General features: G+C 39.3%; 373 protein-coding genes, 6 tRNA genes and 1 riboswitch (2 of these 380 running past the window's edge). Of the genes, 182 read left to right on the top strand and 197 right to left on the bottom strand.

What is annotated here, in order from left to right; translation table 11 throughout:
* From HRT55_RS05535 to HRT55_RS05525, 3 genes are all read left to right on the top strand, one after another.
* Positions 1–75, top strand: partial view of a hypothetical protein gene (locus tag HRT55_RS05535; RefSeq protein WP_291619500.1) — the 3' portion only. The gene continues 159 nt to the left of window position 1, outside the view; 75 of the gene's 234 nt are visible here — the last part of the coding sequence; its start codon lies beyond the left edge, outside the window; it ends in the stop codon at positions 73–75.
* Between the two features lie 69 nt (positions 76–144).
* Positions 145–864, top strand: coding sequence for a potassium channel family protein (locus HRT55_RS05530; RefSeq protein ID WP_291620419.1), 720 nt, complete (start codon positions 145–147; stop codon positions 862–864).
* Complete coding sequence (locus tag HRT55_RS05525) at positions 861–1,970, top strand: AI-2E family transporter (protein WP_291619498.1); 1,110 nt, start codon at positions 861–863, stop codon at positions 1,968–1,970. The genes HRT55_RS05530 and HRT55_RS05525 overlap by 4 nt, the downstream gene beginning before the upstream one ends.
* Positions 1,971–2,254: 284 nt before the next feature.
* Here HRT55_RS05525 and HRT55_RS05520 read toward each other — a convergent pair whose 3' ends face one another.
* From HRT55_RS05520 to HRT55_RS05505, 4 genes are all read right to left on the bottom strand, one after another.
* Positions 2,255–4,261 (bottom strand): glycoside hydrolase family 3 N-terminal domain-containing protein, encoded by a 2,007-nt coding sequence (locus HRT55_RS05520; RefSeq protein ID WP_291619496.1) that lies wholly within the window; start codon positions 4,259–4,261, stop codon positions 2,255–2,257.
* Positions 4,262–4,273: 12 nt separating this feature from the next.
* Positions 4,274–4,930, bottom strand: a complete 657-nt coding sequence (gene elbB / locus HRT55_RS05515; RefSeq protein ID WP_291619494.1) for an isoprenoid biosynthesis glyoxalase ElbB — start codon at positions 4,928–4,930, stop codon at positions 4,274–4,276.
* A gap of 177 nt (positions 4,931–5,107) precedes the next feature.
* Complete coding sequence (locus HRT55_RS05510; protein WP_291619493.1) at positions 5,108–6,349, bottom strand: multidrug effflux MFS transporter; 1,242 nt, start codon at positions 6,347–6,349, stop codon at positions 5,108–5,110.
* Entirely contained in the window at positions 6,346–7,860 is a 1,515-nt protein-coding gene (locus HRT55_RS05505; protein ID WP_291619492.1) for a PLP-dependent aminotransferase family protein, read from the bottom strand. Before HRT55_RS05505 ends, HRT55_RS05510 begins: the two co-directional genes overlap by 4 nt.
* Positions 7,861–8,001: 141 nt before the next feature.
* Between HRT55_RS05505 and HRT55_RS05500 the strand changes: the two genes are divergently transcribed.
* Positions 8,002–8,925 carry a DMT family transporter gene (locus HRT55_RS05500; protein WP_291619490.1) on the top strand — a complete coding sequence of 308 codons (924 nt, stop codon included), beginning with the start codon at positions 8,002–8,004 and terminating at the stop codon, positions 8,923–8,925.
* Between the two features lie 323 nt (positions 8,926–9,248).
* Here HRT55_RS05500 and HRT55_RS05495 read toward each other — a convergent pair whose 3' ends face one another.
* Positions 9,249–11,906, bottom strand: coding sequence for a TonB-dependent siderophore receptor (locus HRT55_RS05495; protein ID WP_291619488.1), 2,658 nt, complete (start codon positions 11,904–11,906; stop codon positions 9,249–9,251).
* A 1,234-nt stretch (positions 11,907–13,140) separates the two neighbouring features.
* On the opposite strand from HRT55_RS05495, the gene HRT55_RS05490 reads away from it, so the two are divergent.
* Entirely contained in the window at positions 13,141–14,109 is a 969-nt protein-coding gene (locus HRT55_RS05490) for a class 1 fructose-bisphosphatase (RefSeq protein ID WP_291619486.1), read from the top strand.
* 150 nt (positions 14,110–14,259) lie between these two features.
* Here the strand turns inward: HRT55_RS05490 and HRT55_RS05485 are convergent, their stop codons facing one another.
* From HRT55_RS05485 to HRT55_RS05470, 4 genes are all read right to left on the bottom strand, one after another.
* Positions 14,260–15,555, bottom strand: a complete 1,296-nt coding sequence (locus tag HRT55_RS05485) for a YdgA family protein (protein ID WP_291619485.1) — start codon at positions 15,553–15,555, stop codon at positions 14,260–14,262.
* 61 nt (positions 15,556–15,616) lie between these two features.
* Positions 15,617–16,372, bottom strand: a complete 756-nt coding sequence (gene rlmB / locus HRT55_RS05480) for a 23S rRNA (guanosine(2251)-2'-O)-methyltransferase RlmB (protein ID WP_291619483.1) — start codon at positions 16,370–16,372, stop codon at positions 15,617–15,619.
* A 66-nt stretch (positions 16,373–16,438) separates the two neighbouring features.
* Entirely contained in the window at positions 16,439–18,937 is a 2,499-nt protein-coding gene (rnr, locus tag HRT55_RS05475; protein ID WP_291619482.1) for a ribonuclease R, read from the bottom strand.
* 237 nt (positions 18,938–19,174) lie between these two features.
* Positions 19,175–19,813: a tetratricopeptide repeat protein gene (locus HRT55_RS05470; RefSeq protein ID WP_291619481.1), complete on the bottom strand. Its 639-nt coding sequence runs from the start codon at positions 19,811–19,813 to the stop codon at positions 19,175–19,177.
* A 255-nt stretch (positions 19,814–20,068) separates the two neighbouring features.
* Between HRT55_RS05470 and HRT55_RS05465 the strand changes: the two genes are divergently transcribed.
* A complete protein-coding gene (locus HRT55_RS05465) occupies positions 20,069–21,238 on the top strand; it encodes an HD-GYP domain-containing protein (RefSeq protein WP_291619480.1) in 1,170 nt (389 codons plus the stop codon).
* A gap of 96 nt (positions 21,239–21,334) precedes the next feature.
* Here the strand turns inward: HRT55_RS05465 and HRT55_RS05460 are convergent, their stop codons facing one another.
* From HRT55_RS05460 to HRT55_RS05445, 4 genes are all read right to left on the bottom strand, one after another.
* Positions 21,335–24,493, bottom strand: coding sequence for an efflux RND transporter permease subunit (locus tag HRT55_RS05460; RefSeq protein ID WP_291619479.1), 3,159 nt, complete (start codon positions 24,491–24,493; stop codon positions 21,335–21,337).
* An 8-nt stretch (positions 24,494–24,501) separates the two neighbouring features.
* Positions 24,502–25,674: an efflux RND transporter periplasmic adaptor subunit gene (locus HRT55_RS05455; RefSeq protein ID WP_291619478.1), complete on the bottom strand. Its 1,173-nt coding sequence runs from the start codon at positions 25,672–25,674 to the stop codon at positions 24,502–24,504.
* Between the two features lie 307 nt (positions 25,675–25,981).
* A complete protein-coding gene (erpA, locus tag HRT55_RS05450) occupies positions 25,982–26,323 on the bottom strand; it encodes an iron-sulfur cluster insertion protein ErpA (RefSeq protein ID WP_291619476.1) in 342 nt (113 codons plus the stop codon).
* 126 nt (positions 26,324–26,449) lie between these two features.
* A complete protein-coding gene (locus tag HRT55_RS05445; protein ID WP_291619474.1) occupies positions 26,450–27,055 on the bottom strand; it encodes a DUF6776 family protein in 606 nt (201 codons plus the stop codon).
* 137 nt (positions 27,056–27,192) lie between these two features.
* Between HRT55_RS05445 and HRT55_RS05440 the strand changes: the two genes are divergently transcribed.
* From HRT55_RS05440 to hemL, 6 genes are all read left to right on the top strand, one after another.
* Positions 27,193–28,914 (top strand): chloride channel protein, encoded by a 1,722-nt coding sequence (locus HRT55_RS05440; protein WP_291619472.1) that lies wholly within the window; start codon positions 27,193–27,195, stop codon positions 28,912–28,914.
* On the top strand, positions 28,914–29,360 hold the full coding sequence (hemJ, locus tag HRT55_RS05435) for a protoporphyrinogen oxidase HemJ (RefSeq protein ID WP_291619470.1): 447 nt from the start codon (positions 28,914–28,916) through the stop codon (positions 29,358–29,360). Before HRT55_RS05440 ends, hemJ begins: the two co-directional genes overlap by 1 nt.
* A gap of 406 nt (positions 29,361–29,766) precedes the next feature.
* Complete coding sequence (locus tag HRT55_RS05430; protein ID WP_291619468.1) at positions 29,767–30,036, top strand: hypothetical protein; 270 nt, start codon at positions 29,767–29,769, stop codon at positions 30,034–30,036.
* Positions 30,037–30,167: 131 nt separating this feature from the next.
* Positions 30,168–32,225 (top strand): trypsin-like serine protease, encoded by a 2,058-nt coding sequence (locus HRT55_RS05425; protein WP_291619466.1) that lies wholly within the window; start codon positions 30,168–30,170, stop codon positions 32,223–32,225.
* Positions 32,226–32,381: 156 nt separating this feature from the next.
* The gene (locus tag HRT55_RS05420; RefSeq protein WP_291619464.1) at positions 32,382–33,395 is read left to right on the top strand and encodes an aspartate carbamoyltransferase; all 1,014 of its coding nucleotides are present in this window, start codon (positions 32,382–32,384) and stop codon (positions 33,393–33,395) included.
* 162 nt (positions 33,396–33,557) lie between these two features.
* Complete coding sequence (gene hemL / locus HRT55_RS05415) at positions 33,558–34,841, top strand: glutamate-1-semialdehyde 2,1-aminomutase (RefSeq protein WP_291619462.1); 1,284 nt, start codon at positions 33,558–33,560, stop codon at positions 34,839–34,841.
* 151 nt (positions 34,842–34,992) lie between these two features.
* On the opposite strand, the gene HRT55_RS05410 is transcribed toward hemL, so the two are convergent.
* The gene (locus tag HRT55_RS05410) at positions 34,993–35,385 is read right to left on the bottom strand and encodes a hypothetical protein (RefSeq protein WP_291619460.1); all 393 of its coding nucleotides are present in this window, start codon (positions 35,383–35,385) and stop codon (positions 34,993–34,995) included.
* A 103-nt stretch (positions 35,386–35,488) separates the two neighbouring features.
* Positions 35,489–36,721, bottom strand: a complete 1,233-nt coding sequence (gene moeA / locus HRT55_RS05405) for a molybdopterin molybdotransferase MoeA (RefSeq protein WP_291619458.1) — start codon at positions 36,719–36,721, stop codon at positions 35,489–35,491.
* 272 nt (positions 36,722–36,993) lie between these two features.
* Positions 36,994–37,188, top strand: a riboswitch (molybdenum cofactor riboswitch).
* Between moeA and moaA the strand changes: the two genes are divergently transcribed.
* From moaA to HRT55_RS05355, 10 genes are all read left to right on the top strand, one after another.
* On the top strand, positions 37,175–38,146 hold the full coding sequence (gene moaA, locus HRT55_RS05400; protein WP_291619456.1) for a GTP 3',8-cyclase MoaA: 972 nt from the start codon (positions 37,175–37,177) through the stop codon (positions 38,144–38,146). Its footprint overlaps the riboswitch before it by 14 nt.
* Before the next feature lie 2 nt (positions 38,147–38,148).
* A complete protein-coding gene (locus tag HRT55_RS05395; protein ID WP_291619453.1) occupies positions 38,149–38,826 on the top strand; it encodes a molybdenum cofactor guanylyltransferase in 678 nt (225 codons plus the stop codon).
* Positions 38,827–38,982: 156 nt separating this feature from the next.
* Positions 38,983–39,525 carry a molybdenum cofactor biosynthesis protein B gene (gene moaB, locus HRT55_RS05390; protein WP_291619452.1) on the top strand — a complete coding sequence of 181 codons (543 nt, stop codon included), beginning with the start codon at positions 38,983–38,985 and terminating at the stop codon, positions 39,523–39,525.
* On the top strand, positions 39,525–40,049 hold the full coding sequence (gene moaC, locus HRT55_RS05385) for a cyclic pyranopterin monophosphate synthase MoaC (protein ID WP_291619451.1): 525 nt from the start codon (positions 39,525–39,527) through the stop codon (positions 40,047–40,049). The genes moaB and moaC overlap by 1 nt, the downstream gene beginning before the upstream one ends.
* Positions 40,050–40,077: 28 nt before the next feature.
* Entirely contained in the window at positions 40,078–40,326 is a 249-nt protein-coding gene (gene moaD, locus HRT55_RS05380; protein ID WP_291619450.1) for a molybdopterin converting factor subunit 1, read from the top strand.
* 3 nt (positions 40,327–40,329) lie between these two features.
* Positions 40,330–40,812, top strand: a complete 483-nt coding sequence (gene moaE, locus HRT55_RS05375) for a molybdopterin synthase catalytic subunit MoaE (RefSeq protein ID WP_291619449.1) — start codon at positions 40,330–40,332, stop codon at positions 40,810–40,812.
* A gap of 1 nt (position 40,813) precedes the next feature.
* Complete coding sequence (modA, locus tag HRT55_RS05370; protein WP_291619448.1) at positions 40,814–41,653, top strand: molybdate ABC transporter substrate-binding protein; 840 nt, start codon at positions 40,814–40,816, stop codon at positions 41,651–41,653.
* Complete coding sequence (modB, locus tag HRT55_RS05365; protein ID WP_291619447.1) at positions 41,650–42,330, top strand: molybdate ABC transporter permease subunit; 681 nt, start codon at positions 41,650–41,652, stop codon at positions 42,328–42,330. Before modA ends, modB begins: the two co-directional genes overlap by 4 nt.
* 33 nt (positions 42,331–42,363) lie before the next feature.
* Positions 42,364–43,563, top strand: coding sequence for a molybdenum ABC transporter ATP-binding protein (gene modC, locus HRT55_RS05360; RefSeq protein WP_291619446.1), 1,200 nt, complete (start codon positions 42,364–42,366; stop codon positions 43,561–43,563).
* A gap of 22 nt (positions 43,564–43,585) precedes the next feature.
* Complete coding sequence (locus tag HRT55_RS05355) at positions 43,586–44,353, top strand: HesA/MoeB/ThiF family protein (RefSeq protein ID WP_291619445.1); 768 nt, start codon at positions 43,586–43,588, stop codon at positions 44,351–44,353.
* A 145-nt stretch (positions 44,354–44,498) separates the two neighbouring features.
* Here HRT55_RS05355 and HRT55_RS05350 read toward each other — a convergent pair whose 3' ends face one another.
* Positions 44,499–45,065, bottom strand: coding sequence for a DUF1285 domain-containing protein (locus HRT55_RS05350; protein ID WP_291619444.1), 567 nt, complete (start codon positions 45,063–45,065; stop codon positions 44,499–44,501).
* 230 nt (positions 45,066–45,295) lie between these two features.
* On the opposite strand from HRT55_RS05350, the gene HRT55_RS05345 reads away from it, so the two are divergent.
* The 8 genes from HRT55_RS05345 to HRT55_RS05310 all read left to right on the top strand — a co-directional run bounded on the left by HRT55_RS05345 (position 45,296) and on the right by HRT55_RS05310 (position 57,569).
* A complete protein-coding gene (locus HRT55_RS05345; RefSeq protein ID WP_291619443.1) occupies positions 45,296–47,455 on the top strand; it encodes a S9 family peptidase in 2,160 nt (719 codons plus the stop codon).
* Between the two features lie 186 nt (positions 47,456–47,641).
* On the top strand, positions 47,642–48,370 hold the full coding sequence (locus HRT55_RS05340) for an ABC transporter substrate-binding protein (RefSeq protein WP_291619442.1): 729 nt from the start codon (positions 47,642–47,644) through the stop codon (positions 48,368–48,370).
* A 166-nt stretch (positions 48,371–48,536) separates the two neighbouring features.
* Entirely contained in the window at positions 48,537–49,931 is a 1,395-nt protein-coding gene (locus HRT55_RS05335) for a TolC family protein (protein ID WP_291619441.1), read from the top strand.
* A 2-nt stretch (positions 49,932–49,933) separates the two neighbouring features.
* Positions 49,934–51,316, top strand: coding sequence for an efflux RND transporter periplasmic adaptor subunit (locus HRT55_RS05330; protein WP_291619440.1), 1,383 nt, complete (start codon positions 49,934–49,936; stop codon positions 51,314–51,316).
* Complete coding sequence (locus tag HRT55_RS05325) at positions 51,316–54,441, top strand: efflux RND transporter permease subunit (protein ID WP_291619439.1); 3,126 nt, start codon at positions 51,316–51,318, stop codon at positions 54,439–54,441. The genes HRT55_RS05330 and HRT55_RS05325 overlap by 1 nt, the downstream gene beginning before the upstream one ends.
* A 688-nt stretch (positions 54,442–55,129) precedes the next feature.
* A tRNA-His gene (locus HRT55_RS05320) sits at positions 55,130–55,205 on the top strand.
* Between the two features lie 538 nt (positions 55,206–55,743).
* Positions 55,744–55,872 carry a hypothetical protein gene (locus HRT55_RS05315; protein WP_291619438.1) on the top strand — a complete coding sequence of 43 codons (129 nt, stop codon included), beginning with the start codon at positions 55,744–55,746 and terminating at the stop codon, positions 55,870–55,872.
* Positions 55,873–55,904: 32 nt separating this feature from the next.
* Positions 55,905–57,569, top strand: a complete 1,665-nt coding sequence (locus tag HRT55_RS05310) for an ATP-binding protein (protein ID WP_291619436.1) — start codon at positions 55,905–55,907, stop codon at positions 57,567–57,569.
* Positions 57,570–57,780: 211 nt separating this feature from the next.
* Here the strand turns inward: HRT55_RS05310 and HRT55_RS05305 are convergent, their stop codons facing one another.
* A complete protein-coding gene (locus HRT55_RS05305; protein ID WP_291619435.1) occupies positions 57,781–58,701 on the bottom strand; it encodes a LysR family transcriptional regulator in 921 nt (306 codons plus the stop codon).
* A gap of 174 nt (positions 58,702–58,875) precedes the next feature.
* On the opposite strand from HRT55_RS05305, the gene HRT55_RS05300 reads away from it, so the two are divergent.
* From HRT55_RS05300 to HRT55_RS05290, 3 genes are all read left to right on the top strand, one after another.
* Positions 58,876–59,595 carry an SDR family oxidoreductase gene (locus HRT55_RS05300; RefSeq protein WP_291619434.1) on the top strand — a complete coding sequence of 240 codons (720 nt, stop codon included), beginning with the start codon at positions 58,876–58,878 and terminating at the stop codon, positions 59,593–59,595.
* Between the two features lie 347 nt (positions 59,596–59,942).
* Complete coding sequence (locus HRT55_RS05295; protein ID WP_291619433.1) at positions 59,943–60,470, top strand: porin family protein; 528 nt, start codon at positions 59,943–59,945, stop codon at positions 60,468–60,470.
* Between the two features lie 334 nt (positions 60,471–60,804).
* Positions 60,805–62,412, top strand: coding sequence for a GMC family oxidoreductase (locus HRT55_RS05290; RefSeq protein WP_291619432.1), 1,608 nt, complete (start codon positions 60,805–60,807; stop codon positions 62,410–62,412).
* Positions 62,413–62,446: 34 nt separating this feature from the next.
* Here HRT55_RS05290 and HRT55_RS05285 read toward each other — a convergent pair whose 3' ends face one another.
* The gene (locus HRT55_RS05285; protein WP_291619431.1) at positions 62,447–63,367 is read right to left on the bottom strand and encodes a LysR family transcriptional regulator; all 921 of its coding nucleotides are present in this window, start codon (positions 63,365–63,367) and stop codon (positions 62,447–62,449) included.
* Between the two features lie 195 nt (positions 63,368–63,562).
* Between HRT55_RS05285 and HRT55_RS05280 the strand changes: the two genes are divergently transcribed.
* The 3 genes from HRT55_RS05280 to HRT55_RS05270 all read left to right on the top strand — a co-directional run bounded on the left by HRT55_RS05280 (position 63,563) and on the right by HRT55_RS05270 (position 65,969).
* A complete protein-coding gene (locus HRT55_RS05280; RefSeq protein WP_291619430.1) occupies positions 63,563–63,964 on the top strand; it encodes a DoxX family protein in 402 nt (133 codons plus the stop codon).
* Between the two features lie 40 nt (positions 63,965–64,004).
* Positions 64,005–64,868 carry a pirin family protein gene (locus tag HRT55_RS05275; RefSeq protein WP_291619429.1) on the top strand — a complete coding sequence of 288 codons (864 nt, stop codon included), beginning with the start codon at positions 64,005–64,007 and terminating at the stop codon, positions 64,866–64,868.
* Positions 64,869–64,952: 84 nt separating this feature from the next.
* On the top strand, positions 64,953–65,969 hold the full coding sequence (locus tag HRT55_RS05270; RefSeq protein ID WP_291619428.1) for a glutathione S-transferase family protein: 1,017 nt from the start codon (positions 64,953–64,955) through the stop codon (positions 65,967–65,969).
* A 118-nt stretch (positions 65,970–66,087) separates the two neighbouring features.
* On the opposite strand, the gene HRT55_RS05265 is transcribed toward HRT55_RS05270, so the two are convergent.
* Complete coding sequence (locus tag HRT55_RS05265; protein WP_291619427.1) at positions 66,088–66,606, bottom strand: GNAT family protein; 519 nt, start codon at positions 66,604–66,606, stop codon at positions 66,088–66,090.
* Positions 66,607–66,908: 302 nt separating this feature from the next.
* Here HRT55_RS05265 and HRT55_RS05260 point away from each other — a divergent pair, with 302 nt between their 5' ends.
* From HRT55_RS05260 to HRT55_RS05240, 5 genes are all read left to right on the top strand, one after another.
* Positions 66,909–68,171, top strand: a complete 1,263-nt coding sequence (locus HRT55_RS05260; protein ID WP_291619426.1) for an HlyD family efflux transporter periplasmic adaptor subunit — start codon at positions 66,909–66,911, stop codon at positions 68,169–68,171.
* Positions 68,172–68,198: 27 nt separating this feature from the next.
* The gene (locus tag HRT55_RS05255) at positions 68,199–68,954 is read left to right on the top strand and encodes an ABC transporter ATP-binding protein (RefSeq protein WP_291619425.1); all 756 of its coding nucleotides are present in this window, start codon (positions 68,199–68,201) and stop codon (positions 68,952–68,954) included.
* Complete coding sequence (locus HRT55_RS05250; protein WP_291619424.1) at positions 68,951–71,386, top strand: ABC transporter permease; 2,436 nt, start codon at positions 68,951–68,953, stop codon at positions 71,384–71,386. Before HRT55_RS05255 ends, HRT55_RS05250 begins: the two co-directional genes overlap by 4 nt.
* 124 nt (positions 71,387–71,510) lie before the next feature.
* A complete protein-coding gene (locus HRT55_RS05245; RefSeq protein ID WP_291619423.1) occupies positions 71,511–72,884 on the top strand; it encodes a sigma-54 dependent transcriptional regulator in 1,374 nt (457 codons plus the stop codon).
* A 57-nt stretch (positions 72,885–72,941) separates the two neighbouring features.
* Complete coding sequence (locus HRT55_RS05240) at positions 72,942–74,357, top strand: ATP-binding protein (RefSeq protein WP_291619422.1); 1,416 nt, start codon at positions 72,942–72,944, stop codon at positions 74,355–74,357.
* A gap of 187 nt (positions 74,358–74,544) precedes the next feature.
* On the opposite strand, the gene HRT55_RS05235 is transcribed toward HRT55_RS05240, so the two are convergent.
* Entirely contained in the window at positions 74,545–75,165 is a 621-nt protein-coding gene (locus HRT55_RS05235) for a PEP-CTERM sorting domain-containing protein (RefSeq protein ID WP_291619420.1), read from the bottom strand.
* A gap of 465 nt (positions 75,166–75,630) precedes the next feature.
* Between HRT55_RS05235 and HRT55_RS05230 the strand changes: the two genes are divergently transcribed.
* From HRT55_RS05230 to HRT55_RS05210, 5 genes are all read left to right on the top strand, one after another.
* The gene (locus tag HRT55_RS05230; protein ID WP_291619419.1) at positions 75,631–76,794 is read left to right on the top strand and encodes a murein transglycosylase domain-containing protein; all 1,164 of its coding nucleotides are present in this window, start codon (positions 75,631–75,633) and stop codon (positions 76,792–76,794) included.
* Positions 76,795–77,050: 256 nt separating this feature from the next.
* Entirely contained in the window at positions 77,051–77,431 is a 381-nt protein-coding gene (locus HRT55_RS05225; protein WP_291619418.1) for a BlaI/MecI/CopY family transcriptional regulator, read from the top strand.
* Between the two features lie 74 nt (positions 77,432–77,505).
* Positions 77,506–79,065, top strand: a complete 1,560-nt coding sequence (locus HRT55_RS05220; protein WP_291619417.1) for a M56 family metallopeptidase — start codon at positions 77,506–77,508, stop codon at positions 79,063–79,065.
* A gap of 236 nt (positions 79,066–79,301) precedes the next feature.
* Positions 79,302–80,714, top strand: coding sequence for an MBOAT family protein (locus HRT55_RS05215; protein WP_291619416.1), 1,413 nt, complete (start codon positions 79,302–79,304; stop codon positions 80,712–80,714).
* Positions 80,689–81,993 carry a hypothetical protein gene (locus tag HRT55_RS05210; protein WP_291619415.1) on the top strand — a complete coding sequence of 435 codons (1,305 nt, stop codon included), beginning with the start codon at positions 80,689–80,691 and terminating at the stop codon, positions 81,991–81,993. Before HRT55_RS05215 ends, HRT55_RS05210 begins: the two co-directional genes overlap by 26 nt.
* A 13-nt stretch (positions 81,994–82,006) precedes the next feature.
* Here the strand turns inward: HRT55_RS05210 and HRT55_RS05205 are convergent, their stop codons facing one another.
* The 8 genes from HRT55_RS05205 to HRT55_RS05170 all read right to left on the bottom strand — a co-directional run bounded on the left by HRT55_RS05205 (position 82,007) and on the right by HRT55_RS05170 (position 91,846).
* The gene (locus tag HRT55_RS05205; protein WP_291619414.1) at positions 82,007–83,113 is read right to left on the bottom strand and encodes a rhodanese-like domain-containing protein; all 1,107 of its coding nucleotides are present in this window, start codon (positions 83,111–83,113) and stop codon (positions 82,007–82,009) included.
* A gap of 113 nt (positions 83,114–83,226) precedes the next feature.
* Entirely contained in the window at positions 83,227–83,607 is a 381-nt protein-coding gene (locus HRT55_RS05200) for a hypothetical protein (RefSeq protein WP_291619413.1), read from the bottom strand.
* A 237-nt stretch (positions 83,608–83,844) separates the two neighbouring features.
* A complete protein-coding gene (locus HRT55_RS05195; RefSeq protein WP_291619412.1) occupies positions 83,845–85,137 on the bottom strand; it encodes an HlyD family type I secretion periplasmic adaptor subunit in 1,293 nt (430 codons plus the stop codon).
* Positions 85,138–85,147: 10 nt separating this feature from the next.
* On the bottom strand, positions 85,148–86,839 hold the full coding sequence (locus HRT55_RS05190; RefSeq protein WP_291619411.1) for an ATP-binding cassette domain-containing protein: 1,692 nt from the start codon (positions 86,837–86,839) through the stop codon (positions 85,148–85,150).
* Between the two features lie 4 nt (positions 86,840–86,843).
* Positions 86,844–89,009, bottom strand: a complete 2,166-nt coding sequence (locus HRT55_RS05185) for a DUF4114 domain-containing protein (RefSeq protein WP_291619410.1) — start codon at positions 89,007–89,009, stop codon at positions 86,844–86,846.
* 326 nt (positions 89,010–89,335) lie between these two features.
* Positions 89,336–89,716: a hypothetical protein gene (locus HRT55_RS05180; protein ID WP_291619409.1), complete on the bottom strand. Its 381-nt coding sequence runs from the start codon at positions 89,714–89,716 to the stop codon at positions 89,336–89,338.
* 180 nt (positions 89,717–89,896) lie between these two features.
* Entirely contained in the window at positions 89,897–90,679 is a 783-nt protein-coding gene (locus HRT55_RS05175) for a hypothetical protein (protein WP_291619408.1), read from the bottom strand.
* 174 nt (positions 90,680–90,853) lie between these two features.
* On the bottom strand, positions 90,854–91,846 hold the full coding sequence (locus HRT55_RS05170; protein WP_291619407.1) for a YeiH family protein: 993 nt from the start codon (positions 91,844–91,846) through the stop codon (positions 90,854–90,856).
* 161 nt (positions 91,847–92,007) lie between these two features.
* Between HRT55_RS05170 and HRT55_RS05165 the strand changes: the two genes are divergently transcribed.
* A complete protein-coding gene (locus tag HRT55_RS05165; protein WP_291619406.1) occupies positions 92,008–92,892 on the top strand; it encodes a LysR family transcriptional regulator in 885 nt (294 codons plus the stop codon).
* Positions 92,893–93,006: 114 nt separating this feature from the next.
* Here HRT55_RS05165 and HRT55_RS05160 read toward each other — a convergent pair whose 3' ends face one another.
* The 3 genes from HRT55_RS05160 to HRT55_RS05150 all read right to left on the bottom strand — a co-directional run bounded on the left by HRT55_RS05160 (position 93,007) and on the right by HRT55_RS05150 (position 97,669).
* Complete coding sequence (locus tag HRT55_RS05160; RefSeq protein WP_291619405.1) at positions 93,007–95,517, bottom strand: ABC transporter permease; 2,511 nt, start codon at positions 95,515–95,517, stop codon at positions 93,007–93,009.
* Positions 95,518–95,539: 22 nt separating this feature from the next.
* A complete protein-coding gene (locus HRT55_RS05155; protein WP_291619404.1) occupies positions 95,540–96,232 on the bottom strand; it encodes an ABC transporter ATP-binding protein in 693 nt (230 codons plus the stop codon).
* 111 nt (positions 96,233–96,343) lie between these two features.
* Positions 96,344–97,669 carry an HlyD family efflux transporter periplasmic adaptor subunit gene (locus tag HRT55_RS05150; RefSeq protein ID WP_291619403.1) on the bottom strand — a complete coding sequence of 442 codons (1,326 nt, stop codon included), beginning with the start codon at positions 97,667–97,669 and terminating at the stop codon, positions 96,344–96,346.
* A gap of 167 nt (positions 97,670–97,836) precedes the next feature.
* Here HRT55_RS05150 and HRT55_RS05145 point away from each other — a divergent pair, with 167 nt between their 5' ends.
* Both HRT55_RS05145 and HRT55_RS05140 read left to right on the top strand, forming a co-directional pair.
* Positions 97,837–99,375, top strand: coding sequence for a sigma-54-dependent transcriptional regulator (locus HRT55_RS05145; RefSeq protein ID WP_367241040.1), 1,539 nt, complete (start codon positions 97,837–97,839; stop codon positions 99,373–99,375).
* Complete coding sequence (locus HRT55_RS05140; protein ID WP_291619402.1) at positions 99,365–100,777, top strand: ATP-binding protein; 1,413 nt, start codon at positions 99,365–99,367, stop codon at positions 100,775–100,777. Before HRT55_RS05145 ends, HRT55_RS05140 begins: the two co-directional genes overlap by 11 nt.
* A gap of 11 nt (positions 100,778–100,788) precedes the next feature.
* On the opposite strand, the gene HRT55_RS05135 is transcribed toward HRT55_RS05140, so the two are convergent.
* A complete protein-coding gene (locus HRT55_RS05135; protein ID WP_291619401.1) occupies positions 100,789–101,811 on the bottom strand; it encodes an ABC transporter substrate-binding protein in 1,023 nt (340 codons plus the stop codon).
* 170 nt (positions 101,812–101,981) lie between these two features.
* On the bottom strand, positions 101,982–102,965 hold the full coding sequence (locus tag HRT55_RS05130; RefSeq protein ID WP_291619400.1) for a hypothetical protein: 984 nt from the start codon (positions 102,963–102,965) through the stop codon (positions 101,982–101,984).
* A 173-nt stretch (positions 102,966–103,138) separates the two neighbouring features.
* Between HRT55_RS05130 and HRT55_RS05125 the strand changes: the two genes are divergently transcribed.
* Both HRT55_RS05125 and HRT55_RS05120 read left to right on the top strand, forming a co-directional pair.
* Complete coding sequence (locus HRT55_RS05125; protein WP_291619399.1) at positions 103,139–103,612, top strand: hypothetical protein; 474 nt, start codon at positions 103,139–103,141, stop codon at positions 103,610–103,612.
* Between the two features lie 208 nt (positions 103,613–103,820).
* Complete coding sequence (locus HRT55_RS05120) at positions 103,821–104,369, top strand: nucleotidyltransferase family protein (protein ID WP_291619398.1); 549 nt, start codon at positions 103,821–103,823, stop codon at positions 104,367–104,369.
* 49 nt (positions 104,370–104,418) lie between these two features.
* On the opposite strand, the gene HRT55_RS05115 is transcribed toward HRT55_RS05120, so the two are convergent.
* Positions 104,419–104,808 (bottom strand): Cd(II)/Pb(II)-responsive transcriptional regulator, encoded by a 390-nt coding sequence (locus tag HRT55_RS05115; protein ID WP_291619397.1) that lies wholly within the window; start codon positions 104,806–104,808, stop codon positions 104,419–104,421.
* Positions 104,809–105,021: 213 nt separating this feature from the next.
* Here HRT55_RS05115 and HRT55_RS05110 point away from each other — a divergent pair, with 213 nt between their 5' ends.
* The 3 genes from HRT55_RS05110 to HRT55_RS05100 are packed head-to-tail and all read left to right on the top strand — an operon-like array spanning position 105,022 to position 110,674.
* A complete protein-coding gene (locus HRT55_RS05110) occupies positions 105,022–106,464 on the top strand; it encodes a TolC family protein (protein ID WP_291619396.1) in 1,443 nt (480 codons plus the stop codon).
* A gap of 4 nt (positions 106,465–106,468) precedes the next feature.
* The gene (locus HRT55_RS05105) at positions 106,469–107,527 is read left to right on the top strand and encodes an efflux RND transporter periplasmic adaptor subunit (protein WP_291619395.1); all 1,059 of its coding nucleotides are present in this window, start codon (positions 106,469–106,471) and stop codon (positions 107,525–107,527) included.
* 12 nt (positions 107,528–107,539) lie between these two features.
* Positions 107,540–110,674, top strand: coding sequence for a CusA/CzcA family heavy metal efflux RND transporter (locus tag HRT55_RS05100; RefSeq protein WP_291619394.1), 3,135 nt, complete (start codon positions 107,540–107,542; stop codon positions 110,672–110,674).
* A 130-nt stretch (positions 110,675–110,804) separates the two neighbouring features.
* Here HRT55_RS05100 and HRT55_RS05095 read toward each other — a convergent pair whose 3' ends face one another.
* The 5 genes from HRT55_RS05095 to HRT55_RS05075 form a co-directional block, all read right to left on the bottom strand.
* Complete coding sequence (locus HRT55_RS05095; protein ID WP_291619392.1) at positions 110,805–111,686, bottom strand: TIGR01777 family oxidoreductase; 882 nt, start codon at positions 111,684–111,686, stop codon at positions 110,805–110,807.
* Between the two features lie 191 nt (positions 111,687–111,877).
* Positions 111,878–112,231, bottom strand: a complete 354-nt coding sequence (locus tag HRT55_RS05090; RefSeq protein ID WP_291619391.1) for a YdbL family protein — start codon at positions 112,229–112,231, stop codon at positions 111,878–111,880.
* Between the two features lie 8 nt (positions 112,232–112,239).
* On the bottom strand, positions 112,240–112,422 hold the full coding sequence (locus tag HRT55_RS05085) for a YnbE family lipoprotein (RefSeq protein WP_291610680.1): 183 nt from the start codon (positions 112,420–112,422) through the stop codon (positions 112,240–112,242).
* A gap of 9 nt (positions 112,423–112,431) precedes the next feature.
* Entirely contained in the window at positions 112,432–115,083 is a 2,652-nt protein-coding gene (locus HRT55_RS05080) for a YdbH domain-containing protein (RefSeq protein WP_291619389.1), read from the bottom strand.
* A gap of 135 nt (positions 115,084–115,218) precedes the next feature.
* A complete protein-coding gene (locus HRT55_RS05075; protein ID WP_291619387.1) occupies positions 115,219–115,962 on the bottom strand; it encodes a hypothetical protein in 744 nt (247 codons plus the stop codon).
* 312 nt (positions 115,963–116,274) lie between these two features.
* On the opposite strand from HRT55_RS05075, the gene HRT55_RS05070 reads away from it, so the two are divergent.
* A complete protein-coding gene (locus HRT55_RS05070; protein ID WP_291619385.1) occupies positions 116,275–119,133 on the top strand; it encodes a CHASE domain-containing protein in 2,859 nt (952 codons plus the stop codon).
* Between the two features lie 179 nt (positions 119,134–119,312).
* Here HRT55_RS05070 and ahpF read toward each other — a convergent pair whose 3' ends face one another.
* The 8 genes from ahpF to HRT55_RS05030 form a co-directional block, all read right to left on the bottom strand.
* The gene (gene ahpF / locus HRT55_RS05065; protein ID WP_291619383.1) at positions 119,313–120,896 is read right to left on the bottom strand and encodes an alkyl hydroperoxide reductase subunit F; all 1,584 of its coding nucleotides are present in this window, start codon (positions 120,894–120,896) and stop codon (positions 119,313–119,315) included.
* 241 nt (positions 120,897–121,137) lie between these two features.
* A complete protein-coding gene (gene ahpC / locus HRT55_RS05060) occupies positions 121,138–121,707 on the bottom strand; it encodes an alkyl hydroperoxide reductase subunit C (protein ID WP_291619381.1) in 570 nt (189 codons plus the stop codon).
* 222 nt (positions 121,708–121,929) lie between these two features.
* On the bottom strand, positions 121,930–122,829 hold the full coding sequence (gene oxyR / locus HRT55_RS05055; RefSeq protein ID WP_291619379.1) for a DNA-binding transcriptional regulator OxyR: 900 nt from the start codon (positions 122,827–122,829) through the stop codon (positions 121,930–121,932).
* Positions 122,830–122,897: 68 nt separating this feature from the next.
* Positions 122,898–123,515 (bottom strand): LysE family translocator, encoded by a 618-nt coding sequence (locus HRT55_RS05050; protein ID WP_291619377.1) that lies wholly within the window; start codon positions 123,513–123,515, stop codon positions 122,898–122,900.
* Positions 123,516–123,825: 310 nt separating this feature from the next.
* Positions 123,826–123,951, bottom strand: a complete 126-nt coding sequence (locus tag HRT55_RS05045; RefSeq protein WP_291619376.1) for a hypothetical protein — start codon at positions 123,949–123,951, stop codon at positions 123,826–123,828.
* A 345-nt stretch (positions 123,952–124,296) separates the two neighbouring features.
* A complete protein-coding gene (locus tag HRT55_RS05040; RefSeq protein ID WP_291619374.1) occupies positions 124,297–125,772 on the bottom strand; it encodes a Na+/H+ antiporter NhaC family protein in 1,476 nt (491 codons plus the stop codon).
* A gap of 235 nt (positions 125,773–126,007) precedes the next feature.
* The gene (locus HRT55_RS05035) at positions 126,008–126,199 is read right to left on the bottom strand and encodes a hypothetical protein (protein WP_291613163.1); all 192 of its coding nucleotides are present in this window, start codon (positions 126,197–126,199) and stop codon (positions 126,008–126,010) included.
* A 343-nt stretch (positions 126,200–126,542) separates the two neighbouring features.
* A complete protein-coding gene (locus HRT55_RS05030) occupies positions 126,543–128,087 on the bottom strand; it encodes a peptidoglycan DD-metalloendopeptidase family protein (protein WP_291619372.1) in 1,545 nt (514 codons plus the stop codon).
* 329 nt (positions 128,088–128,416) lie between these two features.
* Between HRT55_RS05030 and tyrS the strand changes: the two genes are divergently transcribed.
* Positions 128,417–129,616 (top strand): tyrosine--tRNA ligase, encoded by a 1,200-nt coding sequence (tyrS, locus tag HRT55_RS05025; protein WP_291619369.1) that lies wholly within the window; start codon positions 128,417–128,419, stop codon positions 129,614–129,616.
* A gap of 125 nt (positions 129,617–129,741) precedes the next feature.
* Here tyrS and HRT55_RS05020 read toward each other — a convergent pair whose 3' ends face one another.
* A complete protein-coding gene (locus HRT55_RS05020) occupies positions 129,742–130,170 on the bottom strand; it encodes a hypothetical protein (protein WP_291619367.1) in 429 nt (142 codons plus the stop codon).
* Positions 130,171–130,505: 335 nt separating this feature from the next.
* Between HRT55_RS05020 and nosR the strand changes: the two genes are divergently transcribed.
* From nosR to HRT55_RS05005, 3 genes are all read left to right on the top strand, one after another.
* Entirely contained in the window at positions 130,506–132,647 is a 2,142-nt protein-coding gene (gene nosR, locus HRT55_RS05015) for a transcriptional regulator NosR (RefSeq protein WP_291620415.1), read from the top strand.
* Positions 132,648–132,721: 74 nt separating this feature from the next.
* Positions 132,722–134,617: a TAT-dependent nitrous-oxide reductase gene (gene nosZ / locus HRT55_RS05010; RefSeq protein WP_291619365.1), complete on the top strand. Its 1,896-nt coding sequence runs from the start codon at positions 132,722–132,724 to the stop codon at positions 134,615–134,617.
* 600 nt (positions 134,618–135,217) lie between these two features.
* Complete coding sequence (locus tag HRT55_RS05005; RefSeq protein WP_287203859.1) at positions 135,218–136,246, top strand: hypothetical protein; 1,029 nt, start codon at positions 135,218–135,220, stop codon at positions 136,244–136,246.
* A gap of 17 nt (positions 136,247–136,263) precedes the next feature.
* Here the strand turns inward: HRT55_RS05005 and HRT55_RS05000 are convergent, their stop codons facing one another.
* The 11 genes from HRT55_RS05000 to HRT55_RS04950 form a co-directional block, all read right to left on the bottom strand.
* Entirely contained in the window at positions 136,264–137,736 is a 1,473-nt protein-coding gene (locus tag HRT55_RS05000) for a glycosyltransferase (RefSeq protein WP_287203860.1), read from the bottom strand.
* A 167-nt stretch (positions 137,737–137,903) separates the two neighbouring features.
* Positions 137,904–140,270, bottom strand: a complete 2,367-nt coding sequence (locus HRT55_RS04995; protein WP_287203861.1) for a glycosyltransferase family 4 protein — start codon at positions 140,268–140,270, stop codon at positions 137,904–137,906.
* A gap of 11 nt (positions 140,271–140,281) precedes the next feature.
* On the bottom strand, positions 140,282–142,408 hold the full coding sequence (locus HRT55_RS04990; protein ID WP_287203863.1) for an alginate lyase family protein: 2,127 nt from the start codon (positions 142,406–142,408) through the stop codon (positions 140,282–140,284).
* Positions 142,409–142,594: 186 nt separating this feature from the next.
* Positions 142,595–143,851: a UDP-N-acetyl-D-mannosamine dehydrogenase gene (gene wecC / locus HRT55_RS04985; RefSeq protein WP_287203864.1), complete on the bottom strand. Its 1,257-nt coding sequence runs from the start codon at positions 143,849–143,851 to the stop codon at positions 142,595–142,597.
* Between the two features lie 87 nt (positions 143,852–143,938).
* Positions 143,939–145,051, bottom strand: coding sequence for a non-hydrolyzing UDP-N-acetylglucosamine 2-epimerase (gene wecB / locus HRT55_RS04980; protein ID WP_287203865.1), 1,113 nt, complete (start codon positions 145,049–145,051; stop codon positions 143,939–143,941).
* 19 nt (positions 145,052–145,070) lie between these two features.
* Positions 145,071–146,018: a hypothetical protein gene (locus tag HRT55_RS04975; protein ID WP_287203867.1), complete on the bottom strand. Its 948-nt coding sequence runs from the start codon at positions 146,016–146,018 to the stop codon at positions 145,071–145,073.
* Between the two features lie 466 nt (positions 146,019–146,484).
* On the bottom strand, positions 146,485–148,173 hold the full coding sequence (locus HRT55_RS04970; protein WP_287203869.1) for a polysaccharide biosynthesis/export family protein: 1,689 nt from the start codon (positions 148,171–148,173) through the stop codon (positions 146,485–146,487).
* Positions 148,173–149,423, bottom strand: a complete 1,251-nt coding sequence (locus tag HRT55_RS04965; RefSeq protein WP_287203871.1) for a lipopolysaccharide biosynthesis protein — start codon at positions 149,421–149,423, stop codon at positions 148,173–148,175. The genes HRT55_RS04970 and HRT55_RS04965 overlap by 1 nt, the downstream gene beginning before the upstream one ends.
* Positions 149,413–150,078 (bottom strand): ABC transporter ATP-binding protein, encoded by a 666-nt coding sequence (locus HRT55_RS04960; RefSeq protein ID WP_287203872.1) that lies wholly within the window; start codon positions 150,076–150,078, stop codon positions 149,413–149,415. Before HRT55_RS04960 ends, HRT55_RS04965 begins: the two co-directional genes overlap by 11 nt.
* Positions 150,079–150,601: 523 nt before the next feature.
* Positions 150,602–151,381, bottom strand: a complete 780-nt coding sequence (locus HRT55_RS04955) for an ABC transporter permease (protein ID WP_291619359.1) — start codon at positions 151,379–151,381, stop codon at positions 150,602–150,604.
* 347 nt (positions 151,382–151,728) lie between these two features.
* A complete protein-coding gene (locus tag HRT55_RS04950) occupies positions 151,729–153,018 on the bottom strand; it encodes a capsular biosynthesis protein (RefSeq protein ID WP_287203874.1) in 1,290 nt (429 codons plus the stop codon).
* 269 nt (positions 153,019–153,287) lie between these two features.
* Between HRT55_RS04950 and HRT55_RS04945 the strand changes: the two genes are divergently transcribed.
* The gene (locus tag HRT55_RS04945) at positions 153,288–155,303 is read left to right on the top strand and encodes a capsular polysaccharide biosynthesis protein (protein ID WP_291619355.1); all 2,016 of its coding nucleotides are present in this window, start codon (positions 153,288–153,290) and stop codon (positions 155,301–155,303) included.
* A gap of 59 nt (positions 155,304–155,362) precedes the next feature.
* Here the strand turns inward: HRT55_RS04945 and HRT55_RS04940 are convergent, their stop codons facing one another.
* Positions 155,363–155,887 carry an acyloxyacyl hydrolase gene (locus HRT55_RS04940; RefSeq protein ID WP_291619353.1) on the bottom strand — a complete coding sequence of 175 codons (525 nt, stop codon included), beginning with the start codon at positions 155,885–155,887 and terminating at the stop codon, positions 155,363–155,365.
* Between the two features lie 293 nt (positions 155,888–156,180).
* Here HRT55_RS04940 and HRT55_RS04935 point away from each other — a divergent pair, with 293 nt between their 5' ends.
* The 4 genes from HRT55_RS04935 to HRT55_RS04920 are packed head-to-tail and all read left to right on the top strand — an operon-like array spanning position 156,181 to position 159,818.
* Positions 156,181–157,554 (top strand): nitrous oxide reductase family maturation protein NosD, encoded by a 1,374-nt coding sequence (locus tag HRT55_RS04935; protein ID WP_291620413.1) that lies wholly within the window; start codon positions 156,181–156,183, stop codon positions 157,552–157,554.
* Positions 157,555–157,558: 4 nt separating this feature from the next.
* Entirely contained in the window at positions 157,559–158,497 is a 939-nt protein-coding gene (locus HRT55_RS04930) for an ABC transporter ATP-binding protein (protein WP_287206066.1), read from the top strand.
* Positions 158,497–159,315 carry an ABC transporter permease subunit gene (locus HRT55_RS04925; protein ID WP_291619350.1) on the top strand — a complete coding sequence of 273 codons (819 nt, stop codon included), beginning with the start codon at positions 158,497–158,499 and terminating at the stop codon, positions 159,313–159,315. Before HRT55_RS04930 ends, HRT55_RS04925 begins: the two co-directional genes overlap by 1 nt.
* On the top strand, positions 159,315–159,818 hold the full coding sequence (locus tag HRT55_RS04920; protein ID WP_291619348.1) for a nitrous oxide reductase accessory protein NosL: 504 nt from the start codon (positions 159,315–159,317) through the stop codon (positions 159,816–159,818). Before HRT55_RS04925 ends, HRT55_RS04920 begins: the two co-directional genes overlap by 1 nt.
* A 281-nt stretch (positions 159,819–160,099) precedes the next feature.
* On the opposite strand, the gene HRT55_RS04915 is transcribed toward HRT55_RS04920, so the two are convergent.
* A complete protein-coding gene (locus HRT55_RS04915) occupies positions 160,100–160,984 on the bottom strand; it encodes a TraB/GumN family protein (protein ID WP_291619346.1) in 885 nt (294 codons plus the stop codon).
* A gap of 235 nt (positions 160,985–161,219) precedes the next feature.
* Here HRT55_RS04915 and HRT55_RS04910 point away from each other — a divergent pair, with 235 nt between their 5' ends.
* From HRT55_RS04910 to HRT55_RS04895, 4 genes are all read left to right on the top strand, one after another.
* A complete protein-coding gene (locus tag HRT55_RS04910; protein WP_291619345.1) occupies positions 161,220–161,795 on the top strand; it encodes a DUF4136 domain-containing protein in 576 nt (191 codons plus the stop codon).
* Between the two features lie 101 nt (positions 161,796–161,896).
* Positions 161,897–162,220, top strand: coding sequence for a ribonuclease E inhibitor RraB (locus HRT55_RS04905; protein WP_291619343.1), 324 nt, complete (start codon positions 161,897–161,899; stop codon positions 162,218–162,220).
* A 53-nt stretch (positions 162,221–162,273) separates the two neighbouring features.
* A complete protein-coding gene (locus HRT55_RS04900; RefSeq protein WP_291619341.1) occupies positions 162,274–162,900 on the top strand; it encodes a lysophospholipid acyltransferase family protein in 627 nt (208 codons plus the stop codon).
* A 299-nt stretch (positions 162,901–163,199) separates the two neighbouring features.
* Entirely contained in the window at positions 163,200–163,796 is a 597-nt protein-coding gene (locus HRT55_RS04895) for an outer membrane beta-barrel protein (protein ID WP_291619339.1), read from the top strand.
* A gap of 51 nt (positions 163,797–163,847) precedes the next feature.
* On the opposite strand, the gene HRT55_RS04890 is transcribed toward HRT55_RS04895, so the two are convergent.
* The 9 genes from HRT55_RS04890 to HRT55_RS04850 form a co-directional block, all read right to left on the bottom strand.
* On the bottom strand, positions 163,848–164,507 hold the full coding sequence (locus HRT55_RS04890) for a trimeric intracellular cation channel family protein (protein ID WP_291619337.1): 660 nt from the start codon (positions 164,505–164,507) through the stop codon (positions 163,848–163,850).
* A gap of 89 nt (positions 164,508–164,596) precedes the next feature.
* Positions 164,597–165,562, bottom strand: a complete 966-nt coding sequence (locus tag HRT55_RS04885; protein ID WP_291619335.1) for a cobalamin biosynthesis protein — start codon at positions 165,560–165,562, stop codon at positions 164,597–164,599.
* A 47-nt stretch (positions 165,563–165,609) separates the two neighbouring features.
* Positions 165,610–166,335, bottom strand: a complete 726-nt coding sequence (gene mtnN / locus HRT55_RS04880) for a 5'-methylthioadenosine/S-adenosylhomocysteine nucleosidase (RefSeq protein WP_291619332.1) — start codon at positions 166,333–166,335, stop codon at positions 165,610–165,612.
* Between the two features lie 94 nt (positions 166,336–166,429).
* Positions 166,430–167,182, bottom strand: a complete 753-nt coding sequence (locus tag HRT55_RS04875; protein ID WP_291619331.1) for a pantothenate kinase — start codon at positions 167,180–167,182, stop codon at positions 166,430–166,432.
* Positions 167,179–168,180, bottom strand: coding sequence for a bifunctional biotin--[acetyl-CoA-carboxylase] ligase/biotin operon repressor BirA (gene birA / locus HRT55_RS04870; RefSeq protein ID WP_291619330.1), 1,002 nt, complete (start codon positions 168,178–168,180; stop codon positions 167,179–167,181). The genes HRT55_RS04875 and birA overlap by 4 nt, the downstream gene beginning before the upstream one ends.
* Positions 168,173–169,288, bottom strand: coding sequence for a UDP-N-acetylmuramate dehydrogenase (gene murB, locus HRT55_RS04865; RefSeq protein ID WP_291619329.1), 1,116 nt, complete (start codon positions 169,286–169,288; stop codon positions 168,173–168,175). Before murB ends, birA begins: the two co-directional genes overlap by 8 nt.
* Before the next feature lie 272 nt (positions 169,289–169,560).
* On the bottom strand, positions 169,561–170,217 hold the full coding sequence (locus HRT55_RS04860; RefSeq protein WP_291619328.1) for a nitroreductase family protein: 657 nt from the start codon (positions 170,215–170,217) through the stop codon (positions 169,561–169,563).
* A 128-nt stretch (positions 170,218–170,345) separates the two neighbouring features.
* Positions 170,346–171,329 (bottom strand): MDR family oxidoreductase, encoded by a 984-nt coding sequence (locus HRT55_RS04855; protein ID WP_291619327.1) that lies wholly within the window; start codon positions 171,327–171,329, stop codon positions 170,346–170,348.
* Positions 171,330–171,373: 44 nt separating this feature from the next.
* Positions 171,374–171,997: a TetR family transcriptional regulator C-terminal domain-containing protein gene (locus HRT55_RS04850; protein ID WP_291619326.1), complete on the bottom strand. Its 624-nt coding sequence runs from the start codon at positions 171,995–171,997 to the stop codon at positions 171,374–171,376.
* Positions 171,998–172,322: 325 nt separating this feature from the next.
* Between HRT55_RS04850 and HRT55_RS04845 the strand changes: the two genes are divergently transcribed.
* From HRT55_RS04845 to HRT55_RS04830, 4 genes are all read left to right on the top strand, one after another.
* On the top strand, positions 172,323–172,691 hold the full coding sequence (locus tag HRT55_RS04845) for a hypothetical protein (protein ID WP_291619325.1): 369 nt from the start codon (positions 172,323–172,325) through the stop codon (positions 172,689–172,691).
* Between the two features lie 83 nt (positions 172,692–172,774).
* Positions 172,775–173,437, top strand: coding sequence for a phage shock protein PspA (gene pspA / locus HRT55_RS04840; RefSeq protein ID WP_291619324.1), 663 nt, complete (start codon positions 172,775–172,777; stop codon positions 173,435–173,437).
* A gap of 141 nt (positions 173,438–173,578) precedes the next feature.
* Positions 173,579–173,809, top strand: coding sequence for a PspC domain-containing protein (locus HRT55_RS04835; RefSeq protein ID WP_291619323.1), 231 nt, complete (start codon positions 173,579–173,581; stop codon positions 173,807–173,809).
* A gap of 39 nt (positions 173,810–173,848) precedes the next feature.
* The gene (locus HRT55_RS04830; RefSeq protein WP_291619322.1) at positions 173,849–174,190 is read left to right on the top strand and encodes a hypothetical protein; all 342 of its coding nucleotides are present in this window, start codon (positions 173,849–173,851) and stop codon (positions 174,188–174,190) included.
* Positions 174,191–174,222: 32 nt separating this feature from the next.
* Here HRT55_RS04830 and HRT55_RS04825 read toward each other — a convergent pair whose 3' ends face one another.
* Positions 174,223–174,960 (bottom strand): enoyl-CoA hydratase-related protein, encoded by a 738-nt coding sequence (locus HRT55_RS04825; RefSeq protein WP_291619320.1) that lies wholly within the window; start codon positions 174,958–174,960, stop codon positions 174,223–174,225.
* Positions 174,961–175,314: 354 nt separating this feature from the next.
* Here HRT55_RS04825 and HRT55_RS04820 point away from each other — a divergent pair, with 354 nt between their 5' ends.
* The 3 genes from HRT55_RS04820 to HRT55_RS04810 are packed head-to-tail and all read left to right on the top strand — an operon-like array spanning position 175,315 to position 177,550.
* Entirely contained in the window at positions 175,315–175,758 is a 444-nt protein-coding gene (locus HRT55_RS04820; RefSeq protein ID WP_291619318.1) for a copper chaperone PCu(A)C, read from the top strand.
* A gap of 33 nt (positions 175,759–175,791) precedes the next feature.
* Positions 175,792–176,787, top strand: a complete 996-nt coding sequence (locus tag HRT55_RS04815) for a DUF2333 family protein (protein ID WP_291619316.1) — start codon at positions 175,792–175,794, stop codon at positions 176,785–176,787.
* A gap of 4 nt (positions 176,788–176,791) precedes the next feature.
* Positions 176,792–177,550, top strand: a complete 759-nt coding sequence (locus tag HRT55_RS04810) for a TIGR04219 family outer membrane beta-barrel protein (RefSeq protein WP_291619314.1) — start codon at positions 176,792–176,794, stop codon at positions 177,548–177,550.
* A gap of 116 nt (positions 177,551–177,666) precedes the next feature.
* Here the strand turns inward: HRT55_RS04810 and HRT55_RS04805 are convergent, their stop codons facing one another.
* Positions 177,667–178,329 (bottom strand): lytic transglycosylase domain-containing protein, encoded by a 663-nt coding sequence (locus HRT55_RS04805; protein ID WP_291619312.1) that lies wholly within the window; start codon positions 178,327–178,329, stop codon positions 177,667–177,669.
* Positions 178,330–178,491: 162 nt separating this feature from the next.
* On the opposite strand from HRT55_RS04805, the gene HRT55_RS04800 reads away from it, so the two are divergent.
* The 3 genes from HRT55_RS04800 to HRT55_RS04790 all read left to right on the top strand — a co-directional run bounded on the left by HRT55_RS04800 (position 178,492) and on the right by HRT55_RS04790 (position 182,850).
* On the top strand, positions 178,492–180,342 hold the full coding sequence (locus HRT55_RS04800) for an assimilatory sulfite reductase (NADPH) flavoprotein subunit (RefSeq protein ID WP_291619311.1): 1,851 nt from the start codon (positions 178,492–178,494) through the stop codon (positions 180,340–180,342).
* Positions 180,342–182,096 carry an assimilatory sulfite reductase (NADPH) hemoprotein subunit gene (gene cysI, locus HRT55_RS04795; RefSeq protein ID WP_291619309.1) on the top strand — a complete coding sequence of 585 codons (1,755 nt, stop codon included), beginning with the start codon at positions 180,342–180,344 and terminating at the stop codon, positions 182,094–182,096. The genes HRT55_RS04800 and cysI overlap by 1 nt, the downstream gene beginning before the upstream one ends.
* Before the next feature lie 67 nt (positions 182,097–182,163).
* The gene (locus tag HRT55_RS04790; RefSeq protein WP_291620411.1) at positions 182,164–182,850 is read left to right on the top strand and encodes a phosphoadenylyl-sulfate reductase; all 687 of its coding nucleotides are present in this window, start codon (positions 182,164–182,166) and stop codon (positions 182,848–182,850) included.
* A 783-nt stretch (positions 182,851–183,633) separates the two neighbouring features.
* Here the strand turns inward: HRT55_RS04790 and HRT55_RS04785 are convergent.
* The 13 genes from HRT55_RS04785 to HRT55_RS04725 form a co-directional block, all read right to left on the bottom strand.
* On the bottom strand, positions 183,634–184,344 hold the full coding sequence (locus HRT55_RS04785; protein ID WP_291619307.1) for a PEP-CTERM sorting domain-containing protein: 711 nt from the start codon (positions 184,342–184,344) through the stop codon (positions 183,634–183,636).
* A 318-nt stretch (positions 184,345–184,662) separates the two neighbouring features.
* Positions 184,663–185,640: an elongation factor P--(R)-beta-lysine ligase gene (gene epmA / locus HRT55_RS04780; protein ID WP_291619305.1), complete on the bottom strand. Its 978-nt coding sequence runs from the start codon at positions 185,638–185,640 to the stop codon at positions 184,663–184,665.
* Positions 185,641–186,052: 412 nt separating this feature from the next.
* Positions 186,053–187,240, bottom strand: coding sequence for an elongation factor Tu (gene tuf, locus HRT55_RS04775; RefSeq protein WP_291619284.1), 1,188 nt, complete (start codon positions 187,238–187,240; stop codon positions 186,053–186,055).
* A 94-nt stretch (positions 187,241–187,334) separates the two neighbouring features.
* Positions 187,335–189,434 (bottom strand): elongation factor G, encoded by a 2,100-nt coding sequence (fusA, locus tag HRT55_RS04770; RefSeq protein WP_291619303.1) that lies wholly within the window; start codon positions 189,432–189,434, stop codon positions 187,335–187,337.
* Between the two features lie 266 nt (positions 189,435–189,700).
* Positions 189,701–190,174 (bottom strand): 30S ribosomal protein S7, encoded by a 474-nt coding sequence (gene rpsG / locus HRT55_RS04765; protein ID WP_057182974.1) that lies wholly within the window; start codon positions 190,172–190,174, stop codon positions 189,701–189,703.
* A 118-nt stretch (positions 190,175–190,292) separates the two neighbouring features.
* A complete protein-coding gene (gene rpsL / locus HRT55_RS04760) occupies positions 190,293–190,667 on the bottom strand; it encodes a 30S ribosomal protein S12 (RefSeq protein ID WP_011045492.1) in 375 nt (124 codons plus the stop codon).
* Between the two features lie 381 nt (positions 190,668–191,048).
* A complete protein-coding gene (gene rpoC / locus HRT55_RS04755; protein WP_291619301.1) occupies positions 191,049–195,272 on the bottom strand; it encodes a DNA-directed RNA polymerase subunit beta' in 4,224 nt (1,407 codons plus the stop codon).
* A gap of 126 nt (positions 195,273–195,398) precedes the next feature.
* Positions 195,399–199,427: a DNA-directed RNA polymerase subunit beta gene (rpoB, locus tag HRT55_RS04750; protein WP_291619299.1), complete on the bottom strand. Its 4,029-nt coding sequence runs from the start codon at positions 199,425–199,427 to the stop codon at positions 195,399–195,401.
* Between the two features lie 256 nt (positions 199,428–199,683).
* The gene (gene rplL / locus HRT55_RS04745; RefSeq protein ID WP_291619297.1) at positions 199,684–200,046 is read right to left on the bottom strand and encodes a 50S ribosomal protein L7/L12; all 363 of its coding nucleotides are present in this window, start codon (positions 200,044–200,046) and stop codon (positions 199,684–199,686) included.
* Positions 200,047–200,163: 117 nt separating this feature from the next.
* The gene (rplJ, locus tag HRT55_RS04740; RefSeq protein WP_291619295.1) at positions 200,164–200,658 is read right to left on the bottom strand and encodes a 50S ribosomal protein L10; all 495 of its coding nucleotides are present in this window, start codon (positions 200,656–200,658) and stop codon (positions 200,164–200,166) included.
* Positions 200,659–201,012: 354 nt separating this feature from the next.
* The gene (gene rplA, locus HRT55_RS04735; protein ID WP_291619293.1) at positions 201,013–201,711 is read right to left on the bottom strand and encodes a 50S ribosomal protein L1; all 699 of its coding nucleotides are present in this window, start codon (positions 201,709–201,711) and stop codon (positions 201,013–201,015) included.
* Between the two features lie 3 nt (positions 201,712–201,714).
* Entirely contained in the window at positions 201,715–202,143 is a 429-nt protein-coding gene (rplK, locus tag HRT55_RS04730) for a 50S ribosomal protein L11 (protein WP_291614764.1), read from the bottom strand.
* 273 nt (positions 202,144–202,416) lie between these two features.
* A complete protein-coding gene (locus HRT55_RS04725; RefSeq protein WP_291619290.1) occupies positions 202,417–203,508 on the bottom strand; it encodes an OmpA family protein in 1,092 nt (363 codons plus the stop codon).
* Positions 203,509–203,762: 254 nt separating this feature from the next.
* Here HRT55_RS04725 and HRT55_RS04720 point away from each other — a divergent pair, with 254 nt between their 5' ends.
* Together HRT55_RS04720 and HRT55_RS04715 are read left to right on the top strand one after the other, a co-directional pair.
* A complete protein-coding gene (locus tag HRT55_RS04720) occupies positions 203,763–204,578 on the top strand; it encodes an ion transporter (RefSeq protein WP_291619288.1) in 816 nt (271 codons plus the stop codon).
* Positions 204,579–204,723: 145 nt separating this feature from the next.
* A complete protein-coding gene (locus HRT55_RS04715; protein ID WP_291619286.1) occupies positions 204,724–206,544 on the top strand; it encodes a glycoside hydrolase family 9 protein in 1,821 nt (606 codons plus the stop codon).
* Positions 206,545–206,937: 393 nt separating this feature from the next.
* On the opposite strand, the gene nusG is transcribed toward HRT55_RS04715, so the two are convergent.
* The 10 genes from nusG to HRT55_RS04665 all read right to left on the bottom strand — a co-directional run bounded on the left by nusG (position 206,938) and on the right by HRT55_RS04665 (position 212,275).
* On the bottom strand, positions 206,938–207,555 hold the full coding sequence (gene nusG, locus HRT55_RS04710) for a transcription termination/antitermination protein NusG (RefSeq protein WP_291614772.1): 618 nt from the start codon (positions 207,553–207,555) through the stop codon (positions 206,938–206,940).
* Positions 207,556–207,557: 2 nt separating this feature from the next.
* Entirely contained in the window at positions 207,558–207,938 is a 381-nt protein-coding gene (gene secE, locus HRT55_RS04705) for a preprotein translocase subunit SecE (RefSeq protein WP_291614774.1), read from the bottom strand.
* A gap of 92 nt (positions 207,939–208,030) precedes the next feature.
* Positions 208,031–208,107, bottom strand: a tRNA-Trp gene (locus HRT55_RS04700).
* A gap of 315 nt (positions 208,108–208,422) precedes the next feature.
* The gene (tuf, locus tag HRT55_RS04695; protein WP_291619284.1) at positions 208,423–209,610 is read right to left on the bottom strand and encodes an elongation factor Tu; all 1,188 of its coding nucleotides are present in this window, start codon (positions 209,608–209,610) and stop codon (positions 208,423–208,425) included.
* Positions 209,611–209,686: 76 nt separating this feature from the next.
* Positions 209,687–209,762: transfer RNA gene (locus HRT55_RS04690), tRNA-Thr, on the bottom strand.
* Positions 209,763–209,778: 16 nt separating this feature from the next.
* Positions 209,779–209,853, bottom strand: a tRNA-Gly gene (locus HRT55_RS04685).
* 75 nt (positions 209,854–209,928) lie between these two features.
* Positions 209,929–210,013: transfer RNA gene (locus HRT55_RS04680), tRNA-Tyr, on the bottom strand.
* A 61-nt stretch (positions 210,014–210,074) separates the two neighbouring features.
* Positions 210,075–210,150: transfer RNA gene (locus HRT55_RS04675), tRNA-Thr, on the bottom strand.
* 324 nt (positions 210,151–210,474) lie between these two features.
* Positions 210,475–211,158 carry a DUF2726 domain-containing protein gene (locus HRT55_RS04670; RefSeq protein ID WP_291619282.1) on the bottom strand — a complete coding sequence of 228 codons (684 nt, stop codon included), beginning with the start codon at positions 211,156–211,158 and terminating at the stop codon, positions 210,475–210,477.
* 472 nt (positions 211,159–211,630) lie between these two features.
* Positions 211,631–212,275, bottom strand: coding sequence for a dUTP diphosphatase (locus HRT55_RS04665; protein WP_291610358.1), 645 nt, complete (start codon positions 212,273–212,275; stop codon positions 211,631–211,633).
* Positions 212,276–212,449: 174 nt separating this feature from the next.
* Between HRT55_RS04665 and HRT55_RS04660 the strand changes: the two genes are divergently transcribed.
* Entirely contained in the window at positions 212,450–213,331 is an 882-nt protein-coding gene (locus tag HRT55_RS04660; protein WP_291619280.1) for a GGDEF domain-containing protein, read from the top strand.
* A gap of 75 nt (positions 213,332–213,406) precedes the next feature.
* On the opposite strand, the gene HRT55_RS04655 is transcribed toward HRT55_RS04660, so the two are convergent.
* Positions 213,407–214,429 carry a GlxA family transcriptional regulator gene (locus tag HRT55_RS04655; protein WP_291619278.1) on the bottom strand — a complete coding sequence of 341 codons (1,023 nt, stop codon included), beginning with the start codon at positions 214,427–214,429 and terminating at the stop codon, positions 213,407–213,409.
* 149 nt (positions 214,430–214,578) lie between these two features.
* Here HRT55_RS04655 and HRT55_RS04650 point away from each other — a divergent pair, with 149 nt between their 5' ends.
* The 4 genes from HRT55_RS04650 (at position 214,579) to HRT55_RS04635 (ending at position 223,127) form a co-directional block, all read left to right on the top strand.
* Positions 214,579–216,474, top strand: a complete 1,896-nt coding sequence (locus HRT55_RS04650; protein WP_291619277.1) for a beta-ketoacyl synthase — start codon at positions 214,579–214,581, stop codon at positions 216,472–216,474.
* A gap of 165 nt (positions 216,475–216,639) precedes the next feature.
* Positions 216,640–217,512 carry a DMT family transporter gene (locus HRT55_RS04645; RefSeq protein ID WP_291619276.1) on the top strand — a complete coding sequence of 291 codons (873 nt, stop codon included), beginning with the start codon at positions 216,640–216,642 and terminating at the stop codon, positions 217,510–217,512.
* Between the two features lie 558 nt (positions 217,513–218,070).
* Positions 218,071–221,022, top strand: coding sequence for a TonB-dependent receptor (locus HRT55_RS04640; protein ID WP_291619275.1), 2,952 nt, complete (start codon positions 218,071–218,073; stop codon positions 221,020–221,022).
* A 161-nt stretch (positions 221,023–221,183) separates the two neighbouring features.
* On the top strand, positions 221,184–223,127 hold the full coding sequence (locus tag HRT55_RS04635; RefSeq protein ID WP_291619273.1) for a DNA topoisomerase III: 1,944 nt from the start codon (positions 221,184–221,186) through the stop codon (positions 223,125–223,127).
* A 44-nt stretch (positions 223,128–223,171) separates the two neighbouring features.
* Here the strand turns inward: HRT55_RS04635 and HRT55_RS04630 are convergent, their stop codons facing one another.
* A complete protein-coding gene (locus HRT55_RS04630) occupies positions 223,172–223,594 on the bottom strand; it encodes an SRPBCC family protein (protein ID WP_291619271.1) in 423 nt (140 codons plus the stop codon).
* A gap of 200 nt (positions 223,595–223,794) precedes the next feature.
* Between HRT55_RS04630 and HRT55_RS04625 the strand changes: the two genes are divergently transcribed.
* From HRT55_RS04625 to HRT55_RS04590, 8 genes are all read left to right on the top strand, one after another.
* The gene (locus HRT55_RS04625; protein WP_291619270.1) at positions 223,795–224,280 is read left to right on the top strand and encodes a potassium channel family protein; all 486 of its coding nucleotides are present in this window, start codon (positions 223,795–223,797) and stop codon (positions 224,278–224,280) included.
* A 3-nt stretch (positions 224,281–224,283) separates the two neighbouring features.
* Positions 224,284–225,474, top strand: coding sequence for a sodium/glutamate symporter (gene gltS, locus HRT55_RS04620; protein WP_291619268.1), 1,191 nt, complete (start codon positions 224,284–224,286; stop codon positions 225,472–225,474).
* A gap of 67 nt (positions 225,475–225,541) precedes the next feature.
* Entirely contained in the window at positions 225,542–225,904 is a 363-nt protein-coding gene (locus HRT55_RS04615; RefSeq protein WP_291619266.1) for a hypothetical protein, read from the top strand.
* Between the two features lie 5 nt (positions 225,905–225,909).
* The gene (locus HRT55_RS04610; protein WP_291619265.1) at positions 225,910–226,464 is read left to right on the top strand and encodes a hypothetical protein; all 555 of its coding nucleotides are present in this window, start codon (positions 225,910–225,912) and stop codon (positions 226,462–226,464) included.
* Positions 226,465–226,519: 55 nt separating this feature from the next.
* Entirely contained in the window at positions 226,520–226,909 is a 390-nt protein-coding gene (locus HRT55_RS04605) for a hypothetical protein (RefSeq protein ID WP_291619263.1), read from the top strand.
* A gap of 48 nt (positions 226,910–226,957) precedes the next feature.
* A complete protein-coding gene (locus HRT55_RS04600) occupies positions 226,958–227,662 on the top strand; it encodes a hypothetical protein (RefSeq protein ID WP_291619261.1) in 705 nt (234 codons plus the stop codon).
* A gap of 108 nt (positions 227,663–227,770) precedes the next feature.
* On the top strand, positions 227,771–228,628 hold the full coding sequence (locus tag HRT55_RS04595) for a PA4780 family RIO1-like protein kinase (protein WP_291619260.1): 858 nt from the start codon (positions 227,771–227,773) through the stop codon (positions 228,626–228,628).
* Between the two features lie 278 nt (positions 228,629–228,906).
* Complete coding sequence (locus tag HRT55_RS04590) at positions 228,907–229,677, top strand: ABC transporter substrate-binding protein (protein ID WP_291619258.1); 771 nt, start codon at positions 228,907–228,909, stop codon at positions 229,675–229,677.
* Positions 229,678–229,835: 158 nt separating this feature from the next.
* Here HRT55_RS04590 and HRT55_RS04585 read toward each other — a convergent pair whose 3' ends face one another.
* Both HRT55_RS04585 and HRT55_RS04580 read right to left on the bottom strand, forming a co-directional pair.
* Positions 229,836–231,929, bottom strand: a complete 2,094-nt coding sequence (locus HRT55_RS04585) for a S9 family peptidase (RefSeq protein WP_291620408.1) — start codon at positions 231,927–231,929, stop codon at positions 229,836–229,838.
* A 403-nt stretch (positions 231,930–232,332) separates the two neighbouring features.
* Positions 232,333–233,379 carry a rhodanese-related sulfurtransferase gene (locus HRT55_RS04580; protein WP_291619256.1) on the bottom strand — a complete coding sequence of 349 codons (1,047 nt, stop codon included), beginning with the start codon at positions 233,377–233,379 and terminating at the stop codon, positions 232,333–232,335.
* Between the two features lie 422 nt (positions 233,380–233,801).
* Between HRT55_RS04580 and HRT55_RS04575 the strand changes: the two genes are divergently transcribed.
* Entirely contained in the window at positions 233,802–234,686 is an 885-nt protein-coding gene (locus HRT55_RS04575) for a dienelactone hydrolase family protein (protein WP_291619254.1), read from the top strand.
* 199 nt (positions 234,687–234,885) lie between these two features.
* Here the strand turns inward: HRT55_RS04575 and HRT55_RS04570 are convergent, their stop codons facing one another.
* The 6 genes from HRT55_RS04570 to HRT55_RS04545 all read right to left on the bottom strand — a co-directional run bounded on the left by HRT55_RS04570 (position 234,886) and on the right by HRT55_RS04545 (position 243,079).
* Positions 234,886–236,259 carry an ATP-binding protein gene (locus tag HRT55_RS04570; RefSeq protein ID WP_291619252.1) on the bottom strand — a complete coding sequence of 458 codons (1,374 nt, stop codon included), beginning with the start codon at positions 236,257–236,259 and terminating at the stop codon, positions 234,886–234,888.
* Positions 236,260–236,293: 34 nt separating this feature from the next.
* A complete protein-coding gene (locus HRT55_RS04565; RefSeq protein ID WP_291620407.1) occupies positions 236,294–237,745 on the bottom strand; it encodes a sigma-54 dependent transcriptional regulator in 1,452 nt (483 codons plus the stop codon).
* Positions 237,746–237,919: 174 nt separating this feature from the next.
* Complete coding sequence (locus HRT55_RS04560) at positions 237,920–240,421, bottom strand: FtsX-like permease family protein (RefSeq protein WP_291619250.1); 2,502 nt, start codon at positions 240,419–240,421, stop codon at positions 237,920–237,922.
* A 28-nt stretch (positions 240,422–240,449) separates the two neighbouring features.
* Positions 240,450–241,211 carry an ABC transporter ATP-binding protein gene (locus tag HRT55_RS04555; protein WP_291619249.1) on the bottom strand — a complete coding sequence of 254 codons (762 nt, stop codon included), beginning with the start codon at positions 241,209–241,211 and terminating at the stop codon, positions 240,450–240,452.
* A 9-nt stretch (positions 241,212–241,220) separates the two neighbouring features.
* A complete protein-coding gene (locus HRT55_RS04550; protein WP_291619248.1) occupies positions 241,221–242,477 on the bottom strand; it encodes an HlyD family efflux transporter periplasmic adaptor subunit in 1,257 nt (418 codons plus the stop codon).
* Between the two features lie 257 nt (positions 242,478–242,734).
* On the bottom strand, positions 242,735–243,079 hold the full coding sequence (locus HRT55_RS04545) for a hypothetical protein (RefSeq protein WP_291619247.1): 345 nt from the start codon (positions 243,077–243,079) through the stop codon (positions 242,735–242,737).
* 102 nt (positions 243,080–243,181) lie between these two features.
* On the opposite strand from HRT55_RS04545, the gene HRT55_RS04540 reads away from it, so the two are divergent.
* On the top strand, positions 243,182–244,096 hold the full coding sequence (locus tag HRT55_RS04540; protein ID WP_291619246.1) for a LysR substrate-binding domain-containing protein: 915 nt from the start codon (positions 243,182–243,184) through the stop codon (positions 244,094–244,096).
* A gap of 186 nt (positions 244,097–244,282) precedes the next feature.
* Here the strand turns inward: HRT55_RS04540 and acnB are convergent, their stop codons facing one another.
* Complete coding sequence (gene acnB / locus HRT55_RS04535; protein ID WP_291619244.1) at positions 244,283–246,886, bottom strand: bifunctional aconitate hydratase 2/2-methylisocitrate dehydratase; 2,604 nt, start codon at positions 246,884–246,886, stop codon at positions 244,283–244,285.
* 432 nt (positions 246,887–247,318) lie between these two features.
* Between acnB and HRT55_RS04530 the strand changes: the two genes are divergently transcribed.
* Positions 247,319–250,141 (top strand): bifunctional aconitate hydratase 2/2-methylisocitrate dehydratase, encoded by a 2,823-nt coding sequence (locus HRT55_RS04530; protein WP_291619242.1) that lies wholly within the window; start codon positions 247,319–247,321, stop codon positions 250,139–250,141.
* Between the two features lie 106 nt (positions 250,142–250,247).
* Here HRT55_RS04530 and HRT55_RS04525 read toward each other — a convergent pair whose 3' ends face one another.
* Both HRT55_RS04525 and HRT55_RS04520 read right to left on the bottom strand, forming a co-directional pair.
* Positions 250,248–250,625 carry a hypothetical protein gene (locus tag HRT55_RS04525; RefSeq protein WP_291619240.1) on the bottom strand — a complete coding sequence of 126 codons (378 nt, stop codon included), beginning with the start codon at positions 250,623–250,625 and terminating at the stop codon, positions 250,248–250,250.
* Positions 250,626–250,722: 97 nt separating this feature from the next.
* Positions 250,723–251,532, bottom strand: coding sequence for a hypothetical protein (locus HRT55_RS04520; RefSeq protein WP_291619238.1), 810 nt, complete (start codon positions 251,530–251,532; stop codon positions 250,723–250,725).
* Between the two features lie 219 nt (positions 251,533–251,751).
* On the opposite strand from HRT55_RS04520, the gene HRT55_RS04515 reads away from it, so the two are divergent.
* Together HRT55_RS04515 and HRT55_RS04510 are read left to right on the top strand one after the other, a co-directional pair.
* The gene (locus HRT55_RS04515; protein WP_291619236.1) at positions 251,752–252,390 is read left to right on the top strand and encodes a DUF1326 domain-containing protein; all 639 of its coding nucleotides are present in this window, start codon (positions 251,752–251,754) and stop codon (positions 252,388–252,390) included.
* 13 nt (positions 252,391–252,403) lie between these two features.
* Positions 252,404–253,150: a DUF2182 domain-containing protein gene (locus HRT55_RS04510; RefSeq protein ID WP_291619234.1), complete on the top strand. Its 747-nt coding sequence runs from the start codon at positions 252,404–252,406 to the stop codon at positions 253,148–253,150.
* Positions 253,151–253,248: 98 nt separating this feature from the next.
* On the opposite strand, the gene HRT55_RS04505 is transcribed toward HRT55_RS04510, so the two are convergent.
* From HRT55_RS04505 to HRT55_RS04485, 5 genes are all read right to left on the bottom strand, one after another.
* Positions 253,249–254,061: an ABC transporter substrate-binding protein gene (locus HRT55_RS04505; RefSeq protein ID WP_291619233.1), complete on the bottom strand. Its 813-nt coding sequence runs from the start codon at positions 254,059–254,061 to the stop codon at positions 253,249–253,251.
* 67 nt (positions 254,062–254,128) lie between these two features.
* Positions 254,129–254,827 carry a YafY family protein gene (locus HRT55_RS04500; RefSeq protein ID WP_291619232.1) on the bottom strand — a complete coding sequence of 233 codons (699 nt, stop codon included), beginning with the start codon at positions 254,825–254,827 and terminating at the stop codon, positions 254,129–254,131.
* The gene (locus tag HRT55_RS04495) at positions 254,820–255,146 is read right to left on the bottom strand and encodes a hypothetical protein (RefSeq protein ID WP_291619231.1); all 327 of its coding nucleotides are present in this window, start codon (positions 255,144–255,146) and stop codon (positions 254,820–254,822) included. Before HRT55_RS04495 ends, HRT55_RS04500 begins: the two co-directional genes overlap by 8 nt.
* A gap of 149 nt (positions 255,147–255,295) precedes the next feature.
* Positions 255,296–258,514 carry a glycoside hydrolase family 2 TIM barrel-domain containing protein gene (locus tag HRT55_RS04490; RefSeq protein WP_287206574.1) on the bottom strand — a complete coding sequence of 1,073 codons (3,219 nt, stop codon included), beginning with the start codon at positions 258,512–258,514 and terminating at the stop codon, positions 255,296–255,298.
* Positions 258,515–258,714: 200 nt separating this feature from the next.
* The gene (locus HRT55_RS04485; protein WP_291619227.1) at positions 258,715–259,788 is read right to left on the bottom strand and encodes an energy transducer TonB; all 1,074 of its coding nucleotides are present in this window, start codon (positions 259,786–259,788) and stop codon (positions 258,715–258,717) included.
* A gap of 356 nt (positions 259,789–260,144) precedes the next feature.
* On the opposite strand from HRT55_RS04485, the gene HRT55_RS04480 reads away from it, so the two are divergent.
* The 5 genes from HRT55_RS04480 (at position 260,145) to HRT55_RS04460 (ending at position 265,782) form a co-directional block, all read left to right on the top strand.
* Positions 260,145–260,756: a hypothetical protein gene (locus HRT55_RS04480; RefSeq protein WP_291619226.1), complete on the top strand. Its 612-nt coding sequence runs from the start codon at positions 260,145–260,147 to the stop codon at positions 260,754–260,756.
* A 355-nt stretch (positions 260,757–261,111) separates the two neighbouring features.
* On the top strand, positions 261,112–263,418 hold the full coding sequence (locus HRT55_RS04475; protein WP_291619223.1) for a reprolysin-like metallopeptidase: 2,307 nt from the start codon (positions 261,112–261,114) through the stop codon (positions 263,416–263,418).
* Between the two features lie 2 nt (positions 263,419–263,420).
* Positions 263,421–263,774: a hypothetical protein gene (locus HRT55_RS04470; protein WP_291619221.1), complete on the top strand. Its 354-nt coding sequence runs from the start codon at positions 263,421–263,423 to the stop codon at positions 263,772–263,774.
* Positions 263,775–263,786: 12 nt separating this feature from the next.
* Positions 263,787–264,497, top strand: coding sequence for a response regulator (locus HRT55_RS04465; protein WP_291619219.1), 711 nt, complete (start codon positions 263,787–263,789; stop codon positions 264,495–264,497).
* Positions 264,487–265,782 carry an ATP-binding protein gene (locus HRT55_RS04460; RefSeq protein WP_291619217.1) on the top strand — a complete coding sequence of 432 codons (1,296 nt, stop codon included), beginning with the start codon at positions 264,487–264,489 and terminating at the stop codon, positions 265,780–265,782. Before HRT55_RS04465 ends, HRT55_RS04460 begins: the two co-directional genes overlap by 11 nt.
* A gap of 106 nt (positions 265,783–265,888) precedes the next feature.
* Here HRT55_RS04460 and lpdA read toward each other — a convergent pair whose 3' ends face one another.
* The 6 genes from lpdA to ampD all read right to left on the bottom strand — a co-directional run bounded on the left by lpdA (position 265,889) and on the right by ampD (position 274,758).
* Positions 265,889–267,322 (bottom strand): dihydrolipoyl dehydrogenase, encoded by a 1,434-nt coding sequence (gene lpdA, locus HRT55_RS04455; RefSeq protein WP_291619215.1) that lies wholly within the window; start codon positions 267,320–267,322, stop codon positions 265,889–265,891.
* 231 nt (positions 267,323–267,553) lie between these two features.
* On the bottom strand, positions 267,554–269,212 hold the full coding sequence (gene aceF, locus HRT55_RS04450; protein ID WP_291619213.1) for a dihydrolipoyllysine-residue acetyltransferase: 1,659 nt from the start codon (positions 269,210–269,212) through the stop codon (positions 267,554–267,556).
* Between the two features lie 26 nt (positions 269,213–269,238).
* On the bottom strand, positions 269,239–271,920 hold the full coding sequence (gene aceE / locus HRT55_RS04445; RefSeq protein WP_291619211.1) for a pyruvate dehydrogenase (acetyl-transferring), homodimeric type: 2,682 nt from the start codon (positions 271,918–271,920) through the stop codon (positions 269,239–269,241).
* A gap of 256 nt (positions 271,921–272,176) precedes the next feature.
* Entirely contained in the window at positions 272,177–272,968 is a 792-nt protein-coding gene (gene pdhR, locus HRT55_RS04440) for a pyruvate dehydrogenase complex transcriptional repressor PdhR (RefSeq protein WP_291619210.1), read from the bottom strand.
* 304 nt (positions 272,969–273,272) lie between these two features.
* Positions 273,273–274,187 (bottom strand): beta-lactamase regulator AmpE, encoded by a 915-nt coding sequence (gene ampE / locus HRT55_RS04435; protein WP_291619209.1) that lies wholly within the window; start codon positions 274,185–274,187, stop codon positions 273,273–273,275.
* A 1-nt stretch (position 274,188) separates the two neighbouring features.
* A complete protein-coding gene (gene ampD / locus HRT55_RS04430; RefSeq protein WP_291619208.1) occupies positions 274,189–274,758 on the bottom strand; it encodes a 1,6-anhydro-N-acetylmuramyl-L-alanine amidase AmpD in 570 nt (189 codons plus the stop codon).
* Positions 274,759–274,869: 111 nt separating this feature from the next.
* Here ampD and HRT55_RS04425 point away from each other — a divergent pair, with 111 nt between their 5' ends.
* Both HRT55_RS04425 and nadC read left to right on the top strand, forming a co-directional pair.
* Positions 274,870–275,391: a TIGR02281 family clan AA aspartic protease gene (locus HRT55_RS04425; protein ID WP_291619207.1), complete on the top strand. Its 522-nt coding sequence runs from the start codon at positions 274,870–274,872 to the stop codon at positions 275,389–275,391.
* A gap of 13 nt (positions 275,392–275,404) precedes the next feature.
* Entirely contained in the window at positions 275,405–276,316 is a 912-nt protein-coding gene (nadC, locus tag HRT55_RS04420; protein ID WP_291619206.1) for a carboxylating nicotinate-nucleotide diphosphorylase, read from the top strand.
* A 123-nt stretch (positions 276,317–276,439) separates the two neighbouring features.
* Here the strand turns inward: nadC and HRT55_RS04415 are convergent, their stop codons facing one another.
* Positions 276,440–277,711, bottom strand: coding sequence for a DUF3667 domain-containing protein (locus HRT55_RS04415; protein ID WP_291619205.1), 1,272 nt, complete (start codon positions 277,709–277,711; stop codon positions 276,440–276,442).
* 242 nt (positions 277,712–277,953) lie between these two features.
* Between HRT55_RS04415 and HRT55_RS04410 the strand changes: the two genes are divergently transcribed.
* Positions 277,954–278,502, top strand: a complete 549-nt coding sequence (locus HRT55_RS04410) for a YkvA family protein (protein WP_291619204.1) — start codon at positions 277,954–277,956, stop codon at positions 278,500–278,502.
* 418 nt (positions 278,503–278,920) lie between these two features.
* On the opposite strand, the gene HRT55_RS04405 is transcribed toward HRT55_RS04410, so the two are convergent.
* On the bottom strand, positions 278,921–281,107 hold the full coding sequence (locus HRT55_RS04405; RefSeq protein ID WP_291619203.1) for a DUF6351 family protein: 2,187 nt from the start codon (positions 281,105–281,107) through the stop codon (positions 278,921–278,923).
* Between the two features lie 292 nt (positions 281,108–281,399).
* Between HRT55_RS04405 and HRT55_RS04400 the strand changes: the two genes are divergently transcribed.
* Positions 281,400–282,080: a DUF3313 family protein gene (locus HRT55_RS04400; RefSeq protein ID WP_291619202.1), complete on the top strand. Its 681-nt coding sequence runs from the start codon at positions 281,400–281,402 to the stop codon at positions 282,078–282,080.
* Positions 282,081–282,138: 58 nt separating this feature from the next.
* Here HRT55_RS04400 and msrA read toward each other — a convergent pair whose 3' ends face one another.
* Positions 282,139–282,693 carry a peptide-methionine (S)-S-oxide reductase MsrA gene (gene msrA, locus HRT55_RS04395; protein WP_291619201.1) on the bottom strand — a complete coding sequence of 185 codons (555 nt, stop codon included), beginning with the start codon at positions 282,691–282,693 and terminating at the stop codon, positions 282,139–282,141.
* A gap of 129 nt (positions 282,694–282,822) precedes the next feature.
* On the opposite strand from msrA, the gene HRT55_RS04390 reads away from it, so the two are divergent.
* Positions 282,823–284,118: a HAMP domain-containing sensor histidine kinase gene (locus tag HRT55_RS04390; protein WP_291619200.1), complete on the top strand. Its 1,296-nt coding sequence runs from the start codon at positions 282,823–282,825 to the stop codon at positions 284,116–284,118.
* A complete protein-coding gene (locus HRT55_RS04385) occupies positions 284,106–284,678 on the top strand; it encodes a response regulator (protein ID WP_291619199.1) in 573 nt (190 codons plus the stop codon). The genes HRT55_RS04390 and HRT55_RS04385 overlap by 13 nt, the downstream gene beginning before the upstream one ends.
* Positions 284,679–284,687: 9 nt before the next feature.
* Here the strand turns inward: HRT55_RS04385 and HRT55_RS04380 are convergent, their stop codons facing one another.
* The gene (locus HRT55_RS04380; protein WP_291619198.1) at positions 284,688–285,800 is read right to left on the bottom strand and encodes a DUF3083 family protein; all 1,113 of its coding nucleotides are present in this window, start codon (positions 285,798–285,800) and stop codon (positions 284,688–284,690) included.
* A 182-nt stretch (positions 285,801–285,982) separates the two neighbouring features.
* Here HRT55_RS04380 and HRT55_RS04375 point away from each other — a divergent pair, with 182 nt between their 5' ends.
* Together HRT55_RS04375 and rmf are read left to right on the top strand one after the other, a co-directional pair.
* Positions 285,983–286,156, top strand: a complete 174-nt coding sequence (locus HRT55_RS04375; RefSeq protein WP_231562049.1) for a DUF3820 family protein — start codon at positions 285,983–285,985, stop codon at positions 286,154–286,156.
* 751 nt (positions 286,157–286,907) lie between these two features.
* A complete protein-coding gene (gene rmf, locus HRT55_RS04370; protein ID WP_291619197.1) occupies positions 286,908–287,081 on the top strand; it encodes a ribosome modulation factor in 174 nt (57 codons plus the stop codon).
* A gap of 178 nt (positions 287,082–287,259) precedes the next feature.
* Here the strand turns inward: rmf and hemN are convergent, their stop codons facing one another.
* From hemN to HRT55_RS04350, 4 genes are all read right to left on the bottom strand, one after another.
* A complete protein-coding gene (gene hemN, locus HRT55_RS04365) occupies positions 287,260–288,630 on the bottom strand; it encodes an oxygen-independent coproporphyrinogen III oxidase (RefSeq protein WP_291619196.1) in 1,371 nt (456 codons plus the stop codon).
* Between the two features lie 152 nt (positions 288,631–288,782).
* Positions 288,783–289,271: a DUF2489 domain-containing protein gene (locus HRT55_RS04360; protein ID WP_291619195.1), complete on the bottom strand. Its 489-nt coding sequence runs from the start codon at positions 289,269–289,271 to the stop codon at positions 288,783–288,785.
* An 8-nt stretch (positions 289,272–289,279) separates the two neighbouring features.
* Positions 289,280–289,897, bottom strand: a complete 618-nt coding sequence (gene yihI, locus HRT55_RS04355) for a Der GTPase-activating protein YihI (RefSeq protein WP_291619194.1) — start codon at positions 289,895–289,897, stop codon at positions 289,280–289,282.
* 125 nt (positions 289,898–290,022) lie between these two features.
* A complete protein-coding gene (locus HRT55_RS04350; RefSeq protein WP_291619193.1) occupies positions 290,023–290,280 on the bottom strand; it encodes a hypothetical protein in 258 nt (85 codons plus the stop codon).
* Between the two features lie 245 nt (positions 290,281–290,525).
* Between HRT55_RS04350 and tesB the strand changes: the two genes are divergently transcribed.
* Positions 290,526–291,383: an acyl-CoA thioesterase II gene (gene tesB, locus HRT55_RS04345; RefSeq protein WP_291619192.1), complete on the top strand. Its 858-nt coding sequence runs from the start codon at positions 290,526–290,528 to the stop codon at positions 291,381–291,383.
* A gap of 154 nt (positions 291,384–291,537) precedes the next feature.
* Here the strand turns inward: tesB and HRT55_RS04340 are convergent, their stop codons facing one another.
* From HRT55_RS04340 to HRT55_RS04330, 3 genes are read right to left on the bottom strand one after another with little or no spacing between them, the layout of a single operon-like run.
* Entirely contained in the window at positions 291,538–292,089 is a 552-nt protein-coding gene (locus tag HRT55_RS04340; RefSeq protein ID WP_291619191.1) for a DUF962 domain-containing protein, read from the bottom strand.
* Between the two features lie 36 nt (positions 292,090–292,125).
* On the bottom strand, positions 292,126–293,391 hold the full coding sequence (locus HRT55_RS04335) for a mechanosensitive ion channel family protein (RefSeq protein WP_291619190.1): 1,266 nt from the start codon (positions 293,389–293,391) through the stop codon (positions 292,126–292,128).
* A 59-nt stretch (positions 293,392–293,450) separates the two neighbouring features.
* Positions 293,451–294,362 carry an acyltransferase gene (locus HRT55_RS04330; protein ID WP_291619189.1) on the bottom strand — a complete coding sequence of 304 codons (912 nt, stop codon included), beginning with the start codon at positions 294,360–294,362 and terminating at the stop codon, positions 293,451–293,453.
* Between the two features lie 349 nt (positions 294,363–294,711).
* Between HRT55_RS04330 and proB the strand changes: the two genes are divergently transcribed.
* Positions 294,712–295,809, top strand: a complete 1,098-nt coding sequence (proB, locus tag HRT55_RS04325) for a glutamate 5-kinase (protein WP_291619188.1) — start codon at positions 294,712–294,714, stop codon at positions 295,807–295,809.
* 124 nt (positions 295,810–295,933) lie between these two features.
* Complete coding sequence (locus tag HRT55_RS04320) at positions 295,934–297,190, top strand: glutamate-5-semialdehyde dehydrogenase (protein WP_291619187.1); 1,257 nt, start codon at positions 295,934–295,936, stop codon at positions 297,188–297,190.
* Between the two features lie 365 nt (positions 297,191–297,555).
* Here the strand turns inward: HRT55_RS04320 and HRT55_RS04315 are convergent, their stop codons facing one another.
* Entirely contained in the window at positions 297,556–297,945 is a 390-nt protein-coding gene (locus HRT55_RS04315) for a Fis family transcriptional regulator (protein ID WP_291619186.1), read from the bottom strand.
* Between the two features lie 195 nt (positions 297,946–298,140).
* Between HRT55_RS04315 and yegD the strand changes: the two genes are divergently transcribed.
* A complete protein-coding gene (yegD, locus tag HRT55_RS04310; RefSeq protein WP_291619185.1) occupies positions 298,141–299,502 on the top strand; it encodes a molecular chaperone in 1,362 nt (453 codons plus the stop codon).
* A gap of 115 nt (positions 299,503–299,617) precedes the next feature.
* Here the strand turns inward: yegD and HRT55_RS04305 are convergent, their stop codons facing one another.
* Complete coding sequence (locus HRT55_RS04305; RefSeq protein WP_291619184.1) at positions 299,618–300,079, bottom strand: NfeD family protein; 462 nt, start codon at positions 300,077–300,079, stop codon at positions 299,618–299,620.
* A 49-nt stretch (positions 300,080–300,128) separates the two neighbouring features.
* A complete protein-coding gene (locus tag HRT55_RS04300; RefSeq protein WP_291619183.1) occupies positions 300,129–301,100 on the bottom strand; it encodes an SPFH domain-containing protein in 972 nt (323 codons plus the stop codon).
* 158 nt (positions 301,101–301,258) lie between these two features.
* On the opposite strand from HRT55_RS04300, the gene HRT55_RS04295 reads away from it, so the two are divergent.
* Positions 301,259–302,893, top strand: coding sequence for a winged helix-turn-helix domain-containing protein (locus HRT55_RS04295; RefSeq protein ID WP_291619182.1), 1,635 nt, complete (start codon positions 301,259–301,261; stop codon positions 302,891–302,893).
* A gap of 82 nt (positions 302,894–302,975) precedes the next feature.
* Here the strand turns inward: HRT55_RS04295 and HRT55_RS04290 are convergent, their stop codons facing one another.
* The 3 genes from HRT55_RS04290 to ilvC form a co-directional block, all read right to left on the bottom strand.
* Entirely contained in the window at positions 302,976–303,926 is a 951-nt protein-coding gene (locus HRT55_RS04290) for a glycoside hydrolase family 16 protein (RefSeq protein ID WP_291619181.1), read from the bottom strand.
* 187 nt (positions 303,927–304,113) lie between these two features.
* Positions 304,114–304,428 (bottom strand): pyrimidine/purine nucleoside phosphorylase, encoded by a 315-nt coding sequence (locus HRT55_RS04285; RefSeq protein ID WP_291619180.1) that lies wholly within the window; start codon positions 304,426–304,428, stop codon positions 304,114–304,116.
* Between the two features lie 126 nt (positions 304,429–304,554).
* On the bottom strand, positions 304,555–306,036 hold the full coding sequence (ilvC, locus tag HRT55_RS04280) for a ketol-acid reductoisomerase (RefSeq protein ID WP_291619179.1): 1,482 nt from the start codon (positions 306,034–306,036) through the stop codon (positions 304,555–304,557).
* Between the two features lie 179 nt (positions 306,037–306,215).
* On the opposite strand from ilvC, the gene ilvY reads away from it, so the two are divergent.
* On the top strand, positions 306,216–307,094 hold the full coding sequence (gene ilvY / locus HRT55_RS04275; protein ID WP_291619178.1) for an HTH-type transcriptional activator IlvY: 879 nt from the start codon (positions 306,216–306,218) through the stop codon (positions 307,092–307,094).
* A gap of 15 nt (positions 307,095–307,109) precedes the next feature.
* Here the strand turns inward: ilvY and HRT55_RS04270 are convergent, their stop codons facing one another.
* Positions 307,110–308,633 (bottom strand): YifB family Mg chelatase-like AAA ATPase, encoded by a 1,524-nt coding sequence (locus tag HRT55_RS04270; RefSeq protein ID WP_291619177.1) that lies wholly within the window; start codon positions 308,631–308,633, stop codon positions 307,110–307,112.
* Positions 308,634–309,336: 703 nt separating this feature from the next.
* On the opposite strand from HRT55_RS04270, the gene ilvG reads away from it, so the two are divergent.
* The 6 genes from ilvG (at position 309,337) to HRT55_RS04240 (ending at position 317,183) form a co-directional block, all read left to right on the top strand.
* Positions 309,337–311,001, top strand: a complete 1,665-nt coding sequence (gene ilvG / locus HRT55_RS04265; RefSeq protein ID WP_291619176.1) for an acetolactate synthase 2 catalytic subunit — start codon at positions 309,337–309,339, stop codon at positions 310,999–311,001.
* A gap of 1 nt (position 311,002) precedes the next feature.
* Positions 311,003–311,281, top strand: coding sequence for an acetolactate synthase 2 small subunit (ilvM, locus tag HRT55_RS04260; protein WP_291619175.1), 279 nt, complete (start codon positions 311,003–311,005; stop codon positions 311,279–311,281).
* A gap of 148 nt (positions 311,282–311,429) precedes the next feature.
* Positions 311,430–312,356, top strand: a complete 927-nt coding sequence (locus tag HRT55_RS04255) for a branched-chain amino acid transaminase (RefSeq protein WP_291619174.1) — start codon at positions 311,430–311,432, stop codon at positions 312,354–312,356.
* Between the two features lie 237 nt (positions 312,357–312,593).
* Positions 312,594–314,453, top strand: coding sequence for a dihydroxy-acid dehydratase (gene ilvD / locus HRT55_RS04250; RefSeq protein ID WP_291619173.1), 1,860 nt, complete (start codon positions 312,594–312,596; stop codon positions 314,451–314,453).
* 74 nt (positions 314,454–314,527) lie between these two features.
* Complete coding sequence (gene ilvA, locus HRT55_RS04245) at positions 314,528–316,108, top strand: threonine ammonia-lyase, biosynthetic (protein WP_291619171.1); 1,581 nt, start codon at positions 314,528–314,530, stop codon at positions 316,106–316,108.
* 142 nt (positions 316,109–316,250) lie between these two features.
* The gene (locus tag HRT55_RS04240) at positions 316,251–317,183 is read left to right on the top strand and encodes an SPFH domain-containing protein (protein ID WP_291619170.1); all 933 of its coding nucleotides are present in this window, start codon (positions 316,251–316,253) and stop codon (positions 317,181–317,183) included.
* Between the two features lie 71 nt (positions 317,184–317,254).
* Here HRT55_RS04240 and HRT55_RS04235 read toward each other — a convergent pair whose 3' ends face one another.
* The 7 genes from HRT55_RS04235 to HRT55_RS04205 form a co-directional block, all read right to left on the bottom strand.
* The gene (locus tag HRT55_RS04235; RefSeq protein ID WP_291619168.1) at positions 317,255–317,734 is read right to left on the bottom strand and encodes a nuclear transport factor 2 family protein; all 480 of its coding nucleotides are present in this window, start codon (positions 317,732–317,734) and stop codon (positions 317,255–317,257) included.
* A gap of 70 nt (positions 317,735–317,804) precedes the next feature.
* A complete protein-coding gene (locus HRT55_RS04230; RefSeq protein ID WP_291619166.1) occupies positions 317,805–318,683 on the bottom strand; it encodes a CopD family protein in 879 nt (292 codons plus the stop codon).
* A gap of 11 nt (positions 318,684–318,694) precedes the next feature.
* Positions 318,695–319,108, bottom strand: coding sequence for a copper resistance CopC family protein (locus HRT55_RS04225; RefSeq protein ID WP_291619164.1), 414 nt, complete (start codon positions 319,106–319,108; stop codon positions 318,695–318,697).
* A gap of 223 nt (positions 319,109–319,331) precedes the next feature.
* Complete coding sequence (locus HRT55_RS04220) at positions 319,332–319,706, bottom strand: hypothetical protein (protein ID WP_291619162.1); 375 nt, start codon at positions 319,704–319,706, stop codon at positions 319,332–319,334.
* Positions 319,707–319,940: 234 nt separating this feature from the next.
* Entirely contained in the window at positions 319,941–320,363 is a 423-nt protein-coding gene (locus HRT55_RS04215) for a hypothetical protein (protein ID WP_291610318.1), read from the bottom strand.
* Positions 320,364–320,400: 37 nt separating this feature from the next.
* Positions 320,401–322,155: a flotillin family protein gene (locus HRT55_RS04210; protein WP_291619160.1), complete on the bottom strand. Its 1,755-nt coding sequence runs from the start codon at positions 322,153–322,155 to the stop codon at positions 320,401–320,403.
* A 41-nt stretch (positions 322,156–322,196) separates the two neighbouring features.
* The gene (locus HRT55_RS04205; protein WP_291619158.1) at positions 322,197–322,838 is read right to left on the bottom strand and encodes a YqiJ family protein; all 642 of its coding nucleotides are present in this window, start codon (positions 322,836–322,838) and stop codon (positions 322,197–322,199) included.
* Between the two features lie 382 nt (positions 322,839–323,220).
* Between HRT55_RS04205 and HRT55_RS04200 the strand changes: the two genes are divergently transcribed.
* The 8 genes from HRT55_RS04200 to HRT55_RS04165 all read left to right on the top strand — a co-directional run bounded on the left by HRT55_RS04200 (position 323,221) and on the right by HRT55_RS04165 (position 332,843).
* Positions 323,221–323,634 (top strand): hypothetical protein, encoded by a 414-nt coding sequence (locus HRT55_RS04200; RefSeq protein WP_291619156.1) that lies wholly within the window; start codon positions 323,221–323,223, stop codon positions 323,632–323,634.
* 186 nt (positions 323,635–323,820) lie between these two features.
* A complete protein-coding gene (locus tag HRT55_RS04195; protein ID WP_291619154.1) occupies positions 323,821–324,378 on the top strand; it encodes a DUF411 domain-containing protein in 558 nt (185 codons plus the stop codon).
* A complete protein-coding gene (locus tag HRT55_RS04190) occupies positions 324,378–325,775 on the top strand; it encodes a TolC family protein (RefSeq protein WP_291619152.1) in 1,398 nt (465 codons plus the stop codon). The genes HRT55_RS04195 and HRT55_RS04190 overlap by 1 nt, the downstream gene beginning before the upstream one ends.
* Positions 325,775–327,493, top strand: coding sequence for an efflux RND transporter periplasmic adaptor subunit (locus tag HRT55_RS04185; protein ID WP_291619150.1), 1,719 nt, complete (start codon positions 325,775–325,777; stop codon positions 327,491–327,493). Before HRT55_RS04190 ends, HRT55_RS04185 begins: the two co-directional genes overlap by 1 nt.
* Positions 327,493–330,627, top strand: a complete 3,135-nt coding sequence (locus HRT55_RS04180) for an efflux RND transporter permease subunit (protein ID WP_291619148.1) — start codon at positions 327,493–327,495, stop codon at positions 330,625–330,627. The genes HRT55_RS04185 and HRT55_RS04180 overlap by 1 nt, the downstream gene beginning before the upstream one ends.
* 160 nt (positions 330,628–330,787) lie before the next feature.
* Positions 330,788–331,633, top strand: coding sequence for an ABC transporter substrate-binding protein (locus HRT55_RS04175; RefSeq protein ID WP_291619146.1), 846 nt, complete (start codon positions 330,788–330,790; stop codon positions 331,631–331,633).
* A 28-nt stretch (positions 331,634–331,661) separates the two neighbouring features.
* The gene (locus HRT55_RS04170) at positions 331,662–332,243 is read left to right on the top strand and encodes a hypothetical protein (RefSeq protein ID WP_291619145.1); all 582 of its coding nucleotides are present in this window, start codon (positions 331,662–331,664) and stop codon (positions 332,241–332,243) included.
* A 204-nt stretch (positions 332,244–332,447) separates the two neighbouring features.
* A complete protein-coding gene (locus HRT55_RS04165) occupies positions 332,448–332,843 on the top strand; it encodes a response regulator (protein ID WP_291619143.1) in 396 nt (131 codons plus the stop codon).
* Positions 332,844–332,922: 79 nt separating this feature from the next.
* On the opposite strand, the gene HRT55_RS04160 is transcribed toward HRT55_RS04165, so the two are convergent.
* Positions 332,923–334,233 carry a dipeptidase gene (locus HRT55_RS04160; RefSeq protein WP_291619141.1) on the bottom strand — a complete coding sequence of 437 codons (1,311 nt, stop codon included), beginning with the start codon at positions 334,231–334,233 and terminating at the stop codon, positions 332,923–332,925.
* Positions 334,234–334,503: 270 nt separating this feature from the next.
* On the opposite strand from HRT55_RS04160, the gene HRT55_RS04155 reads away from it, so the two are divergent.
* Together HRT55_RS04155 and HRT55_RS04150 are read left to right on the top strand one after the other, a co-directional pair.
* Positions 334,504–335,211 (top strand): hypothetical protein, encoded by a 708-nt coding sequence (locus HRT55_RS04155; protein WP_291619139.1) that lies wholly within the window; start codon positions 334,504–334,506, stop codon positions 335,209–335,211.
* 415 nt (positions 335,212–335,626) lie between these two features.
* The gene (locus tag HRT55_RS04150) at positions 335,627–336,178 is read left to right on the top strand and encodes a hypothetical protein (protein WP_291619136.1); all 552 of its coding nucleotides are present in this window, start codon (positions 335,627–335,629) and stop codon (positions 336,176–336,178) included.
* A gap of 75 nt (positions 336,179–336,253) precedes the next feature.
* Here HRT55_RS04150 and HRT55_RS04145 read toward each other — a convergent pair whose 3' ends face one another.
* Both HRT55_RS04145 and HRT55_RS04140 read right to left on the bottom strand, forming a co-directional pair.
* Positions 336,254–336,808: a hypothetical protein gene (locus HRT55_RS04145; protein ID WP_291619134.1), complete on the bottom strand. Its 555-nt coding sequence runs from the start codon at positions 336,806–336,808 to the stop codon at positions 336,254–336,256.
* A 69-nt stretch (positions 336,809–336,877) separates the two neighbouring features.
* A complete protein-coding gene (locus tag HRT55_RS04140) occupies positions 336,878–337,576 on the bottom strand; it encodes a HupE/UreJ family protein (RefSeq protein ID WP_291619132.1) in 699 nt (232 codons plus the stop codon).
* A 196-nt stretch (positions 337,577–337,772) separates the two neighbouring features.
* Here HRT55_RS04140 and HRT55_RS04135 point away from each other — a divergent pair, with 196 nt between their 5' ends.
* Positions 337,773–339,656, top strand: coding sequence for a winged helix-turn-helix domain-containing protein (locus HRT55_RS04135; protein ID WP_291619130.1), 1,884 nt, complete (start codon positions 337,773–337,775; stop codon positions 339,654–339,656).
* Here HRT55_RS04135 and HRT55_RS04130 read toward each other — a convergent pair.
* A complete protein-coding gene (locus HRT55_RS04130) occupies positions 339,646–342,072 on the bottom strand; it encodes a DUF4034 domain-containing protein (RefSeq protein WP_291619128.1) in 2,427 nt (808 codons plus the stop codon). The two genes, HRT55_RS04135 and HRT55_RS04130, sit on opposite strands and share 11 nt — an antisense overlap.
* Positions 342,073–342,289: 217 nt before the next feature.
* A complete protein-coding gene (locus tag HRT55_RS04125) occupies positions 342,290–343,942 on the bottom strand; it encodes an SUMF1/EgtB/PvdO family nonheme iron enzyme (RefSeq protein ID WP_291619127.1) in 1,653 nt (550 codons plus the stop codon).
* 454 nt (positions 343,943–344,396) lie between these two features.
* Here HRT55_RS04125 and xdhA point away from each other — a divergent pair, with 454 nt between their 5' ends.
* The 12 genes from xdhA (at position 344,397) to HRT55_RS04065 (ending at position 359,501) form a co-directional block, all read left to right on the top strand.
* Positions 344,397–345,866, top strand: coding sequence for a xanthine dehydrogenase small subunit (gene xdhA, locus HRT55_RS04120; protein WP_291619126.1), 1,470 nt, complete (start codon positions 344,397–344,399; stop codon positions 345,864–345,866).
* On the top strand, positions 345,866–348,268 hold the full coding sequence (gene xdhB, locus HRT55_RS04115; protein WP_291619125.1) for a xanthine dehydrogenase molybdopterin binding subunit: 2,403 nt from the start codon (positions 345,866–345,868) through the stop codon (positions 348,266–348,268). Before xdhA ends, xdhB begins: the two co-directional genes overlap by 1 nt.
* Positions 348,269–348,296: 28 nt before the next feature.
* Positions 348,297–349,193 (top strand): xanthine dehydrogenase accessory protein XdhC, encoded by an 897-nt coding sequence (gene xdhC / locus HRT55_RS04110; protein WP_291619124.1) that lies wholly within the window; start codon positions 348,297–348,299, stop codon positions 349,191–349,193.
* 178 nt (positions 349,194–349,371) lie between these two features.
* Entirely contained in the window at positions 349,372–350,727 is a 1,356-nt protein-coding gene (gene allB / locus HRT55_RS04105; RefSeq protein ID WP_291619123.1) for an allantoinase AllB, read from the top strand.
* 153 nt (positions 350,728–350,880) lie between these two features.
* Positions 350,881–351,939 carry an allantoicase gene (gene alc / locus HRT55_RS04100; protein WP_291619122.1) on the top strand — a complete coding sequence of 353 codons (1,059 nt, stop codon included), beginning with the start codon at positions 350,881–350,883 and terminating at the stop codon, positions 351,937–351,939.
* A 66-nt stretch (positions 351,940–352,005) separates the two neighbouring features.
* Positions 352,006–352,518: a 2-oxo-4-hydroxy-4-carboxy-5-ureidoimidazoline decarboxylase gene (uraD, locus tag HRT55_RS04095; protein ID WP_291619121.1), complete on the top strand. Its 513-nt coding sequence runs from the start codon at positions 352,006–352,008 to the stop codon at positions 352,516–352,518.
* 38 nt (positions 352,519–352,556) lie between these two features.
* The gene (gene uraH / locus HRT55_RS04090) at positions 352,557–352,898 is read left to right on the top strand and encodes a hydroxyisourate hydrolase (RefSeq protein WP_291619120.1); all 342 of its coding nucleotides are present in this window, start codon (positions 352,557–352,559) and stop codon (positions 352,896–352,898) included.
* Between the two features lie 112 nt (positions 352,899–353,010).
* Positions 353,011–353,520 (top strand): ureidoglycolate lyase, encoded by a 510-nt coding sequence (locus HRT55_RS04085; RefSeq protein WP_291619119.1) that lies wholly within the window; start codon positions 353,011–353,013, stop codon positions 353,518–353,520.
* Between the two features lie 116 nt (positions 353,521–353,636).
* A complete protein-coding gene (gene guaD / locus HRT55_RS04080) occupies positions 353,637–354,962 on the top strand; it encodes a guanine deaminase (protein ID WP_291615453.1) in 1,326 nt (441 codons plus the stop codon).
* A 224-nt stretch (positions 354,963–355,186) separates the two neighbouring features.
* Positions 355,187–356,374: a urate hydroxylase PuuD gene (locus HRT55_RS04075; RefSeq protein WP_291619118.1), complete on the top strand. Its 1,188-nt coding sequence runs from the start codon at positions 355,187–355,189 to the stop codon at positions 356,372–356,374.
* Positions 356,375–356,437: 63 nt separating this feature from the next.
* Positions 356,438–358,627: a malate synthase G gene (locus tag HRT55_RS04070; RefSeq protein WP_291615450.1), complete on the top strand. Its 2,190-nt coding sequence runs from the start codon at positions 356,438–356,440 to the stop codon at positions 358,625–358,627.
* A 244-nt stretch (positions 358,628–358,871) separates the two neighbouring features.
* A complete protein-coding gene (locus tag HRT55_RS04065; RefSeq protein WP_291615449.1) occupies positions 358,872–359,501 on the top strand; it encodes a TetR/AcrR family transcriptional regulator in 630 nt (209 codons plus the stop codon).
* A 76-nt stretch (positions 359,502–359,577) separates the two neighbouring features.
* Here the strand turns inward: HRT55_RS04065 and HRT55_RS04060 are convergent, their stop codons facing one another.
* On the bottom strand, positions 359,578–360,048 hold the full coding sequence (locus tag HRT55_RS04060) for a hotdog fold domain-containing protein (protein ID WP_291615447.1): 471 nt from the start codon (positions 360,046–360,048) through the stop codon (positions 359,578–359,580).
* 359 nt (positions 360,049–360,407) lie between these two features.
* Positions 360,408–361,529 (bottom strand): alanine--glyoxylate aminotransferase family protein, encoded by a 1,122-nt coding sequence (locus HRT55_RS04055; protein WP_291615445.1) that lies wholly within the window; start codon positions 361,527–361,529, stop codon positions 360,408–360,410.
* Positions 361,530–361,716: 187 nt separating this feature from the next.
* Here HRT55_RS04055 and HRT55_RS04050 point away from each other — a divergent pair, with 187 nt between their 5' ends.
* The 4 genes from HRT55_RS04050 (at position 361,717) to HRT55_RS04035 (ending at position 367,082) form a co-directional block, all read left to right on the top strand.
* On the top strand, positions 361,717–362,544 hold the full coding sequence (locus tag HRT55_RS04050) for an outer membrane protein OmpK (RefSeq protein WP_291619116.1): 828 nt from the start codon (positions 361,717–361,719) through the stop codon (positions 362,542–362,544).
* A 107-nt stretch (positions 362,545–362,651) separates the two neighbouring features.
* Positions 362,652–364,193: a hypothetical protein gene (locus HRT55_RS04045; RefSeq protein WP_291615441.1), complete on the top strand. Its 1,542-nt coding sequence runs from the start codon at positions 362,652–362,654 to the stop codon at positions 364,191–364,193.
* 157 nt (positions 364,194–364,350) lie between these two features.
* The gene (locus HRT55_RS04040) at positions 364,351–365,598 is read left to right on the top strand and encodes a malic enzyme-like NAD(P)-binding protein (RefSeq protein ID WP_291615439.1); all 1,248 of its coding nucleotides are present in this window, start codon (positions 364,351–364,353) and stop codon (positions 365,596–365,598) included.
* A gap of 344 nt (positions 365,599–365,942) precedes the next feature.
* Positions 365,943–367,082: a PepSY domain-containing protein gene (locus tag HRT55_RS04035; protein ID WP_291619115.1), complete on the top strand. Its 1,140-nt coding sequence runs from the start codon at positions 365,943–365,945 to the stop codon at positions 367,080–367,082.
* Between the two features lie 72 nt (positions 367,083–367,154).
* On the opposite strand, the gene HRT55_RS04030 is transcribed toward HRT55_RS04035, so the two are convergent.
* From HRT55_RS04030 to bhcB, 10 genes are all read right to left on the bottom strand, one after another.
* The gene (locus HRT55_RS04030) at positions 367,155–367,712 is read right to left on the bottom strand and encodes a YbhB/YbcL family Raf kinase inhibitor-like protein (RefSeq protein WP_291619113.1); all 558 of its coding nucleotides are present in this window, start codon (positions 367,710–367,712) and stop codon (positions 367,155–367,157) included.
* Between the two features lie 110 nt (positions 367,713–367,822).
* Positions 367,823–368,659 (bottom strand): helix-turn-helix transcriptional regulator, encoded by an 837-nt coding sequence (locus HRT55_RS04025; RefSeq protein WP_291619111.1) that lies wholly within the window; start codon positions 368,657–368,659, stop codon positions 367,823–367,825.
* A 12-nt stretch (positions 368,660–368,671) separates the two neighbouring features.
* Positions 368,672–369,205, bottom strand: coding sequence for a type II secretion system protein (locus tag HRT55_RS04020; protein WP_291619109.1), 534 nt, complete (start codon positions 369,203–369,205; stop codon positions 368,672–368,674).
* A 55-nt stretch (positions 369,206–369,260) separates the two neighbouring features.
* Entirely contained in the window at positions 369,261–369,680 is a 420-nt protein-coding gene (locus tag HRT55_RS04015) for a GNAT family N-acetyltransferase (protein ID WP_291619107.1), read from the bottom strand.
* Positions 369,670–369,864: a hypothetical protein gene (locus tag HRT55_RS04010; protein WP_291619105.1), complete on the bottom strand. Its 195-nt coding sequence runs from the start codon at positions 369,862–369,864 to the stop codon at positions 369,670–369,672. Before HRT55_RS04010 ends, HRT55_RS04015 begins: the two co-directional genes overlap by 11 nt.
* A gap of 71 nt (positions 369,865–369,935) precedes the next feature.
* Entirely contained in the window at positions 369,936–370,136 is a 201-nt protein-coding gene (locus HRT55_RS04005; RefSeq protein ID WP_291619102.1) for a hypothetical protein, read from the bottom strand.
* The gene (locus HRT55_RS04000; RefSeq protein ID WP_291619100.1) at positions 370,133–370,726 is read right to left on the bottom strand and encodes a GNAT family N-acetyltransferase; all 594 of its coding nucleotides are present in this window, start codon (positions 370,724–370,726) and stop codon (positions 370,133–370,135) included. The genes HRT55_RS04005 and HRT55_RS04000 overlap by 4 nt, the downstream gene beginning before the upstream one ends.
* 273 nt (positions 370,727–370,999) lie before the next feature.
* Positions 371,000–372,004, bottom strand: a complete 1,005-nt coding sequence (bhcD, locus tag HRT55_RS03995; RefSeq protein WP_291619098.1) for an iminosuccinate reductase BhcD — start codon at positions 372,002–372,004, stop codon at positions 371,000–371,002.
* Between the two features lie 397 nt (positions 372,005–372,401).
* Complete coding sequence (gene bhcC / locus HRT55_RS03990; protein ID WP_291619096.1) at positions 372,402–373,550, bottom strand: 3-hydroxy-D-aspartate aldolase BhcC; 1,149 nt, start codon at positions 373,548–373,550, stop codon at positions 372,402–372,404.
* Between the two features lie 96 nt (positions 373,551–373,646).
* Positions 373,647–374,624 (bottom strand): beta-hydroxyaspartate dehydratase BhcB, encoded by a 978-nt coding sequence (gene bhcB / locus HRT55_RS03985; RefSeq protein WP_291619094.1) that lies wholly within the window; start codon positions 374,622–374,624, stop codon positions 373,647–373,649.
* A 503-nt stretch (positions 374,625–375,127) separates the two neighbouring features.
* Here bhcB and HRT55_RS03980 point away from each other — a divergent pair.
* From HRT55_RS03980 to HRT55_RS03970, 3 genes are all read left to right on the top strand, one after another.
* Complete coding sequence (locus tag HRT55_RS03980; RefSeq protein WP_291619092.1) at positions 375,128–375,916, top strand: IclR family transcriptional regulator; 789 nt, start codon at positions 375,128–375,130, stop codon at positions 375,914–375,916.
* 101 nt (positions 375,917–376,017) lie between these two features.
* Positions 376,018–376,449 carry a heme-binding protein gene (locus HRT55_RS03975; RefSeq protein WP_291619090.1) on the top strand — a complete coding sequence of 144 codons (432 nt, stop codon included), beginning with the start codon at positions 376,018–376,020 and terminating at the stop codon, positions 376,447–376,449.
* A gap of 200 nt (positions 376,450–376,649) precedes the next feature.
* A complete protein-coding gene (locus tag HRT55_RS03970; RefSeq protein ID WP_291619087.1) occupies positions 376,650–377,069 on the top strand; it encodes a hypothetical protein in 420 nt (139 codons plus the stop codon).
* 110 nt (positions 377,070–377,179) lie between these two features.
* On the opposite strand, the gene HRT55_RS03965 is transcribed toward HRT55_RS03970, so the two are convergent.
* From HRT55_RS03965 to HRT55_RS03915, 11 genes are all read right to left on the bottom strand, one after another.
* Positions 377,180–377,803, bottom strand: coding sequence for a PEP-CTERM sorting domain-containing protein (locus HRT55_RS03965; RefSeq protein ID WP_291619086.1), 624 nt, complete (start codon positions 377,801–377,803; stop codon positions 377,180–377,182).
* 556 nt (positions 377,804–378,359) lie between these two features.
* On the bottom strand, positions 378,360–379,694 hold the full coding sequence (locus HRT55_RS03960) for a LysM peptidoglycan-binding domain-containing protein (RefSeq protein ID WP_291619084.1): 1,335 nt from the start codon (positions 379,692–379,694) through the stop codon (positions 378,360–378,362).
* A 98-nt stretch (positions 379,695–379,792) separates the two neighbouring features.
* Positions 379,793–380,581, bottom strand: a complete 789-nt coding sequence (gene blaOXA / locus HRT55_RS03955) for a class D beta-lactamase (RefSeq protein WP_291620405.1) — start codon at positions 380,579–380,581, stop codon at positions 379,793–379,795.
* A 164-nt stretch (positions 380,582–380,745) separates the two neighbouring features.
* The gene (locus tag HRT55_RS03950) at positions 380,746–381,414 is read right to left on the bottom strand and encodes an alpha/beta hydrolase (RefSeq protein ID WP_291619082.1); all 669 of its coding nucleotides are present in this window, start codon (positions 381,412–381,414) and stop codon (positions 380,746–380,748) included.
* Positions 381,415–381,499: 85 nt separating this feature from the next.
* A complete protein-coding gene (locus HRT55_RS03945; RefSeq protein WP_291619080.1) occupies positions 381,500–382,195 on the bottom strand; it encodes an alpha/beta hydrolase in 696 nt (231 codons plus the stop codon).
* A complete protein-coding gene (locus tag HRT55_RS03940) occupies positions 382,192–383,652 on the bottom strand; it encodes a M23/M56 family metallopeptidase (protein ID WP_291619078.1) in 1,461 nt (486 codons plus the stop codon). Before HRT55_RS03940 ends, HRT55_RS03945 begins: the two co-directional genes overlap by 4 nt.
* A 2-nt stretch (positions 383,653–383,654) precedes the next feature.
* On the bottom strand, positions 383,655–384,044 hold the full coding sequence (locus HRT55_RS03935) for a BlaI/MecI/CopY family transcriptional regulator (protein ID WP_291619076.1): 390 nt from the start codon (positions 384,042–384,044) through the stop codon (positions 383,655–383,657).
* Positions 384,045–384,237: 193 nt separating this feature from the next.
* Entirely contained in the window at positions 384,238–384,651 is a 414-nt protein-coding gene (locus tag HRT55_RS03930) for a GNAT family N-acetyltransferase (protein ID WP_291614418.1), read from the bottom strand.
* Between the two features lie 45 nt (positions 384,652–384,696).
* Positions 384,697–385,092: a VOC family protein gene (locus HRT55_RS03925; RefSeq protein WP_291619074.1), complete on the bottom strand. Its 396-nt coding sequence runs from the start codon at positions 385,090–385,092 to the stop codon at positions 384,697–384,699.
* On the bottom strand, positions 385,089–386,951 hold the full coding sequence (locus HRT55_RS03920) for a monovalent cation:proton antiporter-2 (CPA2) family protein (protein WP_291619072.1): 1,863 nt from the start codon (positions 386,949–386,951) through the stop codon (positions 385,089–385,091). Before HRT55_RS03920 ends, HRT55_RS03925 begins: the two co-directional genes overlap by 4 nt.
* Positions 386,952–387,109: 158 nt before the next feature.
* Positions 387,110–388,327 carry a Bcr/CflA family efflux MFS transporter gene (locus tag HRT55_RS03915; protein WP_291619071.1) on the bottom strand — a complete coding sequence of 406 codons (1,218 nt, stop codon included), beginning with the start codon at positions 388,325–388,327 and terminating at the stop codon, positions 387,110–387,112.
* A 393-nt stretch (positions 388,328–388,720) separates the two neighbouring features.
* Here HRT55_RS03915 and HRT55_RS03910 point away from each other — a divergent pair, with 393 nt between their 5' ends.
* The 5 genes from HRT55_RS03910 to HRT55_RS03890 all read left to right on the top strand — a co-directional run bounded on the left by HRT55_RS03910 (position 388,721) and on the right by HRT55_RS03890 (position 392,742).
* Positions 388,721–389,773 (top strand): hypothetical protein, encoded by a 1,053-nt coding sequence (locus HRT55_RS03910; protein WP_291619070.1) that lies wholly within the window; start codon positions 388,721–388,723, stop codon positions 389,771–389,773.
* A gap of 9 nt (positions 389,774–389,782) precedes the next feature.
* Positions 389,783–390,979, top strand: coding sequence for a BamA/TamA family outer membrane protein (locus HRT55_RS03905; protein WP_291619069.1), 1,197 nt, complete (start codon positions 389,783–389,785; stop codon positions 390,977–390,979).
* A 63-nt stretch (positions 390,980–391,042) separates the two neighbouring features.
* Positions 391,043–391,708 (top strand): efflux RND transporter permease subunit, encoded by a 666-nt coding sequence (locus HRT55_RS03900; RefSeq protein WP_291619068.1) that lies wholly within the window; start codon positions 391,043–391,045, stop codon positions 391,706–391,708.
* Positions 391,709–392,200 carry a protein disulfide oxidoreductase gene (locus HRT55_RS03895; RefSeq protein WP_291619067.1) on the top strand — a complete coding sequence of 164 codons (492 nt, stop codon included), beginning with the start codon at positions 391,709–391,711 and terminating at the stop codon, positions 392,198–392,200.
* A 74-nt stretch (positions 392,201–392,274) separates the two neighbouring features.
* Positions 392,275–392,742, top strand: coding sequence for a GNAT family N-acetyltransferase (locus tag HRT55_RS03890; RefSeq protein ID WP_291619066.1), 468 nt, complete (start codon positions 392,275–392,277; stop codon positions 392,740–392,742).
* Between the two features lie 93 nt (positions 392,743–392,835).
* Here HRT55_RS03890 and HRT55_RS03885 read toward each other — a convergent pair whose 3' ends face one another.
* Both HRT55_RS03885 and HRT55_RS03880 read right to left on the bottom strand, forming a co-directional pair.
* On the bottom strand, positions 392,836–393,975 hold the full coding sequence (locus HRT55_RS03885) for a serine hydrolase (protein WP_291619065.1): 1,140 nt from the start codon (positions 393,973–393,975) through the stop codon (positions 392,836–392,838).
* A gap of 226 nt (positions 393,976–394,201) precedes the next feature.
* The gene (locus HRT55_RS03880) at positions 394,202–394,957 is read right to left on the bottom strand and encodes a sulfite exporter TauE/SafE family protein (RefSeq protein ID WP_291619064.1); all 756 of its coding nucleotides are present in this window, start codon (positions 394,955–394,957) and stop codon (positions 394,202–394,204) included.
* 223 nt (positions 394,958–395,180) lie between these two features.
* Between HRT55_RS03880 and HRT55_RS03875 the strand changes: the two genes are divergently transcribed.
* The 3 genes from HRT55_RS03875 to HRT55_RS03865 all read left to right on the top strand — a co-directional run bounded on the left by HRT55_RS03875 (position 395,181) and on the right by HRT55_RS03865 (position 398,047).
* On the top strand, positions 395,181–396,647 hold the full coding sequence (locus HRT55_RS03875; RefSeq protein WP_291619063.1) for a methyl-accepting chemotaxis protein: 1,467 nt from the start codon (positions 395,181–395,183) through the stop codon (positions 396,645–396,647).
* Complete coding sequence (locus tag HRT55_RS03870; RefSeq protein WP_291619062.1) at positions 396,631–397,173, top strand: DUF6436 domain-containing protein; 543 nt, start codon at positions 396,631–396,633, stop codon at positions 397,171–397,173. Before HRT55_RS03875 ends, HRT55_RS03870 begins: the two co-directional genes overlap by 17 nt.
* 121 nt (positions 397,174–397,294) lie before the next feature.
* Positions 397,295–398,047, top strand: coding sequence for an ABC transporter substrate-binding protein (locus tag HRT55_RS03865; RefSeq protein WP_291619061.1), 753 nt, complete (start codon positions 397,295–397,297; stop codon positions 398,045–398,047).
* A gap of 48 nt (positions 398,048–398,095) precedes the next feature.
* On the opposite strand, the gene HRT55_RS03860 is transcribed toward HRT55_RS03865, so the two are convergent.
* The 4 genes from HRT55_RS03860 to HRT55_RS03845 all read right to left on the bottom strand — a co-directional run bounded on the left by HRT55_RS03860 (position 398,096) and on the right by HRT55_RS03845 (position 404,198).
* Complete coding sequence (locus HRT55_RS03860) at positions 398,096–398,791, bottom strand: MOSC domain-containing protein (RefSeq protein ID WP_291619060.1); 696 nt, start codon at positions 398,789–398,791, stop codon at positions 398,096–398,098.
* Positions 398,781–399,641 carry a DUF417 family protein gene (locus HRT55_RS03855; RefSeq protein WP_291619059.1) on the bottom strand — a complete coding sequence of 287 codons (861 nt, stop codon included), beginning with the start codon at positions 399,639–399,641 and terminating at the stop codon, positions 398,781–398,783. The genes HRT55_RS03860 and HRT55_RS03855 overlap by 11 nt, the downstream gene beginning before the upstream one ends.
* 172 nt (positions 399,642–399,813) lie before the next feature.
* Positions 399,814–401,499: a DUF342 domain-containing protein gene (locus tag HRT55_RS03850; protein WP_291619058.1), complete on the bottom strand. Its 1,686-nt coding sequence runs from the start codon at positions 401,497–401,499 to the stop codon at positions 399,814–399,816.
* Between the two features lie 449 nt (positions 401,500–401,948).
* Positions 401,949–404,198 carry a multiheme c-type cytochrome gene (locus HRT55_RS03845; protein ID WP_291619057.1) on the bottom strand — a complete coding sequence of 750 codons (2,250 nt, stop codon included), beginning with the start codon at positions 404,196–404,198 and terminating at the stop codon, positions 401,949–401,951.
* Positions 404,199–404,645: 447 nt separating this feature from the next.
* Between HRT55_RS03845 and HRT55_RS03840 the strand changes: the two genes are divergently transcribed.
* Positions 404,646–405,329 (top strand): PEP-CTERM sorting domain-containing protein, encoded by a 684-nt coding sequence (locus HRT55_RS03840; protein WP_291619056.1) that lies wholly within the window; start codon positions 404,646–404,648, stop codon positions 405,327–405,329.
* A 101-nt stretch (positions 405,330–405,430) separates the two neighbouring features.
* Here HRT55_RS03840 and HRT55_RS03835 read toward each other — a convergent pair whose 3' ends face one another.
* The 3 genes from HRT55_RS03835 to HRT55_RS03825 form a co-directional block, all read right to left on the bottom strand.
* Positions 405,431–405,904 carry a hypothetical protein gene (locus HRT55_RS03835; RefSeq protein WP_291619055.1) on the bottom strand — a complete coding sequence of 158 codons (474 nt, stop codon included), beginning with the start codon at positions 405,902–405,904 and terminating at the stop codon, positions 405,431–405,433.
* Positions 405,905–405,931: 27 nt separating this feature from the next.
* Positions 405,932–407,809 carry a gamma-glutamyltransferase gene (gene ggt / locus HRT55_RS03830; RefSeq protein WP_291619054.1) on the bottom strand — a complete coding sequence of 626 codons (1,878 nt, stop codon included), beginning with the start codon at positions 407,807–407,809 and terminating at the stop codon, positions 405,932–405,934.
* Between the two features lie 543 nt (positions 407,810–408,352).
* Positions 408,353–409,306: a LysR substrate-binding domain-containing protein gene (locus HRT55_RS03825; RefSeq protein ID WP_291619053.1), complete on the bottom strand. Its 954-nt coding sequence runs from the start codon at positions 409,304–409,306 to the stop codon at positions 408,353–408,355.
* A 97-nt stretch (positions 409,307–409,403) separates the two neighbouring features.
* Here HRT55_RS03825 and HRT55_RS03820 point away from each other — a divergent pair, with 97 nt between their 5' ends.
* Positions 409,404–410,606, top strand: a complete 1,203-nt coding sequence (locus HRT55_RS03820) for a multidrug effflux MFS transporter (RefSeq protein ID WP_291619052.1) — start codon at positions 409,404–409,406, stop codon at positions 410,604–410,606.
* Between the two features lie 172 nt (positions 410,607–410,778).
* On the opposite strand, the gene HRT55_RS03815 is transcribed toward HRT55_RS03820, so the two are convergent.
* The 12 genes from HRT55_RS03815 to HRT55_RS03760 form a co-directional block, all read right to left on the bottom strand.
* Positions 410,779–411,756: a helix-turn-helix transcriptional regulator gene (locus HRT55_RS03815; protein ID WP_291619051.1), complete on the bottom strand. Its 978-nt coding sequence runs from the start codon at positions 411,754–411,756 to the stop codon at positions 410,779–410,781.
* A gap of 336 nt (positions 411,757–412,092) precedes the next feature.
* A complete protein-coding gene (gene glmS, locus HRT55_RS03810; protein WP_291619050.1) occupies positions 412,093–413,922 on the bottom strand; it encodes a glutamine--fructose-6-phosphate transaminase (isomerizing) in 1,830 nt (609 codons plus the stop codon).
* Positions 413,923–413,992: 70 nt separating this feature from the next.
* Positions 413,993–414,757: a DeoR/GlpR family DNA-binding transcription regulator gene (locus HRT55_RS03805; protein ID WP_291619048.1), complete on the bottom strand. Its 765-nt coding sequence runs from the start codon at positions 414,755–414,757 to the stop codon at positions 413,993–413,995.
* A 206-nt stretch (positions 414,758–414,963) separates the two neighbouring features.
* Positions 414,964–416,337 carry a bifunctional UDP-N-acetylglucosamine diphosphorylase/glucosamine-1-phosphate N-acetyltransferase GlmU gene (glmU, locus tag HRT55_RS03800; protein ID WP_291619046.1) on the bottom strand — a complete coding sequence of 458 codons (1,374 nt, stop codon included), beginning with the start codon at positions 416,335–416,337 and terminating at the stop codon, positions 414,964–414,966.
* A 218-nt stretch (positions 416,338–416,555) separates the two neighbouring features.
* Positions 416,556–419,270 carry a nitrate reductase gene (locus HRT55_RS03795; RefSeq protein ID WP_291619044.1) on the bottom strand — a complete coding sequence of 905 codons (2,715 nt, stop codon included), beginning with the start codon at positions 419,268–419,270 and terminating at the stop codon, positions 416,556–416,558.
* A 56-nt stretch (positions 419,271–419,326) separates the two neighbouring features.
* Positions 419,327–419,686, bottom strand: coding sequence for a nitrite reductase small subunit NirD (gene nirD, locus HRT55_RS03790; RefSeq protein ID WP_291619042.1), 360 nt, complete (start codon positions 419,684–419,686; stop codon positions 419,327–419,329).
* Between the two features lie 14 nt (positions 419,687–419,700).
* Positions 419,701–422,286 carry a nitrite reductase large subunit NirB gene (gene nirB, locus HRT55_RS03785; RefSeq protein WP_291619040.1) on the bottom strand — a complete coding sequence of 862 codons (2,586 nt, stop codon included), beginning with the start codon at positions 422,284–422,286 and terminating at the stop codon, positions 419,701–419,703.
* A 468-nt stretch (positions 422,287–422,754) separates the two neighbouring features.
* Positions 422,755–425,454 (bottom strand): EAL domain-containing protein, encoded by a 2,700-nt coding sequence (locus tag HRT55_RS03780; RefSeq protein WP_291619038.1) that lies wholly within the window; start codon positions 425,452–425,454, stop codon positions 422,755–422,757.
* Between the two features lie 419 nt (positions 425,455–425,873).
* Positions 425,874–426,212, bottom strand: a complete 339-nt coding sequence (locus HRT55_RS03775) for a hypothetical protein (protein WP_291619036.1) — start codon at positions 426,210–426,212, stop codon at positions 425,874–425,876.
* A gap of 131 nt (positions 426,213–426,343) precedes the next feature.
* A complete protein-coding gene (locus HRT55_RS03770) occupies positions 426,344–426,784 on the bottom strand; it encodes a hypothetical protein (RefSeq protein ID WP_291619034.1) in 441 nt (146 codons plus the stop codon).
* A 165-nt stretch (positions 426,785–426,949) separates the two neighbouring features.
* A complete protein-coding gene (locus HRT55_RS03765) occupies positions 426,950–428,686 on the bottom strand; it encodes a sodium:solute symporter family protein (RefSeq protein WP_291619032.1) in 1,737 nt (578 codons plus the stop codon).
* A gap of 3 nt (positions 428,687–428,689) precedes the next feature.
* Complete coding sequence (locus HRT55_RS03760; protein ID WP_367241197.1) at positions 428,690–428,944, bottom strand: DUF4212 domain-containing protein; 255 nt, start codon at positions 428,942–428,944, stop codon at positions 428,690–428,692.
* Positions 428,945–429,710: 766 nt separating this feature from the next.
* On the opposite strand from HRT55_RS03760, the gene HRT55_RS03755 reads away from it, so the two are divergent.
* From HRT55_RS03755 to HRT55_RS03710, 10 genes are all read left to right on the top strand, one after another.
* Entirely contained in the window at positions 429,711–431,585 is a 1,875-nt protein-coding gene (locus HRT55_RS03755) for a putative nucleotidyltransferase substrate binding domain-containing protein (protein ID WP_291619028.1), read from the top strand.
* Positions 431,585–432,301 carry an exonuclease domain-containing protein gene (locus HRT55_RS03750; protein ID WP_291619026.1) on the top strand — a complete coding sequence of 239 codons (717 nt, stop codon included), beginning with the start codon at positions 431,585–431,587 and terminating at the stop codon, positions 432,299–432,301. Before HRT55_RS03755 ends, HRT55_RS03750 begins: the two co-directional genes overlap by 1 nt.
* A gap of 165 nt (positions 432,302–432,466) precedes the next feature.
* Positions 432,467–432,862, top strand: coding sequence for a biopolymer transporter ExbD (locus HRT55_RS03745; RefSeq protein WP_291619025.1), 396 nt, complete (start codon positions 432,467–432,469; stop codon positions 432,860–432,862).
* Between the two features lie 441 nt (positions 432,863–433,303).
* The gene (locus HRT55_RS03740) at positions 433,304–434,677 is read left to right on the top strand and encodes a M17 family metallopeptidase (RefSeq protein ID WP_291619023.1); all 1,374 of its coding nucleotides are present in this window, start codon (positions 433,304–433,306) and stop codon (positions 434,675–434,677) included.
* A 364-nt stretch (positions 434,678–435,041) separates the two neighbouring features.
* A complete protein-coding gene (locus HRT55_RS03735) occupies positions 435,042–437,123 on the top strand; it encodes a S9 family peptidase (protein WP_291619021.1) in 2,082 nt (693 codons plus the stop codon).
* Positions 437,124–437,356: 233 nt separating this feature from the next.
* Positions 437,357–439,531, top strand: coding sequence for a TonB-dependent siderophore receptor (locus HRT55_RS03730; RefSeq protein ID WP_291619019.1), 2,175 nt, complete (start codon positions 437,357–437,359; stop codon positions 439,529–439,531).
* Between the two features lie 558 nt (positions 439,532–440,089).
* Complete coding sequence (locus HRT55_RS03725) at positions 440,090–441,163, top strand: DcaP family trimeric outer membrane transporter (RefSeq protein ID WP_291619017.1); 1,074 nt, start codon at positions 440,090–440,092, stop codon at positions 441,161–441,163.
* 171 nt (positions 441,164–441,334) lie between these two features.
* Positions 441,335–441,553: a hypothetical protein gene (locus HRT55_RS03720; protein WP_291619015.1), complete on the top strand. Its 219-nt coding sequence runs from the start codon at positions 441,335–441,337 to the stop codon at positions 441,551–441,553.
* Positions 441,554–444,490 carry an ATP-binding protein gene (locus tag HRT55_RS03715; protein WP_291619013.1) on the top strand — a complete coding sequence of 979 codons (2,937 nt, stop codon included), beginning with the start codon at positions 441,554–441,556 and terminating at the stop codon, positions 444,488–444,490.
* A 134-nt stretch (positions 444,491–444,624) separates the two neighbouring features.
* Positions 444,625–446,259, top strand: a complete 1,635-nt coding sequence (locus HRT55_RS03710) for a methyl-accepting chemotaxis protein (RefSeq protein WP_291619011.1) — start codon at positions 444,625–444,627, stop codon at positions 446,257–446,259.
* A gap of 615 nt (positions 446,260–446,874) precedes the next feature.
* Here HRT55_RS03710 and HRT55_RS03705 read toward each other — a convergent pair.
* Entirely contained in the window at positions 446,875–449,253 is a 2,379-nt protein-coding gene (locus HRT55_RS03705) for a Tex family protein (protein WP_291619009.1), read from the bottom strand.
* 89 nt (positions 449,254–449,342) lie between these two features.
* Positions 449,343–450,626, bottom strand: coding sequence for a diguanylate cyclase (locus HRT55_RS03700; RefSeq protein ID WP_291619007.1), 1,284 nt, complete (start codon positions 450,624–450,626; stop codon positions 449,343–449,345).
* Between the two features lie 125 nt (positions 450,627–450,751).
* Here HRT55_RS03700 and greB point away from each other — a divergent pair, with 125 nt between their 5' ends.
* The gene (greB, locus tag HRT55_RS03695) at positions 450,752–451,234 is read left to right on the top strand and encodes a transcription elongation factor GreB (protein ID WP_291619005.1); all 483 of its coding nucleotides are present in this window, start codon (positions 450,752–450,754) and stop codon (positions 451,232–451,234) included.
* 19 nt (positions 451,235–451,253) lie between these two features.
* Here greB and traF read toward each other — a convergent pair whose 3' ends face one another.
* Complete coding sequence (gene traF, locus HRT55_RS03690; protein WP_291619003.1) at positions 451,254–452,675, bottom strand: conjugal transfer protein TraF; 1,422 nt, start codon at positions 452,673–452,675, stop codon at positions 451,254–451,256.
* 287 nt (positions 452,676–452,962) lie between these two features.
* On the bottom strand, positions 452,963–453,961 hold the full coding sequence (locus HRT55_RS03685) for a peptidylprolyl isomerase (protein WP_291619001.1): 999 nt from the start codon (positions 453,959–453,961) through the stop codon (positions 452,963–452,965).
* A gap of 41 nt (positions 453,962–454,002) precedes the next feature.
* Between HRT55_RS03685 and HRT55_RS03680 the strand changes: the two genes are divergently transcribed.
* The 8 genes from HRT55_RS03680 to recG form a co-directional block, all read left to right on the top strand.
* A complete protein-coding gene (locus HRT55_RS03680) occupies positions 454,003–454,713 on the top strand; it encodes a DUF445 domain-containing protein (protein WP_291619000.1) in 711 nt (236 codons plus the stop codon).
* 244 nt (positions 454,714–454,957) lie between these two features.
* Positions 454,958–456,148, top strand: coding sequence for an amino acid aminotransferase (locus HRT55_RS03675; protein ID WP_291618998.1), 1,191 nt, complete (start codon positions 454,958–454,960; stop codon positions 456,146–456,148).
* Positions 456,149–456,329: 181 nt separating this feature from the next.
* Positions 456,330–456,986, top strand: a complete 657-nt coding sequence (gmk, locus tag HRT55_RS03670) for a guanylate kinase (RefSeq protein WP_291618996.1) — start codon at positions 456,330–456,332, stop codon at positions 456,984–456,986.
* A gap of 124 nt (positions 456,987–457,110) precedes the next feature.
* The gene (gene rpoZ / locus HRT55_RS03665; protein ID WP_291611172.1) at positions 457,111–457,398 is read left to right on the top strand and encodes a DNA-directed RNA polymerase subunit omega; all 288 of its coding nucleotides are present in this window, start codon (positions 457,111–457,113) and stop codon (positions 457,396–457,398) included.
* A 380-nt stretch (positions 457,399–457,778) separates the two neighbouring features.
* Entirely contained in the window at positions 457,779–459,887 is a 2,109-nt protein-coding gene (gene spoT / locus HRT55_RS03660; RefSeq protein WP_291618994.1) for a bifunctional GTP diphosphokinase/guanosine-3',5'-bis pyrophosphate 3'-pyrophosphohydrolase, read from the top strand.
* Positions 459,888–459,972: 85 nt separating this feature from the next.
* Positions 459,973–460,365, top strand: coding sequence for a RidA family protein (locus HRT55_RS03655; protein ID WP_291611200.1), 393 nt, complete (start codon positions 459,973–459,975; stop codon positions 460,363–460,365).
* 210 nt (positions 460,366–460,575) lie between these two features.
* On the top strand, positions 460,576–461,283 hold the full coding sequence (gene trmH, locus HRT55_RS03650; RefSeq protein WP_291618992.1) for a tRNA (guanosine(18)-2'-O)-methyltransferase TrmH: 708 nt from the start codon (positions 460,576–460,578) through the stop codon (positions 461,281–461,283).
* Positions 461,284–461,292: 9 nt separating this feature from the next.
* Positions 461,293–461,373: the start of an ATP-dependent DNA helicase RecG gene (gene recG / locus HRT55_RS03645; RefSeq protein ID WP_291618990.1), read on the top strand. Its footprint extends 2,013 nt past the window's final position; 81 of the gene's 2,094 nt are visible here — the first part of the coding sequence; the start codon lies at positions 461,293–461,295; the stop codon falls past the right edge of the window.

Genomic DNA, 461,373 nt, shown 5'->3' with positions numbered 1-461,373 from the left:
AGCCATAGTAATATTGTCGTGGTTAGACCCACTAAAAATAGTCGCACTCGTCCATCACGAGCGAAGATACGTTAATAATAACAAGTATGCACTAACGACTTTACCTAGCGCCAAATAAAATTAAAGAGAACGCTCTTGAAAACAATGACTCGCCAAGATAATTTTATTTATCTCACTTTCGCTTTAATATTATTATTATTAGGCACCTCATTAGCGCAACAGTTTTTTGATGACTCAGTACCGCGTTTGGTACAATCAGCCATCATAGTTACCTTGTTAGTGGCTGTCTGGGGCGTAGATTCTAAAGATTTTGTCCTGCGCAAAACCTTTATTTTCCCGCTAGCTATTTTATTCTTCTCTTTTTTTGGCGCCTGGCTCGATGATGCCGGTTTTGATCAATTGTATTTGCTGCTTTTACTGAGCTTTCTTATTTCCAGCGCCTTGCGCACCGCCAAGCAAGTATTATTTACCGGTGATATTGATGGTAATAAAATATTAGGGGCCATTTGTTTATATTTATTAATGGGGCTAATTTGGGCGGTACTATACACCCTAGTTCAGCTAAGTTTTCCTGGTTCTTTTACTAATATCAGTAGTGATAGTGCCTGGTTTACTTTGTTTCCTGATTTTATCTACTTCTCCTTTGTTACCATCACTACCTTAGGCTTTGGTGATATTTCACCGCAGTTACCTATTTCAAGATTTTTAGTCTATTTCGAAGCCATAGTCGGTCAGTTTTATATGGCCATTTTAGTGGCGAGTCTAGTCGGCTCCCATATGAGTAACTTCGGCGCTAACAATATTACGCCAATAATAATGCATACCAACACACACAAAAATAATAACGCAAAGGATAGAAGATGAAAAACCTGCAAGAGTTAACCACGGATCAGGCATTTAACCGCCGGGTTATTGACCTAGCCATTAAGATTGGCGCCATGGCGATGATTTTTTTATGGTGCTTTGCTATTGTTAGCCCCTTTATTTTAATTACCATTTGGGCAGCTATATTAGCGGTCGCTTTATTCCCATTACACGCAAAGCTAAGCAGTCTGCTTAAAGGCAATAAAAAAATGGCGTCCACCATTATCGCCCTAGTCGGTATATCGCTTATTGCCGGACCATCAATAAACCTTTCTTCATCAGCCATTGATTCTGCCCAGCATGTTTATACTGGTATTGAAGAGGGCACACTGAAAATTCCCGCCGCCAATGAAAGTGTAAAAGAGTGGCCATTAGTAGGCGAATGGCTGTATAAACTTTGGCAAGATGCTTCTCAAGATATTCAAAAAGTTGCTGGGCAATATCCTGAACAAATTAAATCACTTTCCAGTACCTTATTATCAGCGGTAGCTGGTATTGGTGGCGGTATTTTACAGTTTATCGTTTCATTGATGATTGCCGTGGTCTTTATGGCTAAATCGGCGCCACTACATCAAGGTGTAAGTAAACTAATGCGCCGTTTGATGAATGAAAATGGCGATAGAACTATCAACACCACCATTGCCACTATTCGTAGTGTTGCCACCGGCGTGCTTGGTGTTGCGGTAATTCAATCAATATTATCTGGCGTAGGTTTGATGATTGCTGATATCCCAGGCGCTGGCATTTGGGCAATAGTGGTACTTATTTTAGCCATAGCCCAGCTACCACCTATTTTAGTACTAGGCCCGATTGCTGCTTATTACTTCTCGGTCGCAGACACCACGCCAGCCATAGCATTCTTAATTTTCAGCATTATAGTCAGCGCAAGTGATGCTTTCTTAAAGCCAATATTTTTAGGTCGCGGTATGAGCATACCTATGCTGGTTATCTTACTCGGTGCCATTGGTGGTATGTTACTGTCTGGTATCATTGGCTTATTTGTTGGCGCAGTCGTTTTAGCCATAGGTTACGAATTAATGATGGACTGGCTAGGCCAAACGCCAGATAAGCAAGTACAAGAGCAGAGTGACACTGAAGTCAGCTAATAATAGCTCTAGCCAAAAGTAACACCATAAAAAGCCGTATTCTCTTATAGGGAATGCGGCTTTTTGATCTAATACCTTTTCATTACGTTTGTGAATCTTGTTGTGCTTGGGGAAAATATTTCAGGACAAGGCGCTCGATTGACCAATAGCTGGCTATTGGGATTGAGAGCAACGTAGTCTTGGGCTATTTTAACCTGCACAAATGGGCGATAACTTAGTGAAATTGGTATATTACTTCCTGCTAACGTTAGCTGATTGCTCTAACTAAGCAGCTATCTAGCTGACTAATTTTTCAAAGTGACGGGCAGTTCACCTTGCCCTAGACCCTCATTAACAATAACCGCCATGCTGGCATTGAAACCAGGGCTGATCGCTTGTTGGTTATTATCTTGATAAATCCTATCATCAAAATTTAGCAAAACAGTATCGACAAATTCACTGTACTCATTTATCAAAAAAGGTGAACCTTTAGCAATAAGTATTGTTGGTGTACTTGCCTTTGCAGCGAGCGCGAGCTGCTGTTTCAATAATGTTGAATAAGTTAGCTTTTGTCGCTGTGCAGCGGCACTACCATAACTCGGTGTTAAGTCATCCATACCACCTAAGTCTACTAAACTTGCGGTTTTAATATCAACCGTGGCAATAACAACATCGGCTTTAGCAAGTACTCTCTCTGCTTGTGCATCATATCGGTCAGTATCAGCAATAAAATGGCTTATTTTAATCGCCGTGAGCTGCTTTTCTGTATGTTTTTTTGCTAAGGCTGTAGTTGCGGCGTAAGTGAGTGCCGCTAATTCCTGTTGATTTGCCACAATAAAGTGCAAGTTTTTAACTTTTGACATATCAAGCGGTAACAACTGATCATCTTTCAATAAGGTTACTGCTGCATCAGCAAGCGCTTGCTCGGTAGTTATGTGATGAGCATTAGCATTAGCAATAATAGCTTTGGCTGTTATCACTTGCTGTGTTAGTGAGTCATTACTCATTGCTGCATATTGCTTTTTATACTTGTTGAGCCTGGCGACTGACTGCTCAAATTCAGCTAATTTATAATCACCTTGTTCAATACGCTGTGTTAATGCCTTGGCGACATCTTTTATAAAGACATTGAATGCGGCAATATCCTTTGGTGTTCTAACTTTAAACGGCATAACCGCAAGATCAGCGCCAGCAATAAAGGTTTCCACCACAGCTTCAACATCGGTAAAAAAATGAGTCACGCCGGCCATATCAAGGGCATCGGTGGCAATAATGCCGTCAAATGCCATTTCTTCCCTGAGCAGGTTAGTTAAAATTTTGCGGGACATAGTTGCCGGACGAATAAGTTGTGCACCACTTTGACTGAAAAAAATGCTGTCATCCAGTGCTGGGTATTGAATATGAGCCGTCATGATCATCGCTGGCTTAGCGTGTTTAATTGCCCAAGCAAAAGGGGCAAGATCAACTTTATCTATAATAGCTCTATCATGATCAACGCGCGGTAAACCTAGGTGGCTATCCACATGGGTATCACCGTGCCCAGGAAAGTGCTTTAGGGTCGCCATCACACCTTGTGCTTGCATAGCATTAACGGCACTAACGCCCAGCTCAGCGACTTGCTGAGGGGACTCACCAAAAGAGCGAGTATTAATCACTGGATTATCAACATTGGTATTCACATCAACCACTGGCGCATAGTTATTATTGATACCTAAGGCTTTTAGTTCCTTAGCAATCACCGCATTAACTTGCGTAGCAAAGTGCGTACCGTGTTGGGGGTAACTAGCACCAATGGCCATATTGCCAGCAAAGCCGGTCATTTTAGCAAAACGAGCCACTCGACCACCTTCTTGATCCATTGAGATAATTAGCTGCTTACCTTGAACTGACTTAACAGCTGCTTGTTGAATGTCAGACGTTAGCTTAACTACTTGCGCTATTTCTTGGACATTTTCGGCAAATAGCACAATACCGCCAACACTAGTGCTGCTGATTAGTTGTGCTAGTGCTTGAGGAAGTTCAGTAACGGCTTGTCGACAATGCTTTGACGTCGGCACACTTGCCTTGCCATTAATATCAGCACAATAGTAACGGATATCAAGGGACATTCTTTGCGTTATTTGTTGCTCGAACTCAGTAAAGGCAACTTTTGCAGAGAGCGATGTTTTGCTGGGCTTATTATGTTTAGTGGTCATGTTTTTTTCAATCGCCTGACTTTGACAAGCGCTTAGCGCCATTGAAACTATTATTAACGAGCTTGCTGCTAAATACACAGCTATTTTATCGGAGAAATTATTAGATGGTTTAGCCATCAAAAACAACACCTACTTGCTAAAAGCGAGTACATATTTTACCAATTTATTAATGCCAACTGCTGCTTCACTAATCGATTCAGCTAGCATATACGCAGGTGTAGTTACAATTTTATGGGCTTCATCGATCACAACATCACCGACACTACACTCAATATGAGTTAATCCCTTAGCACTAATCAATGCTGCCGTAGCATTGTCTTTGCCAATAGTGCCTTTGACCCCAGCAGGGTAAACAAGGGGCAATATAGCAGGAGCAATACACATATACCCAGCTGGTTTCTCTACCTTAGCAAAGGCTTTAGCCGCGAGAAGTACTTGTTCATTAACACTATAATTATCATTGTCTAAAGCGAAACTACTGAGGTTTTTTGCTGCGCCAAAACCACCAACAAAAATGATGGCATCAAAGTCTTGCTCACGTAATTCAATTAAATCTTCGACATCGCCACGATTAATGCGCGCGGCTTCAACCAAGACATTACGGCTCTCATCTTTACTGACTTCACCGTTAAGGTGATTTATAACATGATGCTGCGTTATATTGGGGGCAAAGCAACTATATTGTCCGCCCTGCTGCTCTATCGCCAGTAATGTTAATACTGCTTCATGAATTTCACTACCATCATAAACACCACAACCACTTAAGATAACCGCTATGTTTTTCATTTTTAATTCCTTTAGTAAATACCTTTGTATTCAAACTACTTTTATTGCTAAACCATACAGTTAGTTGACGGCATAATATTAGCGAGTGCTAACAGAGTTGGAAATCCTGACGAATCTCACTGTCATCCTATAAATCATAAACACCACAACCACTTAAGATAACTGCAATATTTTTCATTATTGAACCTTTTTATTAAGCATCTTGGTACTAGTTTTATTGTTAAACCAAACGATTAGCTGACAGCATAACACTACCAACACAGCGAAAAACATTAACAAGGCAAACGGTTTAGCGCTACCATCATAGAAGAAAGCCAGAATAGGCCCAGCTAAAGCCCCTATGCCCCATCGAAGTGTACCGATGACCGCGGTAACCGTACCCGAGTGTTCGGGAAATTTAGTAAGAATTAAGGCATCACTATTTACCGCGATCAAGGAGATACTGCCCATTAACGGAAAAATCGCTACCACTGTATACACTAAGGGTAATTGTAATATATTTACCAAAGCTAAAGCTGTTGCAGCTAACGTTGCTAGGGCTAAACCACAGCGCAACATGACTCTTGAACCTTTACGTACCACTAAACGGGTATTGGTAAAATGTGCGATCATTAAGGCGAAAATATTCAACGCAAATAACAAACTAAATGTGTATTCAGAGACAGCAAAGACCTTTAAATAGACATAAGGAATAGCGGTAATGTAAGCAAAGAAAGCCAGTGATATCATCATTGAAGTAATAATATCTAACCTTGCCTCAACATTACCCAAGACTATTTTATAACGCTGAATAAAGCTCAATTGCACGATTATCTTAACAGGCTTATTCACCTCTCCTACATTAGCGATATTAGCGGCATCAGGTAAATACTTCATCACTAACAATAAGACGATAAAGCTATAGCCCGCTAGTACATAAAAAATTAGCTGCCAGCTATGGCTAAGTAACAAGATACTGCCAATACCGGGCGCTACCATAGGTGCTAACATCATGATCATACTGACATAAGAAAGCCCTTTTGCCGTATCTTTGCCGTAATATTCACGCACAGCACCCGGTACGACCACAGTCGCGGCGCTACTTATAAAAGCCTGCATAAACCTGACAGTTAAAAATTGTTCAATATTATTGACCATCGGCAGTAATAAACTGCAAATAACAAAACCGCCAATGCCGAGTATGACTAATTTTCGACGCGAATATTTATCCGCCATAGGGCCAAATAAAATTAAACCCAACGCATAACCAAGTAGATAAACACTCAAGCTATTCTGTACCATGCTCATTGGCGTATTGAGGTGCTCAGCCAAGGTTGGCATTGCAGGTAGGTACATATCAACAGCTAGCGGAGAAATCGCTAAAACAGCCGCTAATAGCGGTAATAATAACCTTAAAGATACTTTAAGTTCTGTTGTCATGATCCTTGCACCAACTTGCCTATTTTGCTGTTCGTTTGTTTTTGCTTAGTTGCTAGTAATATTTTTTGCTGACCGGTGAATTCAAAAACCAACGCGCCTAAGGTTTTAATCGCCTGTTCAACGTCCTGCCCCCATTTCACACCAAAACTAACTCGCATATAGTTTTGATATTTTCCTGAGGGAGAAAATATTGCTCCAGGGGCAAAACTAACGCCCTGAGTTAACGCTTGTTGAAAAAACTCACCGGTATTGACATGTGATTGACAACGCAGCCAAAGCACACTGCCCCCTTGTGGTTTTGAGATACATACTTCCTTAGGAAAGTGTTCAGCAATTAACGCCCGCATTCGCTCACAGTTATACGCTAGGTTTTTGCGCAATACACAAAGATGGCGATCATAATCGCCGCTAAGCAAGTATTCATTTAAGGTCCACTGCTGCAACATAGAGGTAGAACAGGATTGTGCCCGCTTAATTCGCTTGGCTTGTTCCTCAAACTTGCCTGGCAATAACCAGCCAATACGATAACCTGGTGCCGCTGTTTTTGAAAACGACGAACAGGTCATCACTAACCCTTTTTCAGAGTATAACTGTGCTGGTTTTGGTTTTTTGTCGGTGAAGTATATTTCGCTATAAACATCATCTTCAATTAAAGGGATATCATGTTGCTCTAACAACATCACCATAGCTTGGCGTTGCTCATCAGATTTCATTGAACCGAGCGGATTATTGATGGCGGTAGAAAATAAACAAGCGGTAATATTATGCTGTTCAATTGCCTGTGATAGCTCGTCAAAACCAACGCCGTCTTCAGTGCAAGTATAGACTTCTAAGGCTTTCATGCCTAAGGTTTCAATCAATTCGATAATACCAAAAAAACACGGCGATTCGATAGCAATAATATCACCGCGTTTGGCTACACATTGTAGTGCAATGGATAGTGCTTCTTGTGCACCATTAGTGATAACAATATCATCAGGATGTATCTCTACACCTTGATCTTGATACCTAAAGGCCAACTGCATACGTAATTTGGCATCACCGGTAACTGGGCCATAACTCACTGCTTTTTCCGACACTTTGCTTAACACCGAGCGCATTAATCTGGCGAGAGTTTTATCTGGTGGGTGTGCCTGAATAGGATTAGATATGCCCAAAGCAACCGTATCGGGTAAATGTACGGCGGCATGCACTTGCTCAATCATACTGCGACCTTGAACTTCTGCAGGTTTACATTGTGCCCATTTAGCCGGTCGTGGTTTTAACGTCCTTGCTTGCGCTGCTTGTAAGTAATAACCCGATTGTGGCCTGGCACTTACCCGACCTTGTCGCTCTAATTCAATATAAGCTTGTTTGACTGTTGGCACACTGATTTCGAACTGGCGGCTTAATTTTCGTAAGCTAGGTAATTTATCACCGGGCTGCAAGGCGCCAATCTCTTGTTGGTTTTCTATAAAATCAATCACTTGCTGATACAAGTATGCAGAAGAACTTTTATCTAATAATTTCATTTATTTTTCTCATCATAGGTGTTTGACCACCTAAAACTGTATAGGTTACATTTTCAGTTTTCTGTATATGTTATTAAATCAAACTATCATTACAATGTCACCCTTATCCGGTCAGTTCTCAGTTATGGGGTGTTAAATTTAATGAGCAATAATCTTTTATATGTGATCACAGTACTTATTTGGGGTTCAACTTGGATTGCCATTAATTATCAATTAGGTGATGTCGCCCCTGTAGTGTCGATTGTTTATCGCTTTGGCTTAGCTGCGTTAATTATGTTTGCTTACTGTCGCTTTAAGAAATTACCGCTGTCCTTTTCCGCCAAGCAACATGTGCAATTGTTCGCCTTTGGTTTAACCTTATTTGGCTGTAACTATTATTTACTCTATAACGCGCAAGCACATATCAACTCGGCCTTAACCAGTATTGCTTTTTCCACCCTAATGATAGCCAATATAATTAACGCTCGTATTTGGTTTAAAACCCGCATTCCCAGCCAAGTTTATTTTGGTGGCGCACTAGGTTTAGTTGGTATTGTCACTTTATTTTGGCCACAAGTAAGCAATACTGAATTTGCTGACAGTACTTTATTGGGTCTAGGTTTGTGCATGGTTGGCGTAATGTTTGCTTCAACAGGCAACATGATTTCAATTAAAAATCAGCATAATAATATGCCTGTATTACCTGCTACCGCTTGGGGTATGTTGTACGGCTCTTTATTTATGTTTGTACTTGCACTAGTACAAGGGCAAACCTTTAACTTCTCCTTTACCCTGCCTTATATCAGTTCATTATTATATTTATCAATATTTGGCTCAGTTATCGCCTTTGGTTGTTATTTAACTTTACTCGCTCGTATCGGTGCACATAAAGCTTCTTATGCAACGATTATGTTTCCGGCAGTAGCTGTGGTTATTTCAAGCTTTGTTGAAGGCTTTGTCTGGGATGTTTACACTTTTTCCGGTTTAGGTTTGATGTTAGCGGGTAATTTAGTGGTATTGGCTAAACCGAAAACAAGTAAAAAGACTGAGCAAGCAGGCCCTTTGACAGAAATACTGAAAAGTTAAGTATTATACCAATTCCATTAAGTTCGTGATCTTGTTGTGCGCAGAAAAAACAAATCAAAGCAAGGCGTTCGATTGACTAATAGCTGGCTATTGGAATTGAGAACAACGCTGCCTTGGAGTGTTTTAACCAGCACAAGTGGGCAATAATTGAATAGAATTGGTATTCGAAACTAGGGGAATAAAATAAAAAATGAGCATCAAAATGATGCTCATTAAAGAAAACGACAGCCTATGGTTATAATTGTCCTAAATGCTAAAAAGTAGATAGTAAGAAATAACTACTTAACAGTTTAAGCCACGGCTGCCTTCAAATACATTAAAGACTAAAAGTTATAAGTTGCTTTTACGTAGTAGAAACCACCGCTGTAATCAAATGGCCCACTTTCGTAATAGACACCGCTTACAACACCGTAAGCACCACCATCTTTTTGTAACTCTTGTGCTTTTGTATCAAGAATGTTGTTAGCACCTACAGAAAGTACCCAGTTATCATTAAAGTAATAGCTGACTTCTGCATCTAAAGTAAACGATGATCCAGCCGTTTCTGACCAGCCATATGAGCTATCAACATCAGGCTCATCTGCATGGGTTGCAAACCATTCACCAAAGTAGTTAGCACGAACAAACATGCTGACACTTTCCCAGCTTTGCGCCATTGTTAACGTACCACGATGTTCAGGAATACCTTCCTCTAAACGACGAACTTTAAAATCAGAAGTAAATAAACCAGCATCCTCAACCTCAGTTGAATTGTAGTTATAAGCAAGACTAAACTTAGTATCACCCTCCATTAATTCCATACCGTAGTTCATCACTACATCAACACCTGTTGTTTGGGTATCGAAATCGTTAGCAAAGAAAGTAACTGAGCCGCCTAATAATAATTCTGGGCTTGGGTACTTACCTTGTAGCGCATCAACATCTGCTTGAGTGATAAATATTTTATCGGTTTGAGCTACACGGTCGGTTACTTCAATACTATAAGCATCAACCGTCATAAAGAAGTCTCCGCTTTGGTATACTGCACCAAATGCAAAACTTTGTGATTCTTCTGGGTCAAGCTCAACACCACCCAACTGTGCAGAAACAACGTGTGTTGGCGGATAGGTTGCCGATTGAATTAATTCACCATTAACAAGTGATGTTTGAGTATTAACTACATTTGCTTGACCAACCGTTGGCGCACGGAAGCCCGTTGAATGAGATCCACGTAGTGAAAATTCATCAGTTAGTTGATATTGTGCAGTTAATTTATAGTTAGTGGTATCACCAAAAGAAGAGAAATCTTCGTAGCGAATGGCTGCACCCAATAAGAAATCTTCAGTAACGTATGCTTCCACATCAACGTAGACGGCAATACTTTGACGAGAATTTATACCTTGAGCTTCAGGCGAGAAACCAGCAAAACCATGGGAGCCAACACTAAAACCTTGATCCGCTAAAGGACCTTGTTGCCATGATGCTTGTTCTCCCGAGACTATTTCAAAGCTCTCTTGGCGCCATTCAAAACCCGTTGCAAAGTTCATCATGTCGTCTAAGCCAATATCAATACCTTTGACTAGATCAAAATTAAAAGATTTTTCTAACTGAATATAAGATCCCGCTTCAAAGGCGTTATTAGGTTGGCTAGTGTTTAATGCCCCCATGGATGGGTTTACTGTGTTGACTAGGGTATAAGTTGACTTGTTTCTTCCTACTGAGCCACTTATGTCATAATAAGCATCATCCAAGAATCCACCACTAATTTCACCTCTAGTGCCCATAGTCAAAGAAACATCATTAATGACACCGGTAAATTGTGGCGTGTAACCACCAGGCATCATTTCATTAAACGCCCAACAATTTTCACTTGCTGCCACTTGTGCATATTCAGGCGTTAGAAGAATATTATCGATACTATCACCGGTAACATTATTGACCAAAGTAACATCTGTTGGACAGCCACTCATTCCTGCTCCAGCCATATCTCCCACTAACCAAACTTTACGAGTTGGATCATTTGTACCATCACCATCTGGATCCCAATCATAATCGAAAACATCTTTACTAAAGACACCGCCACGGTTTTGCGGGTTACGATAGTAGTAACCACCGGTCGCTGTACGATCAGAATAATTACCAAACATATAAAATTCGTTATCATTACCTAAATCAAGACCGACATTAGCAAAAAGTGTAATATCATCTTCAATTTCAGGATTACCCCAAACCATTGCTGGGCTAGCTACAGCCGTATTACCTGCATCTATTAATCCCTGAGCATCTGGACGTTGCACGCTTCGACTAGTGGCTTCGGCAGTTTTATACTGAAAACTTAAGTTAGCAAAGCCATCATCGGTAAACGGCATACCAATATTACCATCAACGACCAATAAGCCACCGTCACCTTCATAATATTCGCCTGCTTTTACCGAAATTGAGCCACCCTCTGCACTGTCTTTTAACACAAAGTTCAGTACACCAGCAATGGCATCTGAGCCATATTGCGCAGCAGCACCATCTCGAAGCACTTCGACTTGTTTTATCGCAACACTAGGGATCACCGAAATATCAGGACCTTGGGCACCATCATTTACACCACCACCTTGAAAGGCAATAACAGAAGCCCTGTGACGTCGTTTTCCGTTAAGTAAAACTAACGTACTGTCTGATGACAAACCACGTAAGTTAACCGGGCGAATAAAAGATGCGGCATCAGATATTGGTTGTTGGCGAACATTTAATGAAGGGATTGCTCCTTGCAGCATATCAAGCATATCACTTGACGCATTTTTACCGAGTTCATCACCACCAACAATATCAATGGGTACTGGTGAATCAGCAACAGATCTAGGAGCAGATCTTGTACCAACAACAGCGATTCGTTCAACACTTTTTTCTTTTACTGCTTTGGCATCATCTTCTGCAGCATATGCAGATACAGTACCTAACGCCATGCTAACTGCTAACGCTAAAGTTCCCGTACGGAATTTATTAGACATATTATTTCTTCCCTATTTTGGACTCTTGTTATAATTATTCATTTATTTATTATTTTTATTATGTTTTTTGATTGTTTATTACAATGTTCACAAAACAACCCAGTCAATTATTTATAAAACAGCGCTAAATTCATTACAATAGGTAAAATAAGGAATCGGTTATGTAAATTTTTAGTTAAACAAAAACAATGGGTAACATTTGATAACGTTTTGATTACACTTTTAAACACAAAGCCCAACAAAATGCTGTTAATTCACTCACTTAGCGCTCAAATTTAAAACAATACAAGTACCAAAGTTCTGCAGTAAATAATTAGATTTCTAACAATAAAAAAGTAAAAAAATAAAGCTGAATTTTTTATAAAAAATTGATCTAGAGTAACTAAACTACCTAAACACCTCGGCTATTGACATAAAATTAACAATGCATACAATATAATGTATACCTTAATGTCACTATTTGGCTATATTAAAGGCTTTAATTAGGTGTTTAACATTACAAATACGAATATATATACATATAAACTGAATTATTATACAGTCAAAAGTGTTACTGTGCATGTTAGCAAGTACTCGAGTTTCAGTACTAAACATCTTAAAAATTCTTAATCAATTAGTACTATCAAGCAATAAATAAAAATATTTTGGCTACCACTTAACTTTAAAATACAAGGCATTTTTCATTAAGAGATTGAGCTACTATGCTATAGCCGCTCTTTATATCTGCTATCGTCTTTTGTAGGACTTGTATGAGAGGTTTATGTTGGAGAAGTTATAACCTGATTGAACTTAGGTTGCTGTATTATGGGAGAATTTTTTCACTATCATGCAGATGATTTCAATTAAAAAACAATATGATAATATGCCCGTATTACCCGTTACTGCTTGGGGTTTGATTTACGCTACCTTATCTATGCTGATATTTTCATTGACTTAAGCTTGTTGCTGGCAGGTAATTTAGCCCTGCTAACTAAGCCTGATATTGTAAATACGCTTTAGCTTTACTCGTCTAAAAGCCAGTAAAGTGAAGCAATAGCAAGTATTATCGGTAAATTAATCGCGTTAAGCATGTTAAAGCGAAGTACAACCTTGCTATAATATGTCAGTCGTTTTAAATGATTACATCAAAAATAAGACGACTTATTACGCAAATAATAATACGCAACAATTGCCCAGCGCGATGACAAGCAAACTAATTCAAACCAAACAACTTTAAAGTAATTTAGGTAACCTAATGCAACGACTAGCCCCAGCTTTACGTCAAGACAATGTACCTCTTGATTTAATTTCATTAATAAAAACTATTTTAGCTGCCACGAAAGAAATTTCGTTTCGAGTTAGCCAAGGCCACTTAGGTGACGTAATGGGCTCAACCCTTGATGAAAACATCCAAGGTGAAGTTCAGAAGCAATTAGATGTGGTTGCCAACGAGTTATTTAAAGATATTTTACTTGAGTCTGGTTTTGTTAAAGCTATTTCATCGGAAGAAGAAGACCACTCAGTGGCTGGTGATGAAAATGGCAAATATATTGTTTCGTTCGATCCCCTTGATGGTAGCTCGAATATCGATATCAATTCATTAATTGGTACTATTTTTTCAATTCATGAAGCGCCAACAGATATTAAAGCTGGCGATGATGATATGTTCAAACAAGCAGGTAATACTCAAGTTTGTGCAGGTTATGTCTTATACGGCCCATCAACAATGTTAGTGATGACCACAGGTAGTGGCACACACTTTTATGTACTAGATAGAACCCATGGTGGTTATTTGCTAGTAGAACGTAATGTACAAGTGCCTACAGATACCCAGGAATTTGCTATAAACATGTCAAATCAACGCTTTTGGCAAGCACCAATGCAAAACTACATTGATGATTTACTTGCTGGTGATACCGGACCACGCGGTAAAAACTTCAATATGCGCTGGATAGCTGCCATGGTGGGTGATATTCATCGTGTATTATGTCGCGGTGGTATCTTCACTTACCCTGCCGATAGCAGAAAGCCTGAGCAACCATACAAATTACGTTTAATGTATGAAGCCAATCCGATGGCATTTTTGCTTGAACAAGCCGGTGGTTTAGCAATGACTAGCCAAGGCCGTATTATGGATATTGAACCTGATAGCATCCATCAACGTGTTGAAGTTATTATGGGCTCTAAAAATGAAGTAGAGAAATGTTTAAGCTACTACAAATAAAGTAGATAAGCAGGAAATACTCTTCTCAGTAAAATTCTATTATTAGATAAACATCAAATAAAAAGGCTTATTGTTTCAAACAATAAGCCTTTTTTGTATTTGTTTACTTAGTTACCTGAATTTACTCAGCTTAGTTAGCCATTAAAAGTGTTATAACTGAAAGGCTTTACCGTTAATTGTTAACTGGCTTTCAACATATTTAGCAACAAAGCTCACGTCATTATCTTGTTTGGTTAAATAACCTTGCGCAACAAAATTATCTACCATAGGCGCCATACCGAACTGAGTTAGAAATTCCATAGGTACGCTACCTTTAGCATCCGCTTCTAAAGCCATAATTAAGGCCATTGAATTCGAGTTAATACTATTAAAATCAAACAGATCTTTATTGATATTCAAAGAAAACTCACTAGCAATCTTGCCTTGTTCAGTGACCACACTTAAATCGGTCACAGTCAATTTAGGCTCTTTCGCTAAGATTTGATCAGCAACCGCTGACAATGCCGCTAATAACTCGGCTGAGTAATCCTGCCCTGCCACATCTATCGATAGTTCAGCGCTCAGCTTATTCAATTCTTGTAAGGCATTAATATCAATATTCGCTAGTACTACCTCTAAATTAGGCTGTTCAAAACTCTGTCCTGAGGCACTAATTTCTTTAGCATGATATTTTAACTTAAGTGCTAATAGCTCATCATCTACTGAAACAACACTGGTTAAGCCCGCTTCACTTAATGAGAAAACATGACTGTTCTGGCTATACATATCAATATTAGCAACATTGAAAGTAGCATCACCCGTTAAAATAGCCGTTCCTTGCAAGTAATCGCCACTGACAACCTTTTGCTCGGTTGACATAGCTACTGTGCCAATAACAAAACGTTCGCCTTCTCCCTTGATCTCAATACCACCCCAAGAAAAGTCACCATTGATTTCCTCATTGTTAATAAGAGTAAATTGCGCTTCCGCAGGTGCAGAGACAATTAAAGTTTCACCATCCTGATAGCTCATTTCTTCAGTTTTAATAAAGGTGGTGACATCTTTATTAAAACTAAGTAGCGCGCCAAGGTGAAGCTTTTCATTAATAAGGTCGATAATTTCGTCATCAACTTCAGCCGCTGAGAATTCAAACTTCATCGATGAATAGCCAAGTCCTAAATGCCAATCTTGCTCAGTGATAATCACCGGGCCAAATGACAACTGTTCCTCTAAAAGAATGGTAACATCGGCTAAACCAGCGTCATCAAGGGAAAAAGTCAGTTCAGATGTCACTTCAGCACCAAACCAACTGCTAGTATATTGGCTGGTAGTTAAGGTAATACCGTCAGTGTTATTCAGTTCAACCAGTACTTTTTCGCGCTCTTCTTCTACGACAGAGCCAATAAATTTTGGCGCCATAAGTAAGCTTGCTAGTATTAAAGCTATAGCAATAGATAATTTTTTCATTTGTAAACTTCCCTTTATTATTAATTCGACTTACCTAATGACAAGCCGAATGAGTCCATTATTAAATAGAACGTTGGCGTACCATTTCAAACAGGCAAATACCTGTTGCCACTGATACATTTAAACTAGAAACGGTGCCTGCCATAGGCAACTTAACTAATTGGTCACAATTTTCGCGAGTCAATCGACGCATGCCCTTTCCTTCAGCGCCCATCACAAGAGCCATCGGACCTGCGAGTTTGGTGTCATATAAACAGGTATCAGTTTCACCGGCCGTGCCGACTATCCAAACACCTTGTTTTTGCAGCTGCTTCATTGTTCTTGATAAGTTAGTTACTTGTACTAAAGGCACACTTTCCACAGCGCCAACAGCAACTTTACGCACGGTAGGGGTGATTTGAGCGGCATTATCTTTTGGAACTATGATGGCTTGTACACCAGCAGCATCGGCATTACGTAAACAAGCACCTAGATTATGTGGATCGGTAACACCATCTAAGATGAGCAAGAATGGTGGTATACCTTTTTTCTCAGCGGCTTGTAAAATGTCATCTATGTCATTTTCTGTATAGGCTTTACCCGGTCTAACACGGGCAACAACACCTTGGTGCTGCTCACCTTCACTTTTTTCATCCAATACTTTACGACTGGCCAATTGAGTACCGATTCCGTATTTACGAGATAAATTAATGATTGGCATTATACGGTCATCTTCACGACCTTTTAATAGCCATATTTCGATAAAACGCTCCGGTGCTACGTTAATTAAGGCATTAACTGCATGAATACCAAAAACTAACTCTTCATTTTTTGCCATGTTCTTTCTCTATATTTAAATTATTAACCGAAGTTTAATACCCGAAGTAATTAAGGGTTTATTTCACTATTTTGTCACGTCGCTCTTGGTATTCTTGCGGGCATTTTTACCCGGACGTTTTTTACGCGCACTGCGTTTTTTCACTTTACTTTTTTCTTTCGGCTTATCTTTAGCATGGCCTTTAGACTTGCTTTTAGCGCCACTTTTAGACTTGCCTTTTTTAGCGGTCGCATTATTCACACTGTTGTCAGTCGGTTGACTTGCCTCAGAGCTTTTCCCTGAACGCCGACCACCTATGCTTTTAGACTTACCTTTAGACCTATCTTTAGATTTTCCTTTAGACCTGCCTTGAGGTGAATCGTCAACATCAACACCTTCAAGTCGTAAATCTATTTTCTTTTCATCAAGGTTAACCGCGGCAACTTGCACACGAATTTCATCGCCGACACGGAATTTATTGCCACTGTTTTCACCGGTAAGACACATACGAACATCATCAAAGTGGTAGAAGTCACGACCAAGAGAAGTGATATGCACCAAACCTTCAATATGTAAATCTTGTAAGCGAACAAACATGCCAAAGTTAGTCACCGTTGAGATAACGCCGGTAAAATTATCACCAACATGGTCTTGCATAAACTCACACTTAAGCCAGTCAGCAACATCACGCGTCGCTTCATCAGCCCTGCGCTCAGTCATAGAACAATGTTCACCTAATTCAATGACTTCTGCTAATGTGTACTCGTAAAAACCTTCATTAGCATCATTCTTAGCTTCTTTTTCAAGAATTGCTTTAATCACACGATGCACAACTAAATCAGGGTAACGACGAATAGGTGAAGTGAAGTGACTGTATGAAGGTAACGCTAAACCAAAATGACCTTCATTGTCACTTTGGTAAACCGCTTGGCGCATTGAGCGTAACAGCATGGTTTGAATAAGCTCTTGATCTGGACGACCGGCCACTTTCGCTAAGATATCACCGTAATCTCTTGGCTCCGGCTCTTCTTTTACTGGCATTGATAAACCAAGCTCATTTAAGTAAGTAATAAAGTTACGGTACTTATCTTCATTAGGCTTTTCATGCACACGGAATAAACCCGGTTTTTCATGTTTTTCAATAAATTTCGCTGTCGCTACGTTGGCTAAAATCATACATTCTTCAATGATTTTATGAGCGTCATTGCGAATTAACGGCACAACACTATCAATCTTTTTATCTTCATTGAAAAGGAAAATAGACTCTTGCGTTTCAAAAGCGATAGCACCACGTTTAAGACGGGCATCCGTTAAGGCATGGTACATATTTTCAAGATTTTTTAAATCTGGTACCAAGGCTTGATATTCATTAACCAGCGTTTCATCACCGTCAAGAATAGCGGCGACTTTGGTGTAAGTAAAACGGACATGAGAGCGCATTACTGCCGGATAAAATTGACTGCCTGAGAGATTACCCGTCGCGCTAACCGTCATTTCACAAACCATACATAAACGGTCGACATCCGGTTTTAGTGAACATAAACCATTAGAAAGTTTCTCGGGCAACATAGGGATAACTTGGCTAGGAAAATAGACTGAATTACCGCGAGATATTGCCTCTTCGTCAAGGTCTGTGCCATCTTTCACATAATAACTAACATCGGCAATCGCTACCCATAAGCGCCAGCCACCTGATTTTTTCGGCTGACAATAGACCGCATCATCAAAGTCGCGAGCATCTTCACCATCAATGGTTACTAACGGTAAGTCACGTAAGTCTTTGCGTGGTAACTTAGCTGACTCTTCTACTTCATCAGCAATACTGGCCACTTCCGCTTGTACGGAATGAGAAAATTGATGAGGTAAATCATGGGCGCGTAAGGCGATTTCTATTTCCATGCCTGGGGCAAGGTGGTCACCTAACACTTCAATCACTTTACCAATGGCACTAGTGCGCCTAGTCGGTCTTTGTACTAGTTCAACAACCACCATTTGACCATGACGAGCACTAAGCCTAGCTTCAGGGTCGATTAGCACTTCTTGTTTAATTTTACTGTCTTCGGGCACTACCGAGCAAATATGATGATCAACGTATAAACGACCAACTATGGGTGCTTTCCTTGGTTCAATAACCTCAAGAATTTTAACTTCTTTACGGCCTTTTCGGTCGGTCCGATCAACCAGAATAGCTTGCACGATATCACCATGAAATACACGTTGCATTTCATAAGAAGAGATATAAAAATCTTTGCCTTTTTTATCGGTAATCGATGAATCATCCGGCGAAAAGAAACCAAAACCGTCCCTATGACCGATAACTTTGCCGGTCAGTAGGCTATTTTTTTCCGGCACTGCGTATTGTTTGAATTTATTAAAGATTAACTGACCACTATTTTCCATGGCGCGTAAACGACGTTTCAAACCAATAAGTTGATATTCTTCATCATACTTTAGCGTTTTAACCATGGTATTGAAGCTTGGTGGTGGTGAGCACTTTTCGATGATTGAAAGCAATAATTCGCGTGAGGCGACTGGCTTTTCATATTTTTTGGCTTCGCGTTTAGCATGTGGATCGTTATAGGTCACTATAAGAGGTCAGTATTTAAGGATAACTGTTTGTCAGTATACCATAAAGATTAAATTAACAGCCTTAAGCCAACGCTTAATTGGTAGGATACCAACTACAATAACTAAGTAGCCATTTTCAAATGGCCTAAATAGCCAATAACTTCGTTACTTTCAATCCCAATAGCCAGCTATTACTCAATCAAGCGCCTTACTATTGAAAATTTATTCTCATTGAAAGTTGTAAACTTAATTAATTTAATTGGTATAACTAGTACTTTTCGCTTGTGTGACGACTTTACTCGGCATTTTACTGGCAAGGTCGGTCAATAATTCACTGATTTTTTTATGGGTTGCTTTATCATCGGTTAAAGAATGATGCAATTGAGAATATAAGGCTGGGAAGTCTAATGGACTACCATAGCCCTGTTGGTATAAACCCGCTAAACGCATTTGCGCGGCTAAGTTATTTAAACTTGCCGCTGTTTTTAAATAAACAATGGCGCGTTCAGTATCAACCTGCATAAATTTACCGATATGGTAATAGCGGCCTAATTGTTCTAAGCCTTCCGCTAAGCCCTGATCAGCGGCGAGATGCATATAATGTAACCCTAAGGAAATGTCTTTTTTGACACAGACACCATAGGCCAACATATCACCCCATAAAAATTGATAAGAGGGCATTTTGGATATATTAGCTCGCGCTTCTATATCTTGTACTAATTGACATTCATCTAGCACCACTTGACTTAAGTGTTTATTATCTCTAATCAAATCAAGTAATTGATTATCAGTGTAGATCTGCACCGCTTGCATATTTTTTGCCATCGCCATAGCTGATGGCGTAATAGATAGAAAAGTGGCTAAAAAGATAAAAAACAATAATAAAATACGCATAATAATCCTAACTAGGCTAAACCTGCTTCCCCCCTATATCGGCAAACAAGCGGTGAATATGAAATTTATTTAACTAAACTCCTATTGTAAAGCAAATTTAACGCCAAGTTGGTATTTTAAAAGTTGTGATAGAATGGAATAACTAACTAAGTATGACTAGTATTATTCAGCACATAATAAAAAACATCAGCTAGTATAAGCAAGCTTCCAAATGACTTCTGTTGAAATACTAGCCCTAAAAAACGGCGCGAGCGCATGCTAATTGAAAAAAAAATTTCCGAGTTGACTGTTGGCCATTATGTAGTAAAGATTATTAGCCAAGCAGATAATTTTTCTTTAACTGCCGCAGGTCACATAAAAAGTAAGGCGGTCATTAAGCACCTTAAAAGAAAAAATGTTTATTGTGTGCTAATTGACGATAGCAAAACAATTATAACTAGTAGCAAAAAACCTGAACCTATCCTTGCAAAATCCTCCCCTATTAATTTAAAAGAACTTAAACAAGCACAAGAAATTTTTAACCAATCTAAATTAATTCAACAAAAATTGTTCAATGATGCTCTTAGTGGTAGCAGCTTAGATTTATCATCTGTTGTTGAAGTTACCAATAAGTCTATCGATGCAATATTTAATAGCCCTGACTCCCTTGCCTGTATGTTAAATATTCGAGAAAAAGATGAATACCTATTAGAGCACTCTGTCGCAGTTTCAGTTTATATCACTTTGTTTGCTCGTTATTTGGGTTTAGCAAGAGACATTATTGAACAGCTATCCGTTGGTGCATTTCTCCATGATATTGGCAAAATTAAAATACCCAATGAGATCTTAAATAAACCGGGTAAATTAACCGATGATGAATTCACTATCATGAAAACTCATGCCAATCATTCCATCGACATCATTAAGGAGACACCTGGCGTCAGTGCCCTGAGTCTTGAAGTGGCCGCCCTGCACCATGAAAAACTTGATGGTAAAGGTTATCCGTTTCAAGTTTCAGGTGCAGATATTAGCCAATATGGCCGTATGATTGCTATTTGTGATATTTTTGATGCGCTAACCGCTACCAGAGTTTATAAGGAAGGTTTTGCCCATGGTAAAGCTTTTGCTATTTTACGTGAGTTAGCCAAAAAAGATCAGCTAGATTGCGACTTGGTTGATCATTTCATCAAGTGTGTAGGGGTTTTTCCTGTTGGCTCTTTAGTGCAGCTGAGCTCAAATAAACTTGCCCTGGTGAAGTGTCGCAACGATAAAGATCCGACCAATCCACAGGTTCACTCCTTTTATAGCGTTAAACTTAATCACTTCCTCAATAAGCAAGAAATTGATCTGTCAGCATGTGACGACTTCATTGTTAAAGGAGTAAGAGCAGAAGAGTTCGATCTTGATATGCAGCAAATCATCGAAATGTTGTTGATGGAAGGCTAGGCCTTTCATTAAGGAATGACACACTAAAAAACGTATGACTGAACGACAGAAAACTACCATTGAGTCATACGTTATACCATCAAATAAAGTGAGAACCTAAGCCGCGTTACTTACCTCATTAACGAGATTATTTTCTTTAGCTTCTATTTGCAGCTTTACTGCTGCAATGGCCTGTTTATCTTCTTTTCGCTTATCTCTTAACACCAATAAACATGGCGTTAATACTAAGGTCAGTACAGTTGCAAAGGCTAAGCCACCTGCGATGGCTGTTGCCAACTGTGTCCACCATTGCGTAGAAGGTGCACCAAAGACAATAGTACGTTCAAAAAAGTCTAAGTTAACTTGTAATACCATAGGCAATAAACCCAAGATGGTGGTTATTGTCGTTAACATAACAGGGCGTAAACGTTGGGCACCGGTACGTAAAATAGCATCAACCACGGCATAGCCTTCTTTGCGTAACACGTTATAAGTATCAATCAGTACTATATTATTATTCACCACAATTCCCGCTAATGAAATAACACCAATACCGCCCATAACAATACCAAAAGGTTTTTGCACCAATAACAAAGCCAGGAATACGCCAACCGTTGAAAATATTACCGCACTTAAAATCAATAGCGCCTGATAAAAACTATTAAATTGAGTCACTAAAATCATCGCCATAACAAATAACGCGATAGCAAAAGCTTTCACTAAAAACGCTTGCGACTCTTGTTGATCTTCATTTTGCCCTTTGACATTAATCTCCACCGATGGATGCAGCCCTAAAGTAGCTAGCTGTTCTTGTAAAATAGGTAACTCTTGCAATAACTGCGCACCGGCAATTAAGTTCGCTTGCACAGTGACCACGCGTTTAGAGTCCACTCGGCGAATGGTATCTACTTTCGGCGCGGCTTTACGTTCAACAAAACTGCCAACCGGTACTAGCCCTGAAGGGGTTTTTAGTCGCAATGAATCTAAGCGACTAATATTACGTTTCTCTTCAGGAAAACGTACCCGAATATCGAGTTCATCATCGACATCGTCTGGGCGATATTCACCCAGTTTTAAGCCATTGGTAACCATTTGCACACTCGAACCTACCAAAGCAGCATCGGCGCCATAGGTAGCGGCTTTATTTCGATCAATGATCAATTGCCATTCTATGCCGGGTTTAGAGCCAGTATCTTCAATATCAGTAAATTTTCCAGAAGCAGCTAAAGCATCACGAATAATTGCCACCGATTTATCTAAATGTTCAGGAAAGCGCGAGCTCAACTCAAGTTTTAAATCTTTACCACTTTGCGGACCATTCTTATTTTTTCTAACTTCAATTTCAACACCGGCTAAGTCCTCAGTTAACTCATGGATAGTAGCGACTATGTCATCGGCAGAGCGCCTTAATTGCCAATCAACAAAGTTTACTTTAAAGGTCCCTATTTGGTTATTACCACCCGTTAAGGTGTACAGGGTTTCAATTTCTTCTAACGGTAGAATGCGTTGTTCAATAGCACGCATAATGACATCTTTTTCTTTTACCGATAAATCACCGTGAGAGCGCACCACCATAGTGGCACTTTGCGGCTCAACATCAGGGAAAAAACTAACACCAAGGCCAGATGCACCATAAAGCCACATCACCACAAAAGACACAGTTAAGGTGCCGGCAACTATTTTCCAAGGATGTTTAATCGCTGTCATTAATACACGAATATAACCGCCGGTAAACCCCGATAGTTTACTGAAATCCCCTGCGTCAACTTGCTCAATTTGCTTTTGCTCTTTACAACTGACAACACGCGCTTTGCCCAACACTGTACCTAAAGTAGGAACAAAAATTAGTGCCATTGCTAAAGAAGCAGTTAATACCGCAATCAAGGTGAAAGGTAGGTATTTCATGAATTCACCCATGATGCCCGGCCAAAACATTAACGGAGCAAAAGCGGCTAAGGTTGTTGCGGTTGAGGCAATAATAGGCCAAGCCATGCGACGCGCCGCCAAGCCATAAGCAACACTTTTGCTATGACCTTCATTCATTTGCCTATCGGCAAACTCGGTGACCACAATAGCGCCATCAACTAACATACCAACAGCCATTATCAGACCAAAAAGCACCACGATATTAACCGTCATGCCGGCCAAGGCAATAACTAATATACCGGTTAAAAAGGCTCCAGGAATGGCTAAGCCAACCAATAAGGCGGTACGAGTGCCCAAAGCGGCAATAATGACAATAACCACTAACAGTACTGCTGAGAAAACATTATTTTGTAAATCGGTAAGCGTTCTTTTAATCTCTATTGATTGATCGCCGACATAATCAACTTGTACTTGCTGCGGCCACTTAGCTCTACTTTTTTCAACAATGGCTTTTACTTTATCGACTGTATCAATGAGGTTCTCGCCTGAGCGTTTTTTAACTTCTAGTGAGACAGAGCGATGACCATTAAGTCGAGCAAAGGTAGTTGGATCTTTATAAGCACGGCGCACAGTGGATACATCTTGGAAGGTGATAACTCTGTCGCCATCCACTTTAATTGGTAATTCTAATAAATCTTGAATATCTTCAAAAACAGAAGGCACCTTAATAGCAAAACGACCTTTACCGGTATCCATAGTACCTGCTGGCACTAGGCGATTATTGCGTTCTACTAGGTTATAGATATCAGCTTGGTCAAGACCATAGCTTTCCATCAATAGTGGGTCGACAAGAATTTCAACCATGTCTTCACGGTCGCCGCCGATATCAACTTCGAGCACTTCTTGCATGCCTTCAATTTTATCTTTGATATTACGCGCTAAGGTGATCAAGCCTCGCTCGGTAACCGCGCCAGATAATATAACCGTTAATGCTGCTTCTTGGTTAGCCATAGTAACTTCATTGACTACTGGCTCTTCCGTATCATTAGGCAGTTTAGCTTTCGCTAAAGTAACCTTATCACGGACATCGGCAAGCGCTTCTTTCGGGTCAAGTCCAGCGATAAACTCTAAGGTAACTGAAGCGTGGCCTTCACCGGCATTGGAGCGCATTTCTTTAATGCCAGCAATGGATTTAAGTTCGTTCTCCATGGGTCTAACCAGCATGCGCTCGGCATCTTCTGGTGAAATGCCATCATGGATCATAGAGACATAAATAATTGGAATGGTAATATCTGGGTTGGCTTCTTTAGCGATATTGTTATAAGTGATTGCGCCAGAAACAAGTAGTAGCACAAATAACATTAGGACCGAGCGAGTACGCGTTAAGGCGGCTTCAATAAGCGTTAACATAAAGGCTCCTAATCCTGTGCAGCTGCAGTGGCAGCTGTTTGTTCATCGGTACTATCACCTACTTTGCCGCTCGCTTGCATGTCTGCTTGGTCGAAGATGGCTTCGACTTTATCACCGGCACGAACGAAGCCTTGCCCTAAAACAATAATATCTGCTTGTTCGCCTAGGCCGGTTAACCAAATACCATCACTATCACTTTTAATGATTTCAATGGGGGTAAATTGCACAATAGACTCTTTAACTGATTTAACGCCAATATTGCCTTGTTCATCCAAAGCTAGCAGTGCTGGTGAGATTTTTATTGCTGACATTAAGGCTAAATCTATACTTAATTCACTACTTAAACCTGCTAATAACTGTGAGTTTTTATTCTCGATGGCCACTTCTATTTTAAAGGTATTGGTTGCATCATCACCGACACTGGCAATATAACGTAATGTACCTTGTGATCGCTGGCCATTAAGTAAGCTCACTTGGGCAACTTGGCCAACAGATAACTGACTTATTTGTTGTTCAGTAACATGGGCTCTAACAATAAGTGGGTCTAAATCAGCAATCATGGCAATATCATCGCCAGACGCAACATAATCACCTACTTCAACATAACGAGTATTTAAAACCCCGGCAAATGGCGCCTTAATAACCGTGTTGGCAATATCTAATTCTAAACTGATAATTTCAGATTTTACTGACGCTAACGCGGCATAGGATTGTGCCAAATGCACCTTACCTTGATAGCCTTGTTTATTTAATTTTAATGCACCTTGGTACTCGACTTCACGCTGGGTTAATAATGCTTGGCTACGTGCTAATTGCGCGGGTAAACTATTTAAAGCAATTTTTGCAATAACCTGCCCTTTAGCTACTTTTGAGCCTCTTTTGGCCAGTACCTCAACAATTTTACCGCGAACTTCTGCTTTTAATGTGGTGATACGATTAGGCTCGGTACGGCCGTAAAGTTCAATTGTTTTATGTATATCTTGGCCGAATCGGGTTTCAACTTTAACTTTAGCTATCAGCTGCTGTTCATTATGACTTGGGATTTTTGCTTTTAATGTCGATTTTTGCTCGGCGACACTGGGACCAGAAGCCATCCATAACACCAAAACAAGGGTAATTAAAGTGGCGATAAGGTAAGGACGTTGCGCTAACCAGCGAGAATTCAAGGTAAATTTCATCATTATAACTCCATATTGATGGCGGCTATAGTAACGTGTTTTCTAAAGAGGATATAAACTAACTTGCAACAAATTGTTCGCCTCTTTGTGCCTTTATGTAACCTTTGGTAAAATTAAAACAGCAGCCATGTAAGAAATACTCTTCGCAAGCTGGGACTCATCAAGCATTTTTCGTCTTAATTTATCTCAGAAGTCGTGGTCAGGAAATTTGGCTATGACACAAATAGCTGAAATTTTTAGCGGAGCAGAAATGACAATGCCGACATAACGTCGGCATTTAGTAGCTTTCTTTAACTAAAAAATTAGCAAGCTAGATAGAAAATGATGAACCGCAACCACAAGTAGTCGTTGCATTAGGGTTGTTTACCACAAAACGGCTACCTTCTAAACTTTCAAGATAGTCTACTTCACCATCAACAAGGTATTGTAAACTCATAGGATCTATCACCATAGCAACACCTTGCTTTTCAATAGTCATATCGCCATCATTTACTTTTTCATCAAAAGTGAAACCATATTGAAAGCCTGAACAACCACCACCAGTAACATATACACGTAGCTTAAGAGCAGGATTTTCTTCTTCGGTGATTAGCGAAAGGACTTTAGTCGCCGCTGCATCGGTAAATTTAATGGGTAATTCAGGGTTTGACATGGTGCTCTACTTAGTACTATAAAGTACGAAAAAAAATACGCTTTAAAAACGATGGATGGTAACAAAGCTAATTATCTTAAACCTGACTAATTTAATCAAGTATTATTCGTTGATAAGTATCAAAGGTTACTGACTTACCAGCCATGGCACATGTTTATCTTTTTTAGCATATTTTTGCCAACGAGATTTACTTAGTATTGCCGAGACCAAGATATTTTCAGGAGTGAAATGAGCCGGCAAGGTAAATTTACCACTAATAATCTGGAAATATTGAAAACTGAACTTTACATCTTTCTTATTTAATTTAGAGACTTGGGCAAGTTTAAGCTTTATTGATTTTTCACCTTCATAACCTTCAAAGACCAATTCTATATAGCCTTTAGTATAGCGCCGCTTCAATTGCTGTTGCACTAAGGTCACTTGAAAATGGTATTGATTAGGCGTTTTACTGGCGGTTATTTTCACACTTTCAACCAATAAGCCTGCCGCTTGTTTTTCTGGTGCCATTATCTTTTCGTAAAAAGCTAATTGCTTTTTCACTTCAAACTGTTGCACGGCTTCGGCTTTAAGTAAACTTTGTGCCTTTTTATTAGCAAGTTGTTCAACAGCTAACTCAACCTCTAAGGAGTGAATTCGTGCTGTACTCTGCTCTTGTTGGTGATAGAGTTGTTCCAATCTAAGCTTTTGTTGTTCAAGGCTGGTCACTTGAAAATAATGATAATAATTTCCCATTCGGTAGCCAATAAAAAGACAAAGACCTATCACTGTGCATAAAAACAAAGCCGATTTAAAGGTGCCTAAGCGCTCAATGACTACCCTTAGATTTATTTTTGCTAACCATTTCATTTGTAAAGTATTATAATCCTGTAATGATAATTTCAATCGCTGCAATAAGAAAACATTTAGCTTTACCAACAACCTCTTGGCAAATTTGTTTGCTGGCCATTATTGGTGGCTGCGCTTCCGCTTTATTAGTGGTGTTATTTACGCTTACTATCGAAGAAATCCAGCAGCTCTACCTAATAAAACGCGATAACTATAGCAGTTTAGATGAATTAAGTCGTTTTGATTTACCCATAATCGGCGCTCTTATCATCTTACTTATTGGTTGGCTTACCGGTTATAAATATTTACGCACCGGTATCCCCTTTGTTCTACATCGCTTAAAAGTTGCTCATGGTGTCATTCCCTTTAAAAACACTCTTAACCAATTTTGGGGTAGCGCGGTAGCACTCGCCTCTGGATTTTCTGTTGGGCGTGAAGGACCTGCGGTACACCTTGGCGCAGCCTGTAGTAGCTATATAGGTAGTGTTTTGAAACTACCTTATAACAGTATCCGTACCTTGTGTGCTTGTGGTATAGCCGCAGGCATAGCAGCAACATTTAACACCCCGATTGCTGCGGTTATTTTTGTTATGGAGGTAATCATGCGTGAATACAAGGTCCATATTTTTGTGCCTGTTATGCTGGCTGCTATTGTTGGCTCCTTGATTACCCGAAGTGTCTTTGGCACCAGTCATAACTTTGAATACTTTCATACCATAGCACTTGGCCAACACCACTACTTTTCCTTAATACTGCTCGCCATAGTTTTAGGAGTTTTGGCGGCCGCATTTAATAAGTACCTAGTTTTAATCATTAAACATAGTGTTAAATATCATATAGTGCCGCGCTTATTACTTGCCGCTTTTATTACCGGTACTTTAGGCTATTTAGTGCCTGGCGCTATGGGCACAGGCACAAGTGCCATAGATATTTCCTTAACCAGTAACTTGCAGCTAGGTTTGTTATTTAGCTTACTTATCGCTAAATTATTAATGACTATGTTTGCTCTTGGCTTAGGTATACCGGGCGGTATTATTGGTCCGACACTTGGTATAGGAGCTATAGCAGGCGCTTGCGCTGGTGCGTTAGTGATACAAGTATTACCCGGTGAGCACCTTGGCAGTGATTTCATTCTCATGGGCATGGCCGGTTTTATGGCTGCCAGCTTGAATGCGCCCCTTGCAGCTCTACTCACTGTAGTAGAGCTATCTGGTCAACTTGAGTTGGTTGTTCCCGCCATGATTGTCATTACCATTGCCAGTATAGTGTCTCGACAACTTTGTAAAAACGAGTCTATTTTTATCATGCAATTAGATGCGCAAAACTTATCCTATCGCAAACCGCCCATTGAAGAATCATTGCAAAATATTGGTGTCTTAGCGGTAATGAAAGATAATTTTTTGATGTTAGAGCAAGCCAGTAATCGTTCTATTATCGGTGAACTACTAAAAAATGATGAATCACAATTCATTATTAATAAAGCGCCTGCACAGTCGGCAAAGATACATGATTACTATTGGGCGCAATTCGATGCTGAGATAGCTGACGATGAAGATAAGGACATTGAACATAATCTTGCTAAAAAATTGATATTACACAAGCTTATGCCACTGAATCATCAAGCAACCTTGGCAGAAGCATATTTAGCATTAGTAGAGCAACGTTCAGGGGCGGTATACATTTATCATAAAGATATCAACGACTGTATTGGCCTAGTCACTTTTGAACAACTTAGAATTTATTTAGTAGCAGGAAAACTCCTTTAATGGACACATTTTTAATCAACAATATCCTCTGGCTCAAAGCCTTCCATGTTTTTTTTATGGTCGCTTGGTTTGCTGGTATCTTTTATTTACCACGTTTATTTGTCAATCACGCAGAAACCAAATCAACTGAAGTCGCTCAGCACCTTAAGGGGATGGAAAAACGCTTATTGTATTTTATCACTCCTTTTGCCATTTTTACCTTAATAATGGGTTTAGCAATAATCCACGCTTACGGACATGACTGGTTTGTTGCTGCTAAGTGGCTACATATTAAATTGAGCTTAGTGATAGTGCTATTTGTTTACCACGGCTATTGTTTTAAGTTAGTGAAAACCTTTGCCCAAGATAAAAATACCCGTTCAGGTCGCTTCTATCGTATTTTCAATGAACTTCCGGTACTTATTTTATTAGCAGTTATTATTTTAGCTTACGTTAAGCCGATGTAACTTCCACTCATCTATTAAACTCGATTAAGGCTAATCAAGGCCAACTAAGGTAAGTTATGCTGTATTTATATTTGGGTTATGTAGTCACGCAACTTTATGCCATTGCCGAAGTATTTTAAAAAAACACCTTGGCGCTCAGTGCACTCTTGTTCTCATTAGTTGTCTTATACCAATTGAAATAATGAATCGGCCAACTTAGAGCTTCAATAGCGAGCTTAGAAAAAACAAATTTAGTTAAACATAGTTATTCTATATTTCATTTATTTTGTGATGTTATCAGTTTGCTACTGAGCTCCCGAAGGGCGAGTTTAAAAGGCATATATGCGGCGTTATTTATTTTGACAATGGAATAACCATTCTCTTCAATCAATGCCTTGCCTCTAAGCCTTTTAATTCTCGCTAAGTGGTGCATTCATTAATTCAATTGGTATTAGTCATATGGTCATTTATTCCTGTATTAGCTTATCTGCTGGCAAAATCTATTGGTGCTCAAGGCCAAGCAAACAAAGTCACTTTATTTATTTCGGGTGTCGTTATTGCATTAGTCGAGCATGGTTTTAGCTATTTTAATTTATTGACTGATAAGCAGCATGACATCAGTACGGCAATCGTTTTTTTATTGTTTTTCCTAGTAGCTTATTTACCGTTACACAAACAACAAACCGCCGATTTGTAAACAAAATACATAACAGTGAACCCCACTTCATTTTTCATACATTGCAGTTATAATCTAAATAGGGTAATTTGCCCACAATGTTAAAAAAATGTTAATCCGCTTGTGGATTACCTAAATTAGGGAACATTTTAATGAAGTACATTTTATTCGCTTGCTTAGCGTTCACTACTCTCTTATCAACAGTCAATGCCAATAGCCAATCAACGTTACCCATAATCAAGCCTAAGATTGTTGGTGGTCAACTTGCAGGTCAAGGTGATTGGCCTTGGATAGCAGCCTTAGTTTCTACCTATAATGAGGTCAATACCTCTTTAGAGGTCGCTGGTACTGCCTATGATAGCGGCTCTTTTTCAAACAGCCCATCGGGTCAAGCTAGTGCCACTATGGCTGACTGTGGTATTGGCGATAGTCAATGTGACTCGGCAGCAGGTAAAATATGTTTAATTGCTCGTGGGGAAATCGATTTCTCCGTCAAAGTCGATAATTGCCAAAACGGTGGTGGTATTGGTGCAATTATTTTTAATAATGTTGTAGGTGATCTCAATGGCACCTTAGGTGAGGATTTCTCTGGCACTATTCCTGTGGTAGCCATTAGCCAAAACGATGGTGCCACGCTGCTAAATATGCTTGGTAGTATCGCCACTATTAATGTTACAGCCCAACAGCAAATTGCTCAGAGCGCTAATTGTGGCGCTAGCTTTATCGGTGAGCAATGGGTACTTACCGCGGCTCATTGTGTTGTCGATGCCAATATTAGCTTGCTAAAAGTCAATGTCGGTGAATATGACTTAAACGATGGTGCTGAAAATGCCACAGCGATTAAACGAATTTATATACATCCAGAATATAATGAAGGTGCCTCTTTTAATAACGATATTGCCCTGATAGAACTAGTTGCAACTATTGATAATCCAGCGGTAAAGCTAATTGATTTAGCTTCGAGTAGCCAGCTAGCCCTAGACAACGCAGCTGCAACAGTCATAGGTTGGGGCAATGTTACTGCTTATGGTGCTAATGAAGAATCCCCGCCCAATAGTCAGCCCGATAAATTGCGTCAAGTTGAGCTTGCATTGCTCAGTAATGAGCAATGCAAAGATAAACTAGCGCAAGCTTATACTGACTTAGAGGGTATTAACTATTTACCTAGTCAGGTTGGTATTACTGACAGCATGATCTGTGCTGAATTTTTAGGTGGTGGTAAAGGCTCATGCCAAGGAGATAGTGGCGGGCCATTGTTAGTTAACACCAATCAAGGTTGGCAACAAATTGGCATAGTCAGTTACGGTGTCGGCTGTGCCGATGCAGCCTTTCCAGATGTGTACGCTCGTGTTGGCAAGTTTACGGCTTGGATTAACAGTCTCACAAAAGGCATAGCCATTGAGCCAAATTATGACTTTGCCATTACTCCACAACAGACCGCACAAACAACCCAGCTAACGGTCACTAATAATAGTGATTTGACTGCTAATTTAACTTTCACCCTAGAAGCTGAAAAAATTGGCAGTACTGGCTTTAGTTTAACTACCGATAATTGCACTACGTTAGCTGCAAAACAAAATTGCCAAATTCAACTTGCCTTTGATGCTAAAACTGTCGGTCAGCATAAAATGCGGATTATTATTAATAGTAATGATGAAGCCATTCCAACTAGTCAAAGCTATATAAGCGCACAAGCTATTGCCGCTAATAATGCTATTAATACTCAATTATCTAATGGGTCATCTGAATTACTTTGGTTTAGTGGTGGTGATCTACCTTGGTTACTTGATAATAGCGAGGCAGCAATTTTAAGTGGAGACATAACTGATGATCAGCAAAGCACTGTTATGCTGACATTCTCTGGCGCGGGTAGCTTATCATTTGATTGGAAAGTTTCTTCGGAAGAAAATACCGATAATCCTGATGCTCCCTATGATGCCTTGTATCTATTTGTTGATGGTGAGCAAATAGATTTTATCTCTGGCGAAGTCCCTTATACTAAGGTAACTGTCCCTGACTTTCCTGTCGGTGAACATCAAATAACATGGCTTTACCTCAAAGATGGAGCTACTAGCGAAGGAAGTGACCAAGGGTATTTAAAGAACATCGTTTTTACTCCAGCTCAAGACACGGGTAAATCAAGCGGTGGTAGCGTCTATTATATTCTGATGCTACTAACCTTACTAACCTTTAACCGTCGACGAAGTTAAGGGCAAGCTATCGATAATAAAAAGGCAGTTTCATCTGCCTTTTTTTATTTTCATCGTGTACTGACAACAGGTTAAAATATTGTTTACCATTCGCAAATTGGTCATTTTATGCTATATTCTTGGCAAATTTTTCCCCTTTCAATGTAACTAATCACGATGATGAAATTTCAAGGTAACCATATTCTATCGGTATCACAATTTGACCGAGAGGCTATCGTAAAGATTTTACAAATTTCCGCACAAATGGCACCTTATGCGTCACGACAAAAACGTTGTCATGTGCTCGAAGGTGCAATATTAAGTAACTTATTTTTTGAACCAAGCACACGTACTCGTGTTAGTTTTGGTACCGCCTTTAACTTACTCGGCGGTTCTGTCCGTGAAACCGTTGGTCAAGAAAACTCATCGCTAAGTAAAGGTGAATCTTTATTTGATACCGCGCAAGTGATCAGCGGCTATTCCGATGTCATTGCCATGCGTCACCCACAAATGCACTCGGTAGATCAGTTTGCTCTAGGCAGTACAGTGCCAGTTATCAATGGTGGTGATGGTGCCAATGAACACCCTACTCAGGCTTTACTAGATTTATTTACTATTCAGTCTGAAATGATGCACTTTAATAAAGGCTTAGATGATTTAAATATTGTTTTGATGGGTGACTTAAAACATGGTCGTACCGTACATTCATTATCCAAATTACTCAGTCTTTATGACAATGTTAAAGTGACTATGGTGGCACCCAAGGCCTTACAAATGCCTGACAGTGTTATTTCAACATTAACTGATGCCGGTCATGAAGTTACTTTGACAGAAACTATGGCGGGAAATTTATCTGCTGATGTTATCTATCAAACCAGAATTCAGCAAGAGCGCTTTGCCAGCAAAGATGAAGCAGAATTATATCGCGGACATTTCAGTTTGAATAAGAGTGTTTACCAAAAATATTGTCAAGAAAATACCGTTATCATGCATCCATTGCCGCGCGACTCTCGCCCTGAAGCCAATGAATTAGATACAGATCTAAATGACTTAGATAACCTAGCTATTTTTAGGCAAGCACAAAATGGTGTTTTAGTGCGTATGGCCTTATTTGCCTTAACGTTAGGTGTTGAAGATCAAATCACAAATTACGAAAAGCCGGTAAACTGGTTCACAAATAAAAATACTTAATTGCCATTATGGAGCTAGCCTGCGCATAGGCTATTTCCTGGTATTAACGTTAGGTGTTGAAGATCAAATCAGCAATTATGAAAAGCCAGTAAACTGGTTGACAAATAAAAATGCTTAGCGGCAATACTCCCTATAAGTAACGACTTTTAGAAGAAATATATTATGAATAAATCAGAACAGTTATTTGAACAAGCGCAAAAAATAATTCCCGGTGGTGTTAACTCGCCAGTGCGTGCTTTCAATGGCGTTGGCGGTACACCTTGCTTTATAAAACGTGCCCAAGGTGCTTATATTTATGATGCAGATGATAAAGCTTACATTGACTATGTTGGCTCTTGGGGACCAATGATTTTAGGTCATAACCACCCAGCCATTCTTGATGCCGTTATTACTACGGCAAAAAATGGCTTGAGTTTTGGCGCACCAACAGAGCTTGAAATTACCATGGCTGAAAAGGTTCGTGAGTTAGTGCCATCAATGGAATGTTTACGTATGGTTAGCTCTGGTACTGAAGCTACCATGAGCGCTATCCGTTTAGCGCGTGGTTATACTGGCCGCGATAAAATATTAAAATTTGAAGGTTGTTACCATGGTCATGCTGACTCATTGTTAGTAAAAGCGGGCTCTGGTGCTTTGACTATGGGTATACCTAATTCACCGGGTATTCCTGCCGATTTTGCTAAACATACCCTGACAGTTAGCTATAACAACATCGAAGAAGTAAAAGAGATTTTTGCTAAATACGCCGATGAGATAGCTTGTATAATTGTTGAACCTGTTGCCGGTAACATGAACTGTATTCCTCCTGTTGCTGGTTTTCTTGAAGGTTTACGTGCGGTATGTGATCAGTACAGTAGCGTATTAATCTTTGATGAAGTGATGACTGGCTTTCGTGTCGCACTAGGTGGTGCACAAGCTCTTTATAACATTAAACCGGACCTTACCACTTTAGGTAAAGTTATTGGCGGCGGCATGCCTGTTGGCGCTTTTGGTGGCAAACAAGAGATTATGGATTATATCGCCCCAATTGGCCCAGTTTATCAAGCGGGTACTTTATCAGGTAACCCAATTGCTATGGCGGCAGGTTTAGCGTCATTAACTGAGTTAGCTAAAGGTGATAAACATCAACAATTAAGTGCTGCTACTGAAAAACTAGCTATGGGCTTTAAAGCCGCAGCTGAACGTAATGGTGTTAGCTTAAGTGTAAATTATGTTGGCGCCATGTTTGGCTTCTTCTTTACCGACGACAAAAACCCTATCACTAGCTACGAGCAAGCAACTCAATGTGATGCCGAGAAGTTCAAACGTTTCTTTCACTTGATGTTAGCTGAAGGGGTTTACTTAGCGCCATCGGCTTATGAAACTGGATTTTTATCAACTGCACATAGTGATGATATTATAGAAAAAACATTAGTTGCTGTTGATAAGTGTTTCGCTCAGCTATAACTACCAAAATATTTTTGTAGTGTGTTATTAGTAAACTATAATTTTTGATATAAAAAAGCGACTTAAATTCATTTAAGTCGCTTTTTCTTTAATAAATCGCTTTTATCTATCAAGCCCTCTCTTTTCAGTTCGGTTCCTGACAGCGTTACCTTCAAGTAACCAATAAATCAAGCTCAGCTTGTAGCCAATCATAACCCTGCTGCCAACCAAGATCTAATGCTGGAAATACTTTTAAATTCCAATCATCGATGGCTCGTAGCGACATGACATCGTCTATTATTTTCTGGTCTTCATCTTTATAAACAATCACAGCAATAGCGACTAACTTTTCATTTGAGGCCATGGTCATCTTTGCCTCAAAAGTATAGCTATAGCTATTTACTTTATTGATCAGCAAAACAAAGTTATCACTCAGCTGCAGGCTAATAAAATCATCGAATTCATCAAGCATCTCCATTGATACTTCAATGCCATCAGCTATAATTATTTCAACAATACAATCACTTAATACATTAACTGTTGCAAAGCTTAATTGATGTTTCATGGTTACACCCACCTACTACTGTTTATTTTTTGTACTATACAATAAACCTTAACCCAAGACAAATGATAGACAATATACAGAACGACTTGCCATTAAATGTAATTTATAAGAATTCATCGAATAATTGCACATTAACCATTTCTCCTGCCGCGACCTTACCCTGCTCACTTGGCAGAATAATATAGCAGTTAGCCTTAGCTAAGCTAGATAAGATACCTGAGCCTTGCGCACCCGTTGAACTAACGATATTTTCACCTTGTGAGTTAATCGCTAAAATACCTCGTTGAAAATCCATACGTCCTGGAGATTTACGCAAGTCAGTACTGCATTTCACTGTTAAATGTGTGCGCTTTAAAGGTTGAGCATTTTGCATTTTAGTTAAGGCAACCAAAGCTAATTGATGAAAAGTCACCAAGGCTGAAACTGGGTTACCCGGTAAACCAAAAAATAGGCTGTTGGCTAGCTTACCAAAAGCAAAGGGCTTACCTGGTTTCATTGCTATTTTCCAAAAAGCTATTTCACCCAATTCATCTAGCACAGTTTTAGTGTAATCAGCATCACCTACCGAAACACCGCCAGAAGAAATCACTGCATCGGCCTGCTCATCGGCACTAATAAAGGCTGCTTTTATTGCTGAAAAATCATCTTCAATAATACCAAAATCAATAACATCAACATGTAGCTTTTGTAACATGGCAGCTAAAACAAAACTGTTAGACTCATAAATATCGCCAACTTGTAATGTTTGTCCCGGTAATTTTAATTCATCACCGGTAGCAATCAAAGCGACCTTTAATTTACGATAGACTTTAACTTCAGCCACACCCAATGAAGCAAGCACACCAATATCAACCGCCGTTAGCTTATGACCAGACTGCAGAACTTGTTGACCGAGTTGAATATCTTCCCCGGCATTACGGACATGGCAGCCAAAGCGTTTCTCTTGTAAAAAAGTAATTTGTTCGCCATCCGCGCTAACATTTTCTTGCATCTCTACTGAATCACAACAGTCAGGCATTTTAGCACCGGTCATAATACGAATGCATTCTCCAACCTGACATACACCTTGAAAAGGCGCCCCAGCCATAGATCGACCAACAAGGGTAAGGATTTTATTAGCCGTAAAACTCTCAAGAGCAAAAGCATAACCATCCATTGCAGAGTTATCATGAGGTGGTACATTTAATGGGCTAGCAATATCTTGCGCTAAAACATAGTGCAAGGTTTGGTCAATGGCTAAGGTTAATGTTTCGGTGACAGGTGAAACTTGCGCTAGCATGTTAGCTAAGGCATTTTCAAAAGGTAAAAGCCCTGGAGCTGAGCAACAATCAGACATAAAAAACTCACTTAAATACGTTAATACATGAATATCACTCTAAACTAGGTAAATTTACCAGCCTAATTAGAAAAATATTGGTTAAATCCGTTATAGCTAGTATCGCTTAAGTACCCACAAAAATAATAGTGCTATAACCACATCTTTATTGATTTTGATCAATATTAAGGGCGGCTAAAAAAATTATTATCACGCCATCAAAATAATATATGCCCATTGCTCTGAACTTGCATCTTCAAGTAGGCCGGGTATATACTAAATATTGAACAGAATTTTATTTATAACACCGAGCTGTCATAGCTACCATGACTTTCTTTTTAGGCACTATAAAGCCTACTTATTATAAACCATCATGTTGTGACAAGCCGTAACTAAGGCCATGTAATTATTGGTTTTTTAGTTACCAGGGTTAACAAGGAAACGCGTTAGCCTCCCTACATTTGGAAAGGTGACATGTTAACAGACAACTATGGTCGTAGGTTCTCTTACCTGCGCTTATCGATTACTGACGTGTGCAATTTTAGCTGCACTTACTGCTTACCTGACGGTTATCAGTGCGATCAGCCACGTGATTTCTTATCACTATGTGAAATCAAACGTTTAACCAAAGCTTTCGCCGAGCTAGGCACAGAGAAGATCCGCATTACTGGTGGTGAACCTGCCTTGCGTAAAGACTTACCTGAAATCATTCAAATTTGTAAAGAAACACCAGGTATCAAGAAAGTTGCCATAACCAGTAATGGTTTTAAATTGCCCGAGCACTTACCTCAATGGTTGGATGCCGGCATTGATGCCATTAATATCAGTATCGATAGTTTAGATCCACGCCAATTTCACGCGATAACAGGCCACGATAAACTCAAGACCATTCTCAAGGGTATTGATATGGGCTTAGCCGATGGCAGAGCATCAATTAAGGTTAATACGGTATTAATGCGTGAGTACAGCGGCAAAGATATTCAGAGCTACCTTGACTGGATAAAAGATACCCCTATAACTTTACGTTTTATTGAGTTAATGCAAACTGGCGATAATAAAGAATTTTTTGATGCGCAACATGTACAAGGTTCACGTATTAAACAAAACTTGATACTTGATGGTTGGTTACCTGTTATCCAAAGTAAATCTGCCGGTCCCGCACAAGAATTTTATCACCCAGATTATCAAGGTAAAATCGGTTTGATCATGCCCTACTCCAAAGATTTCTGTAATAGCTGTAATCGTTTAAGAATTAGTTCAAGCGGTAAATTGCATTTATGTCTATTTGGTGACGAAGGTTTGTCACTACGTGAACAATTGCAAAGTGATGATATCGCACCATTACAAAAGCAGATCGTATCATTACTCGGTGACAAAAAAGCCACCCATTTTTTACATGAAAAGCTAACAGGCGCTACTAAACACCTCGCTATGCTTGGGGGTTAGTTATGAATTATCAAGCTATAGATTGCTTAGGTGTAGTACTTGCTGGCGGTTTATCTTCTCGTATGGGGCAAGATAAAGCACAGTTAACACGTCTTAAAAATGTAACTACTACCACAAATAATTCCGCTATTAAATCAACAAGTAGCATGTTAGATTTTTCCAAGCAGCTGCTTAGTGATGCAGGCATAAAAAATATCGTTGTTAGTGGTGATAACTATCAAATTCCAGACCTAGTACCATGCTCTGGTCCTGTTGGTGGAATTTATAGTGTTTTAGCTCATTACCCTGAACACTTACAACCAAAAGCATTATTAATATTACCCGTTGATTTACCCTTAATGACAGCCGCAGATTTAGCTAAACTGCGTCTAAAAGGTGAACTGAGTCACAAAGCGACTTTTTTCAGTGATGGCCAAAAACAAGCGCATCATATTCCGTTATACTTGCCCAACAATGCTTTTTTGCAACTGTTTTTAGCACAAGCATTCCAGCGAGAAAGCTTGCTCGCCCTCGGCAATGAAAAGAGTAAAAGAAGCGGCCAGAAAAATAATAAAAATGGTCCTTCAGTTAGAGCCTTGCTGGCGAAAATGCCTCACCAAGCCATTACTAGTCCAAACAATCAGGCGCTATTTAATACCAACACGCCAGAGCAGTGGCAACAAGCAAAAAAACAATTTTAGAGCGAACGTATTGGTTAGCAATACACTCACTGTCAAGAGAATCAATGGCAGCAAGCACAACAACAGTTTTAGGCTAAACATATTGAGTAGCAATACGTTTCAATATTAGTAGCGAAAATTTAATTTAATCTAAAATATTTAGTCAAGGAAAAACCTATGTCAGCACATGGCGGCAACACTTTCGTTCCCTTAAATATCGCCGTTTTAACGGTATCCGATACACGCACCGAAGCGAACGATACTTCGGGGCAAGCGCTAGTTGAGCGTTTAACACAAGCAGGTCATAACTTAGCTGATAAAGCCATTGTTATTGATGACGTTTATCAATTGCGTGCACAAGTTTCCAAGTGGATTGCCGATGATACTATTCATGCCATTATTTCTACCGGTGGCACTGGCTTTACCGATCGTGATAATACTCCTGAAGCATTAACGCCATTATTTGATAAGGCTGTAGAAGGTTTTGGCGAAGTTTTTCGTCATGTGTCATTAATTGAAATAGGTACCTCAACTATTCAATCTCGTGCTTTTGGTGGCATCGCCAACAAAACGGTAGTTTTGTGTGTACCAGGCTCAACCAATGCTTGTAAAACGGCTTGGGATAAAGTGATTAAAGAGCAGTTAGATGCTAGTCACCGTCCTTGTAATTTTGTCCCACATTTAAATATCACAGTAGAAGCATGTGAGACTCGCGGCTAATGACAACTAATACTGATATGCAAGAACAGAAACCTGAGTCAGCGCCTGAGCTAAGCCACCTTAACCAACAAGGTGAAGCGAATATGGTCGATGTCACGGAAAAAGCCATGACATCACGTACGGCAACTGCGCAAGGTTTTATTAAAATGAACCGTGCGACTTTTGAATTAATTACCACAGGTAAACATAAAAAGGGAGATGTGTTTGCTGTTGCTCGTATTGCTGGCATTCAAGCCGCGAAAAAATGCAGCGACTTGATTCCTTTATGTCACCCGTTAATGTTGACTAAGGTACAAGTAGATTTCACTCTTGATAGTGAAAATAGCCAAGTACAAGTTAATAGCCTATGTCGCTTAACGGGGCAAACAGGCGTAGAGATGGAAGCATTAACTGCCGTTGCTATTGCATGTTTAACCTTATTTGATATGTGTAAAGCGGCTGATCCTGCCATGAAGATTTCTGGCATTGAAGTATTAACAAAAGAAGGTGGCAAGTCGGGTCATTGGCAAAAACCTTCTGCTTAATTAATTAGAGAACAAATAGAGAATTAGTATGATTAAAATTGTTTTTTTTGCCGCCTTAAGAGAGCAGCTAGATTGTGCTGAACTGTCTTTAAGCGCTGATGATGTTAAAACAGTCAATGAGGTAAAACAGCGCTTAAGTGATAGAAATTCCCAGTGGCGACAAACATTTAGCAATGCCTCACTGTTATCGGCAGTAAACCATGACATGGTTGCTGGTGATCATTTAGTGAAATCAGGTGATGAAGTTGCCTTTTTCCCTCCTGTAACTGGTGGATAACTGATGACAAGCCAAGACCTTTTTGCAGAAATATCCATCCAAGCTGAGGATTTTAGTTTAGCCGATGAAGTTGCCTTACTCGAAAAAGACAACTTAACCGATGGTGCTGTGGTGACCTTCACAGGCAGAGTTAGAAATAACAATAATGGTAATAGCGTAACTAGCTTAACGCTAGAGCATTACCCAGGTATGACTGAAAAATCCTTAGCTAAAATTATCAACCAAGCTAAAGAGCAATGGCAGATAGGTCGAGTTAAAGTAATTCATCGCATTGGCGAACTGCATATAGGTGAGCAAATTGTTTTTGTTGGTGTCACCAGCAAACATAGACAAGATGCTTTTGCTGCCAATGAATTCATCATGGATTATTTGAAAGTTAAAGCGCCTTTTTGGAAGAAAGAGCAAATTACCGAGGCAGGGAAAACTTCAGAAAACTGGTTGGACGCTAAAACCGGTGATACTGACAAAGCAGAGCTGTGGAGCTAGCGTGCTACGTTTTCTTTTATACACCTTGTTACCTTGCTGTTTTGTCATCAGCTTACTCACCAGTGTTAACAGCAATGCACAACAAAGCATGGATAAAGGAAAACAAGGTTCCAGCACACTGTTACGCATTGCCGTTGCCGCTAACTTCACCCCAGTATTAAAAGTATTACTCGAAGACTTCCACAAGCAAACAAGTATAAAAACCCAGATAATTAGTGGTGCTAGTGGCGCGATGTTTTTGCAAATTAAACATGGCGCGCCTTATGACATTTTCCTCAGTGCCGACAGCCGCCGTCCAAAGCAACTTGAGCAAGCCGGTTTTGCGCTGCAAAATAGTCGAAAAACCTATGCCATTGGTCAGCTCGCCTTATATTCCGCCACTAAAAATTCACTTGAACCATTATCTCTTGAACAATTATCTATTAACCTGTTAAAAAGTCCGCCGGTACGCTTGGCCATTGCTAATCCCGACATTGCTCCTTATGGTAAAGCAGCCAAAGAAGCGCTAAACCATATGGGTTTGTGGCAGGCTTATCAACATAGGTTAATAAAAGGCATTAATATCGGGCAAACCTTTGCCCAGGTACGTAGTAAAGCGGTTAGCGGTGGTATAGTTGCCAATAGCCAATTAGTGCTAAATAATTTATCTGGGGTTCTTATCCCAACAAGTTATCATCAAGCGATTGAGCAACAGTTAATTATTATTCGCGCCAGTAAGCAGCAAGTAGCCGCGAAAAAGTTAAGTGACTATTTACTCTCAGCCAAGAGCCAAGCGACGATCGTTAGTTATGGCTACGCCGAAATGACTCTAACGAATAACAGCGAGCTAATGACTAGATGATGAATTCAGACTTACAAGCACTGATCACCACCTTAGAAATGGCGGCATTAACCACGATAATTTTACTGATTATTGGTACTCCGCTGGCTTGGTACCTTGCCAAAATGACCAGTCGTTTTAAAGTTATCATAGAAGCTGTGGTCGCTTTACCGCTAGTGTTACCACCAACGGTATTAGGCTTTTATTTACTAATAGCTTTTTCCCCTGAATACTTACCCGGACAACTTTGGCAGCAAGCAACGGGTCAACAGCTGGCCTTTAGTTTTTCCGCCATCGTTATTGGCTCAGTTTTATATTCACTGCCTTTTGTCGTTCAGCCACTGCAAAAAGCCTTTGAACAATTAGGTGACTCCTTATTAGAAGCGGGCGCTTTACTTGGTGCGGGGCCAATCGATAGATTTTTTTCTATTGTGCTGCCATTAACAAAAGCCAGCTTTATTACCGCCGCCAGTTTAGGTTTTGCTCATACGGTCGGCGAATTTGGAGTCATCTTAATGATTGGTGGCAATATACCCGGTGAAACACGGGTACTTTCCATTGCGCTATTTGACCATGTTGAGGCTTTTGATTATGCCAGAGCACATCTGCTTTCCATCAGTTTATTAATAACTTCTATGGTGCTATTAGCCGCTATCTATTGGTTAAATTTACCGAAAAAAACAGCAGTAAGAATTTAATGGTTAACACTGTGCGAGAAGAGAGAAGTTCCCATGACTAATTTTCCTATAAATAATCCTCCTATAAGTCATTCTCCTGTAAATAATGCAGCTTTGAATAGTCGGCCTAACAATAAAGCGCCGCAACTAGACCTTAATATTCGTGTTAATTATCAGCAATTTGATTTAGCCATTGAGCTAGCAATCCCCTTAATAGGCATCACTGGAATTTTTGGCCATTCTGCATCAGGTAAATCAACTTTATTGCGAGCCATTGCTGGTTTAGAAACATCATTGCGTGGTGAGATAACCTTAACCGATACAAGCTTGCCCAGTAAAACGTTAGTCAGTAGAACTTTAGTCAACAGTGAACAAGGTTTGTACCTCAAACCTGAGCAGCGCCAAGTAGGCTTAGTCTTTCAAAACAGTCGTTTGTTTGCACATTTAACTGTGCTCGGTAACTTAGAATATGCGGTCAAACGTTGTAAAAACAACCGCCTGTCATTAGATGAAGTAATCAAACTCACCGAGTTAGGCGCCTTGCTTGATCATCGAGTCAATCAACTCTCGGGTGGTCAACAGCAAAGAGTCGCCTTAGCCAGAGCAATACTAGCCGAGCCGAAATTATTACTACTCGATGAGCCATTAAGCGCCCTTGATCGACACAGTAAAACCCAATTGTTAAAGATGATGCTTAACATTCAAAAACAGCTGAGTTTACCTATGTTATACGTCAGCCATTCTTTAGATGAATTACAGCAAGTTTGTGACAACTTATTAGTGCTAGCTGAAGGTAAGGTGGTCAACTTCGGTAATATCCACCAAGTAATTCATCAGCTCAACAATGACACTAATAGTGATATTATTCATCAACAAACCAGTTTATCACTGCCCATTAAAACCTTTAATAATGGTCATGGCTTAACGGCTTTAGCGTTAAATGCCCACGAAGACATTTTTATGGTCTGCGATCAGACATTTGCGCAGCAAACTCAATTACGTTGCTTTATTTTGGCCAGTGACATTAGTATTATCCTAACGGAGCCAACTAATAGCTCTATCGTTAATCACCTCTTTGGCACGATAAAACAAATAAACCATCAGCAGAATAATGTCTTGTTGACGGTTCATTGTGGCTCACAAGACTTTTTCGTCACTATCAGTGCTTTTTCTCAACAAAAATTATCACTAACCATCAGACAACAGGTATATTTGCAGTTCAAAGCAAGTGCTGTGCGTACTTTTATCCATTAAAGCCAATAAACTAGGAACACACGTGTTAAGTAATCAAGAGCAAGTTAAATACTCCCGCCAAATAATGTTGGATAAAATTGGCGAGCAAGGACAATTAGCACTGCGTAACGCTAAGGTGCTTATTTTAGGCGTTGGTGGCTTGGGTAATCCAGCCAGTTTATATTTAGCTGCCGCCGGTGTTGGCACACTTTATCTTGCCGATGGCGATTGCATCGAGCTGAGTAACTTACCCAGACAGATTCTCTTTAGTGAAAGTAATATTAATGAAAATAAAGCTGACGTCGCCGCAGAGAAACTACAGCAACAATTCCCTGATGTAACTATTGAAGCTATTGATGAAATGATCGATGCAGAGTTATGTGAATATTATCTGCCACAAGTCGATTTAGTGCTCGATTGCTCTGACAATATTCAAACGCGTTACTTGATAAACCAAGCCTGTGTGCAACATAAAGTGCCACTGATAGTAGGTGCAGCTACGGGCTTTGATGGTCAACAACTCACCATAGACCCTCGTGATGACAGCAGTGCTTGTTACCATTGCCTGTTTCCTGCCAGTGAAAAAGCGCCAGCCAATAATTGCCAAACCATAGGCATTATTGGCCCAGTATTGGCCATGATTGCTGGCATGCAAAGCTTACAGGCAATTAAACTATTAACGGGAAATAAAGTGCAGCTTAACCAACTAAACTTACTCGATGGTTTAGCCAATCAATGGCAGCAATTTAACATGAAAAAACAAAAAAGTTGCGTGGTATGTGGTACAAGCGATAAAACTATTAACGGCTAATGCCAGCTAAGAAAGTGCAGCTTAACCAACTTAACTTACTCGATGGCCTAGCTAATCAATGGCAGCAATTTAACATGAAAAAGCAAGAAAACTGTAGCGTTTGTGGTTCGAAAGGCTAGCTTAGATAAACATCAAAGAGCAGCGGTTAATAGCTGCCTAAGATAAATTGACTTTCGGCACTGGTAATAATGAGCTCAGTGCCGTTTTTTGTCTGCTGTTCTTTGGCAATATCCACCCATTGATAATAAACATTGCGATGAACTTTCGCGGTTAAGTTTCGTCGTACTGTCACATACAAGTCGCCATTTTCGTTAACCGTCAGCGGATGCTGTTTATCAAGGATAAACTCATCCCCTAAGTTAGTACTAACTTGCATAACAGTCTCTTTTTCATCTAGCCAGCGCCATTGGGTAAGTACAAAAGGAGCGTCATCCACCTGAATTTTCACTTTCTCCACTGGCGTCACTAAGAAATACTCGGCGATAGCTTTAGATAAGTCGCCACTTACATCTTTGCTTACATCTTTAATAAGTACAGAAGCAAACATTTTTACCAGTGCTAAACGCTTAAAAATAGTGCCGTTATAATACCAGTCGCCATTCGCTTTAATCTGTATATCAATTTCACCACAATAGGGCGGGTTCCATGACTCGACTGGCGGTAATGATTTTTTACTACCAGCTAGTTGAGCTGAAATTTTATCTAATGACATAATGGCGGAATTTCCTTACAAAAATACATTAATTGGTAAAACGGGTTAGCCTAACGGTATTACGCGACCAGTGCATTTGATTATAATTAATATCATGCTAACTTATTCCCGATACATTTTTTTAACATTTGAGCCAGTTCAATAAGTACTTGCTTAAGATAATACCAAATCTATTACGTTATTTACCACTTAGGAAGAATTTAATAGCATTGGTATCACAAGGAATAGACATGAAAATAGCGATATCTAAGACTAAGCTAAGCTTAATAGTCTCCTCTGCTCTGCTTATCGCGGCTTGCAGTAATCAAAATAATGAAACTACTAACACAATGGCAAATATAAACGCCCCTGTCGCTAAAAAAGTTCCCCATGAAATGGTTATTCATAACCATACTCGTGTCGATGATTATTACTGGATGCGTGATGACAGTCGTACAAACCCAGAGATTTTAGCGCATTTAGCCGCAGAGAATGATTATACCACGGCACAATTAAAACATACCGAAGCCATGCAAGAGCAGATCTTTGAAGAGATCAAAAATCGTATTGAAAAAGATGATAATTCAGTACCAACCAGAGAAGGTGATTTCTACTATTCACGCCAAATGCAAGGTGAGAATGAGTACCCTATCTACGTTAGAGCCACTGACTTTAGCGGCAGCAACCTTGAAGTCTTACTGGACGTTAATGAATTAGCCAAAGAGCATGATTACTATGACGCTCGAGGTTTAAGCGCGAGTCCAGACGGTAAGTTACTCGCTTACGGTGAAGATACCGTAAGTCGTCGTATTTATACCATGTTATTTAAAGATATCGCAGGTAATACTTTACTTGATGACAAGCTTGAAGGAACTAGTGGCAGTGTTGTTTGGGGTAATGATAATAAAACAATTTATTACATCAAAAAAGACCCACAAACCTTATTAGGTTACCAAGTATTTCGTCACACCTTAGGCACATCACAAGCTGATGACGAGATGGTCTACGAAGAAAGTAATAAATCTTACTACACAGGTATTAGTAAATCTAAAGATGGCAGCAGCGTCTTTATTTGGCATTCAAGTACTGAAGCCAGTGGTGTCTCGGTTATTGATGCAAATAACGCTAAAGCCATGCCTAAAAAGTTCATTGAACGTGAAGAAGGCCATGAGTATTCAGTTTCTAAATTAAATGACTGGTATTACATCAGTACTAACTGGCAAGCAACCAACTTTCGTTTAATGAAAGTAAATACAAAAAACCTTGGCGATAAAACAAAATGGCAAGATGTCATCCCTGCTAATGATGCGGTTAAACTTGAAAATTATGAATTATTTACCGACCACCTTGTTTATCAGCAGCGTGAAAATGGTATTAGTCGCGTTACAATTCAGCAAATTTCCACAGGTAAAGAGCAGCAACTAAGCTTTAATGACACTGCCTATAGCTTAAGTTTATACGGTAATAACGAAATAGATAATGAAGCGTTACGCCTTTATTATGCTAGTTTTACTACTCCTGGCACCCATTACGACGTTGATTTAACTTCGTTTAATAAAACGCAATTAAAACAAACTAAAGTACTAGGTGATTTTGACAGCAACAACTACGCCTCTGAACGAATTTTTGTTAAAGCGCGTGATGGTAAACAAGTACCAGTATCATTAGTTTATCGTAAAGATAAATTCAAAAAAGATGGTACTAACCCATTATATCAATATGCCTACGGCTCATACGGTAATACTATTGACCCTTACTTTTCGGTGAGTCGTTTAAGCTTACTTGACCGAGGTTTTGTTTATGCCATTGCTCATATTCGTGGTTCAGAAATGCTTGGCCGACCTTGGTATGAAGACGGTAAAAAGCTAACGAAAATGAACACCTTTACTGACTTTATTGATGTCACTAAAGACTTAACTGCACAAGGCTATGGCGATAAAGATAAAGTATTTGCTGCTGGTGGTAGTGCTGGTGGTTTACTGATGGGCGCGATAATTAATATGGCTCCGGAGCTTTATAAAGGCATTGCAGCAGCAGTACCTTTTGTTGATGTTGTCACCACTATGCTAGATGAAAGTATTCCATTAACCACTAATGAATTTAAAGAATGGGGTAACCCAAAAGACAAAATTTATTACGAATATATGATGACATACTCGCCTTATGATCAAATTAAGGCACAAAACTACCCTAACATCCTAGTTACCACTGGCTTACATGACTCACAAGTACAATATTTTGAGCCAATGAAATGGGTTGCTAAGTTGCGTGAATATAAAACTGATGACAACTTGTTAGTATTTAAAACTGATATGGAAGCTGGACACGGCGGTGCATCTGGACGCTTTAAACGCATTCATGATACGGCTTTACAATACAGTTTCTTTATTGATTTACTTAATAAAGGTTAATCAACTTAAGAAACATAAAACATCCTCGCCTTAGCCTAGGTGAGGATGTTTTCAATTCTTCTAAGCCATTGCTTACATTAATTTAATTAAGCATGACTAAAACATCATCATTTGCCATTTCTAATGACTTCCGGTCGATTGTTATCTATATTAAGACTAACTAAGTACCATTTAAACAGCACCTTAATGAGTAATGTCACCTCACTTGCTTTCATGCTTCTACTGTGCGCCAACCACTACAGCGTCTCCGCGCAGCCAGTAAATATATTACAAGTGAGAACTATCGCGGTATCTCCTTATGGTATTGAGACTAATGAAAAATTAAGTGGCATATATTACGACTTAGCCAATCGCCTACTAGCAAAAGCAGGCATAGAGAGTGAACACCATATATTTCCTTATGGCCGAATAATGCACGAGCTTAAATTGGGAAAAACAGATTTAACAATAATGTTTAAATATAAAGAGTTAGCTGATTATGTAGATTACATTTATCCGCTGCCGACCTTAAAAAATGTGGTTATTGGCCGAAAAGGCGCTGATTATCACTCAGTAAAGCAGCTAGAAAAACTCAGTATCGCTTATTTGCGCGGAGCACAATTTAGTGATGACATTGATAATAACCCCAAAATAGTCAAACAAACGGTCAGTGATTTTCACCAAGGGCTATTAATGTTACAAAAAGGTCGCGTAGACGCTATTATCGGACCCATGGTGCCAATTATCAGTGCTGCTAAACAGTTAGGTTTAAGCAAGGCGTTTTTTGGCAAGCCCTTGGTAGTCTCAGAGCGTACTCCTTGGCTACAGCTTTCGAAAAAAAGTCATCACAAGGTTTCTGCTAAGCAATTAAAAACCCTCTTCAGCCAGATGATGGCTCAAGGTGAACTAAAGACAATTCAACAAAAATATCAGTAAGCCGATAAAATATGACTCCACCTAGGCGAGTCACACATTAACACCAATAAGTTACAAAGCCATACATGTAAGGCTCTCTGTAAACTTATGTAAAAGCTGTATCCCCTGAAAGTAACTTTGATTACACTTGTATTAGATAATTTATTTAAACTGAGTTACTCGCGTTATGACAAGTCGATTCCGACAACTACTGCCACTGCTTACAAGCTTGTTTTTACTGGCTTGTAGCAATACTTCCGAAGTAGATAAAAAGCTAACAAACCCAAGCCTTCCCGATAACTGGCAAGAAAGTAAACAAGCCCTGAGCGTTGAGAATAACTGGCTATCGCAACTTGATAACCCTCAAGTTCAGCAATTAGTGATTAAAGCCTTGGCCGCTAACCACCAGTTTGCTATACAAGCTTACGATCTAGAAATTGCCGAGCAACAACTGATCGTTTCTGGCAGTCAACTTTGGCCTGAGCTTGATTTGTCTTTTCGTAGTGGTCGCAGTAAAGACAACCAAAGTGATAGCTATGCTAATAGCAACTCAGTTAATTTGAATTTAAGTTACGAGCTTGATATTTGGGGCAAGTTATCTGCAGCTGATCAGATCAGTAACTATAACTACCTGGCACAAAAAGCCACTTTTGAGCAGTACAAACAACAGTTAGTGGTCAATGTAGTTACTACTTGGTTTCAGGTCATTGAAGCAGATAAGCTGCTAAAGCTTTATCAAAATAGAGTTGAAAATTCTCGACAAAATCTCACCATTATTGAAGCAGGATATAATTCTGGTTTAACCGCAGCCCTAGATGTTTATTTAACCCGTAACGACTTGAACAATGAATTAACACGAGTATCTGAGCAAGCCACGATAAAAACCAAATTAATTAGACAGCTTGAGCGTCTCATTGGCGAATACCCTAAAGGAGAGTTATTAGTAAACGCTAACTTACCCTTACTAACTAATGATATTCCACTTGGCTTACCGTCAGAATTAATTAGCCGAAAACCCGAATTAAAAGCCAGTTGGTATCAACTGCTGTCACAAGATGCTGGTTTGGCCTATGCCCATAAACAACGCTTTCCAAGCATAGTTTTATCTGGCTCTATTGGTGACTCTACCGCTGACATTGGCGATTTACTCTCTGGCTCTTCCCTTGTCTGGTCATTACTAGGTAGTATCAGCGCGCCAATTTTTAATGCCGGCCGCCTGCAAGCCAATGAAGAAAAAGCCCGTATTGAACTTAAGCAAGGTGAGCAGCTATACCTAGATACTTTATATCAAGCTTTTAGTGATGTTGAAAACGCCATCACCACAGAAAAGAGTTTAAAGCACAGTTATTACACCATGTTGGCCGCACAGGATAATGCAAAAATAGCGTCAACATTATCTTTTGAGCAATATCAAAGTGGCTTGGTCAGCTATACCACAGTACTTGATGCGCAAAAGCGCTCGTTCGAAGCACAAACTACCTTGATAAAAATCAAAAACCAACTCATTGTCAATCGAATCAATTTACATCTTTCTTTGGGTGGCGACTTCAGCACACCGTCACTTGAAAACAAGGCCGAATAACCATGTCTAACACTCAGAATTTCAAAAAAATATTATTGCCTGTCGTTATCATAATCGCCACCATAACGTTAATAATGGTTATATTTAAAAACCCACCGACCAGTAATAGAGCTCAACCTTCAAAAGCCGCACAAATGACGGTAGCTACCACCACACTGACTCCGCAAAGCTATCAAGTGATGGTGCAAAGTTTTGGTACCGTGAGACCTAGAACGCAAAGTGTGCTTTTCGCGCAAGTTTCAGGACAAATTAATTACGTCAGCAAACAATTTAGAGCCGGTGGCTTTTTTGAGCAAGGCGATATTCTCATGCAACTCGATGACAGAGATTACCGCGCCGAAGTTAAAATAGCGCAAGCTAGCTTAATGTCAGCCAAACAGAGTTTGCAAGAAGAAGGCGCACGGGTAAAACAAGCACAAGCGGATTGGCAGAGATTAGGTAAGGGTAAAGCACCAAACGCACTCGTTTTACGTCAACCACAGTTTGCCGCCGCCAAAGCGCAAGTACTCTCTGCAGAAGCACAGCTTGATAAAGTGGAGCTTTCCCTAGAACGTACCAAGATAATCGCACCTTATGCCGGCCGCATATTAAAGAAAAATGTTGATATTGGTCAGGTTATTTCCAGCAATACCCAGTTAGCCGATATCTTTGCCGTTGATTATGTCGAAATTCGTCTACCAATAAAAAATAAAGATTTACCACTAATGAAGTTGCCGGAAGAATATCGCAATGCGCATGAGCAATCTGAGGCACATAGTGGCGAGGCTAAGCACTCAATGATCAGTAATGTGGTTATTTCATCCGATTTAATGGGTGAGCAAGTGTGGCAAGGCAAGATTGTGCGCACCGAAAGTGCTATCGATGAAATGTCGCAACAACTTTATGTCGTTGCGCAAATTATTCGTCCTTACGATGGTGAATATAACCAAGGCGCACAAATTAAAATGGGCCAATATGTCACCGCACAAATTACCGGCCGTGAAGTTGAAAACGCTTTAGTGATTCCCAGCAGCACAATATACCAAGGCAGCTATGTTTATATCGTTAAAGGCGACCTACTAATGCGTAAAGAGATTGAATTAGGCTGGCAAAATGGCACTGAAGCTATTGTCATTCAAGGCTTAACCGCCGGTGATGAATTAGTATTAACTTCCTTAGGACAAGTAAGCTCTGGCACGCCAGTCGAAATTTCAGGAAAATCGCCGGAAAAGACTGTCCCTAAGCGAAAGATGTCAAAAGAACGTCTTGCCAAGTTAGAAAAAATTGCCGCTGAAAAAGGTACCACAGTTGCAGCATTAATTGCCGAGCGCAAAGCAAAATGCATCCAAAAAGCTAAAGCATCTCAAGCAACACAGCCAAGCCAATCCGCTAAGGTGAATCACTAATGATTGCTTGGTTTGCACGAAATCATGTGGCAGCAAACTTACTATTAATTACCATATTAATAGCAGGTTTATTTAGTTTAACTAACCGTATTCCACTAGAAGTATTCCCATCTTTCGCCACCGATCGCATTAACGTGAATGTGTCATTGCGTGGCGCAACACCCGAAGATGTTGAAAAAAGTATTTCTATTCGCATTGAGGAAGCAGTGCAAGACTTAGAAGGGGTCAAGCAAATTGCTAGCAAGTCATCTGAAGGATCTTCTTCGGTCAACATTGAAGTAGAGTCAGGCTATGATCCGCGCGAAATGCTCGCTGATATAAAAAGTCGAATTGACGAAATAAATACCTTTCCTGCCGAGGCAGAAAAACCGGTAGTGTCTTTAGCTACACGTAAACGTGAAGTGATTGCCGTTACTATTGCCAGCATTTATAGCGAAAAAGAGACCCGTGAATTCGCCGAGAAAGTCAGAGATGATTTATTAAAAATCCCGGCAATCACCCAAGTTGAGCTCAGCGGTGTTCGTGACTACGAAATATCCATTGAAGTGCCACAAGACAAATTTCGCCAATATGGTTTGACCATAGCGCAAATATCCTCAGCAATAGCCGACTCAAGCACAGATATTTCTGCCGGTAATTTAAAAACCAAAGGTGGTGATATTTTATTACGCTCAAAAGGCCAAGCCTATCGCAAAGACGAGTTTGAAAGAATAGCCATTAAAACCAACATTGATGGTTCTATCATTCGCCTAAGTGACATCGCCATCATTAAAGATGACTTTGAAGAAACGCCAGTGCGTACACGTTTTAACGGTAAACAAGCGGCCTTTATCGATGTTTATCGTATTGGCCAACAAAGTGCCATTGAAGTTGCCGATGCGGTGCGAACTTATATTAACGACCAGCAAAGTTCATTGCCGGTCGGCGTTGAATTAAGTTTTTGGGATGATGACTCTCAGATAGTTAAAAACCGTATTTCTACCCTGACCACCAGTGCCTTGCAAGGGGGTATTTTAGTACTTGCCTTATTAAGTCTATTTCTTAGACCTTCCATTGCCTTTTGGGTATTCCTTGGTATTCCCATCTCTTTTATGGGCGCTTTTATCATGATGCCTTTTTTTGGTGTTACCTTAAATATCATGAGCTTATTTGCCTTTATCTTGGTTTTGGGCATTGTTGTTGATGATGCCATAGTCACCGGGGAGAATATTTACACCCACTTAAAAACGTCTGAATCCGGTGAAATGGCCGCCATTCGTGGCACCCAAGAAGTCGCCACGCCAGTGACTTTTGGTATTTTAACCACAGTAGCCGCCTTTCTGCCGCTGGCGTTTATTGAAGGTAACCGCGGCGCGTTATTTGCGCAAATTCCCGTTATCGTTATTCCGGTACTTATTTTCTCCTTAATTGAGTCAAAATTCGTTTTACCCTCTCATTTGAAAAACTTAAAACTGCGCTCGGAAAAAGATAAGCAATCTAAATTCAGTCGCATGCAACAAGGCTTTGCCGACGGTTTCGAACGCTCGATTATCCGTTTTTATCAGCCTTTACTAAAACGAGCCATTGATAACAAAGCTACCACCTTAGTTGGCTTTACTGCGGTATTCTTGGTTATTCTTGCGCTAATCATCAGTGGTTGGACAAAGTTTGTTTTCTTCCCGCGTATACCGAGTGAAACCGTACGAGCAACACTAACCTTGCCTGCAGGCACACCTTTTGAAGTAACCAATAAATATATTATTAAAATGGCCGAAAAAGCCGAGCTGCTAAAAGCGAAGTACATTGAGCCATCAACCAACGAAAGTGTCATTATTAATATCTTAGCCACTACGGGTGGCCGCGGCGGTGTATCAAATAAAGGCAGTGTTCGTTTTGAAATTACTCCGCCAGAATCGCGAGAACTGTCGGTTACTTCACGTGAATTAGTCCGTGAATGGCGTAATTTAATTGGCCCTATTCCCGGCGCTGAAAGTATTACTTTTAGAGCGGAGATTGGTCGTTCATCAGACCCTATTCATGTGCAGTTTAAAGCAAGCTCATTAGAGACCTTAAAAGAAGTCACCGATAAAGTGAAAATTCGCTTAGCCACCTACCCGACCGTATTCGACATTGCTGATAGTTTATCGAACGGTAAGGAAGAGCTGCAAATTGAATTAACCGAGCAAGGTAGAGCGCTAGGATTAACGCGTACCAGTATTTCCAATCAAGTACGTCGTTCTTTCTTCGGCTCACAAGTGCAACGTATTCAACGTGGTAGAGATGATGTCCGCGTGATGGTGCGACTGCCATTAGATGAGCGCCGTACTATGGCTGATTTAGAAAATATTCTTGTTATCACGCCTTCAGGTGGCTCAGTACCATTATCCCATGTTGCTAAGCTTATCCCCGGAAAAAGCCCATCGACCATTTCAAGAATCGACCGCTACCGCACCGCCAATGTCAGTGCCGATGTGGAAAAATCGAATACTAATATGACAGTGTTGCAAGCCGACTTAAAAGACTATTTAGATGAGTTGATGGTGCAATATCCAGGGGTTAGTCACTCACTAGAAGGTGAAGCCAAAGAACAAAGAGAATCGTTTGGCTCGCTCGGTTGGTCATTGTTATTTGTCTTTTTTATTATTTATGCGCTATTGGCCATTCCTTTTAAATCTTATTTACAGCCCATCATTGTCATGAGCATTATTCCTTTTGGCATGATAGGCGCGGTAATTGGTCACTGGATCATGGGCATGGAATTAACCATCATGAGCTTATTAGGCATGTTGGCGTTAATTGGCGTGGTGGTAAATGACTCACTGGTACTGGTTGATTTTATCAATAAAAAACGCAGTGAAGGTGGTGAATTAATGGAAGCAGTGTTAACGGCTGGGGCAGCTCGCTTTAGACCGGTAATGTTAACCAGTTTAACCACCTTTATTGGCTTAATGCCCTTGCTGTTTGAACAATCGACTCAAGCCCAGTTTTTGATTCCAATGGCGGTATCATTAGGTTTTGGTATTTTATTTGCCACCTTTATTACCTTAATATTAGTGCCGGTAAATTACCTAATTGTTGAGCGGATAATAGCCGCGTTTGCCCATAAGGAAGTCGACAAACAAGCCAGTGATAAGCAATTCGCCTAGTAGCCGAAAATGACTCTATAATTAGCAGTGGTAAGTTCTAATATTATTATCTCTCAACAAAGCAACTACTCTAATTATTAGCCAGTTGAACAAGTTGACCAACTGGTCTATTATTTAGGGTAATTGGTCAATATCTTTAGTCACCCCGGTTGATTAAAGGCAAGTTTAGCCCCATATTGAACTTATAGATAAAATATTAGGAGGTTTGTAGATGAAGTTAAAAAAGAAGAAAATGATGGTCCGAAAAAACAAAAACAATTTAAAAGTTAAGGCATTACGCTCTCTTAAACGACGTAATATCGCTCACTTCTATAAATTAGACGATTAAGTCACTCGTTAATTCGCAGATTCAGTACAAGTAAATTAAGCACCCTTACCAGTTTTGCTGTCAAGGACCTTATAAAATCGGTTTATTGTCGCATCACTGAGCTTTCCCCCCCAAAATAAAATCGCTCACTATTAGATGCTTTTGGGTTACTCATGCCTACCTTTGTTAAATTCTATGATGTTAGCTGTAGATTAATCACACAAAGACAGTAAAACAAAAAGAATTATCTATAAATACCATCAAAAGCAAAGATTTTACTTGTCATGCTAGTCATAAATGCACTACAATCGCCGCGCTGTTAAAGAGCAGCACTCATATTTAAAGTTATTAGCATTAACTATGTATCAGTACACCTCAGTGGTGGCTATAGCTCAGTTGGTAGAGCCCCGGATTGTGATTCCGGTTGTCGAGGGTTCAAGTCCCTTTAGCCACCCCATTTTTTTCTTCCTTTTTAAAACTTATACCCCAAACAATCACGGGTGATTCCATTTTCGCTTTACCGTGGATTGAAGCTCCTTTAGACAGCCCATTTTTTATTAGTCTCGTAAAAATTTAGAACTAGAAAGAACCCCCAGTGATTCCATAATTCATTTCCATAGATTCAACTTCCTTTAGCCAGCCAACCTTTTTTTATACTCCTTGAAAAATCCTCAGTAATCCATCCAGTCAAAAAACGTACTACTTTTAGCTACTGTTAATTTAACTCAATTGTTCATACTCCAGCTCTCAGTACTGCTAATAACGAGCAATCTAACTCGCATTTTGCAAAATGAAAAGCACTCTTCCACACTGTTCGCTATATGCAAATCCATAGATTAAAAATATCGAGTAAATAACTATGCACATCATAAAATTAAGCCCCGTTAGTTAAACTGGTACGTCACTTGCAATATTCTGTTGGCTGTTACTACCAATTCTCGTAGAGACTAAAATCGGCGGAGAAAATGAAGCCATAAAAAAGGTTTTAGCTCTGTATGCAAGTGCATAAAACAGCAGTTGAGCTAATCGGCATGGGCAGTATTATCAGTCTTCTTCGAGGCATTACTATGGTTAACAAAGGTGATAAAATAGCCTTATCAGATAAAGCGACATCGATATTTTAGGGACTCAGACACTAACTTTAGCCATGCTATTTATGGTTGCGAGTATTGTGATGACTTACGTCTATGTCTTAGAAATATCGGATAATTCTGCTGATGAGGATTCAATATCAGGAGCTCAGCGATACCTAGAAGCCTTAACATCCTTTCGAACTCTATATACCTCAGAAGTAATCAATACCATCACCGACGCCGAAGGTGATGCTTTAACCATAACCCACAATTATAAAAACATTAAAAACGCTATTCCTCTGCTGGCTACATTAAGTATGGCGCTAGGCGATGAAATTGGAAAATTCCAATCAGGCGCTAAAACAGCTTTATATAGTCCATTTCCTTTTCCATGGCGCAAACAAGAAAGTAAAAAAATATTTTCGGGCCCTTTCGCTGAAGAGGCATGGGCGAGTTTGTTGCAAGAACCACATACCCCCTATTATCGCTTTGAAGTAATCAATGATAACAAATATATTCGCTATGCTGTTGCTGATTTAATGCGTCCTAGCTGCATTGACTGTCACAATAACCATCCAGATACACCTAAGAGTGATTGGCAGGTAGGTGATGTGCGCGGTATTATCGAAGTTTTATTACCTGTCAGTATCGCCAAGGATAAACAACAGTCATCGTTACAAAAAACCTTTATTGTATTATCTAGCTTCCTCTTAGTTATATTCTGTATTTTATGCTTATTTATCGCTCGTATAAAACAAAGTGAGCAACGCCTTACACGATCTAATACCCAACTAGTTAAACAAGGAAACATTTTAACAATAGCTAACATTGAGGTTGAAGCTGCGCGAATAAAGCTAAGTAATTACGCAACTGAATTAGAGGAAAAAGTAGATTTACGCACCAAACAACTACAAGAACATCAGCAGCAATTAATACAGTCAGAAAAATTTTCCTCATTAGGGGTGTTGGCCGCAGGAGTTGCCCATGAAATTAATAACCCGACCGCTTTTGTAAAAAGCAATATGCAAGTATTGACTGAATATATGACTAGCATACAACTTATTATGCAAAAATATAACGCATTAGAAGAGCATATAGTTAAATCAAATAATATAGGGTTAATTAAAACCTTAGAAAGGGTACAACAACTAAAATCGACTCATAACCTCGATTATATATTGTCTGATGTGAATTCACTTTTACTCGATTCAAGTAGCGGTTTGGATAGGATAATAACAATAGTACAAGATTTAAAAAGAGTTTCTTATGTCGGTAGTAACGAATTGACTAAAGTGGATTTAAACTCAGATGTCATTGAATCTGCTTTGCACTTAGTAAGGAACGAGTTGAAATTTAAGTGTAGCTTGACAACTTCTTTTTCAAAACTACCTTTGTATGCATGTCGCCCCAATGAATTAGGTCAAGTTATTATAAATTTATTAATGAATGCTGGCGATGCAATTACCGACAAGGGTATGGATATGGGTATGGTTAATATTACCAGTGAAGTTAACAAGGCAAACATAATAATTTCTATAACCGACAACGGTACTGGTATCGCAGACGAAAACATAACAAAAATATTCGACCCATTCTTTACTACCAAAGGCCTAGGTATAGGCACTGGATTAGGATTATCTATTTCTAATGGCATAATTAAAAAACACGGAGGAACTTTATCGGTTAGCTCTCATTCAGGGCAAGGCAGCACTTTCACTATAACATTACCATTAACGCTCTCCATATAAGTCTACTTTGCGAGTCATACAGGCATAGACTGATAAAATAACTATTATTACTTGAGTTGATTTGCATCGATATCACTGAAAGTATTCTGTGGCCTCAACTAGTGTTTGATTGATTCCTTTGCTTCGTTTCCTTGGGTTTAAGCCCCTTTAGTCACGCCAACTGTTTAAGTTTATTCCCCTAAAAATTCAAACCACTAACTTATATACAAACTCAGCTTGTTTGACTATATCGAGCAATGTTATTTCGAACAAAGTCAATGAAGGCTTTTAATCGTGCCGGCTGATATTTATCTTGTACATAAACCAGATAAAAAGGTGACTTAGGAATAGTCCAGTCACTGAAAACTGGCAGGAGTGTGCCATTGGCGATTTCTTTATGACAATAAAAATAGGGTAAACGTACTATGCCATTACCCGCTAAGGCGCTGCTTATCATGGCACGACCATTCTTACACTTGAACGAGCCTCCGACGCTAACATCAATCTTTTTACTAGCTGTTTTAACATGGATAAAAGACCAGTTATTTAATGAACCTGTAATGCACTGATGCTGCTTTAGCTCTTTTGGATGTGATAATTGACCATTGTTTTGTAAATAACCTGGACTAGCTAAGGTACATATTGAGATATCCATTAACTTTTGTGCAATCAAGTTTGAGTCTTCAAGCTGCCCCATACGAAAGACAATATCAAACTCACCAGCAATCAAGTCAACTCGTCGACTACTAAAATCAAGATTAACCTTAACGTCAGGGTATTGCTGAATAAAATCACTCACTAAAGGCGCAATTATATCTTCGCCGATATAACCGCCCACACAGTTAATGTTAATGAAGCCTTTCACAGTATCAGCGTCATTTATCGCTTGCTCAATAGCATAATCAATACCATCAAACGAGCGGCTACATTGTTCAAAGAAAAGTTTTCCCTGTTCTGTTAAACGCTGTGTACGCGTGGTTCGTATGATCAGTTTCACCGCAAGCGCAGATTCTAACTGCGATAATTGCTTAGACAAATGTGAGCGTGAACATAAAAGCTGCTCAGCCGCAGCAGTAAAGCTACCTGCTTTAACAATTAAGACAAAAGCACGGATATCAGCAATATTCATATCGACATTCATAACGACATTCATAACGACTCAAATTCAGTTTATTGGTAATAGCACTATATTATCAAAACTATCATTAGATCGCAGATGTAAACAATGATGTAACCGATACACCATATATCAACAATTACTTATTGCATAGAATAGCTACATCACAAATAAGCAGTATTAAACATTAGCCAAATAAGTAGAGACATTATGAAAAAATTAGTTGTTATCACTGGTGCGAGTTCAGGTATCGGCCAAGCAGTTGCCAAACATTTTAGCGATCAGGGCCACCCATTATTATTGATTGCCCGTAGGGTAGAGAACTTAGTAGCGCTAGAGTTACCAAATACATTATGTGAGCAAGTTGATGTAACCAATAAAGCCACATTTGATGCTGCGGTTGCTAAAGCCGAAGCATTTTATGGTCCAACAGATTGTCTGATAAATAATGCTGGCGTTATGTTATTAGGACAAGTTGATAGTCAAGATGCCAATGAGTGGAAAAACATGTTTGATGTCAATGTCATTGGTTTATTAAATGGTATGCAGTCTGTTTTGTCGCCGATGAAAGCGCGTAACACTGGCACAATTATTAATATAAGCTCTATTGCTGGCAGAAAAACCTTCGCTAACCATGCCGCATACACAGGCACTAAATTTGCTGTACATGCAATTTCAGAAAATGTTCGCGAAGAAGTCGCTGATAGCAATGTCCGTGTTATTACCATCGCCCCTGGCGCGGTAGAAACCGAGTTGTTGTCTCATACAACCAGCGATGAAATCAAAGAAGGTTATCAATCATGGAAAGAAAGCATGGGCGGCGCTATACAGGCAGAAGATATCGCTAATACAATCATGTTCGCTTACAGCCAACCACAAAATGTTTGTATTAGAGAAATTGTCATCGCAGCAACCAGACAGCAAGCTTAATAATACCTGATTGCCATCAACAAATAATTATTGGACTTGCACTAATAGTGGTTAAATTCTATTTAGCCACTCTTATATTTATAGTCCACCTGCCACAACCCTTTCCTAATGCAACTAAGAACTCGGTAACATCCTAAATCAGTTCAAGCTACTCAAGGCTTTATTTGATTCCTTTTAGATAAGCTATTATCATCGGGAGTTATTGGACCAGAGCTTTTCATATCCTTATGACTAATGAAAAATAATAAAAACAAAAATAAGACTCACCAATAACGTTACTGGCCTTGCCAGGCTTAGCGATAACAACACTAACAAAAATAATTTTAGTTATTTAAAAGGAATACAACATGAAATCTCTTAAGAACATAGCTTTAAAAGCAGTACTAGCCGCTACTCTGGCACTTTCAGCGACACAAGCAAGCGCTGACGGTTTCTATATTGGCGCAGGTATTTATAGTCCAGAAGTTGAATATGCAGCAGTAAGTGACAGTGACACTACGCCGGCATTCTTTCTAGGTTACCAGTTTATTGATACCAGCATTTTTATGTTTTCAGCGGAAGTTGGTTATTATGACTTAGGTAGTGTTAGCAGTAACGGCGCTAAAATCGAGTCTGACGCATTAACGTTAGCTGCAGTAGCCTATTTACCTATCGGCCCAATCTTTGAAGTGTATGCCAAAGCGGGTGTTGCACAAACCAATGTTGATTACTCTTTTGAAAGTATCAAAGAAGATTTTGGTGGTACAGACGGTTTTTTTGGCATAGGTGCATCACTTGATATTCTTGATACTGTTGATATCTATGTTGAGTACTTGAACTTTGATACCGAAGTTAAATCAGAGTCTGTTGGTGTTGGTATTCGTTTCGACTTCTAGACTTATTTTTAGCTAGGTGTTTAGTTAGATCTTTAAGCAGAACTCATACCTGTAAAATACGAAATTCAAGTGGCCAATATATCTCGGCCACTTTTCCCTCTCTATCCCTTATTCTTCACACCTGTAACACAAACCTCATTAAGAGATACTCACCCATAGTTGCCTTGCCCTAACATCAGCAAACAAGCCATAAAATCATTAACTAATCGTTATCTTTTCCAGCACTGATAATATTTATGCTGTTTTAATAAGCGTTTCTCTATAGCTATCTCACTGATAAAGCGTTAATTTAGTTATCTGGTACGATCAGTAACACTTTTAACAGGGTCAACTTATGACAAGCATAAAGAATACATTTGATTATATTATTGTTGGCGCTGGCTCTGCTGGTTGTGTGCTGGCTGCGCGCTTGTCTGAGGATGAAAGTATATCAGTCTGTCTTTTAGAAGCGGGCGGCCCTGATAACAGTATCTTTATTAAAGCCCCTATAGGCTTAGCAGCCATGTTACCCACCAAACTTCATAATTGGGCCTTTAAAACCATTGCTCAAACCGGATTAAATGGCAGAAAAGGTTATCAGCCAAGAGGAAAAACCTTAGGCGGCAGCTCGTCCACTAATGCCATGTTATATGTACGTGGCAATAAATGGGATTACGATAATTGGGCTGCGCTTGGCAATGACGGCTGGAGCTATAAAGACATACTGCCTTACTTTAAAAAGTCAGAAGGTAATGAAGCATTTAAAGACGAATACCATAACGAAAAAGGTCCATTAGGTGTTTCTAATGCCACTGATGCCAGTGACCTTAATCAGATGTTTATCGATTCATGTATACAGCAAGGCATTAAATATACCGATGATTGTAATGGCGCAGAGCAAGCAGGTGCTTTTTACTTTCAACGTACCATTAAAAATGGTGAGCGCTGTAGCGCTGCCAAGGCTTATTTAACCCCTAATGCCAAACGAAAAAACTTAACCATTATTACCCATGCATTAACTGAAAAAGTACTATTTGAAGGTAAAAAAGCGGTAGGTGTACGCTACAAAAAGAATAATAACTCCATTGATATTCTCTGTAATAAAGAAGTTATCCTCAGTAGTGGCGCCTTTGGCTCTCCACAAATCTTAATGTTGTCTGGTGTTGGTGCTAGTGAACATTTAACAGATAAAGCCATTACACCTGTGCATGAACTACCGGGGGTTGGCCAAAACTTACAAGACCATATTGATTATATACAAACCTTTAAAATCGATGGTAAACACGATACTTTTGGCTATTCGGTTAAAGGTAGCTTTCGAATACTTAAGTCTATGTTTGAATGGCACAAACATCGCACCGGAAAAGTTACCAGTACCTTCGCCGAATCTGGCGCTTTTTTTAGTACTCAAGCAAACTTAGTTGCCCCCGATGCGCAGTTGATATTTGTGCCTGCTATCGCTGACAACCATGCTAGAACGATGAATTTTGGTCATGGTTATAGTTGCCATATAACCTTATTACGTCCTGAAAGTATTGGTGAAGTAAAACTTAACAGTAATAACCCCGCCGATTCATTGGCAATCGACCCTAAGTTTTTTAACCATGAACATGACATGAAAGTAATCAAGCGAGCAGCTAAAAAAATGCAAAATATTCTTGAGGGAGCACCTTTTTCGCCCATTCGCAAAGACATGCTTTATCTGGTTGAAAATGGTAATGACGAGCAACTAGAACAAGATATCCGTAATAGAGCCGATACCCAATATCACCCCTGTGGTACCTGTAAAATGGGACCAGCATCCGATGAAATGGCTGTGGTCGATCCACAATTAAGAGTTCATGGCATAGAAAACTTAAGAGTGGTTGATGCCTCAATCATGCCTAAAATCATCAGTGGCAATACCAATGCGCCAACGATTATGATTGGCGAAAAAGCCGCGGATATGATCCTAAATAATTAGCAGCAATTGTTAACCCTATTGAGAGGCTTTGCTACTAAAAGTCATCCCAATAGGGTTTATCACCAAAACGCTGAGCAATAAAATCAATAAGTGCTCGGCAACGCGCCGATAAAAAACGTGTTTGTGGGTATACCGCATAAGCATGCAATGCTGGTAACTTATAATCATTCATCAAGGTGACTAATTGACCAGTTTGTATCGCTTGGTATGAAATAAAGTTAGGCAAGTAACAAAGTCCTTTGCCTTTAATGGCCATCTCCTTTAAAAAATCACCGTTATTGGCTTTCATAATCGAGTTAAGGTGTACCGTATGAGTCACGCCTTTGTTATCAATTAGCTCAACCTTACCTTGAGCGGTATGACTCGCACCGATATTTCCATATTGTAAGTAGTTGTGGTTACTAAGAGCTGCTAAGGTTTCGATGCTGCCGTGTTTTTCAAGATACGCTGGGCTGGCACATAGTTCATGATGAATTGGGGTTAACCGCTTAGCTTGCAAACTCGAATCTTTGAGCTCGGCAATACGTATCGCCAACTCATAACCTTCTGCCAATAAATCAATATGACGGTCAACGAAGTCTATTTGTAAATTTAGCTCAGGGTGCAATTGCGAGAACTCATCTATTACCGGCGTTAAATGCAATAAACCAAACGATAACGGCATGGTGATTTTTAACGTACCTGATAATGACGTTTTCACCCCATGAGTTTGCGCATTTAGCTCAGCGACTTCATCAATAATAGTTATCGCTCGTCGATAATATAACGAGCCTGCTTCAGTCAGTGCTGACCTACGTGTTGTTCTCGACAGCAATTGTGTACCCAGCCTATTTTCTAATTCTTTTAAGCGTTTACTCACCGCAGATTTTGCTATATTTAACTGTTCAGCCGCTTTACCAATACCGCCAGCATCAACAATACGCACCAGTAACGCCATATCTTCTAACTGTCCCATATTATACCTATGTCACACTCACGCCAGCCATTGTTCTCTTTTAGAGAACTATCTTTTACAAATACTACTGTTTATTGAAATTTGTTCAACAACTAAACTTAACTTAATGAAAAGAAAGCAACGATACTAAGCAGACTAGTGGACATATATTCATTAGTCGTTATTTTGCCAAACAACCAACCTTGGAGCAGACACATGAACAACAATATAACCACACTACAACAAATCAGCGCCCCCGTAGGACGCGTACTTTTAGCCTCTATTTTCTTTATGTCTGGCTTAACTAAAATAACTTCCTACGCTGGCACGCAAGGTTACATGGATGCCATGGGCGTACCCGGCATGTTACTACCAATAGTAATCGCTCTAGAAGTTATTGGTAGCCTTGCCATTATGCTTGGTTGGAAAACTAGGCTAACTGCCTTTGCTTTAGCAGGCTTCAGTATACTTTCTGCCATGTTGTTTCACGCCGACTTTGGCGATCAAATGCAAATGATTATGTTCATGAAAAATATAGCCATCGCTGGTGGGTTTTTAATGTTAGTCGCCCAAGGTCCAGGCGCTTATGCATTGGATAATCGAACAGCGACTAAATAACCCCACCCTTTATAACTTACGGTAAGAAATGGAGTTACAGATGAAAGCCAGAACACTGATCAAAATATTTTCCGGCATAGATACCGCTGACGGTGATGGTGTTAAGTTAACCCGTATTATTGGTTCGCCGCAGCTAAACATGCTTGACCCGTTTTTATTACTCGATTGCTTCGCCAGCGACCAAGTACAAGATTATATTGGCGGTTTTCCTGAGCATCCACATCGCGGCTTTGAAACGGTGACTTATTTACTCAACGGAAAAATGCGTCATAAAGATAATGCCGGTAATGAAGGTATTATTGAAGCAGGCGGTGTGCAATGGATGACCGCAGGTCGCGGCATCTTGCACTCAGAAATGCCTGAGCAAGAAGACGGTTTACTGCAAGGTTTTCAATTGTGGGTCAACCTACCGCGCTCAGCCAAAATGACAGCGCCGCGTTATCAAGAATATGCGCCTGACACTATCGCCGTTGAACAGTTAGCGGCAGGCGGAAGTATTAAAGTCATTGCCGGTAAAACCGACCAAGACACTCTAGGGCCAGTAAAGAACGATTACGTTTTTCCAACCTATATGGATATTAGTTTGCCTGCTGGCAGCAGCTTTAGCCAAGCTATAACTAAAGGCCATAACGCTTTTATTTATTTACTTGAGGGGGAAGTCCTTATCGGAAGTAAAAGCGAAGGAACTAGTGATAGCGAGCAACAAACATTGTCCGCCAAAAACTTAGGCATCCTCAGTGATGGCGAGCAAGTTAGTGTAACGGCAGGTGAGCAAGACAGTCGATTTTTATTAATCGCCGGTAAACCTTTAAACGAGCCTGTCGCCCGTGGCGGTCCTTTTGTGATGAATACTGAGGCTGAAATACAACAAGCCTTTATAGATTATCAGCGCGGGTTATTTTAATTAAATCATTTCACGCTAAACAAGCAGTTCAATTTTTAAGACATTTTTAAGAAAATATTTCACAATAATATTTGGAGCAAGAACATGGGATTATTAGTAGATGGTAAATGGCGAAATCAATGGTACGACACTAAATCATCGGGCGGCCGTTTTGAGCGTAAAGCCCCAAGTTTTCGTAATTGGATAACCGCGGATGGTAGCGCAGGCCCTTCTGGCATTGGCGGTTTCAAAGCCGAAGCCAATCGCTATCACCTTTATGTATCACTGGCATGTCCTTGGGCACATCGCACCATCATTTATCGTAAACTCAAGGGATTAGAAGAGATGATCTCAATATCCGTAGTCAATGCATTTATGGGTGATGAAGGCTGGACTTTTGCACCGGGCGAAGGCGTTATTGCCGACCCTATTTTTAATGCCACTAATGTCCATGAAATTTATACCGCGGCACAAGCAGATTATACTGGCCGAGTGACTGTACCTATTCTGTGGGATAAAAAAACCAACACTATAGTGAGTAACGAATCTCCTGAAATCATTCGCATGTTTAACTCTGCCTTTGATCAAGTAGGTGCACTGCCAGGTGACTTTTCACCGCCAAAATTATTGGCTGAAATTGATGAGCTGAATGACTTTATTTACCCAACCATCAATAACGGCGTTTACCGGGCTGGTTTTGCCACTACGCAAGAAGCTTATGACGAAGCAGTGGTCGAAGTATTTACTGCCCTAGATACCATAGAGACTCGCTTAGCTAAACGTCGTTACCTAACCGGTGACACCATTACCGAAGCAGATTGGCGCTTATTCACCACCTTAGTAAGGTTTGATGCCGTTTATGTTGGTCACTTTAAATGTAACTTACGCCGCATTGTTGATTACCCAAATATTTGGGGCTATTTACGCGACTTATACCAAGTAGAAGGTATCGCTGACACAGTAGCTATGGAATACATCAAAGCGCATTACTACGGTAGCCACGAAACTATTAACCCAACACGAGTAATTCCTGCAGGACCAGTAATCGATTTTACTAGTGCCCATCATAGAGAGAAGTTAACCAATATTGTAGAGAATAGCGCTGTTACATCAAGTAGTTAAACTTTAGTAGCAAACCTTTAGCAGCAGCCTTTACGGTAAAGGCTTGCTGCAATATTGTTGGCTCGTATGCTAATCAAGGGACTGCCAACTTTATTATTTAGCTATGTTAAAAACATGTCTACAAACATAGTCCGTAAAGGTAATCATCAACCAATTTATTATTGATCAGCGTGTTTTGACGTAAACAGCCTTCACGGGCAAAACCTAACTTTTCTAACAGCATATATGAACCAATATTGTTAACCGAGCAAATTGCCGTTAGCTTATTTAACTTTAATTCGGTGAAGGCATAAGCTTTCAGCAGACTTAACGCTTCTGAAGCAAAACCTTTTCCTTGGGCGCTTGGTTTCATCATAAAGCCCACTTCACCTATTTTAGCCTCATGATTAACTATTTTAATACTTATGCTACCCAGCTTTTCACCTGTTGCTAGTTCGGTTATGCCCAAGGTAAACCAACTATCACTTGCTTCACTCCAAGGCTGTGATTTAGCCTCAAAAGCACCCTTTGCTTCATCATAAGTACAAGGGGTGTAAACATGCTCCATCATTTGTGCAGACATAGATAATTCAATGAAAAGATCTTTGTCTGAATGATCGAGGGGAGATAGTTGTATTCTTTTTCCAGTAAGTTGCACGATACTTCCTTGATTTTATTTCACCTTGTTATGGATATAAAATGAACCTATTCGCTATTAATATCCAACTATTTTAATACTGGAGAAAGTAGACAAGAGTAATTATATGCTCAACAACCTTTTCACGTTTTTCAGAAAAGCTTCCCTTTTTCGGTAAGTGCTAAATCCCTACAACATCACACAAAACAACAATTACCACTTATATCAGTAAGTTAACTATTTGGCACACTATTCGCTCTATAGGGTTTAAGTTAAATAAAATTATCGCTCTTTACCTAAGAGCAATCGTAGAGAGAGGCAACATGGATATACAAAACATGGATATTAAAAAGACCGCGCCAGTGAAAAAAAACTTATGGCAAAAGCCTGCCGTATTCATTGTTGCAGCCTTAGCTTTTACTGCTTGGCAATTCAATAAACCCAGCTCTGATGACAGCGTAGCTCGCAGCGAGTTAAGTATTGCGACTGTCCAGCAAAGTGATTTAGCTTTTACTATTTCAGGTTTTGGTAAACTAATTTCTAAACATAAACGTTTATTAACGGCGCCGACTAAAGCCACGGTAGAAGAAATTTTACTCTTACCTGGCACACAAGTAACACCAGACACTGTCATTATGAAATTAAGTAATCCTGACTTATTACTGCAAGTAAACAATGCACAAATGGAACTTGCTCGCCATCACGCCAGCTTACGTGAATTAATAATTAATCAAAAAAGTGACTACTTAGCGCATCAAGCTATTTTGATACAAATAAAAGCGAACCTAGCCGCAGCAGAGCTAAAAGTTGAAGCGCAAGCTAGCTTAGCGGAGAAAGGCATAGTGTCATCACTTGACTTCAAACGCTCAAAACTAGCAGCCACACAATTTGCCGAACGACTTAACATTGAGCAACAAAGGTTGGCACACTTAAAAAGTGCTCATCAAGAAAAAATTGCCGTACAAGGGGAATTAGCAAAGCAGCTTAATGCTAACTTAGTGTTAAAGCGCTCATTACAAGCTGACTTAGTAATTCATGCGGATATTGAAGGTGTATTGCAATCTATGCCGGTTACCTTAGGGCAAAGCGTTACAGCAGGAGAACAACTAGCACTGGTCGCCAGTAATAAAACCATGATTGCGCAACTAAAAATTCCGGAGCGAGATGCGCAACATATTGCCATTGGCCATCCAGCCGAAATAAATACCCGCAGCGCATTGGTTCGAGGTGTGGTCAATCGTATTGACCCAGTTATCACCAACGGCAGCGTGATTATCGATATTGATATCACCGGTGCCCTACCTGTAAATGCTCGACCTGAACTAAAAGTAGAAGGCATAATTGAAATCGGCATATTAAATAATGCACTCTATGTAAAACACCCTGTTGGCGTAAAAGCTAACTCAAGTACTCAGCTTTTTACTTTACTTGCCGGCCAACAAACCGCAACATTACGCACCATGAAGTTTGGTCGCGTTATTGGTAATAACATCGAATTACTCTCTGGCGCTAGCGAAGGCGAACAATTTATTGTTTCAGATACTTCTAGCTGGCTGTCAAACCACACCCTAACAATAACTGATTAGTAATAACTAATTTAAAAGGACTAAATTATGACCAAGCACATAACTAAAAAAGCACTTATCGAACTAAAAAACATCCAAAAAGTTTACTCTAAAATAGATATGGAAACCCATGCACTACGCGACATAAACATGGCGATATACGAGGGTGATTACATTTCGATTTCGGGCCCGTCAGGCTGTGGTAAATCAACACTATTATCAATTTTAGGCTTATTAGATACCCCGAGCGATGGCAGTTACTTAATCAATGGCCAGCAAGTGGCTAATTTAACCGCGGACGACAGAGCTGAAATTAGGAATTTACATATTGGCTTTATTTTCCAAGCGTTTAACTTAATTGATGAAATCAGTGTTTATGACAATGTCGCCTTGCCACTTAAATATCGTGAGCCAAAGTTATCAGCTAAAGTCGTACATGAACAAGTGATGGACAGTTTAGAGAAAGTAGAAATGCAGCACAGATGTACACATAAACCCAATCAACTTTCTGGTGGTCAGCAACAGCGTATTGCTATCGCCCGCGCATTAGTTGGTAAGCCAAGTATTTTATTAGTAGATGAGCCAACCGGTAACCTAGACTCTAAAAATGGTGATTTAGTGATGGCTTTATTAGATGACTTGAATAAAGAAGGCACTACCATTTGCATGGTTACCCATGATCCAAGATATGCTGATCACGCTAAAATTAAATTAAACTTATTAGACGGCATCATATTAGAAAACCTTTCCTTAAACAATGCCTTAGATTCTTCATTAGAGAATAATTTACAGGAGGCAGTATGAGATTTTTAATCAATGAAATAAAAACTACCGCCGCTAGCCTTTCTCGCGTACCGGGTTTTGTCTTAACAACGGTATTTACCTTGTCACTTACCTTAGGGGTTTTATTGGCTGCCTTTAGCCTTAACCACTTATTAATATTTAAAGCACTACCCTACCCTGATGCGCAGAACTTAATTTTAATGGAGCAAGAATTACAAGAAGGAGAAAGAAAGTACTCTGGTTCTCAATACTTTGTTGCACAAAAATTAATGTATCTACAGCAAAAAACCCTAGCAAGCATGACCATGGTATTTCGCAGTAGTGCCATTTTAGCAAGCTTGCGCGATAAACCCTTAACCGAACTCAGCTATGTTACCCCTGAGTATTTCGACATGCTTGGTGTACCTGTCGTTCTTGGTCGTGGTTTTACCGAGCAAGAGAGCATTGATAGCAATACGGCAAGTGCTTTAATTAGCGAACAGTTATGGCGTGAACAATACGCCGCAGATGCCGACATTGTCGGTCAAAGTATCACCTTAGGTGAACAGCAATATAAAATAGTGGGTGTTGTTGCATCAAGCTTTGCTGAGCCAGGTAACTTTGCTGATGATGCTAATTCACAAATTTGGTTACCGTGGGATTTTCATGGTCAGGATGAAGAAACATGGAACTATGTTTACAGCCAAACAGCTGCTATAGGCAAATTATTGCCAGCAACAACTATTAACCAAGTAAGCGATGAGTTTAATGCCTTAGTCGACCCTATCTTTCAGCAAAATGGTCGTGTGGGTCATGCTAAAAATCAAGCTATCATCGCCCAATTTCAAGACTTACAAGTTGCCATCGTAGGTGACAATAAATACATCGCTTTATTAATTTTACTGGGAGCTGGGGCATTATTACTTATCGCTTGTGCCAATATTGTTAACTTATTCTTTTCAAGAGCAGCACAAAGACAACGTGCTTTAGTTATACAAGCAACATTAGGGGCAAAACTTAAACATCTATTTTTTGATATTTGGTTAGAAAGCCTATTGTTATGTGTCGCGTCAATGGTTATCGGTTTGGTTATTGCTGGCTGGAGCATTGAATTATTACGCAGTGTCGCCAGTCACGCTCTACCACGCCTAAATGAATTGTCATTGGATTTAACCGCGATAGCTTTCGCTGGTACATTAACACTGACTTTATCACTGATATTTGCTGTTATTACCTTAAAACTGATTAACCACAAACAACTTATTTCACAGCTACAATCAAGTGGTAAAGGCACTGGCGCACAAGTGAACTCTAAAGTACGTAATACCCTCGTTGCCAGTCAAATTTGTTTAGCAACCTTGCTATTAATAGTGACCAGTTTAGTGATGAGTAATGCCCTAAAAGTATTGAATCATCCATTAGGTTTTGAAGATGAAAATTTATATAACTTAAGACTAGATGTTGGTGAGGGTTACCCAGAAAAAGAAGGGAAAATGCAACTTTCTCGTGATTTGCTCGCGCAACTAAAAAATATTGACGGTGTTACAGAGGTATCACGTGCTAGTAATGCTCCTATTCGACGTGGCAGTAATAATACCGGACTTTTTAATAATGACAGTGTGAAGTTAGGTCACTTCTCTTTTGTCACGATTGATGACAATTATTTTAATACCGTTGGTTTAAAGGTGCTTGCTGGTCGTGGCTATAACCAACAAGACATCATAGAAGATGGCGACAATATAGTATTAAGTAAAGCTGCTGCGACAAAAGTAGTTGCTGCTACGGGTGATGGTAAGGGTAAAATTGAAGACATTATCGGCAAAGCTGTATACTCCGCCGGTGGTGATATCTGGACAGTTATCGGCGTAGTTGGCGATGTTTATAATCATTATAACCATGAAAGAACGCAAGGTGCGATGATGTACTTTTCCAGCTCTCGCACAAATTTCATTATCAGAATGCAAGAGGGTAATATTTTAGCGAAAACTGACATTTTAAATTTACTTGATGAGCATTTTTCCGATATCAAAGTATGGCGTTTCAGCTCAATTGCGGACATCCATGAGCAATTGGTATATCAGAAAAAACTCACCTTATGGCTAAGTTTAGTCTTAGGTATTTTTGCTTTGCTCTTGGCTGCGGTTGGTATTTATGGTGTTATTAGTTACAACAGCCAAATGCGCCGCTATGAATTAGGCATACGCATGTCATTGGGTGCTAAGAGTAAACGTATTCTAGTTGAGTTTATTAGCGAATCATTTGCGCCAATTGCTGCAGGTTTTGGCTTAAGTCTGCTGTTAGCTGTGATGCTTTATACTTGGGCACAGCAGCATATTAACCAATGGTTGAGTTTTGACTGGTTGATGATATCAAGCTGCCTACTGGCATTAATTGTTATCGCACTAGGGGCTTGTTATTTCCCGGCTAAAAAGATCATTGCTAGCGACCCAATTAAGGCGCTGAGAAATGAATAGTCCGGCTATGGGGTGCAGTAGCGGCTTGAAACACTAGACTCCCGATGAAACACTTCGGGAGTGACGATAATAGAATAGTTAACAATAATAAAAATTAAATAAGCCTCATATAAGAAAAGACAAAATGAAAAAAACAATAATTGTTGTAGATGATCAAAGTGACTTACGACTATCTGCTAAATTTATTTTAGAAAACTACGGCTTTAATGTCATTGAAGCCGAGTCTCCTCTGCACGCACTTGACGTTATCGCTGAGCAGCCGGTAGATTTAATGCTGCTCGATATGAATTTTCAGTACGATACTACCTCCGGTAAGGAAGGCTTGGATATGCTGAAAACTTTAAAAGATAAAAATTATCACTTTCCCGTTATAGTTATGACCGCATGGTCTACGGTAGAGATTGCTGTTGAAGCAATTAAACTCGGCGCAAAAGATTTCATTGAAAAACCATGGAAAAACCAACGCTTAGTACGAATCATTGAACAGCAATTTCAATTAGGCTCAGTGCAGTTAGAAAACAAGCGCCTAAAAGCACAGCGTCCAAGCAACGATGTATTTATGCTTGGTGAGTCTGCTGCCATGCAGTTAGTACTTACTCAAGCTAAAAAGCTAGCGGTAACAGATACACCGATTTTAATTACCGGTGAAAATGGTACTGGTAAAAGTATGTTGGCAAATTTTATTCATCAGCATTCGGCGCGCAATAATGAAAGTTATGTCACAGTGAATATGGGCGCCATTCCTGAAACGCTATTTGAAAGTGAGCTATTTGGTCATACCAAAGGCGCTTTTACCGATGCAAAAAAAGATCGTATGGGACGTTTTGAAGCGGCACAATCGGGCACTTTATTTCTCGATGAAATTGGCACTATTCCGCTGAATTTACAGCCTAAGTTATTACGTGTACTTGAATCAGGAGAATTTGAACCCGTTGGCTCAAGCAAAACATTACAGGCTGAAGTAAGATTAATCGCCGCCAGTAATATCGACTTTCAACAAGCCATTGCCCAAGGCGATTTTCGCCAAGACTTATATTATCGCATCAATACCATAGTGCTTGATATTCCGCCACTGCGAAAAAGAAAAGAAGATATTTTACCCTTAGCTGCGCACTTTTTAGCGCAGAAAAATCAGAAATATAATAAGTCTGGTTTGTTCTTATCAGAGCAAGCCAAACAAGCTTTAAACGATTATGACTGGCCGGGTAATATTCGAGAGCTTAGCCATGTCATTGAACGTGCTGTTTTATTAAGTGATTCATTAGCAATAGAAATCACCGGTTTAACGGATCAACTAGCGCTAGGCAATAATGGCGCTAATACAAGTAATGGCGCATTGCCGTTTATGACTATTGACGAGGCTGAACAAAAATTGATTGAGCAAGCCTTACAAAAAACTCAAGGTCGTGTTGTTGAAGCCGGTGAGCTATTAGGCTTAGGAAAAAACGCGATTTACCGACGATTAGAGAAGTATAAAATTGACTCAAAAGGTAGTTAAGCACCTGGTAATAAAAATACTGTTTTATTTAGATTCGATGACTAGAGAAATACCAAATTGATTCAAAATCTTAGTACTAACACTAATACAAGCGTTAGCCTCGAGCATCACTTTAGCTGGCTTATTATCGCCAGCTTGATTCCGACAATACTGCTCTATATTGCCGTGGGTATTGGCTTTGGCTTCAACATCCTTGGCTGGTCAACGGTAGGTCTGGTACTTACCATTGTTTACACCTGTATAGTCATAGCGCTCTATAGATTAGTTATCACGCCCTATTACAGCTTAACCAGCTTAACTGAAGCACTAAAAATGGAAGATTACAGTCTTAGGGCTAAATCACCTTTTAGTCAGGGCATAGTGGCTAAATTATTTAATGAACTATCTAGTTTAAGTCAAAGTTTGCAAGTAAGTAAAAGCCGCTATGACCAACAAATGTTTTTACTGTATGGTTTGATTGAGCAATTAGAATCACCTGTGCTTATTTTAGATAAAAACGATCAGCTACAACATGCCAACCCCGCCGTAAGCCAATTATTCTCAGTGCCTTGGCAAACATTAAAACAAAAATCAGCACAAAAACTAGGACTAAAAAAAGTTGATGGTTTTTGGACTTTCAATGAAAACAATGAATCGAATACCCAGAACACACAAAAGAAGTGGCAAATCAGACAAAGTGAATTCAAAGAAAATAACAATAATTATCAGCTACTCATGCTCAATAATATTAGCCAAGAATTACAAAAAAATGAGCAGCAAGCTTGGCAAAATATTATCCGTATTCTCAACCATGAAGTGCGTAATTCGTTAACGCCTATTTCGGCACTGAGCCAAAACTTATTAGAAATGCCAGATCTCACACCAGAGCAGTGTCAGCAAGCGATTAAAATTATTGATAACCGCAGTAATAACCTCTTGGCATTTATTGATAGTTATTCCGATTTAGCCAAACTGCCCTCACCTACTTATCAGCAGTTCGATTTAGCTGAGCTACTGCAGGGTATTGCCAGCTTAGTACAGCAGGTGAAGGTTAACCTCTCTAGCCCGCTAATGATCAAAGCCGATAAAGGCCAATTGGAGCAAGTATTACTCAATTTGATAAAAAATGGCAAAGAAGCGCAGCTTGCAAAAGCTAAGCCAAATAAAGACCTAGACCTAGGCCAAAACCAGGAGCCTGAGCCAAACCAAGCAATTGAAGTACAGGTTTTCCAAACTAAGCAGCAAGTAATTATTAAGGTGCTAGATCAAGGCTGTGGCATCGCTAATAGCGCCAATTTATTTGTGCCATTTTATACCACTAAAGAGACAGGTTCGGGCATTGGTTTAGCGCTAAGCAGACAAATAATATCGAATCATCAAGGCGAACTAACTCTGACTAATCGCACGGATTTAGCTGGCATAGCTGATGTGAACGAAAAAGCTAATTCAACGGGTGCAATTGCGACCATTACATTGCCATTGGTCTATAAATAATTAAACCTTAACAAATGACGATAAAAGTTGATTCGGAGTAGATTTTCTATCAATGAGGCTAAATAATTGAAAGTTGAAATTTCGTGACAATAGGAAATCAGTCTTAATTTGTCCCAGTGTATATTGTGTTAGACATAAAAAAGTCCCGATACAATCGAGACTTTTTCTACCAAGCTGTTACTTTTAACTACTTAGCTTTATTTTTTCTTGCAAAGCTAAGTCCTACTAAACTAAGACCAAGTAATACTAATGATGTTGGCTCTGGAACTTCAACTGGAGTGCCAATTAAAACATACCGTTGAAATATATTGTTAGAATTCAGTCCCGTATTTGAGCCACTACGCCATCCGCCGTATCTGGTAGTATTGTTGTCACTAGAGATCGTATGCCATGATAATGCTGCGCGGTTACTAGAATTGAATGTATCTGCCTGACCTTGAGTAATAGTACTTACATTACTGAAGCCTACAGATAAATCATTATGGTACCAAAAAGCTCCATTATCAAAAATAGTAGCATTCTTACCTGTAATTGAATTTAATATGCCTGCAGTTGTAGCTGCAAAAACATCAAAGTTAATTGCGCCATCAGAAGTAGCTCCAGCTAAAGCAACTGATACGTTAGAATCCAATCCGCTGATTAAAGTATTCAAATCAAAAGTTGTTCCGTAACCACCTTGGTAAACAATACTCCAACCATCACTAAGCGTTTGAGTTTTGCTATAATCATTTTCCACGCCAAATGGAATAACTGTAGCATGTGCCATTCCAGTAAATACAAATAACAAAGCAACTAAACACGATTTCATTTTTATCTCCATATTTTTCAAATTAAAAATCAATTAGCACAATCTAGGCAATATTTGAGCCATATATATATCCACTTGTTATTTAAGTGTTTATTCCTTTTAATCTCGTTACATAGCTCAAAGTGTAAAAAAAAATGACACTCCCTTTATACTAAAATAAATGGCCTAACTGTATCTTATGAGTACGTCTCAGTAATATGACAAGAATAATTCATTAGAAAATATATGAACATTAATTTGGGATAAGTCCCGCAATTTTTACGGTTGACTTGCTAAAAATAACCTCACCTAATGGTCACTTACTGTTCACTTAATAAAAAAGCGAACCTTATTAATTGAATATCAAATAGTCATAGCTCTGACACGTAAAAAAATTAGCCTTATTCTGTTACCGCGCTTGTATTTTTTACCGATGAATCTATACAATGTTGTATGAGCAGTAAATAAATTAAAGGTCGCCGTTTAATGTTTAAAAAAATGCTGTTGTTACTTATAATTATGATTTTAACCAGTTGTAAAAGTACCCCAAAATTCGCCTCAATCCGTAGTGTTGAAACCTTGATTAAGCAAATAAATTCTGACGATACTGATCTCATTACTATTGCTGATCAAGCAGTTAAAACTAATAAGCTGATTCAACAAGATCTCAATGACATCAAATATTTGCTCGATGAATTGAGTAAACATATCGGCGATGTGTGGGGCGAAGATAATCCGCAAATTCCTAACAATAAAAAACTGGTTAAATACACTAATAACTACAAAGCACGAGCAATTGTTGATTTTGAAAAAGGCATCATTTTAATCGAAACGTTAGCTGATAAGTCGCAAGTTAAAACGTTGGAAAACTTACAAAGTGCCATAGTCACTACCTTATTATCGACATCCGATCCTCGAAAAACGGACATATTTTCAAGCGACGCACCACAACTATCAGGCAAACCTTATTTGTACCAGCAGGTAGTTGACCGCGACAATAAACCCATTGAATATCAATGGCGCGCCAATCGATTCGCCAACCACTTAACCGAATTCAACCTACAGAAATACAGTAAAAATGAAAAACAAATTTATGCTGTTAAAATTAAGATGGTTGAAAAGCATCAACATTTACGTGAACAAAAATACAGTAAATATGTACTTGCAGCGGCTAAACGTTATCAAATATCACCACAACTGATATACGGCATAATTGAAACCGAAAGCAGCTTTAACCCATTTGCTGTAAGTACAGCGAATGCCTACGGCTTAATGCAGGTAGTACCTACAACAGCCGGAGCCGATGTTTTTCAACGTATAAAAAAGAAAAAAGGCATGCCAACCAAACAGCAACTATTTGATCCGGCGTTTAATATTGATATTGGCTCAGCCTATTTACACATTCTCAATAATAATTATTTGAAAGATGTGACAAATACAACCAGTCGCCATTATTCAATTATTTCGGCTTACAATGGCGGTGCCGGAAATGTATTAAAAACCTTTCATGGTAATCGTAAAACTGCGATGAAAATACTCAATACGAAGTCATCTAGAGATGTATATTATTTACTGACCAAGAAACACCCCAAAGCCGAGTCTCGTCATTATTTGGAGAAGGTAACTAAGGCTGAAAAAACGTATTTATAAAATGCTCAACTTAGCGTTCAGAAGATCTAAAGATCAACCGAACGCTAACTTTTCCAATGCCCACGCCAGACTTTATCTATAGCCAAGCCACTTCAATAAGCTTGTGTCAGGTAGCGTTACAGCTCACTAATAACTATTTCCTCACCCCCTTATTATTACAACTCCCCTCAAAAAAACCTAAAAACTAATTAATTAGTTGATAAAAAATTAACCAGCCGCTATAGTATTTAAAACTAATTAATTAGTAGGAAGAAAAATGGCTCGTAAAAAATCAACCCAACTCACTGACAGTGAACAAAGCATTATGGAAATTCTTTGGCAGAAGGAGCAAGCCTCGGTTAGAGAAATCGCCGATATACTCAGTGAACAAAAAACCACTGCTTACACCACGGTGCAAACCATGTGTAAAATTTTAGCGGACAAAGGTTACGCCGATTTTCATAAAGAAGGTAAGGCTTTTATTTATACCCCTAAAATCACGCAGAAAGATGCCCGAAAAGGCGCACTGACTTCTCTGCTCAATAAGTTCTTTGGTGGTTCACCCGAAGTACTGGCGCAACATTTAATGGAAGAAACAGATATTGAATTGGATGACTTAGCGGCATTGCAAAAACAAATTGATCGCGCCGACGATTAGCTGCATTGAGACTTTTCGCTGTAGATAAAAAATAGAAAATAAAGATAGAAAATAAAAGATAAAGGTACGTCACTATGATTGCTCAATACACATTGTTAACCACATTAGCATTACACCATATTGTTATTGGTGGCTTGCTGATACTGATTCTTTTAGTGCTAGGTAAGGTACTAAAAACCAGTGCAGAAATGCGTAGTTGGGTATTAATGACTGCCTTTATCACCTCAACTTTAGTGCCTATAACATTACTTTCAACCACGTCAGCATTACCTATTGCGGCCAAGCCTGCATCGACAAAATCAAATACAGTAGTTGATGCAAGTGCAGCTCAACCGAACTTAGAAAATGTTGTTATGCCATTACAGGAGCAAGCTTTATGGCACATGCCCAGTGAAATTGTTTTTCAATTTAGTGGAATATTAACGGCACTGGTTGTGGTTTGGTTTATCGGCAGCTTATGGCGTAGCTTAATGGTTTTCGGTTCATTTTTACGGACTCGAAAGTTAATCAAAATGAGCAAGCCCGTTGAGAAAAAAAGTATCCAAGCACTCGTGTCTAAGACTGATATTAAAATTTTCAGCGCTAGCCAAATTAACTCGCCTATGGTGGTGGGTTTAACTAGCCCTAGAATCATTTTACCTGAAAACATGATGCAGCAATTAAGCAGCGAACAATTAGCCCCGATAGTATTGCACGAACTTGCTCATATTCAGCGTAATGACATTTGGTTTAGCCATTTTCAAGAGTTTATTGCCGTGGTGTTTTGGTGGAGCCCGGTGATTCGCTTACTCAATAACAAAATTCATATCGATAGAGAATTAGCTTGTGATTTACGAGCGGTAAAACAACTGAACAATAACAAACAATATGCCCAATCACTGATTGATTGTGCAAAATTAATGATTACCCAACAACGGAGCGTATTAGCCATGGGATTATTTAGCCAGAAGAAAGAATTGAACAATCGTATTAGCACTGTACTTAAAAGTAAAAAACTGAAAACGCCAAGCATGTTAACAATTATTGCTGTATGCCTAGGTTTATCAGTACTGACGATTAAAGTTTCACAGGCATTTGTACCAAAAATTAGCATCAGTGATACACGACAAAATGCTCAACATTATTCATTACTGCCATCGGTACAAGGTGAGCAATTGATTGCTGCGGTAATGAAAAATGATATTGCCACCATTGAGCAAATGCAAAACCAAGGTGTTGATATTAATACGCCAGCGATTGGTGATGGCACAGCGTTAATTATTGCCGTCAAACAAGATAACCGTGAAATGGTGCAAGCACTCATTGATTTAGGCGCCAATGTTAACCAATCATCACGGGGTGATGGTAACCCATTAATTACCGCAGCCATGACTAACAATATAGCCCTAGCGCAATTACTTATTGATAATGGCGCAGATATAAATGGCATCGTAAGAGGTGATGAAACACCGTTAATCAATGCAACCAGAAGAGGGTATTTTGAGATGACTCAGTTACTTGTTAATCAAGGTGCTGATGTTAACTTATCGGTAAAAACAGGTTTATCTGACGGTCTTAAAATTCGTTCACCACTAAACATGTCACGTATCAGCGAAATAACTAGCTACCTTATTGAAAACGGTGCCATTGAATAAGTTTTCCATATCAATGCTAACCACATTGCCCGAAGTCACTTCATATAAATTGAGACGATAGAACTCAAAGCCACATAAGCATTTAACGTAAAGACGAGCTACGTACTTTTCCTAATCCACGCCAATCATTTTAAAAATGTTAGGCCTTAGGCTCGATAGACTCGTCTTTAAAAAAGAGCACAACATGAATTTATTACTTAACAAACGCGCTGTAGAGCAGAGAATAGGAGGTCACAATGATATTTAATACTCCGATATTCTTTTGGTTCTTTTGCATTTTTATTTTGTTTTATGGCTTCGCCTTTTTAAAACAAACCCCTAAAGTTTACCTGTTGTTAGTCAGTAGCTTGATCTTTTACGGCGGCTGGAATTACAGCTTTATTCCGTTATTAGTGGGTAGTGGTATTGCCGATTATTTTATTGCTCAAGCTATTTTCAACTCATCGAGTCAAGGCAACAAAAAAGGTTGGCTAACCTTATCGCTGGTACTCAATTTAGGCATTTTAGCCACCTTTAAATATGCAGATTTTGCCATAGCTTCTGTTGCCGATTTATTATCAGTACTGGGCTATCAAGCCTCATTTACCACTCTTTCTTGGGTGCTACCTGTGGGTATTTCTTTTTATACTTTCCAAAGTATGAGTTACACCATAGATGTGTACCGTGGTGATATGAAACCCCGTAAAGGCCTAGTTGAATTTGTCGCCGCCTTGTCTTTTTTCCCGCAATTAGTTGCCGGCCCTATTCTTAGAGCCAAACATATCTTGCCACAGATGCACGTGATATCTATGCCGAAATGGCTAGAAGCAAAACATGGCTTTTTATTAATTACTGTCGGTTTAATCAAAAAAACTGGTGCCGATATTCTCGCTATTCCAGCAGATAAAGCTTTTGCTGCGCAAGAGTCATTAAGCACCTTAGAAATGTGGACTGGTGTGCTGGCATTTGCTGGGCAAATCTATGGTGATTTTTCCGGTTATACCGATATGGCCATTGGCTTAGCTATTTTGCTCGGTTTTAATATTCCGCTTAACTTTAGAGTACCTTACTTTGCTAAATCTCCGGTCGATTTCTGGCGTAGATGGCATATTTCCTTATCGAGCTGGTTGAAGGATTATTTATACATCTCCTTAGGTGGCAATAGAAATAATAATCGTACCCGTAATGTATTTTTAACCATGTTATTAGGTGGTTTATGGCATGGCGCTGCATGGACATTTGTTGCTTGGGGCGCATTTCATGGCGCAATTATTACCCTTACCCATTACCTTGCTAACTTGCAGATATTCAGCCGTTTTAATCGCAGCAATACCTTAGCTGTCAGCTTCGTTAAGTGGGCGGTAACCTTCTATTTAATTCTTATTGGTTGGGTGTTTTTTAGAGCAATCGACATAAATAGCGCAATAATCATTATTGGTAATTTACATACTTTTGGTAGCGCGAGTCAGTTAGGTGCTAATGCCTGGAGCATATTTATCTTAACGTCGGTGTGGGTATTATTGATGCATGTGATGGACTACTTTGTCATTAAGTCAGCAGATAAATTGGAAAAGAAAAACTGGCAGTTTTGGTTGCTAATTATTTTAGGCCAAGCCATTTGTTTATTAATAGGAGAACCAAGTAATGAGTTTATCTACTTCCAATTTTAATAAGATGCAATCAGCAGAGATGAATGAAGCAATTACTTTAGGTGAACAAGCACCAACTGAACAGGTATCTGCTGAGCAAGTCACAAGTCCCACAGCAGTCCAAGCCGAAGATAGACGAGTATTTGTTAAAATAACCTTAGCCATTGTACTTGGCATGATGGCAGCCATGGGCTTAGTGCGCCTTTTGCTCGATGCCAATGGTGCCAATAAACAAGGTATTTTAGGACGGGTATTACAGGCACAAGCAGCAATCCCGCAAATAATCGCTGAGCCAAATGATTTGGTAATGTTTTACGGCTCTTCCATGACCCGTGCTGGTTTTTCACCACGAAAGTTTGATGGTGACTTAAAAGCTATGGGCAAAGATATAACCTCATTTAATTTTGGTTTTGGCGGTTTGAATCCTTATTACCAAGATTTACTATCAAGACGTTTAGCTGAGCAATTTGTCGAACAAGACAGAAAACTTAAACTGGCTTTAATTGAATTCAATCCTTTTCAAACGACAAGCACACGCTGGAACAGGGCAAAATTCTCTTTAGATTCGTTTATTACAATGTTGTCTAACGATGCCGAGTTATGGCAAATATTAAAAGAAGATCTCAGCAGAGGTATTCATTTATTTAACATTAAATATATCCGCAATCATGTCTCCGCTGAAATGGTCACTAGTTATTATTCGAGGGAGTTATTTCCACCACAAAGAGGCCAACGCTTTAAAGATGATAAAGAAACGATAACTGCCCGTAGAAGTTTGGGTAAAGAGTTAAACGAAGCATTCGAAAAAGACTATCCAAACTACTCAGGTGAAGAGTGGTATTACCCTTGGCGAGGTGCTGGTACTATTCCGCAAGAACGTTCTGCCGAGACGCTAGCAATATTTGATAGCTATTATGCCGCCTCACAAACTGAGGCTAGGATGAAAAATGATCGTTTGAGTCGTATTCGGTCTGCTGACATTGAAGAGTTACATTTTGAACCCTTTTTAGTAGAAAGCTTCATTGGCATAGTGAAAAACTTCCAACGCTTTTCCGATAAAGTGGAAGTGGTTATGCTGCCAAAGAACAGTCGCTATATTCACTACACACCCGAGGCAAAAATACGACTCGCGCAAGCAATAAAACAAATTGAACAGGCGACGGGTATCAAGATAAAAAATCATCAAGATATTAAAGAAGTTAACTCTGATATGTATCGAGATACCACCCACCTGTCGCGCTACCGCGGTGATATTGCTTACACAGACTTCTTAGTTAACGAGTATGCTCAGGCATTGTAACAACTTGGCTGGGCTACAGCGAAATCGGATAGCCCAGCGCTTGCCATTCAGCAATGCCTGAATGACTAACACAGGTGATATTTTCTAGCCCCATCATGGCTAAATTAGTTAAGGCAGTTTGAGATCTTCGACCTGAATGACAGTAAATATAAATATGTTTAAAGCTTTTAAGCGCTTCGAGATGAGCTGCTTCTGTACCTAAAGGGATATTTTGGCTGTCGGGGATATGCCCTTGTAAATATTCATCTTCGCTGCGGTTATCAATGATCAAGTTTGCCAGATTTTGTTGTTGCCATACTTGATAAAGCGAAGTCATAGAAAAGTCTTCATGCACATAAATATTGGGGTTAAAGTTAATACCACAGCCCTCATTTGCAGGTACAGCTTCATTAATTTTTTTAGGTAATGCTAGGTTCAGATTACTCATAATATCGATAAAATCAGCCAGAGATATTTGTTTACCAAGCCTAGGGTTCCATTGCTTCTCTTCAGCAATCGTTGAGCTGGTATTGCCATTATAATCATGGCCGGGATAGACAATGGTTTTATCATTTAAGCTAAACAGCTTTTCAGTGACACTATGGTAGAGTTCCACTGAATTTCCCTGCTGAAAGTCTGTCCGACCGCAACCTCTTATCAGCAAAGTATCACCGGTGAAAACCATGCCGTTAAATGCTGCGCCATTAATAACTCCGCCAGCGATGTAAAAACTCATACAAGCGCTGGTATGTCCCGGTGTACGTATCGCTTTAATGTGACTATGGCCAAGGGGAAGCATATCTCCATCATTCAACGCAATATCAATAGATTTGATGCCTGCCGCTTGGTTATAAACTATTTTAGCACCAGTTTTTTGTCTGATTAAACCTGCAGAGCTAATGTGATCAGCATGAACGTGGGTTTCAATAGCATAAAGTAGCTCAATGCCCAATTCCTCAATATATTGCAGATCACGCTTGAGTTGCTCCTTAACCCCATCAATAATCGCACCTTGGTGAGTTTTGGCATCAACTAATAAGTAAGTATAAGTACAGCTATCCCTATCAAAGAACTGTTTTATCGTTAATTCATTTATTGCAGATTCATTTATAGTTAAGGGCTGCTGAGGGGAAATGCTCATAGCTATGCTCACGTATTTGAATATACATAACAGCAAGTATAGCTAGTGAAATTAGGGGGGCGTTTAAGGTTCAAGTTAAGGTTAAGGTTAAGCTAATGTTGGGAGCATAAATATTAGCTTAAGGTTTGCAGCCAATGCATCGCATCTTCTTCATTATCAAAGCTGCGTGTTTGTTGCGATGCTCTTGAGGGTGATAACTTATTGATGACATCTAAGGTGGTATTTGAGGTGATAACCATGGCTTTAGCAATGAGCTTTTGCTGGTTCAACCAAATATTATAATTTTCCAGTTCTTGATAAGCTTCTGGTGTAGCCCCTTGAAATTCTAGATTATTAACGAGAATAGAAAAGCTGGCATCCTGTAAATCATCTACAATAGCCTCGACACCATTAGTATATTTCTGTGCGCCGTATTCATTAAAAGCACCGACATTTCGGACAACAATGATATTGCCCTTTAGGCTAATAGATACTTTACCGTGTTCAATACCCATACATTACCTCTAGCTCAGTAACTGAACTTAATTTATATCATAATTAGTAATGAAATAATTACTATAGCCTATAAAAACTAATGAGCTAAAAGCAAAAAAAACGTAATAATCTATTATTACGCTTTTATTCTTACTTGATATCAGAGTATTACCAACAGCGTAAGCGCTGCTAGATTAAACTTATATTTCTTTAATACGGACACTACAATTCAAGAGTATATGTAGACATGCATGAAATTAGTTATCTCTAAATGCTCGTTCACTGCCTTGAAATAACGAATAAAATAGGTAATCCGTTAATGTTTGATTACCCGTTTCAATAAATGCTTCGGCTCCCATACCAGGACGAAGCTCAAGTCCCAAACTTTCCATATTTTCAATATCATTCACTTGCAACGCTACACGATAATAGGGCTGACCTTTGGAATCAAACATCCGATCCGGCGATATTTGAATAACTGTTGCAGCAATCATAGGCATTTTTCGCTGATTGTAAGCAGTCAAGCGGACTTGAGTTTTCGCCGCTAGCCTTATACCATCGATATCATCAGGGGATAATTTTACTTCAACGATTAAATGATCATTTTCAGGTACTATTTCCATCAACACTTGCTGAGAAGCTATTGTTCCGCCAACAGAGTGAATAGAAAGGTTGCTGATTTTTCCTGCTACTGTCGCTCTAATCGCAGAACGATCAATAGTTAATTTTAATTGCCCCAGTTCACTGGTTATTACCGGAATTTGAGCGGTAATTGCAAATAACTGCAGTTGATATTGATAATCACTCTGACTTTTTCTATTAATTTCTGAAAGTTGTTGCTGCTTATTTTCTAGTTGATATTGCGCTATTTCGGTATCAATACCAGTAATATTCGCCATGATTATCGTGATATTACGGTTTATTGGCTGTAATTTTTGTCTGGCATAAAAATCACTACTAGCAAGTTTTTCATAGGTGCCTCGCTCAAGTTCTAGTGATGCTAATTGATCTTGGTAGCTTTGTTTTTCTTTCTTTTTTCCGACAATAGCCAATTTAATTTGGTGAAGTTGACTATTGTGTAATGCCATCAATTCTCGCTCTATATCTCGTTGTTTTTTTAACTGTGAATGATTGAAAAACAACCGGCTTTCTTGAGATAACTTTTCTGATAACTTCAGTGTTTCTAACCCTACCATTAGCTTTTCTTGTTTATTCAACATTGCTGTAAGTAATTCACGCTGTAGTAATAAATGCAGTAACTGGTTAAGTTTGCTCTTGATACTAAGACGAGGTTGATCATTTTTTAGCTGTACCAAGACATCACCCTTGCGGACTGTTTGCCCTTCGTCGACATTAATCTTAGTAACTATTCCACCACCCAGATGCTGAATTTCTTTGCTAAAGCCACTAGAGCGTATGTAGCCTTGTGCAATAGCGGCACTACTCATTGGCGCAAATGAAGCCCATAAATAAAAGAGTGAAATAACCACGAATAAGAGTAAGCCCAAACATAATTTATAGCTGCTCAAATCTATCCTTTGTGAAGTCATAACTTTCTCCCTAACTAAATAGCGGATGCACTCGCTGCGAAGCACTTTTTTGAACAAAGGCTTGCAGACTTGAAACCGTCCCTGAATATTCAACTTCACCTTTATCAATTAAAAGTACTTTATCGGCAACACCGAGTATTTTAGTGTTTTGAGTTACTGCAATAACTGTACAGCCAGCAGATTTAGCGCTCATAATTAAGCTCAAATAGGCTTTTTTTCCTGCTTCATCTAAATACGCATCCGCTTCATCAAATATCAGTAATTGTGGTTGATGGTATACAGCTCTAGCCAAACAAACCCTTTGTAATATGCCCAAGGATAAACCAGCACTTGTCATGTTCACCGTGGTTTCATAGCCCTCTGGCAGTGATGAGATAGTTTGATGAACTGCGGCAGTTTTAGCGGCATGAATCAACTTACTTTCGTTGCATTCTTCATGATGACAAATGATATCTTTAATTGAAGCATTTGGCAGATGTAAACGTTGCGGGACATAGCCTAGTTGTTTACCTAACCATTGACGGTCGATAAACTTGGTATTAATTTCATCGATATACACCTTGCCTTTATCAATGGCTACATTACCCAAGATACTCTCTAATAATAGTGTTTTACCACTACCATTTGGTCCTATAATCACGTTAAACGAAGCTGGTATTGCCTCAAATTCATGAACCGACAATATGCTCGATTTACTTATAGGGTCTTTTACCACTAAGCCTTTTATAAAAACTCTTCCAATGATTTTTTCTGGTGGCTGTATTATTTTTTCATTATGACTCAAGTCATCAGTTACTTTTAATTGCACGACTATCTGCCAAGTACTTGAGACCAGTTGCCAACTATTCACTAAAATGTCAAAGGGCATTATACCTCGCATGCTAAGCATTAACGCAGCCAACATCACGCCGGCAGAGATTTGACTTGTGATAAGTAAATAAGCTCCTAACGTTGGTACTATTATTTGAAATAGCCAACGAATACTCAAATTGACACTTTGAAAAGTATGATTAGTATTCTCATGTATACACTGCATTTTTTGTGCTTGTTCACTGACCTTTCTCGTTTTCTCAAACCAAGCATCAGCCATGCCCATAGCTCTAAATGCGGGTATATTTAACACAAAAGATTGGTTTTTTCTCTGTTGAGCCTGACTAGATTTTTGATGAATGTCTTGGGTTTTACTTAGTGAATAATGTTGAAAAATGATCACTAAAAAAAACATAATATTGGCAATTGTCAGTACATAACCAAAAAATGGATGGAGGGCAAAAATAGCAATAATAAGTATAGGTATCAGTGTGGTATCCATTACCGCAAATAACGTTGGACTGGTGGCAAAGGTGCGTAGTGTTTTTAATTGATGTAAGGTCGATTGTCGCTGTTCAGCGGATTGATGAATATTACTGAGCAGTTTATCCAATAAATAAGGCTCAGTGGTTTTTTCAATAAAATTGGCTAAACATGCTGCCACTTTTCGACGTAAAATTTCGCAGCCTATTAAGAGTAAACCAAAAATAGAAATAGCCACTAACAGCATTATTAATGTTTCTTTACTTTTACTTGGTAGTACCCGATCAAATATTTGTAAGGTGTAAAAGGGAATCGCCAAATTCGCTAAAGAAACCAGCAGACTGAGTAACCAAATAAGTGCTAACGCCTTAATGGTTGCTTGTCGGAGATCTGCCCATTGGCTCGACATATAGTTATGCTATTAGATCAATATTAAGTTGCAGTAAATTTAAATCGTCTATATTTTCAAGGACAACAAAATTACTAAAACCATAATTACCTCCCGTACCATCAAGATCAATTTGCACTATAGTATTTCCATCAACTTCGACTAAATTTAGCCAATCGGAAACATTGCTAAGGCTGAAGTCTTCAGTCAAAGTAAATTGTAAAATATCATCGCTAGCATCAAAATCAGTAATCGTATCTAAGTAACCGCTTAAATCACTTTCTTTCCAGGTAAAGGTATCTTCGCCCAAACCACCGGTTAAGGTATCATTTCCTCTAACGCCTCGAATAAGATCATTACCAGCACCGCCTGCTAATTCATTATCACCACCTGTGCCTTTAATGTAGTCGGCAAAGTCTGAACCTATCGCATTCTCAATGGACAAAAGGGTATCTGAATCTCCGCCAGTAGTACGCTTGCCATGAAGATCAATGTTTACTCCGCTAGTTGTCTCAGCGTATGACACAGTATCACTACCGCTACTACCATTGACCGTATCTCTTCCTGAGCCAGTAATAAAAGTATCATTGCCTGAGCCACCATGAAGAACGTCACGGCCAGAGCCACCATTTATATAGTCATCACCTGAACCACCCGTAATATCATCTGAGCCACTACCACCATAAATTATATCTGCGCCAGAGCCGCCCTTAATAGTATCTGAGCCACTACCACCATTAATTGTATCTGCGTCAGAGCCACCAATAATAGTATCGTGGCCACTACCACCATCAATAATATCTGCGCCAGAGCCACCATTAATAATATCGTAGCCACTACCTCCATCAATAATATCTGCGCCAGAACCACCATTAATAGTATCGTAGCCACTACCTCCATCAATAATATCTGCGCCAGAACCGCCATTAATTGTATCCGATGCTGAGCCGCCATCAATTGTATCTGCGCCGGATCCGCCATTAATTGTATCTTGACTTGAACCGCCATCAATAACATCGTCTCCACCACCACCTTCGATGATATCAGCGCCAGTACCACCAAAAATAGTATCGTTACCTGAATTACCTGTCAGCTGATCATTACCACTATCACCATAAATAGTATCATCACCTGAACCGCCAATAATCTCATCATGGCCATTTCCCCCAAAGAGGCTATCGTCACCAGAGCCACCTTCGATATAATCACTGCCGCTACCACCGTAAGCTGTATCTACTCCTGAGCCACCATATATATAGTCACTGCCATTTTCGCCATAGAGTAAGTCATCTCCAGCTCTGCCATGAAGCTGATCATTACCACTGCCGCCATGAAGCTCGTCATCATCCTCAAGGACGCCGCCGCTTGATGGTGGACTTGCCGGTAAAACAGTATTACTTGTACCTATATAAGCAGTAAAGACACAATCATCAAAGTCCAGATCGCCACCATTATATAAATCTTCAAAACCCAACCTTATATAACCATCAGGCGGACTCATTAAACCTACAATGTGAGATATGCCATCCGGATTGAGATTATAGTCACTAATCTGGCCATCAGCAGAGTGATATTTGTTGGTTTGAATTTGTGTTTCACTGCCATCTAGGGCAACAAACCACAATGTTGGATTGCTATCATCAATATTTGCAATATTTCCTAGGCTATCTCTAAACACTAATTGCCCAGTATCGAAGTCCAGTCCTTGGTAGCTGTTATTTACACTATAGCCATTAGCTACAATAAAAAATCCCACTTGCTCTCCGGCAGTCAAACTAAGGTTACTACTGCTTACTCCTGGTGTTAACGTACCGCCAGAGCCGTTACTACTGGCATTGGTGAAATGAAAAACCACATCGATAATATCGCCATTTTCATCAATTTTATAACTACCAAGAGTATTTCTATAACCAGCAGTTTCACCTTCAAAAACGATGCTGCCTTCATAATCTGTATTTATTTCTAGTTGATTTAGTTTGATATATTTAGGGCCGCCACCGCCCCAAAGCACATCATTCCCAGACTCCCCATATAATAAATCATTGCCGGAGCCGCCAATTATCTCATCTGTACCTGAACCCGAATAGGCAATATCATCACCACCGCCAGCACTTATGACTTGGGAACCAACCCCCGTGGTAATAACATCATCGCCACTGGTACCAATGACGGGTTTTATTGCATTTGACATAATAAATACCTCAAATATAAATGAATACTTATACTAAGCAATATTCATTCCGATACATTAAATACCAATTATTCAATAGCTTGATAAAAATTTACTAAAGATTAAGCCAGTATTTTTTGAGGGCTTTGCACTTTGCAATGCACAATACTATGAATATAACGACCGCATAGCATTAACCAGTTTACTTTGCTAAGCAGTGCCAACTAAGAATGCCAAAATAAGTGCTTTGCCAATGATTATTTGACAAGTAATCGTTGTTTTTTATCGGGATAAAAAACGGCGAGTATGGATGTGTTATCGCTAAACTGAAGTGTTTTTATGTGATTTTAACTGAGTGATTGCAGCCAATGCATAGCATCTTCTTCATTATCAAAACTGCGTGTTTGTTGTGATGCTCTAGAGGGTGATAACTTATTGATGACATCTAAGGTGGTATTTGAGGTGATAACCATGGCTTTAGCAATGAGCTTTTGCTGGTTCAACCAAATATTATAATTTTCCAGTTCTTGATAAGCTTCTGGTGTAGCCCCTTGAAATTCTAGATTATTAACGAGAATAGAAAAGCTGGCATCCTGTAAATCATCTACAATAGCCTCGACACCATTAGTATATTTCTGTGCGCCGTATTCATTAAAAGCACCGACATTTCGGACAACAATGATATTGCCCTTTAGGCTAATAGATACTTTACCGTGTTCAATACCCATACATTACCTCTAGCTCAGTAACAGAACTTAATTTATATCATAATTAGTGATGAAATAATTACTATAGCCTATAAAAACTAATTAGCTAAAAGCAAAAAAAACGTAATAATCTCTTATTACGCTTTTATTCTTACTTGATATCAAAGTATTACCAACAGCATAAACGCTGCTAGATTAAACCTATATTTCTTTAATACGGACACTACCACCACTGGTTTTTAATACCAGTTCAGGGCCACCGCCATTGATAGTGCCTTCAATTTTGCGTTTGCTGATTTCGCCATTGACCGTGAACTCACTAGAGACACGACCGCCACTGGTTTTAGCTGTAAGGTTTACCGCAACATCTTTAGCTAAATAAGCGGTAATAGAGCCACCCGAAGTTTTTAACTTACTATCTTTGGTTGGGTTCTTCGGTAATTTCAGCTTAATGCTGCCACCTGAGGTTTTAGCATTAATTTTACCAATGACATTATCAAGATCTAAACTACCACCCGAGGTTTTAATATTTACGTCACCGACTACCTCTTCAACAGAAATAGAACCACCCGAGGTGTAGGCATCAACTTTACCTGTTAGGTTTTCAATTTCAATAGAGCCGCCACTCGTGTTTACATCAATATTATAGTTTTCCGGCAAGGTTATTTTATAAGTTACTCTGATACTTGTTGAGCCAAAACCAAAGCCACTGCGATCTAAGTCACCATTAATACTGACATTATCACCGGACTTTTTAATATTTACCTGCATCTTGTCTTCATCTTTACCGCTAATATTTACTTCAATCAATACCGTATCCTTGGCATGAGTTTCAATATCAATAGCACCAACATCAGTCTCTAACTTTAATAAACCACCAGCTGCTACATTCAATTCTTCATTATATGTTTTTGCTTGCAAGCCACCTGCCATTAAGAGCAGTGCAATTGGTGCATATTTAAAAGTATTTTTCATGTTTAACATAAAGTATCTCCGTATATTTTTTATTAGTATTGGTATTACTAAGTGCTTGAAGTTTCCAATCACTTAGCAGTATTTTTTGGTCACTGCTAAGTGAGATGCAACTTGAACAAAAAAGGTTTAAATTTAATTTTAATTTTATTCAATGCAACTTATACTCCGCTAGCTCAAGTAACCTTAACTTAACCAAGAAGTTAAGAAAAAACCACCAAAAATTAACATGATGAAAAGTAATGTAGCTAATAATAACGGTTTAGGTCCAGCTTCCTTGATAGTTGCCCAACGAGTGTGTGCTCCTAATGCAGCCATCGCCATAGCTAATGAAAATTGACTCGCAAAGCTAAAACTTATTTTAACTATTTCAGGTAAAACGAACATACTATTGATCATAGCTGTTGCCATAAAGCCAAAAACAAACCAAGGAATAGCAACAACACTTTTTTCGTTACTGCCAGCGTCATCACTACGATTCAAACGTGTTAACACCAGACTTAACATGATAATAAACGGCGCTAACATCATCACCCGAATAAGTTTTACCACTACCGCCGTTTGCATGGTTTCAACATTAATACTTTGCCCAGCAGCCACCGCTTGCGCAACTTCATGAGCGGTACTGCCAATATAAATACCAAAGGTGTGATCATTCATCGCAACCCACTGATAAATGAAAGGATAACTAAACATGGCTAGGGTACCGAAGAGCACTACCGTGGCAATAGCAATGGTAATATGTTGTTGTTTTGGTTTCAGCACAGATTCAGTTGCTAAAATAGCTGCTGCCCCACAAATAGCGCTACCTGCGGCAGTTAATATCGCAACATCCCGGTGTAACTTAAATACTTTTATACCAACAAATGTTCCGACACTAAAAATGACGGTAATCACTACTAGGTCAATAACCACAGCTTGCCAGCCCACAGCAACTATTTGCTGAAAACTTAAACCAAAGCCAAATAAGATAATGCCTAACCTGAGCATTTTTTGTTTACAAAAATGTGAAAACTGATGGTCTTTTTCATCTTCTACTCTTAATAAAAAATGGCCATAGCTCATCCCTAATAGAATAGCTAAAGGTAGTGCACTTAAACCAAAAGCCGATACTTGTGGAATACTTGCGAGGGCAATTGCCACTAAGGCAATAACGGGTAGAACTATATAGGTAGGCATAATGGACCTCTTTCTGATATTGAGTATACGAGTGAATCAACGATTCATCACTTTATGGAATATAATATAACCCAATCAATATAATAAGAATAATGGATAGTTTAAATGTATAGTATCGGATAAACCGAACTATAAAACGGCTATTAAGGTCAATACAAGTTATGACTATTTCAATAAAGAAACTGCAACTTTTTGAGGCGACTGCACGTTTAGGTAAACTAACTCAAGCCGCTAATGAAATAGCTTTAAGCCAGTCCGCGGCGAGCCAAGCATTAAAAGAGCTAGAACAAAGCTTAGGATACCCACTGTTTGAACGGGTTGGTCGAGATTTATTGATCACTGAAAATGGCCTTAAGGCACTGCCTAAAGTGCGCCAAATTGCTGATATTCTTGACAGTTTACAGTTGGCTAATTTAAACCCGATGAGCGGCGTATTGAAAATTGTCGCCAGTGCCACCATTGCTACCTATTTACTACCCAAGCTGATCGCTAATTTTATAAAAATCTATCCAGACGTTTCCCCTGCAATACACATTGGCAATACCCAAATGGTGATAGATTACTTAGATAAAGGCCAAGCTAATATTGGCCTTATTGAAGGCCCGGCATTACATCCACACTTACAAATAACCCCTTGGCAAGAAGATAAATTACAAGTCTTTTGCCCGCCTAATCACCCGTTAGCAAAAAAAACAACGATCAATCTAGAGCAGATTCAACAACAGTCTTGGGTATTGCGAGAGCAAGGCTCTGGTACACGTGCAATTTTTGATGCCGCTATTGAGCAAGTGGGCGCACAAATTAATTTAGCTATGGAGCTGACCAGACAAAGTGCTATTAAAGAATCAGTTAAAGCGGATTTAGGTCTAGGTTGTCTGTCTAAGCTATCTATTGCTGAAGAATTAAAAAATGGCGGCTTAGTAGCGCTGAAATCACCACTGAACTTATCAAGACGTTTTTCTTTGGTGACTCATAAAGAGAGCCATCACAACTTGCTTACTCAAACATTCATTGATTATTTAATAGCAGAATCATCGAGCAAGTAATCATTTAAGAGCAATAATTAAAAAGAAATAAAAACGGCAGTGAATATAATTAACTGCCGCTCTCTTTGGCATTAGCTATTTACAACGCATGCAATGCTCTTTATTTATATGATCTTATTCATATCTAAGCGCTTTAATTGGATTTTTTCTCGCCACTTTAGCCGCATTAGCACCAACGGTACTCCAAGCGATAATCAGTGATAACAAACCTACGCCCAAACAAATAGGTATCAGCCAAATAGCACTTATGCGATAAGGAAATGCTTCTAACCAAGTTAGCATTAAGTAAGCGGCAATTGGCCAAGCAATTAAATTCGCCAGCACCACTGGCTTAGAGAATTGCCAGATAAGTAATGCCACTATATCTTTTACACTCGCTCCCATGACTTTTCTAATACCAATTTCTTTTGTTCTTCTTTCTACGGTAAAGGCAGATAAACCATATAAACCTAAACAAGCTATCACGATGGCAATGAATGAAAATACCAAGAACAACTGCGCTGTGGTTAATTCATCATGATATTGTGCCGCCATCATTTCACTTAAAAACTGTAAGTTAATCGGTTGCATAGGCACGTTATTCTTCCACACACCTTCAATATCGCTAATTAAATTAGGTACATTGTTAGTAGTGAAAGAGATGTTAGCCACTCGAAAACGTTGTGGATTTAAGGTATAAACCGAGGCTCTGACACCAAACTTAATAGAACGAAAGTAAATATCAGGGATAACACCAACAATGGTTAAATGCTGTTTACCACGAATATCAATGGCTAATGTTTTACCTATGGCATCTTCTGCTCTACTAAAGCCAAACTTTTTCAAAGCTGATTGATTTAGTACCACACTGGCTTGACCTACTTCACCTTCAGCGACTTTTTTAATAGTGTCGGTACCAAAATTTTCATCAAATAATCGACCTGCCAAAGGTTTTACTTGGTAGGCTTCAAAGAATCCATAACCCATATTATGGTAATTAACTAACTGAGCTTCGTTAGCAACGCCGTTGGCATGGGATTCTAATAATTTGAAATTATTATTATTCTCATTATCTTGTGTTGGCGCTTCCGATGAAAAAACTACACTGCTTACATCGGGTAAATTTAATAATTCTTGTTTTAAGCTGGCTAAGTTATCGCCAGTATTGCGAATACTAAGTACCAGCTTGTTATCACTTTCATAACCCACCGCCATATTATTAGAGAAGATCGTTTGGCCATAAACCACCAAGGTTGATATCACTAAAATAATGGAGGTAGCAAACTGAAAAACTACCAAGACACTTCTAAATTTTGCCGAGTTTTTCGACTCAACACTCTTACTCGACTGTAAAATTTTTCCCGGTATAAAGCGTGATAAATAAAGTGCCGGATAAATTCCTGCGCCAATGCCAACACAAATGGCTAGGCCAACTAACATCAACAATAAACTGGGCTCATCAAGTAAGTTTAGGGCTAATTCTTTACCTAATACTTCATTATAAAAAGGTAACACTAGCTCTACTGCCACCAAAGCAAACAGTAATGACAACAGCACTAAGGCTATAGCCTCGCCTAAAAACTGTATCGCTACTTGTGTTCTGCTCGCACCTAACACCTTACGCATAGCAACTTCGCGCGCTCTTTTACTGGCTTTAGCTGTAGATAGATTCATGAAGTTAATACAGGCAATTAGTAACACTAAACCGGCAACAATAATAAAGGTGGTGATCATCTTACCATCACCCATGGGCGTTAAATCGCCCATATTTCCGGCTTGGCTTTTGGCATGTAAATGTAGGTCAGCCACCGGCATAATACGTTGCCTAACAAAATCGGTAACCTGCTTACCTGAAGCTTTTTCACCTAAAATATTAACTAACATGTCAACTAATGGACTTTCATTATTCATCCAAAAGCTGATGCGATCTTGTAATTGTTGCGCATCAATACCCGGATTTAATTTGAAATAGGTATAAACATTAAGGCTAGTCCAGGTATGCAAAGTGCCATCATTTTCACCAAACAAAGCGGGTTGTAAATAAACAATCATATCGGTATTTAAATGCGTAGCATCAGGTAAATCTTTTATTACCCCAGTAATAGTCAGGGTTGTGGTATTACCGGCAATACAGCAAATGGTAAGCGTTTCGCCGACCGCATCACTTTTACCAAAATATTTATAAGCTAACTCTTCGGTGATAACCAAATCCATCGGTTTGTTAAAAGAAGACTCTTTCGAACCATGAATAAAAGGTAAATCAAAGAGTTTAAAAAAGCTGCTATCAACCATTGTAAATTGTTCTGGAAAAGCATCTTCATTTTGCCTTACCGTTAAATCAAACTGAATAAAACGCACACCAGTTTCAATTTCATTTTTAGCATAATCTCGTATCGCTGGCATCATGCTGCCAGCCGACCGTACCGTTTCAAACGGTTCTTGATTCGGTATAGAGTAAGCGGTGTGCATACGTACTAGCTGCTGATGATCTTTAAGCCAGGTATCAAAGCCTGACTCTTGACGGACAAACAACATGATTAAAATACAGCTCATTAAACCTATGCTTAAACCAAAAATGTTGATGACCGAAAAAATACCGTTTTTAATAACATTGCGCCAAAAGGTAATAAGGTAATTGTGAAACATAATAAACTCTCCTAATCAGCAGTTAAGCCATCTTCTCAGCAACACGAACACTCTGGGCAACCACATGACCATCAAATAAATTAATGGTACGTCTAGCGTAGTCAGCATGCGCTGGGCTATGAGTCACCATAACTATGGTGGTGCCTTCATCGTTAAGTGCTTGCAACATTTCCATCACTTCTTGACCGTGAGCACTATCTAAATTACCCGTTGGTTCATCGGCTAAGATCATTTTTTGATCACCAACCACGGCTCTAGCCACGGCAACACGTTGTTGTTGTCCTCCAGATAACTGACTCGGTAAATGTTTGGCTCGATGAGCAATGCCAACCTTATCCATTACCTTATTCACTTTAGCTTTACGCTCTGCTGCGGGGATGTTGTGATAAATTAGCGCCAACTCAATATTTTCAGCAACAGTTAATTCATCAATTAAATTAAAGTTTTGAAAGATAAAACCAATATTCTTTTTACGAATAACCGACAATTTTTTTTCTGGGTAACCGGCAACATTTTCACCATCAAAAATGTACTCACCACTACTGGGTGAATCCAACATGCCTATGGTGTTGAGTAAGGTTGATTTACCACAACCTGACGGCCCCATGATGGCAACAAACTCGCCTTGGGCTATTTCAATATTTACATTATTCAAGGCTGATGTTTCTACGTCTTCAGTTTGATAAATACGAGTTAAATTATGTAGTTTTAGCATGTTGTATTCCTTTGCTCTTTTTGAGTCTTTTAGTGTTCGGTTCAATCGATAAATTTGTTTGGTATTTTTTGTATTAGCTTTTTTAAATAAACGTTTCTGTTGCTATGACGCTTATTGAAAGTTCAGTCGTTGCATATCTTGGTAACTGCTATAAGGACTAGTGACAACTTGCTCACCTAACTCAAGGCCTTCAATAACTTCAATAAATTGGTTATTTCGTCGACCTAAGCGCACATTCCGCTTCACTGCTTGACTGCCATCGACACTAACCACAAACAGCCACTTGCCGCCGGTATCTTGATAAAAGGCGCCATTAGGAATCAACATGGCTTCACTGGCGTCGCCTAGGGTCAGTTTAATTTGAATGGTTTGTCCGCGGCGTATGCCTTTAGGTTGCTCTTTGACAAATTTAAAGTCGACTTCAAATTGTCCGTTTTGAACTTGTGGATAGACTTTGGCAATAACCAAAGAATAATTTTTATAGTTAGCGGTTTGACCAATATCAACACGTCCTAAATAAAATTCATCAATAAAAGCGGTCAGCTTGTAATCGTTAGGGGTATCTATTTGACCAAGGCGCTCACCACGAGCAATGCTTTGGCCAACTTCAACATTAAAGCCAGATAAGATACCTGCAACAGGCGCTTTAACATTCATGTTTTCTAAGTTCTTGCGTGAAATGACTAAGTTACTTTCTAAGCGAGTACTGGTGTCTTTTAAAAAGGCCAATTGCTCACCTTGCATGCGGGCATCTGATTGCTGACTTTCAAGTGTTAATGCCAAACGATCTTTATACCAAACTAATGTATCTTCGCTATCTTCTACTTGTGTCTTGGTGATCGCGCCAGTCGCGATCAAGGATTGTGAACGATCAACTTGACGGGTTAACAGCTTAATTTGGTGTTTAATATCGATAATATTACGCTTATGTTGCAAGCGATTTTGCTCTAGATTTAACTCAATAGTACGCATATTATTTAGCTGCTCGGCTACGCGTGTTTCATTACCTAAAGCACTGAGTTGCAGTGACGCATTTGATAGTTCTACGATAAGGTTGCCAGCGGTTAAACTAGCGCCATCTTCCACCAGTATTTTTTCAACTCGGCCACCTTCAATGGCATCTAAATAAACCGTTTTTGCTGGAGTGACTCGACCACGAATAGGAATGAAATCTTCAAAAATCCCTGAAGTAACTTTTGACACCACTATGCGGCTATTGTCTACCGATAAAACTTTACCTGTGCTTTTATTAGCTATCATATAAACAGCAAAAACAACCATTAGTATTATCAGGGTTAGACCCAGCCATTTTTTTATGGGGTTAGCATTAGTGGTAATTTTACGATCCATACCTGAGCCGGATACGGCTTTAGTTACAGAAGTAAGCGGCGTTGTATTTTTGCTTGAATCAGTTTTTGTCTTGTTTACTTGGGTCATATTAACCTGTCATTAAGAAGTATTAGCTTAAGCCAATAGATAAACTTACTACTAACAATCCAATAATCGTTCCAACCTGTAATCATCTGTTTTTATTATGTTTTGTATATCCCGGCTAAAATTAACTTTAATTAAACTGTACGTTTATGAACAGTAGGTGTACGTTAATGAACACTTTGTCAGTTAAAGATCTATCAATTAGAAGTGATAGACAAACTAGACACTGCCATTGCTTGAGCAAGGCACTTACCGTATTTAAAGGATCATTTAGCGTGAAAAAAGAAGGCAAGATTCTCATCGTTGATGACGATGAAGATATTTTAACCGCGGGTAAGTTACTACTTAAACGCCATTTTTCACAAATAAGTACCTGTAATGTGCCTGATCATATTCCTCAATTTATTAATGATCAGCACTTTGATGCCATTATCTTAGATATGAATTTTGGCCCAGGTGAAAGCTCTGGTGCGCAAGGTTTTTATTGGCTACAGAAAATATTAGAAATTAAGCCAGAAAGTGTCATTATTATGATCACCGCTCATGGTGGTATTAATGTTGCGGTTGAAGCCATGAAGCTTGGTGCAACTGATTATATTGCTAAGCCTTGGCAAAATGAAAAAGTTATCGCCACGGTATCAACGGCAGTATTACTGGGCAGAAGCCGCAGTGAAGCGCAAACATTACGTGAAACCAATAAAGTATTAGTACAAGCGAGCAACCCGGCCAGTCAGCAAAATATGCTTGGTCAATCACCAGCCATGAAACATATTCAATCGTTAATTTCTCGCTCAGCGCCAACTGAAGCCAATGTAATGATATTGGGCGAAAATGGCACAGGCAAAGAGCTGGTCGCCCGAGAAATACATCAACAAAGTGCTCGTGCTCAACAAGTATTTATGTCGGTTGATTTAGGCGCTATTAGTGAAAGCCTATTTGAAAGTGAATTATTTGGTCATAAAAAAGGTGCCTTTACTGGCGCACAACACGATAGAGTCGGCCGTTTACAAGCAGCAGATGGCGGTACCTTATTTTTAGATGAAATAGGTAACTTACCCCTGCACTTACAAGCCAAGTTACTTACCGTGTTAGAGCAACGAAAAGTAACTCCTCTAGGTGCAAATAAGGCGATAGCGTTTAATGTCAGAGTAGTGTCTGCCACCAACTTAAAAGCAGAAGCCCTAAAAGATGAGCAGCGTTTTCGACCAGATTTACTCTTTAGGCTCAATACCGTTGAAATTAAGTTACCGCCGTTGCGCGAACGTAGCGAAGACATAGTACTTATTGCCCGTCATTATGTTAATTTCTATGCTAGAAAATATCATCAGCAAGGTAAAAGTATTAAGCAACTAAGCAATGAAGCACTCACGGCGATTACCTCCTATGCTTGGCCGGGTAATATTAGAGAGCTACGTCACGCCATTGAACGGGCAATGATATTAAGCCAAACTGAAATACTTACACCGGCTGACTTTCAACTTGATATTGCTCCCCCAGTTCAACAAAATATACCCAGCTCTATGGTAGTTACCAATGTTGAGCCAACACTAATCTCATCGCTACCAGCAGATCTCAATTTAGAGCAGATAGAGAAAAATGCCATATCCTTAGCGCTTAAAAAGCATCGTTTTAATATTAGTCACACTGCCAAAGAGCTTGGTTTAACGCGCGCGGCCCTCTACCGCCGGATGGAAAAACATGGACTTTAAAAGGTTTTCGCTATTAATTGCTACACGTACTATTTTAGCTATGTTAACGCTTATTTTTCTAACCCAAGCGGTTATGCATGAGGGTTATCACGCCACTATATTATTGTTATCGGTAGTACTTATCCTACAATTTTTTGAAATAATGCGTTTTATTTCAAAAACGAATGCCGAGCTAGTGCGCTTTTTTGATGCCGTTCGCCATGCTGACTTTTCACAGCGCTTTGAATTAAAAGCACAGGGTGCGGGTTTTGATGAGTTAGGCGCAACCTTTACTGATATTTTAAAGCGTATTCAAAAGGTGCGTTCAAGCCAAGAAGCAGAGTTACGCCATATAAAAGCCATTATTGAGCATGTACCAGTACCGCTATTAAGCATTGACCATAGCGGTAAAGTAACCTTATGGAATAACAGTGTCAGGCGCTTGTTCGGCGCGAATGCAGTTACCCATATTGATGATATGGCGCAATTCAATGAAGACTTTCCGAAAAAATTGCAGGGTATCTTAGCCGGTGAACGTACCCTAGTAAATATCACCATTGATGACATGGAACACAAACTTATTGTCTCTGCCACTGAGATAATAACGGCAAGCAATCAAGAAACCTTACTCAGTATGCAAGACATCCAAAGTGAACTGGCCCTTGCTCAACTACAGGCTTGGCAAGACTTGGTTAGTGTTTTAACACACGAAATAATGAACAGTATTACCCCGGTCGCATCACTGGCCAAAACCGCTGTCGATTTAGTGCAAGATGTACAAGAAAAAACTCAGCAATTGCCGGTAATTAACGATGAGCGTTCTGAAAAGTTAGCTCAAAAATTAACTGAAGAATTAGCTGAAGACTTAGATGATGTTTTAGCTGCAGTAAAAACCGTAGCAAGACGCAGCGACGGCTTAATGCAGTTTGTCACCAGCTACCGCCGTCTAACACGGTTGCCCTCACCCAATAAAAAATTACTGTCAGTTGAGACGCTATTTAACCATGTAGCAACCTTAGCTCGGCAAAATTGGCAAGAAAATGATATTGAATTAACCTGCACTATTAACCCTCAAGCCTTAGATTTTATTGTCGATAGCGATATGATCGAACAAATATTACTTAACTTACTGCAAAACGCCGAACACGCGTTAACTCATATAAACACGCAAGTTACCGCAGCAAAGATTACCCTGCAGGCTTTCTTGAATGTGCGTGGTCATGTCGTTATTGAAGTTTCTGATAATGGCAAAGGTATTGAAGAGGAAAATATTGCGCAAATATTTGTGCCTTTTTATACCACTAAGAAAGAAGGCTCTGGTGTCGGCTTAGCCCTAACCCGACAAGTTATGCTAGCTCACAATGGCAAAGTTACCGTACGTAACAATGACCAAGATGGTGCTACTTTTAGCCTTACTTTTTAGCTAGGTTTTAGCTAATTAACTTGTTCAACCATTTGCTGCATCAAACTATAAGAGAGTTGACTATAGGGGGGTACAAATAAATCAGCACTAAACAGGTTTGGGTAGTCATCTAATAATCCCCGGCTCTCAAGGTTAACCGCTGCAGGTAACATAGAAAGTTCATCGACTATTCTTTGCTGAACTTTTTTATTAATAAAATAATTAGCAACTATTTCTGCAGCCTCTAATTTTTCATCTTTTAAACCACGAACAAAATTAATGGTATCAAGCCAAGCCATATGACCTTCTTCAAAATCAATTAACTGCCACTTAGCTCCTTTATCATTTTGACTCTTTATCTCTGGTCCCCAGCTAGAGACTATTTCAAGATCTTCGCTAAACTTAGTGGAACTTTGCCAAAACCCTCCGGCATTATTATAGAGTTTTTTGAATTTACTGAGCACAACCCCATGTTCTGAAAGTAATTCCTTTAATTTACTACGATTATTTTTTTGTGCTAACTGCTCTAAGTAAAAGGGATGAAAGTCTAAGGCTTGCAGTGTTAAGCCAACGTTATACCAAAACTGTCCTTGATTTAATGAAAACTTATTGCGCCACTTACTACTCCATAAATCTTTTACCGATCTCGGTATGTCCTGTTGTTTAACCTTATTAGCATTGACAAAAAATCCATAAACACCTCCCCCCCAAGGAATATATAGTGGTTTACCTTGCTGCATTCCCATTGATATTTGAGTGAGTTCTGGATCTAGGTGTTTGTAGTTACTTAATCGAGGCGAGTTAATATTTATCGGTTGTAACAGTCGAGAAATCTGTTCACCATGCATTTTAATAAAGAAGAGTGTTAGAAAGGTAATATCACATTGTTGATTGCGGATCACAGAAAACATTTGATCGGCATCTTCAGCTTTAGTGGTAATGACTTCAACTTGATAGTTATAACCCTTATTTAATAATAGCTGATTTACTTGCGCTATATTTTCAGCGGTTACATAGCCTGCCCAAGTAAAAATCCTAAGTTTTTCAACTGCCAATAATTGCCAAGGTAGAAGTATAAGAATACTAAATAAGAATAATTTTCTCAGCACAGCTAGGTCTCTCATTTAACAGTTATTAATTCAGTATAGAATGCTCTTTAATTAAAGTTAGATATTTAGCAGATAAAGCCACTGTAGCTAAAGTGACTTCGCCCTATTTAGCTTGATTATTTATTGTTAACACTGGGCAACTGCCATTGCTCAAAAAGGCCATCACTATTATTCGTTACAATTTTATCTTGCCCTGAATAAGCAACGCTGAGCACAGAAGCTCTTCCTTTTGTTGCTTCAGATTTCCACTCAGCAACTAATGCTCCATCAACTACTCGCCAAAGTTTAATCACCTGTTTAGGAGAACCGGTTAAAAGCAGCGAATTATCACTCGAGAATATTGAATCATTAAACTCAAAAAATCGTAAGTTGGTATCTAATTCTGCTAATACCTTTCCCGTTGATAAATCCCAAAAAGTACGGTCTTTTATCGCATCAAGGGTAAAACCAACCTTACCATCACTACTTATACTGACATGATTAACTCTCGAGCCATGAGAGAACTCATGCACATTTTCCCCTGAGCTTGTGTGCCATACCCGTGCTTTCTTATCACTTGACCCGGTGAAGGCCATTTCACCATCATCGGACAAGCTTACCGAATTAATATCCAATCTATGTTTATCAAAACTAGTGACTTCATTTCGTTGAACATCAATGATGCTGGCTTTTCCGCTGCGAAAACCTAATAATATTTTATTGCCATTAGCAGAGATATCCATATCATTAATGATATTTCCTGCCACTCCCCACTCGCCCAGTGGTTTATGACCCTGCACCGAATATAAACGCACTGTTACTTGATTAGAGACTAAATAAAACTGATTATCTTCACTAATATCAAGCAATTCCATAAACTGTGCTTCATTGCCTTTTAAGCAGTGCAATGGTGATTCCACTTGGGTATTTTTCCATAAACAAACGGTTTTACCATCTGCAACCAAGTTTAACTGGCCATCTTTAGACAATACCGAAGCTGTGATTATATTATCACTATGACTTAACGCTAATGTTGATTTAGCGGTGTGAACTTCTTGTTGGCTACAGCCGAAAAGAGTTAATGCGCTTAGTGCACTTATTAGCGTGACAACTTTTACCATTGAAAATATTCCTTTAAAATTTTGCGATAAGCTAGTTAATTACAGTAACTATAAACGATTATGCCCTTAGCCTAAAATACAAAAGCTAGATAAATGACCTCACAAGTCAAGAACTAGGTAACTGAGATCTTACGATGTATACTCACAAGCTATTGGTCAAAAAGGAAGTCACCATGGCAAGTATAAGCGCTCAAACCACACTCTTATCGCAAAACACTGCAACAACCGTCACAAGCTCCCCTATTGCTACTACATCGCAAGAAACAATCGCTACTACTCCTGAAAAAAATAAGCAGTTACAAGCAGATGAAGTAGTGTTGTCCGCTGAGGCTAAAGCCAAATCGGCGGAAGCCGAAGAAAAAGAAGGTAAAGACAAAAAAAGCATAGATGCCAGCAGCTTAAATGGTGTCATGACGGCTGAAGAAGTTGCAGCAGCCAACACAGCCAGTGAAAATGACTTAGATAAAGAAATTCGTGAATTATCAATGGAGATTCTTGAACTAAGTGTAAAAATTCAAATGCTACAAGATAAAGAAGATAAAGAGTCAGTAAAAGAACGACAAAAACTTGAAGTGGACTTGGCTATGAAAAAAGGTCAACTTGAAGCAGCTATGGATAGAAAGTTACAATTGGCAGCAGTGAGCTGATAGTTTTCAGCAAGTGATCTCATTATCGAATATCCTCAGTTTTTGCTAAAGATATACTGGCTTCTGTCTTGCCATACTGAACTAATGAAAACAGCAAAGGTTGCCACTTGATAGAAAAGTCTCCAAGAGTGCATCCTAGTAGAAAAAGACTCATATGATCCGTAAGATGAGCTATAAACCTTTAAAATAAGACCTTTCGTATAACTTAATGAATAAACGCACTCTACTAATTTATCAGCTAGTGACTAAAGATGCTCTGCGCCGGCAAACATTAGAATGTTTACGTGTACTTGATTTATCTGATGGCTATATTGCCGCCGGCTTTGTCAGGAACTTAGTCTGGGATCATTTACATAACAAACTAATACCGACACCATTAAACGATGTTGATGTTATTTATTTTGACTTAGATGAAACAAATACCGATAAATATAAAGACTACCAACAAACGCTCAAGATAATGATGCCAGAGGTTAATTGGCAAGTAAGAAATCAAGCCTTAATGCATAGCCAAAATGGCGACTTGCCTTATAAAAATAGCTTGGACGCCATGGGTTATTGGCCAGAGAAAGAAACAGCGGTGGCGATACGTAAATTAGCTTCAGGTGAATTGGAATGTATTGCTGCATTTGGCTTTGAATCACTATTTAACCTACAACTGACTCATAACCCCAAACGAGAAAAAGCTGTATTTACTCAACGTGTCAAAGCCAAAGGATGGCTTAAGCAATGGCCCAAATTAACTATTACTCAGTAACCTAATAAATAGTTAATAAAAGGCCAGTAGTTGGGTTTTTCCTGCTGACTTATTCTTGCTGCAGGTTCTTCAATATCTGACAATCACCGACCTTATCATTAGGGCACGATGTGGCTAAAGCATGCAAGGTTTGTTCTAGCAAGGTCAATTCTGCAATAGTTTTTCTTACCTTATCTAACTGCTGATCAATCAAAGCATCAACTTCCTGACACGATGACTTTTGATCCACTTGCACGGCTATCAAAGTCTTAATTTGCTCTAGCGGAATTTGTAATTCCCGGCAGCGTCTTATAAACACCAAACGTTCAATATCGCTGGCACTGTATTCTCTATAGCCATTGTCATTTCTATAAGCCTCAGGCAGTAAACCTATATCTTCATAATAACGAATGGTTTTACTGACGACATTGGTTGTTTTAGCAAGTTGACTTATTTTCATAAAAATTTCATACCTGTATTGATAACAGTTGACCTTACAGTGACTGGAAGGTTTATTATGCCGCCATTATAACGATAAGCCTTAGTTGGTGTTAGCTGTAAATATCAGCAAATTGTAACTATCGGGCAAATAAATAGTCGTTATTTAACCGTTAACTTAGCTAAGTAACTCACCTACCTAAGTGAGCAAATTTAGTAAATATTAGGAATATCAATGTTATCGTATTATTACCGCTCGTTAATACACCATCATAATGGATGGCAAACAACTAGCTTGTTAACTTATCCACTAACCTACCTAGTTATTGGCGTAGCTGTATTGCTACTTAGCCCTAACGCAAGAGCACAGGGCAATAATCCTGCTACTGATAAGCCAACAACTTTAACTTTAGCCACAGCAATTAAGCGTACTTTAGCTGAAAACCCAGCCTTTAAAGTATTCACCCTGCGCCAAGCAGCCCTTGATGGCCAACAACAAACGCAAGCGCTAGCACCTGGTTATCAGTTAGGATTTGAAGCAGAAAACTTTGCCGGCACAGGTCAGTTAAAAGGCTTTGATGGTGCTGAGTTTACCGTGTCTTTATCATCTGTTATTGAAATGGGTGGTAAACGCGATGCACGTCGAGACTTGGGTACCCATAGAAGTGCCATGTTAGCTGCTGAACGGAAAATTACCGCCTTAACGCTATTAGCTGAAGTTACTCGTCGCTATATTGATGTACTGGCCGGCCAAGAAAGTTTGCAGTTGGCCTTTGACGCAACAAGTTTGGCAGAAGAGACTTTATTGGCCGTTGAAAAGCGCGCCAAAGCGGGATCGACGCCAAAAGCCGAAATAAAACGTGCCCTAGCCGCCGTTGGTAATGCTCGCTTAAATGCTTCATCAAAGCAGCAGCAATTAGTAGCTGCGAAAATGTCCTTAGCCTTACTTTGGAATGAAAGCTGGAATGAAAACTCGAATGACAGCTCTCCGACATTTAATACCGTTGCCGGAAATCTCTATCACTTTTCACAAGACGTCTCTTTTGATCGACTTTATGCCAAGATAAAACAAAATCCTGCCATCCTCAGCTTTGCCAGTGAAGAGCGACTTAAAAGTGCGCAATTACGCTTAGCCAAAAGCCAATCAAGTACCGATATTCAGTGGACGCTTGGGGTAAAACAACTACAAGATGTTGGTGATACCGCCCTTGTTGCGGGTTTTAGTATCCCGTTATTTAGCTCAAGCAATAATTCAGGCGCTATTATTTCAGCGCAAGCAGAGCGAGATGAAGTACAAGCAAGAAAAATCACCGCTATGTTGCAGTTGCATAACCAATTGCAACAAGCCTATTCAAGTCGAAAACAAGCTATTTACAACGCAAATAGCTTGAGAAATACCATTATTCCACTACTTGAAGAAGCGCTAGCTGAGACACAAGTTGCCTATCAGCGCGGCTTATATAGTTACCTTGATTATTTAAACGCTAGGCAAGAGTTATTACTCGCTAGACGCGCGTTAATTAAATCGGCAACAGCCGCTTTGCGTTTTGGCGCCGACATTGAACAATTGATAGCAGAGCCGCTACCGGCGTCGCAACATTTTCAGCAACAAGCCTCATATGAAAATATTTCACCGATAAACTTTTCACCGATCAACAAGCGTTTCACCCAAGGATAATTTAATGAAAAATCATTTTTTAACTAGCAGCCAGAAGACATGCCTATTACTGGGTACTGTGATGGCTACCTTATTATTTACCCTGCCATATTCTCTAACAAGTTATGCGACTTCCCATACAGATAAGCCTGTAGATAGTCATGTCGATAAAAAAGTAGCTGAACACTCTAATGATCACGGTGATCCTCTCTCTATTTTAAATAGCGACGAACATAACGATGAACATGGTGAAACTCATACCGATGAGCACGGCGAAGAAGGACAGATAGAAATGACAGCCGAAATGATGAAAACCGTCGGTATTACTACTTTAACGGCAAGCTCAGGTGAGATAAAACAGCGATTGACCTTATATGGCACGTCGACGACTGAGCCAAGTGCGATTAGTCATGTTCGAGCACGCTTTGCTGGAGTAATCACCAAGCTCAGCGTCAATGTCGGCGATAAGGTAAAAAAGGGTCAGCTTATTGCTGAAATAGAATCCAATAATAGCCTAACGCGTTATAGCGTTTACGCTGCTATTTCCGGTGTTATCACTCAGCGTAATGCTAACCCCGGTGAATTAGCCAATGAACAAGTATTAGTCACTATTGGGGATCACCAAAAGTTATGGCTGGAGTTACAAGTATTTGCCACGCAACAGCCTAAAGTGGCCATCGGCCAAGCTGTGCGTATTACTAGAGAGCAGCAATTTACCGACTCTGTTATCAGCCAACTTTTACCTAGCCCAAAAGATAGCCCCTTTATTATCGCCAGAGTGCCATTGGATAATAGCCAAGGTACTTGGTCTGCCGGTAGTCTGCTTTCAGGCTCTGTCGTTATTAACAAAAAATCAGTACCGCTAATTATTGATAATCGTGCCGTGCAAGTGATGGCTGGTAAAGCAGTGATATTCGTTAAAAATGAACATGGTTTTGCAGTACGCGAAGTGATGTTAGGACTTAGCGATAGTCAATTTTCACAAGTATTGTCTGGTTTAAATCAGGGCGAAGTCTACGGCGTTAATAATAGCTATTTACTCAAAGCCGATCTGGAGAAATCCAGTGCTGAACATCACCACTAGGGGCACGGAATTATGATTGAATCACTTTTACGCTTCTCCATAGCCAAACGCTGGCTAATTATTTCATTAACCTTAGTTTTAATGGCCGTTGGTTCTTGGAGTTATCAAAAGCTGCCTATTGATGCCGTACCAGATATTACCAATGTGCAAGTACAAATTAATACCCGTGCCGATGGTTATTCACCCTTAGAAACTGAACAACGCATCACTTACCCGGTTGAAACTGCTTTAACGGGATTGCCAAACTTATCCTATACCCGTTCCCTATCACGCTACGGTTTATCACAAGTGACCGTGGTTTTTGAAGAGGGGACAGATTTATATTTCGCCCGCAGTTTAATCAACGAACGACTTAATGCTATCAAGGGTAAACTACCCGCAGGTCTATCGCCAGAAATGGGGCCAGTTTCTACCGGTCTAGGCGAAATTTTCATGTATACCCTTGATGCTGACCCCGATGCTAGGCAAGCCAATGGCAAGCCTTATGATGCTACGGCTCTTCGGGAAATACAGGATTGGATCATCAAACCACAACTCGCCTTGGTAAAAGGTGTAACCGAAGTAAACACTATCGGCGGTTTTGATAAGCAATATCACATAACTCCATTCCCAAGAAAAATGCTCGAATTTGGTATTTCTTTTGCCGATATACAGATGGCATTAGCGGCCAATAATAGTAATCGTGGTGCTGGTTATATTGAAAGTAATGGTCAACAGCTGACGGTGAGATCGCCGGGACAATTGAAAACCATTGCCGATATTGAACAGGTAGTTATCAAAAACATTAATAATACGCCGATTAAAGTCAGTGATATTAGCGATGTTGCTATAGGCAAAGCGTTACGTACCGGTGCTGCTACTCACAGTGGTAAAGAAACCGTGCTCGGCGCAGCCATGATGTTAGTGGGTGAAAATGCCCGTGAAGTATCACTAGCTGTCGCTGAAAAGCTTGCCCAAGTACAAAGCTCTTTACCCCAAGGTATTAAGCTAACCGCCGTTTATGATAGAACCACTTTAGTTGATAAGGCCATTGCCACCGTACAAAAGAACCTAGTTGAAGGTGCTTTATTGGTGATAGTGGTGTTATTGCTATTACTGGGTAATGTTAGAGCCGCGTTAATTACCGCCGCGGTGATCCCGTTAACCATGCTCGCAACGATAACAGGCATGGTACAAGCGGGCGTCTCAGCAAACTTAATGAGTTTAGGGGCATTAGATTTTGGTCTAATCGTCGATGGTGCGGTTATTATTGTCGAAAACGCCACCCGCCGTCTAGCCGAGGCACAGCGTCATAACGGCGCAAGATTGGCACTTAAAGATAGGCTACATGTAGTTTTTCAAGCTACTAATGAAGTGATCAGACCGAGCTTATTCGGCGTAATTATTATTACTGTGGTTTATATCCCGCTGTTTTCATTAACAGGCGTAGAAGGAAAAATGTTCCAACCTATGGCGGCGACTGTCGTTATTGCCCTGTTATCGGCATTGGTACTTTCGGTTACTCTAGTACCGGCGGCTATTGCCTTATTTATGACAGGTGATATTAGCGATAAAGAAAGTCTGGTAATAAAAGTCAGTAAATCACTCTATAAACCTATGTTAGTGATGGCGATGAAAGTTCGCTGGTTAGTACTTTCACTGGCCACATTACTGGTAATATTTTGTGCTTGGCTAGCAACAACCTTAGGCTCTGAGTTCATCCCGCAACTTAACGAAGAAGATATTTTATTACAGGCTATTCGCATCCCAGGTACGGGTATAGAGCAAGCGGTTGAAATGCAAAAGTTACTTGAGCAAAGCGTTATTCAATTTCCACAAGTACTCAATGTATTTTCAAAAATAGGTACACCGGAAATTGCCAATGATCCTATGCCACCTAACGTTGCCGATACCTTTATTATGTTAAAACCACGCAGCGAATGGCCAGATGCTAATTTAACTCATGCTGAATTAGCCGCTGACATTATGGCTAAAGTATCGAAACTACCTGGTAATAACTTTGAATTAACCCAACCGATAGAAATGCGCTTTAACGAGTTGATTTCAGGGGTTCGAGCGGATTTAGGCATAAAGGTCATTGGTGATGATCTTCAACAATTATTAACCTCAGCCAACGCCATCCGTGAAGTGCTTGAAAAAGTTGACGGTGCTAGTGATATTCAAGTTGAACAAGTCACTGGCTTGCCCATGTTATCAATAGTGCCAAAACGAATTGCCCTAGCCCGCTATGGTTTAACGGTAGCTGAGTTACAAGACATTGTGGCTACCGCTATCGGTGGTGAAAATGCAGGGCTAATTTTTGAAGGTGACCGACGTTTTAATATCGTGGTTAGATTACCTGAAGAAATTAGACGTGATGTTAATAAGTTAAGTGAATTACCTATTTCTTTAGCTAGTGGTGGTTATGTGCCGTTGTCAGAGGTAGCGACATTGGATATTGCGCCAGCACCTAATCAAATCAGTCGAGAAAATGGCAAAAGACGCATAGTGGTCACCGCTAATGTTCGTGGTAAAGATCTTGGCAGTTTTGTTAACGAAGTCAAAGCAAAGATCAGCAGCGAAGTTGAAATCCCTGCCGGTTATTGGCTAGAGTACGGCGGCACCTTTGAACAACTTGAGTCTGCCAGCAAACGTTTATCGATTGTTTTACCACTAACGTTAACACTGATTTTTGCACTGTTAATCATGGCGTTTAGTTCAGTAAAAGATGCGGCAATTATTTTCACTGGTATCCCATTAGCACTTACCGGTGGCGTGATTTCATTATGGTTACGCGATATGCCACTGTCTATTTCTGCTGGTGTTGGCTTTATTGCCCTGTCAGGTGTCGCGGTATTAAATGGCTTAGTGATGCTGGCTTTTATCAGGGAGCTTTGTAAAGAACGCACCGAGTTAATTACTGCCATTATCGATGGCGCTATGATCAGACTGAGACCGGTATTGATGACGGCATTAGTAGCAGGTTTAGGTTTTGTGCCTATGGCACTAAACGTTGGCACTGGCGCTGAAGTTCAGCGCCCGCTGGCTACGGTAGTTATTGGCGGCATTATTTCATCAACACTGCTAACGCTGTTGGTCTTACCGCTGCTGTATCGCATTGTCCATGAGCGCAGTTTTACTAAAGCTAAGCTAATCGAAACTAAATGAAGTTCAGTTCAGTTCAGTTAAGTTCAGTAATTTGCTACTGAGCTTTCAGCCACTCAACTATTTCCGTTCGTAAAGAGCATGGCAATAGTTGAGTGGTAAGTGCTGAGTGGTAATTTTCAGGTAATAGTCGCTAAAGTAAATCCCCAAGGGTTTGTTCGAGATTACTGTGATTAAAATCAAATTCATGATTGAGCAGCTTTTGTGGGTATATATTTTGACTACTCAGTAATAGCTCCGCCCCTTGTCCCATCAGCATATTTAATATAAATTCAGGCACACTAAACCAAGTGGCTCGATGAAGCTGTTTACCTAGACTTTTAGTAAACTCCTCATTAGTTAGTGCTTGTGGCGAAGTACAATTAATAGCGCCCTCAATGCTTGGGGTCAAGATGATAAACTGAATAGCATGCACCATATCTTCTATATGTATCCAAGACATATACTGCTGACCATGACCAAGTTTTCCACCTAAACCTAACGTAAATGGCCAGCGCATTTTTGTCAGCGCGCCGCCATCATTGGCTAAAACCACACCAGTTCGTAATAACACCACTCGACAATGTTCACTAGCTTTTAGGGCTATATCCTCCCACTTTTTACATAAAGAATGAGCAAAATCTTCTTGTTTAACTTGGGCATCTTCATGGGTTGAAACATTGCCCGTTTCACCATAATAACCTATGGCAGAGCCGCTAATTAAACAGGTCGGCTTGAATTTAGAACGCTCAATCATGGCAGTAACTTGTTCGGTTATTTGCCAACGACTTTGGCATATCTTTTCTTTTTGCATAACTGTCCAGCGCTTATCAACGATAGGCTCACCGGCAAGGTTGATTATCACCTCAAAATTATTTTGTTCTGGCAGCTCTTCAATAAAATCAACCCCTTCAGGTAAGACTTTTTTCGCTCGTCGGCAATTACGGGTTAATACGGTGAATTGATATGGCTGCTGAAATGATTTGATAAAGTGTCGGCCAATTAAGCCCGTGCCACCGGTTATTAAAATATTCATCTAGCCTCCTATACGTTCAGCACTTTGTTAGTGCATTAATAATAGTAGTAAACAGCAGAAAGTTTTATAAACCTAGGAGCAGGTATTTCGCCAAAGAAATTAAAACAATTAGCGGGGATTGATAAACAAGCACAAAAAAGCCGTTGTACTTAACAAGTACAACGGCTTTATTTATCACACTTACTGAAATATTATTTTTTAACCCACTGACCGGCATAATTTTTAATTAAATGCCCTGATTGGGTTTTCGAAATAGATTTCTCTCCGGCTAACTTAGTGACTTGCTGCATAGTAATTTTATTTTTACGCGCTAAGTTCAAATAAATATCTTTACGCTTTTTATTTACCATTGCAACTAGGCTGCTTACTTCAGAGCTGGCAACAACCACACCTAAATAGCCATTAGGCATTTCACCAACAAGGCCTTGCTGTTTAGCTTGATCAAGTGATATTGCCCATGCCGAAAAAGCCATACTAGAGGCAAGCAACACTAGGCTTACTTTCCTAATTGAGTGCTTGATTGTCTGCTTCATTAATTTGTTCATAACTGCTCCTAAAAAATATCGCTGTCGTCACTGAAAATATCATCGAGTTCTTTATCTACCTTTACCCGAATTTCATGATCAATCTTGAGGTTTAAATTAATGGTGATGGGCTCTTTAGCACTCACTTCAATCTTGTGAGTACAGGCTGTAAATAAAAAAACAGCTAGCAGAGGTGCCAGTATTTTATCCATAAATGTTCCTTAGTTCTTTTTTTGTAGACCTTTGATAACTTTGCTCTCAAAGTGCTCGGTGATATTGAATGACTCTAGCAAACCTAATAAGTCATAGCTAAGATTTAAATTTAAATTTACTTCATTGTCTAAATCGGGGTTTCGACCTTTAATTTCAGTAACGAGCAACATATAGCCATCATCAGCCATTGAAACTTCCGAGGTTAAATGATGATAGTGCAAGTTTTCTAGGGCACTAAAGGCTAATTTCAATTCAGTACTGCTGGCCTTTAACTCCTCTACCGCTGGGTTATTAAAAACCTGAATAAGGCCATCACTGACATTGTATAAACTGCCCTCTTTCACCAGTAAGTGCTGGCCATCATAATAAATGGGCAACAGCCCTGAAACCTTACCCGTAACGACAATACCTTGCTTTTTATCTAACTCTAGTAATTTTTCTAAATCTATTTCAGTTAGTTTAACATTCATAGCTGAATCTTTACTGAACGGCCATTGCACCTGAACAATGTCGAAATACCCACCCAACAAGTTTCCGTGAATATCTTTGGCAACAACTGTGATGTTACCTTGAGAAAAATCAATTAGGGTTCTCGTCGATAAACCGATTATCGGCGTGGCGGTTTCTACCTTAGCAATAGTCAGGTTAGGTACCGCTTTAGTATTACCTTTAACATCTGCCACTAGCGACTTTAACTGACCATTTTGTAAGATAAATTTCTGCTGCCAATTAAGCCCTTGTAGCCAAGTACCATCAATTTCACCCGTGACATTTTGCACCGATAAAGTTAATTTTATGGGGTTAGCTATTAGATCTTTATTATTTTTTAGCTGCGTAGAGATGTGGTAACTAAGAGTGCCATCAATAAGCTGTAACTCAACCGGTGGTTTTAGCTTTAATGCTAATAAATCGGTGAGTAAAATATCATTCGCTGACACTTCTAGCTCTGGATGAAGTATGTCTCCAGTTAATTTTACCGAAGCTAAGGGTAACTGATCGACAATAACCTCGGTATTTATCGCTATATTATCAATACTGCCACTAAGTCTGCTATTTAACTCTAGAGCATTAACTTGCATGACTTTTGCAATGTTTAACTCTTTTAGCTGGTTGTTAATTTCTAACTCAAAAGTCACACCGCTATTATTACCGCCTTGACTTTGACGGCTACTTTTAGCAATAGCCACAGTGCCCTGCCAATGACTAATTAATGATTTTGCCCTTAGTTGCGAGTTGGCTGGTGATTTGGCTTTCGCTTTAGATTTTTCTTGTTGGAGCTGATTTGTCGGTAGACTTAGTTGAGATATTTCAATTGCCGTTTTGTTGCCAATTTTAAGCTGCCAAACATCACTCTGCTGCTCAATTTCACCAACCAGCTTTAGCTTTACTGGTTGCTCACTATAAGATTGTAATTGGCCAACCTTTACATGCCCTACTAGTGCAAATTTTGTTTTATGTAAATTAATAGTAGGTGTAGCTTCATTAGTATAATTAAGAGCTATGTCATTGAGTGACAGCGTTACTGGTTGAGCTAAGTTGCTACCGGCTAGTGTAACGCCATCGCTGATGATACTTTGCTGGTTAAAGTCTATTTTTATCGAGCCTAAAGGCACAATAGTTACCCTATTCATTGTATTGTCTGCGAACAGTGTTTTTAGTTGTTTATCGTTCACTTGCGCAGATAAAAAATCTGTCAGCTTTTGCTGATCAACTATCAGCTTAACGGCACTGTCATTAGCAAAATCAATGTGTAAGTGTTCACCCGCTAAGCTGAGCTGCCAAGCTAATGTTGCATCTAGCTCCATAGCTCCAGTCTGTGCAAAGCCTTGCTTAGTTCGAACAGATAAATTACTTAAAATATTTTTCATGTTCAAGGTTTGCTTATGCCAATCAATTTGGCTACTAAATGCCCCTTTAACGGACCAACCTTTATTATCGGCATTCACTAATTGAGCGACGACTGCTGACGGTAATGCCGATTGATGAAGCTTTAGAAATTGTCTTAACTTGGTTAAATCAGTACTGATATTAGCCGTAAAGTCTGCTCCCGTTCGAGCTAAATCCAGCGACAATAGCTGTGCTTGTTTAGGATTAGTTAGTGATAAAGAGATTGTCTCGGTATTGGCTGATAACTTACCTTTATAACTTTTTCTTGCCTCATCAGCACCAATATCTGAACCAACAATAAAAGGCTGGTAACTAAAAGTGTCAATATTTATAGCAACAGGCACAGTATAATCAGCAATGCCCTGCATGAACTGCCTTATACTCTTGGGTAACTCATTAAGCTGTGTTGGTGATTGAGTTGTACTTGATGTTAATGCAATTTCCGCTTTAGCGCGCACATCAACCGAGGTGATTTTTATCGCCGAAATTGCCTCTACGACTTTATCTACCGTTAAGTAGCTAGGCTCAAACTGCCACTCTATAAGAATACCAAGCAGCTCTATATCAGCATAAGGTGAATCAATGCATAACTTAGCAATTACCAGATCAAAGTCTGCATTAACGGTAAAATCGATACAGCTTATTGCGCTGTTATATTGCGTTAAATAATCATTTACCAAAGAAGTAACCACTGAGCTACGGGCATAAAATACTGAGCTAAGGGTAATAACAATGACCAATAAAATGGCTAAAGTAACTTTGAAAAAACGCAATTAAAATCCCTTACCATCAAATATGAATGTGATAGCTATACAGCCATGGCATGACTCTAGTATCCTTTTATCGAGTATATCAGAAAGTCATTGTAACTAGATTAGAATAGCGAACAAAATAATAGACTCAAGCTGCTATCTAAAAGATAACGCAATATACTGATTAACTTTATTGTTATTCAGTCGTTGAGGGGACATGTGGTCAACAATTTCTAGCGCTTGCTGTACCTTAGATAATCCTATTTGATCATCTAAGGGTAAGCCTGCAAATGATTTATCATTAATAGTCTCTTTAAGTAAAGCTAACGCCCCCTGAAGAGATGATTTAAAGTCAGATTTATGTTTCTGTTCCTCAACATTGGCTAGGATTTCTTTGGCGGTATTTAATGCCCCCGTTAAAGCTACTACGGTTTCACTTTCAATGACAACATCTTCACCTTGAGCATCTTTATTTTCGTCCTCGGCATCATCTACATCTTCGGCATTCAAGCGTTCAAGGAAGTCACCGATAAAGCTAGTTAAGGTGGTGGTGGACATTTTCTCGCTAGCTTCACTATTTTCCTCATTTACTCTGCCACCGGTTAAAGCGGCAAAATCGCCCTCTGAAATAAGGCCAAATTGGTATAGTTTTTCTTTCAGTTTACCGACATCATCTAATGTCAGCTGGGCACCACTAAAAAACTCGCTACTAATGGCATTTATCTTTTGGGCCCTGCTTGATAAAAATAAATTATTAGTAGCTATGCCCGCCGAACTTTCACTTTTAACACTATTTTCAGCATGCTGTTCAATTATCGCTTGTATCTCAGGAGTATTCTTTTGAGCCACAGTTGAATTGTTAGTATATTCAGCGCTATATAGGCCTAGATTATTGATCATTTAATAAATTCCACAATATATTGACGGTTATATTGCAAGCAATTTACACACCACTAATCGTGTAGCTTTAGTTACGCTAAAGCCAGTTTTAACAAACGTTGAAAGTTGAGACTTAAATGCAAGATTTCAAGAGAAAATATCATCCGAAAATAACCATATAAAAATCAGCTAAACCAATAACCTAACCAAACACAAATGAGTGAAGAAAAGTAATATTTACCACGTTTAACAAAAGTTTTGCTTAAGTTGTAAATACTAACTTTTAGTTTATAGTTAATTGAAGATCTAAGTTATATAAATCAAAGGAGTGTTGTGACCAACGCCAGCTCATTAAAAGACACATATTTATTAGCAAAAATCTGGCCGTTATACCTTACGCTCTTTGCTAGTTATATTATTTGTGGCTACCTTTTATCATCCATTTCATTTCAAAGTCAAATAATCTATATTTGGTTACCTGCAGGAATAGCACTGGTCGGCTGCTATTTGTGGTGGTGGCGATTTTTTCCGGCAGTCTTTTTAGCATCCTATATTTTTAACTTTTCATTTACTCTTAATTTTGACTCAACAATGTTGTTTTCAACTGCCTCTATACAAAATTCTATTATAGCCTGTGGCGCAGGTCTACAAGCCATGGCGGGTAGTGCACTACTTCGAAACTGGCTTGGTAACCCCATCAGTCAATGGCAGAATAAAAACACTATCTATTTCATTGTCATTGTTGGCATTCTAATTAACCTAATTTCTGCAACGATAGGCGTTAGCTCTCTCACGGCATTTAATCCTCAATACGCTGTTGAAGATTTCCAATTAAATTTGATTTTCTGGTGGCTAGGTGACTCATTGGGAGTATTACTTGCACTGCCCTTTATCTTAAGTTTGCTTAACTTCCGCCACTTAAAAACTGAGCAACGTAAAGCTAGGTGGATAATTTTATCTTCAGTCAGCGCCTTATTCATTATTATCATTTTGCTCACCAAGTTTTTTATTAGCAGCTCAAATTTCAATACCGATGAGTTGGTAATTAAAGAAGTAAAAGTGATAGAAAATGGTATTTACCGACAAATAAGTAGCAGTATTCAGCAATTAAGTTTATTAGCCGAATTTATTCAACATAACCCTAATGCTAACCGTGAACAGTTTCATACGTTTGTCCATAACCTCACACGAAGCTCTAACACGCTTAAAGCCATGTCATGGAACCCCTTGATTAAGCAAGCAGATAAAGAAAAACATGAAAGTGAATTAACAAAGCTCTACGGTAAAAAAACCACCATTAGAGGCAAGCCGTTAGCCATAAATGACGACATGATTTATGTAAGACTTATCAGCCCTGAAATGGATAACGGTAAAGCAATTGGCTTTAATGTTTACTCCAATCCATCTCGAAAAAAGTCCCTAGATAGCACCATGGTTAATTATCAACCGCAAGCCACCCCGATAATTCAGTTGGTACAATCTTCTAAAGAAGAACCAGCATTTTTATTGTTTTTTCCGGTCTTTGAACAAACTATGCCAACAAAAAACAACGCGAAGAAACAATTAATTGGTTTTGCCACTGGCGTATTTTTAGCAGAAAAAATTATTGCTAATGCGATCAGTGCTTCACAACAAAAACTCTTCCATTTCCAATTGTACGAACAAAATAAAAAAGCATGGTTTATCTCCAATACCGAAAACAGTCATGTCAACTCAAAGGATATTAACCAGCATTTTAGCCATTCTTTCAATGTGGCTGGACAAACCTGGTATATCCACTTATTTGCTAAGAAAAGTTATTTAAGCCAACAAAAGCATCAAGGATTCCTACAGTTTTACTTATTACTCGTTGTTATTGCCACCATAATAGTTGCCTCACTTTTATTAATGCATAACAGGCAATTACAACTTAATAATGAAGTTGACCAGCGTACTAAATCTTTACAAAAGGCGATGCAAGAAGCCAATTATGCCAATAAAGCAAAAAGCCAGTTTCTAGCCAATATGAGTCATGAAATTAGAACACCAATGAACTCAGTAATTGGCTTCGCGCAACTTGCCAAGGTATCTAACGACATGGCGGAAATAAAGTCCTACTTGCAGCACATCGATATCTCCTCAGGCTTACTTCTTCACATAGTGAATAACATTCTTGATATCTCAAAAATTGAATCAGAAAAGATCTATCTCACTAATGAAGCCTTTGATATGCATTTACTGTTAAGACGGATTTATAGCTCATTGGAAGTGGAAGCGAATAATAAAAAACTCACTTGGCGGCTGAGAGACAGTCTTCCATCAGCCGTTACTTTTTTAGGTGATCAAGCCCGCATAGAGCAAATATTAATGAATTTATGTGGTAATGCGATGAAATTCACCCAGAGTGGTAGTGTATCCCTGACAGCTGATGTACTTGAAGTTGCCGATAATAAAGTACATTTGTCGATAAAAGTAAAAGATACTGGTATTGGCATCGCTGAGGAGCGTATTGATAAATTATTTAAGCCCTTCACCCAAGCGGACGATTCAACCTCTCGTAACTTTGGAGGCACAGGCTTAGGTTTAACTATTGCCAAAGAACTTAGCCATTTAATGGCCGGAGATATCTCAGTAGAAAGTAAACTAGGTGCTGGTACTAGCTTTATTTTTACTTGCTGGCTGCCACTAACAAGTACGAACCCAAAAGCAGAAGAATACAGCCATGATACATTTGAACAATTAGTTCGAGAAAATGAACAAAGTCCGCTAAATAATGCCGCACTAGTAACCAAGGTGGCTAGCGACCATGATGAACTCACTGCCCTAAAAGTATTGGTTGCTGAAGATAATCGTATTAACCAAAAGCTGATCAAGATAATACTGGCTAAGCTGGGCATTGATGCTGTGATTGTCGAAAATGGCCAATTGGCTATCGATTACTTAAAAACTGAGCCGGTAGATGTGATTTTAATGGATTGTCAGATGCCAGTATTAGATGGTTATCAAGCCACAGAAAAAATAAGGGCAATGCCAGAGTATGCAGATTTACCGATATTTGCTTTAACGGCTGATGTTGATACTCGCAGTAAAGACAAAGCGCTGGCAGTGGGTTTTACTAAACATCTTGCCAAACCTATCAATATTGAGCAACTGACGGCTTGCTTACTTGAAGTAAGTAAAACTGTGCTCGCTAAATACAATAACTTCAAATAACTTAGCCACTCATATCGTTACTCAGTTCGTTACTCAGTAAATAACTAAAAAGCCGCTTAGAAGTTAATTCTAAACGGCTTTATTTAATCAAAAATATTTAATTGCTAGTGTCTAAATGAAAGTATCTTATCGATAGTAACTAGTACTGGTAACTTATAGCTTAACTCTATCATTCTTTATTAAACATCTTGGCGAATAAGGTAATCAAAAGCACCTAGCGCAGCATTGGCGCCACTGCCCATAGCAATAATTATTTGCTTATACGGACTATCAGTTACATCACCAGCAGCGAAGACACCGGCGATTGAAGTTTCACCACGAGCACCAGCGATAATTTCACCGCGATTAGTTAGCTCGATATCTCCTTGTAAAAACTCAGTGTTAGGCATCAAACCTATTTGCACAAAAATTCCAGCTAATGTTAACTCGTGGCTTTCATCTGTGCTGCGGTCAGTGTAACTCAAACTAGTTACTCGTTTACCGTCGCCATTCACTTGTGTAGTTTGTGCATTGGTAATAATAGTGACATTGGTCAATGAGTTCGCTTTTCTTACTAGCACGTCATCAGCACGTAAAGTGTCAGCAAATTCTAATACCGTGACATGCTCAACTAATCCGGCTAAATCAATGGCCGCTTCAATACCTGAATTACCACCACCGATAACCGCTACGGCTTTACCTTTAAATAATGGCCCGTCACAATGAGGACAATAAGCAACGCCTTTTCCGCGATATTCATGTTCACCCGGTACGTTCATTTCACGCCAGCGTGCACCTGTTGCCAAAACAACCGCTTTACTCTTAAGTACCGCACCATTTTCTAGGCTGACTTCAATTAAACCGGTTTCTTCATTACGTTTTACTTGGCTGGCTTTGTTACTGTTCATGATATCAACATCATAATCACGAACATGCTCTTCTAAGCTAGCAACCAGCTTTGGTCCTTGGGTGGCTTTTACCGAAATAAAGTTTTCAATCGCCATGGTATCACTGACCTGTCCACCAAATTGGTCCGCTACTAAGCCGGTAGTAATGCCTTTTCGTGCTGCATAAATTGCTGCGGCTGCGCCTGCCGGACCGCCACCAACGACTAAGAAGTCATAGGCATCTTTATTTTCTAGCGCTTTGGCTTGATGAGCACCGGCATTTTTATCAACTTTATTTAAAATATCGGTTAACGACATTCGACCTTGACCAAACGACTCACCATTTAAATAAACAGTTGGTACTGACATGATGTCGCGATCAAATACTTCGGTTTGAAATAATGAGCCATCGATCATGGTATGTTTTATTTGTGGATTGATTGCCGCCATCATATTAAGTGCTTGCACTACATCGGGACAGTTTTGACAGCTTAGTGAGATATAGGTCTCAAACTCGAATTCGCCATCAAGGTTACGTACTTGTTCAATTTGCTCAACTGATAGTTTTAATGGGTGTGAGCCGCTATGCAATAACGCCATCACTAGTGAGGTAAATTCATGCCCCATTGGTAAACCGGCAAAACGCATTTCACTGCCTGTTTCAACAGAGCGTACCAACATAGAAGGCACACGTTCATTGGTAACTTGCTCAATTTGACTAGAGGAAAGGTTACCATCAATAGCAGTAACGAGTGAAGATAACTCAGCAATTTGGTTTACTAATTGGCTAAGTTCTTTTGCCTTAGGACTTTCATCAGTAAAGGTGACCAGCTCGACTGGTGTTTTTAAATTTTCTAAATAACTTTTTAATTGTGTTTGTAAATTTGTGTCTAACATAATGACCTCTATAGATATTCAAGGAGAAATAGGGAAAGTGATAAGGAAAAGGAACTTTAGTTAAAAGGATCGCAGCAAGATTGTTAATTCACTGCTGTGATCCTAAGTTTGATTTTAGGTTTAAATTAAATGCCTCCTACTTGAGGCGCGAGGAATGAGCATAGGCTTTCTAAGAAATTTCCGAGCAACAAAAAGTAGGTGGTAATTAAATAAACCTAAGGAAAACTTAACTAATCAAACTTTAGATTTTACCTACTAAGTCTAGAGATGGCGCTAAAGTATCTGCACCTGGCTGCCATGCTGCTGGACATACTTCACCGTCATGCTCTGCTACATATTGTGCAGCTTTAACTTTACGAAGTAATTCTGCAGCGCTTCGGCCTATACCTAGGTCATGAACTTCAGCGATTTTGATTTCGCCTTCAGGGTTAATCACAAAAGTACCACGAAGTGCTAAACCTTCTTCTTCAATCATGACACCGAAATTACGCGTGATTGCACCAGTTGGGTCACCAATCATCGGGTAAGAAATTTTCTTAATAGTATCTGAAGTATCGTGCCATGCTTTATGCGTAAAGTGGGTATCAGTTGATACTGAGTAAACTTCAACACCCATTTTTTGTAATTCTGTGTAGTGGTCTGCCATGTCGCCTAATTCAGTCGGGCAAACAAAAGTGAAGTCAGCTGGGTAGAAGAAGAATATTGACCATTTATCGGCAACATCTTTTTCGCTTAATTCAACAAACTCACCGTTGTGAAAAGCAGTAGCGTTAAAAGGTAATAATTTAGTATTGATAATTGATTGGTTCATAATGAACTCCCATTTAGTTAAGTAGATTAAGTAACTTTTTGAAGCGCTTCCTCGATGTAGAGTTAACCGCTTCGTTTAAGATGGGATAATAATAGCGATCAGGATTAGATTAGTATAATCGATAGTAATTATTAATATGATAGCTAAAACCTATCAAAGTATAGGTTAGAGAATTACTAGAAAACTAATAGTTAGTTTTCTCCAGAGGTAAGAGCAGCAGATCTAATCAATGATATCGCTAAGAGACTTTCGAACACTGGCCACTATGGCTCTAACACACTGCATGCGCGAGTAGTTTGGTCTAATAACCAAGGAGATTCCGCGTATCGGCACGGGTGCTTGAAATTTACCATAGTGAAGAGTGTCGCTGGCTAAGTTTCCTTGCGCTGCCAGCGCGGGTAATAAAGTGATGCCCATGCCACTGGCCACCATATGGCGTAATGTCTCTAAACTTGTCGCTTGAAAGCTATTATCTTCTTTAGCGCCTGCAGCAAAACAATAACCCATGGCTTGATCTTTAAGACAATGACCATCAGCTAAAGTAAGAATTTTTTCACCATGTAAGTCAGCCAGTGATAGTGATTTTTTAGTGGCCAAAGGATGATTTTTTGGAGTTGCCAACATGAGTGGCTCATCAAACAATTGGTATGATTCAAATTTTTCCATTTCTGCGAGATAAGGCAAAATTAATACATCTAATTTACCCTCATCTAATTGCTGCAATAACACCTTAGTTTGATTTTCATGTAAGAAGAAATTGATATTAGGCAAGGTGGTATTTAAGTCAGCCATAATATGTGGCAATAAATACGGCGCTAATGTAGGGATTAAACCTAGGTGTAAATCGCCAGCAAAAGGATCCAGCAAGGCTTTGGCACATGACTCAAATTCACCGGCAGCTTGCAAAACTTTCCTTGCTTCTTTTACTAGCTGCTCACCTGCCGGCGTTAACATAACATTACGGCGATGACGTTCGACCAACTGCAAGCCTAATTGTTGCTCTAGCTTCATTAGCTGACCACTTAAGGTCGGCTGACTGACAAAGCAAGCTTGCGCCGCTTTACCAAAGTGTTTGTGCTGATCTATGGCAGTTAAATATTCTAAATCGCGCAACTTAATCATAGTTAGAGCCTATCAATTAATAAGAAAACGTAGTGATAGGCTATGGTAATAGCTTCATGCAATGAAAGCTAGCTAAGTGCTAACCAAATACCGACGCCAATCATCAAACTACCAGCAATACGATTCAGCCATTTAATGTTGTCACCACTACTTAAGAATATGCGCAAGCTTTTACCACCAGTGGCATAGGCCATCATGCTAGTAAACTCTGTAACCATGATAACGCTTAACAACACCATAAGTTGCGGTGCTACATCACGCTCAACACTAATGAAAGGCGGCAGCAGAGAGATCATAAAGGCCCAACCTTTAGGGTTGGCAATAGCGGTAACTAAGCCTTGTGAGAATAAAGACTGGCGACTGACATCGCTTAGTTCATTTTCGCCCACTGACATTTTACCTTTTGCCCGCCACATATTAATGCCGATATAGGCTAAATAAGCACCACCAAGCCATTTTAATACTTCAAATACATCAGGGTAATTGAGCATAATACTGGCAACGCCAAGTACGGCGGCTATGGCAACAATAGCGACACCAATGAGTTCACCAATCATCATCCACATGGTACGACGAACACCAATACTCATGCCTAGCGTCATAGCCAACGTCATGCACATACCGGGTGTTATTGAGACAAAAAAGAATGTTGGAATAAAGACCGCAAGCACAGCTAAATCTGGCATTAAATTTACCTTCAGTTTTGGTTTAAGGTTGAAAGACAGAAATTCGTCGACACTTTAACAAAAAAGCGTGGCATGGATTAGAGATAAACGATGAATTAGTGGCTAAAAAAGCTTAAATGCAGAACTAGCTACAGGTTAACTATTCTTTTGAGGTATATCTTGTTGCTATTTGTTTTATCGCGCAGCAGTTTATTGGGGTAAAACTACCGGCTAATTTTAGAGAGATTAGTGTAATAAAAGTAAAATTAGTGAAGTTAATCATCATTACTGCAAGGAGCTAATGCGCCCCTACAGTAAAACTGATTGTTGCTTAACGCAACAGAGTAAACCAACCCATAAGCATTGGTAATAAAGGCATGGCAACCATTGCTACAATAATCATTAATACATTTACGGTTGAGGTAGTATCTTTAAAGTCTTCTTCGTGGTGTGTCATGGTCTAGTATCCTGTACAACAAGTCATCAACTAAAAATAAGGCGCGCATTTTATCCGATATTGTTAATTATAGACAGAAAAACTTGATCTTGATCAAAGAAATCAGATGAAACGAGTTAAAAATAAATAAGGTTTTTTATTTTTAATTAATGCTAGGGGTGTTGATCTTTCGAGATGGTTTTTTACAGCGAATTGTTGGGTATGTATACAAGGCAGAGCCTTTGTAATGTGGTTAATCAGGACAATATGCTCCTGTATTGTCTATTAGGCTACATCCATGTAGCGTCACATAAAAAGGCGATAACGCCGTATAAATTCCCAACAAACGCTGTTCAAAGGATTCAGCTAAATCATAACAATGCTGGCAATGATATAAGCCACTAAAGTTACCGCACCACCAAATAGTGCGTAAGGCATTTGAGTTTTAACATGTTCAAGTAAATCACAGCCTGAAGCGATAGCCGAAACAGCCGTAGTATCCGAAATGGGAGAACAATGATCACCAAAGATGCCGCCACCTAAAATCGCAGCAATAACCAATGATGGCGGTAAACCGAGTGCTTGAATGAGTGGTACACCAATAGGGATTAATATGGCAAAAGTCCCCCACGAAGTACCTGTACTAAATGAAATAACCGCGCCGGCTAAAAACAACATTGGCACCACTAAAACTAAAGGTAAGTGTTCACCAACTATACCGGCAATAAAGAAACCCGTTCCTAGCTCTTTTAAGCTTGCGCCAAGGGTTAAAGACATCAGTACTATTGTTACTAATGGCAATAGTTCTGCAATGCCTTTAAAACCTATATCAACTAGCTCTTTATGCTCAAAGCGTTTATAAAAACGTAATAAAAAGTAACTAACTGCCAGCGCTAAACAAGTAGCATAAAGTACGGATTTACTGCCGCTACCTTGGGTGATATCACCATTACCACTCCAATACATAAAGAAGAACATACCCAAGATCATGCTCATTAGCGGCACTAACATAAAGCGGGCTTTAGTAGCCGGTACCATGCTTTCTGCTAAAATATCTTTTGTTAAAGTTCCCTGGATAACCGCTTCTCGGTTAGCGTTTGTTTGGTTAACTGTTGCTGGTGATGCTATTGCTTGTTCTTGCTGGCTAGGTGAGTTGTCTGCGTTAAGTGCTAACTCTGTCGCTTTAAGCGGACCATGTACTCTATCGGTGACAACCGTATAAACCACCATAAGCAAAGCGATAATGGCATAGAAATTAAAAGCAACTGAGCCCCATAAAATAGAGACTGACGATTCCCCTAAATCATAGTTATTCAATAGCGCTAGCACATAGGCGCCCCAACCGTTAAGCAGTACTAAGATGCATACCGGAGCACTAGTACTATCAATAATATAAGCTAAACGCGCTCGGCTCATTTTAAATTTATCAAATAAGTCGCGCGATAAAATACCCGCGGTTAGTACACTCAGGTTGGATTCAATAAAAATTACCATGCCAGTGAACATGGTTAAACCGCCCACTTGCCTTTTACTCTTGGCAATACCTTTACTTACTAATTTCTCCACGGTGGCGGTAACACCTCCTGAGTCTCGGATATAAGCTAATAAAGCGCCAATAAGTAAGCTGAAAATCAATATACGGGCATTACCGCCTGAGCTAACGACACTAATGATGCGTTCAATAAAACCAATGAAAGCATAAAATATTGCATTGCTATGATTTTGGGAGGCTAATAACAACTCTGCGGTGAACACGGCAGACAACAAGGCAAGAATGACTTCTTTTTTCCAAATAACAATAATAATTGCCACCAAAGGAGGCAGCACAGACAACCATTCCATAAAAAACCTTATACCTGAGTTTTGAAAATTAAAAACAACGCAGGCAGTGTGTCAAATAGCTAATACCAAATCAAGTAAGTTTGTTACAACTCAGAGCTTGTCAGCGGTTTGAGAACAAATAGCATTCTTTATCTATAGTCATTCAATATATTCACCAGGTAATAATAAAAAACCCGATAAAGTGTAAACTTATCGGGTTTATGATTACTTATTGAATAATAAATTTTAAAGTTAATTAGTAGTAATCATCTTTTTTATTGTGTGCTTGTGGATCTTCAATAATATCGCTGATGTTGACTTCAAAATTATTATTATTATTACAATCAACCATATAAATGGTATGTGTTGAGCCATCAACCCAAGTAACTGTACCACTGCCTTTTTTACTGCCACATTTCATACCAATATGAATGTCTTTAAATTCCATAAGCCCTCCTCGACGCTAGCTAACCAAGGTGTGTTGAGTTAGAGTTCGCCACCACTAACAAGTTCATTTTTTGAACACTTAAACTTTAAGTATAGTGACGAAGTGATGAAATGCTAGTGGCTAAATTGCAAAGTTAGCAAGGGGAATGGTCAGTTTTGACTATAGGCTAATAATTACTAAAAGAATTTATCAAAGATAATATATTAATAATTTAGGGAGAACATTCATTACCTAAAGTGCAGGCTGCACTTGCGCCAGTTATCGCCGGAATATTACTGTTCAGTTGATGTTCAAAAGCATAAGTAAGCCAATATACTATTTCCCTCGCCCGGTATTTTCTTTACTAATCATTAGTCGCTAAATCACTGGCTTGGCTTGCAGGCTGTGTTGAAAGTAAAGCATTCTTAGCACCTGAAAGTGCCTCAAGTCGCTCACTCGCTAATAAGGTGAACTTAGCTTTGTATTTCTTCGCAATAGGTCTAGCATCCGGTAACTTAACCGTGCGTGGATTGCGATGTACGCCATGGAGTAAAAATTCATAATGTAGATGAGGCCCTGCTGCTAAACCAGTAGCCCCGACATAACCAATAGTTTGGTTTTGCTTAACACGTTGACCTTTTTTTACTGATGGTCGCTTATAGAAGTGTAAGTACTTAGTTACTATGCCATTACCATGTTGAATAAATACATAATAACCATTGTACTTACTATATCCAGCTTGAGTTACCTTACCATTACCCGCGGCGACTACTGGTGTGCCTCTTTTCGCTGCGTAATCTATACCATTATGCGATTGCACACGTTTTGTTACCGGGTGACGGCGATTTCGCTTAAAGCTAGAGCTGATGTATTTAAAGTTAACGGGAGCACGTAGAAAGGCTTTACGCATGCTTCTACCATCAGGGCTGTAATATTCATCATCAGAAAAACGAATCGCTTGAAATACTTCGCCTTGGTTGGTTATCTCTGCCGCTAAAATATTGCCGGTACCTATATATTCACCTTCGACATATTTTTTCTCGAAAGTAACATGAAAACTATCGCCTTCACGTATGTCCAAACCAAAATCTATATCCCAACCAAAAATATTAGCAAAATTAATAATTTGGCTATCATTCAATCCTGCAGTTATGCCAGCATTCCAAAAACTCGAGTTGATGGTGCCGTAGCTAAAGCTTTCCCGTACTTCTACTTGCTTAGTCTCTCGATAAGATTGGTAATTATCGCCAACTAAATTAATAAAAAGCGTTTCTGTTCTTGAAAGCGGATACTCTAGTGCCGCTAGTTGCTGTTCTTCATTACTAGCAACGCGCAATTTATCCCCAACATTAAGTCTTTTTAATAATTTGCTGTCTTTACCTTTAGCGGTACTCACCGCATAGGTTGTTTGCGCGCTAAAGCCTAAGCGTTTTAATATCAAGGCTAATGAGTCCCCACTGCGCACTTTCACTGTTTGCCAGCTTAAATTGGCAAGCTCTTCTAAAGTGTCTTGTACTTTCACTTTACGTGGTAATTTACCGCTCGCTAAGCTGCCATCTTGTTGCGTACTTTGGTTTTTAGCTAATGAAGGTAGTTGCCCTGTAGCAATATTATTGGTGACTTTAGCAGTACTGCGTTGTGGTAAGGCACTTTGCCTTGGCACTGAACCTGCTGGTACTATATCTTCAGGAAGTGCCAACTGAATACGCTTTCCTACTTGGATATTTTCACCTTGCTCATTATCATCACTGGAAGGCAGGATCAGTAACAGCAGTAAAAAACCACTACTAGCGATAATTATCGAACGATGTAACTTAGGCAGGTTTTGGAATATTTTTAATGATTTTTTTAACAAAGTACGACTCGAAACTTTCATAGCGGGAAAAGGATAAATGCAAAGCAAATTCATATATTCTACTGACTATATCAAAACTACAGAAAAAATACCGCTATAACTCACCGCAATACATTTTGAATACCAAAACAGCATTATTGAACAACTAAGGGTTCAGAGATTGCAACTTTACTGAAAAAATCAGTCATTCTTTACTAAAAAAGCCATTATAAGGTTTTATCCCACTGGCAAAGTGCAGTAGAATTCGATCATTAAATAATCTTTACCTAGTCAATATAACCACTCGATTATCAAAGGTGCTGCGCCTTATTTTCAGTGCAACAACTCAGTAGTTATCACTTATTAATAGACTAAGTACCTAAAGCCAGTCAGTGGAGTCTTAAATGACCGATGTTAACCAAGCATTTGCCGAAATAAAACGCGGCGCAGAAGAAATATTAGTAGAAGAAGAATTATTAGCAAAACTTAAAACCGGTAAGCGACTAAAAATTAAAGCTGGCTTTGATCCAACGGCTCCTGACTTGCATTTAGGTCATACTGTACTCATTAATAAACTGAGGACTTTCCAAGAACTTGGCCATGAAGTTATTTTCTTGATTGGTGATTTCACTGGCATGATTGGCGATCCAACTGGTAAAAATGTTACCCGTAAAGCGTTAACTAAAGAAGATGTTTTAGCCAACGCTGAAACTTATAAAGAACAAGTGTTTAAGATTCTTGATCCTGCCAAAACCACAGTAGCCTTTAACTCTACTTGGATGGATAAATTAGGCGCTGCTGGCATGTTAAAGCTTGCCTCTCGCCAAACCGTTGCTCGTATGATGGAACGTGACGACTTTAAAAAGCGTTACGCCAATGGTCAAGCCATTGCCATTCATGAGTTTATGTACCCGTTAGTGCAAGGCTGGGATTCTGTCGCCCTTGAAGCAGATGTTGAGCTTGGTGGTACAGATCAAAAATTCAACTTATTGATGGGTCGTGAATTACAAAAATCTGAAGGACAACGTCCACAAACCGTATTGATGATGCCATTACTTGAAGGTTTAGACGGCGTACAAAAAATGTCTAAATCATTAGGCAATTACATAGGTATTACGGATAGCCCTACAGAAATGTTTGGCAAAATCATGTCGATTTCTGATGTGTTAATGTGGCGCTATTACGAATTATTGAGCTTTAAGCCACTTAGCGAAATCGAAGGCTATAAAACCGATATTGAAAACGGTAAAAACCCACGTGATGTTAAAATCGATTTAGCTAAAGAATTGATTACCCGTTTTCATGATGAGGCATCTGCACAAGCTGCCCATGATGAATTTATCAATCGCTTCCAAAAAGGCGCTTTACCTGATGACATGCCTGAGTTAGAAATTAAAACTGAGAGCGGCGAAATTGCTATCGCTAACTTGCTTAAAGACGCAGGCTTAGTAGGCAGTACTTCAGATGCTTATAGAATGATTAAACAAGGCGCGGCTAAAATTGATAGCGAAAAAGTTACTGAGAAAAGCCTAGTTATTAAAGCCGGCACTACTGCGGTTTACCAAGTTGGTAAACGTAAGTTCGCTCGTATCACGGTAAGTTAATCAATAAAGTCATTATCATTCAGAGAATAAGTTAACTAATTGCCTTTATTTCACTCTTTCTCAACTAAAAACCAGTCACTTTGACTGGTTTTTTTTCGCTCGCAATAAAGTGCTATAGATAAGGTTTAGCTAGGTAAACTATTGATAAACTCACTAGATTCAATAAAGAAACCACAGTTGTTCATCCACGTATTTGCATCTGCCGCGTCAACAAAGACTCTGCGCTCATAATCACCTTCACTATGAGGCACAATGTTTTCAAGCTGCATACTCTTCCATGTCGCTGGTGTATAAATATGGCAGTCTTTAATACAACCATTTTTTTTAAATAGCTGGCAATGTGCGATGACATGCGATTCAATCTCAGGAACGCCTAATTCCCAGTCATCAAAAAAAGAGATAATTGCCCATTGTGTTCCATTTAAGTGTTCGGTTTCCTTTAGAAATTCTTGACAGTATTGAATAGCAGCTTCTTCATTCCAGCAACCACTAAACCACTGTAAAACATAATTATCTTTTACTAGAATTCGCCAGTCACCATGTACTGTAAACATATGGCTTTACCTATAATTTTATCTGGTTATACACCTTACTTTAGCACCAACAAAAAGTTTGCTTCAAGTGAAATAAAGCATTGATTAGCAATTAACTCACCTCGTCAATCTCCTTAAAATATAAATGGATTTATCTGTTTCTTACGGCCGTACATTTAATTGCATAGCTTGATCTACATCAAAACGGCTAAAAAGCACAAGCGTACACTGTGACATATTGTCGCAGTTGCTTATTTTATTGTCGCACTGCTTGAACACAGAACCTGGATGGTTTCATGTTAGTTAGCAAGATTTTTGGCGTAATACCACGCTTTAGCAAAAATACAATTTCCACCATGAGAGTCGCACTTACTCAAGTATTGGTGCTTTTTTTGTGTGTCATAATGCCAGCTCAAGCATTATTTGTTAGCCCTCCTAAAGATCCTATGCCGCTGATCAAAGAGATCTTTGCACAGCAAACAAGAATTAGTGACAAGCAAGCTACTAAAGAAGATGGTCCATTAGTTTGGACCGTTTACGGGCAAGCAGATAAAGGCGAAGAAATTATTGGTTACGCCTTTGAAACTAACGATATAGCTAGAATACCAGCCTATTCAGGCGAGCCAGTTAATATGTTGGTGGCTATCAGCCCAGAAGGTATTTATCTTGGCGCAAAAGTATTAGAGCATCACGAACCCATCATTCTAGCGGGTATTCCAGAAAGTAAATTACATGCTTTTACCGATCAATATGACGGTTTAAATGTCCGCGACCGCCTCAAAGTGGGCGGCAACAAAACAGCAAACGTCGTGCATATCGATGGCCTTTCAGGTGCTACCGTAACCGTTATGGTGATGAACGTTGGCATTGTTAAGTCGGCCACCATAGTCGCCCGCACTTTAGGTATTATCAGCGCCAGCCAAGAAGCCATTCAGCCTATGGGTACTATCTACCCTGAAGTATTTGAAGAGTCTGACTGGAACACACTGACCGGTGACGGCTCAATTCGTAAACTGTATTTAAATAGAAAAACCATTGATGAGGCTTTTATTGGCACCGAAGCCGAGCATGTTGATGAAGCCAGCAGCGAACAAAAACAAGATATGTTTGCCGAAGTTTACTTTGCCCAAGTAAATATCCCTACCATTGGCCGTAACTTATTGGGTGATAGTGAATATGATTATCTAATGTCATCACTCAAACCCGGTGAACATGCACTTATATTAATGGGTTCAGGTTACTCTTTTAAAGGTTCAGGTTATGTTCGTGGTGCCATCTTTGACCGTATTCAGGTTTTGCAAAACAACAATGCTTTTTCTTTTAGAGATTTAGATCACAGCCGTGTGCCTGATATTTATATTGACGGTGCGCCACGCTTTAAAGAGCGCTCTATCTTTATTGTCCGTGAACACCATGAATTTAACCCAGCATCTGATTGGCAGTTAGAATTACTGGTTCGCCGTCAAACCGGTCCCCTAGATAGTATCTTCACCAGCTTTAAAGCGGAATATCACACCTTAGATAAATATCTTGATAGACCCGCCCTGATCCTGCCTGAGCCTGAGCAAACCTTAGTGCAACAAGTATGGCAAGAGAAAGAAGCGGAAGTAATTATCCTAATCATTTTACTGGTCATTGTAGTAATGAGCTTGTTTTTTCAGGACATTTTAGTACGCCATCCGACTTTCATGCACAACTTCCGTCACCTGTTTCTAATTATCACTGTGGTCTTTATTGGTTGGTCATGGGGCGGACAGTTATCTATCGTTAATGTATTTACTTTCTTGCAAGCCCTTATGTCTGATTTTTCTTGGGACTTATTCTTACTTGACCCGGTGATTTTTATTTTATGGGGCGCAGCAGCCGTCACCATGCTTTTATGGGGTCGTGCGGTTTATTGTGGTTGGTTATGTCCATTTGGCGCTCTGCAAGAGCTGATGAATATATTTGCGCGTTACATAAAAATACCGCAGTTTGAATTTCCTTGGGCGGTACATGAACGTTTATGGGCAATTAAATACCTTATTTTATTGGCGCTCTTTGGTTTGTCGATGGAGTCGCTATCACTAGCTGAGCAATTTGCTGAAATAGAACCGTTTAAAACCACCTTCTTATTAAAGTTTGATCGTGAATGGCCATTTATCTTATACGCCAGCGCACTGCTTATTATCAATATTTTCAACCGTAAGTTCTTCTGTCGCTACTTATGTCCGCTTGGTGCGGCGTTATCTACCAGTAACAGCATCCGCTTATTTAGCTGGTTAAGACGTCGTCCTGAGTGTGGTCAGCCATGTAAAACTTGTGCCAAAGAATGTGAGATCCAAGCGATTAACCCAGACGGTGAAATCAACATGCGTGAATGCCATTACTGCCTAGACTGCCAAGTAACTTATTTTAATGAAGAAAAATGTCCTCCATTGAAAAAATTAGCACGTAAAAAAGCGCGTTTCGCAGCAGATAACAAAGAACGAGAAATAGAAATAACCGAAGTAGCTTAATTGATTACTGAATCAAGTGAGCTAACAAACGAACTAAAAATTTAACTAAATTAAAATCTAAGTGGAGAATACCAATGAGTAAAGAAGAGTTAGCTGTAATTAATGACTCCAATGACGTGAAATTGGAAGATGAAAGTCGCCGTAAGTTTTTCGGTAAAACTGCACTAATCGGCGCAGGCGCTATTGCTGCACCAATGAGTGCTGCAATGTTTGCCTCAACAGCCCAAGCTAAAAGAAAAGAAGCGGCAATGAGCCCAGTGGTTCATCCAGGTGAGCTTGATGAGTATTACGGTTTCTGGTCAGGTGGTCACTCAGGCGAAGTACGCATCATGGGTGTACCTTCAATGCGTGAATTAATGCGTATTCCTGTATTTAACATTGATTCTGCAACGGGTTGGGGCATCACCAACGAATCTAAAGCGATTAAAGGAGATGACTACTTGGCTGGTGATTGTCATCACCCTCATATGTCAATGACAGACGGTCGTTACAATGGTAAGTACGTTTTCATTAACGATAAAGCCAATACCCGTGTTGCTCGTATTCGTTGTGATGTAATGAAAACAGACAAAATTTTGCATGTACCAAACGTACAAGCAATTCACGGTTTACGTGTACAAAAAGTACCTTACACTAAGTATGTTATTTGTAACGGTGAATTTGAAATCCCAATGAATAACGATGGTAAAGCATCTTTAGAAGACGTAAGCACTTACCGTTCATTGTTTAACGTAATTGATGCTGAAACCATGGAAATGGCTTTCCAAGTTATGGTTGACGGTAACTTAGATAATACCGACGCCGACTTTGATGGTAAATATTTTGCTTCTACTTCATACAACTCAGAAATGGGCATGAACTTAGGTGAAATGATTTCTTCTGAACGTGATCACGTCGTAGTATTTGATTTAGCACGTTGTGAAGCGGCAGTTAAAGCCGGTAAATTCAAAACCTATAACGGTAACGATGTACCTGTATTAGACGGTCGTAAAGGTTCACACTTAACACGTTATATTCCTGTACCTAAATCACCACATGGTATAAATACTTCACCTGATGGTAAGTACTTTATCGCCAATGGTAAGTTATCTCCAACAGTATCAATTATTTCTATTAAGAAATTACCTGATTTATTTAACGACAAAATCAAGCCGCGTGATACCGTTATTGCTGAACCAGAACTAGGTTTAGGACCGTTACATACAGCTTTTGATGGCCGTGGTAATGCTTATACAACGTTATTCCTTGATAGCCAAGTAGCAAAATGGAACGTTGAAGATGCGATTAAAGCGCATAACGGCGAAAAAGTTAACTACCTTCGTCAAAAATTAGATGTTCATTACCAACCAGGTCATAACCATACTTCACAAGGTGAATCTCGTGATGCTGATGGTAAATGGTTAGTGGTTTTATGTAAGTTCTCTAAAGATAGATTCTTACCTACTGGCCCACTTAAGCCTGAAAATGATCAATTAATTGATATTTCTGGTGACGTGATGAAACTTGTTCATGATGGTCCTACCTTTGCTGAACCACATGACTGTATTATGGTTCACCGTAGTAAAATCAAAACTAAAAAGGTTTGGACACGTGATGACCCAATGTTCGCACCAACCGTTGCTATGGCGAAAAAAGACGGCGTAAACTTAACGTCAGACAACAAGGTTATCCGTGACGGCAAAAAAGTACGTGTTTATATGACTTCTGTTGCGCCAGTTTATGGTATGGAATCGTTTAAAGTGAAATTAGGCGATGAAGTTACCGTTGTGGTAACTAACCTTGATATGGTTGAAGATGTTACTCACGGTTTCTGTATGACTAACCACGGCGTGCAAATGGAAATTGGTCCACAAGCAACGGCTTCAGTTACCTTTATCGCCGACAAACCTGGCGTACAATGGTACTACTGTAACTGGTTCTGTCATGCATTACACATGGAAATGCGTGGTCGTATGTTGGTTGAAGCTTAATAGCTGATCTGTAGCGTGATATGAACAGAACGTGTTCTGTCACGCAACCATACAATACAAGTATGGAAATACATGGTCGTATGTTGGTTGAAGAATAAGCTTTAATATAACAAGTACAGTTAGTTAAAAATTATAAAGCCCAAGACTGAGAAGTTTTGGGCTTTTTTCATGAGTAATTAAGTGAAAACTGGTTCTGTCACGCAGCTGTATGAAACGATAACTGCCAACATGCATCGTCATTCCCGAAATTTCTTGTCGGGAATCCATAAATCCCGTCATTCCGGTTGTTTCTTAAGCCGGAATCCAGTAATTAATGTTAACAAACACATCAAAATAAGAGCCATGGATTCCCGATAAAACAACTCGGGAATGACGGAGCTTCATTAGCTGCTTATAGCCAATTAACAGCACACGCAATGACAGTGACTAAATGATAATTCCATAAATCCCGTCATTCCGGCGTTCTCTTGGCCGGAATCCAGAAGCTAGTCACACTTTGTCAAATCAAGAAACATTCAGTTTAGAAAGCCTCTAAACCAGTAACCAATATGTAGCAAGCATGTCATAATAAAGCATATAAATTGAAGCGAGCTGGTCCCCATGCTATTAAGTGTTATTTACCCCGTACATGTAACTAGGGAAAGTAAATATATAATAGATCGCATCAATAAGTGTCTTTCAAACACTATTAATTGTTTGCCTCATGCTGAACATATTATCGTGTTATCAGGCGACATTAAGTACACCCAAGCAGCTGAAGAAAAATTAGAGATAATCCAAAACCAGCTAAGAAAATCATCACTGAAAATATGCCATTGGAGCACACCAACAACGCCATATTCCCCGGGGACAGCACGTAATGTTGGCATTGAAGCATCACAGGGTGAACACCTACTTTTTTGGGATATTGATTTATTAGGTAGCCCTGAGTTGTTTTCTGCTATACCTAAACATCAAGAAACATTGCTACAACAGTCACAAGCTTTTTATATGTATCCTTGCCTGTATTTAACACCAAGTTACAGTAAAAGTTTTACCACAAACTTTGAACAAGCTTACCAAGATGTAATACAACTAAAAACTAACACCATTGAACATATAGCGTTAGCCACATCTACCCTGTTATGTGATAAGCAGCACCTAGTTGATTTAGGGGGATTTGATGAATCATTCATTGGACATATGGGGGAAGATTTAGAGCTTATCAATCGACTCGCTATTGCCTATAACAAATATCCACTGCGTGAAGATCACCTTATTGATGCACCATCTAAAATACCAAACCAACTTAAAGGGTTTCGGCGCTTGTTTGCTCAATACGCATTGCCTCACTTTGAGCAAGAGCAATTTAGTGTACATATAGCGCATGCAACAAAATTAGGATCAAAATACAAAAAAAGCCAAGTAAGCAACATGAAGTATTTTCAAAAGAGAATGGAAGATGCTATCGGCTTACTCACCTTAGCGACTTGTGAACAAAAATTGTTGGGGAATGCCGCTTGGCTGAACAGTATGCCGCCAATCAAATTAACCGCTTTGGAACGCTGGAAAAAAAAATGGCAGAAGCTCCGAAGAGATCCGCCATTATTTTTTAAAGATATGTTCGCTAAAAGAAAACAGAATGATTAAAGTGACAAAGATAATTATTAACTCTTAGTTGTTATCAACTCTGTAATTTGAGCCATCTCTTTATTCCAACTTCGATGGTTACGGATATATTCAATATCACTAGGTACATAACTCACGTATCTTTGGTAATCATCCCTTAAAGATAAAATTTGTTTCTTTAGTGAGCTAGCATCATCAGGTTTCGCATAAAGTAAAGCATTCAAACCTTGCATCAACTCCACAATAGCAGGTAGTTCAGAGACGATTACAGGTAAACCATGCCATATAGCTTCTATTGGTTTTAGCGGTGGAACCATTTGCGTAACTTCACAATCTACTCTTGGAACAACAACCCCATGAGCATTACGATAAATGCCTGCTACTTGCTCTGAAGGAACCCTGCCATGAAAAAATACATTCAAGGCTTTTACCTGAGCTAGTTTACGTTCAACCGCTGCTTGATGTGGACCTGAGCCATAAATATCTAATTGAATATTTTTATTTTCCAAACCAGCAACAACATCAATCAAACTCACTAAACCCTCGTAATAAACTAAACTGCCCACATACACCAATTTAAAGGGATTTTCTTTTTGGTAATTTTTATGAATAATCGCGTTTTCAGAAAGATCATTAATACAATTTTTAATGATAAGGGCAGGAATTTCCTTATTTTGGTAATACCTTTTCTTTAAAATATCAGAAATAAAAATATTAGCACTGGCATGGTTTAGTACTAATTGCTCCATTCTATCCTCATAGTTAAAGCGCTCACTTTGCCTAAACGTTGGGTTAGCACTAGCGGCTGTTACATGCCACATACCTCTTGCTTCATATATGTAAGGTACGCCTGTTTTACGGCTAGCAAAATAAGCAGCAAAACCATTTATATAATTTGAAGAAGCTTGAATTAAGCCAATATTTCGTTCCGAAATTATTTCAGCTACTTTTTGACCGTATTGCACCGCATACTTTAAATCACTATCAATTTTGTATTGGCGTGTGCCTCCAATCGCCAGTATTTCAATACCATCAACCCAACGACTTGTTTGAAAAGGTAGCTCTCGGTGTTTGGCTAAATCCCAAGGGTAACCCAAGCGGGTAACGATGGTAACTTGATAACCTAAGGCTTGATAAGCTTTTGCTTCATGTAAGGTTCTAAGGGCATAGCCTGCATTATCGTAGGGGGCACTATTATGCACTACCAACAAAATAGAATGACTATTATTAACAGCATCAATAGAGATTTTAGGCTTAGAAAAATTATGGCTAAGTATTGCTTGGCAAAAATTTAAGTTATTAATTTTCTTTATGTCTGTAAGGCGCTTGTTATTCATACTGCTAAGAAGTAGCAAAGGTGTCTTTATTTGCCCTCTTAACTTAGCTTCCGTAGCAATTTTTGCTAATAAGCGCTTCCGCCATTTCCTCGCTAACAATTTAGAAATAACCAGATAATGAACAGCAAGATGGATAATAAGAATTTCCCATAAGAGAACTAATTTTTTTTTCATATTATCTCTTTATAATAAAAAAGATCCTCGTATGAGGATCTAATCAAGTCAATTGGGTTATCTAAATTTTATTAATTAAGCTAAGCAATAACTAATCAAGAAATTATAACTTTACTTATCAAGTTAGGCTTTAAATAATCACCCTTCTCTGTGTTAGATTATCGCTATCAAAGGTTTTGATAAACGTTATAAACTTTATTTGAAAGCACTTTCCAGTCTCTATTTTCAACAGCCCAATCTCGACTTGTCTGTTTAATATCCTCTCTCAACTCCTTATCACTCACTGCTTTGGTTAGTTTATTTGCTAAATCAACAGAGTCATCTTTCTCATGTACAAAGCCATTTTTACCTTCATCAATAAATTCTGCGATTGCTTTTACCGAAGAACCAATAATGACCTTACCCATAGCCATTGCTTCAAATGGTTTTAATGGAGAAACTAACTCACAAACTGGCAACCCACGTCTTGGAAAAGGGCATACATCTATAACAGAATAGTAATCTGGTACTTGCTCATGGGGAATTCGTCCCGTAAAAATAAAGTACTCAGTTAGACCTGCATCCACAACTTGCTGTTTCAATTCAGGTAGTACCACACCATCACCGATGATAAGCACCTTAAAATTAGAAACGTGATTTCTAACCATTAATTCTATTGACTCAACTAACAAATCCAAGCCTTCATAATCAACAATAGAACCCACATAACCTATTACCGTATCCTCTTTAGCAATCCCTAAATCGGATTTAAGAGAATGGTTTACTTCCATAGGTGTAAATATTTCAGTATCTACACCATTTGGAACAACATTAATTTTATCTGCGCAAACACCTCTAGATATTAACTCTAATTTCAGCGCTTCCGTGATAGTAATAACCGCATCAGCTTTCTCACAAGCTAAAGTTTCCAAGTAACGGTAGGCATCAAATTCAATACTACCTTCCCATTCTGGTTGACGAGATAAGCGAGTTATCTCCCACATACCACGCACTTCGAAAATTGTTTTTATACCTAATTCTCGTCCCGCCAATATTGCCGCTATACCGTTAATATGGTTTGAGGCAGCATGAATAATACTTACGTCATTAGATTCAAGCCTTTTCTTTACTTCATTTTTATAAGCATCTAAATATGAAAGTACGGGAACAAAATTAAGCCCCGGCCCATCAAGTAAACGATGATATGTAATACCATCGTATGTCTCATGTGCGACTTTCTCTCTAGATTGAAACTTATTTAAATCATACGGGTAACCCAATCTTGTCATTACATAAGGCTCTATCTTCTTTTGCATTAGATTTGTGATAATGCCATGAGATCTTGTTGCATAACCCCCTGAGTGCACAGGTAAACTATTATATAAAAGATAAGAAACTTTCTTATTATAGGCTCTTAAATTAACTGGCTGATTTGGTATTTCAATACCATTTTCAGCGATTGAAATTAGGTCTATCCAATGCATTTTCTTTGGATGCTCAAACGAGAATCGCTCACATAAACTTACTGCTAACTTTAACTGGCCAGTGTATACAACTTCATCAACTGCTTTTCTAAGTACATTAGGGTACAAAACAGCCCATGTTGAATCATTAAATTCTTTAGGGGTCGATTTTATGGCTAAATAGCCTTTATAAATAGAATCAACTAAAGGCAATGTGCAATTGATAACTAGCTCAGCACGCAAACAAGAAATGATATAACGCTCTGCAACTACAGACTCTTGTTTCACTTCTAAAAGAACAGCATATAGTTGCGCCGCTTGTAAATAGTCTTTAACAGACCAACGTGATGCAGCAATTTTTTTCGCTATGGAGTAATACTTTTGATTCACCCCGCGGCGTAAAAAGCATACGGCTAACTTTTCTTTATCAAAAACATTATAGTTTTTTTGTAATATTTTTGTCGCTACAGATGTCTGCGCCTCACAAATTAATACCTCAATAAATTCAGAATAATTTGCACCTGAATTTTGCAAAGCCAGTACTTCAATGAAAGCATTTGCTACAACTTCTGGATTTTCAAGCTGATAAATTTTTTTAATAATATGTTGAGTTAGCTCAGTATCGTTACTACTAACCGCGACCCACAAACCATAAGGTAAAGAAAGAGCAATATGATCAACAGATAATTTGAAATATATTGCTTTAGCAATTGATAAGCCTTGAGTTTCCATACTCAAAGCAGTAATCGCGTAAATTGCTAAGGTATTATTAACACCCCTAAAATCAAAATATTCCATGAAGTTTTGAACTGAAAATGTAACTGTTGACCGCTCAATAATGTTTAAAATGCTTTCATCATTACCACCATTTTTTTTATACTTCCCACCATATTCGGCCACTAAGCTAGGATTTTTTTTATTCAATGTTAGCAAGGCTCTATATAAGTCTTCTTTAAACCATAAACCTTTTCGTGTATTTCTAAGTCCAATTTTTTCCGCTTTAGATCTTTCATCTAACCATATAGCAACTTGTGCTTCGACTTCCTGATATGTTTGTCGAGTTCTTTTACGCCTAAATATATTAAAAATCATTTTACTCTGCTCTAGCTATCTTTTCTAACTGTTACTTCAACAGGAAGGTTGTTAAATGTTAATTCACGTTCATCATTGGATCTTCGATAAATAATATCTTGGGTTTCGCCTTGAGTTGTTTGCCACTTTAACCGTAAATATTTGCCATTACTGGCAGATTTAAATAGCTCTATTTTAGGTTTAGCCGACTCGCTACCAAAACTAAACAATGTCGCGAAGGTATGTTCTTTGGCACTTTCTACCGTAAAAGCTAATGCATCATTTGGTGTTAACTTATAGGGTTCAATGCTGGTCCACCCTTGTAATCTGGGCTCAGATTGTGCTTTTACATGCTCGACTTTTTCGCCATCATTTAAGGATGAAACCCATAACCTTTTATTATTAATATCTACATAGGTTTTATCTAGTGAATGAATTAAATTTAAATCAGGATGAAAATGAAACCATTGAGTAAATTGATGCTTTATAGAACTGTTTAATTCATCTATTACAACTAACCAGTGCCCTGGTTTAAAAAATAGAATACGGCAATGCTCTGTTTTAAAAAATCGTTTGCGATCAAGATAGGCTTCAACTACTTTAACCTCTGAGTTATCTGACCAAGCAGTAATAGCTGAACCAAAAATATCTAAATTGTATAAGCTATAATCGACTTCATCAATTTCTACACAATTATGTGCTCGTGTAGATTGAACATATAGTCTCTCTTCTGCTTCTCTCTCATAACCATACATGCCAGCATCAATAAGAATCCGTTGTGAAAATTCAGACCATTCAAAATTAAAGTCATCCGCATGCTTATGAGTCCGTTTGTGAAAAGCGGCACTGAAAGCCAAGAAAGATTGATTTTCAAAGTCACCCTTCTCCCAGTTACTTCGAAAAAACGCATACCCACTTTTGGGAAATACACTAGGCAACGCTTCAGGTGATTTACCCCGTACTCCTTTTGAAAATATATAATCCATAAAGTCATTAGATATATTAAATTGCTGTATAGAGCGTTCCGGTGTATCTCCAAATCGAACTACTTGACCATTTGGGTGAAATAGTAAAGACGCCATATTGCTCATTACTGCAACTAAGTTGACAAAATCTTTATTATCAATCCATTTAGCATTTGATATAGCATTGAATATTTCTGTAATATATACGTGATATGCAGGGGAGTGCTCTAAGTGAAGCCCTTCCTCATTAACATCCTTTTTCAAAATTATCATAAGCTCTGATGTGGCATATGTTTTTAATTTTGTTGCATCCCTAAGCTCCGGTAGCACATTACTTATCGCTAACAATCCTGCCAATTGATATAGACCATGGTTAGAATGACGAGCTAATTTTTCGCTATCAGAAAGATCAATAATGTGGAGTTTTAGCAGTAAACAAAGCTTATATAATTCATCTTCTGAAATAAGGTTAAATAAGACTCCATATTCAATTAAAAATGGAATTCTAGTTGCCCTAAATGCCACACTCATGTCATACCATGCAAACTTGTTATAGTTAACTTGGTTTATATTGAACTCATACCAATCTAACGCCAAATCAATAGCATATCTGATTTTACCTATGTCATTATCTTTCAATAATGAGTCCATAAACACCCACGAATTAAAACTATATTTCCATGACCGTTTATCATACGGCTCTGTCGTTTCAGCCCAGTTAATAGGTAACAATAAAGGATATTCAGGGTAACCAGGATAGAAGTATATTTCTTTATGGTGATCTGCAAATGCCGATACTTTGTTTAAAACAACGTATTTGCTTTTCTTTCTTTTAATAAAAACAGATTTTAGACTTTCTAAGCAGTTCTCTCCAAATTGAATAGAAAAAAGCTCTTCCTGTAAATGTTTACCGGGAGCTTTCTCTTTTGCAATTTCTTCCTGCACTAAATATAAACATTCACTTGCAATATCCTTGACATGTTCAATTTTCATGTCTTTTTTATTTTTTTTTATATCCCTAAACTGGATCACTCCATCTACTGGATCACCAGCTGACATTTCCCAGCTGAAAATATCCCCATCAATTTTATATTGACCTATACTGCAATCCACTTGCTTTACAGACGTCTTATACCCAAATAGTTTATTAATTGATATTTGGACTTTTCCTCTATTACATTCAAATTTTATCATAGCTATCCGTTTCTCCCCGAAGCTTTACCTTTTGAGTTGAAGTAGGTCGTTTATACCTTAAACGACCTACTTCAAAAGTGCCTAAGCGAAGATGAAGACATTCAAATCAGTGCTTAGTATCTTGATAGGTAAGAGTATACAGATTAAAAATTGCGGTCATTATCTATAATTCGTAATCGCTTAAAACTAAATAGCACTAACAAAATCTAAGATATTTAGATCTTTGGCATTCAATACTAAAAACTCTTGATGCTTGACTAATACTGCAACCAAATCCGCTTCTGCAACTGCAGTTTTAAGGTCGACTAACTTCACATTTTCAAGTGACTCGAACTTGGCAGGTAAAGCTTCAATATTTGGCTCTACGGCTAAAATGTCATAACCTTTCAAGCCTAAATTTTGGGTAATATCTAAGGCAGGGCTTTCGCGTAAATCATCAATATTTGGTTTAAATGCTAAACCTAAACAAGCAATCTTCGGCTTGGTTATATGCTTTACTGCAGCTTCAATTTTTTCTTGTACCCATACTGGTTTATGATCGTTGGTATTGCGGGCTTGATGAATGATTTTTGCTTCTTCTGGGTTTGAATTAACGATAAACCAAGGGTCAACCGCGATACAGTGACCACCAACACCAGCACCAGGCTGTAAAATGTTTACGCGAGGGTGTAGGTTAGCCAGTTCAATGAGCTCCCATACGTCAATTCCTTGTTTATCACAAATCATTGAAAGTTCATTAGCAAAGGCAATTTGTACATCACGACTAGCATTTTCAGTTAGCTTCGCCATTTCTGCTGTACGGGCCTTTGTCGCAATACAGTTACCTTTATGGACAAAGCTTTTATAAACCGTAGTAGCAGCTAATGTGCTCATGTTATCCATGCCACCAATAATGCGATCATTATCTACGAGTTCACGAATAACTTGGCCTGGTAATACACGCTCAGGACAGTGAGCAACAAAAATATCAGGTTTGAAATCTGCTATTTTATCTTCTTCTGAAAGGTGTTGTGGGAATGTTAAGTCTGGTCGTGCTTCACTTAACCAAGCGGCCATTTTTTCTGTCGCGCCAACGGGTGAGGTAGACTCAAGTACCACTAAATTACCTCTTTCAAGCAACGGTGCTAAAGCGCGTGCCGCAGATTCAATATATTTTAAATCAGGTTGGTGATCAGCACCTTTGAAAGGGGTTGGTACCGCAATTAAAAATGCATCTGCCGCTTGTGGCTCTATGTGTGCAGTTAAATTCCCATCAGCTACGGCACATTTTACTAGCTCTTCAAGCCCTGGTTCTACAATATGAATTTTACCTTGGTTGATGGTATCAACCACATGTTGGTTAACATCAACACCTTTTACACGAATACCATTACTGGCGATAACTGCTGCGGTTGGTAGGCCAATGTAACCTAATCCGATTACTGATATTGTTTCAAACTTCATTTTCTGTTCTCGATTAACTTTGCTTAAATTTATTTACTTTTACGATAAGACACTTAGATTCCCGATTAAGAAACCACGGGAATGACGCTAGCTTAGGATTGCATCAATAATATGATGGCTGGTTCTACCGTCACCATAAGGATTGTTAGCATGGCTCATGGCTTTATAGGCGAGTTCATCGTCTAATAAACGCGTAGTTTCAGTGACTATGGTTTTATCGCAAGTACCTACTAGTTTTACCGTACCTGCAGTTACTGCCGCTGGGCGTTCTGTGGTATCACGCATACACAACACTGGCTTACCTAGGCTTGGCGCTTCTTCTTGAATACCACCTGAGTCAGTTAAAATCAGGTAGCTTTGCTTCATTAGGTAAACAAAAGGTAGATAATCTTGTGGTTCGATTAGAAAGACATTATCAAGACCTTTAAGGTTACGATTTACTGGCTCTTGCACATTAGGATTAAGGTGAACAGGATAAACAATTTGCACATCATCACGTTGTGCTAATGCAGCAAGTGCTTTGCAGATACGTTCAAAGCCTTCACCATGGTTTTCACGGCGATGTCCTGTTACTAAAATCAGCTTTTTACTGCTATCTATAAAGCTAAATTGAGATGCTAATTCACTATTTATATTTTCTTTATTCTCTATACGTTCTGAAACACTTACCAAAGCATCAATAACTGAATTACCTGTGACAAAAATATTATCCGGCGCTACATTTTCAATGAGTAAGTTTTTGAGTGAATCAATGGTCGGGGTATAGTGTTGATCAGCTAATACTCCGGTTAAACAACGCATACCTTCTTCAGGCCAAGGCGAATAAAGATTGCCAGTGCGTAAACCCGCTTCTACATGACCAACAGGTATTTGCTGGTAGTAAGCCGCTAATGTTGCTGCAAAAGAAGTGGCTGTATCACCATGTACTAATACTCGGTCTGGCTTAACGTCTGCTAATATCACTTTAAGTTTTTGTAATATTGCTGTTGTTACGTCGGTAAGATCTTGTCCTGGCTTCATAATATCTAAATCAAAATCAGGTGTGATATCAAATAAATTCAATACTTGATCAAGCATTTCCCTATGTTGTCCTGTTACACATACCTTTACATCAATAGCTGAGTTTTCTTGCATAGCTAATATGATAGGACACATTTTTATTGCCTCTGGTCGAGTGCCAAAAACTAATAAAATCTTCATTTTCTTTCCTTAATAATCTTTAAATATAATGACTTAATTTCTTAGTGAAATTAGCCACGGAATAGTTTTCTTCCAAGTAATCAAATGGAATTTCAGGGGCCGATTTATCCAGCGATTTCTTTAAATCTGTAATGCTGTTTGCTTGTATGGTTAAGTGGCTTAGCACACCTTTATGTTTGTGCTTATGTTTAGTGATATCAATCACCCTAGTTCCACATGCTAAAAGCTCTAACATTCGCCTACTAAACATAGTTTTAGAGCCATCACAGGTATTTACATTGATGTGTGTATGCCCTGATTGATAATACTTTTTTGAATCAATGTAATTAAAAGCTTGCTCACGCTTAAAGCCTTTATGCTGTGCCCAACTATTATTACCTTGATTAAAACGATCAAATACGGTGAACTCTTTATCTTTAAACGCATCTATCGCCATCAGTAAACGTTCTGCACGTTCCGGAAACTCTTGTTTATATAACCCGCCACAAAAAATTATATCTTGGGCTAGCCGATTCACTTGCTCACCTCGCTTGGGGTTATGCAATTTCGGTTGAAAGAAAAATGGCATTACTGCCACCGTTTCTAGTTGTGTGTAACGCTGTTTATATTCTGCAACTAGAGACTCTTCTGTAGTTAAACAGACATCAAACCATGCAAGGTTATGTGCAAACCGTTGGAAATGCACTGGATCTTCTTTGTTCCAAAAAACCGTTTTAATACTTTTTTTCCGGCAATAATTAGTTATTTTTTCTAGTGTATTGTCTGGTTTTACATCGGTGTAACAAGCAATTTTCTTCCGCCATTTACCCTTTACACCAAGCCAAGCTGATTCCACTAAAAGTATGTCAATCTGATGACAACATAGCTGCATTCGCCAAAAATCTGGATCTATTAAAACTAACTCCAATCCATGTTCATACTTTAGTAATGTAGTAGTAAATTCATCTGCTATTAAGCCAATTTTCACGTTAAACCCAGTCATTAATATCGACATTTAGAGTAATTGTACTTACGCTAATAAGTACCTAATTTTCTCTTAAAGTGTACTGCCGTAGTGTCCAATTTTTATTCGCGGATACTAACTAAATTACCTGTAACAAATACCACTTCTTTGTCGTCAAAAAGTAATACTTTGCCTTCAGGATTACAGTAAGACACAAGTCTTCATACCTTGAATTCGTTAACCTAACGCCCTTAAATTTCAATGAACGCTTTAGCATTTCTAGGTGGGATAATTTTAAAGGTTTTTAATAAAGAGAGCTGTGCAAGCTGTGCCAAAACATGTGCAATTATGGACAAAATTAATACAGGAGTGTGGTTTTAGTTTGATAGTTCTAATATTCAGTAGGGAGGCTACTTTGTAGTTCACTGCCGTGGGGGACAATACTTAGCCACAGGCGTGGCTAAGTATTGTAAAAATGAAAGTTGTGTACTTACAAGGCAATAATTACAGCAGCTGACATGGCTACTTGATAGATAAGTTCAGTGATATCTTTCGCTAGCTGAAAGCCTTTAAGATCGGGCTTAGCTAATACAAATATTTCATCACCAGGGTTAATCGCTTTGTTTTTACTGAGTAAGTCATTTACATTGATAAAACTACCGTTAGGCTGCATTACCAATACATTGAATTCGTCTAAGTCATCCGTGGCGCCACCTGCTTGCTTGACGAAATCTTCAATTGAGAACTTATTGTTGTAAGCCACAGCGGTAGGAAATAATACTTCACCATGTATCATGACTAAGTTTTTCTTCGACGGTATAACTATTTTGTCACCTTGTTGTAAAATAATTTTACTGGCATCAAAACCTGCTACTAACAATACCTGCCCTTTCGGTTGCACTTGGCGTGCTTTAGCCACCCACTGCAAGATAATGTCTGCTTCGGCTTTACGTAATTCAGCTGATTCTTTGGTATTTGAACGTGCGGTAAGTACCGTTTGTTCTAAGCTACTGAGTGATGCTTGCAACATGGTATATTGACGTTCGGCAACTGATTGACGAAATAATTGCACCGCATCAGCATTTGAAAGCTTGGTCATTTCTACAGAATTTATAAGGTCCGCTAAGCTGGCTCCCCAAGGTAATACCATTTCTTGTGCTGACTTATGTTCGCCGATTAAGCTAATACTAATGCTGTTAGCACGAACTTGTGAGGATACTTTTACCATAGCGCCAGCAGGTAGATTAATGTTATCAATAGCATTAATGTCATATTGCTTGGCTTCAATAATACGATTAGCTAACTTTGTATTTTTACTTTGGCTTAGTTTCGCTGTTAATGGAGAAATAATAGTAACGTGTGTGGCTTTTTCGTGAGTCACAGATGCTGCCAAAATGTGTTTTAAGCTGATGGTTTTTCCTGATAATTCGAAACGACCTTCAAAACCCACTTCTCCTTCTAAAGTAACCTCACCATTTTTACCGGCAACAAAAATAACATCGCCGTCTTGAAGTTGTAATGGTGGCATGATCCCTTGCAGTAAAAATTGATATAAATCTATGGTTTGTACAACTTTATTAGCACGTTTTACTTGTACATTACGATAGCTTCCCATGTCATTACGAATGCCGCCCGCTAAATCAATAAAGCGTAAAATACTATCCGCGCTTTGGCCTTTATATAAACCGGGATTGTTAACCATGCCGGATAAAAATACTTTTACCTGTTGATTTGAAACTAGCGATACATACACAGAAACATTAGATTTATAAACTCGCTTAATACTACTTAGCACGACCTTATTTAATTTTTTATTACTGACCCCTGATACACGTACTGGCCCTACTTTAGGAATAAATATATTGCCTTGTGGGTCAACAGTCATTTGCGCTTGAAAATCAATACCGCCCCAAAGTTGCACTAAGAGTTGATCACCTTGGCTTATTTTATATAACGGGTTTACCGCAGAAAAGGCTTGGTCTTTAAAGCCACCATTGAATAACCAATGCCCGTAACGCTTAGTTACGCTCGTGTCTTGTATCTGCTTTACTTCTTCAGTATCTGCATCAACTTGCATTGACTGCTGAACACTTGCAGTAGCACTGAAATTTACCAATGCAGCGAATACCATAGCTATGCTTAACAGCATGCTTTTCATATTTTTTATGTTAAAAACCATTACTCTTGATGTTCCTTTATAATTGAAAACACTAAACGACCAACACCATAAATTAGTAGCAGTACTACAAACCAAGTGACAATTGAATAAAGTCGTCTAGGATATTTGGCGTCCTCAGCTAAATAAGGTCGCTCTACTACTAATAAATATTTTAATTTTTTATACGCTTCACCACGTACCACTTCTAAGCTGGCAAGCGCAGATTTATATAACTCAACACTGAGTTCACTATTAAGTTTTAACTCCTGATAGGCAGAGTTAATTTGATTTAACGAATTACTATCATCACTGGTTAAATGTACCTTTTCTTCAATCAACTGGGCTTGTAAGGCATCTACTTGATACTGCTTAGTGACAATTTCAGCATTATCATCATGTAAGTAGGCCTTTAATGATTTTATTTCTGTTTCTAGAGTAATAATGTCTGTTTCAAGCTTGGTAATGACACCGAGCAAAGCACTGCCTTTTTGCTCAGGACTGTACAATTCATGTTTATTTTGAAAGTTAAGTAACTTTTTTTGTTGGAGATTAAGCTCTTTAAATGCGCGGTCGACATCTTTTTGTGCATAATCAAGTTGTTGATTCGCCATTCCTTCACCTAAGTTATTAATGAACTCATCGCTGATTTCCATTATTACTTTTGCCAGTTGCAATGAGTAATCGGCTTGATAACTTTGCACTTCTACTTGCAAAATTTCTGATAGTTCATCATGTGTTACTACAAGGTGATCTTGAAAATAGGCAATTAACTCTTCACTGCTGCTTTTTTTAGCTAAGCGACTAAACCAATCCCATTGTTCACTTTCATAATGTGCCTTTAATGCCAGCCTTTGATTGAGTGCTTGTGCCATTTCACGAGAGCCTATGTACTCTTTTAAAATTAAAGCATCACGCATAGAGGGGGTAGTAGCTCCAAAGCTTGCTAAACCCGCTAATGCCACCTCTCCACTACTCGCCTGTTTAACCACAAACTGTACTTGGCTTACATAACGTGGTGAGGCGACGACGCTGTAATAGGCGACAACAATTAAAGAGGCAATAATAACCAGAATAAAGGCGCCTAATTTGGCCCATGCCCTGTACATAGCTTTCGTTGCTTTTGAATCAGCCAAAAACAACTTGGGATCACGTTTAAGTTTTCGAATTTTACGTTGTGTTTTAGATAAAGGTACTGGCACTTTTTTTTCGCTTATCTCATGTAATATTCCAACATCATTATTTTCAATGTTAGACGGGTTGCTAGTTGACATACATTTCCTGGTATTCTTTTATTGCATCATCGATATTGGCAAAATAATGTAAGTTCTGATCTTTAATTAATACACCTGCTTGGCACTGTTTTTTTAACTCTGGCATTGAGTGACTGACCATAATAAGTTTTGTTTTCCCAAAGCGCTCTTTTAACAAGGATTCACTTTTTTTTCTAAAGGTAGCATCACCAACTGCGCTTAATTCATCGAGTAGCAATACATCAAAATTAAAATCAAACGCCATGCTTAAACCAAAAGTAACTTTGGATTTCATGCCGCTTGAATAGGTTTTTACCGGCTCATCAAAAAACTTACCTATTTCGGCAAAGTCAGCAACTTGTTGCTCTATTAATTTGGTATTTTTATAACCGTGAATACGAGCAACAAAACGGGCATTTTCTCGAGCACTCATGGAACCTTGCAAACCACCTTGTAAACCTAATGGCCATGAAATATTTTTCTTTGAATAAATACGACCTTTATTTGGCATATCTGCGCCGCCCATCATCCGAATAAGGGTAGATTTACCCGCTCCATTCGGCCCTAATATAGCGATATTAATATCTGTCGGCAGGGAGATATTGACGTTTTTAAAGACGTAATGCCGTCCTTGTTTGGTGGAGTAATATTTACTCATATTGTCGAAATATATCATTGGGTTGTGAGTTCCATGTTTAGCGTCATTCCTGATGAACTACTAGTTAACGTATCTCCTGAGGAACAACTTACAAACGTCATTCCCGAGTTGTCCTGTCGGGAATCCACAACACCAGACAATGGATCTTCGACTAGTAACTTCGAAGATGACGGCTGATGGGCTACGGAATAACGACTGGCAAACGCCTCTCCTGAGGAACAATTTACAAACGTCATTCCCGAGTTGTCCTGTCGGGAATCCACAAAACCAGACAATGGATCTTCGACTAGTGACTTCGAAGATGACGGCTGATGGGTTACGGAGTAACGACTAGCTAACTTTATCGCTGGGAAGTTATTAACTAACATCATTCCCAATCCAATATTTTCTGGCGTCATTATCGAGGGGCAACTAGTTATCGTCATTCCCGAGTTGTCTTGTCGGGAATCCAAAACACCAGACAATGGATCTTCGACTAGTGACTTCGAAGATGACGAGTTGTGGGCCAATTTCGAAGATGACGGCTGGTGGGCAATATTTATCATGTGGTTAAAAACCTCATGCGGCTTTGATAGAAAGTAACTATGCCCAAGGTAAAACTCACCAATGCGCATAAACTTAAATACAACCAGCTTCCTACGGGTGTTACATAACTGACAAAAAATGCATCGCGACTTAATTCAATGGCGTGAAATATGGGATTCCAAGTAAAGAGATACCAATATTGTTGCGGTATCATGGTGGCAGCAAAAAATATACCTGAAATAAGAAACATTGGCCTCATTATCATACCGACAATTTTACTAGTATCTTGCCAATAGCTCATGGCAACACACAACATTAAACCGATACCAATAGCTATAATAATAAGTAATAAACTCGCCATTAAAACCCCTAGAATATCGTGTGGAATTACCTCAAAACCTAACCAACCCATAACGCTGAAAATAACAATGTAGGCAACTATGAAGGTCGAAACTTCAATAATAATACGGGCAATAATAGGGTCAATAGCACTTACTTGCCGATAAGCCAGTAGTGCTTTATTAGCATTTACTGCGGCTGATAATTGCGGCAATAATTTAGCAAACAATTTAAAAGGTAAAATGCCAGTAAACATAAACAATGCCACTGAAATTCCCGAAACACTGCTTCGCCCTAGTAGGGTAAAAATAAGACCAATGACCGCCGCTTGTGCTACCGGTTCAGCTATTGCCCAAAAGTAACCTAAACGGTTAGTGCCGAATCTTGTTTTAATCTCGCGCATTAATAATGCATGCACACTGTCACACATTATTTGCCAACTACTTCTTGATGCCATACCACTCATAAAGGGGCATCACTCTTTTGCAGTAATGCCTCTTTAACAGTGGCATTAACGACGATATATTTTGGTGAGGTGGCGATGACTGTTAACATTTTCACTCTATTTCCTGTCTACAATGGTAGGCGAATCAACTTACATTTTAGCGATATTATTGCCGCCTAAAATAGTGCATCTTGTTAAAATAACTTTCGTATTTTCAGTGAAGCAAATTTTAGATGATTTCAATAAGAAGGGCTTTGCAACTTGTGCCAAAAAATGTGCAATTATGGACAGAATTAGTAGGACGAATAACCCCGCTAACAGCTGGGTACATTTAGAACTACTTCTCGGTACCATACTGTTCATGAGGCAAAACTTCTTTTTGAATACTCAACCATTAGTTGATTAGGTGTGTTTGTTACGACAGTTGTATCCGTAAATTTTTCACTAGTTTTCTGGGTCGTGTCTTCCATCATTATTTTTTTTGCTATTCTCGATAAGAACTTTTCTGAGGGTTTATAAAAATCACCTTGAGTTTGTGTCTTATCTTGTAAGTAACCTTGGTATTGATGGAAAAACTCTTCATTCACTTGAAAATCACTTTGCCAGAAATCAGTTAAATCACCTTGAAAGGTTAACCCTGGTAAATCATAAATCGCTTTCCCTAAAGTGATGGTAGGTAAAGCGTGTAATACCGCAGACAAACCAACAGTACTATTAACGGTAACAACACCTTTGCACGAACGATAAATACTAGGTAGGTTAGCTTGATGAACATACAAAACACGTTCGGTTATTGCTAACTCTTTACACAAGGTTTTAATAAACTTGCCATAATGTGCAAAGCCACGTGCTTGCGGATGATGTTTAATCAGTAAAGCATCATCTTTGCGAGCATTTTGAGCAAAAGATTCCAATGTAAAACGGATAGATTCTTTCACTGAATTAAAGCGCGAGTGTTGGCGCATTTGAAAATCAATTTCAACTTGCAAAGGTAATAAGAAGTATTGTTTATGATACTTTTTGGTAAATGGCTTTAGGGCAATGGGATCAATTACCTCTGAGATAAACTTCTGCTTAAAATTACCAAACCAGAACAAAGCTTCTTGCCACCATACCCAAGGGCGATGATGTTGGTAATGAGGAAATCGTTTAGTATTTTGTCTTACTTGCCAGTAATAATAACTCGCTACAATACTGCGATATAGAAAAGTATTGCCCACTTGTTGGTCACTAATGATTGGTTGTTCATTCGTTGTAGTTATCGCTTGTTGTGATCTATCTAATAATGAGTTGGCATTGCAGCCGCCTTGTTCGAAGGTGACAAAACCAGCACGCAGGTAGCCTTCTTCACAAACCCAGAAATCTATATCTAATTGTTTCGCTACCTTGGCCGCTTCTTGATGATAAAAACGACAGTCACCATAAACAATGATCTTATCTATTTTGTACTTGTCGATATATTCAATAAGGTATGTTGACCATTGTTCAGGCTTGCCGGTGAACTCATCAACTTGCTTAGCCCAAGCAAAGCAGCTGTCACCGCCATTAAAGTTTATTTTAAAGGTTTCATGGTTTTGAGCATGTAAGTATTGCGCTGTTTTCTTAAAAAACGTGCCCAGAGGACCTTGTAAAAATAAAACTCGTTTCAATTAATTTGCCCGCTTCGCTTTGTGATTTCTTTTAGCAATTGCTTAAAAATAAGCGCGAGATAATATATTAAAAAAAGCTTAACCATAACCCTTGAGCCTCTCTGGATAACAATACAATACAATAAAATACATTTTAGCTTGAAGTATAAACGTACAATTAATGTCTGTTAAAATATCAAAATTCTCTCGGTAAGTTATCGTAACTGACTATTTCATAAGATAGTTTCAGACCGTAAACTGACACTATTCATTTGAGCTAAATACATTTTATGACTGAACACTCCTTTACCATTTGGACAACCTCACGCGGCATAATGAAACATGGCTATATAAACTGCTTGTTATCCGGTGAGTTAAGACATGTCAAAAGTATTAGTAAAAATACTGTTGGTAAAAAGGATGTGGTTATTGGTTGGGGCAATAAAAGTAATACCCTAAAAGCGATAAAGTTTGCTCAGCAGCACAAGCTGCCTTTTATCAGAGCGGAAGATGGTTTTATTGGTTACATTGGACACCCAGCTAAGCAAGGTCATCAATTATCTTTAATCACCGATGATACCGGTATTTTTTATGATGCAACTCAAGCAAGTCAGTTAGAGCAGTTAATAGCACAAGCAAGTGATGATGCTTTATTAAAACGTGCGAGTAAGTTAATAGAGAAAATATCGACCTTAGGCATAACTAAATACAACTGTTATGACAATCATGCATTACCAACTTCATTAGCAGAGCGCTTTGATCAGTTTACCCAGCCGACAATATTATTAGTTGACCAAGTTGCTGGTGATCTTTCCATTGCCGGAGCTTTAGCTACAGAAAGCGACTTTATTGCTATGGTTGAACAAGCTCGTATTAACCATCCATCGGCACGCCTATTAATACGTACTCATCCCGATACACGTTTCGGTAAAAAGAAGGGTGTTTTAGCGAACTTTAACTTAGCTGATTTAACCATTATCGATGAAGCTTGCCATCCTCACGCATTAATTAAGCAGGTAGATGCTGTTTATACCGTGTCGTCGCAAATGGGTTTTGAGGCATTATTACTTGGCAAGGCGGTCTATTGTTTTGGCATGCCTTTTTATGCGGGTTGGGGTTTAACAACGGATACAAAAACCTGTTCTCGTCGTGGCACTGCCAGCCTTGAGCAAGTAGTTGCAGGAGCCTTGATTAACTACCCTAAGTATTATCATCCTATTTTGGCGCAACCCTGTGAAGTAGAAGCAGTAATTGACCTTATCAACGAACAATATCGCCCTACCCCACAATGGTCTACTTTATATCTGGTTGGATTTTCACTATGGAAACGCGCTTTTTTAACGCGCTTCTGTCGTCACCTTGCCGATAAACTGACGTTTGTAAATAAACCGCCAGCACAATTAAACCAACAAGATATGATATTAGTATGGGGTGCAAAACATCCAGAACTAGCTGATTGCCTGAGAATTGAAGACGGCTTTATTCGCTCAAATGGTTTAGGCTCAAACTTATGCCCACCGTCATCATTATCACTCGATGCAGACGGTATATATTTTGATAGCCGCACGCCAAGTAAATTAGAAAAACTTTGTTCAAATTATCAATTAACTGATGATGAAATAAAACGTGGTGAACTGTTAATCTCTTGCTTGAAAGCAACTAAAGTCAGTAAGTACAATACAGGCCAAGTTACTAGCTTTCAAAAACCTAATACCGATAAAGAAGTTTTATTAGTGGTAGGCCAAGTAGATGGTGATGCCTCAATTTTAACCGGCAGCCCAAAGATTAAGAGCAATGAAGCTTTACTGTGGGCAATACGCCAAGCCAAACCCGATGCATTTATTATTTATAAACCTCACCCCGATGTGGTATCGGGCAATAGGCTCGGTTCGCTAACAGCGCAATGTATTGATGCTTGTGTTGATCAACAAGTGATCGATATTGAGCTAAACAGCTTGTTTCCTGTCATTAGTGAAATGCATACCATGACATCGCTCAGTGGTTTTGAGGCATTGGTACAAGGCGTTAACGTGGTTACTTGGGGCCAGCCCTTTTATGCTGGCTGGGGTTTAACAACTGATCTGACGCCAATAACTAGACGCAATACTCAACTAAGCTTGGCTGCCTTAGTCTATTTAACCTTAGTTAAATACCCAAGTTATATTGATTGGCCGACAGGCTTGTGGAGTAGTCCAGAGCAGCTAATTGCTAAATTATCACAACAGCAAAATGCCAGTATTAAATCGACAAATATTTGGCAGCGTTGGAGCATAAAAATAACGGCCTTGTGGAAAACTTTGTTTTAGTTCTTAAGCTGGTATTAGTTCACCGCTAAAATTTATCCCTATGTTTATCGGTAAAAGCTTTAGAACTGATAAGAGACATATAAAGAATGTGCATCTAGTGATGGATTGATATGGTATCTGTCGCCATTGGACATGTGTAAATAAGCATAACCAAAATTCCAACTTTTTCGGATATTGTAATCGACACCAAGTTTTGCTTGATACTGCCACGGGCCACCATAATCTTTATAGGCAATACCTACCTGACCAAATTCATGTTGATCTAACCAAGTAACACCGCCTTCAAAGAATATATCAAGCTTGTTAATTATTGGGTATGAAAGACCTAATGCCCCACCCAACATCATTATGTTTACATTTTCTACAGCTAAATTTCCTAAATTAAATGCGACGTGCCATTGCAGGTCAAAATTGTCATGGAACGTTCCACCATCAATAAGGTAGCTCAATTCAAGTGTACTAATATCTAAATTTTGCTTGTTGGTCGGTTGTGCGGCAGCTAAACGTAATCGGCTTTCTATCGCCGTGACTTGGAAACAAGTAAAACTGAACAAGATCAAAAATAAGCTCAATAGTTTTTTCATTATTAAAAACCTAACCTTTGCCAGCATAAACTTACACTTATGTACAAAATAAAACATTACCAACTAATCTACCAGTAAAGAAATGCATTGTTAAGTCTTTCTTTTTAATACTTTAAATGTAACAAAAGTGCTACAAAGCAGCTGTTATTTTAACATGTTGATAAATCTGTTTACTGTTTAGTTTTTTAATCGAGATCAAAGCTTGGATAAATAAAAGTGTTAAGCTACTCGCATCGTAAAATTAGTAATATTCTTTGATAGTGAATAGATTCTTAGTTTTTTTATTTGGCTGTATCTTGGCAGTTTTAAGCATTGCTCCTGCGTTTGTTTTTGCCAAATCAATACAGTTATCTGCCAGTGATAACTTACAGCAGACTTTAGATAACAGCCAAGATGGCGATGTTATTACCTTAGCTGCTGGCCAGTATTTGGGTAATTTCATTATTAGCAAACAAATCACCCTACGTGGCACCGGCATAACCGGCGAAGTCGCTATTATTGATTCCCAAGGCAAGGGTCATGGCTTACGGCTGAAAAACTCTCATATCACCATAGAAAACCTCACTATTATCAATTGGGGTGATGACTTAACTGAGCAAAATTCAGGTATTTATTCTCACGATAAAATTGATAATAAAAAAGTCCCAAATATAACTATCAAAAATAATATTCTAATTGGTGATGGTTTTGGCATTTGGCTTAATCAAGCCGACAATGCCACTGTCAGCCATAACCGCGTTAAGGGTAATTTAACACTGCGCTCTTCTGATAGAGGCAACGGCATTCAAATCGCTAATGTTACCAATAGCCACGTTTTTCATAATGAAGTCAGTGAAACTCGCGATGGCGTCTATGTTATTTCCAGTCAAAATAATATTATCGAACAAAATACCATGCACCATTTACGCTATGGTATTCATTATATGTATTCTTACGATAATACTATCAAGGATAATACCGCCTACTCTACTCGCGCAGGCTACGCCTTGATGAGTTCACGCCGCTTAACTATTACCGGTAATAAAACCACAGACAGTGAAGATTACGGATTTTTACTCAACTTTATTACCCAATCTACTTTTAGTCATAACCATATTAAAAACGTTTGGACTAAGCCTGAAAACAAGGTGCTTGGCCGTGATGGTAAAGGTTTGTTTGTTTATAACTCCGGCTACAACACACTGAAATACAATATTATTGATACCGCAGAAATTGGTATTCACTTAACTGCTGGCTCAGAAAACATCAAAATATACGGCAATAGCTTTATCAACAATCCCACCCAAGTGAAATATGTTTCCAATAAGAAACAGGAATGGAGCAAAGATGGTCAAGGTAATTACTGGAGTAATTATTTAGGCTGGGATATGGATAATGATGGCATTGGCGATATTATTTTTGAACCAAACGACGGTATAGATAAGCTAGTGTGGCAGTATCCTGAAATGAAAATGATCATGGACAGCCCGGCTATTTTAATTTTACGTTGGGTGCAAAGGCAATTTCCGGTATTAAAACCGCCAGGCATTAAAGACAGCTTCCCGTTGATGAGTCAGCCCCATTTATCAGCGAATCCGCAAGCCGATTCAACACTTGTCCTTGCAACACCTACTTTGATCAAAAGTCACGCTGCGCAGTCGACAACAAGCGTAAGTTTGAAGGAATAATTTTATGAATACGCCACTAGTATCACTCATAGATGCGGGTAAAAGCTATCAAGATCTCGACGCGTTAAAATCTGTGACCATGCACTTAAATCAAGGTGAAGTGATGGGTTTATTTGGCCATAATGGCGCAGGTAAAACCACCATGATGAAACTCATCTTAGGTGTTATTTCGCCAAGTCGCGGCAAGGTTGAAGTAATGGGCATGGCGCCAGACTCCAAAGAAGCTTGGCATAGTCGTAGTAAAATCGGTTACTTACCTGAAAATGTCAGTTTTTATGAACAACTCACAGGCTTAGAAGTATTAAGCTACTTCGCTAAGCTCAAAGGCTTTACTAATGGTAGAGCTAAAAAACAAGCCATTGATTTACTTGAGCAAGTGGGTATTACCCATGCAATGAAGCGACCAGTAAAAACTTATTCAAAAGGTATGCGTCAGCGACTTGGTTTAGCGCAAGCTTTTATCGGCGAGCCAAAATTATTATTACTTGATGAACCAACAGTTGGTTTAGACCCTATGGCGACTCGCGACTTTTATCAGACCGTTGACCAATTAAAATCGAATGGCTCTAGTGTCATATTATGTTCACATGTTTTACCTGGTGTTGAGCAACATATTGACCGCGCAATGATTTTATCAACTGGCCAATTATTAGCTATGGGCACGTTAGCTGAATTGCGCCAACAAGCCGCTTTACCGGTTGCTATCAAACCATCTGGACTTAACGGCTCTGTCGCGAATGACAATAGACTTAATGGCTTTTTAACCTCTAACTGCCCAGAAACATTATTAGTGCCTGAACAAGAAAAACTTAGTGTATTAAGGCAATTACTTAGCCATGAAGGCTTGGACGACTTGCAGGTAGAGGCTGCCAACTTAGAGCAAGTTTATCAGCACTTCCTCTCTTTACATGAGAAGAAAAATGAAAAAGGAGCGCAAGGCTAATGAGACAAATACTGACCGTTGCCAATAAAGAGTTTCATGATGGTTTAAGAAACCGCTGGTTAATTTCTATCACGCTCATTTTTGCTTTACTCTCTATTGGTTTAACTTACTTCGGCGCCGCCGCTTCCGGTGCTGTTGGCGTAGCTTCACTGTCAACCACAGTAGCGAGTTTAGCTAGTTTGGCTGTTTTTCTTATCCCTTTAATTGCCTTACTGCTGAGTTACGACAGTTTTGTTGGTGAACAAGAAAGTGGCACCTTATTACTACTACTTACCTACCCGATAAGTAAAAGCCAATTATTACTGGGTAAGTTCATCGGCCAAGGCAGTATTATCGCGCTAGCAACTATATTGGGCTTTGGCTCATCGGCAGTATTACTGTATTTTCAACTTGGTGATATTGAAGTGTTAATTAGCTTTTCAGTCTTTATCTTCAGTGCAATATTATTAGGTTTGAGCTTTACCGCAATTTCTTATTTAATTAGTTTATCGGTCAGTGAAAAATCAAAAGCGGCAGGTTTTGCCCTTATTACTTGGTTTTTATTTGCCCTTGCTTTTGATTTAGCCTTATTAGCACTACTGGTTGGCGTTGAGGACGGTATTAGCCAGAACGGCTTAACACAGTTGATGATGCTTAACCCCGCCGATATTTTTCGTCTAGTTAACCTGTCAGGACTTGATAGCAGTGACGTTAACGGCGCACTTGCTGTCGCCATTAACGCCAGCCTATCACAAGGACAGTTGTTCACCGCTTTAATCGCTTGGGTTGCTCTGCCCTTGACCTTAGCTATCTTTATCTTCAAAAGGAAAAAACTTTAATGTCCCATTTAATAAAAACCGCGCTAATTTTATGTTTACTGTTAACCGCTAGCGCTTGCTCTGACAATGCAGCACAACAAGCTGTTATTCATAAAGCCGTTGCTATGGAAAGTAGCGATGAGTGTCATTTATGTGGCATGCTCATTACCCATTTTGATGGCCCAAAAGGTGAAGTATTTCGTAAAGAGCAAGGCGACAAGGTATTTAAATTTTGTTCGACTCGTGACATGTTTAGCTACTATTTAGACCCAGAAAACACCCGTAATGTTAGCCAAATATTAGTGCATGATATGAGTAAGATGCCTTGGGGCAGTGACAGCATTGATGATAAACATTTTATTGATGCTAAAACCGCTTGGTTTGTTACTGGCTCGGAAAAAACCGGCGCTATGGGTAAAACTTTAGCCAGCTTTAGTTTACAAACTGATGCCCAAGCTTTTGCCAAAGAGTTTGGCGGTAAAGTACTTAGCTTTAAGGATATTAATCAAGACAGTCTTTGGTAAACATCAATGATGTTACTTGCTGACTTGATTTAGCTCAGGCCAGCAAGCTTACATATTATTTCATGGTTCTGTAGCTAATTCAGGGGTTAGCTGTAATCGTCATCTTCGAGGTTTCTGATCGAAGATCCACAGCCACTTAGACACTGGGTCCAGGACAATAAGCTCCATGCATTGTCTAATAAGTACCATCCATGGCACGTCCGATTAAAATACCACGGGGATGACGAACCTGAGCCATATACATAGGCATGTATTATTTTCCACTACCTTTTTATCAAAAATTATAACTTCTCTACGCGATAGCCTTTAGCTTTCAGTAAGGCTAAAACACTTTTATCCCCAGCCAGATGTGCGACGCCCACTAAAACAAATTCTTTATCGCTGCTGTTACCGTTGCCAGCAAACATGCGTTCAATATGTGGCAGCCAGTTTTCATTTCTGTCGGTAAGCAGAGACTTGATGGTTTTAGGATCATCCTTCATCGGCTCAATAGCCAGCGTATTTAATCGCTGTTCATCACCTTTGCGCCACGCGGTGAGTAAATCAGTAAACATTGATTTAAAGTCTTTCATTTGTTCAAGGTTCGACTTGATGAATTTCTCTTCATTACCCTTGCCCATGTCGGCAATCATATTCATTTGAAATTCTACGGTTTCAAAATATGCTATTTGTTTATTATCTCTTATCGCCTTATGACTATAAAAAATATCAACACCTTCTCCTGACAAACCTGCTCGCTGAGCCTCTAACAAAGCTAACATTGTTACCAGAAAACCAGGTTTAAAACGTTCAAACATCATTAAATCAGCACCTAGGCTGGCAATATGTTGACTGAGATTTTGTTTGGTTTTAGCAGATAAAAAATCACCAATGGTTTTGCCATTTCCATAAGCCATTTGCTGCATCATCTTCATTTGAAAAGCGCTGTCGTTAGCGTCGGGTAACTTAGTTTCTAACACTATGCTATCGCTTTGTTTATACGCCTGCTCAAATTCTGCCGGCAGTGGAAATTCTGATGCCGGTAAAATATGCACTGTGCCGCCAATGAAAATATGATCATTGCCCTTACTCACTTTCCACACCGATGACTCGGCCAAAGCGGATAACGAGACCAAACTCGTTAAGGTGAATAATGTGCCTATGAATAACTGCTTACTACTTATCATTATGTAAATATCCTTATTTTTACCAGAGAAAATGAATAACTCATTATTAGGGTCTGTTGAGCATGAACTTGGACTCTTTTATAACTTATCCCTACTAAGCCTGCAAACGCCCCATGCTTTTAAATGACACACTCAGTAGATTTCTAAGTAATTAATAACTGCTTAAAGGTTTATCTGTTCAAATCTTAGTGCAGTTGTTAGTCTAAGACTTTACTCTTTACTGTGTTATGACTCTGTGTTGAAAAACTTTCTTACCACTATAATTTCGCCGATAAAGCTATTACTAACATGCTTGTTAATTGTCTGTGTCTCTAGCTGTAGCTCAAAGACAAATCCAGTAATTTATTATAATAGCTTCGATTTTTCCAAGGTTAAAACCTACAGTTTTTATAGCAGTGGTTCTAAATTTTTTGACAGCCAAAACCTACCGCACTTCCAGCGTAGTGGCATTGAACTCGCCATTGAAAAAAGCCTAGACGCACAAGACTTTCACTATAGTGAACTCGACAGTGCCGACATTATTGTCACTTATCACCTAGTCAAAAAGCAGTCGAAAGATTACCTAAATTACAACAAAGCAGTATTATTCTGTGCCCATTGTCTTAGGGCCAATGCTTGGCAGAACGACAATGGTGACTGGCAAGTGTATCGTGGTGGGCTAATTATTGATCTTGTCGATCCAAAGAAAAATCGCTCGGTCTGGCGTAGTATTTATCCACTAAAATTTAACGACAAAGATAATAGTAACGAGCTACACGAGAAAGTCATTGAAGCGGTTAATATCATGCTAACGCAGTACCCAGGAAAATAAAAAATCAGTGCTAATCATATTTATTTAGCCCGAGCCCTATTCAAGGCGATTTTCCCGCTTTATAATGCTCGCTTCCAATAGCATAACTATATTACTTTTATATGAACTTTCCAGATGATGAAACAGGCCAAGTATTAGCCGAAATGCAGCAAGCAGGTATCGACTTGAGTCAATCACATGACGTGGTATTCTTTCATTTGTTTGAACAAGAAAGCCAAGCACAAGCCATGGTTGAACATATAAAAGAGCACCTACCCGCAGTTAAATGCAACTTACACCCTGATCAAACACCTAATGTTTGGGATGTAGATTGCACCGTGGTTATGACACCATCGCATGCAGCGATTGTTGAACAAGAAGCCGTCTTAGAAAAAATTGCCACCAGCTTATCCGGTTATAACGATGGTTGGGGGATTGAAGCCTAGTTTAGCGCTTCAGTATTAGATTCATGTTTGCCTTCTATTTAAAAAAATACTCTATGTACGTCGCTATAGCGGCTCAGTCTGTCGCCTTATCTTTGTCTAAGCGCCACGGCATAAGATTTAATCGGTTACGTCGAATTTTCACTGGGCTGATTATCCGTAGTGTTGGTGCTCAAGTGAAACTAATCGGTACTATCGATGCTGATACTGATATTTTAATTGTAAATCATCAAAGCATGTTAGACATCTTCTCCCTTGAAGAAGTGGTCGGCAATGATACGCGCTTTATTGGTCGCACCGGTATTATGGACAAATGGCCAGTGTCGCGCATTGTTGATAGGGTTGGCCATATCACAGTTGATCAAAAAGATCGCCGCGCCATCATCACACTATTAAAAGACGTAAAAATCTGCCAAGGTAAAAAAGTGATCATTTTTCCAGAAGGCACACGCTCCCAATCAGGTAAAATTGAACCCTTTGAAGCTGGGGCAAAACTATTGGTTGAGAAGCTAAAACTTAAAGCACAACCAGTGGTCATTAAAAACATTTTAGATGTTTATAACGAGTCAAATAAAAGCGCGACTTCAGGCACCATTGAAATAGAAGCTTTACCGGCAATTACCATTACAGACGGCTGGTATGAAAACATTCATCAACAAATGAATAAGGTATTCAATCAATAGCCTTATCACATTGACTTTATTAGTCCGCAGATAAGTAATACACCCAGCTACCGGCCCTTTAATATGTCTAATAGAGCTAGAATTAGACATATTCAACACTCCCCTTAATGCTATCGCTTCTCTCTAATTCACTTTTATGTTTGTATCTTTGCCTATAATCCAAGCTTATAGCAATCGATAGCTAAAAACTTTACAGAAACTTACATTATCATTACATTTATCAAACGGTAATTTTAAGCACTTTTATTAATAATACTCTTAGTTTATTTTTTATTAATATCTCGCATAGGACGCTACCCATGAAGTTATCTCCCTTAATGACGATCTCGTTACTTTCACTGTCTTTACTTAGTACATTTACCCACGCACAAGACCACCAGCATAGCTATGGCGTAACAATTGGTGCGGGAGGTGGTGAATACAAGAACTCAACTCAGGATGGTGACGGCTTTGCTCAAGCCTACCTTTTTTATAACTATCAAGCCCTAGAGCACTTTTCAGTTGAAGTTGCTTATAATTCTGCTATAGAGCTTGATAGCTGGCAATGTGAAGAAAAATATGATGATAAGTGGACATGTGGTGCAAATAATAAACCCATGTTTGGTTTTCTCGCCAATGAGTTTGAAATGGATGGTTTTGTTGTCGCCATTAAAGGCCAAGTTCCTATATCACAACGTAATAGTTTATATGGAAAATTAGGCGCTCAATATTATGATTATGCATTTAGCCGTAACGGCTACACTGTTGAAAATGAAGATGGTACAGGTGTTTTATTCGAGGCTGGTTGGCAGTATCAGTGGGATATGGGCATTGGCATGAACGTAGGGCTACGCTACCAAGATTTGGGCGATTTAACGTTGATATCACAAAATATCGGTATCAGTTACTCTTTTTAATACTTCTGTTTTTGCTGAATAGGCAAAGGCTTAAGAATTAGACATCTGTCTTTATTCTCTATATTTGCTTTTATCTTTACTGTTATCTTTATGCGGCTTTTCAACGATATGAAAAGCAGGTAAAGATACATGCCAATAAATAGCCGCTAAACGTAGAACTAGTGCAGCACTGATCGAAGTAATAATCGCGTTGGTATCAGACCAGTTCAGCCACTGTAAGAAGATAAATAAACCGCCACCCAGCATTGCTGCCAATGCATAAATTTCTTGCCGTAAAATCATTGGGATTACGTTACACAAGACATCGCGAATCATACCGCCGGCCACACCAGTAATTGTTCCCAGCACTATAGCTACAGGAATAGGTGCGCCCAAAACTAACGCCTTTTGAGTACCTAGCACAGCAAATAAAGCTAAACCCAAGGCATCTGCAATCAATAAAAAACGTTTAGGAATACGTTTTGGTTGCCTGATAAAGATGATGGTCAGTATGGCTGTGGTTAAAATAACATAGAGATAGAAAGGCTTAACCACCCAAAATACCGGTGTTTGTAAGATAACATCGCGAATGGTACCACCACCTACCGCGGTGACTGAAGCCAGCACCACAACACCAAAAGGGTCAAGTTGGTATCGGCCAGCCATAAGCGCACCTGATAAGGCAAAAACAATAATGCCAAAAATATCTAAGTAATATAAAAGTTCATTCATAGCCAGTGCTCAAAAAGGTGTGGGTTTAGCTTGGTTTAATTTTATTTATCTTTGCTTAACTTGGTTTAGTTTGGTTTAGCTAATGAAAATTACTTTACTTGCACCAGTTGCCAGCTTATCGCTAACAAAACCAGTATAAACAAGCTGCTATAACAAGCAAAATTAACTTTACCCGTGGCTTTAATAATGTCTTGTGGCTCGGGTTGTTTAGCCAGATCATTAAAGGCTATTTTTCTTAATTTTTCTTCTTGATACATGGCGACACCACCTAACCTCACCGCTAGTGAAAAAGCATGCACACTAATAACAAAGTTACTATTAAGCTTAAAAAAATGGCCGCGTGTTAGTCGCCAAGATAATGAAATATCTTGCCCTAAGGAGCTCAGTAATATCAATAAAGCCATCAATCGACTCGGTAGCCATTGGATTAACTGGATAAACAACTGACTAAAAAAGCCAAAGTGCTTAAATTGCGCCAGTTTAGTATTCCAACAGTAATGCATTTCTAGTATTAATCGATAGCTAAGGGCAGCTAACGGACCGAAAACAATAAAAACAAAGCTAACCACATAGACTTGCTGAACACAGCGTAGCAGCTGCATTTCTATAGCTGCTTTACTCAAACCCACTAGCGAAAGTTGCTCGGTAGATCTTAATAGCCAAGGCTTAAGTGTTTGCTTAGCTAGGTAGGTCTGCTTAGCAACTAAGGTTTGGGCAAGCGCTTTATTTACCTGGCCGAGATTAAGGCTACCTAGAGCGAAATAAAGCAGTAAACCTTGCCACAGATAATCTACGGCAACAAAGTCAGCAAATAGCCATAAAATAATAACGATAGGCAGCAAGGTAACCAATAACGCCAGCAAACCCGCGATGCTTTGTTGCTGGTTTGCAGTGGTGCTGTTATTAACTTTATTACCTAGCTGTAGACAATAAAATTGAAAGAAACGTAGTGGCTCATGGGCAACAAAATGGCTTACCGTAGCTTTTATCACCAGCACTACCATGAGGATTAACACATGATAAGTAAACGGCATTAACTCGATAAATCCTGTCATTTATTGTCTCTATTCATTACTTGGCCAATAAGAAAACAATCAATTAATTAACTGATTGTTTTACCTTGCAACTGCTCTAGCATATTCAGTACTAACTGCGATGAATTAACCGCTGCCGTTTCTAAGTACTCTTCAAAAGTATGTGGTGATTCTGTACCAGCAATATCTGACAATGAGCGAATAATAACAAAAGGGGTTTTCAGCTGTAAACATGCTTGTGCGATAGCAGCACCTTCCATTTCAACTGCAGCCATAGTGGGAAAATTAGCCCGTGCTTTAGCGACATCTTCTTCTTTGGTCATAAAGGTATCACCTGTGGTAATTAAACCAGTAATTGCCTGAATGTGTTGTTCATTTGACTGGTTTAATTGCTCAATACCTTTTTTAGCAGCTGCAACTAACTCTTCATGTGGTATAAAAGCCGCAGGATTAGCGGGTAGTTGCCCTATTTCATAGCCAAATGCGGTGATGTCGACATCGTGATAACGTACTTCTGAACTAACAACAATATCGCCCACTTTCAATGTTTTATCGAAGCCACCAGCAGAGCCAGTATTAACCACGTAATCTACATCAAAACGGTCAATCAATATTGCCGTTGCTAACGCTGCAGCAACCTTGCCGATACCTGATTGCACAATAACCACATCACTGCCGGCTAATTGACCTTGATGAAAGGTGTAACCTGCATGTTCGGTTGATTTAGCATCGGTTAATTTTGCTTTTAAAATAGCAACTTCTGGCTCCATTGCGCCAATGATTCCTGCTTTCATGTTCATTCCTAATTCTGTTTAATAAAAATAAATAGTAACCTTGGTCTTTGGTTCGATAAGAAAATTAATCTGCTGATGTTAAGTAGTGACTCAACTATTCGCAATATTCTTGTAGACCATAGAAAATAAGGTTATCGATAAATTGGATGTTTGTTACGGCAATAAATTTTTCACTGGTCTGTGCTAACACTAATTTTGTTAACGCCATACCATCGCCACCGGTTAAGATAATGCGATCGATGCTAGCTAATACTTGACCTTGCTCAATCGCTTGTTCAATCATACCTAGGGTTGCTGCCCAACAAGCATTATTAACATTATCGCTAGTATTGCTGCCAAATGCTAAGCTAGGTAGGGTTTTATTTTCCGCATGAACTAAGGTGCTATGAGTTAAAATGCTGCTAAATAGCGCTTTGATACCCGCTAATATCCAGCCACCTTGGTGCTGACCATTACTTGCCAGTAAATCGACGGTAGTGGCCGTGCCCGCATCTATAATTAAGACATTTTCATTGGGGTAAAGATGTATGGTACCTAATAGCGCCAGCCAACGATCAATACCCAAGCTCGTTGGTTCTTGATAAGCCGACAGCAAAGCATTTTTTTGTTGTTCACTATGCACTTGTTTAAAGCTAATTTTTTGCTCGCTACACCAACTAGCCAGTTCAGTGGTTAATGATGATTTAGCGACATTGGCAACAACTACTTGGCTAGCATGAGTAAAGTGCTTAGCAAAGTAGCCTACGGAAAAGTCTTGATTATTAAGCTGAGTAGTAACTGATAATTGTCCTTCTCTCAGCTGAGCATATTTGGTTCGGCTATTACCAATATCAATTAATATCATCATTCATCCATCCTCAGGCTCACTTCACCGCCGTATACTGGTTTTATTTGGCCATTAACCTCTAACAATAAAGCACCTTGATTATTCACACCGCGACATATGCCATGTGTAGTGCGCTCGCCGGTAATTAATTTGACCCGCTTATTTAGAAAAGCATCCAATGCGTGCCATTCATCTAACATAGGCGCTAAGCCTGTTTGTTGGTATTGATTCAAGCGCTGGCGTAAGCAACTGATAAGTTGAGCACTCAAGGCATTTCGATCAATTTTAACCTGACTGTGTGATTGTAAATCTGTCCATTTTTGTTCAATTAATTTACCTGCTGCTTCCGGCATATGTAGGTTTAAGCCAATACCGATAACACTGTGGCTAGGCTCTAACGCTTGGCCTTCAAGATCAATTAAAATACCCGCCAGTTTCACGCCATCAAGATAAATATCATTAGGCCACTTCAACTGAACTTGCACATTACTATGAGCTTTTACCGCGTCACTGACCGCTAATGCCGTCACTAAACTGAGTCCCATAGCTGCTGATAAACCTTGCTCTAAGTACCAGTACATAGACAAGTAAATTTGTGAGCCGAAAGGAGAAATCCACTGACGACCACGACGACCACGACCAGCACTCTGATATTCAGCTAAGCAAACCTGTCCTGGCGATAATTGATTAGGTAAACGTCTCATTAAATAATCATTAGTCGAATCAATTAAGCTATGTACTTCAACGATTGGCATGTCGACTGATCTTTCAGTTTGTTTGCTCGCCTCAATGGCCAATAAACTGATGATCTTTTCTTTATCAAGTAAATAAAGCGGCTGCGCCAGCTTATAACCTTTGCCTGTGACACTGTAGATATCTAGGCCAATATCCGTTAGCACTTTAATATGTTTAGCGATAGCTGTACGGCTAATACCTAATTGCTCACCAAGTAACTGCCCGGAAACAAATTGCCCAGCAGCTAATGACTTTATCAAATGTTCTTTTACAGTTTTAGTCATTGTTTTTTCCGTTAGTAGCTTTGCTGTCGACACAATGTCCAATAGGGTTAACATCACGCAATGATGAAAATGACCTTTCGCCTTGCTCGGTGATCATCCGCACTTCTGGTATTAGCGATATTGAAAATTTATCCGCTACTTGGCGCTGGATATATTTCGCTAAGCTAACAATATCGCCGCCAAGTTCACTTCCATAATTAACTAATACCAAGGCTTGTTGCTGATGAACACCAACCTGTTGATGGCGAAAACCTTTTAATCCAGCTTGATCTATTAACCAACCTGCTGCCAGCTTTACCTGAGAGTTTGGCTGTGGGTAATGTGGCATATTTGGGTATTGCTGTTGTAACTGGACAAAGTCTGCGGCACTGACAACGGGGTTTTTGAAAAAGCTGCCTGCATTAGGTAATGCTTTCGGATCGGGTAACTTGCTACTGCGCAAGGCGATAACTTTCTCCATGACCTGCTTAGCAGTGCTATCTTTTGTCAATACATCTAAGCCGGCATAGCTGAGGTTTGCTTGCCATACTTTAGGAAATTTAAACGTGACTTGGGTAATTAAGCCTTTGTTATAACGTTCTTGCTTAAAAATACTATCGCGATAGGAAAAATCACACGCTTGATTAGCGAGTGAGTGCATGCTTTTACTGGCAAACTCATACCATTGCACTTCTTGACAGTAATCGGCAAATTCAACGCCATAGGCACCAATATTCTGCACAGGTGCCGCACCAACACTACCTGGAATTAAGGCTAAATTCTCTAAACCGTTAATACCTTGCTCAAGACAGAAACAGACTAACTCATGCCAATTTTCTGCTGCACCAACAGTGACGATAAAATGATCATCTTGTTCAAGGATATTAATACCGTTAAATTTCGGCTGAATAATAATCGGTGCTTGTGGCTCAACAAAGAGGGTATTACTGCCTTCACCAAGGATATAGAAATGTTCGGCGCTTAACTCAGGTAACTGCTGTAATTCAGCCAGTGTGCTGGGAAAATATATGTGCGAGCAACTCGCCTTAATATTAAAGCTGTTACTGCTTTGTAGCGAGTAATTTAAGTTTGAGTGCATAGCCACGAAAATGAAAAATGAAAGAATCATTATTGTACTGAAAAATCAGCTGAATACCAGTTTCATTACGTTGGTGATCTTGTTGTGTCCAAGAAAAATAAATCAAAGCAAGGCGATCGATTGACCAATAGCTGGCGTGTGTGATTGAGAGCAACACCGCCTTGGAGTATTTTAACTAGCACAAGTGGGCGATAATTTAATGAAATTGGTATCAAACCAATTTTTAGCTGAGATTAACAATGATCTAGCAGCAAGTATCCATTTGCTGCATCAATCACTTTCACTATTACAGAACATTCACTTTAAATGCGAACTAAAATCTCACTTAAAGCTAGGCGTGATTTTGGTAACTTGGCATTGAAGTCTTCTTCTGAATGATGGTAGCCAATAGCTAAAGCGACATCACACTGATAACCTTCAAGCTCTTCGCTAAACTCTTTATTAACCAGCTCAATATCAATGCCCTCCATTGGTGTTGAATCGATTTTCAACCGCGCCAGCACATGCAAGGTATTACCTAAGGCAAGATAAGTTTGTGCTTTGGTCCAAGTACAAGTATCACCATCTTCAGCTGTATTAAGCTCTGCAAACAGATACACGCCAAATGCTGCTTCACGATTTTCAGGTAAGGTGCGTTTGTCGGCAATCCCCTTATCAACTACCTTGGCGTAATCGTCACGGGTATATTTTGGGTTGTGAGCAAAAAGAATCACCTGAGAGCTATCAAAAACATGTTTCTTATTATACTCATGCATATTCACGAAGGTTTTGCTTAGGCGCGTTTTTGCTGCATCACTTTCTAAGACAATAAACTTCCACGGCTGTGAATTAATAGACGAGGCCGAAAGGCGCATAGCTTCAAATAGAATATCCAGGTCGGCCTGTGGGACTTTTCTGCTAGCATCATACTTTTTTACCGTATGGCGGCTGGTAAGATCTTCGATAATTGGGTGAGTCATAGTGTTTCCACTTATATAAAGAATTTGAACATAAGGTAATAGCTCTGACGCTGCCGCTCAAGTTAATTTTTGTTTAATATTACCTGAGCGGCAATTTCCTTACTGAAAATCATGACCTCATCAAGAAACTACCTATTTACATCAACCACAACACGACCGGTAATATCGCCATTGAGTAATTTACTAGCTGCTTCGATAGACTGCTCTAAACCGATCACTTCTGCTATTGATTGCATTTCAGTTGCCGGTAACAATTCGGCTAATTTTTTCCAAGCCTCTATTCTGTCTGCTCTAGGACGCATGACACTATCAATACCCAACAATGAAATCCCTCTTAAAATAAAGGGTGCTACAGAAGCGGGTAAATCCATGCCTTGTGCTAAACCACATGCAGCCACAGCGCCGCCATATTTTATACTGGCACAAACATTTGCCAGGGTATGGCTACCAACAGAGTCAACAGCAGCTGCCCACTGCTCTTTCATTAAAGGTTTACCCGGTGCTGATAATTCTGCTCTATCGATTATCTCAGTAGCACCTAAATTAGTTAAATAATCATGTTGTTCACTGCTACCCGTTGAGGCCACAACCGAGTAGCCCATTAGTGACAGAAGTTTTACTGCAAAGCTACCAACACCACCAGTGGCGCCAGTAACCAAAACCTTACCATCTTTGGGCGTAATACCGTTTTTTTCCAATGCTAGAATACACAGCATTGCGGTATAACCTGCTGTACCAATCGACATCGCCTGCAATGGCGAGATGCTTTCGGGTAAAGGAATTAACCAGTCACTATTTACTTTGGCTTTTTGTGCTAAACCACCCATATGCTTTTCACCGACACCAAAGCCATTAAGCAACACCTTATCGCCGACCTTAAACTCATCACTTTCACTGTGTTCAACAATGCCACTAAAATCAATACCTGGAATCATAGGAAAGCTTCTAATAACCGGGGCTTTACCGGTAATTGCTAGCGCATCTTTATAATTAAGCGTGCTATATAGGACTTTTACTAAGACATTGCCTTGGCTTAAGTTATCTTCATCTATTTGCGTGCAAGATGTTCGATAACCTTGTTCATCTTTATCTACCTGTAAACATTTAAACATAGAACCTCCAATATAGACCGACTGTCTATTAACTACTAAAAAAATTATTTTTTTAGTAGTTGTAGAAAATAGTGGATAAAAAGATCAATAGGTTGGGTAGTTTTAACCAGCTTACAGCGACTTACCGCCCCTTCCCAACCAAGCCAAAAGAACTCGGCAAGTGAATCACATTCCTCTTGCTGCGTATCAGGAGAAAGCACTTTTAGATAAGCAGAAATATTACTTTGCCAGCCTTGCATCACAGTAGACAATTTTTCTCGATGACTATCGGGTAATAGCGCAATTTCTTGCTCAAGGTTGCCGACTAAACAGCCGCGATTAAAATTATATTTCTCGATACCTGCTTTAGCATCGTTAACAAAGCTCATTAGTCTCTGCTCTGGCACTAGCTGTTCATTGTTTAAATGCGTATCAAGCTTACGGGAGAAGTAAGCATCGTAATGAGTAATTACCGCCAGACCAAAGACTTCTTTATTGGCAAAGTAATAGTAGAAAGAGCCCTTAGGCACAGATACTTTTTTTAATATCTGCTCTAACCCTGATGAAGCAAAGCCAAATTGGGTGAAATGTTCAACACCACTGCTTATCAGCTCGGCTTTGGTTTGTGCGCTATCCCGACCAGATTTAGCCGGTCTGCCTCGACGTTTTATATCATTATTTAATTGCATCACTTATATTAGACCGATCGTCTATTTAATTACAAGCGCTAATTTATCTAAAAACAGACAAGCAGATTGACTAACAAAACAACAGCTGGTCAAATAAACTAAAAACATAGTCAATTTAGCTAAAATATGAATCACTCCTTAGTGGCGCCATTTTACTTTAAGTATGACATTCAATAATTATTAGTAAATATCAAGTACTTATATTATTTGTAATCTTTGGCACAGCACTTGTAATACTAAGTTCAAGCAAAACGATGTTAGATAGCAACATCAATAACTAGAACCACTTTATAGCCAACAGATACTAAACAAGAAGGAATTTATTATGAGCACTTTCAACATGACTAAAAATACTAGCAACATAATTAAAGATGTAAGCCTTACGGTAGTACTTATCGGATCTTTATTGGCGGCATTAACAGTAAGCACTCGTGTTAATGCAGCACCAGCGTCAAGTATTGAAAGCGCCGTAAGCAACTTTGTTGTTGCCCAAGGAGAAAAAATGATTGCTGAGCTAAATATACAATTACAGCAATCAATTGATAAAGAAATTAAAACATTTTCTGCCAACTTCTCACTGAATAGTGCGACAACTTGGTTAGCAGCAGAGCAAAAAATCACACAAAAAGTGAAACTAACGACAACCGTCGTCAATGAAGATAGCAAGGTAGCGAGTAATGTGGCTAGTAATTAAAAATTACTATCAAGCTAAATTAGCAAACTATAAACCACAACTAATTTTCAAAAATTAAATATCAAAAGAGCAGGAGAAAAACTATGGGATTATTCAGCCGTTTTACCGACATTATTAATGCAAATTTAAACAGCATGTTAGACAAAGCCGAGCATCCAGAGAAAATGATTCGTTTGATCATTGGCGAGATGGAAGAAACATTAGTTGAAGTTCGCTCAACCGCAGCCAAAAATATAGCTGAACAAAAAACCTTAGCAAGAAAAGTAAAAGCGGCGCGAGAAGGCGTAGCGCACTGGCATAGCAAAGCAGAGATAGCATTGAGCAAGTCTCGCGATGACTTAGCCAAATCAGCACTGGCACAAAAACATAAGTGCCAAGCTGAATTAACGCAACTCGATGGTGAAAATGGCCAATTAACTGACTTGTTAAGCGCCATTCAAGAAGATGCCCAACGCTTGCAAGATAAACTAAATGAAGCTAAACGTCGTCAAGATGCGTTACGACTTCGTCAGGAGTCAGCGGAAGTAAGGTTGAAAGTACGAGAAAAAGCCGTTATTCACAATATTGATGAAGCGATGGCTAAATTTGAACGTTATCAACAAAAAATTGACCATCTTGAAGCGCAAGTTGAGTCTTATGATTTAACTGAGAACAAAGACTTATCCACGCAAATAGCTGAATTAGAGCAAGACGATAGCATTGAAGCTGAATTAGCTGAAATGAAAAAAAAGGTCGTTAACGGTTAAAGCATTAGCAAGATCATAGACCGAAAGCATAAACCTAAAAAATTAACCTAAAGTCCCTCGTTTACGGGGGCAGCAATTTTCATTTTATTACAATAGAAAAGTAATAAGTGCAGAGTAATACCGTAAAACTAAGGAGTTCCCATGAGATACGACAGAGAATATTCAACTATAAAGAATGTCCGTCAAACATTATGTAAAGACGTAGTAAATAAAAAATTAACCGGTGTTTGTGCTGGGATTGCCAAGCATTATGATTTTCCACGCTTAGCTGTTCGTATTGCTGCAATTGCTGCATTGATTATGTTACCCGTAGTCACAGGTGTTGCCTATGTAGTGGCAAGTATGTTGTTACCTAACAGCAAATATTACTAGTCTCAAAACCATTCACCTATATTTAAAAGTGAGCAAAGCATGAGCTTCTTAAAATCTTTAACATTGGCCATTTTGGCGACCATTTTCTTAACTTATGTTTTTGGCGTCGGCATGTTGGAATTAATGAACTTGCACGTGATGATGGATGGTGAAGTCATTGAGCCATTGAAAGCCATAGGTGTTTCAGCTTTAGTGGTGGTGTTATTAGTGGTAATTGCCCTAGCAATTGTCTTGAGTGTTTTTGGTAGTCTTATTTTTATTGTTCTGGTGCTATTTGGTAGCATTGCTATGGTGACTATCGGTGTATTTTGGCCAATTTTATTAATGGCTGTCGTTATCTGGTTACTTTGTCGAGATAAAAACACTAAGCAATATGCTTAGTGTTCAATGGCATAGTAGCTAGTCATCGCACTTTATTTAAAAAACTGAGCTAAGATGTTTTTACATTCATCTGTATTAACTAAGCGAACAAACTCTTGGCTCTCATCGCTGATGGCTTGGCTTAACGCTAGTTTCTGACCTTGTCTAATTAAGCGTCGACTAGTCATTACCGCGTCAACCGGCAAGTTGGCAATCGCTTGGGCAACGTCTTGGGTCAGGGTAATAAGTTCATCCGGCTGACAAATTTGGTTAGCAATACCATAACTCAATGCTTGCTCAGCGTTAAAGGTTTTACCCAACACCATTAATTCAAAGGCTTTATTTGCACCGACTTTTTGCGTTAATAACAAACTAGAGCCAGCTTCTGGGCATAAACCCAGTTGGGTAAAGGGCAATTTAAATTTACTGTTATCGGCAGCAATGACCATGTCACAATGTAATAACAGCGTAGTACCGATACCAACAGCAACGCCGGCGACACCAGCAACGAGAGGCTTGGTAAATTCGGACAGTGCTTTAACAAATTCAAGGGCAACTAAGTCATCATCAGTTGAACACTGCATAAAATCATGTAAGTCATTACCGGCACAAAAACAGTTTTCATTGCCTTGAATGACTAAGCAATGAACACTAGGTGTTTTTTCTGCATAGGCCAAGTGCTGGCAAAGCTCTAGATACATAGCATTAGTTAAGGCATTTTTTTTATCAATACGATTCAAGGTAATAGTAAAAACACCTTGTGTTTCTGTCGTTAAAATCAAGTTACTCATTTGTCACCAGTTTTGTTATGTGGGCTTACCAATACGATTGGTATATACCCGTGATCATTCAAGATGCATGTTTCAGAGTGCTTAAGCAATTTCAATTCAAGGCGCTGTGATAAAATAATGGTTGTTCCATTATAAGTCACAGCAACGATGAAGTGATGTTGCTCAAACGCTTCTTCGATGGGTTTAAAATGACTTTATACCGCGTTAAATAATCAAACCATAGAATGACTATGCTTAAATTATTCTCCTTGCCTAAAGCCATTTTAATTCCCACTGAAATCCTGCACTTTGATTGGTAACGGGTATAAGTTATAGTCAAACAATAATATTTGTTAGCAGGGATGTATAGTTACAATGAAAAATATTCACTATGGAAAATTTGTTATCCTTTTCGTTTTATTACTCGGTATGACAAATAATGTCTATGCAACCAGTGCAATAACTGTTGAAAATGCCTACATTAAAGCAAGTATTCCCGGTAGCAGTGTGACCGCAGCATATATGACAATAACTAATGCTGGCGATAAAAGCGCTACCTTGAAAAAAATCACCAGTTCAATATCTGCACGAATTGAAATTCACCAACACAGTATGGCAAATGGCATGATGACTATGCGTCAAGTAGACGACATAACTATTGATGCTGGCAGTCACGTTGTTTTACAACCTTCAGGTTTGCACCTGATGATTTTTGCAGTAAAACAGCAAATTACTGAACATGATGTTATTCCGTTAACATTATACTTCTCAAATGACACTGAAGTTAATATTCAATTACCTGTTTATCGTTATAAATAGTACAATAACCAACAATTTATCCTTGGAGTGGCTATGAAAACCATGATCTCTACAAAAATTATTGTCTGGGCTTTTACCGGCATTTTTTTTATTCTATACGGCGTTGGTGTTTATTGGAGTAGTGAACCTGCGTCCATTAATATTCATGCTGAAGTAACACAAGCTGCCAAAGCTGAGAATGTTGCTCCTGTAGTAGGTTACACCACCACAACTGCATTAATAAAAGTCAGTGAAATGCTATTACATAAACCGGGTGGTTACTTATCAAATGACATCATGCCGCCGTCACTGTTTTTAGATAATATGCCGGCATGGGAATTTGGTGTTTTAGAAATGGTGCGTGATATGGCCTTAGTCATGCGTAAAGATTTTAGTCGTTCACAATCGCAATCCTTAGTGAATCAACATTTAAAAGAGGCGCAACCACGCTTTAATATCGATAGTAAAAATTGGGCAATGCCAAGCGCTGAATCTGAATATGGCAAGGCGATCGAACAGCTTTATGCCTACCGTACGGCATTAGTCAGTAGTAATGGCAACAATAAGGCACAATTTTACGCTCGCGCTGATAACTTACGTTCTTATCTTGATGAAGTTCAAAAACGTCTCGGCAGCTACTCACACCGTTTAAGTTTAAGTGTTGGTCGTGAACAAGTTAACACTGATTTAGCTGGTGATAATCGCGCAGAACAATCAAGCCAAGGTGTTTCTTATTTACAGCTAAAAACTAGTTGGTGGCAAATAGATGATGTTTTCTATGAGGCCAGAGGAGCAACGTGGGCATTACTACAACTACTTAGAGCCATTGAAATTGATTTTAATAGCGTATTAGAGAATAAGAATGCCAAAATTAGTTTACAACAAATTATTCGTGAGTTGGAAGCCAGCCAAGAATCATTATGGAGCCCAATGATTTTAAACGGTAGTGGCTTTGGTCTGCTTGCCAATCACTCATTAGTTATGGCGAATTATATTTCTCGCGCCAATGCAGCATTAATTGATTTAAATGAACTTTTAACCAAAGGATAACAACATGAAAAAAACTTTATTAGCCGCCAGCTTTGCAGCGTTAATGTCTACTACTGCCCAAGCTGATACCTTATTAGGCTTGTATATTGGTGGCCAAATTTGGGCGAATGAAGCAAGTGGTAGCTTTGGTGATGGAGATTCAAATACGGAGCAAGCACTATTTGATTTTGATGATAAAAATCAAGGCAGTTTCTATGTCGCCTTTGAACACCCTATTCCATTAATTCCAAATATAAAAATTGCATCAACAACGCTCGATACAGTCGGTGGTACAACAATAAATCAAAATGTTAAAATATTAGGTACTACTTACAACGTAAATGAAACTTTAGATACTACGCTAGATGCCAGCTTTGTTGATTACACACTTTATTATGAAGTGTTTGATAATGATTTATTATCCTTTGATTTTGGTTTAACCGCACGTGATCTAGACGCCTATATTAAAGTGTCAGAATCAAATGCTAAAACCAGTGATTTAGATGTTTCTGGCATTATCCCAATGGCTTACCTTTCCACCATTATCGGTTTACCTTTTACTGGTTTAAATGTCTTCGCTGAAGCTAACTTTATTAGCTTTGACAACCAAACCGTTTATGATGCGCAAATTGGTGTAAGTTACTCTATTCTAGATAACCTAGCGGTAGATTTTGACGTTACTTTAGGGTACCGAAAAATGAAAATGGAGTTAAATGATTTAGATGGCTTCTACAGTGATTTAACTTATGACGGTTTCTTTGCTGGTGCGGTTGTGCATTTCTAAAGCACCATTAATACCTAATACATAACCAGTACAAAAAATATAAAAAAGCCGTGACTATGATAAATAGCTACGGCTTTTTTGTTTCTGGGTGTAGCTAGTTGTATTAATTACAGCTATTAATGACTCACATGAGAAAATCTGCCATACCTTTGGTGTAAAATCCCAACCCGTTCAACATACACTTGCGTCTCTTTGTATGGAGGAATGCCGCCATGCCGCTTAACTGCACCCTCGCCAGCATTATATGCTGCCGCTGCTAGATTATTATCACCGTTATATTTTCTCAGTAAGCGAGCTAAATGTTTAACACCGCCGTTAATATTCTGTTGAGCACTTAAGGAATTTTTCACCCCTAACTCTCTAGCCGTCGCCGGCATCAACTGCATTAAACCTTGGGCGCCCTGCTTAGACACGGCTCTAGGATTAAAATGAGATTCCGCATGAATAACAGCACGGACAAAGGCTGGATCAATACCATGCTTAAATGCCGCTTGATTAATATCACTTTTATAAGGCTGTAAATATAATTTGGCCTGACGCCAATCAATTAAGGAGTCGACTTTACAAGCATAGCAATCAAAGCGATAACGACTAAAGTCAACATCAAGGGGTTCAATATCAGAGAAAGACGTTACCCCTGAAGAAGATTTATAAGTATAAATATTTGTGGGATTTTTGTCAGCAGCGACACTAATACCAGCTGTCAGCAAAGATAAAAAGATTAGAGCAAGGCTGTAAGCAAGTGTTTTTCGCCAGCGGATATTTAAAAGTACTTTCATTGCGCCTCTATTATTCTGCCAGTTAATAGCAGCAAAACTTTCCAGTGTTTCAGATACACAGTCTATATTCCATTTTGGAATAAAAAATCGCTATCTATTCCTTTTGATCTTACTCTAATTTGTCTATTCTTCATGCTTCAATTGTCATGGGTGAAAATAGTTATGTTGCCAGAGCAGCGCTTATTAAATCAAAATACATCAAATTCAGCAAACAATAGTAGTGCCTTAGATGCTAATCAACTGGCCTCACTACAACAAAGCGTTGCTGATTACTCATCACTACAACTTGCTTGGGCAAGTGGTTATTTAGCTGCGAGAAGCGAGCAAGGTCAATATGCTCAACTAGCACCAGCTCCTGCTGCTGCAGTCGTTGCCAAAACCTTAACTATTTTATATGCCTCACAAACAGGTAATGCTAAAGGTGTTGCTGGTCAGCTAGAAAAAAGTGCTAAAGCGGCAGGTATTAATGTTGTTCTTAAAAACATTGCCGACTATAAAGCTAAAGCAATAAAAAATGAAACACATTTAATAATTGTAGCCAGTACAAATGGTGAAGGCGAGCCACCTGATGATGCTATTGAGTTTCATGAATTCTTATTAGGTAAGAAAGCCCCTAAATTACCAAACCTAAGCTACAGTGTTTTAGCCTTAGGTGACAGCAGCTATGAGTTTTTCTGCAAAACAGGTCAAGATTTTGATGAACGTTTACAAGCACTAGGTGCCAAACAAGTTAGCCCACGTGTTGATTGTGATGTTGATTACGACAGTGACAGTGAAAGCTGGACTTTAAGTATTGTTGAAACACTTAAAGATGAACTAACGCAAGCCGATGCTCCTTTAGCGACCGTCAGTAATATTGGTGGTTTACCTACTGCAGGTGCTGCAAGTCAGTATTCAAAACAAAACCCTTTATCCGCAGAATTTTCATTAAGTCAAAAGATTACCGGTCGTGACTCAGCTAAAGATGTCCGCCACATTGAAATCGATTTAGGTGAGTCAGGTTTAACTTATCAAGTTGGTGATGCCTTAGGTGTTTGGTTTGAAAATGATGAACAGCTTGTTAGCAAGCTACTTATCGAGCTTAACTTTTCTGGCGATGAAAAAATAAACTTAAAAGTTTCAGGTGAAGTAAAAGAGTTTTCATTAAAAGAAGCACTAATTAGCCAATTAGAAATTACTCAAACAGCACCATCATTTGTTGAATTTTGGGCACAAGCCTCTAAAGACAGTACGTTAGTTACTGTTGCCAGTGATAAAAATTCGGCACGAGAGTTTGCTGGTGAACATCAAATTATTGATGTTGTTAGCTTGGCAAAAGCTGAAATTGATGCGCAAAGCTTTGTTGATGCTTTACGTAAAATCACCCCGCGTTTATATTCAATTGCCTCAGCGCAAGCAGAAGTTGAAGAAGAAGTACATTTAACCGTTGGTATTGTTAGTTATGAAGCCAATGGCGATACTCGTACCGGTGGTGCTTCTGGCTTTTTAGCCGAGCGTTTAGAAGAAGGTCAAAAAGTACGAGTTTTTGTCGAACATAATGACAACTTTCGCTTACCACAATCAGACGATACCCCTGTGATCATGATTGGACCTGGTACAGGTGTTGCGCCATTTAGAGCCTTTATGCAAGAACGTGAAGCGCGTGATGCTGGTGGCGACAACTGGATGTTCTTTGGTGATCAAACTTTCACCCAAGATTTCTTATACCAAACTGAATGGCAGAACTATTTAAAATCGGGTTTATTAACGCGTATGGACGTAGCCTTTTCTCGTGACCAAGCTGAGAAAATCTATGTGCAAGACAGATTAAAAGAACAAGCAGCTGAAGTATTTTCCTGGTTAGAACGTGGCGCACACCTATATATTTGTGGTGATGCTAATCGCATGGCTAAAGATGTTCACCAAACCCTGGTTGATATCATCCAAGAGCACGGAAAATTAACGGCTGAGCAAGCAGAAGATTATTTAAAATCACTTAGATCTAATAAGCGTTACCAGAAGGATGTTTACTAATGAGCAACAATTTCACCAAAGTTGAAAACCCTGTCTTGATTGTTGAAGGTAAACAAGCCGATAACGAACGCATGAAAGCAGAATCAGATTTTTTGCGTGGCACTATTGTTGATGATTTAGCCGACAGAATGACCGGCGGTTTCACTAGTGATAACTCGCAGTTAATTCGTACTCACGGCATGTATCAACAAGATGATCGTGATATTCGCGCCGAACGTCAAAAGCAAAAATTAGAGCCATTACATAATGTCATGCTAAGAGCGCGGTTACCCGGTGGTATTATTAATCCAACACAATGGTTAGCTATTGATAAATTTGCTGATGATTATACCTCGTATGGCAGCATTCGTTTGACCACACGTCAAACATTTCAGTTTCACGGGGTATTAAAGCCAAACATTAAGTTAATGCATCAAACCCTTAACAGTATTGGCCTTGATTCAATTGCTACTGCCGGTGATGTTAACCGTAACGTGCTTTGTACTTCTAACCCTGTTGAGTCCGAATTACATCAAGAAGCGTACGAATGGGCCACTAAACTCAGTGAACATTTATTACCAAAAACGCGTGCTTACGCGGAGATTTGGTTAGATGAAGAACGTGTTGAAACGACGGAAGGTGAGGTAGTAGAGCCTATTTTAGGCAGTAACTATTTACCCCGTAAGTTTAAAACCACCGTAGTTATTCCACCAAATAACGATATTGATGTTCATGCTAACGACTTAAACTTTGTTGCCATTAGTGAAGATGGTGAATTAATCGGCTTTAACGTACTTGTCGGTGGTGGTTTAGCCATGACTCATGGTGATAATGCAACATACCCTCGTTGTGCTGATGACTTTGGTTTTATCCCGAAAGAGCACACCTTAGCGATTGCTGAAGCGGTTGTTACTACCCAACGTGATTGGGGCAATCGTGTTAACCGTAAAAATGCCAAAACTAAATATACCTTAGACCGAGTTGGTGTCGATACCTTTAAAGCCGAAGTAGAACGTCGTGCTGGTATTAACTTTAGCGATTCTCGTCCATACGAGTTCACCACCCGTGGTGATAGTTTTGGTTGGGTTGCCGGTATTGATGGTAAACATCACTTAACTTTATTTATTGAAAATGGCCGTATTCTTGATTCACTAAGAGCAGATTTAGACGGTAAAACATTAAAAACCGGTATGCGTGAAATTGCCAAAATACATCAAGGTGACTTCCGTTTAACCGCTAACCAGAACCTTATTGTTGCCGGTGTAGCTGAAGCAGATAAAGCAGCCATTGAACAACTGGCCCGTGATCATGGTTTATTGAATGACGGTGTTTCTAAGCAACGTAAAAACTCTATGGCTTGTGTGGCTTTCCCAACATGTCCATTGGCTATGGCTGAAGCCGAACGTTACTTACCTGGTTTAGTCGATGATGTTGAAAATATTCTCGCTAAAAATGGCTTGAAAGACGAAAGCATTATTTTACGTGTGACTGGTTGTCCAAATGGTTGTGGTCGTGCAATGCTTGCTGAAATAGGATTGATTGGTAAAGGTCCCGGTAAGTACAATATGTACCTTGGCAGCGATGTTGCGGGCTCCCGTGTACCAAAATTATACAAAGAAAATGTTGATGAAGCTGGCGTATTGAGTGAAATTGATGCCTTAACTGCCCGTTGGTCGGCAGAAAGGACTGCTGGCGAAGGTTTCGGTGATTTTGTTATCCGCGTCGGTATTGTTGAACAAGTTATCGTCAGCTTTAGGGATTTTCATCATGCTTAATACATCGACAAGTGTTGCTGAAGGGGCCATTAATAGCCCCTTGACGACACCATTTCCTAGCCCTTCGATGTCAGATTGGAATCAATCTCTTGAAAAAGAATCGCCTATTGCCCGAGTAGAGTGGGCAATGGACAACTTACCGGGTGAGTTTGTTTTGTCGTCTAGCTTTGGCATTCAATCTGCAGTGATGCTGCACTTGCTTACTCAAGTTGATAGTAATATTCCAGTATTAATTACTGATACAGGTCACTTATTTCCTGAAACTTACCGTTTTATCGAACAGTTAACCGAACGTCTAAAGCTAAATTTACACGTTTATCAAGCGAAAGAAAGTGCCGCTTGGCAACAGGCAAAGTATGGGGAAGAATGGGCTATAAGTGATGATACCCTTAAAGCTTATAACCGCCGTAATAAAGTTGAACCACTTGAGCGAGGCCTATCAGATCTTAACGCAAATACTTGGTTTTCAGGTGTTCGTCGTCAGCAGTCTGCTCATCGAGAAGGTTTATCGGTAGTCAGTACATTACGAGGTCGTTATAAAGTGCATCCAATTATAGATTGGACTAATAAAGACGTGCATGAGTACTTAACTAAACACAACTTACCATATCATCCACTTTGGGATGAAGGTTATGTTTCAGTGGGTGATGTACACAGTACTAAACCATTGACCTTAGGTATGACAGAAGAAGAAACCCGTTTTGGTGCTGGCCAACGTGAGTGTGGTTTGCATACTGACGGTGATGGTATTTAGTTACCCTGTTAACTTCTTACTCAGTCATAAAAATAAAAAGCTAAAAGAGAGAATCTTTTAGCTTTTTTTGTATTTACACTAGGGTACTTTACTAAAGTGATTTGGCAACCGAACATAATCGTCATTCCCGCGATGTATTGGCGGGAATCCATTGTCTCTTTCTATTAAGCAATTAAAATAAAAATCTCAGAACGTTGAGCAAAAACTGGATTCCCGATCAGTACCTCGGGAATGACGTGGTGCCCTAATCAGCAGAACATTCAGCTTTAAATTTCAACTAGCATAAACCACGAGGTCTGCCGCTAAGCTCATGGTACAAGTCGTCCATGAACAACGGCAGCCCTCGACGTCGTGTCTCGGGTCGAGGTCTACGATTGCTAGTTGATGATTGAATTGCTGAGATGAGATTTGGGGAGCTTGGCTATTATCTTTTCCAAACTAGCAACAGAGCTTTTGGTGAGATTAAGTGACACAGTATCAACAAACACCAAGTCTGCTTGAGCAAACGCTGAAATGAATGAAATTGTTCACGTATGTTCATCAGGGATGATGAACAAGGCGTTGTCGGCACATGGATGTGCCATCAGCGCTGTTACGTCGAGAACACTTGAGTGAATTGAAGAATACGTTTGTTAGCACCTCCGAGGGACTCCAAAGGTAGAAGAAAGAGTGGAGGCAGTCTCACTCTTTCTTCTGGGTGTCGTCGCCACCGTGGCAAAACATTTAAATGTTATCTGACCCCAATGATTATTATTTTGATCATAGTTATTATTTATATAAAAGTTAAACGTTCTTTCTTCTACGTAATCTTAAACCCATTAACCCTAATGAAAATATTGCTATTGACGATGGCTCAGGTACTGAGGTGGCTGTGGTTCGCACCAGAGCAACCCCCATTGAATTCCCTGCACTATAGTCTCGCAAGATGGAGTCATCAGTTAAATGTGCTTTTTCGACACTCTCTAGGCCGTTGGTTGTTAGGTCCGACATCACACTCGCCAAATTATAAAAACCGTCTCCATCAGCATCACTACCATAAAACGCAGCTGTACTTTCAAGTGCATCTACCCCTTCTCCGCGATTACCGCCTGAGATATTCCATGTTATAGAAAATAACGACAGAAATAGGTCATGATTACTTGCGTCTATGAATGGCGTGTAATTTCCGTAGTCACCTATATAAACATTTTCGTCTGTCGTAGCTTCAAACCCGAAATCGGTGTAAAGATTACTCATCTGCACGTTGGATGCTAGAGTCCAACCATCATTTGCGTAGGCAGCTAGAGCCTCATTTATCGACATACCTGCGGTTACATTCCATTGCATCCATTCTGTGCCTTCATTTGTAACAGTATTGGTCTCCGTATCTAAAGTATAATCATTATGTGTGATCAAACTTGCACTGGCCAATGAAGAGGCTAACAAACATGCACATACGACAAGTGACTTAATTACATTTAGATTCATTTTTCTTCCTTTTGAGTTTACGTTCATTTTTCTTCCTTTGGGGTATTACTTAGGCAATAAAGATGGGAATCCTTAAGCGCTTTCGTTTAGCAAAAAACAAGCCAAATATATTAAGTCATGTAAAAACAACCAGCTATAACTTTTAATTCAGGTAACTACTAGATATTGTAAAATATATCGACATTCAACCATAACCCTGACGGTAATTTATATTAAGTTGTTTACAGAGTAGATAACGAGGAAATTTGAAGATGAACGAGTGAATATTAGCGAAGACGCTCGCTTATTCCCCCCTAAGACTAAATAGTAACACAAGCTAAATAGCCACTCAAAATTGATAAAATACTAGGCATTCTCAATACCAAAAGAAACTACTTCATTAATATTCTGGCAATCAAGCGCTAGCATTATCAGTCTATCAATCCCCAAAGCAACACCTGAACATTGTGGCAACCCGTGGCTTAATGCCGCGATAAAGTTTACATCAATGGGTTTAACCGCTAGGCCTTGCTCTGTTCTTTTTCGATTGTCTTCTTCAAACCGAATAACTTGCTCTGTTGCATCAGTTAATTCATTAAATCCATTAACTAACTCAATACCACGGTAGTAACATTCAAATCGCTGTGCCACTCGAGGATCATCACTTGATCTTTTTGCCAGTGATGCTTGAGCTATGGGAAAGTCATAGATAAATTGCGGCTGGTCGATGCCTATTGTAGGCTCAATGATCTCAGTAAAGATAAACTGCAGCAGAAAATCAGGATCGTTCATTTCAACTATCCAATCAGCAGATTTACCATGCTTATTTAATAGCTCAACAAGCTCATCAAAACTTGCTGTTAATGGATCAATAGAGACGGTTTGCATAAATATATCTTGGTAGCTAGTAAATACCGCCTTACTACCGCCTAAAACGATTTGTAGTAATCCTGCCACCTCATGCATCAAATCAAACTGATCAAAGCCAATACGGTACCATTCCAGCATCGTAAACTCAGGGTTGTGGTTGCGACCTGACTCTTCATGACGAAATGCCTTAGTTATTTGAAAAATGCAGCCATAACCGCAAGCAAGCAACCGTTTCATATGAAACTCTGGCGAAGTTTGTAAGTACAAATCAGCTGACTGATCAGCCGGACTATCGGCTAAAAAGTTATATTTACAGGTGAAGGCATCTAAATAGACATCAGTCACTGTGCCCTGAGATAGCGCTGGGGTTTCAACTTCAATAACTTGTCGCTCAGCAAAGAACTGTCTAATTTGTTGCAAAACTGCCGCGCGTTTTTGTGCATTTTGCCAAGAGAGTGTGGTTTGCCAAGTCATGTGAATTCCTACGAGAGATCTTGTTAGTTTACTTAATTACTGGAATATCCAGACAATGGATTTAGGAGAATATGCTCAGGATAATTGCTCCTGCATTATCTAATAAGGTACTTCCTGTACCATCTGCATTCTCTAATAAATCACTTCCATGTAACGTCCGACTAGAGACCTCGGAAATGACGACTGATATTTTAAAGACTCTTTCAAAATATTCAATAATCCAGTGTAAATATTATCAAATTTCAGGCACAAAAAAGGCCGCGTTAGCGACCTTCTTTAGATATTGATAGATTAATTTGATGCTAGGTGCAGTCTTAACAAAGCGGAAGCATGGAGTTGACGCTAGTCAATGAGTACTTCCAATGCCGTTAAGACAAATTCTAGCGCAAATTACTTATCAATAAGTTATCAACTACTTGTCTAGGATTGTAGAAACAACACCAGCACCAACAGTACGACCACCTTCACGGATTGCGAAGCGTAAACCTTCGTCCATCGCTACTGGGTTGATTAGCTCAACAACAAACTTAAGGTTGTCACCAGGCATAACCATTTCAACACCTTCAGGAAGCTCTACTGAACCAGTGATATCCGTTGTACGGAAGTAAAACTGTGGACGGTAACCTTTGAAGAATGGAGTATGACGACCACCTTCATCTTTGCTTAAGATGTAAACTTCTGATTCGAACTTAGTATGAGGTAAGATTGAACCTGGAGCACAAAGTACTTGACCACGTTCAACGTCTTCACGTTTAAGACCACGAAGAAGAATACCACAGTTCTCGCCAGCACGACCTTCGTCAAGAAGCTTACGGAACATTTCAACACCAGTACAAGTTGATTTTTGTGTATCACGGATACCAACAACTTCTACTTCTTCACCAACTTTGATGATACCAGATTCAACACGACCTGTTACAACAGTACCACGGCCTGAGATAGAGAATACATCTTCGATAGGCATGATGAATGCACCGTCGATTGCACGCTCTGGCTCTGGAATATAAGTATCTAACTGGTTAGCTAGTTCAAGAACTTTCTCTTCCCATTTTTCTTCGCCGTTCAATGCACCAAGTGCTGAACCTTGAATTACTGGTAAATCATCACCTGGGAAATCATATTCGCTAAGAAGTTCACGAACTTCCATTTCTACTAATTCTAATAATTCTTCGTCATCTACCATGTCACATTTGTTCATGAACACGATGATGTAAGGAACACCAACTTGACGAGATAATAAGATGTGCTCACGTGTTTGTGGCATAGGACCATCTGTAGCAGCAACTACTAAGATAGCTCCATCCATTTGTGCAGCACCAGTGATCATGTTTTTGATGTAATCAGCATGGCCTGGGCAATCTACGTGTGCGTAGTGACGTACTTCAGTATCATATTCGATGTGAGAAGTATTGATAGTAATACCACGTTCACGCTCTTCAGGAGCATTATCGATTTGTGCGAAATCTTTAACTTCGCCACCGAATTTTTTAGTAAGTACCGCAGAGATAGCAGCTGTTAAAGTTGTTTTACCGTGATCTACGTGACCGATAGTACCAACGTTAACATGTGGTTTGGTACGTTCAAATTTTTCTTTAGCCATTTTTCAATTACCTTAAAGTTTAGTAAACTATATAAATTAAAAGGCGCAGTCAAAATGACCTTGCCAGATGTAAATATTCTATTGAATGGATACTCTAACGAGTTTCCATAATTTTTTGTGCTACCATTTTCGGCGCTTCATTATACTGCTGAAACTCCATAGAGTAAGATGCACGGCCTTGAGTAGCACTACGCAAGTCGGTAGCATAGCCAAACATTTCGGCTAAGGGTACCAATGCATTTACAATTTTCGAACCTGCAGGACCTTCGTCCATGCCTTCTATCATTCCACGACGACGATTTAAGTCACCAACCACATCACCCATATTGGCTTCAGGTGTTGATACTTCAACCTTCATCATTGGCTCTAAAATAACCGGGTTTGCTGCAAGCGCACCCTTTCTAAAGCCCATAGATGCAGCAACTTTAAACGCTATCTCGTTAGAGTCAACGTCATGAAAAGAACCGTCAATGAGCGTAACTTTTATGTCTAATAATGGAAAGCTAGCTAAAACACCGCTATCCATTTGCTCTTGACAACCCTTTTCTACTGCAGGAATATATTCTTTGGGTACTGAGCCGCCAACAATTTCGTTTACAAACTCAAAACCCGCGCCTTCTTCGTTTGGCTCCATCTTCAGTACGACATGACCGTATTGGCCTTTACCACCTGATTGACGGATAAATTTACCTTCGACTTCAACACTGCTGCGTATCGTTTCGCGATAAGAGACTTGCGGATTACCGACATTACACTCTACGCCAAATTCACGCTTCATGCGTTCAACTAAAATATCTAAGTGTAGCTCACCCATACCAGAAATAATGGTTTGACCCGTTTCTTCATCGGTATGTACCCTAAAAGATGGGTCTTCAGCGGCAAGTTTACCTAATGCCACACCCATTTTTTCTTGGGCAGCTAATGTTCTTGGTTCAACCGCAACTGAGATTACCGGTTCAGGGAATTCCATCCGCTCTAACGTAATAACATGGGTTAAATCACATAAAGTATCACCCGTGGTGACATCTTTCAAACCAATCGCAGCAGCAATATCTCCTGCGCGAACTTCTTTAATTTCTTGTCTGTCATTCGCGTGCATTTGCACGATACGGCCAAAGCGCTCTTTCTTACCCTTTACTGGGTTATAAACACTATCACCTGTTTGCACTACGCCGGAATAGACTCGGAAGAATGTTAGCGTGCCAACAAAAGGGTCAGTTGCTATTTTAAAAGCTAAGGCGGAGAAAGGTGCATCATCACTTGCTGCACGAGTGCCTTCAGTTTCATCTTTATCGTCATTAATACCGGTAATCGCGGCAACTTCAGTTGGCGAAGGCAAGTATTCGATAACAGCATCAAGTACCGCTTGTACACCTTTGTTTTTAAAGGCTGAACCACAGCTACATAAGATAATGTCATTGGCTAAGGTACGCGCACGTAAACCCGCTTTAATTTCTGCTTCGGTTAATTCACCTTCTTCAAGGTATTTATCCATTAACTCTTCATTGGCTTCAGCGGCTTCAGAGACTAAATTTTCACGCCACTCTTCTGCCAATTCAAGCATGTCAGCCGGAATTTCTTCGTAGGTAAAAGTCATACCGTGATCTTCTTCAGACCAGTTAATGGCTTTCATTTTAATAAGATCAACAACGCCGGTAAAATCTTCTTCTGCACCGATAGGTAAATGAATTGGTACAGCTTTAGCACCTAAACGATCTTTTAATTGATCAACAACAGCTAAAAAATCTGCACCGGTGCGATCCATTTTGTTAACAAATACTATGCGTGGTACCGCATATTTTTCCATTTGACGCCAAACTGTTTCTGTTTGCGGTTGAACACCCGAAGATGCACATAGCACTAATACCGCACCATCAAGTACACGTAACGAACGCTCTACTTCAATGGTAAAGTCAACGTGACCTGGGGTATCAATGATATTGATGCGATGGTCATCAAATTGACCTTCCATGCCTTTCCAAAAACAGGTGGTTGCAGCAGAAGTGATAGTTATGCCACGCTCTTGCTCTTGTTCCATCCAGTCCATAGTGGCCGCGCCGTCATGCACTTCACCAATCTTATGAGATAGGCCAGTATAAAATAATACGCGCTCTGTGGTTGTCGTTTTACCTGCATCTACATGCGCACAGATACCAATATTACGGTAGCGCTCTATAGGGGTGATACGGGCCAAAATGAAATCCTCTTACCATTACTGCTCATTTACTCAGGTAAATGAGCCAGTAATTTATGTTTAGTGTTATTAACTAAATATTCGCTGGAGATCTTATCTCAAAGTACAAATTTTTAGTTAATAAAACTCTGTCATTATTATTCGAATTATCGCTAAAAGCGCAAGTCCGTAAAATGAGTATGGCTAGCAAGAATAATCTTGCTAGCCATGTACCTACCAATGAGCATGCCCAAAGGTAGATAGTACAATCAGTCAATACTGCTAGCTTACCAGCGGTAGTGAGCGAATGCTTTGTTAGCATCAGCCATACGGTGAACGTCTTCACGTTTCTTAACCGCTGAACCTTTGCTGTCAGACGCATCTAACATTTCGTTAGCTAGGCGCTGAGCCATTGATTTTTCACCACGTTTACGAGCTGCTTCAACTAACCAACGCATGGCTAGAGCATTACGACGCACTGGACGTACTTCAACTGGAACTTGATAAGTAGAACCACCAACACGACGAGATTTAACTTCGACAGATGGACGGATGTTCTCAAGAGCTGTTTCGAACAACTCAATTTGAGTCTTCTCAGATTCTTTAGTTGATAAAATGTCTAATGCACCGTAAACAATTTTCTCGGCAGTAGATTTCTTACCATCAACCATAAGGATGTTGATGAATTTTGCTAAAAGTTCGTTATGGAACTTAGGATCTGGCAATATTTTACGTTGCCCAACGACGCGTCTTCTTGGCATCTTAATTCTCCGTGTTATTCAGGTTTAACCCAAAATACATAAATTTAAAAAATTTTTAATTTGGCCTTACTTAACGTTTCTTATCTTTTACCTAGTAACTAGGCAAAGAGAGGAAAACTTAAGATTTAGGTCGTTTAGCACCGTATTTAGAACGGCCTTGTCTTCTGTCGCTTACACCAGAACAATCTAGCGCGCCACGAACGGTGTGGTAACGCACACCTGGTAAATCTTTAACACGACCACCACGGATTAAAATCACGCTATGCTCTTGTAAGTTGTGACCTTCACCACCGATGTATGAAGTAACTTCGAAGCCGTTAGTTAAACGAACACGAGCTACTTTACGTAAAGCTGAGTTAGGTTTTTTTGGTGTAGTAGTATACACACGAGTACAAACGCCACGACGTTGTGGACAAGCTTGTAACGCTGGAACGTTACTTTTAGTTACTTGTCTAACACGTGGTTTACGTACTAGTTGGTTAATAGTTGCCATTATAGCTCCTGATTAGTTGTTACCAAGGAAAGTAGCCTTGGTAAATTATTGCGTAAACCTTAAATCAATGGAAAAGGTTTACACGCTCGTAATTTTTACCTTATCAAAGCATGAAATATTCATGCTTTGTACATTAAGCACACTAGGTACAGAATATAAGGTCGCGGAATTCTATAGGTCAATGATTGAGCTGTCAAGTATTTGATCGTTATAGCCGCGTTTATTCTGGCTCAGCGATCGTTTGCACAATTATCAGTGGCAGTATCTCATCAGTATTATTTAAGCTTATAAAACAAAAAAGCCGCATCTAATAAAAGATGCGGCTTTTGATTATTAGTTAATAGGTTGCCCTATTACTTAATAACAATCACTTAATAACGATTAATCATTATCACCTGAAAGTAAATCAGCATTCAAAGCATCAGTTAGTGCTTTTTCTGCGTCATCAGCTGAAACTTTTGTTTCAGCAACAGGGTTTAGTGCTGCAGCTTTACGTCGAGCACGTTCTTGATGGTACGAATAACCTGTACCCGCTGGGATTAAGCGACCAACGATAACGTTTTCTTTCAAGCCACGTAGACCATCTTTCTTACCTGCAACAGCAGCTTCAGTAAGTACACGTGTTGTTTCTTGGAACGACGCCGCTGAAATGAATGATTCTGTTGCAAGTGATGCTTTAGTAATACCCATCATTTGCATTTCATATTCAGCTGGTTGCTTGCCGGCAGCTTCAAGTTCACGGTTTGAGATATTAACTCGCGCCACTTCAACTTGCTCGCCTTTAAGGAACGTTGAGTCACCTGCATCAAGAATTTCACACTTACGGATCATTTGACGTACGATAACTTCAATGTGCTTATCGTTAATCTTAACACCCTGTAGGCGGTAAACTTCTTGTACTTCGTTAACGATGTAGTTAGCAACTGGTGCAACACCACGTAAACGCAAGATATCATGTGGAGACTCAGGACCATCGGCAATAACTTCACCTTTGATTACTGGCTCACCTTCATAGATATTCAATTGACGCGTTTTCGGGATCATCTCTTCGTAAACTTCACCATTTGGCTGAGTAATCAATAAGCGTACTTTACCTTTGGTTTCTTTACCGAAAGCAACAACACCTGTTTTCTCTGCAAGAATTGCAGGAAGTTTAGGTTTACGTGCTTCAAATAAATCAGCTACACGAGGAAGACCACCGGTAATATCACGAGTTTTTGAACTTGCTTGTGGTATACGCGCTAGTGCATCACCAACGCCAACATCGGCGCCATCTTCAAGGTTAACAATTGCATTACCTGGTAAGTAATAAAGTGCTGGAATTTCAGTACCAGCGATCATTACGTCTTTACCTTTACTATCGACAAGTTTCAATGCTGGACGCATTTCTTTACCGGTAGCGTTACGCTGGGCAGCATCAGTAATGATGATACTTGATAAACCTGTTAATTCATCAGTTTGGCGAACCATAGTTACGCCATCAACTAAATCAACAAATTGAACCTTACCTTTTACTTCCGTGATAATAGGATGAGTATGTGGGTCCCAGTTAGCGATAATATCGCCAATTGTAACTGCTGCACCATCATTTTTAGAAAGTACAGAACCGTAAGGCACTTTATAACGTTCTTTCTCACGACCCATTTCATCAATGATAGTTAACTCTGATGAACGAGAGGTAATAACAAGGTGTTTGTCTGAGTTGGTTACATACTTAGCGTTTTGTAACTTCAAAGTACCAGTATTCTTAACTTGTACACTGCTCTCAGCAGTTGCACGAGATGCCGCACCACCGATATGGAACGTACGCATGGTAAGCTGTGTTCCAGGCTCACCAATGGATTGCGCCGCAACTACACCGATTGCTTCACCTTGGTTGATCATATGGCCACGAGCCAAATCACGACCGTAACAGTAAGCACAAATACCAAAATCAGTTTTACAAGTAATGATTGAACGTACTTTGATTTGATCTACTGAATTTGCTTCAATAACATCACAAAGTGTTTCATCAATTAAGGTATTACGAGGAAGTAATACTTCTTCAGTACCTGGAATTAATACGTCATCACAAACAACACGACCTAATACACGTTCACGTAACGGCTCAACAACATCACCACCTTCAATTAATGGCGTCATTAATAAACCATCTGTAGTGCCACAGTCATGGTTAGTAACCACTAAATCTTGTGCAACATCTACTAGACGACGAGTTAAGTAACCCGAGTTAGCTGTTTTAAGTGCTGTATCGGCAAGACCTTTACGCGCACCATGAGTAGAGATAAAGTATTGTAATACACTTAGACCTTCACGGAAGTTAGCTTTGATTGGCGTTTCGATGATTGAACCATCTGGTTTAGCCATCAAGCCACGCATACCCGCTAGCTGACGAATCTGTGCAGCACTACCACGAGCACCCGAGTCAGCCATCATAAAGATTGAGTTGAAAGAATCTTGCTCTTCCATTTCGCCATCTTTATTCATAACCATTTCTTTCGATAAGTTATCCATCATCGCTTTCGAAACTTTTTCGTTCGCAGACGACCAAATATCGATTACTTTGTTGTACTTCTCACCAGCAGTCACTAGACCTTGGTCGAACTGTGCTTGAATTTCAGCAACTTCAGCTTCTGATTCTTCTACAATCGTGTACTTAGCGTCAGGAATAACCATATCTTCGATACCAACAGAGGAACCAGAGATCATTGCATAATGAAACCCTGTGTACATGATTTGGTCAGCAAATATTACCGTTTCTTTTAAGCCAAGATTACGGTAAGCATGGTTAATCAATTTCGAAATTGGTTTTTTACCTAGCGGCAGATCAATTAGATCAAAAGGTAAGCCCTTAGGACAAACTTGCCACATAATGGCACGACCAACTGTAGTATCACGCAACTTAGTAACTGGTTCCCATTCACCATCAGCATTTTTAACATGCTCAGTAATACGAACTTTAATGCGAGCATGAAGTTCAGCTACACCAGTACGGTAAGCCTTTTCTACTTCTTTCTCATCGGTAAAGACCATGCCTTCGCCTAAACCGTTTATACGAAAACGTGTTAGGTAATAAAGGCCTAATACAACATCCTGCGATGGTACTATGATTGGTTCACCGTTAGCTGGTGCTAATACGTTGTTCGTTGACATCATCAACGTACGTGCTTCCATTTGTGCTTCGATTGTCAACGGTACGTGTACCGCCATTTGGTCACCATCGAAATCGGCATTGTATGCCGCACAAACTAGTGGATGAAGGTGAATTGCTTTACCTTCAATTAGCACAGGTTCAAACGCTTGGATACCCAATCTATGAAGAGTTGGTGCCCGGTTAAGCATTACTGGATGTTCGCGGATTACTTCATCAAGTACATCCCAAACTTCAGCGCCTTCACGCTCGACTAATTTCTTAGCCGCTTTAATTGTTGTTGCTAAACCACGACGCTCTAAAAGACCGTAAATAAATGGTTTAAATAACTCTAATGCCATTTTCTTAGGTAAACCACATTGATGTAGTTTAAGCGTAGGACCAACCGTGATTACAGAACGACCAGAGTAATCTACACGTTTACCTAGTAAATTCTGACGGAAACGACCTTGCTTACCTTTGATCATATCGGCAAGAGATTTAAGAGGACGTTTGTTAGAACCGGTAATTGCACGACCACGACGACCGTTATCTAGTAATGCATCAACAGACTCTTGTAACATACGTTTTTCGTTACGTACGATAATGTCTGGTGCAACTAGGTCTAGAAGACGTTTTAAACGGTTGTTACGGTTAATAACACGACGGTAAAGATCGTTAAGATCTGAAGTCGCAAAACGACCACCATCTAGAGGTACTAACGGACGTAAATCCGGCGGTAAAATTGGTAGAACATTCATAATCATCCATTCAGGTTTGTTACCTGAAGCGGCGAATGCTTCCATTAATTTTAAACGCTTAGTAATTTTTTTACGTTTAGTTTCACTACCGATTTCAGGTAACTCTTCACGCATTTGCGCTACTTCAGCATCTAAATCGATTTGTTGTAGTAAAGCTAATACAGCTTCGGCGCCCATTAGTGCGTCGAATTCATCACCGTGTTCTTCTAACGCATCAAGATATTCTTCTTCCGTTAGAATCTGGCTTTTTTCTAGTGTTGTTAGACCTGGCTCGGTAACAACATATGATTCGAAATAAAGCACACGTTCGATATCACGTAAAGTCATATCTAATAATAAACCAATACGTGATGGTAATGATTTTAAGAACCAAATGTGAGCAACTGGGCTAGCTAATTCGATATGACCCATACGGTCACGACGAACTTTAGTTAAAGTAACTTCAACGCCACATTTTTCACAAATAACACCACGATGTTTTAGGCGTTTGTATTTGCCACAAAGACATTCGTAATCTTTTACTGGACCAAAAATACGTGCACAGAATAATCCGTCACGTTCTGGCTTAAAGGTACGGTAGTTAATGGTTTCTGGCTTTTTAACTTCACCAAATGACCAAGAACGCATCAAATCTGGTGATGCTAAGCCGATGCGAATACCATCGAAATCTTCGGTTTGATTCTGTTGCTTAAGAAACTTAAGTAAATCTTTCACACTCTTCTCCTGTCGGAGTTAAATCTTTAGAAGAAGACGAATACTTTGTCTTCTTCCCTCACTGAATATGTTCAGCTACAACTGCTTAGAACTAAATGCCTAGCGCTAAGCGCTAGGCATAAGGTACTAGTCCTTATCTAATTCGATGTTAATACCTAAAGAACGAATTTCTTTAAGTAATACATTGAATGATTCAGGAATACCTGGTTCCATTTTATGATCACCGTCAACTAAGTTTTTATACATCTTAGTACGACCGTTAACATCATCAGATTTCACTGTTAACATTTCTTGTAATGTGTAAGCTGCGCCATATGCTTCTAAGGCCCATACTTCCATCTCACCGAAACGCTGACCACCAAATTGCGCTTTACCGCCAAGTGGTTGCTGGGTAACAAGACTGTAAGAACCAGTAGAACGTGCATGCATTTTGTCGTCAACTAAATGGTTTAGTTTTAACATATACATATAACCAACAGTTACAGGACGCTCGAACTTACGACCAGTACGGCCATCAGTTAACCAGAACTGACCACTTTCAGGCATTTCTGCAAGTTTAAATAACTCTTTGATTTCTTTCTCGGCTGCGCCATCAAATGCTGGTGTTGCAATCGTTAAACCAGCACGCATATTATCAGCCATACGCAAGACTTCATCGTCAGAGAAAGTTGCAATATCAACTGTTTGACGAGATTCACCAACATCGTAAACTTCTTGAATGAAGTTACGTAGTTTGTGCATTTCACGCTGCTCTTCTAACATACGGTTGATCTTCTCACCAACACCACGACATGCCATGCCTAAGTGAGTTTCCAAGATCTGACCAATGTTCATACGTGATGGAACACCTAACGGGTTCAAGACGATATCTACTGGTACACCAAACTCATCGTATGGCATATCTTCAACAGGTACTACGTTTGAAATAACACCCTTGTTACCATGACGACCAGCCATTTTATCACCTGGCTGAATGTGACGTTTAACAGCTAAGTAAACCTTAACAATTTTTAATACGCCAGGTTGTAAGTCATCACCTTGAGTGATCTTACGACGTTTCACTTCAAACTTCTTATCGAAGTCTTCTTTGATGTTGTCCCATTGCTCAGCTATTTGCTCAAGCTCTGCTTGTTGACCTTCATCAGCTAAGTTTTGCATTAACCATTTGTCACGAGACATAGACGTTAAGTCAGACTCATTTAAACCGGCTGATAACAATAACTTTTTAGTACGTGCATAAATACCATCTTCAAAGATACTTAATTCATCGCCAAGATCTTTCTTAACTTCTTTAAGTTGCATTTGTTCAATTTCAACCGCACGAGCATCTTTTTCTACGCCGTCACGAGTGAAGATTTGTACATCGATGATAGTACCTTTAACAGAGTTAGGTACACGTAACGAGCTATCTTTAACGTCAGCAGCTTTCTCACCGAAAATTGCTCGTAAAAGTTTTTCTTCAGGGGTAAGTTGTGTTTCACCTTTAGGCGTAACTTTACCAACTAGGATGTCACCACCATTTACTTCAGCACCAATGTAAACAACACCAGCTTCATCTAATTTAGATAATGCTGACTCACCTACGTTTGGAATATCTGCAGTAATTTCTTCACTACCAAGCTTAGTATCACGTGCAATACACGTTAGCTCTTGTATGTGAATAGTGGTAAATCTGTCTTCAATAGCAACACGCTCAGATAACAACATTGAATCTTCGAAGTTGTAACCATTCCAAGGCATGAATGCTATACGCATGTTTTGGCCTAATGCCAATTCACCCATATCAGTTGAAGGACCATCCGCTAATACATCACCACGTACTACTGGTTCACCCATACGACACACTGGACGTTGGTTGATACAAGTATTTTGGTTAGAACGTGTGTATTTAGTTAAGTTATAAATATCAATACCTGCTTCACCAGCATGCATTTCATTTTCGTTAACTTTAACTACGATACGTGAAGCATCAACATAGCTTACTACGCCGCCACGTTTGGCAACTGCAGTAACACCTGAATCAACTGCAACTACTTTTTCCATACCAGTACCAACAAGCGGTTTATCAACTCTTAAGGTAGGTACAGCTTGACGTTGCATGTTCGAGCCCATCAAGGCTCTGTTAGCATCATCGTGTTCAAGGAATGGAATAAGTGACGCCGCAACAGAAATAATTTGTTGTGGTGAAACATCCATATATTGAACTTCAGCAGAAGCTTTTAAAGTAAATTCATTTCTATGACGACAGTTAACTAACTCTTCAGTTAACATGCTTTTATCATTACGTTTAGCGTTGGCCTGAGCGATAACAAAGTTACCCTCTTCAATCGCTGATAAGTAATCAATATCATCAGTCACTAAACCGTCAATTACTTTACGGTAAGGTGTTTCTAAGAAACCGAAATCATTGGTACGTGCGTAACAAGAAAGCGAGTTGATCAAACCAATGTTTGGACCCTCTGGCGTTTCGATTGGACAAACACGACCATAATGCGTTGGATGTACATCACGTACTTCAAAACCAGCACGTTCACGGGTTAAACCACCCGGCCCTAAGGCAGAAATACGACGCTTATGCGTTACTTCTGATAACGGGTTGTTTTGATCCATAAACTGTGACAATTGTGATGAGCCAAAGAACTCTTTCACTGCCGCAGATATTGGCTTAGCATTGATTAAATCTTGTGGCATGATTGCATCTAAGTCACCAAGACTTAAACGCTCACGAACTGCACGTTCAACACGAACAAGACCAACACGGAATTGGTTTTCTGCCATTTCACCAACAGAACGAATACGACGGTTACCTAAGTGATCGATATCATCAACTTCGCCTTTACCATCACGAATATTGATCAAGGTTCTCATTACCGAGATAATATCTTCTTTCGATAAGATACCACTACCAACATCATCGGCATTGCCAACACGACGGTTGAACTTCATACGACCTACTGTAGACAAGTCATAACGTTCAGAGGCGAAGAATAAGTTAGTGAATAACCCTTCAGCAGCATCTTTTGTTGGTGGCTCGCCTGGACGCATCATGCGGTATATTTCAACTAAAGCTTCTAGCTTGTTAGTTGAACCATCGACACGCAAGGTATCAGACATGTATGAACCAACATCGAATTCGTTCATATATAAAGTAGAAAGTACTTTATGGCCCGCTTGGCTAAGCTCGGCTAACATTTCTAAAGTGATTTCAGCATTTGCTTCTGCAATTACTTCACCGGTAGATTTGTCGATGTAGGCTTTTGATAAAACACGACCAACGATATAATCTGCTGGTACTTCTAGTTTATCAATTTTAGCTTTAGATAAAGCGCGAATATGACGTGCAGTAATACGACGACCAGACTCAACTAATACTTCACCTTTTTTGATCGAAAGATCAAAAGTAGCAGTTTCACCACGAAGACGTTCAGGGACAAGATCCATGATCAACTTATCACCTTTAATGGTGTATTCAGTTGTGTCATAGAACATATCTAGAATTTCTTCAGTAGAATATTCTAATGCACGTAAGATAATTGACGCTGGTAATTTACGACGTCTATCTATACGTACAAATAAGTTATCTTTTGGATCGAATTCAAAATCTAACCATGAACCGCGGTAAGGAATAACGCGTGCGTTATATAATACTTTACCCGATGAATGCGTTTTACCTTTATCGTGATCAAAGAATACACCAGGAGAACGATGTAATTGTGAAACGATAACACGCTCAGTACCATTAATTACGAAGGTACCGTTATCTGTCATCAACGGGATTTCGCCCATGTACACTTCTTGCTCTTTGATATCTTTGACAGTACCGGCTGCGGCTTCTTTATCGTAAACCACTAAGCGTAATTTCACGCGTAATGGTGCAGAATAAGTCACACCACGTATTTGACATTCTTTAACGTCAAATAATGGTTCACCTAAACGATAGCTTACATATTGTAATTCTGAGCTACCTGAATAAGCTTTAATAGGGAAAATAGAACGGAAAGCAGCCTCTAGACCGGTTTCACCTGTTTCGTCAAGATCAATAAACTTGCGGAAAGAATCGAGTTGAATGGACAATAAGAATGGATATTCCATTACTTGTACACTTTTACCAAAGTCCTTTCTAATTCGCTTTTTCTCAAAGTATGAGTAAGCCATGGGGTTCCTCAGCTTGCTGGTTATGGCCAAATCTGCCTACTGAGCAAAGCTCAGCTAGACAGGTTATGCTGTAATATTTACGTCTAAATATTACTAGATGATTCACTAATAGTTAGAAAAATCACCTAAACGCTTAATAGTGCATTATTAGTTAATAAAAAATCATTTATTCTCTAACAACAAAAGCGCAAAAAGGCCGGTGACGTTTAAATCACCAGCCATGCCTTTTCAGGCAAATAATCTGTTTAAAAACAGATTATTTGATCTCAACAGAAGCACCAGCTTCTTCAAGAAGTTTCTTAAGGTCATCAGCGTCAGCTTTTTCTAAGCCTTCTTTAACAACGCCAAGAGCTTCAACTAAGTCTTTAGCTTCTTTAAGGCCTAAACCTGTAGCGCCACGAACGGCTTTGATTACTGCAACTTTCTTAGGGCCGAAGCTAGTCATTACAACGTCAAATTCAGTTTGTTCTGCAGCAGCACCACCAGCATCGCCAGCAACAACAGTAGCAGCAGCGGCAGATACGCCGAACTTCTCTTCCATTGCTTCGATTAGTGCAACTACGTCCATTACTGACATTTCAGCAACTGCGTTTAAGATATCGTCTTTAGAAATAGACATTTTAATTTTCCTGTTTTTTAATAAACAGCTTTATATAATAATATAATATGCTGTTTTGAATAACTATAAATTCAAAAAGTGCTTTTATTTCGTTTACCTTAGTAAACAAAAAATAAATTATGCAGCTTCTTGTTCTTTCTGATCGCGAAGTGCAGCAATCGTGCGGACTAACTTGCCTGCAGATGCTTCTTTCATAACGCTCATTAATTGTGCAATTGCTTCGTCGTAAGTTGGTAGCTTAGCTAACATGTTTACGTCTACTGAATTACCTTCAAATGCAGCTGCTTTTAATTCAAAAGCTTCGTTAGTTTTAGCGAAGTCTGTGAATAAACGTGCAGCAGCACCTGGGTGTTCACTTGAGAAAGCGATTAATGAAGGACCTTTGAATACGTCAGAAACACATTCAAATTCAGTACCTTCTACTGCACGACGTGCTAATGTGTTACGGACAACTTTCATCCATACGCCATTATCACGTGCTTGCTTACGCAATACAGTAATTGCTTCAACTGGTACACCACGGGCATCCGCGATTACAATTGATTGAGCGCCATTAGCAGCTTCTTGAACTTCAGCAACAATTGCTTTTTTATCATCAAGATTGATAGCCATTGGCTTTAACTCCTGGTTTCACCGGCATATATCTAATATATAAGCACCGGTATTTACAATCCCTGACTTTCTATATAAAAAGTCAGGCCATAACGGCGAGGACCAGAATTTAAGGAAAATATCTGGGTAATCACCATCTACGTAGGAAGTATTAAGTATCTAAATCAGAAGAAATAAATACACCTACGGTCTTGGACGGGGGTTGTCTATTTTATTCAGCAATTAAGCAAAAAAAACCGACAACTCCTACCAAAATTTAAGGGGCGAAATTATAGATTATAATTTCGCCCTTGTAAAGATTCAATACACGAAACTTTACTCAAGCATTTACAGGTAATAATTTACCAGCAAATATTAGTCTTGAGAAAGAGTCGATTGGTTGACGACAACGCCGGCACCCATAGTTGTAGAAAGAGAAACTTTCTTCAAGTATTGACCTTTAGCATTTGCAGGTTTTGCTTTTTTAAGCGCTTCAAGCAATGCTTCTAAGTTTTCTTGCAAGTGTGCAGCATCGAAATCAGCCTTACCGATAGTGGTATGGATGATGCCGTTTTTGTCGTTGCGGTAACGGATCTGACCAGACTTAGCGTTTTTAACAGCGCCAGCTACGTCAGGAGTTACTGTGCCAACTTTAGGGTTAGGCATTAAACCACGTGGGCCTAAGATTTGACCTAGTTGACCAACAACACGCATTGCGTCAGGAGAAGCAATAACAACGTCGAAGTTCATTTCGCCAGCTTTTACTAGCGCAGCTAAATCTTCCATACCAACGATGTCAGCACCAGCTTCTTTAGCTTTCTCTGCGTTTGCACCTTGTGTAAATACAGCAACACGTACATCACGGCCAGTACCATTTGGTAATACTGTAGCGCCACGAACGTTTTGATCTGATTTACGAGCATCGATACCAAGATTTACTGCAACATCTACGCTTTCACGGAAGTTAGCAGTAGCAAATTCTTTTAATAAAGAAACAGCTTCTTTGATATCATATTCTTTTAATACGTCTACTTTTTCACGGATAAGACGAGTACGTTTTGATAATTTAGCCATTGATTAGTCCTCTACCACTAAACCCATTGAACGAGCAGAACCCGCAATGGTACGCACTGCAGCTTCCATAGAACCAGCAGTCAAATCAGGTTCTTTCATCTTAACAATTTCTTCAAGTTGAGCTGTAGTTACAGAACCAACTTTTTCAGTGTTAGGACGACCAGAGCCGCTTTTTACGCCAGCTGCTTTTTTCAATAAGTAAGAAGCAGGTGGAGTTTTAGTTTCGAAAGTAAACGAACGGTCATTATATACAGTAATTACTACTGGAACCGGAGCGCCTTTTTCTAAAGAATCTGTTTTCGCGTTGAACGCTTTACAGAATTCCATGATGTTAACACCATGTTGACCTAATGCAGGACCAACTGGTGGTGACGGGTTAGCTGCACCAGCAGCTACTTGTAGCTTGATTAGAGCTTGGACTTTTTTAGCCATTTTAAAATACCTTTAGTTTGGGTAATTAACGCGATACATATAACACAAAATTAGCATTCACTAATTCAGCACTGTATTTTCGCTTCCCTGTTTTACAAAATTCGCTTTAAAAACAGTTACTTTCATAACGTTATCAAGCGCATTTAGTGCGCGCTAAAAATAAGCGGCAGCGGATTATATATTAACCAGTAGTGCCATTTCAAGTGCTTTTATTACAAGACGAGTCTAAGTCACTATTTAATTGCTTAGTGATACCTTTATCTCGCCAAATAATTATCGTTTTTCAGCGACTTGCTTACTAGTAGCAACGATTGCTTCAATTCTACGATTTTGCTTATGCGCTGCTGCTGTATTGGCTGGGTTCATCAACATTGTTTCACCGTGCCCAATAAAGTTTAAGCGACTTGCATCAATAGAAAAATCATTAATTAACACAGCAACAATCGCTTGCGCACGTTTTTCTGATAAAGCTTGATTATATTTTTCACTACCTTGTGCTGAAGTATGACCTTCAATAGTTAAATTCACATGAGGATAGGTATTCATGAACTCTGCAGCTTTTGCTACTTCATTTTTATACTCAGTGCGTACTTCGCTTTTGTCATTATCAAAATTTACTAATAAGCGCATTGATCCTTGTTGCGCAGTAAATATAGTACAACCTTTAGCGTTTACTTTATCCATTGCAGGTGTATTTGCACAATTATCTTGGCTATCAACTATGCCATCATTATCACTATCTTTTGTCGCAACAACAGCCATAGTGGGCTGTATAGCCGTAACTTTAGTCGATTCAGTGCGCTTTATCTTTTGAGGCTGACTACCAAAATAATAGATAAAACCGATTTTGCTAGAAAAGTCGGTAAAATTATTATCGAATTGATAGTGCCCCTTCCCCTCAAAATATAGTGCCATGTTTTGCGATAAATAATGACGGTAACCGGCACCTAAAGCAGCAGACAAATTTGACTTCTCTACATCTAGAAAGTCTGCACCACCAACAACATAAAAACTTTCCTTAAAGGGAAAGTATAATAAATCTAAGGCAATACTTTTACCCGAAGATAAATCATAATTATTGTTTTCAGCAACCGGATTAAAGTGTGTATACGATATTCTGGTCTCGAATAATTCAGATAAGCGATACCCTGCTTCAGCACCTAAGCCCGAGGCATGATCAATTGACGAATCAGCGTTACTATTATAAAAACGATCTTCATCGGTTTTTAAATACATAGCATGACCACCTAGGTATACATTACCAACAAGTGATTCGGCTGTTGGTTGCTCCGAGGCAGCCAACGAAAATGAAAAAACGGATAAACCAATGAATTGACATAATTTTGATAGTTTAAATGGGCGCATTGAATAGGTTCCTTATATAAATCGCCTGAAGAAGTATTTCTTGCGCGCATTCTAATCTTTTTGAGTAAATACTCCATAGATTTGTAAAAAAAGTGTTAATTTTAAGTGCTTACTATTAAATATAACTATTCATAGCGTTAATACTTCACATTTAGTCACAGATTTCATTGAGCATTAGTGTACAGTCTCCCTGTTTTCTTCAATTGTATATCACCTTATCTTCCTTAATTATTCTCTATTCGTCGGTAATCACTATGTCATCTATTAATAGGCAAAACATCAGCCTAAAAAAATTCGTTGAAAGTAAGCATTTTCAGAACTTTATTATTTTTCTTATTCTATTTAATGCCTTTACTCTTGGCCTGGAAACTAGTCAATTTGGTAAAGATAATGCCGATATCCTGCTCGTCATAGACACAAGCATCCTAGTGATGTTCTCCATCGAGCTATTGTTAAAGTTCATTGTTTATAGAAGCAGTTTTTTTCGTTCCGGATGGAATTGGTTCGATTTTATCATTGTCGCTATTTCTTGGGCACCGACCAGCGGGGCATTATCGGTATTACGCGCCTTTAGAATATTAAGGGTATTACGCTTACTCTCGGTAGTACCACAAATGCGTCGCGTAATTGGCGCACTAGGTCACTCAATACCAGGTATGGCCTCAGTAGTAGGCGTATTAAGCATTATCTTTTATGTTTCTGCCGTATTGACCACTAAAATATTTGGTAGCCATAGTGATGTCAATATGCAGGAATGGTTTGGCAGCATTGGAGCTTCCGCATATACCTTATTTCAGGTGATGACATTAGAGAGTTGGTCTATGGGTATAGTTCGACCGACTATGGAGCTATTCCCGCTTTCTTGGCTATTCTTTGTGCCTTTTATTATTATTACCAGCTTTGCTGTACTTAACTTATTTATCGGTATTATCGTTGATGCCATGCAAGTTATGCATGAAGAGGAAGGCAAACCCAAGCAAACTATTGCCACTAAAGAAGATATGTTAATACTCGAAGCAAAAATAGATAAGCTCAATCAATTATTAGAAAGCAAACATATTGATAAATAGTAAATAATTAACGACTGTATAAAGCAATACCTAGTTCACTAAAAAGTAAGGATATAAGTCCCTGCTAACAGAGTTAAGGTATTACTAATTCACCATGATTAGGCTATGGTTAATGTTATAAAAAATATAACCTTACGGAAATAACATGATGTTTACTCCATCCTTCTCTCATTTTGGCAAGCTAATACTAGTTGCCATGTTAGTGCTAGTTTCTGCTTGTAGTAGCAAACCTCAGCCAAGCAACCCACCCAATATAGCTAAAGCAAACATTTACATTAACCAAGTAGCTTTCGACGTGCAAGCACCCAAGCAAGCCGTAATCGCCTTACCTATAGGAGAAACGGCGAGTCGTTTTATTGTTTACCAAGACTCAAACATTATTTATCAAGGCAAGCTAACCTCCGAGCCAAGCTTCACTGAATGGGGACAAGGTAATCACTATTACCTTGCTGATTTTACATCAATCAAGCGCCGCGGTGAATTTCATATCGTAGTCAATACCCCAAAGCAACAACTGGCTTCATCAACCTTTACTATTAAGCCTAATGCTTACTTCGCCCTAACAGCAAAATCACTGGTTAATTATTTTAAAGCGAGTCGTCACACTAACCCGAAAGATAAATCCATCCGTATTATCGAGACAGAGCATTACCTTGATGTTTCAGGCGGCTGGGTGGATTCTGGTAGCAATTCGAACAAGTCATTGGCGCAGTTAACTGCATCAAACTTTCTCGTTAATCAACAAAGTGCCTTGGCTACCTGGGCGATGGCGAAATCATACAGTAGGTTAAGTAGGCTCTACGACCGCAAGGCTTTAACCCTAACTTTAGCCGAAGAGGTAATTTGGGGTGCTGATTATTTACATAGAGTATTGGCCAGTAATGGTTACTTCTACACCACGATCCTTGATGGTAGCGATGCAGATGAAGACCGCTTAGTAAGTAGCTACAACGCACTTAATGATGAATACACCGCCAATTTTCAAGCCGCTTTTCGTGAGGGTGGTGGCATGGCAATTGCTGCATTAGTTAGAGCTCATGAAATAAGTAATAAAACCGGCGTACAGGGTGAGTTTTCAGCTAAACAATATTTAACCGATGCCGAACGCGCTTTTGCCCATTTACAAAAATACAACCAGCGCTATGTTGATAACGGCAAAGAAAACATTATTGATGATTACACTGCACTTATTGCTGCAACCGAGCTTTATCGCATCACTAAAAAAACTAAATACTTAAAAGCTGCTCGCCATAGAGCTCATAAGTTAAATAACAGAATGACATCCCAAGGTTGGTTTGTCAGTGATGATGACGAAAGACCGTTTTATCATGGCGTTGATGCGGGTTTACCTATCATTGCCTTGGTTGATTACTTGACTATAGAACGCAACCGTCAGCTTAAAAATAAAACTAAACGTACCATTAAATTATCCCTCGATTATCAACTGGCATTAAATACTCAAGTCGCTAACCCTTTTAATTTAGCGCGACAAACGTTTAGAACCTCTAAAGATGGCCTGTACTCTAAGCAACAAGAAGGCTTTTTTATGCCTCATGACAACGAATCAAATGATTGGTGGCAAGGTGAAAATGCTCGCATGGCATCATTAGCTGCGGCAGCAATTTGGGGCGGTAAAATAACTCACAGCGATCCCCGTGGCGCATTTGGTATCAATAATGAGCTAGCCAACTTTGCCCAAAGCCAAATAGATTGGCTTATGGGTAAAAACCCTTACCAAGTGAGTATGCTCTATGGCTTTGGTGTTAATAACCCACCACATGCCAAAAGTGCTGGCACTATGCTTAATGGTGGTATTTCAAGTGGCATCACTGGTGCGACATTAAGCCCTGAAGGTCGAGGGATTACTTGGGCTGAAGGGCCAGACGAAAACAATTGGCGTTGGGTTGAGCAATGGTTGTCACATTCAACATGGTATTTATTAGCCATGACGGCCATGACTGAGTAATAAAAATTTAGCCATTAATCACATGAACGGACTAGCTTTGAAGCTTAGTCCGCTTATTTCCGCGCTACTTTCTTCACACCTACCTTACTTCATAGGATTTTTTATACCTGTTTCATTAAGTTGGTGATCTTGTTGTGTACAGGAAAAATAAATCCTATGAAGCAAGGCGACTGAATGCTATTTATAACACCTTAGTACTCGCTTTCAATACAAGGGCTGTATAAGTGAGCTTAAAGTCGGTATATGCTTTGTACTGCCAGTAATAATCTACTACTGACTAGAAAGTCATTGGCTATAGTTTTTAAATAAAAATAAAGCCCAAAAACAAAAAACGCCTGCACAAGGCAAGCGTTTTTATATCAAATACTTTATATATCAAGTAAGGCTAGCTAATTAGCTACCTTTTTCAACTTGACCAAATTCTAAATCAACTGGCGTTGAACGACCGAAGATAAGAACTGATACTTTAATACGGTTTTTCTCGTAATCAAGCTCTTCAACAACACCGTTAAAGTCAGCAAATGGTCCGTCAATAACACGAACAACTTCGCCTGGCTCAAATAATGTCTTAGGCTTAGGCTTATCAGTTTCTTCAAGACGCTGTAAAATACGATCAGCTTCTTTTTGAGTAATTGGTGCTGGACGTTCTTTTGTACCACCAATAAAGCCAAGTACACGTGGAACGCTTTTAACTAAATGCCAAGACTCATCATCAAGTTCCATGTGAACTAACACATAACCAGGGAAGAATTTACGTGAACTTTTACGCTTTTGACCAGCGCGCATTTCTACGATTTCTTCGGTTGGTACTAGAATCTCACCAAACTTGTCTTCTAAGCCGTGAATTCCTATATGTTCAACTAATGTTTTTTGAACACGACCTTCATAGCCTGAAAATGCTTGTACTACATACCAACGCAACTTTGGATTTCTATTTATTTGTATTTCTGCATTTTCTGCAGCAGATATCTCTTCTGGGATATCTTCTTCTGACATATTTTCTTCAGACATAACTAAACCTGCATACCTGTAACTAAACCAACTAACCAGAATAGAACAGAGTCTAATCCCCAAAGTAATAATGACATCAATAAAGTCACTACTAATACAATACCTGTCGTTTGTATGGCTTCTTGACGTGTTGGCCATACAACTTTACGTACCTCAGTACGCGCTTCTTTTGCAAATATAGCGGCATTACGGCCTTTTTCAGTTTGCAATGCGATTAAACCCGCAACACCAACCATTACTACAACGGCAACGGCTCTAATTAAAACTGACTCTTCACCGTAAACGTAATTACCTGCAACTGCACCAGCTAAAAGTAAGAAGATAACTCCCCACTTTAATGTATCGAAAGAACTGCTTGGTTGCTCTTCTGTACTTGCATTCATAATTCTATTCCGTATTAATCTACTTTCTAATAACACGACTTGTTATTACAAGTCGCTAAAACATACGCACACTTGCCTATGTTTACTCAAAATGGCAGGGGTGGAGAGACTCGAACTCCCAACCATCGGTTTTGGAGACCGCTGTTCTACCAATTGGAACTACACCCCTACAGATCGCTTACTAAAACGATAGTTACACTCATCGGGTGAATCTTAGTTTTTTGGGAATTAAGAGATACTCGAGAAGTGAGGCGTCATTATACTCAGCCCAGTGTTTTACTCAAGAAGTATTTGATGTATTGACTAAGATAAGACATTTCTTTGACGTAATTACTGTGTTCAATGACAACAAGAGACATAAAATTTGAGCGAGTATGCTATCGCAGTATTATTTATCAAAAAACAGGCACAAAAAAGGCCGCGTTAGCGACCTTCTTAATTTATAGCACTTGCTTGTTATTCAACGAATAACAGCAAATAAATGCTACTTGTCTAGGATTGTAGAAACAACACCAGCACCAACAGTACGACCACCTTCACGGATAGCGAAGCGTAAACCTTCGTCCATCGCTACTGGGTTGATTAGCTCAACAACAAACTTAAGGTTGTCACCAGGCATAACCATTTCAACACCTTCAGGAAGCTCTACTGAACCAGTGATATCCGTTGTACGGAAGTAAAACTGTGGACGGTAACCTTTGAAGAATGGAGTATGACGACCACCTTCATCTTTGCTTAAGATGTAAACTTCTGATTCGAACTTAGTATGAGGTAAGATTGAACCTGGAGCACAAAGTACTTGACCACGTTCAACGTCTTCACGTTTAAGACCACGAAGAAGAATACCACAGTTCTCGCCAGCACGACCTTCGTCAAGAAGCTTACGGAACATTTCAACACCAGTACAAGTTGATTTTTGTGTATCACGGATACCAACAACTTCTACTTCTTCACCAACTTTGATGATACCAGATTCAACACGACCTGTTACAACAGTACCACGGCCTGAGATAGAGAATACATCTTCGATAGGCATGATGAATGCACCGTCGATTGCACGCTCTGGCTCTGGAATATAAGTATCTAACTGGTTAGCTAGTTCAAGAACTTTCTCTTCCCATTTTTCTTCGCCGTTCAATGCACCAAGTGCTGAACCTTGAATTACTGGTAAATCATCACCTGGGAAATCATATTCGCTAAGAAGTTCACGAACTTCCATTTCTACTAATTCTAATAATTCTTCGTCATCTACCATGTCACATTTGTTCATGAACACGATGATGTAAGGAACACCAACTTGACGAGATAATAAGATGTGCTCACGTGTTTGTGGCATAGGACCATCTGTAGCAGCAACTACTAAGATAGCTCCATCCATTTGTGCAGCACCAGTGATCATGTTTTTGATGTAATCAGCATGGCCTGGGCAATCTACGTGTGCGTAGTGACGTACTTCAGTATCATATTCGATGTGAGAAGTATTGATAGTAATACCACGCTCACGCTCTTCAGGAGCATTATCGATTTGTGCGAAATCTTTAACTTCACCACCGAATTTTTTAGTTAATACCGCAGAGATAGCGGCTGTTAATGTTGTTTTACCGTGATCAACGTGACCGATAGTACCAACGTTTACATGTGGTTTCGTACGTTCAAATTTTTCTTTAGCCATTTTAAAATACCTCTGGGTATAGAATTAAGTTTAATTTTATAATATTTGAAATATCTGGATAGAATTATCTAAGGAATGGTGCTGATAGGCAGATTCGAACTGCCGACCTCACCCTTACCAAGGGTGCGCTCTACCAACTGAGCCATATCAGCGTACATATACAAAGATTGGAGCGGGTGGCGGGAATCGAACCCGCTTCATCAGCTTGGAAGGCTGAGGTAATAGCCAGTATACGACACCCGCTTACTCTATCAGATTATCTCTGTTTTTTGACTTACCCTCATGTTGAATAAATCGCAACAAGCGTAAATCGAAATATGGTGGAGGGAGGTGGATTCGAACCACCGAAGGCTGAGCCGTCAGATTTACAGTCTGATCCCTTTGGCCACTCGGGAACCCCTCCACTTAAAGCCATACCTTTTACCAAGGTACCTTATTAATAACATTGTCTTAATAAGTATTAATGGTGCCGACTGCCGGAATCGAACTGGCGACCTACTGATTACAAGTCAGTTGCTCTACCAACTGAGCTAAGTCGGCACTACATTAAGTGGTGCGAATTCTAGTGTAATGTTTTGCCCCTTGCAATAGCTAAATTGAAATATTTTGCACTTTTTAGCTGTTTATTGTTTGTTTGCTGATTTTTTATTCAAGGTATGGTTACTTTAACCGCTTAGCTGCATATTAGTGCTGGTAAAAGTAAAAAATCCGCCATTATATTATCTAAAGATATAATGGCGGATTTATTGTTTTATTGTACTTTTCGCAGTTAAGCTATTTTAAGGCCCATTCTTCACTCTATTATTTGCACTTTATAGTAGTGCTGTTCTCTAATAAAAAATGTCTAACTAGAAATGCAAAAGCTTAATGTGATAATGAAGCGGCGGGCATAGACCCTAATTGTCCGGCAGACATTCGTGGTAACACTGGCGATTGTTGCTCAACTTGTGCTCTAGCTGCTGCTGCAGTTAATGCGCCAGCTGGCTTATTTCTCGCTCTAACCATAGGTGCAGGAATAATACGGCCTTTTATTTTTGGCTGCGGGGCAAAGTTAGCAGCGGATTTACCCAGTAATCGGGTATGAATACATGTTCTTATTTCTTCTAAGGTGTAATTCGCTTTTACTTTAATACGCAGATGCGGAATTGAAGCTGCTTCTAAACTGCCACTAACAAACCAATCTTTTTTGATTTTATAACCTTTACCTTGCGTATCAACTAGATCAATAGCACCAAGTAACTTCATGCTACTGCGGTCACAAATAACAAAATCTAAGTACTTTGTTTCGGCACTTTTAGCGGCACTTTGACTAGCGCGACTTGAAACACCATTACGAATAGTCACTACATCACTTAATCTTACCCGATTTAGCACACGATATTTTGTCCCTAGTGCTTGTTCAACTAAGTTTTGGAAGTTTTTTTCTGCTGGTGTAAAAATGGCTTTTTTACTATCAAAAGGAAATGGGAAACTATTATCGTTTAAACGACTCGCTAACACGGCAACAATTACCACTAAGGTAATCAAGGTAAATAATATCAGTTCCATATACTTCTCCTATTACCAATCGCACTCATTATTTAATCATCTTCAAATGGTCTAAATCTACACTTTCTGCGTTGCAGTCAATCGCAATAGCCTGCTATTACTCAATCCCGTGCCTTGAACTTGAAAATTTATTCTCATTGAATGTTGTTTATCTAACGAATTTGACTGGTATGATTCAAATTCTTGACGCTTTTCCCTTTTCAGAGAATAAACGCACTACTTTCTTAGGATTAAGCAGAATGTGTGCCAAAGATGATTATGTATTAAGGTGATTTTCAGAGGAGGTTTGCTTGCGAAGGTGTTTACGACTTTACTGGCAACTATTACCAAGCTTTAAATTTATTTTTTTATAGATTACTTAGTTAAGAGTTAGGTGCAGTGACAAAATACTGCACCTCTCTTTTTTACTACTCATATAGCTACTATATATAGTAGTACTTATATATAGTAGCTAATTAGCTTAACTCTTAATTTAAGCTGGGTATTTTTCTTCTAGCGCTTTATACAATTGCTGTTGAAAATCTTCCGCACCTGCATCTAAAGTACTAACGAGTTTAGCTAATACTTCATTGTCTTCTTCGCCATGCCACTCTTTTATATAACTGCCATCTTTATAGCCATGATCTTGACGGAAGAAATTTAATGTATTCTTGCCAACGTATTGACGGAATAACTCATCAAGGTCCATATTCATTAACGACATACAATCAGCTAGGGCTTTAGCATCAAAATCTTTAGCTGTAACAGCTGCCGACGCCAAGTTTTCTAGTGCTATTTTAAAGTCACTTTCTGCCGTACCTTGGTGTAATTCTTTCGCTAGTTCATTAGCAATAAGCGCTGGGCTATCGTTGGACATTAAGCGTAAGCTCAAACCAAAGTGAAATATGTCGACAAGCTCTAATTGCACTTGAGCGATATCAATTTCTTGGTGTTTCCACCACTTCCAACCATGATGATCTAACATCTCTGCACATTCCACCCATATGGCACGATACCACTCATAACCATTTTCACGCCAGGTATCACTAACACGACTGTTCATCGCATCTTGCATGATTAGCATTTGGCTAATTTGTTTCTCGGCTTTAGAGAGTGCGGTTGATAGTTGTTCGCTCATGTATTTCTCAAATAATAAATGTTAGAGCTATTTTGCCGTAGCTGAAAGCTAGTGACAAGCATTTGCTGTTTTTTTGCGTAAAGAGTCATTTTATGGGTATATTAGTTGCATGTTCGTTTTTTAACCATTTATTAGTTCGTGATATCAATCTGCGAGAATAAACTAGGGGTATTTATGGAACATTTAGAAAATAGTAACTTACTACTTAGCTCTGTTATTAATTTAATCGATGATTTAATTTTTTATAAAGATGAGAACTTCAAATACCTTGGCTGCAATAGTGCCTTCCTTACCTTTATTAATAAATCACCAGCAGAACTTATCGGCAAGGATGACTTTGAAATATTCGATCATGAATTAGCCTGTCTATTTCGGCATAACGATGAACTGATGTTAGCCGAAGGCAACATCAGAACTAATGAAGAATGGGTCACCTATCCCGATGGCAGTAAGGTATACCTGTTAACAAAAAAAATCCCTTTTGTTTATAACCACGTAAGTACTGGCATTCTTGGTATAAGCAGAGACATCACCTCGTTAGAAAAGGCAAAACAACAATTAAAAGCACAAACCTTAATCGATGAACTCACTAACATTAAAAATAGAAAAGCATACAACTTAAAGATAACAGCACTGCTTGCTGTTTTTGAGCGCTATCAAACGCCCTTTTCTATCATAAGCATTGATATCGATGATTTTAAAAAGATTAATGACAATCATGGCCATGATATTGGCGATAAAGTTTTACAAGGCTTCAGTGCGCTTATTGAAGCTCATATTCGACAAACTGATCACCTTTTCAGAGTTGGTGGTGAAGAGTTTATAATTCTATCTGAATCAAAAAACAAAATTGATACCATAAAGCTAGCGGAGAAGCTTCGTATTACTGTCGCTAATAAAACGTTAATGTCAGATATTAACATCACCATTAGCTTAGGTATTTGTGAAGTAATAAAAGGTGACTGTGCAAACTCTATCGCTAAACGGGTTGATACTTTACTTTATCAAGCGAAATCAAGTGGCAAGAATAGAGTTATTCATAATTCTGTAGCGTAAGTGCATCGATTATTCTAAGTAACCTGAATTCAGGTCAGATTAGATTTGATATATCATGGTTCATCTTCTATGCCGCTAACTGAAAAGCTTTTTCCTTACCATGGCACGATAAGCTTTTGGCGTTAACGTTAAGTGCTGTTTAAACAAGCGTGTTAAGTGCCCTTGATCTTGGTAGCCGACCTGATCTGCTATTTCTTGAATGGTTAAGTTACTTGAGGCCAGTAATTCTTTGGCGGTTTCTATGCGTAATTGCTGCCAATATTGGGTTGCCCGTACCCCCGTTGCCGCTTTGAACCGACGGGTAAATGAGCGTTGGCTCATACCAAATTGCTCGGTAATTTCAGTCAGCGATAATTCAGTATTTAAATGGGTGCGTAACCAAAATTGAATTTCAGCAATCAATTCATCGGCGTGCCTATCACCAGAACCTTCTAAATAACGTTGTTCTTCATAGGGCTTGCGTATTTCATGAGAGAAGTTTCGCTCAACATTTTGTGCCGCCGCTTTGCCATAATGCTGAGCAATTAAATGCACAATAATATCAGCCAAAGCATTTAAGCTAGCAGCACAATAAATACGTTCTGATTGAGTAATAAAAAAATCTGGCTTTAAGTCTACTTTTGGATAATCACGTTTAAATTGCTCAACATAATGCCAATGAGTGGTCGCTGAATGATTATCTAACAAGCCCGATTCTGCCAAAAAACACACCCCGGTACCTACACCAATTAACGTACTACCCTGCTGCCAGCAACGTTTTAACCAAGTAATAAGTTTTTGATGACTTTTAAGCACAGGCCTAGGATTACGCCATAAACTCGGCACAATAATGATATCGGCAGGTGTTGTGTTAGCAATAGATTCCTCATCAAGGGTGATATCGGCAATCATAGTAATACCCGCACGTGACTTTATTTGTGTCGACGACTCACTTAAAAACTGGGTATTAAGCTTTAATGCCGATTTGTCATAACGTCTGGCAAAGGCCTCACCAGCCATTAACATTTCAACAGGTAAAGTAACTCCTGTCGCCAAAACGTGTGGGTAAATGACTAAGTTGACCATTAGATTGTTTGTTTTAATGTATTGATCAGTCATCAGCTTCTCCTACCAGCACCATTTGGCCATTATCACACAATATAAGGCCACTTTGGCTTATTATTATTTTTAATAGTCATTAGAATAGCTAATATATTACGCATTATTACCATTTTGCATTTACTCAAATTCTTTAAGTGGGTTATTACATGGCACGTTTACCTTTAATTATTGGCATGGGCGGCATTAATGCCGCAGGACGCACCTCTTTTCATCAAGGCTTCCGTCGTATCGTAATCGACAAGTTAAATGCCCAAGCACGCCAAGAAACGTTTGTTGGCTTAGCTAGCTTGATGAATATAGTCACCAATCAGCAAGGCGCTTTAGTTGATGCTGAGGGTAATACGGTCGAACCAGCTGAGATAGAAGCCAAATTCGGTCAACAAATCCTTGACGGTACCTTAATTCGTAAAATTGAGAAAAATCACTTTGATCCTGATGCGACGCATTGGCATCAAAAGATGAATATTAGCCCTACTGATAAATATATAACCTTTGAGTTACGCACGAAAGAGCTACCTAAACCTTTGCCAAGCTCATGGTTAGTGACTGATTTAGGCGAGAACAGAGTGTCGGTTAAGATACCTGAACAATTAACCATTACCCATGATTCATATCGTGATAACCCTATTAAAGCCGCGGGACAGTTTCCAACCGGCTTTGACCCGGCAAAACTTTATAAAAGCCGTTATCAACCACGTGGTTTACAAGCGACTATTTTCGCTGCTACCGATGCTATTCGCTCAACGGGCCTTGAATGGGATGCTATTTTAGATAAAATTAGTCCTGATGAAGTAGGTGCTTATTCAGCCTCGATCGCCGGCCAACTAAACGATGAAGGCTTGGGTGGTTTGATTAAAAGTCGGTTAACAGGCTCTCGAGTCAGTACTAAACAATTAGCCCTCGGCTTAAATACCATGTCTACCGATTTTATTAATGCCTATGTTATTGGTAATGTCGGTACCACATTTACCAGCTCTGGTGCTTGTGCAACATTTTTGTATAACTTACGTGCTGCTGTTCATGACATGGCTGCTGGCCGCATCCGTGTCGCTATTGTCGGTAGTAGTGAAGCAGCGATCACGCCAGAAGTGATTGAAGGCTTTGGCAATATGAGCGCACTAGCCAACGAAGAAGGCTTAAAAAGACTAGACGGTACCGACAGCGCAGATCATCGTCGTACCAGTCGTCCTTTTGGCAAAAATTGTGGTTTTACTATGGGTGAAGGCGCACAGTTTGTCGTCTTGATGGATGATGCCCTTGCCCTAGAAATGGGCGCAAAAGTACTCGCTTCAGTTGCCGATGTATTTATCAATGCCGATGGCTATAAAAAATCTATCACGGCGCCAGGTCCTGGTAACTATATAACCATGGCAAAATCTGTTGCTTTAGCTGAGCAAGTATTGGGTAAAGAAGCACTACAAGAGCGTAGTTTTATTCTGGCGCACGGCTCAAGTACGCCACAAAATCGCGTTACTGAGTCTTTGATTTATCATAAAATTGCTGAATGCTTTAATATCGAAAACTGGCCAGTAGCTGCGCCAAAAGCTTATGTTGGCCATACGCTAGGTCCTGCTAGTGGCGATCAAATGGCCATGGCATTAGGTATTTTTAGTGAAAATATTATGCCTGGCATTACCACCATCGATAAAGTTGCTGATGATGTTTATGATCAGCACCTTAATATCGCCACTGAGCATTGGCATTGTCATGACATGGACATCGCTTTTATCAACTCAAAAGGCTTTGGCGGTAATAATGCCACAGCAACGGTATTTTCGCCAAAAGTGAGCTTAGCCATGATGGAAAAACGCTATGGCAGTGAAGCTATGCAAGAGTATCAACAAAAACTCGTGGCAGTAGAGCAAGCTCAACAAATTTATCGTGATAACGCCAACAAAGGTCAATTTGATTTGATTTATAAATTTGGTGAAGGCATGGTCAATGAGGCTGATATTGAATTAACCACTGAGAGTTTAAAGTTCGCTGAATTCAAGAACGGTATTGCCCTGCCAACTAAAAACCCTTTTGATGATATGGTTTAATAGTCAGCTGCATAACTTTAACCCGAGTTAAGGTTAATTATTAAGGTGTTATCTTGCCAATTTACTAAGCTGGCACCTTAATTTTATTGTTAACTATTGATTAAGAACTAGAGAGCCGAATCACTTACCTCACCATCGTTGCCAATACATAGACTAGGAACATATATGACTCGCTTTAAAATAATCCTAATCACTTTTCTATCGCTATTGGCCTTTGCTGCTAATTCACTGATTACGCGTTTTGCCTTAGAACAAACCACCATAGATGAAGCCAGTTTCATAATGCTGAGAGTGGTTTCTGGCGCACTATTCTTATGGCTATTTGTCACGCTAAAAAAACATAAAGCGCCCTTGCAGTCGGGCAGTTGGCTCGCTGCTATTGCCCTCTTTATTTATGCGGTTAGCTTTACTTATGGTTACGGCTTAATCGCCGCTGGTACAGGCGCGTTATTGCTGTTTGGCTCAGTGCAAGTAACCATGACAGTTGTTGGCTACCGTGAAGGAGAGCGCCTGAATAGCGTACAATTAATCGGCTTTGTGTTAGCGCTTTTTGGCTTAGTGATATTAATGTTACCCGGTATAAGCGCACCTTCATTGACTGGCGCATTATTGATGTGTATTTCAGGTGTTGCTTGGGGTATATATACGCTACAAGGTAGAGGTACAAGTAACCCCGCCGCCTCTACTGCAGGCAACTTTATCAAAGCAGCCCCAATGGCGATACTGTTATGGTTTATCGTTAGCTTATCAACAAACAACACCATTAATTTAGCCAGCGATGGTGTTTTCTGCGCATTACTATCAGGTATTGTCACTTCTGCCATAGGTTACATTATTTGGTACAGTGTCCTACCTGAACTCAAGGCCACTCAAGCCGCCATCATTCAATTAAGTGTGCCTTTATTAGTAACTTTAGCAGGGGCGATATTGCTTAATGAAGTTATTACCCTACGCGTAGTACTTGCTTCATTTACTATTTTATTCGGCACTATTTTGGTGCTAACTTACAAGAAAAGTAAGCCCAACGTTGCCAAATAGTAACGCTTTTTTCAAAAAAACGTAAAGAACCACAAGAAAAAATCTCTCTAATCCTCACAGCTATTTAAGTGAATTATTACTCATTTTTACTAACACCAGCTAGAAAAACTTCTCATTATCCCTCTATGAATAAACGGTTATGAAAGACACTCAGAAAACAAAATATACGTTATATTCCTGCATTAAATTTCTAAATCACTTATCAACCCAGCATTATATTCGAATTAATTCTAAGCTAAGAGTATTTTATTCTTACGGTCATTTACTTGTTTAGCCTTTCTTTTCTCCTTTGCCTCAGCGAGCATTTTTGCTGCATTTGCGTTAATCCCAGGTAACTTTTCAGATTGATCTTGTTGCAATTTGTATCATCTTGCAATCAAATAATTGTAGATAATATACAATATAACGTATATAACTGTGATTGTACTTCTGTGTTATTCGCTTAAGAAACACCTACTGCTGACAAGTAAAAAGTACAAGGGGAGTTAAGTCAGGTTAAGGGATAAAACAAAAACAACATAAAAAACAATAAGATGAAACTAAAACAGGTATAACATAATGATTAAATCAAGCTTGAAGGCACGTAGATCACTCGCTGCCATTGCCGTAGGTACAGCATTAATGCTGACAATGCCAACTGCTTTGGCTGCAACAGATGGTAGAGGTACTTTAAAAGGTCATGTTGAAACAACACAAGGCCAAGACATGAGTAACGTAAAAGTTACTATTAAACATGAAGGTAAAGGTATTGTAAGAACTGTAAATACCAAGTCAAATGGTAGCTTTTCATTAAAAGGCCTACCAATTGGTAAGTATACTGTAACTGTAACAAAAGAAGGTTTTGGTACAGTAAGTGAACAGCATGTAGATATCACTGTTGGTGGTTTAGTATTTGATGCTACCTTAATTGAAGAAGGTTCAGTTGAACGTATCGAAGTTAGCGGTGCACGAATTAGTGTAGTAGATACATCTACAACCCAAACATCTCAAGTTATATCAACAGAACGGTTAAATTTATTACCTGTAGAGCTTAATTCTGCAGCTATTGCAATGCTAGCTCCAGGTGTAGTTGGTGGTGACAGTGCATTCGGCGGTGTAGCAATTGGTGGTTCATCAGTAGCTGAGAATGGTTACATGCTTAATGGCTTGAACATTACCGATGTACGTAAAGGTATGGGCGACATTGAATTACCATGGGAAGCTATTCAACAAACTGAAGTTATTACCGGTGGCGTATCTCCAGAATACGGTCGATTCATTGGTGGTGTTGTTAACTTAGCATCAAAATCTGGTGATAACGATTGGCATTTTGGCGGTAAAGTAGAAATTGATCCAGATGCGTTACGTGAACCTTACCCATACTATAATAATGATTTAACTTTAGTAAAAGACGACACAAATAGTTTTGATGAACAAGAAGTAAATTTATGGGCTAGTGGTGCAATTATTGAAGACACTTTATTCTTCTATGGCTTATATAACCCATATCGTGCAGAAGGCACAGGTAACGGTGACACCAGTTATAACGAGAATGAAGCTGAACGCGACATGTGGTTTACCAAATTAGATTGGGAAATCAGTGAAGATCACTCGATCAGCGCTATGGCATTTGACAACAGTACAACTTATACAAATAAACAATGGCGTAAAACTGATGGTGAGTATGATCCAAGTTCAGCACCTGGCGTAACTAAAGGCAAAGAGGGTGGTTTAGTTTGGAATGTTCAGTACACTGGTTACCTTACTGAAGATCTATCTATGTCAGCAATGTATGGCTCTGTAACGAATGAAACAGGTGTACCATCTGGAACTCCTGACATGTCAACTTATGAAGATTACCGCAGTGGCTTTTATGAGCCATTAGGCGATTGGGTAGGATACGGTGATTCTTCTACTAAAGATGTACGTACTGTTTATCGTATAGATTTTGATTACGTTATTGGTGATCATACCTTACGCTTTGGTTACGATCATGAAACACTTGAAATTTCAGACTTCTATACTCCTCATGGCGACGGTTGGTATGAATACCATACAGCTGGCGAAGATGGCGCAGCAGGCTTACCTATACTAGAAGGTGAAGATTATGCAGATTTGCGTAAGTGGGGTAAAGCCAGTGAAACTGAAAACCAATCAGATGCAATTTACATTACTGATACTTGGCAAGTTAATGATGCATTATCAGTTAATTTAGGTGTACGTGTTAGTAACTTCAGTAATACAACAGGTTCAGGCGAAAAATATGTTGATTTAAAAAATCAAGTAGCACCTCGTCTAGGTTTCTCATATGACCTTTTAGGTGACGGCGAAAGTAAGCTATATGGTTCAATTGGTCGTTACTTCCAACCTGTGTCGCCGAATACTAACGTACGTATGGCATCAGCTGCATATGATAATCACACTTACTATCGTTTAGATGGTGTTAATAGTGATGGTTCTCCACAACTAGGTGAGCAGCTTGGTTATGATGAAGTTGCTGATGGTGTAGTTCCTGATGCTGAACAATTATTTAATGACCAAGCTGAGTCTATGTACTCAGATGAAATTGTTCTAGGTTACGAGCAGCAAATTAATGAAGACTGGGCTGCCGGTGTTCGCTTGATTTCTCGTGAGTTAAAACAGTCTATTGAAGATGTTTCATTTAACTATGGTATGAATGCTTGGATCAAAGAAAACTACGCAAATGATCCAAATATGGAAGATTACTTAGTTGGCGGTTGGTTCCCAACACTAACTAACCCTGGCCGTGACGTTACTATGAACTATGATGTTGACGGTGATGGTATTAAAGAATCTGTAACTGTTGGCTCTGACATGCTAGGTTTTCCTGATGCCAAGCGTCAATACTATGCAGCAGAATTTAATTTCTCAGGTTATATTACTGAAGATTTCTTTATTGCAGGTTCATACACTTGGTCACATTCTTATGGTAACACTGAAGGTTTAGTTCGTTCAGATAATGGACAGGCCGATCCCGGCTGGACAACCTCTTTTGATTACCCTGAGCTAATGGATAATGGTTACGGAAACTTACCTAACGATAGACGTCATAACATTAAATCTTACGGTATTTATTCGGTTACTGAAGACTTTAGTATTGGTTATAACTTCTGGGTTAAATCAGGTAAACCTAAGAGTGCCTTTGGTGTACACCCTGAAGATCAAGGATACTGTCCAACGGCTATTGATATAGATGGTACTTGTTACGGTCGTGATTGGTATGGTGCAGCATCTTTCTATAATGATGGTGTAGCAACTGACCGTGGTTCTTTAGGTACTACTGAATGGGTTTATAATCTTGATTTAAACTTGACTTATAAAGTAGATATGGATGACTCTGGCTTATTAACTTTCAAAATGAATGTATTTAATGTATTCAACTTTGATGGTGTAGAAGGTGTAGATGAGCAATCTGAATTTGATAGTGGTACTAATAACCCTAGATTTGGTTATGCTAATGACTTCCAAAAACCACGTTATGTGAAACTATCCATGCGTTATGATTTTTAATTAACGTTATAGTTAATTGCTGAATAGAAACCGCTCATTTTGAGCGGTTTTTTTTACTCAATTTTTAGGGTTACATAAACACAAAAACAAAGCTGTACATAAAGACAGTGCGCGCATTATAATCAAAGTCATCACACCTTATCACCATCATTCAAATACCATTGAAACTCTACATTGCTGAAAAACCCAGTTTAGGTCGCGCTATTGCCGCGGCACTACCTAAGCCACATAGAAACTGTAAAACCCATATCGAACTAGGTAATGGCGATGTGGTCAGTTGGTGTATCGGTCATATATTGGCACAAGCAGACCCTGAAGATTATGATGTGACATTAAAAAAATGGCGTATGGAAAGTTTACCTATAGTGCCTGAGCAATGGCAGCTAAAACCTATAAGTCGTACTCGCTCACAGCTCACTGTTCTACGTAAATTAGTCAAACAAGCCGATGAAATTATTCACGCTGGTGATCCTGACCGAGAAGGTCAATTATTGGTCGATGAAGTGATTGATTACTTCAAATTATCAAAAAGAAAAAAATCGAACATTCAACGTTTACTGATTAGCGATTTAAACCTACCTGCCGTTAAACGCGCACTTAACTCACTAAAACCGAATAGTGACTTTATGCCTTTGTCTATTTCTGCCTTAGCTCGCTCTCGAGCTGATTGGCTTTATGGTATTAACCTTACTCGCGCTTATACCTTACAAGGACAAAAGACCGGTTATAACTCAGTGTTATCAGTGGGCCGCGTACAAACACCTTTATTAGGTTTAGTGGTCAGGCGTGAGCAAGAGATTGCCGCCTTTATTAGTAAACCTTTTTTTCAAGTACAAGCCCACATTGCTTTAGGGGAAAACGAAGCTGTTGCTTTTACCGCGAAATGGCAGCCCAGTGACAGCTGTAAGCCTTATTGTGATGAAGAAGGCAGAGTGTTAGTAAAAGGCTTAGCGGAAAATGTCGTTAAGCGTATTGATAACCAACCAGCAAAGGTTAGTGATCTTGAAAGTAAGGAAAAGCAACAAGCGGCGCCCTTACCTTTTAACTTGTCACAATTACAAATCAGCGCCGCTAAGAAATTTTCAATGAATGCCAAACTGGTACTTGATGTGTGTCAGGCCTTGTATGAAAGGCATAAGCTGATCACCTATCCGCGCTCCGATTGTCGTTATTTGCCCAAAGAACAGCTAAAGCAAGCAAGAGGTATTGTTAATACATTGGCACAATCATCTTTACCTTGTAATAAAGCAGCACAAGGGGCGAACACTGCTTTAGTGAGCAAAGCGTGGAACGATAAAAAAATAACTGCGCATCATGCCATTATTCCCACCGAAAAATCACCAGAAAATATCAACTTAAATACCTTTGAAAAAAACATATATTTGTTGATTGTCCGCCAGTATTTAGTGCAGTTTTATCCAGCCTATATTTACCAGCAAACCAAAGTTACCCTGCTAATCGCCGGTGGCCACTTTGTTAGCCAAGCAAAAATAGAGAAGCAACAAGGTTGGCAAGTACTTTTCCCGAAAAGTAAAAAAGCACCAGCTGAAAGTAGTGCCAATCCAGAGCAAGAGCAAACGCTACCACCGCTGACAAAAGGGCAACTATTACATTGCCAACAAGGTGAGTTGCTGGAGAAGCATACTTCACCACCACAGTCTTTTACGGATGCAACGTTGCTAGCGGCCATGACAGGCATCGCCCGATATGTCAGTGATGCTACTATTAAAAAGGTGCTCAAGGAAACTGATGGTTTAGGCACAGACGCTACTCGCGCCGGCATCATCGATTTACTGTTTAAACGGGGGTTTTTACTGCGCCAAGGCAAAGCTATCACAGCAACAGAAGTAGGCATTGCGTTAATCAACGCCCTTCCTGAAATGGCCACCCTGCCTGACATGACAGCGCAGTGGGAAGCAACACTCACCGCCATTAGTGAGAAAACTGCTAGCTACCAAAGCTTTATGCAACCACTAACAAATATAGTCACAGAGATGGTTTATGGCGCTAGTCGACAATCATTTTCTGGTTTACCTAAGATCGCTTTTAAAGCGAAAGGTGGTAAAAGAAAATTTGCCAAGAAGCCAACAAAAAAGGCAAGCTAGTAGCTTGCCTTCATATCACCTAATTAAAGCGTAATTAATATAGGCTAGCTCAAGCTCTTTTTTAATGCGCCAAGTAATGCAGTATAAATAGGATCACAAAATTCAGTGACTTCGCGGTCATTAGCAGAAGTAAAACTAGAGCTCCATTCAACCAGAGTACCAGTGCTACTTGCTGATAATTTCACCACGCCAAGGTAATCACTTACTGCAGACTTTGCAATTGGGCCAGGGCCATCATCAATAGAATAAGAAAAAGTATAAGCTTTGGCGTCTAGTGAGATTAAGGTTTCATGAATGGCGTCATTTAGCATTCTTTTAGCGCCTAATTCAGTGCCACTCACCTGACCCACTTTAACTAAAGAAGTGATCACTCCTTCTGCCCATGACATATCGTGGAAATTTGCCATTGTTTGCCATACCGTTGCAATTGGCGCTGCGATATCAATGTTGTTATAACACTTGCCCATAAATAACCCCTGTTCATCATACATAAATGTTAGTTAAGTTTATGCCAACACAGCAAAATTGCCAGATAGTGACAAGCTGAATGTAGAGAGTGTCATATATGTATAAGCTAAGTGATGACAATCCCTTAGCTTATACTTCTCTATCGTCTCCGATTGTAATATCATCGAAAATATTCTAAGTAAATTGCATAGAGATCAAGATGATTATTCTACAAAGCGCCATGGAAAAAAGTAACTTATATAAAGTTGATGAGTTTGGCGTAAAAAACTATAACTACGGGGCATTAGGGCTGTTATCTGTGGTCTTATTCGCTCTTATCAATATGAGCTTGGGTTATGTTGCCTTTGTGGCAGAAACAGCGGTAGAAGGCTCGCCAGTAAAAAACTATGCTGATGCTTTTTGGCTAATGTTAATGTCTTCAACCACCATTGGCTTTGGTGATGTTTACCCAATAACATTAGTTGGCAGAATTGCAGTATTTATTATGTTTCTTTTAGGTGTTGGTATATTAGGTGGCGTAGGTGCGGTCTTTGCGAATAAAATATTTGGCTTTGCTGATACCAATATCAAAAACCGAGAATTAAGAAAACAAAACGAAAAGATTTTGCAGCAAAATGAAAAAATTTATCAGAAACTTACCGTTTTAGAAGACAAGTTAGAAGCGTTTAATAAAGAGGTAAAATAGCACATGGAACTTGATGCAAGACAGACCCTGATTCTAGCGGTATTGGTGTTATTTTTAGGCCGGTTTTTAACCAAAAAAGTCTCTTTCTTGCAAAAGTACAATATTCCCGAGCCTGTCACTGGCGGTATTGTTGCCTCCATTTTCTTTAGCGCCATTTATTTTACCTTTGACCGAAGTGTTGATTTTTCCTTAGATCAACGTGATCAATTACTGATTGTCTTTTTTACCTGTGTTGGCTTATCTGCCAAGTTCTCTACCTTACTGCAAGGAGGCAAGGCACTGATAACGCTGCTCATCCTAGCCGTTTGTTACTTGTTTCTGCAAAACTTTACCGGTATTGCCGTTACGTTAGTAACTGATTTAGCTCCTCCTGTAGGTGTACTAGGCAGCTCAGTTTCTCTTAGTGGTGGTCACGGTACTGCTATTGCTTGGGCGCCAACTTTTGTCAGTGATTTTGGCATTGAAAACGCCATGGAAATTGGTATTGCCTGTGCAACATTTGGCTTAGTTTTAGGGGGCCTTTGTGGCGGGCCAATTGCTAGCTATTTAATAAAGCGCCATAACTTAAGCTCCGATTGCCAAGAGAATCTGTCTGTAGGTGTTAATGATGAGCAAGAAAAAATCACCGTACATAGTATTTATACTGTGTTATTGGTGCTGTGTATTGCCATTGGTATAGGTATACATCTACACCAAGTTATTGATAGTTTTGGTATCAAGCTGCCTATTTTTGTACCTTGCTTATTTGGCGGAATTATTCTGACGAATACAGTGCCACTTATTTGGAAAAAATTCCCTTGGCCATCAGGTACACCAACATTGGCATTAATTTCAGATTTCTGCTTAGGGTTATTTTTAGCGATGTCTTTGATGAGTTTGCAACTATGGACTCTTATAGACCTTGCCCTGCCAATTTTATTACTGCTGGGTGCGCAAGTGATTATGGTGTTAGGTTTTTCTATTTTTGTAATCTTTAGAGCACTTGGCAAAAATTATGATGCGGCTATTATGGCTTCTGGCTATGCCGGCTTAGCCCTTGGAGCAACGCCCACCGCGATTGCCAATATGACCGCAGTTACCAAAAAATATGGCCCGTCACCACAGGCATTTATTGTTGTACCACTAATTGGCGCCTTCTTTATTGATATTTCCAATGCATTTATTATCCAACTTTTTCTTGGCTGGCTTAGCTAACTATGCGATTACACCTTCTACTACATCCGTTACTAAACCTGTTACTAAATGATGAGCCACCACCATTATGAAAAATATTTATCAAACGTTAATCGCTATTATGCTCACCAGTTTTATTTCAGGGTGTGTGAATTACAGTAGAGATTCTGGCGTAGAAAACCTTTGGCGTCAGCCACAAACCTTTACTAACGGCACAACTACTAGCCAGCAAGTATTAACGGCTTTAGGGCCGCCATCACAAGTATTATCGATTGGTAAAAAAACCATTTATTACTACTTGAAAGAGCAGGTAACACGAGAAGGCTTAATTCTGCTAATTTATAACGAAACCACTGAAGTTTCAGTTTTCGACCGCGCTATGTTTATCTTTGATCAGCAAGGTGTTTTAGTCGATTTTTCCTATAGTAAGTTGGCTGCTAAAACCGAGTAATAACCATGTTAAAGCGACTAATTCTACTTCAAGTAATCAGTTTTATTTGTCTGCTAATGCTGACTTCATGCTCGGTAATAAAACGCCAATACGGACATGTTGCAGCGGTACCAGCTTTCTCGCCAAAAGATTACCATCAAGTATTAACTAAAATGGGCGCACCTGACTCAATTGCTGTGCTCAATGATGCCTTTATCTTTGCTTATCATAGTGTCGCCATCGATGAACCCCAATTCGGCTTGGCGATCCCTTCTTTTGATTTTTTAAAATTTACTTTAGGCTCGGCAACTGCGGTTCATCACTACCATTTTTATGCTTTTTCTTTACAAGGTAATGTCATCAACTTGCAAACCAACCATTGGCAAAGTGCTCTTGGTGATAGCTCCAGTATCGGTTTGATTTTTGTCGTTGAAGAAACCGTTGATTTAGCTAGCTTTGAAGTTCGACGTGCTGCTAACCTTTGGGGTGAACGTTTACTTTTTGATACCAACCTTATTGAATTTTCTTTTGAGGAAATCATTTTAGCAAAACGTTTAGATCTAATTGGCCAAGATTACTAACCCCCACGCAATCAACTCAACTAACATCAATATAATAACTAAAAAAGAGTCTAGGATGACACGTAAAACTACTTTATTAATCAGCATTATTTGCATTAGCGCAGTGATGTTTTTTATTACTTTAATGCCTAGCGTAAGCCCCTCAGACATTACACCTACTATACCTATTGAGTTTACCCGTGAGTCCAATGTTCTTGACACTATATCAACTGAGGAAACTACGCCTGAGTCTCCCAATAACAACGTAGAGAAAGAGGTAACCTCAAGAAAACCAACAGAGCAGGACTATATTGTTCATTGCGATAGTACAACAACCGAGAATAGCTCCAATATAGATGAAGAGTTTAATGACTTTGCGCAACACCTTCAACAATCAAACTCACCAGATAAGCAACTTGCCTATATCTTATTTTCTTCACAATCCGATGAAGAGCATCAATTATAGTTATTACAGTCTTATAACAAGAAGTTCTCTGGCAATAAACGTGTCTTAATGGATATAGTCGGCTTATGTTCAATCACAATGAACCATAAATATTGTGATGAAAGCTTACTCAAGCAAGCGATTGAATTAGATGGTGATAATGGTGCATTATGGTTACAAATTGCTAATTTTCATGCTGCGAAAGGAAACACTCCTGCAACACTTGAAGCCATAGAAAAGGCGATTACTGCCACGCACTTCAACGAATATTACTTTTATAAGTTAGCCCTTTTCATGCAAACATCTAAAGGAGCTCTTGATGTAGATTTTAGCCACAGAGCCATTACTGGCCTTGGTTACCACGCAGCGACATCGGTATGTATAAGTGAAATAGCTAAGTTTTGCACTGAAGAAAAAAATTATTCCAATCGGTATAACCAGCTCTGTTTAGCTCTCGGTAAAACGATGTCGACACAGAACAATAGCTTGATAGTTAATACTATGGGTTTAAACATACAATCACAAATATACAAAAAAGAACATAATGAGGAATTGCATTTAAAGGCTGAAAAACAAAAATCGACAACAATGCAAAAATCCGTCAATCATGATCTGTATTTTCAAGCACAAACCCTAATGTTAGTTGATGAAAAGCTATTTAATTTTTGGTTAACCAGTGTGATAGAACAAGGTGAAGCGATAGCTGACGAAATGCTAATTAAAGAAGCAATAACACTTTCAAAAAACCCCTATTATCAACCTTGCGCTAAGTAAGGGAAATCATAGGAGTTTAGCTAAAACATCCATGAAAACTACCGTTTGTTATCGCTATAAACATACTTTTTACTACCCTCAATGGGCGATATAGGGTATAACAGCGCAATGAAAATTCCAAAGCGACTATTGCCTCTCGTAGAAGAAGGCATAATTGATGATGTACTCAACCAATTAATGAGCGGTAAAGAAGCCACAGTGTACCGAGTACGTTGTGGTGATGAAATTCGCTGTGCGAAAGTATATAAAGAAGCCACTAAACGAAGCTTTAAAAAAGCATCACAGTACACAGAAGGCAGAAAGGGCCGAAGTAGTCGACGTGCAAGGGCCATGGAAAAAGGTTCTAAGTACGGTAAGAGTCAACAAGAAGAAGCTTGGCAAAATGCTGAAGTTGATGCTTTGTATACTCTTGCCGAGCACGATGTTCGTGTACCACAACCCTACGGCTGTTTTGACGGCGTGTTATTGATGGAACTTATCACTGATGAAGAAGGTGAAGTTGCACCACGCCTTAATGATGTAGTGATGCCTGCAGAACAAGCCATAGAAGATCATGCTTTAATGATGATTTATATTATGCGTATGCTTTGTGCGGGTATAGTGCACGGTGACTTATCAGAATTTAATGTTTTAGTTGATGCCTACGGCCCTGTCGTTATCGACTTACCACAAGCGGTTGATGCCTCAGCGAATAACAATGCCAAGGCTATGTTACTGCGTGATGTCAACAATATCACTAGCTATTACGCCCAGTTCGCCCCTACTTTAGCCTTAACTAGATTTGGTGAAGAAATGTGGGCCCTGTATGAAGCCGGTGAACTCAGTGACACTACGAAGTTAACAGGACAATTTGCCGAGGATACTCAAAGCGCAGATGTTGAAACTGTGCTGGCAGAGATCCAAGCCGCTTTTGAACAAGAGCAAGACCGACTTGCTTACCTTAAAGAGGCTGCTGAACAAGATTAATTGACTAATGAGTGATAGCTTCACACGTAAGCTATCACTGTTAACTTCGAGTTATAGCTGCAAGGTAGCACTTACCATTTAAGCTCAAATATTTAATCCCTTGATAATATTTCTATACACGCTATAACCTTTTATTAAGTACCTAGTATTGTGAAAATATCTAGCTAAAGAGCTGCAATACCACCTCAAATTCACTATGTAGGACACTGTATCAACCATGTACGCTACACTGTTTATAAGAAGACTTATTATTTCACTAACCTAGCTGTAACGTTATTATGAAATATTTTTGCTGTTGTTTTTTTATTATCCTTGGGTTATTTAACTGTGCTTCTGCGGCAACGGGTAAGCTAAATGTTGCTGTATTTCTTGAACCACCCTATGTAGATTTAGTTGCTAACAAGTTAGTAGGTGAAAATATTGATATTATTCATTTGTTAGCTAAATCCATTGGGCTTAAGCCTGTTTTCCTTCGATGTCCTCCTGTGCGTTGTTTAACTATGCTCAAACAAGGTCAGGCTGATATGATATTGGGATTAAGTAAATCTTCTCCTAGAGAACAGCATTTTATTTTTCTTAATCCCCCTTACCTGCTCCAACATCAGCCATTACGTTTTTTTACCCTGAAATCAGATAACTTAACAATAAAAAATTTTAGTGATCTTACCCCCTTACTTGTCGGTACATTAAGAGGTGCCTTGTATTTCCCTTTGTTTGATGAAAGCCAATCGATAAAAAAAATAGAGTTAACGTCAAGAAAACAACTAGTTAATATGCTACTCAAAGGTCGAATAGATACTTTTTTAGAGAGAGAAGAAACCGTTTTACCCTTGTTATCAACAACTGAGTATCAAGATAAATTTTCCATGGCTAATTATCAATATAACAAACCCATGAATAGCTATATTGCTATATCCAGACAGTCAAAAATTAAACATTATGCGAATGAGTTATCTCAAGTATTATCAAAAGCGATATCTGACGGTACTATTGAAAAAATCAGGACTAAAAATCGAAAAAAACATCTTGAAAATCCTAAGCATAAGTAACCTTTACAAGATTAATTTTCCTTCCATACTGCACCAGCACTATTTACAATAAAAATCTAACAGTTATAAAAAAGGCAGATTAACCTAAGTTAATCTGCCTTTTTTTGTTATGGCTAGTTAGTCGTCATCAACAGCGTGACTTAATCTTTAGTTTATAACTATTGCTTAGTATATTTTTCTAACCATTTGAATACTTCGTCATACCAAACTACTAGATTATCAGGTTTACGAATATGGTGATCTTCATCGGGGAACATCACTAAACGGCTATCAATGCCTTTACGCTGCAGCGTAGTAAACGCCCCTAAACTTTGTGCGTACGGCACGCGGTAATCTAATTCACCTTGAATCACTAACATAGGTGTTTGCCAGTTATTAACGTAATCAGCAGGGTTAAATTTAGAATAATCAGGGCTTACCTTACCTTTATTACTGCCACTTTCTTTACCCCACGAAGGGCCACCCATATCATATTCTGGGAACCATAATTCTTCAGTAGTTTGATAAAAGCTTGGCATATCATATAAACCAGCGTGATTGATCAAACATTTAAAGCCTGTAGGCCAATTACCGGCAATCCAGTTCATCATATAACCACCGTAAGATGCGCCTAACGCACAAGCGTTATCACCATCTAACCAAGGTTGGTCTTTAACGATAAAGTCTAAACCTTTTTGTAAATCTTCTAATGGCTTACCACCCCAATCTCGACTGATTGAATGGGTAAACTCTTGGCCATAACCAGTTGAACCGTGGAAATCTACCATTACTACACCATAACCTTGGGCTGCCCATAATTGCGCATTCCAACGGTAATGAAACATATTGCCAAAGCTTCCTTGTGGGCCGCCGTGTACTAAAAAGGCGATAGGGTATTGTTTACCCTCTTCATAGTTAGCCGGCTTTAACCAGTAACCATGGACAGTTTCATCATTCCAACCTTTAAAGTTAAATTGTTTATAGTCAGCAAATTTAACTCCGGCAAGCTTGTCTTCATTGATATTTGTTAGTTGCTTTAACTCATCACCATGGTCATCAATTGAAAATACATCTTTTGGTGAGTTTAAGGTATGACGGGTAAAATAAAGTTTGTTGCCATAGCTAGTTACATCGCCATTACTGCCGACATTATAAATTTTGCGCACTTCATCAAATTCAGGGGTAATAGAGAAAATGCTCTTTTGGCCAACATCTTGAGCAACGACATAAAGCGATTTATTATCCGGTGCAAAAGCTAAGCTGCTAATTGAACGATCCCAATCTTGTGCAACAGCACGAGTTTTTCCTGTTCGGTTATCACGAAGTTGTAAGGTAAATTTATCCGCTTCATAACCCGGGGTTTTCATTGCTTTATAAGCTAAGAAACGACCATTTGACGAATAAACGGGATTGGCATCCCAAGCTTTATTTTGTTCAGTAATATTTTTTAAGTTAAAAGCTGTTTGTCCTGCTGATAGCGCAACTTCAAAGATATCAAAGTTAGTTGTCCACGCATGATCTTTCGCTGCTGCTTTACTTGAAGAGTCTTTCGCTGAAAAGGCTAACGAGGTGGCATCTGGGTGAATGGTAACTTGGCTCATACCAGCAAAATCACTTTGCCAATTTGGCATTATGTCTTGGGCACTCTTAAGTTGACCGTCTTTACCTAAATGAGCGACAAATAAATGCTCTTTATATTCTGTTGCCCAAACATCCCAGTGGCGCACCATTAATTGATCATAAGCGCGGATGTTATATTTCTTCTCGGCATCAATTTTTTTAGCGGTAACAGTACAAGCTAAGCTGCCACAACCCGGTTTAACGGTAAACGACAAAGCAAATACTTGCCCATTTTTAGCCAGCTTAAAGCCATTAATTGCTAATGAAAAATCAGATATTTGCTTGGCTTTATTGTCATCTAGACTCTTTTGCCAAATTTGGCTGCTGCCACTACGTGAAGAAAGGAAGTAAACCGACTGACCATCATCCGCCCAAACGACATTACTTTCACTTTTCTCATGGTCGGTAAACTGACTGACTTTGCCCGTTTTAACATCTTGTCGATAAAGGTGATTGTCACTAGCGCCTTTTTTCAAACCATAAATTATGCTATCTCCCTGCGGAGAAACACTAACATCATGTAGTTGGTTTAATTGGTTTAGCTTTTCAACGGTAAACACTTCGCTATTAGTATGTGCATTAGCGCTTACCGACATTGATAGCGATGCTGATGCAGCGAGAGAAATCGCCGCCAGGGTAAATAGTTTTTTCATCATTATTCTCACGTAATACAACCAAGATTTTGAATGCAGCAAGAATATACAATCTACCTTTGTTAAGCAATATTGCCGGAGACGGTTAGCTGTTTAACTTTGTAAACTAATACCAGTTTCATTAAGTTTGTGATCTTGTTGTGCATAGGAAAAATAAATCAGGGTAAGGCGCTTGATTGAGCAATAGCTGGCTATTGGGATTGAGAGCAACGCTGACATGGATTATTTTAACCAGCACAAGTGAGCAATGATTTTAATCAAATTGGTATAAAACCACCAATGGGTGACACTAGTAACATCGACTAATTACGGCGCGGCTAATATTTGGCCAATAAAAAACGCCAGCTTGAAATTCAAGCTGCCGTTTGGTTAATCTTTGCGTCTATCTGTTGCAGATTTACTGCTACTTAGCTGCTTGCTTCGCTTTTTTATCGCTTTTCTCTTGGCGGCGTTCTTCAATGATATTTTGAATATCACCACCGATATGACTTTCACCGCGTTGCTCTGCTAAAGAGATTTGGCGTTGACGTTCAGCATAACGATTACGTTGTTGCTCGGTAACTTTGTCATGACAACGATGACAGCTCACGCCTTTAACGTAATGTTCGCCTGCTTTTTCAGCTTCAGTTAGTGGAAAACGACAAGCAAAACATTGGTCATACTGACCTTGCTCTAAGTCATGATTAACCGCAACACGACCATCAAAAACAAAACACTCACCTTCCCATAGTGTCTCGGTACTCGGCACTTCTTCAAGATACTTTAAGATGCCGCCTTCAAGATGATAAACCTCTTCAAAGCCCTGCTCTTTTAAATAAGCAGTAGATTTTTCACAACGAATGCCACCAGTACAATACATGGCAACTTTCTTGTGTTTGTTTTTATCTAGATTTTTCTCTACATAGTCAGGAAATTCACGGAAAGTTTCCGTATTTGGATTGATGGCATTTTTAAAAGTACCAATCTCAATTTCATAATCGTTACGGGTATCAACCAAAACTACGTCGGGATCAGAAATTAGCGCATTCCAATCTTTTGGTTTTACGTAAGTGCCGACCACTTGGTTAGGATCAATACCTTCAATACCCATGGTGACGATTTCTTTCTTCAACTTCACTTTAGTGCGATGAAATGGATTTTCTTCAGTGTAAGATTCTTTATGAACTATGTTATCTAAACCCGGCTGCTCAGCTAAAAATGCCAACACAGTTTCAATACCCGCCTGAGGGCCGGCTATCGTACCGTTGATGCCTTCAGCCGCTAATAATAAGGTACCTTTAACATCTACATTAGCCATTTTATTTGCTAATGGCTCACGTAATGCTTCAAATGCATCTAAACGAACAAACTTGTACAACGCACAAATGGTGATGGCATTGGGTGTATTTGCTGTAATTTTTGAAGATATAGCTGTGGCAGAGGTAGATAATTTTTTTTCTAATGAACTCATAGAGTCTCCATTGAACTAGCTGGAACGTAAATCCAGTGCTGTAGATTAAATTTTTTGTATCAATAATTAACGTAACATTGCTTACGTTTTTTGGGTGGCAAATTCTAGCAAACAAATTCCACAAAAGATACTGTACATTTTTCACACAGTGGTTATTATTGATCGCTGATAATAGCTCATCGCTGTACTGATTTGTCATAAGTATTCTTATCGGGTAACTACTATTTTCAAGAACTTAAGGACTTTAACTTATACCTGTTTTATTAAGTTTGTGATCTTGCTGTGCACCGGAAAAATAAATCAAAGCAATGCGCTCGATTGACTAATAGCTGACTATTAGGATTGAGAGCAACGCCTTGGCATATTTTACCCAGCACAAGTGGCTAATAATTTAATGGATTGGTATTACAAAAGGATTAATCATGAACATAGCTAAACAGCTCATATTTTGTATCATACTATCAATAACCTGCATTTCATTGGTCTATGCTAAGAAAATAGATAAACAACTACCTCACATTTTTTATATTAATATTCCTGTGCAAACCGCCGATACCTCATGGCAGGTTTCCGCACAATATCGACTACCTCGAATTGAAACTGCGCAAGCTTTACCAGCGGTAATTATTTTGCACAGCTCTAGTGGTATCGACAGTACCGGGCGATTTTATGCTAGAGCATTAAATAATGCCGGTATTGCCACTTTAGAGCTAGACCTATGGGGCGCAAGAGGCCTACAAGGTGGTAGTGCCAATAGACCAGCAACCCCACAAGAAACATTACCTGACGTATTTGCTGCCCTGCACTATTTACTACAGCAACCAAATATAAATGCTGAAAAAATCGGTGTTATTGGTTTTTCTTGGGGCGGTGTTTTATCTATGTTGACAGCAACAGAACAATATATGGCGATGACAGGTACACCATTTCGCTTTGCTGGTCATGTCGCTCATTACCCTGTTTGCTGGTTATACAATAATGTTCCGGGCTTTGAGTTTGCCAATTTAACCGGTGCACCGGTATTAATCCAGACGGGGGAGTTAGACGACTACGACCTGCCGGAGACTTGTCCGCTAATGGTAGCTAACTTAAGCGAAGTTGATAAAGAAACTGTTGAGCTAAATACCTTTAAAAAGGCCTATCACGCTTGGGATAGACTTGAAGCAGAATGGCTGGTTACCGATCCATTTTCACATCTTGGTCAAGGCGGCGAAGTAACCTTGTCTCCCAATAAACGAGTAGCCAAAAAATCGAGAAGAAATGTAGTGAAATTTTTTAGTAATATTTTTGAGCTTTATGACGATTAATCTCTACCACAAGTTTCACAGCCAATAAAAATGCCACCTTGCATAACAAGCTGGCATTTTTAGATTTTAAATACCCAATAAGTATCCGCTGATGTCATTAATTGACGATATTTAACCGTATCGTTATCTGCAATACCGACAAGAATAACATCCTGAATTAATTGTGCTTTATGGTGTTACTGCTGCTGATTAATAATCATTAAATGTTGTCATGCATGGGTAAAGTAATGCTGGCAACAGCCCCTTGGCCATCACCTCTGTTACTTAAAGTTAAGTTGCCGCCATGGTTAACGATAATTTGTCTGCTAAACACCAAGCCTATGCCGCAACCATCAACTTTAGTGGTATAAAAAGGCACAAAAATATTATCACTGTTATTTATACCTGTACCTTGGTCGCATAGCTTTATTTCTACAATATCTTCTTTTTGCAGCCACTCAATAGTTATAACACCACTGCTATTACTCAACATCGCTTGTTGAGCGTTTTTTATCAAATTAACAAAAACTTGTTGTAGTTGCTTTTCATCGCCGTAGATAACTAACGGCTGACCTAAGAGGCTAATATTAGCGTTATCAAAAAGTAGCAATAATGACTTGAACAAGTTAGCTAAATCAAATAGGTTTTTTTCTGGTTTGGGCAGGCGGCTAAATTCTTGGTAGCGTAATAAGAAGGCATTAAGCGACTCGGCTCGTTCGGCAATAACAGCTAAGCCCTCTTCTAAATCATCAAATAGCTCAGTATTACTGTCGCTGCTATCTTGCTCTGTGGTTACTTGCTTCTGCTTCATTATTAAACGTATTAGGGTGTCACTTAATGAAGCAATGGGTGTTAACGAATTATTAATTTCATGGCTCAATACCCGTAATAACTTTTGCCAAGCCTGCCGCTCTTCCTCATGTAATAATTTTTGAATATCGGTAATGAAAATGAGTTTTTGTCTATCACCCTGTTCCAAGTATTCATCAGTATGAATGAATACTTTTTTCTTATGCGCCTTAATTTCAAATTCAGTAACTTTACGGTGTTCATTGGTTAATACATCTTGCAAGCCGATAGTACTAATAGGCCAACCTGCTACCTCCTCGAAACGACAAGCAAACAATTTTTCTGCCGCCGGATTCATTAAAATGATATTACTATTTTTATTAACGGCAATAATGGCGACATCTATTTGCTGGGTAATTTTATCTAATAATATTTGTCTTTCCCTACTGATCAGCTGTTGCTCAGCAAGCGCTGCCGATAAGCCATTAAAGACCTGATTAAATTCGCTTAACGCCCCTTCACCTTCAAGGTGGTTCGCTCTGATAGCATGATCGCCAGCTTGCATGGCAGTAATTAAATTGGCGGACGTTCTAAATTGAGATACCACTTTTTGCCGAATGAGAAAAGCACCATAAATAACACTTACCAAGAGTAAGAACATCAGCATGATTTTTAGATATATCGATAGCTCATGGCTATACAGGGTATAAAATAACAACGTCGTTGGTAATAGCCCAATAAGTAAGGCTATACGTAATAGTTGATTTTCAAATGAGGTCGTAACTCGGTCTTGTTGAATTTTCATCTGATACTTTTCATCCGATAAGACCGCCAATCATTCATAAATTATGTTTTTCTAGACGACGATAATAAGAGCTGCGGCTTAACCCTAAAGATTCAGCAGTTTCATGTCCGCTATTATCAAAACGTGCCAACCTATCGACTATGATTTGTCTTTCTATAACTTCTAGGGTGTCACTTTTACTGTCAAAACCGCCGCTATCAATACCGGCAACCTTAGCTGTCTGTGTCGGTGACAGACCAAGATCACCTAGGGTTATCAATTGCTGTTGACTAAGAAAAATTGCTCGCTCTATCATGTGGCTTAGTTCACGAATATTACCCGGCCAATGGTAATGCTTTAACCCTGCGGCGGCCTCATCAGTAAGCTGATGACTTTCCAGGCCATACTTAGTAGCAAACAGTGATAGAAAATACTGTGTTAACGGTAATATATCAGCTACGCGATCTCGCAGTGGTGGGATATGAATTTCAATGGTATTAATACGATAAAGTAAGTCTTGTCTAAACTTACCTTGTGCTATCAGTTCAGCTAATGAAGCATTGGTGGCTGAGACTAAACGTACATCTACTTGTTGGGTTTTAGCACTACCTACTTTTTCAAATTGCTTTTCTTCCAACACCCTAAGCAATTTAGCTTGTTGAGATAAAGGAATATTAGCAATTTCATCAAGGAAAATTGTGCCGCCTTCTGCCAATTCAAAACGACCGATACGCGTTTCTTTAGCGTCGGTAAAGGCGCCTTTGACATGACCAAACATCTCACTTTCAAAGAGATTATCGGTGATCGCACCCATATTGACTGAGATTAAACTTTGCTTATGACGCTGCGAACATTGATGTAAATAGCCAGCAAACATACTTTTACCGGTACCATTTTCACCGGTAAATAGAATATTCATATCACTTTTCGCCAGCTTGGCTAATTGACTAAGCAGCTGTTTCATCACAGCAGATTGCGCTACTATATTTTGGCAATCTGTGCTGCTTTGTGATTTAAGTAAAGCATTCTCTTGCGCTAACTTCTGCCCTGCTTTTGCTATTCGTTGAATATGACATTGTGCTTGTAAAATACTTAATAAACGCTCATTTTTCCACGGTTTTTGCACAAAATCTGCAGCACCTTGTTTCATCGCTTCCACAGCAATATCAACACTGCTGTAACCTGTCATTACAACAATAGGCATATGTTCATCAAGCACTCGCATTTTCGCGACTAGTGCCAAGCCCTCTTTACCTGAAGTAGTGTCATCTTGATAATTTAAATCAATTAACGCCACTGAAAAGCTACGCCTTGCCAGTACCGTTAACAACTCCGCCGGTGAACTAACCGCGACAACTTGGTAATTTTGCGATTTTAATAACAGTTTTAACGTGGTAAGAATACGCGGGTCATCATCGGCAATCAGAATTGAAGGCATAGTTGAATGAGTAGTTGAAAGTGTAGCTGGAGGTGTACTTGAAGCTGTAGCTGAGGTCATGTTATCCAGTTCTTTAGCGTGAGGTAATAGGTTTTAATGTCTTACTTTTCAAAATATTGGTTTTCGAAGTGAGACTGTCCCAGGTAATACTTTATGACTTTATCAAAGTATTACCTGGGTTTCTGCTAAAAGAGCATTTAATCAGTCCTTATCCGATACTTATGCAACATACATTCAATATTTTTAATCATGATGCAGCGCATCACTAGGCTCCATTAGCACAATTTTACGTGTAGGCACATAGGTGGCAACCAGCACCATAATGATGATTAATAAAGGTATCGCAATTAAACCGACCATATAACTGCCCTGGTTTATTACCATGGTATCAGTCATTTGATTAACCACCCATAAAGACATAGTAATGCCTATGCTCAAACCAATAACCAATTGCCAAACAGCCTTTATCATAAATAATTGCATAATTTTACTATCGCTAGCACCAAGCGCTCGGCGTACACCTATTTCTTGAGTGCGTTGGCTAATACTATTGGCTGCAACAGCATAAATACCACTGGCCGCTAAAAATATTGCGATAACACCACATAACAAAAATACTTTTGAAATAGCTGACACTAAAATCATTGGCTGTGAGATTAATTCATCATAACTTTGCATGTTATACACGGTAGCATTATTGTTCACTTGATTAATCGCGTGTTGTAATGATTTTTCAGCCTCTGCTTGTGAGCCATTATAGTGAATGGCGACATCAATGCTGCTGTAACCAATATGGTCTAACATAAAGTAAGAGCTATATTGTTCACTGGACGTGCGCATGGCTGAACCATGATAGGTATCAGAAACCACCCCAACGATAGTCTGCCAACCGCCCTCTCTATCTGCATCAGGATTTCTAAAAGCACGACGAACACGCTGGCCAATAGCATCTCCATCAGGAAAGAAGTCATTAGATATTGATTCGTTAATTATAATGGTATCAACTTCTGCGCTGATATCATCAAGGTTAAAGTCTCGCCCCTGAATAACTCTCATACCTATGGCGTGCCAAGCATCACGAGAAACCACTTCATTATTGGAATAAGGATTTTCGTTATAAACTGCGGCAACTCGCCCTTCAATTTCAAAGTAACTTGCGCCAGCACCCGTACCAGGTAACTGGCTCATAAAAGCCACACCCTCAATATTTGGCATCTGCTCTAAGGTATCTTTTAGTTGATAATAAAATGCGGTTCTTTTAAGGGTATCTGCTAATTCAAACTCTTCCTCTTCTCTAATAGGGTAATCAACTACCGGTAACTCTATTGTAGCGGTGATTCTATTGTTGGTATCAACACCGTAATCAGCCTGTCCGGCAGAGTAACTGGTCGATAAAAGAATTGTGGCGATAACAAGTACCACACACGACAGTAATATTTCACTGATTACCAAGATTTGGCTAGCTCGAGCGGCTTTTTTACCTTGTGAGCCGCGAGTGCCATCTCTCAATACCGCATTAAAATCACCAGATAATGCCCGCCATGCTGGAATAAATCCAGTAATGGCAATCATAGCGACAACTGCAACAATTAATAAAATAATAGCATCAACATCTAAGCTCACTTGCCACCAAAATGGTTTCTGCTCCGTAGCCATATACATTTGTTCAAAAACAGTATTACTCAGCTCTAAGCCCCACCCGGCAATGAGTACCGCCAAGAAGCCGCCAACAGTGCAGATAAAAATACTCTCAAGCAACATTTGCAATATCAAACGATTACGCGGTACACCCAGGGCAACACGTATGGCAACTTCTTTAAACCTTTCATTCACTCGGGCCAGTAATAAATTACCAACATTAATACAAGCGAGTAATAAAATAAGCAATACCACTACCGCCATAGTGATAAAAATAGAATAAAACTGAGTGATATTGGCTTTTTTATAAGGAACCGCTCTTAAGTAGCCCTCGAAGTCATCCATACGCCAGCGCACATTATCCGGTAAAAGTTTGACTACTTTTTTATTGAGTAATGCCAACTCTTGTTGGAACACTTCAAACGGCACTTCTTTTTTTATCCTTGCGTAAGCGAATAAGCCATTACGCGACCAATCTGTGGGCGATAACAATTCTTGCTTTATCGGTAACCAGGCTTGCGCAGTCATTGGAAAAGCAAAACCTTGTGGCATGATACCAACTACACGTGTCGGTATGGCATCAGCTAAGATAACAGAGCCAACAATATCCTCTTGTGCCATAAAGTAATGTTGCCAAATATCATAGCCCAAAACAATCACAGGTTCAGCACCTTCAAAATGATCTTCGGCCATTAGAACTCGTCCCATAATGGGTTTAACACCGGCAAACTCGAATACATTCCACTCAATGTTTACGGAATTATATTTGCGGGTCACTGAATTATTCTGTGTGCTGCCAATGAGTGATGTTCTGTCCTGATAAACACCGATCTCATCAATTGAATCCATTTCATTTCTTATTGTTAAGAGATCATAGGGATCAATACCAATCCTAAATAAATGGCTTTGATTGAATTCGGCTTCAATAGAAATTATCGGTGACTCTTTATTCAATAATAAAGGTTTAAACACCAAGTTACTCAATAACGAATAGGTGTAAAGAGTCAGTCCCAAACCAATGGCGACGATGAAAATGGTAAGGGCAGTAAAAACTGGTTTTTTATGGAGCAGCCTAGCTGCATATTTTATATCAAGAGTTATAGACACCTGAAAATCCTCGTTTTATGTTAGCGATTTATACCGCAATGGCTGTAGGTGTTTCGGTGCGTTGATCAGCGACTATCTTGCCATCGAAGACTTCTATCATACGCTCAGCTCTTGCCGCCGATCGTGGATCATGAGTAACCATACAAATGGTTGCCCCTTCTTGATGTAATTGATCAAGTAAGGCCATAACGATTTGGGCATTTTTCGAGTCTAAATTACCCGTTGGCTCATCGGCAAGAATAATAGAGGGTTTGGCCGAGATAGCGCGGGCTACAGCAACACGTTGCTGCTGGCCACCAGAAAGTTGCGAGGGAAAATGATGGGCACGATGTAACATATCCACTTTTTCTAAGGCTGTATTCACCATAGCGGCACGCTGTTTCGCATCAAAATCACTGCGATATGTTAGTGGTAATTCAACATTTTCTGCCACTGTTAAATCACTAATCAAGTTAAAGGCTTGAAAGATAAAACCTATTTCTTTATTTCTAATCGCTGCTCGTTCATCTCGATTTAAATCAGAAACGTCGTGTCCTGCTAAGGTATAACTGCCACTACTGGAAGTGTCTAATAAGCCTAATAATGATAACAAGGTAGACTTACCGCAGCCTGAAGGACCCGAGATTGATAAGTATTCACCTTTATTGATAGTTAAATTGATATTATTTAGTGCATGCGTCTCGACATCATCAGTAAAAAAAACTTTTTTGATATCATTGAGTTCTACCAATGCTGTTACGCTATTGCTTGCTTGACTTGTGCTATTTAAATTATTTATGTTGTTAGTCATCACGTGCTCCTAATTTACGCTAATAGTTTGTAGTTTTTCCCAAGCTGAAACATCAGAAATAATAATATTATTTCCTACCGTTAAGCCTGATGTTATTTGAATATATTGTGTAGATGTTTGACCAAAGTGAATACGTACTTTATCTGCTTGGCTACCGTCTGCTGCCAGTACATAAGCAAAAGCTTCGCTATGTTCGTTAGCAAACATAGGCCGTTTAACAAAAAGCGTATCGGCGATATTGGCAATGGCGATAACACCATTTACGGTGAGATCAGGACGAGCATCTTTTGGCATATCACCAATAAGCTCTATATCAACTTGTACTGAGCCGTTATTAACAATGGGATCTATGCGTTGCACAATACCAACGATCTTACTATTACGGGTATCAACAACAACTGATTGGCCAAGCGCTACATCTTTGATTTGTTTTTCCGGAATACGCAGCTCAGCAATAAATTCTCCGCTGCGTGCTAATCGGGCAAGATTACTACCCATTAAGACCCGTTGGCCAAGTTCCATCGGCATCGCTTGCACGATACTGTCCATGGTGGCATGTACTTTTAAAGACTCAACTTGCTGCTGCGCTCTTTGATATATTTTATGCATGCGATTAAGTCTGGCTTGATAAGCTTTTGCTTGTGCCGCTAAACTTTCTTGTTTTTTATTTAAACGTTTTATTTCTAGCTGCCAGCGCTCTTTATATTGCGCTACATCTATTTTTACTTCTTCATGAGCAATATGTGAGACGGCGACTGTGCCTTGGTCTAGCAATTTTTTCTGGGCGTTATAGGTTAACAGTGCTCGTTGATGATTCAGTTTTTCGTTAATAACTGCGGCTTCTTGATCTAATAACTCTGAGGCTAACGATACGTTTAGTGCATTCGTTTCGGCGACCATTTCTTCTAATTGCCACTTGGTTTCTTCTAGTTGCTGTGCTAATTGAGGGTTAGATAATTCCAGTAATAAATCACCTTTTTTTACCTTAGCGCCAGCTTTAATTAGAATGCGCTCAACACGGCCGTCAACATTGGTCGCTACCCAGCGAATATCTTTCGGCACTAGCACACCAACACCACGAACACTTATATTGAGTTGACCTCGCTGCACTTGAGCAAGCAGTAATTCCGATTTATCAACCTGATATGCCGATGAGTTTCCTGAGAGGTTAACTATCAAGGTAAGCGCCACAATGATCATAGCGGCAATAGAAAGCCATTGTTTATACTTGATTTTTTTCTTCTGCTTTGAGCGAACAATATCCATAACTAAGCCATTTAATAATTCATGGTCTTGTTAGAGCAATCGTCATACCAATTATAAATTAATGATTGAATACATACAGTTGGTTACAACCAAGTTACAACTAAGCACATTTAATCTCGATATCGAGACGATATTATTGAGACGATATTTCGATTTCGAAACTATGCTTAAAAAATTATTATGGATAAAGTAAGATTATTAGCCGCTCAAACTAAATGTTATTAAAAGAAGCACTACATAAATCGCTATAAAGAAAGTTACAAACCTCGCCCAAACTGCAGATAGGTTTGAACGAGTATTTGCTCTGCTGCTTCTTTCGATAGGCAAGTAGCTAAAAGTTCATGGTTAACAACGTTTTGGTTAACTTCTTTTGACACCGATGTCCATTTCATTTGGTCTAATACAACCTCAACTCTACATTTCTTCTTGTCATCGGTGTTGATGTAGAAAACATTAACAACATTAGTGCGATTGATCAGGTTTTTATAGGGGTAATTGTTCGCCGTTTCTATAGTGATATGCTCAGCCTTAGCTAGCTGACAAAAAATAACAATACTTATAAATACTATGTTTTTAATAAGCTTAATTGATAGGTTTTTCATTTAAATTCTCTGCTCATGTCTTAAGTGTTGATAACAGATTAGTTATGATATGGTGGTAAAACAAACGATATAAAATTGATTGTAATTAAGAAAATCTTAACTATGAAATATTTACCGCCATTGAAGTCGCTACAATTTTTTCTGGTAGCAGGACAATCTAAAAATTTTAAACAAGCCGCTGAACAGCTCAATGTCACACAAGCAGCAGTCAGCCAACAAATTCGCTTGTTAGAAGAAAACCTACAAGCGAAATTGTTTGAGCGCACTAATAAACAAACCATGCTTACCGAAAAAGGACGAAAACTATTACCCTTTATGCAAAGGGGGTTTGAAGAACTAAGCGGTGGTATTCAAGTCGTTACGGGGGATCCAAATCCACAAATATTACGTATTTCTACCGTGCATTCTTTTTGCTCTCTTTGGCTGGTTCCTAGGCTTCAGGAGTTCCAAAAATTACACCCTGAAATAATGGTGCAACTTGCTCCATCGAGTGCTCTTATTGATTTTCAACAATCAAATATTGATTTAGCCATTCGTATGGGCAGAGGCGGTTATGCTGATTTAACCGAGAAGAAAATCTATGATGATAACCTCATCTTTGTGGCAAGTCCTAAGCTGCTAGACGGTATTGATAAGGATGACCCTGAGCAAGTATTTCAGTTACCTTGGATAGAGGATACCAGCATAGGAATACAGGAAACCTTTCAAGAATACTGTAAAAACATAAATTTTAACTATGAAAATTTGGTTCCTGTCATTCAAACCAATGATGCACTGCCGCTAATTGATAGTGCAGTGCATGACCGCGGTTTCTTATTAGTAAATAGTAGCTTAGTGGCTGAACATATACGCGCTGGTCGTTTAGTTAAGCTACTCAACTACTCGATAAAAAGTCCCTATTCACTTTACCTTGTCGCGCCAGAACAGCAATTTTCATGGAGAAAAGTTAAGCTATTTGAAGACTGGCTAGTGCCTAAACTACGTAAGTCATTCTCCGATCTAGACAGTTATCAATAGCTCATAATTTTTATGGTTTACTAAAAAAATGCCACCTTGCATAACAAGGTGGCATTATTTTTTAACTATTTGCTGTTTTCTTTAAGTTAAGTAATGCTCTTTCTAGGAGGAAGCACGGAGCCTATGACTATAGGTGAGTACTTCCAACAACAAAAGAGTGAAACTTAACGACAAGAAAACTTCAAATTAGGCTTCGACTTGTAAGATAACGGTATCCGCTTTCTTGGTGTACTGCTCCATCTTGTCGAAGTTCAAGTACCTATAAGTATCCGCTGATGTGGCATCAATTTTAGACGCGTATTCCATGTACTCAGCCGGGCTAGGTATTTTACCTAAGATAGCACCAACACCAGCAAGCTCTGCAGAGGTTAAGTAAACATTGGCGCCATTTCCTAAACGGTTAGGGAAATTACGTGTAGATGTTGAAAGTACTGTAGATTTATCAGCTACACGTGCTTGGTTACCCATACATAATGAACAACCAGGTGCTTCAACACGCACGCCAGCTTTACCGAAAATAGAGAAATAACCTTCGTCACTCAACTGCGCGCTATCCATTTTCGTTGGTGGTGCTACCCACATACGTGTTGGTAATGTGTCACCACTCTCTTCAAGGAAAGAGTCAATGATTTTACCCGCAGCACGAAAATGTCCAATGTTAGTCATACATGAACCGATGAATACTTCATCGACTTTAACACCAGCAACGTCTGATAATAATTTGGCATCATCAGGATCATTTGGACAACAAACGATAGGCTCTTTGATATCGGCTAAATCAATTTCAATAATGTGTGCGTATTCAGCATCGCTATCAGCAGACATTAATGCAGGCTTAGTTAACCATTCTTCCATACCTTTAATACGACGAGTAATAGTACGAACATCGCCATAGCCTTCGGCAATCATCCATTTAAGCATAATAATGTTAGACCTTAAGTACTCGCTAACTGAATCGTCTTCAAGTTTAATAGAACAACCGGCAGCGCTGCGTTCAGCCGAGGCATCTGATAATTCAAATGCTTGCTCAACTGATAAACCTTTCAGGCCTTCAATTTCTAGTATTCGACCTGAGAATTCATTAATTTTTCCGGATTTTTCAACCGTTAATAAACCTTTCTTGATACCATAATAAGGGATTGCATGAACCAAATCACGTAAGGTGATGCCTGGCTGCATTTCACCTTTAAAACGAACCAAAATTGATTCCGGCATATCAAGTGGCATAACACCTGTTGCCGCGGCAAAAGCAACTAAACCAGAGCCTGCTGGGAAAGAAATACCTAAGGGGAAACGTGTATGTGAGTCACCACCAGTACCAACAGTATCTGGTAATAACATACGGTTTAGCCAAGAGTGAATGACTCCATCACCAGGACGGAGTGAAATGCCACCACGGTTCATCATGAAATCAGGCAGAGTATGGTGGGTAATAATATCAACAGGCTTAGGATAAGCAGAGGTATGACAGAAAGACTGCATGGTTAAATCAGCGGAGAAACCTAAACAAGCTAAATCTTTCAATTCATCACGTGTCATGGGGCCGGTTGTATCTTGTGAGCCTACCGTGGTCATTTTAGGTTCACAATATTGACCAGGGCGCACACCATCAACACCACAGGCTTTACCAACCATCTTCTGCGCTAAGGTAAAACCTTTAGTAGAAACCGCTGGATCAACTGGTTTCTTAAATATGTCTGTTTCCGCTAAACCTAACGCTTCACGAGATCGGCCGGTTAAACCACGACCAATGATTAGTGGAATACGACCACCAGCACGAACTTCGTCTAATAATACTGGCGCAAGTTTAAAGGTAGAAATAACCTGACCGGCAGCGTTTTTAACGACACCTTGGTATGGGTAAATGTCAATAACATCACCCATGTTCATTGCTTGTACGTCTAATTCAATGGGTAATGCGCCGGAATCTTCCATGGTGTTGTAGAAAATTGGTGCGATTTTACCGCCTAGGCAGACACCGCCACCACGTTTGTTAGGGATATAAGGAATATCATCACCCATAAACCATAAAACCGAGTTAGTTGCTGATTTACGTGAAGAACCAGTACCAACAACATCACCAACATAAGCCAGTGGAATGCCATCTTTTTGTAATGCTTTAATTTGTACTATGGGTCCAACGCTGCCGTCTTTATCCGGTGTAATGCCTTGACGGGCAATTTTAAGCATGGCTTTTGCGTGTAATGGAATATCAGGACGAGACCAAGCATCTGGTGCGGGCGATAAGTCATCGGTATTGGTTTCACCGGTAACTTTAAAGACTTTAACGGTAATTTTTTCCGCTACTTTTTCTTTTGCAGTAAACCACTCGGCATCAGCCCAAGATTGCATAACTTGCTTAGCAGCAGCGTTGCCTGCTTCCGCTTTTTCTTGCACATCATGGAAAGCATCAAACATTAGTAAGGTATGTGATAAACCTTTAGCTGCTGTGGTAGATAATTTGTTACAGTCAAGAAGATCAATCATGGGTTGAATATTATAACCACCTAACATGGTGCCTAATAATTGTGTGGCTTTTTCAGCGCTTAAAATAGATGAAGTGACTTCACCTTTAGCCACAGAGGCTAAAAAACCTGCTTTTACGTAAGCTGCATCATCAACCCCTGCTGGCACACGATTACTTAATAGATCAATTAAAAAGGCTTCTTCACCCATCGGTGGGTTTTTAATTAATTCGACTAATGCTGCTGTTTGTTCAGCGTCTAAAGCTTTAGGTACTATACCTACAGCTGCACGTTCCGCTACGTGGTTGCGATATTCTTGAAGCACGACATTCACCTAATAAGATAAGTGATACTTAATATTGCATAAGGCACTAAGGACACAATGCCAGGACAAGCTACTCAGCAATCATTATTTAAGTATCTGTAATTAAAAGTTATACGATACATCTTTGTTAATGCTTGTTAAAAAGTACCGTAAGGTGGCTACTATTTGGACTGTATCACTAAATATAGACGATAATTAATATGCGTAGGTATCAAAGAAATTGATATTTACCATTAGTTGTGAAGAAAGTGTTATGAGTAAAGTGGTATAACCACTATAACTATATCCACTACCAACTATAACCAAAGTGAATAGTGCTTATTTAAGCAAATGATTACGTAGTGCTTAGAAAATCAGGTAAAATAGAGCTAAAATTTGTCCATGCTAATGATGACAATGTTATTAGCGCCTTAGAACTAGAGAGAGTTTTAAATGAGTCTATATATAGAATACATTAAAGAAATTGAAAGTCGTAAAAATGATCTAGCATTGGCTCCTTTGCCAATTGATGGCGCTGAGTTATTATCTGAGATTATTGCTCAAATTAAAGATTCAGCAAATGAGCATCGCGAAGATTCCCTTAACTTTTTCATCTATAACACTTTACCAGGCACAACTAGTGCTGCCGGTGTAAAAGCTGCTTTTCTAAAAGAAATAATCTTAGGCGAATCTGTACTAGCAGAAATTACCCCAACGTATGCTTTTGAATTGTTGTCTCACATGAAAGGTGGACCTTCAATTGAAGTACTTCTTGATTTAGCGCTTCTTGATCCAACACTGCCTGATAACGCAGCAGTAGCAAAACCAGCAGCAGAAGTTTTAAAAACTCAAGTATTTTTATACGATGCTGATACCGCTCGTCTTGAAACGGCTTTTAAAGCAGGCAATGCCATTGCTAAAGATATTCTTGAAAGCTACGCACAAGCTGAGTTTTTCACTAAACTGCCAGAAATAGCAGAAAAGATTGAAGTAGTTACTTATATTGCCGGTGAAGGTGATATATCAACTGACTTACTTTCTCCTGGTCATCAAGCTCACTCGCGCGCTGACCGTGAATTACACGGCCAATGTTTAATCACACCAGAAGCTCAGGCAGAAATAAAAGCATTACAAGCTAAGCACCCTAAAGCTAAACTAATGCTTATCGCAGAAAAAGGCACTATGGGTGTTGGTTCTTCTCGTATGTCTGGTGTTAACAACGTTGCACTATTGGCGGGTAAAAAAGCCAGCCCATACGTACCATTTATTAACATTGCCCCAGTTGTTGCAGGTACAAACGGCATCGCTCCTATCTTCCTGACTACTGTTGATGTAACTGGTGGTATTGGTCTTGACCTTAAAAACTGGGTTAAGAAAGTAGATGCTAATGGCAACAATGTTGTTGACGATAATGGCGATGCAGTGCTAGAAGAAGCTTACTCGGTAGCTACAGGTACTGTATTAACTATCGATACTAAAGCGCAGAAGTTATATAACGGTGATAAAGAATTAGTTGACGTATCTTCAGCATTCACTCCACAAAAAGTGGAATTCATGAAAGCAGGTGGTTCTTACGCGGTTACATTCGGTAAGAAATTACAAACATTTGCGGCAGAAACTTTGGGCGTTGAAGTACCTTCTGTTTACGCAGCATCTAAAGAGATCTCACATGAAGGTCAAGGTTTAACTGCTGTTGAAAAAATATTTAACCGTAACGCAGTTGGTGTTGCTTCAGAAACACCATTACATGCAGGTTCTAACGTTCGCGTCACAGTGAACATTATTGGTTCTCAGGACACTACAGGCCCAATGACATGCCAAGAGTTAGAAGCGATGGCTGCTTCTACTATTTCTCCACTCGTTGACGGTGCTTACCAGTCTGGTTGTCACACCGCATCAGTATGGGATAGCAAAGCAAAAGCGAACATCCCTAAGCTTATGAGCTTTATGAATAAGTTTGGTCTTATCACGGCTCGTGATCCTAAAGGCGCTTACTTGCCGATGACCGATGTAATTCATAAAGTATTGAATGATATTACTGTGGACGACCGCGCTATCATCATCGGTGGTGATTCGCATACTCGTATGTCTAAAGGCGTCGCTTTTGGTGCCGACTCAGGTACAGTGGCGATCGCATTAGCAACAGGTGAAGCGGCTATGCCAATCCCTGAATCAGTTAAAGTAACCTTTAAAGGTCACATGAAAGACCACATGGATTTCCGTGACGTAGTACACGCAACACAATTGCAAATGCTTAAGCAATTTGGTGGCGAGAATGTATTCCAAGGTCGTGTGATTGAAGTGCACATTGGTACTTTATTAGCTGACCAAGCATTCACATTTACCGATTGGTCTGCAGAGATGAAAGCAAAAGCGTCTATCTGTATTTCTGAAGATGACACTTTAGTTCAATCACTTGAACTAGCTAAAAGCCGTATCCAAATAATGATCAATAAGGGTATGGAAAACACAGCGAAAACACTTAACGGCTTAATCGCTTTAGCTGATAAACGTATCGAAGGCATCAAAGCAGGTACTACCCCGGCATTATCACCAGATGATACCGCTAAGTATTACGCAGAAGTGGTTGTTGATTTAGATGCTATTGATGAGCCAATGATTGCGGATCCTGACGTAAACAATGATGATTTATCTAAGCGTTATACCCATGACGTTATTCGTCCTGTTTCATTCTACACGGATAAATCAGTTGATTTAGGTTTTGTTGGTTCTTGTATGGTGCATAAAGGCGATATGCAAATCATCGCGCAAATGTTACGTAACATGGAAGCACAAGGTCAGAAGATTGAATTTAAAGCCCCCTTAGTTGTCGCGCCACCAACATACAACATTGTTGATGAGCTTAAAGCGGAAGGTGACTGGGACATTTTACAAAAGTATTCCGGTTTTGAATTCGATGATGCACACCCTAAAGGTGCTGCTCGTACTAAGTACGAAAACATCATGTACCTTGAACGCCCAGGTTGTAACTTATGTATGGGTAACCAAGAGAAAGCTGAACCAGGCGATACGGTCATTGCTACTTCTACACGTTTGTTCCAAGGTCGTGTGGTAGCCGATACTGCAGAGAAGAAAGGTGAATCATTATTGGGTTCAACACCGCTAGTTGTGCTTGCAACTATGCTGGGTCGCTTCCCTACCCTGGCAGAGTATAAAAGTGCTGTAGACGGTATTAACTTAACCAAGTTTACTCCTCCTGCACATGAGTTGAGCACTAAGTTCACCGGTGTAGCTGTACCAATTAAAGTAGTTTAATCCCTAATTAGGAGCTAACTAGGAACTAATTAGGAGCTCTATTTTAATAGCTAAATAAATAATGGGGGCTACTTGTATAAGTAGCCCCCATTTTTTCATCTGCTATTTATTTGCTTATTGCACACTCTAATTTTGCGGTTAGGTTTGGCATGATTAAATTAGGTGACGCCCGCGGAAAATCAAAGCTTTCAACGCCCTTAATTAATTCCAACTTGTAGCCATAAGTACCACAAATTAAGTAACTTCGGCGTAATAAAAAGGCAGATAGTCGTTCAAAACTGACTTTATTATTAGCTATGACTTCTAGCTTGTAATGGTTGTCATCAAATTTAGTTTTCTTAAATTGCAGATGGTGATCAAAGTCCCACTCAGATTTCGCTTGGCCTAGCACGACTGTACTTGGTCCAGCACAAGCGCCTAAAAATAATGCACATAATGGGGGAAGTATATATTTATATGCGAGCTTAGTTGTTAGCCTTTTCATCGTTATTTTCCTTATAACTTTTGTCATTACCTTGAACTTATAAGCTTAACAAAAAAAAAGCCACGACAATACTTAAAAATAACCTTGTAAGCTAGTGCTATTTTGCCCAAGTAACATACGTTAAGTGTCTGATACCATGACGATCAATTCGAATAAACACTTCTTTATTCCCCCTACGTCCTAGTGACATCCCCCAACCTATTTCACTATTGTTCGATGGTTTCTCCGATTTATTACAGCCCTTACCTTTGGGTGAATTACATGAATTACCATCAGTTGAGTTACTACCTGTACTAGTGCCACCTGAATATGAATTATAACTATCAACGTCATCATATATAGCCGCTAACTGCTCAAAGTCATGGGAGTCTGGGTCCAAGAAAGGCGGATCCTGATATTCCATACATGAGGTAGAGGAAGCTTGGTCAAAATCTTCATCTTGGTGACCTAAGCCCAAGTTATGCCCTAACTCTTGACAGGTAACACTTTGCTTCCAATCGGCACTGTTATAATAATTCCAAGAAAAATAAGTATCATTAAGTTTAGTATAGCCACGAGTGATGTGTCCTTCAGCATCAAGAGATATTCCGGCAATGCCAAGCCAACCTGTTTGACCATAGGCTAAATTACAGATACGCACTTTGCCAGCTGGCGCTTTACACTGACGGCGTATTTTTTTATTGCTTGTACCATCTCCCTCTTTAGCTAAGTTGACTTTGGAACTTGCTGACCAATCAATAACGGCTTGTCCGACATACTCATGCCAATCAGCCGTAGTGCTATTAATAAGAATTAAATCAAAAGAAGCCGTGGTTCTTGCCCAGTGATAAGACGACCAAGCATGCTCTGCAAGCGCAGATGTTGAAAGTAAATAAGTTGCCATTAATATAACAAGTAGCTTTTTCATAACTTACCTCTTTATCAATGAGTTATAAGTGCAACATAACTACACCAAATAAATATGTTAGACATCTATTAAGTATAGCGAACTGTACGGCAATTTCTTCTCTGCAACTTAGCTGACCTTTTTCATTATTCTTCAGCCTCAATTACCGTAATCCGGATTTCATGGATAAAAAACAACCTATACTAATAACTTGTTTTTTACTTTTGTACGGTGGTTATCATGTCCGATGAAAAATCAAATGAAAACGCTTGGTCACTAGCTATGCATCAAATTGAATGCTGTAATTGTAGTCATGGCTGTGGTTGTCAGTTCTCCGGTTTTCCAGATAGTGAGTCCGGCAGTTGTGAGGCACTACTTGGCTTTTATATTAAAAGTGGTCAGTTAGACAGTTTAGATCTCACCGGCATAAAAGTAGTTTTTGCTGCCGCTTGGCCTAAAGCCATTCATGAAGGTGATGGTAAGGCATTGTTATTTATCGACTCTGCCGCCTCTTCTGAGCAAGTAGCCGCTATTGGTGGTATCTTTTCCGGTCAGTTTGGCGGTATGCCCTTTGAAGCGTTAGCAGGTACATTCTCTGAGATGGAAGGACCCATAGTAGCCGCTATTACTATGAATACTGATGATAAACACTCTAGCTTTAGCATTGCAGATGTACTTGCAGTAGAACAAACACCCTTGATTAATCCGATGAATGGTGAAGATCAAAATGTCCATATCACCTACCCTGATGGCGGCTTCTTTTGGAATGATGGCATCATAGGCACCAGTAAAACCATGTCAATAAAACATAATATGTTGTCGTTTGACCATGTTGGTCAGTTTGCTGCCAAAGCTGAAGTGAACTGGGCTAACACTTAGCACAGCAATGAAGATGACTTATCAAAAAATTAACATGATTCAATTAAAGAAACACTGGTCACTGCACGCGGTTGCAATCATTATCGTAGCCGCTTGGTATTACATGTTTTTTTTGATGACTATGAATATGGCTCCGGTTACTCAGTGGAGTTACCTAGATATAGTTGTGTTGTTTAGTATGTGGTCAATCATGATGGCAGGTATGATGTTACCTTCTGCCTTGCCAATATTTCACTTAATTGACAAGATTAATGATCAGCGTAAGGCACGCAATGCTCCATACGCGGCAAGCTTTTATTTTATTATTGGCTACTTACTCGCTTGGTTTGGTTATAGCTTAGCGATTACCCTGCTGCAATGGTGGTTTCATCATTTAGCCTTATTAACACCTATGATGAACAGCGCTCAGCTTGAGTTTACTTGTTTAATTCTGTTAATTTCTGGGGTGTATCAGTGGTTACCTATTAAACAGCGCTGCTTAAATTATTGTCGTTCACCACTGGGCTTTTTAACTTCCTCTTGGCAAGAAGGCATAGCTGGTGCTATTAAAATGGGCTTCAGTCACGGTCAGTACTGTCTTGGCTGTTGCTGGCTGTTAATGACATTACTCTTGATTTTTGGGGTAATGAGTTTGCCGTGGATCATTGCCTTAACGCTTATAGTTGCCATTGAAAAGCTATATTCACATGGCCAGATATTTGGAAAAATATTAGGAGCGTTATTAGTATTTTTGGCGTGCTATATGTGGCTTATGACTTAAACGCTCTTAGTACTTTAAATAGTAGTAGTGATCTTACCTGCTCAATATCCAATAACGCACTAATATTAGATATTAACTCGAAACTGAAAGTCATGACTTTATTGCCAGTCAACTAAACCATACTTAGCTAATATAAGTGATAATTCACCACTGTTCCGTAACCGAACAATGCCCTCAGACAAAATATCGGCATACTGTTGTGATGCTTCAATTGCGGGAGAAAATGCTATATAAACCGGTTTAGCTGGAGCAAGTATACCAACCATATTAAATTTTTCCTGCTGGTTTGATTGCTTACTGCTATACCAAAATACCGCTTCGGTTTCGACCAGTACATCTATTAACCCCTGCTCCAATAGTGCTATATTTTCAGTTAATGGTTGATTGCCAAAAGCAGTATAAATACGACTCACATCTGCTTGGTGTACTTTTATATAACTATCCAAACTATCGGTATAAGCATAGCCATCTGCCACCGCTAAAAGTTTATTATTCAAAGAGTTTATCTGCTGATAGCGCCAGTTACTTTTACCTAAAGTGAAGAAACTAAAGCCAATCAAGCCTTGCTCATTTTCTGGATAAATAAAATCTTGTGCATCAGATTTATAACCGCCGACTACTGCCGAAATGATTCCTGCACGACAGAGGCGCAAAGCTCGAGACCAAGGGATTACTTGATAGTTAATATTGATATTGTGCTCAGTAAACACTTGCTGAGCAATTTCAATCATATAACCTGGATTAGTTGAATTAGGCTGGCAATTAAATGGACACCAATTATCAGCAGCAATAGTAAGGGTTACCTTGCTTCGATTTGAGTTATCTTGGCCACTTACTGCTATTGAATTGTTTGCACTTATAGTAAGAGAAAAAATAACGGGAATGATAAATAAATTTGCATATTTTTGCATGTAACAACTAAAAATAAAGTCAGCTCAATAGTTAGTTAAGCACAAAAAAATTTATAGTGTTAATGTCTCAACATTGCTCGCCATAAAGCTCACGCAACAGTTTGAGATAACTAGTTAGGTTAATACTTTCATCTGTACTGAATTTTTCAGACTCTACCACTAGTGCTTGTATGCGATCTAAACGAAACTCTCGATAATCATGGCGAAGTAGGCACCAAGCAATCAAGGTCCATTTCTGCCCCCAATAAACTAAACCAAGTGGCATTAGCACTCTCTTTGAATGTTCACCATCGGCTTTTTTATATGCCATAGTGAGGTAATATTGCTGCTGAATAGCTCTGCGTATTGACAACGAATGTTGCGCAGCTTCAGTATTGAGGTAATGTTTAGAGACTAATAAACAGTTTTGCTGATTAGTTTCTTTTAATCGATCGGGAATAACCGCTTCAATCTTTACTCTTGCCTCTTCTGCTGATATTGCTAACTCTTTATCACTCCAGCCTTGCACCATTTTCAAGCCAAGCTGCACAGCAAGTAATTGCTCGGCGGTAAACATTATCGGCGGAATTTCAAAACCTGGTTGTAATCGATAGCCAACGCCTGCTTCACCTTCAACTGGGAAGCCAGTATCAAGTAACACTTGGATATCGCGATAGATGGTGCGCTCTGACGTCTCTAACACCTCGGCAAGTTGGCGCGCTGTTATCACAGTACGCCGCCCTTTGAGTAAGGTAATTATTTTAAGTAATCGATCCGCTTTAGCCACAGCTTTCCGTTTCCGTACATTGAGATGACAGCAGAATATCAGCGTGTTGCATCTTAGTCGACTCAATATCAATAATAGCCATTAACTGCTGGCATACTTTTGACTGCATAAACTTTTCTTGCGCGGATTTAGCCGCTGCTTCATCTTGCCAATAAACCACATCAAACCAGGTATCACTGTCTTTTTGATAACAAACAGAGCGATACAAAAAACCAGAGAATTCCCGCACCTGCCCCATGACCAATTTATTTAGCTCAAGCATTTTTTGTCGACTAACACCGGCTTTACTTTTAAAGGTTACTAATTCTAATACCTGCATAATATCTTCCTTATTTTATATAGTTAGTATGTTTTCTCACTAACTATTATCAAACAAGGCTACTGACAAAAACTGTCAGTAGCTGAAAATATATTAAAATTAACAGGGAAATAGCCGACTTTCTTCGCTCACCGAAATTACTTACCGCATTATTTTTTCTCTACGCTACGGGCAAGATTCGCTAAATCACTGTCATCGATAAAAGGTACTAGAGTAAAGCCATACTGGTAACTTTTGGCTGGAATGCGGTAAGCCTCATGCACAAGTCTCCCCCATGAAGTATCACCACCCACGCCCATTTGTTTATGATCAATATTGACTGTCACCAAATCACGCATTAATAGTTCTGCGCCATGTTTACTGGTTACTGGCACTAAGCCTGAAGCGGAAGCACTGCCATCTTTTCCAGCAATAAAGTCGATATCTTGCTGTAAATAAGGCCAAGCACTTACACTTAATGGCTGGTCACCCACGGCTAATAAACCTGAGCCTGTAGGGCTTTTCATTGCCAACCAACGCACATCGGTTTTATTGGCATTTTCTTGAGGTCTAGCGTAATGATGAATTTGCGCTGTCACTGGCGCCTGATACAAACCAATGGTCGCTGAGGTTTTTCTGTCAGCGTAGCTCTCGTGTGGCCCACGGCCAAACCAACTAATAAACTGATACTCACCCGGCATAACCAACTGCATACCCATGCGCGGTATATCCGCTAACGTTTGCCCTTTGGCCAGGTTAAGTTCACTGGATACATGCACTCGTCCATTGGCTGATATTTGATAATTTACTTGGTAGCTACCCACAAATAAGTCACTCGAATAAACAGCTTTAACGACAATATTTGAGTCCACGACCTTGTTTGATAGCTCAACTAACTGCAAACTATGTGCAGCCTGTTGCCATACTTGTGCTCTTTTTTGTAGACCATTACCTAGATCATTATCGGTGGGTGCCCGCCAAAAATTAACCATTAACGGTTGATTAACCAATGGCGATATTAATGACTTGCCTTGATAATTAAATTTACTTAACCAGCCGGTCTGCTGACTGAATGCAACCGTTATATTATCATTAGAGAATGTTAACTGACCATGCTGTTCAACTTGCTGTAAGGACTTTCCTGAAGGAACATCCACCTCAGCGGCTTTATATGCCACTGGCATTTTGAATTGCTCAAAGGCAACTTCATGACCTAGTGCTAATAATGGCTGCGGCTTATTTACCAGCATTTTAAGCGTTAAAAAGTACTCTTTATCACTACGCTTAGGTAAATGACTCAGTATATTTTCAAGCGTGATAACTTTTGCCTGACCAGCAGCAATATCAGCCATAGATTGGTGCCCTTGAGCAACCAAGTCGCCATCAGTCGTTAACAACCACTGTAAGTCATACTGGCTTAAATTACTAAAGGCGAACTTGTTGGTAACGGTAAAGCTCGCTTTCGTTAAATCCTGAGCAGCAAACTTAACTGGCTGATAAACTTTTTTCACCTCAAATAAATGCGGATGCGGCTCACGATTGGGATTCACTAAGCCGTTATTCAGAAAGTTACCATCGCTAGGTAAATCAGGATGAAAGTCTTTGCCGTAAGCCCAGTATTTAACACCATTACTATTGGTATATTCTAAGGACTGGTCAACCCAATCCCAGATAAAGCCGCCTTGCAAGACATCATATTTTTCAATGACATCCCAATATTCTTGTAAATTACCCACTGAATTACCCATAGCATGGGCATATTCAATCATAATCGCTGGACGATGTGGCTTTGATTTAGCATATTTCTCTAAACGCTCAATCGATGGATACATAGGAGCAAAGATATCGGTGTAATGTTCTTCACCTGCGGGCTCATATTGCACCGGACGGCTATCATCGCGCTCTTTAAGCCACTGATACGTTGCTTCAAACACTTTTCCTTCCCCGGCTTCATTACCCAAAGACCAGATAATAATGGATGGATGGTTTTTATCACGTTCAAACATCCGCTTAGTGCGATCTAAATGAGCCGGTAACCAACTCATTTCATTACCCAACTGAGTCTTTTTATCAATGGCTAAGGGATGTGATTCGATATTGGCTTCATCGATTACATACAAACCGTATTTATCAGTTAAATCATACCAATACGGGTCATTAGGATAATGACTTGAGCGTACAGCATTGATATTAAATTGCTTCATCAATTTAATATCCTGTTCCATTAAGGCTTTAGTTACCACATGGCCATGTTTTGGTGAGGTTTCATGTCTATCAACACCACGAATATAAATAGCCTTGCCATTAACCGTTAGTTGACTATTTTTAATTTCAATATGACGAAAGCCAATATCATCTTTAACTGCGGTAAGTACCTGACCATTTTCATCACTTAAGGTAATGAGTAAAGTATATAAATTAGGGGTTTCCGCATTCCATAACCTTGGCTGGACAAACGCGCCAGTTAAGCTAACTTGCTGTTTATCCTCGCTATCAATACTAATCGTTTTTTCAGCGGCAATAATTGGCTTTAAATGGTTGCTTGGATCAAGTAATTGGTAAGCTACAGTTAACTTACCGCTGTTATGCTTAGCTAAATTGTTCACATCAACAATGACACTAAACTCTGCTTGGCTAAAGTCTTCATTTAGCTCAGGTTTGACATGAAAATCGACAATATGCTGTTGCTCTCTGGCGTACAAGTAAACATCACGTTCTATGCCTGATATACGTAACATATCTTGGCTTTCTAAATAGCTGGCATCGCTCCAACGCCGTATTTGCAAAGCTAATAAATTTTCACCACCGTCAAGATACGGCGTTAAATCAAATTCTGCCGGTGTTTTTGAGCCTTGACTAAAACCAACTTTCTCACCATTTAACCACACATCTAACGATGATTTAGCTGCACCTATATGTAAAATAACCTGCTTATTTGCCCAGTTTTTAGGTAAGGTGAATTTTTTACGGTATGAGCCAATAGGATTATAATCGGTTGGTACATCTGGCCATGTGGTGCTAAAAGGGAAACGTTCGTCTAAATAGATTGGATAGCCGAAGCCTTCAACTTCCCAGTTTCCTGGTACAGGAATTTGTGACCAACTAGAGTCGTCAAAAGCCTTCTGTTCAAAGCCTTGCGGTTTATTGCTAGGGGAGCGTTGCCAATTAAACGGCCACTGGCCATTAAGTAAAATGAAGTTATCACTTTGCTCTTTATTATCGTCCAGTGCCGCATTGACTGTACTAAAAGGAAAAAAGCTAGCATGAGGATCTAGCTTATTGATGGCAAATACTTGATGATCTTGCCAAGGTTCTCGCGCCTGCTCAGCTAACACACTTGTGGTAAAAAAAGTGACGCCAAAGATAAAAAATAACAAACTAGCTTTCATTAAAAACACCTATTGTATACAATGCATCAATATACTATGGACAAGTTCAAGCTAGTTCAAGTGTTTTACTGTTATTTTATTGCTAAAAAATGACTTTATAGCGCTTTCATCTAGAAGCTAGTAAGGCTCTTAAAGTGATGAGCCATTTCACCTGCTTTGCTATCAAGGTAGACCCTTGCTATGAATTTAAAGTATGTTAGCTAACTTTTGAGTGGATGCTCAATTAACTTAAATTGAGTATTGGGCTCACCAAAAACATAGATGCTACAATTTTCCCAGCTTGTTGGTAGCTTCCAGGTAGAATTTTTTCCTATGGTATAAACATGTCGTTTGTTAGCACAGCGAACATCTAGAGTATGTAACGATCCTTCGACATCGGTTAATGAAAACTCCTTTCTAACTAGAGCTGCACTCCAAAAATCGTGGTCGACAATATCGGCTGACCTGACTAAATGTTGATCACCCCCAATAAACTCATCGACCTTTGCCATAGTTTCTGCCAATTTTGCCAAATATGGTTTTGCTGCCTCCAGCTTAATAAGTCTATTATAGCTCCCGTGTGCTGCTCGGAATTCATTCAACTCAAGTTCAAGAGAAAGCATTGTATAAAGAGTTGCCAATTTTTGTTTTTCGTTGTTATCACCTTTTATACTTCGTACTCGCCTTAAATGAAACAACCTTAATTCCTTGTCACCTTTAGCTTTTGCATAATCCGCTGCTAATAAGTGCATATAGTTATTTTCAGACAAATGCATATATTTGCTCTTTTTCATCAAGGCTATCTGTATTTCTACCTCGTCATAGTCCTTTGCAGTTAATGCTTTTTGTGCTTTTTTATATTTAGATATGAATTTCCTTGTGGCTCCTGTGGTGCCATTTTTATTCATTTTAAAGTCCATTTGCACTGAGTTGACACATTGCTGAATCGGTTTACCATTTTCATAGGCTGGTTTATATTTCCATTTCTTTACCGCTCTTACCGCTTCTTTAGCAAAATCTATACTGCCTGATGTTTCGTTCACCAAAACATCGCTGACATTACCCTCTTTATCGATAACAAAACTAAGCCTTGCCCATCCTTCTCGACGGCTTCTAGCAGCATTAATTGGGTATTTAGGTTGTACTCTTTTTATTGGCTCAGGAAGAATTATAGTCGAGAGGTGTTTAGAAAGATTATTGGCATTAATCGTAGTAGTGCTATTTTCTTGCGCTTGGATAGAGTTTGTAATAAATAGCGATGTCATTAACATCATGCTGATAGGGTGAATTTGCATTAGTCAGTCCTTTGATTTTTTACAATAGGTTAACACCTACACCAGAAAAAACCATTCATTACCCCGGTAAAGGTTCCCGCAGATAAGGCAATGAATTCATTTAACACTGTAGGAGCATAAATCGTGTACATAGAAGGAGTCATTGCGATTAACTTTCCCACAATTCTCAACACTTAATTTCATCTGCCTGATAACTATCAAAAAATGACATAGACCTAATAAATTAAAACATTTTTATTCAGAGTAAATAACAAGTATGATAATCAACCAAAATAAATTAAGCTTTTGTTCTTTGGGTACTTTTAAACCCAATAATGCACTATTGGTGGCAAACATAATAATAAGAAGAAAATAGTATGCAAATAAAGAAAAAAACTTACTGGCAGTATATTCGCACTATAGCTTTCACTGGAGTGAGCTTAGTGACATGTTTTAGTTCCATGGCAAATGCTATTGAAATAACGGCAGAAATGAGCCCTGAAGTTACCGCTGAATTTAATAAACAGTTAGCTTTGCAAACTTGGCCAGAGATGCACACTAAGTTAGCCTTGATGGATAATCCCTACGCTACATTTTATAAGGTCATCAGAAAGAAGCTTAAGGCAGAAGCAGAGCCCGATCAAAAGCGGCGCTTAATGACTGATGAAGAAAGCATAGTAGCAGCTAAAAAGAAACGCTTTGATTATTGCCAAGCATCAGTACCCTTTTTTGTTAGCTTTGCGAAAAGGGCAGATAATTTGTCTACTCTAGAAGACAACCCTCTTACTAAAAATCAGCTTATGAAAGGCAATGGTATTAAGTATCCCTTTACTGAAGAGCAAACTAATAATGCTAACTTTAGACCTGCGCAAATAGCGTTATCACTAGGTTGGAAATACCAAGGTAAAGGGGAACAATATGCAGAAGAATTTCTTGCTACCTGTTTAGCTATACCCCTTAACTTGTATGCCACTAAAGATAAAATTTAATAATCTAAACAATAATATAAACCTAAAAAAAGTCAGTTACTTTAGTTAAGTAACTGGCTTTTTAAATTAATATCTTAAACGTATCGCAGTGGTAAAAATTTTCCGGAATTGATAACAATCAGAGCCGTCCCCATAACACCAGCGGTTCATTTTTTAAATTATATACTTTTTCCTGCATGGCCTACGCTAGCATTATCTCAACTAGAAAAGCCCAAGGGAGGTAGCCACTTCAATTTTAAGGCTTGTATTGTTTGTATCAAACTTGATACAAATGTTAAACAAATGGGTACGCCGAGGCTATGATAAGCAAGGTACATTAACTTCATCTTTAACGGGTAATAAATTCGAGATTTTTATGAAAACATCAATACTGCTTGCCAGCCTGCTATGCATGGTAACTAATGCAAACGCACAAAACAGTGCACTCTTCTCAAATGAGCAATGGCTGACCACCAAGTTAACCATTGAGCATAATAATAAGCTTATTAATGGCAAAGCCTCAGATAAAAAAACTTTTGATATCAATATCGCTGAATTAGAGCAATTGACCAGAGATAACAAATCCTTCCTTATCGATTTACCTTTGCCAAATGGAGAGTTTGTCCAGTTTAAGCTTACCTCTTCTACGGTAATGAGTAGCGAATTAGCTGATAAGTACCCATCAATTAAAACCTTTACTGGCTACCAAATTAATAATCCTGAACATTCAGGCCGATTTGATATTACCCCCCATGGTTTCCATGGCGTATTTAATTATGAAAAAGAAAAAGTCTACATAGAACCCATTAGTCGAGAGAATAATCACCAATATCAAAGTTATTTTAAAAAAGATGCTCAGCCATTAACTAAAGATGCTCCAGGACGTCGATTAGCACCGAGAAAGAATTCATTACCTTCTTTCCCGCTAAAAAATATAGCTCGAAAAACCATGAAAGAAACAGCGAATGACTTAATCACTTATAAAATAGCGATGGCGGCGACAGGTGAATATAGTAGTTTCCATGGTGGTACTAAGGAAAAATCTTTAGCGGCCATAGTAACCTTACTCAACAGAGTAAATGATGTTTACAGTAGAGACTTGGCGATACAATTTGAACTAGTGGCCAATAATGACGCCATTATTTACTTAAATTCGTCTACCGACCCTTTTAAAAATACCGATGAAGATATAGATACCGTTAGCCAAGTTATTAATGGCGCAATAGGGGAAAGTAATTATGATATAGGGCATTTGGTTGGCACCGGCGGCGGTGGTTTAGCAAGCTTTGCTGTTGTCTGCTCTGCTGGAAAAGCGGAGGGTATTACCGGTAGTGACAGCCCAACAGCGGATGCCTTTCATATTGATTATGTTGCCCACGAGATTGGTCATCAGTTTGGTGCTGAACATACCTTTAATGGCAGCCAAGAGGCTTGTGAAGGCAACCGAGTATCAACCAGTGCATATGAGCCAGGTAGTGCTTCTACCATCATGGGCTATGCAGGAATTTGCGCTGACCAAAACTTACAAAACAGCTCAAATCCATATTTTCATATCCATTCAATTGACCAAATTAGTGAGTTTAATCGACAAATCAGCTCATCATGTGGCATTAAAACACAGCTAAATAATACCGCACCAATAGTCAATGCGGGAAGTGACTATACCATTCCTGCTCGTACACCTTTCACGTTAACAGGCTCAGCAACGGATGCAGACGGTGACACCTTAACTCATAGCTGGGAACAATTTGACTTAGGTGGCGCAACAAGTAGCAAAGCAGAAGATCAAACAGATGACGGTAGTAAACCATTATTTAAAACACTATCTCCGACATCACATACAAGCCGTACTCTTCCTGCCATGGCAGACATTCTAGCCAATAAAAACGTTTATGGAGAGACATTACCAACAACTACCCGTGAGCTAAATTTCAGACTAGTTGTTAGAGATAACCAAGGTAATGTCAGTGATGACGCGACAAAAATTAGTGTTATTACTAACCAGCAAGGTTTCACCATTAACCAACCGAGTAATTGGCATGGTACAAAACAGTTAGTCACTTGGAATACGGCGGCAACCGAACAAGCCCCTATTTCATGTACACAAGTTAACTTACTGCTTTCAGTGGATTCTGGTTTAACCTTCAGCCAAACATTAGCAAATAAAACAGCAAATGATGGCAGTGAAGAAGTCATCTTACCTGAGTTAACAACCGAAAAAGCGCGATTAAAATTAACTTGTGAAAATAATATTTTCTTTGCTATCAATAACCAAGATTTTCAGATTAATAGTCAAAGCACGACAAATAGCAAACCTACAGCGGTTGATGACCAAATAACGCTAGAGCAAGATAAAGTAACAACAATCGACGTGTTAAGTAATGACATCAGTACCGATGGTCAGAGCTTACAATTAAAGAGTGTTAACTATACAGGTACAGGTAACGTCACCATCACTGACAATAAACTTAGCTATACACCAGCAACAGGCTTTGTTGGCAATGAACAGTTAACTTATACCATAGCAGATAGCAGCGGTGACCAAGCTACAGCAGCATTAACCATTACCGTCACAGCTAAAAAGGCTATTGAACCAACAGCAAGCTCTTCTGGTGGTAGTATGTATTATCTAATATTACTAACTGTGCTGGCTTTGAGAAATAGACTTTTTAAAAGGATATAAAAATGAAAAATTTACTTTGGTTAAATGTACTAATCTTAGCGGCTTGCGGCAGTGATATAAGTAAGGGTGCACAGGAACAACAGGTCGAATTACCTACTAATGTTGCTCAAGCAATCAATATAGCTAAGGAGAATAAAGACCACAGATTAATGTACACTCTTGGCAGAAACCCTGTCATACCGGGTTTTGAAACAAACAACTTTGCTGCACTTAAAAAACAATGTGGTATAAAACCCATACACGGTACCGGCGATGTAATAAAAAGCCCAAGTGATAAACAAGAGCGCAGAGTGAAGTATCAGTTTGCTAAAGAATATAATAGTAAGATCTATGATATTTGCCAAAATGCAGAGTAGAAGAAATAGCTTATGAACAATGACATTCAAAGCAGTGAAACCATTTTAATTATCGATGATGATGCTGAGCTGACCTCACTCATTAGCCAATACTTAACAATGAATGGTTATCAGGTAAGTGTGGAACATAATGGTGCCAATGCGCTAACAACGGTCGCACATATTCAACCAGACCTCATTGTTTTGGATCTCATGTTACCAGGCGTAGATGGCTTAACTATTTGCCGTCAATTAAAGCCTGACTTTATTAATCCTATCATTATGTTAACTGCGTTAGATGATGATATTGACGAGGTTACTGGGCTAGAAGTAGGCGCCGATGATTACTTATGTAAGCCAATAAAGCCTAGGGTTTTATTGGCTCATATCAGGGCTCAGTTAAGAAGACAATCACATCTTAAAAACCTAACTCCACAAGATATAAAACATGTCAGCAATGGCGCTCTCACCATTGATATTAGAAAACGTATAGTTCGCTATAATGAAAAGGAAATTACCTTATCCAGCGCTGAGTTCGATTTACTCTGGGTACTGGCAATGAATGCTGGCAGTATTATCTCAAGAGATCAGTTACATAAAGAAATATTTAAATTAGATTATGATGGTTTTGACCGCTCTATTGACCTTAGAATTTCAAGATTAAGAAAAAAGTTGGGCGATGATCCCAAAGAACCAAAAATTATTAAAACTATTCGTAATAAGGGTTATTTACTTGCAAATTAGCAATGCTAAACCAAGTACACTTGTTCTAGCTCTTTTGCTATTTAATATTACTATCGCCAGTTTATTAAATACCCATGTTTATTACTCTCTAGAAACTTATGTTTATAAGCAATATGAAAATTATTTATTACAAGTCAAAGAGCAAATGCACCAAGCCTTCATCGATGTTCCACATAATCAATGGCAAAAACAAGCCATTATACTTGGACAAACCTTCGATACTGAGTGTTTACTCATTGATAGAACGCCCGAAAATTTCTCTGCTGAAAACTTTAAATTATTGCAGTTAAAACAAGCCCAATCTGGCCTTATAGATATTAATAGCGCAGTGATTTATTACCCCCTTGATGAACATTATATTGCAGAAATAGGACCAATCGCCTTCACTAACTGGCAGACCTTCTTGCTAGACTGGTTTAGCTGGCTCTGTGCCCTTATTATCAATTTACCGATAATATATTGGTACTTAACCACTATAGAAAAACATAAAAACAACGTCTCTACTATGTTACAAAAGTTGCCTTTTAATGTTCGTAACGACAAGCAAAGCATTTATGAAAATATTAAAGAGCTCAATAGAGTAATGCTTAAAGCTCAGCAAGAAAATTCAGAAAGGTTAATTCTACAAAGAGATCTGCTTCATGGCGTAGCCCACGAATTTAGAAGCCCTATGGCAAGAATTCAATTTGCCTTAGAAATGCTTGAAGATACTCCTGAAAATGAACATGAGCGCTTAAGACATAGCATGCATACTGCGCTGGACGATCTTGATAAATTGGTCAAAGAACTGCTTTATTATGCCAAATTAAAAGATAGTGAAGCAATTATTGACCTAGAGTCGGTTAACCTACATGACACTTGTATCGCTGCCATAGAAGAGGTTGAAGACTTTTACCCTGAGGTGGCATTCAAACTAACAACGAATAAAGCTATCTACCTTGAGGGGAATGCTAAGCTACTCAAGCGATTTATAATAAACCTGCTTAGAAATGCCGGACGTTTTGCCAATAGCCATTGTAAGATTGCCCTAGATGATACAAATGGCAGTATTACCATCATAGTAGAAGACGACGGCATGGGTATTCCACCGGGTAAATCTTCAAGGATATTTGAACCTTTTACTCGCTTAGACGCTAGTCGTTCTAGAGATTCTGGCGGCTGCGGACTTGGCCTTGCCATTGTCTTATCCATCGTTAATAAACATCATGGCAGCATTAATCTTGTTGAGGGTACATTATCAGGGGCCTGTTTTAAAATAGTTATTCCTCAAAATTCTGCAGAGTAAAATCACTAAATTACAGACAATAAAAAAGCCAGCGACTTACTTAATTAATCAAGTAAGTCGCTGGCTTTTGAAATAATTTAACTTATTAAATTATTTTATTATTATCTTATTTCTTTTTCTTAACTGCTTTAGCATTTGGTAAATCAGTGATTGAACCTTCAAAGATTTCTGCTGCTAAACCAATTGATTCATTTAACGTTGGGTGAGCATGAATCGTTAATGCCAAGTCTTCAGCATCAGCGCCCATTTCAACCGCTAAACAAATTTCACCAAGCATTTCACCAGCATTGATACCAACAATAGCACCACCAAGAACACGACCAGTTCCTTTTTCAAAGATCATCTTAGTTTTGCCTTCAGTACGTGCAGAAGCGATAGCACGACCAGAAGCAGCCCATGGGAAGTTAGCAACTTCAATGTTCAAGCCTTGCTCTTTTGCTTCAGCTTCAGTAACACCAACCCAAGCCATTTCCGGATCGGTATAAGCAATTGAAGGAATACAACGAGGGTCAAATTCATGTTTCTTACCAGAAATAACTTCTGCAGCACAATGTGCTTCATGAACCGCTTTATGAGCAAGCATAGGTTGACCAACAACATCGCCAATAGCGAAGATGTGCGGTACGTTAGTACGTAATTCTTTAGATACGTTAATGAAACCACGTTCATCAACATTTACACCAGCTTTATCAGCAGCAACTAAGTGACCGTTAGGCTTACGACCAACAGCAACCAAAATCTTGTCATAACGAACTTGTTCAGCTGGTGCTTTTTTACCTTCAAAAGTAACGTATAAACCGTCATCTTTTGCTTCAACAGCAACAACTTTAGTAGACAACATGATGTTGAATTTTTTCTTGTTGTAGTTGGTATAAACTCTAACAATATCTTTATCAGCCGCTGGCACTAATTGGTCAGCAAACTCAACTACAGATACATTAGAACCTAATGCAGAATATACAGTACCCATTTCTAGACCAATGATACCGCCACCCAGTACTAATAATTCTTCTGGTACGTCTTTAAGTTCTAAAGCACCGGTAGAATCGATAACACGTGGGTCATCGGTTGGAATGAATGGTAAATTAACCACTGATGAACCTGCCGCAATAATGGCATTATCAAAAGTAATCGTTGTTGTTTCACCGTCGTTACCTGCAACTTCGATAGTTTTATCAGAAGTAAATTTACCGTAACCATAAACTGTGGTTACTTTACGGCTTTTTGCCATACCCGATAAACCACCGGTAAGCTGTGCAGTTACACTGTCTTTCCAGCTACGGATTTTATCTAAATCAATTTCAGGCTTACCAAAAGTAACACCGTGAGATGCCATTGCGGCTGCATCGTCAATAACTTTAGCTACATGAAGTAATGCTTTAGAAGGGATACAACCCACGTTTAAACAAACGCCGCCTAATGTTTCACGACTTTCTACTAACACTACATCTAAGCCTAAATCGGCTGCGCGGAATGCTGCAGAATAACCGCCAGGGCCTGCACCTAATATCACTACTTGAGTTTTAATTTCGTTACTCATAATTTTCCTCACAATTAGTTAAGAAAAATTCAATACGTTGTTTTTTTGTCCAATTGCTACGGCGAAAGTACTCATTGACTAACGTCAACTCCGTGCATTCTTCTTGCTATCGTACAAAGTCACTTTGTCTTGAAATATTCTTGAATATTTATATTTATTGGTTTTAAATTTTATGGGCGAAATTCTACTCTTATGCGTTGAATTTCGCCAACTTTAATTAATCAATATCGACTAAAGTATCAATTTACGAATATCAGACATTACGCCAGCTAAATGCACTGTAAAACGTGCGGCTAAGGCTCCATCAATAACACGGTGATCGTATGACATAGATAAAGGCAACATTAACTTAGGTTCGAAATCTTTACCATTCCATTTAGGTTTCATTTCTGATTTAGAAACACCTAAAATAGCAACTTCTGGGGCGTTAACGATTGGCGTAAATGCCGTTCCGCCAATACCGCCAAGGCTAGAAATAGTAAAACAACCACCTTGCATATCAGTCGCTTTTAATTTGCCATCACGTGCTTTAATGCTGATTTCAAGTAATTCACGCGATAACTGGTGAATACCTTTTTGATCAACATCGCGCACTACTGGCACAACTAAACCGTTCGGTGTATCAACGGCAACACCAATATGGATGTATTTTTTCAAAATTAAACTTTCACCGTCTTCACTCAAGCTTGAGTTAAACGTTGGGAAGGCACGTAAGGCATTTGCCGCCGCTTTTAAAACAAATACCAATGGCGTAATTTTAAAACCAAGCTTTTGCTTTTCACAAAGTACATTTTGCTCTTTTCTGAAGGCTTCAACGTTAGTGATATCAGCTTCATCGAATTGAGTAACATGTGGAATAGTTACCCAGTTGCGATGTAAGAAGGGTCCAGAAATTTTCTGAATACGTGATAATGCTTTTGTTTCAATTTCGCCGAATTTAGAGAAATCAATTGCTCTGGCACTAACAACTTGTAAACCACCTTCACCAGCAGCAACAGAGCTACCTGCATTAGCTTTCGGGCGAGACAATTCATATTTAACGTATGATTGCACATCTTCTTTTAAGATACGGCCTTTACGACCAGTACCTTTAACTAAGGTTAAGTCAACACCAAATTCACGGCCAATACGGCGAATAGAAGGTGAAGTGTAAATGTTACCTTTACTAACATTACCCGCTTGTGGATGATGTGGTACAGGTGAAGCCGCAGGTTTGGTCGTTGCAGCAACTGTAGCAGTAGGCGCAGCAACTGGAGTAGGAGCTACTACAGGAGCTGGAGCCGCTACAGTTGCTGCAGCTTCACTGCCAACAGTTTCAAGCTTGATTACTAATGAACCTTGCTTAACTTTATCACCGTTGTTAATGAATACTTCTTTAACAGTACCTGCATGTGTAGATGGCACATCCATAGTGGCTTTATCAGTTTCTAAAGTGATTAAACCATCTTCTTCTTCGATGACATCACCAACGCTAACAAGTACATCGATAACTTCAACTTCACCGTCTTCACCAATATCTGGTACAGAAATTTCAATGATTGCTGATGCAGTAGCGGCCGCAGCAACTTCAGGCGCCGCTTCAACTACCGGAGCAGTAGTTGCTGCCACTGGTGCTTCAACTACTGGAGCTTCTTCTGCTGGTGCAGAAGCACCTGCAGATTTCATCTCGGCAATGACATCGCCTTCTTTAATTTTGTCGCCAACACTTACCAATAAGCTAACAAGCTCACCAGCAAATGGCGCTGGGATATCCATTGAAGCTTTATCTGTTTCAACGGTGATAATACCTTCGTCTGCTTCTAGGCTATCGCCAACAGCAAAACAAATTTCAATAATTTCAACTTCATCGCCGCCAACATCAGGGACTAGGATTTTTTCAATATCAGACATTTTTATGTTCCTTCTCTAGTCAATAATTATGCGTAAAGTGGGTTAAGTTTTTCAGTATCAATATCAAAGCGTTTAATTGCTTTAGTTACTACTGAACGTTCAATTTCACCACGATTCGCTAATTCATACAATGAAGCGACTACCACGTATGCTGCACTTACTTCGAAGTGAGTACGTAAGTTTGCACGGCTATCACTACGACCAAAGCCATCAGTACCTAAACAACGGTATTCAGTATCGATGTACGCACGTACTTGCTCTGAGTAGTTTTTAATGTAATCGGTAGCCGCAATTGCAGGACCTGCTGCTTTAGTAATAACTTGGCTAATGTATGGTACACGTGGTGTACTTTCAGGGTGAAGCATGTTCCAACGTGTTACATCTTGACCGTCACGAGTCAATTCATTAAATGAAGTTACTGAGTAAACATCACTTGAGATGTTGTAATCATTAGCAAGAATTTGTGCTGCTTCACGTACTTTCTCTAAGATAGTACCTGAACCTAATAACTGAACATTGGCAGTCGCTTTACCTTTAGCAGGTGCCGCTTTTTCAAGTTGGTAAATACCTTTAATGATCTCATCTGCAACGTTTTCTCTTTCTGGGAGCGCTGGGTGTAGATAGTTTTCATTCATTAGTGTTATGTAGAAGAAAATGTTCTCATTTTCTTCGTACATGCGACGTAAACCTTCACGCACGATAACTGCAATTTCATAACCGTAGGTTGGATCATAAGTAACACAGTTAGGAATTAAACCAGCTTGTACATGTGAATGACCATCTTGATGTTGCAGACCTTCACCGTTAAGCGTGGTACGACCTGCAGTAGCACCTAATAAGAAACCACGTGTTTGGCTATCGCCTGCTGCCCATGCTAAATCACCAACACGTTGGAAACCAAACATTGAATAGTAGATGTAGAATGGAATAGTTGTTGCGTTACACGTTGAGTAAGAAGTACCCGAAGCGATCCAAGATGCCATAGCACCTAGTTCGTTAATACCTTCTTGTAAAACTTGGCCTTTTTTATCTTCGCGGTAATAAGCCACTTGATCAGCATCTTGTGGAATATATTTTTGACCCTCGCTTGCGTAAATACCTACTTGACGGAACAAACCTTCCATACCAAAGGTACGTGCTTCATCAGGAATGATTGGCACGATACGCTTACCGATTTTTTTGTCTTTTAATAAGGCATTCAATACACGAACAAAAGTCATGGTAGATGATACTTCACGCTCACCAGAACCTTTCAAAATAGCATCAAAAACTTTTAACTTTGGAATTTCAAGTACTTCTTCCGCTTGCTGACGACGTGCTGGTAGAGAACCACCTAATGCTTCACGACGTGCTTTCATGTACTTAAATTCTTCGCTGTCTTCAGGGAACTTGAAGAAAGGTAAATCGGCAATATCTTCATCACTTACTGGGATATTAAAACGGTCGCGGTAATGTTTAATTGACTCAAGGTCCATTTTCTTAACGTTATGCGCGATGTTTAATGCTTCACCAGAAGCGCCTAGACCAAAACCTTTCACGGTTTTAGCTAAGATAACTGTTGGACGACCTTTAGTGTCCATGGCTTTTTGATAAGCAGCATAAACTTTCACTGGGTCATGACCACCACGGTTTAAACGCCAGATGTCTTGATCAGACATGTTAGCAACCATAGCCTTAGTTTCAGGGTACTTATTAAAGAAGTTTTCGCGGGTGTATTTACCGCCTTTCGCTTTACAGTTTTGGTATTCGCCATCTACTGTTTCGTTCATTAACTGTAATAATTTACCTGAAGTATCACGAGCAATAAGTGAATCCCAGTAAGAGCCCCAAATAACTTTCACTACTTCCCAGCCTGCGCCGCGGAAAGTACCCTCAAGTTCTTGGATGATTTTACCGTTACCACGTACCGGACCATCTAAGCGCTGTAAGTTACAGTTGATGATGAAAGTTAAGTTGTCTAAACCTTCACGAGACGCTAAACCAATAGCACCTAATGATTCTGGCTCATCTGTTTCACCATCACCTAGGAAACAGTATACGCGTTGGCCTGAACAATCTTTAATACCACGGTCAGTTAAGTATTTTAAGAAACGTGCAGTATAGATAGCTTGTAATGGACCTAGACCCATAGAAACGGTAGGAAACTGCCAGAAATCATCCATTAAATGAGGATGCGGGTATGAAGGTAAACCTTTGCCATCACATTCTTGACGGAAGTTATTCATTTGATCTTCAGTTAAACGACCTTCCATAAATGCGCGAGAATAGATACCCGGAGAAATATGACCTTGGGCAAAGATGAAATCACCGCCATCTTTTTCTGAGGCTGCTTTAAAGAAGTGGTTAAAACCTACATCGTATAACGTTGAAGAAGAAGCAAAACTACCAATGTGACCACCAAGATCTAAATCTTTTTTAGAGGCGCGTAATACTAATACTAATGCATTCCAACGAATTGCCGCACGGATGCGTGATTCAATAGTTTGATCCGCAGGCATATGAGGCTCTTGCCCTGGTGGAATAGTATTTACATAAGCGGTAGTCGCATCAAATGGTAAATGAGTACCACCACGACGTGCGCGTTCAATTAATGCTTCTAGTAACTGATGTGCACGCTCTGGGCCTTCATTTTCTAACACTGATTCCATTGATTCTAACCACTCTTGGGTTTCTGCTGAATCAATATCGATATTTGGTAGATCTGACATATTGTTTAGTCTCCAATATTTTCTTATATAATAAAAAGTTTAATAAAATGTTTAATAACTGTTTAACGTTAATTGTTCTAATTATTCGTTGTACAAATTGGTGAATTCTTTCTGCGAGTTTTACATCCGTCGCATTGAGCGCTCCATGCGGCTGTTTTCTTGAGTAACGTCCCTTTAAAGAGCAGTAAAAGCTCTTTAATAAAAGCTAAATGTCTATGGCTCGCTCCCCACGTTTTTTGTGGTTGGCTACTAATTTTTACATTCTGCGCATTGAGCGCTCCATGCGACTGTTTTCTTGAGTAAGCTTTAATAAAAGCTCTTCAATAAAAGCTAAATGTCTATGGCTCGCTCCCCACGCTTTTTGTGGTTGGCCACTAATAATGGCGTTGAGCAAACGTTTTCTATAATCGGTAATCTTTCTAAAGATATCAGGACGCTTAGCCAATACTGTTAAGTTTTGTGCAATATTATCTGCCAATAATGACGACATGCTACGCGCAAGTTGCAATATCACCGCATTATGTGACGCTGCACAAATAGCTAAATGAAACTCAACTACCGCTTCTGCTTCCGCGCGAAAATCATCTTCTAATTGGCTATTGCCAATTTCATCATGCTTAATTTGAATTTGTTCAAAATCTGCCGGTGTACCGCGCATGGCAGCATAATACGAGGCCATACCTTCAATTCCATGACGAAACTCCAATAAGTCAAATTGTGATTCATTGTTATTCGACATTAATTCAAACAGTGGATCAGAAAAGCCTCTGAGTAAATTATCACAAACAAAAGTACCGCCACCTTGCTTACGTGTAACTAGACCTTTTGCTTCCAATTTTTGCACTGCTTCACGTAACGATGGTCTTGATACTTCAAACTGCAACGCCAGTTCACGCTCGGGTAATAATTTTTCACCCGGCTTTAAACTGCCTTCAATAATCATACCTTCAAGCTCGGCTAAAATGATGTCAGCCAACTTCTGTGGCTTTACTCGGCCAGTGCTTTTTGATGCTCGTATTGATTTATTTGTCGTTTGGTTGGCATTCATAAAAGTAAATTAACTAATAATCCCGTGATTTTAAAGAGTCAAGTAAAGGGTGAAATCACCCAAAAACCTCTTGGTAAATTGGTAAGACCAATTGCTTTTAGAGCAATAATATAGCAAATATGGCTACTTTTGACAAGTAAACTTAGTTTATGGTTAGTATTTAAGCAAGGTTTTAATGCGCCAAACCAAGAAAAAACTGTTTGTTTTTAGCGCATTAAAGCAGGAGTGACGAATGGTCTGACCATTGATTTTGACTATGTTTGATTAGCTTAAATAAATTTAATTGAGTCTAGTTTAGCTAAGTTTAATTTAGTAAACCCGCTAGGGTAAGTATTGAAATTACCGCAAGTACCAGTAAAACATTGCGTTTGGCTAATCTAACTAACAAACAAGGCTCTGCTGTGCAGTCGTCTTCATTAACCATAATGTCTTCTGATTTTTCTGCAACATCAATTAAAACTTGATGGGTCGGTTTTTGCACATCAAATAAACTCTCTAGCCAAACAGGTAGCGCTTTGGAGAAATGACCAACAAACATATAACCAAAAGAAGCAATACGTACTGGTAACCAATCAAGCCAAAAAAGTACATCATGATGATTCTGACAGCCACTAGCAATATTAGGCGCAGCATTCGCTTCATGATCAGCCTTGCTATCTACATCTGGCGATACCGCTTCATTAAGCTCATTACTTTCATTAGCCGCGGCAATACATTGCGCTTTTTTATGCTCTATGACTGTCGTAAGTAAACGGTAAAATACCGCGCCGGCAGCACCAAAGACGATAAAATACAACATAATAGCGATGTAATAACGGTAGTTTAACCAAATGAGTGCTTGGCCAAAACCCATATTAGGTAAGTTCTTGTCCGATAATAGCTGCTGGTGATGCATTTCCGTAGTCGCCTCTTCACCGCGAAAGGCCGAAGTCAGATAGTTTTTATAACTATTTCTGGTGGTGGTACAACCAAAACAAACGATAAGCACTAAGGTGGAGATAAGCAATTGCATAACGCTATTATCAATTAGCTCAAGCAATAAATAGGTGGCAACAACAGGCAAGATAATAAATACCACACTAGCGGCCGTACCTTGTTTAGCGGTAAAGTTTTTGCTAAACAAATTAAAATAATGTTGGTAATAAAAATTAAATCGCCATACTTTGGCAGATAAAGCACGCTCTGCAGCCAATGCAATTAATAAACTTAATAAACTCATGTTAGGTGTTATTCCTTGTCGCTTGTTCAGTTAAACGCTGACGATAGTATTGCCAATCAAATACCAGCCCAGGATCGGTTTTCCTCTCTGGGGCAATATCGCAATGACCAACAATATGGTCCATGATAATGGCAGGAAATTGATTTTGCAAACAAAGTGTTAACGCAATTAGCTGCTGATATTGCTCTCTAGTATAAGGAATATCATCAGTGCCCTCTAATTCAATACCGATGGAATAATCATTACAACGCTCTCTTTGTTCAAACGAAGAAACTCCCGCATGCCATGCCTTGTCAGCAAAAGATACATACTGGCAAATACTACCGTCACGGCGGATAAGACAATGTGCTGAAACCTCAACGCCCTTTAAGTCATTGAAGCTAACATGGGCATTACAATCTAATTGCCCAAGAAACAAATCATTAATGCAATTGCCACCAAACTGCCCTGCCGGTAAAGAAATATTGTGAATAACCAATAAACTGACTTCATCACCTAATGCGCGCGGAGAAAAGTGCGGAGAAGGTAAATGTTGTGCTTGCGCCAGCCAACCAGAAGAAATTGAAAGCATGGGTTTCTCATTTTTATTGTGATGGGTACTGTATATATGGTTACACTTTCTACTTTCTTGCTTACTTAAGAAAACATACAATACTACTAACCTTATCAAGAGTTGCTTAGTATGACTGAAGTTGACCCAACAAACAAAATGGCAAAAATATTTGTCTGGCTGGCTTGGATAATCGCGCTGGCATTATTAATGTTCTTTTTTCAAGATGTGCTTGATGAACAGTACAACCCTAATACCCAGCCAGAGATGCGCTTAACTGCAGGTGGTCAAGCAGAGGTGATTTTAGCGCAAAACAGGCAGGGTCATTATGTTGCTCGAGGCACAATAAATGATACACCAGTGACTTTTTTACTCGATACGGGTGCAACTCAAGTTTCTATTCCGGCTCATATCGCTGATAAATTGGGTTTAATCGCGCAAGGTAATTATCGAGTGCAAACAGCCAATGGTAGTATTACCGTGTATAAAACTGAAATTACCCAATTGAGCTTAGGTAATATTTTCTTGTATAATGTCGCAGCTCACATAAACCCGGCAATGAAGTCCGATGAAATACTTTTAGGCATGAGTGCCCTAAAGCAAGTCGACTTTCAGCAAACGGGTAAACAATTAATTTTACGAGAACCCCTGTAACAGGAAGCAAACCATGCTTAATGCACAATTAGAAAAATTACAGCAAGATATTAGCAAAACCATTTCTTGGGCCCTTTCTGAAGATTTAGGCGCCGTTGGTGAGGCAATGCCTCAAGCTAGCCATGATATTACCGCTATGCTCATTCCTGAGAGTGAACAAGCTGTCGCTACTGTAATTACTCGTGAAGATTGTATCGTTTGTGGTGTTGCTTGGGTTAATGAAGTATTCAAGCAACTTGATGCGTCATTAAATAGCACCGCTGAGCAAGCGACTAACTCTTTACCTACAAGAATTACCTGGTTTGTTAATGACGGTGAGGCCGTTGCTGCCAATAGCACTTTATTCGAATTAGAAGGTAATGCTCGTACTTTGTTAACCGGTGAACGTGTTGCGTTAAATTTTTTGCAAACCTTATCAGGCACAGCGACCTTAACTAGCAAGTATGTAAAAGAACTTGCCGGTAGTAATACTAAGCTGCTTGATACTCGTAAAACGCTACCTGGTTTACGTAGCGCACAAAAATATGCTGTGCTTTGTGGTGGTGGCGTAAATCATAGAATTGGTTTATTCGATGCCTTTTTAATAAAGGAAAACCATATCGCCGCTTGTGGCGGTATTAGCCAAGCAGTTGCTACCGCTAAGAGTAATCACAGTGATAAAACCGTTGAAGTAGAAGTAGAGTCTCTCGATGAGCTTGAGCAAGCACTTAATGCTGGCGCTGATATCATCATGTTAGATAACTTTACTCCAGCGATGATAGAGCAAGCCGTGACAGCGACACGCGGAAAAGCAAAATTAGAAGTTTCTGGTAATATGACCATAGAGATTTTGCAAGAATACGCCAAAGCGGGCGTTGATTACATCTCAAGTGGTGCATTAACCAAACATGTTAATGCCATTGATTTATCAATGCGTTTTAAGTAACGCTCTGCTAATTTACAATAAAAAAGCGGTAAGCATTTTATGCTTGCCGCTTTTTGAATGGTAAACTATTTTAGCTACAATTTCCTACTAGCCAATGCTTAACAGCTACCAATTAATACCAAACTAGGTACCCATTATTCCCCAGACCATAGCAATAATCGCTGTTACGGCTATCATAATGCTATATATAGTGCCGATAATACTAAACTTAACTAGGGTGAAAAAGTAGCCCTGTTTATAAACTCTTTTTTGCATTAAAAATAAATATATGGGTATCCACAGTAACAAACCACCGGCAAATACGCCGAAGAAATTAGCTATGCTTGGACTTGTCGGCGCTAGATAATCATCTAATAGCTCCAGAATTTCTGAGAGTAATACCGTTATAAAAATAAAACTATGGCTGTGTAAGGCGACTGTCAGGTGTTCCATATATAAACGCTTGGAGAAAATAAACATCACTTTCAGTAGTACCGCAAACAATGGCAATAAAATAAACATCAATTGCGGTAGTTTGCCAATCACTTGCTCAATTAACGGGCCTGTATCAGAGTTAAAGGCTTTCTCGCCTTTTTCAGCCAGCTCTTCTGTAAAATTATTGAGTTTCTTATTACTCTCATCCGATAAAAAATCAAAAGACAAAGTACCATCGTCATTATTTCCGATATTTAGCTCTTCAGATACTATGCCACCATTCAGCACTTTTAATCGTCTAGCCGTTAACTTATCAAATTTCACTTGTTCTTTTGACGAAAACACTTCTTCAGTATGATCAAACTCTAATTCAAGCAACTCACGGGTAAGTTTAATAATTTGTTTATTCTGACCCGAACTATAATCACGGTTTAGATCTGCTAAATAAGTATTAAACTTAGCAAGATCTGCATTAAGACGAGTTACTTGTGCAAGCTCTTCCATACTTTCAGAAGGTATTTTTGATAACGTTTTTTGCTCAGTGGTTAGTACTTCTATATGACCTCTAACTTGAGTAATGAGGTTTTTTTTGTCATTAATATTAAAACCATTGCTATCGTCTGCCCCAACAAAAAATTTTAAGGTGATAAAAAAGACAATACTTATAAATAAATATAAGCGTAATGGCGGTACATAATGCACTCTTCGACCAGAAAAATATTCATTGGTTATAAAAGCAGGCCTGGTTATTAATGGCCAAACGGTTCGACTGGCACGCGAATCAAAGCTAAAGATATCATCCAATAAATGCATAATCACCACCCAAAAATATTTCAATTTCGAGTCCGCTTCTTGACCACAGTTAGCACAAAAATTACCCATTAATGGCAGGTGGCAGTTTTCACAGTCTTTAATTTCCGCAGCTGGAACGATTGCCGTTTCAGTTGTTGGCTCTGTTTCGATTAATTCGTTTGTTGGCATAATGAATAATTATTGAATAGCAATAGACCATAAAATCATAACACTATAAAACACAAAAGTTACATCTTGCTATAAACTCTAGTAAATAAGGTGTCGTCAGTGACTAATTCTGCTAAATTAATAACGAGATGATAGATAAAATCAATGTATTTCAGTTGGATCTATAAAAATAAGCCAAGTATGTCTAGGCATAATTACCGATAAGATACATTGGACATAAAGCCAAAATCAGGAGAATTATAATGGCGTTTGAAGTTAAATTTGAATTAACCGAAACAGATCTTGAGTATTTCCGCGATGTCATGCGCAAGGCGCAAGCAGGTGCGAAAAAGCTCAGCGAGCAAGAAATATTAGTAAATGCTAAAGAAATTAGTCAAAGTATAAAAGCTAATGTCCCTGAATTTGTCCGTTTACGAATCCAAAAATTAGAAGTCTTTGTTGCCATGATTGAAGATAATGAATGGCAAATACCCAGTGAAGAGCGCGTCGAATTATTACATGCTTTAGCTTATTTTAGTGATCCTGAGGATTTAGTCCCTGATCATATTCCGGTATTGGGCTTTTTAGATGATGCCATCATGATCGAACTGGTCGCTGAAGAATTTAAAGATGATGTTGAAGCCTTTGAAGAGTTTTGTGCTTACCGTGAACGTGAAGAAGGCCGACATGGTGAAGAAGCTATTACTCGTGAAGAATGGTTAGAATCAAAACGTCACGAACTTCATAGTCGCATGAGAAGCCGTCGTTCATCAAGACGCAGTGGCCGTTCATCATTTCGTTCGGTCTTTTAATAAAATAACGCTTTAAAGTTTTTATTATTAAGGCCTTAGACTGTTAAAAATTAAGCTGACGAAGCATTTTCTTCGTCAGCCTCTTATCAAACTTCCCCGTCTATTCGATATTAATATACCCGTTACCATTCAAAGTGCTTGATTTCAGTGGGAATTTAAATGACTTTAGGCAAGGAGAAGAACGTAAACATAGTCACTCTTTAACGCCGCATAAAGTCATTTAAAACCCATCGCAGAAGTGCTTGAGCAACATCACTTCATCGTTACATCAATTTGAAATGGCGCTACATGGATGTAGCTTAGAAGAGAATTCAGGAGCATATTTTCCTGAATAACCATGGCTACATTGATATGCCTTGAATTGAAATTGCTCAAGCACTCTGAAACATGCATCTTGAATGGTAACGGGTATAACCCCCTAAATATCTTGAGGCCGACCAGCATCTCCTTGACTATAGTCACAGACCCCACTGGCAAAAATAGCCCGCAAATCATTAAGCTGCTCTGTTAAGTCAATATCGCCATACATACCTTGTTTAACCGCCTGCTCAAATGGAATTTTATGACACTTGAAAACACTGCCCTGCCAAGGACCTTCGGCTTGAATACGACTATTAGAAAAAATAGCATAATGTTCTGCACACGCCCCTCGTTTTAAAGGTTTTTTACTCGAGTCAGACTCATTCCAATTACCATGCCAAACCCCCTCTCCTTGAGCCAGTATCTCCCCTTGGTCATCAAAACAAGTATCTTGTAATTGTATAGGTTTACTTTGTGCGGCATTCAATTCTGGAAATTGTTTACCTTTTAGTAACCATAAGTCCATTAAGTCAAACGCTTGATAGGTAGGATCAAAATCACGTTTTGCCACCCAAATGACTTGGTTATCAAAATGACCATTGGCTTGTTGTAAACGTATGCGAGTACTAAAAGATGCCGACATATGGTGCATATCGAGCTTTTCTTCTAAGTAATGGCGAACATCAATAATAGGCAGATCAAGCTTGCCAATAAAAACCTGTCCGCCACGATAAGCCGCTGCAATAGCTTTAAGTGAAGCACTACGCCTAGGTGCACTTTGGTTATCAATCACTTCAGTGATATTGTCACTGCCCCATAAAGACACCCAAAAAGGCATTTTCCGGCCAAAGGGTATGATAATATTTTCTGCTTTCATTTGGTGCTGCTCTTTCCAACTACCAATATTTTTATTGATATGCACAAACTCAGCTAAGGTTATCTGTTTTTGTTTCAAGGCATGCAAACCATATTGCACACCATCATTATCCCAAGTAGTCTCCACTAGCCCATGTTGATCACGACTGAATAGCCAAGCCATGTCTTCCCAATAATTCCAATTGGTTTGCTCAACCACTTCATCACTATAAAAATGTCGCAAGAAACCCTGTCTAGGGTTGTGAATAAAGGTAGATAAGCCAAAGTAGCCATTAATACATTCACTATTACCTTTAGGGAAACTCGGTACCATACCCGCCATTAGTTGCGCTACCGGCTGTAAAAAAGCTATTTTTTGTGGGAAGTCTTGTAAACTATTCATGCCTTCCAGTAATTGTCGCTGATCCCACTGCTGCCAGCGGCTGTTATCTTTGGCTCGAAAGGTAAAATAATTATTAAATAAATCGCAATCTAAGGTATATATGGTTTGGCTGACCATATCAGGATAAGAATATTGCGGAATTAAGCCATCGAGAATACCATGACTATTTTGCCCAATAAGATATTGAGCTAAACCACCACCTGAGCCGCCAATGCCGACAGTGTATAAAGGCTCACCAAATAAGCTGATAAAATGAAGTTTTACCCGACGGGCGGTATCTTCTGCCAACAGCATATTGTAGGTATAACTGGTGCGATTACCGCTTGAGCTGATAAGCGCATAGCCTTTTTGTACTTCGATTAAACGACGGGTAATGGTTCTGGTCGCTTTTTGCCGACCTTGTCGAAAACCTATGCCAGAGCCACCATTAAATTGATAGATTAATTTTTTATTCCACAAAGAACTCATGGTACGTGTGCCAAGCTCTTCCCGTGTTATTGCCATGGCAATGGTATAGATAAAACGATTAATACTGCCTTGTTCAGCACGAAATAACTGCAAAGGTTGCTTTGCATCCCTCAAAGTATCTAAGTGACTGAACTGTTCCGGAGCAAGTTTGGCTAATTTATCATCATGATTTAAATAGTAAAACTGTAAATGGCTTTTGAATAAACAATCTTTTGAGTAGCCTATAACATTACTACGCTGTACTAAATCCTCATAGACAGGCACACCAAAACCTTCTTGGTTATCAACCAAGGGCTGACCTATATGTGAATCTATGGTCATACAATAAAAAGGATATTGTTTTGGCCCTGAATACAACGAATTACTTGGGCCAACATCGCCTAACTTGATAGGAAAATGAAAGGATTCATTGGGTCGACTAACTTGACTAATATGTGGGGAAATTGGCAGTAAATAATTTTCTTCTGCCGTAGCTAGTAGTTTAACTTGCCGAAATTTATAAGGTTGTTCTGCCGGATAAAATAAGGCTGTACAGGCTATAACACATATGATAATTAATAAACTTTTCTTCTTATTCATAAGATCACCACCCTTAACATACCAAGGTTACAATCAGAAAAATCGAAGGATTTCTTTTCAGATTAACTATTACCAGTATAGAGTACCGGATGTTTTTTGAGCACAAAGAATAAACGGACTGTTATATTTAAAATCTCAAATATAATCATTCAGTTAGATTTTATATGAGTTAACTTATTATTTTATTTATCTAAATCTTGTGTAATAATCAATCAGAACATGGATTTTAAAATAGAGAAAAAAGATACGCAACATGCCTATCTAAACTCAATAGCACAGACAAGGAACTGTAATGATAAAACTTAATAAACTTATTTCTCACGTTATGATTTGTAGCACTTTACTATTTGTAGGCTGTAGTTCGACAGAAACGTTAAAAGCCCCTGAAATTTCATCCGACGGCCTAACCTTAAAACATATCAGCCAGTCTACAATAGTTTATAAAAAATCAGGCATAGATTTTTCAAACTACGATAAGGTAAAAATATTACCTGGCACTGTGGCTTTTAAGAAGAATTGGCAAAGAGATTACAACCGAAGTGCCTCAACCCTTTCAACACAAATTAAAGACAAAGACGTTGTGCGTATAAAAGGGTCAGTTGCCTCTTTATTAAATGAAGTATTTATAGAAGAGTTTAGCCGGAATGATGACTACCCTATTGTAGACATAGCGAGCGAAGGCACTTTATTAATAAAACCCTCAATCATTGATTTAGATATCAACGCACCTGATATCACTTCATCAAGAATAACAAGAACAATTACTGAGGAATCGGGTTCTGCAACATTGTTTTTAGAAATTTATGATGCTGTAAGCGGTGAGATCTTAGCTCGTATAGTTGATACAGAAACAGCTGAAAATAATAGCCACTATCAGTGGTCAACTCGAGTATCTAATCACGCGGATGCCAAGCGAATAATCAAAAAATGGGCAAAAGCTTTACGCTCAAATTTCGATCAAGCTCACGAGTAAAAAACACTCACTAAATTCCCTCTAATCACCTTGCTTATAACTACTTATAGGCAAGGGCTTATTTCAATTTGGCAACAAAGGTTTTTCTAAACTTGGCTAATTTAGGTGATACTACGGCTTGGCAATACTGATTTTCAGAATTATTTTTAAAATATTCTTGATGATAATCTTCACCACAATAAAAAATAACCGCTGAACTCACTTTAGTAACAATAGGGTCATCGAATAATTGCTCTTGGCTTATTTCTGCAATTATTTGTAGCGCTAATTCTTCTTGCTGAGCATCATGAGTAAAAATCTCAGAGCGATACTGGCTGCCGATATCATTACCTTGTCGATTCAATTGCGTTGGATTATGCAAACTGAAAAATATTTCCAGTATTTCACGGTAACTAATCACCTGACTATCAAACTGCAATTGCACTACTTCTGCATGGCCAGTATCTCCAGCACAAACCTGTTTATAACTAGCATTATCACTCTGACCGCCCATATATCCAGACGTTGCGCTAATAATACCGTTAACACAGTTAAATGCACTTTCAATACACCAGAAGCACCCTCCGGCCAGCGTGGTTTTTTGATACGATTTTTCGTTCACTTGCTCTGTCATTTTATCTGTTGCCTTAATCAATGTTTTTTATGATTTACCTCAGCCTTTATATTGATAAGTAGGCTAAAATGTCATCGTTAATTTTCGTCAATATCATTATTATACTCATATTAAGTCAGTAAGAAATATATGCCACAATTTTTCAAAAGAGCCAGCCAGATACAGGTCATTATTGCGCTGCGCAGTGTCGCCATTGCCATCCAATTACTGTTAATTCTCTTTGTCAATTTGGCCTTAGCGTATCAACTACCTTGGATGCCATTGGTAAGTGTTATTAGTTTAGAGATACTTTTCACGCTAAGCAGTACTCTTTATTATCGCCACTATCCTTTAAACGAAAAGAAAGCCAGTCAAAAAGCTATTTTGGTGCAAATATGTGCTGATATTATTTTTCTGTCACTCTTGCTGTTTTTTAGTGGCGGGGCAACCAATGCTTTTGTCTCCCTATTACTTATTCCCATCGCTATTGCCGCTGTTACCTTAACGCCGCTATTACTCGCGGTAGTCGCCTCTTTAGCTATCGCTTCTTACAGCATTTTATTATGGTCATTACCTATGAGTGTGATGCACGGCAATATGCAAGGTCACTTTATTGGTATGGGCATCAATTTTTTATTCTCGACCATGGTGGTTGCCATTGTGGTCGGGAAAATGGCGCGCAGTATTAATCAGCAAGAGCTTGCCATAGCCGCTTACCGTGAAAACTTATTAAAACAAGAACAAGTGACTGCACTCGGGGTTGCTTCAGCACAAGTAACTCATCAATTAGCAACACCTATAGCAACGGTACAACTACTGGCCGATGAATTAAGTGAAGACTTACCTGACAATAACATTGTTATTGAGATGCAAAGCCAACTGGCTCGCTGCCGAAATAGCTTAAACGATTTTCGCGCTATGGTTTTTGATATAAAAGAACAAGTTATTAAGTCTATAAATTGCCTAGATTTATTCGATGACATAACTGATAGCGTACGGGTAAATAACCCAGAAATAAACTTACAATTACGCAAAAAAAATGACCAAGACTCGACGAAAGCGGTCGCTATTAACGCTGATGCCGCTTTATTACCCGCAATTATCAATTTAATCAATAATGCCATTAGAGCCAGCAAAGCCAATAACAGCAATGCACTTAGTCTCACTAGCCAAATTATTGAAGATAACTGGCAATTGACTATTCGCGACTTTGGTAAAGGCTTCACCTTGAAAAAGCTTAATGATTTAGGCGTTAAACCTGTGACCAGTGAGCAAGGCTTTGGCATGGCCGTTTTTTTAAGTCATGCAAGTTTAGAACGCCTTGGTGGTAAGTTAGCCTTAACAAACCATCAAGATGGTGGCGCACTAGTGACGTTAAGTTTACCTATTGCAGTAAAGGAAATACCCTCCAATAAACAAGTAAGGAGTGAGACATGCCTCACTTAACTAGGACAAGAGCAATGACAACAGCAAAGTCCAAATTATTAATCGTTGAAGATGATGTTATTTTTGCCAACACTTTGAATAGACGGTTGAGCAAACATGGTTTTGATTGTGTGCAGGTTGATAATAATAATGATGCACTACTCGCCTGCCATAGGCACACGCCCGATTATATTTTGCTGGATATGAAATTGGCTCATGAAAACACTCTGTCGATCATCACACCATTACGTAAATTACGACCAAAAAGCCGTATTGTATTACTGACTGGTTTTGCTAGCATTGCCACCGCTGTTGAAGCGATAAAGCTAGGCGCTGATGACTATTTATCTAAACCTGTAGATAGCCAAACTTTACTTGCCACCCTTAAGGGCAGTAAAGCTTCAGCTATCGAAGTAGATAATCAAAGCGAAAAAACGTTATCTGCCGAGCAAGTTGAATGGCAACATATTCAGCAAGTGTTAAAAGTCAACCAAGGTAATATTTCTGCTACCGCTAGACAGCTTTCAATGCACCGCAGAACCTTGCAACGCAAGTTACAAAAACGACCTCAGTCTGCTTAAAGCGATCAGTTAAAAATTATAAGCAATGTGTTGATGGAATCTAACCATCAGCTCTTCTTTACTCGGCTCAATTTCAAGCTCAACCGCCATCAATTGCATCGCTTGTTCTATTTGATTTAAAAACTGACCAAAGCCATATTCACTATTATTCTCAGGGGTGGCAACAAAGATAAAATGTATGCTATCCGCTAGCTCGCCAGCACGCCACTTACTAATAATTCCGCATGGGCTTTGCTCGGGATTGTAACCCAACATTTGTAACTCGCCGACACGGGAAACTATCTCATGGATACTATAGCGAACAATAGGCACTAAACCGTTAGCAATCAGTGCACCATTATTTAAATTGTAGTGCTTTGCTGCCATAGTAAAAATGTCAGTTAAGTAAGTGTACAAAGGGTTATAAGGATCTTGCGAGTGACTATCAATTTCAACTTGTTGCAACAGCTTATTACTAATATTCAAGGTAACTACGGCATAACTCATGGCGCTGTGATAAGTAGGTAATTGTACATCTTGGCTAGCATAACGTTTTTTAATTTCACGTAACTTATGAGGCTGTGTGGTGGTGCAGCCTTTATTTTTAGCAAATAAATCATAGGTAAGATGTTGATGATCTCTAAGGCGCATATCGCTTTTATCTAGCTGAATTTTTTCGCAGAATTTCTGTACCACTTGACTAACTCTGCTATGAAACCTGGCAGCATTCACTCGAATTTCACTGCCTGTAGCCAAAAAGAGTAAACAAATTTTATTTGCTCTTTTACTGCCATCAAAAAACGATTTTTTAAGCTGGTGACTCTCTGGATTGTAATAAAATAGAATCTGCTGATTTGTTTGCCATTGGTGCATCTCTTGACTAAAACGCACCCGAGCTAATTTGTCGTTGGCAATGAATTGACAGTTCTTAAGCTCAACGTCCTCAGTTAGTTGAAAAAATATTGTCGATAATTGCTGATAAAAATCATAATATTTCTGTGGTTTTAAATCGCTGTATTTTCCAGAAAAGCGCTGTAGCATTTCATCGGTCAAAGTAAACTCGGCTAAGATATATTGATTATCGCGGACATTACCAGGCAAATAGGCTTTGTGAGCCGCACTTCGTTTTCTAATAATTGACATCTTCATCCCTAATTTTATTCAACCGGTTAACACTGAGTTATTAACCTTTTAAGTTAGGAGCAGTATAATGAGTACAAATGAAGCTTTTGTGACTTAACCATGTCACAAATATGACAAACTCTGTAGAGGACAACATTTTGCTAAACGATCAACAAACATTAGTTGCGGCCATTAATCAAACCATGCCCTTTGGCAAATATGCTGGCAGAAAGCTGCTACAGCTACCTGAACCTTATCTGGTTTGGTTTCATAGCAAAGGTTTTCCTGAAGGTAAATTAGGCCAACAACTGGCCTTAATGTATGAGGTTAAACTCAATGGTCTAGAAGCTATGCTGCAACCTTTATTAGAAAGTTAATGCTTAAATCCAGCTACAGCCGAAACTAAGTAAAGTTAACTGCTGCTGACTAAGTCATAGTAAACATCCAGCCATTAATTTCCTCTCAGGCGATTTAATACTAAATAGTCCATGCAATTTCTTTAGAGTATTTTTGTCTAAAAAACAAACGGATTAACCTCTCAAGTAATAACGATTATCATTAGAACTTGCTAACAATTTGTTTTATCAAATAAACTTTTAAGCTCAAAATAATCTGTTATCTTTTTTACTAAGAATCATTTTTTTGCACACTATATTTCTATTTTTCCCTCTTGCATCACCTGCCAAAATCCTCTTAAATAAGCCGTCGATTTAAAAAACTCTGCAAAATTAAATACAAGACAAAATTAGTAAATCGGCCACTCTGTAGTATTTAGTAATTAGAAATCTTTATCTAATTAAGGTTTCTATATATGTCATACCAAGTCCATTAAGTTAGTTCCCACTCAGAGTTTGCCAGCGGTTTGAGAACAAATAGAATTTTTTGCATATAGTCACTCTATATGAAAGAAATTCTGTGCGGTTATCGAATCGCTGGAAAACTCCCGAAGGGCGAGTTTAAAAGACTTACATGCTGCGTTATTGATTTTGATAAGGGGATAACCATTATCTACAATCAAAGCCTTGCCTCTGAGCCTTTTAACTCTCGCTGAGTCGGAAGAAACTTATTGGAATTGGTATTATCAATTGATTTATAAGATAATTACGAGGTGTTTATGAGGTGTAGTAGATGAAAAGACAAAAAAGAGATAAATTAGGTAGAGCGCATTCTAATGGCTATCAAGCTGGTCTAGGAGGCAAAGCTAAGGACCAATGTCCTTATCAAAATATTGAGGCAAAATCGCAATGGTTAGGTGGTTGGCGAGAAGCCATTAGTGATAGAAATATGGGCTTATTTCGCTAACTTAATGTGATCAATAAATTTGATAAGTAATCAAAGTAATCTTAAGCCCCGAACTTCAACGTTCGGGGTCATTAACGTCAGTAAGTAACTTGCAATAATAACCTTTTGCAAATTACCCTTCACAAAGATCCTCAACAAGCTATCGCAACCTTCAGCGCTTACTATTACATTTAGCGGATTAAATAACCCGCGAGAAGCGTTGTTGATTAATATGCTTTTTCATATAAGCATCAAAGCTCATACAAATAATACGAATTAATAAACGGGCTTTTTGCTCTACTTTAATATGATTAGCAGTATTTTCGACTAAACCATCATCAATAAATGTATTCAATAGTGGTAAGTCTTCAGCAAAATATTCATCAAAATCAATATTAAATTTTTCACTAATCAGCTGTTTATCTAGATACAAGTTACACATCAATTCTTGAATGACTTCACCACGTAAAATATCGTCTTCAGTTAAACTTACGCCTTTTATCTGCGCGTGCTGCCTTTCGGTAATTGCTTGATAATATTCTTTTAAGTCTTTTATATTCTGGCTAAAGCTATTACCAATAGAGCTGATTGATGACACACCCAAGCCTAATAAATCACAACCACCTCGGGTAGTGTAACCTTGGAAATTACGATGCAAGGTGCCATCACTTTGTGCTACTGATAATTCATCATTAGGTTTAGCAAAGTGATCCATGCCAATAAAATCGTAACCAAAGTCACAAAGCGTTTCTATAGCCAACTTCATTAAGGCGAATTTTTCTTGAGTATTAGGCAGCCATTCATCACGTAATTTACGTTGTGCGGCAAAACGACTTGGTATATGCGCATAGCTAAATAGCGAGATACGATCAACATCCCACTCATGTGCTTTCACTAAAGTTTTCGTAAAGTTCTCAAGAGTTTGATGTGGTAAGCCATAAATCAAATCAATATTAATTGATTTAAAACCAACCGATTTAGCATGCTGAATAAAGTTACCAATAAACTCAGTTGACTGTACACGGTTAATGGCTTGTTGAACTTTTAAATCAAGATCTTGCACACCTAAACTTAAGCGATTAAAGCCTAAGGAATATAAGTGTTCCGCTAAGTCCATCTCAATTTCACGGGGATCTATTTCAATACTCATTTCTAAATCATCAGAGAAATTGAATTTCTCTTTTAATAAAGAGACCAGCTTAGTGATTTGTGGATGTGTTAAAAAGCTTGGTGTGCCACCGCCCCAATGTAATTGCTTAACGGTATATTCTTCAAACAATGGCGCCTGAAGGGAAATCTCTTTGGCTAAATATTCAAGGTAAGTATCTGCTTTGTCACGATGGCGAGTAATAACTTTATTACAACCGCAGTAATAACAAAGCGTGTGACAAAATGGAATATGCACGTAAAGTGACAATTCACGATTTTGCGAGTCTTCTATCGCTTTAATAAAATCATCATGTTTAAAGTCATCATGGAATTCTAACGCCGTTGGGTAAGAGGTGTATCTTGGTCCACTGGTGTTATATTTATTTAATAGTTTATTATCGAAGAATTCACTTACTTTCATATTTTCGTACCATTTTATTTAGCGATCGAAAATATTATATCCTTTTCAAAAGTATGGTTATTGATCAAGCGCAATAAGCGAGCAAAAAAGAATACCAATAGCGAGGAATATAGCTATTGGCACTAATCTATAAATGAGGTATCAATGAGTGATTAAGCAGTTAAACGAGTGAGCTGCTCTGCAGTGAACTGATGAAGACCATCTAAGTCTGCAACAACTTTATCATGCATGTTATTTAAAGCCGTCATGCGTTTATAGTCTTCACGCATCCGCTCTTTTTTCGTTAGTGTTTTACGTGCATCACGTATGGCTAGATCTTTAATTGCATCGTATAAGCCATAAATGCCAGGAAATTTCACTGGCATTTCCGTCATTGTTTTCAATGAAGATAACAACACAGATAAGCGCCAACAGCCTTCATCAAACTCACACTGCTCTTGCTGCATAGCGCGCGTAATCAATAACACACTATCAAGTACTTTTTTATCGTGCTTATTTAATGCTTGTTGCTGCTTTATTTGCGCTTGGTGTTGTTGCTCTTTTTGCTGTGCTACTTGTTTTAATAACTTGCCGGCATAAAAAGCCAGAGCCAAGACAATTACAGCAGCAAGCAACAAAACATAAAGCCAAAGATCACTCATTAAAGCTACTATTTCTCTTCAAAATCTGAAAAGTCTGGGCGATCCAACTTATCCCATAAGTCATCTTCGCTATCACTACCTTTTTCTTCATCGCTTTCACTGGCTTCGTCTTCATCATCGAGACCTAATTCAGCTGATAATACTTGATGACGTTCCATCTTCTCATTGTAGTAATCAACTTCTTGCTCAGTTAAGGCTATATCATCTTCTTGCTTAGCTAAAATACTTTGCAATGTTTCATCTTGCTCAATAGCATCTATCTCTTGCTCTGCAGACAGTTCTGTTTTAGCTGGCTGTTCATTATCCGTATTTTCAACATAACGAATACTGGCAATACCGGCTGACTTTTCACTGCTTTGCTGTGCTTTTACTTGCTTAGCTTTTTCTACTTTTGCGACAATTTTACCTAAAGCAATAGGGGTTTTATTACCTAGGCGAGGATCTTTGTTCGTCTTTTGTTGATTGTTATCTGTTTTTTCTTGTGTTGCTTCTTTTTGGCGATTACCCGCCACCTTGCCCGTGGATTTACGGATGCGTTTTTCAACAGTAGCTAATTCTTGCTTACTTAACTTAGGTTTAGCTGTAGGTGCGCCACCTGGTTTTCTAGATTTTTTTGAACGAGACATAAATACAATTACTTTTTTACCAATAATGTCCGCTATTTTACGTTATTAATGGTCGAAAAACCTTAAAAAGCAGAAAAAAGACACAAAAAAAGCGCCAATAGGCGCTTTTCTTAGCTATCGATAGCTTAATGACGAATATCGATATTTGGGTGAGTATTGATTTCTCCTCCTTTAGAAATCACAGCAATATTTTCATTACAGCTTAATACTGCAATATGAGTATCATAAAAGTCTCTTATGAAGTTAAGTTTGTAACCAAATTGGGTCAAACTACTAGCAGCAAACTTCTGCGCTAAGGTTAACTCTTCCCATAAATTATCGAAGTCGCCTGACGTTGGTTGTCGCCGTTCTAGCAGATCTTCTCTTTGCATCGCTAACGCCATAATCTCCATCCCAGTCCATTATGATTTTTTAAATGTTATATTTTTGTTATTCATTTATTTTATTATTCTTCTTATGGATGAAATTTAACCTACTTTACATATAACATCAATAGCGATTAAACTAACAACCTTGAATTAATTGGCGTCTAGCCAAATAGTTATACCCGTTTGTACTGAGAAGTTGTCACTTCGTTATGTATAACGTTTATGCCAATCGGTATTTCTGCAATATAAAGGTAAAAAACATGACACGTGTCTTGGATGAGTTATCGGCGTTATTAAAGTTAGAAGTCATTGAGCAAGGTATCTATCGAGGTCAAAGCCAAGATTTAGGCTTTCGAGCACTCTTTGGTGGTCAAGTCATGGGGCAAGCCCTCTCAGCAGCACAAGAAACCATTGCCGCTGATCGCTCGGTCAATTCACTGCATTCTTATTTTCTTCGTGCCGGTGATGCTAGTCTGCCGGTAGTCTATGAAGTAGAAGTCATTCGTGATGGCGCAAGTTTCAGCACTCGCCGTGTACAAGCAATACAAAACGGCAAAGCCATCTTCTATATGACCGCATCTTTTCAACATAGCGAAGGCGGCTTTAATCACCAAGATACCATGCCTGATGTGCCCGCTCCTGAAGATTTACCATCATTTACCGACTATATTAAAGCCAACCAGCAATACATTCCCGAAACAATGCGCGAAAAATTCTTAGCTGAAAAGCCTATTGATATGCGTCCAGTACAGCAATACAACTGGCTGCAACCAAAACCAACCAATTCTGTCAGTCAAATGTGGATAAAAGCTAATGGTGATTTACCCGATGACTTAGGTATTCATACCTATATGTTGGCTTATACCTCAGATTTTCACTTTTTACCGACGGCGTTATTGCCGCATGGCGTCAGTCATTGGCAACCAAACTTCCAAATAGCCACCATAGATCACGCCATGTGGTTTCATCGTCCATTTCGCTTCGATGATTGGTTACTTTATTGTATGGATAGTCCGTCAGCAAGTAATGGCCGAGGCTTAGTACGAGGGCAAATATATGATCGTCAGGGAAAATTAGTCGCTTCAACTATGCAAGAAGGCGTAATTAGACAAAGGTAGGTAGCGGTTTAATGCGCGGACAAATATTTATTATTAAGGTAAAGCACCAGGGACAACTCGTTGCTTCAACTATGCAAGAAGGTGTAATTAGACAACGATAAAGTATGTGGCTATAAAATTTATCGCCACATAATTTTCAAGCCAGTAGTTCGGGCTATTTAGCGCGTTTTTGCTGTTCTAATGCTTTGCGTTTTTCTACTGCTAGTGAAGTAATGTGAGCTTTTAATACAGGCTCTAACCCGAGCATAAAATACACTTCAGCCATTAAAAATAATGGTCCAATAAGAAACTGGCTCAAGTCATCAACAAAAGCCGGTTTCGCTTTTTCATAATGATGACCAACAAATTGAATAATCCAGCCAATCACAAACAAACCTATGGCCATATAAAACAGGTTATCAATACCACTAAATAAGTGCGCGACAAACAAGTTTACTGCGATATAAACCAGCATACCCAAGGCTAATAGTCGGTGTAAAAATAAATAATAAATAGCTATAACCGCAAAAATCACCATAGCTAAGGTAAACTCTAGGGTGAAGGGTGCGCTTAAGACATCATCCACTTTTATTTCAAAACCAATAGTACTCAGCATCAAGGTGACGGCCAAAACAATTAAGGGCACACCAACAAAATGGGTATTAATGTTTTTTTGATTTAAATGTACACTTTTATAGCGTGCTAATTGCTCTTCAATTGATTTCATTTTAATACTCTATTTTATTAATTTTTTATGAGTTTTTTATGATTTATTTTGCCAATCATGACCGCTTGGATGCTGAAAAATACGTAAATCGAACTGCGGTGCAATAGCAAATAGGTGGTCAAAAATATCGGCTTGAATTGCCTCATACTCAAGCCAATTGGTGGTATTTGCAAAGCAGTATATTTCCAAAGGCAAACCCGCTTGCGTCGCAGTAAGCTGTCTAACCATACAAGTTAGGTCAGCGCGGATAAGGCTATTTTGTTGTAGGTATTTGGTGATATAAGCGCGAAATGTACCGATATTAGTCAATTGTCGGTTATTGAGAGAACTCAGCGCTTGGGCAGTTTCATCATTATCTAGTTCACTGTTATTTCCTGGTCCACTTTTCGCCAGTTCTTGCTTTTTATCACTAAGGTAACCGTGTAGTAAATTGGCCTTAGTGAGCTGATTTATTTGTTCGGCACTGTAAAAATCAATACTGGCAATATCAATAATAATCGTACGCTTAATGCGGCGCGCTCCGGTGTTATACATATTACGCCAGTTTTTGAAAGAGCCACTTATCAAAGCGTAAGTGGGTACCGTAGTAATAGTTTTATCAAAATTTTCTATTTTTACCGTACTTAAGCCTATTTCCAATACATCACCATCGGCGCCATATTCAGGTAATTCAACCCAATCACCGGCAACCACCATACGGTTTGCTGAGATTTGAATACTGGCGACCAAACCTTTGATGGTATCTTGAAAAACCAATAATAACACCGCGGTTAAAGCCCCTAAACCACTCAGTAAATACACCGGTGAGCGGTCTATAATAAGCGAAATAATAATAATACTGGTCACTAAATATAACGCTAATTTAATGATTTGAATAATGGCACTTAACGGTAAAAAGCGTTGTTTGGCACTTTCTTGGTATATGCTTTTACTGACATTTAACAAAGCGCTAATACAGCGAGATATTTGAAAAGTTAACAATACCTTACTTAATACTATCAATAGGGTATTAGCGACACTGCTAGCTTCTATAATGAGCGGTGTTAAAAAAAGGATTATCACCAAGGGTAACAGCAAGGTCATGCGATTGAGCACGCCATGCTCCATCAACGCATCATCCCAAGTATTTTTGCTATTGATTATCACCTTGTTTATCAAGTTTAATACTTGATGTTTAGCGAGGTAATAACTAAGCGCGGCAAGAAGAAATATCAAGCTGATACCAATGGCGATGGCGGCACTGGCTAAATACTTAGCACTAAGCCCTTGTTCACTCAACCAAATACTGATCAGTTCATTCATACATATCTCCTGTCATGCTCTCGGTAAGTAAATTAGTTCAGCACTAATAAGCGTAGGTTTTATTTAATATTTTGAGCGTCATACTGCTGCCTAATTTTTTCAAGGCGGGCATCTTTCTCATGCCAAAATTGCGTTAACCATTTTTGAAAAGCAATTCTATCATTACGATCTGAAAAATTGATATGCCCTAATTCACTGGCAATATCAAAGGAATGCACTTCAATATGCACCCTTTCTACTTGTCCGCTGACAAAATCACTGAAATTAGGAATGCCATCAGGGTAATAAATAGTCACATCAACAATTTTAGTTAAATGCTCACCCATGGCATCAAGCACAAAAGACATACCACCTGATTTAGGTTTCAACAAATAGTTAAATGGTGAGCCTTGTTTTTTATGCTTTTTATCGCTGAAGCGAGTACCTTCAATAAAATTCATCACACTAACAGGTTTGTGCTTGAACTTAGCACAGGCTTTTTTGGTTGTTTCTAAATCTTTACCACGCAAATGCGGATTCTTCTTTAAAAAAGCTTGGCTATAGCGCTTCATAAAAGGGAAGTCGAGTGCCCACCAAGCTAAGCCCAATATTGGTACATAAATCAGTTCTCTTTTTAAGAAAAATTTTAAAAACGGAATCTTGCCATGTAAAGCTCGTTGTAAAACGACAATATCAACCCAGCTTTGATGGTTTGCTAAGACCAAATACCAGTCCTTAATTTTAAGCTCTTCTAATCCGGTCACCACAATGGTGGTTTTAGTGAATATATTCTGAATAATACTGTTGGTAGCAACCCAATTACTTGCCATCAAATCGAGTAGGTAACTAAAAATTTGTTTAGATAAACGCAATGGAATTAACGCTTTAAATAATGAAAACACTAAAATAGGCATGAGCCAAAATATCGTATTAAGGATATAAAGGGAAAATGAAATAAAACCGATCAATTTGGCGGGTAAAAAATTTAGCATATATTGATAATTACTAATAATGGATAAGTGACACGGATTGCGTTATTTAATCATGATTTAGCTAATAATTATATTTTTTTATTATCACCTCACCGAGCTATTCATTTTAATATAACGCGTTCAGTCAAAATTAATGCATGGGTGAAAAACGATCGCTTTTTTTTTATAGGCCTTCAATTTCGCTTTTTTAATGAAAGTAAGTGTGTAAAACACAGGGTTACCTGCATATACTTTATTAAACAGCTAAAAGCATGCTTTACATACTGAATGATTATGCATAATCGCCTTTACTAATTGAGTTTTTACTCAGTTTACTGCATACTTAAGGAAGCATTATAAAGGAGATAAAATGAATTTTAATAGAGCTGTAATCAAAGTTGGTAGTGCCTTAGTTGCACCCACTAGCGATGGTTGTAGCGGCCAATACCTCTTAGCAATCGCACAATTTATTACTAAATGCCACCAACAAGGTAAGGAGATCATTTTAGTTTCCTCCGGTGGTGTCGCAGCTGGCCGAACGGTCATTCAACATGGCTCTCCAAAACTTTCCCTTGCCACTAAAAAAGCCATGGCCAGCGTTGGCCAAATGCAAATGATGGCTAATTGGCAGCGCTTCTTTGATGTTCCTTGTAGCCAGATACTCATTACTCAAAATGATTTAGCCGATAGAGAGCGCTATATTAGTATTCAAGAGACTATTAGAATTCAATTAGCCAATGGGGTACTACCTATCGTTAATGAGAATGATACTGTCACCACCAAAGATCTCACCATAGGCGATAATGACAATATTGCCGCGCTTGTTGCCCAAGCATGTGAAGCTGACAGTTTATTCATCTTAAGTGATATCGATGGTGTTTTTACCAAAGACCCAAAAATCAATGACGATGCGGTATTAATTCCTAATATTGATAAGATTACTGACGAAATTTATGCCATGGCTGGCACAAGTCGCAACCCTTTAGCAAGCGGTGGCATGAAAACCAAAATCCAAGCCGCTGAAAAGGCCGTTGAACACGGTATCAATACCTATATTATTAACGGTACTAAAAGTGAGGTATTTAGCTCACTTTTAGCAAAAGTTAATCCAGGCACTCGTTTTGTCGCAGATAAAGAAATTATTACCGCGAAAAAGCATTGGCTCAAACATACCTTAAAAAGCCGCGGTAAAATTAAACTCGACTCAGGTGCCGTAAATGCGGTTGTTAACAAAGGTGCTTCTTTATTACCAGCAGGTATTAAGTCTGTGACTAATAGATTTAAGGCCGGTGATGCTATCGATCTCATTGATGCAGAAAATAATGTGGTGATAGCCAAAGGCATAACTTTATATAGTCACTATGACTTGAAAAGAATTATGGGCAAACACAGTAATGATATCACCGCAATTTTAGGGCATGACTATGGTGAAGTTGTTGTACATCGCAATGATATGGTTATTCTATAAAGAGCTTTATAAATAAATGTATAAAGCGGCTATAACCCACATTAAACTTATCGAAAAATACTGACACCAACGGGATTAATTAATTATCCCGTTGGTATTAAACAACCTTCCAAAGAGTAGCCAGATGACAGACTTTAATATCGCCACTATGGCAAAAAAGGCTAAAACAGCCAGCAGAGTTGCCGCACAACTTAACAGTAGTGAAAAAAACACTCTGCTAAATGCCCTTGCCACTGCTATTGAAAATAATAGTGACATTATTATTAATGAAAATAGTAAAGATATTGCTGCCGGTCGAGATAAAGGTTTATCGCAAGCAATGCTCGATCGACTGGTGCTAACCGAACAAGGTATTAAAGAAATTTCATCGGCTATTCGTGAGATTGTTGCCTTAGCCGATCCTGTCGGAGATATTGATAAACTATCATTACGCCCAAATGGAATTCAAGTCGGTAAAATGCGTATTCCACTTGGCGTTATTGCTATGATTTACGAAGCTCGACCTAATGTAACCGCCGAAGCTGCTGCTTTATGTATAAAGTCAGGTAATGCGGTAATTTTACGTGGTGGCTCAGAAGCAATTCACTCCAACTTAGCAATCGCTCATTGTTTACATCAGGTATTAATAGCGCATGATGTCGATGAAAATATTGTCAGTGTCGTCCCTGATACCAGTCGCAGTGTTATTGAGCAATTATTAAAACAAAGTGACACCATTGATCTGGTCATTCCTCGTGGCGGCGAAGGTCTTATCCGTTATGTTAGCGAAAATAGTCGTATCCCAGTAATTCAACATTTTAAAGGCGTTTGTCATTTATATATCGATAAACATGCCGATTTAACAAAAGCAGTCGATATTTTGGTGAATGGCAAGACACAAAAGCCCAGTGCTTGTAATGCCTTTGAAACGGTCTTAGTACATGGCGATATCTGTGACGAATTTTTGCCTTTAGCGGCGAAAGCGCTTGAAGATGCTGCGCAAGTTAAAGTGCATGCCTGTAAAAATAGTATTGGCTATTTTGCCCATGCTGAATTGGCAACAGAGCAAGATTATCAAGCCGAGTATTTAGCACAAGAAATTGCCGTTAGAGTCGTTAGTAGCTTTGATAAGGCTATTAGCCATATCAATGAGTTTACCTCTGATCATACCGAAGTCATTATCAGCCAAGATATTTCACGCGCTCAAGCCTTTATCCGTCAAATAAATTCATCAGTTGTGATGGTGAATGCTTCATCACGTTTCTCCGATGGTAACCAATTAGGCTTAGGCTCGGAAATAGGCATTTCTACCAGTAAACTACATGCATACGGACCGATGGGCTTAGAAGCATTAACTACAGAGAAATTTGTTGTCTTTGGTGATGGTCAAATTCGACTGTAAAGCTGTATGCATACGGAACTCTTGTTAGACATAGAAGCGTTAACTACTGAGAAATTTGTTGTCTTTGGTGATGGCCAAGTTCTACCTTAAAGCAGTATGCATACGGAACTCTTATTAGACATAAAAGCGTTAACTACAGAGAAATTTGTTGTCTTTGGTGATGGCCAAGTTCGTCTGTATAGCTTTATGCCTACGGAGCTCTAATTAGACATATAAACGTTAACTACAGAGAGATGTGTGGTCTTTTTGGCGATGGTCAATTTCGTCTATAAAATAAGAGAGTAAGTAGAGTTTCTAAAAAACAGCTCGGCCTAAGGTTATTCAAGACCTTAGGCTCCGCATTAAGTTTAAATTAGCTATTAACTTTAATGAACACGTCGAGTATTTGGTTTTTGTTTCACCACACTCAATGCTAAGCGAGCAGCCCATTCACCACGATGTTGTCTCTGACAAGCCTCTTCACTATCAAAATGCACACTCTGTTTAATATTTTTAACCACTACGCCCACTTTTAATAATTGCTTTTGAATACTCAAGCGCAATACTTCATCTTGCTGCTGAGCTTTCATTGCAACCACTTCCTCATCAGTATTAAAGACACAAGTGATCACTAAGCTGGCAGGAAAATTAGTATAATTCGCTCTATGGGTTAACCAAACAAAGCCTGCTACTTCATGTAAAGAAGACTCACATGCCGCCGTTAACGCTTTACAGACATTATTATCAATTTTTTGATTGGTTTTAGTTAATTTCATCAGCCATTTCTCCCAGTATTTTTTGCTATTTTAACTGCGCCTAAAAGCGAACACAATAAAAGGATTGGCTTTAGCTTTTCCGCTTAGTTGTTAACTTCACTACAAAAAGTAAAATTCAGCCACTAATGCTTGTGATTACCTGAGTTACTGAGTATGCTACGCGACCTTTTTCTCCCAGGCATTCTCTAGGTATTAATGATGATAGGTTTCGATTACGGTACATCTAATTGTGGTGTTGCCACTATGCGCAACGGCCAACCCCACATTATTCCGTTATTAGGTGACGAGTCATACATTGCTTCAAACCTATACGCGCCAAGCCGCGATGTAATTACTAATTGGCTCTCGCAACAATTAGTTGGCACACAACACGCTGACTTTCTCGCTGCGCGCAAAAATCAGCTACAGAAAGGCCAATCAGCACTACGTGAGTTAAAATTTGATGGCATATCCAGTGAGTTACTCTTTGGTAAAATGGCTTTAACACAATACCTTGAAGATCCAGAAGAAGGCTACTACATCAAATCACCGAAATCATTTCTTGGTGCCAGTGGTTTAGCGAAAACACAAATTCAATTTTTTGAAGATATTGTCGCCTGTATGATGAGTAATGTTAAAAAACTCACCGAGCAAACATTGCAAAAAGAAGTAACACAAACAGTTATCGGTCGACCGATTAATTTTCAAGGTTTACATGGCGAAGAAAGCAATCGACAAGCAATTAATGTCTTAACGAATGCGGCAAAACGAGTAGGTTTTAAAGATGTTGAATTTCAGTATGAACCCGTTGCCGCAGGTTTTGAATTTGAGGCTTCACTCACTAAAGAGACGCGAGTATTAGTGGTAGATATTGGTGGCGGCACCAGTGATTGTTCAATGTTATTGATGAGCCCTGATTTCAGCAATAACGATAATCGCAACGAACACCTGCTAGCACATACTGGTGTTCGCATTGCCGGTAATGATTTTGATATTCAATTAGCCTTACAAGGCATAATGCCAAGCTTAGGCATGAATAGTTTATTAAAGACCGGTAAACCTATGCCAACCGCTAACTTTAGGCAGGCATTGGCCATTAATAATATCAATGAACAAACTGAATTTTACAGTGCCAAGAATAGACGAGAAATGGAGCTATTAAGCCGCGATGCGCAAGAGAGTGAACTTGTCTCACGCTTACTCACAGTACATGACCATAAACTCAGTTATCAATTAGTCAATGCCGCAGAGCAAGCTAAGATTGGACTGTCAGATCATGAAGAGCAAACTATTTGTTTAAATGATATTCATGACTCACTTGCGGTAAGTGTTTCTCGAGCGACGTTAAAACAAGCAAACATGCGAACACTAGACAATATAGCGCAGTTGATGACCTCGGCAGTGGCAGAAGCCCAGTGTCAGCCGGAAGTTATTTTTGTCACCGGTGGGACGGCAAAATCACCAGTACTGAGTGAATTTCTACAGCAACAAATGCCTGGCATCCCACTCGTTGTTGGTGATCATTTTGGTAGTGTCACCTCTGGGTTAGCTCGCTGGGCTGAACGTATTTATAGATAATTAATACCAATCCCTATAAGGCTGATTAGGTAATAAAAAACCAGTACGAATAATAAAATTCGTACTGGTTTATAATAATACCAATGCCAATAAGTTACCTTAAAACGATGGTGAGCTAGTCAATTGGCGCAACCAACATAGTGTTACCAGTAATAGCAACAATAGTACATTGGCTATTATTTTCAATCAGCTCAATATTAACATCATCAGCTAAACGTGCCGGCCAATTAATGCCAGAGTAACGAATACTACCACTAGCTTTAGTGATATCGTCACTAACCTGTACTTGCAAACCTATCATATCGCTGGAATTGTCGGTTTTACTGCGTGAGTTTTGCATCTTCTTTAACGGCTTCCACAGCAACAAAGTAATAACAGCAGATAATACCCCAACCACCAATATTTCACTTTGCCAACCGTCAATAAGTCCTAAACTGATTAACACCCCGGTGATAGCGCTGGCGATAGCGAAGAATAATAACGGGCCACTTAAGCCCATAAGACCTAACTCAAGCACTAGGCTTAAGCCTGCGATGGCATACCAGATAAGTTGATGATTTTCTAAAAATGTCTGCATATTAATATAATTCCTTAACGCTAATACTTCCACTCATTAGTGACATGTATTAAAGCTTCAAACTACTTGAGACGGCAATCGCTTGGGCAACCGTATTGGCAATGTTATCGCCTGTTTTACCATCAGTTAGCACAATAGTACTTTCATTTGCTATGGCTTGATGCGCCTTAATAGCCTCTTGCGCTAAGGTCAAGGTTACTGCGGCTTTACCTTCTGCAGTATTAGCTGCACTACCAACCACCTCAAGGGCATTAGCATCAGCATCCGCAACTAAGCGTATCGCTTCCGCTTTACCTGTTGCTTCTAAAATTTGTGACTCTTTAGTGGCTTCGGCGGCTAATACTTGCTCCGCTTTTGCTGCTTCTGCATCAAGTACCCGAGCTTGTTTTAAACCTTCAGCTTCGGTAATGGCGGAGGTTTTAACCCCTTCAGCGGTTAAAATCACTGATCGTTTTTCTCGCTCTGCCGTCATTTGTTTTTCCATGTCTTCACGTATAGTTTGCGGCGGGGTGATGTCTTTAATTTCATAACGTGTCACCATTACACCCCAAGGTGCTGTCGCTTCAGTCATCGCACCTAAAATTTGAGCATTGATGGCATCACGATTTTGGAAACATTCATCTAATTCCATCGAACCAATGGCATTACGCATTGTGGTCATGGCAAGTTGAACAACGGACATTTTATAATCGGTAATGTTGTTCGTCGCCGCAGCAGCATCAGTAACTTTCATAAACAAAATGCCGTCTATATCCAAGGTGATATTATCTTTGGTGATGGCGGGCTGAGAGACTATTTCTAACGATTGCTCTTTTAAATTGCGATCAGCCGCTACCGTTTGCACGTAAGGAATAAGAAAATTTAAACCCGCCGATAGGGTTTTGGTGTACTTTCCCAGGGTATAAATAACATAACCACGGTTTTGTGGCACAAAGTAAATGCCTTTTTTCAGCGTGTATAAAATAACAATTGTCACCCATAAATACGGGCTAGTGAGTAAGTTTGCAACGATATATTCCATGAATTAACTTCCTTCTAATGATATGAATTCAACTGAGAATTATTTCTGATAACACGTTAATTGACTGTTAACTGCAAAGCAAGTCTTTAGTTGTAGTCGCTGTAAAATTAAGCCAACATAGCTGCTTATTCCTTAAATTAAACTTTAACTGTTCTTTTATGCGATTTATTTTTAACGATAGTGAGCTCAACTTAACTGCGGGTCTGTTGATTAAAGATGGTCAGACAATTAGTATCCGAGCAAAAACGTTATTAGTACTTAAATACTTAATCACTCATAAAGCTAAAATAGTCAGTAAACAAGAGATATTAGCCAGCGTCTGGCACGATGTGGTGGTGCAAGAGCAAGTATTAGTACAATCCATAAAAGAGATTCGTGACTTACTTGGCAGCCATGTAATTAAAACCTATCCACGCCAAGGCTATCAGTGGACAGCCGAACTCAACGACATTAGCAAGCAATACTCCTTCTTTGGTAAACCAGTTAACCGAGCATCGTTAGTACAAATAGCAGCACTGCTCTTGCTCGCCATCATCGGCCTAGTTGTTTATTCTTTAGCTAGTAATAATTCAAGTACCAAAGCAGCCAAATTTACTGTCGCTTTCTTACCGATCATTAATGATATGCCTGATGATATTCATGATTGGGTGCCTTTACAGGGCATGGACTATTTATCTGCCGGTTTAAAGAAAAGTAGTCAATTGCAACTTATCCCAAGAGTAGCGTTACTCCAGTCACTGCCCTTTGCTAATCAAGAAAATTTTCAACACTCTGACTCTCAAAAGTTACCGCTACTAGCCCAAGCGTTAAAGGTTGATTTATTAGTACAAACTCGGCTGCGTGGTTATCCACAAGACTTTCAATTAGATTATAGCTTTTACCTTGGCCAGCGCGTTGAACAAGGGGTGATTTTAGCCGCTGATATTGCCACAGCTTTAGAACAATTAGTACAAAAAATAGCACTGCGCTTTGACCCAGATGCTATCAAAACGTCACAACCCTATATAAGCAATTTTAGTAATGAAGCGTTTGCACGTGGCATTGAACTTTATTTACAAAGAGAATACCTGCAAGCTAGTACCTTTTTCGCTACTGCACTGCAAAGCAACACTGACTTATTGGCCGCACGTCGCTATCTGGCGGCAAGTTATATTAATAGTGGTGATATCGAACAAGGTATTACCTTAATGAAAGTAAATATTTCCCAAGCGCGACACAAGCAAATGCACAGAGAGGAAATTCGCAGTCATTTAATGATAGGTGTCTTAATTATTCATCGATATCAAAATGACTCGCAAGCTAGTGATGATTTAACCGAAGCTGAGCTTTATATTCAGTTAACAAAAACACTAGCAGAGCAATACCAAGATACCTTGTTTATCGCTTACGCTCTTGAAGAATTAGCAAAGATAAGACGCTTACAGCAACAATATCAGCAGGCAATTCCGCTATTGGCAGCGGCAATGCAATACCATAAAGAGTTCAAAGGTAGCTATGGGCAAACCCGTGCTCTTATCGAGCTAGCGCTGATAGCCTTTGCCCAAGATAAAGAAACACTTGGTCAAGACTATTTCAGCCAAGCGACCACCATAGCGAACCAAAATGGTGTTGCTACTAATAAGGTAGCTATTTTACTCGCGCAAGCACAAGTAGCTCTGACTGCACAGCAGATAGAACAAGCTAAAGCTTATGGCGAGCAAGCTAAAGCTATTGCAATAAAAGCAAAAAGTAATGTCTTAATTGCCCAAGTAAGCGCTTGGCTAGCAGAGAATAATAGCTATCAAGTTAATTAATCATCTTATTGAATAACTGGGTAATAAAGCTAAGCTATCAGCAACGCCATGACTATTACCTCATTATAACTAGATTGGGGTTTTACAAACCACAATAACTAGCAAGTTTTGGCTGCCTATGTGGCACAGTGTCTTGTTGTTTAACATTACTTGCACGTAACCTTGCCACTTCATTGATTACGGCCTTATGAGATAAATTTTCATCTGCATTAAAGTACACCCAATCAACCTCTTGATGATATTGACGCATTTCAGTACTGGCAACAATTTGTTCAGGAATAAACCATAAGTTAAAGTTTACCGACATTGCCACTTCTGGATAAACATCACTGCCATGCTCAGAAAACAAATGACCATTAATATAATATTTAATTGTGTCATCAAAAACTTGCAGTACTAAGGTATTCCAACCCTGCAAGCTTTTTACATAAGTATCAAAGGCATTTATTTTTGTCCAAGGTTCAAGTTGAAATGTTTCCCATGAGGTTGAAAACAACACATGCTCTTGCTCGCCCCAGCCACCATTGGCAAGGTATTCAAAATCCATTTCACTGTAGTTTTTATCCATGGGTGCTTCTAGCGGGCTGATGGTATAGAAAGTTTCTACTATGCCATCACCATCCGGACCAAAATCAGGCTGATCGTTAAAGTAAACACGTGCGGCATAAGTGCCTGCTAGATACTTACGTTGATGACATATTTGTGTATGACGGGTATTTTCAGCGCTGCCATCCGTTTTAGAGGTTAAACGCATTACAGTATTATTAGCATTAGCTTGATCTGGATGAAAGCTAATACCTTCTGCCCACCAAGTTGCATTTTTGATACCTGGATGGCCCACTTGTGTTCGAGGCACCCAGCCATTTTTTTGCGCATCAGCTAAGGTTTTATAGCTAAAATCATCGAACATTACTTTGCTATTATTGTTGCTGATAGTGGCATTAGTGAGATCAGAGGTTGCTTGACTAGTTGAACTCGCAATTAAAGCGATAGTGCCAATGAATAAATGGCTTAGTGCTGAAGAGGACATCATTATTATTTAATTCCTACCTAGGTAAAGGTTGTTGTAGTGAGCTGTTATTGTTCTAGCAACAATGAAACACTTAGGAAGTTTTTTTGCTAATTAAATAATATTAAAGATAGGTTTTTGATTGGTTAAATTTTATTAAAGCCTGTAAACATAGGGTCAACAGGCTTATTTTAATGATAGAGGGTTTTATCTAGCTTATATAAGTACAACAATAATCTACTAAGGTTTTAGCTCTGATTTCAAAGGAGCTATTCGCTGCAACGTTAAAAGATTGGCCTGCGCTAATGTTTTGCCAAGTATCAGAGCCAGCCAATAATATTTCACATTCACCGGCAGTAATTTCCATTAACTCTTTTTCCGCGGTAGCGAATTTATAGTCACCCGGCATCATGATACCTAAGGTTTTAAAACTACCGTCGTTAAAGGTGAGCTTACGGCTGGTGACTTTGCCATCAAAATAAACACTGGCTGCTTTAGTAACGGTAACTTCTTTAAACTCTGACATAGGTAGTTCCTTGTTTAGGCTTTATTTATATTTAATCTGAATATTATTGGCAATAAAAAACGGCATTGAATTTAACTTCATCTGCCGTTTTTATTGATTAACCAACTCTACTTGAAAAGAGGAGTATTATTTTGCACTAGCAATTTTTTGCATATCAGTCATGTAACCACGAAGCTCTTTACCAATCACTTCAACGCCATGGCTACGAATAGCTTCATTCACTTCAATTAAACGTGCATTATCAACATTGTTTGAGCTAGCTTTTAGGCCTTCACCTAATTGCTCTAATGTTAACTTAGCCGTGTACTCTTCAAGAAGAGGTACTGCTGCGTGAGTAAATAAGTAGTTACCGTATTCTGCAGTATCAGAAATTACTACGTTCATTTCATATAACTTGTTACGTGCAATACAGTTAGCAATTAATGGCGTTTCATGAAGTGACTCATAATAAGCAGACTCTTCAACGATACCAGCAGCAACCATAGCTTCGAATGCTAACTCAACACCGGCTTTGATCATGGCAATAACAAAGATACCTTTATCGTAATATTCTTGTTCGGTAATTTCTGTTTCACAATCTGCCGCTAATTCAAAGGTTGATTCAGCAGTTTCTGCGCGCCATGTTAATAAGTTAATATCATCATTAGCCCAATCAGCCATCATAGTTTCAGAGAAACGACCTTCAATAATATCATCCATATGTTTTTCAAATAATGGACGTAAAATCACTTTTAATTCTTCTGACATATCAAACGCTTTGATTTTAGCTGGGTTTGATAAACGGTCCATCATATTAGTGATGCCGCCATGTTTAAGACCTTCAGTAGTAGTCTCTAAACCGTACTGTAATAATTTACGTGCGTAAGCTGCGTTCATACCTTGAGCGATTAATTGCTTATGACCTAATACCGCAGCCGTTTGCAACATACCACAAAGAATAGTTTGCTCACCCATTAAGTCAGACTTAACTTCAGCGATGAAAGAAGACTGTAAAACACCGGCTCTATCACCACCAGTAGCACTAGCGTAAGCTTTAGCAATCGCTAAGCCATTACCTTGTGGATCATTTTCAGGGTGAACCGCAATTAGTGTTGGCACACCAAAACCACGTTTATATTCTTCACGTACTTCAGTACCTGGACATTTAGGTGCAACCATAACAACAGTGATATCAGGGCGAACTTGCATACCTTCTTCAACAATGTTGAAACCATGTGAATAAGAAAGCGTAGCGCCTTGCTTCATCAATGGCATTACCGCAGTAACGGCAGAAGTATGTTGTTTATCAGGTGTTAAGTTTAATACTAGATCAGCTTGCGGAATCAATTCAGCATAGTTACCAACTGTAAAACCATTTTCAGTAGCCCACTGCCATGATTGACGCTTTTCGCTAATTGCACCATCACGTAATGCATAAGAAATATTTAAACCAGAATCACGCATGTTCAAACCTTGGTTTAAACCTTGAGCACCACAACCAACAATGACAATGTTCCAGTCTTTGATGAAGTTACAACCATCGCTGAACTCTTCACGCTTCATAAAACGACATTGGCCTAATTGGCCTAATTTTTCACGTAAGCTTAAGGTATTAAAATAGTTGCTCATGCTGGTTCCTCTGAATTTGGTTCTAAAAATTAGTTATTAATCGAGTCAGCTTGCTGACTGTTCTTTTTACAATGCTTTTTTCAATGTAAACACCATACCCTAGATATAACGTTGCAAAAAGTGATATATTCGCACCACTACGTTGCGTTTTTTGCAACATGAAACATTTGGAGCAATTCATGGATCAAAAAGCACTATCGATGTTTACGCATTTGAGCCAAAGTTTGCATTTTGGTAAAACTGCACAAGCACATCACATCAGCCCATCGACCCTCAGCAGAGCAATCAAACGACTTGAAGAGGAAGTAGGCGGCGAGTTACTGCATCGTGACAATCGCACTGTGGTACTTACCGATGTCGGCAAAAAATTCAAAATCTATGCTGAGCAGCAGCTTGAACAGTGGCATGGTTTCAAGCAATCACTTGCAGACAAACAAGTAGAGTTAACCGGAAAGCTACATATTTACTGCTCGGTTACTGCTGCGTATAGCCATTTACCGCCTTTGCTGGAACGATTTCGAGTTCGCTACCCTTTGGTAGAGATCATGTTAACCACGGGTGATGCCGCAGATGCCCTTGAACAAGTGCAAAATAAATCGGTAGATTTTGCTATCGCGGCTGCCCCCGAGCAACTACCGCGTAGTGTTTATTTTCATCACTTAGATACCATAGCCATGGCGGTAATTGCACCAACAATGGCCTGTAAGGTCCAGCAACAGCTGAGTAAGAAGGTACTTACTTGGTCAGAAATTCCGATAATTTTGCCTGAACACGGCGCCGCACGAAAACGCTTTGATCTCTGGTATCGGAAAAAGCAGCAAGGAAAACCGATGATTTACGCAACGGTTTCAGGGCACGAAGCCTTGGTCAGTATGGTTGCTTTAGGTTGTGGTGTTGGCATAGTGCCGCAAGTGGTGGTGGATAACAGCCCGGTAAAAGATAGAGTCACTAATCTCGCTAATATCGGCGAAATAGAACCATTTGAACTCGGCGTTTGTTGTTTGAATCAATCAAAGGCGCAGCCGCTGATTAAAGCTTTTTTTAACTCAATAGATTAAAAAAAACGGGTTAACTCAAACAGCAATAGCTCTCGTCAGATGACGTAAAAGTCTGTCCATCGCCCGGTAAGATAACGCCTCGGTTAAGTGTTTACGGTGAATTTCAATTGATTGCTCCATATCGGCTAGGGTACGGGCAATTTTTAAAATCTTATGGTGTGCTCGAGTTGATAAACCCAATTTCTCTACCGCCAACTCTAAAAATTCATTATCATCGGCCGTTAGCCGGCAATATTGTTTTAACTCACGGCTACTGATAAGAGCATTGGCTTTGCCTTGTCTTTGTAACTGAATACCCCGACATACTTGCACTCGCTGCTGTATCTGCGCACTGGCTTCATTTTTTTGACTGCTCTGCGCCCACGTACCCCGAGGTAATCTGGCCACTTCAATTTGAATATCAATTCGGTCGAGAAACGGCCCTGATAGCCGATTCAAATATCTTAGTACTTGCTCTGGTGTACTGCGCTTATCGTTATAAAATCCGGTCGGGCTAGGGTTCATCGCGGCAATCAGTTGAAAACGCGCCGGAAAACATTGCTTGTGCAGAGCTCGGGAAATAGTGACCTCCCCCGATTCCATTGGCTCACGTAAAACGTCTAACACTTTCCGCTCAAACTCAGGCAACTCATCTAAAAACAGTACACCATTGTGCGCTAAAGAAATTTCTCCCGGTTGCGGCTGACTGCCGCCGCCGACTAAAGCCGCTGACGAAGCCGTGTGATGTGGTGCCCTAAATGGTCGAGTAAACCAAGACTTACGACTAAGCTCTTGATGGCTAATCGATTGAATGGCAGCAACTTCCAGCGCTTCTTGCTCGGTCATCGGCGGTAAAATTCCCGCTAAACGACTGGCTAACATGGTTTTCCCTGTACCCGGAGGACCGATAAATAATAAATTATGCCCACCACTAGCAGCAATTTCTAAAGCTCGCTTTGCTAGGGGCTGGCCCATGACATCACTCATATCAAGCTCTTGCTCAGGTAACTCTTGCGCAACCTCCTGCTCAGTGACTAAAGGTAAAACTTGTTGACCGGCAAAGTGAGGAAATAGCTGGGTTAAGTGGCTAATGCCATGAATTTTTGCTTGCTTGACCCAACTGGCTTGCTCAATATTTTGCATGGGGATTATCAAGGTCCGCTGGCTTTGGCTAGAGGCCATGGCGACAGGGATTTCACCAACAATAGCGCGTAGTTCACCCGATAGACCCAGTTCCCCGGCAAATTCATACTGGGATAAATCTACTGGCGGCAATTGTTCAGAAGCGGCAAGAATTCCCACGGCAATAGGTAAATCAAAGCGCCCGCCTTCTTTGGGCAAGTCCGCTGGCGCTAAATTGATGGTGATTCGTTTGGCGGGAAATTCATAACCACAATTGATAATTGCGCTACGGACTCTATCTTTGGACTCTTTCACCGAGGCTTCCGGTAAACCAACAATATTGAATGCCGGTAGACCATTGGCAAGATGAACTTCAACTGAAACTAAGGGAGATTCAAGACCAATTTTTGCTCGACTGTACACACAAGAAAGCGACATAAAAGTTCCATTTTATTGATTCCATTTTTCCAGTGTAGTTCAAATAATACCAATTTGGTTAAATTTACTCCCAACTCAGAGCTTTGTTTGGTGAGTTAGAACAAGCAAAATTTATACAGATCTAGTTATTCTAAACCAAATATATTTGTGCCGTTATCACTTTCCATACAAGCTCCCAAGGGCGAGTTTAAAAGGCTTCAAAGCTACGTTATTGATTTTGACAAGGGAATAGCCATTCTCTGTAATCAATGCCTTGCCTTAAAGAATTTTAATTCTCGCTGAGTGGGAAGTAACTTAATCAACTTGGTATGAAGTTAAATGGGTTTATTACCTATTGCCAATTACTGTACAAAAAAGCTATAACAAAAAGACTTGCACAAAGGATTAGAGCTATGGTACTAATTTAATAAGTAAGCGACTCTGAGCAGATGAAACAATAATCAGATGACGCAAAATAAAACAAGCAAAGAGATAAGATGCAAAAATTTAACTCAATTATTATTAACCTTCTCGTCGTGGTGATTATTAAATCATCTCGAGGGTTTTGTTGAGCTAAAGAAAAGCAGCCAAACAAATAACAAACCCTCGCTTCGCAAGAACCGAGGGTTTTCTTTTAGCACTTTTTTACTAAATTATTTCATTATATTTTATTAAACAAACTGCTGGAAATATAGAATTTAACAAGATAAAAGTTGGAATCATCATGACCGAGAGTAAAACGCTAACAGGCAGCTCATTATTATTTGAAGTGTTAAAAGACCATGGCGTACAGCACGTTTTTGGCTACCCTGGTGGCGCCATAATGCCTATTTATGACGCTTTATACGACAGTGATGTAAAACATTTTCTATGCCGACATGAACAAGGAGCAGCATTTTCTGCTGTTGGTTATGCTCGTGCCGCCGGTACTGTTGGTGTCTGTTTCGCCACTTCAGGCCCAGGCGCAACAAACTTGATTACCGGCCTTGCCGATGCGCTTGCCGATTCAATTCCGGTTGTTGCCATCACCGGGCAAGTACCAACTGCGGCTATGGGTAGTGATGCCTTCCAAGAAATTGATATTTTTGGTTTATCGCTTGCCTGTACTAAACACTCTTTCCAAGTAACCGATATTAATGAACTGGAAAAAGTATTACATCAAGCCTTTGAAATTGCTTTGGAAGGTCGTCACGGTCCAGTACTTGTTGATATTCCAAAAGATATACAGTTAGCTGAAGTAACACAACGTCTAGACAAACTGTCTCACTTAAAAAACAAAGTGCAATTACCCCTTGCTGATATCAGTAAAGCGCTAGAATTACTAACCCATGCTAAACAACCTATTTTATACGTAGGTGGTGGTGTTGGCATGGCAAACGCGGTAGAAGAAGTACGTGAGTTTGCTGAAAAAACCGGTATGCCGAGTGTTTCAACATTAAAAGGTTTAGGCGCAATTAACCCGGATAATGAAAACTACCTTGGCATGTTAGGTATGCATGGCACAAAGGCTGCCAATATTGCGGTGCAGGAAAGTGATTTATTAGTAGTTGTTGGCGCTCGTTTTGATGACCGAGTGACCGGTAAACTAGACGAGTTTGCTCCTAACGCTAAAGTAATTCATTTTGATATTGATACCGCTGAAATTAATAAACGTCGTACCGCGGATGCTGCCATTTTAGGTGATTTAAAAGGGAACTTACCCTTACTAACCACTAATTTAGAAATTTCAGTTTGGCAACAACGATTACAGCAAATGAAAACTGATTTTGCTTGGCGCTATGATCACCCAGGCGATAATATCTATGCCCCTGCGGTATTAAAAACGGTTAGTGATCTTATGCCAAGTAACACTTGTGTAACTACCGATGTTGGCCAACATCAAATGTGGGCAGCACAACATATGGCTTTTAATGATCCAAGCAACTTTTTAACCAGTGCTGGCATGGGTACCATGGGTTTTGGTTTACCGGCAGCGATTGGCGCACAAATATCACGTCCACACGATACTGTTATTGCCGTATCGGGTGATGGCTCAATTATGATGAATATCCAAGAATTAGCCACGATAAAACGCTACCAAATTCCAGTGAAAATTGTGTTAATTGATAACGCTAAGCTAGGCATGGTTCGCCAGTGGCAAGACCTATTTTTTGACGGTCGATTAAGCGAAACAGATTTATCAGATAACCCTGACTTTGTCATGTTATCGCGGGCGTTTGATATAAAATCACAGAAGATCACTAAAAAGAGTGAAATTAAAGCTGCCGTTGAAGAGATGTTAGATCATGACGGTCCTTACTTATTACAAGTACAAATTGATGCCGCTGAAAATGTTTGGCCATTAGTACCGCCAAATACCGCAAACGATAAAATGATGGAGGGTGCTTAAGATGAATCCTATGACTTTAAATAAGTATCAATTAGTTATTATGGCTGATGATAAGCAAGTGGTGTTAGAACGAATCTTGCAAGTGACGCGTTATCGCGGTTTTCTTATCAACGCCATGAATGCTGAAGTAAATACCGGTAATAATGTTGCTACTATCACTATGACTGTCAGCAGTGATCGCCCTATTTCTCTGCTTGTTGATCAAATAAACAAATTGATCGACATCAAGGGTGTCAAAGTAGACAATAGTGAAGTGCAAATACAGCAATATAGCGCTTAAACAACAAGCAATATAAGTACTATTAACTGTTATTATTAATAACAGTTCCCGCAAATAATAAAAATTCGCTCCTGATAACTTAACATTACTCTGACATTAACGTCGGGGTTGGTTAGTTATCCAAGAGCAACAAAATTAGGAAAAGAAAATGGCTAAAGTAAATGCAGAATATATTTGGTTCAATGGTGAACTTATGCCGTGGCAAAACGCTACTGTTCATGTAATGAGTCATGCACTTCATTACGGTTCATCAGTTTTTGAAGGCATTCGTGCCTATGAAACACACAAAGGCACCTGTATTTTCCGTTTGGAAGAACATATCAAGCGTTTGTTTGATTCTGCCAAAATTTACCGTATGAATATCCCATACACTCAAGCAGAAGTTGTGCAAGCGTGTAAAGATGCTGTAGTGAAAAACGATTTAAAATCAGCATACCTTCGTCCATTAGCCTTTTTAGGTGATATTGGCATGGGACTTCGTCCACCAATTGATGCTAAAGCTGACCTGATGATTGCCGCGTTTAGCTGGGAAGCATATTTAGGCGCAGATGCGATTGAAAATGGTGTTGATGTAGGTGTTTCTAGCTGGAACCGTTTAGCGCCAAATACTATGCCGACGGCTGCAAAAGCTGGTGGTAACTACCTGTCTTCACAGCTTATTTCAACAGAGGCTGCTCGCCATGGTTATGCTGAAGGTGTAGCACTAGATATAAATAACATGGTAAGTGAAGGCGCAGGTCAAAACTTATTTTTAGTGAAAAAAGGTGTTATTTATACCCCGCCAGGTTCAGCCTCTATTTTATCAGGCTTAACCCGTGATGCAGTATTTTACTTGGCTAAACAACTTGGCTACGAAGTACGTGAAGAATCTATTGCTCGTGAAGCGTTATACCTTGCTGACGAATTCTTTATGTGTGGTACAGCGACAGAAGTAGTGCCAGTAAAATCAGTAGACGGTTTGCCTGTAGGTGACGGTTCTCGAGGTCCTATTACTAAAGCAATTCAAGACGCTTTCTTTGGTATCTTTGATGGAACCACCACCGTACCAGAAGGTTGGTTAGACCCTGTTAAATAGTTAGTAACTACCCAACTCTTTGCCAGTTAATACTGTAGCAGCATCGGAAATACTCACTTATATTCATAAGCTCCGTATTTCCTCTTTGTTACAGCATCAACTGACTTTGAGTTGAGCAGCCACATCGCCTGTAATTAAATAATAATACTCATTTTAAAAGTTCATTTCACGCTGCAATCATCAAGTGAATTTTCAAAATAAAAATTCAAAAAACAATCATTAATCGGAATCAAAATCATGCCTAAATTAAGATCTGCAACTTCTACCCAAGGCCGTAATATGGCCGGTGCTCGCGCTTTATGGCGCGCAACAGGCATGACGGATGGCGATTTTGGCAAACCAATTATCGCGGTTGTGAACTCTTTTACGCAATTTGTTCCTGGTCATGTGCATTTAAAAGACATGGGCCAACTCGTTGCTGGCGCTATTGAAAAAGCCGGCGGTGTAGCCAAAGAATTTAATACTATCGCGGTTGATGACGGTATCGCCATGGGTCATGCTGGTATGCTTTATAGCTTACCTTCACGTGACTTAATTGCTGATTCCGTTGAATATATGATCAACGCTCATTGTGCTGATGCCATGGTTTGTATTTCAAACTGTGACAAAATCACTCCAGGCATGATGATGGCAGCAATGCGCTTAAACATCCCGGTAATTTTTGTTTCCGGTGGCCCGATGGAAGCAGGTAAAACAAAGCTTAGTGACCAAATTATCAAGCTTGATTTAGTTGATGCCATGATTAAAGGTGCCGATCCAACAGTAAGTGATGAAGACAGCGATAAAATTGAACGTTCTGCCTGCCCTACCTGTGGCTCATGCTCTGGTATGTTCACGGCAAACTCAATGAACTGTCTTGCTGAAGCGTTAGGTTTAGCCTTGCCAGGCAATGGCTCTATGTTGGCAACACATGCAGATCGTGAGAAGTTATTTTTAGATGCCGGTAAAGAGATTGTTAAGCTAACAAAACGTTATTATCATGATAATGATGAATCTGCATTACCACGTAATATTGCCTGTAAAGATGCTTTACACAATGCTATGTGTTTAGATATTGCTATGGGTGGTTCAACCAATACCATCTTGCATTTATTGGCAACAGCACAAGAAGCCGAAATTGATTACACCATGGAAGACATGGATAAATTATCACGCATTGTACCGCAGCTTTGTAAAGTAGCGCCATCAACGCCTGAGTATCATATGGAAGATGTGCATCGCGCCGGTGGTGTCATTTCCATATTAGGTGAACTATCGCGTGCTGGTTTATTAAAAACTGACGTTCCTAATGTATTAGGTACCACATTGGCTGATGTTATTGCTAAATATGATATTACCTTGACTGACGATGAAGACATTAAAAAATTCTATCGTGCTGGACCTGCTGGTATTCGTACTACTAAGGCCTTTAGCCAAGATTGTCGTTGGGATACCTTAGACGATGATAGAGAAAATGGCTGTATTCGTAATCTTGCCAATGCCTTTTCGTTAGAAGGTGGTTTAGCGGTACTTTCAGGTAATATCGCTCCTAATGGCTGCGTAGTTAAAACCGCAGGTGTAAGTGACGATAACCTAGTGTTTACCGGTCCTGCCCATATCTTTGAAAGCCAAGATGAAGCGGTATCAGCCATTCTTGACAAAAAAGTACTTGCCGGTGAAGTGGTGGTAATTCGTTACGAAGGCCCTAAAGGCGGACCAGGCATGCAAGAAATGCTGTATCCAACTACCTACTTAAAATCTATGGGGTTAGGTAAAGCCTGTGCTTTATTAACTGACGGTCGTTTCTCTGGTGGAACTTCTGGCTTATCAATTGGTCATGTTTCTCCTGAAGCAGCTGACGGCGGTACAATCGCCTTAGTTGAACAAGGTGATATCATCCATATTGATATTCCTACTCGTGAGATCACCTTACAAGTACCTGAAGCTGAACTTGATGCCCGCCGTGCTACGATGGAAGCTAAAGGTAAAAATGCTTGGAAACCTAAAGACAGAGTTCGTCCAATTAGCTACGCACTTAAAAACTACGCAATGTTAGCTACCAGCGCCGATAAAGGTGCTGTTCGAAACAGAGCATTACTTGACGGTTTAGTCGATTAATAAGATTAGGCGCGACTTCCGTCGCGCTTAACCCAAGTAATACCAATAGCTCATATAATTCCTAGGTAAATCTAATGACAGAAACACTCAAGCAAACATCACCTCATACACCATTAGATTACCTACGTCGTATTCTACTCGCCCCTATTTATGATCTCGCCGTTGAAACCGAACTGACCACGTTGAATAAGTTATCCTCTCGATTAAATAATCAAATTTATTTAAAGCGTGAAGATCAACAAGCTGTGCATTCGTTTAAGTTACGTGGCGCTTATAACAAGCTCAATAGTTTAACCGAAGCACAATGTATTCATGGGGTTATCGCTGCCTCGGCAGGAAACCATGCACAAGGGTTAGCATTAGCTGCTAATAAGCTTGGTATCAAAGCAACTATCGTAATGCCTAAGACTACTCCTGATATCAAGGTCGATAATGTTAGACGTTTTGGTGGTGAAGTACGATTAGTAGGTAATAGTTTCAATGAGGCGCAAGCCGCTGCAGTCGAATACGCTAAAGCAGAAAGTAAGACGCTTATTCATCCTTTTGATGATGTTGAAGTGATTATTGGCCAAGGCACTGTCGCAAAAGAACTATTACAACAATTACCCCATGCAGATGTGGTGTTTATTCCTGTTGGCGGCGGTGGTTTGCTCGCTGGTATGGCAGTCTATTTAAAACAACTGAGCCCTAAGACTAGAATCATCGGTGTTGAAGCTGAAGATTCAGCCTGTTTAAAAGCAGCACTTGCCGCTGGCAAACCTGTAGACCTTGAGCAAGTAGGCTTGTTTGCCGATGGTGTAGCAGTTAAGCGTATTGGTGAACATACTTTTGGTTTGATTCAAGCGTTTTGTGATGAGGTAATTACGGTATCTACCGATGAAATATGTGCTTCAATCAAAGATATATTCGAAGAAACTCGTGTTATTGCCGAGCCGGCTGGTGCGCTCTCATTAGCCGGTTTACAAAAATACTGTCAGCAACAGATCAGTGATAACAAGCCCGGGGGCGAATCATTAGCGGCAATACTTTCTGGCGCTAATATGAACTTTCATACTTTGCGTTATGTTTCAGAACGGTGTGAATTGGGCGAGAAAAAAGAAGCTATCTTAGCGGTAACTATTCCAGAAGAAAAAGGCAGCTTCAAACGTTTTTGCCAAACCATAGGTAACCGAGCTATTACCGAATTTAACTATCGTTATACTGGTAAACCAAGTGCTGAAATTTTTGTTGGTGTGCGTTTAGGTGGCAGTGTGCAAGAACGACAAGAGTTACTGCAAGGCTTAGTGAAAGCTAATTACCAAGTGCGTGATTTCACCGATAATGAGCTAGCTAAGCTGCATATTCGCTACATGATTGGTGGTAAAAGTGCTAATTCTGCGGCTAAAAACAACAATGAACAGAATGATGAACGTTTGTTTAGTTTTGAGTTTCCTGAGCACCCGGGAGCACTAGAAAAATTCTTAGCTGCTATGGGTGAACATTGGAATATCACGCTATTTCATTACCGTAACCATGGCGCGGCCTTTGGTCAGGTACTAGCTGGCTTTGATCTAGATAAAAATCAGCAAGCTGAGTTCTTCCAACACCTTGATGCCTTGGGTTATCAATGGCAAGAAGAAACCGACAACCTAGCTTATCAAACCTTTTTGAATTAATACTATCAACTAAATTCTATCCTAAGCATGTACAATAAAACAAAAGCCTTGACATAATATGTCAAGGCTTTATTGTTATTAACAGTCTTGTTACAAATAATATCTCCACAAGAAAGTAACAATTAATAATAAAGGAAATAGCATGCTTAAAAATGGAATGACAAAAACGCCAGTCGACCTTGATACTACCAAAATAACCAAAAATTTTGGCAAAATTACCGCAGCGGTTGTTGCTGGTATTATCTTATGGCAAGTTCCCTACACTATTGACGAAGGTCATGTAGGTATAGTTAAACGTTTCGGTGAAGCAACCACGCAAGTAAATCCTGGCTTACATACAAAAATTCCTTTTGCTGACACTGTGGAAGAGCTTGAAATTCGTACTCGTAAAAACACTGAAAACCTCAAAGCTTCAACATTCGAGCAAATGCCCGTGCAAGCAGAAGTCTCGGTTAACTGGACCGTGATTCGCGCAGAAGCATTTGAACTGTACAAGGGTTACGGTGGTTTAGATCAATTTGAAAACCGTATTTTAGATCCCCGTTTACGCTCAGCCACTAAAGATGCGTTAGCGCGCTTTAAAGCTGAACAAATTATTCAAAATCGCGGACAAGTTATTCAAAAAATCGAAGAAACACTACTTTCGGCTATGAGTGATTTCCCAGTAAAACTTGATAGTGTGCAAATTGAAAACTTAGTATTACCGCAAAAATATCTACAGAGCATCGAAACCAAACAAACTGAAAAGAATTTAGCTGCCGCAGAAAAACATCGCTTAGAGCGTCAAAAACTTGAAGCACAGCGAGAAGTGAATACCGCAGAAGCCAAACGAGATGCGGAAAAAGCCCGTGCCGACGGTAGCGCTTATGCCATTGAAATTGAAGCAATCGCACAAGCTCAGGCAATAAGAGTCAAAGGACTAGCGGAAGCTGAAGCGATATTAAAAAAATCACAGGCGATTAAAACCAATAAAACCTTAGTAGAGTATGTTAAAGCGCTGCAATGGGACGGTAAGTTACCTACAACGGTAATGGGCAGTGGCCAAGACATATTATGGAATATGAAAGAGAAATAATCCTGTTCTTTAAGTGGTACGGGTATAGCGCAATACTATCGCGCTATACCCAACCTAACTTCAATTCTTATTTAATTAGACCAATGGATACGGACTATTTTCCACTCACCTCGTTGTTTTTCTAACACTATAGTTTCCATACTTTGGTAATTTTGCTCTTTACCTTTATATGTTCCGGTAGTTTGACTACGAGACATAGAAACAGCACTGTTACCGATAATTTTTACATTGTGCTCTAAGGTTTTATTCTTTACTGCGGCAAGATATTTCATATCTGACAACATATGATGGCTGGCGTATTCATCAGCAGAGCGCTCTACTCCGCCACCTTCAAATATTTGTACATCATCGGCGAGTAATAGACGTGCGGTAACTTTGTCGCTTGTTCTTAGTGCATGATGAAAACGTTTAACGATCTTAGCTGGCATAGAATTAACACCAATAAACATGCTTGATTTTAGTTCTGCTTTTTTAGCATCTTCATGCGCATAACTTGTCGGTATAAGGGTCGAAAATAGTAGGGTGAAACATAGTACTTTATAGTTTTTCATAAGCTTATCTCTCTTGATAAATAGTTTTTTTATTTGTTTATTAGTTTTGGTTTTGATTGTAATTTAAATTTTAGTAGTCCGGCCCAACGACAGTAGTCAGCCAAGTGGTTGTTAGTAAAATCAGCAAGGCTAAAACCATCTCCCATTGAATAGAACGAGCCAAGGCTTGTTTACCCTGCTCACTTTTTATTAGCTTAGCTACCAAGTTAAATTTATGATGAGCTGCGATCGATAATATGCCCATCACTAAGACAAGTTTTAGTAAAAAGCTTTGTCCATAACTGGTGAAAAACAAACCATGTATTGAGCCAATGAGTTGATATGCCACGATTAAGCCACAAACGATTAATAGTGAAACAGCATAGCTGGCATAGTAGCCAAACTGCTGCATAACCTTATGTAAAACAGGTGAAGATAAAACCCCACACGCTTTCCAGAGCGGCCACAGTGAGCCTAACCAGCAGAAAACCAATAGTACATGTAAATTAAGCAACAATTGGCTAATCATAGTCATCTCTGCGGTATGGCCAATAACACTGAATGAACGCGCCAGCAGTAAGATAGTTAAGATAAAAGTAACTAAAAAGAAGCGGCGATATTGCTCAGTTGCCATTAACTTAGTCACTAAAATTAACGCCAGTAGCAAACCCGCAAGACGATATAATAGTGCATCACCGGCATTAGATTGCCACAGCAAGGAGTTATAAAATGGATCTAATACACCTGATAGCCCTGACTCGGAAAAAGCACCTACTTGCATAAAAAAATTCAGCAGTGTGCCAACTATGCCAATAAAAATCAGGAGCTGGCAGTGCTGTCGTAAATTAAATGGGTAAGCTCTTTTGATAACTAACCAATAGATGAAAACACCACCAACAAAGCCAGATATTCCAAGGTATATCATCATCTTACTGATAATAATTGCGATGTCCCAAGGTGATATTTCCATGTTAAAAACTCCTAATGACTATGCTTGCCATTAGATGGGTTATCTTTATGCTTTTTCATGCCCTTGGTATTAGTCTGCCCATGAACCATAAAAGAAAATTTTCCTTTCATTTTATGAGCGTCTTTTCCCATTATGGTCCAATTAACTTGGTAGTTGCTGCTAGGTAACGTGGGTAAAGCTAAGCTATAACTAGCCGCTGCTTTTGTCGAAGGTTTGAATGTTATAGGCATCAAAGCACCGCTATTATCGGCAAGGGTTAGTTTCACTAGGCGAACATCCTTAGTAAAAACTAACTGCAATACTGTTGGGCTTGCCATTAACATAGCGCCATCTTTTGGCAATGAGGTTTTTAAACCGGCATGGGCTAATACCGATGACGAAATAGTTAATAAAGTAACGGTAAGTAATATTAAAATTTTATTCATGTTTGTTCCTGGGTGTTGTTTAACAAGGTAAACGTACTGCCATAAAAGGCATTATTTAAAGGTGTTATCGCTAATATTGGTTTAAAGAGCAGAAAAAAGCATTGCGAGAAGGCAAGTTAACAGGCATTTTTACAATAAAGTTGAATTGACTTAACAGTCAAAGTACCGGATACAAGCTAACACGCAGTAAATGCACCAAACTTTGGACACATTTATGCTCTATTTAGCTAAATATTGGAGGACGGTATAGGGAAGTTAATTGTTGGCTAAGCACTAGACTAGCTATAGATTTTATCTTTGCAGTAGCAGTGACAACGAGCTCGGTATCACTAATATTAGTTAATAGCGCTAATGTTGAGCAGCCGCCAATAAAACAGGCACAGTCATTTTCACAACAATCCATAGTAGGATTATCCACATCACTCGCCATTTTATCGCTACTGTGGACCATCATTGCCATATCATGAGGTTGTGCCTGAGTGTCCACTGTATTCATATTCATCATCTGATAAGGCATAAGGCTAGTAGCCATGACTTGACCGATAAAGGTCAAACACAGTAGCAACACCATTAAGGCTTTAGTGATAGAAGGGAACATGCAAGCTCACGAAGAATAAGAATCACTTTTATGTTACACAAAAAATCACACCATTCAAGAAATTTTTCTCTGCCATAAGTTACTTGAATGGTAATAAACATTAATTTATAAAAGCTAAAAATCGCTAAAGTTAATTAAAACAGTAGCTAAACAGCGTCACTCATTAGCAAATTAAGCGAGTAATTATTTATCAAATAGAACACATCTAAAGTTAACGTTTAGCAAAATGCACTATTACTCCGCTGGAATGGCGGCATCAATTTTCTTCAATGAACGTAAAAACATACCTAAGCCGCCCATGGCTAGCACTAAGATGACAATCAAATCAAATGAAGTCATGGTTCTCATGCTAAAGCGAATCGAAGAAATCACACCAAAGATCAAGCCGGTAATAGAACCTAGCGCTAATATCCAGCCAATGGGATTTTTACTGTTATAAAAAATAATGCCAACCCCAAACATAAATGGAATCATCACCATACCACTGGTTATGCTGTAACTACCGCCCATAGCAGAGAAACCATAGAGGCGCATGCCCATGCCAAAACTCGAACTGACGGTAATGGCATTTAACAATAAATAAAAACCTCCGCACATCATAAATAAGCCAATAAAAAACTGCCCTAAACCACCCGATGTACCACCTGCTCCACGCATAAAATCAACCTCTGTAATTTATATTATTTTTTAGCCATTACTCTGCTGATACCTGATGACCATTCATTTTAGTCTTTACTTGTGCAATATTGGATTGCTGAACAACTGTTTTAGTATCCTCAATTAAAGAATGTTTACCCATAATCAAATCATTTAATGTACCTGATTCTTTATTCACTAAGCCAAGCTCTTGCAGCATTGAATCGATCATAGGTGCATTAGCTCGATAATTTAATGCTGCTGAAGTAATTTGTTCTGCTAATCCACCACTTCCGGCACTCTCATTTGTGCTCATTGTTGCATTCGAGTTCCCATATCCTTGCAGGATTTTAATACCATCAATATTTTCTAATGGTTTAACTGAATTCGCGATCATTTCTGGCAATGTTTTTAAAATCGCTAACGATTTTTGTAATTCAATTTGCTCATCACGCAGCGTATTTTCTGCCTCATATAAGGCCTTTTTACCTGCTGCTTCAACTGCATATATTTTCTCATCTGCTTCAGCCTTTAATTTTTTAGCATCCGCCGTAGCTTTCGCTTCGGTAAGTACCGCTGTTGCTTTATCTTCCGCAGCTCGTTTTTCCGCATCGGCTTGAACAATGATACCTACAGCATCTCGTTCGGCTTCTTTTTTAGCATCTATCACTTCAATTTCTTTACGACGATTTGCTTCTGCTACTTCTCTCGCCGTTGTTACCGCTTCTTCTTTTTCTACACGGATTTTTTCAGCGCCTGCAGCTTGTGCTCTTGCTGCTGACTCAGCTTCTGATTTTTCTGCTACGGCTATCTGTTTATCTTGCTCAGCGACTTCAATATCACGTTGCTGTTGTATACGTGCTTGCTCTAAAACTGTACGTTTCTCAATTTCCCTAGACTCAACATCTCTGCTCTTTAATATTTCAGCTACTTCAATCGCTTGCTCTTTAGATATTTGAGCTTCTCTTTCTTCTTGCTCTTTGTATTCGCGAGTTTTCGCAATTTCAGCTTTTTGCTCGACACGTTTAAATTCTAGAACTTGTTCTTGGGCGATACGAAGTTCTTCTTCCTCTTTTTGGATTTCTAGTGATTCGCGCTCTGCATCAAGGTTTCGTCGTTGAATTTTAACGCGATTCTCTTGCTCTATATCATTGGTTTCTTTGCGTTTCTCTTCGATTATCTTAGTTAACCTTGCGCGACCTTCGGCGTCAAAAGCATTGTTTTCATTAAAGAATTTTAAATCAGTTTGATCAAATCCCGTTAATGAAACAGATTCTAATTCAAGACCATTTTTCTCTAAATCATTGGCGACATTTTGTTGAACTTTTTGGACAAAATCGGCTCTTTGTTCATGCATTTCGGTCATAGTCATTTCCGCAGCAACAGTGCGCAGTACATCAACAAACTTCGATTCCATCAGTATTTTTAATTCATCAACTCGCATGGTACGGCTGCCAAGTGTTTGAGCCGCCATAGAAATACCTTCAGAATGAGGTGCTACGCGCAAGTAAAAATCGGCTTTTACATCAACACGCATTCTATCTTTAGTAATAAGAGAGTCTTTTTCTATTTTCTCTACTTCAATACGAAGTGTGTTCATGTTGACGGAGATCGTTTCATGTAAAACAGGTAAACAAATAGCACCACCATCTTTAACAACTTTCTCTCCACCCATACCTGTACGAACAAAAGCGATTTCTTTAGTCGCACGAACATATAACTTAGCAAAAATAAGCCCCATCGTAATGAAAGAGACTAGTCCGACACCGACCATCATTAAGATAAAAGTGCTGTTAGCATCCAAATTTCCCATAGTAAATTTCCTTTTTATTATTTTATAAGATGTTGTAAATGTTACTGATTAAATTTTATTGCCAGCCAGAAAGTCTCTTTTTTCTCAACTAGTACAATTTGTTGACCTTGACTGAATTCTTCATCATCACTGTCTGGTGTAACTAAAACATAATGTTTTTGATTATAGCTATCTGTTAACGACGCTTCTGCGGGGCTACCTTGTTTTGCTGTGCCAATAGTTATTGTGGCAATTAGGCCATTAAAGCTATTATTTGAAATTGCTGAGGATTCATTTTTAGGAAGTAGGCGACTTAGTGGTACACCGATATGGTGGGTGATATATAACGACAAGATGAACGACAAACTGTAGGTTAAAAATTCAGATATATTAACCGTAAAACTATTTAACAGTATGTAGTTTAACGTATAACCTGTTATGCCAAAGCTTGTTAAAAATAGTACCAACCATATCAATAAAGGTAAACGGTTTAAGCATAACCAACCTAACAGGGGTGTAAGTCCTGTCATAGGTAAATCCGCATCAACGTCTATATCAAGATCAATCGGTGAGATATGGTCCAGTAAATTGAGCATACTTAACCCTATAAGCATACCAACCCCTTCGAGTATTGCCAAAGCTAATACCGAGCATAATGCTATAGCGAAACCTACATTTATATCCGCGAGAAGAAATTCAATCATATAGTAATCCGTTACCTAAATCAGAATGCAAATTTATTAGAAGTGTACTGAAAGGTCAAGCCGTTCAAGTATTTAATACCTTCAAACTACACTTTATGACATAATATGTCAAAGAATTAAGTTTATCTAAAAGAGCAAAATACAAAACCAGTTGTTGCCTCAGTTATGATACTTTGCACTACTACACTTTAGAGGCATGTTTATGTTTTCGTCTGCTAGTTTGCCTACGTTGCTATTTTATTTAGCTTAAAATTTAATTAGTCAATTCACGCTGTTACTTAAAAGTTACAATTTCCTTTACTTAATCGATTGCTCTTTTATTGATATCTTGCTTTTAATGATGCTAAAATCAGCATTCTTATTGCCTAGTTGTGTGTTGCTTGTGCCTACTTTTATAAATAAAACAGTAATGGTGTTATTGCTTTGTTTGATCTTCATTGGTCAATCAATGGCATCTATGACCATGTTTTATTCCATGACAAGTATGCAATCTATGGCTAATAGCAAAGAGCTGTCATCTATATCGGCAACCAGTTCACATCATCATATGAGCACTATGGCTAAAACAAGTGCTTGCGAAGACGATATGACTACCGCTTGCTCAACAACTAGCATTGAAGAATGTTGTTCGCAGGAATGTGACTGCTCAATCAGTGGCTGCTCAACCATATCGGCGTTTTCAACAGGTATTAATTACCACGCTGAAATTGCTATATCGAGTAAAATAGTTTCCCCTAGTGCTTTTATTGCCAGCAATACCCTTACCTCACTTTATCGACCTCCTATTCTGAGCTAAACACAGCCTCATTACGTCTAAATTTCTCTGCGAAAAATTTAAAGGAATAAACCTCAGTGTTTTTCCATTAAGCAGTACAAACATTAAACGTATTTTAAATTGTTATATTTAAAGAATTAATCACTACCCAGTAGTTAAATTATTTTAACTACATATTATCGTTAAGTTATTCCCCTAGGAGGGGTTATGCATTCATTTTCTTTTGCTATTAAAGCAGGCACAGTCATAGTATCTGTGCTCTTTTTATTGCTACTTAGCGCTTGTACCGAGCAAGCAGTTTTAGTTGCTGAGCAAACAAATAACAAAATTTCGGTTGAGAAACCGCACAGCCAGACCATAAAAGCACTGCCAGTGCTAGAAGTTTATAAAAGTCCCACTTGTAGTTGTTGTGAAAAATGGCTTGAGCACGTTGACCAACATGGTTTCAGCTCAAAAGCCTACAATCAAACTGATTTAGCGGCTTTTAAAAGCAATAAAGGTATCGCGCCACAATATCGTTCATGTCATACCGCCGTTTCAAAAGATGGTTATGTTTTTGAAGGTCATGTGCCCGCTAAATTCATTCATCAGTTTTTAGCTAAACCACCAAAAAATGCCATTGGCTTATCGGTACCTGCCATGCCTATTGGCACCCCGGGAATGGAAGTTGGTAATAAATTTATGCCATACCAAGTCATTTTACTTAAAGCTGACGGTAGTTATGATATTTACGCCGAGCTTAATAATTATCAGGAACAATTCTAATGATTACAGATAAACTAATTCAGACGAAGAGAACCTCAATTGCCAGTGCCATAGCATTAGCTTGCCTTTTTGTGTTTAGTCAAACCAGTCAAGCGGCAAACAATGAACGAATTTGGTCATTTAATAGCGCGGTGAAAACAGCACAAAAAAATGACCCTTGGCTAGCGGGCAATAAACATCAGCAACAAGCCGTTGAGGCATTGAGTCACGCCGCTGCCACTATGCCTGATCCAAAAATGTCCGTTGCCCTGGCTAATTTACCAACAGATGGCTTCGACTTTTCTCAAGAAGGCATGACCCAGCTTAAGGTTGGCATTACCCAGATGTTTCCCCGTGGTGATACCCTAGCGATTAAAAATCAACAATTACGCATTGAAAGTGAGGCTTATCCTTTTCAACGCGCCGATAGAGAAGCTAAAGTCGCGGTAACCGTTGGTAGTTTGTGGCTTGATGCTTATAGAGTTCAACAAAGCATTGCCCTTATTGAGCAAAATAGATCTTTGTTTGAACAATTAGCTGATGTTGCCCAAGCGAGTTATTCTTCCGCATTAGGAAAAACACGCCAACAAGATATTGTGCGTGCGCAACTTGAGTTAACACGGCTCGATGACAGGTTAGATATATTAGCGCAACAGCAAAATGCCTATTTGGGCATGATGGCACAATGGTTATCAAGCGCCTTTGTTGAAAGTGATCAACAAGATGCAATCAGTCAATTATACAACATACAACTAGCCCAGCAGTTACCACAACTTGATTTACTCAATAATGAGCTGGTTTATAGCAAGACCTGGTTCTCTGTTGACGTATTGGCTAAGCATTTTGCCAACCACCCAGCCATATTTGCCCTCGATAAAAAAATATCGGCTAGCAAAACTGGTATTAATTTAGCCGAACAACAATATAAGCCCGAGTGGGGAGTTAATGCCAGTTATGGTTATCGTGATGATGATCCTATGGGTAATAGCCGCTCAGATTTTTTCTCTGTCGGTGTTACCTTTGACTTACCGTTGTTTACTGAAAACCGTCAAGATATGACAGTAAAATCTGCCATTTCAAAAACGGAAGCGGTTAAAACCGAAAAAATACTGTTATTGCGTCAACTACTGGGTGCATTCTCCAGTGGTAAAGGACGTTTATTACGCTTAGAAGATCGAAAAAACCTCTACAAAACGCGACTATTACCACAAGTTCATGATCAAGCCGAAGCGTCATTAACAGCTTATACCAATGACGATGGTGACTTTGCTGAAGTAGTACGCTCACGCATTGCCGTGCTTAATGCTCAAATTGACGATTTAGTCATTCAGGTCGCCGAGCAAAAAATCATCTTGGAATTAAATTATTTATTTGTTGGCTCGTTAAGTACCACAAATATCATAGCTGGAGAAAAATAATGACAGCAACTAAACCCTCAACACTTAAAGCCGGCCTATTTGGCTTAATTATTGGTTCAGTGTTTACCTTTGTCGCTTACTCAATATTAATGCCGACAAGTGACATAGCTAATACAGAGAATAACGCCAGCAGTGAGTCACAACCACTCTATTGGGTTGCCCCCATGGATGCTAATTACCGACGTGATAAACCCGGCAAGTCGCCAATGGGCATGGATTTAATTCCCTACTATGCTGACAATGGCTCAGGGCCAGATGAAGGTGTCGGCACTATTCGTATTTCAGCGAATGTCATTAATAACCTAGGTGTACGTACCGTTAATGCCGAAGTTAAAACCTTACATACACAAATAAATACCGTAGGTTATGTCACCTTTAATGAAGATACCTTAGTCCATATTCATCCGAGAGTAGAAGGCTGGGTGGAAAAGCTTTATGTTAAAGCCATTGGTGATGTAGTAAAAAAAGACCAACCGCTATACGATATTTATTCTCCTGAGCTAGTTAATGCCCAAGAAGAGTTTTTACTGGCCCTAGACAGAAAAAACCGCCGCTTAATTACTGCGGCAGAAAATCGCTTAGTGGCACTGCAATTACCAACATCAGCTATTAAGAGCCTTAAAAAAATTCGCAAGGTTCAACAAAACATCACTTTTTATGCGCCACAAAATGGCGTTATTAAAAACCTAGCAATACGTGAAGGCTTCTTTGTTAAACCTGGCTCAACGTTAATGTCTATTGGTGATTTATCACAAGTTTGGGTGGTCGCAGAAGTGTTTGAACGCCAAGCAAATCAAGTGGTACAAGGTACAGCGGTGACCATGAGTCTAGATTATCTACCCGGAAAAACCTGGCAAGGCAAGATAGATTATGTTTATCCCATCTTAGATGCAAAAACCCGTACGGTAAAAGTCAGATTGCGTTTTGATAATGAAAATGGCGAATTTAAGCCCAACATGTTTGCCCAAATTACTATTCATACTAACAGCAATGAAAAAGCGCTGTTAATTCCGAAGGAGGCGCTAATTCGCACCGGCAACCAAGACCGTGTGGTATTAGCATTAGGTGAAGGCAACTTTAAATCTATCGCTGTGAGTGTTGGTCGTTTTGATAGTGATAGTGTGGAAATATTATCTGGTCTGAGCGCCGGTGAAAAAGTAGTTAGCTCAGCGCAATTTTTACTCGACTCTGAATCGAGTAAAACCTCTGATTTCAAACGTATGAGCCCTGAAACTGTGCCTAGCACTGTGTGGGTCGACGCCAGTATCATTAGCCTAATGGCAGATCACAAGATGCTGACTTTAACTCATGACCCTATCCCCGCATGGGACTGGCCAGAAATGACCATGGACTTCACTGCATTAGACTCAGTCGACTTTTCTCAATTAAAAGTAGCTATGACTATCCGTGTTGAAATTGAAAGAGCCAGCGATAGCGATTACCGCATTATCAAAATCGAACAAAATGGTGAAAAACCGCTTAGTAGTGCCACGGTAAATGGCACGGTAAGATCGGTGATGCCAGCGCACCGCATGGTTACTATCGACCGTGAAGCCATAGAAAAATGGGGGCGATCCGCTGACACTGTTGATTTCATCGTCAGTGAATCAGTTGACATGTCACTCTTTACTATCAATGCGTATTTAATGTTTACCTTCGAAATTCAAAACGGTGAGTTTATTATTGTTAGTGCTATGCCAATGAAGGGAGAGATGTAATGATTGCTGCCATTATTCGCTGGTCGGTAGGCAACCGTTTCTTTATCATATTGGCCACCATGATACTCGTCGGGGTCGGTTTATATTCAGTAAAAAACACCCCCATTGATGCCCTGCCAGATTTATCTGATGTGCAGGTTATTATTAAAACTAGCTACCCAGGGCAAGCGCCGCAGGTGGTTGAAGATCAAGTAACTTACCCATTAACCACCGCCATGTTATCTGTGCCTGGCGCGGTAACCGTACGTGGCTACTCATTTTTTGGTGACTCTTACGTTTATGTTATTTTCGACGAAGATACCGATCTTTATTGGGCGCGCTCACGAGTTTTAGAGTATTTAAGTCAAGTTGCCCCCGATTTACCTAGCGAAGCTAGACCACAACTAGGTCCTGATGCCACTGGTGTTGGCTGGGTATATCTATATGCACTGGTTGATAAAACGGGTCAACATGATCTGAGCCAGCTACGTAGTATACAAGATTGGTTTTTAAAATTTGAACTACAAACTGTCAAAGGGGTTTCCGAAGTTTCCGCACTCGGCGGCATGATCAAACAATACCAAGTACAAATTAATCCCGATAAATTACGTGCTTTTGGTATTCCTTTATCGCTAATCCAAACAGCGATAAAACAAGGTAACCAAGAAATTGGCGCCTCTGTGGTGGAAATGGCTGAAGCCGAATATATGGTGCGCGCCACCGGTTATATCAAGAGTGTTGAGGATCTTGAAAACATTCCCCTTGGCGTCAATGAAAATGGCACACCGTTATTATTAAAAGATGTCGCAGAAATTGGCACAGGGCCACAAATGCGCCGCGGTATTGCCGAACTTAATGGTGAAGGTGAAGTTGTTGGCGGTATTGTCGTTATGCGCTTTGGTGAAAATGCCCAGGAAGTTATTAAAGGTGTAAAAGCAAAGCTTGAGCAGTTGAAAAAAGGCCTACCCGATGGCGTAGAAATTATCACTGTTTATGACAGATCAACCTTGATTGAGCGCGCGGTCAAAAACCTAGCGATGAAGCTGTTAGAAGAGTTTGCTGTCGTTGCCTTAGTATGTGTAATTTTCCTCTTTCATTTACGTTCATCGTTAGTGGTGATCATTAGTATTCCTGTTGGCATTTTAACGGCCTTTATCGTTATGCATGCCCAAGGCTTAAACGCCAACATTATGTCGCTTGGTGGTATTGCTATTGCCATTGGCGCTATGGTTGATGGCGCTATTGTCATGATAGAAAATATGCATAAACATATGGAGAAAACGCCACTAACCGATGAAAATCGTTGGCGAATTGTCACCGAGGCCGCTTGTGAAGTAGGTCCTGCACTGTTTTTTAGTTTGTTAATTATCACGGTTAGTTTTGTGCCGGTATTTACCCTTGAGGCGCAAGAAGGTCGGATGTTTTCGCCGCTGGCTTACACTAAAACTTATGCCATGGCGGCCTCAGCAGCTTTAGCCATTACTTTAGTACCAGTATTAATGGGCTACTTTATTCGCGGAAAAGTGCTCGCGGAGCATAAAAACCCGGTAAATAAATTCTTAACTTCACTATACATGCCGACGCTAAAAGCAGTATTACATAATCCTAAAACCACCTTGTCAGCTGCCCTTGTCGTGCTGCTCATAGGTTTATATCCGTTAGATAAAATAGGCAGTGAGTTTATACCGCCCCTTGATGAAGGTGACTTAATGTATATGCCCACCACCTATCCGGGTATTTCTATTGGCCAAGCAAGGCAGCTGTTACAGCAAACCGACAAGCTTATTAAAACCGTACCTGAAGTTAAAACTGTTTTTGGTAAAGTGGGTCGCGCTGAAACGGCAACCGATCCTGCGCCCTTAACCATGATAGAAACCTTTATCCAGTTAAAGCCAAAAAGTGAGTGGCGTGAAGGGGTTACCATCGAAAGTTTGAAAAAAGAATTGGATGCCTTAGTGAAACTCCCTGGGGTAACCAACGCTTGGGTTATGCCGATAAAAACGCGCATAGACATGTTAGCAACAGGTATCAAAACCCCTGTTGGTATCAAGATAGCAGGGCCGAAACTCGATGTTATTCAAGAAATAGGACAGCAGCTAGAAGTTATTTTAGCTGACGTGCCTGGTACGGCTTCAGTCTATTCTGAACGTGTCGCTGGTGGTCGCTATATCAAGGTGGATATACAACGCGCTAAGGCAGCCCGTTATGGCTTGAATATTAGTGATATTCAGCAAGTAGTCGCTACTGCCATTGGTGGCATGAATGTTACCAAAACTGTTGAAGGTTTAGAGCGTTATCCGGTCAGTTTGCGCTATCCGCAAGACTACCGAAATTCGCCTGAGCAGTTGTCACTATTACCAATAGTTACCCCTAATGGTCAGCGAATTTCCCTAGGCGATGTTGCACATATCTTTATTGAAGATGGTCCGCCGGGTATCAAATCAGAAAATGCCCGCTTAAATGGCTGGGCCTTTATCGATATCGAAGGCGTCGATGTTGGTACCTATGTGGAAAACGCTCAGCTAGTGGTTGATGAACAGCTCAAACTGCCAGCAGGCTACTCAATTGCTTGGGCAGGTCAGTATGAATACATGCAACGGGCAAAAGCTAAACTGACCTACGTGGTGCCGTTAACGTTAGCCATTATCATAGTATTGCTGTATTTAAACTTCCGCAATGTTATCGAAGTAGCGATGATTTTAGGCACGTTACCACTGGCTATGGTCGGTAGTATTTGGCTAATGTACTTACAAGGCTTCAATTTCTCGGTTGCGGTAGGTGTTGGTTTTATTGCCCTAGCTGGCGTGGCCGTAGAAATAGGCGTTATCATGCTGGTCTATTTAAACCAAGCCTACCACGCCTTACTGGCTGACAATGCTGCCCAAGGAAAAGCCACAACCAAGGCGGAAATATTACAAGCAGTACTGCATGGTGCAGGTTTAAGAATTAGACCTATTATGATGACCGGTGGCACAGTGATTATTGGTTTATTACCAATATTATATGGCACAGGTACAGGCTCAGAAGTAATGAGTCGTATTGCCGCGCCTATGGTTGGCGGCATGGCCAGTGCTATGTTATTAACCTTGTTAGTATTGCCTGTACTTTATTATTTATGGCGTGCCTCAAGTCTAAAAGACATTAATGCTAACTAACTTAGTTAACGAGCTAAAGCAGGGTTAATTAGCAGTAAGTGGCTCCAATGACCACTTACTGCTGTCACTTGTCTTTATCAGCAACCTTGGTAGTTAGTGCTAGCGCTTACTATTATCACTAGCTCTTTAGCTATAGAATATAGAATATAGAATATAGCCCATGATAAAAGTCCCTATCAAGCTATTGCAGCTTAGCCTCATATTTTTCTTACTATGGTTAAGTATTGCGATTAAGCCAGCCCAAGCAAAAACCTTAACAGTTGTCTCTGATGAATGGTGCCCTTACATTTGCGATGATCGTGTTTTACCTGGGTTCTTGGTTGAAATAGTCAATGAGATAGCTAGAGACAATGATCTAAAGGTAAAGTTTACCTTAATGCCTTTAGCACGAGCATTAAACCTAGCTAAAAAAGGCCGAGTAGATATATTACTTGCCTTAACCTCGCAACATATTGCTGAACTTCAATTGCAGCAAAGCCAGTTAAGCTTTGGCGGCTTATATAATGATTTTTATGTAAGAGCAATCAACCCTTGGCGCTTTCAGAGTATCGCTCACTTATCCGCGAGCTTAAAAGACAATGTTATTTTAGGTACCATTAATGGTTATCATTATGGTGAACAGCTAAATCAGTTACTTAAAAGCAATACTGACCATGTATTTCCCGCCAGTGGTAACTCGCCCTTAGAAAAGCAGTTAAAAATGCTACAAATGGGCCGACTAGATATTTTGTTAGACTCTCGACTTACCGTGCAATATCAACTGTCAAAACTACCCAAATCATCGATTATTTATGCGGGTAGCCAAGGGGAATTTACCCCGTTATTTTTAGGGTTTTCATCTTTACTCAGCAAGGAGAAAGTTCAGCTATTTGATAACGGCTTAATGACACTTAGACAAAGTGGTAAGCTAGACGATATTTTAGCAAAATATGCTCTTACCGACTGGCAACAGCAAGCACCGACTAGCAGCCGTAACATTTCACTCAATAGACAACCGCCTCTCTAGGCCCGCACATTACTTTTAAAGGATTAAAATGCATTTTATCAAATCAACACTGCTTGCTAGCGTCGCTAGTTTACTACTATTAGTGACAACGTTCGTCCAAGCAGATGTCACTTATCCGCCCTTGAATAAACATCAATGGACTTATGATACTGACCCTTATGGTAGTGAAGCTATTATTAATGAAAAACTTATTAGGCACGGCGGTATTTGGATAAAATTCAAACGTGTTCCGCGCGTTGATGACAAACGTAATTCATGGGTTGAATTGATTCATAAGTTACCTAAAACTTCTTTAGCGGGCAAGCAAAAAATACGTTTAACTTATCAATGTGATATACCACTTATCATTAAGTTATCACAACAAGAATACGGTAAAAATGGCGACAAAAGTTATGCTCATTACCAAATAAAGTTACCGGCGACTAAACAGTGGGCGACGCAAGAAGTAGATTTAAGAGACTTCTACCGTCCTGATTGGACACCGGCTAGTTCGAAAGATTATGGCCTATTACCAGAACATATTAATGCCATTTATTTAACGCCAAGTATGACAGATAAAGCTGGCGGTGAAGCTATCTTACAAGTTCGTGCGATTGAATTATTGCCTTAAAAATAAGCGTTAACAGAGCATTATAATGGCGATAGGTACGCTGATTGAAACAATGGCAAAGTTTCAATTGTTAACTACAGGAAATTAAACAACTTGTTATCGATATTTATAATTTGCACAAGCATATAAAGTAACCTATTTTATATAATACCCATATTTTTTATGTGAGAATAAAACTAAGCCTATCGAGCAAGGAGCAAGAATGTGATAAAGATTATGTTAGTGGATGACTCACCAGCGATGTTGAGGCTTATTGAAGGGTTAATAAAAACTGAAGTAGAACTTGATATTGAGGTGTTATCTTTTCAAGATGCTAGCCTAGCAAAAGCACAGTTTCTGAGCATTTCACCTGACGTTGTTATTACTGATATCGACATGCCCAACGTTACTGGTTATGACTTAATTGAATATATAAAATCCGTCGCCAATACACCAATACTTGCCATGTCCGGCAGCTCATTTGAAAATAATAGTACAGATACTATTTTACATTGCTCCGAATTATACGGCGCCGATCATCAAATCCTTAAAAGTGACTTAGCAGAAAATTTTTCCAGCCTAGTTATGGAGATCATCACAGCAATAACCGTTAAAAGCTAACTTGAATTTTAACGGTTATTACTCGTTTTAATGCACACTGTCGACTTTCAATAACTGACTAAGCGGCCATTAAAAGTAATTAATGCTCGGCGGCATAAGCCTCTGCAGCTTTCCAAACGCGCATAACATTACCTGAAAGGATTTTGGCAATATCTTGCTCGCTATAACCACGCTTTAACAAGCCCGCAATCAAGTTGGGATATGAAGCAACATCTTTTAAGTTACTAGGTAAGCTATCACCAACACCATCATAATCAGAGCCTATACCGACATAATCAATACCGACTAATTTCACCACATGGTCAAAGTGATCAAGTACATCGCTTAAACTAGAAAAAGGGTATGGATTGTTGATTTTGTATTGTTCTTTAAACGCTTTAACCTCATCACTATTTTTCTTAAGGTTGTTTTCAGCGATAAACACTTTTATCGCTGCTTTGCGCAACTTACCGTATTCAATTGCCGCTTGTGAAATAAAGCTAGAGCCAAAGTTGATTTGAATAACACCGTCATTTTTCGCTAACGCTTGAATCATCTCATCACTCATATTACGCTCAAAACCTGGGGTAAAATGACGTGCTGAAGAATGTGAAGCAATAACAGGTGTTTTAGTTATCGCCATAACATCATAGAAAGCCTCATCTGAGATATGAGAAACATCAACCATGACGCCAATATTATTCATTTCTGCTACTAAAGTTTTACCAAAATCAGTTAAGCCGCCAGCGGGACGATTTTCATCATAAGAAGAGTCTGAAATATGGTTCGCTTTTGAATGCGTTAAAGTGATGTAACGAATACCGCGGTCATAAAAGTGCTTAAGGTTAGCTAAATCACCTTCAATCGGGCTACCGTTTTCCATGCCCATAGGCAGTGAAATAATACCCTTAGCAAAGTTAGCTTTAATATCAGCCGTTGAATAAGCTAAAGAAAATTTATCTGGTGCTGCTTTCACTATATCTTCAACCATAGTGATCAATTTATCAGCAAGTGCTTTACTACCACCGGACTTCTCAAGCCTTGCAGGAATATAAATAGACATAAATGGGGCATCTAAACCACCAGCAACTGCTCTTGGAAAATCAAAATCGCCATGTGCTGTATGCTCGGCAACGTTTTCAAATTCACTTTCTAAACGGTACGGCACATCAATATGGCCATCTGTAATAATGTATTTTTTAGCGATTTCTTCGGCTAATGCTGCATGATTGACTTCAACAACTTGTTCTACCTGTTGAGCTGACTCAACGACCTTACTGGTAGTTGGAGTTACTGAATTAGTATCTTGGCAACCACTAACCACTACGCCTAACGATAAAACCACACCAGCCATTAATGGTGATAATTTAAAAGGTAAATTTTTAACAGACTTACTGCTTATTTGATTCATTATTATTATCTTTTCGCATTTAAAAAATTACTTTGCCAATGCTAAGCGTTAATGTCAAAGCAAATGAGGGCAATAGAGGCAAAATAGAGTTTATATAAGCTGAATGGGAATATTTTATTAAACCTATAAACAAATTATGTTGCTAAAAAGATGAATGTAAGTGCAAATAGCGGCTATAAGAGCAGAAAAGTAAGCTAAGTTGTTGCCTATATATTGTCATGTTAAGCTCAATCAAAACAGCAGTAATAGAAGAGAAATTCACAACGACTTATGAAAACCTCATTCATTGATTACACTCAAAATAAAAATTGGCTAAATGATGCACATAAACAGGCATTACTTAAGTTAATTTCTGCCAGCTTTAACGACGTTGATGCTGAGTATTACTTTAACAAGTACTTTGTTGCTAACGATGTCTTTGCTCGAAAGTTAAGGCTGTACTTTGCTCAAAATGAAGTGGTCGGTTATTGCTTAATAAATTTTAGTCAAAGTGGCAAGAATGTATTAATCAGGGCATCCGCAGCTTTTTACCCCCAATATAGAAAAGGTGGTAACACTTTTATGTATTCGATGAAGCAAGCATTTATCTGCTGGTTGAAAAGCCCTAGACAAAATATCTATTACGCCGATACCATGTTAAGTCCCGCTATGTATCGCGCTATGGCTAAAAAACTCGCCATTATCTGGCCAAACGCTAATGGCAAAGAGCAAGCGAAGCATTTATTCGAGCTGTTTAATAAAGACGGTTTTGACAGCCCGGCTTTAAAAGTGCCTTGTTTAGTCACTGCCGGTCGAGCCAGTAATTATAGTGAACAAGAAGTAGCAAACTTTAAAAAAAGTGATAAAGAAGAAATCAATTTCTATTGCCAACTCAATCCTGAATTTGATAAAGGCACAGCACTTTTTGTTATTATCCCGGTAACGTTAAAACAATTTTTTCTCACCGGGATAAAGTTGCTAACGCCTTTTTACCGATAACTAGCTAATTCACAGTCGTTATTTTTTCCTCCAAGAACGCTATATTCGCCGCTCACAATAAGTTTAATGGCTTTCGCTGTATCTGATTTTTTCAATACAAACATAAACACCAGCAAAAGGTGTGCTGCTGCCGCCTTTCATTTCGGCTAAGTTGGCAGTGACGTAACTTTCATAGTGGCCTCTAGTATCGCCCCAGTTTCAGCAGCTAAAGCAAAGAAACTAGCTTTTTATTGGACGTATATCAGCTGTATGAGTTATCATCTTGGCGTATTTAAAATGCACTATCACAATTATATCAAAAACTTATAGCTAACTATTAATATGTCTCACGCTACGGTTTTAAATTATTTAGTTGTCATATTTGAACGTGAGTATTTATAAGTCTTAATTTAAAAAATATCAAACAGGGAAAATAATGAAAAAAATATTACAGGGAGTATTACTCTTATCTACGTTATCACTTGGGACTCAAGCAAGTGCTAATAATTCAGAAGCAGCTGCTGAGAAAAACTGGAGTGTAGGGGTTGGCTCTTACGCTTTTACCTTAGCAAGTGATAACAGCTACAACTCAGATCTAGATTTCAGTGGTTTCAATTTAGCAGCAGGTTATGCTTTCAATAATCACTTTCAAATAAGAGGCACTTATTTTTCACTAGAAAATGATGATCTTAGCTCTCTAGAAAGTTCAGGCTTTGACGTGATGGCTTACGGTGGTGTCGGTCTATCTAAACCTGGCTTTAGAGGCTACGGTGGCGCTGGTTTCTTTTCTGACAAGTGGAAATTCACACAATTTAGTAAGTCTATTTCTGGTATTCAAGCGGGTGGTGGTGTGGGTTATAACTGGGGATCAGTCGCGTTAGATTTTGTTTTAACACTTCGCCAAGCGGATAAGTATAGTGATGAATTGTTTGAATCTGGAAATTACGTAGCAATGTCGGGCAATTTAAGCGTTTCCTACTTGTTTTAAATAATGACTAGATAAAATAGCTAGTATTGTGAGCCGTTGTTTAAACGGCTCATTGAATGCTAAAAGCCTTCCTTTCTATTTTTTTAGGGCATGGAAACTATATTCACCACTGACAATCAGTTTCACTGTTATCGCTTTATCTGACTTATTTTTCCAATACCAGCCATGAACACCGGCAAATGGTGTAGTAAAACTGCCCTTCATCTCCGCTAACGTCGCAATTGCATAACTTTCGTAATAACCGGTGGTATCACCTTCTGGTTCGCCATGTAAATCAAAGAAAAGCTCGTCTCCACCCGTTTGCCATTGATATTCCATTTTCTTAAATTGCGCCATAGTAAACTTATACTCAACACCACGCCCTGCAGGCACAATAACCTCGATAATATCTGTTGCATCTTTGCTTGCTGTATTTGGCTCAGCTGTTTGTTGGCCTTCAATTTGCTCATCTTTAATGTCAATGCTAGCCGTAGGGTTAGCCAAAGCCGTTAAACCCAATTTAGCACCAATGCCTGTTGGATCGATATTGTATTCTGCCGGTAAAATAAAGCTAATCAGCGCTAAGCCAGCAATAAGTAAAGCAATAATGGTCGATTTGAGCAAAGCTTTGTTTGATAAGGTATCTTGCATATCTATTTCTCTTCTCTTTATGTCTGAACGCTAAAATGACTGATTGCGTTCATTGAATAATTAACTAACTTAACTGGTAAAGTAACCGGTTAACTGAAAACCAATGAGCATAAAGCCTGCGCTCATCAATAAGGTATTACTTGCCGTTGCAAATTGCTTAAATGAAGGATGTTTTCGCCAAAAACTTATAACAAGTAAGATAAAAGTTAATGCAGCAAACTGCCCTAACTCTACCCCTAAATTAAAGGCAATTAAATTGGCAAATAAGCCATCTTGTGGCAGTTGAAACTCTTGTAATTTTGTCGCTAAGCCAAAGCCATGAAAAAGCCCAAAGATTAGTACCGCTGCTTTAGCATTAGGACTAAAGCCTAACGTGCGTTGAAAGCCGCCTAAGTTATCAAAACCTTTGTAAACAACCGACAAGCCAATAATTGCATCGATAATATAGGCATTTACTTGTATGTCGGACAGCACACCAAAGAGTAAGGTTAAGCTATGGCCCAAAGTAAACATACTGACATAAAGCAAAATATCTTTGCTCTTATATAAGAAGAAAATGACACCAGCTAAAAACAACAAATGATCATAACCGGTCACCATATGTTTAGCGCCAATATACATAAAAGCAAAAAACTGTACGCCGGTATTATTTTGTAAAAACAACCGGGTACTTTCATCAACACCGTGTGCCATGGCATCAAAAGCGCTTAAGCCCACTAGGCAAAAAACCATAACAATTATGGCTAAGCGATTACGACTTGAAAACATTCATTACTCCGCTAACTTCAGCCTGCTTTGCCTGATAACAAAGTTATATCGTCGACAAAACAAACAAGGTAAAAATAATGACTACATCATGCCAGTTAAATTAATACTGACAAGTCTTTAAGCTAAAATTGTCAAAGTCTAAGTGGCAATATATTTAGACAAATTACTCTGCCGCTTTAATATCTAATGAGTTAAGATGTTTACGAAACAATTATTTAGGCAGCTTTTTAATACCATGCGCTATAGCTTTAAAGACTTTGAATTTGACAGTGACAGTTTAGTGCTAAGACAAAGCGGTCAATCATTGGCCATTCGCCACAACGAAGCCAAAGTACTCACACTATTACTTGGGCAAACAGACAAGGTATTCAGTAAAGAAGAAATATTATCACTGGTTTGGCAAGATAAAGTAGTTTCTGAACAAGCGGTATTTCAAAACATCAGCCATTTAAGAAGTTTATTTGGCAATGGCGCCATTAAAACCTTTGCTAAACGCGGCTACCAATGGCAGTTAGCCGTTGAAGAGCTATCAACCGCGACTCCTGTCACTGCACAAAAGCCATCAGTCACTACTGTGACTGCATCACCAACTAGCTTAGCAAACACTTTTCCAAGTAAAACACATAGCAAAATCAAGGATTATTGGCCATATGCGGTCTTGGCCACAATAATGCTTATTGTCATTATTGCTATCAATTTTCAAAATAAGCCTGCAATAGAAAACAAAGTTGCACTGAAGAAAATTGCTTATATTCCTATTTCGTCCGCTCAAGATGGCGATAATTTTACCCTAGCAGATAATGAACATTTTGATTTCACTGCCTTAAACAACATTACCACTGATGAATTTCATAATAATCTGGAGTTAACCTATCCAGAGTTAGCAAAAATACATCCGTTGATATTAACCGCACAGATGCGTCGCCACAATCAACACAGCTATATCGATTTTCTTGTTAAAGGCCCATCTGGCGATTGGCAAGGACAGTTATCCGGCGTTTCAAGCAAAGAAGTAATTGAAAAACTGCAAAAACATTTACAGCAGCAAGTTATTTATGACTTGCTTAACACGGCACAAGCTCCAGAGCTGAAACAAGCCAACTTATCTATCGCCCATCAAAAATCACCGGACGACCTCATCATCCTAGGCGCATTAATCAATGTTTATATCATGATGAATGAACTGGAAAAGGCCATGGTCATGGCCGATAAGTTAGCCAAAATTTCTGCACAACAAGGCAACTGGCAGCAACTAGGTAACGCTTTGCTTTTTCAAAGTAAAGTACTTACCCAGAAAGAACTCTATGAATTAAGTTCTCACAAGCTCACCACAGCTATTAGTTATTTTGAAAAAATTGGTGATTTAAAACGTCAAGCTGATGCTTGGTTCGCCCATTCATGGCTTGATCATCAAGAAGATAACTATCCGGCAATTAAAGAAAGTTTACTAAAATCGGCAAGTTTATCGCTCAAGGCTAATGATATCCCGCGCGAACTAGATGCACTGACCTACTTATCAGTACTGGCACATAAGCATAACCAAGCAGATGATAAATACCTTTATTTGCTACAAGCCGAAAATAAGATGAAAAGCTATCAGCTGCCTATTTATCACTTTGCCAAGGTACCCTTTCATTACGCTATCTATGCTAAAGCACCTTCAGATAAAGAGCCCCACTGGAAGCAAGTACTTGAATATACCAAATTGACCCCAGATCATTGGGTCGCCCAGTCTAGTCGAAAAGCACTCATGCGCCATTTCATTAAGCAAAACCGGCTAAGTGAAGCGAAGGTGTTAATTGCCAATGTGACTACGGATAATGCCGAAAACTCTTATCTTAGAGCCTTATTAGCCCAAGCGATGTTAGACGAAGAACTGTTTAACCACCATGCTCAACGTAGCTTTGAACAAGCTCGACTTGGGGGCGAAACACGACTAAGTTTGGATATTGCCCTGCTATTATGTAGTGAAGCCAGTGTTCAAGTTAATTACGATTTTTATTCTCAGTACATCAATGACAATGCTGACAACAATTGGCGACGAGATAATAAAGAAAGGTTATTGGCACTTAACTTTTAAAATAATCACCGTTAACCGCCTTTAAGCTTTGATATATTTCTTTCGCTTGCAAGTGTCCGAGCTCTGCCGCTCTCTCGAGATGATATAGCGATTTTCCTGAGTTTTGGTTATGGTGATAAGTCCCACTAATTTCAAAATGAGCTCTGTTATTGTTAGGGTATAACGCGATAAATTTTTGCCAGTGGTTAATAATTGGTTTCCATTGTTTGGTTTGGCCTAATACCATATCTAATGCCAAATAAAACTCTATCTGATGTGGATCAATTTCAATGGCTTCTATCAACTTAACTGCTGCCCAGTCAGCATCATTTTTTTTGATTGACGCTAATGCCTCTTTATATAAAAGAGACGCTGATTCATTCAAATCTTTATCACCCATCAATAACGCTTTATCTTTTACATCTCCGGATAATGAAAATCCATAATACTCCCGATAGTTCGCATTACCCACCACTTGTGTTAAGGCTGTTGTTTTCTCATTATATTTTTTACTATTTGGTTGTAATGAACTGGCCAAGAGTTGATCTTCTTTTGCAGCATTGAATTTTTTTAATCGCTTTAGGGTAATCGAGCGCCAGTAGTAATATTCATGATCATTGCTATTTAAAGCTATAGCTTGATTGAAATAGCGTAACGCAGAAGTGTAGTGCTTCTGTCGATATTCACTTTCCCCTTTTTTCCATAATAATTTATCATTTTGGCCAAATTTAAGTCCTTTACTATAAAAGATACCTGCCTGCTGATGATCTCCATCGATAGCAGCTATATCCCCAGCCTCTTCATACAAATAGCCCTTTAACAGAACTAGCTGAGTATTTTTATCACTATGTAGCTGGGCCTCATCAACCACCTTCTTTATGGTGCTATAATCACCGCCCCACCTAGGTTGAGCTGCGATTAAAAAACGATATCTTAATAAATAGGAGCCTTCAAATTTTGGCAAAGTATTCTTAAAAATTTCTTTAGCAACATGATAGTCACCCAGTGTTCTGGCAATATCAATCATTCTGGCTTTAACTATCAAATCAAAACGTTCATCACCACTGACAGTTTCCAATAGCTTTTGACTTTTTAAGAGCAAAACCTTCATTGCAGCAAGATCTTCTTCTGGGGTTAAACTTGAGCTTCTAGTTCCTCTTACTCTCCATGCCTTACCATAATAATAAAAAGCACTGGCAATAATGGCTTGCACATTTTCTGGCTGTTGATTTTTCCAGTTTTGAACTCGATTTAATAGATTAGGGTCATCGATAGCAAATGATGAATAAGCTTTATAAAGTAACATGTCATATGAAATATCTTGCTTGAGTAAATGATGATAACCATCAAGTAAAGTAGAGAGTTCGTTAAACTCCCCAGCATGAGCAAGCTCAATTATTTCTGGGGAAATTAAAGGGATTTTAGTTGAAGGAACACTAACACTTGCTTTAGTGTTTGCTATGTCCTTCTCTGCAGCAAGCAATACTCGCTCAGTTTCCATTACAAAGTTATTTTCAACCTCAAAATCAGAGAAGTAACTAAGTGATAAAAATGCCAAAGTGACTAACACTGAGTATAAACTACTCATAATTGATGTTTCTTCTATATCACTTCCGCTAATTAGCCTTACCAAACCTTTAGAAAACACAAACAAGCAGATAATTTGTATAGTAAAAAAAAAGCTAAAAGCAATTGGGCTATTTTCCCAATAGATAGGAATGAAGTCCTCATATGGTAGTGTAAGGCTTAACGTTTGAATCGAGTAAGTTACTAAACTTCCCCACCAAAAGCATATAACAAAGAGTAAAGAGCCCTGTACCCAAACAGAAGATAATAAATGTTTAATGCTATTTTGAGTATGTTCATGCTCTGTTGCAGCTGTAATAGACTTACTCGGATATTTAGCATTATTAATACCCAAGACCGCAAGTATATTTATTAAGCTTTGTTCTGCAATTGAATTATGCTCAATCACTAGTGAGATATATTTTCCGTTATCATAAAGCTCAATAAATTCTGAGAGGTCCAAAGCTTCAAGTATGTCATTAAATTCACTTTTATCATTCTTGAAATCATAAAAGCTCAGTACGATAGCGTTATCAAAATACCCCTCTTCAGCTCTTAACAAATTAAAAATAATGTAGCTAAAGTCTTCTGTCTTTTTAAAGGTTAACCATGAAATGGTGCAGTCTCTTTTTAATTTCTGATTTGATGCTGTTAAGCCACGATCTTGAAAAACAGCTGCTGCGATTGTCGATAAGAAGGTAAATGAGTTTTTACTTACTTTATGATTTAACTTAAAGCCCATTAAACGCAATTTTTTCTGTATATCCTTATCATATTGCACCTTAGAGTGACTAATAAGTGATATATAGATTGTATAAATGATTAGAAAGAAAATGAGAATGTGGGAGGCTTCAAATCCATAAAATATCATGACAGTCCTTGTCTTTCGCTACAGAGAGCAAGTAGCGATAAATGTTAGTTAATTATCTTTATCGCTAATATATTGAGGTTAGCACTACAATAACATTATTCAATATACAGTAAAATTTTAATCTTATTTCATTAGATTAAGTAATAATTATAACCTTGAATTATACGCACCAAAAGCTAACTCCCCGTAGACTTTTGATACGTACGATTTTAAATGATTAACCCTTAGTTACCGTTAACCAATTCAGCTTCCAGTTATTATCTAATGATTTCAAGGTCACTGTATTTTTACCTTTCTGCAATTGAACTTCTAAGCCCTGTTGCGTCTGCCACTCATGATAACCGCCCGTTGCAGTCACTAACTCAACGCCCACTTTTTTATCATTAGCTAACACTTCAAAACCTTTAGTATCACGTGGCGTAGCTACCCGATACGCCAATTTATATAAACCAGCTTCAGGTACTTCAATTTGATAAGTGAATTGTGCTTCAGCACCAATACCACCGATACCGGTGAAATTGTAACCGCCATCGTCATCTGAAGTACGTGTCAGCGAGCTATCACTCGATTCAGCAGCCCACTCAGCTTCAACACGACCGGGAATAGCAACCCATCCCGCTTGGGTAGACACTTCGCTATAGTGGCTTTGTTGATGAAAACTCACCGAAACCACAGCATAGTCGTACTTCATTAACCCCATTTTCGGCTCAGTAAAACTAGTGGTTGTTAAATTCGTCGCTAACAATTTGAACATACCGCCGGTAACTTCATTGCGATATACACGGTAGCTTTCTACATCTTCTTGTTTGCTTTTATCCCAACTGATGGTGACTGTTTTATCATCTTGTTGCATTTTTACATTACTGACCGCATCAGGGAAAGCAGGTTGTATATCCCTTCGTTTTTGTTCTTGTTGCTGAGCAAAAGTTAAGTTTGCCAAAAAGGCCTTACTGGTCTTGGATAATTGAGGCGCTTTGCCATCAAGGGCCAATCTAAAGCCATCAACACCACCAGAAAAATCTTCCGGAATACTGCCGCGCTGTGTTAAAGGTGAGTGACTCCAGTGCCAACTGCCACCACGGGTTGAGCGACTTTCACATTGTTCATCGATATAAGCTGAGCCATCAGTCGGAGTATTACTGTAATCTTCACTTCGACAATCAGCCAGCATTTCTAAGACGTTACTGACCACATCATGTAAACCAAATTGATTAGCTTTGTACATACCCACGATGCTGGCATAGGCTGAGTGGTCATCACAATTTGACATATCACCCGACCAATTATAATAACTGGTATTACTATCGCGTTGTAAAACGTTCTCACCCGTTAAGTCGGCAGTATTGGCATAGTCACACACTTTAGTTAGGTCGGTATCATCACCAAAAAAGTAATCGGTTTTAGTGCCAGCTCGGGCAGCGTATTCCCACTCAGCCTCGGTGGGTAAGCGATACGGTTTACCCGTTTCTTTTGCCAACCACTTGGTATAAGCATTGGCAGCTTGCCAATTAATACAAACCACTGGCTGAAATTCACTGGTGTTCAAAGCATTGGTTTCCCAGTTGCCTTTTGAATAAGCTCTAAACCAACCATTGAGTTGATGGCGACATTCTTGTGGTACTGTGTAATTAGTGGCTTCTACAAACTGACGAAACTCATTCACTGTCACTTCATATTTACCCATACTGAATTCACTGACCTTAACTTGATGTAGCGGTTGCGAGTTTTCGCTCGCTACTGAGCCCATTTCAAAACTACCTGCTGGAATGGTCGCCATAATAGGTTCGATGGCGTTAATGTTTTCACCAGCAAAAAGTGTCTGGCTCGTGACTGATAAAAAGAGCGCCGTTACACATGTATTAAGTTTCATTTAGTCTTCCTTTTTATTGAGTACACCACAATGAAAAAAACAGCCGCGAAAGTCCTATTAAAAAGCTAGTTATTGTTCAAAATAGAAAAATCCTAGAAAAAATATTTTTATTAAGTAGCACTGAATATATATAAAGCTATGTTATATCTTACTTAATTTCACATTATGAAACTTTCGTCAAAAAGTAGCCGTCCCCATAATTACCTTATCAAAACAAAAACAACATCTTAATTAGATCACTCGAAGCGACTGTTTTTCAAGGAATTGATTATGATAAAACGACTGATTTATCGGCCTATTTCAAAAGTAAAACACGCACGTTAATTCATCTGATGAAAAGCTAAAGTAACAAAAACTCAATCCTGACACTTGTGTCAACTATCCATTCTGCTATAGTAAATCCATACGAATATTCAAATCGACATAAAAAATCAAAATTAAAGCGGAAAGAATAATGGTAGCAAATACAATAAAATTCCTGTTGAACAACGATGTTGTAGAGATTGAAAACTTAGATCCTAATACGACTGTTTTACAATACTTACGTGAGCAACAATTTAAATCTGGCACAAAAGAAGGTTGTGCTTCAGGTGACTGTGGTGCTTGTACCGTAGTACTAGCTGAGCTAGATGCTGAAAACAGCAAACAACTTAACTACAAAGCAGTTAATGCTTGTATTACTTTTGTTGGTAACTTACACGGTAAGCAACTAATTACAGTTGAAGATTTGAAAGACGGCGCTAAGTTACATCACGCTCAACAAACTATTGTAGACAACCATGGTACACAATGTGGTTTCTGTACCCCTGGTTTTGTAATGTCTTCTTTTGCTTTACACAAACATAATCAAAACCCAAATCGTGATGAAGTTCTTGAAGCTTTAGCGGGTAACTTATGTCGTTGTACTGGCTACCGTTCTATTATTGATGCAGCTATCACTTCAAGCGAAAATACTGATGATGATTCTTTTGCTAAGCACTACCAAGACACACTTGCTACGCTTAACGAATTCACAAAATTACCAACACCAACATTAAATGGCAATGGTAATACTTATCTTGCTCCTCAAAACATTGATGAGTTAGCGACTGAACTAGTCAGAGAGCCTAAATCAACGTTACTTGCTGGTGGTACCGATTTAGCACTTTCAGTTACGCAAAACTTAGCCGTTGTTAAAAAGCTTGTTTATATTGGTAATGTTGCAGAATTAACTACCCTTGAAGAAACTGATACTGAAATCGTTATCGGTTCAGCAGTACCTTACAGCGAGTTTATCGATACTTTACACCATTACTACCCTGACTTAGGTGACATGATCGAACGTATTGGTGCAAAGCAAGTACGTAACACTGGTACTTTAGGCGGTAACGTAGGTAATGCTTCACCTATCGGTGATATGCCTCCTGCACTTATCGCTCTTGGCGCAACAATGACACTACACCTTAACGGCGTGGAGCGTACAATTTTAGTTGAAGACTATTTTGTTGATTACAAAAAGACTGTTCTGCAAACTTCTGAATTTATCAAATCAATTCAAATTCCTAAGCCTGTTGCGGGTCAAACACTTAAACTTTACAAGATCTCTAAACGTTTAGATGATGATATTTCTGCGGTATTAGCAGCGTTTTTCATCGAGCAAGATGGTCAAAAAATTACTAAGGTACGTTTAGCATTCGGCGGCATGGCTGCAATCCCTAAACGTGGTCCAGCAGCAGAAGCTGCATTATTAGGCAAAGATTTAACAAAAGAATCCGTAGCGCTAGCAAAAGCGGCGTTAGCAACTGACTTCCAACCTATGACTGATGTACGAGCTTCTGATAAGTACCGTATGACAGTTGCTCAAAACCTTATTGAAAAGTGCTATTTAGAGCTACAGAGTGCCCATACAAGAGAAGTTATTGAAACACGAGTGGTGAATTACTAATGCGTAGTCTTATTGATGTAAAAAAAGCCGTTACTAATAAAGTACAAACAAACACAGATAAAACAGTTATTAACGGTCAAGTTGGTATTGGCTTAGGTGGCGTTGGTCGCTCTAAAAAACACGAAAGTGCTGACAAACAAGTTGCTGGTGCAGCGATTTATGTTGATGACCGTCCTTCTCTTCGTGGCGAATTACATGCAGCGGTTGGTCAATCAACCATGGCACACGCTAACATCATTTCAATGGACTTATCTGCAGTTAAAGCTGCAGAAGGTGTTGTAAAAGTAATTACCGTTGAAGATGTACCAGGTCATACTGATATCGGTCCGGTATTCCCAGGTGACCCAGTATTAGCTATTGGTAAAGTAGAGTTTGTTGGTCAACCGCTTTTCGCCGTTGCAGCAACAAGTTTCGACCTTGCGCGTAAAGCCGTTAAACTTGCAAAAATTGAGTATGAAGAACTTGAAGCTGTACTTACAGTGAAAGACGCTTTAGCTAAGAAAAACTTTGTTCGTCCTCCACATAGTTTGAAACGTGGCGATTCAGACTCAGCTATTGCAGCTGCCGAGCATCAATTATCTGGTGAAATCAAAGTTGGTGGTCAAGAGCATATGTATCTTGAAGGCCAAGTTTCAACGGCAGAGCCTACTGAAGATGGTGGCATGAACATTTACACCTCTTCACAACATCCAAGTGAAGTACAAAAGTTAGTAGCTGAAGTACTTGATATTCCACTAAACAAAGTTTTAGTGGATATGCGCCGTATGGGTGGTGGTTTCGGTGGTAAAGAAACCCAAGCTGCACCGTGGGCATGTATTGCCGCTTTACTTGCTAATGAAACAAAACGACCTGTTAAGTTTAAGTTAGCTCGTTTAGACGATATGGTAATGACAGGTAAACGTCACCCATTTGAAAACAACTACACCGTTGGTTTTGACGAAAAAGGTCAAATCAAAGGCGTCAACATCGAAGTAAATGGTAACTGTGGTTACTCACCAGATTTATCTGATGCGATTGTTGATCGGGCAATGTTCCACTCAGATAATGCTTACTACTTAGACCAAGCAACTATTACCGGTAACCGTTGTAAACTAAACACTGTTTCTCATACCGCTTACCGTGGTTTTGGTGGTCCTCAAGGTATGATGACTATCGAATTAATCATGGATGAAATTGCTCGTCATCTAGGTAAAGATCCATTAGAAATCCGTAAAATTAACTTATACGGTAAAGATGAACGAAACGTTACCCATTATGATCAGACAGTTGAACATAACAACTTAAGCGAAATTATTGACTCATTAGAAGAAAGTTCAGATTACCAAGCACGTCGTCAAGCAATCACTGAATATAATGCTAATAGCAGCATACTGAAAAAAGGTATTGCCTTAACACCGGTTAAATTTGGTATTTCTTTTACTGTTCAGCATTTAAACCAAGCTGGTGCACTCGTTCATGTTTACACTGATGGCACAATTCACTTAAGCCACGGTGGTAGTGAGATGGGTCAAGGCTTGAATACTAAAGTAGCGCAAATTGTTGCTGAAGAATTCCAAGTTGATGTTGATACTGTTGCTTGTTCTGCTGCTCGTACTGATAAAGTACCAAACTCATCTCCTACAGCTGCCTCTTCAGGTACCGACTTAAATGGTAAAGCAGCTGAAGCGGCTGCTAAAACCATCAAACAACGTTTAATAGACTTTGCTTGTGAGAAATATGACGTTGAAGCTGGACAAGTTCAATTTGAAAACAACAATGTTATTGTTGGTGAGCAAACCTTTAGTTTTGCTGAGTTCTCTCAAATTGCTTACATGAATCGTGTTTCATTATCTTCTACAGGATTCTACAAAACACCTAAGATTCACTATGACCGTGCTGCTGGTAAAGGACGTCCATTCTACTACTTCGCCACAGGTGCTTGTGTTTCTGAAGTAATCATAGATACCTTAACAGGTGAGTACAAAGTTACCCGTACTGATATCTTACAAGATGTTGGTGCTTCAATTAATCCAGCGATTGATATCGGTCAAATCGAAGGTGCTTTTGTTCAGGGCATGGGTTGGTTAACTACTGAAGAGCTAGTATGGAATGAACAAGGTCGTTTACTTTCAAACAATCCAGCAACATACAAGATCCCAGCTATCAATGATGCCCCTGAAGACTTCCGCGTAGCCTTAGTACCAAATGCTCCAAATCCAGAGCGTACTATTTACAATTCGAAAGCAGTTGGTGAGCCTCCGTTTATGTTAGGTATAGCTGTTTGGTCTGCATTGAAAGATGCTATTGCTAGTGTCGCTGACTACAAAGTTAGTCCTAAGCTAGACACACCTGCTACACCTGAACGTGTGTTATTTGCTGTTGAAGCAGTTAAAGCATCAACCACAGCGGGTACGGCGAAGTAATTCGCCCTCAATAGGTAGGAATATCATCATGAAGTTAAATTGGACCGGTGCAGTTCACCAACTAAACAAACAAGGCAAAGCCTATGTTGTTGCCACAATTGTCGGTGTAACCGGTTCAACGCCACGTAATAGTGGTACCAAAATGGTGATAACCAATGAAGATATTTTTGACACTATTGGTGGTGGTCATCTTGAACATAAGGTGATTAAACGTGCTCATCAGTTGTTAACTAGCGGCGAAGCTTGTCAACAACTTGAGCATTTCCAGCTAGGTGCACAATTAGGTCAATGTTGCGGTGGTGATGCCAGCGTATTATTTGAGTGTTTTAGCGCTAGTGGTGCCAACATCATATTATTTGGTGCTGGCCATGTTGGTAAAGCACTAATCCCTATTCTAGCGGGTTTACCTTGTAGCATAACTTGGGTTGATAACCGCGCTGAACAATTTCCTGATGATATCGACAGTTATTCAAATGTCACTGCGATAGTTAGCGAAGAGCCTGCTGAAGAAGTGGCTGCTATGCCGGCAAACAGCTACTACATAGTGATGACACATAATCACCAGCTTGATTTTGAAATTAGTCATAATATTTTGAAGCGCGCTGATTTTGCCTATTCAGGCTTAATTGCTTCGGATACCAAATGGCGTCGTTTTCAACAAAGGTTCCAACACCGCGATATTGAAAAAAGTTTAGTTGATAAAATGAATTGCCCTATTGGTTTAGCACAAGTACAAGGCAAATTACCGATGGAAGTTGCCGTGTCGGTTGCTGGTGAAATCATTCAGCTTTATCAAGCACAATTGGCTGCCAATGCCATAGCCAACCCAAGCGCCAATAAACAAAAAAATGCCAAGCCAAAAAGCTCAAAACGCGGTATTGCTTGGCAAGAGTTAAAAAGCTTAGTCAACGAAGAAGTGAGCTAACAAACTCATAAGTTAGCTCAAGTAGAAGTTTAAATAAAAAATATGCTCGCACATATTTACTGACCTGAACTCGGTTTAACAAAGCGTTATTACCAATAAAGTTAATTAAACCGAGTCAGGCTCATTTTTTAAAACACATTTAAAACGTTCAGGTTTATCAATTTAGAGGAGTAGCAAGGTGACCCATTTTGCTCTACAAAGTACCCAAGTAGTGATTGCAGGAAAAATGCAAGCTGCTTGTATTGAAGTTAAAGATGAAGTAATCATTGCCATTCATAGTCACGGCGAAGCGCTAAGCTGCGAAGTTAAAGACTTTGGCGAACAAGTTATCATGCCAGGTCTAGTTGATTCACATGTGCATATTAACGAACCAGGCCGTACTGAATGGGAAGGTTTTAATACCGCAACCCAAGCAGCTGCTGCGGGTGGTATCACTGCTTTAGTTGATATGCCGTTAAACTGTATTCCAGTGACAACGACCAAAGCCGCTTTTCAAGAAAAACTCGACTCTGTGCACGATAAACTTTGGGTTGATTGTGGTTTTTGGGGTGGTGTCGTGCCACACAATATTGATGATTTAGATGATTTACTTGATGCTGGTGTTTTGGGCGTTAAGTCTTTTTTGATTGATTCAGGTATCGAAGAGTTTCCGCCTGTTACAGCGAAAGATATGCGTGCCGCTATGCCTATTTTAGCCAAACATGATGTGCCTTACTTGATCCACGCAGAGCTTGATTGTGGCCATTTTGATGATGTTGAAATCACCAAAGAATACAACTCGTTCTTAGCATCACGACCAAAGAGTTGGGAAAACGATGCTATCTCGTTAATGGTTGATATGGCTCGTGAATCTAAAGCTGCCGGTGATAACTGTAAAGTTCATATCGTGCACTTATCCTCTGATGAAGCATTGAGCACTATTGCACAAGCCAAAGCAGAAGGTTTACGTTTTACTGCTGAAACTTGTCCTCATTATTTAACCATTGCCTCTGAAAATATTCCTGATGGTAAAACGCTATTCAAATGTTGTCCGCCAATCCGTGAAAACAAAAACCGTGAACACTTATGGCAAGCCGTTAAAGATGGCCGCTTAGACTTTATCGTTTCTGATCACTCGCCTTGTACACCGGAATTAAAACATATTGATACTGGCGATATTGAAAAAGCCTGGGGTGGTATTTCAGCACTGCAATTTGGTTTATCGTTAATTTGGACTGAAGCCAAAGACCGTGGTTTTACCCTAGTGGATCTAGCACGTTTGATGTCTACTGAAACAGCTAAGTTTGCTGGCTTAGATGGTATTAAAGGCGCGATTAAAATAGGAAATCATGCTGATTTCTGTGTATTTGATCCAACTGTTGAATACACCATTACCACTGAAATGATCAAACACAAACACAACATTACCCCTTATGCGGGTCGTAAGGTGCAGGGTCAAGTAAACCATACGTTTGTCCGTGGCCATCATGTGTATCAACAAGATGAATTCATTAACACGCCAGTAGGCCGACCGCTACTTAAAGGTCAGCTGTAAGCGGTTGTTCGTATCACAAGGTACGAAGGTCAATAGTTAGACTTACCCGCGCGTTATTAGCAGGCATTAAAAACAAAAAAATAGAAGATAACTCACGCACGTTAACTCAGCCGAATAGGCTCAGCTAACGTAGCGTTAACAGGAGATGAAGTAATGGAAATAATTGAAGATTGGTTAGCACAAAATAAATTATCTGCCGAAGATGCAGTGCTAGAGCAAAAACTAAAAACACATTATGTTGATTTAGCCAGCGAAAAAGTTGGTGGCGAAACGCTTTCATGTAGTGATGATTTCTTTTCTGAAATGGAAAACTTATTAAAAGTTGGCCGTGGTATTTTCATCGAAGAGAAATTTACTGAACGTGGTAAATGGATGGACGGTTGGGAATCACGCAGAAGTTACGGTCGTAACAATGGTCGTGACTCTGATTGGTGTATTATCCGTTTAGGCATCAGTGGTGTTATCCGAGCTTTTGATATTGATACCAACTATTTCCGTGGTAACGCGCCAGAGAAAGTATCTGTAGAAGCTTGTGTAAGTGAAGTTCAACCAAATGAAGATACTGTTTGGCAAACTATTTTTGAAGCTACTGACGTTAAAGCTCATAGCCAAAACCTTTTTGAAATCTCAGACGACACGGCTTATACCCATGTTCGTTTAACTATGTTCCCTGACGGTGGTATTGCTCGTTTCCGCGTTTACGGAGAAGCAGATGTAAACTGGAATGATTTTGTAGACGGTGAACTAATCGACCTAGCTTCGATTAAAAACGGTGCAAAAGCATTATTAGTTTCTGATATGTTTTTCTCAGACAAAAACAACCTAATCATGCCTGGCCGTGGCGCCAACATGGGTGATGGTTGGGAAACTAAACGTCGTCGTGATCCAGGTCCAGATTGGTCAATTATTAAACTTGCCGCTACCGGTAGTGTTAACAAAGTCATCATTGATACTTGTCACTTTAAAGGTAATTTCCCTGATACCTTTATGCTTGAAGGTTGTATCAGCGATAGCGATGACTTCACTAAAGGCGCAGCCAGCGTAACTTGGTCGACAATTATTCCAAGTACTAAGTTATATGCTCATCGTGAACACTTATTCACTAAAGAAATCGTTGTTGAAAAAGATCAGCCTTTCACTCATGTACGTTTAAGTATCTTCCCTGATGGTGGTATTTCTCGTATGCGTGTTTTTGGTAACCGCCAAGGTTAGTTAACACGATTAGCAACGGCATTGACTAAATGCCGCTGCTAATTTGCAGTAAAGATTTAAGGAAACATGATGTTATTAGAAGATTTAAACCAATTACCAGCAGCTGATGCTAACCATACGTTTATGCAATGTTGTACTTCAAGTACTTGGGTAAACAACATGGTGGTAGCTCGTCCATTTGCTAATACGCAGGCTATAAAAAAAGCTGCTGATGATGCTTGGTTAGGTTTAACTGAACAGGATTATTTTGAAGCCTTTGAAGGTCATCCAAAGATTGGTGATGTTAGTAGCCTACGTGCTAAGTATGCCAATACCAAAGAATTAGCCGGTAACGAGCAAGGATTAGTAAAAGAAGCTAACGACACTGTGCTGGAAGTTCTTTCTCAAGGTAACAGCGATTACGAAGCAAAATTCGGCTTTATCTTTATTGTTTGTGCAACGGGTAAAAGTGCTCAACAAATGTCTGATTTATTGCAAGCTCGTTTACCAAACAGCCGAGCGCAAGAGCTTGTTAATGCTGCTGAAGAGCAAAGAAAAATCTTCCAACTGCGCATTGATAAAGCATTAGCTGAAAGCTAGCCCCCAACACCAGTTAAGATAAATTTTAAGGAAAGAATATGAGTCAAATTACTACTCACATATTAGATACAACCCGTGGTTTACCTGCGCAAAATGTTCCAATTACGTTGTTTGCTCAAGACGGCGAAGGCTGGAAAGAGATAAACGGCGGAGTTACTAATACTGATGGTCGTTTACCCGGTTTATTAGCTGATGATGAAAAATTACCAGCAGGTGTTTACCGTATGCATTTTGCCACGGCACAATATTTTGCCGCGAACAAAGAAGAAGGGTTTTACCCATACGTTGATATCGTTTTTGAAATTGATGCCAGCGGTACTCATTACCATATTCCATTATTGCTAACAGCATATGGCTACTCTACTTACCGTGGTAGCTAATCGCTCAGTATCAATAATCTGCTTTTTAGTAATAGCTAAGTAGCACTTAACTAGTAGATAGCAACAGTTTCAAGACAGTAGAAAAATATTAACCGTTAACAGAGAGATTAAGATGACCAGTAAAATCATTAATGTTGTACCCCAAGAGCTAACGGCAGAGAAATTCTCAGCTTACGGGGATGTTATTTCAGTGTCCGAAAGTGCTGAACATTTCGCCATTAATGATGGCCACACCATGCGTTATCATAATCTTGCTGACGTTGATGTTGCTGAGCAAGAGGGTAAAACCTTGATTAATATTTTTCGTTCCACCCCGCTGGCTTTTCCTTTACCTGTCGAAATGATGGAACGCCATCCTTTAGGCAGCCAAGCATTTATTCCTACGGGCAAGCAACCCTATGTAGTTGTTGTTGCCCCCAAAGGCGAGCTTGATACTTCAAAAATTGAAGTATTTCTAGCGACAGCAGAGCAAGGCGTTAACTACCATAAAGGTACTTGGCACCATTTCTGTTTAGCGTTGAATGAAGTTAGCAACTTTTTAGTTGTTGACCGTGGCGGTGAAGGCGATAACTGCGATGTTGAAAAACTCGACGGTTCAATCGTTATCACGCTAGCAGGATAATCAATAATTTGATTCACCTTGATGAATCGGATTATAAAAAATAAATTAATTTAGTGCAGCTAGTATAAATAGCAGCACAAATAGATAGCAATAAAATAAGTAATAGGTTTACCAATATGTCTAATAATATTTCAAACAGTTCTTCAACTAACACAGGTACCAAAGCGTACCGCGGTGAGATACTGCATTTTTTAGCCGACCCGGCGAAAGTATCTGAAGAAGATAGTTACCAATATTTTGAAGATGGACTTTTAGTCATCAAAAATGGCTTAGTTGAAGCGGTAGGTAATGCGCAGGAATTACTAGCAACACTCTCAGCAGATATTAAGGTTACTCAATATGACAATGGCCTAATCATGCCTGGCTTTATTGATACTCATGTACATTATCCACAAGCTGAGATGATTGCTTCTTACGGTGCGCAATTACTTGAGTGGTTAGAAAACTACACCTTCCCAGAAGAAAAACAATTCGCTGATATTGAACACGGTAAACGTGTTGCTGAATTTTTCTTAACACAACTATTAGATGCTGGTACTACTACGGCCTTAGTTTTCGGTACAGTACATAAAGAGTCTGTTGAAGCCTTCTTCACTATTGCTCAACAGAAAAAATTACGTATGATTTGTGGTAAAGTTTTGATGAACCAAAACTGCCCTGATGACTTACAAGATACCACAGAGTCAGGCTACGTAGACAGCAAAGCATTAATTGAAAAGTGGCATAACACCGACCGTTTACTTTATGCGGTTACCCCTCGTTTTGCACCTACTTGTTCAACTGAGCAATTAAACAAAGCCGGTGAATTATTAAAAGAATTCCCTGATGTTTACCTGCACACTCACCTTTCAGAAAACAAAGACGAAATTGCTTGGGTAAGTGAGTTATTCCCAGACAGTGACGGTTACCTAGATGTTTACGACAAAAGCAGCTTATTAGGTCGTCGTAGTGTTTTTGCTCACGGTGTACATTTACATGACCATGAATGTCAGCGTTTAAGTGATACCAATTCAGCTATTGCCTTCTGCCCTACTTCAAACCTATTTTTAGGCAGCGGTTGTTTTAATTTAAAACAAGCTGAGGAATTCGATGTAAATGTAGGTTTAGGTACTGATATCGGCGCAGGTACGAGCTTCTCAATGTTAACGACATTAAATGAAGCTTATAAAACTCAACAGTTACGTGGCGATAAATTAAGCCCGTTTAAATCATTCTACCTAGCGACTTTAGGTGGCGCGGTTGCTTTAGATTTAGAAGGTACTATTGGTAACTTTACTAAAGGTGCTGAAGCTGACTTTATCGTACTTGATTACCAAGCGACACCGCTAATGGCAAGACGTATTGCCCGCTGTAAAACCTTAACAGAAAAACTATTTGCCTTAAGTATATTAGGTGATGATAGGCACGTTAAAGCCACCCATATCATGGGAGAACGCATTTAATTCACTAAGGTAAATTAAAGCGCTTCACTTACTACAGGCGAAGAAGCTAATAAAAATACCAGTACTACATATAACAGAAAGTTGCCTAGCTGGGTCTAAGGCAACATCGCTTAAGAGAAAAGAGTTATTCAACACGCTATTGAGTAAAGCTATTTAGATAAAAATTTAGTTAATCATAAAATTATAAAACGTCGACTTCGAGTAGGCGTACAAAAGGAAAGACTATGGACCCGTATATTACAGATTGGCTAAACTTAGCCATTCGCTTTGCACATGTTGTTACAGGTATCGCCTGGATTGGTGCTTCATTTTATTTTGTTTGGTTAGATAACCATTTAGAAACGCCACCGGATTGGAAAGCAGAAAAAGGTATTTCAGGTGACCTTTGGGCTATCCATGGAGGTGGTTTTTACGAAGTCGCTAAATACAAACTCGCTCCAGAAAAAATGCCAACACTTTTACATTGGTTTAAGTGGGAAGCATACACAACTTGGATTACAGGTTTCTTCTTATTAGTACTAATGTTTTATGTTGGTGCTGAAACTTACCTGATCCCAACGGGTTCTGATATGACTCAAATGCAAGCAATTGCATACGGTCTAGGTACTATTATTGTTGGTGTTGGTGCTTATGAAGTGCTAGTTCGTACTAAACTTAAAGATCACGGTTTAATTCTAGGTATTATCTTATTAGCACTTGGTACAGCGTTATCTTACGGCTTAATGCAAGTATTTAGCCCACGTGGTGCTTACATGCATATGGGTGCTGTTATGGGTACAATCATGGCTGGCAACGTATTTTTCGGTATCATGCCTTCACAACGTGCACTAGTTAAAGCCGTTGAAGACGGAAGTAAGCCTGATTCAAAATATGGTTTAAATGCTAAGTTACGTTCTACCCATAATACTTACATTACCTTACCGGTAATTTTCATCATGATTTCTAATCACTACCCAATGACATATAACCACAATGCTGGTTGGATTGTATTAATAGCACTTATCTTAATTGGTGCTGCGATCAGAGAGTATTTCGTACAACGTCACTTTGGTAGAAACAAGCCTATGCTTATAGTTGGTTCAATTGTTGCAACAATTGCTTTAGCTTATGCTATTGCACCTGCAAAACTTGAAGCAACTCCAGAGCAACTAGCACAAAAAGTGACTATCGCTGATGTGCAAACAATTGTTGAACAACGTTGTAGTGCTTGTCATAGCGAAAATAACACCGATGATATCTTCCAAACAGCTCAAGGTGGTGTGCTCTTTACTGATGCAGCTTCAATTGAGCAATGGGCACCAAGAATCAAAGCGCGTGTAATCGACAGCAAAGATATGCCCTTTATGAATAAAACCAAAATGACTGACGAAGAGCGCTTAATCTTGTCACTTTGGTTAAACCAAATCAAATAAGCTTAAAGAACATTATTTGAATTGGTATTGAGCCAAATGAAAGATAAAGAAAAAGGATAAGAAATGAAGCAAAAAACAATCAAGCATGGTTATAAAGTTGCAGGCTGTTTATTTAATTTAGTAAATAATGAAGTGTTACCGGGTATTAGTATTACTGCCGATCACTTTTGGGATTCTGTTGCCGACGTTTTAACTGAGTTTACCCCGCGTAATCAACAGTTATTGACAAAGCGCGCGAGTTTACAAGCGCAAATTGATACATGGCATACGGATCCTGCCAACCAACCTTTTAATCAACCGAGCTATGAGTTGTTTTTAAAAGAGATAGGTTATTTGGTAGAAGAACAAGCTGATTTCACTATCTCAACCAAGAATGTCGACGACGAGGTTGCCCGCATTGCGGGCCCTCAACTCGTTGTACCCTTGATGAATGCTAGATTTTCTCTCAATGCAGCCAATGCTCGCTGGGGAAGTTTGTATGATGCTTTATATGGCACTGATGTTATCGGCGACGATAACGGTGCTAAAGCAACTAAACAATATAATCCTGCTCGTGGCCGTAGAGTTCAATCTTACGCCCGTAGATTCCTTGATGAATCCCTGCCACTAAGCAGTGGTAGTCATATCAATGCGGTTCGTTACCATATTGAGAACAAGACCTTTACTGTCACCCTATTATCAGGTGAAAAAGTTCAACTAAAAGATGCTACACAATTTGTTGGCTACACTGGCTCTACGTTATACCCGACTGCATTATTATGTCGCCATAACGGTTTACATATTGAAATTCAGATAGATAAAGACCATATCGTTGGTAAAACTGATGCTGCTTCTGTTAAAGATGTGGTATTAGAGTCTGCGTTAAGTACTATCCAAGATTGTGAAGACTCTATTGCCGCCGTTGATCCAATGGATAAAACTTTGGTATATCGCAACTGGTTAGGTTTAATGAAAGGTGACCTTGCAGAGAGTATTCAAAAAGGTGATAAAACCATTACCCGTACATTGAATGGCGATCGTAGCTATTTATCTCCGACTAAAGAAGCCTTTACTCTTCCAGGCAGAAGTTTACAATTTATCCGTAACGTCGGCCATTTAATGACGACTGATGCAATTGTTAACGAAAATGATGAGAATGTTCCAGAAGGTATTGTTGATGGTTTAATTACCAGCTTAATATCTTTGCACGACCTACAAGGTAACTCTAAGTTTACCAACTCTAAAGCAGGCAGCATTTATATTGTAAAACCTAAAATGCATGGCCCAGAAGAAGTAGCTTTTAGTCACGATTTATTCAGCGCGGTCGAACGTGTATTAGGTTTAGAAGAAAATACCATTAAAATGGGTATTATGGATGAAGAACGTCGTACCTCTGCTAACTTAAAAGAGTGTATCCGCGCCGCCCAAGCCCGCCTTGCTTTCATCAATACTGGCTTTTTAGATCGTACTGGTGATGAAATACATACCAGTATGTTAGCGGGTCCGGTTACACAAAAAGAATTAATGAAACATGAGCCTTGGATTGAAGCTTACGAAAACAGAAATGTTCGCATTGGTTTAAAAGCCGGACTGCAAGGTAAAGCGCAAATTGGTAAAGGCATGTGGGCTATTCCTGATGAAATGGCGAATATGGTGCAGAGCAAAATCGCCCATCCACAATCAGGTGCTAACTGTGCCTGGGTGCCATCGCCAACTGCTGCTACTTTACATGTAATGCATTATCACAAGGTCAATGTTCAAGAAATACAATTTGCTATGCAAGCTGAATTTGCCAAGCCGGGCCATACTGATGATTTAACTGATTTGTTAACCATTCCTTTATTAAAGAACCGTGAACAATTATCAGCTGAAGAGATCCAGAAAGAATTAGACAATAACATTCAAGGTCTACTAGGTTATGTTGGTCGTTGGGTAAACCAAGGTGTTGGCTGTTCTAAAGTACCTGATATTGATAACGTTGCTCGTATGGAAGATAGAGCTACCTTAAGAATTTCTAGTCAACATGTCTGCAACTGGCTGCACCATGGCATTATTACTGAATCACAAGTAAATGAATCACTGAAACGCATGGCTGTTATTGTTGATGAGCAAAACGCTAGTGATGCTGGCTACAGCCCAATGGCAACTAACTTTGACCACTGTATTGCTTTTAAAGCCGCGACTGATTTAATCTTTCAAGGTAGAAAGCAACCCAGCGGTTATACCGAGCCGTTATTACACAAAAGACGTCTGGAAGTAAAAGCAGCGCATTAATATTAATAGCTCAACACTTGACCAGCAATGAAAAGCAAGATGACTTCACCACTAAGTCATCTTGCTTTTGGCTTTCTAGCTTTTACTAACATTTACTGCATACTTTCTACTACAGCGATGCCCCAACCATGATCTAGAGCAATTTATAAAAATTAATCATTCCATTTACAAGAAAGCTATGGCTGTCGATTGCAACTTGTTATAAAGTTATTTCCTCTACTATAAATGAAGTTATGAGGTATCTGTGCCGGTAAAAAAAGAGTCTGTCGGACAAGTTCGTCAAAAGAACGTCGCGCTTATTTTAACTGCAGCCAAAACAGAGTTTGTTACTCACGGTTTTAAAGGCGCATCTATTAAACGCATTGCCGAACGAGCCAATATTCCCAGAGCAAACATTCATTATTATTTCAATGATAAAACTGACCTTTATCAGCAATTGCTTACCGAGATTATTGTCAGCTGGAATACTAGCTTTGATACCTTAAGTGTTGATGATGACCCGAAAACGATTCTTACTGCTTATATTCATGAGAAAATCATGCATGCTAAACATGATCCTGATGGCTCTAAAATCTTTGCCAGTGAAGTTATTCACGGAGCGCCTATTCTTAAAGACTATTTACATACAGAATTTAAGCAATGGTTAGATGAAAAGATTTCCGTAATAGAGACCTGGATTGAACAAGGCCAAATAGACGCCATTAACCCATATCATTTGTTATTTCTTATTTGGAGTTCAACCCAGCATTATGCAGATTTTAATGTGCAAGTATTGGCTGGCTTTGGTAAAGAGGCGATGAACGATGATGATTTTGATGAAGTCGTTGCATCACTTACCAGCATTATCTTGAAAGGTTGTGGTTTAACTAAGTAACTGAAATTATCTTTTAGTTACTTAGCTTAGTGGGTAAGCCGCCAGCCCAACAGCGGTTTGTTAATTAGGCCACTGGTCATACTGTTGGCTTTTCAGATATCCAAAGTTTAATATTCCCCTTAACTACCACAATGTTATTTTCATCATAAGCGGTGATGTGCACCAGCATATCACCCGGCTGCCAGTCTTCTTGGTTTACCTTGGCTACACAGCGAATATCGCTACCTGCTTTGGCGGTGTAATCTACCGTCATGCCTTTTGGGATCCAACGAAGATGTTTGGGAATTGAAGCTTCTGCCATTACCCCCATAGCCATTTCTAAACCATTACAAATGGCTATCACATGCACTGTTTTTATATGGTTAAAAACCTTTCTCTTCTTTTTGATAAGACAAGTGCACTGGTTAGGCACTAATTCTGATATTTTAGGGCTAATAGTGGCAAAATAAGGCGCGACTTGACTGACGATAATGGAGAATATTTTTTTGCCAAAGGGATACTTTTCAAATTTATTGTAGGTCGATAAGGTTTTATTAATCTGAGTCATCGTCGAAATTATAAGGTGAAACGGTAATGATTAACTTATCATTCGGCGAACTACTCCACAAACAATTGCCTACTATTTTTAGTATTACCGCCGTGAATATCATTATTGAACGCTCATTTAAAGCTGCGTTCGAAGTTAGTTAGCATTTCAACATGTAGAAAAAACCGTTACCGGGAATTTCATCATATAAAAAAAGTTCGCGACAATATCAAATCCATCATTCTTATTCCATATTATGAAATAAATCGCCAAGATAACGGTCATAAAAAGCTGTTTAGATTTCACTATGCGAAAAAAAAGACCACCGAAAGGTGGTCTTTTTTCATTAATAAAACTATTTATAGCGTTTTATTGTGCCTTTATTGATTCAAGGCATCTTTTAATGCTGATAAACATAAGGCAACATTTTCACTTTTAGCCCCATGTCCCATCAAACCAATGCGCCATGCTTTACCAGCAAAGGCACCTAAACCTGCACCTATTTCAAGGTTGTAATGCTCTAGTAAGTAGTTTCTTACCTTAGCATCATCAGCGCCATCAGGAATGTAGATAGCGTTTAACTGAGGTAAGCGCTCTTCTTTAGGTACGATAAACTCAATACCTAATTCTTTCAGACCTTTAGCTAACACTTCATGCTGTTCTCTATGACGTGCCCAGCTATTTTCTAGACCTTCATCATGTAGCATTATCAAGGCTTCATGCAGTGCATATAAAGAGTTTACTGGCGCAGTATGATGGTAGCTACGCTTACCTTTACCAGACCAATAACCCATAACTAACGTTTGGTCTAAGAACCAGCTTTGTATTTTAGTTTTACGGTTTTGTACTACTTCTACGGCCTTAGGGCTGAAAGAGATAGGCGAGATACCTGGCACACAAGACATACATTTCTGAGTACCTGAATAGATAGCGTCAATGCCCCATTCATCCACTTTAAGCTCAATACCACCTAATGATGTTACAGCATCAACAATTGTTAAACACTCGTGCTCTTGGGCCAATTTACATAGGGCTTGAGCGTCTGACACTGCACCCGTTGACGTTTCAGCATGAACAAAGGCTAAAAACTTAGCATCTGGATGATCATTTAATGCCGCTGCTACCTTGTCAATTTCAACAGCTCGACCCCAAGGAGAGTCAACAACTATAGCCTCTGCGCCAATTCTGGTAACGTTTTCAATCATGCGTTCACCAAACACACCATTGCGACAAACAATGACTTTATCGCCAGCTTCGACTAAGTTTACAAAACATGCTTCCATACCTGCTGAGCCCGGTGCTGATAAAGCAATGGTGAATTCATTTTTGGTTTGGAAAGCATATTGTAGTAAGGTTTTCACTTCATCCATCATATTGATAAATAAGGGATCAAGATGACCAATAGTTGGTCTAGACAGCGCAGAAAGTACTCGTGCACTTACATCTGAAGGGCCAGGGCCCATTAAAATTCTTTGCGGCGGATTAAATGATTTAAACGTCATATTACTTTACCTTCTATTTTAGTTTTAATTTTTTGTTGTGTTTACAAAACAACCTGATGTATCTTAGTTAATCGCAACCTGACACATGTGTCAAGTTACGGAAAATTGTGACATACGGACATTTTTAAAAAAATTAAAACAAAAATCAATATAACTATTAAAAATAAATTACATTAAGAGAGACACTATGAATATGAAAGCATCACTTACCGCACTTGCATTAACTGCAGCATTATCTGCACCAATGGCATCTGCAGAAACCTGGAGCAATACCGAAGTTCAAATTCAAGCACTAGGTGAATTAGAACGAGTGGGTACCGGTGGCACCGCGGATACTACCATCATCACCTTCCAACATGCTGGCGGTTGGGAATACGGCGATAACTTCTTCTTTATGGATTACTCACGTTACTCAGTGAATAACGATGCTAACTTCCCTGTATCCGACTCAAGTGAGCTTTATGGTGAGTGGTATTCAAACTTTAGTTTAGGCGCGATCACGGGTAATGACCTCAGTTTTGGTCCGGTAAAAGATATCGGTATAGTCGCAGGTTTTAACTTCGCTCCTGAAGTAAACAGTGCTTGGGTATTACCGGGTGTGAGATTTGCACTAGACCTACCTGGTTTTGCTTTTGCGCAAATAGATGTAACTGGTTATATCCATCAAGGTGGTGGCAGTGCAGATTCTCCGGTCTTTACCGTAGTTGATGAAGACTCTAGTTTTATGGTTGATTTTTCTTGGGCTTATCCATTTAAAATTGGTTCTACAAGCTGGAGCATTGAAGGTCACTTAGAGTATATCGATGGCCGTACCCAAGTTAATAACTTTGGCACTACCGAGTTAGAATCATGGATTCTATTTCAACCGCAAATTCGTTTGGATTTAGGTGAAGTATTAGGACAAAAAGCACAACGTTTATTCGTTGGTATTGAATACCAATACTGGAAAAATAAACTAGGTGAAAAAGGTACTGATGATAATGCAGCACAGCTTCTTGCTGTATGGCGTTTCTAATAGGCTAATAGCCTATTTAATCGCGTAAATTAAAAACAAACTGCGCTATTATTACTCATTATCGACAGCGGTTAATAGTAGCAATAGCGCACTTACAAGGGGGAACTATGAATACAGAAAGTAGCGAATACAAACTTTTTCATCGAAGTGATCTCAGTGCCTTTTGGGCGCTTTTTACCGATAACTTAACCAACCTTATTGTCTTAAGTGGTATCTGTAAGTTTGTTTTTAATATGCCAACTGAGATTGTCTTTGGCCGCATCGTACCCGGTGCAGCCATTGCCATTCTTGCCGGCGTGGTTGTCTATACCTTAATGGCAAGACGTTTAGCGGCCAAAACTGGCCGAAACGACGTAACTGCTTTGCCTTACGGTATTAGTACACCGGTAATGTTTGTTTACTTATTTGGTGTTATTGGCCCTATTTATTGGGCAACTCAAGATGCTGAACTTGCTTGGCAAGTTGGTATCGCCGCTGGTTTTATTGGTGGTATTGTGGCCGCATTTGGTGCCATTGCTGGACCATTTCTAAAACGTGTTACTCCACGTGCTGGCATGTTAGGCACACTCTGTGGTATTGCTTTAGTATTTATTGGCAGCGTTTCCTTAGCCAGTATTCTAGAAAGCCCTGTGGTAGGTTTTGCTTCTCTGATGATTATCATTTGGGGTTTAGTCGGACAGTTTAAACTACCGTTCAATTTACCCGCTGGTTTAGCGGCATTGATAGTAGGTACCGTTATCGCTCTCATCATGGGCGAAACGTCAATTAGCTTTGAAGGAGTCGCCTTTAATCCTCCTGTTCCCTATTTTGGCGATTTAATTATTGGCTTACAGCATTTATTTAATCATATGGAATTGTTTTTAGTACTCATTCCTGTGCAAATATATAATTTTATTGAAACCATGAATAACGTTGAGTCAGCAGAATCTGCTGGCGATGAATATCCGGTAGCGGTTTGTCAGGTTACCGACGGTGTTGGCACCATGATTGGCGCACTTTTTGGCTCGCCTTTTCCAACAACGGTTTATATTGGCCACCCGGTATATAAAGCGATGAAAGCCCGTTGTGGTTATGTACTTGGTGTCGGTATCGTCTTTTTCTTAGCGGCAACTTTTGGTCTATTGGCTTTTTTAAGTAACCTTATCCCGTTATCTGCCGCCGCACCTATTTTAGTTTTTGTTGCCATATCACTGATATCACACAGCGCTACTAGTGTTAAAAAGTCTCATATTATTGCCATCATACTCGCCATGATGCCGCATGTTTCCAGCTTTATTATGGTCAAGTGGGGTTCAATGATGAATGCCCTGCGTGATGTTGGCGCGCAAAATTTACCAAATTTAACCGACCCTGCAATGGTAATCGCCATGTCACAACAAGGTGCACACTTGCTAGGTCATCAAGCCTTATCACAAGGAGCCATTATTACTGGCTTAGTGTGGGGTTCAATTGTCGCTAATGTTATTGATGCTCAGTTCAAACATGCCGGTTGGTTTTCAATCGCTGCTGCCATAATGGCATCTATTGGTATCTTGCACTCAGCAACTCTGCATATGCCGCACCTAACCGGTATTGTCGGAGGTTACCTGATGATAGGTGCTTTTTTACTAATTTATCCGAGAGTTACGGAAGTGAAGTCCACGATGTAATTTTCATAATAAAGTTCCTGAACAACAGTTTCTGAACAATAGCGTCATAACAACAAGTTTTATTGGTATTCGGCATGCTACCCCCAACCGGCATGTTGAGTACCTCCCTTTATTTATTACAACTCCTTAATCTTATAACTATAAAAGTAGGTCACACATGTCTGATTTTAAACAAGCAGCACTGGATTATCACGCCTTGCCAACTCCAGGTAAAATTGCCGTAGCCATCACTACACCCGCCGAAACAAGTGCCGATTTATCGCTAGCTTATAGCCCTGGTGTCGCCGAGCCTTGTCGAGAAATCGCCAAGAACCCAGAAGATGTTTACAAATATACCGCTAAAGGTAATACGGTTGCCGTTATCTCCAATGGTACTGCGGTATTAGGTTTAGGTAATCTTGGTCCAATGGCTTCAAAACCAGTAATGGAAGGTAAAGCGTTATTATTTAAACGGTTTGCTGACATTAACTCTTTTGATATTGAAGTAACTCATAAAACTACCGAAGAGTTTATCAATACGGTTGCCTGTATTGCTGATAGCTTTGGTGGCATCAACTTAGAAGATATTAAAGCACCAGAGTGTTTCATTATTGAAAAAGCATTAATCGAACGTTGTAAGGTTCCAGTATTTCATGATGACCAACACGGTACAGCTATCGTAACAGCTGCTGCAATGATCAACGCACTTGAAATTCAAGGCAAGAAAATTGAAGACGCTAACATTGTTTGTTTAGGTGCTGGTGCAGCCGCTATCTCTTGTATGGAATTGTTAATTCAATGTGGCGCAATGCGTGAAAAAGTCTACATGTTAGACACTAAAGGTGTAATTCATACTCGTCGTAGTGATTTATCTGAATACAAAACACGTTTCGCTAATAACACTGACAAAAGAACATTAGACGACGTTATTGAAGGCGCGGATGTGTTCTTAGGTTTGTCTGGTCCTAACTTACTTAGCCCTGAACAGGTTTTAAAAATGGCTGATAACCCGGTTATATTCGCTTGTTCTAACCCAGATCCTGAAATTAAGCCTGAACTTGCTCACAGTGTAAGAAGTGATTTAATTATGGCGACTGGCCGCTCTGATTACCCGAACCAAGTAAACAATGTCTTATGTTTCCCGTTTATTTTCCGTGGTGCTTTAGATGTTCGCGCTCGTAAAATTAACAACGAAATGAAAATTGCTGCCGTACATGCCATTAGAGAACTTGCTAAGCAAGAAGTACCTGAAAGTGTGTTAAAAGCCAGTGGCGAAACAGCCTTATCTTTTGGTAAAGGCTACATAATCCCTCGCCCAATGGATCCTCGCTTATGTAAGGATGTTGCCTTAGCCGTTGCTAAAGCCGCAGTAGACTCTGGCGTTGCTGCACTACCGTTACCTGATAACTATATGAATGATGCTTAAGCCATTTTCTTATATGAAGCTATTCACTAGTTTCACTGATAAAGTTTAGTAAAAATAACTACTAAGAATAAAAGCCGCTATTTTCAGCGGCTTTTTTATAGCTACTTTTTATAGCCAGATCACCAATAGCGCAGAAAACACATACAATAACGAATGATTCTCATCCAGTTATATTTTATTCCATACAAATGTACTACAATCGCCAAAACGTTACTTAAATCTCAGCAAAATTACCCTGCTAAATTTCAGTAAGCGTACTTTAGGTCAGCAAGATGCTCACCTTGTTTTTGTACTCAAGGACGTTTAATACCCCGTGTTTTGTAATACTGGCTCAAGGTAAATTGATGAATATAAGAAAAACCTTTTTTTGGTTACATTTGATCATAGGCTGTAGCGCTGCCATTTTTATTTTTTTAATGTCTATCACAGGTGTAGCATTAACCTATGAACGTCAGATGATTAAAACCGCCGAGCGTAGTGACTACCCAACAGCGCCAACAAGCTCAGCTAAGCTCTTACCCATGTCAGAAATTTTGGCGATAGCTAATACTTATCCAACCAAAAAAACCGCTGTAATTGTGGTAGAAAACCAGTCTAATGCACCAATTATTGTCAAAGACGGTAGAAAGAAAGTCGCTTATCTCAACCCTTATACCGGTGAAGAAATGGCGATTCCGGGTCAAGGTACTAAAATATTTTTAGGTAAATTACGCGCTTTTCATCGCTGGTTAACCTTAGATGGAAAGTTCAGTGAAATGGGTCGATGGGTCAATGGCATTGCCAATATTATTTTTCTTGTTTTGATTCTTTCAGGGCTTTATTTATGGTTACCGAAACGCTTCAATTCCAGAGCCTTCAAACAAAGGCTAACCTTGTCAGGTAATTACCCTAACAAGAGCGCTAGAAACTCTCAATGGCATAACGTCTTTAGTATTTATATGGCGCCTATACTGTTTGTTTTGGTGGTCACGGCGTTTTTCTTTTCGTTTAAATGGCCAGGTAACACTCTTAAAACCCTGGTATCAACAGAGTCCGTTGCACTGGCTAAGCCAGTAGAGATCTCCGCTAAACAAAGCGCTTTTCAGCTTCCTGTTGGACAGCAATTAGCAAAAGTAAAAGCGCTATACCCAGAATGGCAAAACATTCAATTTTCTTTAGAAAGTGCCCCATTCGACAGTAAAGTTTATAAGATAGATAAGGGTAATGGTGGCGAGCCACAGAAAAAACTCAAGGTACTGTTAAGTACTTTAACGGGTGAGGTGGTTCAGCAGCAGAAATTTGAGCAACTCTCTACTTATAGTCAGTTACGTAGCTATATACGATTTACTCATACCGGTGAGGCTTTCGGTCTCTTTGGCCAAACCATTGCTGGCTTAGCATCACTATTAGCCTGTTTGTTAGTTTATACCGGCGCTATGCTCTCTTGGCGACGTTGGAGAAACAGTCGAAAAGTGAAAAATAACCTACCTGCTTTTTCAAACTAACAATCTTTAATAGAGCAAAGGTAGAGTCCTATATATAAAGGGAAAGGCTCTACCGTAAGATAGCTACTGAAATTAGTCTCGCTTATACAACGACTCAATTGTGCTAGTGGCTATAGTATTAGCATTAATCATATAGCCTGCTAACGCACCTGAAGCATCTAGCGGTAATTCAAGCCTCTCAACAGATAGTGCATGTATGGTAAAACGGTAATGGTGCACACCATGACCTGCAGGCGGGCAAGCGCCACCAAAACCTCGGCTACCGTAATCATTTTGTATTTGCATACTGCCTGCTGGTGCTAAGTCTTTTTTAGTACTGCCTGCACCGGCTGCTACTTCAGTCACTGTGTTAGGAATATTAACTAATTGCCAATGCCACCAACCACTGCCTGTCGGTGCATCTGGATCATAGCCAGTAATAGCGAAACTTTTAGTACCTTTAGGTACACCCGACCATTGAAGTTGTGGTGATAAATCACCACCAGTACAACCAAAGCCAGTAAACTCCTGCGCTTTAGACATAAACTTGCCCTCAGCGATATCTTGGCTAGATAACCTAAAACTGTCGGCGAAAACGGCTGATGGAAAACTTAAGGTGAATAAAGTAATTAATGTAAGCGGCTTAAACAAAATAATGTTCCTTATTTATTGAATGATTTGTTGGTTAGAAGAGTAAATATGGAGTGTACTTTAGCGTACTCAGCCAACTTTTATAGTCGCAAAACCGTCAAGATTTCGCCCTATTCCGTCACTTTGATTTTTTGTTTAGTTTTGCGTAAAGCTGAAGGAGTAAGGCCAAACCGCGCCTTAAATCGACTGCTAAATCGAGATTGTGACTGATAACCACATTGCTCTGCGATATAAACAATGGCGTGACTAGTGGTTTGTAATAAGTGTAAACCGAGTCCTAGCTTCACCTGATCTTTAATCTCTTGCACCGTGGTTCTCTCTGCCGCTAACTTTCGCCTAAGGGTCGACTCACTCATAGCGACTTGTTGGCAAATGGCTGTAAGAGATATTTCTGCTGAAGGCTGCTTACTTAAAATGGCATGTATTTTTTGACCTAACTTATGCGGCGTTGCCATAGCTAAAATATCTTTATGACCCAAGTGATAGAGTAGATGCAGGATTTCTTTTCTGCGTAAGGACCACAGCTCTTTTGGTGAGTACAGCGACCATTCGACAAATTGCTGTAGGCACTTTGCTAGGGCAATAGATATTTCACCAATGCTATAAGACTTGTCACTGACAGTTTTAGCACCTATACCGTCAAAATCTTGATAATCAAACTCAATCAGCAAGGCAAAGTATTCTTTTTCTTTGGGAATATTGCGCATATTTATCGCCGGGTTGTCCGATAAAAAAATGAAATCTCCGGCACGACAAACTATTTCACCCTCTTTACCCAACTTTTTATCGCCATCAAGTACTGCAATAAATAATGGTTTTACCACGGGTACATTTAATAAATGCTGTTCTTTTATTGAGGAGTAAACCGAAAAAGGCAACGCGCGGTCTTGGTTATTGGTCGCTTTAATGGCATTGATCAGCTTGTTCATATTCGCAGGCATAGTCATGTAAATAAAAGCTTAACAGCCAGTATCAACATAATCGACAATAGGCTCACTGCCATCCTCCGCTACATTAAGGTAATAAGCAAAGCAATCATCTAATACATAACCATTTGGCCATAAAAATACGCCCGTACCGCTGTTAAAACCATCGATTGGAGGAATTCGATTATCGCTAGGAGGGCGATTACCCACTACGCAAAACTCTGAGTTTTTACAGGGTATAGTTGACCAATTTGAAGTAAAAGTTGTTGAGGGTAAATCCATTTCAAGCAAGTAGCGCATATGCTGGGCATTAGCGGTAGGGTTTCCGGCAGTAAAGGTAACCGTATTACCGTTATAGTCTATTGAATCACTATTGCCGCCGGCTATTTGATCTTTAAGTACAGTAAACTTAATAGCGGTTTTTAAATTACCGGAAATGTTTTGTATCACTGAGGCTTTTGCATCACTCGACAAATCAATAAACCGGGGTGCTGCTACAGCAGCTAAGATACCTAGAGTGGTAATAACTACCACTAACTCTATCAGGGTAAATCCTGAATTTTTCATTTAAACAAACTACCTAATACTACTTAATACACGACAAGGTAATTTTACTACAGTTTTATACAAATTTACACATGCCATGTCCCAAGCTACTATTAGGTCTTTGCATATACCCATAGCGAGTATAAAAGGACTCTTTTCCCTGTGCAGCCAATAAGCCAACAGTAGCACCTTGCTTAGTCGCGTCATTTAAGTAACTTTCGATTTTATCCATTAATGCTGCGCCAATACCTAACTTTCGATGACTTGGCTCAACGATAACGTCTTGTATGTAAAAGTACATGGCGCCATCACCAACAACACGCCCCATGCCAATAAGCTGTTGATTAAGATAAATGGTTACGTGAAATAAGCTATTATTTAAACTCACTTCAGCGAGGTTGGCATCAAGCTCACCCCAACCGACTTTACTGCGTAACTGTAAAAAATCTGCAACTGCAGGGCTGGTTAATTTAAGACTATATTTTTCAGCTAACACTTTGTATAGCACTCCTTGTCATTAATTCGCTCATGTCCGCCATAGCTTTTAAATGCGCTTTATCTTGCTGCTGATGCATTTCCATAGCATGTTGTTTGCTCTGCTCGGCCATTTCTTCAAAAGTATTGCCATGAAATCCTTTATCACAAGCGCCATCTAATTGCTTACAAGTCATTGTTTTCATATATATATTCCTTTATATATTTTTGATTAGCTAAAGATAACATCACCTTAGGATTAAAGGTTTGCTATTACTTAACTAAATAATCCACTAAGCCAATCAAAAGTTAAAACTGTGGTGAATATTTTTAACGCTATTATTCCAAGGCCCAATATTATGACCGCGACTTTTACTTTTCTACTTTTAAGGTTATGCCAATATAACAATTTGGCTTTCAGCTCACTTTTCAGTTCATTCTTCACTTCTGCCATCGATTCTTTCATTGCTGCTTTCATGAAACGCTCTCAGCTAGGTTCTTAGTTAGGCTGTTAGTTAAATTCTTAGCTAACCCCTTCTCGACACCTTTAGTTAAGTTATCAGGAGATCCCCAGCTATAGATGAATTCTTTAACCTTGTTACCACAAGGTGTATGCCAATAAGCTGTAGCTATATTTTTCGCTCCTTTCGCTTCATAGAAACCTATAGCCCTGCTATTGCACTCTAACACTTCAAGATACAAGTCATGACTATCATAATTGACGATTGACCATGATGCCGCAGCAGCTAATAAACGAGAACCTATGCCCTGACCTTTACTAGCCTTTTTTACATGAAGATTATCGATGATAGTGCCATATTGAGGATGGTTAGCACCCAATACACAAATAAAGCCACAGAACACTCCAGCTAGCTCAGCAACGAGTACTAACTGGTTACTCTGTGGTTTGTTAAATCGCGCTGTCCACACCGCTTCTCTTTCAGTAAAAACCTTTTTATCAAGGTAATCAGCAGAGAGTACTTGGTTATAGTTTTCACGCCAACTTTGTGCATGTAACTCGGCAATATTCGCCAAATCGTCTATACGCGCTGCTCTAATTATCACCATAATCTCAATGAGCTCCAATACTCAAATATGTCTCGATTAAAGTACCACTATACCTTTACTAACTGACTCGGCAAGGTGCACATAGTAACTATTTATGTATGGTGCTTTGCCTTAATTTCTTAATAGCACAAAAAAGGGCTGTTTAAATGAATAAACAGCCCTTGAGCAAGAACTTAGCAGGCGAAACCTACCAAGAGGCTTACTTTTAACTAATTGGTTGGGAAAGTCTTAGTTTAAAGTAAGGAGTTAAGCAAAAAGTTAAAAGTTCAAACATTAAAGTTTGAAGTAAGTAGCTAAACCTTTAGCTTCCGCTAATTCAACAGCTACCGAAGCAACAGCTAAATCTTGCAGGCCAACACCAGTACCATCAAACAAAGTGATTTGTTCTTCAGAAGTACGACCTGGTTTAGTACCATTGATAACATCACCAATTGGCGTGATATCAGACTCTTTGATCAAGCCAGAAGCAACAGCGTGTTGTGCTTCTCCGATAGTAATAGACTGAGCAATTTCATCAGTAAAGACTGTAGCAAGTGCTAATATATCGACATCAACTTCTTGTTTACCTTTGGTATCTGTACCCATACAAGCGATGTGAGTACCAGGCTTAATCCAGTCTTTGTCAATTAGTGAGCCAAATGCAGAAGTAATAGTAATAATTACGTCAGCTTGTGCACATAACTCCTCACAAGTTACCGACTCAAATGGTAAACCTAATTCTTCTGCCACAGCAGCAAGCTTAGGCAGCATTTCAGGGTGGAAGTTCCAAGCGACAACTTTTTCAAAATCACGTTGTTCAACCGCAGCACGTAATTGGAAAGAAGACTGGTGACCCGCACCAACCATACCTAATACTTTAGCGTCTTTACGCGCTAAATGAGCGATTGATACCGAAGAAGAAGCCGCAGTACGTACCGCTGTTAAATAGTTACCACCAACAAGTGATTTTAACTTACCAGTATCGGGATCAAATAAAATAACAGTAGACTGATGGTTAGTTAAACCTTGTGCCATATTATCTGGCCAGTAACCACCAGACTTAAGACCTAAAACCATACCGTCACGGTCAAAACCAGATTTAAAACCGTAAAGTGCACCCGCGTGACCAATGTCTTCACGAATTACTGGGAAGTTGTAAGCGGTGTTTTTTGCCATAGCAGCAAATACATTTTCTACCGCAGTAAAGGCATCTGAACGGCCAATAACTTCTTGACAGATTTCTTCAGAAACAACTGATATGCCTTTGTTTTCTGGTGAAGTATTTTGTGAATCACTCATAATTTATATCCTCTAGAAATGGTAATACCAAGCGACCTAATCAATCGTTCACATAGTTCGCTTGGTAGATACCCAAACAACCTCAAGATGCAGGATTCAGCTGGGATTAGAAACGTATTTAGGCAAGGCATTGATTGAAGAGAATGGTTATCCCCTTGTCGAAATCAATAACGATGGATAAAACGTTTCTAAACCAGCCCTAGTGGGACGTATGAGTAAATCATATTCATCGTTGCGTAGGTAATTAAGGGAATAACCATTAATAAAATACGCGCCTTGATTATGAATCGCTCAGCCGTCCTGAAACGAGCACCTTGAAGTAGCTTGGGTATAAACCCTCGACTAAACACCGAGGGTAGTGGTTGCTATTCAATAAGCAGCTAGTTAATAGCTAGGATTAAAATGCTTTACCACGTGCAGATACAGGCCATAACGTTTCTACTTTACCGTTACGTACACCAACATAGTAATCATGTACGTTACACGTTGGATCACAGTGACCGGGAACAAGTTTTAATTTTTCATTAACTTTTAATATGCCAGCAGGATCTGAAATAACACCATGCTCATCAGAACACTTGATGTATTCAACATCATCACGACCAAAGATGTACGGTAAGCCACTATCTACTGATTGCGCTTTAAGACCGGCATCACAAATAGCTTTGTCTGCTTTCGTGTGACTCATAACAGAAGTTAAGATGAAAAGTGAGTTTTCGAATTCAGAAATTCTCTCGCCTTTTTCATCATGAATTCGTTGGTAATCCGCATCCATAAACGCGTAAGAACCACACTGTAATTCATTGAAAACACCTGAGTTACCTTCGAAGTAGTATGAACCTGTACCACCACCACCAACGATGTCACACTCAAGACCTTCGGCTTTAAGCATTTCAACAGTACGAGCAACCATACCCACAGCAATGTCGATTTTCTCTTTACGCGCTGTGTAGCTTTCCATGTGCTGCATAGCACCTTGGTAAGCTTGAATACCTGAGAAAGTTAAACCTGGGGTTGCAGCAATCGCTTTAGCGATATCAACAACAGGTTGGCCTTCAGTAACACCACAACGGCCAGCACCACAATCAATCTCGACTAGACATTCAATTTGCGTATCATGTTTAGCAACGGCAGCGGCTAATTCAGCCACGTTATCAATATCATCAACACAAACGATAGTACGAGCACCTAATAAAGGTAAACGTGCTAAACGGTCAATTTTTGCTGGATCACGTACTTGGTTAGATACCAATACGTCTTTAATGCCGCCACGAGCAAATACTTCTGCTTCTGAAACTTTTTGACAACATACACCACAGCTATCACCAAGCTTTTCTTGTAAAAGCGCGATATCTACAGATTTATGCATTTTGCCATGCACACGATGGCGAACACCCATTTCTTTAGCGTATTGACCCATTTTAACGATGTTGCGCTCTAATGCGTCTAAATCAACTACTAAACATGGTGTTTGAATATCAGCTTCATCCATACCGGGAAGTGCTGGAACGTCATAACCTACTTCTAAATCACTTACATTTGACATGTTTTTCTCCAAAATTTTAATTATTTACTTACTTATTTTTTAGCTTTAGTCTTAATTTGAATTTGTTTTAGCTATCGAATAAACAGCTATTCGAGCTTATTTGTTCATCCACGGCAGTTTGTCTAAATCGACGTTACCACCGGTGATAATTACCCCAACACGCTTGCCTTTGAACACTTCGGGGTTATTCAAAATACAGGCTACTGGTACCGCAGAGCTTGGCTCGATAACGATTTTCATTGTCTTCCAAACAAGTTTCATCGCATCAACTATTTCTTCTTCTGTACAGGTGAAAATATCTGTTACGTGGTTGCTAACAAAGTGCCAAGTTAGGTCTTTTAAAGGCACTTTAAGGCCGTCGGCAACGGTTACTGGCGCATCATCCGCAATAATGTGACCGGCTTTAAAAGAGCGCGCGGCATCATCAGCATTTAAAGGCTCGGCGGCGTAAATTTTAACGTCAGGGGCAATACTCGAAATTGTTAAACAAGTACCTGAAATCATACCGCCACCACCAATAGGGGCAATTACGGCATCAAGATTTTCAACTTGCTCAAGCAATTCTTTAGAGCAAGTCGCTTGACCGGCAATAACACGAGGGTCGTTGTATGGATGAACAAAATCAGCACCTGATTCGGCAACAACGTCAGCAAATACTGCTTCACGAGAAGATGTTGATGGCTCACATTCTACGATTTTGCCACCGTAGCCAATTACCGCATCTTTCTTCGCTTGTGGTGCTGTACGAGGCATTACTACGGTAACGGGAATACCACGTCGTCCCGCAGCATATGAAAGTGATAAAGCATGGTTGCCGGAAGAGTGAGTGGCAACACCAATTTTTGCTTCTTCGTCAGTTAAACCAAAGACAGCATTACAGGCACCACGTACTTTAAATGCCGCTGCTTTTTGTAAGTTTTCACACTTGAAGAATAACTCAGCTCCGGTCATCTCGTTCAAGCGAGTTGACGTGAGTACTGGTGTTTTGTGGATGTAAGGTTGAATGCGCTCATGGGCAACGAGTACATCTTCGTAGCTTGGAATGATCATAATCGGTTTGGTTGAACTGCTCATATGTTCCTCTTAATCTTTCATTTGTATAAACCGTGATATTAATCGCGGTATAAGTAAGCTCTATCGTCAGCTTGCCGTGCCTTTTCTGTCATATAGGTCGGTTGTTTACTCAACTTAGTGCGCTAACTAGATGCTCTTTCTCAATAATTAGTCTTAATACGAGTCTTTATTGGAAGAATATTTTGTTTTATTCACCTTGATTTCACCTTATGAAAAATAGCCAAGTCAGGCAAACAAGACAGATTTCACAATGTGAAACGCAGCTAATACCCCACAGAATAAAAAAGCACAAGCGATTGAATTAACTCTATTTATACAAAGACAAAACCAGCCTAAATTTAATATTTCACAATGTGGAATGGGCAAACTAGAATTAACTAGGGGTTATGTCGCTTTTAGTTCTATATTTAAATCAAAAGTTGACACAAGAGTCAAGAAAAGAGATGTTAGATGGATTATAAAACTGAGCTTAGAAATAAGCCTGTAAACTAAGCGGTAATATTATGAACAAACCTAAACCAGAATCTCGCATTCAAGTAATCGATAGAGCAGCCACATTATTGGATGCGATTTCACGCTACACCATGCCGGTAACATTAAAAGCATTAAGTGCAGATACTAATTTAGCGCCGTCTACAGCTTTTCGTATATTACATTCTCTTATCGACAATCATTTTGTTGACCGTGACAATTCAGGTAAATATCAGTTAAGTGGCCGCCTTATTAGGCTAAGTAATTATCAATACCAAAATGTTGATTTTCGTAAAGTAGCACTACCCTACATGGAAAAGCTGCGTGATAAATTTGGTGAAACCATCAACCTTACTGCGCGTGAAGGTGATGTCGTTATTTACGTAGAAAAAGCTGTGCCCAATAGAATGATGCATGTTCAACAAATTATAGGTAGCCGCGCGCCATTGCATGTCACCGGTGTTGGAAAAATGATGTTAGGCATGGAAGGTCATGAAGGTATTTGTGGTTATGCGCAACGGACAAACTTACCAACCTATACCCGTAAAACATTTTCACAGATTGAAAGCTTAGAGCGCGAATGTATGCGCTGTGTCGAACAAGGCTTTGCTTACGACAACGAAGAAGCCGAAATGGGCGTAGGTTGTATTGGCGTACTTTTATATGACAGATATGGCGAAGTTGTCGCCGGACTATCTGTGTCAGCGCCAATTGAACGACGTAAAGATGAGTGGATTAAAGATTTAGTTAAAGCCGGTAAGTCCATTTCCATTGAGCTGGGTTTTGTTAAAACCGAACAGACAGTTAAAAAAGCCAGTTAAGTCGCCATACAAAATATTTTCACAGCCTAGGTATTAACTCATCGTCAATATGCTTACCTAAATAATGCTGTACCAGTTTTAAAATTAGAAGAGTAGAAACTATGTTGACAATAAGTAGACTAAACCAAGCAGAAGCAAAAACAATAATTGATGGCGCGGTGCAAAAAGCCACTGAACTTGGCGTACCAATGTGTATAGCCGTTGTAGATGAATCAGGTAATTTAATTGCCTTTGAACGTATGGATGGCGGTAAAGTACACAGCATTACTATTTCGCAAGATAAAGCCTTTACCGCCGCATCGGCACGTAAGGGGACGCATGAATTTAATAAAGCCTGTATTCCAGGCCATAAGAATAATTTATTTGGTATTCATACCGCTTTAGGTGGCCGTATGTGCATTGTTGGTGGAGGATTACCCCTAAGCTACAATGGTAGCGTAGTCGGTGGCATTGGCGTTAGTTCAGGCTCGCCAGAGCAAGATATAAGCTGTGCGCAAGCCGGCATTGATAGCTTTACTAAGGCCTACGCTTAGGCATAAGTTAATACGCTAACACAATTAAAATACTTAAACGCTAAAGCCCCCTGCTTTAGCGTTTTTGTGATCTGGCGTTCTGTTTAATAAGACACATATATTCTCTATGTTGTTTCTAAACTCATTAAAATATGGGATATTACCCGCCTAAAATGACTATGCAAAAACACCGTTAAAATACTTCATATATAAGGGTTAATATGTCTAAAAAAGTTGGTTTGTTCCTTTTTCTACTTGCGCTTTACTTCGCCTCAAGCTCTAGCTATTCCCTAATTAATCTCCTCTCTAATTCCGAAGAAGAGCAGGGAAAAGAGTCGAAAGTTGTTGAACTCACTAAAACCTATACACCGCAACTATGGACTGACTTTAAAATATTAGATATTGATGCTGAACTTTGCTCTTTAAAAGGTAAGGGAATTTTAGAATCATTAAGCTTTAAATCGATAAGAAGAAACCTTACATACGACAAAGCTAAATATGTTTATGGTAAATTTAATGACAACCAAGTATCAATTACTTGTGCCAGACTTGAAGAGCGCACTTTTGTCTATACCTCGGTAGCAGGCCCCGATGCGACAATAGTAGAACGCTTAAGAAATGAGATAGTACAAAAACTTTAATGAATTAACATGGCTTAGTCATAATAATCAACAAAGCCAATTTACAGAAATAAAAAAGCACCAAACTCTACGAGTGGTGCTTTTTTAGGCTTTGTCTATCTATCGAGTAATTAAGATTTTTTCTTAAATCGACGAGATGCTAAACCGATAATGCCTAATGCAAAAATTGCTATTGTTGTAGGCTCTGGTACGGCTTGAATAGAGAAAGAATTTGAAATATCAAACTCTACTGGGCCTTTGCCACTATCAGAAAATGATAAGAATTTGAAATCTGAAAATCCAGAAACATTGCTAAACTCTAGATCTATATCAAAATTATCAATATCATCAATTTCATAGATCATGCCGTCGGTACAGCAATCAACCCACTTCCAACGGAAACCATTTTTATTTTTTTCACTAGAATCATCGACTAACAGTACCTTTGATAAATCGAAATCACTTATAGCTAAACTAGCAGTACGTTTATTATGCTTAGTGCCACTTGCATCAAGCAAAGTATATAGTGCTAAAGCGCCATTATGCTCTGCTAGGAACATGACAGCTGTCGCTTCTTGTTCATAACCAGTATGAGAGCTTGATCTTCTGTAATCGTAAAACGATTTAAAGCTTTCACTTAAAGACAAAACACCTATTTCAGTAGAGTTGTTTAGCGTAATAATTCCAGCATTCGCTATGTTAGTAACAACAAGAAGCATACTTGCAAGTGCAATGTTCAAAAATTTAGTTTTCATTAATTTTTCCTTTAAAGCCCATTTCATCTATCTTGATAGGTAATGGTAATAAAATGGCTATATAATAGCCTTACGACTTACAAAGCAAGAAACATACCAAAAAACAAAACAAACTAAAAACCAGTGAGTTAGTACAAATAGACTAAAATAAAAATAGTTAACTGTAAATTTTACTGACACCTAGCGCTTAATTAATTGATTGATTTCAAAGTAATATTTAAAGTTACCTCAACAAAAATCAGTACACACTAAAGAATTAAACTATCTGCCACAAAACATCATAATAAGATCTTATTTAGACCAGTTCTATTGTGCTTTCAGTAGCTTTGGTCGTGAGGAAATAGATAGCGGCTAGCACCTGAAAAAATTAAATTTTTCTTTGTAAGGTTTAGACAAAAGCATCAACACCTAAGATATAAATACCTGCTTACACTGAGTAAGTAGGCGCTCACATATGCCAAACAATAATGAGAATTCATATTTCTTAGGGGCTGTGGGGTAAAACTGCTATTTTTATGAATAAAATAACATGAACTTTGCTATTTCATTAATCTTCTTATAACAATATTGCCAACTGTTGCTTTGGCTGTAACAAGCTATTGCTTGATAATTTGTTCCAACGCACTATATCTCGCACACTTACCTTATATTTTCGACTGATATCCCATAAATTATCACCACTTTTAACCGTATGAGTAATCTTATTACGGCTAAATTTAGCCAGCCCTAAGGGGTCCATATCACTATGGTTAAATGGCACAATCAGCTTTTGACCGATACGAATAATATCTGAATTTAAGCGATTATGTTTTTTTATCGCGCTAACATCGATGCCATACTGAAGACTAATTTTGCCTAAGCTATCACCTGATGTCACCGTATAACTATGCCAGCGTAACCAGTCTTTTTTATTGGTTGTCGTTAGCTTTGCTTTAAAGGAATCTGCCGCTGAGATTGGCAACATCAAATGATAACGACTATCCGGCGCTGTTGCCCAGCGATTTAAACCGGGGTTAAGCTTAAAAATGTCATTACTGTTTATGTTAGCCCACTGTGCCGCCAAGCTAATATCAAGTTGTCCCTCTACCTCAATAACTGCCACTGCGGGGCTATTTTTAATGGGAGTAAAAGCATAGTTAAGTTCATCGGCACGTTTTAAAATATCAGCAATAGCGAGTAATTTAGGAACAAAATTGCTGGTTTCTGTCGGTAAGTTAAGTGACCAAAAATCACTCGGTAGGTTTGCTTTTTTATTCTTTGCCATTGCTCGACCAACTCTTCCTTCACCTGAATTAAAGGCGGCGATGGCATTGAGCCAATCTTCATCCAAGGTACGATGGAAAAACTGAAAGTAATCAAGGGCACCACGGGTCGACTCGACAATATCTCGTCGACCGTCATACCACCAATTTTGTTCGATATTAAAACGCTTGGCCGAAATAGGCATAAACTGCCACAACCCAGCAGCGCTTTTATTTGATAAGCCATAAGGCAGGTAGGAGCTTTCAACTATGGGCAACAGCGCCAATTCAACCGGCATATTGCGCTTTTCAATTTCTTCAACAATATAATATAAAAAAGGCTCTGCACGCTTAGAAATAGTCACCATAAAATTAGGGTGACTTAAATAGTATTTACGCCACTTATCCACTTCTTTGTTATCTGGTACCTCAATGCTTAGCTGGCTGCGAATACGTTGCCATACATCTTCATGTTCGTGGGGCAACTTGGCTAATGGTGTAATCTTGGCTAACTTGACTTGTTCCTCTTCAACCAATGTCAGCTGTGAGGCTTTTTCTTGGTTTTTAGTTAATGGTTCGGTAATTACTTCCGGCGTTTGCTGGCAAGCGGTTAAGCCTAATAAAACAGTTAATATTATTATTTTTTTCATTTTTATTCGTAACTCAACTACAACAAATGGCACATGCTTTTAAGGCTATTGTACCAGAGACTTTATTTTCTTATTTTATTCACAACCAATACTAATTTTCATTTACTATTTTTACTTGGTAAAGCCTCTATCGACATGAGTATATCTCGCACTATCGCTTGTCTTTTATAGAGATCTTTCATTCCATCTGGAGTATCGATATTTAAGGCAAAAAATACTGGTCCATTTGGCCATTCAACCCAACCTATCCACCAACCATGTTTACCTTGCCAACCCGTTTTAGCGCGTAATATCCACGTTCTTTTTGCCTCAGTCACCATAAGATCTTTCACTATTAACTGGTGCTCTATTTTAAAAGGCAGTTGATTTTTATAAAGACGTTGCAGCAGTTCAATTTGTTCGTGCGCTGAAATAGCCAACTTACCATCTATCCAATAACTGCCCTGTGCAGTAGTTGGGTCGGCATTACCATAGGCTATTTTCTTCAAGTAGTTACCAGATTTTTGTTCACCTAGCTGCTCCGCAAAAATATCATAAACCCAGATTGCCGAATTACGCATGGCAGAACGTAAATTTTGATCTTGATTATGAGGTGAATAACCTCTTTTTACGCCATCCCAAGGAAATACTTGAAACTCATCTTTGACCAGCCCAGCATCAAGAGCAAAAAGCGTGTGCGGGATCTTATAAGTAGACGCTGGCGAATAGCGTTGCTGTGCTCTAGCTTGATCATATACCCAAGTTTTCTCTTGATTAGCCCGTTTATCAAGCACAACAATGGTGCCCTTAGCCTGGTGTTTTTTAAAATATTTACCCCATGATGCACCCTGAATTCCTGCGGCTTCTGCTCGATTAGTGGAACTTATGACTAAGCTTGCTATAAGCATCACAGTAGTTATGACAACGGATTGTAATATTGATGAATTTTTCATAAAGCGTTAATAACCCCTTAGTTTTATTTAGGATAAAGAGTACGAGCCGCCATAGTACTGAATGGTAAATCTCGAGTGAAATATTAATATGTAACAAAGTAATCACCTGTTAATGCTAGCTAATTTTCTAACCAAGCTTTAAGCGGAACTACCCATTCAGTCATAGGTCGATAAAAAGCACCATGTTCCTCACCAGTACTGATGGCGATTTCTTCCATGGTGTTTACTTTATTGCTTTGTGCCATTAAAAATTGGCAAGAACCATTACCATCTGAGGTTTCGTAAATTGAATGGAAATTGCCTATAACGATAAATTCTGCGTGACCTTTCATAAAAGTATTACAAGTAGCCAGTAAGATGATATTAATGTCATTTGATTGGATATAACTCGACGCTAATATTGTTATTTCACCGCCACGGGAAAAGCCCACCAAGCTAATATCACCCGGCTTTACTCCTTGTTTAATAAGTAAATTAACATCAGCAGCCAACTTGCGCGCAAACTCCCTCGGTTTAGTGTTTTTTGCTCGGTGATAGGCTATTAAGTTATACTGTTCACTAGCTAGTGCAGCTTTTACTTCAGGAAAGTCATATAAGCCCCAGCGTGGGTTTATCGGTGTCGGATTGCTACCCTCAACAATAAGCCCATGTGAGTAAAATACATATTTTTCATTAGCATGTATTTCTGTTGGCAAGCGCTCAAATATCGCAGCTGCATAGACATTAGTCACTGGTGCTAATAAGCAAAGTAAACTGATGAATATGGCTATTTTTAATATTTTAAGCATGATGATCCCTAGTCCCTTCTTTGAGGGTAATTAATGGTTATTTTTATTGGTAGTGTTGTGAGTTTTAGCGAGCCGTACTGAAATATTAGTCCGGCAAAGCCTTTACTTGTTTGACCCAGGTTTTCACTTGTTTTAGCCACTGTGGTAAAGGTTGGTAGAAAGCGCCATGCTCTTTACCTGTACTAATGGCGGTTTCTTGAAAGGAGTGGGTTTTGTTATTTCTGTCGGTTAAAAACTGACAAGAGCCAGCAAAATCCGAGGTTTCATAAATAGAGTAGAGCTTGCCATAAGCTTGGTATTCTTGATGCTCTTTAACAAAACCGCCACACACAGCTAGCAATATAGTATTAATTTTATCTAACCTAAGCTTATCCGAGGCAAGTAAAGTGATCTCTCCACCTCGAGAAAAGCCTAACAAGGTGATATTTTCCGGCTTTACCCCTGCGACAATCAGTTTTCTGACATCAGCAGCCAGCTTTTCGGCAAACTCATCAGCCACAGTTTTATTCGGCCGATGATAGGCAATAAGATTATAGTGCGGATCGGCTAATGCCTTTCTTACCGCAATAAAATCATAAACGCCCCAACGCTTGTCTACCGGCATCAAATTATCACCTTCAACAATTAAGCCATGGGAATAGAAAACATACTTCTCATCGGGGTAAATTTTTTCAGGAAAACTGGTGTAAAGCGCTCCAGCTAAGCACTTTGTTCCGATAAAAAGGTAGGTAATAAAGAGCGCTGCCAAGCTATAAGCTAAGAATGAACATACAGACTTCATCTTAAAACGCCTACTTTCCTTGCTGAGCTTGATAGCTCGGATAAATTTAAAAAACGCTTAGGATTGGCATGTTTACCGTTTTCAAGTACCTCAAAATGCAAATGTGGACCAGTCACTCGCCCTGTCGCGCCAACGGTACCTATTTTATCTCCTGCTGAAATATATTGCCCTGACTCGACCGAAAAGCTACTCAAATGAGCATATAAACTTTGATTTTGCCCTTGGTGCTCAATAAGTATTACCTTGCCATAGTTTTGGTGCAAAGTGACATCATCAGCAATGATTACCCAACCAGAGAAACTGGCAACTACCTCGCTACCAATTGGCGCAGCGAAATCAATGCCTTGATGGGGTCTCTTACCGCGAAAATCACTAATATCATCATAACCAGAAGAAATCCGACCATTTAACACAGGTAAGATGCCGTCAGTATTAAGCTGATTAAAGTTATCTAGTGAGAAAAAGGGTTTAGCCGCCATGGCAAAAAAGCCAATAGAACAAGACATCAACACTAACGTCAAACGAGCACACCAGCCAAACTTCTTGTTTGACTGGCCAGACATGGCTAACTTAATTCTATTTTCAAAGTCTTGTTTATTAAAACCAGGACCAGAAAAGTAAGTGGTTAAGCCACTGTCAAAAGGACTTTTATGCAACTTTAAACTCGCTATTAACGCGCGAGCATAACTAAGCTTAGCTCCGGGATCGGCTGAGATGACCGCAGTATCACAATTCAATTCCATGCATTGTAAAAAGCGCTTTTCCATAAAACTGATAAAGGGATTGAACCAAAACAAACAAGCACATAAGCGAAATAAAATAACTGCCTTAGGATCCTGCCTTTTTATATGCATTAATTCATGGTCAATTAATAAACCTTGTTGCGCTGCAGGCATTGTAAAAACAGACTTTGGTAACAACATGCTAACTCGAAAAAAGCCAAAAACAAAAGGTGATACTGTTTGCTCGGTCACCAATATTTTTATGCTGTTAGCCGTTATGGTCTTTTGCTGTACTGGGCTAAAAGCTTTAAAATCAGTTACCAGAGTCGCTTGTTGAATAAATTGCCTAACTTTCCATAAGCCAAGTACAAAGCGTAATAGTGACAAACAAACACCAAGCACTAACATCAAGCTGACTAAAGATATAAAGACTTGCAGCTCGCCGCTGCTCTCCATTTGGCTAACCACTGAGTTTGAGTGCAGCACTAAACTTTGTTGTGAGTCACCAAAAGCTGCTTTTAATTGCTCAGGAATAATGCCGTTTGTTTGAGAGAACAACGCCGGCAATAATGGCACCAAGGCGATAACGAGCCAAGCTTGCCAAAATCTAGACCAATTAATTATTTTTGGGGAGAATTTTCTGATAGCTAGCGCTAAGCCAGATAAAATACCGCTCCAAGCAATAAAAATGGTGAGTTGAAATAAGAAAGTACCGGTAAACCATTGCTCAGCCATGACTATTTACCTTGCTGCTCTTTTGATGAGTCTTGCTCTAAATCATGTAGTAACTTTTCAAGATCAGCAATTTCGCTATCATCAATTAATCGGCTATCGGTAAACATGGCAATCGGCAAAGGGCCGTCTATTTCAAAGACTCGTTTGGCAAAATCCTGAGCGAATGCCGCAAGAGTCTTGACCTTGTCGACTTTGGCGAAATAAATCTTCTTATTACCGGAAAACTCCATCGCCACTAAACCTTTGTCACCCATTCTTTCTAAGGTTTTACGGGTAGAAGAGTAACTCCAGCCGAGTATTTTTTCGACTTCATCGTGAAGCTCGCGGGCAGTTTTTGGCTGCGAATGCCATAACTGTTTTAAGATTTCTAGTTCGGGTGCGGTTGGCTGCATTTTATATCTTGATAATTGGATTACCCATACATAGTGCGACAAGTGTCGCACTCATGCAAGAAAAATATCAGATAGTTACTTTTTATGGTGAACTGGGCAAGATATGATGTAGCAAGAGCAGCCGTTATTGCACGAAAAATATAAATAAATAGCTAAATCACCGCATTTACTGTCGCTCAAAGTTATCGTCTCACTATAATTTTTTAACCATAAAATATTTGCAACCGGTTTTAGGGTAGCCCTGCTGAACCCATTGAGTTTCATAACCATATTTTTGGTAAAATGGCATAGCTTGAAAATTAAGTGTATCTAATAAGCACATGCTGCAGCCTCGGTTTTTACCTGCTGCTTCAATTTCTTTTAGAATTTTACTACCGATATCTTGGCCACGTAAATCTTCTGAAACCCACAAGGTATTTATTAACAACCAATCACCAAATGTACGAGCGGCTGCACCTGCAATAACCTCTCCTTGCTCATTTTTTAATTGTACGGCTAATGGCAGTCGTTCACTTACTTCCCAATTAGCCCAGTTGAAATCAGCAATTTTTTTATCAAGGTAATCGAGAAATTCTTGTTCTGGTTTTTCTATAACTTCTATTTTCATAAATACTCCATATCACCTTTTAGCGCTAATACCACAGTCTATGGGTTAGTTTTTCGGTTGATGAAACTCAATTACGTTGCGATCGGGATCGCGAATAAAAACCGATGACCCCGTTGGAAAAACTATTGGCCCTTCGGTAATTTCTATGTTCAAGGCATTAAGCTGAGCTACAACGCCATCCATATCATTTACCTCCAAAGCAACATGGGTATAACCTGCTTTTTTCACTGGCTCATCCATCAATACATTAGTATCTGTGGGTGCTGCGGCATTTAAAATAAAATTAATATTCACGCCACTGGCATGTTCCATAATAGCGACAGGCTCAGGACCCACTGGCCCAACTAGAAACTCAAAACCTAGTTGTTCGTAAAAAGCGCGTGATATATCCAAGCTATGTACACGTATACCAAGATGGTTTACTCGAGTGATTTGTTTCATAAATTAACCTTATTAGTTTTAGTGTCTTCGTCACAGTCACCTTCGTGACAGGTATTGATTTTATCTTGCTCTTTCAAGTCATTAGTTAGCACTTGTTTGAGAACTTCCATGCGTTGTTTTACCGCAATGCCATAAGTATGATCATCACCCCATAAATCAATCAACAATTGCATCGACTCTTCATCATGCTCGGCAAATAACTTTCCCGCACGCTCGGACGTTTCTTGGCTATTGCCTAGCAAGGTTAACGCTTCAACACCTAAGTTTAATGCTGAATCAAAGGTTTCACGCTTGAAAGACGTTACCCCTAACTTCATTAATTCATAAGCATGTCCGCGGTCTATGGCTCGGGCAACGATGGCTAGATTGGGATAATGCTTTTTGGCCATCACCGCTATTTCTAAAATTTTATCGGCGTCATCAATGGCTATCACCAATAGTTTAGCTTCTTCAGCACCGGAGGCATCAAGCAAATCTTTGCGCGCCGCATCACCATAATGTACGGTAGTAACAAAACGTTTTACCATTTCAATTTGGCTAGGGCTATGGTCAAGAATAGATAAATGATAGCCTTGTGCGCTTAATAACCGACCAATAATTTGGCCAAAACGGCCATAACCGGCAATAATCACACTACTGGTTGCTTCTATATTTTCTGGTTTATCAAACTCAGCTTGGGTGTTATTGGTATTACTCAACATTTTGTCATAAATCATCAGTAATAACGGCGCCATCAACATAGAAATAGCCACAACTAAGGTTGTTAACTTGGTTTGCTCTGGATCGAGTATATGCAGCGATGAGGTTAACGAGAGCAAGACAAAAGCAAATTCTCCGCCTTGCGCTAATGCTAAGGTAAAAAGCAGCTTTTGCCTGCCCTCCATTTTAAAAAATACCGCGAGTAAATATAAAACAAGGGCTTTAATAGCGATTAGACCAACGACTAATAGCACCACTGTTGAAAACTGTTCGAATAACAATGGAAAATCAATAGAAGCACCAACAGCGATAAAAAATAAACCCAGCAACAAACCTTTGAATGGCTCTATATCTACTTCTAATTCGTGTCTAAAGTCACTTTCAGCCAGTACAACGCCAGCTAAAAAGGTGCCTAGGGCTGGTGATAAACCAATTTTTTGCATTATTACGGCTATCGCTATCACTAAGAACAAAGCAAACAAAGTAAAAACTTCTCGTAAGCGTGTTTCAGCGATATACCTAAATAAAGGCGCAGAAACATATTTTCCCGCAAGAATGATGGCTGCAATCACAGCAATTGAAACAGCGACTTGCAAATAAACTGGATAATGGGCAATTAAGTTACCGTGATCTGACACAGTAGCCATGGTGTCGCTAAAAGCTAATAAGGGTAATAGTGCCAAAATAGGGATCACGGCAATGTCTTGAAAGAGTAGTACCGAAAATGCGTTTTGCCCCGCCTCTTGTTTTGTCCAGCCCTTTTCACTCAAGCTTTGCAGCACAATTGCCGTTGAAGATAACGCTAGCATTAAACCTATTGCCATAGAAGTTTGCCACTGTAAAGCAAGTACCTCCTTGCATATGACAAAAATAAACAGAGTAGTCAGCGTAACCTGCAGACCACCTAGACCTAGAATTGAGTGCCTGAGTTTCCACAGCCTGGATGGTTGTAATTCTAAGCCCACCAAGAACAACATCATCACCACGCCAAACTCGGCAAAGTGCATAACATCAGTTTGATCACCAACCAAGCCTAATAAAAATGGCCCGATCAGAATACCAGCCAACAAATAGCCAAGTACAGAGCCTAACCCCAAACGCTTAGCGACAGGTACCGCTATGATCGCAGCAGCTAAATAGACAACAGCAAGTTCTAGCATTTAGTTCTCCAAAAAATAAAAAAATTACAGAAGGTTATTACCACTTACTTTACTGCATCAATAACAGAATACCAATCCGCATAAATCTAATTAAACAATCCATTAAAAGTATCCTTTGGAAGAGTTTTGCTAGGCTTGCTCTCTTTCATCTACGGTATTTATGATAATGCTGCTACTGCCTTAATGCGTTTGTTGAAATACAAGACAGAGACAAAAAACAGCGTTACCAATGAACATAATGCCATGGTGTAATTCATAGTAGTGGCATCAACACTCACACTAATGCTCACCACTGCACTGGCTAGCGCGCCTAAGCCAAACTGCAACACGCCATTTACCCCAGAAAGTACGCCAGTGCTACCTTGCACACTAGCTAAGGCGGCTGAAATGGCATTCGCTGCTGTTAAACCTAATAAACCAACATATAAAATAACCCCCACCACCACATAAGCTAATGATAAATGTAGATAAGCGACTACGGCTAAATAAATGCCTGCTGCTGCCAGTAAAACTCCAGCGACAATGAGCTTGTTAATGGTATCAACATTTTTTAATAACCGAGCATTGAGTAAATTCATACTGATCATGGCGACCGCATTTAATGCCACTAACCAACTAAATTGCTCCGGCGTGGAGCCAAAATATTCCATATAAACAAAAGGAGAGCCCGAGATAAAAGCAAATAAGCCAGCAAAAGCACTACCGCCCGCTAAGATGTAAGCCATGGTAGTACTGTTCGATAAGACTTTTCGATAACCACTGTATAGTGCTGCTACGTTAAGCGGCTGCAGTTCAGTGACGACATGCTTAGGCGGCAAAAGGCGTAATTGGGTGACTAAGGTGACCAGTGCCAGGCCGGCAAGCACTAAGAAAATCCACTGCCAATTAGCTGCGAGCAGTATTTGGCTACCAATCATAGGCGCGACCATAGGCGCTATCACCACACAAGCCATCACGTAACTAATAATTTGGTTACTATTTTTACTGCCATAAAAATGATAAATCAAGGCAAAAACCACCACAGAGCTACCACTAGCAAAGGCTTGCACCGCCCGCCAAAAATAGAGTTCTTCAATAGACGTTGTAAACGCTATCATGGCACTGGCGATGGCAAATACAGTTAAACCAATGCTGAGTAACTTGGCTTTATTCATTGAATCGGCCAGCGCGCCTAATATTAGCTGTCCCAGAGCAAAGAAGATTAAATAGATGGCGACTGAAGCCTCAATTGCATCAATTGAGCTGCCAAAGTACTTCGCCATGCTAGGTAAGCCGGGTAAATACATATCAATGGCAAACGGTGACAGTGAAAATATCATTGCCATCAAGATGACAAAGGGCCAATAGCCGATAGAGGACGTTGATTTAGGGTTCATAAGTAATTTTTATCTGAGCTTTTACAAGCATAAATGTCATGGTTATTAGTTTAATTTAAAGTCGAATAAAGATTAATACATTAAATGAATAATCATTGTTTCCATATGACATGCAATTGAATTTATAAGTAAATTTGCACACATTTTTAGTAAAAGTACACACATCAATAAATAAGTATATTAGCCATCATAGCGATTAAAGTTACTCCGACCACAATACTGAGCCCTACAGTGACATCACTATTAAAATCAAAGTTCAACCCCTTGCAGCACAATCATCTATTTAGTCAAGGGGGTCTTCTTCAAGTTGCCGCTTTATGCCCAAATATCACCTTTGCTGATGACCATCGTATTGAAGTCAATTATCAACTTTAGTAAGGCAATGTTGAAATTATGAATACATTTTATCAAGTCATCTTTCTGTTTAGCTCATTTTTTATGTTAAATGTCGGCTTTGCCCAAGAGAGTCAAATTAAAACCGCTGAAATAGCCCTATCAGCAAAAGATTGCCAATGTATTGATGAAAGAAGTATTGCTGTATCTGAACAATTCGCCACGTTAGAAAGTCGAGACATAGGTACGCCATTATTAGATGAACATGGCGATAAGGTTATTTGGCCAAGAGCTTTGCCATTCTTCGCACAAAATGTCCTTGATTTAGGTTTTGAATTACCGAAAACATTTGGCCTGGCCATTATCCCCAATACCATTAAACAAGACCTAGTACTGAAAAATCTCAAAGTAGGCTTAAATGGCGCTGATATGGTCGATATGGATTTTGTGCAATTTGGCCCTGCACGAGCTGATAACAGTAACTTGCAAATTAAAGCCGATGTTTGGTTATTCCCTTTTCTAAATCTGTATGCAACATATGGAAAAATGCACGGCTCTGCTAGTGCCCCCATTACTATTAAAGGTCAAGATTTACTGGAGTTTCTTGGTAATAGCTGTGACGGTCCATTTGCCCCCAAGGCTTGTGAAAAAACCTTTAGTGCCCTTGCCCAACCAGAATACACCGGCTCAAATATATCAGTCGGTTTCACTTTAGCCATGGGCTGGGATCGTTTTTTCGTCGCCTTACCCGTTACTTATGTGCTTACCGATTTAAATATATTAGCGGATGATATTAAAGCTTTTCAGGCATCGCCACGCATTGGTATTTCATCCGATGCCGGCCAGTGGGGCACAATATCAACATTTGTTGGTTTAACTTACCTCAACGCTGAACTTGATGTTGCCGGTAAGTTGTCCTTTGATACTTCGGCAATACCCGGTGAAGCAAATATCACCGAGTTAGATTTTTTTATCAATCAGGAAAATGCCGACAAAGTTAATTACTTAATCGGCTTTAACTGGGATGTAAGTAAAAGCTGGGCTTTTCATGCGGAAGCAGGTTTCGGTGGCAGTAGAGAAAGTTTTATTGCCTCAACAACATATCGTTTTTAGGAGATAGTAGTGTTGTTTTTTATAGAAAAAATTGTTTTTTTTTTACTGTTGTCATTGTTTTCAATGAATTGTTTTGCCAGTTCTAGTCAGTTTATTGACCTTTTAGACGGTCAATTAGATGCCTCACAATATCTTTCAGAAAATGCTTATGGCTTTTTACCTGTGCCTATCATTATCACAGATCCGGCGGTTGGTGGCGGCTTAGGCATGATGGGATTAATTTTTCATGAGGAAGAGCATGAAAAAGATGCTCGTCTTGTCGCCATGCAAGAGGGTGAAAATGCCGCAGATTCACTTCTGCCGCCTAGCGTTTCTGTGGCGCTTGGTGCTTATACGGGTAATGACTCCTATTTTGCTGGTGGCGGTCATATGGGATTTTTTAATGAAGGTAAAATTCGTTATTTAGGCCTTGGCGGTTACGGTGATATAAATTTAGATTTTTATGGTTTTGGCGATATTAGTTTACCGAAACCGATAACGATAAAAACTAAAGCGACAATAATTATGCAAACGGTAAAATTTAAACTTGCCGATAGCGACTTCTACTTAGGGCCTACACATAAATATATTAACGCTGATATATCGCCGGCTAATATTAACGATTTAGTCGATAATTTACCCCCAGATTTGCAAGCGCCCTTAACAGATTTACTGACCAACAAAGTCACCACCTCAGGTGTAGGCTTTACCTTAGAATATGACTCTAGAGATAACATTTTTTCGCCAAAGTCTGGCTTAAAATATGAACTTACACATTTATGGTACCGAGACGCCTTAGGCTCTGATATAGATTATCAACTGACAGAGTTTTACGGTTTAAATTATTTTACCTTAACCAAAAAGTGGCGTACTGCCTTGAGGGCAGAAATTAATTATGCTGATTCAGATAGTATCTTGCCGCCATATGCAACCCCCTCAATTTCAATGAGAGGTATTCCCTCAGGAAGGTATCAAGGTAACGCTATTGGTGTCACTGAGCTTGAGGTTATTTATGATCTCAATCTTCGATGGGAATTTAATGTGTTTGCTGGCGTCGGTAAAGCCAGTAATAAATTTTCTGATATGGGCGATAGCGATAGTAAAATTAGCCAGGGTGTTGGCTTTAGATATCTAATAGCCAGAAGATATGGTTTTAATATGGGCCTTGATATAGCTAAAGGCCCAGAAGAGAATATCTTTTATATTCAAGCAGGCTCGGCTTGGTAAATCTGCCTTTGTCTTTAAAAAACTCAATGACAATACTCAGCATTACAAATTGTAATATTCCTTATGAGGATATTTGTTTATCATATTTCTAATGAGTCAGCTCTTTTAAAAGCAAGTAAGCCACCACAGTTTATTGCAGGAAATACGGCGATTTACGCCTTTGCTCTAGCCTTGGTGTTCATCTACTTATTATTGGTTGCCCATTTTGAAAGTTGGAGTTTGCCTTTAGCCGTTATTTTTGTTGTGCCTACCGCCATTGTCGGCGCAATTCTAGCGCTTAATATTAGTGGTTTGTCTTTGAGCTTATATGCGCAAGTAGGACTGGTGTTACTGATCGCCCTCGCCGCTAAAAATGCCATCTTAATTATTGAATTTGCCCAGAACAAATTGAATAATGACAATACCTCCATTGAAGATGCGGCAGAGCAAGGCGGTAGTGCGCGTTTTCGTGCGGTAAACATGACCTCATGGTCATTTATTCTCGGTATTTTACCGTTAGTTTTTGCCAGTGGCGCCGGCGCGGTCGGTTTGAAAACACTAGGGGTAACCTTACTTGGCGGCTTGTTAAGTGTCTTACTGATTGGCAGTTTCTTTGTGCCTGGCTACTTTGCCCTAATTCATAAAATGAAGACGCGACATTGTAAAAATAACCTACCTAACAATAAATTAAGTAAAAATAGCTTACGTGAAAGTAAGTGTAATGAAATAGCCTTAGCGGAGAACAGATAAATGAAGTATTGGTTAAAACAAATTGCTATTTTTGGCGTGATCTTTCTTATCATGAGCTTCGCCGTAGATACATGGCGAGCTAAGGATATTGATCGACAAGCGCTACCCGAACTACAAGGGTTGACGATTAATAACGAAGCCATTGATTTAAAAGCATTAAGCTTTGATCAGCCCGTTTTAGTGTATTTTTGGGGAACCTGGTGTCCGGTTTGTTCGGTGGTAAGTCCTTCGGTAAATACCCTATCAAAGCATTATCCGGTTTACAGCATTGCCATGCAATCCGGTGATAATGAAACACTAAAAACGTATATGGCAACTGAAGAGTATCAATTTAAGATCATCAATGACGATAACAATGACATAGCACGATCCTTAGGTGTGCAAGTAACTCCTTTAGTCATGGTTATTGACCAAGGGGAACTCGTTAGCTACACAACGGGTTATGTAAGTTTATTTGGCTTATGGTGGCGCATTGCTTGGGCCAGTTGGTAAACGATATATATAGTGTGAACACATTAATAATGGGGTTACATTTAACCAAAAGTAGTTATGACTAAAGGAATAACATGGACAATGATTTAACTATTCGCGCTGCAATAGACACTGATCGCGAGTTCATTTTTGGGCTATCGCCACGTTTAGCTGAAGTAGCCGGTTTACCTTGGCATAGCGATAAGGCAGTGCAGAAGATGCACGATGATTATTTTGCTGAAGTATTCGCAAATTCATCACCACTGCAAGCGACCTTTATTGCCGAAAAAGGCAACGAACCACTTGGCTTTATTCATACTCGCTCACATAAAGATGATGTCTCAGGAGAAGCATGCGGTACTGTGCCTTTACTTGGTGTCTGCCCATCAGCACAGGGTTTGGGCGTTGGCAAAGCATTAATAACAGCAGCAGAGCAATGGGCCAAAAAACAAGGTTATCGCTTATTACACTTAGAAGTTTTTGCACATAACGACAAAGCGCAGGGCTTTTACCAAAACCTTGGTTTTGAAACAGAAATCCTGCATATGATTAAAGAAATTTAACCCATACAAAGGTTACTTTATTTGAATAAAGGCCAGCTTTGACACTGGCCTTTTTAATAAAAAAATCTGAAAAAATGATTAATAACAATCAGACTAGTTAAAGTAACTATCCAATATTTGATTACTATATTTACCAGGGCTTTGGCTAACATCATTACACAGCACAGCCACAGACAGTTTTTCTTCAGGAATTCTTGCGTAATAAGTAGAAGTACCTAACCAGCCGCCCGAATGAGAATACTTGGTCATTTTATCCATCGATTTTACAAATTGACCATTGGCATACAACTTCCCACCTAGTTCATGTTTACTATTAGGAGTCAGCATTTTTTTAAGAAACTCTTGCGGGTTCTTACCGAGTTTTGGTGTGTAGAATTGTTGATCCCAAAGCAGTAATTCAGTGATGCTGGTATGTAAACCGCCATCACCAACCCAAAATAGATTAGTCATATTCGTTTCATAACCACCCTCTTTTAATGGTGCGTAACCTGAAGCTCTATTCTTAACAATTTCATTGGCGTCATCACTAAAAAAGGTGTGCTGCATGCCTAGAGGTTTGAAGATATTCTTTTCAGAATATTCTCTTAATGTCATGCCACTCTGCTCTTCAACCAGCATAGATAAAAGAAAATAGGCAAAATTGCTGTATTCCATTTTCGTATCGGGTTTACGTTTTAAAGGTAACTTTTTAACGACTTGGTAAAACTCATCAATGGAAAGATAGTCTTCATTGCCTAGGCGAAATTCACCACCTGCGGCAGACTTCAAACTGTTATGTTGACCTTTTGCCTTACCCTCGTATGAATCACCGACCATATCGTAATCACCCATGCCAGCAAAGTGCCCTAACATGGCATTCACTGTTACTTTTGAGCCATAATCTGCTAATTCAGGTAAGTAGCTGCGAATATCTTCTTGCAGATCGATTAAACCTTCATCGGCTAATAACAACACAGCTGTTGCAGTAAATTGTTTAGAAACCGATGCCATTCTGAAAATTGAATCAGCTGAAAGTGGGATGTCATGTTCTAAGTTCGCCAAGCCGTAACCCTTGGAAAAAATCAATTGATTGTCTTGTATAACACCTACCGAACAGCCTGGCGCATTGGGCGCAAACTTATTGGCAAAAACAGTTTCTATTTTCTCAACAAAGGCCTCATTACTCGGTTTAGCAAGTAGAGGTAACGTGATGGCATATAAAGATAAAGCCGCCAAGGTTGAAATAGTACCCATGAAAGATCCTTCTAATAAAATTTATGAAAACTATCCTAATGCTTAAAGGAAAAAACAGCAATTGAACAGCTGCTGTTTTTTTAGTTTAAGCATTTCAAATAGTAACAAGATCTTTCATTGGGTTTTATCTGAAGGTCCGCCTATTAAGTTTGCTGCACATTGAAAAGAAAGTAGATCTATGATTATCATCCATCTGAACTTAATTACGGCTTTACTCGCACCTAGATTAGAAAAAACTAAAGCGAATCAAGATCTGTAAGGCCAGCAGAGTTAATAGCCACTTTAACAAGTGCAAAAAACGTAAGGGGTCAACTTTACCGCGCAATTTAGTACCTATATACGAGCCGAAAAAGGCTCCCAAAATTGCAAAGATGATAGGGCTTAAGTAATCCCAAAAGACAAAGCCTAAGGTCGCATAAGTGGCGACTTTGGCAAAATTCACCAAGACCATTAATAACGATGCTGTCGCTATAATTTGTTCTCGATGGCTAAGTTTCTTCATCAGCAGGGTTACCGTTAAAGGACCCGGCGCGCCAACCACCAGGCCTAATCCCGTTTGCAACATGCCCACCAAATAGAAGCTTTCAATCTTACTGAGCAATCTATCAACCGACTTGACCCACAAACTCAATAATAAATAGATCGCTATAATCACCGGGATATACTGGCTTGATAAATTAGTCAGTACTAATGAAAATAAGGCAACTCCCGCCAGCGAGCCGATGACAAATTGAGGTACCAGTGACCACACCACATGTTGATAGGACATCATTAAGCGCGAAACATTGCTAGCTAGCTGAGTGGTACCGTGAATGGGTACTACCGCGTTGACTGGCACAAACCATGGCAGCGTTACCGCTAAAATTAAACCGCCACCTAGGCCAAACACTCCGGCAATGATTGAGGTGAAGGTGGTTAAAAAGAACAAGCTAAGGTAGTTAAGAGTAATGCCCGTTAAAATAGTGCTGAGGCTGTCGATCATCTAGATGCATAAAAAAAAGTTGGGTCACAGATGCTAACCCAACAAACACCTCTATATAATTAGTTTTTATGAACAATATTCTTTTAATCGCCGCCGATGAGCTGTTCTTTATTCGTGAAGCCTTGTAATAGTAAACAAGACAGCTGGTTGCGAATAATCTAACATTGCCATTCTCAACTATAATTTAACTAATTTAAACAACGTCGATAATAGTTGAGAAATCATGAATAAAACCAATCAATTATTTACCTATATTTTTAGTGCATTATTTGCTGAGAGTTTATTGTTAGCAGTACTTTTTGATTCATACCTGTCTGCTTTTGTTATCGGTATACCAGCATTGCTGGTGCCGCTATATTTCAATCGCACCGCTCCCCAGTCAGTAATCACCAGACATGTGTCGGCACTCGGCACCATGATATTTGCTGCGCTTCATATCCATCAAGCAAACGGTTTAATTGAGGTGCATTTTGAAATATTTATCTTGATGGCGGTGTTAATTATTTACCAAGATTGGCGGGTATTTATTACCGCAATTATGGTTGTCGCCGTACACCACATTTCCTTTTATTTTCTACAAATCAATGATGTTGGTGTATTCATATTTGATCAAGATAGGCTGCTATTTACCACAGTAATAATTCATGCGGTTTACGCTATCGTCGAAGCTTTTGTTGCCGGCTACATTGCAAAAACCATGGCCGAAGAAAGTAAGGCCGGAGAAGAGCTATCGAGGGTAGCAACGGAAATAGCATCGGATATAAATGCCATAGACTTGAGCATAACAACAGCGGCAGGCAAGAATAGTACCTTACTCTCATTTAACGAATTATTAGCTCTGCTCCATCATGTTGTTAGTGGCGTAAAAGAGCAAGTTATTGAACTTAATACTAACTCTAATAATTTGATGACGACTAAAACTGACCTAGAAAGCTCTTCAGCACAACGTCAACAAGAAACTGATGTTATTGCTACATCCGCTGAAGAGATGGCAGTAACCGTTGCCTCAATAGCAGAAGAAACCAGTCAATTAAGTGATCAAATGCAGGAAGCAAATAATTACACCCAAGCGACCCATGAAGAAATATTTAAAATCAACGAGCAAAACAGTAGCCTAACCTCTGCCTTAGAAGATACTAATAAGCAAGTCTCTGAGCTTGCTAACTCTACCGAGGCTATTTCAAATGTATTAACTGAAATTACCAGTATTGCCGATCAAACTAACTTGTTAGCGTTAAATGCTGCCATTGAAGCAGCAAGAGCAGGAGAGCAAGGTCGAGGTTTTGCTGTGGTCGCTGATGAAGTACGGGCCTTAGCTAATCGCACCAAAGAAAGTACCGATAAAATTGGTGCGACCTTATCTTTGCTACAAAATTATTCTAAGTTAGCAACCAACTCAATGACCAGCAGTATAGAGATTGTTCGTTCTGTTATTGAAAGTGCCGATAAAGCGCAAGAGCAAATAACCCAAGCCTCTAGTTTGGTTGAGCAAGCTAGCGCTATTTCGATCAATGTTGCTGCGGCCGTTGAACAACAAGCAACAACAACGGATGATATTGCTAAAAGTGCTGAGAGTTTACGAAGTACCGTTCAGCTTGATATTGAAAAAGTGGCAATGCTAGGCCAAGAATCAATTAAGGTCAGCCAAACGGCAAGTGAAATGGAAAGTAATATTGCTCGTTTCAAGTAATCGTCTAACCAAGCCGCAACTAACTAAGCTACATCTGGTTATCGTCATTGTTTGGCTAAGTTTTACGGTCGCTGCCTTTGTTTACTTGGTAAGCGAAAAACTAGTAAGTTTTGATTTGGAAAGTAAGTTGGCGGGCATTGGCCATCTACAGCTTGCCACTGCTTTAAAACCCTATGTAGAGTCTGTGCTACCAGGTAAAGGCAATACAGTGCTACATTTTTCTACGCCAGATTGTGATTGTCAGCAATACAGTGCCGCGCATATTGAGGATATCAATAAAATAGCGACAGCTAATGATTTCTCTATCATCGAGGTTGTTATTAATGAACACAATTTTATTCCCGCGACACCATCGGTCGCTATTATTGACCTGCTCGGCGAGGTTATTTACTTTGGTCCTTATGGACAAGGCTTAGCTTGTTCGAAAACTTCCGGCTATGCACAGACCATGTTAAATAACTTTGTTAAAGGTTATAAAGCTAACATCATAATTAAAGAAGCAAAGGGCTGCTATTGTCGAGTTTAACTACTTTATCGTGATTTCATCTATTCGTTATGATGTGAATAAGTGTTTTTTTCTCACTTGAAAAAAAGACAACTATAGCTAAGATCAAACTATGAGCTATTAACTTGCAGCCAGTTAAAACATGTTTATTAAACTTGCCCCGCCACTATTGATATTGCTACTTTTATCACCCTGCTGCCTAGCTGAAAAAATAACAGTCGCCTTTGGTAATACTATTGCGCCTTGGGTCATGGCTGAAAGTAACGACGGTATTTTGATAGAACTGATTAGTGAGGCAATGGAGCCCTTAGGTTATGAAATAGAGAAGGTTTACTTCCCATATGCTCGGCGAGTGAAATCATATCAAGCAGAAATAGTAGATGTTGTTTGCGATATTAATCAAAAGCATATCAACATATCAGATCTTAAAGGTCACTTTTCAGGTATTGTTTATGCCTATAAAAACTATGCTTTTACTCTTAAAAAAAGAAACTATAGCTTTAGTAACATGAGTGAATTGAGCAAGTACAGCTTATTGTCATGGCAAGGGGCTCGAAAACAACTGGGCAGCACTTATGACTTAATGGCTGCTAACAATCCTTTTTATATAGAAACTCATGATCAAAGAAATCAAGTAAAAATGCTGTTTCTGGAAAGAGTAGATATTATTCAACTAGACGTGCAAATCTTCGAATTTTATCGTTTAAGTTTAATCAAAGAAAATGAAATTGATGGCGATATAGCAGTAGACCGCTTTGCTTTATTCGGCACAAACCCAAATGGTTGTTTATTTCATTCAAGCAAAGCTAGAGATGACTTTGTCAAACAAATAGCACTAATGAAGCAAGACGGTCGTTATCAAGAAATTTTTAATAAATATACCCTAGCTAATTAAGACCATAATTTCGAGGTCATAATTTAGAGGTCATGGTTATTTTTTACTTTAGCTATGCCCTAACAACCTAAAGCTCCAGTTCTCTACTTTTTTTGTCGCTAAGCGTTGCGACACTTTATCCATCCAACTGTCAGATAGCGTGCTTTGCTGTCTTAATTGTAATAAACCGTCTTCATTAAGCGGGTCTCCAAAAAAAGCCTTACATACTTCGCGTATGGTCATAGCATTGCTAACTCTGGCAATTAATTCCAATGGTTCATCAACATTCACCATGCCAGGTCGAATAACGCGATACAACCAACCACAACGGCTAAGCTCCTGCATATCGACCGAGAAAGTCTCTATATCCCAACGTTTATTAAGTTTAAAACAAGGAGAGCGCGGCTGACTAACCTCGATAATGGCTTCGCCCCACTGATATCGGTCACCTAAACAGACAGTGTCTTCAGTCATCCCGGTTGAGCTGAGGTTTTCTCCCATGCCGGGAGCTTGCCAATTAGCTTTATCAACAGCACGGTTAGCATATTTTTCCTGCCAATATGCATAGTGCTCTAGCGGATATTGATGTAACGCGCGATCAAGGCCACCATGATAATCTTTATCGGCGCATTCATCACCCGCTAAACCTTCAACAGATAAATACAGACTAGTACTAGCTAGCTGCTTGTCGATGGCGGTTTCAATGCCGTATTTTTGTGCTACTTTTCCGCAGTAAATATTAGCTAGGTAGTGTTTACGTTTCATCTGTCATTCCTTTAGGTGATGCCGCAATTGGTGCTAAGGGCTTTAAAGCTGAATAATAAAAGCACAAGCATACCAAAAACCACAGATCTTTAATAAGAAAATGACCGGTGGTTGAAAGTAATGTTTCACTTGATAATGAAGCCGAAAAAGTCACTAAAAAGCTCTGAGTTACCACAAATACCATGCCTGACATCAACACTGCGGGGTAAATTAATTTTCTATAATATATCGCTAAAATTAACAATGCTACGGCAATTAAATCATATACGCCGATGATATTTGATGTTGTTTGAATGGTGAAGAAATTATACAACCAGCCCATAAACGGCGAGCTTTTTACCAAAGCTTCTATACCTTGCGCTTCGAATAAGGTGAACTTCATACCACCAATCCACAACAAAACCAGCAGTACCGGAATAATGCTAACCCAGACGGATAACAAAGGAGAAAGTGTACGCTTGATAAGGAGTATTCCTATGGCTAATAAAGCAAAGTATTTGATGACACCTTGACCAGAGCCGATAACTGGAAATCCACCCATGGAAGCTATCCACATAGACTCACTCAGTAGTGAACCTAAAGGCACTAGGCTTGTCGCAATCAGTAGGTATCCTAAAATAGGCCGCAAGTTACTTTGTTTTATCGATAAAAAAGCCAAAACTGCATTGGCAATAAAAACCAGTGCTGCGAACAGGTTAAATATTTTTGCTGGTAACAAATCGCTAATCAGATAAAAGTCAGTGGTTAAAGCAATATGTTTATGAGGACCCAATAGCAAGATACTGAAACCTAATAGCGCAGTAGAAATAGCAAGTAAGAGTAAAGCAGTGGTCATGTGTAGTGGCTTCATAAGGTTCCACGGTTAAAATGATAAGTACCCATAAGACCTGATTAACGACATTTTATTTCGCGCTTAATAAAGAAGCTAGCGAGTATAAGCAAGCGTTGGAAGGTAGTTAAAGTGATTGAATATGAATTTGCATTTTATCGCGATAATCTATTGAAGAATTTTCTGCTTTGTTTTAGTGCCGCTCTTCTAGCTCTACGGCATGGGTAACTATGGGCTCTAGCGCTATTTTTTTGTTGCGCCAGTAAACGCTAGTAGCATCATGATCTCGCTTCAGACAATGACTACTATCGGCAATGGTAATATCAACGCCTGTGAGAATACCTTGATATGCTGATATGCTTAATTCATCTAGGTGAGTGGCAGCTTTAATTTCATTGCGCATTATATTGGTATTGAACTGCAATAATAGCGCGAAATGTTGTTTTAATGAGTTATCTAGTCGTAGTAATAACGCCTCATCTTTACTATTTTCATTGGTAAGCTTTTTGATTAACGTACTAATCTTGCCACTTCTGGTAAGTATGAGCTCAACTTTTTCTTGAGTGTTATGTTTCAATTCAGTTAATTTCTCACTCCAGTAATTTAAATCAATACTTGTGGTATCGCCACAAGGAGAGCCTAAAGTCCCGACAAAAATAGATCCGCCTGATTGAATATAGGAACCAAATAATTTTCCATCAGCAATAGTTTTGCTTCTATCGCCAACCCAAAGTTCGCCCTCAACAATTATTTGGCAATGAGAGATGTACTGGACAATCGAAATTTTACCCTGTGAGACCATGTCGGTATATTGGACAAATTGGGCACTTATACCGCCTTTGGCATGAATAGTGGTACTATTTTCGGGCTCACCATTATCACCTACGGTTTGATGGCCAATAATCCCTTGATTGATACATATATCCCCCTTGGATTTAACCTGAGCAGATTCAACACAACCGCCAATGATGATATCTCCCGTGGCAAAGAGCTGCATCTTTTCACAAACATCTCCTTTTACAAAAATAGCACCATCAAAGCGAATATTACCGGTACTAACATCAATATTTTCAATTTCAAGTAAATTGTTAACAGCAACGCTTTTGTCCAGGTGTTTAGGCATGCCACTCTTATTCGCTACTAAGGTAGTTTTCCCTTCATCAATAAAATGTGAGCCTTCCGCTTCTTCGATAAAGCCTTCCTTGCCCGGCTTTGCTTTTATAATATTTCCGGTGATGGTAAAGCCATCTATCCCAACTGTTGGTGGTATTAACTTAGCCAACTTAGTACCTTGGGTGACATAAATTACTCCACCTAGATCGCGCATATCTACTTTGCCATTAGCTCCTTCTTTTGGAGATAAAACCTTATTGATAGGGTCTTCAACCAAGTAATCTATAAAGCCATCAACACCAGGTTCACAGCTTCCTCCTTGGGCAATCTCCATTGACGTTGCATCTCCTGCTGACGTGAGTAAACCTTTGTTTATCAGGCGCTGCACTTTTTCTTTACTAACACCTTTGACAATGCCACTACTTTTTAAACATTGCACCACGTCGCTATAACATATCGGGCTACCGCCTTGAGCCGCTGTTAATTTGAGTGTCGCAGACATGTTATCAGGGCTAATTAAAACACTGAGTTTTGCGTCTAGAGCACAGGCAATTATTTTTTTAAATCTAAGCTTATGATCTAAGGTGTTGTTGTCCATCTCAGCAAATAACTGCTCAATGGCTTCTTCGATAAGGGCATATTTGGCAAATTCGGAAACTTCGAAAGCAGTGTGCAAGGCTGTTAAGTTAGTTGCTACCCCAAACTCGGGCATAATTGTCATTACTAAGTCTTTATTGCCGGTAACTGAGAGTGTTATGTCACACATTTTCCCTTCCTTGGTCCCTAGTCGCTAAGTTGTTATTTTTACTGCTTTAGTCCATTTAATCTTAGTAACTATAGTAGCAGGCCATCATTTAGCAATAATGAACTATGCCTTTGTATAAAATACCTTTTAAAGAAAGAGCTGACTGAATATTTTTTTGTAACTATGGTGTTAACACCACCATTTATAAAAAATTCTGGACGGTAGAGGCTGCAGTCGATTTAATTAAAGCCGAAGCGGGACAACACATTGAACCCCCAAATTAATTGCTATATTTTTAAAGTAATTACCACAAGTCTTAGCAGTAAAATCCTCGTATACGGAAACAGTGCAACATAAATTAGATTAAACCGAATAGACGAATAACCCGGCCATGCCAACAGCGCTGACTAAGCCGGTTATACTCGTAATGAACCGTAAGAACACCACACCTCCGCTATTTTACTTAGCGACTACTGCTGCTCTTTCAGCTGGATTTTTAAGGTATTTACCGCGCTGGCCGGTGCTATTTTTTCCAAAGCCTGTAGGCAAGATTTAGCTTGAAATGAACGATTGTTTATCTGCATTTCACATAAAGCATACAAATGCTGTGGACTACGACTTATTTTATAGGCTTTGGCCATTGCCTGTTCTGCTGCTTTGTCTTTGTCACCGCGCAGCGATAAGGCATAGACATAATAATAATTAGCATTGCTTGCCGCTAAAGTAGCCGCGGTTAACAAGGACTGCTGTGCTAACTGAATTTCTTTGCTGCGAATAAAAGCCAAACCTAAACTGTAAGGAATACTGCTATCTGACGGGTTAGCTTTACTACCAAGCAATAGGGTATTTATCGCCTCAAGGTTTTGTCCTTGCCGACGGTAAAGCTCTGCCATATTGACATAGCCGGGGGAAAAGTAAGGCTCAATGCGCATACTTTGTTGATAGGCTTTGTTCGCTAGCTCAATTTTATTTTGGTAGCCAAAAACAATAGCCTTATTGGTATGGGCATAACCTCTATCGGCATTAAAATCTTGAATCGCCATATAATCAGCAAGTGGCGCTTTAAGTGCCTGTTGCTGCTCTGCCGTTAACTTCGACCATAAAGAGACTAACGCCATCGCCGCCTCACTTCTGACCGAGAGTACTTTATCGGTTAATAACGGTGATAAAATACGCCACTTCTCTGCAGGATTAATATTGACGGCACCATCAATAGCACCACGACGGACATTACTATCTGGGTGCTTAACATTACGGGCTATGGCTATTAAGGTGTTGGTATCTGGAATATTAGCCATTCTCACCAAGGCTGAAGCACGAATAATATCGGCATACTGCTGAGATTGAGCGATTTTAGACAGCTGTGATGCCATATTTTGATAACCGCCATCGGCAATGGCAAAAATAGGGGCAAAAGGTTCTTCATCTGTAGCTGTGTTTTTGTCAAACCATTGGTTAACAAACTCGCCACTCCATTGACTGTCTTTATCTTTATGACAAGACAAGCAGGTATCCGGGGTACCAAATTGTTGTGCCATACCAGGGTTAGGCTTATGCCAGCCATGGTCACGCCTGTCATCTACCCCCATGTAAGTAGTCTCTGGCATATGACAATTAACACATTGGGCACCGGTTGAGTCTTCTTGATGTTGATGATGACTTTTTTGAGCGTAAACTTGTGGTTGATGACACTGTAAACACACCACTTCTTCGGGCATAGTTAACTGAGCTGTATGTGGATCATGACAATTGCTACAAACTACGCCATTCTCTTGCATTTTAGACTGTAAAAACGAGCCATAGACAAAATCTTCGTCATAAATCTGCCCGTCCGGATAATAGTTATCATTGGTAATTAATGATAATAAATAACGTTCGCCAAATTCATTACCATCAATATGACTGTTACCGCTTATTTGGGTGCGGCGACTATGGCATTGCGCACACACTAAATTTTGCTGGGTAGTATGAATGCTTTCGGGCTTAAGGGTATCAAAGCCGTCTTTAACGACCCATTTATTCACTTGTTTTGATAAGTTACGACTAAAGCCAAAGTTTTTTACTTTTTTATCTTTTGTCCAATCGATATGTTTGCTCGCTGGGCCATGACAAGCTTCACAACCAACATTAATTTCACTGTACGTAGTTTTGTAGCTATTGGTTTTCACATCGAAATTCTTTTGCACATTAGTCGAGTGGCAATCTGCGCACATGTAATTCCAGTTTTGTCCGGTATTGGTCCAGAAGAAATCTTGATGGTTTTTGGTATATTCAGGATATAAATTAAACCAGCGTTGGCCGCCGTCTTGTTGAGATCGGGAATCCCAAGCAAAGGGAATTAACTGGATACGGCCATCATCAAATTCAACCATATATTGCTGAAGTGGTTCAAAGCCAAAGGTATATTTTATTTGGTAATCATGAAACTTACCGTCAGGACCGACAATATTGACCCAGAACTGTTGGCCTTTTTTGAAGAATTTATTTATTTCCCCAGCGTTTTTGAATGAAAAATTATTGAAATCACCCAACACAGATTTTTCACCGGCATGTTTCATCGCCATATCGTGATGTGAGCCTTGCCAAGCTTTAAACTCTTGCTGATGGCAGCTTTGACATTGCTTAGAACCGACAAATTCGGCAGCAGTGCTGTTATGCTGAAAAATAACGAAGGCGATAAAGAAAATAAAAGTGTTTACTAATTTTCTGCTCAGGATCATGTAATTTAACTCATCAATAATCAAAAACGCTTAGTGCCGCTGAGATTATTTGTCATTGCTCATTTAATATCAAACAGCGTAAAGGTAAACAATTGATTAATTTACGGCTGTTTCTGCTCTCTAGTTAGAATAACCTACTTTTTTAGTTTATTAAATCTTCACTTTAAACAGTGAAGGCTGTTATACGGCTAAAGCAGCTATTTCACCTAGTTATCACTGATTCATTCTTATATAAGGTAATAAATTCAACTGGTTGACGAGGTGACCTCGTGTCAGGTTTATTTACATATTAACCTTGCCTGTATAGGCTTAAACTCTCACTCCATTGAAATAGTTATCTTTTTTAAATTCGGCATGGTTTGTGCTTTTGTACAATTATAAATATTAAAATTAATATTTACCTGATTCCCTCCGATATTTAATTGTAATGCCTAAAAGAGATACAAAATGAAAATGAAATTCCTGCCACTTGTTATATTAACCACAGCTCTGAGCTTGCTAACTGCACCTGCTAGTGCAAGTTTAATTCTTGGTACCGGTACTCAAGCATTAATTGGTGGTGATTTAACTGACCCAGAAAATGACGGTTTAGCCGATTCAAATGTTAACTACAATGCAACGTTCCGTTCAAGTGTCGAGCAAGGTTTTGGCGGCAGAGAATACGCATTTAATGTTTTTGATAACATACTTTCAGGCGGCAACGGTAAATGGTGTTGTAACGGCGGAACCGTTTGGGTTGAAGCAGATTTTGGCTCAGACCAATACATATTAGATACCTTCACGCTATCTTCAGCAAACGATGTCGCCAGTAGAGATTCGGACCAATGGAGCATCTTGGGTTCAAATGATGGTGTTAATTACACTACGATTTTTTCTTATGATGTCGCAGGCCTATCTATTTGGGGAGCGGATCGCTTTGAAGTAGTGCAATTTTCAAACTCTGATGATTATAACGTTAACACTGCCTATAGCATCTTTCGTTACCAGTCTACCTCTGTAGTAAGTGGTTCTGCCCACCAATTAGGTGAAATTGAGTTCTTTGGCACTAAAATCCCAGAGCCTTCAACAATTGCTATCTTTGCATTAGGTATGATTGGCTTAGCCTCTCGTCGCTTGAAGAAGAAATCTTAATCAGCAAATAGCTTTTTAATTCAATAAAAAACACCGGTGTAATAACCGGTGTTTTTTTGTTTTAAGGCTTGATTTTTATAGGTAGCGGCAAGCAAAGCTGCCTACAATTCAACACGGCCAATTAAAAAATAGGATGGCCAAAGCTCCCTAACCTGAGATTCCCAGTTGGGGTCAGCCCTTTCATTGGGTAATTGTAACAGCCAATATCTTGCCCATGTTCGAACTACTTTACCTGACTTGCTTAACTTTAGCGGTGAGAATCGGCGTTGATAAGACTTTCCTTCATACTCAACAACCACATTGTTTCTTGCTCGCTTATGTAAACCATCTAATGCGGCTGTAATTAACTCTACCTCGGTTAATGCCATTAGCCCTTGGGTTTTTAAAGAAGCCAATATTGCCGCTTTCTTTATACTGGCTTGCATAAAGTCATCTATATGTGGGGTATAAACCATGCCAGTCAAACCATAAATAGCTGCACGTTCTCTATCGGCTAGTGCTTTTAAAGGAATGATTAGCTCATTGATGTCAGCTAATTCACTGAAACTATGAAGTTTGGGGGTCAATTTAGACAATTGCTAGGCTCCAATTAAGGCGAAAGTTCATTGCTTTTTTACTCGCTCATTTATACTATCAACGGCTATAGCCGCTGCACCGGGTCTGCGTGGATCTGCCGCACCTAAAAACACGCCATTATGTCTCATAATACTTTGCAAGCTACCCAATGAACTAGAGACGACTACGGTATAACCCTGCGCTTTTAAGTTATCGACGGTATCTGCCGGAGTATTTCTTTCCACATATAAAATATCGGGTTGCCATTGATGATGAACCCTTGGTGCATTGGTCGCCTCAGCAATATTCATTTCGAAATATAAAACATTAACCAATTGTTGAAATACTGCCGTGATAATTTTACTGCCGCCAGGAGTGCCTGTAGCAATATAAGGTTTACCATCTTTTAACACTATCGTTGGCGTCATTGAACTTAGCGGGCGTTTGTTTGCCGCAATAGCATTAGCTTTACCACCAATTAGGCCATAACTATTTGGACTACCCGGTTTTAGTGAAAAATCATCCATGGTGTTATTAAGTAAAATGCCTGTGCCAGGAATAGTAATACCACTACCGTAATTATGATTTAAGGTATAAGTATTACTGACTACATTACCCGCAGCATCCATGACAGAAAAATGCGTAGTATCAGGGCTTTCATATTTACTTGGCTCACCAGCTTTAATGTCTGTTGAAGGGGTGATTTTATTACGCTTAATACTTTTACTTAAATCTTGGGCGTATTTTTTACTGGTTAAGCCCTTACTTGGCACTTGCACAAAATCAGGGTCACCTAAAAAGGTACTCCGGTCGGCAAAAGCACGCTTAAAAATTTCAGTTTGCAGATGGATCATGGCGGCAGAGCCTTGCTGAATATTGTCTAAGTTAAGTGCTTCCAGCATATTTAACATTTGAATCAGATGAACACCACCAGAGCTTGGCGGCGGCATGGTTAAAATTTCATAGCCATTAAAGGTACCACGAATAGGCGCTTCTTCTTTCACGGTATAATCCGCTAGGTCTTTAGCGGTAATAAGACCATCACCCTGCTCCATTATCGCAACCATTTTTTTGGCAATCTCACCTTGGTAAAAGCCCGCTTTACCGTGCTCTCGCAAGTAAGCTAAGCTATTGGCAAGATCTTCTTGGATAAAAAGATCACCCGCTTGATAAGGTAGGCAGTTTTCTTTTAAAAATACTCGGCATGTTTCTGCAGTACGTGAAAGAAATATTTGGTCTTTATAAAAAAATCGCGCCATATCATCATCAACAACCACGCCATTTCTAGCTAATTTTTCTGCCGGTTTTATTACTTCAGACCAAGACATTGAACCATAGTGTTCAAGGGCATAATACAAGCCCGCGACTGTACCAGGTACGCCTGATGCTGATAATGTTTTTAGTGATTTATTTACTACCGGATTGCCCTGTACATCAAGGAAAACATCTCGGTATGCTGATGATGGAGCGGTCTCTCGATAATCAATGGCAATGGTTTTATCTTGCTCAGCTAAGTGCACAAGCATAAAGCCACCACCGGCTAAATTCCCTGCTCGTGGCAAGACCACAGTTAAAGCAAAACCAACAGCTACCGCTGCATCAATAGCATTACCACCTCGGCGGAGAATATCCGCACCCACTTCACTGGCGATGCGTTTTTGGCTAACCACCATGCCTTTTCTGCCTATAACAGGATGGTTTACATCGTAATAATCAACCAATTGCCATAAACGCGGCACCTCAACTTTTTTAACTTGCTCAGTGGCGCTAATAACGGTATTTGCAACTGTGTTGGCAACACTGTTTGCAGAAATAAAAGCTAAGAAGCAACAGGTCAATTTGATTACCGCATATTGTGGTTTGGTGCGAAGAAAAACGCTTAAAAATGACCGTTTCTTAATAGGGGTAATAAAATATTTTTGCATAGTTATTTCTTTATTGCCTGTAATTTTCCACCAAGGGAAAAATGGTTGAATGGACTTCCTAACTTGCACTAGGTTGTTGGTAATTAAGAAAAGTTCGCCTACTCAAACTTAGCAGCTGCAACATCGAATAGCTGTAAGTAAAGATTTAGGATTGTAAAACATTTTTAGCCGATAAAATATCCCTACTTAATATCATTACATTTCAGCACAACTGACTTTAGTTTTATCTATATCTTCAAGGTGAAAATTATGAAGTTGCCACCATGACTAATATGAACCCAGATTGCTATTTTATCTGGCAAAGCTCAGGTATCATGTTCGAGACCAGCAGTACATAGAGCTTAAAATTTTACGCTGCAATCTGTGCACTTTGCATATCTGCATTTTGTTTTACTGTGTATTCTGGGCTGTTTAGGTATTTAGCAACCATAATCACGACAAGAAAATATAAAAAAGCGACGACTCAAAAAATAAGTCGCTTATTAAATTCCGTCTTGGTATCAGCTGTAACAGAATAAGAACCATTGATAGGTACGTAGAGCCTTAATTATGTTTGTTAATACTCTTGCATATCATATCTCGTAGCCATTTATGACCCGGCTCCTCATTATTCCTCTGATGCCACAATAAAACATAGGCAATCCGAGAAAAATCAATTGGCAAAGAGATTTCTTTTAACGGGTAGAGTTTTTGGGCATGACTAACAAAACTCGAGGGTAAAGTGAAAATAAGATCGCTATGTGCACAAACACTTGCGGCTCCGTAAAAATCAGGCAGTGTGCAAATGATATTCCGTTGTTTGTTTTGCGATGCTAAAAAATAGTCTAGTTCCCACCATTCTTTGCCTTCACAACGTACTTGCAGGTGGTTGTGCGCTAAATAGCTTTCCATACTCCACACGTTTTTTTCAACGTCTGCTAATACCGGATGCCTATCATTAACTAGGCAAACATGTTGGTCGTTCAGCAATAGTGAGTAATCAATATCATCAGCTAACTTATCAAGATTTAAAGTACCATCATCGGATAATTCTAGCGCTGTAATGCCAAAGTCGATACTTCCTTGTTGTAACTCTTGTATAGAATTTTTTGACCAGCTTAAAGTGTCTAAACATATATTAGGGGCCTGCTGTAACACTGGACCAATGTAACTGGGCAGTAAGGCCGCATAAGCACTTTCTAACATACTAATTGAAAAGCGTCGATTGCTCGTTTTGGGTTCAAAACTGGGCGCTTGAGTAAGTTGATATATATGTTGTAGTAAATTGGGTAACTGCTGTTTTATTTGCAGTGCGTGAGCTGTAGGTTTTAAGCCATAAGCTGTTCGGCTAAAAAGTGGGTCATTCAAACTGCTTCTTAACCGAGCTAGGCTTTTACTCAACGCTGATTGACTTACATTTAAACGATGTGCGGCTCTGGTGACGCTTTGCTCTTCTAATAGTACTTGTAAGATAACTAAAAGGTTTAAGTCTATACGTGTAAGACTCTCAATTTTCATAGATATTCCTCCAAGGAAATTCTCTTCTGAAAATATACCATTTCTATTCATATCATGCTTGGATTACACTGTGCTTCTTTGCACTCAGGAGTAACAAGTGAGATTAAGCTTATTACCTATTTTAATGATCATGGTGGTCTTGTCGCCACTTGCCATCGACATTTATTTACCTTCAATGCCTGTTATGGCTGATGAGTTTGGTGTTTCAAATACCGAAATACAATCAACAATCGTTCTGTTTATGCTGGCGATGGGTATTGGCCAAATTTTAGTTGGCCCATTAGCGGATCGATTCGGGCGAAAACCCATCGCTTTATTTGGCATTATTTTATATATATTAAGCAGCTTACTTGCCGCTAATGTTAGTGACTTTCAACATTTACAGCTAGCAAGAATCCTTCAAGGTCTAGCCGCATGTGCAACATCCATCGTGGTATTTAGTGCTGTTCGAGATACTTTTCCTGCTAAAGAAAGTGCCTATTATTATAGTTATTTAAATGGTCTTATTTGTGTGATTCCTGCACTAGCGCCAACATTAGGTGGGTTATTAGCATTACAATTTGGCTGGCGTTCAACATTCATATTTATGATGCTCTATGCGATTTTAGTGCTGATAATTGTCGTGCTGAAATTACCTGAAACACGTCCTAAAACAACGGTGACAACTAAAGCCTTGTATCGCTGGGCATCTTATCAACCTATGTTAGCAAACAGTCACTTTGTATTTTATGCTGTGTGTTGCATGGTCGCCATGGCATCAATTTTAACTTATGTTTCTTATTCACCTGGCTGGGTGATTAAACATTTAGGCATCGCGGAACTCAGTTTTAGTTATTTATTTGGTTTTAATGCCTTAATTAATATTGCCGCCTGTTTTATTGCGCCTAAGGTGATTAAAAAGTTAGGTAACCGACCAACTGTTTTATGCGCTTTATGGTTGATGATAGCTTCAGCTGTTTTGCAACTAATTTTGCAACAACTTCCCGTTGAAAGCTCTTTAACTGCTGCGCTATATTTTATGTTACCAATGATATTATTATGTATTGGTTTTGCTTTACTATTAGGTCCGGCAACAAGTATGGCTTTAAGTGGCTTTGGCCAACGAGCTGGTACTGCAACCGCTATTTTGGGCTGTATTCAAATGGGTGGCGCTGCCTTATTGACTGCCTTAATACAACAAACTGATTTAAGTGCACCTTATGCTAGTGCGTTAATGATTGGTGGCGGTGCGAGTGTATTGTTGCTGGCTATGTCACTCTCTCGTTTATCACATTGGCATGTTGAACAAGTGCACTCTTGATAAACATCTAAAAAAAGCGACTACTCAAAGAGTTAGTCGCTTTTTATTTATCATAGATATACCCGCTACCATGCAAGCGCTTCTTTGATGGGTAACGGGTATAACTGTTTAGATAAGTTTTTTGGCGAGCTTTACCTTAATTTATTTGCATGTGAATAAGAATGATCCCCTGTTAAGGCTCTTCTTTCTCCATTAACTCCATTAACCCCACTAATGCTGCAAAAAGTACCGCCCCTACAGGCCAGATGATCCAGGTAACTCCCCAATTCATGGTCCATAAACTCCAGCCAAGGAATATGGCTGTTAGCAACGGCCAATAGAATGCCGCTAGTTTTTCTGTGCGTTTTTCTCGTTTACTTTTTTCTGTGACAAAGTTATCTTTGAGAATATTATTATAAGCATCATATCTAGCAGAAACAGGGATCAAAATATAGATTCCTGTAGCTATGATGAAAAGAAGTATAATCAGCATCATAAAAGTAATTTCTTCGCCTTCAAAAAACATATTAGCAAAAATTAACGGCATAATACTGACGATAAACAAGAATATAGCTATTGATAACCTTAAGTTATAGCGAGGTAAAAACTTTTGTAATTTTTCTTGAATCACACTATGAACACCATAAGCTAGTTCAAATGGTTCACTATCTATTGTTGCTATGCCACTCTCATATTGGTTAGTTTTGATAAAATAACTAACGCCTATAGAAACCATTATCAATATACTTAATACACCAAGTCCTGCAGCCACATCATCAGTCATGTTTAATTTATTTGTTCCAGCCATGGCTAAAAAGAAAAATAGTGGCACTACTGAGCATAAACAAAACATCACTCCCTTAGTAACTAAGTTAGAAGCATCAATTTTATTTTCTACATATTTTAGTGCCTGCTCTAAAGTAATTTGAGTAACGCTCGGCTCTTTACTTTCAGTTACAGCATCAAAAGTTTCGTATTCATCTTTCAGTAAAAAGTCAGTGGTAACGTCAAAAATATCCGCTAACATAATTATTTTATTTAAATCAGGTATGCTATTTGTACTTTCCCATTTCGAGACAGACTGTCTCGAAATATTCATCTTCTCAGCCAGTTCTTCCTGCGACCAACATGATTGCTTTCTTAATTTGATAATCTTATCTGCTAATATCATATAGTTTACTCTACCCTGTTAAATGAGTGCCAAGCATAGGAAAATCAGTAGTTGCAGACTAGCAAGCTCGGTTGTTATTTTGTCAACCAGCGGTTGCAATGCAAAATATTTGCTTAAATTTAACCATTTATTGAGCTACTAGCAATTAAATAATAAAACTTAAGTGTACATATTAAAGGTTACTAACTAAGTCCTTTTGAAAGTAATCTCTTCGAGCAAGGCAATAAAAAAGCGACTACTCAAAGAGTAAGTCGCTTTAGTTCAAGCTGAGATGATGCCAGCTTTATTTAGCAGCCAAAAATAGCAACTAATAGGTCACCATTTCATTTAAATGGCTTATTCAACAGTAACTGATTTTGCTAAATTACGAGGTTGGTCAACATCAGTACCTTTGATTATGGCTACATAATAAGAAAGTAGCTGTAAAGGTAAGGTGTAAACGATTGGCGCGATAATGTCATCACACACTGGCACATCAATCACTTTCATGGTGTCATCGCTAGCGAAGTTAGCATCGCTATCAGCGAAGACATACATTAAGCCGCCACGGGCACGTACTTCTTCAACGTTTGATTTAAGTTTCTCAATTAAATCATTTTTTGGCGCTACGACAATTACCGGCATTTCAGCATCAATAAGCGCTAATGGACCATGTTTAAGTTCGCCAGCAGCATAGGCTTCAGCATGAATATATGAAATCTCTTTCAGCTTCAAGGCACCTTCCATAGCTATTGGGTATTGATCACCACGGCCTAAAAATAGTGCATGATTTTTATCGGCAAAGTCTTCGGCTAAGTCTTCAATTGAAGAGGCAAGTGCTAATACTTCATCAAGTTTTGCCGGTAATGACATTAATGATTGGCAAATTTCGGCTTGTTTTTCTTTAGTCATACCATGATGTTGGCCAATGGCTACGGTCATCATTAATAAGCCAACAAGTTGTGTAGTGAAAGCTTTCGTTGAAGCTACGCCAATTTCAACGCCCGCTTTAGTCATAAAGGCTAGGTCAGATTCACGTACTAATGATGAGCCCGGCACATTACAAATAACTAAGCTTGATTGATAGCCAATCTCTTTCGCTAAACGTAACGCAGCTAAGGTATCTGCGGTTTCACCTGATTGTGAAATGGTAACTAATAGAGCGTTTTTTGGCACAAACGATTTACGGTATCTAAATTCACTGGCAATTTCAATATTACATGAAACACCGGCCAATTCTTCTAACCAATATCTTGCTACCATGCCTGAATGGTAGCTGGTACCACAAGCAATAATTTGTATATGTTCTACGTTTTTAAATATCTCGTCAGCGCCTTCGCCAAAGGTATTGATATCTATACCGCCACCAACGACTCGGCCTTCTAAGGCATTACGAATAGCAGTCGGTTGCTCGTACGTTTCTTTTAGCATGTAGTGACGGTATTCACCTTTGTCACCACTATCGTGGGATACGCTAACTTCTTTCGCTTCACGTACTACTGGTTTACCATCAATATCATAAATTTTCACGTCAAAGCGACTAATTTGCGCGACATCACCTTCTTCAAGGTAAGAGAATTTACGAGTTACTGGCAATAAAGCCATGATATCAGAGGCAATAAAATTCTCGCCTAAACCATAACCAATCACTAATGGGCTACCTGAACGAGCAACAATAAGATTGTCTTGGTCGCGACTATCCATAACAACTGTGCCGTAAGCACCTTCAAGTTGTTTAACCGTTTTTTGTACGGCTTCGAGTAAACTAGCACTGGTTTTTAGTTCATGATGAACCAAGTGAGTAATCACTTCAGTATCGGTTTGCGATAAAAATTCGTAACCTAAGCCTTGCAGCTGGGTACGTAAAGCTTGATGGTTCTCAATAATGCCGTTATGTACTACCGCGATAGTATTATTTGATACATGTGGGTGAGCGTTCACTTCACTTGGTGCACCATGAGTGGCCCAGCGAGTATGAGCTATACCTGTGCCACCAGCTAACGGAGTTTCGGTAAGCGCTTGGTCAAGCTCTTGTACTTTACCTAAACGTTTGGTGGTAAAAAGTTTGTTATTATTGATCACCGCTACACCAGCAGAATCATAACCGCGATACTCTAATCGCTTTAAACCTTCTACTAAAATATCTGCTACATCGCGTTGGGCTACTGCGCCGACTATGCCACACATAATATTGATTCCTTTTCATTGTTCATATTTGATTATTTTGAGCTTAACTAACTTGAATAGCTTGTTTAAGTTAGCCCTTGGCGATAATTAATTTTACGCCTTGCTCCGTTAAGGCTATGCGCATTTCTTCTGAGAGACCATCATCGGTGATCACTGTATGAATTTGCTGCCAGTTTAGTTCTAAATTAGGGATTTTCTTGCTTATTTTGGCCGATTCAACCATCACGATGACTTCGCGAGCCACTTCAGCCATAACACGGCTTAAGCCGATTAATTCATTAAAAGTAGTAGTACCACGGTTAATATCAATACCGTCGGCACCAATAAACAGTTGGTCAAAATCATAAGAGCGTAATACTTGCTCGGCAACTTGCCCTTGAAACGCCTCTGAATTAGCATCCCAAGTACCACCGGTCATCAATAATGTCGGCTCATTTTCTAAGGCGTGAATTTCGTTAGCAATGCTCAAAGCATTGGTCATTACCACTAAACCTTTTTTATGGGCTAACTCACTGACTAAAGCCGATGTGGTTTGACCGCTATCAATGATAATGCGGTTGTGATCACGAATAAGCATGGCCGCTTTTTTAGCTATGAGTAACTTTTGTTGCGACAGTTGCTCAGTCTTTACTTCAGTAATTTCACTAGGCAAGGCCACTGCGCCACCGTAGCGCCTTAACAATAAGCCACTGTTTTCCAGTGCCGCTAGATCTTTTCTGATGGTGACTTCTGAAGTATCAAATTGCTTGGCTAAGCTGTCTACGCTCACTTCACCCTGGGCATTTAAATCGGCAATAATATTATGACGACGTTGTTGAGTATTTCGTTTAGACATAGGATTTTATTTTTAACTTCTATGATTAGTTTGTTTCGAAAAGTTTCGAATTGCGCAACTTAGTTTCGCTATAATCGATATTATGTTTCATACCGAAAGATAATGCAATTTTTTACTTTGACTTAGCTATAACTTATCTTAAAAAAAAGTCACAAAAAAAGCGCTAAAATAGCGCCTTTAGTAAGGAGTGCTGAGCTTAAGTAGGCTTAGTTCTTTTTTACCGGACGTTGCCAACCACTAAGGTTACGCTGTTTTGCTCGGCCAAGGGCTAAATCACTTTCTGCTACTTCTTTAGTAATTACCGAGCCCGCAGCTATAGTTGCTGACTTTCCAATAGTTACCGGTGCTACCAATGAACTATTAGAGCCAATAAATGCATGATCACCAATGACTGTAGTTGATTTATTTACACCATCGTAGTTACAAGTAATAGTACCCGCGCCAATATTTACCTTGCGACCAATTTCGGCATTACCTAAATACGATAAGTGACCTGCTTTAGTGCCTTCACCTAAAGTAGTATTTTTCATTTCAACAAAATTGCCAATATGCGAGTCTTGTTTCATCACTGAACCAGGACGAATACGGGCAAAGGGACCCACCGAACAATTCGCTTCAATGATTGCATCTTCAATAATACTGTTTGGCTTAATTTCAACATTTTCGCCAATAGTACTATTGGTAATAATACAGTTAGCGCCCACCAGTACATTATCAGCCAGTGTAACTTCACCGACAAAAATACAGTTTACATCGATACTAACTTCAGTGCCTGTGGTTAACTTGCCACGAACGTCAATGCGCGCAGGGTCACGTAAACTAGCGCCAGCAAGCATAAGCTCTTCAGCAATGCGCGCTTGGTAAGCACGCTCTAAGGTGGCAAGTTGCACACGGTTATTAGCGCCTTCGACTTCAATTTCAGTTTCAGGATGCGCAGTAGCAATGGTTTTACCTTCGCCATGAGCGGCGGCAATAATATCCGTTAAGTAATATTCACCTTGAGCATTATCGCTAGACAAGTTACTTAACCAACGTTTTAAGTCACCACCGTTAGCTAATAAAATACCAGTATTGGCTTCATTAATTTTTAACTGCTCGGCACTGGCATCTTTTTGCTCAATGATGCCGACCACTTGTTGTTGTCCGGCTATTTCTTCACGGACAATACGGCCATAACCCATAGGATTAGCTAAATGTACAGTTAATAGCGCCATGCCATTGTCAGGTTTAGCTGCCAGCAAACTTTCTAAGGTAGATACTTTCGTTAACGGCACATCTCCATAAAGTACTAATACATCTTCATCATCACTTAGAAAAGGCGAGGCTTGATCAACGGCATGACCGGTACCTAGTTGTTCTACTTGCTCAACAAAGGTTAAGTCTTCACCGGTAATACGCTGCTGCAATACTTCACCGCCAAAGCCGTACACTAGGTAGATATTGCTCGCACCTAATTGACGAGCACTATCGATAACATGAGCAACCATAGGTTTTTCAGCTATGTTATGGAGCACTTTGGGTAAAGAAGAGCGCATGCGAGTACCTTTACCCGCGGCAAGAATAACAACAGAAAGTGACATGATAAATCCATTCATTGAGCATTTTTAAGAGCGCGTATTGTAACCAAGTTACCCTATGCTTTACTAGTGCGCTTATTTAGTAAAACATGAATAAATCACAGTAAGCGATTTACAATTTGTTTTTCTTCGACTTAAATAGAAAAAACAATTACCACCGAGGACACAGAGGCGCTTTGCGCTACACCGAGTAAGTGAGTAAGTGAGTAAGTGAGTCTAGATTAGACAGCGACTACCGCCATGTCATGTTGTCGAATTAAACTGGCTAACTCAGGTTTACATGAACCACACTTAGTACCACATTGCAGTTTTTCACCCAGCTGTTCAACGCTGCCACAACCTTGCGCTATAGCTTGGTTAATTGTTTTTTCACCGACAGCAAAACAACTACATACTTGTTTGCCTTGATTAAATTCTTCACTGGCTATACCCAATAATAACGATTGTATGGTGGAAAACTCTAGCTTTTCTTCACTGAAAACGTGTTCAAGCCAGCTCATTTCAAGCTTAGGCCACTCTTTAGAAAAATAGGCTAAGGCGACTAACTTCCCTGCTTGCAAACAGACAATATACGACTGGTCGCCTTGATTAAATTGCAACCACTCTCCCGATAATTTAGTCGCTTGCTGACACCATAACAAGGCATCTGCAACCTGCTCTTCAAAGGCTGTTTGGTATGCACTGCCATAAGCTGCTTTATTTTTTAACCAAAAGTCTGCCGAGACTTCAAGTTCATTTACATCACTTATGCTAGCGAATGTGTGTAAACTCAAATATTGCTGATAGCTTTTTTTAGTTAACGCAACTGCACCTTGCTTACATTCAGCTTGGCCCGAAATAGGGTCAACAATACCTTGATATAAGACACTAACATTCGCATGTGAGGCGTAGCTTTTATTCCAATGTATCGGCATAAAACACTCACCCACGCGCTGTTTATCATCTAACTTAACGTGTGCAATCGCCTGGCCAGTACTGGCGGTAATGTTAAGCATATCGTCATCAACGACTGCTAAGTTCTTGGCATCACTAGGGTGAAGATAAAGATACGGTTTGTCAGTATGCGCTGACAATTTACTGGTTTTTCCGGTACGAGTCATCGTATGCCATTGATCGCGCATTCGACCACTGTTAAGCACAAAAGGAAATTTCTCGGAAGTTCTCTGTATTGGTAATTGGGGAGTCACGGCAATAAATTGCGCTTTACCGGTAGCGGTATTGAATTTACCATCGGCATAAACCCGATCACAACCTTGCGGGTATTGCTCGTTAACCGGCCATTGTATCGGTGTCAACTCATGGTATTCCTGCGCCGTTAACTGACTCAAGCCAGACAAATCAAGCAGACGTTCACCATTATTTTCAAAACTGGTTAAACGGGCATGTTCGTTAAAAACATCGCTAACATCTTCGAAATCAAAACCGGCAAAGCCCATGCTTTGCGCTACATCACGGATAATTTGCCAATCATGTTTTGCTTGACCTGCAGGTGCGACGGCATTGCGTTGACGAGATATACGACGCTCTGAATTAGTTACTGTGCCATTTTTTTCTAACCAAGGTGTTGCTGGTAATTTCACGTCGGCAAAGGCTAAGGTATCATTTTCTTCAACACAATCTGATACGACTACTAACTGACACTTTTTCAGCGCCGCGGCAATTTTGTCGCGATCAGGCAAGCTCACCATAGGATTGGTTGCCATTACCCATACCGCTTTAATTTCTCCCGTGGCGATTTTGTCAAACATCTCCACGGCCTTAGCACCTTGTTTATTTGCCATGGTTGGTGATTGCCAAAAGCGCTGTACTTTATCTTGGTGCAGTGGATTATCAATATCCATGTGAGCTGCGAGTTGATTGGCTAAGCCACCTACTTCCCTACCGCCCATGGCATTAGGTTGTCCAGTAATTGAAAACGGGCCACAACCCGTTTTAGCCATTTTTCCGCTGGCTAAATGACAGTTAATAATACTCTGGCACTTATCTACGCCAGAAGAAGATTGATTAACGCCCATAGAATAGAAAGTTAGCGCCTTTTTACTCTGGCAAAACAACTGATAAACAGTCGTTAACTCTTCCGCACTAACTTGACAATATTCAGCCACTTTATCTACTGACCACATAGCTGCATGCGTTAGCGTTTCTTCAAAACCTTCGGTGAATTCGTCGATATAATCAGCATCTAAACCGCCATTTTCAGCCAAATAATTCAACAGACCATTAAAAAACGCACCGTCACTGCCAGGCTTTAATTGAATGAAGTTATCGGCTAGTTCACAAGTAGCTGTTTTTCTTGGATCAAGCACTACAACTTTCATTGCCGGATTGATCTTTTTAGCGCGCTCAATACGTTGATACAACACAGGATGTGTCCAGGCGGCATTCGAGCCTGTCAGTAATAACAAGTCGGTTTGCTCAAGATCTTGATAACTACAAGGCACCACGTCTTCGCCAAACGCGCGTTTATAAGCAGAAACTGCTGAGGACATGCATAATCTAGAATTAGTATCGATATTGCCTGAGCCGATATAACCCTTCATCAATTTATTAGCCAAATAGTAGTCTTCGGTCAAGAGCTGACCTGAGACATAAAAAGCAACGGCATCTTTACCGTGATTTTTAATAATATCGCTGAATTTATCCGCCACATAATCAGTAGCTTGCTGCCAACTAACCTGTTCTCCTGAAATTTCAGGCACTAACAAGCGATTAGTTAAATCGATGGTATTGAGTAAGTTACTGCCTTTTACACATAGCTTGCCATAGTTGGCCGGATGATCAGCTGAGCCAGTTAATGATGTTGCTTTGCCATCAGCTATACCAATATCAACACCACAACCAACACCACAATAGGCACAGGTACTCTGGATCAGTGACGGCATCTTTTTTTCACTCTCAAGTGAAACATATGGTGAATCAGCGGTTAATAAACTCATACTGAACTCCTACCTAATTCTAAATAATGTATTAATGAATACGAGATAAAAACAAGTTAATAAAGTACTTGTACTTGCTCATTTTCAATACGAATCGGGTAAACCGAAATACTCTGCTCTTCTTGCAAACAACGACCTGTCTTTAATGAAAAATGTTGTTTGTATAACGGCGAAGCAACAACGGGTTCATCGGCAATACAGCCAACAATGCCGCGATATAAAACATTGGCTTTACCGATAGGGTCGTAGTTGCCAACGGCATATATTTTATCTTCGCTGTTCGGTAGGTGAAAAATAGCAATTTGTTCTTCGTTACCGGCTTCATTAGCAAGTAACGCGCAAATACCTGAATCTTTTACTAAGTCACTTGAGTCACAAATTGTGCGCCATGTTTTTTCTGTATTTGTTGTAGTCATTTTTTGTGCTCCTCTTAAACTTCTTCAGCTACTGCTTCTTTTTCTGTAGCATCATTTTCTACAGATGGGATAAAGGTTACGGCAATTTTCTCTTCACCACGTGCTGGACGAATTTGCTCACGCTCGGTAACAAACTGGATATTGCTATCACTTTTGTCAGAGTTAACAAAAGGTTGGAAACGTTTTAATGCTTCAGGGTCTTCCAAAGTCGTTTTCCATTCACATTGATAACTACCAACAATTGCCGCCATTTGCTCTTCTAGCGCGTCGGTAATACCTAAGCTGTCTTTCATGATAACGTCTTGTAAGTAAGTTAAGCCGCCTTCTAAGTTATCCATCCAAACTGAAGTACGTTGTAATCTGTCACCCGTTTGTACGTAGAACATTAAAATTCGATCAACATATTTTACTAAGGTTTCATCATCTAAATCGGTGGCAAATAAATCACCGTGACGTGGTTTCATACCACCGTTACCGCCGACAAAAAGGTTCCAACCATTTTCAGTGGCGATAATTCCTATGTCTTTACCTTGTGCTTCAGCACATTCGCGGGTACAACCTGAGACACCAAATTTAATCTTATGTGGTGCACGTAAACCTTTGTATCTGTTTTCTAAATCGATGGCCATGCTCATGCTATCTTGCACGCCGTAACGACACCAAGTAGAACCAACACATGATTTAACGGTACGTAATGATTTACCGTAGGCGTGGCCGGTTTCAAAACCAGCATCAACTAACTCTTTCCAAATGGGTGGTAATTGTTCAACACGCGCACCGAATAAATCTACACGTGCGCCACCAGTAATTTTGGTATACAAGTTATATTTCTTGGCAACTTGCCCTAAAACGATAAGTTTATCCGGAGTGATCTCACCACCAGCAATACGTGGTACCACTGAATAGGTACCATCTTTTTGCATATTACCTAGGTAAGTATCATTGGTATCTTGTAGTGATAAATGTGGTTTTTTAAGAATGTAGTCATTCCAAACTGACGCCAGTACTGAACCCGCTACCGGTTTACAAATTTCACAACCTAAACCACGACCGTGTGAGCTAAGTAGCTCATCAAAGGTTTTGATTTTTTCAACACTGACAATGTCAAACAGCTCTTTACGTGAATAAGCAAAATGTTCACAGATGTCTTTTTTAACTTCAACACCGCGTTTTTCAAACTCGTTATCGGCAACACTTTTAACTAAGGCTGCACAACCACCACAACCTGAGCCGGCTTTAGTGCCGCTTTTCACTTGACCAACATCAACGGCGCCACAATCAATCGCGGCAATAATGTCGCCTTTAGTAACGTTATGACATGAACAAATAGTGGCAGTATCAGGTAAGGCATCAACACCTAAAGTAGGCTTATCTGCCGCCATTGGCAGAATTAGACCTTCAGGTGATTCCGGTAATTCAATGGCATTAAGCATATATTGCAATAAGGTATCGTATTCACTGGTATCACCAATAAGCACTGCACCAAGTAAGGCTTTTTTATCGCTCGATACCACTATTTTCTTATAAACGCCTTCAGGTTGGTTTTCATAGGTATAAGTTAATGAACCTTCCGTTTTAGCGTGGGCGTCACCAATAGAGCCAACTTCAACACCCATGAGTTTTAATTTAGTACTCATATCAGCACCGGTAAACTCAGCTTCTTCGCCACAGATATCTTTAACGGCAACTTTAGCCATGCTGTAACCGGGTGCAACTAAACCATAGATAAAGTTATTCCATAAGGCACACTCACCGATTGCATAAATATCAGCGTCTGAGGTTTTACATTGGTTATCAATAACAATACCGCCACGCTGACCTATTTCAAGATCAAACTCACGGGCGAGGTTGTCATAAGGGCGAATACCCGCTGAGAATAAAATTAAATCGGTTTCAAGTTCGGTACCGTCGCTGAAACATAATTTATAACGGTGCTTATCACCCGCTACAATTTCATTGGTTGCTTTTGATGTATGCACTTGCACACCTAGCTCTTCGATTTTTGTTTTTAATAAACGACCACCGCCGCCATCAACTTGTACACCCATTAACTGTGGAGCAAATTCAACAACATGTGTTTCTAAGCCAAGCTCTTTTACCGCTTTTGCTGCCTCTAAGCCAAGCAGACCACCACCAATAACAACACCAACTTTACTAACGTCAGCACTGGCTTGAATCGCTTCTAAGTCATCAATGGTACGGTAAACTAAGCTATGTTCAACATCGCCACCAGGAATAGGTGGCACAAATGGATATGAACCAGTAGCTAAAATAAGTTTGTCATATTCAAAACAGTCACCGCTTTCAGTAGTGACTACTTTAGCTGACTTATCAATATTGGTTACTTTGGCATTAGTTTTAAAAGTAACCCCTAACTCATCATAATGCTCAGGCGTGGTCAGGGCGAGATCATCTGCAGTTTTACCTGCAAAGTATGAAGATAAATAAACACGATCGTATGCTAATCTTGATTCAGCAGATAAAACTGTTATTTGATAATCTGAATTTTTAGCCATTTCTTCAACAAAGTGATGGCCAACCATGCCATTACCAACCACAACAATTTTAGCTTTGCTCAACAGCTGTTTATCTGTTTTCATAAGGACAATCCTACTCATAGTGCGAGAATAGAATAAAACGCTTTGCTTGAGACTTAAGTTAAGGCTTCTTTTGCCAGCAAGGTTTTATTCAACATGACATATATAGAGCAAGCTAAGTGCCAAAAGGTTATCTACTTGAATAACAAGGATTTAGAATAAAGGCCTTCCGCTATTTTTACCTTTTTGCACTAAGGTGATGACTAAGCGGCACTGACACGGTGCAAGTGCTGACACAATAGAAATAAGCTGAGCACCAGTCAACAAATGGTAACTGAGTGCTTCTGTCATTAAATTTTTAGGGTTTGTTGAGTAGTTAATTTAGGAATAATTAGGGGCTAGTGAATGTAAGAATGATTAGCTTTAGCCGAAGTTTTATGGATATAGAGCCTATATCGACTCTATACCCCCTTAATTCTTTAATATCTGGGAGTGCTTGGCCGCCATAGTTCCTTAATAGCAGCGTTTTGCTCAAGTCGTTATGATTGATACCGCCGCTTCATTGGCTAGACTAGTGTCCTTTACTCGCCTAAATTTTTCGATAAATTGGCTGGCTGGCATAGGTCTGCCGGTATAATAACCCTGCACATAATCACACTTTTCGCCCTGAAGATATTGCAGCTGCGCCTCTGTTTCTACACCTTCGGCCAGTACATCTAAGCCCAATGAGTGGCTCATCTGAATAATAGCTGTGGCAATCGATTTACTATCATCGTCATTCTCAAGATCAGTAATAAAACTACGGTCTATTTTCACTTTTTGAATCGGAAAGCGCTTCAAATAACTCAGCGAGGAATAACCGGTACCAAAATCATCCATTGCCAACTGAAAGCCAGCATCATGTAAAGCCTTCATCATATCTATAGCTTGATCAACATTATCCATCACCGCGCCTTCGGTGATTTCAAGTTCGATAAAGTTGCTGCTAACATCATGCTGCTCTAAAATTAGCAGCATATGTTGTAAAAAATCTTTACGTCTAAATTGTACCGGTGAAATGTTAATCGCTACCTTAATATCGACAATCCCGACATTTACAAAGGTTTTTATTTCACGACATGCCTGTGCCAAGACCCAATCGCCCAATTCATTGATCAGTCCACTCTGCTCAGCAACAGCAATAAACTTATCCGGCGGGATCATACCTTTCTCTGGGTGATGCCAACGTATCAATGCCTCAGCACCAACAAGTGTCTTATGGTCAATAGTAAAGAGCGGTTGATAGTAGAGTTCAAAATGACCTTGCAGTAAAGACTCGGCTAAATCAGTCAAAATTTCCTTGTTTTGCTGCAATCTAACATTCATCTCACGAGTAAAGAAGCAGGTGGTATTACGACCATTATCCTTCGCCTGATACATGGCAATATCGGCATTTCGAAGTAGCTCCTCACTATTATCAGCATCATCAGGACAAAGTGTTACCCCTATGCTACTGCCCATATTAATATTGTGACCATTCACTGTTATTGGTGTTTTCAATAACTTATTGAGTCGACGAGCAAAACTCACTGCGTCTTCAATGCCATTAACCTTATTGATAATGAAAGCAAACTCATCTCCACCTAACCTTGCTACCGTATCCATTTTTCTCCCGGTACCAGCGAGCCTTAACGCCACTTCTTTAAGTAATTCATCGCCAGCTTCATGACCCATGGTGTCATTTATTATCTTGAAGTTGTCTAAATCCATAAAGAAGACAGCAAATTTATGATCGTGACGTTTAGCCATTGCTACCGCCTGCTGTAACCTATCTTGAAATAATAACCGATTAGGCAAACCCGTCAGTGAATCATGCAGTGCCAAATGCTTCAGTTTATGTTCTGCTTGGTTAAAGTAATAAGCCAACAAGCCGAATTCATCTTTTCTGCGATCATCGAGCAACTCTGTCTGAGTATGCTCGCCATCTGCTACCGATTTCTGCAGTTGGTTGACCATTCGATACATAGGGACAATTAAACTGCGTCGACAATAAATAAAACCGAAAAAAGCCGCGACAATCATGATGGCGAAAAGCAATATTAAGATCAAATTAGCCACCTTACTGGCGCTATTTATCGCCACTTGTTGAGGTGTGACGACAATTATTTTCCATAAGGTTTTTGGCATGATAAATACCGACACGTTTACTGGCTCACCGAGTATGAAGTCTTGCTGACTGATCACCGAAATCGTTGTAGAGCGAAGCTTGTCATGCTGATCTCGTAGCATCAACATATTAGCGACAATTAATTGTGCGTCTATGGAAGATATTTGTTTGCTTTGCTCAGCAATACCCTCAGCCAGTCGCCTATTTTTCTCTACAACAGACTGAATCAAAGATTGATTTATTTCAGTTAACACATCAGCAACAGGCTGAAATGAATCAAGTTTTTCTGCTAGCTGATTTACCGTAATATACTCTTGAGTAAGATTATTATTATCTCGATTGGTTGTTTTAGTTAGCTGGTCATCGGGAAATGACAAAAATTTATTATTACGATCAACGGCATAAGCATAGCCGCCAAGCTTAGCGCTACCTTCGCGTAATATACTCTTCAGCTGTTGCAGGCTGACATCAACCGTAGCATTACCCGAAAACTGTTGCTGATCGAACATTGGCACGGTACAGGTTACCATCGGCGCCAAAGTATATGGGTCCATATAAGACTTAGACCAGAGACACTCTCCGGGCTTGCTATAGCGACCTGGCACATACCATTCTTCGTTATGATAACCTGTACTATCGGCATCATTATATTGGTCGAAATATTGCAACTTACCTGAGCTGTCTCGCCCCCAAAAGAAGCTACGTTGCTCTTTGCCTGGAGTAAAGTGTCCAGGCTCAGGCCAGACGCCACCGCCGACAATAAAGTCTTGGCTTTCTTGCATAGCAAGCATTTGAGGAATAACTTTGTGGAACAGTTTTGGCTCTTTCGGCAAGGTTTCCCCTGCAGCGGCCAAATTTCGAGTTAAGGTTTCCGCAATACTAATGCGTAGTGATATCTCTGATACGATTCGAGAACCAGTCTCACCAATCAATTCCTTATTTTTATCAACTAAATATTCCTTAGCGACGAGATCGACCACCATATAAGTTGCCGCGAGCATCACTACAAATAACAGACTCAGGCCAAAGGAAAACTTAAATAAAATGGTATGTTTGGGTCTTACTGTCGGTCTAATAGCAGACATACCTTCTCCTGAAAGCTAGCTATATTAATAATAAAAAATGAATGACGTAGTAAATTTTCAACTAGTTTCAGCATAAACTTGCAGTAAATGGCGCTATCGCTCAAAGCATAGCTATCTTTCACCACGTATGCGTACAACTAAACAATGAAAATTAAGAAATATTATCGTTTAGTTTTACGCATACTCAACTGAATATCAATAGGTTGTAATGCTGTGTAATGTTCTAATTTTACGGGCTCTTCGCACTACAAAATTAGCGCAGTTAACCGTAAAATGAAGAGCGTCAGCGCAAGGTTATCAAGAGATATTAAGCAAGATGAGGGAGTTTACTCTAGGTAAACTCCCTATGCTGTACTAGATTTTTGTTATAGCTTTGACTTGGAAGTGGTGGTGATAGTTTGTTTGAATTGATTATTAAGCTAGACGGTTAGGTATTCTTCATAAATTATTTTATTATCTTGCCAAGTTTGAATATGTTTGCCGGTAAATTCATTTAAGGTTTCATCAGTACCTATCATTTTATAGAAAAAGACCAGCTCACTAATATTACCCTTAAGTTGCTGAGAGATAAGTTGGATATCAAAGGATTCAATGGAGGCGACAAAGCCTTTTTGTCTTTCATAGGCTTCAGACATTGATTGAGCAAACAGTTCTCCATCACTGAGCATAGTGACATCATCATGATAGTATTTTTCACATAATGCCAGTACTTGTCCTGCTTGATTCATCCTTATAAAATCATCGACTAAATATTGCATAAATTAATCCCTTAATTGTTTTTAGACGTTATACCAATTGAACACCAACTTAAAATTATAGCTGCTTTTTATCGCAATACTAGGGTCTGTTCTTACTATCCTTTATGTTACTTACCCGTAAAGTGATTGGCTTACTTCACTGTTTGTGTATAAAACTCACTGATGTACTGGCCACCTTTAATATTGGCGATTAAACGTAATCTATAACTATCGCCTTTATTAGCTACCAGCTCACCTATTGGTGTATTACTGCGCCAATAATAAGGACTTTTTTGCATACCTAGTGGATAAGGCGTCATGTTATCGCTTTTATCGACCAAAAATAGGGTGGCACTATCTAACGGAAAAGTTGAGTTAACTTCAGTAACACCTGCGTTATCAGAAATGTTTACTTTAAATTCACCTGAGCTCAGCACACAATTTTTATTCACAATATCACAGTGTCCTTCCTGCGATAATTGAATGAGTTTATTACCATCAGCTTCTGCCTCTTCATAATAATCCGCGCCAATAAAACCAATAATAGCGAGAAAAGGAGCAACCATAAAAGCAAGTCTAGTGTGTTTATTCATAGGGTATCTTCTTATACTTTTTCTTTAAAAAAAAACATTGGTTTACTAAAGACATTAAACCAAATCGCGGCAGAAAAAGAAAGGCTAGCGACTTTGGGAGCAACAGTCGTCTAGCCTTTTAGTTTATCTTGACGTGACCTAATTCACGTCTAATCACTTAATATTCTAGTGATCGTGTGCTGCACTAACATTTCCTGGAATACGCATGTTCTCTACCATTGCTTGGATATGTGCTGGTGCTGGACCCGTAACTCTAAGTACTGCAAAAGCTACGATAAAGTTAACTAATGCACCGACCGCACCAAAAGCGTTAGGCGAAATACCGAAGAACCAGTTTGGACCCATATCACCTAGGAACGAAGTACCTGGGATAAACATAATGCCTTTATGTTGGAACACATACAGCATAGTTATGCCGATACCTGAACACATACCTGCAACGGCTGCTGTACCACTCATCTTCTTAGAGAAGATACCCATCATTAGCGCAGGGAAGATACTGGATGCCGCTAAACCAAAGGCTAAGGCGACCGTTCCTGCGGCAAAGCCAGGCGGATTTAAACCAAGGTAACCCGAGACAATAATCGCTATGGTCATGACTACTCGACCAGCCAGCAACTCATTTTTCTCCGACAGATCCGGTGTTAATATACCTTTCATTAAATCATGTGAGATGGATGAGGATATTGCCAATAACAAACCAGCGGCGGTTGATAGCGCTGCAGCTAAACCACCCGCGGCAACCAAGGCAATAACCCAGTTAGGTAAGTTCGCAATAGCAGGGTTAGCTAATACCATAATGTCACGGTCAACTTTCACCATTTCATTAGTTTTAGCATCCGCTGTGTATTGAATTCTACCGTCGCCATTTTTGTCTTCATACTTTAATAGACCAGTTTTTTCCCAATCTTTAAACCATTGTGGACGTTCAGCATACTCAAGATTTTGACCCGCGACAGGTTCAATAGTATTCATCAAGTTAAGACGAGCCATAGCGCCAACTGCAGGAGCAACAGTGTAAAGCAAGGCGATACAAACTAAGGCATAACCCGCTGAAGCACGTGCTGCTTGTACTGAAGGTACAGTAAAGAAGCGCATAATTACATGAGGAAGACCCGCAGTACCAATCATCAAAGAGATAGTATAAGCGAACATATTCACTGTACCACCTAGGTTATCTGTGGTGTATTCTTTGAAGCCTAAATCTGTAACAACCATATCTAACTTATCAAGCAAATAAACACCACTACCATCGGCAAGGGTACTACCTAAACCTAATTGTGGAATTGGATTACCAGTAAGTTGTAATGAAATAAATACCGCAGGAATAGTGTAAGCAAAGATCATTACTACATATTGCGCAATTTGTGTGTAAGTAATGCCTTTCATGCCACCTAACACTGCATATACCCAAACAACAAACATGCCTATGCCTAAGCCTATCCCGTAATCAACTTCTAAGAAGCGAGAGAAAGCAACACCGACACCTTTCATTTGGCCGATAATGTAAGTTAATGATGCGATGATTAAACAAGCTACCGCAACAACACGGGCAGTTTTAGAATAATATCTATCAAAAATGAACTCAGGAACGGTAAATTTACCGTGTTTACGCATGTATGGCGCTAAAAGCAATGCCAGTAATACATAACCACCAGTCCAACCCATTAAGAATACTGAGCCGCCGTATCCCATAAAGGCAATCATACCAGCCATGGAAATGAATGACGCAGCACTCATCCAATCGGCGCCAATTGCCATACCATTTTGTAATGGCGTTATGCCACCACCCGCTACGTAAAAATCACTGGTTGAACCCGCACGAGCCCACCAAGCAATAGCAAAATATAAGGCGAAGGTGCCAAATACTGCGATGTAAGTATAAAGTTTTAGTTCTTCCATCTCTTAACCCTCCGCGTGATATTTTTTATCAAGCTTATTCATTTTGGCACCATACCAAAAGATCAAACCTAAAAATGAGTAAATAGAGCCTTGCTGTGCAAACCAAAAACCAAGTTTGTAGCCACCTAGACGTATTTCATTTAATGGTTCAACAAGCAACAAACCTAAACCAAATGAAACGATAAACCAGATTGTAAGACAGATAAAGATCAGGCGAAGATTTTCCGACCAATAGGTTTCTTTATTTTCTTCCACGATGTTCTCCTAGCGAATGTATAGCGTTAATTAGCGTATTATATTTTTATTGCGCTTTGACGCATTTCTTAATAAAAAGAAGTTGTAATAATTTTAGTGAACGTTTTAGTAAAAGTGTGGATATAGATTTCTGTCAAAATTGGCTAAAGAGCGCGAACAGTGGCAAAAATCCATATTCAACTTTACCTGTTAATCAATCTAACAAGCTTTTTTTTGGCCGGGTATTAGCCTTTAGTCTAGATTGATGAAAAAGGCTGGAGCTAGGATGAAACCTGAGTAATTAGTCTAATGTTAGTCTTGTATATTCACTCTGGACATATAAAAAGTGATTACCAATGCAATGTGCTTAGCAGAGCTAAAGATCTACCCTAGGCTGTTAAAATATTGATTGCCATACTCAACTTTAGTCTAGGTTTTCCTGATAACACTTGTCTATACGACAACAAAACTCTAGATTAATGCTATACCCGTTACCATTCAAGATGCATGTTTCAGAGTGCTTGAGCAATTTCAATTCAAGGCATATCAATGTAGCCATGGTTATTCCATTTTAAATGGATGTAACGATGAAGTGATGTTGATCAAGCGCTTCTGCGATGGGTTTTAAAAGACTTTATGCCGCGTTAAAGAACAAAAATATAGAGTGACTATGTTTACGTTCTTCTCCTTGCCTAAAGTCATTTAAATTCCCACTGAAATCGAGCACTTTGAATGGTAACGGGTATATCACTAGATAATTGATTCTTACGGGCTAAATAGCGGGAAACATATGGATACTGAACTGTCAGAAATTAGCACTTTTATTCACAGCATTCCGCCTTTTGATAGCTTGCCCAAGCAAGTACTTGCCCACCTTGTGCGGGAACTAACTATTAATTATGTGAGAAAAGACGACTATCTTCCGCCAAAAGGCATTAACGAGCCAAGATTATATATTTTGCGAAAAGGTGCTATTAGCTGCCGTTCTGCCGACGGTGAATTAGTCAGCCGCTTGGGTGAAGGAGACTTGTGTGATGCTTTTTACCATACCGAGACTAATGCACAAAGTAACAGTCAAACGGCTACCACGAGCCAGTTGCAAGTACATACCGATGAAGACTGCTTAATTTACAGCGTTGAAGCCACTGTTTTACAGGATATAGGTGGGCGTTTCCCCAGCATTAGTGACTATTTTAGTCAAAACTCCGCCCAACGCTTAAAAAATAAAATGACTCAGGTAAATGAAGAGGCTATTTTATCTTCCACCTTAATGAATACTGCGGTCAGTAACTTTTATCAAAGCCCTGTGGCGAGTATTAGTACCAATCAAACCATTCAGCAAGCCGCCATGCAAATGAATGAACAAGGCTATTCTTGCCTAGTGGTGGTCGAAGATGATAACCCAGTTGGCATTGTCACAGATAAAGATATTCGCCGCCGCTGTGTGGCTACGGGGTTAGCAACCAGTGCCGCTATCAGCGAAATTATGACCCGAGATATGTGCACTATTGATGCAAAAAGTAACGCCTATGACGCTTTGATGATGATGACGGCTAAACATATCCATCACTTACCGGTCACCAAAAATGATGAGCTTGTCGGTATGGTTACCGTCACAGACTTGATTAATAATGAAGGCCATAATGCTATTAATTTATCGAGCATTATCCACAAAGCAAACACCCTCACCGAGCTAAAAGAAATCAGCCAGTTATTGCCTAAGTTACAAATTCGCCTAGCAAAATTAGGCAGCAGTGCCGATCACGTCGGTAAAAGCATTAGCGCAATTACCATGGCTTTCACCAAACGTTTAATTGAAATGGCCGAATACAAATATGGCCAAGCGCCGGTGCCTTATGCTTGGCTTGCTGCGGGATCGCAAGCAAGGCAAGAACAGCTCGCCCATTCAGACCAAGATAATGCCATTATTATCTGTAACTCCATGAAACCTTATGATGATGCTTGGTTTGAAAGTCTCGCTACCTTTGTTTGTGATGGTTTAGCCGAATGTGGTTTTATTTACTGCCCTGGCGATATTATGGCAACCAACCCTAAATGGCGAAAACCGCAAAAAATCTGGCAAAACTACTTTACTGATTGGGTAGAAACACCTTGTCCGAAGGCCTTACTCAACAGTTGCGTATTCTTTGATTTAGAGACCATTTATGGCGATGTCGCTTTACTTAATAAAGTAAGAAAACAGCTATTAATAAAAACTCAAAATAGTACGCTATTTATTGCCCATTTAACTAAAAATGCTTTAAATTTACGACCACCACTGGGATTTTTCCGTGACTTTGTTTTAAAGCAAAATGGTAAACATAGAGCGACGCTAGATTTAAAGCATAATGGCATCGCGCCAGTGGTCGATTTGGCCAGAATTTATGCTTTATCTGAAGGTATTAGTGCGGTAAATACCATAGAGCGAATTCAGCAGGCAGCTGGCACACCTTCTTTAACCCGAGGCTCTGCAGAAAACTTAATTGATGCTTTTGAGTTTTTAGGAATGCTGAGAGTGGAGCATCAAGCGAAAGAGTTAATGCGCGGTGAGACTGCCGATAATTATTTGTCACCAAAAGAAATATCTAAGTTAGAGCGTGAACACCTTAAAGATGCCTTTAAGGTCATTAAAAGCCTACAAGATGCAAGACAGTCGAGCTATTAATGCCTAGTACAACCTTGACAAATTCACCACTGTTCGGCTGGCTACTTGGTTATGAAGCTAAGCGTAAGCTGTTGTTAAATAAAGCACCTGCAGGCGCATTGCGTGACTTCTTATCCGTGCCAATGCCTTGTATGGCAACCCCTATTGATAAAGTAGCTATTTTGGCGGTGGACTTTGAAACAACCGGCCTAAATGCCAAGCAAGATAAATTGCTTAGTGTCGGTTTTATTACTCTTAAACAGCAGCAAATGTCTCTCAAGTCCAGTTACCATCAAATCATCAAAACTAAAGCTCAGCTTGAAGAAAGCAATGTCATTATTCATCACATTACCGATAGCCAAAAAGAACAAGGCCAAGCCTTAGCTACAGTAGTTGAAGCTTTACTTAAAGCACTTGCCGGTAAAGTGATGTTGGTACATTTTTCTCGTATTGAAAAACAATTTTTGACTGAAGCTTGTCATCACCTTTATGGCATGGCGCCAATTTTTCCTATGATAGACACCTTGGCACTGGCTAAACGCCGCTTGGATAAACGCGACGTTGCTTATGACCCATCGGAATTACGCCTTGCCAATTTACGGCATAAAATGCAACTGCCAGAGCACCATGGCCATAATGCCCTCAATGATGCGATTGCCACCGCCGAATTATTTATGGCACAAATGAGTAAGGCCAATAAAGACGGAAAAATCACCCTTAAAGATGTCTTGCTCTAACCTCTCTAAATGACTAAATCTACTCGCTAAAATATAAAAAACCTTACTACGATTTATTTCGTATATTTATTTGACTCTACGTAACTCTTCGTACATAGTCAGTCCCGTGTTCGTTTTTCATACAAAAATAAAAACTAGTAACTCAAATAATTCAAAGGAAGAAATATGTCTGCAAGAAAAATTCGCTCAGAAGTTGAAAACTCCGAAGTCGATATGACACCTATGCTCGATATAGTCTTTATTTTGTTAATCTTTTTTATCGTCACCACCTCCTTTGTCAAAGAAGAAGGAATAATGGTTAATCGCCCTAAAATTAATAAACCTCAAAGCCAATCTGCGCCAGCGATGGTACTCAGAATCAGTGATTCTGGCATGGTGACTTTTAATGGCAAACCTGTCGATATTGAACGTGTTCCGGCCCGTATTGAAAACTTTATCGCTAAAAACGACAGCAGCTCAGCCATAGTGATTCCAAATTATAATACTCGTCATGAAGATGTGGTTGCTGTCATCGATAAAGTAAGAGAATTTGAGCACTTGACCATCTCAATAGGAAAATAAACCCGCTTAGATAATTTAGCTACGCTACTGCCGGTCACTCTTTAAGCGAACTTAGCCGTCCAAAAAAAATTGATAAAAAATCGATAAAGAAATGAGCCAATAGAGCTTTTTCTGTGGTCGTCTTGAGTTACAATCTAAGCATGCTACCAATTACACTAATGAATTGATCAGCTTAGAGTTGTATTAGCGAGCCTAGAACAAGCTAAATTATTTAAACATAGTTTTTCTATATTTCTTTAATTTTGAGCAGTTATTTGTTCGCTAATAAACTCCCAAAGGGCGAGTTTAAAAGGCTTACATGCGTCGTTATTAATATCGACAAGGGAATAACCATTCTCTTCAATCAATGCCTTGCCTCTAAGCCTTTTAATTATCGCTAAGTGGTCAATTAATTAATGTACTTGGTATTCTCAAGATAGCCATTAGATCTAAAGGAAGCTCATGAATAACTTACTAAACGCTGAAAACCAAGGTATTAACCTTTTTGTTATTGAAAAAAGTGCTTACCAAGCTTGGTTTAGTAAACAAGACAAACATAACCAAACTTGGCTAACTAATACTAATTACCAAGGTGACGGCCTAGCACTTATGTCAGATGGTCAAGGTGCATTGAGTCAGGCCATTTTTTGTGTGGCTGATGCCAGTGATTACTTTGCTTGTGGCGACCTAATTAAACAGCTGCCTCAGGGCCAGTTTTTATTACAAGCAGAGTCAGAGCACGTTGCCGCTATCAGTTTTGGTTGGTTAGTAGGTGCTTATCAATATGATAGATACATTACTAACAAGTCAGATAAAATATTTGCTAGCTTAGCCATTAGCAATACAGCAGGTAATGCTGAGATTGTTGAAAGCGCTATTAAGTTTGCTCAAGCCACTGCCTTAACACGTGATTTAGTCAATACACCTGCTGCCGATATGATGCCAGTTGATATTGGTCAAGCCGCAGAAGAGTTAGCCAAGCAATATAACGGTGAAGTTAAGCAAATTATTGGTGATGATTTACTTGAGCATAACTACCCAACCATTCATGCCGTTGGTCGCGCCAGTGTTCATACGCCACGTTTAGTCGATTTAACTTGGGGTGATAGCAAAAACCCACAAGTAACTTTAGTGGGTAAAGGTGTTTGTTTTGACAGTGGTGGTTTAGATATGAAACCCGCTGCTGGTATGCGTAACATGAAAAAAGACATGGGCGGTGCTGCCCACGTTTTAGGTTTAGCTCAGTTGATCATGGCGCATAACTTACCTATTAATTTACGTGTATTAATTCCAGCGGTCGAAAATGCAGTCTCAAGCAATGCACTTCGTCCAGGAGATGTAGTTACTACGCGTAAAGGTCTTACCGTTGAAATTCATAATACTGATGCTGAAGGTCGTTTAGTTTTATGTGATGCCTTAGCAGAAGCAGAAAACGATGAGCCTGAATTGATCATCGATTTTGCGACCTTAACAGGTGCTATGCGTGTTGCTTTAGGCACTGAATTAGCGGGCTTCTTCTCAACTAATGATCAAGTAGCTGCCGATATCACCACTGCAGGTCTGAAAAATAGTGATCCAGTATGGCGTATGCCGTTACATAAACCTTATGATGATTTATTCAAAAGCACTATAGCCGATATGACTAACTGCCCAACGCAGCCTTTTGGCGGTGCTATTACTGCCGCATTATATTTACAGCGGTTTGTTGAAAAGACTGATTGGGTACACTTTGATGTTATGGCTTTTAATGTTCGTCACTTACCTGGTCGCCCATTAGGTGGTGAAGCGTTTGGTATTCGTGCAGTGTTTGATTACCTAGAAGCAAGATTTAAATAAGCCGCATCTAAATAAATAAACGCGACGATATTATCACCGAACTCTTAACCTTTAGAGTTCGGTGATATTTATCCGCTGGTAGCAATCCTCGGATGACGAATTAAACTCCCCATCACCGAACGCATCCTCGAACACACCAAGCACACTAGCTTTGTCGGCATGACGATAGCTCGATATGACTACTATTTTTACCTAACCAGCGCTCGCTGTTACAACTAGCCAACAAAACATTCTCAATTTAACTCTATTTAATCTCGATTTTCTCTCTTTTCATCGAATTTAATGCACTTCCCATTGGTTTCACGCTCAAAAAAACATAAACTCGGAGGGTTAAAATTTTTCGAATAGACCTCTAGGACTAGAAATGAAACTAAAAATAAACTCGTTAAAACAAGCCTTAGCGATCAGCTTTGGCTTGCTTACTTGTTCAGTAGCCGTTGCTGAACAAACAAGTAAAGTTATTACCGCTGAAAACCTGGTAACTTTGCAATCAGTTAGCCAAGCACAAGTCAGCCCAAGCGGTGAGTATATTGCTTACACTCGCTCAGTTCCTCGTGAGATCTATGTTGAAAAAGACGGTAAAAATTGGGGTGAATTATACCTAGTGAATGATAAAGGCGTCGAACGTCCTTTTATTACCGGTAAAATAAATGTTAGAAATATTCAGTGGTCTGCTGATGGTTCATTAATCTATTTCCTAGCCAAAATGAATGATGATAAATTCACTAACCTTTATCAAATTCCTGCCAACGGTGGTCAAGCACAAAAAGCCGTAGTATTAAAAGACACTAGCATTAATAGCTACGCTCTTAGCAGTGATAATAAACAAATTGCTATCTTAGCGAAAAAAGCCAAAGACAAATCAGTTAAGAAACTACAAGGTTTAGGTTTTAAAGCGGAAGTTTTTGAAGAACAACTTACTAATCAGCTTTTATATGTAACCAATCTGGCTCAGTCTGATAAAGCGATTATACCGACAGCATGGGACATCAAAGGTTATGTTTCTGATGTGCATTTCTCGCCAACAGGTAAAGATTTATTAGTTAAAACCCAACCTACTGCTTTAATTGATGACAAATACATGAAGTCACAATGGCACATTGTTGATATCGCTAACAAGTCAGTTAAAACCTCTTTCGCTACCGAAGGAAAATTAGGTGCGGCTGAATTTTCATACGATGGTAAATATGTTGCCCTACATGGTGCGCAAGACAAGCATGATCCTGCAACAGGTCGTTTATTTATTGCCAATGTTAACACGGGTAAAGTTGCTAACTGGTTACCAGACTTTAACGGTCACGTAAGTGATTTTGAATGGTCTAATAAGCGTAATGAATTATATTTCATCGCCAACATTGGTACTCAGTCTGTAGTTGCCAAAATTAAGCCTGGCTCTAACAAATACAAAACAGTTGTTGCCGGTGGCAAGTTCATCGCGGGTAACTTGAGTATTTCTGACTCCGACAAAACCGTTGTGGTGAAAGCAAACACTGCCCAACACCCTAACGAAGTATTTATGCTGCGTGGCAAAAAACAAACTCGCTTAACTGATTCAAATACTTGGTTAAATGATGTTGCTTTAGCTAAACAAGAAAGTCTTACTATTAAAGCCCGTGACGGCGTAGAAATTGGTGGTGTATTAGTTTACCCACTTGATTACAAAAAAGGTCAACGTTACCCACTAATCATGTCAGTACACGGCGGTCCAGAAAGCCATGACAAAGATGGTTGGATAACAGCTTACTCTCGTCCTGGTCAATTAGCAGCAGCACAAGGTTATGCAGTATTTCACCCTAACTACCGTGGTAGCACAGGTAAAGGCGTAGACTACTCTAAACTAGGTCAAAACGATTACGCAGGTAAAGAGTTTGATGACTTGGTAGACCTTAAAAATCATTTAGTAAACATTGGTTTAGTGAATGAGAAAAAAGTTGGTATTACTGGTGGTTCATACGGTGGTTATGCCTCAGCTTGGGGTGCAACTAAATTAACTAAACACTTTGCAGCTAGCGTAATGTTTGTTGGTATTTCTAACCAGTTATCAAAGTTTGGCACTACCGATATTTCAAACGAAATGAACTTAGTTCATGCTCGTTCATATCCTTGGGACAAATGGCAATGGTACTTAGAGCGCAGCCCTATTTATTGGGTAGAGCAATCTGAAACGCCATTACTAATTATGCACGGCAAAGCTGATCCTCGTGTACATCCGGCACAATCTATGGAAATGTACCGTTACATGAAAGTACGTGGTAAAACAGTGCGTTTAGTCTATTACCCAGGCGAAGGCCATGGTAATAAACGTGCCGCTGCCAAGTACGATTACAGCTTACGTTTAATGCGTTGGATGGATAACTACTTAAAACATGATAATAAGCCAATGCCTGTTCATGACTTACCTCATGCAGCTAACTTAACAGCGAAAAAATCAGCTGATAAGAAATAAAAAACCTACACTTTTGTTACAAAAAAAATGAGAAAGGTCAGCTTAGCTGGCCTTTTTTATTGTCTATTAAACAAAAAACAAACAATAAATATACGCTAAATCAAATATCTGGCAATAAACTCAAATAAAAACAAAACAAAGATTGCTAATGATAATAGTTATCATTAGAATTCGCACAATTATTTTATTGCACTTTTGTTTTACTTATATATTCATTAAGGTTTGAGTTATTTATGAAGTTTTCTCCCCTCTTTTTAGCGGTAAGCGCCGTACTTTCTTCGACAGCCGTTTTTGCAAATACAGATGCCAATACAGCTGTAAATACTACTAATACCACTGACGCTCCAACAGCAAAGGTTGCAGCTAATTCAACAGAGCAGAAAGCACTTAAAGATATTGAAGTAATTCAAGTTAAAGGTAGTTATTTTAATGGCTATAAAGTTGATAATGCTAATGGTGCCATGCGCGGTAACTTTTCCTTATTAGAAACAGCGCAATCAGTTACCGTTATTCCAAATACAGTCATAAACGAACAGCTCGCCACCACCTTAGGTGAAGTGCTAGTTAATGACGCCAGCTTAACCGCAGGTTCAAAGCAACGTAACCGTGAAGTATTTAGTTTACGTGGTTTTGAGTTAAGCTCTTCAAATGGTTATTTACGTGACGGTCATCAACATTGGTCACATTACCAGCAGCCCATTGAAACTTTAGAAAGCATTGAAGTAATCAAGGGACCATCAAGTATTTTATACGGTCAATCTGGCCCTGGTGGTTTAATCAATATGGTTACCAAAAAACCTACCGCTAACAGTATTTTTAACCTAGGTATCGATGTTGATCAAGAAGGTTCATCTCGCCTTACGTTAGATGCTGGTGGTGCCATAACTGAAGATGAATCATTACGTTACCGCGCTAATTTAGTTAAACAAGATGTTACTTATCAACGTGAATATCAAAACGGCGAGCAAAGAGAGCGTGAACGTTTCCTTGGTGCTCTTGTTGTTGATTATGATATCAATGACGACTTACTAGTAGGTTTCCACTATGACAAAACCAACGATAAAGCCGGCTTAGATACTGGCGCTTGGTTAGATGATGAAGGCAATGTTATTGGCGAAGATAAAACTATTCGCGATATGTCATGGGCCTTTACTGATATTACCGTTGAAAACTACGGTGTTGATGCCAGTTATATTATTAGTGATGCTTGGCAGGTCAAAGTTGGCTATAACGAGCAAACATTTGAGCGTCAACGCTTTGAATCTGCCCCGAAAAATCCTAGCGACTTCGTCGAAGGTGATAGCTATACCTCAAATCCTTATGATCGCTTTGATGACTGGCAATTTACCACTACTTTTATTGATTTTACCGGTAACTTTGAACTTGCTGGCGTAGATCATAACTTACTTATCGGCGCTAATTACCTTGATTACTACTATGGTCAGTTAAGAACGAAGAACAAATCCGATTCATTTGAATACTCAGCAGGTCAAGCTGAGCCTCCTCGCCCAGATATTAGCTACACCACAGATGATAGCCTTTATACCAGTGAATATGATTATTACGGTATTTATATCCAAGACTTAATAACCATTAACCAACAATGGCAAGTGATGATCGGTGGTCGTTATGATAAACAAAGCAAAACCGGTGCTGATAACGAATCATTACTACCTAAAGCTGGTGTACTTTATCATCCAAGTGAAAGTACCACTTTCTATGCTAGCTATAGCGAAGGTTTTGAGCCACAAGGTAGTGAAACCATCAATGATGAAGAAGATTTGAATGACGGTATGGAAATCGATGCCGAGACCTCAAAGCAATATGAAGTAGGGGCAAAATGGCAACTATTAGATGATCGTTTGTTACTAACTACAGCAATATTCGACATCACTAAGTCCAATGTACTAGTTACCGAAGACTATCAAGGCGCAAATAAAGATATAAACACAGTTACCACACAAGTGGGCGAGCAACGTCATAAAGGTTTTGAAATGGCTGCACAAGGTGCGGTAACCGATAAGCTTTTTGTTATGACATCAATGATGTATCTAGATGCTTCCTATGATAAAGATGAAGACTACACTGGCATGACTCCTGTTGATGCCCCTGAATGGTCAGCATCACTTTGGTCACGTTATGAACTTACCGAAGACCTAGCAATTAATGCTGGTGCTTTTTATGAAGGTGAGCGCTTTGCTGATGGAGATAATACGGTAGTAAAAGATGCTTATACTCGAATTGATGTTGGTGCTACTTATAAAATCAATGTAAGCAATACTGACATTAACTTACGTTTTAATGTGCAAAACTTATTTGATACTGACTACCTTGCCGGTGGCGGCACTTCTAATGTTACCGTAGGTGATGGCAGAAGCTACCGTCTTGCTGTGCAAGTTGCTTTTTAATTAGCGATCAAGTAAATAATTAACCATGATCGTTAAGGTCTAAATAACAATAAAAAAACAGTAAAATAAGCCTAGGATATTAAGCAATATAACACTGCTTTATCCTGGGCTTTTTTCTGCTTAACACTTTATTTAACCTAACCCCAGTCTTCCGTTCAACTTTAATAATTACCAGCTGAACAGCTATTTTTAGTCGATGAATTAAGTCTTTAACTGTCAATAATTAACATGATTTTGTCAGCAAGCTATATTTAAGGCAAGCACTGGCAGTGGTTGATAATTGACGATCAAGCTAGAGGGAATTTCAAATAGTGGAAGTTATTTGATAAAAATCGACTAAAGTATAAGTACTTTTTCTGGCAATGTAGACTTAGGTCTAATTCCTTTTGTTCACTTTACACACTAACTTACTATTAGATAACAAAAAGCCACAATAAAGTAAAATCATAAGAGGCGTATAAGACCTCGTAAAAGATTAGTAGCTTGAAACAAATACCTGACAATAAGTCACACTAAAATAAGTCACACTATAATAAGTAAACAAAAATGGGGAATATCATGTTTAAGAATTCATTATTTAAAGTTAAGAAATTAGTACTAGCAACCAGCTTATTAGCGGTTACCAGTGCAGCTAATGCCGGTTACACCATCAAATTAGACGATGGTGATAGCATCACTTTTGGTGGTTACGTTAAAGTTGATGCGCGCTATACCAGTGGTAATATTGCTGCAAATGACTACTGGTACGGTGGTGGTACTGTACTTGCTGAAAGCCAATCTAACTTTGGTATTGCCGTCAATGAAACCCGTTTTAACACTAAATATGTCCATGGTGATGTCACAGGTTTTATTGAAATGGATTTTTACGGTGATGCCGTGTCAGGTGGTGGTAATGAAATTATCTCCAACTCTTCCAAGCCACGTTTACGTCATGCCTTTGTTAAGTACAAAAATATCTTAGTTGGCCAAACATGGACTACTTTCCAAAACACCAGCTCTCTTGCTGAAGCAGCCGATTTTGGTGGTCCATTAGTGGCCTCTGCCTTTATTCGTCAAGGTCAGGTTCGATATACCAATGGCGGTTTACAACTTTCTATTGAAAACCCTGAAACATACAAAGGTGTTCATGGCAATGATTCCATTCCAGACTTTATTGGTAAATATACCTTTAAAGGTGACTGGGGTAATGTTTCTGTTTCTGGTTTAGCTCGACAATTACAAACCCTTGATGGCTCTGAGTCTGCAGTAGGTTTCGGTGTTGCCGGTCGTATTAATACCTTTGGTAAAGATGATTTTCGCTTTCAAGTACACGGTGGTAATGTCGGTCGTTACGTCGGTGTTACCGCTTCTACAGACGTAGCTCAAAATAGTACAGGTAGTTGGGAAGCAGAAGATACCACCTCGGTCATGGTTGCTTATCGTCATTTCTGGACAGACGATATGCGTAGTTCAGTATTCTATGGTAATACCACAACTGATCTTCGTGATACAGACCGCTCTCATTGGGGAGTCAACATCTTTAAAAACGTAACTAAGCAGTTATCTTTTGGTTTAGAAGTGGGTAACTTTGAAATGGCTGAATCGAATGCTGATTCTGACTATGTGCAATTATCAACCAAATTCGTCTTATAGTTTGTACAACACCTTGCGTTAGTTAACCTCGTTGAGGTTATTTTATAGGGAAGCATTTGCTTCCCTTTTTTTATGGGAAAACATAAGCTTGCCTATTCGATGACATATATTGATAAAAGAAACTTTTTATACCTATACTGAAGTATTATTCCCGCACTATAGGCTGATAAAATGACCAAGAATATCGGCAGACAAGCCTTCCTAGCGATACTCGCTTTTCTGGTTTTTATCATCCCCCTAGTTCTTGCCGATGAAGTATCTTTGTTTGCAAACTGGCTATTCATTTTTATTAGCTGGTCATTGGTCATTTTGTTATCGGCTTTGAGTCCCACACAGGTCGATAATAACACCGCCAAGAAAACTGATTCAGCGTTAAAGGAATCACAATAATTGATTTCATTTAGCCAGGTACTCATCTTATTAGCCATTTATATTATCTCGCTATTTTTCTTGGCTCAATGGGGTCAGTCAGACAGTAAAGCAGCTAAACGAATACGTAACTCTGCCAATACCTACGCATTAAGCCTGGCTGTTTTTTGTACTTCCTGGACATTTTTTGGCAATATTGCCGTCTCGACTAAACAAGGGCTATTTCCAATCGCCTTATACCTAGGTACCACCTTAACCTTCATTTTTATGACGCCACTGTTAAAGAAAATGGTGCTATTAAAAAATGAGTTTCACTCCACCAGTATTGCCGATTTTATTTCGGTCCGTTATAAAAGGTCGCAAGGGTTAGCGGCATTAGTTAGCTTATTGTGCGTAATTGGCATCACTCCCTATTTGACCATTCAATTAAAGTCGGTCATTGATAGCTTTCAAATACTGACCGATAACTCCCAGCAGACCCTAGCATTTCTTGATTATTTGGATGTAATTATTGTTTTGATGATGGCATTTTTCACCATTGTTTTTGGTGTCCGTCATATAGATCCAACCGAAAAACATCCCGGTATGATGGTCGCGTTGGCAGGTGAGAGTATTCTAAAACTTTTAGCCATGCTCATTGGTTGCCTATGGATTTGTTATATGATCAAACCCGGGGTGTTTAGTATATTTGCAGAGTTTGCCCATGAGGCACAATTAAATCCCAAAGTACTGACGCTATCTACCCAGCAATGGCTCAGTTTTATGCTCATTGGTGCTTTAGGCATTATCACCCTGCCCAGACAATTTCATGTTGGCATTGTTGAATGTAGCGATGCTAAATTTTTAGACCGGGCGAAATGGCTTTTCCCACTGTATTTATTACTGATCAATTTGTTCACTTTCCCAGTGGCATTAGCCGGTTTAATAACGCCCGGAGCACTTGAGTCGTCACGTATATTATTACTAACTCAACCGCTAGCAAACCATGCACCTTTTATCGCCCTTATTACCTTTTTAGGTGGCTTTGCTGCAGCAACAGGCATGATAATGATCAGTGCCATGACGCTATCCACCATGCTGACCAACCATATTTTGATGCCGGTTATCATGCAGACTCCTGCGCTGTCAGCGTTAAAGCGTCAAATCTTACCTTTACGTTGGTTAATGGTCTTTGCCATTCTTTTCTTAAGCCTATTCTATTATCGCGCTATTGGTGACTCTCAACTTATTGTCAATATTGGTAGCATAAGCTTTGTTGCCACAGCACAATTTGCGCCAGCATTAATAGGCGGACTAATTTGGCGCAAAGGTAATTTGTCCGGTGCATTCAGCGGACTTACTATTGGTGCTTGTGTATGGTTTTATTGCACTTTATTGCCATCTTTAATTCGCTCTGGCTGGCTAGATTGGTCAATATTATCTCAAGATAGTGGCTTTTTTTATTGGCTTAACCCAGAGCAACTTTTTGCCATTCAAGCAATCAGCCCATTTACCAATGGCCTTATATGGAGCTTACTTGCTAATATCCTTTGCTACATCGGCGTTTCTTTATTTACTAAAATGTCTGAAGAGGAACAAAAAATATCACACCAATTTGTTGATATTAAAAATATATACCTTAAAGACAATTTTGCTGCAGGCACAACCGCCGATATTAACCTGCTCAATAAGAAGCGGCTTATCACAGAAGTTTTTCTGCAATATCTACCTGAAGAGTTAGCCGAGTCAAAACTACAACAATCACTAGTAAAAGCTGAAATACATGACCAAGAAAATATTAATATTGTCGAATTGTCTTCGTTAAAAAATGCCGCGCTTAATGCTTTAGCTGGCGCCATTGGTATGGCCTCATCCTATAAAGCTTTTAATAATATTAATTTAATAGATGCCGATGAGGAACAGCAATTAGCCAGTTATTTTTCCCACTTTTTTGCGCAATTACAACTGTCCCCGAAAGAGCTCTTTGAGCAAGTTAACTTTCACCAGCAAAAACGTGAATTACTGGAAAGTCATGCCAAGCAACAGCTCGACACCATATCCAAATTAGAAACAGAGGTCACACAAAGGTTAAAGGCTGAACAGGTAGTTAATTCACTCAATGAAGGTTTAGAGCTCAGAGTAACAGAAAGAACCCAAGCATTGAGCCAAAGTAATAGTGAGTTAAATAAAACACTCGAACAATTAAAACTTACCCAAGGTCAGTTACTAGAAAATGAGAAAATGGCTTCCTTAGGTGGGCTAGTCGCGGGTGTCGCCCATGAAGTTAATACTCCTATAGGCACAGTACTCACCTCAATCAGTTTTATGAAAGAAAAATGTCACACTATTATTAAGGCGATGGACGATAAAACATTAAGCTCTCAGCAACTGTCAAAGTTTACCGATGAACTTGAACAAGGTTTTGACCTTTCATTACGAAATATTAGCCGGGCTGTTGAGTTAATTGAGGGCTTTAAGCTTATTGCTGTTGATAGCGTTGTTGATGATGCTCGCACCCTTAATGTGCATGATTATTTAGAAGATGTACTTAGAACATTAAGGCCAAAAGCAAAGCAAGCTCAGGTGACTATTAAACTTTCCTGCGCGAAGGACATAGTTATTAACTCATACCCCGGAGCCCTTGCACAGATCACTAATAACCTGATCATCAATAGCTTAGTGCACGCCTTTACTGAGAAAAATGACATCAAGGGTGAAATCACCATTGATGTTAAGGCCTCAAAACAGAGTCTTGAACTTATCTATGGCGATAATGGCTGCAAGCTTGATGAAAACACTAAAGCGCAATTATTTGAACCCTTTTATACCACCAGACGAGGCCAAGGCGGCTCAGGTCTAGGAGCACATATTGTCTACAACTTGGTCACCCAAAAATTAAAGGGCACCATAGAGCTGATCACAGAACAAGCTCTTGGCAAAAGTTTTAAAATAAACATCCCACTAACGAACAGTAAATAACAACTAAATCTCCTGAAAGTACAGTAATTAACTGTCATTTTTTCAACGCTGTTATTTATATTTTACATTTTGTGCTTATGATAAAAATTGAACTAAACTGATAAATACAGTTAGCTGATATAGAAGAATAATTTATGGACTTTTTACGGAAATTCAGCATACAACAAAGGTTAGCCATGCTGGTGGTCTTAATTATTAGTGGCATCATTGCGCTAGATGCCATGAGCTTGTCAGAAGAGTACCATTCCTTAATAGCACAAAAAAAATTCACTACCAACGAATTAATCGATAGCACTTACGGTATTGTCGAACATTATTATGCCTTACAGAAAAAAGGTGAACTCACTGAGGCACAAGCACAAAAGCAGGCTCTGAGTATTATTGCCAGTTTACGCTACGATACCAATAATTATTTTTGGATTAACGACTTTACCCCGAACATGATAATGCACCCAATAAAGCCACAGCTCAATGGTAAGAATATCGGTGGTGTGAAAGACCCTGATGGTAATGCTTTATTTATTGATATGGTGAATATAGTCAAGGCTAAAGGGGAAGGCTTTGTTTACTACAAATGGGCCAAACCTGGCTTTGATGATCCGGTTGACAAAATTGGTTTTGTCAAAGGTTTTACCCCTTGGCAATGGATTATTGGTACAGGCACTTACCTAGATGATATTGATGCGACCTTTGCCGAGCAACGTAATATGATCATAATAGATAGCGTAGTTATTGCCATTGTGATCATTGGCTTAAGTTACGTTATAGGTAATAGCATCTTAGTTCCTACCCGCTCAGCGGCTGAATTAATGAAAGATATAGCACAAGGTGATGGTGATCTGACCAAGTTTTTAGATGATAGCGGTCAAGATGAAATTTCTCGCCTATCTAACTACTTTAATGAGTTCACCGGTAAAATGCGGCAGTTATTACAAGATGTCGCCGATAATACCTCACAAGTTTTAGAGCATGCCGAAGCTGTTTCTGGCGCTAGTGATACCACTCAATCGCTAATACAAAACCAAAACGACATAACCGTGCAAGTTGCTACGGCAATGGAAGAGATGACCTCACAAATTAAGGAAGTGAGTGATAATGCTAGCTCTGCTGAGCAAGCAGCCAATGATGCCAGAAATAACACCTCTGACGGCAAAGAAATCATCTCTCATACCATCAAACAAATGCAATCTCTGTCGAGCAATATCGATGAGGTTAGTCAAGTGGTTGCCAGCCTTGCTTCTGAAAGTGACAATATTGGCTCTGTTCTGGATGTGATTAGAGGTATTGCCGAACAAACAAATTTATTAGCGCTAAACGCCGCGATAGAAGCTGCACGCGCCGGTGAGCAAGGCCGTGGTTTTGCCGTAGTAGCCGATGAAGTACGAACTTTAGCTAATCGTACCGAGCAAAGTACCAATGAAATTCAGCAAATGATTCAAAAATTACAAGCTGGAGCGCAAGAAGCCGTAGCAGCGGTGAAAGTAAGCCAAGACATCTCCCTGAAAACAGTTGAGCAAACAGCAAAAGCAGATGATTCCCTTTCTGAAATTGACCGTTTGATGGAAGTTATTTCTGATATGAACACACAAATAGCTAGGGCGACCGAGCAACAAAGCCAAGCTGCTGATGAGGTTAATTTACGTATTAATGATTTAGCAGGAATGACCGATGAGTCTCTCGCGACTACCGAACAACTTAGTGAAACGAGCCAGAAGTTGAAGGTCAGTAGTAATGCCATGTCTGAGGTTGTTGGTCGCTTTAAAATTTAGCTGCTATAACACAAAGTACTAATACCAACGCCCTAACGAAGTTATCATTTTAACAGGGCATAAAAAAACCAGTAATATTTGTCGATTAGGAGAATATTACTGGCTAAACCATCAAAAATTTTAAAGTCGAATTGCACTGAGCAAAACTAGGTAGAACCTTAAAGTAGTCACTTAATGGTTATGTGTCCTGAAGCATAACCACTAAGTTCCGTACTTTGCTGTTGCTTATTTAGTGAGAGAGCATTCACTGCCTAAGCAACAAGGTAATGGTAATCATTCTCATTTATATTGTCAACACTATTTGTTAAATTTTATTAAATATTACTTTTTTGATATAACAGGCATAAAAAAGCCAGTAACACATTTCCATCAAGAAAATATTACTGGCTAAACCATCAAAAATTTTAAAGTCGAATTGAACTGAGCAAAACTCAGTAGAATCCTAAAGTGGTCACTTAGTGGTTATGTGTCCTGGAGCATAACCACTAAGTTCCATACTTTACTGCTGCTTATTTAGTGAGAGAGCATTCACTGCCTAAGCAACCAACTAAATAGTAATCATTCTCATTACGAGAGTCAACACTGTTTTGACAATTAATTGAATAAAGCGGCTCTTTATTTCTTCAGCTTAGCAAAAGCATCTGCGAAAGCGTTACCCATAGCAGCATTGTCCACTTTTTTAGCTTTTGATTTATTTTGATTTACTGCGGGTTTTCTTTGATTATTGCTACTATTTACCTGGTTTTTCGCTTTATTGTTATCACGTTTACCATTATCTGTTGGCTGAAAAGACTTGTTAGTGGCTGCGTTAACTTGCTCATCTAAGCGCATCGTTAAACTGATACGCTTGCGAGCAACATCAATTTCCAACACTTTCACCTTAACAATATCCCCCGCCTTGACAATTTCCCGCGGGTCACTGATAAATTTATTAGTTATTGATGAAATATGTACTAGCCCATCTTGATGCACACCAATATCAACAAAAGCACCAAAGTTAGCAACATTAGAAACCACTCCTTCGAGTATCATACCTAAGGTTAAATCTGCCATGCTAGTTACACCTTCAGCAAAACTAGCTGTTTTAAACTCAGGACGTGGATCTCTATTCGGTTTTGTTAGCTCATCAATAATTCCTTTTACCGTGACGGCACCAAAATCATCATTTGTTAACTGGCTTATGTCTAAAGCTTGTAATTGTGCGCTGTTATTTAGCACCTGAGAGATATCAAGTTGTAATGTCTTGATGATTTTCTCTACTAGAGCATAACTTTCAGGGTGCAAAGCAGATTGGTCTAATGGATTATCACCACCTGTAATACGTAAAAAACCAGCTGATTGCTCAAAAGCTTTTGGCCCTAAGCGGGCAACTTTTTTCAATTGCTTTCTATTAGTGAAGCGCCCTTCACTATCTCGAAAAGCAACAATGTTATTAGCCATGGTTTTGTTTAACCCTGAAACACGGGTTAATAACGCTGCAGAGGCACTGTTTAAGTCAACACCAACGGCATTTACACAATCTTCAACGACATCATCAAGGGTTTTACTCAACTGGCTCTGGCTAACGTCATGCTGATATTGACCGACACCTATTGCTTTAGGGTCAATTTTTACTAACTCCGCTAAGGGATCTTGTAATCGTCGAGCAATAGAAACAGCACCCCGTATTGACACATCAAGGTCAGGAAATTCATTGGCGGCAAATTCAGAAGCAGAATAAACAGATGCGCCAGCTTCACTGACAATCATTTTAGTTAATTGCACTTTGCTTTCATCGGCTTTAAAAACTTGCATAACCTCGGCAACTAATTTGTCACTTTCACGAGAGCCGGTGCCATTACCAATAGCCACTAACTCGACTTTATGTTGACGACAAATATTAACTAAGGTTCTTACTGACTTATCCCAATGATTTTGCGGCGCATGTGGGAAGATGGTAGCTGTATGTAATAACTTGCCAGTGCCATCGACAATAGCAATTTTACAGCCCGTTCTTAAACCAGGATCTAAGCCCAAGGTGACTTGTGGACCAGCAGGAGCTGCCATCAATAAATCGGCAAGGTTATTAGAGAAAACATCTATCGCTTGGGTTTCAGCTTGCTCACGTAAGCTAGTAACCAATTCATTAGTTAAACTGATACTTAATTTAGCTTTCCAAGTTAATTGTACAACCTTGGTTAAAAACTCAGCAGCGGCCTGATTAGTTAAGCGTAAAGTTAAGTGCTCACTAATCATTTGCTCAGCACTACTGCATGCTCTGGCATCTTGACCGGGATCAACATCGATGCTGAGTTGTAGAAAACCTTCATTTCTACCACGCAACATGGCTAACATACGATGAGAAGGTACCGTTCTTAATTTTTCACTGTGTGAAAAATAATCTCTAAACTTGGCAGCGGCTTTCTCTTGGCCTTTAACTAGCTTACTGGTTAAGTGCGCTTGTTTTAATAAGTGGCGACGTAACTTTGCTAATAAATTAGCATCTTCACTAAACCTTTCGGCTAAAATATAACTTGCACCATCAAGTACCGTTTTTACATCAGTAAATCCAGCGGCTTCATTGATAAAAGCTTTAGCTTCTTTTTCTGGGGAAAGTTGCCAGTTATTAAAGAGTTTGTTCGCTAAAGGCGCTATACCTGCCTCGCTAGCAATCTTACCTTTAGTGCGACGCTTGGGCTTATAAGGTAAATATAAATCTTCCAAACGGGTTTTATTATCGGCTTGCAGAATTGATTTTTCCAGCTCAGGGCTGAGCTTACCTTGTTGTTTAATACTCGTTAAAATAACTTGCCTGCGGTCATTTAACTCACGTAAATAGCTTAACCGCTGTGCTAAGTGACGAAGGTGATTATCATCTAAACCTTGAGTAACTTCTTTACGGTAACGGGCAATAAATGGCACGGTAGCACCATCATCAAGCAAGGTAATAGCGGCATTAATTTGTACCGCGTTAACATTGAGTTCTTGAGCGATTTGCTCGGCAATAGTTAACATTGAATTGAGATTCCAACAAGATTAAGAGTAGACGGGCATGATAACAGAAAAATATTCTTACGAAAATTACTGCGGCTCCTGCCAATGCTTTACTCAAAACAATGGACAGTATTACCCCCTTGCGCTTTTGCTTGGTAAGCGGTTTGATCGGCTAAATTTAGTAGAGCCTTAAAAATAAAACCGCCCTGCTCGGTAGAACTAACACCAAAACTAGCCGCGACTTCAACTTTTGCGGCACTGCAATTTATATTACTCACTTCTACGCATATTCTATTGGCTATTTTCTGTGCTTGTTTTTGTTCACAATGAGGTAATACCAATAAAAATTCGTCACCACCAAGACGAATAGCGAGATCTTCTAGCCGACAATTATTTTGCAGAACATTAGCAATATTTACTAAAACTTCATCTCCGATTTCATGACCAAAGGTATCATTGATGTACTTAAACTTATCAAGGTCGATCATGACTAAAGATAAAGTATAACTGTGTCGCTTGGCTAAACTAAGTGCTGGCTGTATTGCGGCATTTAAATAATGGCGATTATGCAAACCCGTTAGCTGATCCGTCATCGCTAGTTGCTCTAATGCTTGTTGCTGACTGACCATTTTTATAAAGAGTTGTCGAGCGACAACGAGATTTTTTACCCTAGCAATGAGCTCTGCTTGAATCACCGGTTTACTAATAAAATCGTTAGCCCCGACTTGCAAAGCATGAATTTTTTGACTGGATTTAGTCATAGCTGACATAGCTAAAATAGGCGTTAATTGCTTATCATCCGTTCTTGCTCTAATTTCCTCAACCATGGCAATGCCATCTTTATCACCGGGTAAGATAATGTCTAATAGCACCAAATCATAATCGGCTCTTTCAAAATGAAGCAAACCGTCTTCAGCCGTTTTATGGTGCTCGACTACCAACCCCATTTGCTGCAAAATATCTTTAGTCATATTTGCTAAGGTCAAATGGTCCTCAATATATAAGATTCGACCTGTTATTTGCGCTACTGCTAAATGATCTTTAGTTAATTCCGTTAAAATACCTTTAAATTTAGGTAACTCATTACGTTGGCAAACATAATTAACATCAATAGTTTTCATTTTCGCTAGCTTACTTTGCTCTTGTTCACCGGTAATAACCACAATTTGACTATCCTCCATACCAGAGATAGCTTTTATCTGTTTTGCTAAGGTAAGTGCGGTCATATCGACTAAATTCATTGCCACAATAACTAAATCAACTTTATTATTGCTTAGCTCTATTAATGCGGCTTCGCCAGTAGATACTTCCTCATGACTTATAGAGAAGCCAAATAAAAATTCATGAAGTAATAATCGGTAAACTCTTGATGGTTCAACAATCAATGCTTTCATTGGCACTTCCAAGGCAATAGAAAATCTAATTAACAGTATGGTCGTTGTTTTTTAGTTATACCAATATGCTATACATTTTTGATATTATGTTGATACTTAGTACAGTAATTATTAACAAGTAATCTATGAAGAAATCAAACTACATTACTCGCGCAGGCTGGGACCGTTTAGATAAAGAGCTAAAGTTTCTTTGGAAAGACGAGCGGCCTAAAATCACTCACTCCGTCAGTGAAGCGGCTGCGCAGGGCGATCGCAGTGAAAATGCTGAGTATATTTATGGAAAACGACGTTTACGTGAGATTGATCGCCGAGTACGCTTTTTAATGAAGCGTACTGAAGAGTTAAATATTGTTTACCCAGATCCTCAGCAGGAAGGTCGAATATTTTTTGGTGCTTGGGTGACACTCGTTAATGAAGATGATATTGAAGTGCTTTATCGCCTTGTTGGTCCGGATGAATGGGACGTTAAACGAGGAGAGATCAGTATTGATTCTCCTATGGCACGAGCATTATTAGGCAAAGCCGTTGATGATGAAGTGGTAGTAAAAACCCCTGAAGGTGAACGTATTTTTGATATTATTAGCATTAGCTATAAACCAGCCGTATAAAGTACTCTTTATTGGCTAGCTAGTAATCAAACTGTACACCTAAGCGCAGATTTAAGCCGCGACGCATTTCATTACCGTCTAAGGTAACCGTATCTAGCGTGGTGGCAACATCCAGATTAATAAATTTCATTACCGTGATGCCCGCATTAATATAACCTAAGCCAGTGCCCGCTAAATTTCTGCTCATACCCAAACGTGCGCTAGGTAACCACCAACTATCGGCTGCATAGCCTGCGGTTAAGGTAAACCACTGATATTCATCATGCATTGGATCAACAACCGCATTAGCATCTAGCTCAACGTTTAAACTCCAATGGCGTTGATCAGTAAAAATCCCTGCTTCGATTTTTAACTGCCGTGCCATAGTAAATACCTCATGGTCATTTAACTGATTGAGGATGCTCGCGGAACTAAAACGGTTTCTATCCAGCTCAGGAAACTCATAAGTATGCTCAAATACGCTAGTTAATGAAGCACCTAATTGATAATGTTCGGCTGCCCAGACTAGCCCTAAATCAACATCGAAACCATTTTCATAAATGAAATCAGCATTTTTGATATCATCAAATAAAGCTTCGGTATCGGTAATATCACCAATCCGGGTACCGACACTGGTTAAACCAACACGATAAAAAGTCGGTTTAATGCCCCAGTATAAATCACCTAAATCACTTTCCAATGCATGCCGACTGTAGGCCAATGAAAACTGAGATACCTTTGCCGCTTTAATCAATAATAGACTGTCATTATCGACGGTCATTTTGACTTTATTATTCGCAGGATTGTAGAATAAGGTGATTCCACCGGAGAGATCTAGCTCTTGCACTGGCTCATCTTCGGTATAACCAGGAATAGTCTGTAATTGCTCTTTGGCTTGCTCTGAGTCAAAATCAATATCCTCAAAAATACCTACTGCTTTTGAGTTGCCTTTAAATGCAGCACCAAATAACAAGGTGCCACCAAATAAATCTTCACTTAGGACAAAGCTTGCATCACTGGTAACCTCAGCTTTTCCATACCCCTCGGTAGCAATTAACGCTAATAAACCGGCGGTGGTAGCCACTTTAGTTTTGACGATATCGAGGCGGTCTTCTAACTCTGGATACTCGGTAAAGAGATCTTCCCAAGTGTAATCTCTAATCGGATTTTCCGGTGTCGGTGGCAACTCAACTTCACTACCATCATCCCCTTCGCTAGGAGGATTAAATAGCAATGACAATTCATCTATTTTGGAGAATAGTTCATCGAGATTACCGTATTCAATACCTCCGCCCAATTCAATAGAGCCCCCCGTCATAACATGGGGATCTTTACGGGCAACTATCAAGGCAGCTGCCGCAGGGTTACCAGCATTGGAGAGCGATTTTTGTGAATAATTAAGACTAGCACTACGCGGCTGAATATCGGCCCAAGCATGGCTACTTAGTGCTGAGATACTCATTAAAGTAGTAACAGCTAGGGCATTGCGCTTTGCTATTATTTCAAGGAAACATAGTTTGCATAGGTTTAATGAAAAAATAGGCAAAATATCGACTCTAGTTAGTAGTTAATTATAGGTCATACCAATCAGACTAATTAAGTGGTCCGCTTGGTATAATATGTACTATTAATAACCTATATTAACATGTCACTAAAATCAGAACACCTGCAAACAAACAAAACCACCGAATCGTTACAACTTAATAGCTACAAACTAAAAACCTAGCTAATTGATAACCTAACTAAACCTTACTTAACTAACCGACTTCTAATAGGAATTTGGCATACATCAAGTACCGGCGGTGGTTTTTTATAGAAAAAGGCATTGTCCCGTTTGCGACGTTTCACTAAGCGTTCAGCAAAGGCCGTTGATTCTGTATTCTCTACTTCAAGGTGAATTTGCTCAGCTTTTGTCACATCACTCATCAACTGCATACTAATGATTTTAGTAAAGTTACGATGATCGACCGCATAATCCCCTTCCACAACTTCAGTGCGCTGTATCGCTTGAATATGCTGCATACCGTAAACCACGCGACCAAAGATGGTCATTATACGGTCTAAATAACGCGGCGCTTGACCAATAACAAAATAGAAATGGCTTGAGGCTGAATTTGCCTCATTGTTTCTAGCCATGGCGATGGTACCAGGGCAATGCGTTAACCAAGCTTTACCAGAATTAGCATTTTCATCCGCTTGATAAGCCAAGGCAAAGCCGTCTTTAAATCCAGTTTGCTCGGCAAATAAATCTTGCTGCTGTACGGGGGTGTAGCGCCATGTCTTATCTGTGTGCCATTCCGATTCCATGGCTAATAATGGTACTGATTTATCTTTTTTACTACCATCTTTGGGGCCTGCTTGGGCAACAAAACCGTCAATAACACGATAAAACTTAGTGCCATCATAAAAACCTTGCTGAGTTAAATCACTAAATTGTCCGGCATTTTTTGGCGAGAATTGCGGCGCCAGTTCAATAACGACTTTGCCATGGGGTAAAGTTAACAACACAGTGTTATCAAGGGACAACTTGCGCCACATTGAATCTGCAGAATTATCAGCGCCACAAGCACTAATAAAAAATAACGTTGCTAAGGTCAGTACAGTTTTTAAGGAAACTTTCATGGCAGAGCCTTTATCTATTTTTATGGAGATACCAAACCTATTAACAGCGATAAAGTCATTGAATTTAGCATAACTAGAGCTGAATAAATTTAATGGAATTGGTATAAGTAAATTAAATGCTATCATAGCCACTTTTATAATTTAACCAAATCATTGTGGAGTGTTTCGTGAACAAAAGCCTTATCACCAACCTTATTGCGTTAACTTGTACGTTAGGCGGCTATGTTAGCGAGCAACATTTGCTTTTTACTTTAGGTCTTTTCGCTTTATCTGGTGCCGTCACTAACTGGCTTGCCGTGCATATGCTCTTTGAAAAAGTACCACTGCTTTATGGCTCTGGCGTTATTCCTGCACGTTTTGAAGAATTCAAAGTAGCTATTCGTCAATTGATGATGGAAGAATTTTTTACTGAAGAAAACATCGACCGCTTTCTTTCTGATAGCTCAGGTAAAGCCAGCACCATTAACTTATCGCCGGTTATTGATAAAGTCGACCTTAGTCCTGCGTTCAAGAGTTTAGTTGAAGTTATTGAACAATCGTCATTTGGCCCTATGCTTGCCATGGTTGGCGGTAGTGAAGCCATTCAACCAATGAAAGAACCCTTCATTGCCAAGATGAAAATCGCTATGCAAGACATTACCCAAAGTGAGCAATTCAATACCCTGCTGCGAGAAGAATTGGAGCAACCGGATATCATTTCCGGCATGCGGGATAAAGTTAGCGATATTATCGAAAAGCGCCTTAATGAATTAACTCCTCAGTTAGTCAAAGAGATCATTCAAAAAATGATCAAAAAACATTTAGGCTGGTTAGTGGTTTGGGGCGGAATATTTGGCGGTGTTATTGGCCTTGTTGCAGCACTCACTAATAGTTTTTAGTAACTATTATTCAAGGATAAATACTCATGGCTTTATTTAACAATTCTATTGGCACTTATAAAATAAAGACCCATCACCGTACAAATTAATCTTATATTTGCCACATTATGGTGTAAAAATCACTTTAATTACGCCTTAATCTTAGGTTATGCTTAGTTAACTAAAAAAATTAGAGCTTTTAAGCTAATAAGCGCAATGATGCCTTATTACCAAGCTCTCATCTAACATAAGGTAAACTTCTGTCATGTTTGGTAGTTTAAAGGCTTTGCCTGCCGATCCAATTCTTGGATTATTGGCTAAATATAGAAAAGATAACAACCCAAATAAAATCGATTTAGGTGTTGGTGTCTACAAAAATGAAGCAGGTCACACTGCGATACTTAATTGTGTAAAAAAAGCTGAACAACATCGCCTAACGACAGAAGACACCAAAGTTTATATTGGTCCTACTGGCTCAGAGTTATTCAATGATGAAATGGCTAAGCTTATTTTTACCGCTGAGCATAAAGTATTAAACCAAAATCGTGCTCGTACCGTATCTACCCCTGGTGGTACTGGTGCTTTACGTGTTGCTGCTGAATTTATCAAATCGTGTAAAGCAGGCGCTACCATTTGGGTAAGTGACCCAACATGGGCAAATCATACCGGTTTATTTAAAGCGGCTGGTTTAAACGTTAAAACTTACCCTTATTATGATCATGAAAACAAAAGCTTAGACTTTGACGGCATGTTAAATGCGCTTAAACAAGTCAGCAGTGATGATGTGGTGTTATTACACGCTTGTTGTCATAACCCAAGTGGTATGGATTTAAATAAAGAGCAATGGCAACAAGTTGCTGAAGTAGCAAAAAGTATTGGTTTTACGCCATTAATTGATATGGCATACCAAGGTTTCGGTTCTGGTTTAGACGAAGATGCTTACGGTTTACGTTTAATGGCGGAAACAGTTAAAGAAATGATCGTCTGTAGTTCATGTTCTAAAAACTTCGGTTTATATCGTGAACGTATTGGTGCTTGTACCATCATTGGCGAATCAAGCACAGCGGTTGATATCGCTAACTCGGTATTACTTTATGTGGTACGTGTTATTTACTCTATGCCTCCAGCACATGGCGCAGCCATTGTAGAAACTATCCTTAGTTCTAATGAATTGCGTAACGAATGGTATGGCGAATTAAAAGAAATGCGTGATCGCATTAATGGCAACCGTAAATTAATCGTCGATAAGCTTGTAGAAAATGGCGTAACTCGCGACTTTAGCTTTATTCAACGTCAAAATGGTATGTTCTCTTTCTTAGGTATTACCCCTGAGCAAGTGCAACAACTACAAGATGAATACAGCATTTATATGGTCGGTTCTAGCCGTATGAGTATCGCTGGCATTGCCAATAGTAATGTTGATTACTTAGCGAAATCTATTGCTAAAGTGCTTTAGTACGGCAATAAATCACAGATAGTAAGTATAAATAAAATCTGGCTGAGCTTTTTTTATTCTAATAGAGTAAAATATGTCTCAGCCTTTTTTATTGGCAAAAATTTATAACTAAATGGAGTAACTAATCACTCAATTTAGTACTACTCATATGTGATTCAAGTTTGTTTTAAAGGAAAACCCTGTGACTGTTCCCGGTAATTTATTTATTCTTTCTGCGCCAAGTGGTGCAGGGAAATCAAGCCTAATCAATGCTTTACTAAAGCAAGATAACCAAGCATCCGCTAGAGCTATGCAGGTATCGGTTTCTCATACCACTCGAGATGCTCGTCCTGGTGAAAATAATGCTGAACATTACCACTTTGTTAGCGTTGAAGAGTTCAAAAAACAAATAAGTAACAATGCCTTCTATGAGTATGCCGAAGTCTTTGGTAACTATTACGGTACCTCTGCAGCGGCAATCGATGCACAACTTGCCCAAGGTATTGATGTATTCCTTGATATTGATTGGCAAGGCGCTCAACAAGTTCGTATGAAGAAACCTAGTGTAACCACTATTTTTATTAGCCCTCCTTCTAAAGAAGAGCTAGAAAGTCGCTTACGTGGTCGTGGTCAAGACAGTGAAGAAGTAATCGCCAGTCGTATGGAACAGGCGCAAGCTGAATGTTCTCATTATAATGAATTTGATTACATTATCGTTAATGATGACTTCGACCAAGCCCTGCTTGATCTAATCACTATTGTAAATAATCAGCGCCTTAAATGTCGTCAACAGAGCATTGCTCAGCAAGAATTATTTAGTAATCTGCTGAACAATGCAGCGACTGAATCGGCTGAATAAGTAAGATAAAAAATATTTCCTCGGTTGCGCGGCTTAATACACATGGTATTACTTGCTTAATTAATGAGTGGGCAGTAAACTACGCAGCTATTTTATAAGTTCGTTTATTAGTTGGAGTGACCAGATGGCTCGCGTAACTGTTGAAGATGCCGTAGAAAAAGTCGGTAATCGTTTTGATTTGGTGCTAGTTGCATCACGTCGTGCTCGTCAAATTGCAACGGGCGGAAAAGAGCCATTGGTTGAAGTCGAAAACGACAAACCAACGGTAATTGCTTTGCGTGAAATCGAAGCAGGCTTAATTACTACAGATATTATGAACACTTCTGATCGTGCACAGCAAATCCAGCAAGATACTGCTGAATTAGATGCAGTTGCAGCGATTGTTGGTGGTCAACAAGACGAATTAAGCTAGAGTTAACTCCTTCTATTTAGAGAAGGACTTAGTTTTAAGCACTTAAAAACGCGTACCTCATTCTGCTTATGTCAGAAAATAGGTTACGCGTTTTTTTATTGCTTATTTATTAGTTAGACTTTGATACCTATTTCACTAAGTGACTGCCCACTTGTGTTGGCTAAAATACTCCATGACTACGTTACTCTCAATCCCAATAGCCAGCTATTGGTCAATCGAGTGCCTTGCCCTGATTTATTTTTCCTACCCACAACAAGCTCATAAACTTAATGAAACTGGTATGATTTTCCTTGTAAACAGAGCGTATTGCCGCGTATGCTGGCTATAGTAGGGTATATACTCGAATTACCCCCATGTTCCCCCTTAATTTGGAGTATTAGGTGTACCTATTTGAACCGTTAAAAGAACTTAGCTCTACCTACCTATCAAAAGTACAAGTTGACCTGCTTAAACACGCTTATATAGTTGCGCGTGATGCCCATGATGGTCAAATGCGCTCAAGTGGTGATCCTTATATTACTCATCCGGTTGCCGTAGCGATTAATTTAGCCCAAATGCACTTAGACCATGAAACACTCATGGCGGCTTTATTACACGATGTTATTGAAGATACCGAAGTAACCAAAGATGAATTAGCTGAATTGTTCGGTCATACCGTAGCTGAACTCGTTGAAGGGGTTAGTAAACTCGATAAGTTAAAGTTTAATAACAAAGAAGAAATGCAAGCGGAAAACTTCCGTAAAATGGTACTTGCCATGGTGCAAGACATTCGTGTTATTTTAATTAAACTTGCCGACCGTACACATAATATGCGTACCCTTGGCTCTTTACGACCGGATAAGCGCCGTCGCATTGCCCGTGAAACCTTAGAGATTTATGCGCCAATAGCGAACCGTTTGGGTATTCATGATATAAAAAATGAATTAGAGCTTTTAGGCTTTGAAGCGCTTTATCCTATGCGTTCACGTGCTTTAAAATCTGCAGTAAAAAGTGCCCGCGGTAATCGTAAAGCTATTGTTGATAACATTGAGAAAGAAATTGCCGCACGTTTAGCCGAAAGCGGCATTGATGCACAAATTGTCGGTAGAGAAAAACATCTCTATTCAATTTATAAAAAAATGCTTAATAAAGAATTAATGTTCAATGAAGTCATGGACATTTATGCTTTCCGTGTAATCGTTAATGAGAAAATTGACAACTGCTACCGTGCTTTAGGTGCCATGCATAACCTGTTCAAACCCATTGAATCACGCTTTAAAGATTACATCGCCATTCCTAAAACTAATGGTTACCAATCGCTGCATACTTCGTTAATTGGTCCTCATGGTATTCCGGTAGAAATTCAGATCCGTACCCATGATATGGATCAAATGGCGGATAAAGGTGTTGCCGCGCATTGGCTTTACAAACAAGACGGTGAGAACACCGGCACAACAGCGCAAATGAAAGCGCGTCGTTGGATGCAAAGCCTACTTGAACTGCAACAAAGTGCCGGTAGTTCTTTTGAGTTTATTGAAAACGTTAAGTCTGACTTATTTCCTGAAGAGATTTATGTTTTCACCCCTGATGGCCGCATTATTGAGCTACCAATGGGTGCCACGGCAATCGATTTTGCTTATGCAGTGCACACTGATGTTGGCAACTCTTGTGTTGGTGTTAAGGTAGATCGTAAACCTTACCCAATGAGCCAACCAATAGATTCAGGGCAAACCATTGAAGTAATTACTTCTAAGGCAGCCAGACCTAATGCGACTTGGTTAAACTTTGTTGTTACTGCTAAAGCACGCTTACAAATCAGAACTTACTTAAGAAGTTGTGAAAAAGACGAATCCCATGCGTTAGGCATTCGTTTATTAAGTCACGCCTTGGGTAAAACCAAGCTTAAAGATTTAGCACAAGAAAAAATTGATGAAGTAGTGCAACAAAGTGGCAATAAGACCTTTGATGAATTACTGACTAATATAGGTTTAGGCAATGCCCTCAGTATCGGTATTGCTCGTCAGCTAACCGATGGTTTTACCGAAGATACCGAACTAGATCCTAACAGTACTAAAGCTAAAATGCCGATAAGAGGCACCGAAGGCATGTTAGTCAATTACGGTAAATGTTGTCGCCCTATCCCTGGCGATGGCATTGTAGCTTACTTAAGCCCAGGTAAAGGCTTGATGGTACATCAGCAAGGTTGCCGCAATATCAAAGGTCATGACCAAGGCAGCTTGTTCCCAGTAAAATGGGACAATGATATCGATAAAGAATTTATTGCTAAGCTTAGAGTTGAAATAATTAACCATCAAGGTGCCTTAGCATTATTAACTAATGTTATCGCTCGATGTAGCTCTAATGTGCATAGCTTAAACTCAGGTGAAAAAGAAGCAGGTTTATACGTAATAGACATGGAAATCACCTGTCGTGACCGTATTCATTTAGCTGATATTATTCGCAAGATTAAAGTGATGATTGATGTGCAACGGGTTATCCGTAATAAATAACCACAGCGGTTATTGCTCATTAGTAAACTAACAAATTACATAACTATTTAGTGGTATGCTAAATAAAACAGTTTAAACAGGACGTATTATGAAAAGTATTATCAGTACAGACAAAGCACCAAGTGCCATTGGTACTTATAGCCAAGCGGTAAAAGTAAATAATACGGTTTACTTATCAGGACAAATTCCTCTTATTGCTGAAACTATGCAAGTTGTTGAAGGTGACTTTGCTGCACAAGCAGAGCAAGTATTTAAAAACCTAGTTGCCGTTTGTGATGCAGCCGGTGGTGAAATTAACAATATGGTAAAAGTAAATATCTTCTTAACCGATTTAAGCAATTTTGCTACGGTTAACGAAATTATGAGTCGTTACTTTAGCCAGCCTTACCCAGCAAGAGCTGCGGTACAAGTATCTAGATTACCTAAAGATGTGGCCATCGAAATTGACGGGATAATGGAACTTCCTAGCGTCAATTAAAATATGTGTCATGAAAGAGATTTATTCGGCATTGTCTGCGCTGTTCGTTCAAGTCACTTATAGACATAAGCTCCATGAACTCACAGCTTGATGGCTTTGCCTAAATTTCATTCATTTAACATATTGGCTATGTTTACGCGTCTTGCTTGTTCGTGCAGCAACACTTAACACTAACATATTAGACTTTTTACCTTTACAGAATAAACCACAATGACTCCAGAAAGATTAGCACGCATTAATACCATGTTAGATAAACGCCAGCCAGACTTAACAGTGTGTATGGAAGGCCTGCATAAAAGCCATAATTTAGCCGCCGTAGTACGTACTTGTGATGCCATTGGTATTAGTGATGTTCATGCCGTATGGAAGAGTGAAGAGGCGGAAGTACGTGGTGGTAGCGCCGCCGGCAGCCAAAATTGGATTGACGTGCATAACTATCACAAAACAGCTGATGCAATTGCCGTGTTAAAAGCACAGGGCATGCAGGTATTAGTCACCAACTTGTCTGATACTGCGGTTAATTTTACTGAAATTGATTATACCAAGCCCACCGCCATTATTTTGGGACAAGAGAAGTTTGGTACCTCAAAAGAAGCTCTTGAACTAGCTGACCACCACATTGTTATTCCTATGGTTGGCATGGTTCAATCACTCAATGTTTCGGTTGCTTGTTCGGTGGTTTTATACGAAGCACAGCGCCAGCGTCAATTAGCCGGTATGTATGATCAACCGCGCTTGAGCCATGAACGTCGTCAACGTACTTTATTTGAAGGTGGTCATCCTATCTTTGCCGAGGCTTGTCAGCGTAAAGGTTTGCCTTATCCTGAAATTGATGAAGCAGGTCAAATTGTTGCTGATGAAAAATGGTGGAAAAAAATGCAAATGAACAAAAAAGCTTGGCAACACATTGATGACTAAGTACTAACAATGGCACTGGAAGCGCTCACTAAGCTATCGAAAATTCCGCTAAGCACTCTTAAGGGTGTCGGGCCTAGTCTAGCTGAAAAA

Source organism: Colwellia sp., assembly GCF_013214175.1.
In the GTDB taxonomy this organism is placed as follows: Bacteria; Pseudomonadota; Gammaproteobacteria; order Enterobacterales; family Alteromonadaceae; genus Colwellia.
The sequence above is the reverse complement of the archived record's forward strand: the minus strand, read 5'-3'. Positions and strand labels throughout refer to the sequence as shown.

Excerpts from the sequence above, each read along its gene's own strand:
- HRT55_RS05530 (WP_291620419.1), top strand. The coding sequence starts at position 145 with ATGACTCGCCAAGATAATTTTATTTATCTCACTTTCGCTTTAATATTA.
- HRT55_RS05525 (WP_291619498.1), top strand. The coding sequence starts at position 861 with ATGAAAAACCTGCAAGAGTTAACCACGGATCAGGCATTTAACCGCCGG.
- HRT55_RS05520 (WP_291619496.1), bottom strand. The coding sequence starts at position 4,261 with ATGGCTAAACCATCTAATAATTTCTCCGATAAAATAGCTGTGTATTTA.
- elbB (WP_291619494.1), bottom strand. The coding sequence starts at position 4,930 with ATGAAAAACATAGCGGTTATCTTAAGTGGTTGTGGTGTTTATGATGGT.
- HRT55_RS05510 (WP_291619493.1), bottom strand. The coding sequence starts at position 6,349 with ATGACAACAGAACTTAAAGTATCTTTAAGGTTATTATTACCGCTATTA.
- HRT55_RS05505 (WP_291619492.1), bottom strand. The coding sequence starts at position 7,860 with ATGAAATTATTAGATAAAAGTTCTTCTGCATACTTGTATCAGCAAGTG.
- HRT55_RS05500 (WP_291619490.1), top strand. The coding sequence starts at position 8,002 with ATGAGCAATAATCTTTTATATGTGATCACAGTACTTATTTGGGGTTCA.
- HRT55_RS05495 (WP_291619488.1), bottom strand. The coding sequence starts at position 11,906 with ATGTCTAATAAATTCCGTACGGGAACTTTAGCGTTAGCAGTTAGCATG.
- HRT55_RS05490 (WP_291619486.1), top strand. The coding sequence starts at position 13,141 with ATGCAACGACTAGCCCCAGCTTTACGTCAAGACAATGTACCTCTTGAT.
- HRT55_RS05485 (WP_291619485.1), bottom strand. The coding sequence starts at position 15,555 with ATGAAAAAATTATCTATTGCTATAGCTTTAATACTAGCAAGCTTACTT.
- rlmB (WP_291619483.1), bottom strand. The coding sequence starts at position 16,372 with ATGGCAAAAAATGAAGAGTTAGTTTTTGGTATTCATGCAGTTAATGCC.
- HRT55_RS05470 (WP_291619481.1), bottom strand. The coding sequence starts at position 19,813 with ATGCGTATTTTATTATTGTTTTTTATCTTTTTAGCCACTTTTCTATCT.
- HRT55_RS05465 (WP_291619480.1), top strand. The coding sequence starts at position 20,069 with ATGCTAATTGAAAAAAAAATTTCCGAGTTGACTGTTGGCCATTATGTA.
- HRT55_RS05460 (WP_291619479.1), bottom strand. The coding sequence starts at position 24,493 with ATGTTAACGCTTATTGAAGCCGCCTTAACGCGTACTCGCTCGGTCCTA.
- HRT55_RS05455 (WP_291619478.1), bottom strand. The coding sequence starts at position 25,674 with ATGATGAAATTTACCTTGAATTCTCGCTGGTTAGCGCAACGTCCTTAC.
- erpA (WP_291619476.1), bottom strand. The coding sequence starts at position 26,323 with ATGTCAAACCCTGAATTACCCATTAAATTTACCGATGCAGCGGCGACT.
- HRT55_RS05445 (WP_291619474.1), bottom strand. The coding sequence starts at position 27,055 with ATGGGAAATTATTATCATTATTTTCAAGTGACCAGCCTTGAACAACAA.
- HRT55_RS05440 (WP_291619472.1), top strand. The coding sequence starts at position 27,193 with ATGATAATTTCAATCGCTGCAATAAGAAAACATTTAGCTTTACCAACA.
- hemJ (WP_291619470.1), top strand. The coding sequence starts at position 28,914 with ATGGACACATTTTTAATCAACAATATCCTCTGGCTCAAAGCCTTCCAT.
- HRT55_RS05425 (WP_291619466.1), top strand. The coding sequence starts at position 30,168 with ATGAAGTACATTTTATTCGCTTGCTTAGCGTTCACTACTCTCTTATCA.
- HRT55_RS05420 (WP_291619464.1), top strand. The coding sequence starts at position 32,382 with ATGATGAAATTTCAAGGTAACCATATTCTATCGGTATCACAATTTGAC.
- hemL (WP_291619462.1), top strand. The coding sequence starts at position 33,558 with ATGAATAAATCAGAACAGTTATTTGAACAAGCGCAAAAAATAATTCCC.
- HRT55_RS05410 (WP_291619460.1), bottom strand. The coding sequence starts at position 35,385 with ATGAAACATCAATTAAGCTTTGCAACAGTTAATGTATTAAGTGATTGT.
- moeA (WP_291619458.1), bottom strand. The coding sequence starts at position 36,721 with ATGTCTGATTGTTGCTCAGCTCCAGGGCTTTTACCTTTTGAAAATGCC.
- moaA (WP_291619456.1), top strand. The coding sequence starts at position 37,175 with ATGTTAACAGACAACTATGGTCGTAGGTTCTCTTACCTGCGCTTATCG.
- HRT55_RS05395 (WP_291619453.1), top strand. The coding sequence starts at position 38,149 with ATGAATTATCAAGCTATAGATTGCTTAGGTGTAGTACTTGCTGGCGGT.
- moaB (WP_291619452.1), top strand. The coding sequence starts at position 38,983 with ATGTCAGCACATGGCGGCAACACTTTCGTTCCCTTAAATATCGCCGTT.
- moaC (WP_291619451.1), top strand. The coding sequence starts at position 39,525 with ATGACAACTAATACTGATATGCAAGAACAGAAACCTGAGTCAGCGCCT.
- moaD (WP_291619450.1), top strand. The coding sequence starts at position 40,078 with ATGATTAAAATTGTTTTTTTTGCCGCCTTAAGAGAGCAGCTAGATTGT.
- moaE (WP_291619449.1), top strand. The coding sequence starts at position 40,330 with ATGACAAGCCAAGACCTTTTTGCAGAAATATCCATCCAAGCTGAGGAT.
- modB (WP_291619447.1), top strand. The coding sequence starts at position 41,650 with ATGATGAATTCAGACTTACAAGCACTGATCACCACCTTAGAAATGGCG.
- modC (WP_291619446.1), top strand. The coding sequence starts at position 42,364 with ATGACTAATTTTCCTATAAATAATCCTCCTATAAGTCATTCTCCTGTA.
- HRT55_RS05350 (WP_291619444.1), bottom strand. The coding sequence starts at position 45,065 with ATGTCATTAGATAAAATTTCAGCTCAACTAGCTGGTAGTAAAAAATCA.
- HRT55_RS05345 (WP_291619443.1), top strand. The coding sequence starts at position 45,296 with ATGAAAATAGCGATATCTAAGACTAAGCTAAGCTTAATAGTCTCCTCT.
- HRT55_RS05340 (WP_291619442.1), top strand. The coding sequence starts at position 47,642 with ATGAGTAATGTCACCTCACTTGCTTTCATGCTTCTACTGTGCGCCAAC.
- HRT55_RS05335 (WP_291619441.1), top strand. The coding sequence starts at position 48,537 with ATGACAAGTCGATTCCGACAACTACTGCCACTGCTTACAAGCTTGTTT.
- HRT55_RS05330 (WP_291619440.1), top strand. The coding sequence starts at position 49,934 with ATGTCTAACACTCAGAATTTCAAAAAAATATTATTGCCTGTCGTTATC.
- HRT55_RS05325 (WP_291619439.1), top strand. The coding sequence starts at position 51,316 with ATGATTGCTTGGTTTGCACGAAATCATGTGGCAGCAAACTTACTATTA.
- HRT55_RS05315 (WP_291619438.1), top strand. The coding sequence starts at position 55,744 with ATGCAAGTGCATAAAACAGCAGTTGAGCTAATCGGCATGGGCAGTATT.
- HRT55_RS05310 (WP_291619436.1), top strand. The coding sequence starts at position 55,905 with ATGGTTGCGAGTATTGTGATGACTTACGTCTATGTCTTAGAAATATCG.
- HRT55_RS05305 (WP_291619435.1), bottom strand. The coding sequence starts at position 58,701 with ATGAATGTCGTTATGAATGTCGATATGAATATTGCTGATATCCGTGCT.
- HRT55_RS05300 (WP_291619434.1), top strand. The coding sequence starts at position 58,876 with ATGAAAAAATTAGTTGTTATCACTGGTGCGAGTTCAGGTATCGGCCAA.
- HRT55_RS05295 (WP_291619433.1), top strand. The coding sequence starts at position 59,943 with ATGAAATCTCTTAAGAACATAGCTTTAAAAGCAGTACTAGCCGCTACT.
- HRT55_RS05290 (WP_291619432.1), top strand. The coding sequence starts at position 60,805 with ATGACAAGCATAAAGAATACATTTGATTATATTATTGTTGGCGCTGGC.
- HRT55_RS05285 (WP_291619431.1), bottom strand. The coding sequence starts at position 63,367 with ATGGGACAGTTAGAAGATATGGCGTTACTGGTGCGTATTGTTGATGCT.
- HRT55_RS05280 (WP_291619430.1), top strand. The coding sequence starts at position 63,563 with ATGAACAACAATATAACCACACTACAACAAATCAGCGCCCCCGTAGGA.
- HRT55_RS05275 (WP_291619429.1), top strand. The coding sequence starts at position 64,005 with ATGAAAGCCAGAACACTGATCAAAATATTTTCCGGCATAGATACCGCT.
- HRT55_RS05270 (WP_291619428.1), top strand. The coding sequence starts at position 64,953 with ATGGGATTATTAGTAGATGGTAAATGGCGAAATCAATGGTACGACACT.
- HRT55_RS05260 (WP_291619426.1), top strand. The coding sequence starts at position 66,909 with ATGGATATACAAAACATGGATATTAAAAAGACCGCGCCAGTGAAAAAA.
- HRT55_RS05255 (WP_291619425.1), top strand. The coding sequence starts at position 68,199 with ATGACCAAGCACATAACTAAAAAAGCACTTATCGAACTAAAAAACATC.
- HRT55_RS05250 (WP_291619424.1), top strand. The coding sequence starts at position 68,951 with ATGAGATTTTTAATCAATGAAATAAAAACTACCGCCGCTAGCCTTTCT.
- HRT55_RS05245 (WP_291619423.1), top strand. The coding sequence starts at position 71,511 with ATGAAAAAAACAATAATTGTTGTAGATGATCAAAGTGACTTACGACTA.
- HRT55_RS05235 (WP_291619420.1), bottom strand. The coding sequence starts at position 75,165 with ATGAAATCGTGTTTAGTTGCTTTGTTATTTGTATTTACTGGAATGGCA.
- HRT55_RS05230 (WP_291619419.1), top strand. The coding sequence starts at position 75,631 with ATGTTTAAAAAAATGCTGTTGTTACTTATAATTATGATTTTAACCAGT.
- HRT55_RS05225 (WP_291619418.1), top strand. The coding sequence starts at position 77,051 with ATGGCTCGTAAAAAATCAACCCAACTCACTGACAGTGAACAAAGCATT.
- HRT55_RS05220 (WP_291619417.1), top strand. The coding sequence starts at position 77,506 with ATGATTGCTCAATACACATTGTTAACCACATTAGCATTACACCATATT.
- HRT55_RS05215 (WP_291619416.1), top strand. The coding sequence starts at position 79,302 with ATGATATTTAATACTCCGATATTCTTTTGGTTCTTTTGCATTTTTATT.
- HRT55_RS05210 (WP_291619415.1), top strand. The coding sequence starts at position 80,689 with ATGAGTTTATCTACTTCCAATTTTAATAAGATGCAATCAGCAGAGATG.
- HRT55_RS05205 (WP_291619414.1), bottom strand. The coding sequence starts at position 83,113 with ATGAGCATTTCCCCTCAGCAGCCCTTAACTATAAATGAATCTGCAATA.
- HRT55_RS05200 (WP_291619413.1), bottom strand. The coding sequence starts at position 83,607 with ATGGGTATTGAACACGGTAAAGTATCTATTAGCCTAAAGGGCAATATC.
- HRT55_RS05195 (WP_291619412.1), bottom strand. The coding sequence starts at position 85,137 with ATGACTTCACAAAGGATAGATTTGAGCAGCTATAAATTATGTTTGGGC.
- HRT55_RS05190 (WP_291619411.1), bottom strand. The coding sequence starts at position 86,839 with ATGTCGAGCCAATGGGCAGATCTCCGACAAGCAACCATTAAGGCGTTA.
- HRT55_RS05185 (WP_291619410.1), bottom strand. The coding sequence starts at position 89,009 with ATGTCAAATGCAATAAAACCCGTCATTGGTACCAGTGGCGATGATGTT.
- HRT55_RS05180 (WP_291619409.1), bottom strand. The coding sequence starts at position 89,716 with ATGGGTATTGAACACGGTAAAGTATCTATTAGCCTAAAGGGCAATATC.
- HRT55_RS05175 (WP_291619408.1), bottom strand. The coding sequence starts at position 90,679 with ATGTTAAACATGAAAAATACTTTTAAATATGCACCAATTGCACTGCTC.
- HRT55_RS05170 (WP_291619407.1), bottom strand. The coding sequence starts at position 91,846 with ATGCCTACCTATATAGTTCTACCCGTTATTGCCTTAGTGGCAATTGCC.
- HRT55_RS05165 (WP_291619406.1), top strand. The coding sequence starts at position 92,008 with ATGACTATTTCAATAAAGAAACTGCAACTTTTTGAGGCGACTGCACGT.
- HRT55_RS05160 (WP_291619405.1), bottom strand. The coding sequence starts at position 95,517 with ATGTTTCACAATTACCTTATTACCTTTTGGCGCAATGTTATTAAAAAC.
- HRT55_RS05155 (WP_291619404.1), bottom strand. The coding sequence starts at position 96,232 with ATGCTAAAACTACATAATTTAACTCGTATTTATCAAACTGAAGACGTA.
- HRT55_RS05150 (WP_291619403.1), bottom strand. The coding sequence starts at position 97,669 with ATGACCCAAGTAAACAAGACAAAAACTGATTCAAGCAAAAATACAACG.
- HRT55_RS05145 (WP_367241040.1), top strand. The coding sequence starts at position 97,837 with ATGAACACTTTGTCAGTTAAAGATCTATCAATTAGAAGTGATAGACAA.
- HRT55_RS05140 (WP_291619402.1), top strand. The coding sequence starts at position 99,365 with ATGGACTTTAAAAGGTTTTCGCTATTAATTGCTACACGTACTATTTTA.
- HRT55_RS05130 (WP_291619400.1), bottom strand. The coding sequence starts at position 102,965 with ATGGTAAAAGTTGTCACGCTAATAAGTGCACTAAGCGCATTAACTCTT.
- HRT55_RS05125 (WP_291619399.1), top strand. The coding sequence starts at position 103,139 with ATGGCAAGTATAAGCGCTCAAACCACACTCTTATCGCAAAACACTGCA.
- HRT55_RS05120 (WP_291619398.1), top strand. The coding sequence starts at position 103,821 with ATGAATAAACGCACTCTACTAATTTATCAGCTAGTGACTAAAGATGCT.
- HRT55_RS05115 (WP_291619397.1), bottom strand. The coding sequence starts at position 104,808 with ATGAAAATAAGTCAACTTGCTAAAACAACCAATGTCGTCAGTAAAACC.
- HRT55_RS05110 (WP_291619396.1), top strand. The coding sequence starts at position 105,022 with ATGTTATCGTATTATTACCGCTCGTTAATACACCATCATAATGGATGG.
- HRT55_RS05105 (WP_291619395.1), top strand. The coding sequence starts at position 106,469 with ATGAAAAATCATTTTTTAACTAGCAGCCAGAAGACATGCCTATTACTG.
- HRT55_RS05100 (WP_291619394.1), top strand. The coding sequence starts at position 107,540 with ATGATTGAATCACTTTTACGCTTCTCCATAGCCAAACGCTGGCTAATT.
- HRT55_RS05095 (WP_291619392.1), bottom strand. The coding sequence starts at position 111,686 with ATGAATATTTTAATAACCGGTGGCACGGGCTTAATTGGCCGACACTTT.
- HRT55_RS05090 (WP_291619391.1), bottom strand. The coding sequence starts at position 112,231 with ATGAACAAATTAATGAAGCAGACAATCAAGCACTCAATTAGGAAAGTA.
- HRT55_RS05085 (WP_291610680.1), bottom strand. The coding sequence starts at position 112,422 with ATGGATAAAATACTGGCACCTCTGCTAGCTGTTTTTTTATTTACAGCC.
- HRT55_RS05075 (WP_291619387.1), bottom strand. The coding sequence starts at position 115,962 with ATGATCAATAATCTAGGCCTATATAGCGCTGAATATACTAACAATTCA.
- ahpF (WP_291619383.1), bottom strand. The coding sequence starts at position 120,896 with ATGTTAGACACAAATTTACAAACACAATTAAAAAGTTATTTAGAAAAT.
- ahpC (WP_291619381.1), bottom strand. The coding sequence starts at position 121,707 with ATGAACCAATCAATTATCAATACTAAATTATTACCTTTTAACGCTACT.
- oxyR (WP_291619379.1), bottom strand. The coding sequence starts at position 122,829 with ATGATTAAGTTGCGCGATTTAGAATATTTAACTGCCATAGATCAGCAC.
- HRT55_RS05050 (WP_291619377.1), bottom strand. The coding sequence starts at position 123,515 with ATGCCAGATTTAGCTGTGCTTGCGGTCTTTATTCCAACATTCTTTTTT.
- HRT55_RS05045 (WP_291619376.1), bottom strand. The coding sequence starts at position 123,951 with ATGACACACCACGAAGAAGACTTTAAAGATACTACCTCAACCGTAAAT.
- HRT55_RS05040 (WP_291619374.1), bottom strand. The coding sequence starts at position 125,772 with ATGGAATGGTTGTCTGTGCTGCCTCCTTTGGTGGCAATTATTATTGTT.
- HRT55_RS05035 (WP_291613163.1), bottom strand. The coding sequence starts at position 126,199 with ATGGAATTTAAAGACATTCATATTGGTATGAAATGTGGCAGTAAAAAA.
- HRT55_RS05030 (WP_291619372.1), bottom strand. The coding sequence starts at position 128,087 with ATGAATTTGCTTTGCATTTATCCTTTTCCCGCTATGAAAGTTTCGAGT.
- tyrS (WP_291619369.1), top strand. The coding sequence starts at position 128,417 with ATGACCGATGTTAACCAAGCATTTGCCGAAATAAAACGCGGCGCAGAA.
- HRT55_RS05020 (WP_291619367.1), bottom strand. The coding sequence starts at position 130,170 with ATGTTTACAGTACATGGTGACTGGCGAATTCTAGTAAAAGATAATTAT.
- nosR (WP_291620415.1), top strand. The coding sequence starts at position 130,506 with ATGAGAGTCGCACTTACTCAAGTATTGGTGCTTTTTTTGTGTGTCATA.
- nosZ (WP_291619365.1), top strand. The coding sequence starts at position 132,722 with ATGAGTAAAGAAGAGTTAGCTGTAATTAATGACTCCAATGACGTGAAA.
- HRT55_RS05005 (WP_287203859.1), top strand. The coding sequence starts at position 135,218 with ATGCTATTAAGTGTTATTTACCCCGTACATGTAACTAGGGAAAGTAAA.
- HRT55_RS05000 (WP_287203860.1), bottom strand. The coding sequence starts at position 137,736 with ATGAAAAAAAAATTAGTTCTCTTATGGGAAATTCTTATTATCCATCTT.
- HRT55_RS04995 (WP_287203861.1), bottom strand. The coding sequence starts at position 140,270 with ATGATTTTTAATATATTTAGGCGTAAAAGAACTCGACAAACATATCAG.
- HRT55_RS04990 (WP_287203863.1), bottom strand. The coding sequence starts at position 142,408 with ATGATAAAATTTGAATGTAATAGAGGAAAAGTCCAAATATCAATTAAT.
- wecC (WP_287203864.1), bottom strand. The coding sequence starts at position 143,851 with ATGAAGTTTGAAACAATATCAGTAATCGGATTAGGTTACATTGGCCTA.
- wecB (WP_287203865.1), bottom strand. The coding sequence starts at position 145,051 with ATGAAGATTTTATTAGTTTTTGGCACTCGACCAGAGGCAATAAAAATG.
- HRT55_RS04970 (WP_287203869.1), bottom strand. The coding sequence starts at position 148,173 with ATGGTTTTTAACATAAAAAATATGAAAAGCATGCTGTTAAGCATAGCT.
- HRT55_RS04965 (WP_287203871.1), bottom strand. The coding sequence starts at position 149,423 with ATGTCAACTAGCAACCCGTCTAACATTGAAAATAATGATGTTGGAATA.
- HRT55_RS04960 (WP_287203872.1), bottom strand. The coding sequence starts at position 150,078 with ATGATATATTTCGACAATATGAGTAAATATTACTCCACCAAACAAGGA.
- HRT55_RS04955 (WP_291619359.1), bottom strand. The coding sequence starts at position 151,381 with ATGGCATCAAGAAGTAGTTGGCAAATAATGTGTGACAGTGTGCATGCA.
- HRT55_RS04945 (WP_291619355.1), top strand. The coding sequence starts at position 153,288 with ATGACTGAACACTCCTTTACCATTTGGACAACCTCACGCGGCATAATG.
- HRT55_RS04940 (WP_291619353.1), bottom strand. The coding sequence starts at position 155,887 with ATGAAAAAACTATTGAGCTTATTTTTGATCTTGTTCAGTTTTACTTGT.
- HRT55_RS04930 (WP_287206066.1), top strand. The coding sequence starts at position 157,559 with ATGAATACGCCACTAGTATCACTCATAGATGCGGGTAAAAGCTATCAA.
- HRT55_RS04925 (WP_291619350.1), top strand. The coding sequence starts at position 158,497 with ATGAGACAAATACTGACCGTTGCCAATAAAGAGTTTCATGATGGTTTA.
- HRT55_RS04920 (WP_291619348.1), top strand. The coding sequence starts at position 159,315 with ATGTCCCATTTAATAAAAACCGCGCTAATTTTATGTTTACTGTTAACC.
- HRT55_RS04915 (WP_291619346.1), bottom strand. The coding sequence starts at position 160,984 with ATGATAAGTAGTAAGCAGTTATTCATAGGCACATTATTCACCTTAACG.
- HRT55_RS04905 (WP_291619343.1), top strand. The coding sequence starts at position 161,897 with ATGAACTTTCCAGATGATGAAACAGGCCAAGTATTAGCCGAAATGCAG.
- HRT55_RS04900 (WP_291619341.1), top strand. The coding sequence starts at position 162,274 with ATGTACGTCGCTATAGCGGCTCAGTCTGTCGCCTTATCTTTGTCTAAG.
- HRT55_RS04895 (WP_291619339.1), top strand. The coding sequence starts at position 163,200 with ATGAAGTTATCTCCCTTAATGACGATCTCGTTACTTTCACTGTCTTTA.
- HRT55_RS04890 (WP_291619337.1), bottom strand. The coding sequence starts at position 164,507 with ATGAATGAACTTTTATATTACTTAGATATTTTTGGCATTATTGTTTTT.
- HRT55_RS04885 (WP_291619335.1), bottom strand. The coding sequence starts at position 165,562 with ATGACAGGATTTATCGAGTTAATGCCGTTTACTTATCATGTGTTAATC.
- mtnN (WP_291619332.1), bottom strand. The coding sequence starts at position 166,335 with ATGAAAGCAGGAATCATTGGCGCAATGGAGCCAGAAGTTGCTATTTTA.
- HRT55_RS04875 (WP_291619331.1), bottom strand. The coding sequence starts at position 167,182 with ATGATGATATTAATTGATATTGGTAATAGCCGAACCAAATATGCTCAG.
- birA (WP_291619330.1), bottom strand. The coding sequence starts at position 168,180 with ATGACTAAAACTGTAAAAGAACATTTGATAAAGTCATTAGCTGCTGGG.
- murB (WP_291619329.1), bottom strand. The coding sequence starts at position 169,288 with ATGATTCTTTCATTTTTCATTTTCGTGGCTATGCACTCAAACTTAAAT.
- HRT55_RS04860 (WP_291619328.1), bottom strand. The coding sequence starts at position 170,217 with ATGACTCACCCAATTATCGAAGATCTTACCAGCCGCCATACGGTAAAA.
- HRT55_RS04855 (WP_291619327.1), bottom strand. The coding sequence starts at position 171,329 with ATGTTTAAATGTTTACAGGTAGATAAAGATGAACAAGGTTATCGAACA.
- HRT55_RS04850 (WP_291619326.1), bottom strand. The coding sequence starts at position 171,997 with ATGCAATTAAATAATGATATAAAACGTCGAGGCAGACCGGCTAAATCT.
- HRT55_RS04845 (WP_291619325.1), top strand. The coding sequence starts at position 172,323 with ATGAGCACTTTCAACATGACTAAAAATACTAGCAACATAATTAAAGAT.
- pspA (WP_291619324.1), top strand. The coding sequence starts at position 172,775 with ATGGGATTATTCAGCCGTTTTACCGACATTATTAATGCAAATTTAAAC.
- HRT55_RS04835 (WP_291619323.1), top strand. The coding sequence starts at position 173,579 with ATGAGATACGACAGAGAATATTCAACTATAAAGAATGTCCGTCAAACA.
- HRT55_RS04830 (WP_291619322.1), top strand. The coding sequence starts at position 173,849 with ATGAGCTTCTTAAAATCTTTAACATTGGCCATTTTGGCGACCATTTTC.
- HRT55_RS04825 (WP_291619320.1), bottom strand. The coding sequence starts at position 174,960 with ATGAGTAACTTGATTTTAACGACAGAAACACAAGGTGTTTTTACTATT.
- HRT55_RS04820 (WP_291619318.1), top strand. The coding sequence starts at position 175,315 with ATGAAAAATATTCACTATGGAAAATTTGTTATCCTTTTCGTTTTATTA.
- HRT55_RS04815 (WP_291619316.1), top strand. The coding sequence starts at position 175,792 with ATGAAAACCATGATCTCTACAAAAATTATTGTCTGGGCTTTTACCGGC.
- HRT55_RS04810 (WP_291619314.1), top strand. The coding sequence starts at position 176,792 with ATGAAAAAAACTTTATTAGCCGCCAGCTTTGCAGCGTTAATGTCTACT.
- HRT55_RS04805 (WP_291619312.1), bottom strand. The coding sequence starts at position 178,329 with ATGAAAGTACTTTTAAATATCCGCTGGCGAAAAACACTTGCTTACAGC.
- HRT55_RS04800 (WP_291619311.1), top strand. The coding sequence starts at position 178,492 with ATGTTGCCAGAGCAGCGCTTATTAAATCAAAATACATCAAATTCAGCA.
- cysI (WP_291619309.1), top strand. The coding sequence starts at position 180,342 with ATGAGCAACAATTTCACCAAAGTTGAAAACCCTGTCTTGATTGTTGAA.
- HRT55_RS04790 (WP_291620411.1), top strand. The coding sequence starts at position 182,164 with ATGTCAGATTGGAATCAATCTCTTGAAAAAGAATCGCCTATTGCCCGA.
- HRT55_RS04785 (WP_291619307.1), bottom strand. The coding sequence starts at position 184,344 with ATGAACGTAAACTCAAAAGGAAGAAAAATGAATCTAAATGTAATTAAG.
- epmA (WP_291619305.1), bottom strand. The coding sequence starts at position 185,640 with ATGACTTGGCAAACCACACTCTCTTGGCAAAATGCACAAAAACGCGCG.
- tuf (WP_291619284.1), bottom strand. The coding sequence starts at position 187,240 with ATGGCTAAAGAAAAATTTGAACGTACCAAACCACATGTTAACGTTGGT.
- rpsG (WP_057182974.1), bottom strand. The coding sequence starts at position 190,174 with ATGCCAAGAAGACGCGTCGTTGGGCAACGTAAAATATTGCCAGATCCT.
- rpsL (WP_011045492.1), bottom strand. The coding sequence starts at position 190,667 with ATGGCAACTATTAACCAACTAGTACGTAAACCACGTGTTAGACAAGTA.
- rpoB (WP_291619299.1), bottom strand. The coding sequence starts at position 199,427 with ATGGCTTACTCATACTTTGAGAAAAAGCGAATTAGAAAGGACTTTGGT.
- rplL (WP_291619297.1), bottom strand. The coding sequence starts at position 200,046 with ATGTCTATTTCTAAAGACGATATCTTAAACGCAGTTGCTGAAATGTCA.
- rplJ (WP_291619295.1), bottom strand. The coding sequence starts at position 200,658 with ATGGCTATCAATCTTGATGATAAAAAAGCAATTGTTGCTGAAGTTCAA.
- rplA (WP_291619293.1), bottom strand. The coding sequence starts at position 201,711 with ATGGCTAAATTATCAAAACGTACTCGTCTTATCCGTGAAAAAGTAGAC.
- rplK (WP_291614764.1), bottom strand. The coding sequence starts at position 202,143 with ATGGCTAAAAAAGTCCAAGCTCTAATCAAGCTACAAGTAGCTGCTGGT.
- HRT55_RS04725 (WP_291619290.1), bottom strand. The coding sequence starts at position 203,508 with ATGCGCCCATTTAAACTATCAAAATTATGTCAATTCATTGGTTTATCC.
- HRT55_RS04720 (WP_291619288.1), top strand. The coding sequence starts at position 203,763 with ATGTCATCTATTAATAGGCAAAACATCAGCCTAAAAAAATTCGTTGAA.
- HRT55_RS04715 (WP_291619286.1), top strand. The coding sequence starts at position 204,724 with ATGATGTTTACTCCATCCTTCTCTCATTTTGGCAAGCTAATACTAGTT.
- nusG (WP_291614772.1), bottom strand. The coding sequence starts at position 207,555 with ATGTCTGAAGAAAATATGTCAGAAGAAGATATCCCAGAAGAGATATCT.
- secE (WP_291614774.1), bottom strand. The coding sequence starts at position 207,938 with ATGAATGCAAGTACAGAAGAGCAACCAAGCAGTTCTTTCGATACATTA.
- tuf (WP_291619284.1), bottom strand. The coding sequence starts at position 209,610 with ATGGCTAAAGAAAAATTTGAACGTACGAAACCACATGTAAACGTTGGT.
- HRT55_RS04670 (WP_291619282.1), bottom strand. The coding sequence starts at position 211,158 with ATGGAACTGATATTATTTACCTTGATTACCTTAGTGGTAATTGTTGCC.
- HRT55_RS04665 (WP_291610358.1), bottom strand. The coding sequence starts at position 212,275 with ATGAGCGAACAACTATCAACCGCACTCTCTAAAGCCGAGAAACAAATT.
- HRT55_RS04660 (WP_291619280.1), top strand. The coding sequence starts at position 212,450 with ATGGAACATTTAGAAAATAGTAACTTACTACTTAGCTCTGTTATTAAT.
- HRT55_RS04655 (WP_291619278.1), bottom strand. The coding sequence starts at position 214,429 with ATGACTGATCAATACATTAAAACAAACAATCTAATGGTCAACTTAGTC.
- HRT55_RS04650 (WP_291619277.1), top strand. The coding sequence starts at position 214,579 with ATGGCACGTTTACCTTTAATTATTGGCATGGGCGGCATTAATGCCGCA.
- HRT55_RS04645 (WP_291619276.1), top strand. The coding sequence starts at position 216,640 with ATGACTCGCTTTAAAATAATCCTAATCACTTTTCTATCGCTATTGGCC.
- HRT55_RS04640 (WP_291619275.1), top strand. The coding sequence starts at position 218,071 with ATGATTAAATCAAGCTTGAAGGCACGTAGATCACTCGCTGCCATTGCC.
- HRT55_RS04630 (WP_291619271.1), bottom strand. The coding sequence starts at position 223,594 with ATGGGCAAGTGTTATAACAACATTGATATCGCAGCGCCAATTGCAACG.
- HRT55_RS04625 (WP_291619270.1), top strand. The coding sequence starts at position 223,795 with ATGATTATTCTACAAAGCGCCATGGAAAAAAGTAACTTATATAAAGTT.
- gltS (WP_291619268.1), top strand. The coding sequence starts at position 224,284 with ATGGAACTTGATGCAAGACAGACCCTGATTCTAGCGGTATTGGTGTTA.
- HRT55_RS04615 (WP_291619266.1), top strand. The coding sequence starts at position 225,542 with ATGAAAAATATTTATCAAACGTTAATCGCTATTATGCTCACCAGTTTT.
- HRT55_RS04610 (WP_291619265.1), top strand. The coding sequence starts at position 225,910 with ATGTTAAAGCGACTAATTCTACTTCAAGTAATCAGTTTTATTTGTCTG.
- HRT55_RS04605 (WP_291619263.1), top strand. The coding sequence starts at position 226,520 with ATGACACGTAAAACTACTTTATTAATCAGCATTATTTGCATTAGCGCA.
- HRT55_RS04600 (WP_291619261.1), top strand. The coding sequence starts at position 226,958 with ATGGATATAGTCGGCTTATGTTCAATCACAATGAACCATAAATATTGT.
- HRT55_RS04595 (WP_291619260.1), top strand. The coding sequence starts at position 227,771 with ATGAAAATTCCAAAGCGACTATTGCCTCTCGTAGAAGAAGGCATAATT.
- HRT55_RS04590 (WP_291619258.1), top strand. The coding sequence starts at position 228,907 with ATGAAATATTTTTGCTGTTGTTTTTTTATTATCCTTGGGTTATTTAAC.
- HRT55_RS04585 (WP_291620408.1), bottom strand. The coding sequence starts at position 231,929 with ATGAAAAAACTATTTACCCTGGCGGCGATTTCTCTCGCTGCATCAGCA.
- HRT55_RS04580 (WP_291619256.1), bottom strand. The coding sequence starts at position 233,379 with ATGAGTTCATTAGAAAAAAAATTATCTACCTCTGCCACAGCTATATCT.
- HRT55_RS04575 (WP_291619254.1), top strand. The coding sequence starts at position 233,802 with ATGAACATAGCTAAACAGCTCATATTTTGTATCATACTATCAATAACC.
- HRT55_RS04570 (WP_291619252.1), bottom strand. The coding sequence starts at position 236,259 with ATGAAAATTCAACAAGACCGAGTTACGACCTCATTTGAAAATCAACTA.
- HRT55_RS04555 (WP_291619249.1), bottom strand. The coding sequence starts at position 241,211 with ATGACTAACAACATAAATAATTTAAATAGCACAAGTCAAGCAAGCAAT.
- HRT55_RS04550 (WP_291619248.1), bottom strand. The coding sequence starts at position 242,477 with ATGGATATTGTTCGCTCAAAGCAGAAGAAAAAAATCAAGTATAAACAA.
- HRT55_RS04545 (WP_291619247.1), bottom strand. The coding sequence starts at position 243,079 with ATGAAAAACCTATCAATTAAGCTTATTAAAAACATAGTATTTATAAGT.
- HRT55_RS04540 (WP_291619246.1), top strand. The coding sequence starts at position 243,182 with ATGAAATATTTACCGCCATTGAAGTCGCTACAATTTTTTCTGGTAGCA.
- HRT55_RS04530 (WP_291619242.1), top strand. The coding sequence starts at position 247,319 with ATGAGTCTATATATAGAATACATTAAAGAAATTGAAAGTCGTAAAAAT.
- HRT55_RS04525 (WP_291619240.1), bottom strand. The coding sequence starts at position 250,625 with ATGAAAAGGCTAACAACTAAGCTCGCATATAAATATATACTTCCCCCA.
- HRT55_RS04520 (WP_291619238.1), bottom strand. The coding sequence starts at position 251,532 with ATGAAAAAGCTACTTGTTATATTAATGGCAACTTATTTACTTTCAACA.
- HRT55_RS04515 (WP_291619236.1), top strand. The coding sequence starts at position 251,752 with ATGTCCGATGAAAAATCAAATGAAAACGCTTGGTCACTAGCTATGCAT.
- HRT55_RS04510 (WP_291619234.1), top strand. The coding sequence starts at position 252,404 with ATGACTTATCAAAAAATTAACATGATTCAATTAAAGAAACACTGGTCA.
- HRT55_RS04505 (WP_291619233.1), bottom strand. The coding sequence starts at position 254,061 with ATGCAAAAATATGCAAATTTATTTATCATTCCCGTTATTTTTTCTCTT.
- HRT55_RS04495 (WP_291619231.1), bottom strand. The coding sequence starts at position 255,146 with ATGCAGGTATTAGAATTAGTAACCTTTAAAAGTAAAGCCGGTGTTAGT.
- HRT55_RS04490 (WP_287206574.1), bottom strand. The coding sequence starts at position 258,514 with ATGAAAGCTAGTTTGTTATTTTTTATCTTTGGCGTCACTTTTTTTACC.
- HRT55_RS04485 (WP_291619227.1), bottom strand. The coding sequence starts at position 259,788 with ATGCAAATTCACCCTATCAGCATGATGTTAATGACATCGCTATTTATT.
- HRT55_RS04480 (WP_291619226.1), top strand. The coding sequence starts at position 260,145 with ATGCAAATAAAGAAAAAAACTTACTGGCAGTATATTCGCACTATAGCT.
- HRT55_RS04475 (WP_291619223.1), top strand. The coding sequence starts at position 261,112 with ATGAAAACATCAATACTGCTTGCCAGCCTGCTATGCATGGTAACTAAT.
- HRT55_RS04470 (WP_291619221.1), top strand. The coding sequence starts at position 263,421 with ATGAAAAATTTACTTTGGTTAAATGTACTAATCTTAGCGGCTTGCGGC.
- HRT55_RS04465 (WP_291619219.1), top strand. The coding sequence starts at position 263,787 with ATGAACAATGACATTCAAAGCAGTGAAACCATTTTAATTATCGATGAT.
- lpdA (WP_291619215.1), bottom strand. The coding sequence starts at position 267,322 with ATGAGTAACGAAATTAAAACTCAAGTAGTGATATTAGGTGCAGGCCCT.
- aceF (WP_291619213.1), bottom strand. The coding sequence starts at position 269,212 with ATGTCTGATATTGAAAAAATCCTAGTCCCTGATGTTGGCGGCGATGAA.
- aceE (WP_291619211.1), bottom strand. The coding sequence starts at position 271,920 with ATGTCAGATCTACCAAATATCGATATTGATTCAGCAGAAACCCAAGAG.
- pdhR (WP_291619210.1), bottom strand. The coding sequence starts at position 272,968 with ATGAATGCCAACCAAACGACAAATAAATCAATACGAGCATCAAAAAGC.
- ampE (WP_291619209.1), bottom strand. The coding sequence starts at position 274,187 with ATGAGTTTATTAAGTTTATTAATTGCATTGGCTGCAGAGCGTGCTTTA.
- ampD (WP_291619208.1), bottom strand. The coding sequence starts at position 274,758 with ATGCTTTCAATTTCTTCTGGTTGGCTGGCGCAAGCACAACATTTACCT.
- HRT55_RS04425 (WP_291619207.1), top strand. The coding sequence starts at position 274,870 with ATGACTGAAGTTGACCCAACAAACAAAATGGCAAAAATATTTGTCTGG.
- nadC (WP_291619206.1), top strand. The coding sequence starts at position 275,405 with ATGCTTAATGCACAATTAGAAAAATTACAGCAAGATATTAGCAAAACC.
- HRT55_RS04415 (WP_291619205.1), bottom strand. The coding sequence starts at position 277,711 with ATGCCAACAAACGAATTAATCGAAACAGAGCCAACAACTGAAACGGCA.
- HRT55_RS04410 (WP_291619204.1), top strand. The coding sequence starts at position 277,954 with ATGGCGTTTGAAGTTAAATTTGAATTAACCGAAACAGATCTTGAGTAT.
- HRT55_RS04405 (WP_291619203.1), bottom strand. The coding sequence starts at position 281,107 with ATGAATAAGAAGAAAAGTTTATTAATTATCATATGTGTTATAGCCTGT.
- HRT55_RS04400 (WP_291619202.1), top strand. The coding sequence starts at position 281,400 with ATGATAAAACTTAATAAACTTATTTCTCACGTTATGATTTGTAGCACT.
- msrA (WP_291619201.1), bottom strand. The coding sequence starts at position 282,693 with ATGACAGAGCAAGTGAACGAAAAATCGTATCAAAAAACCACGCTGGCC.
- HRT55_RS04390 (WP_291619200.1), top strand. The coding sequence starts at position 282,823 with ATGCCACAATTTTTCAAAAGAGCCAGCCAGATACAGGTCATTATTGCG.
- HRT55_RS04385 (WP_291619199.1), top strand. The coding sequence starts at position 284,106 with ATGCCTCACTTAACTAGGACAAGAGCAATGACAACAGCAAAGTCCAAA.
- HRT55_RS04380 (WP_291619198.1), bottom strand. The coding sequence starts at position 285,800 with ATGTCAATTATTAGAAAACGAAGTGCGGCTCACAAAGCCTATTTGCCT.
- HRT55_RS04375 (WP_231562049.1), top strand. The coding sequence starts at position 285,983 with ATGCCCTTTGGCAAATATGCTGGCAGAAAGCTGCTACAGCTACCTGAA.
- rmf (WP_291619197.1), top strand. The coding sequence starts at position 286,908 with ATGAAAAGACAAAAAAGAGATAAATTAGGTAGAGCGCATTCTAATGGC.
- hemN (WP_291619196.1), bottom strand. The coding sequence starts at position 288,630 with ATGAAAGTAAGTGAATTCTTCGATAATAAACTATTAAATAAATATAAC.
- HRT55_RS04360 (WP_291619195.1), bottom strand. The coding sequence starts at position 289,271 with ATGAGTGATCTTTGGCTTTATGTTTTGTTGCTTGCTGCTGTAATTGTC.
- yihI (WP_291619194.1), bottom strand. The coding sequence starts at position 289,897 with ATGTCTCGTTCAAAAAAATCTAGAAAACCAGGTGGCGCACCTACAGCT.
- HRT55_RS04350 (WP_291619193.1), bottom strand. The coding sequence starts at position 290,280 with ATGGCGTTAGCGATGCAAAGAGAAGATCTGCTAGAACGGCGACAACCA.
- tesB (WP_291619192.1), top strand. The coding sequence starts at position 290,526 with ATGACACGTGTCTTGGATGAGTTATCGGCGTTATTAAAGTTAGAAGTC.
- HRT55_RS04340 (WP_291619191.1), bottom strand. The coding sequence starts at position 292,089 with ATGAAATCAATTGAAGAGCAATTAGCACGCTATAAAAGTGTACATTTA.
- HRT55_RS04335 (WP_291619190.1), bottom strand. The coding sequence starts at position 293,391 with ATGAATGAACTGATCAGTATTTGGTTGAGTGAACAAGGGCTTAGTGCT.
- HRT55_RS04330 (WP_291619189.1), bottom strand. The coding sequence starts at position 294,362 with ATGCTAAATTTTTTACCCGCCAAATTGATCGGTTTTATTTCATTTTCC.
- proB (WP_291619188.1), top strand. The coding sequence starts at position 294,712 with ATGAATTTTAATAGAGCTGTAATCAAAGTTGGTAGTGCCTTAGTTGCA.
- HRT55_RS04320 (WP_291619187.1), top strand. The coding sequence starts at position 295,934 with ATGACAGACTTTAATATCGCCACTATGGCAAAAAAGGCTAAAACAGCC.
- HRT55_RS04315 (WP_291619186.1), bottom strand. The coding sequence starts at position 297,945 with ATGAAATTAACTAAAACCAATCAAAAAATTGATAATAATGTCTGTAAA.
- yegD (WP_291619185.1), top strand. The coding sequence starts at position 298,141 with ATGATGATAGGTTTCGATTACGGTACATCTAATTGTGGTGTTGCCACT.
- HRT55_RS04305 (WP_291619184.1), bottom strand. The coding sequence starts at position 300,079 with ATGCAGACATTTTTAGAAAATCATCAACTTATCTGGTATGCCATCGCA.
- HRT55_RS04300 (WP_291619183.1), bottom strand. The coding sequence starts at position 301,100 with ATGGAATATATCGTTGCAAACTTACTCACTAGCCCGTATTTATGGGTG.
- HRT55_RS04295 (WP_291619182.1), top strand. The coding sequence starts at position 301,259 with ATGCGATTTATTTTTAACGATAGTGAGCTCAACTTAACTGCGGGTCTG.
- HRT55_RS04290 (WP_291619181.1), bottom strand. The coding sequence starts at position 303,926 with ATGATGTCCTCTTCAGCACTAAGCCATTTATTCATTGGCACTATCGCT.
- HRT55_RS04285 (WP_291619180.1), bottom strand. The coding sequence starts at position 304,428 with ATGTCAGAGTTTAAAGAAGTTACCGTTACTAAAGCAGCCAGTGTTTAT.
- ilvC (WP_291619179.1), bottom strand. The coding sequence starts at position 306,036 with ATGAGCAACTATTTTAATACCTTAAGCTTACGTGAAAAATTAGGCCAA.
- ilvY (WP_291619178.1), top strand. The coding sequence starts at position 306,216 with ATGGATCAAAAAGCACTATCGATGTTTACGCATTTGAGCCAAAGTTTG.
- HRT55_RS04270 (WP_291619177.1), bottom strand. The coding sequence starts at position 308,633 with ATGTCGCTTTCTTGTGTGTACAGTCGAGCAAAAATTGGTCTTGAATCT.
- ilvG (WP_291619176.1), top strand. The coding sequence starts at position 309,337 with ATGACCGAGAGTAAAACGCTAACAGGCAGCTCATTATTATTTGAAGTG.
- ilvM (WP_291619175.1), top strand. The coding sequence starts at position 311,003 with ATGAATCCTATGACTTTAAATAAGTATCAATTAGTTATTATGGCTGAT.
- HRT55_RS04255 (WP_291619174.1), top strand. The coding sequence starts at position 311,430 with ATGGCTAAAGTAAATGCAGAATATATTTGGTTCAATGGTGAACTTATG.
- ilvD (WP_291619173.1), top strand. The coding sequence starts at position 312,594 with ATGCCTAAATTAAGATCTGCAACTTCTACCCAAGGCCGTAATATGGCC.
- ilvA (WP_291619171.1), top strand. The coding sequence starts at position 314,528 with ATGACAGAAACACTCAAGCAAACATCACCTCATACACCATTAGATTAC.
- HRT55_RS04240 (WP_291619170.1), top strand. The coding sequence starts at position 316,251 with ATGCTTAAAAATGGAATGACAAAAACGCCAGTCGACCTTGATACTACC.
- HRT55_RS04235 (WP_291619168.1), bottom strand. The coding sequence starts at position 317,734 with ATGAAAAACTATAAAGTACTATGTTTCACCCTACTATTTTCGACCCTT.
- HRT55_RS04230 (WP_291619166.1), bottom strand. The coding sequence starts at position 318,683 with ATGGAAATATCACCTTGGGACATCGCAATTATTATCAGTAAGATGATG.
- HRT55_RS04225 (WP_291619164.1), bottom strand. The coding sequence starts at position 319,108 with ATGAATAAAATTTTAATATTACTTACCGTTACTTTATTAACTATTTCG.
- HRT55_RS04220 (WP_291619162.1), bottom strand. The coding sequence starts at position 319,706 with ATGTTCCCTTCTATCACTAAAGCCTTAATGGTGTTGCTACTGTGTTTG.
- HRT55_RS04215 (WP_291610318.1), bottom strand. The coding sequence starts at position 320,363 with ATGCGTGGAGCAGGTGGTACATCGGGTGGTTTAGGGCAGTTTTTTATT.
- HRT55_RS04210 (WP_291619160.1), bottom strand. The coding sequence starts at position 322,155 with ATGGGAAATTTGGATGCTAACAGCACTTTTATCTTAATGATGGTCGGT.
- HRT55_RS04205 (WP_291619158.1), bottom strand. The coding sequence starts at position 322,838 with ATGATTGAATTTCTTCTCGCGGATATAAATGTAGGTTTCGCTATAGCA.
- HRT55_RS04195 (WP_291619154.1), top strand. The coding sequence starts at position 323,821 with ATGCATTCATTTTCTTTTGCTATTAAAGCAGGCACAGTCATAGTATCT.
- HRT55_RS04190 (WP_291619152.1), top strand. The coding sequence starts at position 324,378 with ATGATTACAGATAAACTAATTCAGACGAAGAGAACCTCAATTGCCAGT.
- HRT55_RS04185 (WP_291619150.1), top strand. The coding sequence starts at position 325,775 with ATGACAGCAACTAAACCCTCAACACTTAAAGCCGGCCTATTTGGCTTA.
- HRT55_RS04180 (WP_291619148.1), top strand. The coding sequence starts at position 327,493 with ATGATTGCTGCCATTATTCGCTGGTCGGTAGGCAACCGTTTCTTTATC.
- HRT55_RS04175 (WP_291619146.1), top strand. The coding sequence starts at position 330,788 with ATGATAAAAGTCCCTATCAAGCTATTGCAGCTTAGCCTCATATTTTTC.
- HRT55_RS04170 (WP_291619145.1), top strand. The coding sequence starts at position 331,662 with ATGCATTTTATCAAATCAACACTGCTTGCTAGCGTCGCTAGTTTACTA.
- HRT55_RS04160 (WP_291619141.1), bottom strand. The coding sequence starts at position 334,233 with ATGAATCAAATAAGCAGTAAGTCTGTTAAAAATTTACCTTTTAAATTA.
- HRT55_RS04155 (WP_291619139.1), top strand. The coding sequence starts at position 334,504 with ATGAAAACCTCATTCATTGATTACACTCAAAATAAAAATTGGCTAAAT.
- HRT55_RS04150 (WP_291619136.1), top strand. The coding sequence starts at position 335,627 with ATGAAAAAAATATTACAGGGAGTATTACTCTTATCTACGTTATCACTT.
- HRT55_RS04145 (WP_291619134.1), bottom strand. The coding sequence starts at position 336,808 with ATGCAAGATACCTTATCAAACAAAGCTTTGCTCAAATCGACCATTATT.
- HRT55_RS04140 (WP_291619132.1), bottom strand. The coding sequence starts at position 337,576 with ATGTTTTCAAGTCGTAATCGCTTAGCCATAATTGTTATGGTTTTTTGC.
- HRT55_RS04135 (WP_291619130.1), top strand. The coding sequence starts at position 337,773 with ATGTTTACGAAACAATTATTTAGGCAGCTTTTTAATACCATGCGCTAT.
- HRT55_RS04130 (WP_291619128.1), bottom strand. The coding sequence starts at position 342,072 with ATGATATTTTATGGATTTGAAGCCTCCCACATTCTCATTTTCTTTCTA.
- HRT55_RS04125 (WP_291619127.1), bottom strand. The coding sequence starts at position 343,942 with ATGAAACTTAATACATGTGTAACGGCGCTCTTTTTATCAGTCACGAGC.
- xdhA (WP_291619126.1), top strand. The coding sequence starts at position 344,397 with ATGGTAGCAAATACAATAAAATTCCTGTTGAACAACGATGTTGTAGAG.
- xdhB (WP_291619125.1), top strand. The coding sequence starts at position 345,866 with ATGCGTAGTCTTATTGATGTAAAAAAAGCCGTTACTAATAAAGTACAA.
- xdhC (WP_291619124.1), top strand. The coding sequence starts at position 348,297 with ATGAAGTTAAATTGGACCGGTGCAGTTCACCAACTAAACAAACAAGGC.
- alc (WP_291619122.1), top strand. The coding sequence starts at position 350,881 with ATGGAAATAATTGAAGATTGGTTAGCACAAAATAAATTATCTGCCGAA.
- uraD (WP_291619121.1), top strand. The coding sequence starts at position 352,006 with ATGATGTTATTAGAAGATTTAAACCAATTACCAGCAGCTGATGCTAAC.
- uraH (WP_291619120.1), top strand. The coding sequence starts at position 352,557 with ATGAGTCAAATTACTACTCACATATTAGATACAACCCGTGGTTTACCT.
- HRT55_RS04085 (WP_291619119.1), top strand. The coding sequence starts at position 353,011 with ATGACCAGTAAAATCATTAATGTTGTACCCCAAGAGCTAACGGCAGAG.
- guaD (WP_291615453.1), top strand. The coding sequence starts at position 353,637 with ATGTCTAATAATATTTCAAACAGTTCTTCAACTAACACAGGTACCAAA.
- HRT55_RS04075 (WP_291619118.1), top strand. The coding sequence starts at position 355,187 with ATGGACCCGTATATTACAGATTGGCTAAACTTAGCCATTCGCTTTGCA.
- HRT55_RS04070 (WP_291615450.1), top strand. The coding sequence starts at position 356,438 with ATGAAGCAAAAAACAATCAAGCATGGTTATAAAGTTGCAGGCTGTTTA.
- HRT55_RS04060 (WP_291615447.1), bottom strand. The coding sequence starts at position 360,048 with ATGACTCAGATTAATAAAACCTTATCGACCTACAATAAATTTGAAAAG.
- HRT55_RS04055 (WP_291615445.1), bottom strand. The coding sequence starts at position 361,529 with ATGACGTTTAAATCATTTAATCCGCCGCAAAGAATTTTAATGGGCCCT.
- HRT55_RS04050 (WP_291619116.1), top strand. The coding sequence starts at position 361,717 with ATGAATATGAAAGCATCACTTACCGCACTTGCATTAACTGCAGCATTA.
- HRT55_RS04045 (WP_291615441.1), top strand. The coding sequence starts at position 362,652 with ATGAATACAGAAAGTAGCGAATACAAACTTTTTCATCGAAGTGATCTC.
- HRT55_RS04040 (WP_291615439.1), top strand. The coding sequence starts at position 364,351 with ATGTCTGATTTTAAACAAGCAGCACTGGATTATCACGCCTTGCCAACT.
- HRT55_RS04035 (WP_291619115.1), top strand. The coding sequence starts at position 365,943 with ATGAATATAAGAAAAACCTTTTTTTGGTTACATTTGATCATAGGCTGT.
- HRT55_RS04025 (WP_291619111.1), bottom strand. The coding sequence starts at position 368,659 with ATGACTATGCCTGCGAATATGAACAAGCTGATCAATGCCATTAAAGCG.
- HRT55_RS04020 (WP_291619109.1), bottom strand. The coding sequence starts at position 369,205 with ATGAAAAATTCAGGATTTACCCTGATAGAGTTAGTGGTAGTTATTACC.
- HRT55_RS04010 (WP_291619105.1), bottom strand. The coding sequence starts at position 369,864 with ATGAAAACAATGACTTGTAAGCAATTAGATGGCGCTTGTGATAAAGGA.
- HRT55_RS04005 (WP_291619102.1), bottom strand. The coding sequence starts at position 370,136 with ATGAAAGCAGCAATGAAAGAATCGATGGCAGAAGTGAAGAATGAACTG.
- HRT55_RS04000 (WP_291619100.1), bottom strand. The coding sequence starts at position 370,726 with ATGGTGATAATTAGAGCAGCGCGTATAGACGATTTGGCGAATATTGCC.
- bhcD (WP_291619098.1), bottom strand. The coding sequence starts at position 372,004 with ATGAGTGATTCACAAAATACTTCACCAGAAAACAAAGGCATATCAGTT.
- bhcC (WP_291619096.1), bottom strand. The coding sequence starts at position 373,550 with ATGTCAAATGTAAGTGATTTAGAAGTAGGTTATGACGTTCCAGCACTT.
- bhcB (WP_291619094.1), bottom strand. The coding sequence starts at position 374,624 with ATGAGCAGTTCAACCAAACCGATTATGATCATTCCAAGCTACGAAGAT.
- HRT55_RS03980 (WP_291619092.1), top strand. The coding sequence starts at position 375,128 with ATGAACAAACCTAAACCAGAATCTCGCATTCAAGTAATCGATAGAGCA.
- HRT55_RS03975 (WP_291619090.1), top strand. The coding sequence starts at position 376,018 with ATGTTGACAATAAGTAGACTAAACCAAGCAGAAGCAAAAACAATAATT.
- HRT55_RS03970 (WP_291619087.1), top strand. The coding sequence starts at position 376,650 with ATGTCTAAAAAAGTTGGTTTGTTCCTTTTTCTACTTGCGCTTTACTTC.
- HRT55_RS03965 (WP_291619086.1), bottom strand. The coding sequence starts at position 377,803 with ATGAAAACTAAATTTTTGAACATTGCACTTGCAAGTATGCTTCTTGTT.
- HRT55_RS03960 (WP_291619084.1), bottom strand. The coding sequence starts at position 379,694 with ATGAAAAAAATAATAATATTAACTGTTTTATTAGGCTTAACCGCTTGC.
- blaOXA (WP_291620405.1), bottom strand. The coding sequence starts at position 380,581 with ATGCTTATAGCAAGCTTAGTCATAAGTTCCACTAATCGAGCAGAAGCC.
- HRT55_RS03950 (WP_291619082.1), bottom strand. The coding sequence starts at position 381,414 with ATGCTTAAAATATTAAAAATAGCCATATTCATCAGTTTACTTTGCTTA.
- HRT55_RS03945 (WP_291619080.1), bottom strand. The coding sequence starts at position 382,195 with ATGAAGTCTGTATGTTCATTCTTAGCTTATAGCTTGGCAGCGCTCTTT.
- HRT55_RS03940 (WP_291619078.1), bottom strand. The coding sequence starts at position 383,652 with ATGGCTGAGCAATGGTTTACCGGTACTTTCTTATTTCAACTCACCATT.
- HRT55_RS03935 (WP_291619076.1), bottom strand. The coding sequence starts at position 384,044 with ATGCAGCCAACCGCACCCGAACTAGAAATCTTAAAACAGTTATGGCAT.
- HRT55_RS03930 (WP_291614418.1), bottom strand. The coding sequence starts at position 384,651 with ATGAAAATAGAAGTTATAGAAAAACCAGAACAAGAATTTCTCGATTAC.
- HRT55_RS03925 (WP_291619074.1), bottom strand. The coding sequence starts at position 385,092 with ATGAAACAAATCACTCGAGTAAACCATCTTGGTATACGTGTACATAGC.
- HRT55_RS03920 (WP_291619072.1), bottom strand. The coding sequence starts at position 386,951 with ATGCTAGAACTTGCTGTTGTCTATTTAGCTGCTGCGATCATAGCGGTA.
- HRT55_RS03915 (WP_291619071.1), bottom strand. The coding sequence starts at position 388,327 with ATGAACCCTAAATCAACGTCCTCTATCGGCTATTGGCCCTTTGTCATC.
- HRT55_RS03910 (WP_291619070.1), top strand. The coding sequence starts at position 388,721 with ATGAATACATTTTATCAAGTCATCTTTCTGTTTAGCTCATTTTTTATG.
- HRT55_RS03900 (WP_291619068.1), top strand. The coding sequence starts at position 391,043 with ATGAGGATATTTGTTTATCATATTTCTAATGAGTCAGCTCTTTTAAAA.
- HRT55_RS03895 (WP_291619067.1), top strand. The coding sequence starts at position 391,709 with ATGAAGTATTGGTTAAAACAAATTGCTATTTTTGGCGTGATCTTTCTT.
- HRT55_RS03890 (WP_291619066.1), top strand. The coding sequence starts at position 392,275 with ATGGACAATGATTTAACTATTCGCGCTGCAATAGACACTGATCGCGAG.
- HRT55_RS03885 (WP_291619065.1), bottom strand. The coding sequence starts at position 393,975 with ATGGGTACTATTTCAACCTTGGCGGCTTTATCTTTATATGCCATCACG.
- HRT55_RS03880 (WP_291619064.1), bottom strand. The coding sequence starts at position 394,957 with ATGATCGACAGCCTCAGCACTATTTTAACGGGCATTACTCTTAACTAC.
- HRT55_RS03875 (WP_291619063.1), top strand. The coding sequence starts at position 395,181 with ATGAATAAAACCAATCAATTATTTACCTATATTTTTAGTGCATTATTT.
- HRT55_RS03865 (WP_291619061.1), top strand. The coding sequence starts at position 397,295 with ATGTTTATTAAACTTGCCCCGCCACTATTGATATTGCTACTTTTATCA.
- HRT55_RS03860 (WP_291619060.1), bottom strand. The coding sequence starts at position 398,791 with ATGAAACGTAAACACTACCTAGCTAATATTTACTGCGGAAAAGTAGCA.
- HRT55_RS03855 (WP_291619059.1), bottom strand. The coding sequence starts at position 399,641 with ATGAAGCCACTACACATGACCACTGCTTTACTCTTACTTGCTATTTCT.
- HRT55_RS03850 (WP_291619058.1), bottom strand. The coding sequence starts at position 401,499 with ATGTGTGACATAACACTCTCAGTTACCGGCAATAAAGACTTAGTAATG.
- HRT55_RS03845 (WP_291619057.1), bottom strand. The coding sequence starts at position 404,198 with ATGATCCTGAGCAGAAAATTAGTAAACACTTTTATTTTCTTTATCGCC.
- HRT55_RS03840 (WP_291619056.1), top strand. The coding sequence starts at position 404,646 with ATGAAAATGAAATTCCTGCCACTTGTTATATTAACCACAGCTCTGAGC.
- ggt (WP_291619054.1), bottom strand. The coding sequence starts at position 407,809 with ATGCAAAAATATTTTATTACCCCTATTAAGAAACGGTCATTTTTAAGC.
- HRT55_RS03825 (WP_291619053.1), bottom strand. The coding sequence starts at position 409,306 with ATGAAAATTGAGAGTCTTACACGTATAGACTTAAACCTTTTAGTTATC.
- HRT55_RS03815 (WP_291619051.1), bottom strand. The coding sequence starts at position 411,756 with ATGATATTAGCAGATAAGATTATCAAATTAAGAAAGCAATCATGTTGG.
- glmS (WP_291619050.1), bottom strand. The coding sequence starts at position 413,922 with ATGTGTGGCATAGTCGGCGCAGTAGCCCAACGCGATGTAGCAGATATT.
- HRT55_RS03805 (WP_291619048.1), bottom strand. The coding sequence starts at position 414,757 with ATGTCTAAACGAAATACTCAACAACGTCGTCATAATATTATTGCCGAT.
- glmU (WP_291619046.1), bottom strand. The coding sequence starts at position 416,337 with ATGTCACTTTCTGTTGTTATTCTTGCCGCGGGTAAAGGTACTCGCATG.
- HRT55_RS03795 (WP_291619044.1), bottom strand. The coding sequence starts at position 419,270 with ATGAGTTTATTAACCGCTGATTCACCATATGTTTCACTTGAGAGTGAA.
- nirD (WP_291619042.1), bottom strand. The coding sequence starts at position 419,686 with ATGACTACAACAAATACAGAAAAAACATGGCGCACAATTTGTGACTCA.
- nirB (WP_291619040.1), bottom strand. The coding sequence starts at position 422,286 with ATGAAAACAGATAAACAGCTGTTGAGCAAAGCTAAAATTGTTGTGGTT.
- HRT55_RS03780 (WP_291619038.1), bottom strand. The coding sequence starts at position 425,454 with ATGTCTGCTATTAGACCGACAGTAAGACCCAAACATACCATTTTATTT.
- HRT55_RS03775 (WP_291619036.1), bottom strand. The coding sequence starts at position 426,212 with ATGCAATATTTAGTCGATGATTTTATAAGGATGAATCAAGCAGGACAA.
- HRT55_RS03770 (WP_291619034.1), bottom strand. The coding sequence starts at position 426,784 with ATGAATAAACACACTAGACTTGCTTTTATGGTTGCTCCTTTTCTCGCT.
- HRT55_RS03765 (WP_291619032.1), bottom strand. The coding sequence starts at position 428,686 with ATGGAAGAACTAAAACTTTATACTTACATCGCAGTATTTGGCACCTTC.
- HRT55_RS03755 (WP_291619028.1), top strand. The coding sequence starts at position 429,711 with ATGGATACTGAACTGTCAGAAATTAGCACTTTTATTCACAGCATTCCG.
- HRT55_RS03750 (WP_291619026.1), top strand. The coding sequence starts at position 431,585 with ATGCCTAGTACAACCTTGACAAATTCACCACTGTTCGGCTGGCTACTT.
- HRT55_RS03745 (WP_291619025.1), top strand. The coding sequence starts at position 432,467 with ATGTCTGCAAGAAAAATTCGCTCAGAAGTTGAAAACTCCGAAGTCGAT.
- HRT55_RS03740 (WP_291619023.1), top strand. The coding sequence starts at position 433,304 with ATGAATAACTTACTAAACGCTGAAAACCAAGGTATTAACCTTTTTGTT.
- HRT55_RS03735 (WP_291619021.1), top strand. The coding sequence starts at position 435,042 with ATGAAACTAAAAATAAACTCGTTAAAACAAGCCTTAGCGATCAGCTTT.
- HRT55_RS03730 (WP_291619019.1), top strand. The coding sequence starts at position 437,357 with ATGAAGTTTTCTCCCCTCTTTTTAGCGGTAAGCGCCGTACTTTCTTCG.
- HRT55_RS03725 (WP_291619017.1), top strand. The coding sequence starts at position 440,090 with ATGTTTAAGAATTCATTATTTAAAGTTAAGAAATTAGTACTAGCAACC.
- HRT55_RS03720 (WP_291619015.1), top strand. The coding sequence starts at position 441,335 with ATGACCAAGAATATCGGCAGACAAGCCTTCCTAGCGATACTCGCTTTT.
- HRT55_RS03710 (WP_291619011.1), top strand. The coding sequence starts at position 444,625 with ATGGACTTTTTACGGAAATTCAGCATACAACAAAGGTTAGCCATGCTG.
- HRT55_RS03705 (WP_291619009.1), bottom strand. The coding sequence starts at position 449,253 with ATGTTAACTATTGCCGAGCAAATCGCTCAAGAACTCAATGTTAACGCG.
- HRT55_RS03700 (WP_291619007.1), bottom strand. The coding sequence starts at position 450,626 with ATGAAAGCATTGATTGTTGAACCATCAAGAGTTTACCGATTATTACTT.
- greB (WP_291619005.1), top strand. The coding sequence starts at position 450,752 with ATGAAGAAATCAAACTACATTACTCGCGCAGGCTGGGACCGTTTAGAT.
- traF (WP_291619003.1), bottom strand. The coding sequence starts at position 452,675 with ATGAGTATCTCAGCACTAAGTAGCCATGCTTGGGCCGATATTCAGCCG.
- HRT55_RS03685 (WP_291619001.1), bottom strand. The coding sequence starts at position 453,961 with ATGATAGCATTTAATTTACTTATACCAATTCCATTAAATTTATTCAGC.
- HRT55_RS03675 (WP_291618998.1), top strand. The coding sequence starts at position 454,958 with ATGTTTGGTAGTTTAAAGGCTTTGCCTGCCGATCCAATTCTTGGATTA.
- rpoZ (WP_291611172.1), top strand. The coding sequence starts at position 457,111 with ATGGCTCGCGTAACTGTTGAAGATGCCGTAGAAAAAGTCGGTAATCGT.
- trmH (WP_291618992.1), top strand. The coding sequence starts at position 460,576 with ATGACTCCAGAAAGATTAGCACGCATTAATACCATGTTAGATAAACGC.